This is a genomic window from Bacillus sp. KNSH39, assembly GCF_052656585.1.
Map to the genome: position 1 here is coordinate 57,672 of NZ_JBQXYO010000001.1, position 461,373 is coordinate 519,044.

466 protein-coding genes, 14 pseudogenes, 2 riboswitches and 5 other annotated features (2 of these 487 running past the window's edge) are annotated in these 461,373 nt (G+C 34.1%); of the genes and pseudogenes, 363 read left to right on the plus strand and 117 right to left on the minus strand.

The genetic code is table 11. The features are described from left to right. From ACUL40_RS00255 to ACUL40_RS00265, 3 genes are all read left to right on the plus strand, one after another. A protein-coding gene (locus ACUL40_RS00255) for a ribonuclease J (protein WP_000645618.1) crosses the window boundary here: on the plus strand, window positions 1-1,396 show its 3' portion. The gene continues 278 nt to the left of window position 1, outside the view; the window shows 1,396 of its 1,674 coding nt (coding positions 279-1,674); its start codon lies off the left edge, out of view; the stop codon is at window positions 1,394-1,396. Window positions 1,397-1,489: 93 nt separating this feature from the next. After that, window positions 1,490-2,320 carry a MerR family transcriptional regulator gene (locus ACUL40_RS00260; protein ID WP_000925935.1) on the plus strand — a complete coding sequence of 277 codons (831 nt, stop codon included), beginning with the start codon at window positions 1,490-1,492 and terminating at the stop codon, window positions 2,318-2,320. Window positions 2,321-2,462: 142 nt separating this feature from the next. Further along, complete coding sequence (locus tag ACUL40_RS00265; RefSeq protein ID WP_000388399.1) at window positions 2,463-3,818, plus strand: MATE family efflux transporter; 1,356 nt, start codon at window positions 2,463-2,465, stop codon at window positions 3,816-3,818. A gap of 36 nt (window positions 3,819-3,854) precedes the next feature. On the opposite strand, the gene ACUL40_RS00270 is transcribed toward ACUL40_RS00265, so the two are convergent. Then, window positions 3,855-4,520: a DUF421 domain-containing protein gene (locus ACUL40_RS00270; RefSeq protein WP_000923927.1), complete on the minus strand. Its 666-nt coding sequence runs from the start codon at window positions 4,518-4,520 to the stop codon at window positions 3,855-3,857. A gap of 160 nt (window positions 4,521-4,680) precedes the next feature. Between ACUL40_RS00270 and ACUL40_RS00275 the strand changes: the two genes are divergently transcribed. From ACUL40_RS00275 to nfsA, 3 genes are all read left to right on the plus strand, one after another. Beyond that, window positions 4,681-5,259 (plus strand): YdcF family protein, encoded by a 579-nt coding sequence (locus ACUL40_RS00275; RefSeq protein ID WP_000727394.1) that lies wholly within the window; start codon window positions 4,681-4,683, stop codon window positions 5,257-5,259. Window positions 5,260-5,405: 146 nt separating this feature from the next. Then, window positions 5,406-5,723, plus strand: coding sequence for a DUF4870 domain-containing protein (locus ACUL40_RS00280; RefSeq protein WP_000678038.1), 318 nt, complete (start codon window positions 5,406-5,408; stop codon window positions 5,721-5,723). A 172-nt stretch (window positions 5,724-5,895) separates the two neighbouring features. Beyond that, on the plus strand, window positions 5,896-6,630 hold the full coding sequence (gene nfsA / locus ACUL40_RS00285; protein WP_445423047.1) for an oxygen-insensitive NADPH nitroreductase: 735 nt from the start codon (window positions 5,896-5,898) through the stop codon (window positions 6,628-6,630). A 375-nt stretch (window positions 6,631-7,005) separates the two neighbouring features. Here the strand turns inward: nfsA and ACUL40_RS00290 are convergent, their stop codons facing one another. The 3 genes and pseudogenes from ACUL40_RS00290 to ACUL40_RS00300 all read right to left on the minus strand — a co-directional run bounded on the left by ACUL40_RS00290 (window position 7,006) and on the right by ACUL40_RS00300 (window position 8,815). Beyond that, window positions 7,006-7,731 (minus strand): sulfite exporter TauE/SafE family protein, encoded by a 726-nt coding sequence (locus tag ACUL40_RS00290; protein WP_046392533.1) that lies wholly within the window; start codon window positions 7,729-7,731, stop codon window positions 7,006-7,008. 221 nt (window positions 7,732-7,952) lie between these two features. Next, window positions 7,953-8,555: pseudogene (locus ACUL40_RS00295) on the minus strand (MFS transporter); the annotation flags it as partial. A 140-nt stretch (window positions 8,556-8,695) separates the two neighbouring features. Continuing rightward, a complete protein-coding gene (locus ACUL40_RS00300; RefSeq protein ID WP_000120179.1) occupies window positions 8,696-8,815 on the minus strand; it encodes a YjcZ family sporulation protein in 120 nt (39 codons plus the stop codon). A gap of 232 nt (window positions 8,816-9,047) precedes the next feature. Between ACUL40_RS00300 and ACUL40_RS00305 the strand changes: the two genes are divergently transcribed. Both ACUL40_RS00305 and hfq read left to right on the plus strand, forming a co-directional pair. Continuing rightward, window positions 9,048-9,266, plus strand: a complete 219-nt coding sequence (locus ACUL40_RS00305) for an aspartyl-phosphate phosphatase Spo0E family protein (protein ID WP_000291688.1) — start codon at window positions 9,048-9,050, stop codon at window positions 9,264-9,266. A gap of 53 nt (window positions 9,267-9,319) precedes the next feature. Further along, entirely contained in the window at window positions 9,320-9,508 is a 189-nt protein-coding gene (gene hfq, locus ACUL40_RS00310; RefSeq protein WP_025688342.1) for an RNA chaperone Hfq, read from the plus strand. A 27-nt stretch (window positions 9,509-9,535) separates the two neighbouring features. Here the strand turns inward: hfq and ACUL40_RS00315 are convergent, their stop codons facing one another. Continuing rightward, complete coding sequence (locus tag ACUL40_RS00315; protein WP_000400752.1) at window positions 9,536-10,138, minus strand: HD domain-containing protein; 603 nt, start codon at window positions 10,136-10,138, stop codon at window positions 9,536-9,538. A 172-nt stretch (window positions 10,139-10,310) separates the two neighbouring features. Between ACUL40_RS00315 and ACUL40_RS00320 the strand changes: the two genes are divergently transcribed. From ACUL40_RS00320 to ACUL40_RS00350, 7 genes are all read left to right on the plus strand, one after another. Beyond that, window positions 10,311-11,144 carry a flagellar motor protein MotP gene (locus tag ACUL40_RS00320; RefSeq protein ID WP_000504191.1) on the plus strand — a complete coding sequence of 278 codons (834 nt, stop codon included), beginning with the start codon at window positions 10,311-10,313 and terminating at the stop codon, window positions 11,142-11,144. A 19-nt stretch (window positions 11,145-11,163) separates the two neighbouring features. Next, window positions 11,164-11,841 carry an OmpA family protein gene (locus ACUL40_RS00325; RefSeq protein ID WP_000033625.1) on the plus strand — a complete coding sequence of 226 codons (678 nt, stop codon included), beginning with the start codon at window positions 11,164-11,166 and terminating at the stop codon, window positions 11,839-11,841. Window positions 11,842-11,991: 150 nt separating this feature from the next. Further along, entirely contained in the window at window positions 11,992-12,360 is a 369-nt protein-coding gene (locus ACUL40_RS00330) for a response regulator (RefSeq protein WP_000940565.1), read from the plus strand. A 129-nt stretch (window positions 12,361-12,489) separates the two neighbouring features. Further along, the gene (locus tag ACUL40_RS00335; RefSeq protein WP_063219997.1) at window positions 12,490-14,508 is read left to right on the plus strand and encodes a chemotaxis protein CheA; all 2,019 of its coding nucleotides are present in this window, start codon (window positions 12,490-12,492) and stop codon (window positions 14,506-14,508) included. A 169-nt stretch (window positions 14,509-14,677) separates the two neighbouring features. Then, window positions 14,678-16,318 carry a flagellar motor switch protein gene (locus tag ACUL40_RS00340; protein WP_001115001.1) on the plus strand — a complete coding sequence of 547 codons (1,641 nt, stop codon included), beginning with the start codon at window positions 14,678-14,680 and terminating at the stop codon, window positions 16,316-16,318. Between the two features lie 29 nt (window positions 16,319-16,347). Further along, window positions 16,348-17,733 carry a transglycosylase gene (locus ACUL40_RS00345; RefSeq protein ID WP_100650693.1) on the plus strand — a complete coding sequence of 462 codons (1,386 nt, stop codon included), beginning with the start codon at window positions 16,348-16,350 and terminating at the stop codon, window positions 17,731-17,733. 27 nt (window positions 17,734-17,760) lie between these two features. After that, on the plus strand, window positions 17,761-18,477 hold the full coding sequence (locus tag ACUL40_RS00350; RefSeq protein WP_000403950.1) for a hypothetical protein: 717 nt from the start codon (window positions 17,761-17,763) through the stop codon (window positions 18,475-18,477). A 31-nt stretch (window positions 18,478-18,508) separates the two neighbouring features. On the opposite strand, the gene cheR is transcribed toward ACUL40_RS00350, so the two are convergent. Both cheR and ACUL40_RS00360 read right to left on the minus strand, forming a co-directional pair. Beyond that, window positions 18,509-19,291, minus strand: a complete 783-nt coding sequence (gene cheR, locus ACUL40_RS00355) for a protein-glutamate O-methyltransferase CheR (RefSeq protein WP_000582879.1) — start codon at window positions 19,289-19,291, stop codon at window positions 18,509-18,511. A 39-nt stretch (window positions 19,292-19,330) separates the two neighbouring features. Next, entirely contained in the window at window positions 19,331-19,828 is a 498-nt protein-coding gene (locus ACUL40_RS00360; RefSeq protein ID WP_001020110.1) for a flagellar motor switch protein FliG, read from the minus strand. Window positions 19,829-19,971: 143 nt separating this feature from the next. Between ACUL40_RS00360 and ACUL40_RS00365 the strand changes: the two genes are divergently transcribed. From ACUL40_RS00365 to ACUL40_RS00470, 22 genes and pseudogenes are all read left to right on the plus strand, one after another. Continuing rightward, the gene (locus ACUL40_RS00365) at window positions 19,972-20,436 is read left to right on the plus strand and encodes a YaaR family protein (RefSeq protein WP_000946323.1); all 465 of its coding nucleotides are present in this window, start codon (window positions 19,972-19,974) and stop codon (window positions 20,434-20,436) included. 15 nt (window positions 20,437-20,451) lie between these two features. Continuing rightward, entirely contained in the window at window positions 20,452-20,904 is a 453-nt protein-coding gene (locus tag ACUL40_RS00370; RefSeq protein ID WP_000275879.1) for a hypothetical protein, read from the plus strand. 17 nt (window positions 20,905-20,921) lie between these two features. Beyond that, entirely contained in the window at window positions 20,922-22,220 is a 1,299-nt protein-coding gene (gene flgK, locus ACUL40_RS00375; protein WP_001239697.1) for a flagellar hook-associated protein FlgK, read from the plus strand. A gap of 51 nt (window positions 22,221-22,271) precedes the next feature. Beyond that, the gene (locus ACUL40_RS00380; protein ID WP_001266409.1) at window positions 22,272-23,135 is read left to right on the plus strand and encodes a flagellar hook-associated protein 3; all 864 of its coding nucleotides are present in this window, start codon (window positions 22,272-22,274) and stop codon (window positions 23,133-23,135) included. 19 nt (window positions 23,136-23,154) lie between these two features. Then, on the plus strand, window positions 23,155-24,531 hold the full coding sequence (locus ACUL40_RS00385; RefSeq protein ID WP_000929220.1) for a flagellar hook-associated protein 2: 1,377 nt from the start codon (window positions 23,155-23,157) through the stop codon (window positions 24,529-24,531). A gap of 22 nt (window positions 24,532-24,553) precedes the next feature. Continuing rightward, complete coding sequence (locus tag ACUL40_RS00390; RefSeq protein WP_001149504.1) at window positions 24,554-24,922, plus strand: flagellar export chaperone FliS; 369 nt, start codon at window positions 24,554-24,556, stop codon at window positions 24,920-24,922. Further along, complete coding sequence (locus tag ACUL40_RS00395) at window positions 24,912-25,184, plus strand: hypothetical protein (protein WP_001058084.1); 273 nt, start codon at window positions 24,912-24,914, stop codon at window positions 25,182-25,184. The genes ACUL40_RS00390 and ACUL40_RS00395 overlap by 11 nt, the downstream gene beginning before the upstream one ends. 318 nt (window positions 25,185-25,502) lie before the next feature. After that, window positions 25,503-25,961 carry a flagellar basal body rod protein FlgB gene (gene flgB, locus ACUL40_RS00400; RefSeq protein ID WP_370445031.1) on the plus strand — a complete coding sequence of 153 codons (459 nt, stop codon included), beginning with the start codon at window positions 25,503-25,505 and terminating at the stop codon, window positions 25,959-25,961. Window positions 25,962-25,982: 21 nt separating this feature from the next. Then, window positions 25,983-26,396: a flagellar basal body rod protein FlgC gene (gene flgC / locus ACUL40_RS00405; RefSeq protein ID WP_000484685.1), complete on the plus strand. Its 414-nt coding sequence runs from the start codon at window positions 25,983-25,985 to the stop codon at window positions 26,394-26,396. 16 nt (window positions 26,397-26,412) lie between these two features. Then, window positions 26,413-26,712: a flagellar hook-basal body complex protein FliE gene (gene fliE / locus ACUL40_RS00410; protein ID WP_000701672.1), complete on the plus strand. Its 300-nt coding sequence runs from the start codon at window positions 26,413-26,415 to the stop codon at window positions 26,710-26,712. 22 nt (window positions 26,713-26,734) lie between these two features. Continuing rightward, window positions 26,735-28,309 carry a flagellar M-ring protein FliF C-terminal domain-containing protein gene (locus tag ACUL40_RS00415; protein WP_000413929.1) on the plus strand — a complete coding sequence of 525 codons (1,575 nt, stop codon included), beginning with the start codon at window positions 26,735-26,737 and terminating at the stop codon, window positions 28,307-28,309. 13 nt (window positions 28,310-28,322) lie between these two features. Beyond that, on the plus strand, window positions 28,323-29,327 hold the full coding sequence (fliG, locus tag ACUL40_RS00420; protein ID WP_000883356.1) for a flagellar motor switch protein FliG: 1,005 nt from the start codon (window positions 28,323-28,325) through the stop codon (window positions 29,325-29,327). Beyond that, window positions 29,314-30,003, plus strand: a complete 690-nt coding sequence (locus ACUL40_RS00425) for a FliH/SctL family protein (RefSeq protein ID WP_000051695.1) — start codon at window positions 29,314-29,316, stop codon at window positions 30,001-30,003. Before fliG ends, ACUL40_RS00425 begins: the two co-directional genes overlap by 14 nt. After that, window positions 30,000-31,304 (plus strand): flagellar protein export ATPase FliI, encoded by a 1,305-nt coding sequence (locus ACUL40_RS00430; RefSeq protein ID WP_000088691.1) that lies wholly within the window; start codon window positions 30,000-30,002, stop codon window positions 31,302-31,304. The genes ACUL40_RS00425 and ACUL40_RS00430 overlap by 4 nt, the downstream gene beginning before the upstream one ends. A gap of 116 nt (window positions 31,305-31,420) precedes the next feature. Beyond that, the gene (locus ACUL40_RS00435) at window positions 31,421-31,831 is read left to right on the plus strand and encodes a hypothetical protein (protein WP_000360855.1); all 411 of its coding nucleotides are present in this window, start codon (window positions 31,421-31,423) and stop codon (window positions 31,829-31,831) included. Window positions 31,832-31,841: 10 nt separating this feature from the next. Further along, window positions 31,842-32,950, plus strand: a pseudogene (locus ACUL40_RS00440) (flagellar hook-length control protein FliK). Between the two features lie 3 nt (window positions 32,951-32,953). Beyond that, entirely contained in the window at window positions 32,954-33,526 is a 573-nt protein-coding gene (locus ACUL40_RS00445) for a flagellar hook assembly protein FlgD (RefSeq protein WP_048657002.1), read from the plus strand. Between the two features lie 21 nt (window positions 33,527-33,547). Beyond that, window positions 33,548-34,861: a flagellar hook protein FlgE gene (gene flgE / locus ACUL40_RS00450; protein WP_000588310.1), complete on the plus strand. Its 1,314-nt coding sequence runs from the start codon at window positions 33,548-33,550 to the stop codon at window positions 34,859-34,861. Window positions 34,862-34,909: 48 nt separating this feature from the next. After that, a complete protein-coding gene (locus tag ACUL40_RS00455) occupies window positions 34,910-35,245 on the plus strand; it encodes a DUF3964 family protein (RefSeq protein ID WP_000198176.1) in 336 nt (111 codons plus the stop codon). Window positions 35,246-35,451: 206 nt separating this feature from the next. Next, window positions 35,452-35,937, plus strand: coding sequence for a hypothetical protein (locus tag ACUL40_RS00460; RefSeq protein WP_000068301.1), 486 nt, complete (start codon window positions 35,452-35,454; stop codon window positions 35,935-35,937). A 123-nt stretch (window positions 35,938-36,060) separates the two neighbouring features. Then, window positions 36,061-36,969 carry a chemotaxis protein gene (locus ACUL40_RS00465; protein ID WP_000075943.1) on the plus strand — a complete coding sequence of 303 codons (909 nt, stop codon included), beginning with the start codon at window positions 36,061-36,063 and terminating at the stop codon, window positions 36,967-36,969. A 723-nt stretch (window positions 36,970-37,692) separates the two neighbouring features. Further along, the gene (locus tag ACUL40_RS00470) at window positions 37,693-38,640 is read left to right on the plus strand and encodes a DNA-binding domain-containing protein (protein ID WP_000274687.1); all 948 of its coding nucleotides are present in this window, start codon (window positions 37,693-37,695) and stop codon (window positions 38,638-38,640) included. Window positions 38,641-38,735: 95 nt separating this feature from the next. Here the strand turns inward: ACUL40_RS00470 and ACUL40_RS00475 are convergent, their stop codons facing one another. The 5 genes from ACUL40_RS00475 to ACUL40_RS00495 form a co-directional block, all read right to left on the minus strand. Beyond that, window positions 38,736-39,536, minus strand: a complete 801-nt coding sequence (locus tag ACUL40_RS00475; protein WP_048657003.1) for a flagellin N-terminal helical domain-containing protein — start codon at window positions 39,534-39,536, stop codon at window positions 38,736-38,738. Between the two features lie 257 nt (window positions 39,537-39,793). Next, complete coding sequence (locus tag ACUL40_RS00480) at window positions 39,794-40,660, minus strand: flagellin N-terminal helical domain-containing protein (RefSeq protein ID WP_050252173.1); 867 nt, start codon at window positions 40,658-40,660, stop codon at window positions 39,794-39,796. 85 nt (window positions 40,661-40,745) lie between these two features. After that, a complete protein-coding gene (locus ACUL40_RS00485; protein WP_048657275.1) occupies window positions 40,746-41,561 on the minus strand; it encodes a flagellin N-terminal helical domain-containing protein in 816 nt (271 codons plus the stop codon). A 78-nt stretch (window positions 41,562-41,639) separates the two neighbouring features. Beyond that, window positions 41,640-42,470: a flagellin N-terminal helical domain-containing protein gene (locus tag ACUL40_RS00490; protein WP_050292889.1), complete on the minus strand. Its 831-nt coding sequence runs from the start codon at window positions 42,468-42,470 to the stop codon at window positions 41,640-41,642. 85 nt (window positions 42,471-42,555) lie between these two features. Further along, entirely contained in the window at window positions 42,556-43,365 is an 810-nt protein-coding gene (locus ACUL40_RS00495) for a flagellin N-terminal helical domain-containing protein (protein WP_142408549.1), read from the minus strand. Window positions 43,366-43,621: 256 nt separating this feature from the next. On the opposite strand from ACUL40_RS00495, the gene ACUL40_RS00500 reads away from it, so the two are divergent. The 17 genes and pseudogenes from ACUL40_RS00500 to ACUL40_RS00580 all read left to right on the plus strand — a co-directional run bounded on the left by ACUL40_RS00500 (window position 43,622) and on the right by ACUL40_RS00580 (window position 56,461). Further along, window positions 43,622-44,407: a lytic transglycosylase domain-containing protein gene (locus ACUL40_RS00500; protein WP_048656977.1), complete on the plus strand. Its 786-nt coding sequence runs from the start codon at window positions 43,622-43,624 to the stop codon at window positions 44,405-44,407. A 62-nt stretch (window positions 44,408-44,469) separates the two neighbouring features. After that, window positions 44,470-44,694, plus strand: a complete 225-nt coding sequence (locus ACUL40_RS00505) for a flagellar motor switch protein FliN (protein WP_000775712.1) — start codon at window positions 44,470-44,472, stop codon at window positions 44,692-44,694. Between the two features lie 14 nt (window positions 44,695-44,708). Further along, a complete protein-coding gene (gene fliM / locus ACUL40_RS00510; protein WP_016117526.1) occupies window positions 44,709-45,695 on the plus strand; it encodes a flagellar motor switch protein FliM in 987 nt (328 codons plus the stop codon). A gap of 10 nt (window positions 45,696-45,705) precedes the next feature. After that, on the plus strand, window positions 45,706-46,065 hold the full coding sequence (fliN, locus tag ACUL40_RS00515; protein WP_000680010.1) for a flagellar motor switch protein FliN: 360 nt from the start codon (window positions 45,706-45,708) through the stop codon (window positions 46,063-46,065). A gap of 12 nt (window positions 46,066-46,077) precedes the next feature. Continuing rightward, on the plus strand, window positions 46,078-46,398 hold the full coding sequence (locus ACUL40_RS00520; RefSeq protein WP_000121178.1) for a hypothetical protein: 321 nt from the start codon (window positions 46,078-46,080) through the stop codon (window positions 46,396-46,398). Continuing rightward, window positions 46,395-47,153, plus strand: coding sequence for a flagellar type III secretion system pore protein FliP (locus tag ACUL40_RS00525; RefSeq protein ID WP_001220582.1), 759 nt, complete (start codon window positions 46,395-46,397; stop codon window positions 47,151-47,153). Before ACUL40_RS00520 ends, ACUL40_RS00525 begins: the two co-directional genes overlap by 4 nt. 33 nt (window positions 47,154-47,186) lie before the next feature. Then, window positions 47,187-47,462, plus strand: a complete 276-nt coding sequence (locus ACUL40_RS00530; RefSeq protein WP_001098080.1) for a flagellar biosynthetic protein FliQ — start codon at window positions 47,187-47,189, stop codon at window positions 47,460-47,462. A 15-nt stretch (window positions 47,463-47,477) separates the two neighbouring features. Continuing rightward, on the plus strand, window positions 47,478-48,239 hold the full coding sequence (locus ACUL40_RS00535) for a flagellar biosynthetic protein FliR (protein ID WP_001055718.1): 762 nt from the start codon (window positions 47,478-47,480) through the stop codon (window positions 48,237-48,239). Between the two features lie 10 nt (window positions 48,240-48,249). Next, entirely contained in the window at window positions 48,250-49,296 is a 1,047-nt protein-coding gene (gene flhB / locus ACUL40_RS00540) for a flagellar type III secretion system protein FlhB (RefSeq protein WP_001030111.1), read from the plus strand. A 23-nt stretch (window positions 49,297-49,319) separates the two neighbouring features. After that, window positions 49,320-51,386 carry a flagellar biosynthesis protein FlhA gene (gene flhA, locus ACUL40_RS00545; RefSeq protein ID WP_000472534.1) on the plus strand — a complete coding sequence of 689 codons (2,067 nt, stop codon included), beginning with the start codon at window positions 49,320-49,322 and terminating at the stop codon, window positions 51,384-51,386. 14 nt (window positions 51,387-51,400) lie between these two features. Next, a pseudogene (gene flhF / locus ACUL40_RS00550) lies at window positions 51,401-52,710 on the plus strand (flagellar biosynthesis protein FlhF). Between the two features lie 42 nt (window positions 52,711-52,752). Beyond that, entirely contained in the window at window positions 52,753-53,526 is a 774-nt protein-coding gene (locus ACUL40_RS00555; protein WP_001013935.1) for a flagellar basal-body rod protein FlgG, read from the plus strand. A gap of 117 nt (window positions 53,527-53,643) precedes the next feature. Beyond that, window positions 53,644-54,354, plus strand: coding sequence for an alanyl-tRNA editing protein (locus tag ACUL40_RS00560; protein WP_000179557.1), 711 nt, complete (start codon window positions 53,644-53,646; stop codon window positions 54,352-54,354). Window positions 54,355-54,371: 17 nt separating this feature from the next. Beyond that, on the plus strand, window positions 54,372-55,208 hold the full coding sequence (locus ACUL40_RS00565) for a TrmB family transcriptional regulator (protein ID WP_048656976.1): 837 nt from the start codon (window positions 54,372-54,374) through the stop codon (window positions 55,206-55,208). Further along, window positions 55,201-55,926, plus strand: coding sequence for an AzlC family ABC transporter permease (locus ACUL40_RS00570; RefSeq protein WP_048656975.1), 726 nt, complete (start codon window positions 55,201-55,203; stop codon window positions 55,924-55,926). The genes ACUL40_RS00565 and ACUL40_RS00570 overlap by 8 nt, the downstream gene beginning before the upstream one ends. Then, entirely contained in the window at window positions 55,917-56,228 is a 312-nt protein-coding gene (locus ACUL40_RS00575) for an AzlD domain-containing protein (protein WP_000425954.1), read from the plus strand. Before ACUL40_RS00570 ends, ACUL40_RS00575 begins: the two co-directional genes overlap by 10 nt. 62 nt (window positions 56,229-56,290) lie before the next feature. Beyond that, on the plus strand, window positions 56,291-56,461 hold the full coding sequence (locus tag ACUL40_RS00580; RefSeq protein WP_000602244.1) for a DUF3951 domain-containing protein: 171 nt from the start codon (window positions 56,291-56,293) through the stop codon (window positions 56,459-56,461). Between the two features lie 25 nt (window positions 56,462-56,486). On the opposite strand, the gene ACUL40_RS00585 is transcribed toward ACUL40_RS00580, so the two are convergent. From ACUL40_RS00585 to ACUL40_RS00605, 5 genes are all read right to left on the minus strand, one after another. After that, window positions 56,487-56,846, minus strand: coding sequence for a hypothetical protein (locus ACUL40_RS00585; protein WP_002025604.1), 360 nt, complete (start codon window positions 56,844-56,846; stop codon window positions 56,487-56,489). A gap of 115 nt (window positions 56,847-56,961) precedes the next feature. After that, window positions 56,962-57,546, minus strand: a complete 585-nt coding sequence (locus ACUL40_RS00590; RefSeq protein ID WP_139847006.1) for a dienelactone hydrolase family protein — start codon at window positions 57,544-57,546, stop codon at window positions 56,962-56,964. Window positions 57,547-57,548: 2 nt separating this feature from the next. Next, the gene (locus tag ACUL40_RS00595) at window positions 57,549-57,884 is read right to left on the minus strand and encodes an antibiotic biosynthesis monooxygenase family protein (RefSeq protein ID WP_445422945.1); all 336 of its coding nucleotides are present in this window, start codon (window positions 57,882-57,884) and stop codon (window positions 57,549-57,551) included. A 184-nt stretch (window positions 57,885-58,068) separates the two neighbouring features. Further along, window positions 58,069-58,248 (minus strand): H-type small acid-soluble spore protein, encoded by a 180-nt coding sequence (locus ACUL40_RS00600; RefSeq protein ID WP_001025733.1) that lies wholly within the window; start codon window positions 58,246-58,248, stop codon window positions 58,069-58,071. 66 nt (window positions 58,249-58,314) lie between these two features. Further along, window positions 58,315-59,529 carry a transcriptional regulator gene (locus ACUL40_RS00605; RefSeq protein WP_000212380.1) on the minus strand — a complete coding sequence of 405 codons (1,215 nt, stop codon included), beginning with the start codon at window positions 59,527-59,529 and terminating at the stop codon, window positions 58,315-58,317. A 119-nt stretch (window positions 59,530-59,648) separates the two neighbouring features. On the opposite strand from ACUL40_RS00605, the gene ACUL40_RS00610 reads away from it, so the two are divergent. Continuing rightward, window positions 59,649-60,917, plus strand: a complete 1,269-nt coding sequence (locus ACUL40_RS00610; RefSeq protein ID WP_144640390.1) for an MFS transporter — start codon at window positions 59,649-59,651, stop codon at window positions 60,915-60,917. Window positions 60,918-61,030: 113 nt separating this feature from the next. Further along, entirely contained in the window at window positions 61,031-61,555 is a 525-nt protein-coding gene (locus ACUL40_RS00615; RefSeq protein WP_000736442.1) for a DUF4398 domain-containing protein, read from the plus strand. A gap of 40 nt (window positions 61,556-61,595) precedes the next feature. Here the strand turns inward: ACUL40_RS00615 and ACUL40_RS00620 are convergent, their stop codons facing one another. Continuing rightward, window positions 61,596-62,489, minus strand: coding sequence for a LysR family transcriptional regulator (locus ACUL40_RS00620; protein ID WP_001050611.1), 894 nt, complete (start codon window positions 62,487-62,489; stop codon window positions 61,596-61,598). A gap of 162 nt (window positions 62,490-62,651) precedes the next feature. Between ACUL40_RS00620 and ACUL40_RS00625 the strand changes: the two genes are divergently transcribed. Genes ACUL40_RS00625 through ACUL40_RS00645 form a run of 5 tightly spaced genes read left to right on the plus strand, consistent with a single transcriptional unit; the run spans window position 62,652 to window position 68,443 of the window. Continuing rightward, window positions 62,652-63,644 (plus strand): ABC transporter ATP-binding protein, encoded by a 993-nt coding sequence (locus ACUL40_RS00625; RefSeq protein ID WP_000355540.1) that lies wholly within the window; start codon window positions 62,652-62,654, stop codon window positions 63,642-63,644. Continuing rightward, window positions 63,622-64,647, plus strand: a complete 1,026-nt coding sequence (locus tag ACUL40_RS00630) for an ABC transporter substrate-binding protein (protein ID WP_000714684.1) — start codon at window positions 63,622-63,624, stop codon at window positions 64,645-64,647. The genes ACUL40_RS00625 and ACUL40_RS00630 overlap by 23 nt, the downstream gene beginning before the upstream one ends. Before the next feature lie 12 nt (window positions 64,648-64,659). Then, window positions 64,660-66,330 (plus strand): ABC transporter permease, encoded by a 1,671-nt coding sequence (locus tag ACUL40_RS00635; RefSeq protein WP_445422944.1) that lies wholly within the window; start codon window positions 64,660-64,662, stop codon window positions 66,328-66,330. Further along, a complete protein-coding gene (locus ACUL40_RS00640) occupies window positions 66,327-67,589 on the plus strand; it encodes an MBL fold metallo-hydrolase (protein WP_175567076.1) in 1,263 nt (420 codons plus the stop codon). The genes ACUL40_RS00635 and ACUL40_RS00640 overlap by 4 nt, the downstream gene beginning before the upstream one ends. A 20-nt stretch (window positions 67,590-67,609) precedes the next feature. Further along, window positions 67,610-68,443, plus strand: coding sequence for a hypothetical protein (locus tag ACUL40_RS00645; RefSeq protein WP_048656966.1), 834 nt, complete (start codon window positions 67,610-67,612; stop codon window positions 68,441-68,443). 49 nt (window positions 68,444-68,492) lie between these two features. Here ACUL40_RS00645 and ACUL40_RS00650 read toward each other — a convergent pair whose 3' ends face one another. Continuing rightward, the gene (locus ACUL40_RS00650) at window positions 68,493-68,915 is read right to left on the minus strand and encodes a YfmQ family protein (protein WP_065212097.1); all 423 of its coding nucleotides are present in this window, start codon (window positions 68,913-68,915) and stop codon (window positions 68,493-68,495) included. Window positions 68,916-68,956: 41 nt separating this feature from the next. Between ACUL40_RS00650 and ACUL40_RS00655 the strand changes: the two genes are divergently transcribed. The 5 genes from ACUL40_RS00655 to ACUL40_RS00675 all read left to right on the plus strand — a co-directional run bounded on the left by ACUL40_RS00655 (window position 68,957) and on the right by ACUL40_RS00675 (window position 71,722). After that, complete coding sequence (locus tag ACUL40_RS00655; RefSeq protein WP_001987133.1) at window positions 68,957-69,073, plus strand: hypothetical protein; 117 nt, start codon at window positions 68,957-68,959, stop codon at window positions 69,071-69,073. A 65-nt stretch (window positions 69,074-69,138) separates the two neighbouring features. Beyond that, entirely contained in the window at window positions 69,139-69,300 is a 162-nt protein-coding gene (locus ACUL40_RS00660) for a hypothetical protein (protein WP_000108701.1), read from the plus strand. Window positions 69,301-69,477: 177 nt separating this feature from the next. Continuing rightward, the gene (locus ACUL40_RS00665; RefSeq protein WP_086395973.1) at window positions 69,478-70,569 is read left to right on the plus strand and encodes a serine hydrolase; all 1,092 of its coding nucleotides are present in this window, start codon (window positions 69,478-69,480) and stop codon (window positions 70,567-70,569) included. A 116-nt stretch (window positions 70,570-70,685) separates the two neighbouring features. Beyond that, window positions 70,686-71,261: a histidine phosphatase family protein gene (locus ACUL40_RS00670; RefSeq protein ID WP_000208265.1), complete on the plus strand. Its 576-nt coding sequence runs from the start codon at window positions 70,686-70,688 to the stop codon at window positions 71,259-71,261. Between the two features lie 89 nt (window positions 71,262-71,350). Next, on the plus strand, window positions 71,351-71,722 hold the full coding sequence (locus ACUL40_RS00675) for a hypothetical protein (protein ID WP_000461779.1): 372 nt from the start codon (window positions 71,351-71,353) through the stop codon (window positions 71,720-71,722). 18 nt (window positions 71,723-71,740) lie between these two features. Here ACUL40_RS00675 and ACUL40_RS00680 read toward each other — a convergent pair whose 3' ends face one another. From ACUL40_RS00680 to ACUL40_RS00690, 3 genes are read right to left on the minus strand one after another with little or no spacing between them, the layout of a single operon-like run. After that, window positions 71,741-72,673, minus strand: a complete 933-nt coding sequence (locus ACUL40_RS00680) for an alpha/beta fold hydrolase (protein WP_060852253.1) — start codon at window positions 72,671-72,673, stop codon at window positions 71,741-71,743. Continuing rightward, on the minus strand, window positions 72,634-72,963 hold the full coding sequence (locus tag ACUL40_RS00685; protein WP_000545608.1) for a DUF3147 family protein: 330 nt from the start codon (window positions 72,961-72,963) through the stop codon (window positions 72,634-72,636). The genes ACUL40_RS00680 and ACUL40_RS00685 overlap by 40 nt, the downstream gene beginning before the upstream one ends. Beyond that, on the minus strand, window positions 72,947-73,357 hold the full coding sequence (locus ACUL40_RS00690; RefSeq protein ID WP_445422943.1) for a MarR family winged helix-turn-helix transcriptional regulator: 411 nt from the start codon (window positions 73,355-73,357) through the stop codon (window positions 72,947-72,949). The genes ACUL40_RS00685 and ACUL40_RS00690 overlap by 17 nt, the downstream gene beginning before the upstream one ends. 121 nt (window positions 73,358-73,478) lie before the next feature. Here ACUL40_RS00690 and ACUL40_RS00695 point away from each other — a divergent pair, with 121 nt between their 5' ends. After that, window positions 73,479-74,306, plus strand: coding sequence for a protein phosphatase 2C domain-containing protein (locus ACUL40_RS00695; protein WP_002040904.1), 828 nt, complete (start codon window positions 73,479-73,481; stop codon window positions 74,304-74,306). Between the two features lie 42 nt (window positions 74,307-74,348). On the opposite strand, the gene asnB is transcribed toward ACUL40_RS00695, so the two are convergent. Continuing rightward, a complete protein-coding gene (asnB, locus tag ACUL40_RS00700) occupies window positions 74,349-76,172 on the minus strand; it encodes an asparagine synthase (glutamine-hydrolyzing) (protein ID WP_445422942.1) in 1,824 nt (607 codons plus the stop codon). A gap of 261 nt (window positions 76,173-76,433) precedes the next feature. On the opposite strand from asnB, the gene ACUL40_RS00705 reads away from it, so the two are divergent. Together ACUL40_RS00705 and ACUL40_RS00710 are read left to right on the plus strand one after the other, a co-directional pair. Continuing rightward, the gene (locus ACUL40_RS00705; protein WP_048534371.1) at window positions 76,434-77,000 is read left to right on the plus strand and encodes a sigma-70 family RNA polymerase sigma factor; all 567 of its coding nucleotides are present in this window, start codon (window positions 76,434-76,436) and stop codon (window positions 76,998-77,000) included. Beyond that, window positions 76,997-78,103, plus strand: a complete 1,107-nt coding sequence (locus tag ACUL40_RS00710) for a DUF4179 domain-containing protein (RefSeq protein ID WP_059303945.1) — start codon at window positions 76,997-76,999, stop codon at window positions 78,101-78,103. Before ACUL40_RS00705 ends, ACUL40_RS00710 begins: the two co-directional genes overlap by 4 nt. A gap of 41 nt (window positions 78,104-78,144) precedes the next feature. Here ACUL40_RS00710 and ACUL40_RS00715 read toward each other — a convergent pair whose 3' ends face one another. Continuing rightward, entirely contained in the window at window positions 78,145-79,218 is a 1,074-nt protein-coding gene (locus tag ACUL40_RS00715) for a WD40/YVTN/BNR-like repeat-containing protein (protein ID WP_445422941.1), read from the minus strand. 210 nt (window positions 79,219-79,428) lie between these two features. On the opposite strand from ACUL40_RS00715, the gene ACUL40_RS00720 reads away from it, so the two are divergent. Further along, window positions 79,429-80,328, plus strand: coding sequence for a cation diffusion facilitator family transporter (locus ACUL40_RS00720; protein WP_322368912.1), 900 nt, complete (start codon window positions 79,429-79,431; stop codon window positions 80,326-80,328). Window positions 80,329-80,521: 193 nt separating this feature from the next. After that, the gene (gene fbpA / locus ACUL40_RS00725; RefSeq protein ID WP_000098302.1) at window positions 80,522-80,692 is read left to right on the plus strand and encodes a Fur-regulated basic protein FbpA; all 171 of its coding nucleotides are present in this window, start codon (window positions 80,522-80,524) and stop codon (window positions 80,690-80,692) included. Window positions 80,693-80,748: 56 nt separating this feature from the next. Here the strand turns inward: fbpA and ACUL40_RS00730 are convergent, their stop codons facing one another. After that, window positions 80,749-81,420 (minus strand): GntR family transcriptional regulator, encoded by a 672-nt coding sequence (locus tag ACUL40_RS00730; RefSeq protein ID WP_002040907.1) that lies wholly within the window; start codon window positions 81,418-81,420, stop codon window positions 80,749-80,751. A 16-nt stretch (window positions 81,421-81,436) separates the two neighbouring features. Then, window positions 81,437-82,402 (minus strand): DMT family transporter, encoded by a 966-nt coding sequence (locus ACUL40_RS00735; RefSeq protein WP_445422940.1) that lies wholly within the window; start codon window positions 82,400-82,402, stop codon window positions 81,437-81,439. A gap of 138 nt (window positions 82,403-82,540) precedes the next feature. Between ACUL40_RS00735 and ACUL40_RS00740 the strand changes: the two genes are divergently transcribed. Beyond that, complete coding sequence (locus tag ACUL40_RS00740) at window positions 82,541-82,852, plus strand: DUF3784 domain-containing protein (RefSeq protein ID WP_000879374.1); 312 nt, start codon at window positions 82,541-82,543, stop codon at window positions 82,850-82,852. A gap of 35 nt (window positions 82,853-82,887) precedes the next feature. Here the strand turns inward: ACUL40_RS00740 and ACUL40_RS00745 are convergent, their stop codons facing one another. After that, window positions 82,888-84,075 carry a GTP-binding protein gene (locus ACUL40_RS00745; RefSeq protein ID WP_000757677.1) on the minus strand — a complete coding sequence of 396 codons (1,188 nt, stop codon included), beginning with the start codon at window positions 84,073-84,075 and terminating at the stop codon, window positions 82,888-82,890. Window positions 84,076-84,243: 168 nt separating this feature from the next. Here ACUL40_RS00745 and ACUL40_RS00750 point away from each other — a divergent pair, with 168 nt between their 5' ends. The 4 genes from ACUL40_RS00750 to nhaC all read left to right on the plus strand — a co-directional run bounded on the left by ACUL40_RS00750 (window position 84,244) and on the right by nhaC (window position 88,773). Beyond that, entirely contained in the window at window positions 84,244-85,236 is a 993-nt protein-coding gene (locus tag ACUL40_RS00750; protein ID WP_171287437.1) for a permease, read from the plus strand. Between the two features lie 13 nt (window positions 85,237-85,249). After that, entirely contained in the window at window positions 85,250-86,134 is an 885-nt protein-coding gene (locus ACUL40_RS00755) for a TIGR03943 family putative permease subunit (protein WP_079004209.1), read from the plus strand. Between the two features lie 112 nt (window positions 86,135-86,246). Beyond that, window positions 86,247-86,906 carry a class I SAM-dependent methyltransferase gene (locus ACUL40_RS00760; RefSeq protein WP_001104669.1) on the plus strand — a complete coding sequence of 220 codons (660 nt, stop codon included), beginning with the start codon at window positions 86,247-86,249 and terminating at the stop codon, window positions 86,904-86,906. A 463-nt stretch (window positions 86,907-87,369) separates the two neighbouring features. Next, window positions 87,370-88,773 (plus strand): Na+/H+ antiporter NhaC, encoded by a 1,404-nt coding sequence (nhaC, locus tag ACUL40_RS00765; RefSeq protein ID WP_000843992.1) that lies wholly within the window; start codon window positions 87,370-87,372, stop codon window positions 88,771-88,773. 40 nt (window positions 88,774-88,813) lie between these two features. Here nhaC and ACUL40_RS00770 read toward each other — a convergent pair whose 3' ends face one another. Together ACUL40_RS00770 and ACUL40_RS00775 are read right to left on the minus strand one after the other, a co-directional pair. Further along, window positions 88,814-89,194: a MerR family transcriptional regulator gene (locus tag ACUL40_RS00770; protein ID WP_000291863.1), complete on the minus strand. Its 381-nt coding sequence runs from the start codon at window positions 89,192-89,194 to the stop codon at window positions 88,814-88,816. Window positions 89,195-89,210: 16 nt separating this feature from the next. Beyond that, window positions 89,211-89,921 carry an SDR family NAD(P)-dependent oxidoreductase gene (locus ACUL40_RS00775; RefSeq protein ID WP_000759544.1) on the minus strand — a complete coding sequence of 237 codons (711 nt, stop codon included), beginning with the start codon at window positions 89,919-89,921 and terminating at the stop codon, window positions 89,211-89,213. A gap of 191 nt (window positions 89,922-90,112) precedes the next feature. Between ACUL40_RS00775 and fumC the strand changes: the two genes are divergently transcribed. After that, complete coding sequence (fumC, locus tag ACUL40_RS00780; protein ID WP_000456608.1) at window positions 90,113-91,501, plus strand: class II fumarate hydratase; 1,389 nt, start codon at window positions 90,113-90,115, stop codon at window positions 91,499-91,501. A 95-nt stretch (window positions 91,502-91,596) separates the two neighbouring features. On the opposite strand, the gene ACUL40_RS00785 is transcribed toward fumC, so the two are convergent. Further along, window positions 91,597-92,019: a PH domain-containing protein gene (locus tag ACUL40_RS00785; RefSeq protein WP_000669069.1), complete on the minus strand. Its 423-nt coding sequence runs from the start codon at window positions 92,017-92,019 to the stop codon at window positions 91,597-91,599. Between the two features lie 690 nt (window positions 92,020-92,709). On the opposite strand from ACUL40_RS00785, the gene ACUL40_RS00790 reads away from it, so the two are divergent. Together ACUL40_RS00790 and ACUL40_RS00795 are read left to right on the plus strand one after the other, a co-directional pair. Beyond that, entirely contained in the window at window positions 92,710-93,474 is a 765-nt protein-coding gene (locus ACUL40_RS00790; protein WP_001280271.1) for a DUF2087 domain-containing protein, read from the plus strand. Between the two features lie 97 nt (window positions 93,475-93,571). Continuing rightward, window positions 93,572-94,981: an MATE family efflux transporter gene (locus ACUL40_RS00795; RefSeq protein WP_445422939.1), complete on the plus strand. Its 1,410-nt coding sequence runs from the start codon at window positions 93,572-93,574 to the stop codon at window positions 94,979-94,981. 56 nt (window positions 94,982-95,037) lie between these two features. On the opposite strand, the gene ACUL40_RS00800 is transcribed toward ACUL40_RS00795, so the two are convergent. Beyond that, on the minus strand, window positions 95,038-95,736 hold the full coding sequence (locus tag ACUL40_RS00800) for a peptidase E (RefSeq protein WP_000762118.1): 699 nt from the start codon (window positions 95,734-95,736) through the stop codon (window positions 95,038-95,040). Between the two features lie 392 nt (window positions 95,737-96,128). On the opposite strand from ACUL40_RS00800, the gene ACUL40_RS00805 reads away from it, so the two are divergent. The 6 genes from ACUL40_RS00805 to ACUL40_RS00830 all read left to right on the plus strand — a co-directional run bounded on the left by ACUL40_RS00805 (window position 96,129) and on the right by ACUL40_RS00830 (window position 99,903). Further along, window positions 96,129-96,527: a DUF3942 family protein gene (locus tag ACUL40_RS00805; RefSeq protein WP_000347525.1), complete on the plus strand. Its 399-nt coding sequence runs from the start codon at window positions 96,129-96,131 to the stop codon at window positions 96,525-96,527. A 107-nt stretch (window positions 96,528-96,634) separates the two neighbouring features. After that, complete coding sequence (locus ACUL40_RS00810) at window positions 96,635-97,048, plus strand: BlaI/MecI/CopY family transcriptional regulator (protein ID WP_000495053.1); 414 nt, start codon at window positions 96,635-96,637, stop codon at window positions 97,046-97,048. 4 nt (window positions 97,049-97,052) lie between these two features. Next, entirely contained in the window at window positions 97,053-97,865 is an 813-nt protein-coding gene (locus ACUL40_RS00815; protein WP_000871937.1) for a M56 family metallopeptidase, read from the plus strand. Between the two features lie 53 nt (window positions 97,866-97,918). Next, window positions 97,919-98,632 carry a cytochrome c-type biogenesis protein CcdA gene (ccdA, locus tag ACUL40_RS00820; RefSeq protein ID WP_000990443.1) on the plus strand — a complete coding sequence of 238 codons (714 nt, stop codon included), beginning with the start codon at window positions 97,919-97,921 and terminating at the stop codon, window positions 98,630-98,632. An 18-nt stretch (window positions 98,633-98,650) separates the two neighbouring features. Next, complete coding sequence (locus tag ACUL40_RS00825) at window positions 98,651-99,205, plus strand: TlpA family protein disulfide reductase (protein WP_000733176.1); 555 nt, start codon at window positions 98,651-98,653, stop codon at window positions 99,203-99,205. Window positions 99,206-99,222: 17 nt separating this feature from the next. Then, entirely contained in the window at window positions 99,223-99,903 is a 681-nt protein-coding gene (locus ACUL40_RS00830; protein WP_000454844.1) for a prolipoprotein diacylglyceryl transferase family protein, read from the plus strand. 121 nt (window positions 99,904-100,024) lie between these two features. On the opposite strand, the gene ACUL40_RS00835 is transcribed toward ACUL40_RS00830, so the two are convergent. Both ACUL40_RS00835 and ACUL40_RS00840 read right to left on the minus strand, forming a co-directional pair. After that, window positions 100,025-100,162, minus strand: a complete 138-nt coding sequence (locus ACUL40_RS00835) for a hypothetical protein (protein ID WP_000724012.1) — start codon at window positions 100,160-100,162, stop codon at window positions 100,025-100,027. Then, on the minus strand, window positions 100,162-101,256 hold the full coding sequence (locus tag ACUL40_RS00840) for a response regulator aspartate phosphatase (RefSeq protein ID WP_000114849.1): 1,095 nt from the start codon (window positions 101,254-101,256) through the stop codon (window positions 100,162-100,164). The genes ACUL40_RS00835 and ACUL40_RS00840 overlap by 1 nt, the downstream gene beginning before the upstream one ends. Window positions 101,257-101,399: 143 nt before the next feature. Between ACUL40_RS00840 and ACUL40_RS00845 the strand changes: the two genes are divergently transcribed. Further along, window positions 101,400-101,576, plus strand: coding sequence for a hypothetical protein (locus tag ACUL40_RS00845; protein WP_002025592.1), 177 nt, complete (start codon window positions 101,400-101,402; stop codon window positions 101,574-101,576). 39 nt (window positions 101,577-101,615) lie between these two features. Here the strand turns inward: ACUL40_RS00845 and ACUL40_RS00850 are convergent, their stop codons facing one another. Next, on the minus strand, window positions 101,616-102,161 hold the full coding sequence (locus tag ACUL40_RS00850; protein WP_000427637.1) for a helix-turn-helix domain-containing protein: 546 nt from the start codon (window positions 102,159-102,161) through the stop codon (window positions 101,616-101,618). A gap of 150 nt (window positions 102,162-102,311) precedes the next feature. Here ACUL40_RS00850 and ACUL40_RS00855 point away from each other — a divergent pair, with 150 nt between their 5' ends. Then, window positions 102,312-103,643, plus strand: coding sequence for a D-serine ammonia-lyase (locus tag ACUL40_RS00855; protein WP_000658539.1), 1,332 nt, complete (start codon window positions 102,312-102,314; stop codon window positions 103,641-103,643). A gap of 153 nt (window positions 103,644-103,796) precedes the next feature. Further along, window positions 103,797-105,044 (plus strand): DUF445 domain-containing protein, encoded by a 1,248-nt coding sequence (locus ACUL40_RS00860; RefSeq protein WP_000058301.1) that lies wholly within the window; start codon window positions 103,797-103,799, stop codon window positions 105,042-105,044. Window positions 105,045-105,074: 30 nt separating this feature from the next. Here the strand turns inward: ACUL40_RS00860 and exsE are convergent, their stop codons facing one another. Genes exsE through ACUL40_RS00880 form a run of 4 tightly spaced genes read right to left on the minus strand, consistent with a single transcriptional unit; the run spans window position 105,075 to window position 108,076 of the window. After that, on the minus strand, window positions 105,075-106,031 hold the full coding sequence (gene exsE, locus ACUL40_RS00865; RefSeq protein WP_001261422.1) for an exosporium protein ExsE: 957 nt from the start codon (window positions 106,029-106,031) through the stop codon (window positions 105,075-105,077). Continuing rightward, the gene (locus ACUL40_RS00870; protein WP_001039115.1) at window positions 106,028-107,098 is read right to left on the minus strand and encodes a hypothetical protein; all 1,071 of its coding nucleotides are present in this window, start codon (window positions 107,096-107,098) and stop codon (window positions 106,028-106,030) included. Before ACUL40_RS00870 ends, exsE begins: the two co-directional genes overlap by 4 nt. Then, the gene (locus tag ACUL40_RS00875; protein WP_000972341.1) at window positions 107,091-107,534 is read right to left on the minus strand and encodes a hypothetical protein; all 444 of its coding nucleotides are present in this window, start codon (window positions 107,532-107,534) and stop codon (window positions 107,091-107,093) included. Before ACUL40_RS00875 ends, ACUL40_RS00870 begins: the two co-directional genes overlap by 8 nt. Next, window positions 107,531-108,076: an RNA polymerase sigma factor gene (locus ACUL40_RS00880; RefSeq protein ID WP_256737415.1), complete on the minus strand. Its 546-nt coding sequence runs from the start codon at window positions 108,074-108,076 to the stop codon at window positions 107,531-107,533. Before ACUL40_RS00880 ends, ACUL40_RS00875 begins: the two co-directional genes overlap by 4 nt. Window positions 108,077-108,296: 220 nt before the next feature. On the opposite strand from ACUL40_RS00880, the gene ACUL40_RS00885 reads away from it, so the two are divergent. The 6 genes from ACUL40_RS00885 to ACUL40_RS00910 all read left to right on the plus strand — a co-directional run bounded on the left by ACUL40_RS00885 (window position 108,297) and on the right by ACUL40_RS00910 (window position 114,733). After that, window positions 108,297-108,935, plus strand: a complete 639-nt coding sequence (locus ACUL40_RS00885; RefSeq protein WP_000694093.1) for a response regulator transcription factor — start codon at window positions 108,297-108,299, stop codon at window positions 108,933-108,935. Window positions 108,936-108,939: 4 nt separating this feature from the next. Continuing rightward, window positions 108,940-110,040, plus strand: a complete 1,101-nt coding sequence (locus ACUL40_RS00890) for a sensor histidine kinase (protein WP_000397690.1) — start codon at window positions 108,940-108,942, stop codon at window positions 110,038-110,040. A 138-nt stretch (window positions 110,041-110,178) separates the two neighbouring features. Continuing rightward, the gene (locus ACUL40_RS00895; RefSeq protein WP_001093804.1) at window positions 110,179-111,117 is read left to right on the plus strand and encodes an ABC transporter ATP-binding protein; all 939 of its coding nucleotides are present in this window, start codon (window positions 110,179-110,181) and stop codon (window positions 111,115-111,117) included. A 37-nt stretch (window positions 111,118-111,154) separates the two neighbouring features. Then, window positions 111,155-112,264 (plus strand): ABC transporter permease, encoded by a 1,110-nt coding sequence (locus ACUL40_RS00900; RefSeq protein WP_001020160.1) that lies wholly within the window; start codon window positions 111,155-111,157, stop codon window positions 112,262-112,264. Between the two features lies 1 nt (window position 112,265). After that, window positions 112,266-113,411 (plus strand): ABC transporter permease, encoded by a 1,146-nt coding sequence (locus ACUL40_RS00905; protein ID WP_000651903.1) that lies wholly within the window; start codon window positions 112,266-112,268, stop codon window positions 113,409-113,411. Between the two features lie 110 nt (window positions 113,412-113,521). After that, window positions 113,522-114,733, plus strand: a complete 1,212-nt coding sequence (locus tag ACUL40_RS00910) for a phospholipase D-like domain-containing protein (RefSeq protein WP_445422938.1) — start codon at window positions 113,522-113,524, stop codon at window positions 114,731-114,733. A gap of 54 nt (window positions 114,734-114,787) precedes the next feature. Here the strand turns inward: ACUL40_RS00910 and pyrH are convergent, their stop codons facing one another. Both pyrH and ACUL40_RS00920 read right to left on the minus strand, forming a co-directional pair. Continuing rightward, on the minus strand, window positions 114,788-115,531 hold the full coding sequence (gene pyrH, locus ACUL40_RS00915; RefSeq protein ID WP_001248059.1) for a UMP kinase: 744 nt from the start codon (window positions 115,529-115,531) through the stop codon (window positions 114,788-114,790). A gap of 313 nt (window positions 115,532-115,844) precedes the next feature. Continuing rightward, window positions 115,845-117,200, minus strand: coding sequence for an RNA-guided endonuclease TnpB family protein (locus ACUL40_RS00920; RefSeq protein ID WP_445422937.1), 1,356 nt, complete (start codon window positions 117,198-117,200; stop codon window positions 115,845-115,847). A gap of 695 nt (window positions 117,201-117,895) precedes the next feature. Here ACUL40_RS00920 and ACUL40_RS00925 point away from each other — a divergent pair. The 6 genes from ACUL40_RS00925 (at window position 117,896) to ACUL40_RS00950 (ending at window position 128,030) form a co-directional block, all read left to right on the plus strand. Continuing rightward, window positions 117,896-119,167 carry a cation:dicarboxylate symporter family transporter gene (locus ACUL40_RS00925; protein ID WP_000713293.1) on the plus strand — a complete coding sequence of 424 codons (1,272 nt, stop codon included), beginning with the start codon at window positions 117,896-117,898 and terminating at the stop codon, window positions 119,165-119,167. A gap of 24 nt (window positions 119,168-119,191) precedes the next feature. Further along, complete coding sequence (gene aspA / locus ACUL40_RS00930; protein WP_000224205.1) at window positions 119,192-120,631, plus strand: aspartate ammonia-lyase; 1,440 nt, start codon at window positions 119,192-119,194, stop codon at window positions 120,629-120,631. 75 nt (window positions 120,632-120,706) lie between these two features. Further along, window positions 120,707-122,419: an oxaloacetate-decarboxylating malate dehydrogenase gene (malS, locus tag ACUL40_RS00935; RefSeq protein ID WP_002023847.1), complete on the plus strand. Its 1,713-nt coding sequence runs from the start codon at window positions 120,707-120,709 to the stop codon at window positions 122,417-122,419. Between the two features lie 64 nt (window positions 122,420-122,483). Beyond that, complete coding sequence (locus ACUL40_RS00940) at window positions 122,484-123,782, plus strand: sensor histidine kinase (protein ID WP_002195356.1); 1,299 nt, start codon at window positions 122,484-122,486, stop codon at window positions 123,780-123,782. Window positions 123,783-123,784: 2 nt separating this feature from the next. Next, window positions 123,785-124,717, plus strand: coding sequence for a response regulator (locus ACUL40_RS00945; protein WP_098272997.1), 933 nt, complete (start codon window positions 123,785-123,787; stop codon window positions 124,715-124,717). A gap of 118 nt (window positions 124,718-124,835) precedes the next feature. Continuing rightward, a complete protein-coding gene (locus ACUL40_RS00950) occupies window positions 124,836-128,030 on the plus strand; it encodes an SNF2 helicase associated domain-containing protein (protein WP_445422936.1) in 3,195 nt (1,064 codons plus the stop codon). A 98-nt stretch (window positions 128,031-128,128) separates the two neighbouring features. On the opposite strand, the gene ACUL40_RS00955 is transcribed toward ACUL40_RS00950, so the two are convergent. Beyond that, on the minus strand, window positions 128,129-128,263 hold the full coding sequence (locus ACUL40_RS00955; RefSeq protein ID WP_000047588.1) for a DUF3934 domain-containing protein: 135 nt from the start codon (window positions 128,261-128,263) through the stop codon (window positions 128,129-128,131). 406 nt (window positions 128,264-128,669) lie between these two features. Beyond that, window positions 128,670-128,928: a binding site (T-box leader), on the plus strand. Window positions 128,929-128,998: 70 nt separating this feature from the next. Between ACUL40_RS00955 and asnA the strand changes: the two genes are divergently transcribed. Then, window positions 128,999-129,982, plus strand: coding sequence for an aspartate--ammonia ligase (gene asnA / locus ACUL40_RS00960; protein ID WP_000284917.1), 984 nt, complete (start codon window positions 128,999-129,001; stop codon window positions 129,980-129,982). 62 nt (window positions 129,983-130,044) lie between these two features. Here asnA and ACUL40_RS00965 read toward each other — a convergent pair whose 3' ends face one another. Beyond that, window positions 130,045-130,497 carry a VOC family protein gene (locus tag ACUL40_RS00965; protein ID WP_065382355.1) on the minus strand — a complete coding sequence of 151 codons (453 nt, stop codon included), beginning with the start codon at window positions 130,495-130,497 and terminating at the stop codon, window positions 130,045-130,047. Window positions 130,498-130,726: 229 nt separating this feature from the next. Next, window positions 130,727-131,956 carry an aspartate kinase gene (locus ACUL40_RS00970; protein WP_445422935.1) on the minus strand — a complete coding sequence of 410 codons (1,230 nt, stop codon included), beginning with the start codon at window positions 131,954-131,956 and terminating at the stop codon, window positions 130,727-130,729. Between the two features lie 202 nt (window positions 131,957-132,158). Further along, window positions 132,159-132,345, minus strand: a riboswitch (Lysine riboswitch). 193 nt (window positions 132,346-132,538) lie between these two features. On the opposite strand from ACUL40_RS00970, the gene ACUL40_RS00975 reads away from it, so the two are divergent. Genes ACUL40_RS00975 through ACUL40_RS00985 form a run of 3 tightly spaced genes read left to right on the plus strand, consistent with a single transcriptional unit; the run spans window position 132,539 to window position 135,694 of the window. After that, on the plus strand, window positions 132,539-133,447 hold the full coding sequence (locus ACUL40_RS00975; protein ID WP_063219832.1) for a DoxX-like family protein: 909 nt from the start codon (window positions 132,539-132,541) through the stop codon (window positions 133,445-133,447). Between the two features lie 4 nt (window positions 133,448-133,451). Next, window positions 133,452-134,063 carry a DUF4166 domain-containing protein gene (locus ACUL40_RS00980; RefSeq protein WP_445422934.1) on the plus strand — a complete coding sequence of 204 codons (612 nt, stop codon included), beginning with the start codon at window positions 133,452-133,454 and terminating at the stop codon, window positions 134,061-134,063. 5 nt (window positions 134,064-134,068) lie between these two features. After that, window positions 134,069-135,694: a YndJ family protein gene (locus ACUL40_RS00985; RefSeq protein ID WP_445422933.1), complete on the plus strand. Its 1,626-nt coding sequence runs from the start codon at window positions 134,069-134,071 to the stop codon at window positions 135,692-135,694. A gap of 29 nt (window positions 135,695-135,723) precedes the next feature. Here ACUL40_RS00985 and ACUL40_RS00990 read toward each other — a convergent pair whose 3' ends face one another. Beyond that, entirely contained in the window at window positions 135,724-136,209 is a 486-nt protein-coding gene (locus tag ACUL40_RS00990; RefSeq protein ID WP_445422948.1) for an 8-oxo-dGTP diphosphatase, read from the minus strand. 137 nt (window positions 136,210-136,346) lie between these two features. Between ACUL40_RS00990 and ACUL40_RS00995 the strand changes: the two genes are divergently transcribed. Then, window positions 136,347-137,609 (plus strand): MFS transporter, encoded by a 1,263-nt coding sequence (locus ACUL40_RS00995; RefSeq protein ID WP_445422932.1) that lies wholly within the window; start codon window positions 136,347-136,349, stop codon window positions 137,607-137,609. A gap of 215 nt (window positions 137,610-137,824) precedes the next feature. Here the strand turns inward: ACUL40_RS00995 and ACUL40_RS01000 are convergent, their stop codons facing one another. Next, on the minus strand, window positions 137,825-138,289 hold the full coding sequence (locus ACUL40_RS01000; protein WP_000823331.1) for a hypothetical protein: 465 nt from the start codon (window positions 138,287-138,289) through the stop codon (window positions 137,825-137,827). A 405-nt stretch (window positions 138,290-138,694) separates the two neighbouring features. On the opposite strand from ACUL40_RS01000, the gene ACUL40_RS01005 reads away from it, so the two are divergent. The 4 genes from ACUL40_RS01005 (at window position 138,695) to ACUL40_RS01020 (ending at window position 143,459) form a co-directional block, all read left to right on the plus strand. Then, complete coding sequence (locus tag ACUL40_RS01005) at window positions 138,695-139,498, plus strand: polyphosphate kinase 2 family protein (RefSeq protein ID WP_000427315.1); 804 nt, start codon at window positions 138,695-138,697, stop codon at window positions 139,496-139,498. A 152-nt stretch (window positions 139,499-139,650) separates the two neighbouring features. Beyond that, the gene (locus tag ACUL40_RS01010) at window positions 139,651-140,190 is read left to right on the plus strand and encodes a PadR family transcriptional regulator (RefSeq protein WP_000678333.1); all 540 of its coding nucleotides are present in this window, start codon (window positions 139,651-139,653) and stop codon (window positions 140,188-140,190) included. 36 nt (window positions 140,191-140,226) lie between these two features. Then, complete coding sequence (locus tag ACUL40_RS01015; RefSeq protein WP_065382542.1) at window positions 140,227-141,975, plus strand: MFS transporter; 1,749 nt, start codon at window positions 140,227-140,229, stop codon at window positions 141,973-141,975. Window positions 141,976-142,220: 245 nt separating this feature from the next. Further along, window positions 142,221-143,459, plus strand: coding sequence for an MFS transporter (locus ACUL40_RS01020; protein WP_004404555.1), 1,239 nt, complete (start codon window positions 142,221-142,223; stop codon window positions 143,457-143,459). Between the two features lie 46 nt (window positions 143,460-143,505). On the opposite strand, the gene ACUL40_RS01025 is transcribed toward ACUL40_RS01020, so the two are convergent. Beyond that, complete coding sequence (locus ACUL40_RS01025; RefSeq protein WP_000555760.1) at window positions 143,506-144,489, minus strand: ketoacyl-ACP synthase III; 984 nt, start codon at window positions 144,487-144,489, stop codon at window positions 143,506-143,508. Between the two features lie 691 nt (window positions 144,490-145,180). Here ACUL40_RS01025 and hflX point away from each other — a divergent pair. The 7 genes from hflX (at window position 145,181) to ACUL40_RS01060 (ending at window position 153,006) form a co-directional block, all read left to right on the plus strand. After that, window positions 145,181-146,440 carry a GTPase HflX gene (hflX, locus tag ACUL40_RS01030; protein WP_000393287.1) on the plus strand — a complete coding sequence of 420 codons (1,260 nt, stop codon included), beginning with the start codon at window positions 145,181-145,183 and terminating at the stop codon, window positions 146,438-146,440. 213 nt (window positions 146,441-146,653) lie between these two features. Continuing rightward, window positions 146,654-147,865, plus strand: coding sequence for an MFS transporter (locus ACUL40_RS01035; protein ID WP_001149398.1), 1,212 nt, complete (start codon window positions 146,654-146,656; stop codon window positions 147,863-147,865). Between the two features lie 10 nt (window positions 147,866-147,875). After that, on the plus strand, window positions 147,876-148,793 hold the full coding sequence (cysK, locus tag ACUL40_RS01040; RefSeq protein ID WP_000762273.1) for a cysteine synthase A: 918 nt from the start codon (window positions 147,876-147,878) through the stop codon (window positions 148,791-148,793). 78 nt (window positions 148,794-148,871) lie between these two features. Continuing rightward, window positions 148,872-149,384, plus strand: coding sequence for a GNAT family N-acetyltransferase (locus tag ACUL40_RS01045; protein ID WP_000771271.1), 513 nt, complete (start codon window positions 148,872-148,874; stop codon window positions 149,382-149,384). A gap of 92 nt (window positions 149,385-149,476) precedes the next feature. Then, entirely contained in the window at window positions 149,477-150,304 is an 828-nt protein-coding gene (locus tag ACUL40_RS01050; protein WP_000523166.1) for a DUF4037 domain-containing protein, read from the plus strand. Between the two features lie 23 nt (window positions 150,305-150,327). Then, complete coding sequence (locus ACUL40_RS01055; RefSeq protein WP_000505543.1) at window positions 150,328-150,903, plus strand: hypothetical protein; 576 nt, start codon at window positions 150,328-150,330, stop codon at window positions 150,901-150,903. Window positions 150,904-151,146: 243 nt separating this feature from the next. After that, window positions 151,147-151,369: a binding site (T-box leader), on the plus strand. Window positions 151,370-151,668: 299 nt separating this feature from the next. Continuing rightward, the gene (locus ACUL40_RS01060) at window positions 151,669-153,006 is read left to right on the plus strand and encodes a sodium-dependent transporter (protein ID WP_001088187.1); all 1,338 of its coding nucleotides are present in this window, start codon (window positions 151,669-151,671) and stop codon (window positions 153,004-153,006) included. Between the two features lie 39 nt (window positions 153,007-153,045). Here the strand turns inward: ACUL40_RS01060 and ACUL40_RS01065 are convergent, their stop codons facing one another. Then, window positions 153,046-153,750, minus strand: coding sequence for a polysaccharide deacetylase family protein (locus ACUL40_RS01065; RefSeq protein ID WP_000726853.1), 705 nt, complete (start codon window positions 153,748-153,750; stop codon window positions 153,046-153,048). Window positions 153,751-154,076: 326 nt separating this feature from the next. Here ACUL40_RS01065 and ACUL40_RS01070 point away from each other — a divergent pair, with 326 nt between their 5' ends. The 5 genes from ACUL40_RS01070 to ACUL40_RS01090 all read left to right on the plus strand — a co-directional run bounded on the left by ACUL40_RS01070 (window position 154,077) and on the right by ACUL40_RS01090 (window position 157,395). After that, a complete protein-coding gene (locus ACUL40_RS01070) occupies window positions 154,077-154,340 on the plus strand; it encodes a CD3324 family protein (protein WP_000878325.1) in 264 nt (87 codons plus the stop codon). Window positions 154,341-154,500: 160 nt separating this feature from the next. Next, entirely contained in the window at window positions 154,501-155,187 is a 687-nt protein-coding gene (locus ACUL40_RS01075; protein WP_001015543.1) for a DUF421 domain-containing protein, read from the plus strand. Window positions 155,188-155,297: 110 nt separating this feature from the next. Then, window positions 155,298-155,939: a FusB/FusC family EF-G-binding protein gene (locus tag ACUL40_RS01080; RefSeq protein WP_000387072.1), complete on the plus strand. Its 642-nt coding sequence runs from the start codon at window positions 155,298-155,300 to the stop codon at window positions 155,937-155,939. Between the two features lie 142 nt (window positions 155,940-156,081). Then, window positions 156,082-156,969, plus strand: coding sequence for an RCC1 domain-containing protein (locus ACUL40_RS01085; RefSeq protein WP_000385090.1), 888 nt, complete (start codon window positions 156,082-156,084; stop codon window positions 156,967-156,969). A gap of 225 nt (window positions 156,970-157,194) precedes the next feature. Then, window positions 157,195-157,395 (plus strand): hypothetical protein, encoded by a 201-nt coding sequence (locus ACUL40_RS01090; protein WP_000919314.1) that lies wholly within the window; start codon window positions 157,195-157,197, stop codon window positions 157,393-157,395. Between the two features lie 163 nt (window positions 157,396-157,558). Here the strand turns inward: ACUL40_RS01090 and msrA are convergent, their stop codons facing one another. Both msrA and ACUL40_RS01100 read right to left on the minus strand, forming a co-directional pair. Next, window positions 157,559-158,095 (minus strand): peptide-methionine (S)-S-oxide reductase MsrA, encoded by a 537-nt coding sequence (msrA, locus tag ACUL40_RS01095; RefSeq protein ID WP_029441975.1) that lies wholly within the window; start codon window positions 158,093-158,095, stop codon window positions 157,559-157,561. Window positions 158,096-158,185: 90 nt separating this feature from the next. Then, window positions 158,186-158,944: an SDR family oxidoreductase gene (locus ACUL40_RS01100; protein WP_000911822.1), complete on the minus strand. Its 759-nt coding sequence runs from the start codon at window positions 158,942-158,944 to the stop codon at window positions 158,186-158,188. A 546-nt stretch (window positions 158,945-159,490) separates the two neighbouring features. Continuing rightward, window positions 159,491-159,730: a binding site (T-box leader), on the plus strand. 151 nt (window positions 159,731-159,881) lie between these two features. On the opposite strand from ACUL40_RS01100, the gene ilvE reads away from it, so the two are divergent. The 6 genes from ilvE to ilvA are packed head-to-tail and all read left to right on the plus strand — an operon-like array spanning window position 159,882 to window position 166,782. After that, entirely contained in the window at window positions 159,882-160,781 is a 900-nt protein-coding gene (ilvE, locus tag ACUL40_RS01105; protein ID WP_000528161.1) for a branched-chain-amino-acid transaminase, read from the plus strand. A 22-nt stretch (window positions 160,782-160,803) separates the two neighbouring features. Beyond that, window positions 160,804-162,519 (plus strand): acetolactate synthase large subunit, encoded by a 1,716-nt coding sequence (ilvB, locus tag ACUL40_RS01110; RefSeq protein WP_002164572.1) that lies wholly within the window; start codon window positions 160,804-160,806, stop codon window positions 162,517-162,519. After that, a complete protein-coding gene (locus ACUL40_RS01115) occupies window positions 162,516-162,746 on the plus strand; it encodes an ACT domain-containing protein (protein WP_000019909.1) in 231 nt (76 codons plus the stop codon). Before ilvB ends, ACUL40_RS01115 begins: the two co-directional genes overlap by 4 nt. A 14-nt stretch (window positions 162,747-162,760) precedes the next feature. Beyond that, the gene (gene ilvC, locus ACUL40_RS01120; RefSeq protein WP_000861143.1) at window positions 162,761-163,768 is read left to right on the plus strand and encodes a ketol-acid reductoisomerase; all 1,008 of its coding nucleotides are present in this window, start codon (window positions 162,761-162,763) and stop codon (window positions 163,766-163,768) included. Between the two features lie 46 nt (window positions 163,769-163,814). Beyond that, window positions 163,815-165,488: a dihydroxy-acid dehydratase gene (gene ilvD, locus ACUL40_RS01125; protein ID WP_001255814.1), complete on the plus strand. Its 1,674-nt coding sequence runs from the start codon at window positions 163,815-163,817 to the stop codon at window positions 165,486-165,488. A 31-nt stretch (window positions 165,489-165,519) separates the two neighbouring features. Continuing rightward, window positions 165,520-166,782, plus strand: coding sequence for a threonine ammonia-lyase IlvA (gene ilvA / locus ACUL40_RS01130; protein ID WP_000250327.1), 1,263 nt, complete (start codon window positions 165,520-165,522; stop codon window positions 166,780-166,782). Window positions 166,783-166,862: 80 nt separating this feature from the next. On the opposite strand, the gene ACUL40_RS01135 is transcribed toward ilvA, so the two are convergent. Both ACUL40_RS01135 and ACUL40_RS01140 read right to left on the minus strand, forming a co-directional pair. Beyond that, window positions 166,863-167,090 carry a hypothetical protein gene (locus ACUL40_RS01135; protein ID WP_000910604.1) on the minus strand — a complete coding sequence of 76 codons (228 nt, stop codon included), beginning with the start codon at window positions 167,088-167,090 and terminating at the stop codon, window positions 166,863-166,865. Between the two features lie 52 nt (window positions 167,091-167,142). Then, entirely contained in the window at window positions 167,143-168,246 is a 1,104-nt protein-coding gene (locus tag ACUL40_RS01140; protein WP_000854536.1) for a CapA family protein, read from the minus strand. A gap of 203 nt (window positions 168,247-168,449) precedes the next feature. Between ACUL40_RS01140 and ACUL40_RS01145 the strand changes: the two genes are divergently transcribed. The 3 genes from ACUL40_RS01145 to ACUL40_RS01155 all read left to right on the plus strand — a co-directional run bounded on the left by ACUL40_RS01145 (window position 168,450) and on the right by ACUL40_RS01155 (window position 171,427). Continuing rightward, a complete protein-coding gene (locus ACUL40_RS01145) occupies window positions 168,450-169,166 on the plus strand; it encodes a DUF554 domain-containing protein (RefSeq protein ID WP_000236030.1) in 717 nt (238 codons plus the stop codon). Between the two features lie 18 nt (window positions 169,167-169,184). After that, window positions 169,185-170,045, plus strand: a complete 861-nt coding sequence (locus ACUL40_RS01150) for a GNAT family N-acetyltransferase (RefSeq protein ID WP_336766047.1) — start codon at window positions 169,185-169,187, stop codon at window positions 170,043-170,045. A 167-nt stretch (window positions 170,046-170,212) separates the two neighbouring features. Continuing rightward, window positions 170,213-171,427, plus strand: coding sequence for a multidrug efflux MFS transporter (locus ACUL40_RS01155; RefSeq protein ID WP_445422931.1), 1,215 nt, complete (start codon window positions 170,213-170,215; stop codon window positions 171,425-171,427). Between the two features lie 53 nt (window positions 171,428-171,480). On the opposite strand, the gene ACUL40_RS01160 is transcribed toward ACUL40_RS01155, so the two are convergent. Then, the gene (locus ACUL40_RS01160) at window positions 171,481-172,242 is read right to left on the minus strand and encodes a DODA-type extradiol aromatic ring-opening family dioxygenase (protein WP_000982900.1); all 762 of its coding nucleotides are present in this window, start codon (window positions 172,240-172,242) and stop codon (window positions 171,481-171,483) included. 211 nt (window positions 172,243-172,453) lie between these two features. Between ACUL40_RS01160 and ACUL40_RS01165 the strand changes: the two genes are divergently transcribed. The 11 genes and pseudogenes from ACUL40_RS01165 to ACUL40_RS01215 form a co-directional block, all read left to right on the plus strand. Continuing rightward, window positions 172,454-173,377 carry an alpha/beta hydrolase gene (locus tag ACUL40_RS01165; RefSeq protein ID WP_001102581.1) on the plus strand — a complete coding sequence of 308 codons (924 nt, stop codon included), beginning with the start codon at window positions 172,454-172,456 and terminating at the stop codon, window positions 173,375-173,377. Window positions 173,378-173,642: 265 nt separating this feature from the next. After that, on the plus strand, window positions 173,643-174,287 hold the full coding sequence (locus ACUL40_RS01170) for a LytTR family DNA-binding domain-containing protein (RefSeq protein WP_000390211.1): 645 nt from the start codon (window positions 173,643-173,645) through the stop codon (window positions 174,285-174,287). A 127-nt stretch (window positions 174,288-174,414) separates the two neighbouring features. Then, window positions 174,415-175,929 carry an acetyl-CoA hydrolase/transferase family protein gene (locus ACUL40_RS01175; RefSeq protein WP_326038304.1) on the plus strand — a complete coding sequence of 505 codons (1,515 nt, stop codon included), beginning with the start codon at window positions 174,415-174,417 and terminating at the stop codon, window positions 175,927-175,929. Between the two features lie 238 nt (window positions 175,930-176,167). Next, entirely contained in the window at window positions 176,168-176,611 is a 444-nt protein-coding gene (locus ACUL40_RS01180; RefSeq protein ID WP_000701899.1) for a GNAT family N-acetyltransferase, read from the plus strand. A gap of 27 nt (window positions 176,612-176,638) precedes the next feature. Beyond that, on the plus strand, window positions 176,639-176,998 hold the full coding sequence (locus tag ACUL40_RS01185) for a YunG family protein (protein WP_000342907.1): 360 nt from the start codon (window positions 176,639-176,641) through the stop codon (window positions 176,996-176,998). A gap of 53 nt (window positions 176,999-177,051) precedes the next feature. Next, window positions 177,052-178,377, plus strand: a complete 1,326-nt coding sequence (locus tag ACUL40_RS01190; protein ID WP_142343300.1) for a bifunctional S-methyl-5'-thioadenosine deaminase/S-adenosylhomocysteine deaminase — start codon at window positions 177,052-177,054, stop codon at window positions 178,375-178,377. Window positions 178,378-178,530: 153 nt separating this feature from the next. Continuing rightward, window positions 178,531-180,159 (plus strand): peptide ABC transporter substrate-binding protein, encoded by a 1,629-nt coding sequence (locus ACUL40_RS01195; RefSeq protein WP_000823515.1) that lies wholly within the window; start codon window positions 178,531-178,533, stop codon window positions 180,157-180,159. 344 nt (window positions 180,160-180,503) lie between these two features. Further along, complete coding sequence (locus ACUL40_RS01200) at window positions 180,504-181,304, plus strand: hypothetical protein (protein ID WP_002164570.1); 801 nt, start codon at window positions 180,504-180,506, stop codon at window positions 181,302-181,304. Window positions 181,305-181,427: 123 nt separating this feature from the next. Further along, entirely contained in the window at window positions 181,428-181,808 is a 381-nt protein-coding gene (locus ACUL40_RS01205) for a BA_1872 family lipoprotein (RefSeq protein ID WP_000838922.1), read from the plus strand. Window positions 181,809-182,136: 328 nt separating this feature from the next. Continuing rightward, window positions 182,137-184,182 (plus strand): class I SAM-dependent methyltransferase, encoded by a 2,046-nt coding sequence (locus ACUL40_RS01210; protein WP_144639874.1) that lies wholly within the window; start codon window positions 182,137-182,139, stop codon window positions 184,180-184,182. A gap of 117 nt (window positions 184,183-184,299) precedes the next feature. Next, window positions 184,300-184,575: pseudogene (locus ACUL40_RS01215) on the plus strand (SPASM domain-containing protein); the annotation flags it as partial. 117 nt (window positions 184,576-184,692) lie between these two features. Here the strand turns inward: ACUL40_RS01215 and ACUL40_RS01220 are convergent. Further along, window positions 184,693-185,223, minus strand: coding sequence for a GNAT family N-acetyltransferase (locus tag ACUL40_RS01220; protein ID WP_000484221.1), 531 nt, complete (start codon window positions 185,221-185,223; stop codon window positions 184,693-184,695). A 144-nt stretch (window positions 185,224-185,367) separates the two neighbouring features. Between ACUL40_RS01220 and ACUL40_RS01225 the strand changes: the two genes are divergently transcribed. The 3 genes from ACUL40_RS01225 (at window position 185,368) to ACUL40_RS01235 (ending at window position 188,076) form a co-directional block, all read left to right on the plus strand. After that, window positions 185,368-186,066 carry a response regulator transcription factor gene (locus ACUL40_RS01225; RefSeq protein WP_000414517.1) on the plus strand — a complete coding sequence of 233 codons (699 nt, stop codon included), beginning with the start codon at window positions 185,368-185,370 and terminating at the stop codon, window positions 186,064-186,066. Then, entirely contained in the window at window positions 186,032-187,144 is a 1,113-nt protein-coding gene (locus ACUL40_RS01230; protein WP_445422947.1) for a HAMP domain-containing sensor histidine kinase, read from the plus strand. The genes ACUL40_RS01225 and ACUL40_RS01230 overlap by 35 nt, the downstream gene beginning before the upstream one ends. A gap of 71 nt (window positions 187,145-187,215) precedes the next feature. Further along, window positions 187,216-188,076 (plus strand): M23 family metallopeptidase, encoded by an 861-nt coding sequence (locus ACUL40_RS01235; protein WP_000265298.1) that lies wholly within the window; start codon window positions 187,216-187,218, stop codon window positions 188,074-188,076. 60 nt (window positions 188,077-188,136) lie between these two features. Here the strand turns inward: ACUL40_RS01235 and ACUL40_RS01240 are convergent, their stop codons facing one another. Then, window positions 188,137-189,432, minus strand: coding sequence for an Nramp family divalent metal transporter (locus ACUL40_RS01240; protein WP_001030679.1), 1,296 nt, complete (start codon window positions 189,430-189,432; stop codon window positions 188,137-188,139). Window positions 189,433-189,910: 478 nt separating this feature from the next. Here ACUL40_RS01240 and trhO point away from each other — a divergent pair, with 478 nt between their 5' ends. After that, complete coding sequence (gene trhO / locus ACUL40_RS01245; RefSeq protein WP_000246214.1) at window positions 189,911-190,870, plus strand: oxygen-dependent tRNA uridine(34) hydroxylase TrhO; 960 nt, start codon at window positions 189,911-189,913, stop codon at window positions 190,868-190,870. Window positions 190,871-191,069: 199 nt separating this feature from the next. Here the strand turns inward: trhO and ACUL40_RS01250 are convergent, their stop codons facing one another. After that, a complete protein-coding gene (locus ACUL40_RS01250) occupies window positions 191,070-192,545 on the minus strand; it encodes a hypothetical protein (RefSeq protein ID WP_445422930.1) in 1,476 nt (491 codons plus the stop codon). A gap of 175 nt (window positions 192,546-192,720) precedes the next feature. Between ACUL40_RS01250 and panE the strand changes: the two genes are divergently transcribed. Next, window positions 192,721-193,665 carry a 2-dehydropantoate 2-reductase gene (panE, locus tag ACUL40_RS01255; RefSeq protein ID WP_072770018.1) on the plus strand — a complete coding sequence of 315 codons (945 nt, stop codon included), beginning with the start codon at window positions 192,721-192,723 and terminating at the stop codon, window positions 193,663-193,665. 63 nt (window positions 193,666-193,728) lie between these two features. Here the strand turns inward: panE and ACUL40_RS01260 are convergent, their stop codons facing one another. Continuing rightward, on the minus strand, window positions 193,729-193,857 hold the full coding sequence (locus tag ACUL40_RS01260) for a hypothetical protein (RefSeq protein ID WP_000031873.1): 129 nt from the start codon (window positions 193,855-193,857) through the stop codon (window positions 193,729-193,731). A gap of 140 nt (window positions 193,858-193,997) precedes the next feature. Continuing rightward, window positions 193,998-194,143: riboswitch (cyclic di-AMP (ydaO/yuaA leader) on the plus strand. A 144-nt stretch (window positions 194,144-194,287) separates the two neighbouring features. Between ACUL40_RS01260 and ACUL40_RS01265 the strand changes: the two genes are divergently transcribed. The 4 genes from ACUL40_RS01265 to nheC all read left to right on the plus strand — a co-directional run bounded on the left by ACUL40_RS01265 (window position 194,288) and on the right by nheC (window position 200,301). Next, entirely contained in the window at window positions 194,288-196,114 is a 1,827-nt protein-coding gene (locus tag ACUL40_RS01265; protein WP_000254887.1) for an APC family permease, read from the plus strand. A 593-nt stretch (window positions 196,115-196,707) separates the two neighbouring features. After that, window positions 196,708-197,868: a non-hemolytic enterotoxin NHE subunit A gene (gene nheA / locus ACUL40_RS01270; protein ID WP_048538214.1), complete on the plus strand. Its 1,161-nt coding sequence runs from the start codon at window positions 196,708-196,710 to the stop codon at window positions 197,866-197,868. Between the two features lie 37 nt (window positions 197,869-197,905). Then, on the plus strand, window positions 197,906-199,114 hold the full coding sequence (gene nheB / locus ACUL40_RS01275; protein ID WP_000162975.1) for a non-hemolytic enterotoxin NHE subunit B: 1,209 nt from the start codon (window positions 197,906-197,908) through the stop codon (window positions 199,112-199,114). Between the two features lie 107 nt (window positions 199,115-199,221). Next, window positions 199,222-200,301 carry a non-hemolytic enterotoxin NHE subunit C gene (nheC, locus tag ACUL40_RS01280; protein WP_001171990.1) on the plus strand — a complete coding sequence of 360 codons (1,080 nt, stop codon included), beginning with the start codon at window positions 199,222-199,224 and terminating at the stop codon, window positions 200,299-200,301. Between the two features lie 594 nt (window positions 200,302-200,895). Here the strand turns inward: nheC and ACUL40_RS01285 are convergent. Further along, window positions 200,896-202,671 carry a M60 family metallopeptidase gene (locus ACUL40_RS01285; protein WP_061113362.1) on the minus strand — a complete coding sequence of 592 codons (1,776 nt, stop codon included), beginning with the start codon at window positions 202,669-202,671 and terminating at the stop codon, window positions 200,896-200,898. A gap of 1,187 nt (window positions 202,672-203,858) precedes the next feature. On the opposite strand from ACUL40_RS01285, the gene ACUL40_RS01290 reads away from it, so the two are divergent. The 4 genes from ACUL40_RS01290 (at window position 203,859) to ACUL40_RS01305 (ending at window position 208,140) form a co-directional block, all read left to right on the plus strand. Further along, window positions 203,859-205,088, plus strand: coding sequence for an aminopeptidase (locus tag ACUL40_RS01290; RefSeq protein ID WP_098582652.1), 1,230 nt, complete (start codon window positions 203,859-203,861; stop codon window positions 205,086-205,088). 146 nt (window positions 205,089-205,234) lie between these two features. Continuing rightward, window positions 205,235-206,605: an alpha/beta hydrolase family protein gene (locus tag ACUL40_RS01295; protein ID WP_072770307.1), complete on the plus strand. Its 1,371-nt coding sequence runs from the start codon at window positions 205,235-205,237 to the stop codon at window positions 206,603-206,605. A gap of 263 nt (window positions 206,606-206,868) precedes the next feature. Continuing rightward, window positions 206,869-207,453: a TetR/AcrR family transcriptional regulator gene (locus ACUL40_RS01300; protein WP_000710981.1), complete on the plus strand. Its 585-nt coding sequence runs from the start codon at window positions 206,869-206,871 to the stop codon at window positions 207,451-207,453. Window positions 207,454-207,516: 63 nt separating this feature from the next. Further along, complete coding sequence (locus ACUL40_RS01305; protein WP_001033856.1) at window positions 207,517-208,140, plus strand: GNAT family N-acetyltransferase; 624 nt, start codon at window positions 207,517-207,519, stop codon at window positions 208,138-208,140. Between the two features lie 283 nt (window positions 208,141-208,423). Here ACUL40_RS01305 and ACUL40_RS01310 read toward each other — a convergent pair whose 3' ends face one another. Continuing rightward, a complete protein-coding gene (locus ACUL40_RS01310) occupies window positions 208,424-208,735 on the minus strand; it encodes a heavy metal-binding domain-containing protein (protein WP_000637505.1) in 312 nt (103 codons plus the stop codon). A gap of 149 nt (window positions 208,736-208,884) precedes the next feature. Beyond that, a complete protein-coding gene (locus ACUL40_RS01315) occupies window positions 208,885-209,535 on the minus strand; it encodes a CPBP family glutamic-type intramembrane protease (protein WP_063219851.1) in 651 nt (216 codons plus the stop codon). Between the two features lie 624 nt (window positions 209,536-210,159). Between ACUL40_RS01315 and ACUL40_RS01320 the strand changes: the two genes are divergently transcribed. The 7 genes from ACUL40_RS01320 (at window position 210,160) to ACUL40_RS01350 (ending at window position 216,776) form a co-directional block, all read left to right on the plus strand. Continuing rightward, window positions 210,160-210,750, plus strand: a complete 591-nt coding sequence (locus tag ACUL40_RS01320; protein ID WP_025687223.1) for a TetR/AcrR family transcriptional regulator — start codon at window positions 210,160-210,162, stop codon at window positions 210,748-210,750. A gap of 366 nt (window positions 210,751-211,116) precedes the next feature. Continuing rightward, on the plus strand, window positions 211,117-212,064 hold the full coding sequence (locus tag ACUL40_RS01325) for a sugar-binding transcriptional regulator (RefSeq protein WP_000409781.1): 948 nt from the start codon (window positions 211,117-211,119) through the stop codon (window positions 212,062-212,064). Window positions 212,065-212,368: 304 nt separating this feature from the next. Continuing rightward, window positions 212,369-213,040, plus strand: coding sequence for a deoxyribose-phosphate aldolase (gene deoC, locus ACUL40_RS01330; protein ID WP_001017440.1), 672 nt, complete (start codon window positions 212,369-212,371; stop codon window positions 213,038-213,040). A 99-nt stretch (window positions 213,041-213,139) separates the two neighbouring features. Further along, window positions 213,140-214,321, plus strand: a complete 1,182-nt coding sequence (locus ACUL40_RS01335; protein WP_000876188.1) for a NupC/NupG family nucleoside CNT transporter — start codon at window positions 213,140-213,142, stop codon at window positions 214,319-214,321. Window positions 214,322-214,357: 36 nt separating this feature from the next. Continuing rightward, on the plus strand, window positions 214,358-215,659 hold the full coding sequence (locus ACUL40_RS01340) for a pyrimidine-nucleoside phosphorylase (RefSeq protein WP_001983022.1): 1,302 nt from the start codon (window positions 214,358-214,360) through the stop codon (window positions 215,657-215,659). A 33-nt stretch (window positions 215,660-215,692) separates the two neighbouring features. Next, window positions 215,693-216,088, plus strand: coding sequence for a cytidine deaminase (locus ACUL40_RS01345; RefSeq protein WP_000358533.1), 396 nt, complete (start codon window positions 215,693-215,695; stop codon window positions 216,086-216,088). A 208-nt stretch (window positions 216,089-216,296) separates the two neighbouring features. Then, complete coding sequence (locus tag ACUL40_RS01350) at window positions 216,297-216,776, plus strand: CcdC family protein (RefSeq protein WP_000561074.1); 480 nt, start codon at window positions 216,297-216,299, stop codon at window positions 216,774-216,776. 47 nt (window positions 216,777-216,823) lie between these two features. On the opposite strand, the gene ACUL40_RS01355 is transcribed toward ACUL40_RS01350, so the two are convergent. Beyond that, window positions 216,824-217,054 carry a DUF896 domain-containing protein gene (locus ACUL40_RS01355; protein ID WP_000789782.1) on the minus strand — a complete coding sequence of 77 codons (231 nt, stop codon included), beginning with the start codon at window positions 217,052-217,054 and terminating at the stop codon, window positions 216,824-216,826. Between the two features lie 189 nt (window positions 217,055-217,243). Here ACUL40_RS01355 and ACUL40_RS01360 point away from each other — a divergent pair, with 189 nt between their 5' ends. Further along, window positions 217,244-218,527 carry an aminopeptidase P family protein gene (locus ACUL40_RS01360; RefSeq protein WP_445422929.1) on the plus strand — a complete coding sequence of 428 codons (1,284 nt, stop codon included), beginning with the start codon at window positions 217,244-217,246 and terminating at the stop codon, window positions 218,525-218,527. 94 nt (window positions 218,528-218,621) lie between these two features. Here ACUL40_RS01360 and ACUL40_RS01365 read toward each other — a convergent pair whose 3' ends face one another. Further along, entirely contained in the window at window positions 218,622-219,257 is a 636-nt protein-coding gene (locus tag ACUL40_RS01365; RefSeq protein ID WP_000687265.1) for a pentapeptide repeat-containing protein, read from the minus strand. Between the two features lie 362 nt (window positions 219,258-219,619). On the opposite strand from ACUL40_RS01365, the gene ACUL40_RS01370 reads away from it, so the two are divergent. Then, on the plus strand, window positions 219,620-221,260 hold the full coding sequence (locus ACUL40_RS01370) for a multicopper oxidase family protein (RefSeq protein WP_063219854.1): 1,641 nt from the start codon (window positions 219,620-219,622) through the stop codon (window positions 221,258-221,260). A 51-nt stretch (window positions 221,261-221,311) separates the two neighbouring features. On the opposite strand, the gene ACUL40_RS01375 is transcribed toward ACUL40_RS01370, so the two are convergent. Further along, window positions 221,312-221,857, minus strand: coding sequence for a hypothetical protein (locus tag ACUL40_RS01375; protein WP_063219855.1), 546 nt, complete (start codon window positions 221,855-221,857; stop codon window positions 221,312-221,314). Between the two features lie 333 nt (window positions 221,858-222,190). Between ACUL40_RS01375 and topB the strand changes: the two genes are divergently transcribed. Both topB and ACUL40_RS01385 read left to right on the plus strand, forming a co-directional pair. After that, a complete protein-coding gene (gene topB, locus ACUL40_RS01380; protein WP_000766771.1) occupies window positions 222,191-224,335 on the plus strand; it encodes a DNA topoisomerase III in 2,145 nt (714 codons plus the stop codon). A 204-nt stretch (window positions 224,336-224,539) separates the two neighbouring features. After that, window positions 224,540-225,787, plus strand: coding sequence for a DUF4153 domain-containing protein (locus ACUL40_RS01385; RefSeq protein WP_001024720.1), 1,248 nt, complete (start codon window positions 224,540-224,542; stop codon window positions 225,785-225,787). Between the two features lie 204 nt (window positions 225,788-225,991). Here the strand turns inward: ACUL40_RS01385 and ACUL40_RS01390 are convergent, their stop codons facing one another. After that, complete coding sequence (locus ACUL40_RS01390) at window positions 225,992-226,957, minus strand: arsenic resistance protein (protein ID WP_000103809.1); 966 nt, start codon at window positions 226,955-226,957, stop codon at window positions 225,992-225,994. Between the two features lie 292 nt (window positions 226,958-227,249). On the opposite strand from ACUL40_RS01390, the gene ACUL40_RS01395 reads away from it, so the two are divergent. The 5 genes from ACUL40_RS01395 to ACUL40_RS01415 all read left to right on the plus strand — a co-directional run bounded on the left by ACUL40_RS01395 (window position 227,250) and on the right by ACUL40_RS01415 (window position 232,731). Continuing rightward, on the plus strand, window positions 227,250-227,942 hold the full coding sequence (locus ACUL40_RS01395; RefSeq protein WP_000522528.1) for an FMN-dependent NADH-azoreductase: 693 nt from the start codon (window positions 227,250-227,252) through the stop codon (window positions 227,940-227,942). 238 nt (window positions 227,943-228,180) lie between these two features. Then, window positions 228,181-229,539, plus strand: a complete 1,359-nt coding sequence (gene brnQ / locus ACUL40_RS01400) for a branched-chain amino acid transport system II carrier protein (RefSeq protein WP_001284786.1) — start codon at window positions 228,181-228,183, stop codon at window positions 229,537-229,539. Between the two features lie 84 nt (window positions 229,540-229,623). Beyond that, window positions 229,624-230,043, plus strand: a complete 420-nt coding sequence (locus tag ACUL40_RS01405; protein ID WP_000750850.1) for a VOC family protein — start codon at window positions 229,624-229,626, stop codon at window positions 230,041-230,043. 328 nt (window positions 230,044-230,371) lie between these two features. Further along, entirely contained in the window at window positions 230,372-232,021 is a 1,650-nt protein-coding gene (locus ACUL40_RS01410; RefSeq protein WP_445422928.1) for a copper resistance CopC/CopD family protein, read from the plus strand. Between the two features lie 89 nt (window positions 232,022-232,110). Next, window positions 232,111-232,731: a YcnI family copper-binding membrane protein gene (locus ACUL40_RS01415; protein ID WP_000439685.1), complete on the plus strand. Its 621-nt coding sequence runs from the start codon at window positions 232,111-232,113 to the stop codon at window positions 232,729-232,731. 42 nt (window positions 232,732-232,773) lie between these two features. Here the strand turns inward: ACUL40_RS01415 and ACUL40_RS01420 are convergent, their stop codons facing one another. Beyond that, window positions 232,774-233,679, minus strand: a complete 906-nt coding sequence (locus tag ACUL40_RS01420) for a DMT family transporter (protein WP_000192791.1) — start codon at window positions 233,677-233,679, stop codon at window positions 232,774-232,776. 97 nt (window positions 233,680-233,776) lie between these two features. Here ACUL40_RS01420 and ACUL40_RS01425 point away from each other — a divergent pair, with 97 nt between their 5' ends. The 7 genes from ACUL40_RS01425 (at window position 233,777) to ACUL40_RS01455 (ending at window position 239,751) form a co-directional block, all read left to right on the plus strand. Further along, window positions 233,777-234,646, plus strand: a complete 870-nt coding sequence (locus ACUL40_RS01425; RefSeq protein WP_000156743.1) for a LysR family transcriptional regulator — start codon at window positions 233,777-233,779, stop codon at window positions 234,644-234,646. Between the two features lie 120 nt (window positions 234,647-234,766). Further along, window positions 234,767-235,198: an Rrf2 family transcriptional regulator gene (locus tag ACUL40_RS01430; protein WP_000704073.1), complete on the plus strand. Its 432-nt coding sequence runs from the start codon at window positions 234,767-234,769 to the stop codon at window positions 235,196-235,198. A gap of 70 nt (window positions 235,199-235,268) precedes the next feature. Next, window positions 235,269-235,919: a DsbA family oxidoreductase gene (locus tag ACUL40_RS01435; RefSeq protein ID WP_000216673.1), complete on the plus strand. Its 651-nt coding sequence runs from the start codon at window positions 235,269-235,271 to the stop codon at window positions 235,917-235,919. 57 nt (window positions 235,920-235,976) lie between these two features. Further along, window positions 235,977-236,579, plus strand: a complete 603-nt coding sequence (locus ACUL40_RS01440) for a nitroreductase family protein (protein ID WP_001277021.1) — start codon at window positions 235,977-235,979, stop codon at window positions 236,577-236,579. A 126-nt stretch (window positions 236,580-236,705) separates the two neighbouring features. Further along, complete coding sequence (locus ACUL40_RS01445) at window positions 236,706-236,837, plus strand: hypothetical protein (RefSeq protein WP_000997344.1); 132 nt, start codon at window positions 236,706-236,708, stop codon at window positions 236,835-236,837. Window positions 236,838-236,948: 111 nt separating this feature from the next. Then, complete coding sequence (locus ACUL40_RS01450) at window positions 236,949-238,559, plus strand: amidase family protein (RefSeq protein WP_144639895.1); 1,611 nt, start codon at window positions 236,949-236,951, stop codon at window positions 238,557-238,559. Between the two features lie 178 nt (window positions 238,560-238,737). Further along, window positions 238,738-239,751, plus strand: a complete 1,014-nt coding sequence (locus ACUL40_RS01455; protein WP_001006597.1) for an AI-2E family transporter — start codon at window positions 238,738-238,740, stop codon at window positions 239,749-239,751. 86 nt (window positions 239,752-239,837) lie between these two features. Here the strand turns inward: ACUL40_RS01455 and ACUL40_RS01460 are convergent, their stop codons facing one another. Next, a complete protein-coding gene (locus ACUL40_RS01460; RefSeq protein ID WP_000715321.1) occupies window positions 239,838-240,782 on the minus strand; it encodes an L-lactate dehydrogenase in 945 nt (314 codons plus the stop codon). 200 nt (window positions 240,783-240,982) lie between these two features. Here ACUL40_RS01460 and ACUL40_RS01465 point away from each other — a divergent pair, with 200 nt between their 5' ends. From ACUL40_RS01465 to ACUL40_RS01495, 7 genes are all read left to right on the plus strand, one after another. Further along, on the plus strand, window positions 240,983-242,419 hold the full coding sequence (locus ACUL40_RS01465) for a flavin monoamine oxidase family protein (RefSeq protein ID WP_000528002.1): 1,437 nt from the start codon (window positions 240,983-240,985) through the stop codon (window positions 242,417-242,419). Window positions 242,420-242,525: 106 nt separating this feature from the next. Beyond that, window positions 242,526-243,449, plus strand: coding sequence for a CobW family GTP-binding protein (locus ACUL40_RS01470; RefSeq protein ID WP_001044939.1), 924 nt, complete (start codon window positions 242,526-242,528; stop codon window positions 243,447-243,449). Between the two features lie 262 nt (window positions 243,450-243,711). Further along, window positions 243,712-244,929: a substrate-binding domain-containing protein gene (locus ACUL40_RS01475; protein ID WP_000061996.1), complete on the plus strand. Its 1,218-nt coding sequence runs from the start codon at window positions 243,712-243,714 to the stop codon at window positions 244,927-244,929. Window positions 244,930-245,018: 89 nt separating this feature from the next. Next, complete coding sequence (locus ACUL40_RS01480; protein ID WP_000149338.1) at window positions 245,019-245,792, plus strand: ABC transporter ATP-binding protein; 774 nt, start codon at window positions 245,019-245,021, stop codon at window positions 245,790-245,792. Then, window positions 245,770-246,471, plus strand: a complete 702-nt coding sequence (locus ACUL40_RS01485; RefSeq protein WP_001196696.1) for an ABC transporter ATP-binding protein — start codon at window positions 245,770-245,772, stop codon at window positions 246,469-246,471. Before ACUL40_RS01480 ends, ACUL40_RS01485 begins: the two co-directional genes overlap by 23 nt. A gap of 21 nt (window positions 246,472-246,492) precedes the next feature. Then, window positions 246,493-247,353: a branched-chain amino acid ABC transporter permease gene (locus ACUL40_RS01490; protein WP_326038307.1), complete on the plus strand. Its 861-nt coding sequence runs from the start codon at window positions 246,493-246,495 to the stop codon at window positions 247,351-247,353. A gap of 49 nt (window positions 247,354-247,402) precedes the next feature. Continuing rightward, window positions 247,403-248,356, plus strand: a complete 954-nt coding sequence (locus ACUL40_RS01495) for a branched-chain amino acid ABC transporter permease (RefSeq protein WP_002040965.1) — start codon at window positions 247,403-247,405, stop codon at window positions 248,354-248,356. A 61-nt stretch (window positions 248,357-248,417) separates the two neighbouring features. Here the strand turns inward: ACUL40_RS01495 and ACUL40_RS01500 are convergent, their stop codons facing one another. Beyond that, window positions 248,418-249,206, minus strand: a complete 789-nt coding sequence (locus ACUL40_RS01500; RefSeq protein ID WP_000405005.1) for a LysR family transcriptional regulator — start codon at window positions 249,204-249,206, stop codon at window positions 248,418-248,420. Window positions 249,207-249,326: 120 nt separating this feature from the next. Here ACUL40_RS01500 and ACUL40_RS01505 point away from each other — a divergent pair, with 120 nt between their 5' ends. Beyond that, complete coding sequence (locus ACUL40_RS01505; RefSeq protein ID WP_000579891.1) at window positions 249,327-249,875, plus strand: DUF4865 family protein; 549 nt, start codon at window positions 249,327-249,329, stop codon at window positions 249,873-249,875. An 88-nt stretch (window positions 249,876-249,963) separates the two neighbouring features. Here the strand turns inward: ACUL40_RS01505 and ACUL40_RS01510 are convergent, their stop codons facing one another. Next, window positions 249,964-250,707, minus strand: a complete 744-nt coding sequence (locus ACUL40_RS01510; protein ID WP_000548215.1) for a hypothetical protein — start codon at window positions 250,705-250,707, stop codon at window positions 249,964-249,966. A 304-nt stretch (window positions 250,708-251,011) separates the two neighbouring features. Between ACUL40_RS01510 and ACUL40_RS01515 the strand changes: the two genes are divergently transcribed. The 13 genes from ACUL40_RS01515 (at window position 251,012) to ACUL40_RS01575 (ending at window position 266,580) form a co-directional block, all read left to right on the plus strand. Continuing rightward, window positions 251,012-251,551, plus strand: a complete 540-nt coding sequence (locus ACUL40_RS01515) for a DUF4352 domain-containing protein (protein ID WP_000473156.1) — start codon at window positions 251,012-251,014, stop codon at window positions 251,549-251,551. Between the two features lie 367 nt (window positions 251,552-251,918). Then, entirely contained in the window at window positions 251,919-252,362 is a 444-nt protein-coding gene (locus ACUL40_RS01520; RefSeq protein WP_001205510.1) for a MarR family winged helix-turn-helix transcriptional regulator, read from the plus strand. 119 nt (window positions 252,363-252,481) lie between these two features. After that, window positions 252,482-253,537 carry an LLM class flavin-dependent oxidoreductase gene (locus ACUL40_RS01525; RefSeq protein WP_025687206.1) on the plus strand — a complete coding sequence of 352 codons (1,056 nt, stop codon included), beginning with the start codon at window positions 252,482-252,484 and terminating at the stop codon, window positions 253,535-253,537. Window positions 253,538-254,129: 592 nt separating this feature from the next. After that, window positions 254,130-255,533, plus strand: a complete 1,404-nt coding sequence (gene cydA, locus ACUL40_RS01530; RefSeq protein ID WP_000448870.1) for a cytochrome ubiquinol oxidase subunit I — start codon at window positions 254,130-254,132, stop codon at window positions 255,531-255,533. After that, window positions 255,520-256,536, plus strand: a complete 1,017-nt coding sequence (gene cydB, locus ACUL40_RS01535; RefSeq protein WP_000950085.1) for a cytochrome d ubiquinol oxidase subunit II — start codon at window positions 255,520-255,522, stop codon at window positions 256,534-256,536. Before cydA ends, cydB begins: the two co-directional genes overlap by 14 nt. Further along, a complete protein-coding gene (gene cydD, locus ACUL40_RS01540) occupies window positions 256,536-258,257 on the plus strand; it encodes a thiol reductant ABC exporter subunit CydD (protein ID WP_000824036.1) in 1,722 nt (573 codons plus the stop codon). Before cydB ends, cydD begins: the two co-directional genes overlap by 1 nt. Beyond that, a complete protein-coding gene (cydC, locus tag ACUL40_RS01545; RefSeq protein ID WP_074047777.1) occupies window positions 258,254-259,978 on the plus strand; it encodes a thiol reductant ABC exporter subunit CydC in 1,725 nt (574 codons plus the stop codon). Before cydD ends, cydC begins: the two co-directional genes overlap by 4 nt. A gap of 132 nt (window positions 259,979-260,110) precedes the next feature. Beyond that, entirely contained in the window at window positions 260,111-261,259 is a 1,149-nt protein-coding gene (locus tag ACUL40_RS01550; RefSeq protein WP_000664262.1) for a hypothetical protein, read from the plus strand. 107 nt (window positions 261,260-261,366) lie between these two features. Further along, window positions 261,367-263,928 (plus strand): glycosyltransferase, encoded by a 2,562-nt coding sequence (locus ACUL40_RS01555; RefSeq protein WP_445422927.1) that lies wholly within the window; start codon window positions 261,367-261,369, stop codon window positions 263,926-263,928. A 19-nt stretch (window positions 263,929-263,947) separates the two neighbouring features. Then, window positions 263,948-265,078, plus strand: coding sequence for a DegT/DnrJ/EryC1/StrS aminotransferase family protein (locus ACUL40_RS01560; RefSeq protein ID WP_000427964.1), 1,131 nt, complete (start codon window positions 263,948-263,950; stop codon window positions 265,076-265,078). Next, window positions 265,071-265,637: an acyltransferase gene (locus ACUL40_RS01565; protein WP_001084196.1), complete on the plus strand. Its 567-nt coding sequence runs from the start codon at window positions 265,071-265,073 to the stop codon at window positions 265,635-265,637. Before ACUL40_RS01560 ends, ACUL40_RS01565 begins: the two co-directional genes overlap by 8 nt. A 184-nt stretch (window positions 265,638-265,821) precedes the next feature. Continuing rightward, entirely contained in the window at window positions 265,822-266,043 is a 222-nt protein-coding gene (locus ACUL40_RS01570; protein ID WP_000459114.1) for a hypothetical protein, read from the plus strand. Between the two features lie 90 nt (window positions 266,044-266,133). Then, on the plus strand, window positions 266,134-266,580 hold the full coding sequence (locus ACUL40_RS01575; RefSeq protein WP_000695201.1) for a DUF6376 family protein: 447 nt from the start codon (window positions 266,134-266,136) through the stop codon (window positions 266,578-266,580). A gap of 44 nt (window positions 266,581-266,624) precedes the next feature. Here ACUL40_RS01575 and ACUL40_RS01580 read toward each other — a convergent pair whose 3' ends face one another. The 3 genes from ACUL40_RS01580 to ACUL40_RS01590 all read right to left on the minus strand — a co-directional run bounded on the left by ACUL40_RS01580 (window position 266,625) and on the right by ACUL40_RS01590 (window position 268,443). Next, on the minus strand, window positions 266,625-266,963 hold the full coding sequence (locus ACUL40_RS01580; RefSeq protein WP_001089877.1) for an EamA family transporter: 339 nt from the start codon (window positions 266,961-266,963) through the stop codon (window positions 266,625-266,627). Beyond that, window positions 266,956-267,297: an EamA family transporter gene (locus ACUL40_RS01585; protein WP_000805132.1), complete on the minus strand. Its 342-nt coding sequence runs from the start codon at window positions 267,295-267,297 to the stop codon at window positions 266,956-266,958. Before ACUL40_RS01585 ends, ACUL40_RS01580 begins: the two co-directional genes overlap by 8 nt. A 144-nt stretch (window positions 267,298-267,441) precedes the next feature. Continuing rightward, on the minus strand, window positions 267,442-268,443 hold the full coding sequence (locus ACUL40_RS01590; RefSeq protein WP_000926331.1) for a S66 family peptidase: 1,002 nt from the start codon (window positions 268,441-268,443) through the stop codon (window positions 267,442-267,444). 259 nt (window positions 268,444-268,702) lie between these two features. On the opposite strand from ACUL40_RS01590, the gene ACUL40_RS01595 reads away from it, so the two are divergent. Both ACUL40_RS01595 and ACUL40_RS01600 read left to right on the plus strand, forming a co-directional pair. Beyond that, entirely contained in the window at window positions 268,703-269,656 is a 954-nt protein-coding gene (locus ACUL40_RS01595) for a D-alanyl-D-alanine carboxypeptidase family protein (protein WP_017656797.1), read from the plus strand. Between the two features lie 247 nt (window positions 269,657-269,903). Then, on the plus strand, window positions 269,904-270,506 hold the full coding sequence (locus ACUL40_RS01600; RefSeq protein ID WP_171287435.1) for a nitroreductase family protein: 603 nt from the start codon (window positions 269,904-269,906) through the stop codon (window positions 270,504-270,506). A 40-nt stretch (window positions 270,507-270,546) separates the two neighbouring features. On the opposite strand, the gene ACUL40_RS01605 is transcribed toward ACUL40_RS01600, so the two are convergent. Next, a complete protein-coding gene (locus tag ACUL40_RS01605; protein ID WP_001244279.1) occupies window positions 270,547-270,717 on the minus strand; it encodes a hypothetical protein in 171 nt (56 codons plus the stop codon). Between the two features lie 741 nt (window positions 270,718-271,458). On the opposite strand from ACUL40_RS01605, the gene entFM reads away from it, so the two are divergent. Next, entirely contained in the window at window positions 271,459-272,715 is a 1,257-nt protein-coding gene (gene entFM / locus ACUL40_RS01610; protein WP_445422926.1) for an enterotoxin EntFM, read from the plus strand. Window positions 272,716-272,814: 99 nt separating this feature from the next. On the opposite strand, the gene ACUL40_RS01615 is transcribed toward entFM, so the two are convergent. Further along, complete coding sequence (locus ACUL40_RS01615) at window positions 272,815-273,579, minus strand: alpha/beta fold hydrolase (protein WP_001194314.1); 765 nt, start codon at window positions 273,577-273,579, stop codon at window positions 272,815-272,817. A 240-nt stretch (window positions 273,580-273,819) separates the two neighbouring features. On the opposite strand from ACUL40_RS01615, the gene ACUL40_RS01620 reads away from it, so the two are divergent. The 3 genes from ACUL40_RS01620 (at window position 273,820) to hitS (ending at window position 277,413) form a co-directional block, all read left to right on the plus strand. Then, window positions 273,820-275,580 carry an ABC transporter ATP-binding protein gene (locus ACUL40_RS01620; RefSeq protein WP_322368001.1) on the plus strand — a complete coding sequence of 587 codons (1,761 nt, stop codon included), beginning with the start codon at window positions 273,820-273,822 and terminating at the stop codon, window positions 275,578-275,580. 85 nt (window positions 275,581-275,665) lie between these two features. Further along, window positions 275,666-276,343 carry an envelope stress response regulator transcription factor HitR gene (gene hitR, locus ACUL40_RS01625; protein ID WP_025710347.1) on the plus strand — a complete coding sequence of 226 codons (678 nt, stop codon included), beginning with the start codon at window positions 275,666-275,668 and terminating at the stop codon, window positions 276,341-276,343. Beyond that, on the plus strand, window positions 276,340-277,413 hold the full coding sequence (gene hitS / locus ACUL40_RS01630) for an envelope stress sensor histidine kinase HitS (RefSeq protein WP_445422925.1): 1,074 nt from the start codon (window positions 276,340-276,342) through the stop codon (window positions 277,411-277,413). The genes hitR and hitS overlap by 4 nt, the downstream gene beginning before the upstream one ends. Window positions 277,414-277,437: 24 nt before the next feature. Here hitS and ACUL40_RS01635 read toward each other — a convergent pair. Continuing rightward, a pseudogene (locus ACUL40_RS01635) lies at window positions 277,438-277,506 on the minus strand (DUF3139 domain-containing protein); the annotation flags it as partial. A gap of 196 nt (window positions 277,507-277,702) precedes the next feature. Between ACUL40_RS01635 and ACUL40_RS01640 the strand changes: the two are divergent. The 4 genes from ACUL40_RS01640 to ACUL40_RS01655 all read left to right on the plus strand — a co-directional run bounded on the left by ACUL40_RS01640 (window position 277,703) and on the right by ACUL40_RS01655 (window position 280,941). Next, window positions 277,703-278,422 carry a 3-ketoacyl-ACP reductase gene (locus ACUL40_RS01640; protein ID WP_000818985.1) on the plus strand — a complete coding sequence of 240 codons (720 nt, stop codon included), beginning with the start codon at window positions 277,703-277,705 and terminating at the stop codon, window positions 278,420-278,422. A gap of 290 nt (window positions 278,423-278,712) precedes the next feature. Further along, the gene (locus ACUL40_RS01645; RefSeq protein ID WP_065382416.1) at window positions 278,713-279,585 is read left to right on the plus strand and encodes an aminoglycoside 6-adenylyltransferase; all 873 of its coding nucleotides are present in this window, start codon (window positions 278,713-278,715) and stop codon (window positions 279,583-279,585) included. Between the two features lie 118 nt (window positions 279,586-279,703). Beyond that, window positions 279,704-280,531: a peptidoglycan-N-acetylglucosamine deacetylase gene (locus ACUL40_RS01650; RefSeq protein WP_079004300.1), complete on the plus strand. Its 828-nt coding sequence runs from the start codon at window positions 279,704-279,706 to the stop codon at window positions 280,529-280,531. Window positions 280,532-280,602: 71 nt separating this feature from the next. Continuing rightward, a complete protein-coding gene (locus ACUL40_RS01655; protein WP_025687792.1) occupies window positions 280,603-280,941 on the plus strand; it encodes an SdpI family protein in 339 nt (112 codons plus the stop codon). A 47-nt stretch (window positions 280,942-280,988) separates the two neighbouring features. Here ACUL40_RS01655 and ACUL40_RS01660 read toward each other — a convergent pair whose 3' ends face one another. After that, window positions 280,989-281,597, minus strand: a complete 609-nt coding sequence (locus tag ACUL40_RS01660; protein ID WP_079004301.1) for an NUDIX hydrolase — start codon at window positions 281,595-281,597, stop codon at window positions 280,989-280,991. A gap of 81 nt (window positions 281,598-281,678) precedes the next feature. Between ACUL40_RS01660 and ACUL40_RS01665 the strand changes: the two genes are divergently transcribed. From ACUL40_RS01665 to ACUL40_RS01770, 22 genes are all read left to right on the plus strand, one after another. Next, entirely contained in the window at window positions 281,679-282,317 is a 639-nt protein-coding gene (locus ACUL40_RS01665) for a pyridoxamine 5'-phosphate oxidase family protein (RefSeq protein ID WP_079004302.1), read from the plus strand. A 384-nt stretch (window positions 282,318-282,701) separates the two neighbouring features. After that, window positions 282,702-282,933: a binding site (T-box leader), on the plus strand. 115 nt (window positions 282,934-283,048) lie between these two features. Beyond that, window positions 283,049-283,280, plus strand: a binding site (T-box leader). A gap of 154 nt (window positions 283,281-283,434) precedes the next feature. Continuing rightward, entirely contained in the window at window positions 283,435-284,730 is a 1,296-nt protein-coding gene (locus tag ACUL40_RS01670) for a homoserine dehydrogenase (protein ID WP_001066901.1), read from the plus strand. Continuing rightward, window positions 284,723-285,781: a threonine synthase gene (gene thrC / locus ACUL40_RS01675; protein WP_000276438.1), complete on the plus strand. Its 1,059-nt coding sequence runs from the start codon at window positions 284,723-284,725 to the stop codon at window positions 285,779-285,781. Before ACUL40_RS01670 ends, thrC begins: the two co-directional genes overlap by 8 nt. Then, complete coding sequence (gene thrB, locus ACUL40_RS01680) at window positions 285,778-286,671, plus strand: homoserine kinase (RefSeq protein ID WP_445422924.1); 894 nt, start codon at window positions 285,778-285,780, stop codon at window positions 286,669-286,671. The genes thrC and thrB overlap by 4 nt, the downstream gene beginning before the upstream one ends. Before the next feature lie 133 nt (window positions 286,672-286,804). Continuing rightward, entirely contained in the window at window positions 286,805-287,014 is a 210-nt protein-coding gene (locus ACUL40_RS01685) for a DUF6366 family protein (RefSeq protein WP_001031479.1), read from the plus strand. A gap of 207 nt (window positions 287,015-287,221) precedes the next feature. Further along, window positions 287,222-289,525: a glycoside hydrolase gene (locus ACUL40_RS01690; RefSeq protein WP_136363308.1), complete on the plus strand. Its 2,304-nt coding sequence runs from the start codon at window positions 287,222-287,224 to the stop codon at window positions 289,523-289,525. A 320-nt stretch (window positions 289,526-289,845) separates the two neighbouring features. Further along, window positions 289,846-290,847, plus strand: a complete 1,002-nt coding sequence (locus ACUL40_RS01695) for an LCP family protein (protein WP_002182662.1) — start codon at window positions 289,846-289,848, stop codon at window positions 290,845-290,847. Window positions 290,848-291,011: 164 nt separating this feature from the next. Continuing rightward, a complete protein-coding gene (locus ACUL40_RS01700; protein ID WP_322368006.1) occupies window positions 291,012-292,259 on the plus strand; it encodes a hypothetical protein in 1,248 nt (415 codons plus the stop codon). A gap of 12 nt (window positions 292,260-292,271) precedes the next feature. After that, the gene (locus ACUL40_RS01705) at window positions 292,272-292,961 is read left to right on the plus strand and encodes a response regulator transcription factor (RefSeq protein ID WP_000036068.1); all 690 of its coding nucleotides are present in this window, start codon (window positions 292,272-292,274) and stop codon (window positions 292,959-292,961) included. After that, complete coding sequence (locus tag ACUL40_RS01710; RefSeq protein WP_445422923.1) at window positions 292,958-294,316, plus strand: sensor histidine kinase; 1,359 nt, start codon at window positions 292,958-292,960, stop codon at window positions 294,314-294,316. Before ACUL40_RS01705 ends, ACUL40_RS01710 begins: the two co-directional genes overlap by 4 nt. Window positions 294,317-294,417: 101 nt before the next feature. Then, the gene (locus ACUL40_RS01715) at window positions 294,418-295,239 is read left to right on the plus strand and encodes a peptidoglycan-N-acetylglucosamine deacetylase (RefSeq protein WP_000409484.1); all 822 of its coding nucleotides are present in this window, start codon (window positions 294,418-294,420) and stop codon (window positions 295,237-295,239) included. Window positions 295,240-295,253: 14 nt separating this feature from the next. Next, window positions 295,254-295,910, plus strand: coding sequence for a YkyA family protein (locus tag ACUL40_RS01720; RefSeq protein ID WP_000873566.1), 657 nt, complete (start codon window positions 295,254-295,256; stop codon window positions 295,908-295,910). 159 nt (window positions 295,911-296,069) lie between these two features. Further along, the gene (locus tag ACUL40_RS01725) at window positions 296,070-296,750 is read left to right on the plus strand and encodes an MgtC/SapB family protein (RefSeq protein WP_000119510.1); all 681 of its coding nucleotides are present in this window, start codon (window positions 296,070-296,072) and stop codon (window positions 296,748-296,750) included. Window positions 296,751-296,846: 96 nt separating this feature from the next. Beyond that, window positions 296,847-297,368 carry a GNAT family N-acetyltransferase gene (locus tag ACUL40_RS01730; RefSeq protein WP_000511208.1) on the plus strand — a complete coding sequence of 174 codons (522 nt, stop codon included), beginning with the start codon at window positions 296,847-296,849 and terminating at the stop codon, window positions 297,366-297,368. Between the two features lie 297 nt (window positions 297,369-297,665). Next, the gene (locus ACUL40_RS01735) at window positions 297,666-299,474 is read left to right on the plus strand and encodes an IucA/IucC family protein (protein ID WP_088338910.1); all 1,809 of its coding nucleotides are present in this window, start codon (window positions 297,666-297,668) and stop codon (window positions 299,472-299,474) included. Between the two features lie 60 nt (window positions 299,475-299,534). Further along, a complete protein-coding gene (locus ACUL40_RS01740) occupies window positions 299,535-301,373 on the plus strand; it encodes an IucA/IucC family protein (protein WP_016124465.1) in 1,839 nt (612 codons plus the stop codon). Then, window positions 301,360-302,598, plus strand: a complete 1,239-nt coding sequence (locus ACUL40_RS01745) for an AMP-binding protein (RefSeq protein ID WP_000909573.1) — start codon at window positions 301,360-301,362, stop codon at window positions 302,596-302,598. The genes ACUL40_RS01740 and ACUL40_RS01745 overlap by 14 nt, the downstream gene beginning before the upstream one ends. Continuing rightward, window positions 302,595-302,870: a petrobactin biosynthesis protein AsbD gene (gene asbD, locus ACUL40_RS01750; RefSeq protein ID WP_445422922.1), complete on the plus strand. Its 276-nt coding sequence runs from the start codon at window positions 302,595-302,597 to the stop codon at window positions 302,868-302,870. Before ACUL40_RS01745 ends, asbD begins: the two co-directional genes overlap by 4 nt. 23 nt (window positions 302,871-302,893) lie before the next feature. Continuing rightward, window positions 302,894-303,877 carry a DUF6005 family protein gene (locus tag ACUL40_RS01755; RefSeq protein WP_000200730.1) on the plus strand — a complete coding sequence of 328 codons (984 nt, stop codon included), beginning with the start codon at window positions 302,894-302,896 and terminating at the stop codon, window positions 303,875-303,877. Between the two features lie 37 nt (window positions 303,878-303,914). Continuing rightward, window positions 303,915-304,757, plus strand: coding sequence for a sugar phosphate isomerase/epimerase family protein (locus ACUL40_RS01760; RefSeq protein ID WP_000877685.1), 843 nt, complete (start codon window positions 303,915-303,917; stop codon window positions 304,755-304,757). A gap of 124 nt (window positions 304,758-304,881) precedes the next feature. After that, window positions 304,882-305,088, plus strand: coding sequence for an alpha/beta-type small acid-soluble spore protein (locus ACUL40_RS01765; RefSeq protein ID WP_000113545.1), 207 nt, complete (start codon window positions 304,882-304,884; stop codon window positions 305,086-305,088). 234 nt (window positions 305,089-305,322) lie between these two features. Continuing rightward, window positions 305,323-306,552, plus strand: a complete 1,230-nt coding sequence (locus ACUL40_RS01770) for an MFS transporter (protein WP_445422946.1) — start codon at window positions 305,323-305,325, stop codon at window positions 306,550-306,552. Window positions 306,553-306,605: 53 nt separating this feature from the next. Here the strand turns inward: ACUL40_RS01770 and ACUL40_RS01775 are convergent, their stop codons facing one another. Next, a complete protein-coding gene (locus ACUL40_RS01775) occupies window positions 306,606-307,220 on the minus strand; it encodes a LysE/ArgO family amino acid transporter (RefSeq protein ID WP_445422921.1) in 615 nt (204 codons plus the stop codon). A 118-nt stretch (window positions 307,221-307,338) separates the two neighbouring features. Between ACUL40_RS01775 and ACUL40_RS01780 the strand changes: the two genes are divergently transcribed. Then, window positions 307,339-308,781: an aminotransferase-like domain-containing protein gene (locus ACUL40_RS01780; RefSeq protein ID WP_000439422.1), complete on the plus strand. Its 1,443-nt coding sequence runs from the start codon at window positions 307,339-307,341 to the stop codon at window positions 308,779-308,781. Between the two features lie 12 nt (window positions 308,782-308,793). Next, window positions 308,794-308,961, plus strand: a complete 168-nt coding sequence (locus ACUL40_RS01785; protein WP_000816389.1) for a DUF3933 family protein — start codon at window positions 308,794-308,796, stop codon at window positions 308,959-308,961. Between the two features lie 112 nt (window positions 308,962-309,073). Here ACUL40_RS01785 and ACUL40_RS01790 read toward each other — a convergent pair whose 3' ends face one another. Further along, the gene (locus ACUL40_RS01790; RefSeq protein ID WP_000686807.1) at window positions 309,074-310,039 is read right to left on the minus strand and encodes a patatin-like phospholipase family protein; all 966 of its coding nucleotides are present in this window, start codon (window positions 310,037-310,039) and stop codon (window positions 309,074-309,076) included. Window positions 310,040-310,126: 87 nt separating this feature from the next. After that, window positions 310,127-310,267, minus strand: a complete 141-nt coding sequence (locus ACUL40_RS01795; RefSeq protein WP_000540419.1) for a YjcZ family sporulation protein — start codon at window positions 310,265-310,267, stop codon at window positions 310,127-310,129. A gap of 218 nt (window positions 310,268-310,485) precedes the next feature. Here ACUL40_RS01795 and ACUL40_RS01800 point away from each other — a divergent pair, with 218 nt between their 5' ends. From ACUL40_RS01800 to ACUL40_RS01815, 4 genes are all read left to right on the plus strand, one after another. Next, window positions 310,486-311,238 carry a YwqG family protein gene (locus ACUL40_RS01800; protein WP_001034843.1) on the plus strand — a complete coding sequence of 251 codons (753 nt, stop codon included), beginning with the start codon at window positions 310,486-310,488 and terminating at the stop codon, window positions 311,236-311,238. A 150-nt stretch (window positions 311,239-311,388) separates the two neighbouring features. After that, window positions 311,389-312,549: a transglutaminase domain-containing protein gene (locus ACUL40_RS01805; protein WP_445422920.1), complete on the plus strand. Its 1,161-nt coding sequence runs from the start codon at window positions 311,389-311,391 to the stop codon at window positions 312,547-312,549. A gap of 107 nt (window positions 312,550-312,656) precedes the next feature. Then, complete coding sequence (locus tag ACUL40_RS01810; protein ID WP_445422919.1) at window positions 312,657-312,854, plus strand: DUF4083 domain-containing protein; 198 nt, start codon at window positions 312,657-312,659, stop codon at window positions 312,852-312,854. Window positions 312,855-312,885: 31 nt separating this feature from the next. Then, the gene (locus ACUL40_RS01815) at window positions 312,886-313,347 is read left to right on the plus strand and encodes an NUDIX hydrolase (RefSeq protein WP_000024999.1); all 462 of its coding nucleotides are present in this window, start codon (window positions 312,886-312,888) and stop codon (window positions 313,345-313,347) included. A gap of 49 nt (window positions 313,348-313,396) precedes the next feature. Here the strand turns inward: ACUL40_RS01815 and nadE are convergent, their stop codons facing one another. After that, complete coding sequence (gene nadE, locus ACUL40_RS01820) at window positions 313,397-314,215, minus strand: ammonia-dependent NAD(+) synthetase (protein WP_000174904.1); 819 nt, start codon at window positions 314,213-314,215, stop codon at window positions 313,397-313,399. A 285-nt stretch (window positions 314,216-314,500) separates the two neighbouring features. On the opposite strand from nadE, the gene ACUL40_RS01825 reads away from it, so the two are divergent. The 6 genes from ACUL40_RS01825 to ACUL40_RS01850 all read left to right on the plus strand — a co-directional run bounded on the left by ACUL40_RS01825 (window position 314,501) and on the right by ACUL40_RS01850 (window position 318,465). Beyond that, window positions 314,501-315,286 carry an SMODS domain-containing nucleotidyltransferase gene (locus tag ACUL40_RS01825; RefSeq protein ID WP_445422918.1) on the plus strand — a complete coding sequence of 262 codons (786 nt, stop codon included), beginning with the start codon at window positions 314,501-314,503 and terminating at the stop codon, window positions 315,284-315,286. A 13-nt stretch (window positions 315,287-315,299) separates the two neighbouring features. Next, on the plus strand, window positions 315,300-316,064 hold the full coding sequence (locus ACUL40_RS01830) for a hypothetical protein (protein WP_445422917.1): 765 nt from the start codon (window positions 315,300-315,302) through the stop codon (window positions 316,062-316,064). Between the two features lie 61 nt (window positions 316,065-316,125). Then, entirely contained in the window at window positions 316,126-316,629 is a 504-nt protein-coding gene (locus tag ACUL40_RS01835; RefSeq protein WP_431077616.1) for a hypothetical protein, read from the plus strand. A 3-nt stretch (window positions 316,630-316,632) separates the two neighbouring features. Next, complete coding sequence (locus tag ACUL40_RS01840; RefSeq protein ID WP_445422916.1) at window positions 316,633-317,508, plus strand: YecA family protein; 876 nt, start codon at window positions 316,633-316,635, stop codon at window positions 317,506-317,508. Window positions 317,509-317,759: 251 nt separating this feature from the next. After that, the gene (locus ACUL40_RS01845) at window positions 317,760-318,116 is read left to right on the plus strand and encodes a hypothetical protein (protein WP_445422915.1); all 357 of its coding nucleotides are present in this window, start codon (window positions 317,760-317,762) and stop codon (window positions 318,114-318,116) included. A 73-nt stretch (window positions 318,117-318,189) separates the two neighbouring features. After that, a complete protein-coding gene (locus ACUL40_RS01850; RefSeq protein ID WP_445422914.1) occupies window positions 318,190-318,465 on the plus strand; it encodes a hypothetical protein in 276 nt (91 codons plus the stop codon). Between the two features lie 38 nt (window positions 318,466-318,503). Here ACUL40_RS01850 and ACUL40_RS01855 read toward each other — a convergent pair whose 3' ends face one another. Beyond that, the gene (locus tag ACUL40_RS01855; protein ID WP_346988885.1) at window positions 318,504-318,893 is read right to left on the minus strand and encodes a PH domain-containing protein; all 390 of its coding nucleotides are present in this window, start codon (window positions 318,891-318,893) and stop codon (window positions 318,504-318,506) included. A gap of 418 nt (window positions 318,894-319,311) precedes the next feature. On the opposite strand from ACUL40_RS01855, the gene ACUL40_RS01860 reads away from it, so the two are divergent. The 10 genes from ACUL40_RS01860 to ACUL40_RS01905 all read left to right on the plus strand — a co-directional run bounded on the left by ACUL40_RS01860 (window position 319,312) and on the right by ACUL40_RS01905 (window position 326,692). Beyond that, window positions 319,312-319,491, plus strand: coding sequence for a hypothetical protein (locus tag ACUL40_RS01860; protein WP_270373102.1), 180 nt, complete (start codon window positions 319,312-319,314; stop codon window positions 319,489-319,491). Between the two features lie 46 nt (window positions 319,492-319,537). After that, on the plus strand, window positions 319,538-320,458 hold the full coding sequence (locus ACUL40_RS01865; RefSeq protein WP_445422913.1) for a hypothetical protein: 921 nt from the start codon (window positions 319,538-319,540) through the stop codon (window positions 320,456-320,458). Between the two features lie 109 nt (window positions 320,459-320,567). Continuing rightward, entirely contained in the window at window positions 320,568-320,771 is a 204-nt protein-coding gene (locus tag ACUL40_RS01870) for a peptide ABC transporter substrate-binding protein (protein ID WP_445422912.1), read from the plus strand. Window positions 320,772-320,921: 150 nt separating this feature from the next. Next, window positions 320,922-321,101, plus strand: coding sequence for a hypothetical protein (locus tag ACUL40_RS01875; RefSeq protein WP_445422911.1), 180 nt, complete (start codon window positions 320,922-320,924; stop codon window positions 321,099-321,101). Between the two features lie 47 nt (window positions 321,102-321,148). After that, window positions 321,149-322,138 (plus strand): short-chain dehydrogenase, encoded by a 990-nt coding sequence (locus ACUL40_RS01880; RefSeq protein ID WP_445422910.1) that lies wholly within the window; start codon window positions 321,149-321,151, stop codon window positions 322,136-322,138. Between the two features lie 348 nt (window positions 322,139-322,486). Further along, complete coding sequence (locus tag ACUL40_RS01885) at window positions 322,487-322,777, plus strand: peptidase M23 (RefSeq protein WP_087970069.1); 291 nt, start codon at window positions 322,487-322,489, stop codon at window positions 322,775-322,777. Window positions 322,778-322,911: 134 nt separating this feature from the next. Continuing rightward, window positions 322,912-323,382, plus strand: coding sequence for a phage terminase small subunit P27 family (locus ACUL40_RS01890; RefSeq protein WP_445422909.1), 471 nt, complete (start codon window positions 322,912-322,914; stop codon window positions 323,380-323,382). Then, the gene (locus tag ACUL40_RS01895) at window positions 323,383-323,706 is read left to right on the plus strand and encodes a hypothetical protein (protein WP_445422908.1); all 324 of its coding nucleotides are present in this window, start codon (window positions 323,383-323,385) and stop codon (window positions 323,704-323,706) included. Window positions 323,707-323,721: 15 nt separating this feature from the next. Then, window positions 323,722-324,957: a phage portal protein gene (locus ACUL40_RS01900; RefSeq protein WP_445422907.1), complete on the plus strand. Its 1,236-nt coding sequence runs from the start codon at window positions 323,722-323,724 to the stop codon at window positions 324,955-324,957. Between the two features lie 43 nt (window positions 324,958-325,000). Continuing rightward, entirely contained in the window at window positions 325,001-326,692 is a 1,692-nt protein-coding gene (locus tag ACUL40_RS01905; RefSeq protein WP_445422906.1) for a phage major capsid protein, read from the plus strand. Window positions 326,693-326,834: 142 nt separating this feature from the next. Here ACUL40_RS01905 and ACUL40_RS01910 read toward each other — a convergent pair whose 3' ends face one another. After that, window positions 326,835-327,143, minus strand: coding sequence for a hypothetical protein (locus ACUL40_RS01910; RefSeq protein WP_445422905.1), 309 nt, complete (start codon window positions 327,141-327,143; stop codon window positions 326,835-326,837). A 229-nt stretch (window positions 327,144-327,372) separates the two neighbouring features. On the opposite strand from ACUL40_RS01910, the gene ACUL40_RS01915 reads away from it, so the two are divergent. Together ACUL40_RS01915 and ACUL40_RS01920 are read left to right on the plus strand one after the other, a co-directional pair. After that, a complete protein-coding gene (locus ACUL40_RS01915) occupies window positions 327,373-327,594 on the plus strand; it encodes an acyl-CoA thioester hydrolase (protein ID WP_445422904.1) in 222 nt (73 codons plus the stop codon). A 92-nt stretch (window positions 327,595-327,686) separates the two neighbouring features. After that, complete coding sequence (locus tag ACUL40_RS01920; RefSeq protein ID WP_445422903.1) at window positions 327,687-329,192, plus strand: recombinase family protein; 1,506 nt, start codon at window positions 327,687-327,689, stop codon at window positions 329,190-329,192. Between the two features lie 55 nt (window positions 329,193-329,247). Here ACUL40_RS01920 and ACUL40_RS01925 read toward each other — a convergent pair whose 3' ends face one another. Further along, window positions 329,248-330,021 carry an abortive infection family protein gene (locus tag ACUL40_RS01925; protein ID WP_445422902.1) on the minus strand — a complete coding sequence of 258 codons (774 nt, stop codon included), beginning with the start codon at window positions 330,019-330,021 and terminating at the stop codon, window positions 329,248-329,250. A gap of 336 nt (window positions 330,022-330,357) precedes the next feature. On the opposite strand from ACUL40_RS01925, the gene ACUL40_RS01930 reads away from it, so the two are divergent. From ACUL40_RS01930 to ACUL40_RS01940, 3 genes are all read left to right on the plus strand, one after another. Next, on the plus strand, window positions 330,358-332,238 hold the full coding sequence (locus ACUL40_RS01930; RefSeq protein ID WP_065382526.1) for an FtsX-like permease family protein: 1,881 nt from the start codon (window positions 330,358-330,360) through the stop codon (window positions 332,236-332,238). Between the two features lie 116 nt (window positions 332,239-332,354). Continuing rightward, on the plus strand, window positions 332,355-332,642 hold the full coding sequence (locus ACUL40_RS01935; RefSeq protein WP_000648324.1) for an AbrB/MazE/SpoVT family DNA-binding domain-containing protein: 288 nt from the start codon (window positions 332,355-332,357) through the stop codon (window positions 332,640-332,642). A 275-nt stretch (window positions 332,643-332,917) separates the two neighbouring features. Next, window positions 332,918-333,865: a serine protease gene (locus ACUL40_RS01940; RefSeq protein WP_000099762.1), complete on the plus strand. Its 948-nt coding sequence runs from the start codon at window positions 332,918-332,920 to the stop codon at window positions 333,863-333,865. A 42-nt stretch (window positions 333,866-333,907) separates the two neighbouring features. Here ACUL40_RS01940 and ACUL40_RS01945 read toward each other — a convergent pair whose 3' ends face one another. Next, a complete protein-coding gene (locus tag ACUL40_RS01945; RefSeq protein ID WP_001259909.1) occupies window positions 333,908-334,216 on the minus strand; it encodes an ArsR/SmtB family transcription factor in 309 nt (102 codons plus the stop codon). Between the two features lie 106 nt (window positions 334,217-334,322). On the opposite strand from ACUL40_RS01945, the gene ACUL40_RS01950 reads away from it, so the two are divergent. The 4 genes from ACUL40_RS01950 (at window position 334,323) to ACUL40_RS01965 (ending at window position 337,242) form a co-directional block, all read left to right on the plus strand. Beyond that, complete coding sequence (locus tag ACUL40_RS01950) at window positions 334,323-335,258, plus strand: aldo/keto reductase (RefSeq protein ID WP_167316480.1); 936 nt, start codon at window positions 334,323-334,325, stop codon at window positions 335,256-335,258. 47 nt (window positions 335,259-335,305) lie between these two features. Continuing rightward, window positions 335,306-336,481, plus strand: coding sequence for an MFS transporter (locus ACUL40_RS01955; protein ID WP_322368012.1), 1,176 nt, complete (start codon window positions 335,306-335,308; stop codon window positions 336,479-336,481). A 48-nt stretch (window positions 336,482-336,529) separates the two neighbouring features. Next, window positions 336,530-336,736: a hypothetical protein gene (locus ACUL40_RS01960; RefSeq protein ID WP_001101741.1), complete on the plus strand. Its 207-nt coding sequence runs from the start codon at window positions 336,530-336,532 to the stop codon at window positions 336,734-336,736. Window positions 336,737-336,879: 143 nt separating this feature from the next. Further along, window positions 336,880-337,242 carry a DUF805 domain-containing protein gene (locus ACUL40_RS01965; protein ID WP_100651401.1) on the plus strand — a complete coding sequence of 121 codons (363 nt, stop codon included), beginning with the start codon at window positions 336,880-336,882 and terminating at the stop codon, window positions 337,240-337,242. A 199-nt stretch (window positions 337,243-337,441) separates the two neighbouring features. On the opposite strand, the gene ACUL40_RS01970 is transcribed toward ACUL40_RS01965, so the two are convergent. Together ACUL40_RS01970 and ACUL40_RS01975 are read right to left on the minus strand one after the other, a co-directional pair. Continuing rightward, window positions 337,442-337,666 carry a hypothetical protein gene (locus ACUL40_RS01970; RefSeq protein ID WP_000162602.1) on the minus strand — a complete coding sequence of 75 codons (225 nt, stop codon included), beginning with the start codon at window positions 337,664-337,666 and terminating at the stop codon, window positions 337,442-337,444. Window positions 337,667-337,750: 84 nt separating this feature from the next. Beyond that, window positions 337,751-338,098, minus strand: a complete 348-nt coding sequence (locus ACUL40_RS01975) for a DUF4257 domain-containing protein (RefSeq protein WP_000426317.1) — start codon at window positions 338,096-338,098, stop codon at window positions 337,751-337,753. 196 nt (window positions 338,099-338,294) lie between these two features. On the opposite strand from ACUL40_RS01975, the pseudogene ACUL40_RS01980 reads away from it, so the two are divergent. From ACUL40_RS01980 to ACUL40_RS02005, 6 genes and pseudogenes are all read left to right on the plus strand, one after another. Next, window positions 338,295-338,821, plus strand: a pseudogene (locus ACUL40_RS01980) (DinB family protein). A gap of 182 nt (window positions 338,822-339,003) precedes the next feature. Continuing rightward, window positions 339,004-340,053, plus strand: a complete 1,050-nt coding sequence (gene rsgA, locus ACUL40_RS01985) for a ribosome small subunit-dependent GTPase A (RefSeq protein ID WP_001073051.1) — start codon at window positions 339,004-339,006, stop codon at window positions 340,051-340,053. Window positions 340,054-340,356: 303 nt separating this feature from the next. Then, window positions 340,357-341,295: pseudogene (locus ACUL40_RS01990) on the plus strand (HAMP domain-containing protein); the annotation flags it as partial. Between the two features lie 123 nt (window positions 341,296-341,418). After that, a complete protein-coding gene (locus tag ACUL40_RS01995) occupies window positions 341,419-342,237 on the plus strand; it encodes a methyl-accepting chemotaxis protein (RefSeq protein ID WP_445423158.1) in 819 nt (272 codons plus the stop codon). 197 nt (window positions 342,238-342,434) lie between these two features. Next, on the plus strand, window positions 342,435-342,740 hold the full coding sequence (locus tag ACUL40_RS02000; RefSeq protein ID WP_000539569.1) for a hypothetical protein: 306 nt from the start codon (window positions 342,435-342,437) through the stop codon (window positions 342,738-342,740). Window positions 342,741-343,062: 322 nt separating this feature from the next. Continuing rightward, window positions 343,063-343,428 (plus strand): DUF3979 family protein, encoded by a 366-nt coding sequence (locus ACUL40_RS02005; protein ID WP_063219878.1) that lies wholly within the window; start codon window positions 343,063-343,065, stop codon window positions 343,426-343,428. A gap of 34 nt (window positions 343,429-343,462) precedes the next feature. Here ACUL40_RS02005 and ACUL40_RS02010 read toward each other — a convergent pair whose 3' ends face one another. Continuing rightward, on the minus strand, window positions 343,463-344,503 hold the full coding sequence (locus ACUL40_RS02010; protein WP_000370205.1) for a YkvI family membrane protein: 1,041 nt from the start codon (window positions 344,501-344,503) through the stop codon (window positions 343,463-343,465). A 240-nt stretch (window positions 344,504-344,743) separates the two neighbouring features. Between ACUL40_RS02010 and ACUL40_RS02015 the strand changes: the two genes are divergently transcribed. The 3 genes from ACUL40_RS02015 (at window position 344,744) to ACUL40_RS02025 (ending at window position 346,904) form a co-directional block, all read left to right on the plus strand. Continuing rightward, window positions 344,744-345,187 (plus strand): Dps family protein, encoded by a 444-nt coding sequence (locus ACUL40_RS02015; RefSeq protein ID WP_000105199.1) that lies wholly within the window; start codon window positions 344,744-344,746, stop codon window positions 345,185-345,187. 103 nt (window positions 345,188-345,290) lie between these two features. Further along, window positions 345,291-345,746, plus strand: coding sequence for a DUF3939 domain-containing protein (locus ACUL40_RS02020; protein ID WP_000488210.1), 456 nt, complete (start codon window positions 345,291-345,293; stop codon window positions 345,744-345,746). A gap of 213 nt (window positions 345,747-345,959) precedes the next feature. After that, window positions 345,960-346,904, plus strand: coding sequence for an alpha/beta hydrolase (locus ACUL40_RS02025; RefSeq protein WP_000798324.1), 945 nt, complete (start codon window positions 345,960-345,962; stop codon window positions 346,902-346,904). Window positions 346,905-346,948: 44 nt separating this feature from the next. On the opposite strand, the gene ACUL40_RS02030 is transcribed toward ACUL40_RS02025, so the two are convergent. Both ACUL40_RS02030 and ACUL40_RS02035 read right to left on the minus strand, forming a co-directional pair. Next, on the minus strand, window positions 346,949-347,950 hold the full coding sequence (locus ACUL40_RS02030; RefSeq protein WP_000594045.1) for an LLM class flavin-dependent oxidoreductase: 1,002 nt from the start codon (window positions 347,948-347,950) through the stop codon (window positions 346,949-346,951). A gap of 104 nt (window positions 347,951-348,054) precedes the next feature. Continuing rightward, window positions 348,055-348,246 carry a DUF3896 family protein gene (locus ACUL40_RS02035; protein ID WP_000683364.1) on the minus strand — a complete coding sequence of 64 codons (192 nt, stop codon included), beginning with the start codon at window positions 348,244-348,246 and terminating at the stop codon, window positions 348,055-348,057. 177 nt (window positions 348,247-348,423) lie between these two features. Here ACUL40_RS02035 and ACUL40_RS02040 point away from each other — a divergent pair, with 177 nt between their 5' ends. Both ACUL40_RS02040 and ACUL40_RS02045 read left to right on the plus strand, forming a co-directional pair. After that, window positions 348,424-349,887 (plus strand): flavin monoamine oxidase family protein, encoded by a 1,464-nt coding sequence (locus tag ACUL40_RS02040; protein WP_001168128.1) that lies wholly within the window; start codon window positions 348,424-348,426, stop codon window positions 349,885-349,887. Window positions 349,888-349,971: 84 nt separating this feature from the next. After that, a complete protein-coding gene (locus tag ACUL40_RS02045) occupies window positions 349,972-350,556 on the plus strand; it encodes a GNAT family N-acetyltransferase (RefSeq protein WP_001068745.1) in 585 nt (194 codons plus the stop codon). A 24-nt stretch (window positions 350,557-350,580) separates the two neighbouring features. Here ACUL40_RS02045 and ACUL40_RS02050 read toward each other — a convergent pair whose 3' ends face one another. Then, window positions 350,581-351,483: an aldo/keto reductase gene (locus ACUL40_RS02050; RefSeq protein WP_445422900.1), complete on the minus strand. Its 903-nt coding sequence runs from the start codon at window positions 351,481-351,483 to the stop codon at window positions 350,581-350,583. 165 nt (window positions 351,484-351,648) lie between these two features. Between ACUL40_RS02050 and ACUL40_RS02055 the strand changes: the two genes are divergently transcribed. Next, on the plus strand, window positions 351,649-352,599 hold the full coding sequence (locus ACUL40_RS02055; RefSeq protein WP_000613422.1) for a CobW family GTP-binding protein: 951 nt from the start codon (window positions 351,649-351,651) through the stop codon (window positions 352,597-352,599). A gap of 112 nt (window positions 352,600-352,711) precedes the next feature. Here the strand turns inward: ACUL40_RS02055 and ACUL40_RS02060 are convergent, their stop codons facing one another. Continuing rightward, complete coding sequence (locus ACUL40_RS02060; protein ID WP_001048677.1) at window positions 352,712-353,182, minus strand: GNAT family N-acetyltransferase; 471 nt, start codon at window positions 353,180-353,182, stop codon at window positions 352,712-352,714. Window positions 353,183-353,320: 138 nt separating this feature from the next. Then, a complete protein-coding gene (locus ACUL40_RS02065; RefSeq protein WP_001126148.1) occupies window positions 353,321-354,271 on the minus strand; it encodes a metal ABC transporter substrate-binding protein in 951 nt (316 codons plus the stop codon). A 265-nt stretch (window positions 354,272-354,536) separates the two neighbouring features. On the opposite strand from ACUL40_RS02065, the gene ACUL40_RS02070 reads away from it, so the two are divergent. Further along, window positions 354,537-354,686 carry a hypothetical protein gene (locus ACUL40_RS02070; protein WP_000540932.1) on the plus strand — a complete coding sequence of 50 codons (150 nt, stop codon included), beginning with the start codon at window positions 354,537-354,539 and terminating at the stop codon, window positions 354,684-354,686. A gap of 115 nt (window positions 354,687-354,801) precedes the next feature. Beyond that, the gene (locus ACUL40_RS02075) at window positions 354,802-355,461 is read left to right on the plus strand and encodes an oxidoreductase (protein WP_001042735.1); all 660 of its coding nucleotides are present in this window, start codon (window positions 354,802-354,804) and stop codon (window positions 355,459-355,461) included. Between the two features lie 29 nt (window positions 355,462-355,490). Here ACUL40_RS02075 and namA read toward each other — a convergent pair whose 3' ends face one another. Then, on the minus strand, window positions 355,491-356,528 hold the full coding sequence (gene namA / locus ACUL40_RS02080; RefSeq protein WP_001068416.1) for an NADPH dehydrogenase NamA: 1,038 nt from the start codon (window positions 356,526-356,528) through the stop codon (window positions 355,491-355,493). A gap of 133 nt (window positions 356,529-356,661) precedes the next feature. On the opposite strand from namA, the gene ACUL40_RS02085 reads away from it, so the two are divergent. The 6 genes from ACUL40_RS02085 (at window position 356,662) to ACUL40_RS02110 (ending at window position 361,532) form a co-directional block, all read left to right on the plus strand. Beyond that, on the plus strand, window positions 356,662-357,114 hold the full coding sequence (locus ACUL40_RS02085) for a methylated-DNA--[protein]-cysteine S-methyltransferase (RefSeq protein ID WP_000283912.1): 453 nt from the start codon (window positions 356,662-356,664) through the stop codon (window positions 357,112-357,114). Between the two features lie 7 nt (window positions 357,115-357,121). Beyond that, complete coding sequence (locus ACUL40_RS02090; protein ID WP_079004308.1) at window positions 357,122-358,126, plus strand: DUF2628 domain-containing protein; 1,005 nt, start codon at window positions 357,122-357,124, stop codon at window positions 358,124-358,126. Window positions 358,127-358,210: 84 nt separating this feature from the next. Further along, a complete protein-coding gene (locus ACUL40_RS02095) occupies window positions 358,211-359,872 on the plus strand; it encodes a peptide ABC transporter substrate-binding protein (protein WP_000824276.1) in 1,662 nt (553 codons plus the stop codon). A gap of 59 nt (window positions 359,873-359,931) precedes the next feature. After that, window positions 359,932-360,348 carry a FosBx1 family fosfomycin resistance bacillithiol transferase gene (fosB, locus tag ACUL40_RS02100; RefSeq protein ID WP_000943769.1) on the plus strand — a complete coding sequence of 139 codons (417 nt, stop codon included), beginning with the start codon at window positions 359,932-359,934 and terminating at the stop codon, window positions 360,346-360,348. Between the two features lie 13 nt (window positions 360,349-360,361). Next, on the plus strand, window positions 360,362-360,907 hold the full coding sequence (locus ACUL40_RS02105; protein ID WP_445422899.1) for a short-chain dehydrogenase: 546 nt from the start codon (window positions 360,362-360,364) through the stop codon (window positions 360,905-360,907). 13 nt (window positions 360,908-360,920) lie between these two features. Next, window positions 360,921-361,532 carry a phosphoserine phosphatase 1 gene (locus ACUL40_RS02110; protein WP_445422898.1) on the plus strand — a complete coding sequence of 204 codons (612 nt, stop codon included), beginning with the start codon at window positions 360,921-360,923 and terminating at the stop codon, window positions 361,530-361,532. Between the two features lie 45 nt (window positions 361,533-361,577). Here ACUL40_RS02110 and exsB read toward each other — a convergent pair whose 3' ends face one another. Then, window positions 361,578-362,138 (minus strand): exosporium protein ExsB, encoded by a 561-nt coding sequence (gene exsB, locus ACUL40_RS02115; RefSeq protein ID WP_000817482.1) that lies wholly within the window; start codon window positions 362,136-362,138, stop codon window positions 361,578-361,580. Between the two features lie 181 nt (window positions 362,139-362,319). Here exsB and cotH point away from each other — a divergent pair, with 181 nt between their 5' ends. From cotH to ACUL40_RS02155, 8 genes are all read left to right on the plus strand, one after another. Next, the gene (cotH, locus tag ACUL40_RS02120; RefSeq protein ID WP_000938001.1) at window positions 362,320-363,396 is read left to right on the plus strand and encodes a spore coat protein CotH; all 1,077 of its coding nucleotides are present in this window, start codon (window positions 362,320-362,322) and stop codon (window positions 363,394-363,396) included. 104 nt (window positions 363,397-363,500) lie between these two features. After that, window positions 363,501-364,118 (plus strand): NUDIX hydrolase N-terminal domain-containing protein, encoded by a 618-nt coding sequence (locus tag ACUL40_RS02125; protein WP_065223559.1) that lies wholly within the window; start codon window positions 363,501-363,503, stop codon window positions 364,116-364,118. Between the two features lie 104 nt (window positions 364,119-364,222). After that, window positions 364,223-364,825 carry a DedA family protein gene (locus ACUL40_RS02130; RefSeq protein WP_000880691.1) on the plus strand — a complete coding sequence of 201 codons (603 nt, stop codon included), beginning with the start codon at window positions 364,223-364,225 and terminating at the stop codon, window positions 364,823-364,825. Between the two features lie 97 nt (window positions 364,826-364,922). Then, window positions 364,923-366,302, plus strand: a complete 1,380-nt coding sequence (locus tag ACUL40_RS02135; protein ID WP_445422897.1) for a putative polysaccharide biosynthesis protein — start codon at window positions 364,923-364,925, stop codon at window positions 366,300-366,302. Between the two features lie 332 nt (window positions 366,303-366,634). After that, window positions 366,635-367,576, plus strand: coding sequence for a magnesium transporter CorA family protein (locus ACUL40_RS02140; RefSeq protein ID WP_000932389.1), 942 nt, complete (start codon window positions 366,635-366,637; stop codon window positions 367,574-367,576). A gap of 198 nt (window positions 367,577-367,774) precedes the next feature. Further along, a complete protein-coding gene (locus ACUL40_RS02145; RefSeq protein WP_000418716.1) occupies window positions 367,775-368,671 on the plus strand; it encodes a permease in 897 nt (298 codons plus the stop codon). Window positions 368,672-368,674: 3 nt separating this feature from the next. Beyond that, window positions 368,675-369,544, plus strand: a complete 870-nt coding sequence (locus ACUL40_RS02150) for a TIGR03943 family putative permease subunit (RefSeq protein WP_000488043.1) — start codon at window positions 368,675-368,677, stop codon at window positions 369,542-369,544. Window positions 369,545-369,663: 119 nt separating this feature from the next. After that, window positions 369,664-370,170: an acyl-CoA thioesterase gene (locus ACUL40_RS02155; protein WP_000141164.1), complete on the plus strand. Its 507-nt coding sequence runs from the start codon at window positions 369,664-369,666 to the stop codon at window positions 370,168-370,170. A gap of 126 nt (window positions 370,171-370,296) precedes the next feature. Here ACUL40_RS02155 and ACUL40_RS02160 read toward each other — a convergent pair whose 3' ends face one another. Continuing rightward, window positions 370,297-370,383: a YjcZ family sporulation protein gene (locus ACUL40_RS02160; RefSeq protein ID WP_000505094.1), complete on the minus strand. Its 87-nt coding sequence runs from the start codon at window positions 370,381-370,383 to the stop codon at window positions 370,297-370,299. A 160-nt stretch (window positions 370,384-370,543) separates the two neighbouring features. On the opposite strand from ACUL40_RS02160, the gene cls reads away from it, so the two are divergent. The 4 genes from cls to ACUL40_RS02180 all read left to right on the plus strand — a co-directional run bounded on the left by cls (window position 370,544) and on the right by ACUL40_RS02180 (window position 373,348). Beyond that, a complete protein-coding gene (gene cls, locus ACUL40_RS02165) occupies window positions 370,544-371,728 on the plus strand; it encodes a cardiolipin synthase (protein WP_002023919.1) in 1,185 nt (394 codons plus the stop codon). A gap of 31 nt (window positions 371,729-371,759) precedes the next feature. Continuing rightward, window positions 371,760-372,218: a spore coat protein gene (locus ACUL40_RS02170; protein WP_000340527.1), complete on the plus strand. Its 459-nt coding sequence runs from the start codon at window positions 371,760-371,762 to the stop codon at window positions 372,216-372,218. A 225-nt stretch (window positions 372,219-372,443) separates the two neighbouring features. Beyond that, window positions 372,444-372,623, plus strand: a complete 180-nt coding sequence (locus ACUL40_RS02175) for a hypothetical protein (RefSeq protein ID WP_001045960.1) — start codon at window positions 372,444-372,446, stop codon at window positions 372,621-372,623. Window positions 372,624-372,724: 101 nt separating this feature from the next. Continuing rightward, entirely contained in the window at window positions 372,725-373,348 is a 624-nt protein-coding gene (locus tag ACUL40_RS02180) for an NAD(P)-dependent oxidoreductase (RefSeq protein ID WP_065211644.1), read from the plus strand. A gap of 24 nt (window positions 373,349-373,372) precedes the next feature. On the opposite strand, the gene ACUL40_RS02185 is transcribed toward ACUL40_RS02180, so the two are convergent. The 3 genes from ACUL40_RS02185 to ACUL40_RS02195 form a co-directional block, all read right to left on the minus strand. Then, window positions 373,373-373,855, minus strand: coding sequence for a DUF456 domain-containing protein (locus ACUL40_RS02185; RefSeq protein ID WP_000217339.1), 483 nt, complete (start codon window positions 373,853-373,855; stop codon window positions 373,373-373,375). A 1-nt stretch (window position 373,856) separates the two neighbouring features. Continuing rightward, window positions 373,857-375,164, minus strand: coding sequence for a hemolysin family protein (locus ACUL40_RS02190; protein ID WP_000353738.1), 1,308 nt, complete (start codon window positions 375,162-375,164; stop codon window positions 373,857-373,859). Between the two features lie 208 nt (window positions 375,165-375,372). Beyond that, complete coding sequence (locus ACUL40_RS02195) at window positions 375,373-376,242, minus strand: hypothetical protein (protein WP_000055265.1); 870 nt, start codon at window positions 376,240-376,242, stop codon at window positions 375,373-375,375. A 256-nt stretch (window positions 376,243-376,498) separates the two neighbouring features. Here ACUL40_RS02195 and cbpA point away from each other — a divergent pair, with 256 nt between their 5' ends. The 4 genes from cbpA (at window position 376,499) to ACUL40_RS02215 (ending at window position 379,882) form a co-directional block, all read left to right on the plus strand. Continuing rightward, window positions 376,499-377,146: a cyclic di-AMP binding protein CbpA gene (gene cbpA, locus ACUL40_RS02200; protein ID WP_001220526.1), complete on the plus strand. Its 648-nt coding sequence runs from the start codon at window positions 376,499-376,501 to the stop codon at window positions 377,144-377,146. A 456-nt stretch (window positions 377,147-377,602) separates the two neighbouring features. After that, window positions 377,603-378,940 carry a branched-chain amino acid transport system II carrier protein BrnQ4 gene (brnQ4, locus tag ACUL40_RS02205; protein ID WP_011110049.1) on the plus strand — a complete coding sequence of 446 codons (1,338 nt, stop codon included), beginning with the start codon at window positions 377,603-377,605 and terminating at the stop codon, window positions 378,938-378,940. A gap of 65 nt (window positions 378,941-379,005) precedes the next feature. Next, window positions 379,006-379,335, plus strand: a complete 330-nt coding sequence (csaA, locus tag ACUL40_RS02210) for a chaperone CsaA (protein ID WP_001263013.1) — start codon at window positions 379,006-379,008, stop codon at window positions 379,333-379,335. After that, window positions 379,316-379,882, plus strand: a complete 567-nt coding sequence (locus ACUL40_RS02215) for a DUF1572 domain-containing protein (RefSeq protein ID WP_000435830.1) — start codon at window positions 379,316-379,318, stop codon at window positions 379,880-379,882. The genes csaA and ACUL40_RS02215 overlap by 20 nt, the downstream gene beginning before the upstream one ends. Here ACUL40_RS02215 and ACUL40_RS02220 read toward each other — a convergent pair. Together ACUL40_RS02220 and ACUL40_RS02225 are read right to left on the minus strand one after the other, a co-directional pair. Further along, complete coding sequence (locus tag ACUL40_RS02220) at window positions 379,855-380,160, minus strand: hypothetical protein (RefSeq protein WP_002164560.1); 306 nt, start codon at window positions 380,158-380,160, stop codon at window positions 379,855-379,857. The genes ACUL40_RS02215 and ACUL40_RS02220 overlap by 28 nt on opposite strands. A 4-nt stretch (window positions 380,161-380,164) precedes the next feature. Then, the gene (locus ACUL40_RS02225) at window positions 380,165-380,461 is read right to left on the minus strand and encodes a hypothetical protein (protein WP_000770738.1); all 297 of its coding nucleotides are present in this window, start codon (window positions 380,459-380,461) and stop codon (window positions 380,165-380,167) included. Window positions 380,462-380,549: 88 nt separating this feature from the next. On the opposite strand from ACUL40_RS02225, the gene spoIIP (ACUL40_RS02230) reads away from it, so the two are divergent. The 5 genes from spoIIP (ACUL40_RS02230) to ACUL40_RS02250 all read left to right on the plus strand — a co-directional run bounded on the left by spoIIP (ACUL40_RS02230) (window position 380,550) and on the right by ACUL40_RS02250 (window position 385,349). Next, the gene (gene spoIIP / locus ACUL40_RS02230) at window positions 380,550-381,704 is read left to right on the plus strand and encodes a stage II sporulation protein P (protein WP_001079278.1); all 1,155 of its coding nucleotides are present in this window, start codon (window positions 380,550-380,552) and stop codon (window positions 381,702-381,704) included. A 268-nt stretch (window positions 381,705-381,972) separates the two neighbouring features. Continuing rightward, a complete protein-coding gene (locus ACUL40_RS02235; protein ID WP_000617568.1) occupies window positions 381,973-382,470 on the plus strand; it encodes a GNAT family N-acetyltransferase in 498 nt (165 codons plus the stop codon). Window positions 382,471-382,481: 11 nt separating this feature from the next. Further along, entirely contained in the window at window positions 382,482-383,222 is a 741-nt protein-coding gene (locus tag ACUL40_RS02240; protein WP_000747649.1) for a M15 family metallopeptidase, read from the plus strand. 23 nt (window positions 383,223-383,245) lie between these two features. Further along, the gene (locus tag ACUL40_RS02245) at window positions 383,246-383,692 is read left to right on the plus strand and encodes an NUDIX hydrolase (protein ID WP_000178293.1); all 447 of its coding nucleotides are present in this window, start codon (window positions 383,246-383,248) and stop codon (window positions 383,690-383,692) included. 181 nt (window positions 383,693-383,873) lie between these two features. Beyond that, window positions 383,874-385,349 carry an amidase family protein gene (locus tag ACUL40_RS02250; RefSeq protein WP_000405419.1) on the plus strand — a complete coding sequence of 492 codons (1,476 nt, stop codon included), beginning with the start codon at window positions 383,874-383,876 and terminating at the stop codon, window positions 385,347-385,349. 49 nt (window positions 385,350-385,398) lie between these two features. Here the strand turns inward: ACUL40_RS02250 and ACUL40_RS02255 are convergent, their stop codons facing one another. After that, on the minus strand, window positions 385,399-386,616 hold the full coding sequence (locus ACUL40_RS02255) for an MFS transporter (protein WP_445422896.1): 1,218 nt from the start codon (window positions 386,614-386,616) through the stop codon (window positions 385,399-385,401). 265 nt (window positions 386,617-386,881) lie between these two features. Between ACUL40_RS02255 and ACUL40_RS02260 the strand changes: the two genes are divergently transcribed. The 6 genes and pseudogenes from ACUL40_RS02260 to ACUL40_RS02285 form a co-directional block, all read left to right on the plus strand. After that, window positions 386,882-387,310, plus strand: a complete 429-nt coding sequence (locus tag ACUL40_RS02260) for an NfeD family protein (RefSeq protein ID WP_445422895.1) — start codon at window positions 386,882-386,884, stop codon at window positions 387,308-387,310. A 2-nt stretch (window positions 387,311-387,312) separates the two neighbouring features. After that, window positions 387,313-388,281, plus strand: a complete 969-nt coding sequence (locus ACUL40_RS02265; RefSeq protein ID WP_000226252.1) for an SPFH domain-containing protein — start codon at window positions 387,313-387,315, stop codon at window positions 388,279-388,281. Window positions 388,282-388,301: 20 nt separating this feature from the next. Continuing rightward, window positions 388,302-389,507 (plus strand): stage II sporulation protein P, encoded by a 1,206-nt coding sequence (spoIIP, locus tag ACUL40_RS02270; RefSeq protein WP_309144609.1) that lies wholly within the window; start codon window positions 388,302-388,304, stop codon window positions 389,505-389,507. Window positions 389,508-389,596: 89 nt separating this feature from the next. Next, entirely contained in the window at window positions 389,597-390,187 is a 591-nt protein-coding gene (locus ACUL40_RS02275; protein WP_001166435.1) for a histidine phosphatase family protein, read from the plus strand. A 6-nt stretch (window positions 390,188-390,193) separates the two neighbouring features. Then, on the plus strand, window positions 390,194-390,970 hold the full coding sequence (locus ACUL40_RS02280) for a Cof-type HAD-IIB family hydrolase (protein WP_000278973.1): 777 nt from the start codon (window positions 390,194-390,196) through the stop codon (window positions 390,968-390,970). 30 nt (window positions 390,971-391,000) lie between these two features. Then, a pseudogene (locus ACUL40_RS02285) lies at window positions 391,001-391,336 on the plus strand (multidrug transporter); the annotation flags it as partial. 60 nt (window positions 391,337-391,396) lie between these two features. Here ACUL40_RS02285 and ACUL40_RS02290 read toward each other — a convergent pair. Continuing rightward, a complete protein-coding gene (locus ACUL40_RS02290; RefSeq protein ID WP_000497991.1) occupies window positions 391,397-391,858 on the minus strand; it encodes a DinB family protein in 462 nt (153 codons plus the stop codon). Window positions 391,859-392,029: 171 nt separating this feature from the next. Between ACUL40_RS02290 and alr the strand changes: the two genes are divergently transcribed. Further along, the gene (gene alr, locus ACUL40_RS02295; protein WP_065382148.1) at window positions 392,030-393,205 is read left to right on the plus strand and encodes an alanine racemase; all 1,176 of its coding nucleotides are present in this window, start codon (window positions 392,030-392,032) and stop codon (window positions 393,203-393,205) included. A 22-nt stretch (window positions 393,206-393,227) separates the two neighbouring features. Here alr and ACUL40_RS02300 read toward each other — a convergent pair. The 3 genes and pseudogenes from ACUL40_RS02300 to ACUL40_RS02310 form a co-directional block, all read right to left on the minus strand. After that, window positions 393,228-393,490: pseudogene (locus ACUL40_RS02300) on the minus strand (class I SAM-dependent methyltransferase); the annotation flags it as partial. Next, window positions 393,491-394,360 (minus strand): GNAT family N-acetyltransferase, encoded by an 870-nt coding sequence (locus tag ACUL40_RS02305; RefSeq protein WP_000354420.1) that lies wholly within the window; start codon window positions 394,358-394,360, stop codon window positions 393,491-393,493. A gap of 23 nt (window positions 394,361-394,383) precedes the next feature. Continuing rightward, on the minus strand, window positions 394,384-395,262 hold the full coding sequence (locus tag ACUL40_RS02310) for a nitrate reductase (protein ID WP_033695494.1): 879 nt from the start codon (window positions 395,260-395,262) through the stop codon (window positions 394,384-394,386). A gap of 399 nt (window positions 395,263-395,661) precedes the next feature. Between ACUL40_RS02310 and ACUL40_RS02315 the strand changes: the two genes are divergently transcribed. After that, complete coding sequence (locus ACUL40_RS02315; RefSeq protein WP_000024494.1) at window positions 395,662-396,870, plus strand: macrolide family glycosyltransferase; 1,209 nt, start codon at window positions 395,662-395,664, stop codon at window positions 396,868-396,870. A 180-nt stretch (window positions 396,871-397,050) separates the two neighbouring features. After that, on the plus strand, window positions 397,051-397,896 hold the full coding sequence (locus tag ACUL40_RS02320; RefSeq protein ID WP_000755126.1) for a YitT family protein: 846 nt from the start codon (window positions 397,051-397,053) through the stop codon (window positions 397,894-397,896). A gap of 89 nt (window positions 397,897-397,985) precedes the next feature. Here ACUL40_RS02320 and pdxR read toward each other — a convergent pair whose 3' ends face one another. Further along, a complete protein-coding gene (gene pdxR / locus ACUL40_RS02325) occupies window positions 397,986-399,401 on the minus strand; it encodes a MocR-like pyridoxine biosynthesis transcription factor PdxR (RefSeq protein WP_000348026.1) in 1,416 nt (471 codons plus the stop codon). A 129-nt stretch (window positions 399,402-399,530) separates the two neighbouring features. Between pdxR and ACUL40_RS02330 the strand changes: the two genes are divergently transcribed. Then, window positions 399,531-399,953, plus strand: a complete 423-nt coding sequence (locus ACUL40_RS02330; RefSeq protein ID WP_001101108.1) for a GNAT family N-acetyltransferase — start codon at window positions 399,531-399,533, stop codon at window positions 399,951-399,953. A gap of 173 nt (window positions 399,954-400,126) precedes the next feature. Further along, entirely contained in the window at window positions 400,127-401,254 is a 1,128-nt protein-coding gene (locus ACUL40_RS02335) for a metallophosphoesterase (protein WP_000721379.1), read from the plus strand. A 20-nt stretch (window positions 401,255-401,274) separates the two neighbouring features. On the opposite strand, the gene ACUL40_RS02340 is transcribed toward ACUL40_RS02335, so the two are convergent. Beyond that, a complete protein-coding gene (locus ACUL40_RS02340) occupies window positions 401,275-401,901 on the minus strand; it encodes a DUF1648 domain-containing protein (RefSeq protein WP_001065171.1) in 627 nt (208 codons plus the stop codon). Window positions 401,902-402,037: 136 nt separating this feature from the next. Here ACUL40_RS02340 and ACUL40_RS02345 point away from each other — a divergent pair, with 136 nt between their 5' ends. From ACUL40_RS02345 to ACUL40_RS02495, 31 genes and pseudogenes are all read left to right on the plus strand, one after another. Beyond that, complete coding sequence (locus tag ACUL40_RS02345) at window positions 402,038-402,604, plus strand: GNAT family N-acetyltransferase (protein ID WP_001181784.1); 567 nt, start codon at window positions 402,038-402,040, stop codon at window positions 402,602-402,604. A gap of 6 nt (window positions 402,605-402,610) precedes the next feature. Next, window positions 402,611-403,171: a 2'-5' RNA ligase family protein gene (locus tag ACUL40_RS02350; protein WP_065211638.1), complete on the plus strand. Its 561-nt coding sequence runs from the start codon at window positions 402,611-402,613 to the stop codon at window positions 403,169-403,171. Continuing rightward, entirely contained in the window at window positions 403,168-403,653 is a 486-nt protein-coding gene (locus ACUL40_RS02355; protein WP_000221050.1) for a GNAT family N-acetyltransferase, read from the plus strand. The genes ACUL40_RS02350 and ACUL40_RS02355 overlap by 4 nt, the downstream gene beginning before the upstream one ends. Before the next feature lie 12 nt (window positions 403,654-403,665). Then, window positions 403,666-404,031, plus strand: a complete 366-nt coding sequence (locus tag ACUL40_RS02360; protein WP_000688072.1) for a cupin — start codon at window positions 403,666-403,668, stop codon at window positions 404,029-404,031. A 3-nt stretch (window positions 404,032-404,034) separates the two neighbouring features. Then, window positions 404,035-404,463, plus strand: coding sequence for a GNAT family N-acetyltransferase (locus tag ACUL40_RS02365; protein WP_000584239.1), 429 nt, complete (start codon window positions 404,035-404,037; stop codon window positions 404,461-404,463). A gap of 302 nt (window positions 404,464-404,765) precedes the next feature. Next, window positions 404,766-405,062, plus strand: coding sequence for a WXG100 family type VII secretion target (locus ACUL40_RS02370; RefSeq protein ID WP_000918601.1), 297 nt, complete (start codon window positions 404,766-404,768; stop codon window positions 405,060-405,062). A 126-nt stretch (window positions 405,063-405,188) separates the two neighbouring features. Continuing rightward, complete coding sequence (gene esaA / locus ACUL40_RS02375) at window positions 405,189-408,920, plus strand: type VII secretion protein EsaA (RefSeq protein ID WP_445423142.1); 3,732 nt, start codon at window positions 405,189-405,191, stop codon at window positions 408,918-408,920. Next, window positions 408,892-409,395 (plus strand): type VII secretion protein EssA, encoded by a 504-nt coding sequence (gene essA / locus ACUL40_RS02380; protein ID WP_000595655.1) that lies wholly within the window; start codon window positions 408,892-408,894, stop codon window positions 409,393-409,395. Before esaA ends, essA begins: the two co-directional genes overlap by 29 nt. A gap of 4 nt (window positions 409,396-409,399) precedes the next feature. After that, entirely contained in the window at window positions 409,400-409,651 is a 252-nt protein-coding gene (locus ACUL40_RS02385) for an EsaB/YukD family protein (protein ID WP_063220148.1), read from the plus strand. 73 nt (window positions 409,652-409,724) lie between these two features. After that, window positions 409,725-410,924, plus strand: coding sequence for a type VII secretion protein EssB (essB, locus tag ACUL40_RS02390; RefSeq protein ID WP_063220149.1), 1,200 nt, complete (start codon window positions 409,725-409,727; stop codon window positions 410,922-410,924). A 39-nt stretch (window positions 410,925-410,963) separates the two neighbouring features. Further along, window positions 410,964-411,245, plus strand: a pseudogene (locus ACUL40_RS02395) (FtsK/SpoIIIE N-terminal domain-containing protein); the annotation flags it as partial. Beyond that, window positions 411,240-415,469, plus strand: a pseudogene (essC, locus tag ACUL40_RS02400) (type VII secretion protein EssC); the annotation flags it as partial. The pseudogenes ACUL40_RS02395 and essC, both read left to right, overlap by 6 nt. Next, on the plus strand, window positions 415,466-416,266 hold the full coding sequence (locus tag ACUL40_RS02405; RefSeq protein WP_065211635.1) for a DUF3952 domain-containing protein: 801 nt from the start codon (window positions 415,466-415,468) through the stop codon (window positions 416,264-416,266). The pseudogene essC and the gene ACUL40_RS02405, both read left to right, overlap by 4 nt. Window positions 416,267-416,281: 15 nt before the next feature. Further along, window positions 416,282-417,862 carry a lipase family protein gene (locus tag ACUL40_RS02410; protein ID WP_065211634.1) on the plus strand — a complete coding sequence of 527 codons (1,581 nt, stop codon included), beginning with the start codon at window positions 416,282-416,284 and terminating at the stop codon, window positions 417,860-417,862. Between the two features lie 39 nt (window positions 417,863-417,901). Further along, window positions 417,902-418,162 carry a hypothetical protein gene (locus ACUL40_RS02415; protein WP_000363098.1) on the plus strand — a complete coding sequence of 87 codons (261 nt, stop codon included), beginning with the start codon at window positions 417,902-417,904 and terminating at the stop codon, window positions 418,160-418,162. A gap of 1 nt (window position 418,163) precedes the next feature. Further along, on the plus strand, window positions 418,164-418,514 hold the full coding sequence (locus ACUL40_RS02420) for a DUF4176 domain-containing protein (RefSeq protein WP_000656382.1): 351 nt from the start codon (window positions 418,164-418,166) through the stop codon (window positions 418,512-418,514). A 75-nt stretch (window positions 418,515-418,589) separates the two neighbouring features. Beyond that, window positions 418,590-419,411: a DUF3952 domain-containing protein gene (locus ACUL40_RS02425; protein ID WP_065211633.1), complete on the plus strand. Its 822-nt coding sequence runs from the start codon at window positions 418,590-418,592 to the stop codon at window positions 419,409-419,411. Between the two features lie 17 nt (window positions 419,412-419,428). Then, window positions 419,429-420,102, plus strand: a pseudogene (locus tag ACUL40_RS02430) (lipase family protein); the annotation flags it as partial. A 37-nt stretch (window positions 420,103-420,139) separates the two neighbouring features. Beyond that, window positions 420,140-420,400 (plus strand): hypothetical protein, encoded by a 261-nt coding sequence (locus ACUL40_RS02435; RefSeq protein WP_001016543.1) that lies wholly within the window; start codon window positions 420,140-420,142, stop codon window positions 420,398-420,400. A 12-nt stretch (window positions 420,401-420,412) separates the two neighbouring features. Beyond that, on the plus strand, window positions 420,413-421,051 hold the full coding sequence (locus ACUL40_RS02440; protein WP_445422969.1) for a hypothetical protein: 639 nt from the start codon (window positions 420,413-420,415) through the stop codon (window positions 421,049-421,051). A 397-nt stretch (window positions 421,052-421,448) separates the two neighbouring features. Continuing rightward, window positions 421,449-421,856, plus strand: a pseudogene (locus ACUL40_RS02445) (hypothetical protein); the annotation flags it as partial. 62 nt (window positions 421,857-421,918) lie between these two features. Then, window positions 421,919-422,716 (plus strand): hypothetical protein, encoded by a 798-nt coding sequence (locus tag ACUL40_RS02450; protein ID WP_065211630.1) that lies wholly within the window; start codon window positions 421,919-421,921, stop codon window positions 422,714-422,716. Window positions 422,717-422,810: 94 nt separating this feature from the next. After that, window positions 422,811-423,088, plus strand: a pseudogene (locus ACUL40_RS02455) (hypothetical protein). 92 nt (window positions 423,089-423,180) lie between these two features. Then, a complete protein-coding gene (locus ACUL40_RS02460; protein ID WP_065211629.1) occupies window positions 423,181-423,975 on the plus strand; it encodes a hypothetical protein in 795 nt (264 codons plus the stop codon). A 199-nt stretch (window positions 423,976-424,174) separates the two neighbouring features. Further along, window positions 424,175-424,993, plus strand: coding sequence for a DUF3952 domain-containing protein (locus ACUL40_RS02465; protein ID WP_059303904.1), 819 nt, complete (start codon window positions 424,175-424,177; stop codon window positions 424,991-424,993). A gap of 147 nt (window positions 424,994-425,140) precedes the next feature. Next, on the plus strand, window positions 425,141-425,188 hold the full coding sequence (locus ACUL40_RS02470) for a hypothetical protein (RefSeq protein WP_229163603.1): 48 nt from the start codon (window positions 425,141-425,143) through the stop codon (window positions 425,186-425,188). 206 nt (window positions 425,189-425,394) lie between these two features. Next, complete coding sequence (locus ACUL40_RS02475) at window positions 425,395-426,156, plus strand: hypothetical protein (RefSeq protein WP_000267152.1); 762 nt, start codon at window positions 425,395-425,397, stop codon at window positions 426,154-426,156. A 62-nt stretch (window positions 426,157-426,218) separates the two neighbouring features. Then, on the plus strand, window positions 426,219-426,977 hold the full coding sequence (locus tag ACUL40_RS02480) for a hypothetical protein (protein WP_065211628.1): 759 nt from the start codon (window positions 426,219-426,221) through the stop codon (window positions 426,975-426,977). Window positions 426,978-427,039: 62 nt separating this feature from the next. Beyond that, window positions 427,040-427,810, plus strand: coding sequence for a hypothetical protein (locus ACUL40_RS02485; protein WP_000267165.1), 771 nt, complete (start codon window positions 427,040-427,042; stop codon window positions 427,808-427,810). Window positions 427,811-427,872: 62 nt separating this feature from the next. Then, on the plus strand, window positions 427,873-428,649 hold the full coding sequence (locus ACUL40_RS02490; RefSeq protein ID WP_065211627.1) for a hypothetical protein: 777 nt from the start codon (window positions 427,873-427,875) through the stop codon (window positions 428,647-428,649). A gap of 176 nt (window positions 428,650-428,825) precedes the next feature. Continuing rightward, entirely contained in the window at window positions 428,826-429,599 is a 774-nt protein-coding gene (locus ACUL40_RS02495) for a DUF3952 domain-containing protein (protein ID WP_065211626.1), read from the plus strand. Window positions 429,600-429,897: 298 nt separating this feature from the next. On the opposite strand, the gene ACUL40_RS02500 is transcribed toward ACUL40_RS02495, so the two are convergent. Continuing rightward, entirely contained in the window at window positions 429,898-430,683 is a 786-nt protein-coding gene (locus ACUL40_RS02500) for a GNAT family N-acetyltransferase (RefSeq protein ID WP_000984754.1), read from the minus strand. Between the two features lie 132 nt (window positions 430,684-430,815). On the opposite strand from ACUL40_RS02500, the gene ytfJ reads away from it, so the two are divergent. The 4 genes from ytfJ (at window position 430,816) to ACUL40_RS02520 (ending at window position 432,832) form a co-directional block, all read left to right on the plus strand. Next, window positions 430,816-431,241, plus strand: coding sequence for a GerW family sporulation protein (ytfJ, locus tag ACUL40_RS02505; RefSeq protein WP_000349991.1), 426 nt, complete (start codon window positions 430,816-430,818; stop codon window positions 431,239-431,241). 160 nt (window positions 431,242-431,401) lie between these two features. After that, window positions 431,402-432,178, plus strand: coding sequence for an oxalate:formate antiporter (locus ACUL40_RS02510; protein ID WP_000014087.1), 777 nt, complete (start codon window positions 431,402-431,404; stop codon window positions 432,176-432,178). A gap of 51 nt (window positions 432,179-432,229) precedes the next feature. Then, window positions 432,230-432,550, plus strand: a complete 321-nt coding sequence (locus tag ACUL40_RS02515; RefSeq protein ID WP_000761174.1) for a hypothetical protein — start codon at window positions 432,230-432,232, stop codon at window positions 432,548-432,550. Window positions 432,551-432,619: 69 nt separating this feature from the next. Next, window positions 432,620-432,832, plus strand: a complete 213-nt coding sequence (locus ACUL40_RS02520) for a hypothetical protein (RefSeq protein WP_000798747.1) — start codon at window positions 432,620-432,622, stop codon at window positions 432,830-432,832. A 29-nt stretch (window positions 432,833-432,861) separates the two neighbouring features. Here ACUL40_RS02520 and ACUL40_RS02525 read toward each other — a convergent pair whose 3' ends face one another. Further along, window positions 432,862-433,200 (minus strand): hypothetical protein, encoded by a 339-nt coding sequence (locus ACUL40_RS02525; RefSeq protein WP_001253200.1) that lies wholly within the window; start codon window positions 433,198-433,200, stop codon window positions 432,862-432,864. Window positions 433,201-433,405: 205 nt separating this feature from the next. On the opposite strand from ACUL40_RS02525, the gene ACUL40_RS02530 reads away from it, so the two are divergent. The 6 genes from ACUL40_RS02530 (at window position 433,406) to ACUL40_RS02555 (ending at window position 439,143) form a co-directional block, all read left to right on the plus strand. Beyond that, window positions 433,406-434,086, plus strand: a complete 681-nt coding sequence (locus ACUL40_RS02530) for a class I SAM-dependent methyltransferase (RefSeq protein ID WP_000160043.1) — start codon at window positions 433,406-433,408, stop codon at window positions 434,084-434,086. Between the two features lie 94 nt (window positions 434,087-434,180). Beyond that, the gene (locus ACUL40_RS02535; RefSeq protein ID WP_014482011.1) at window positions 434,181-435,869 is read left to right on the plus strand and encodes a formate--tetrahydrofolate ligase; all 1,689 of its coding nucleotides are present in this window, start codon (window positions 434,181-434,183) and stop codon (window positions 435,867-435,869) included. A 90-nt stretch (window positions 435,870-435,959) separates the two neighbouring features. Next, window positions 435,960-436,487 (plus strand): hypothetical protein, encoded by a 528-nt coding sequence (locus tag ACUL40_RS02540; RefSeq protein ID WP_000460219.1) that lies wholly within the window; start codon window positions 435,960-435,962, stop codon window positions 436,485-436,487. A 19-nt stretch (window positions 436,488-436,506) separates the two neighbouring features. Next, a complete protein-coding gene (locus ACUL40_RS02545; protein ID WP_000588613.1) occupies window positions 436,507-437,676 on the plus strand; it encodes a DEAD/DEAH box helicase in 1,170 nt (389 codons plus the stop codon). Between the two features lie 218 nt (window positions 437,677-437,894). Beyond that, on the plus strand, window positions 437,895-438,704 hold the full coding sequence (locus tag ACUL40_RS02550) for a sugar phosphate isomerase/epimerase family protein (RefSeq protein WP_000375204.1): 810 nt from the start codon (window positions 437,895-437,897) through the stop codon (window positions 438,702-438,704). Between the two features lie 55 nt (window positions 438,705-438,759). Beyond that, complete coding sequence (locus tag ACUL40_RS02555) at window positions 438,760-439,143, plus strand: VOC family protein (RefSeq protein ID WP_072770259.1); 384 nt, start codon at window positions 438,760-438,762, stop codon at window positions 439,141-439,143. A 45-nt stretch (window positions 439,144-439,188) separates the two neighbouring features. Here ACUL40_RS02555 and ACUL40_RS02560 read toward each other — a convergent pair whose 3' ends face one another. Both ACUL40_RS02560 and ACUL40_RS02565 read right to left on the minus strand, forming a co-directional pair. Then, on the minus strand, window positions 439,189-439,827 hold the full coding sequence (locus ACUL40_RS02560; RefSeq protein ID WP_065211624.1) for a hydrolase: 639 nt from the start codon (window positions 439,825-439,827) through the stop codon (window positions 439,189-439,191). 29 nt (window positions 439,828-439,856) lie between these two features. After that, on the minus strand, window positions 439,857-440,843 hold the full coding sequence (locus ACUL40_RS02565) for a quinone oxidoreductase family protein (RefSeq protein ID WP_000644629.1): 987 nt from the start codon (window positions 440,841-440,843) through the stop codon (window positions 439,857-439,859). Window positions 440,844-441,051: 208 nt separating this feature from the next. Between ACUL40_RS02565 and ACUL40_RS02570 the strand changes: the two genes are divergently transcribed. Both ACUL40_RS02570 and ACUL40_RS02575 read left to right on the plus strand, forming a co-directional pair. After that, window positions 441,052-441,630 (plus strand): sigma-70 family RNA polymerase sigma factor, encoded by a 579-nt coding sequence (locus ACUL40_RS02570; protein WP_445422968.1) that lies wholly within the window; start codon window positions 441,052-441,054, stop codon window positions 441,628-441,630. Next, entirely contained in the window at window positions 441,627-442,307 is a 681-nt protein-coding gene (locus ACUL40_RS02575; protein ID WP_000050701.1) for a DUF3600 domain-containing protein, read from the plus strand. The genes ACUL40_RS02570 and ACUL40_RS02575 overlap by 4 nt, the downstream gene beginning before the upstream one ends. A 103-nt stretch (window positions 442,308-442,410) precedes the next feature. Here the strand turns inward: ACUL40_RS02575 and ACUL40_RS02580 are convergent, their stop codons facing one another. The 4 genes from ACUL40_RS02580 to ACUL40_RS02595 all read right to left on the minus strand — a co-directional run bounded on the left by ACUL40_RS02580 (window position 442,411) and on the right by ACUL40_RS02595 (window position 446,264). Continuing rightward, the gene (locus ACUL40_RS02580) at window positions 442,411-444,357 is read right to left on the minus strand and encodes an ABC1 kinase family protein (protein WP_000466006.1); all 1,947 of its coding nucleotides are present in this window, start codon (window positions 444,355-444,357) and stop codon (window positions 442,411-442,413) included. A 110-nt stretch (window positions 444,358-444,467) separates the two neighbouring features. Next, on the minus strand, window positions 444,468-444,902 hold the full coding sequence (locus ACUL40_RS02585) for a hypothetical protein (protein ID WP_001170914.1): 435 nt from the start codon (window positions 444,900-444,902) through the stop codon (window positions 444,468-444,470). Between the two features lie 85 nt (window positions 444,903-444,987). Further along, window positions 444,988-445,959, minus strand: a complete 972-nt coding sequence (locus tag ACUL40_RS02590) for an MBL fold metallo-hydrolase (protein ID WP_000754964.1) — start codon at window positions 445,957-445,959, stop codon at window positions 444,988-444,990. Between the two features lie 95 nt (window positions 445,960-446,054). After that, window positions 446,055-446,264, minus strand: coding sequence for a DUF3925 domain-containing protein (locus ACUL40_RS02595; RefSeq protein ID WP_000844985.1), 210 nt, complete (start codon window positions 446,262-446,264; stop codon window positions 446,055-446,057). A gap of 224 nt (window positions 446,265-446,488) precedes the next feature. Here ACUL40_RS02595 and bsaA point away from each other — a divergent pair, with 224 nt between their 5' ends. Continuing rightward, window positions 446,489-446,971 (plus strand): glutathione peroxidase, encoded by a 483-nt coding sequence (gene bsaA, locus ACUL40_RS02600; protein ID WP_000219440.1) that lies wholly within the window; start codon window positions 446,489-446,491, stop codon window positions 446,969-446,971. An 83-nt stretch (window positions 446,972-447,054) separates the two neighbouring features. Here bsaA and ACUL40_RS02605 read toward each other — a convergent pair whose 3' ends face one another. From ACUL40_RS02605 to ACUL40_RS02615, 3 genes are read right to left on the minus strand one after another with little or no spacing between them, the layout of a single operon-like run. After that, the gene (locus ACUL40_RS02605; RefSeq protein ID WP_065211622.1) at window positions 447,055-449,283 is read right to left on the minus strand and encodes a transglutaminase TgpA family protein; all 2,229 of its coding nucleotides are present in this window, start codon (window positions 449,281-449,283) and stop codon (window positions 447,055-447,057) included. Further along, complete coding sequence (locus tag ACUL40_RS02610; RefSeq protein ID WP_000827536.1) at window positions 449,280-450,494, minus strand: DUF58 domain-containing protein; 1,215 nt, start codon at window positions 450,492-450,494, stop codon at window positions 449,280-449,282. The genes ACUL40_RS02605 and ACUL40_RS02610 overlap by 4 nt, the downstream gene beginning before the upstream one ends. Then, window positions 450,494-451,456, minus strand: a complete 963-nt coding sequence (locus ACUL40_RS02615) for an AAA family ATPase (protein WP_001135810.1) — start codon at window positions 451,454-451,456, stop codon at window positions 450,494-450,496. The genes ACUL40_RS02610 and ACUL40_RS02615 overlap by 1 nt, the downstream gene beginning before the upstream one ends. Window positions 451,457-451,960: 504 nt before the next feature. Between ACUL40_RS02615 and ACUL40_RS02620 the strand changes: the two genes are divergently transcribed. Genes ACUL40_RS02620 through narI form a run of 4 tightly spaced genes read left to right on the plus strand, consistent with a single transcriptional unit; the run spans window position 451,961 to window position 458,366 of the window. Then, complete coding sequence (locus ACUL40_RS02620) at window positions 451,961-455,644, plus strand: nitrate reductase subunit alpha (protein WP_065382200.1); 3,684 nt, start codon at window positions 451,961-451,963, stop codon at window positions 455,642-455,644. Next, a complete protein-coding gene (gene narH, locus ACUL40_RS02625) occupies window positions 455,634-457,109 on the plus strand; it encodes a nitrate reductase subunit beta (RefSeq protein WP_065382201.1) in 1,476 nt (491 codons plus the stop codon). Before ACUL40_RS02620 ends, narH begins: the two co-directional genes overlap by 11 nt. A 19-nt stretch (window positions 457,110-457,128) precedes the next feature. Then, window positions 457,129-457,659 carry a nitrate reductase molybdenum cofactor assembly chaperone gene (gene narJ / locus ACUL40_RS02630; RefSeq protein WP_000814216.1) on the plus strand — a complete coding sequence of 177 codons (531 nt, stop codon included), beginning with the start codon at window positions 457,129-457,131 and terminating at the stop codon, window positions 457,657-457,659. 17 nt (window positions 457,660-457,676) lie between these two features. Continuing rightward, complete coding sequence (gene narI, locus ACUL40_RS02635; RefSeq protein WP_000969213.1) at window positions 457,677-458,366, plus strand: respiratory nitrate reductase subunit gamma; 690 nt, start codon at window positions 457,677-457,679, stop codon at window positions 458,364-458,366. Window positions 458,367-458,502: 136 nt separating this feature from the next. Here narI and ACUL40_RS02640 read toward each other — a convergent pair whose 3' ends face one another. Further along, a complete protein-coding gene (locus tag ACUL40_RS02640; RefSeq protein WP_000013865.1) occupies window positions 458,503-459,195 on the minus strand; it encodes a Crp/Fnr family transcriptional regulator in 693 nt (230 codons plus the stop codon). 278 nt (window positions 459,196-459,473) lie between these two features. Here ACUL40_RS02640 and moaA point away from each other — a divergent pair, with 278 nt between their 5' ends. After that, a complete protein-coding gene (gene moaA, locus ACUL40_RS02645) occupies window positions 459,474-460,487 on the plus strand; it encodes a GTP 3',8-cyclase MoaA (RefSeq protein ID WP_000545004.1) in 1,014 nt (337 codons plus the stop codon). A 17-nt stretch (window positions 460,488-460,504) separates the two neighbouring features. Beyond that, window positions 460,505-461,373, plus strand: the 5' portion of a protein-coding gene (locus ACUL40_RS02650) for a molybdopterin-synthase adenylyltransferase MoeB (protein WP_001158123.1). Its footprint extends 145 nt past the window's final position; only the first 869 of its 1,014 coding nucleotides appear in the window; it begins with the start codon at window positions 460,505-460,507; the stop codon falls past the right edge of the window.

A 461,373-nucleotide genomic window follows, 5' to 3' on the forward strand; every position in this document is an offset into this window, starting at 1 on the left:
CTATGCAACAAAGTTAACGTTAGGTTTAATTGAAATTAAATTAAAGGAACACAATCTTCAAAATGATACGGAATTAATCGTTATTCATTCAGAATCAGAAATTGATTGTGGTTCTATTAAGGCAACTTTTTTTAAAACGAACCACAGTATTCCGGATTGTCTCGGTATTGTTTTTCATACACCAGAAGGTACTGTAGTACATACAGGTGATTTTAAATTTGATTTAACACCAGTAAATAATCAACACCCTGATATTCATAAAATGGCTAAAATAGGAAGTGAAGGTGTACTAGCTTTATTATCTGAAAGCACAAATGCAGAACGTCCAGGTTTTACTCCATCAGAAAGGTCAGTAGGAGAACGGATAGAGGAAATATTTATGAAAGCAAATAGAAAAGTAATTATTTCTACGTTTGCTTCTAATGTGAATCGTGTTCAGCAAATAGTTGAAGCATGTATAAAAACAAATCGAAAACTAGCTTTGCTAGGGAGAAGTATGGTAAATGTAGTAGAGGTTGCTCTAGAGAAAGGTTATTTACATATTCCAGAAGGTATGTTGATTGAAGCAAATGAGGTAAATCGTTTAGATCCAAAGCAGGTTGCAATACTTTGTACAGGAAGTCAAGGAGAACCAATGGCAGCTTTAGCGCGTTTAGCTAGTGGAAACTATAGACAAGTGGATATTTTACCAGAAGATACGGTTATTATAGCCGCGACCCCTATCCCAGGAAATGAACGTAACGTTTCTCGAATTATCGATAATTTATTTGCATTAGGAGCAAAGGTGATTTACGGATCAGGTAGTTCTACTGGAGTGCATGTATCCGGTCATGCATATCAAGAAGAGTTGAAGTTAATGCTTACATTAATGAAGCCAAAATATTTTATTCCAATTCATGGAGAGTTTAGAATGCTACACCACCATAGTTTGTTAGCAGAATCAATTGGTATTGAAAAGGAAAATATCTTTATTGTACGTAATGGAGATGTTGTAGATATAAGTAATGAAGTGGCAATTCAATCTAGAAGAATACAGGCAGGAAATATATATGTAGATGGATTAGGAATTGGAGATGTTGGAAATGCATTATTACGTGATCGTAAACAACTTTCAGAAGATGGAATGCTTGTTATAGTTATTACTTTTAATAAAGTGGATGGAGAAATAATTTCAGGTCCAGATATTATTTCTCGTGGATTTGTCTATGTCCGTGATTCAGAAGAATTTCTAAGAGAATTAAATAAATTAGCTGTTATTACGATTAATAATTTAAAGAAAGAGAATGTGAATAGCTGGGGTATTTTGAAAAGGGAGGTAAGAGAAGCATTAGGGAAGTATATATATACAAATACAAAACGAAAGCCGATGATTCTTCCTATAATAATAGAGGTTTAATAGTAAAAAAGAATTCTCGTATGGGAATTCTTTTTTGTTTTGAAGAGAAAATGAACATATAATGAAATAAATAGAAATGGAAGGAAATAAAAGATGTTATTAAATAAACGTTTTACAATTGGAGAAATGGCGAAAATGCATAATATCGCAGAATCTACATTAAGGTATTATGATGAAAAAGGAATTTTTCATCCGTCCATTGTGGATCCTCAAACGAATTATCGTTATTATACAATCGATCAATTTTCACTGTTAGATACGATTAAATTTTTACGCCAGTTAAATATTCCGTTAAAGGAAATTAAGAAATATATTGATGAAAGAAATCCAGCATACGCACTCAATTTACTGGAAAAACAACAAGAGATGATGCTGAAGAAACAAAGAGAAATTGAGTATGCTTTGGCGAAAATGGAGCATAGAATTCATTTAATTAAGAAAGCAACAAAAGCAAAAGCTGAACAAATGGTAATTAAAGAGATTCCGCAGCGAAAAATTACAGCAATTGCGGTTGCTCCAAATACGACGGATGATATGTTTGAGTACTACATTCATTCGTTACAAAAAAATATGAGGCAAATGGATGATAGTTTATTTTCTGGAGATATTGGTGTAACTGTTGCGAAAAAAGGATTAATGCAAAATGAGTTTCAAGCATATAGCAGTGTATTTATTCTTTTGGATTATATGCCGTATGAAGTGCATACTTCAGATGAAATTAAAGAAGGTTTATATGCTTGCTCTTATCATCATGGACCGTATGAAGAAACAGATGCAACGTACAAGGAGTTACTTACATACATTGATAAAGAAGGTTACGAAGTACATGGAGATTCGATTGAGATTGGATTGATTGATTGGTCTGTAACAGAAAATCCAGAGGAGCAAGTAACAGAAATTCAAATTCCTGTAGTAAAAAAATAAGATGAACACCTTTGAATTGATTACAAATTTACATTCATTAGTATAAGTCAGTTACCTGTTTTTTTAATTCTCTCTTGACCTTCAAGTTACTTGAAGGTTTAAACTAAGAAAAGAGAGTTGAAAAAAAGGAGCATATTAGAGTATGGAAGCAACAGAAAAATTAAGAGAAAAACCGATAAAAAGCTTATTTATTTCTTATTTAATACCAGCCGTTCTTGGAATGGTATTAATGTCAGTGAATATTGTAATTGACGCGGTCATGATTAGTAGAGGAGTTGGGGCGAACGGTTTAGCAGGAGTGAACGTGGCTATTCCAGCATTTTCGATTTTCTTCTCTATTTCATTATGGATCGGAATGGGCGGGGCAACGTTATACTCCATTGCATTAGGTGAAAATAAACGAGAGAGAGCAAGGTCTATTTTTACTCAATCCATGACGGTAGCAGTTGTTATCGTAGGTGTTTTAGCGGCTATTTGCTTATGGAGAATAGAAGATTTAGCATACTTATTTGGTGCAAATGAAGTGATTCTACCATATGCGTTAGACTATTTACACGTATTATTAACATTTGGAATGATATACGTTTTAGAAAATATTTTAAGTACATTCATACGAAATGATGGAAATCCTAATTTAGCAATGGCTGGTCTTGTTGTAACAGCTGTATTAAATATAGTGTTTGACTATATCTTTATTTTTATCTTTGGATGGGGCGTAACAGGTGCTGCTTCAGCGACTATTCTTTCGGCAGCGATTGGTTTCCTTGTATTATTAACTCATTTCTTTAGAAAAAGTAGTATTTTAAAGTGGACGAAATTCCATTTTGAATGGGATACTGTCAAACAAATTATGGTGATTGGTTTCCCAAGTTTTACAGCAGAAAGTACGGTTGCAATCGTAACGATTGGTTTTAATATCGCATTCGTCCAATATGCAGGAGAAGTAGGAGTAGCTTCCTATGCGATGGTGAATAGTATTCATGCAATGACATTACTATTATTCTTTGGTGTTGGAGCAGCATTACAGCCAATTGCTAGTTTCCATTATGGGGCAAATTTATCAGAGAGACTTCGTGAAGGATTGAAGTTTGCTGTGAAAATTGCAGTTGTCCTCGGAGGCATTGCGATAATTGTCGGATTATTCTTCGGGAAATATATCATTGGTTTATTTGATGTTCAATCTCCAGAATTATTGGAGTTAACCTTAACAGGTATTAGCTTATTCTTTATCCAATACGTATTTTTAGGTTATAACATTGTGTATGGAGAGTATTTCCAATCAGTGCGACAAACGAAGAAATCAGTACTTATTATAATGAGCCGAGGATTACTATTTATTATTCCATTGTTATGGATTATGCCGAAATTATTTGGGATAAACGGAATTTGGCTCGTTATGCCAGTTGCAGAAGTAATGACAGCGATTATCGTATTTACGATGAATCGTATGAAACATCCTGTTCCATTAAATATGGCAGGAGAGAAAGAAGCGATATGATGAAGAAAATCCCCTTAAGCAATTAAGGGGATTTTTTTATTCCTTTAAACTAATCGCAAAAGATCCATCCGTTTCTTGAACAGAAGCAAAGGCAACGTTTTTAATATTTGTAATTCCTTTTTCCTTTAATTCTTTATATAACCATTTTTCATCTTTATGTATTAACTTTAAGTTATCATATTGAATTTGTGAATCGACGATAAGTGCAATTGGTAATCCAGCATACTTAACTTCTATGTTTAAATCTTTTGGAGTTAATGGTACAAGTTCTCTTTTTGGTAAAATACTAATAGCGCCGTTCGCTTCTAAAATAGCGTATTCAATTTCATGAACACTTGGATATCCTGCAACGCGAAGGTTAGAAAGTAATTCAGCAATTGGATATCTACTTTTTTGTAAATTCTCAAAAATAATGTCACCATGTTTAATTAAAATAATAGGGTGCCCGAGAATAAAACGATTTAGTTTGTTGAATAGGCTTAATTTTGTAAGGATTAAATGTAAACATGTAATTACAAGCATACCGAGAAAAGCTTGCAAAGCACCAGAGACTGGTATGGCCTGAAAAGCTAAATAAGATAAAAAGATAATAGCACCAAAATCATGAGGAGTTAGTTGTGCTAAAGCTGATTTACCGAGCATCTTAAGTGATAGTAAAAATAAAATAAAAAAGAACGATACGTTACATAAAAAGAGAAGCAATAGAGACACTCCTTCGTGCAAAGTTGTACTTACTGTTCCCGAAAGAAATATAAATATTACTTTCTAGAGGATAAATTAGGTTGAATTGGAATTTGTCTGTATACAAACAAATAAATGGATATTATCATGAAAGAAGTAAAGAACATAGGAGTATATGGATATGAAAAAGAAAAAAATAATTAAGTATATGATAGGAATTATAATGGTTTGCGCCGTTTATGTGGGATTTTTACAATATAACATTTATAAGCATGGGCAAATGAATGCGACCTATGAAGCTGATTATATAATTGTATTGGGCTCGAAAGTAAACGGAACGAAACCATCGTACTCATTGCAATATCGTATTGATAAAGCAGCTGAGTATTTGAAATCACATGATAAAGCAATCGCTATTGTATCTGGAGGGAAAGGAAAAGGGGAAGATATTTCAGAAGCATTAGCAATGAAAAATGAATTAATGAAATTAAAAATTGCAGAAGACCGCATTATAATGGAAGATAAGTCAACGAGTACTGATGAAAATATTAAATTCTCAAAACCTTTAATTCCGGACAATATGAAAAAAGGAATGATTGTAACAAACGATTTCCACATGTTTAGAGCGAAAAAAATAGCAGCTAAGCAAGGGTTACAATTAGAAGGTCTTCCGACCGAAACACCAAAGCGAATTGTCATTCCATCGAATATACGTGAGTATTTAGCCATTACGCAATATTGGTTTATGAATCGAATATAGAGAAAAAAATCCCGTCTGAAAGTCCAGGTGGGATTTTTTGAGGGAAATCTTACAAACATGTCATCTTAATGAAAGGTAAAGCGATAGTTTCTAGAATGGATTCCTGACATAATGAAGATAACAAAAACTATTTAGAGGTGAGTCGGATGAAAGGAAATAATATACTATCTTCACTATGTTACTTTAGTATCTTTTTTGCACCATTTTTACTACCAATTATCGTGTACTTCGTTGCGGAAGATGAAGTGAAATACCACGCGAAAAAAGCATTTTGGTCACATATTTTCCCGTACGCAATTTTATTCGGAGGATTAGCGATATCAGGAATATTCGGTTTAGGATTCAATCAATCTGACGGTGCTGGAATTGGAATGATGATCACATATGCAGTGTTCATTCTTGTAGGAATTTACTACTTCATTTGGAATATCGTAAAAGGTATTAAAGTTTTGAAAACAGCGTAATAAGATAAGAAATAATATGATGTAAATCTGTCGGTATAATTTCATTTACCGTATTAATAAACGTTTTAAAAAGAGCAATTCAAAAAGAATTGCTCTTTTTGTGCTTATAAGTTGTGAATATTGAAAAAGATATGTTAATTTTTCATTAGGAAGAGAAAAAGGAGTGATTTTCATGAATGAGATGATACATAAAATGGAGCAACACGTTTCAGTTCGTAAATATAAAGAAGAACCTATTCCGAAAGATGTAGTAGAAAGAATGGTGCAAGCTGCGCAGCATGCTGCGTCCTCGCATTTTGTACAGGCTTATTCTGTTATATATGTAACAGATCAAGACCTAAAGATTAAACTAGCAGAGCTATCCGGAAATCGTCACGTGAAAGACTGTGCAGCATTCTTTGTTTGTTGTGCAGATTTAAAACGACTTGAAATGGCATGTGAAAAACATGGTACCGAGATAAAGCATGAAGGAGTAGAAGATTTTATCGTTGCGACAGTAGATGCTTCACTTTTTGCGCAAAACTTAGCGCTAGCAGCAGAATCGTTAGGATACGGTATTTGTTATATTGGTGGTATTCGTAATAATCCGAGAGAAGTGAGTGAACTGCTTCATTTACCTGATAAAGTATATCCTGTATTCGGAATGACAGTCGGCGTACCAGATGAAGATCATGGAGTGAAACCACGTTTACCGGTAGCAGCAATTCTTCATGAAAATGGATATGATGAACAAAAATATGATGAATTACTAAACGAATATGATGAAACGATGAACGCGTATTATAAAGAAAGATCATCAAACAAGAAAAACGTAACATGGACGGAATCAATGAGTTCGTTTATGTCTAAAGAAAAAAGAATGCATATGAAAGAGTTCTTAAGTGAAAAAGGATTAAATAAGAAGTGAGTAAAGAGGCAAACCTGTGATGTAGGTTTGTCTTTTTGGGAAGGAGAAATACCTAAGGCCAGAAAGTTGTTTATTCTTTCTGAACTTAGGTATTTTGTTTTTTATCATATACATAGAAATAAAAATTAATAATTTTTTACAAAAGTGATAGAAAATGAGAATGAAATGCCAATAGTAAGTAAAAGCGGCATAATAGCCGCTTTTTATCGTTTTATTTAGTATTTGATTTGAAATGTTTATCTTATGAAAGAAAGATTATTGCTAATTGTAAACTGTCAATAAAGTTATTTAAGTTTTGATATGGAATACCCTGCCGGAAAATACAGCAATAATTTTGTTTGAACATATCTGTTATGGCACAATCTAAAGCATCTTCTATAACAAGTTCAAACTTTCAATAAGAAGATAACCCCCTGTACAACTTAAAAGAATGTACGTAAATATTTTAAAAATCCGTTGATTAAGCCATTTAAAAATAATTTGACCTATAAACAAACCTAAAAATACAATTGGAATGGCATAAAAACTTGATTCCCAAATGGTTTTGTTTGTGCCAGTAAAGAGTATTTGAGTTACTAGGCTAATGAAATATATAAACAAATAAAAAGCTAATGTAGTTGCTCTTAACTTCTCTTTTTCAGTATCAGTTCCTGTAAAATAAAGTAACAGGGGTGGACCGGGCATACCGATACTTGTCGTTAAAAGACCAGATAATCCACCAACTATGAAATCTCTAGATTGTGTTGATCTAACCTTAACGTTGCATATTAGCAATAATGTTAATAGTAAGAGTAGGATGCTAACTGCTAATTTAAAAGTGTTTATGTTAACGGAAATGAAAATTAAAATGCCAAAAGGAACACCAACTATACTTCCAAAAATAAACCTTTTCAGTAGAACAAAATCAACGTCCATTCTTATTTTCCAAATGAGTGAAATGGAAATAATTAAAGATAAAATAATGTTTATTTGTATAGCTTCTTGTGGTAGAAATAACATAAGTAAGAAAGGGGTTGCCATTATGGAAAAGCCAAAACCTGTACTTGCTTGCAGAATAGAAGCCACTAATATAATACATACGAAAATGAATGTGATACCCAAAACAGCCCTCCTATTTAATCAAGTTTAACTAGTTAAAGTCTATTATTTAAGTGCAATATTTCACAAACTCATTTGTATTTTAACATAAATATCTAGTTTTTTCTCAAATAGTATTGCCATATAAGGCTCTTTAACTAAAAAATCCGACTTACATTTTGAAACAATTTTATTATGGGGAAACAAATAATGAATGGGATCAAAATGTATTGATTATCATTAATTTATTCACTGAGATCCCCGCGATAAAACAAGAACAGCCATATAAAACTTACAAAAATACAGCATGTAGCTAATAAACTGCCAATCATTTGAGGAGAAAGAATTTCTAACAGCCCTCCTGTAAAAAACATCGATAACTGAATAAGAGATCCGTAAATAGAATAATGGAATGAAAAAACTTTACCTATCATATTTTCGTGTGTGTAAGTTTGAAGTAATGTCGTATCAAGTGGAACGATGATTCCTCCTGCTATACGCATACAGAATAAAGTAATGATACCGATAATAAGTTGATCGGATAGAATGAATCCGAGAAAGAAAATTCCTTGTAATAAGTAGGCCCAACCGAATACTTTTTTCATTTTTTCTTTATTATGGGATATATAAAGATTAACGAGAAGGCTTCCTATCATAAGCCCAGCCCCTTGAACCGTATATAAAATCCCAATGTTCGTATGGAAAATTTTTTCGGCATAGATCGTTAGAAGTAGTTGATAAGCGCCTCCAATAATGCCCCATGAAATGCCGACAAGAATTAATGTTAAAATGATTTTTGTTTGTAATATGTATGTATAACCACCTTTTATATCAGTGAAAAATGTTTCTTATTCCATAGTAAACAATATGTTGTTAGTTGAAATCGCAAATAAGAGGGATATAAATTCATACGAAAGTATGAAAAAAACAGCTCAAATATGAGCTGTTTTTCTATAGTTTTTCGTTCATTTGTCAAGGATAGGATATATTAATATCCGTATCCGCCGCCACCCCAACAGCTACATCCGATGATGATTAGAAGGATGAATAGTACGATAAGCAAAGCAAATCCACCGCCGAAACCAGCGCAACTTCCACCATAACTCATATGTTTTCCTCCTTTTTAATAAGTTAATCTATATGGTTCATGGACTACTATATACAGTATGTTTTTTGTATAGAAAACGAGCCAGTCTCATTTATAATTAGACAAATGCCTGTAGATTCATTAGGATTGCATGTTAGTGATTTGTAAATAAACCTTTACGTAATTCATAATTTAGGCATAAAAAATAAAAAATTGTAAAAAAAACCATTTTCTTATTTTTTTATGAGAGAATATGTACTATAATTTTACAAGTAATATTATGGGAAAAGGGAGTTTTAGTATAGAGATGGAGATGGGACAATTAAAAAATAAAATAGAAAACAAAAAGAAAGAGTTAATTCAACTTGTTGCGAGACACGGATTGGATCATGATAAAGTTTTGTTATTTAGTCGTGATTTAGATATACTTATTAATAAGTTTATGAACATAAAAGACAAAGTGCATAAATAAAAAATTTATAGTTTTTTATATTAAGATGTTTCACGGAAAGGAGAGGACAGTAATTGGAACATTTACAGGAAGAATTGTATAAACAAATAAAAGAAGAAAAAGGTACAGTTACAATTTTCTTAAAGAGTGGCGTTAGAATAGTAGGAGAAATTGTTGGAGTGGATAAATTTACAGTTTTAATCTTAGTGGATGGAAAACAACAGCTTATTTATAAGCAGGCTATATCAACAATAATGAAATAAGACACTCTTGTTGAGTGTCTTATTTCATTATTGCTTGCATGCCTCAACATCAATGCCGGCAGCAATTAACTTCTTTTCTCCATCTTGTTCAATGATTTTTTGTAATTTAGATAGGAAAGAATCAAAGTTTGTATGCTTTGCTACTTGGAATGTCATTTTATGTTCAATTGGTAGCCACGTATCAATATCAGCTTCGTTATGCTGGATTTTCACCTCAAGTTTATCGAGTGCATTAGCAACTTTTGCTTCGTACGTTTCTTTCGCTTCAAACTCCATCCATAAGTCATATAATTCCTCACCGAGAGAACCTGTTAATGTTTGTTTAATATTTAAAATAGCTTCTAGTTCATTTTTTTGTTTTTGTAGCTGTAAGTCATGACTATTCATTGTATCAAATGCAGGGATATCACCAGCTTCGGCTTCGACTAGATCGTGAATAATAACCATTTTAAGTAATTTCTCAATATTTACTTTTTGATCCAAATAAGGTTCAACTAAAATGGCCATTAGAGACATGCGCCATGTATGTTCGGCAACACTTTCTTGACGTCCGTTGGAAAGCCAGCTATGTCGCATTTCATATTTTAGTTTTTCTGCTAATGCAATGACTTGTAAAATGTTGTGTTCCATCGTGATCCTCCTCACTTATTCATACCATAATTCTAATATAGAAATGAAATGTGTCAATTTCATGAGTATATTGCGATAAACAGATGATAAGCGTATAATACATGTTATATGTGAAAACGTATTATTAAAATAAAAAAATGTTATATAAAAATGGAAAGGAAAGGGCAGAAATATGGGAGAGAAAAATCAAGTATTAGCTAGACCACAAAGAAGAAAAAGGAAGTTTGATATTTCTAGCCCAGTGGGCATTATAGTAGGTTTCATTATAGTGATAGCGGCAATTATGCTTGGCGGCGGTGGAATAAAAGCTTTCAAAAACTTTTTAGATGTTTCATCTATTTTAATTGTCATAGGGGGAACAACAGCGACAATTGTTGTGGCATATCGATTTGGAGAAATAAAAAAATATACGAAAAGCATTTTTACTGTTTTACATAGAAGAGAAGAAGATTTAGAACAGTTAACGGATTTGTTTGTCGATTTTTCGAAAAAGTCTAAAAAGCACGGCTTGCTTTCTTTAGAGGTAGATGGAGAGCAAGTGGATAATCCTTTTATTCAAAAAGGAATTCGATTAATGTTAAGCGGTTACGATGAAGATGAATTAAAAGAAGTGTTATTGAAAGATATTGAAACGGAAGTGTATGAGTTAAGAAAAGGAGCAGCATTATTAGATAAAATTGGTGATTTTGCTCCAGCTTGGGGCATGATAGGGACTTTAATTGGTCTTATCATTATGCTCCAAAACTTACAAGATACATCGCAAATTGGTACAGGGATGGCAGTTGCGATGTTAACGACATTATATGGGTCTGTACTTGCGAATATGATTGCAATCCCTCTTGCGGAAAAAGTATATCGTGGTATTGAAGATTTATATACAGAGAAGAAGTTTGTAATAGAAGCAATTTCAGAATTGTATCGTGGACAAATCCCTTCTAAATTAAAGTTGAAACTGGATACATACGTATACGAAACAAAGGTAAAAAAGGTAAAAGGAGCAGCCTAATATTTCAAGGAGTGGTATGATGAGTAAAGGACCGCAAAAGGGATCGCCTCGTTGGATGACGACTTTTACAGATTTAACGATGTTATTATTAACTTTCTTTGTATTACTAGTTGCTACATCAAAGCAAGATGCAGTAAAATTGTCAAAGATGCTTGAAAAGTTTAGTGATACGGAGCAAGTAGATGCAAAAGTAATGGAAAATACAATACCGGATATTTCACATGAAAAAAATGATGAAAAAATGATTTCAAAAAAGAGAATGGATGAATTATATAAGAAGTTAAAAGCGTATGTAGATAATAACGGTATTAGTCAAGTGAATGTATATCGAGAGGATACAGGGGTAAGCGTCGTTATAGTAGATAATTTAATATTTGATACAGGCGATGCGAACGTTAAGCCCGAAGCGAAAGGGATAATAAGTCAATTAGTTGGATTTTTTCAATCCGTACCTAACCCAATTGTTGTAGAGGGACATACAGATAGTAGACCCATTCATAACGAGAAATTCCCTTCTAATTGGGAGTTATCTTCAGCACGAGCGGCAAATATGATTCACCATTTAATTGAAGTGTATAATGTGGATGATAAAAGGCTAGCTGCGGTAGGATATGCAGACACAAAGCCAATTGTACCAAATGATTCACCGCAAAACTGGGAAAAAAACCGTCGCGTTGTTATTTATATAAAAGAGTAGTATATTATTATTTTAATAATAAAATAATAAAAATACGAAAATTCTTTTAAAAAAATATTAAATTTTATCATTTTATTTTGTATAATGAGTGAGAATGATAAGGTGAAATATTAAGATATATTTATACATAGAAGGAGAGAATTAAAAAGAATGGCACATAAAATTTTAGTAGTAGACGATGCGATGTTTATGCGAACGATGATTAAAAACTTATTAAAAAGTAATGCTGACTTTGAAGTTATCGGCGAAGCAGAGAATGGGGTAGAAGCGATTCAAAAGTATAAAGAACTTCAACCTGATATTGTAACATTAGATATTACTATGCCAGAAATGGACGGGCTTGAAGCATTAAAAGAAATTATTAAAATTGATTCAAGTGCAAAGGTTGTTATTTGTTCTGCAATGGGACAACAAGGTATGGTATTAGATGCAATTAAGGGCGGGGCAAAAGACTTTATTGTAAAGCCATTCCAAGCCGATCGTGTAATTGAAGCTTTAACAAAAGTAGCAAATAGTTAATATAGAAGGGGTGCCACAAGGAATCAAAACAGTGATAGCAGATCGACGTGTGGCCCCCTTTTTTCTCATTATAAAACACTAAATTGTTATACATAAATGAAATGTTTGTTAGACAGGTAGGGGATAAAAATGCAAACAGATCTATTAAATATATTTTTCGAAGAGTCAGAAGAACATTTACAGTCGCTAAATGAAAATGTGCTAGTGTTAGAGCAAAATCCTGCTGATATGGATGTTGTGGGAGAAATATTCCGCTCCGCTCATACATTCAAAGGTATGTCTGCGAGTATGGAATTTACGGAGATGGCTGATTTAACGCATAAGATGGAAAATGTGTTAGATGAAATTCGTCATGGAAATATAGTTGTAAATGCGGATATTATTGATGTGATTTTTGAGTGCATTGATAATTTGGAGAAGATGGTTGCAGATGTGCAACAAGGTGGAATGGGCAATATTGATGTAGCCTCAACTAAACAGAAATTAGAAGCGTTATTGAACGGCAATGTAGAAACTCCTACGGAACATATAGAGCAAAATCATATAGACAACGATGATGCAGTTTCGCATGAAGTGCATATAACAGTTGAACAGCAAGCGATTTTAAAAGCAGTACGTGCCATTATGTGTATTGAAGCATTGCAAAATGTAGGGAATATACAAAAAACAGCTCCGAGTATTGAAGAAATTGAAGCAGATGCTTTCGGATTTGAATTTACAGTATTTATGGATACGGATTGTAGTATAGAAGAATTGAAACAAGTAGTACTTCATGTTTCTGAAATTGAGAAAGTGGAAGTAAAGCAAGGAGAACCTATATCGAAGGAAGTAGCTTCTAAAAAAGTCGTTACACAAGAAGTTGTGCAAGTAGCAGAAAAGCTACAACCAGCTGTGGCTACGCAGGTAGAATCACCAATAGAGGCAACGAATCAACCTTCAAGTGCTATGCCAGCTAAAAGTACTACAAAAACGAAAAATGCTAAAGTGGAGAATCGTTCAATTCGTGTTCAATTAGAGAAAATCGAAAGATTAATGAATATGTTTGAAGAAAGTGTAATTGAACGTGGGCGCATTGATGAATTAGCTCAAACGATTCAAAACAAGGAGCTAATTGAACATTTAAATCGATTAGGCGATATTTCAAAAGATATTCAAAATGTACTATTAAATATGCGTATGGTGCCGATTGAAACTGTGTTCAATCGTTTCCCGCGTATGGTACGTATGTTAGCGAAAGATTTAGGGAAAAAAATCGATTTACAAATTACAGGTGAAGATACTGAAGTAGATAAAATTGTTATTGATGAAATCGGTGATCCGCTCGTTCATTTAATTCGAAATGCAATCGATCACGGTGTTGAAACTGTTGAAAAACGACGTGATGCAGGTAAAAATGAGACAGGTACGATTAAATTAGAAGCCTTTCATAGTGGAAATCATGTCGTTATTCAAATTACGGATGATGGAAACGGTATTAATAAAGGGAAAGTATTAGAAAAAGCGATTAAAAATGGCGTTGTAACTGAAGCAGATGCGAATAGATTAACAGATCGTGAAGTGTTTGATCTTATTTTCCAACCAGGATTTAGTACAGCTGAAGTTGTATCAGATCTTTCTGGACGCGGTGTCGGATTAGATGTTGTAAAACATACGATTCATAGTTTAGGTGGACATTTAATTATTGATTCTGAGGAAGGAAAGGGAAGTACATTTAGAATTGAACTTCCATTAACGTTGTCTATTATTCAATCTATGCTTGTTCAAACGAATGATAAGCGTTATGCTTTACCTCTTGGAAATATCGTTGAAGCAATTCGAATTAAGAGAGAAGACATCCAATCCTTACAAGGGAAAGATGTGTTAAATTATCGTAATCAAATTATTGAAGTGAAACATTTAAGTACTGTATTTGGTGAAAAAACAGTAGATGAGGCGTTTGCGTCATATGATGGTCAAATGGTTCCTGTGTTAATTGTTCGTAATACACATCGCAGCTATGGACTTATTGTAAACACAATTATCGGTCAAAGAGAAATAGTCTTAAAGTCATTAGGTGACTTCTTTGCAGAGAGTTCTAACTATTTCTCTGGTGCGACGATTCTCGGTGATGGACGAGTGGTCCTCATTTTAAACCCAGAAGGTTTATAATAGGAATGAAGGAAAGCTCCCCACTTGTATACAATTGGGGAGCTTTTTGGCTAATTGCTACGAATCTAATAATGGGATACATAGTAACGTTTTATACTAATGAGTTTGCTAAAATAAAATAAGAGTTTATATTATTTGATAGAAAAACAGAAATGAGGAGGCAGGGAAAATGCCTGAGCAACACACAAAAGGGGATACGAGCACGATTGTGCTAGAAAAAGAAAATGAGCATTTAACGCCTCAAGAATGCGATATTCTTGGCGAAATTGCAAATATATCATTTGGTTCAGCTTCGACTGTATTATCAACAATTTTAAATAGGCAAGTAAGCATTACTGCTCCTCGCATAGAGTTGGTAGATTTATATGATTCAAGAGATGTCGAAGTTCCACATGTTGTATTAAACATTCATTTTACAAAAGGATTAGATATGGAAAACCTTCTTGTCCTTAAGCAAGATGTTGCATTGTCCATTGCTGATTTAATGATGATGGGAACAGGTGAAATCGAGGACGGAAAAGAACTTGGTGAATTAGAGCTAAGTGCTGTACAAGAAGCGATGAATCAAATGATGGGATTCGCAGCTACATCTATGTCGGAATTCTTCCAAGATACAGTAGATATGTCTCCGCCGACGATTAAAGTTGTAAAGTTATCAGAAGAAATGGAGAAAATCTCTGAAATTGATGGGAATCATACGATTGTTAAAGTGTCGTTTGATTTAAAGATAGATAATCTTGTAAACTCTAAACTTGTACAAATTGTTTCAGTTGATCATGCGAAACAAATGGTAAATAAATTAATGCAATTATCTGGTGAAGTAGAAGAAACAGTCGAACCAGCAGAAGTAGTGGAAACTGAGATTGTAGAAGAACAAGTTGAAAAAGAGCATTTAACACAAGAAGAGAAAGATGTACTTGGTGAAATTGCAAATATTTCAATTGGTTCCGCTTCAACAGTATTGTCAACGCTTTTAAATCAGCCAGTTACAATTAGTACACCAAATGTGGAAGCAATCAATGTTCGTCATTATGATGGAGTACCAGTGCCATTTGTTATTTTAAATGTTGACTTTGTTGAAGGGCTAAAGAATGAGAATGTATTCGTATTTACGAAAGATGTCGCCTTAACAATGGTAGATTTAATGATGATGGGAACAGGGGAAGTTGATCCGGAAAAAGAGCTTACTGAATTAGAACTGAGCGGTATTAAAGAAATTATGAACCAAATGATGGGTCATGCTGCTACGGCGATGTCAGAAATGTTCCAAGAAAAAATGGACATGACGCCGCCAAATGTTAAATTTGTAACGTTAAAAGAAGAAATGGAGTATTTGGGAGAGTCAATGGAAGTGGACGAACTCGTTCAAATTACGTTCAATCTTGAAATTGGTGATCTGCTTCAATCGAAAATGTATCAAATTTTGCCAATTTCTGAAGCGAAAGAAATGGTAAGGCGACTTCTGTATCCAATGGTGGAAGAAGAAGAGATTGCCACAGAAGAAATTGAAGAAGAAAAAATTGTAGAACCAGTTGTGCAACCTATTGAATTTAAAGAAGTAAAACAAATGGAACCAGTATATATGGACACGTCCATTCTACAAAATGTAGAAATGAATGTGAAATTTGTATTTGGAAGTACAGTGAAAACGATTCAAGATATATTAAGTTTACAAGAAAATGAAGCAGTTGTGCTAGATGAGGATATTGATGAACCAATTCGTATTTATGTAAATGATGTATTAGTGGCGTATGGTGAACTTGTAAATGTAGATGGATTTTTCGGAGTAAAAGTGACGAAATCACTATAAGGCATTGAAATAGGAGTTTGAACTAGTAGATGAAAAACGTAAAGTTTTTTCTAATGAGTTGGCTAAGCATACATGTATGCTTGTTCTTCCCCTTGCAAAGTCAGGCTGAGGAACAAATTGAGTCAGATCAAAAAATAAATGAAGTGAATGTACAAGAAGAAAATAAGGAATCTCAAGAATCGTCAGAACAAGTGGAAACGAAACAAGATGAAGAGAAACAAAAAGAGGAGAAACAAAAAGAAGCAGAACAACAAGAAGTAGTAAATAAACAATTGAGTGAAAGAAAGATAGAAACAGAACAGGGAATTATTACAGTAAATAAGCCGGAGCTTAAAGTTGGCGAAGAGGTGCGAATTGCTGTAGAACCAAATGGGAAAAACATTCAAAGTATGAAAGGGATATTGCAGTTACAAAAAAATGGGGAGCAATATGCGCAAGAAAGAATGTTATCTTTTGAGTATGATGAAGAAACGAAGAGCTGGGTTGCTAACTATAAAGCAGGGGATTTTGATTTGCAAGGTGATTGGAATCTTCAGCTCGTTCAAAGTTACAAAGAGAATGAGAAAGAAGAGCTCATAAAAAATGAAGTGAAAGTCCCGCTCATTCGTATTAAAAATGAAACGCCAACTATAGATAAAGAATTGCCAAAGTTACAGAAAGTTACTATTGATGAAGTAAAAGAGAACTTAGTTGAACGAAAACAGGGAGATTCTATACATATACGAGTAAAAGCATCAGATATAGAATCGGTTGTAAAAGAAGTGCGCGTTACATTAAAAGGGAAAGAAAATAAAGAGCTTTCGTTTTTATTAGACTACAACAAGCATGATATGGATTGGCAAAAAGTATTTGAAATAACAGAAGCATTGCCGGCTGGGCCATACGAATTACTTGTAGAGATAATAGATGCAGCAGGTAATAAACTTGTTGAGGAAAGTGAATATACCATTTCTGTTTTGGTGCCAAAAAATGAAGATGATAAAAAGATAGAAGAGAAAGAAGATAAATTAGATAATAAACTAGAAAATGAATTAGAAGATAAGAAAGAAAATGAGAAGCAAGAAGATTCCAAAGTCAAAAACCCGGTTCCAGAAGAAAATTTGCCAGTTGTTCAAATTCCGAAGCGAGATGAGAAAGTAAATAAGTTTATAAAAGAACCGTTGGAAGAGAAAGAGGAATTTACTTACGTTATAAAAGAGCCGTTCGAAGACAACAAGGAAGTACATAAGGCGAAGGACCAAAAAGAGAAAAATAACAAACAAGTTGCCTCTAAAAAGAAAGAACAAAAAGAAGAACCGAAAGACAAGAAAGAAGAAAAAGGTGAACAGGGAGTGCAAGCTTCTGATGTGTTTACTATCATGTCAGGTTTATTCGTACTGTTTTTAGTTTTAAAGAGTAATAAAGAATGGGGCTAATTATTTCATAGTAGTGGAGGCGCTTAAATGGAGATTAAACGTACGACAATTGAAGATAAGGCGTTACAACCATTAAAACAGCCTGCAGCTATTTCGGAGCATGAAATCCAGAAAGAACGAAAGCGTAGCAATTTAGTGTTTACTGGACAGTCTAAAATTATTTCGAAAAATAATGAAATAGGCATTTTACTTGCAAGTTTAAGTGATGGAAAGATTATGAAGGAAATGCTTTCTAAAGAGATGGATACAGTGTTACAACTTTTTAAAAAGTTACATACGTTATCTGGAGAAGGTAAGCAAACCGAAAAAATATTTGAACAAGTAATTAGAAGCCTACAAGGGCTTGTTAAGCAGGCGCATATAAAAGAACTTCCTTTGTTAGATGGAACATATGATTTCGCTGAAGTACAACTATCATTTGGTAGAAAAGTACATATTCCGTTACTAGATGTGAGTGCACTTATCTCTAGAGTGGAAAGTGATTCTTCAGAAGGAAATATAAATTTGATGGTAACGGTTATTACTGCTTATATAACGAAATTGTCTAACGAAACAATTTTAATTAGTGTTACAGACCGCATTGCTAAAGATCGGGATGTAAGTGTATGGAGAGCGCTTGCGGAAATGAACATGACACAATTATCACAGGCATTGAAACAAACGATGCAAGAACATAAATGGTCTATGACGCTTCTTTTTCTCTTTATATGGATTGTCGGTATTATTTTAATTCGAGTTATGTAAAAAGGTCGTCACTCCATTGTGACGACCTCTTTTATATTTTTTCGTAGAAGAATGTATCAAATCGCTGAAGATTGTAACGCTCGGGTGTTAAAATTTGTTCCGTACTACCAACAAATAGTACACCGCCTTTTCGTAAAGAACGACTAAATTTTTCGTAAAGTTTTACTCTTGCTTCTTCTGTGAAATATATCATTACATTGCGACAAATAATCAAATCATAATTTGTATCGAATGACTGCATTAAAAGGTCATGTTGTTTAAACGAGACGTTTTGTTTAATGTTTTGATGCAATGAATATAGATCATTTTCTTTTGTGAAATGACGTTCTTTCAAATCAGTAGGTAATTCCTTTAAAGAACGTTCTGTATATTGACCGCGTTTTGCGGTTTCTAAAATATGAAAATCAAGATCTGTTGCTTGAATTTCAAAACGAAATGGAGCAAGATGCTTCGATAAAATTAAAGAGAGTGTATACGGTTCTTCACCAGCAGCGCAAGCGGCACTCCATACCTTTAATTTTCCGCTATTTTGTTCGAGTAATTTTGGTAGTGCTTTCGACTCTAAAGTTTGCCATCGTTCTTTATTTCTAAAAAACTCTGAAACGTTAATTGTAATATAGTCAATAAAATTTAAAAATAAATTTTGATCAGCGCGTAATTTGTTTAAAAAATTAGTGTAGTTTTCGAAGCCTTTTCTCGAAATGAAAGCATCGATTCTACGGCGCATTCTATCTTGTTTATATGAAGCGATGTCCATATTGAATTGTTGTTTAAAACTCGCGATAAAATGATCATAATCTTGTTCAATTATCATATTTACAATGGGCACAATAATGATATTGTGCCTCCCCCTTTACATCATACGAATTTTTTGTTCAAAGCTTTTTTTCATTTGCTTTTCATGTAATCCTGGTAAATCATAAATGACAGCATCAATACCTGCTTCTTTTGCAACATCGACAGGGATGACAGATGTATGTTTGTCCCCATTATAAAAACAGAGAACTAAATCAGTGTCTTCAATAATTTGTTTAACAAAAAACATATAATCTGATCGGTAAATGGAGTCAGAAGGATGATCAAAAGCAACATATTCGGCTCCGTGTTTTTTTAAGTAATCAACGACTTCTTGAAATTCATCTGTAATTGCTTGCAATGGTTGCAGCGTGTAAAGGCATAAATTTTGAGCGAGTCTTTCATTCTCAACGAAAAAACGAAGAACCTCATTTTCAATAGATTTATAACATAATATGTAAATTTTATGTTTGTGAGCATAGTCAGTTAAAAATTTTTTAATTTCTTCTTGATCTAATGCTGTTAATTGATTTGAACCACAAAGGAAAATATTCATAGAATTGTGCCACCTCATGCTAAATTGTAACATATCTTTTATAAAAAATAACTGCAAAATATTACTGTTCAGAGTATAATTATAAATAACTGGATTTTACGATTAAGTTTAGGAAGAAATAAAAAAATAAATAGGTGATATATATGCTACGTTCTATCTCGCATAATCCAATTTTATCGCATATACCGCCTGCTACTCAAATGCCGAAAGAAGCAAATGTCAGGACAGGACTTGCATTTTCGGATAATTTGCATGCAGATCCGAAAAAAGATAAATTACTAGAACAAATGGAAGCGTTTGTCGATAATATTGGAGAAATTAAAGAGAAAATTGAAATGGAATTAACGCTTGATAATGTAATGGAATACAAAAATACAGTAAAATCATTTTTGAATTTCTACGTTGATAATGTATTGCAGTATAAAGATGTCATGTCTCGTCACCCACGTTACGGATATTCACAGAAAATGACGATTGTGAAACAGGCAGAAATGGGATTGAATGAATTAGAAGATGTTATGAATTTAATTAACACGAAAACAGGACATTTAGAAATGTTAAATCAAATTGGAGAAATCCATGGCTTAATTGTAAATTTAGTCTTGTAAAAGGAAGGAAGCTATATGTACATACAATTATATGAAAAGCTTGTTATTATACAAAAAGCGTATGAAAATATTCAAGCGCTTGGAGAGCAAATATATGAGAATTTAAAAAATAAAAATGTAAATGCAGTTCAAAAGTTACAAGTAGAGCAATTGCAGTACATTGATGGTTTAAAAGGGTTATCAAGCTCATTTGAAGAAATGGTTGTTCAGTTCTGTAAAGAACAAGGAGTTGAATCGTTTCGTGTAAGTGCGTTATTTTCGTATTTTTCTCAAGAAGAAATTGAAAAAATGAAAGAATTACAAAAAAACGTAACTGAATTAGAAGAGAATGTAAAAATGATTCTTTTGAAAAATCAATATTACTTAAACGTACTATTAAAAACTACAGAAAGTATTGTGGATTCTGTTTCTGAATATAATTTAGAGCGAAACAATAATTCGCAAATCTTTATGAACGAACTATTGTAAAGGAGAAGTGAAGCTTTATGAGATTATCTGATTATAATACACCGCTATCGGGCATGTTAGCGGCTCAAATGGGGTTACAAACAACGAAACAAAACTTGTCTAATATTCATACACCAGGTTATGTTCGTCAAATGGTGAATTACGAATCTGCTGGAGGGAGTAAAGGGTATGCACCAGAACAAAGAATAGGGTATGGTGTACAAACGTTAGGTGTTGATCGTATTACAGATGAAGTGAAGACAAAGCAATATAATGATCAAATGTCACAGTTCTCTTACTATGCATATATGAATTCTACTTTGTCGCGAGTAGAGTCTATGGTAGGAACGACAGGTAAAAATTCATTATCTAGTTTAATGGATGGGTTTTTCAATGCTTTTCGTGAAGTTGCAAAAAATCCGGAGCAATCAAATTACTACGATACATTAATTGCTGAAACGGGGAAGTTCACAAGTCAAGTAAGTCGTCTCGCGAAAAACTTAGATACAGTGGAAGCACAGACGACAGAAGATATTGAAGCGCATGTTAATGAATTTAATCGACTTGCTGCTAGTTTAGCAGAAGCGAACAAGAAAATTGGACAAGCTGGTACACAAGTACCAAATCAACTATTAGATGAACGTGATCGTATTATGACAGAAATGTCTAAGTATGCAGATATAGAAGTATCGTATGAAGCTACAAATCCTAATATTGCAAGTGTTAGGATGAATGGTGTTTTAACTGTAAATGGTCAAGATACATACCCACTTCAATTACAGAAGGATAAAAAGCCAATGTCTGTACAAATATCTGGAACAGATATCCCATTAAGTGGTGGAACAATTCTATCGGCAATTGATACGAAAGCAAAGATTACAAATTATAAAGATAATCTGAATGAGTTTGTAAATTCGTTAAAAAAACAAGTGAATAATACTATGAAGAAAGAGCTTTTTGTAGGAGAAGATGCGAAGAAGCTTGAATTGAATCCTGATTTTATAAAAGATATTTCAAAAATGAAAATTTCGGCTGAAACTGCCAACAACCTTGCGGCTATTACAGATAAAGGCTATAAGGATGGACTTACATATAAGCAAGCCTTAGATCAATTTTTAGTTGGTGTAGCCTCTGATAAAAGTTCAGTAAATGCATATCAAAATATTCATAAGGATTTATTAGAAGGTATCCAGCAAGAAAAGATGAGCATCGAGGGCGTAAATATGGAAGAAGAAATGGTTAATTTAATGGCCTTCCAAAAATACTTCGTGGCGAATTCTAAAGCTATAACTACTATGAATGAAGTGTTTGATAGTTTGTTTTCGATTATTAGATAAGGAGTAGTCATGTATAGTTGGTAATTGGAAATATTTAAGGAGGAGATAGAAATGAGAGTATCTACATTTCAAAATGCAAACTGGGCAAAGAATCAGTTGATGGATTTAAATGTGCAACAGCAATACCACCGAAATCAAGTAACCTCAGGGAAGAAAAACCTTCTTATGAGTGAAGATCCACTTGCAGCAAGTAAATCATTTGCAATTCAACATTCATTGGCAAATATGGAGCAAATGCAGAAAGATATAGCGGATTCGAAAAATGTATTAACACAAACTGAAAATACTTTACAAGGTGTTTTGAAATCTTTAACGAGAGCAGACCAATTAACAGTACAAGCGTTAAATGGTACAAATAGTGAAAAAGAATTGCAGGCTATTGGTGTAGAGATTGATCAAATTTTAAAACAGGTCGTCTATTTAGCGAATACAAAAGAACAAGGTCGTTATATTTTCGGTGGTGATAGTGCAGAAAATCTGCCATTTACAGAAGATGGTACGTACCAGGGTGGAAAAAATGATGTGAACTGGAAACTAAATGACGGTTATGAATTCAAAGCGTTCCGTAACGGTGAAGCATTATTATCCCCTGTTATAAAAACGTTAAAACAGATGAGTGAAGCGATGCAAAACGGTGACCAAAAAGCACTAAAACCGTTATTAGAAGGAAATAAGCAAAACTTAGATGGCATCATTAACCGTACAACTGAAGTTGGTTCAACAATGAACACAATGGAGACGTTTAAAACAATTTTAAGCGAGCAAAATGTAGCACTTCAAGAAAACCGTAAAGAAATTGAGGATGTTGATTTAGCGGTCGCAATTTCTGATTTAGCTTATATAAACGCAACGTACGAAGCGACATTAAAAGCTGTTAGTACGATGAGTAAAACGAGTATTTTAGATTACATGTAAATGATAAGGAGTGAAAAATATGGCAGGAACAATATCTGATTATGGTGGCAGACAACAAATATGGAATTTAGGAAATAACATAATAGATACAAAGAAGTTAGTAGATTTAGAGTTACAAGCATTGGAAATGAAAAAATCACCTTATACTACACAAAAACAAACATTAACAAATGAAAAAAACGTGTATGCAAGCATGAAAAAAGAATTTGGAAATCTTGTACAAGTGTTCAAAGATTTATACGCATTTAAAGGTGATGAAAAGAAAACAACTTTATCCAAAGATGGTTTTATGAAAGCACAAGCAGACGCTGCTGCAATTCCTGGAACATACACGATTACAGTAGAACGGGTAGCTGAAAGACATCAAATAACTACAGCTCCACTTACTCCTTCAAAAACTCCTGAAGGTATGGAGCAAAAGTTTAGTTTAGATTTAAAACTGGGAGTAGATGATGTATTTCAGATAAATGGAAAAGAAGTTAAAATCTCAAAAGATATGACGTATAAAGATCTTGTCAATAAGATAAATAATGGGAATTATGGTGCATCAGTATACACATTAGGGGATCAACTATTTTTCACATCGACTACTGCAGGAGAAGCTGGAGAGCTGAAATTAACGGATGGCGCCAATGGTTTTTTACAAAATATAGGGTTAGTTACTTCTGCGAAAAATCCGGATGGAACGAATGTTGTTGCACATCAAGTGACAGGAGCAATAAATGCTGAGTATACAATAAACGGAATAAAAGGAACTAGTAAAACAAATAAGATTGATACAATTCCAGGATTAACCATTAATTTAGAAAAAGAAACTACAGAGCCAATAAAATTAACTATTGAAGATTCTGATATAAAAAATTCAATAGATTTAATAAAAAAAATGAAAGACGAGTATAATAAGGCTGTTAAAAGTTTGGATTTATTTGCTGGAGAAAATGGAGTAATGCAAGGGAGTAATGTGTCATTTGCTATCAATAATGCAATGACAGGTATTTTTAAATTTTCCCAAGATGATAAGTATTTATTTTCTTTTGGAATTCAAATTGATAAAAAAGGCAATATGACTCTTGATGAAGAAAAATTAAAAACAGCTTTTAAAGAGAATCCGGAATCTACGAAACAATTTTTCTTTGGTTTAAATGGTTTAGGTCATGATACAGAGAAAAAGTTAGATGGGATATTTGGAGATGAAGGAATTATTGGGAAACGTTCTAAAAGTATTGAAAAGCAAGTAACTGATTTAGAGAGAAAAATTCAAGATATTGATACAGTTAATAAGGAAAAACAAAAAACAATTATTGATAAATATGCAAAATTAGAAAGTCAGTTAGCATTGCTTGATAGTCAGTTGAAGACAATTCAAGCAATGACAAAAACAAAAAGTGATGACTAATGAAAGCTGAGGAAGTGATTGTATGCAAGCATGGCAACGTTATATGCAAAATGATATTATGACCAGTAATCCAATTAAAAATACAATATTTATTTATGAAAGATGCATCATTGAGTTTCGTAAATTGGAAGAACTTTTAAATACATTCAAACTTCAAGATGGTGATGAACTTCTTGAAAAGTTAGAACGTATATTTGAAGAGTTGAAGCTCCAGTTAAATCCTGATATTACGAAAGATTTATACGATAGTTTATTTGGTTTATATGATTGGATTAGCATTCAAATTCAAACGATGAAAGTCACGCGTGAAGTAAAAGACATTGATGCCATTGTGCAAGTGTTACAAGATTTAATAGATGGATACCGTGGAGCGCTTGAAAATGAACAATGATATTTATCGAACGTTTGTCAGTTGTTTTAATGAAATCGGTGAATTACAAGTGTCAGATGAAGAGTTTGCTGAGAAGAGTGAGATGTTAAATCGCTGGATGATGACACTAGATGAAGAAAGACGTGCACAAGTTGCAGCAGAAGTAAGCCCATTCATTATTAAGGCAGCACAGCACATTCGAGATAAGCAAAAGATTTTGGAAGAAATGATAATGGCAAATGATGGGCGAATGAAGGCTAATTCATTTTACGGTAAATATTAATAATAATGTCTGGAAACAGATTCCCCTTTTAAAAGGGGGTCTATTCCTTCGTTTACATAAAGAACTCCGCTGATTGAGGTTTCATTTTATGACTGTGATGAAACAATAATAGTAATCTAAATAATAGAAAAATGGACTTTAGTTTGTAGTTTATATATTGAAATGTTCTATAGATTACTATGTGTATACAGTTTTTTTGCATTCTTTTTTATATTTTTGTATTTTTCTAAAGACAACAATGAAAAAATGGAATAAAATATGTAAGGGTACATAATAGTAAATATTTTAATAAATGCATATAAGAAAATAAATAATGAAGTGAAACTTCTATCAGTGGATCATTACGTTAGAAAAGGAAGGGTGTGGAATATGCCAGATTTAGTGAGTGATGTAAGCCATTATATGAATTATTTAGTGACGAAACGAAATACTGTTTCTAGTAATATTGCAAATGCGAATACACCTGGCTATAAAGCACAAGATGTAACATTTGCTGAGCAGATGAATAAAAGTAGTGCGTTATATAAAAATAATGCGGCTGATTTAAAGAGCAATCCAGATTTATATCAAACGAATGAAATGCACTTACCGACAGTAAATACGAAAAATACATATGCAAAGATTCAAACAAAATCAATGCAAACGAATAAAGACGGAAATAGTGTGGATGTAACGACAGAAATGCTAGATTTAATGAAAGCAAATCAGTTATACGGTATTTCAATTAACGCAATTAATACACAATATGCAATTAACCAAGCGGCACGCGGACGTTAAAAGTAGAGGGAGAGACAACGGATGTTTCAGGCAATTAATGCAAGTGGCTCAGGGCTAACGACAGCGAGAAAGTGGATGGAAGTTACTTCTAACAATATTGTAAATGCAAATACGACGGCGGCTCCGGGGACAGATTTATATGAGCGTCGTAGTGTGGTGCTAGAATCAAACAATAGTTTTGCAAGTATGCTAGATGGGGCTCCTACTAACGGAGTAAAAATAAAAAGTATTGAAGCAGACAAAACGGAAAATTTAGTGTATGATCCGACGCATCCGCACGCAAATGAAGAAGGATATGTACGTTATCCAAATATTGATGTAACTGCTGAAATGACGAATGTAATGGTTGCTCAAAAAATGTATGAAGCGAATACGAGTGTATTAAATGCGAATAAAAAAATGCTTGATAAAGATTTAGAAATCGGCCGAGGATAAGGGGGAAGATCGTAATATGAAAATTCAACCAATGTTACATACACAACCATTTGGAGCAATTCAGTCAATTGGTGCACCGAAAACTTCTCAAACATCTGTAGTTGAGGGGAAAAAGTTTATTGATTTATTGGAAGATATGAATCAAACGCAAAACAATGCACAAACAGCAGTATATGATTTACTAACTAAAGGGGTAGGAGAAACACATGACGTTTTAATTCAGCAAAAGAAAGCTGAGTCTCAAATGAAAACGGCTGCTCTCGTACGTGATAATCTTATTGAAAATTATAAGTCACTAATTAATATGCAAATTTAGGAAAGTGGACGGGTGTGTTTAAATGGAAAAGATGAAAAATGTTATCCAATCGTTAAAAACGTGGCATAAGTTAGTAATCGGTGCTGCGCTTTTAGCGATTGTAACAGGAGCACTTTTATACTTCACCTTGCCAGATAAATATGTTGTTGTATATCAAAATTTAAATGATGCAGATAAACAAGAGATTACAGCAGAATTATCGAAGTTAGGTGTCGATTACCAATTAGCGGCCGATGGTTCAATTCGTGTGCAAAAGAATGATGCTCCATGGGTTCGAAAAGAAATGAATGGGATGGGCTTACCGTTTAATTCGAAAAGCGGTGAAGAAATTTTATTAGAAAGCTCTCTCGGTTCAAGTGAACAAGATAAAAAAATGAAGCAAATTGTCGGTACGAAGAAGCAATTGGAACAAGATATTGTAAGAAACTTTGCGACAGTTGAAACGGCAAATGTTCAAATTACATTGCCTGAAAAAGAGACAATTTTTGATGAAGAAAAAGCGAAAGGAACAGCGGCGATTACGGTTGGAGTGAAACGTGGCCAATTGTTAACGGCTGATCAAGTTGCAGGTATACAGCAAATGATTAGTGCAGCGGTTCCTGGTGTGAAAGCAGAAGAAGTAAGTGTTATTGATAGTAAAAAAGGTGTTATCTCAAAAGGAGCAGATGAAGCACATTCTAGTAGTTCCTCTTCTTATGAGAAAGAAGTAGAGATGCAGCACCAACTTGAAGGTAAATTAAAGCAAGATATTGATGCAACGTTAATGACGATGTTTAAACCGAATGAATATAAAGTGAATACGAAAGTATCTGTAAACTACGATGAAGTTACACGTCAGTCAGAGAAGTATGGTGATAAAGGTGTACTTCGTAGTAAACAAGAGCAAGAAGAAAGCTCTACTGCGCAAGAAGGGGCAGATACGAAGCAAGGTGCTGGTATTACAGCGAACGGTGAAGTGCCAAACTACGGTACGAACAATAATCAAAATGGTAAAGTTGTCTACGATAATAAAAATGGCAACAAAATCGAAAACTATGAAATAGATAAAACAGTTGAAACAATTAAGAAACACCCAGAATTAACGAAAACGAATGTTGTTGTATGGGTAGATAATGATACGTTAGTAAAACGAAGAATTGATATGACAACTTTTAAAGAAGCAATCGGAACAGCGGCAGGACTTCAAGCTGATCCGAACGGTAACTTTATAAATGGTCAAGTTAACGTTGTAACTGTTCAGTTCGATCAGCCGAAAGCTGAAAAAGAGAAAGAGCCAGAAAAAAGTGATATGAACTGGTGGTTATTCGGTGGAATTACAGCTGGCTTATTAGCAATCGGTGGTATAGTATGGTTCTTATTAGCAAGACGTAAGAGAAAGAAAGAAGAAGAGGAATATGAAGAATACTTAGCAGAAGATGAAATTGCTGCAAGTAATGAAAGTATCTTGGAAATTCCTGAAGAAAAAATAGTGCCAGAGCCAAAACCTGAACCAGAAGAACCGAAAGAACCAACGTTAGATGAACAAGTGCAGGATGCTACGAAAGAACATGTAGAAGGTACTGCAAAAGTAATTAAAAAATGGTTAAACGGACAGTAAGGGAGGAACAACGATGTTAGATGAAATCTCCTCCAAAGAAAAAGCTGCCATCCTCATTCGTACATTAGACGAAGGGGTGGCAGCAAAAGTCATTGAATATATGACAGCTGAGGAAAAAGAAGTATTACTTCGTGAAATTGCGAAGTTTCGTGTATACAAACCAGAAACGTTAGAAAATGTACTAGGAGAGTTCTTATATGAATTAAATGTAAAAGAATTGAACTTAGTCACTCCAGATAAAGAGTATATTCGTCGCATATTTAAAAACATGCCAGAAGACGAACTGGAAAAATTATTGGAAGATCTTTGGTATAACAAAGATAATCCATTTGAATTCTTAAATTCACTTACAGATTTAGAGCCACTTCTTACAGTGCTTAATGATGAGTCACCACAAACAATTGCAATTATCGCTTCTTATATTAAACCGCAACTTGCGTCTCAATTAATTGAGAGATTGCCAGATCATAAGCGAGTAGAAACGGTAATGGGTATTGCGAAACTAGAACAAGTTGATGGTGAATTAATTAATCAAATTGGTGAGTTGTTAAAAACGAAATTAAATAATATGGCATTTAGTGCAATTAATAAAACTGATGGCTTGAAAACAATCGTAAACATTTTAAATAATGTTTCACGAGGTGTTGAAAAAACAGTCTTTCAAAAGCTGGATGAAGTCGATTATGAGTTATCTGAGAAAATTAAAGAAAATATGTTTGTCTTTGAAGACTTACTTGGTCTTGAAGATCTTGCGCTTCGCCGTGTATTAGAAGAAATTACAGATAACGGTGTTCTTGCGAAAGCACTTAAAATTGCAAAAGAAGAAATTAAAGAGAAATTATTTACATGTATGTCTTCAAACCGTAAAGAGATGATTCTAGAAGAATTAGATGGCTTAGGACCGCTTAAGATGACGGATGCTGAAAAAGCGCAGCAAACGATTACTGGTACAGTGAAAAAGCTAGAGAAAGAAGGAAGAATTATCGTTCAAAGAGGTGAAGAGGATGTCCTTATTTAAAAACAGAATTCCGAAGAATTCTGTTTCTTTTTCTGAAGAAACGTATGAATTACAATTTCCAAAACCAGCTTCAGTCCAAATAGAAGAGGAAGAATTACAAGCAGATCATGCAGAGCTTCGTGCCCAGCAAGAATCATTACATATGGAAATGAATCAGCTAAGGCAAGAGCAGCAAATGCTAGAACGAGAGCGTCAGCAGTTATTACAAGATAAAGAACAATTTCAAATGCATATTCATGAACAAATGGAACAGATGGAAGCAGCGCGTGTGCAGTTTCAAAAAGAACAACAAGAAATAGCATATGAATGGACAGAGTTATTATGGGATCAATCATTTCATTTAGCAGAAAAAATCGTGAATCAAGCGGTAGATTCACGATTGCTTGATGTGCTACCTATTTTAACTGGCATCGTGCAAACATTGCCAACTTCGTTTGAAAAATTAATCATTACAGTACATCCAGAAACGTTTGAACGTATTCAAGAAGAGAAGGAGAATACGAAAGAATATTGGTTACTACAATTAGTAGAATGGAAATATGATTTCTCCCTGCAGTTTGGTGAATTTGTTCTGGAAGAAGAGAAAGAGTTCTTTGAATTTAAATTTGCACCTATATTTGCGAAACTTCGTCAGAAATGGGAAGAAGAGAAGTTATTTGAGGAGCAAAATGTATGAGCCGCCTGTTAATGAATGAGAACGAAAAATGGAATAAGTTCATTGAAACACCGCTGTATACGAAAGTAGGCAAAGTTCATAGTGTACAAGAACAGTTTTTCGTAGCAAAAGGGCCGAAAGCGAAGATCGGAGATGTTTGCTTCGTTGGAGAACATAACGTCTTATGTGAAGTGATTGCCATTGAAAAAGAAAATAATATGCTACTTCCATTTGAACAGACAGAAAAAGTATGTTATGGAGATTCAGTGACACTAGTTTCAGAAGATGTTGTTGTACCACGTGGTAATCACTTGCTCGGAAAAGTGTTAAGTGCAAATGGTGAAGTGTTAAATGAGGAAGCTGAAAACATTCCATTACAGAAAATAAAACTAGATGCACCGCCTATACATGCATTTGAACGTGAAGAGATTACCGATGTATTTGAAACAGGAATAAAATCAATTGATTCTATGCTAACAATTGGTATCGGTCAAAAGATTGGTATTTTTGCTGGGTCAGGTGTTGGTAAATCAACTTTACTTGGAATGATAGCAAAAAATGCAAAAGCTGATATAAACGTTATTAGTTTAGTAGGAGAACGTGGCCGGGAAGTAAAAGACTTTATTCGAAAAGAGTTAGGCGAGGAAGGGATGCGAAAAAGCGTCGTTGTTGTAGCGACGTCAGATGAAAGTCATCTTATGCAACTTCGTGCAGCGAAACTTGCAACGTCTATTGCTGAATACTTCCGTGATCAAGGTAATAACGTATTACTTATGATGGACTCTGTTACTCGTTTTGCCGATGCACGAAGAAGTGTTGATATTGCTGTTAAAGAGTTACCGATTGGTGGTAAAACACTGTTAATGGAAAGTTATATGAAGAAGTTGTTAGAGCGGTCTGGGAAAACACAGAAGGGATCTATAACAGGTATTTATACGGTGCTTGTTGATGGGGACGATTTAAATGGTCCTGTACCAGATTTAGCACGTGGTATTTTAGATGGACATATCGTATTAAAGCGTGAGCTTGCAACGCTTAGTCATTATCCTGCAATTTCAGTATTAGATTCAGTAAGTAGGATTATGGAAGAAATTGTTTCGCCACATCATTGGCAACTTGCAAATGAAATGAGAAAGATTTTATCAATTTATAAAGAAAATGAATTGTATTTTAAGCTAGGAACGATTCAAGAAAATGAAGAAAATGCTTATATTTTTGAATGTAAAAATAAAGTAGAAGGCATAAATACATTTTTAAAGCAAGGTCGATCGGATAGTTTCCCATTTGATGATATCGTTGAAGCGATACAGCATATAGTATAAGGCCTCTGCATAAGAGGTCTTATTTTTTTGTTTTTTAATATTTCACAGATTTTTTTGGAAAAAAACTATATAATAGAAAAAGAGAACGTTATAATAGAAAGGGGTTATGAAAACAGGTGGATAAACAGCAGTACGACACAATAAAATTGCAAATAAATCAAGAAAAAGAGCATATTTTAAAAGAAGTGTATGAATTAACAGCTGAAAAAAGAAAAATAGAACAAAAAAAAGAATATGATTTATATGTTGTGAAATCGCGTAGTAAAGTCGTACAAACTGGGCAACGTATTATGGCTGGTATGCTTTCTTCACATACGTTTTCACCTGAAAGAATAGAAGAATGGAATCGGAAAATTAAAAAAACGGAAGGTTTTATTCAAAAAAATGAAAGTCTTTTAGAGCAAGTAAAAGAAAAAGAACGTGTCATTGATGAGATGTATCAAGAAGATTGCAAAAAGCTTGCGAAAGCACAAGAAAAGCTGGAAGAAAAAATGCTTCTGGATTTGAAAATGTGTATGAATGGATGAGGTGAATGTAGTGATACAGTCTGTATTACCGGTGCAACAAAGTTTACCTCCGCAAAAAGAAAAAGGGCTAGAAGTACAATCAAAAAATGAAGATTCTTCATTCGATCGTACGATGAGAATGGAAAATAAAAAACAGCCGCAAACGGAGAAAACGAAACGAGAAGAAGCACCAAAAGAAGAGAGAAAAGATTATATTCTTTCTAAAAAATCGGTAACGGAAGAAGAACCTATTGTAAAGAAAGAAGAAAAAAAGAGACAGAACAGTTGTTATTAGCTGTATCTGAGCAAATGGTTGCAATTGAGCAATTACATGTGCAGCCGGAATTGTTATATCAATACATACAAAAAATACAAGAGCTATATAAAGAATATGGCAATATTAAACTTAATGAATTACCTGCAGCTGAATTACAACAATTACAAGAACTTCTTTCAAATATGAATATCAAAAATGCTATATGTTTAGAAGATACAATGCAAATGGTATTAGACAAAATGAAGATGCCAGAGCAAACGATGCAAGCATTGAAGGTTGTAGAAACAGAAACTTGTAATATTGCAAAGGAACAAGAAGAGTCTAAAGAGGTAGATCTTCCGAAACTTGAGAGCGATGATGCAAAGGTAGAGTTGCCAGAAGTTGATGCATTAAACGATTCGAGCTCTGCAGGTGCAGAATTATTAAATAAAACGACGAGTACCGAACAAATAGGGAAATCAAATAGTGGTGCTGAGAAAGTTTCATTACCTGACTTAGGAAAGAAAATGGAAGCGCAAGTAGAAGCGCTGCAAAAATTTGTAGTGAAACAAGAACGTGTTTTATTCCAGTTAAATCCAGAAAAACTTGGTACATTAACAGTGTTTATGAAAAAACACGGAGATCAAATTGACGTTCACGTAGAAATGGAAAAACACGATGCGAAAAAACGTGTTGAAATCATTTTTGATGAATTGAGATTAAAGTTAAAAGAAAAAGAAATCAATATTCAAATTAGCTATTCAGATAAAGATGAAAATCGTAAAGAACAGCGAGAACAAGAGCAAAGGCAAAAACAGAAATTAGCAAATACAAATCATGAAAAACAACAATCAACAAAATTTGCGGGATTATTGGAGGAATAACGCGTGCCAACAGTTGGATTAAATACAACGAGTACAAATCATATTCCGTTACAAGCAGGAGCGCAAACAAAAAACGCATCTGTAAATGGTGTGCAATCGCCAGTTCAACAAACAAACGGAGTATCAGCAAGTAATCAAAAAACACCCGGTATTATGGATAAAGATGATTTCCTGAAACTTTTTTTAGCGAGCTTTCAACATCAAGACCCGTTTAATGCGATGGATATGAACCAAATGATGAATCAAACGGCTCAACTATCGCTTATGGAGCAAGTACAAAATATGACGAAAGCAGTAGATAAACTACAATCAACGATGTATACGACAGCTCTTGATGGTGGGATGAAATTTTTAGGAAAGTATGTTAGAGGTATAAACAATAAGGGGGAGCAAGTGACTGGTCAAGTGGAAACAGTTCGACTTGCCGAAAATAACGATGTACAACTTATTGTTGATAATCAAGTTGTCTCACTTCGTTTTGTAGAAAGGGTTTCAGATAAACCGATAGCAGAAGCAAATCCAGAAGATGAGAAGAAAGATGATATAGAAAAAAATGAAGAGGTTAAGCAAAATTAATAAAAGGAGTGTATATAGGTTATGATTAAAGCGTTATATACAAGTATTACAGGGATGAATGCAGCACAAAATGCATTAAGTGTTACTTCAAATAATATTGCAAATGCACAAACAGTTGGATATAAAAAGCAAAAAGCTATTTTTGATGATCTGCTATATAATAATACGGTTGGTTCACGTGGGGATGGTGCTTATGCTGGTACGAATCCAAAGAGTATTGGTAACGGTGTAAAGTTTAGTGGGACATCTACAGATTTTAGTGATGGTTCTATTACTTTAACTAGTGATAAAATGGAGACAGCCATAGAGGGAAATGGTTTATTTTTAGTTGGCGATCGTAATAGCGGAAATGTAGAGTATACGAGAAAAGGGTCTTTCGGTGTATCGAAAGATAACTATGTTACAAATACAAGTGGTCAGTATGTGCTAGGGTATGGTGTGAAAACAGGAACTCAAGAAATAGATTTTTCTTCACGACCAAGTCCAATTCATATTCCAATGGGATCAGCTGTTGGTGGGATTCAAACAGATAAAGCAACAATAGGTGGAAACCTTCCTAGAAATCAAAATGCATTATCTCACGAATTCACAGTTTTTGATGAGGAAGGGAACTCGTTAACGTTACGTGTAAATATTAAACAAAAGACTACAAAAGAGACTGTAGATGGTAAAGAAGTTGAAAAGCCTGTGCCAGGTGAATATACGTATACAGTTTCTGTAAGAAATGATTCTAAAAACGAAAAAGAGTTTAAGCCGGTTGAAGGCATGACGGGCGAAAAAAATCTTAAATTTGATACATTAGGAAATCTAAAGGAGACAGATGAAGCTGTACAAAAAAATCCAGTAACTGGTGAAATTACTAAAGGTGGAACGGTTAAAATTCCTTTTGGTAAGGGACTGACACTGGACTTAAGTGGTTTAACAAATTATCCGACAGGGAAAACTATTTCTACAACAGAAGTAACGGGGCGTCCAGCTGCAATTGCAAATGACTATTCAATTTCTGACGGTGGTTTCGTTATGATGAGATATTCGGATGGTAGTATGAAGGTTGTAGGACAACTAGCTGTAGCTACATTCCCTAATTCAGGTGGATTAATGAAAACTGGGAATGGCAATTACATTGCCACACCATCAGCAGGGATTCCAGGGATAGGTGTTGCTGGTGAGAATGGTGCAGGTAATGTAAGGGGTTCAGCAAAAGAAAGTTCAAACGTAGATTTATCTGTAGAATTCGTTGATTTAATGTTATATCAACGTGGATTCCAAGGAAATGCGAAAGTAATTAAAGTGTCAGATGAAGTATTAAATGAAGTTGTAAACTTAATTCGATAATATATTATAAAGAAAGATCGTAATGTAGTAGAAAGGGTTTTTATTCGTATGACAAGACAAGAACGAATTTTACAATTGCCATTTTTCGAGAATAAACGTGAACTTGCTGAGCAAGTGCTAAAAATGGAACGAGAAGAGCATGTATATTTACCAGATCAATTTGAAATTAAGCAAGTGCCCCCGTATTCATTTGCTGAAAAGAAAGCGATTATTGGTCGTATTCATGAGTTTTATTTCGTCAGTGTTGGCAGTGATGGCGCATGGAAGTATCAACTGTTTAAGGACGAGATGAAGTGCCGTGAGTTTTTTGTTACATTATCAGGCATTACAGATCAGCAAATTGCGTTTTGGTTCAACAATATCGAGTTGCTTAAAGGCGCTTAAAAATGTTTTTAGGCTTAGGTGGCTCGGAGCTGTAAGAAGAGAACTATAGAAATCTACTGGAATGGTTGAACAATAATCTCTTTATAGCAAGCCAGTACTTTTTTATAGCCTGTGAGTTGTGACAATAGGGCAATGAAATGAGAGTATGCTAGTTTCATTTCATATGTTTGTGATGATAGATTTTTATAAAAGGAGAGGTGAGGAGGATGGCGCAAAATAAGTATCGCGTTACATTCATTTCGCCGAGTGAGGTTGAGCAGCGGACTGTAATGGCAGCGAATAGTTTGCCAGATTTAATTCGTAAAGTAGAAAGTATTATCGCAGATCCAAATGGTTATTTTGTGAATGATAAAAAAAATAATTGTTATTTTAAAGTGATTAAAGAAAATGTTACGTTTATTCAATATGAGTTACTATTTTCGGATAAGGAAATTCATATTGAAAAATTAAAACATATAGCACCAGTAGTATTAAAACGATTATTCGAAAAAATAAATGACCCGGAACTATATGCACTCGCGCTACTTGATGTTGATATAGCAACGAAAGAATATGTGCTAGCAGAAATGAATTCAGAGCTGAGAATAAGAGTAGAGACGGAGCTTTCGAAAAAATGGGAAGCAATGCCGACGGAAATTGTAGGAGCACAAGAAGTGTTATTAGAGGCACTTGCTTCGTTTATACAAGATTAATTGTTTTTTAATAAAATGAATCGTTCGACTATCTATGTTTTTTATATAGGTAGTTGACTTTTTCTCTTTTATAAAGCTTAATAATTAGATATACGGAATTAATGGAAGGGGAGCGACACCTTTATGTCACAAGCACAAAGTATTTTATTAGAAAGCGGAACAAATGAATTAGAGATTGTTACGTACACTGTTGGTGAAAACTTATTTAGTATTAATGTAATGAAAGTACGTGAAATCATTAATCCATTCCCTGTTACAACTGTGCCAGAATCTCATCATGCAGTTGAAGGTGTTGTTCAAGTACGTGGTGAAATTTTACCTGTTATTAACTTGGCAATGGCTCTTAATTTAAAGTCAACAAAGCCACTTGATCAAACGAAATTTATCATCTCAGAATTAAACCAAATGAAAGTTATTTTCCGCGTTGATGAAGTGCATCGTATTCAACGTATTTCGTGGGAACAAATTGATGAACCAGCTTCATTATCTATGGGACTAGAAGAAACGACATCTGGTATTGTAAAACTAGATGGCAAAATCATCTTATTATTGGATTATGAAAAAATTGTATGTGAAATTAGCGGCACTGGTTATGACAATAAATCAATTGCAGGGTTAGAACAAAAAACAGATCGAGCTGAAAAAGTAATTTATATTGCAGAAGATTCAGCGATGCTTCGTCAAATATTAGAAGAAACATTATCATCAGCTGGATATACGAAAATGAACTTCTTCAGCAATGGTGCAGAAGCGTTAGCGCAAATTGAAAAATTAGCGAAAGAGCAAGGCGAAAAAATGTTTGAACATATTCACTTGCTAATTACGGATATTGAAATGCCAAAAATGGATGGACATCATTTAACGAAAGTGGTTAAGGATAGTGAAGTAATGAATCGTTTACCAGTCATTATTTTCTCTTCATTAATTACAAATGAATTATTCCATAAAGGTGAAGCTGTAGGAGCAAATGCTCAAGTAAGTAAGCCAGATATTCAAGAGCTAATTGGTTTAGTTGATAAGTTAGTGCTTTAAAAGCTTCTATTTAGCCGGAATAGAAGCTCTAGCCAAGTGTTGAGCGGTCAGTGCTTAATAGAGCCCTATGCGATGTTGAGATATAGGTAACTAGAAGAGCTGGTGTATAACATTTTTCTATTTAGTAGGAATAGAGGAACTACTTATGTAAGGAAGTTTTCAGTGCTTAATAGAGTCTCATGCGATGTGAGTTCAGAGGTATGAAGTAGTTTTAGGTAAGAAGAAGTGAGACTTCGATTGAGGATTTGAAGACTGGGTTTATAACTCTATTCTGTTAGAGAGAGGAAGGAATTAGCCAATGCTACATATGGCTAATTCCTTTTTAGTATTCTATACTTTAAGCTGGTAGAAAAATGAAAGGTTTCTTGGGTGTTTGTCGCTGTATGTGTGAATAATCTTTATTTAGAGATTTTTGATTTAAAAATATAAGCAAACGTATTTTCGATTGTTATTTTAGTAATATTTCGTGGTAACGCAAATTTTTTCGGTGAAAAAACATTTAAAATACCATATAATATAATTAAATGTAATTAATATGCAATTTTACATATTAATCAAAAAATATTTTCCAAATTTTTATACTTTCTATACATTTTTGTATGTTTATTATTTGACAGATAATTTCGAACTGTTATAATATGGATATGTAAAAATTGCTATTTTCTTAAAAGACATGGGAGTCAGATGAGAATTGTGAAAGGATGAGGGGGAGTGGCACAGATTATGTATCACCACACAGCAATTAATGTATTAGGTCTTTTACAAAACATGTCAAATAATAAAATGAACGATATGCAACTAGAGGTGGAATTTAAAAAAATAGAAAAAGAATTCCAAGTAAAGTATGAAGAATTAGTTGATTTACATAATAGAATGGTATTATTCCAAATAGATATAGAAAAAAATGGCGGGATGCGAGCATATGAAAAATCAACAATTACATGGCTGAAGTCTGAACTAGAGCTACTGTATGAAGTGTATCAATTTTGTCAGCGTCACGGTTTAAACATTTTAAATATTTCAAAATACGTAAGTAAAAATGAACTAAATCTTTTTCCTAAAACGGAAAGTCAATTGCAAAATACGTATTATAAATTGAAAAAACGTGAAATACCGTTTGAAAATATTGAAAAACAAAAACCGGGACGAAAGCGAAAATATATACCAGTAAAAGAGACAATCGTTGCAAGAAAACAAGAAAACGAGTACGAATTAAAAGAAGAAATCCAGCATAAAGAGGATGAAAAAAATCTTGTAACAGTTATATCTGGTATCGTTGATAACTTTGAAACAATTAATCAGTGTAGTGAAAGGAAAGAAGACGAACTACATCAGTTTATGGAAGGTATTTATAAGCTTTCTAGCATGGCGGCAGGGCGTTCTAGAGAAGCAAAGAATACACGTAGCTTAGAAGATGAATTGCAGTCGTTACAACTAGAAAATGAAAGGCTAAAACGAGAGAAAGAAGATCTTGTACAAGATATTAAAGGTATGACGCAGCTTTTAATTCATTTCATTACAAGTTCTGATATTGATCAAATACGTAAATTACCAACTTTCGTACAAGATTGTAAAATGGAATTACATAAACTAGGGCTATATAATGCACAGGACGGTAAAATGAAAATTATGGTTGATCGTAGCGGACAAGTTATGACCGTAACACAGTAATAAAATTTGGGTACAAAATAAAAGGGAGATACATAGTCTATATGTATTTCCCTTTTATTTTGTATGGAATCGTTCCAAAGAAGGAAGATGAATTTTTACGAGTGTAGTAGTTTAGAAACCATTTGCGGAATTTGATTTGCTTGTGAAACCATACTAAGCGCAACTTCAGTCAACAATCTGAACTTTAAAAAATCACTTATCTCCTGCGTCATATCCGCATCTTCAACTTGAGATACAGCATCTGTTAACGCCATACTTTGGCTATTTAAATTTTCAATATTGAACTGTAAACGATTTATCATAGAGCCAAGGTCGGCACGGTGAAGTGATACATTTTGTAAAGCCTCTTCAATTTTAAGAATCGCCGCGCTTGCTTCTTGTTCTGTTGAAATCTTGATGTCATGTTGTGTAGGGGAAGGGGGAATATGTTTCGTCATATGTACCGTATGACTGATATCGTCTAATGTAATAGGGCGGTTTTGACCGTCAAATACGGATAAATCATTAAATTCAGTTGTCTCGCTAATATAGCCAATTTGTTCTGTTAAAGATTGAAACTCTGTATTCAGTGAATCACGGTTTTTATTTGAATTCGTACCGTTCGTAGATTGAACGGCTAAATCACGCATACGCTGCAAAATATTCGTCACAGTTTGAAGGGCAGCTTCTGCCGTGCGAAGCATTGATATCGCATCCTCATTATTACGAATCGCCACGCGCATACCACTTGCTCTCGCATGCATTCGAGTCACAATTGCAATATTAGCGGGATTATCAGAAGCATGGTTTAACTTCTTACCAGTCGCCAAATGCTCCATTGACACATTTATACGTTTCTCATTCTCATACAACGACTGCCTAGCATTCATACTTAAAACATTCGTACCAATACGCATAATAGACACTCCTTATAGATTGATATAGTCAGTGTTCTAAAGTTAATAAACGGTTATGAAAAGATAAAAAGGCTTATGCTTATTTGCTATTTGTGTTTTAACATAAGAGGGGATCAAGATAAGCACTAACCGCTTCTATGCACCGCAGATGCTCTCTTCCACATAAAAAAGAAGGTTTTATAAATAATCTATCTATATAGAAAAAATAAACCTCTCCACAAGCAGAGAGGTTTATTCAGGAAACTAACTCAAATGGCTTATTGTAATAATTTAGAAACCATTTGAGGAGTTTGGTTAGCTTGAGAAAGCATGCTGATTCCAGCTTCGTTCAAGATTTTGAACTTAGTCATTTCAGACATTTCTTTCGCCATATCAGCGTCTTCGATTTGAGAAGCAGCTGAAGCCATGTTAGTAGCTTGGCTGTTTACGTTGTTTAAGTTATGGTCTAAACGGTTTAATTGAGAACCGAATGTTGCACGCATGTCAGCAACTGTTTGGATAGCTTTATCTAGTTGTACAATGGCACCTGCAGCATCATTATCTGCAGCAGGTGGTGCAGGCGGTGCAGGAGGCGTTACAGGTGCTGCAGGTGCTCCGATAGTTTTTGTAAGGCCAAGTCCTGTAGTAGCTGTTGCATCAACTGCTGTAAGTGTAAGGTTATCGCCAGATACATCAGAAAGCTGAATACTAATATTCTTATCTGTTCCAGCCTCAGCTAATAAACTTTTTCCGTTAAAGTTAGTTTTTCCTGCAATGTGATCAATTTCCTCTTGTAATGCCTTAAATTCTAAGTTTAGGGAATCTTTATCGTTGCCACCATTTGTCCCGTTTGCGGATTGAGTAGCAAGGTCACGCATACGAAGTAAGATGTTAGAAATAGAATTTAAAGCAGAATCAGTTGTACGTAAAGCAGACATAGCGTCTTGTGTATTACGAGCCCCAACATTTAATCCGCCTTCTTTTGCACGCATACGAGTAGCGATAGCTAAGCCAGCCGCATCGTCAGCCGCACTGTTGATTGATTTACCGCTAGATAAACGGTTCATCGCAGTGTTCATTTTGTCTTGGTTTTGTCGCATGTATTCTTGCGTACGCATGCTGTTAATATTTGTATTAATTCTCATGTTAAGAACCTCCAGTAGTCGATAAAATATAAAATTTACTATCCGTAGTACAGATAGTAAATTTTACTTTAAACGATCAAGTGAATTATTGTAATAATTTAGAAACCATTTGAGGAGTTTGGTTAGCTTGAGAAAGCATGCTAATTCCAGCCTCGTTTAAGATTTTGAATTTTGTCATGTTAGACATTTCTTTTGCCATATCTGCATCTTCAATTTGAGAAGCGGCCGCCGCCATATTAGTAGCTTGGCTTGTTACGTTGTTTAAGTTATGATCTAAACGGTTTAATTGAGAACCGAAAGTTGCTCTATTATCAGCAACTGTTTGAATAGCTTTATCCAGATTAGTAATAGCAGTACTTGCAGCAGCTGAAGTCTTAACATTTGTCCCAGCAGCTGTAAGTAGGTTATCAGCTTTTGCATCAATTGATGTAATTGTAAGTTTATCGCCAGATACATCAGAGAGTTGGATATCAATATTTGCTCCAGTTGCAGCTAATAAATTCTTGCCATTAAAGTTAGTTTTTTCAGCGATATGGTCAATTTCCTTGTGCAATTCTTGGAATTCTAAGTCTAAAGAATCTTGATCTTTACCACCATTTGTCCCGTTCGCGGATTGAGTAGCAATATCACGCATACGAAGTAAGATGTTAGAAATAGAATTCAAAGCAGAGTCAGTTGTACGTAAAGCAGACATAGCGTCTTGTGTGTTACGAGCCCCAACATTTAATCCGCCTTCTTTTGCACGCATACGAGTAGCGATAGCTAAGCCAGCCGCATCGTCAGCCGCACTGTTGATTGATTTACCGCTAGATAAACGATTCATCGCAGTGTTCATTTTGTCTTGGTTTTGTCGCATGTATTCTTGCGTACGCATGCTGTTAATATTTGTATTAATTCTCATGATAAGAGCCTCCAATAGCTTTTAGATATATATATAATTACTCTCTGTAATACAGAGAGTAAGAAACCATCAAATGAATTATTGTAATAATTTAGAAACCATTTGAGGAGTTTGGTTAGCTTGAGAAAGCATGCTAATACCAGCTTCGTTCAAGATTTTAAATTTCGTCATGTTAGACATTTCTTTTGCCATGTCAGCGTCTTCAATTTGAGAAGCGGCCGCTGACATATTAGTAGCTTGGCTGTTCACATTGTTTAAGTTATGGTCTAAACGATTTAATTGAGAACCGAATGTTGCACGCATGTCAGCAACTTTTTGGATAGCAGCGTCAAGTTCTTTAATTGATTCCGCAGCATCACCGGTGCCTGCCGCATCGCCAATAGTTTTTGTAAGGTTAAATCCTGTAGCACCTGTTGTTGCATCAACAGTTTTAATTGTAAGATTATCGCCAGATACATCAGAAAGCTGAATATTAATATCCTTAGTTGGATCAGCCTTAGCTAATAAATTCTTTCCATTAAAGTTAGTCTTACCAGCGATATGATCAATTTCTTCTTTTAATTCCTTAAATTCCAATTGTAAAGAATCTTGATCTTTACCACCATTTGTCCCGTTCGCAGATTGCGTAGCAAGGTCACGCATACGAAGTAAGATGTTAGAAATAGAATTTAAAGCAGAATCAGTTGTACGTAAAGCAGACATAGCGTCTTGTGTATTACGAGCCCCAACATTTAATCCGCCTTCTTTTGCACGCATACGAGTAGCGATAGCTAAGCCAGCCGCATCGTCAGCCGCACTGTTGATTGATTTACCGCTAGATAAACGGTTCATCGCAGTGTTCATTTTGTCTTGGTTTTGTCGCATGTATTCTTGCGTACGCATGCTGTTAATATTTGTATTAATTCTCATGTTAAGAACCTCCAGTAGTCGATAAAATATAAAATTTACTATCCGTAGTACAGATAGTAAATTTTACTTTAAACGATCAAGTGAATTATTGTAATAATTTAGAAACCATTTGAGGAGTTTGGTTAGCTTGAGAAAGCATGCTAATTCCAGCCTCGTTTAAGATTTTGAATTTTGTCATGTTAGACATTTCTTTTGCCATGTCAGCGTCTTCGATTTGCGAAGCAGAAGCCGCCATATTAGTAGATTGGCTGTTGACATTGTTTAAGTTATGATCTAAGCGATTTAATTGAGAACCGAAAGTAGCTCTATTATCAGCAACTGTTTGAATAGCTGTATCAAGCTCAGTAATAGCAGCACTAGCGTCTGTCGCAGTAGTAATATCTTTTGTAATTTTAAGGTCCGCTGCTTTGGCACTAACACTTGAAATTGTAAGTTTATCACCAGATACATCAGAAAGTTGAACGTCAATATCAGTTCCTGCTCCAGCTAGTAATTTTTTACCGTTAAAATTAGTTTCACCAGCAATGTGATCAATTTCTGTTTTTAATGCTGCAAATTCTAAGTTTAAAGATTTTTGGTCTTCTGTACCATTCGTACCGTTCGCAGATTGAGTAGCAAGGTCACGCATACGAAGTAAGATGTTAGAAATAGAATTCAAAGCAGAATCAGTTGTACGTAAAGCAGACATAGCGTCTTGTGTGTTACGAGCCCCAACATTTAATCCGCCCTCTTTTGCACGCATACGAGTAGCGATAGCTAAACCAGCCGCATCGTCAGCCGCACTGTTGATTGATTTACCGCTAGATAAACGGTTCATAGAAGTGTTCATTTTGTCTTGGTTTTGTCGCATGTACTCTTGCGTACGCATGCTGTTAATGTTTGTATTAATTCTCATGTTAAGAAACCCCCATTTTTTTATATTGATTTTTCTGTTAATTGTTAAACGTAAATATGCAAAAAAATCAATTTCGAGATTAATTGTAATCCTTGGTATATATCGTGTCAACGAATAATTGTAATTAATGAATATAAAAAAATGATAATTTCCTATTTGTTCATTTTTTTATTACAATATTATCAAAAGGATTATTGCAAACTTTAAAAAAAAACTCTAATATTAGATTATCTTTGTTTACCGAAAAGGTGATATTATGATAGTTGGAAATATAGTAAAAGAAGTGCTTGCATATAAAAAAGGACAAATTCAGCAAAAGCTAAGTAGTCCACAAGCATTCGTTAGTAGTCGTTTTCAAGAGAAGTTGCAGAGTGAGCCTGCGAAGGAGACGAAAGAAACTACGCAGCCGGCAAAAGTAGAAGATATGAGTCAGCCGGTACAATCTACGAAAATAGAAGCGGTTGTTAATAAGCCGGTAGAAACTATTAATAAAGTAGAGGAAGCGAGTAAGTCTGAAGAAAAGGCTGAAACGAAGAAAGCAGATGAAGTGCAAGTTGCGCAAAAAGAGTTTGAACGACGTTTCCCAGAAACGAAAAATGAGGCTGTTGATACGTGGGAATTAACGAAGAAGTATAATATTCAAAAAATACGTTCTTCCAATGAAGGGAAGTATGAGGATATTATTGATCGTGTAAGTCGTACATACGGAATTCCGAAAACGTTAATTCAAAAAATGATTGAAGTAGAGTCTAATTTTAATCCGAAAACGGTGTCACATGCAGGTGCGATGGGTCTTATGCAGCTTATGCCAGCGAATGTGAAGGAGATGGGTGTGAAGAATCCATTTTCACCAGCTGAAAGTATTGAAGGTGGCGTAAAAGAGTTAAGCGGTTATTTAAAGAAAAATAACGGCGACTTAGTATTGGCGCTTGCTTCTTATAATGCTGGTCCTGGGAATGTGAGGAAGTACGGAGGCGTACCGCCATTTAAAGAAACGCAAGGATATATTAAAAAAATATTAAATATCGACGTTTCAAAATAAGAAGTTTCATATATAGAGAGAACATGAAATTTTCGTGAACATGATATGGGAGTTGGCTAGATTTGAAATTACAAGATGATATTCCGTTAACAATTTATTTTGAAATCGGAAATACGAAAAAGAAAATTGAAGATCTGCTTCATATTACGAAAGGTACATTGTATCGTCTTGAAAATTCAACGAAAAATACGGTGCGTCTTATGCTTGAGAATGAAGAGATTGGAACCGGAAAGATTTTGACGAAGAATGGGAAGATGTACGTTGAAATCGTTGAATTGAAAAGGTAGGGAAGGGGATTGTCATGAGTGGCGAAAAATTAAGCCAAGAGCAAATTGATGCCCTGCTGAAGGCGGTAAATGAAGGCGAGGAAATGCCAGCTTTCGCACAAGAAGCAGGAAAGCAAGAGAAATTTCAAGAGTATGATTTTAATAGACCAGAGAAGTTCGGTGTTGAGCATTTACGTAGTTTGCAAGCGATTGCTTCTACGTTTGGAAAACAGACGTCACAGACGTTATCAGCGCGTATGCGTATTCCAATTGAACTAGAGCCTTCAACAGTTGAGCAAGTTCCATTTACGAGTGAGTATGTGGAGAAAATGCCGAAAGATTATTATTTATATTGCGTGATTGATCTCGGTTTGCCAGAGCTTGGAGAAATTGTTATTGAGATTGATTTAGCATTCGTTATTTATATTCATGAATGTTGGCTTGGCGGAGATAGTAAGCGTAACTTTACGATGCGCAGACCGTTAACAGCATTTGAGTTTTTAACGCTTGATAATATATTCTTGCTTCTTTGTAAAAATTTAGAGCAATCATTTGAAAGTGTTGTTGCGATTGAACCGAAATTTGTAACGACAGAAACAGATCCGAATGCATTAAAGATTACGACAGCGAGCGATATCATTTCATTACTTAACGTAAATATGAAAACAGAGTTTTGGAATACGACGGTGCGTATCGGAATTCCATTCTTATCTGTTGAAGAAATTATGGATAAGTTAACGTCTGAAAATATTGTCGAACATTCTTCAGACAAGCGTAAAAAGTATACGTCTGAAGTGGAAATGAAAGTAAATCAAGTGTACAAACCTGTTCACGTTGCAATTGGTGAGCAGAAAATGACAATGAGTGAGATTGAACAAATTGAAGAAGGCGATATTATTCCGCTTCATACGAAAGTTTCGGATGAATTACTTGGTTATGTAGATGGAAAGCATAAATTTAATTGTTTTATTGGAAAAGATGGAACGCGTAAGGCGCTCCTATTTAAAAGTTTTGTAGAGTAGGAGGATCCATATGAAGCATGAAGTATCTCCCGTGTCATTAATGGGATTAGAAGATTTTGCAGGAAAGCGAAATGAAGCAGGCAAAGCACATATCGATACTGTTTCAGATATTTCGATTGAACTTGGTGTAAAGCTTGGAAAGTCATCTATTACGCTTGGTGATGTAAAGCAGTTAAAAGTTGGCGATGTTCTTGAAGTAGAGAAAAACTTAGGACATAAAGTAGATGTGTATTTAAGTAATATGAAAGTCGGCATCGGTGAAGCAATCGTAATGGACGAGAAATTCGGTATTATCATTTCTGAAATTGAAGCTGATAAGAAACAAGCGGCGCTTATGAAAGCGCAAAGTCAAATGCAAGATAAAGAGTAGAGGAGGAGTCATATGTCGTATATGACGACCTTATTTCAAGTCGTTTTACTGTTTGGTGCGCTCGGTTACGGTGCATATTATATGACGAAAAAGACGCGCAAACAGCAGTTTTTTAAGCAGGGTGAAAATGGCCATATTCAAGTAAAAGACGGCGTGTATTTAAATCATCAAACGAGTGCCTTTTTATTTGAAGTGGACGGAAAGCAAGTGTTCACTGTTATTAGTAATAACGGTGTGCAGTCTGTGCAATTAACCGGAACAGGAAATCAGTTTCAACAAGCACTAGAAGACGCGGTGAAGACTGAAACGAAAAAAGTAGAGGATCCATCATGAGAATAAAGAAACAGTTATCATTATTAGCCGTTATTTTCGTATTTTCTATCGTTTTTTCAATTATTTTTGTAAATCCAGCGTATGCGGCCCCGAACGGTTTTATTAATTTCGAAAATGGAAAAGAGTTTACGAGTAATTCAAGTGTACAACTATTTGCGCTCGTTACCCTTTTATCATTATCTTCTTCTATCGTTCTATTATTTACACATTTTACTTATTTTATGATCGTTCTTGGGATTACACGTCAAGGACTTGGGGTAATGAATTTACCACCAAACCAAGTGCTTGTTGGACTTGCATTATTTTTATCACTCTTTACGATGCAGCCTGTACTCGGGCAACTGAAGAGCGATGTGTGGGATCCGATGACGAAAGAGAAAATAACAGTAAGCCAAGCTGCGGAAACGACAGCTCCTATTATGAAAGAATATATGTCAAAGCATACGTATAAGCATGATTTGAAAATGATGCTGAAAGTACGCGGAGAAGAGTTGCCGAAAGATTTGAAAGATCTTTCCTTATTTACACTTGTACCATCCTTTACGTTAACGCAAATTCAAAAAGGTTTACTAACAGGGATGTTCATTTATTTAGCGTTTGTATTTATAGATTTGATTATTAGTACACTTTTAATGTACCTCGGGATGATGATGGTACCGCCGATGATTTTAAGTTTACCGTTTAAAATACTCGTTTTCGTATATTTAGGTGGATATACAAAAATTGTCGATATTATGTTTAAGACGGTCGCCTGAAGCGTTTGATGCTATGTGATAGGAGTCATATAAATGAATACGTCACCAATTATAGATATTTTCCAAACCTTTTTTTATAAAGGGGTTATGATTTTAATGCCGATTGCCGTTGTAAGTCTGATTGTCGTTATTATTATCGCGGTTATTATGGCAATGATGCAAATTCAAGAACAAACGCTGACGTTTTTACCGAAAATGGCGAGTATTGTGCTCGTTATTATCATTTTAGGTCCGTGGATGTTCCAAGAGTTAACGATGCTTATTTTAGATTTATTTGATAAAATCCCATCGCTATTGCGTTCATACTAAGATAGGTGAACTGAAATGAATATGGAATTATGGGCGGCAACGTTTTTTGCGTTTTGTCGCATTACTTCATTTTTATATTTTTTACCGTTTTTCTCAGGCCGATCCATTCCAGCAATGGCGAAGGTTACTGTTGGACTTGCTCTTTCAATTACAGTGGCTGATCAAGTGGATGTCTCTCACATCAAGACAGTTTGGGACGTTGCAGCTTATGCAGGAACGCAAATTGTAATTGGATTATCACTTTCAAAAATTGTAGAAATGCTGTGGAACATTCCGAAAATGGCCGGGCATATTTTAGACTTTGATATCGGTTTATCACAAGCAAGTTTGTTTGATGTAAATGCGGGCTCACAGTCTACTTTACTATCAACCATTTTTGATATATTTTTTCTCATTATTTTTATTTCACTTGGCGGCATTAATTATTTCGTTGCCACGATTTTAAAGTCGTTTCAATATACAGAGGCGATTTCAAAATTGCTGACGACTAGTTTCTTAGATAGTCTACTCGCAACGCTATTATTTGCGATCACATCAGCGGTTGAAATTGCTCTTCCGCTTATGGGAAGTTTATTCATCATTAACTTTGTTCTAATTTTAATTGCAAAAAACGCTCCGCAATTAAACGTTTTTATGAATGCATACGTAATTAAAATTACATGTGGTATTTTGTTTATTGCGATGAGTGTACCGATGCTCGGTTATGTGTTTAAAAATATGACGGATGTATTACTTGAAGAATATACGAAACTATTTAACTTTTTCTTAACGAAGTAGGGGGACGCGCATGGCAAAGGATAATAAAACAGAAAAGGCCACCCCGCAGAAGCGTAAAAAATCGCGTGAAGAAGGGAATATTGCCCGGAGTAAAGATTTAAATAATTTATTTTCCATTCTCGTATTAGCAGTTGTCGTTTATTTCTTCGGAGATTGGCTAGGGTATGAGATTGCAAATTCCGTAGCGGTGCTGTTTGATCAAATTGGAAAAAATACAGATTCAACCGAGTATTTTTATTTAATGGGGATTTTATTACTGAAAGTATCAGCTCCGATATTAATACTCGTATACGCTTTTCATTTATTCAATTATATGATTCAAGTAGGCTTCCTATTTTCTTCTAAAGTCATTAAACCGAAAGCGTCACGTATTAATCCGAAAAACTATTTTACGAGACTGTTTAGTCGTAAAAGTTTAGTAGATATTTTGAAATCACTGTTTTATATGGGATTAATCGGTTACGTCGCTTACGTTCTCTTTAAAAAGAATTTAGAGAAAATTGTCAGTATGATTGGATTTAACTGGACTGCATCACTTACTGAAATTATTAGGGAAATTAAATTTATTTTCTTAGCAATTTTAATTATTTTAATCGTTCTTTCTATTATTGATTTCATTTATCAAAAATGGGAGTACGAGCAAGATATTAAGATGAAAAAAGAAGAAGTGAAACAAGAGCATAAAGATAATGAAGGGGACCCGCAAGTTAAAGGGAAACGAAAAAACTTTATGCATGCAATCTTGCAAGGAACAATTGCGAAGAAGATGGATGGCGCAACGTTTATTGTAAACAACCCGACTCATATTTCGGTCGTACTTCGTTACAATAAACACGTTGATGCAGCACCAATTGTCGTTGCAAAAGGGGAAGATGAGCTCGCATTATATATACGAACGCTTGCCCGTGAACAAGAAATACCAATGGTGGAAAACCGTCCACTTGCTCGTTCTTTATATTATCAAGTCGAGGAAGATGAGACGATTCCAGAAGATTTATACGTAGCTGTAATTGAAGTTATGCGCTATTTAATTCAGACGAACGAACTTGAAGTATAATAGCGCGTTTGGAGGAGATCTCTTTGTTTAAGATAGATTCTGCAAGAACCTATTTTTCTATCTTTTTAGCAGCGTCATTCGTAGTGGCGCTCTTAATTCCACTTCCACCATTTATACTTGATATCATTATCGTTTTTCTACTAAGTATGTCAGTACTTATTTATATGCGAGCGACAAGTATTAACGAGTGGGATGAATTAAAGTCATTTCCGACGATGTTGTTATTAATCGGGATTTTCCGCGTATCGATTAACGTTTCGACGACGCGAGCGATTTTGACAGACGGAAATGCCGGTCATGTTATTGAAGAGTTCGGCCAGTTCGTAATTGGCGGAAACTTATTAATTGGTATCGTTATTTTTACCGTATTAATCATATTCCAGTTTATCGTTGCAAACGGTGCATCGCGTACAGCTGAAGTAGCAGCTCGTTTTACACTTGATTCTTTACCAGGGAAACAAATGTCTATCGATGCTGATTTAAACCAGCGTATTATTTCAGAAAAAGATGCACAAGCAAAACGAAAAAAATTAAATATGGAAACAGAGTTTTACGGAGCGATGGATGGTGCCGGGAAGTTCATTAAAGGGGACGTTATTTTCGGGATTGTCATTTTATTCGTAAACATTATTTTCGGTTTAATTGTCGGAATGATGCAGCAAGGAATGAGCTTTGCAGATGCGGCTCTTCATTATACACAGTTAACTGTCGGTGACGGAATCGTAAACCAAATTGGATCGCTTATGCTTGCGATTTCAACTGGTATTATCGTAACGCGTGTATTTGATGGTTCACCGGATACGGTAACGGAAGGAATCTTTAAAGAGTTATTAGCACATGAAGTTGTTGTATATGCGCTCGGTGGTTTGTTTATCGCAATGGGTATTTTTACTCCGCTACCGTTTCTACCATTCGCACTCGTTGGCGGAACGATTATCTTCTTAGGCATTCGTAATAAAAATCGAATAAAGAAAGAAAAAGAAGACGAGCTTCAAAAAGAAATAGAAATGATTCAAGGCGAAGATGAGCAACTGCAACAAGTGGAAGATTCATTTGGAGTATTTACGGATAAATATCCAATTATAGTAGAACTCGGTTTAGATTTAGCAGCACTTGTAAAGCAGAAAATTAACGGGGAAACAGCGCGTGATAAAGTTGTTCTTATGAGGAAGTCAATTATTACTGACCTTGGTATTAACGTTCCTGGAATTAACTTTAAAGATAATACGAGTTTTAGACCACGCGGACGTTACATTATTCGAATTAAAGGTGCGAAGGCGGCTGAGGGTGTTTTAAAATCAGGTTATTTATTAGCATTGAAAACGCCAAACGTAATGGCTGATTTAGATGCAGAGCCAGCGAAAGATCCAATTTTCGGTGAAGATGGATATTGGATTTTAGAGCATATGGTGCAAGATGCACAAATGAAAGGCTATCAAGTGTTAGAGCCACTTAGCATATTAATTACACATTTAGATGTTGTCGTTAGACGCAATCTTCACGAATTAATTCAGCGCCAACATGTAAAAGATTTAATTAATTCGCTTGAAAATGATAATGGCGTTCTATTAGAAGAGATTAAGAAGAAAGAAATTGATTTATCACTCGTTCAAAATGTTATTAAACAACTTCTAAAAGAAGGTATTTCTATTCGTGATTTACCAACAATTATTGAAGGTATTATTGACGGCAAAGAAATTTATCAAAACCACGTTGACGGTGTGACATCATTTGTTCGTGAATGTATTTCAAAAGTTATTTGTGAAAATGCGAAAAATCCAGACGGAAAAATATATGCAGCGCTCTTCTCTGATTCAATCGAGTTAGATGCGGATGTTGTGAATAATTCATATCAAGGTTACTTATTAAACTGGGATTTAGATTTAGAAACACGTGTCGTTGAGCAAGTGCAGCGCGTCTTTAAACAAGCACGTTTAATGGGAAGAGAACCAGTGTTATTAACACGTAGAAAAGATTTTAGATTTGCGATTGTAAGACTGCTAGAACGTTATCAAGTGGAAGCACAAGTACTTTGTATTAGCGAATTAGCACCAGAAATTGTTGTGGATCAAATTGCCTATATTGAATAGTAGGGGGTGAAGTAATGGAAAGTACAGAAAAGAAAGAAGCGTTAATGCGAATAAAAGCAGCTTCGAAAAATGAATTGTATCGAAAGTTATTTGACCAATATGGTACAGATTATTATTACGTTGTCGATGAAAGTGTAAAACGAAATATACCGTTTTTTTGGAAAAAGGATTATGAAATGTTAGTTGCTTTTCCAGAAGAAAAACAGGAAGAAGTGAATGAAGGTACAGCTCAATTTCATGAACAGTTAATGGATGTTGTGAATGATCCTTCAGAACAAATTGTGAAGGCGAATGGAATTCAATCAGTACTGCACAATTTAGAAAATGTAACGACTCCTATGTCATACGCGGCGATGCAAACAGGAAATAGTGAAGAATGGGCAAGAAAAAAGAGAAACTATTAAAGCTGTTTGAAAAAGGAATTGTCGTGGTGAAACAGACGAAAGAAACGGAAGTAACGAAAAAGAAAAAAGTTGTGAAACAAGTCGTTCCACTAAAGAAAGAAGAAGTGGTTACAAAGAAAGAAAACCAAGAATCTGTACCGTTTATTATTCAAAAAGTAATTCGGATGCTAGAACAAAACGATGTGGAACAATATTTCATTCATGCATATGCTGAAAAGTTAAAAATAAAGTTTGAAAATGCAACGATGATTACGGAAGAAGAAGTTATCAGGTACATATTGGAAGATATGAAATCTCATTTCAATACGGAAAACGTCTTTGAAAAAGAAGTACAAACAATTGCATTAATCGGTCCAACTGGCGTTGGTAAAACGACGACACTGGCGAAAATGGCATGGCAATTTCACGGTAAGAACAAAACAGTTGGTTTTATAACGACAGATCATTCGCGCATAGGGACAGTGCAGCAATTGCAAGATAACGTAAAGACAATTGGATCGGAAGTAATTGCTGTACGTGATGAAGCTGCAATGACAAGAGCGCTTACGTATTTTAAAGAAGAAGCACGCGTCGATTATATTTTAATTGATACAGCAGGGAAAAATTATCGTACGTCAGAAACAGTGGAAGAAATGATTGAAACGATGGGACAAGTAGAACCAGATTATATTTGTTTAACGTTATCAGCTTCTATGAAAAGTAAAGATATGATTGAAATCATTACAAACTTTAAAGATATTCATATAGATGGTATTGTGTTTACGAAATTTGATGAAACAGCAAGTAGTGGCGAATTGTTGAAAATTCCAGCGGTATCATCAGCTCCTATTGTATTAATGACAGATGGCCAAGACATAAAGAAAAATATACATATCGCTACAGCTGAACATTTAGCAAAACAAATGTTACAAACATCGTAGAAAAGAGGTGAAGAATAAGGCGCTTGCCTTATTCAAACGAATATGAACGGTCTTTATATAGGTTCTATGGGCATGATGAATTACATGCAGCGCATTAATGTTCATTCGAATAACGTTGCAAATGCTCAAACGACAGGATTTAAAGCAGAAAATATGACGTCTAAAGTATTTGATGTACAAGACACATATCGCCGCGGAGATGGGGCGGTAACAAATATCGGTTCGGTCGATTACGCTGTAGTACCAGCTGCAACGCATGTGAATTTAGTACAAGGAAATATACAAATGACAAATAGCGCTACAGATTTCTTTTTAGATGACGGCGCGGCCGGCACAACATCATTTTTTGTTACTTCTAAAAATGATGAAACGTTTTTAACGAGAGATGGTAGTTTCACATTAAATAGTGATCGTTATTTACAAACGTCATCTGGTGCTTTCGTAATGGGAGAGAATAATGAGCGTATTCGTATTCCAGAAGGAGCAAAGGTTGCTGTACAAGCAGACGGTACATTATATGATGAAGTAACACAAAATAATATTGGTCGTTTGCAAACAAAAACAGTAGATGCAGAAACGAATGCACGTCTCGTGCAACGTGAAAACAAAAGCTTTACACTAGCAGAAGGAAACATTGCTAATTTACCGAACGGAACAGGAATAGTAAAAAATCATATGCTAGAAAATTCAAATGTAGATATGACGAAAGAGATGGCAGATCTTATGACAGATCAAAAGATGATTCAAGCATCACAGCGTGTTATGACGTCATTTGATAAAATTTATGAAAAAGAAGCGAATGAAATATTGAGATAGTGGACTCCTAATAAAGGAGTCTTTTATTAATTTTAAATTTCAGAATTATCAATTGACTTTACGGAGCTTCTTTTTTATATTAGTAGGTATAACTATAACTACTAAAGAGGTGAGAGTATGGCAACGGCATTATATTTAGAAGATGCATACAAAACGAGTTGCGAAACAGAAGTGATAAGAGTAGAAGGGAATAAAGTATTTGTAAAAGAAACAATTTTTTATCCAACTGGTGGAGGACAGGAATGTGATACGGGTGTCATTGTACAAGATGGGTCTGTATTTGAAGTTGAAAAAGTAAAGAAGGAGCAAGGAGAAATAGTTCACTATATAAAAGACGAAGCACAAGTAAAGTTAGGTCCAGTTAAATTAGAGATAAATTGGGAAAGACGTCATAATTTAATGCGTCATCACTCTTTACTGCATCTTATCGGAGCTGTTGTTTATGAAAAGTATGGAGCTCTATGCACTGGAAATCAAATTTATCCTGATAAAGCACGTATCGATTTTAATGAGTTACAAGAGTTATCGAGCGTGGAAGTAGAAGAAATTGTTGAGGAAGTGAATAAACTTATTAAGCAAAATAAAGAAATTTCCACTCGTTATATGAGCCGCGAAGAAGCAGAAAATGCTGTAGGAATGATTAAAACAGCAATAAATCTCCTGCCAACTACTATCCAAGAAATCCGCATTGTTACAATTGAAAATTTAGACGAACAAGCTTGTGGAGGCACACATGTGAAAAATACGAGTGAAATAGGAACACTTGTTATTGATAAAGTAAAAAGTAAAGGGAAGCAAAATCGTCGTTTTGAAGTAAGAGCGATTTAGATTGTGAGGGGTTACCGATGGATGAAATTATAAAGGAATTACAAAAGTTAGGATTTTCCCAATATGAATGTAAAGCGTATATTGGACTACTAAAACATTCCCCAGTAACAGGCTATGAAGTAAGTAAACAAACAGGAGTACCTCGTTCTATGATTTACGAGGTACTCGGTAAGTTAATGGATAAAGGAGCGGTGCATATTGTACCTTCTGAACCAGTTAAATATGTACCAGTACCAGCTACCGAATTAATGAATCGAATGCGAAAAGACTTTGAAAAATCCTTTGAATTTTTAGATGAGAAACTAAATTGTTTAGAACAAGAGCGACAAATAGATGTAATTTCGCATATTCGCTCAAATGATCGTGTTTTAAAAGAAATATGCAATATAATTAATAGGGCAAAGGAAGAATTATGGATTTCTGTATGGGAAGATCAAGTGCATGAAATTGAGCCATACATTCATCAAAAGAAAGAGGAAGGCGTACATATATTTTCAATCTTATTTGGAGCTCCAGAAACAAAAATAGGAGCGACGTTTCATCATAATTATATGACGCCCCACGTTGTTGAAAAGAGAATGGGTGGTCATTTAACTGTTATTGCTCGTGATGGAGAGGAAGTATTAATTGCGAACTTCTCAAATGATAGCACTTCATGGGCCGTTACAACGTATGACCCAGCGCTAGTTCTCGTTGCGACAGAGTATGTGCGGCACGATATTATGGTTGAAGAAATCACAAAGGAATTTGGAGCTGATAAGTTAGATACGTTATGGCGTGAAAATATAGATTTAGTTCATGTCGTAACAGGAAAACGAACTTTAGAAGGAATGGAGGATGATAGAGATGAGTAAAGCTCAGGCACATGTAGCTTTGCAGAGCGATGATACATTTCAGCAAGGAGTAAAAGATTGTTTACCAACTGTATTTGGTTATTTGAGCATCGGTATAGCAGCTGGTGTAATTGCAAAAACAGCAGGTTTTTCTATCATTGAAATTGCATTTATGTCCACTTTAATTTATGCAGGTTCTGCCCAATTTATATTAGCTGGTATGTATGCAGCCGGTGCTCCTGCTTCCGCAATTATTTTTACTGTATTTTTTGTTAATTTACGCCATTTATTAATGAGCGCAGCGCTTGCACCGTACTTTACGAAAATTCCTCTATTTAAAAACTTAATCATCGGTTCGCAAATTACAGATGAAACTTTCGGCGTTGCAGTGCAGCATGCAGCGCAAAAAGGATATTTAGGTGAAAGATGGATGATTGGGCTTAACGTAACAGCGTATTTAAATTGGATACTTGCTACCATTATTGGTGGGCTATTTGGTGAGTGGATACCAGATCCACATACATATGGGATGGATTATGCATTACCAGCGATGTTTATCGGATTATTTGTTCTTCAGCTCATAAGTAGTAAACCAAAACTAGTAATTCATTTAAGTGTTGCAATTGTATCGATTATTATCGCATACGTTTCACACCTATTTATGCCAGATAGTATAGCGGTTATTATCGCAACATTACTAGCTGCGACGATTGGAGTGGTGATTGAAAAATGGAAATGAGATTAGATGTATTATTACTTTTACTAGCAGCAGGAGCTGTTACACTCGTGCCACGTATTTTACCTCTACTCGTATTTAGCAAACTACAAATTCCTGAATGGGGTTTAAAATGGTTAAATTACATACCAATTGCGATATTAGCAGCGCTTTTAGCACAAGTTTTATTTATGCATGAGACGATGCAGTGGGATTACCTTATCGCAGCAATTCCAACATTTCTTGTAGCGATATATACTCGTAGTTTATTAGGTACAGTATTAACGGGAGTGGTTGTGATTATTTTGTTACGTTTCTTTTTCTAAAAAGGATTACGCTCATATAATAGCGAAAAGTGTAATAACATGAAAAATATAGGGGTGGTGTTATGATACTTTTAACGATAGGAGCAATTTTGTTAACGTTGTTTATTTTCTTTATTATCGGTTTCGTTACGTTTATGATGTTTGTTGATAAGGCGACACCTCAAATATATTATACACCTTGTGAATCAGTGACAGTGAAAACTAAAGGTAAACATAGAAGGAAGAAAAGTTGAAAGTTGGCTTTTCTTCCTTCTTCTATTACATCCCCGAAAGAACTAACAACAACAGCCCAAATAGAAAACTAATAAAGGAAAGAAAAACAATACATATCGAGAACACACGATTATTTCTCCATTCGTGCCAAAAAGCGATAAATCCTAAAATACAAAGGAAAAACCAAATGGGCAGGAATATGAACTCGCTAACTTTCTCGGGGAGTAACGAATAAAAAGTTGTTACATATAAAATCCAATTTGTAAAAAATAAAATGCAAATGATAATAGATTGTAAGTAGGGGCGGTTGAAAAATATCCCTTTTTTTACGGTTTTAAAAATGATAGTTAGCGCTGAGATAAAGGCAATGAGTATGAAAACAAGTAAGAGTAATGTCAGCGTCATTTTGAGTCTCCTTTATAAGATTGTTTTTATCACGCATGGGCAGTAAGACCCACACCTTAAAACTCAACGTAAGAAAAGAGATTAGGTGGGGGATAACCCCCCACTGATTAAAGTTTCACTTTACAAGAAATGAATCTATTAAATTGTATGCTTGTTTTGTAGAGTGCTCGTTATATTTTTCAGTGTACGGATTTAGAAATCCATGTTCACCGTGTAGTTGTTTGATTTCTAATAAAGGATTCTTTTGTTGCTGCAATGTGTGAATGAAAGAGGATACTGAAAAACTAGATTCTTTTTCTGGGAATATAAGTAATGTAGCGCATGTAGGCTTTATGTGAACATAGTCGCGTATACGAGAACCGTAACATCCGATAATAAAATCTATTTTCGGATTGTTACTACATAGCCATGAGATGGTAGCTCCAACACTAAAGCCGATAAGTCCAATATGTGTATAACTACTAGAAAGATGAGAAATGAATTCTTCAATTTGCTTTTTTCCATCATCAAATCCAATATGATTTACAAAATGTTCATATGCTTTTTCTTCATCACTGTAATGAAATGCATGTTGTAAGTGTAGAAGATTAGGACAGAATACATCTATATGAGATGAAGTAAAGTGCTGGGTAACGTGATGCATATGGTCGTTCACACCATATATTTCATGAACAATAACGAGAGCTAATTTTTCCTTCATAGTTATAAAGTACCTCTATGAAACTTAAATTGTTTCTCAACAAGACAAATACGCAGGTGGAAGTTTTCATACCATTGCTCACGACCTCTTTTTTTCGCTTCTTTATGTAAGGTGTTCTTCTTCCAATTTTCAATCGCATCAAGTGATTCCCAATAAGAAATTGTTATTCCGAGTCCAGAATTACCTCGTGCACTTTCTACACCTAAAAATCCAGGTTGTTGCTTTGCAAGTTTCTCCATTTCTTCGGCAACGGTATTATAGTCTGTTGTATCATTTGATAAATTAGAAGTGAATATAACTGCATAATAAGGCTTGTTTTTTTCTAAAGTAGATGCCATTATTTTTCCTCCTTAATGTATAGTACGAATAATTAATCCATAGTTTGTATTTTAGCAGGTCACAAAAAGAAAAGAAGTAGAAAATTCTTATTTTTTCAGCTCATGTAAAATAAAGGGTTGAAGAAATTTATAGTAAGTAATCTGAAAGAAGAAAAATGCCACTTCAAAAGAGAAGTGGCATTTCTTATATTTCCTCTAAGCTATTAACTGGAACAGTTAATTCGCGTTCTGGGTTTTTTACTTCATATATGCGGGCGGTTTCATTGCTTTCATCGACGTGTTGAATCATAACAGGCATGCCTTGAAAACTGACATTGGCTTGCTCTGCTGACACAGAAAGCTCTATTGCACGTTGTATATTCATTTATATTCCTCCCATCATTATTATCTTTGCTAAAAAAGAGGAATAATATACCATTTAGAGACATTCTTAAAGTTTTTGTATTATTTGTAATGTTTCTTTAATAAATGAAGTGAAGATGGAATCAGGATAGGACTGTACGATTTCATATGCTTCTGTTACTTCTTCAAGAGCTCTTTTTTTATCATTAAGTTTCACATAACAAAGAGCGCGATATGCCCCAGCTGTTGTAAGTCGTGCGTGATCAAGTGGATGGTTTATATAATCTGGTATGATAGCGCGTTGCAATGTTTTTAAAGCTTCTTCGTATTGTTTTAAACCATACAAAGCTTTTCCTTTTTCAAGATAATATGATCCATCATCTTGAAAAATTGGCTCATCTTTTAATTTTTCTCGAAATTGTTCTAAATGTTCTAATGCAACTGTATATTCATTAGCAATTGTGTTGTAGTAGAAAGCTTTTAAAAGATCAATAACCGCCGCAGAGAAATTATCTTCTGTAAAAATGGCGAATTGCTCTGATTTTTTTATGTAATGTAAATATTGTTCTTTATCAGCCGTGATTACTTTTTGATAAGATAAAATACGATAAAATTCATCTGTTTTATAATACACTTGATGCTTTTTTGAAAATGCAAGTGCATCTAAAATGACACTTTCACATTGTTCGTAATCACCACATGCAAGAAAAATAATTGCTTCATATAAATATAATTCGATATGTATAATGAGATCCATTTCTAAATGTTTCTCTTCATAGTCATTTCGGATACTAGCTATAAGTTGTAAACATTCAGCATATTTTTTACGTGTGAATATCGTAAAGGATAATTTTAATTTTGTTTCCGTACTATCCCGGTATAACGTATATTTCTCAAAAATAGAAGTAGCCTTTTCAACGTAATATTCAATATTGTAATCTTTCATTTTAGCCGCAGCTGTTACAAACTGTTTATATAAACGAGCAGTATTCAAAGTGGGAGGTAGCTCTTTTTGAACGATCGGTAGTAAAACCTCATATACTTCATCGTACTTGTTTGCTTTTATTAGTTTCTCCGTTTGTTGAATGAGTTCTACAATTTCTACATCATCATCTTCTAATAAAAAACTTGTTTCACATTCAAGTTTGTCAGCGATATATTGTAGTGTTTTCATAGAAGGTGTAGCTTTTCCATTTTCAATTTGACTTAGCATACTTTTTGTGAGTTCTGAACCTGCTAGATCAGTTTGAGTAAGCTTTTTTTCTTTTCGTAACGTTTTAATTTTTTCACCGAGAGTAGCCATATAATTGCTCCTTTATAGTTAGAAAGTTAAATGTCATTAAACTTTTTGTTGTAAAAATTGGAAAGTTAATTATATAATAAGTTTAACACAATTTAACTTTTAAGGGGAGAGTGTCAAAAATGGGGGATATAAGTATAGGACAACATGATTCAAGAATGAAGATTGCAACGAGAAATATTATTTTAATGATGATTGGGAAAATGACGTCTTTGCTAGGAGCCGGTATTTATACGTTTGCAATGGGATTATACGTATTAAAGACTACGGGTTCAGGAATGGGGTTTGCAACTACGCTTATTTGCGGATCGATTCCAAGGCTAATCTGTGGACCGATTGCTGGTGCTGTAGCTGACCGCGTCAATCGAAAATGGCTTGTTATTGGCACTGATTTATTAAGTAGCTTAACGATGTTTATTATGTTTATTCTTGCTACTATATTTGGACCGTCACTTCTTTTTATTTATATTTCAGCAGCATTATTATCAATTTGTGCCAGTTTTTATTCTGTAGCATTAACTTCGTCTATTCCAAGTTTAGTAGATGAGGGGCGTATTCAAAAAGCGAGTGCTTTGAACCAGACGGCAGCTTCTTTATCAAATATTTTAGGGCCGATTATTGGCGGAGTTGTATTTGGTTTCTTTTCAATTCAGACGTTCTTTTTGTTAAATAGCATTACATTCTTTTTAGCGGTTGTTGTGCAATTATTTATCGTATTTGATTTATACAAAAAAGAAATGGCTGAAAGTAAAGAGCATTTCTTGACGAGTATAAAAGAAGGGTTTTCATATGTAAAAAGACAGCATGAAATATATGGTTTAATGAAAATTGCAGTAGGGGTAAACTTTTTTGCGAGTGCACTTTTCGTTTCACTTCCATATATTATTGTTCAAAATTTGCATCTATCTTCGAAGCAACTCGGTGTTGTAGAGGGAATGTTAGCAGTTGGGATGTTAATTGGTGCAATTGCGTTATCAGTACGTAAAGAAGTGAATAATCCGTTTCGTTCTGTTTATATTGGGTTGCTTTTATTTGCGGGCTTGAGTTTATGTACAGTGTTTCCATTAGTAGTCACCATCCCGAAAGTAGCAAGTTTTATTTACTATATTGCTTTTATGATGTTAACTGGTATAGCAATTATGATTGTAAACATTCCAATGCAAGTACATATGCAAAAAACGACAGATCCGAGCTACCTAGGGCGTGTGTTTGGCCTACTTGAAACAATTGCGACTGCAATCGCACCGCTCGGTATGATTGTGTATGGATTATTATTAGATATGTTGCCAACTAGCATTGTTATGATGACATTAGGCGGAGGTTTATTGTTAGTTGTATTAGTTGGAGTAAAGAAGCATGTAATGAAAAAGCAAGTGGATGTGTCTGTCTAAAAGGAAATGTGACTTAATAAAATAAAAATGACCGAATTAGTATTTTAGTTTTTGAAACTCTTTTTCATGTATGTTACAGTATAGTGAGCAGGCAAAGAAAAGGAGACAACAGCATGAAAAAATTAAGTTTTGTTATGCTTTTTCTATTAGTCGTAATGGCTGGATGTAGCAATTATGACACATATATTGAAACAGGTATGCAATCATTGAAAGATGAAAAGTATAGTGATGCAACAATGTGGTTCGAAAAAGCAGAAAAAGAGAAATCAGGAAATGAAGCGAAATCATATAAAGAAGTTGCTGAGAGAATGGATCACGGAGCAACAGCATTAAAAGACGGTAAGTATTTAGAAGCGAAAGACATTGCAAATGAAGTGTTACAAAAGAAAAAAGATGATGAACTTGAAAAAGCTGTAACATCAAATGCAGAGAATATGCTTCAAAAAGCAAAAGATGTGGAAGAGAAAGTAAATGAAAGAGTGGCAAAGCGTAGAAAGGTAGAAGAAGAAGGAATTGATAAAATTATTAAAGCTGTCGATAGTATAGATGAAGTGAAAGAAAAAGAGAAGAAAGTATCAGAAGCATTAGATAAGGCTGAAGAGGCGCAAGCAAAAATTGAGGCAAAGAAAAATAAATAGATTTATAGTTTAAAAGGCTGTCGTGCATAACGACAGCCTTTTAATTTTTTGTTGCAAATGAAGTGATGCTTTGTAGTAAAAAAGAAATGATTTTAGAATTCCATCTGTCCTCATGATGAATCGTATAAATATTACGCTGAAATTCAAATTCAGGGATTGGTATATAGCATAGCTCATTTCGTTGTATTTCTTGCTCGATAGCAAGTTTAGAAATAAAGGCAATTCCATTACCATATTTTAAAATTTGTTTCATCGTTTCTAATGAGTCTAATTCAATTTCAGATTGGAATGTAATGTTGTGCGCCAACGTCCATTGTGTAAGTAAATCTCTCGTTGTAGATGGATTACGATGCAATAGTATGCGTTCCTTTTCGATATTTTGTAACGATACATTGTCTTTCTTTGAAAAATGATGTTCTTTGGAAAAGGCAAGAACAAGTGTATCGGGCATTATATTCGTTTGTTTTAAAAGTGGTTCATCAAATGGAGCAGCGGAAATTATCCCAAGATCGATTTCGTGATTTTGTAGCATCATTCGAATTTCAGGGGCTGTTTTCACTAGTAGCGTTATTTTTATATTGGGAAATTCGCATTGAAATTGATGAACGACTTCTGGCAAAAGATAAGTCGCTGGTACATAACTAGCGCCGATTGTTATAGCACCTTTATGAAAATCTTTAAACTCTTGCGTGACACGTCTAGCTTCTTTCATAAGCGCATCTATTTTACAAGCATAATGGTGCAAAGCCTCACCAGCCTCTGTTAAGAAATACCTTCCAGAACGTAATTCAAATAAAGACACACCGAGTTCTTCTTCTAAGCTTTTTATATGAAATGTAATAGTTGGTTGTTTAACGCCAAGTTTTTCTGCAACGATTGTAAGCTTTTTGTATTTCTTAATAAGTACTACAATTTCTAATTTTAAGAGATTCATTATGAATTGCCGCCTTTTTTATTTTAACTATAGAAAAAATCTATAGAAATAAATAGTTTATTAGAAGTTTTTTAATTTAATCTTTACAGTACATTAACATTGAGTATAAATCTTCCATATAGAATGAAAGCAGGTTAAGAATGAGGGGAGAGAGGTGAAGCAATGGATATTACAATTAGTGGATTAGAAAAGACATTTGGAAAAATACAGGCGTTAAAGCCGTTGCAGATTGTAATGAAACAAGGGGAATTCACTACACTTTTAGGACCTTCGGGGTGTGGGAAAACGACTTTGCTTAGAATGATAGCAGGACTTGAAGAACCGGATAAAGGAGAAATATATTTTGGAGACCAGTGCATGTATTCTGCTACAAAAAAGATAAAGACATCTCCTCATGAACGGAATATCGGTATGGTATTTCAAGATTTTGCTTTATGGCCGCACATGACTGTTTTTGAAAATGTTGCATTTGGTTTAAGGGCTACAAAGCAAACGAATCATTTACGAGAAAAAGTAGAAGATGCGATAAAGCGAGTTCGCCTGCAAGGTATGGAGAAACGGTATCCACACGAACTTTCTGGTGGACAGCAACAACGTGTCGCATTTGCTAGAGCAATTGTAACAAAACCTCACTTTATTTTGTTTGATGAACCGCTAAGTGCACTCGATGCAATTTTGCGAGAAGAAATGAGAATAGAGCTTATGGATATCGTTCATTCCATTGGTTTAACTGCACTGTATGTCACTCACGATCAAATAGAAGCAATGTCAATGTCAGACCAAATTATTGTCATGAAACAAGGAGAAGTATTACAAAAAGGAACACCGGAAGATATTTATGTGAAACCGTCTCATGAATTTGTTGCCAAATTTGTTGGTAAGGCGAATTGGCTTGTAGAGGGTGAAAAAATGATTCGTCCAGAGCATGTGAGTTGGACAAAAAATGATGTGTGCGAAATGTATACAGGTGAAATTCAGCACGTTACATATGTAGGAGAACGTTATGAAGTGAAAGTAAATATGGGGACTTTAGGCATCTGGACAGCCTATCACAATAGTAAGCTAAGCATCGGTAAACCAGTATCGTTATATGTGCCAAAAAAATGTATTCATCATATAGGGGGAGAATCGTATGAAGAAATTCAGTTCGCTTAAGTCTTTATTTGTATGTACTTTATTATTTTCGGCTGTAGTAACAGGGTGTAGTTCAAAGACAGGTAATGCAGATGCAAAAAGTAAAAATACGAATGAAAAGAAAATTGTTGTATATAGTGCAGGACCAAAAGGGTTAGCAGAAAAAATTCAAAAAGACTTTGAAAAGAAAACTGGTATAAAGGTGGAAATGTTTCAAGGGACAACTGGTAAAATTTTAGCGAGAATGGAAGCTGAAAAGAAAAATCCAGTCGTTGATGTAGTCGTACTTGCATCATTACCAGCGATGGAAGGATTAAAGAAAGAGGGTCAAACGTTAGCTTATAAAGAAGCGAAACAAGCTGATAAGCTGCGTTCTGAATGGTCAGATGATAAAGGACATTATTTCGGGTATAGTGCTTCAGCATTAGGGATTGTGTACAATACAAAAAATGTGAAGACAGCGCCTGAAGATTGGAGCGATATAACGAAAGGAGAATGGAAAGGGAAAGTGAATCTTCCAGATCCAGCACTTTCAGGTTCAGCTTTAGACTTTGTAACAGGATACGTGAAAAAGAATGGACAAGATGGATGGAATTTATTTGAGCAGCTTAAGAAAAATGAAGTTACAGTAGCAGGAGCAAACCAGGAAGCGTTAGACCCAGTTGTAACAGGTGCGAAAGATATGGTCATTGCGGGTGTTGATTATATGACGTATAGCGCAAAAGCAAAGGGTGAACCTGTTGATATCGTATATCCAAAGAGCGGAACAGTTATTAGTCCGCGTGCAGCGGGGATTATGAAGGATAGTAAAAATGTTGAAGGTGCAAAAGAGTTTATTGATTATTTATTATCCGATGATGTACAAAAACAAGTTTCTAAAGCGTATTTATTGCCTGGTAGAACAGATATAAAAGCTGAAAATAGACCAAATGTAGAAGAGATTCCAGTATTAAATATTGATTGGAAAACAGTTGAGAAAGAGCAAGATGAAATAGGAAAACAATTCAAGAAAGTATTTCAATAAGATGGTGATTCCATGGTAAATCGATTCGTATCAGTAAGAAAAGTTGGAATGACGGTAGCGTTATTACTTGTGGCGATGTTAATCGTCATTCCACTTTTTCTTATTTTATTTTCTAGTGTATATGAAAATAGCAGTTGGAATTTTTTAAAGCCTTTTGAAGTGATGCAGAGTGGTGGATTAGCGGGAATTTTTCTAAATTCGATGCTTCTAGGTGTACTCGTTGTAATAGGAGCTACAATATTTGCATTTCCATTGGCGTTTATTATGAGCAAAACAGATGTAGGAAAGTATAGTAAGTTAGATATTGTTTTTATGATTCCATTTATGACACCGCCGTATATTGGATCGATGGGCTGGATTTTGTTCATGCAACCTAACGGCCATTTTGAACAATTTTTCCCGATGCTAAAGACAGTTTCATCATCGTTTTTTAGTTTAGGAGGTATGGTCTTAATTATGAGTCTGCATTTATTCCCATTCCTTTATTTCATGCTGAAAAACACGTTACTTCAGATTGGGAGTAGTAAAGAAGAAGCTGCAGCAGTTCATGGCGGAAGTTTTTTCTATCGTTTAAGAAAAATAATATTGCCGTTATTAGTATCAAGTTATGTAATGGGTGCTTTACTCATTTTTGTAAAGACGATTGCTGAATTTGGAACACCGGCTACATTCGGACGTAGAATAGGATTCCACGTGTTAACATCAGAAATCCATAAATTTATTTCGAGTTGGCCAATTGATTTTAGTAGTGCAACAGCATTATCTTCTTTATTACTTAGTGCTTGTATGCTCATTTGGTATATGCAAAATGTATTGAATCGAAAGTATTCATATGCAATGGTTAGTGGAAAAGGTGTGAAATCTAAAAGATATACTTTGTCTATATTTATGCGCGTTGTAGCATGGATGTATGTAATTGGTTTATTAATCGTATCAATTGGAATTCCATACTTTTCTATACTTATTGCTTCTTTGTCAAAATTAAGAGGCGGCGGTTTACATGTAAATAACTTTACAACAAGCCATTATGAGGCATTGTTTACAATAGGATCTCCGGGATTAGAGGCTTTATGGAATAGTTTTCTTTTTTCACTCGTAACAGCGATTATCGCGGTAATGATTGGAGTCTTTTTGGCACTTATGATTCGAAAGGGGAAAAAAACCTCTGAAAAATGTCTTGATATGTGCGGTATGTTACCGAATATGGTACCAGGAATCGTTATGGTTGTAGGTCTTATTCTATTTTGGAATTCACCATATATGCCTATGTCAATTTACAATACACCAGTCATGGTTATCGTAACGTATGTTGTGCTGTTTTTACCTTACACGGTGCAATATGTAAAATCATCACTCGGACAAATTGATGATTCTCTCATGCAGGCAGGAAGTGTTTTTTCTGGAAATTATATTTATATTTTTAGAAAAATAATATTGCCTCTTATTATCCCAGGCATTCTTGCTGGATGGGCGATGACATTTACAATTTCGATAAGAGAGTTAGTAGCATCGCTTCTCGTATTACCTCCATCAGTAGAAACGTCAGCAACATTTATTTTTGCTCAATTTGAACAAGGAGAAGTATCTATTGGAATGGCGATGGCTGTCGTTTCAGTTGGACTTACAACACTATGTTTATTATTTCTGCAGCATATGGAGCAAAAACGAAAAGGGGTAGCATGATGAGAATAGAAGTGTGGGGAGGAGCGGGAGAATACGGTCGTTCCTGCTACTTCGTAAAAAATAAAGAAACGAAAATAGTATTTGATTGTGGTATTAATCGATCATATGAGGATAGTTATCCAAAAATAGAGAGGGAAGTTGTACCGTTTTTAGATGCAGTATTTTTATCACATATTCATGAAGATCATACGATGGGTTTACCTTTATTAGCGAAGTATGGATATAAGAAAAAAATTTGGACAACTCGTTATACGAAGGAGCAACTTCCAACTTATTATGAAAAATGGAGAAACTACAATGTGACGCGAGGATGGAATGTACCTTATAGTGACCAAAACATAAAAGATTTAAATTATGTATATATTGATGAGATTAGTAATCCGAATGAATGGATACAAATTACTCCTTCATTGCGGTTTCAATGGGGATATAGTGGCCATGTATTGGGAGCTGTTTGGTTTTTAGTTGATATGTGTAATACATACGTATTTTATTCAGGTGACTATTCAGCAGAGTCTAATATACTACGAGCTAATTTACCTGAGAAATTGGGCCACAATATAAAAATCGCAATTGTGGATGCCGCTTATCACACAGATGATGTTTCGCAAAATGAACGTGTAAACGAACTATGTGCAGAAATTGAACGAGTTATGCAAAATAAAGGAATAGCATTATTACCGCTTCCACAACTTGGTAGGGCGCAAGATATAGTATTGTATTTATATGAACGATATAAAGCATTTCCGCTTATAGTAGATAAAGAAATTTTGGCTGGATTTGAAGAGATGTTCGTATATAAAGATTGGATAAAAAATAATGAAGAATTTAAATGGATTATGGAGAGTTTAAAAAGAAACATAATAGTGATGGATAATGACATTAGTATGCAAAATAGTTACGGAATAGTTGTAATGAGTGATGCGAATATGCAAACGAAACGAGCGCAGTTATATTATGAACAACTTCGGAATGAAAAGCGAAATGCCGTTATTTTTACTGGGCATATTGCGAAAGGGAGTTTTGCAGAAAAAGTTATGAAAGAGCATGTAGGTAAAGAATGTAGGGTGAAGCGAGTTCCATATAAAGTTCACCAAAGTATAAGAGACGTTAAAGAGATGTTAAATACATTATTACCAGAACATACGGTGCTAGTGCACGCTTTGAAAGAGGATACGGATCGATTACAACAAAAGCTAAGTTCAGCAGGATATGAAAATGTATATTCACTTGCAATGGAACGTATAGAAGTCATTTAAAATGCAAAGGGGATAGGTATATGAAAAAAGTATTTGTATTCGTAAGCATTTTCTTTTGTTGTTTCCTTTATAACGTTAAGGAAGGGTTTGCTGCTAGTCCAATGAAACCTAGTTTTGAAGTAAAGTTATTATTGAAGCCAGAACAAGTATTAGGTGATAACAAAGAGATGAAGCAAGAGGTGTTAGAACATTTCCAGGCTGGTACAAAATATGAAAGAATACAAGTGCAATTTTTAGATACTGCGAATAAAAGTTTAAGCGAGGAAGGTTGGTTTGCTAGAATTCGAAAGAAAGAATTTAGTAAAGATTTTGAACTAACATATAAAAAAAGATATCCTATTCCAAATGGTGTAATTCAAGATGCACTAGAAGTAGCTAAAAAAGAAGGATTCGATAGTAATACGGATAGTTATGAGGCGGAAATAGATTGGGGATTTGAGAAGAAGACATTAAGCATTTCAAATAAGAAAAGTTACAGTGCTAAAGGATATGGAATACTTGATTTACCAAATAAACAAGCTGCTCAAAACATGTTAATAGAAAAATTACCAGGGAAAATGAACAAATGGTTGTATACAAATTGGGGAGAAGAGATGTTAAAGAATTCCCATATTTACGGTCCTGTATTAATGAAACGATATACAGGAGATTTTGAAAACATAAAAGCAAATATTGAAATTTGGCCATTAAGTAATACCGGAAAAGTAGAAGATGACTTCGTAATAGAAGTGTCATTTAAAACAAATGAAGAAAGTATTGCGACAAAGCAAAGGGAATTATTAATGGCGAATTTAGAGAAAAAAGGCTGGTTGTTACCGAAAGATAGTTTGAAGACAGAGCTTATTTTTCAGTAAATAGTAAAAAGGAATCCATATGCCATGGATTCCTTTTTATATATGAGTATTAAGCTAAATCAGCTGACACGAACATATCACTATTTTGAAGGTTTTTAGAGCGTAAACTATAAGCAACTACCTTCTTTTTATATTGTTTTACAACATCAACATGCTCTTCATGACTATAAATATAAAATGTAAAATCTTTTTTACCACGTTTTGCATGGATAATTAAAGGAGTGCCTTCATTATGGGGTGGTGCATAATAGCGATCTAAAAATAAACCTTCGTTAAAATCATGAATAATTTTTGATTTCTGTTTGCCTACTAAGTTATTTCCGTTCATTGTAACAGTCACATTCTCTTCTTCGAGTTGTGGATGTGTTTCAAAGCGACTAATAATGGATTCAATAACAGAGTTAGGAAGGCTAGAAACGATAATTTTAAATGCTCCAAATACAACTAACATTACAATAAACCAAGTCGTCATAGTATATCATCCCCTTTATTCTATTTAATAATATAACTCATATGGTAATAGTACATATGGTGAAGTTTTGTATAATTTGTGAAAAATATGCCATTTTCACGAACGAAATGTTAGAAAAATCAATTTTGTTACAAAAAGTTGAAATCGAAGTATTTTAAAAGAAAAAGGTTTATAATAAAAATATAACTAATAACCACATTACTAATTATAAGGAAGTGTAACTATGAGTACTGTAGCAATCGTATATGGTATTATTCTTTCCACAATTATTGTTTTGTTTTTTGTTGGGGTTTCACGTTATATTCACAAATGGAAAGAAGGCGTTGCGAAATTAAATCACATTGAAGAAGAACTTAGTGATTTAATGTTACATCATGGTAAGTAAACATTTATTTTTTAACTAAAAAATGTGAAGGATATCACAAAGCATGCTTTCCTAATGAAGGCATGTTTTTTTATTGTTTAAGAAAAGAAGTGTTTTTGTATAAATAATCTAATTATTACTTAAAAAGGGAAATTTATTTAGTATAATATATAATATGTTTATTTTAGGGGGAGTATCATGAGGGGATTAAAAGTTGTTGGAATTATAGCTGGAATTACTATAGTAGGCTGTATAGCTTTCTTTTCAGTGAAGGAATATGTCAATTCCAAAGAAGACTCTAATTATGTGCTAAATTACATAAAAGAACATAAGGATGATAAAACAACTTCTTTAATTGTTAAAAGAAATGGTGAAACATTGACATCAATAAATGAAAAAGAAAAACTACCGCTAGCAAGTATGTCGAAAATCATTATAGCAATTGAATATGCTAAGCAAGTAGCTGAAGGGAAAATAAGAAAAGACGAGCAAATTTCATTGAAAGAATTAGAAAAATACTATGTGAAAAATACTGATGGTGGTGCACACCCTGCATGGCTAGATGATGTAAAAGTTAAAGAGTTAGTGAAGGGTGGTCAAACTTCTTTAGAAGAAGTAGTGAAAGGAATGATCCATTATAGTTCGAATGCGAATGCATCATATTTATTAGACAAGCTTGGAGCAGCGCGGATAAATGAAAGTTTGAAAGAGTTAGGCTTAAATAGTCACGATGAATTTTATCCAACGTATACAGGGGCATTATATATGAGGGGCTATGTTGAAAAAGAACTGCATATTCCTCAAAATAAAGCATTGGACAAGCTACGTAATATGTCTAATGATGAATATGTTAAGCATGTATGGCAAATACATGAATGGATGAAAGACGAGAAAGAATGGACAAAACGCGAGATATCTTTAAAAGCCGATATGGACTTTCAGCGTATTTGGTCAGATCGGTTTATAGGTGCAAATGCGAAGGATTACATGAGTTTACTGGAAAAGATAAATAGCAGAAATTATTTTACACCACAAATGCAAGGTGAGATTGAGAATATATTTAAAGGAACCGTAGGAGAGGGTATGTTCGAATTTGCTGGACAGAAAGGTGGTTCTACTGCATTTGTATTAACAAATAGTTTCTATGGTACTGATAAAAAAGGGAATAAGATTGAGATTGTCTTTATGATGAACAATTTGAGTGAAAAAGCATTTGAAAAGCTTCTAAGTAATATGGATTACTTTATTCGAGATATTGTCATAAGTGAGGAATTCAGAAATAAATTATAATGAAATAATTTTATTATGTAAACAAAGGGGCACTTATGAAAAGTGCTTTTTTGTAATACAGGATTTTCCAATCTTATTATTGAATATAAATTGAAAATAAGAAAGGAGGTTGAAAAATGACAACAATATATTTCGTTCGCCATGCCCATTCTACATATACAAAAGAAGAACGGGAACGACCTTTATCTGAAAAAGGGCACTGTGATGCAGAGAATGTAACACATTTATTAAAAGATAAACATATTGATGTTGTTATTTCTAGTCCGTACAAAAGAGCAATCCAAACTGTACAAGGAATTGCGAATACATATAAATTATCAATACAAACAGAAGAAGATTTGCGTGAAAGATTATTGAGCACAGAGCCAGTATCAAATTTTAATGATGCTATGCAGAATGTGTGGGAAGATTGGAGTTTTGCATACGAAGGCGGAGAATCGAATGATATCGCACAAAGGCGCGCTGTAATATGTATGCAAAATATATTAAAACAATATGAAGGTAAGAATATTGTAATAGGTACGCATGGAAATATTATGGTATTACTCATGAATTATTTTAATTCGAAATATGATTTTGAGTTTTGGAAAACACTTCATATGCCTGATGTGTATAAATTAAATTTTGATAAAAATCGTTTCATTTCTGCTGAAAGAATAGAGAAAACAGGTCATCGGTTAAATATTTTGTAAAAGTTTATCAAAAAAAGAGGAAAGAGAGAAGTTATTGTAGAAGTATGACTTTGTAACATAAAAAATATATGTTAAAGGAGGCTGTTTACATGTTTGAGAAAGAGAAAGAAGGGCTTATTGAAGTTCAAAACGTATATGAAATTGCACCAGAAGATGGAACAATCATTGGTATGGCAACGGAAGAAGAAATGGAAATTGCTGCTGAACTAGAGTTACAGTACTATGCCCATTCTCGTTTGTTAGAAGCAAATATTCAGTTAGACGGTTCCTCCTACAAAGAGTTACTTCAGGAGTTCCAGGAGTACGAAAGAAAATCAATGAGCTTTTGGCGAGCGATACATAAACGTTTAGCTGTGCCATGGGCGTGGGTACTACGTATTGATGTTGCGAATGGCCCTATATATGTAAGTAATGGAAGTTCATATTACGAAGAAATCGATGATGAAGAAGATTATGAATAGATAAGTAAGGAAGCAGCTTTAGTTGCTTCCTTTTTTTATTTGTAAGAAATGAATCGCCTCAATAATAATATCTGGTCGATCATTTTCTATACCGTGACTAGCATGTTCGGCAAGAATATATTGGCTGTTAGTTGAGAGGTGTAATTGTTCGTGAATTAGTTCTTGCCACATTGCTTCAAGTTGTGTTGCTTCCTCTTTTGGCATGCCACCATTAGTCAATTGAGTAATAGAATATTGAGGATCTCTACCGATAACGATTAATGGTATTTCTAATGTTTTACATAGCTCTTTTAGTGAGAGAGCACAGTTTTTCCACTCCGATAGTTCAGAAGCTGTCGCTTTATATAATGAAGGCGAGGTAGAGAATTCAATTTGCTGTTTTGATTGATCGGTGAGAATAGGTTTTAGTTCGTTATAAAGTATGTCTACATCCATTTTTGAATACATATTATATTTTTGAAACCAAACATCATCAGAATCAGTTTGATCAGAAATTGGTAAATGAAGTTCATCTAAACGGTGTAAGTTCATCGAAGTAGAATCAACTAAAATAAGTGCTTGTAGCTTATCTTCATGTAACATCGCAAAATGTTGTGCACATAATCCTCCATAGGAATGACCGATTAGAATAAATGGTTCTTGAATAGCTAGTTTGTTTAGTAACATATGTAGCTCTTTTGTAACTTGCCTTATTGTACGCGGCTGATTGCCTAAATCACTTTTTCCGTAACCTGGGCGATGGTATGAAACAACTGTAAAGTGCTCTGAAAGCTTTTCTATAATAGGAAACCAATCATAAAATGAGCAAGTCATTCCGGTTTGAATGACTACAGTTTGTTTACCATCTCCTTTTATATGTACTTCTATATTTTGCCCCATTATTTCTACAAATTTATGAATGTTAATTCCTCCTAAGCTTGAAATAATTTTTGACAAGCAAAAACGATACACCAAACACCTATACCAAGTAGGACAGATGTACTAAGTGTAAATGAATTTTTTAAACCAATATAGACAATAAATAATAGTAGTGCTGATGCGGGGAATCCATATAATACCCCTAAAGCAAATTGACTCAATTCTTGTTTATTTCCGCCTTCGAATGAAATCCAAAATAAACTAAGTAAACTCACGAGAGGAAGGGCAGCAATAAAGCCACCTATCGTACTGTAATGTTTAGCGACTTCAGTGATAACGCCGATAATAAGTGCCGAAACGATTATTTTAACGAGGAAATGCATATTTTGCCTCCTTCGCTAATAAGGAAAATGCTTTTTCAATTAATTGTTGTTCTTCTGTTGATAACTGTGATTCTAATATTTTTATCTTTTCTTTATCTAGTAAAATATGTTTTTCTAATACTTCAATTCCTTCAATTGTTAATGTAAGGTTTACCACTCTTTCATCTTTTTTATTTCTCTCTTTAACGATGAAACCCTTTTGAATAAGGCGTTTTATATGTTCAGATGCTGTGTTATGAGAAAGACTAAGCTCAGTAGCGACTTTTCCAATTGTTATATCTTTCTCACGAGAAACGATTTGTAAAATACGAATTGCTTGGTGGGAAAGGTTGTTCTCGTATTCGTATCGTAAGTGATAATAAATGCTCTCCCAATGTTGATTAATGTTGTACATAATAATAAATCTCCTTTTTATATCGTATAGTAAGATATATTCGTGATTTCAGAAATAAAACCCTTTTATTTGGATAAAAAATGTTGAAAAAGTTTATTTTTATTGAAATATAAGGTAATCTATGTGTAAAGGTATACATTTAGCAAGAGAGAGGATGATAGCTGTGAATACATTCAAATGGATTAGTCATGAACAGATGTATGTAGATGAAATACATGTTGAAAAATGTGGTCCTCTTTCAGTCGGCGTATATGGGGGAAATCAAGAGAGTGATGCATATGAACGAGGAGATGCGGTGCTGGCTTGGTGGGATCCTGAATTACAATTTGAATTTGTTATGATTTTTGATACACATCACAAAACAAAAAATATAGATTATATAATAGAAGCGATTTCGGAAAGAAAAGAAAAACTAAAAGAGTTATTCTCATATCCAATACATTTAGCTTTCCATCATACACATATGTACTTATTAGCGTTATTTACAGATGAGTTATTTATTAAAAAGTGTGATCAAGATGATGAGGAACTCGCTTGCTTAATTTGTTTACGAAAAGGCGAATTTTTATATTGGTTATCAGTTGGTGATTGTTTCGCGTATTTATTCCATTCTGAGAAAACGAAAAATGGAAAAGGACGATTAAATAAACGGAAGAATTACGAATATATTGGCAGGAAAAATATTTTTGCAGCAAATACACCTTGCTTTACGTCAGGTGTAAGAGGATTAGAAAAAGGAATGAATCACATTGTAATGGCAACGGACGGTATTTTAGAGTGTGACAAACGAAGGTTTGATGATGATCAATCTTTAGTAGAAATATTACACGACGGAAATAGCTTGCAGATTGAGCCCGTATTAACAAATGTACTGCAGTGGAAAGGTAGAGACTGTGCCACGATTATTGGATGGTCTATTGATACTGATAATAAACAATGTGCTAATTAATATAAAAGGAGTTCAAGGTTTTTATCCTTGAACTCCTTTTTGTTAAGCAATATGGATGTGATATGTTTTTAACCATTCATTTACTTGTAGCATATACTCCATGGCACTTCTTGCTTCAAAATTGTTAATCTCTTTATTACTTTGATCAGCAATTGAAAGTAAGATGGAATGGTTAATAAGTGAGAAAATAGGATTGTTTTTATTGCTACACATATCAAGTGTTAAATTACGGATTGTTTGTAAGTAGTGTGGATCTTGTGAAGTTGGATAAGCGCTTTTTCTTCTATTACGTACATCGTCAGGTAAAGCTGGTTGTAGTGCTCTACGTAAAATGCCTTTTTCAATATTATCAATACTTTTTATGTTGAAAGGAACATTCCATAAATATTCAACTAATCTATAATCACAAAACGGTACACGAACTTCAAATCCAACAGCCATACTCATGCGATCTTTACGGTCAAGTAAGAAAGGAAGGAATCGTGTTAAAAATAAATAAAACATTTGGCGTTGTTTCGCGGATTTTTTACTTTCCCCTTCAAGAGTAGGTACTTCAAGTATCGCTTCTTGGAATCGTGTATCAATATAGTTTTCTAGATTACATTGGTTACTTACTTCATTTAGTAGAAGAGGAGATGTATTTTTCCAATTTGTTAGCCAAGGAAACTTATCTACATATAGTAATTCTTCTTGATGAAACCAAGGGTATCCACCGAATACTTCATCAGCCGATTCACCGGATAAAGCTACGGTCGCATCTTTTTTCATTTCGCAAAATAGTAAATATAGTGAAGTTTCCATTTCACCAGCACTCGGTAAATCTTTCGCATGAAGGGGAACGAATAAGTGATTTGCTAATTCTTCAGCATTCACAATAATATCATGATGCGCTGTCCCTACATGTTCAGAAACGCGTTTTACCCAAGGAGCGTCTAAACCAGTGCGAGCAAATGTCAGCTCGAAATCTTTTGCACTATTTACAAAGTCAACGGAATACGTATGAAGTGTTTTATTTTCCGCAGCAAATTCTTTACCCGCAAGTGCAGTAATACCGCTAGAGTCTAATCCGCCTGATAACATACAAACGAGAGGAACATCGGCAATTAATTGTCTTTTTACTGTATCTTGTAAAATAGATAAAATATGCGAAGATGTATCTTCTATAGAGTCTGTATGGAACTTACTTTCTAAATTCCAATACTTCGTAACTACTTTTTTATGACGTGTAAATGTTATAGAATGTCCAGCACGTACTTCTTTAATATGTTTAAAGACGCCACATCCTGGAGTGCGAAATAAGCCTAATCCAAATATTTCATTTATTCCACCCGCATCAAGTTCAGCAGGGACAGATGGATGCGCTAATAATGCTTTAATTTCAGAGCCGAAAATAATACTGTCATTTCTTTCTGTGTAAAAGAGTGGTTTTACACCTAAATGATCTCGTGCTAAAAACAATTGTTGCTTCTGATCATCCCATAAGGCAAAAGCGAAAATTCCGTTTAAATATCGCACGCAGTCTTCTTTCCATTCTAAATAAGCATGTAGTAATACTTCTGTATCTGAATGGGTCTCAAATGCATGCCCACATTTTTGAAGCTGCTCTTTAAGTTCACGGAAATTATAAATTTCTCCATTATAGGTAAGAGCATACGTATAATCACCAGCACGGAATGTCTTCGGCTGTGTCCCGCCTTCTGGATCAATTACAATTAAACGCCGGTGTGCAAAGGCCGCATGAGGTGAAAACCAAAATCCTTCAGCATCTGGACCACGATGCTCAATACTATTTGCCATCTTTTTTAAAATAACATGTTGATTTGAAAGGTCTTCCTTCCAATCTACCCAACCTGTAATTCCACACATACACATCTCATCTCCTAAATTAAAATAGTAGATTAACGAAATAAAATGTACACTAAGTTAAAAAGTGACTATATAAATAGTGTACTACATGAATTAAATTACAGACTTGAGAAAATTTTCTTTGAACGCATAGTTATGTGAGACAATGGCTAAGGGAAAGTATTCCATTACATACAAAAAATAAAAAGATGAGAGAAAAAATTTTCTCAGACGTTATATAGGGTGTAAAAGCTTTTACAAAACAATAAGGGGAATCGCTACATGAAATCAAATGAGAAAAATTTTATAAAAAGATTACAGCGGCAAAAAGAAGACGCGTTAGAATTTGTTGTCGATACATACTTACCACTCATAAAGGGGATCACGCATAAAGTTCTACTTCCCATTCAAAATGATGGACTCATAGAGGAATGTATAAACGATATATTTCTTTCCATTTGGAATAACGCAAATAAATTTCATGGAGAGCCGAGTGATTTTAAAAAGTGGATTGCAGCGATTGCAAAGTTTAAAGCAATTGATTATTACCGGAAATCTACTAAAACAGTAGAAATCATTTCAGATGAGCTTCATATCAGTACAGAAAAATCAGCAGAAGACGAATTAATCGTTATGGAAGATAGGGAAGAATTATTGAAGCTCATTAATCAATTAGAACCGCTAGATCAAAAGGTGTTCATTATGAAATATTTACTTGGTATGAAGACAGAGGAAATAGGTGACAAGTTAGGATTAACTCGGGCAGCAATTGATAATCGAGTGTACCGGGGGAAAAAGAAACTACAACAAAATGCTACGAATATTAGTTTTGGAGGTAGTGCAATATGAAAGACATTTATGAACTATTAAATGATATTGATATAGACGAAAAAGAACTAGAAGAAATTGAGGCTTCTGAAATTGAAAAGGAAAAAGTAAAACGAAATGTAAAACAATCGATACGTGCGAAGAAAAAGATGAAAAGTTGGAAAAAAGGTGTCGCTGCTGCATCTATTTTAGTCGGCGTATCGGTTGCCATGCTTGGCATCGGATTTCCGACATACGCTGGAGGATTACCAATAGTAGGGGACATATTCCGGTTTTTAGATAATGGTAGAACAGGGTTATATGAAAATTATAAAGAGTTTTCGACTGAGTTGAATATGACAAGGGAGAGTAATGGGGTTAAGGTTACAATTAATGATGCTGTGTTCGATGGTAGAACAATCACAATCACATACTCTATTGAGAGTGATAAAGATTTAGGTGAGAAGCCAAATATATTTGGATATCCGCAGGTGATGGGGTTTAATGGCGGGGGAGGAAGCTCTCAAGTAACAAAAGTTGGAGAGAAAAAGTACGTAGGTATGACTACGATGAGTGGTAATAGTAGTAAAAGGTTAGATGTTGCAAACGTTTGGTGGAATATGGAAGAGATTGAGTTGGATTATAAAGGTAATTCAATTAAGGGGAATTGGAACTTCGCACTTAGTTTAAAAGCAATGGAGAGTAAAGAAGTAAAAGTTAATAGGGTTTCTGAAAATGAATTAATAAAAGTAAATATAGACAAAATGGAAGTAACTCCGATGTCATTTATCGTTTTTTTCAATCAGGAAGAATCTAAAGTATTAAGAAGTATATGGGATAGCGCTGATGTGGAATTAGAAATAAAAGATGATTTAGGAAATAAATATGCTGGTGAAGGAAATGGCGGAACTAGTACAGTAGCAGAACCGCACAAAAGTAGTTGGAGTTCTACATTCCAAAAGTTAAACGAAAATGCAACAAAGCTTATCGTTACACCTCGTGTACACTTGCGAGTTCATACACCTGAAAATCATGGTGGAGTAGAGTATGTGAATGGAAAAGAGAAGAAAATAGAAGTGCCGAAAAAAGAAGCGAAGAGTAAAGATATTGTGTTAGATGATATCGTCATTGATTTAAAGAAATAAAAGAGAGACTGCCTAAAACCATTTAGGCAGTCTCTTTTTCGTTAAGAACTAGTAACGAGCAATGCATGCGGATGCTGCGTTTTATATTCATCTTTCCACGGAATATTTAGTTGTTCCCACGATTCGCCGCTATCATTGGATTGAAAGACGCCATTGTTATTTAACGTGTAGAACGTATGTGGTTCGGCTTCGTTTGTAGCAAACATCGAAATGACTGTACCGATTGCAGATGGTAGTCCTTGTTGTACTTGCTGGAAAGGAGTATCTTTCGTTTTTCGATAAATATAAGATTCATAAGGGATACGGTGATGAGCGAGATCAGCACTTGGCGCGGCAGAAACGAGAATCGTATCACAATCAGCTGGATCAATTGCCATGCTGTATAAATAATGATGTTCAAGTCCTTCACTACATGAGATCCAGCTGTTTCCATTGTTATAACTTTCAAGATAAGCACGATCAGGTCCGCCCATAAATCCGTCACCACATGATGCATAAAGGCGATTTGGTGCTTCAGGGTGCATAAGTAATTGATGTGCATCGATAGGGGCACCGAATTTTTTATCAATCCATGTATGCCCTTTATCGTTACTTTGAATAACAGCACCAGCTTCGATTGAAACGTGTATTGTATTAGGGTTGTTTGGGTCAACTGTAATCCAGCGTACGTGATGGGTAAAAGGTCTAGGCGGGAAAGCCCACGTATAAGAAGATAATAATGATTTCATATTTTTAAGTTCAGTCCACGTTTCACCACCATTTTCAGAGTGAAATAAAGCGCTCGGTTCTGTGCCAACATAAACGACACCATATCCGTTCACTTGTTCATTTGAGCTTATTGTTATGGAAGTGATAGAGGAGTGCAAAATACCATCTTCTTTAGGGAAATCAAAGTAACGATAAGAATCTCCAATTGGTCTCCATGAATCCCCGCTATCGTCACTTAACCATAGACCTCGTTCAAATGTTCCGCAATATACACGGTTTGGGTGGAACGGATCAACAGCGATACAGGTAGGTTGCATATTTTGTAAGTGGTAAGTCGTTTCATAGTTATCATATTGTTCTTTCACTACAACAAGTTCACGTTCCATACAGAGAAATAAACGTTTCATTTAAGTAACCTCCTTAAAATTCTTTCATTAGTAAACAATATGAAAATAAAAAAGAAGTAGTCTTGTTTTATTTGAGAAAAAGGGATTGTCTAAAAAGTAGCGAAGTGTGTATACAGAGGAAGCGGGCGTTTACAATCAGTTGATTCGGGATAAAGATGGGGAGTTTGTTTCATACTAACATACAGATATTGTACTTAAAGGAGTATAAGTATGGGACATTCGCATGATCATGGTCATTCAAAAAATAAAAAGGCATTACTAATTGCCTTCCTACTAACAACAAGTTTTATGATTGCAGAAGTTGTTGGTGGCTTTGTAACAAATAGCTTAGCACTACTATCTGACGCGGGGCATATGCTAAGTGATGCAGTATCTTTAGCTTTAAGTTTACTTGCGTTTAAGCTCGGAGAAAAAACAGCAACAACTGTGAAAACATATGGATATAAGCGAGTCGAAATGTTAGCAGCATTATGTAACGGTGTCGTTCTTATTGTCATTTCGGTATACATTTTTATTGAAGCAATCCGTCGTTTTAAAGAACCAGTTGAGATTGCTAGTAATGGGATGCTCATTATTGCAGTCCTTGGTCTGCTTATTAATATTTTATCAGCTTGGATATTAATGAGAGGCGGAGATGTGAAAGGTAATTTGAATTTAAGAAGTGCTTTCCTGCACGTACTAGGCGATTTATTGGGTTCCGTCGGAGCGATTATTGCTGCGTTACTTATTAAATTTTTCGGATGGACTGCTGCAGATGCGATTGCTAGTATTCTTGTGTCTATTTTAGTCATTATTAGTGGATGGCGTGTAACACGTGATACGGTTCATATATTAATGGAAGGTGCACCACAGCACATAAATGTTGAAGAGGTAAAAAGTACATTATTAAATATTCCGATTGTCAAAGAAGTTCATGATTTGCACATATGGTCTGTCACATCGGATTTTCAAGTATTAACTTGCCACTTGATTATTAAAGGGAATGAAACGCAAAGTGTATTAAAAAAGGCTACGTATGTATTAAAGGAGAAGTTTCATGTAGAACATGTCACCATTCAAGTAGAAATAGATGGTGAATTTCATCACGATGAGACAACTTGCAAAGTATGAAAGAAAAAGGATAAGAAAAAGTGTCATAACATTTTTCGCACGGCATACATATATATAATGTGGCCACAAATACTTTGCAAGGTAAATATTTCATGAAATTACTTTACTTATAAAGAGTCATCTTTTATAATCAAAAGTGGTAATTGATAAAGATTATCATTTTCAATGATCGTAGAAAGGAGTTTTTTAAAAGATGAGTAGTCAACTCCGTTTTGCTGTTGAAAATCGTAAGAGGCATTTAATTGATGAGTTAATTGGAGCAGGTGTGTTTAAGATTCGCGACCGACAATTATACGAGCTGTCTTTAGAGGAATTGGAAAAAGAGTACGAAGATATGGAAGATTATGCAAATATTCAGGCGTAGCTATATAGATTAGTAAAAGGAGAGCTGGTTACGATTTTGTGTAACCAGCTCTCTTTTTATTTCGTAGAAATTATTTTTTGTATTTCTTTCATGGGACGGAGCCAGTTTTGGGTCATTATTTGTTCCATTTGTTTTTCGTCCTGCTTCTGTAATGCTTGAATGATAGAGTGATGTTCTTCAATAGATTGACTTGCTGGAACAAAGTTTTGGAAAAACAAATATTCAAGACGTAAAACGTGAAGTTGCATATTTTCTAGAAAGGGTTCAATATATTGGTTTTTAGCAATAGAAGAAATTGTATTGTGGAATTGTATATCTAATTTTAAAGCTTGTTTTGCGTTTTTTTTCTCTATAGAGTGCTGAAAATGATCATTTATTTCAGAAAGTATTTGAATATCAGCGTCTGTAATGTTTTGAAGAGCTTGCTTTCCTATAATAGAGTGAAGACCAGCCATCGTTTCATAAATGATAGATACGTCGTCTAACTTAATAGGAGCAATTTTCGTTTTTTGCCCTGGTACCATTTCCACTAATCCAGAAAGCTCTAATATTTGAAGTGCTTCCCTTACAGGTGTTCTGCTTACTCCTAGTGCCTCAGCCAATTCCCCATCATTAATTTTTTCATTGGGCTTCAGTACACCTTCAATAATCCAATTTTGTAGTTGATTTAAAACGAGTGATTTTGCTGAAATTCTTCCTGGTTTTTTATAATTTTGAGGGACAGGCATAGTGAATTCAATCCTTTCATTGTATATTTTCCTTTTTTGCATGAACAAGCTTTAATTTTTGTTTCCCTTCATCCGGTTTTTGGCTTAAGATGAGCACCATTACAATGACACAAAAAGCGCCTAATAACTGAAAAGATTGAAATGGCACGTGCAATATAAGTATAGAAGAAATAATAGCTGCGAGTGGTTCTGTGCAACCAAATAATGTTGTTTCTTTCGGAGTCAGGTATCGTATGCTGTCTAAGTATAAATAAAAGGCAATAAGTGTCCCGAAAATGACGACAAATATGATGAGCGGTAGGGTACTTAGTTTTACATATTTCATAGTTGATAATAAAATGAATTCGTTTGTAGAAATAAAGTGTACAATCGTTACACCAATACCCCCAATAATCATGCCCCATCCAACGATAACGGAGGAAGACCATTTTTCTAACAATTCCTTTGAATATAAACTATAAAAAGCGAGAGATAATCCAGATAAAATACCCCAAATAATAGCTGGTGTAGAAACAGCCAAGTTATGAACAGACCCGTTTGTTAGTAAGAGAAAAGTGCCTGCTAATGAAAGGGTAATTGAAATGAAATCAATTTTTGATGGACGAACGTTCCATTTGAAAAGTAAGTATACAGTGATGAATATAGGAGCTAAATATTGTAATAATGTTGCCACGGCAGCATTTCCTTCTTTAATTGAAGCGAAATACGTATACTGTACAGCAAGCATACCGAATAGACCAAACAAAATCATTTTAATAGCATCAGATTTTTGTTCCCAAATGCCAAATATCTCTTTTTTTCTCGTTCCGAATGAGGAAATAATGAGCAAAATAATTCCAGATATAAGTAAACGGATCGTAACTAACCATTCGGTTGAAACATTGTCATATTGAAAAAGCTGTTGTGCAGCTGTACCAGACAAGCCCCATAAACAAGCACCGATTATGACCATTATAATTCCTTTTAATCGATTTGAATCCATATGATTTAAAATTCTCCTTTCTAAAAATATAAATTGAATACAATATGCAATATATCACAGAATAACTCGTTAATAAACTGAAATTTCTAATTTTATTTTTTTTATGTATAGTAAAATATTGTAGAGGAGGGGGAGTATATGTTAGCTGGATTTTTAGTTTGTTTATTTGTTGGGTTACTTATCATTTTTTTAGGGTATCAAATACATGTGAAAAAGAGGTTGTTTTTGTTAGCAGGATATCAAGAAGAAACGTTTGTTGGAGATAAAAATAAATTAGCGAAGCTTTCAGGAGCATTTTCTTATATAGTTGGAGTTGCTACTATAATATTACCGCTTGGCTTAGAAAAAATAGGGGATGTAGTTGGTATCGTATATGCTATATTAATTGTTTTAGTTACAATTGTATTTATAATTAAAGCAAACCTATTAAATAAGAGTGCTATAAAGTAAAAAGGCTTCATTCTACTGAAGCCTTTTATTAATTATTATGAAGTATAAGTAAAAGCCGGAATAGGATCAATAAATGTATTCCACTTTTGTCCCATTTCCTTTTCTGTTAATAGACAATCATCTAATGATTGTTCAATCACAGAACGATTCATATCAATACCGATAAATACGAGCTCAGTTATTCGATCTCCATATCGCTCGTCCCAGTTTTTTAATACTTCTGGTTCTTCTGCAATCATTTGATTTCTTTCAGTTTCAGGTAATGCGGCTATCCATTCACCGGCTCCTTGAATTGTAATAGAGGAACCTGCTTGAGATAGAAGCCCTATCATATTATTACGAGATGCCAGCCAGAAGAATCCTTTCGCTCTTACAACATCTAAAGGCCATTTTTCTAGCCAATTCATAAGGCGCTCGGGATGGAAAGGATATTTGCGGCGGTAAACAAAGGAATTGATACCGTATTCTTCCGTTTCCGGTGTATGATAGTCACTATTTAATTCTTGTATCCAGCCGGCCGATTGACTGGCTTCTTCATAATTAAATAGATTTGTGTTTAAAATTTCTTGTAATGGTACTTTGCTAAACGAAGATTCAAGAACTTTTGCATTAGGATTTAATTTTTTTAGTAAATGATGAAGCTCTATCACATCTTCTTTTTCTAGCAAATCTATCTTATTAAGAATAATTACGTTTGCAAACTCAATTTGATCTATTAATAAATCAATAACTTCCCGGGTATCATTCTCATCGATTGCTTGTTTTCGGTCTAATAAACTTTCTCCATCTGCAAAATCATCCCAAAATCTGTTTGCATCTACAACTGTAACCATCGTATCGAGGCGACAATTTTTCGTTAAATCAATGTTAAGAACTTCGTCTGTATAAGTAAACGTTTGAGCAACTGGAATAGGCTCACTTATACCAGAAGATTCAATAATAATATAGTCAATATCACCATTTTCCACAAGACGATTCACTTCTATCATTAAATCTTCTCGTAGTGTACAACAAATACAGCCATTTTGAATTTCTACTAGTTTTTCCTCCGTACGTGAAAAACCACCCTTTTTTATAAGAGATGCATCAATGTTTACTTCGCTCATATCATTAACGATAACAGCTACTTTTAAGTTATTCTTATTAGTCAAAATGTGATGTAGTAAGGTAGTTTTTCCAGATCCTAAAAAACCACTTAATACAGTGATAGGTACTTTTTTCATGAAATGATCTCTCCTTTAAATCGTAATGATTACGTTTTATGTTAAACGATAGGGAAAGAAAAAGCAAGAATAAATCATAATGATTACGATTTAAGAATAGAAATAGACTATAAAATTTGTGCTGTAGTATGGAGCATTTGGACAAGCACATGTTTACATATAAATAAAATGGAGGCGAGAAGCTTGGTCTTTAATAGAGTTTCAAAAGAATTAGTAGGCATAGCTCTTATCGCTATGTTTCTCTTTTTATTATTTTTTGTAGATTTTACAAGTCTAGCAAATTTGCACAAAAATATGCCACAGGAATGGTTGAATGTGAATACAGTATTTTTAAGTATCATTTTTGAAGCAATACCCTTTATTTTATTAGGGGTAATTGTTTCTTCATGTATTCAAGTGTTTGTGACGGAAGATATGATTCAAAAAGTACTGCCGAAATCTCCGATTGTTGCAATGATTCCGGCAGTATTTGTGGGAGTTCTTTTTCCAATGTGTGAATGTGTCATTATACCAATTGTAAGAAGGCTCATTCAAAAGGGGTTGCCACTTCATGTAGGCATTGTTATTTTACTGAGTGCACCCATTATGAATCCAGTTGTTCTTTTATCTACTGTATATGCGTTTCCAAAAAATGATTACGTTGTATATGCACGCTTTGGGATAACAATTTTAGTTGCTCTATTCATAGGTCTAATTGTGTATTATTGCTATCGCGAAAGAAATGTTTTAAAAGATGTAGAGGTTTCAGTTCAAACAAGCAATAAAAAGAGTTGGAAAGATGTTATGAATCACATTGTAGATGAGTTTTTTGATACTGGTAAGTATTTATTGATTGGTGCTTTTTTAGCAAGTGTATTTCAAACGTTTTTTGATCGGAATGTACTGGATGCAGTAGCACATAACGAAGTAATTGCCCCCTTTATTATGATGGGATTTGGTTATGTTTTATCAATTTGCTCTGCAGCCGATGCTTTTATAGCGGCATCTTTTGGACATGTTTTCTCGGTAAAGGCACTTCTCGCATTTCTTGTGTTTGGGCCTATGCTTGATATGAAAAATACGTTAATGCTATTTGCATATTTTCAAAAGAGATTTGTATTCTTTTTGATAGGAATTGTCATTATATCTGTGTATACCATCCTGCAAATCATAATGTTATAGGAGGTGAGAAAGAATGGGGAAAGAGGAGCAGAAGGCATATCATTGCTATATTCGTGGCATTATTTTAATTGGTTTAGCAATGCTCTTATTTAAACTACTTGTAACAGGGAATATTTATAATTTTATCGCTCCAAAAATGATCAAATTTACGTATATAGCTTTTGTAGTAATTTTAATTTTTGGTATTGTACAAGTTTGGAGAGATGGAAGAGAAAAACAGCATGATTGTAATTGTTGTAAACATCATACAACATCAAAATCAGGGATAAAAAGTTTCTTTGTATATGTTTTATTTGTCGTTCCGATAGTTAGTGCTTTTCTCTTTGGAAGTGTAACAATTGATGGAAGTTTAGCAGGAAAAAGGGGTATGAATCAAAGTGTACAGTCGAGAAGTCTAGAAAGAAACGAAAAAGAGGGGAAACAGGTTAAGTTTGATGGGCGAGAAGTATCAGTTGATCCAGAAGAAACATCAAATTTAGCAACGATTTATAAAACGGAAGAGCAAGTAGTAAAAAGTATGTTAGGACAGCGTAAACTACAAGTAAAGGATAAGGATTATGTTCAAACAATGAATGTAATTGGTCAAAATGTCAATTGGTTTAAAGGGAAAGAAATTACATTCTTAGGGTTTATATATAAGGATAAAGATGTGACGGGTAATAAAGCAGTAGTGGCTCGATATGGTATAACTTGTTGTATTGCGGATGCATCAGTCTGGGGGATGATTGTTACCGGGAAAAATATTGAAAAAATTCCAGAAGAAACATGGGTGAAAATAACAGGATTATTAGATGAAACGACATATAAAGGAACAGTCTTTCCACTTGTAAAAGTAAACAAAATCGAGAAAATTAATAAGCCAACTGACCCATATGTATATGATGCTTTACCTCAATAGAAAAGAATAAATTCTTCATATTTTCATGAAATAGAATCATAATCATGGCAATAAAAAAATAAAGATAAGAGTAATTTGGTTTGTTAAAAATATGTGCAGAAGGAGTTATGCGATGAACTGGGTTACTCATAAACCATCATTTGAATTTGAAACATTTAGTCCTATTATTCGGTCACAATCTGCGTGGAGTGGACATTTAGATTTTGCATATGACTTAGTACGATTTGAAAAACCGGAAACTTTAGTTGAGTTAGGTACACATCTAGGTGCTTCTTTCTTCAGTTTTTGTCAAGGAGTAAAAGATGGAGGGTTATCGACTAAATGCTTTGCAGTAGATACTTGGGCTGGAGATGGGCATACAGGTCCATATGGAGAAGGGGTTTTTCAAATAGTAGAAAAAGTAGTGAGCGATAACTACCTTAATATAGGAAATTTAATTCGATCTACTTTTGATGATGCTGTAGACCGGTTTCAAGATGAAACGATAAATCTTTTGCATATTGATGGCTATCATACGTATGAAGCTGTTTCTCACGATTATAATACATGGCTACCGAAAGTCGCGAAAAACGGTATTGTATTATTTCATGATATTGAAGTTAGAAGTGGTGATTTCGGCGTGTATAAGTTTTGGGATGAGGTAAAAGCGAAGTGCCCTCATTTTCAATTTGCGCATTCATATGGACTGGGAGTGTTATTTCCGAAGGGTTGTAGTGATAAGTTTGAGGAAATACTTAAAAATAAAGAAGAAATACAAAATATGTATAAATAAAGATAGGGCATACATCATTTTAAGGATGTGTGCCCTATTTTTTGCGTAGAAAATAATGGTGTGAATTAAAAAGTTAAGATAGTTGTAAAAAGTTTTGTTGCAGCAAATATTAAAAAAGTTAGTATGGGATTGTTCCTTGTAAATAAAGTGAAGCTTTAATATGTTCATATCGATTCGGAATTTTACAGTAGTTAATTTCTTACCTAAGTGCTTTGCACTTACTGAATTTTAAGGCGGAGGTCTTATTGGCCGAAAATATCGGGATAAATAAAAATACAACATTTTTTATATTTTTCATTGCGAAAAACGTAATCTACTTTTACAATAGAAAGGGTTGTGAATATATTATACTGGAAAAATAAATCGAAATAATATGAAAATTTTGTTTTGTCTTCGCTAATTGTATATTACATACATGTAAGACGACATACGTCATGTTATCGACTTGTAAGGAGAGAAAAAAATGAAAAGTGTAAGATTACCATCGATGCTAGAAATCATAGTTCTTTTATTACTATTTCTTGCTGTTGTCTTTTCCTTCCAAACGATTTTTGATCTCCCAATTCAATTAGCGCTATTTATTTCATGGTTTTTAGTAATTGCGCTTGGATTAAGATTAGGATTTCGTTATCAAGAATTGCAAGATGCAATTACGAAAGGGATTTCTAACGGATTAGAAGCAATACTGATTTTAGTTGCAGTAGGTGCTTTAATTGGAACGTGGATTGCTGGTGGGGTAGTACCAACATTAATCTATTATGGATTAGAATTTATTCACCCTAGCATATTCCTATTAGCAACATTAATTATTTGTTCTATAACTTCTATCGCAACAGGAACGTCTTGGGGAACAGTGGGAACAGCAGGTATTGCTATGATGGCGATTGGTGAAGGACTTGGTTTACCACTTCCGCTTGTTGCTGGTGCAGTTCTTTCAGGAGCTTATTTCGGCGATAAATTATCACCACTTTCTGATAGCACAGTTCTTGCAGCTTCTATGGCGAAAGTAGATGTTATTGCTCACGTTCGAGCTATGCTCGTATTAGATGTTCCGGCTTATATTATTACTAGTATTATGTTTACTGTAGCTGGTTGGATGTATGGCGGCGATAATGTAGATTTGAATCGAGTAGAATTTTTAAAAGAAGCTTTATTAAAGCAATTTGATATTAAAATATGGATGCTTGTTCCGGCGGTCATTGTTATCGTTCTATTAGCGATGAAGAAACCGTCTATGCCAACAATTGCAATGGGAGCTTTAATTGGTGCAATTTGGGCAACTCTTTTCCAAGGGATGAACTTTGGAGAGGCGATTGGAACAGCTTATAACGGATTCTCAATTCAATCTGGTGTTGAGTTTGTTGACAAGTTATTAAACCGTGGTGGAATTAACGGCATGCTTGGCTCAGTAGCCGTTATTATTTTCGGTTTAGGATTTGGTGGATTACTTGAAAAACTAGGTGTTTTAAAAGTAATCGTATCAAAATTTGAGAAGAAATTAAATTCTGCAGGTAATGTAACATTGTCTACATTAATCGTGGCATTCTTAGCTAATATATTTGGTTGTGCGATGTATGTATCACTAATTTTAACACCAAAAATTATGGAAGATAGCTATGATAAATTAAAAATAGACCGTCGTGTATTAGCGCGTAACTCAGAAGTAGGTGGAACGTTAACTTCAGGTATGGTTCCATGGTCTGATAATGGTATTTTTATGGCGGGTATTTTAGGTGTAGCAACGTTCTCATACGTTCCGTTTATGTGGTTAAGCTTCGTATCGTTAATTTTAGCAGTTATTTACGGATATACAGGCAAATTCATCTGGTATGTAGATGATGCAGATAAAGGAAAGCAAGCATCATAAAATAAAAATCACCTTCTACAATATGTAGAAGGTGATTTTTTTATTTTTTAATAGCATTTGCTGAAGTTATTTCATTCTCATATTTAGCAATTTTTTGTTGTATCTTTTTTAAGTTTTTTTCAGTGTCTTGCATGAGCTGTAAGACATTGGTCTCCTGTTGTTTCATTAATGCTAACCTTTGAAGGATGGTAGATTCTCCTTCCATAGACCAGTCGATAAATTGTTTTATTTTTTGAATTGGCATACTGGTGTTTTTTAAACACAAAATCATTTCTAAATATTTCAGTGCTTCTTCATCAAAAACTCGATCTCCTTTTTCGTTTCTTTGCAGAAAAGGAAACAGTCCTTGTTTATCGTAATAACGTATTTGAGAAATAGTTAAATGTTGCATTTTGGCGACTTGCCCAATTGTATAATACATATCATTCATCCTTTTATTACCAAGGTATAATGCCATCTTTGTTAAGTATTTTACCATTATAGTTTGTTTCACTTAATGCATATTTAATAATAATTTTAGCACTTTCAGTGGTTGTATGGCCACCAGGGGAATTTCCATTAAGATCCGTAGTTGTAAAACCAGGAGTTACCCCAAATACTTCTGGACCGTTAGTGGCAAATTCTTTACTAAAAGCTAATGTTAAAGCATTAATAGCTGTTTTGGAAGAATTATATCCTAGTGTATTAATTGGATGTGTTTCACCATTAGCAAACATTGTTAGTGAGGCCATGTCAGTTGTTACATTTATTATTTTACTGTTGCTTGAATTCTTTAATAATGGTAAAAAGGCTTGCATCATTTGGAAAGTTCCAAAAAAATTAACTTCAAATCCTTGGCGTAAAGTTTCAATATTTAATTCACTAGGTAGTGTATTGAAGTCTAGCGCTATGCCTGCGTTATTAATTAATAAATGTAAGTGGTCAGTCATTTCGTAAATTTTCTTTATTGCTTCTTGAATGGATTGTGAATTTGAAATATCTACTTGAATATAGGAAACGTTTGAAACATTTAAAGATTCTACGGCTTGTTGTCCAAGTTGTTCATTACGAGCACCTAAAAATACGTGATAATCTTTTTCTGCTAATTGACGTACAAGTTCATATCCAATTCCTTTATTTGCACCTGTTATAAAAGCATATTTTTTCATATTGAATTCCTCCAGTAGTGTTATAGTAGGTTACAATGGAAAGGATACAGCCTAAACTTAAGTTTAGGTCAAGAGGAATTTTTTAAAATAAATATAGAATATCTATATATAAGAGTGAGAATTCTTATCATTTAAGAGAAAGTCTGTTATTATAAGAGATGTAGGTATTATATTTTCAAGGGGATGAAAACATGGAGTACAGAATTGAAAGAGATACATTAGGAGAAATAAAAGTTCCAGCTGATAAATTATGGGCAGCACAAACACAACGTAGTAAAGAAAACTTTCCAATTGGAACAGAGCAAATGCCACTTGAAATTGTAAAAGCATTTGCAATTTTAAAGAAGAGTGCAGCGCTTAGCAATCAAAAATTAGGAAAGCTATCAGAAGAAAAAGCAGAAGCAATTGTAGAAGCTGCGGATGAAGTGATTGCAGGGAAATGGAATGAACATTTTCCGCTTGTCGTATGGCAAACAGGTAGTGGTACACAGTCAAACATGAATGTGAATGAAGTAATTGCAAATCGTGGGAATCAAATTTTGAAAGAGAAGGGATCTGACGTACATATTCATCCGAATGATGATGTGAACATGTCACAAAGTTCAAATGATACATTTCCAACGGCGCTTCATGTAGCTTGTGTAATCGCAGTAGAAAATCACGTATTACCAGCAATTACGAAATTAAAAGAAACTTTAGCAGAAAAAGTAACTGCATTTGAACATATTATAAAAATTGGTCGTACACATTTACAAGATGCAACGCCGTTAACTTTAGGGCAAGAAATTAGCGGATGGCACCGTATGCTTGAAAAAACAGAGCGTATGATTGCAGAGAGCAATACATATATGAAAGAGTTAGCAATTGGTGGAACTGCGGTTGGAACAGGTATCAATGCTCATCCTAAATTTGGTGAGATGGTATCAGAGGAAATTAGTCAATTTACAGGTAAACAATTTGTTTCTGCACCAAATAAGTTCCATGCATTAACGAGCCATGATGAAGTTGTATATACTCACGGTGCATTAAAAGCATTAGCTGCGGATTTAATGAAAATCGCTAACGATGTACGTTGGCTTGCAAGTGGTCCACGTAGTGGTCTTGGAGAAATTATTATTCCAGCAAATGAACCGGGAAGCTCTATTATGCCAGGGAAAGTAAATCCAACGCAAAGTGAAGCATTAACGATGGTTGTAGCGCAAGTGATGGGGAATGATGCAACAATCGGATTTGCTGCGAGCCAAGGTAACTTTGAGTTAAATGTATTTAAACCTGTTATTGCTTATAACTTCTTACAATCAGCTCACTTATTAGCGGATGCAATTGTTTCGTTTAATGACAATTGTGCAGTTGGTATTGAAGCAGATGAAGAAGTAATTAATGAAAATGTGAATCGTTCACTAATGCTTGTAACAGCGCTAAACCCACATATCGGATATGAAAATGCAGCGAAAATTGCGAAGCATGCTCATAAAGAAGGGTTAACTTTAAAAGAAGCAGCATTGCAATCTGGGCTACTAACAGAAGAGCAATTTGATGAAATTGTAGATCCAAAGAAAATGATTGCTCCAAAAGAGTAATAGAGAAAGCCAAGGTTCTTAGTATAGAATCTTGGCTTTTTTGATGTTCATTTTTATGTTTCATCTACTTGCAATACTACAAGCTTCAAAATATATTATTTGTTAGCAGGCGTATTCATTACTTTCATCTGTGGGCAGTTCTCTTTTAAGAGTGAAATGAATTTTTCTTCTTCTAGTGGTACGAAAGTGGTCACTGAGTCAAATAAATTGTAATGGATTTCTAATTGTTGTCTAGTCCATTTTTTTGAATGAAGTTTTTTACCAGAGTATTTAACGTGACGAATATCTTCAAATGGAATTTCAGTATGAAAAATGAAACCGTGTTTTACAACAAGAGATGATTCCGTTATGTTGTAGTGAGAGAAATAGAATGAAGAAAGATTCACGATATTTAATAGCATCATGAGAGTGAAAAAAATAGAATTTTCATTTTGGAAGAATAACGAAACGAAAAAAATAATTATAAATAATGTAATGAAAATGACGTGGAATGGATTTTTTTTCGCTTTAAATTTCAAGTTAGTCACCTCGGTATACTTGTTCTTTAACTAAATTAAATCATAACATTGTGATAAAACGTGTGAATATGCAGAATTGCATATTCGCGCGTTTTATTATTCATGTAAAATTTCTTGATGGGATAAATTCAAAAGAAGTTTTGTAATAGTGGAGTGGCATAAAGTGACTTACAAGAATAGAAAGATAGCGTTAGTCATAATTAGTTGTATGATCATTATGAGTAGTTGTGCTAATAAATTTGTTGAAGATAGAAATCGAAAGCATACATTTGTACAAGCAAGTAAGGTTTTAGTAGAGACTGTAAATAGAATATATAAAAAGTAAAGGATGTTTTCTTATACGAAAACATCTTTTTTGTAGTTAAAATTGAATACTGAAGTTTTGGAATGAGTGAATACCAGTTCCATATTCACTAATCGCATATGTATTCTGTGCAATTTGTTTAACGGTAAACTAAGGGTCTTAAAGAATATTTATGTTCTATTTCACATCCTATAAAATGAATTTGTATAAACATATTCGCTTTTCGTTGTATTAAACCCTTTTGTTAGATGTTTTTATAAAAGTTTATAAAATGGGCAAACGAAACGTTGAAATGTTTGTTTGTGTTGTGATAAGATGATGAAGTGATAATAAACGATATGTTGATTTGTTTGGTTTTAAATAAACATTTTGAAGGAGTGTTTAGTATGAGCGATATTTCAGAGAAGTTTTGGGATGCGTCAATAGAGGAATTAAAGAAAGGGTATGTGTTTGATGAAGAAAAAGAGGAGTACATTTGCTTAGCTTGTGGTGAAACATTTATTAAAGGTGTTATTTATCAAGATAACCAAATTTTGTATGAAGCAGAGAAGTTCGTCCAATTGCATATTCAAAATGAGCATACGTCTATGTTTGATTATTTGTTAAATATGGATAAGAAATTTACTGGTTTAACGGATTTACAAAAGAAAATGGTTCAGTTTTTCCATATGGGACTGAATGATAAAGAAATTGTAAAAGAGATGGATGGCGGAAGTACATCAACAATTCGTAATCATCGATTTACACTGCGAGAGAAAATGAAGCAAGCAAAAGTATTTTTAGCGCTAATGGAATTATCAGAAGAAAAATCAAAAGTACAAACGAAATTTGTGCCAATTCATAGAACAGCAACGATGGTGGATGATCGATACAATATTACGGAAGAAGAAAATGATGAAGTATTAAAAGCTCATTTTACAGAAGGATTAGATGGACCTCTCTCTAAATTTCCGAAGAAACAAAAGCGTAAATTAATTATATTGCGCCATTTAGTGAAGAAGTTTGATAGTAATAAAAAGTATACTGAAAAAGAAGTAAATACAGTGATAGAAAATGTATACCCTGATTTTGTAACTTTAAGAAGATATTTAATCGAATATGGATTTTTAGATCGAACAGCCGATGGAAGTCAATATTGGGTGAAGTTATAATCATACGAAAAGAAAATGAATAGAAGCACAGTATTATAACAACTATACAAAGAGATAGAGATTGAAAATAGATGTTTAATAAAAGGAGAAATGAAATTTGAAACCACCTGCAGATAACAATAAAGAAGGTGCGGAGTCACATAAGTTGGAAAGTGAGAGTAAACCGATTTGGAAATCGATGTCGATGTTTTTAGTACCGTTATTATTAAGTAATGTACTACAATCAGTTGGACAATTATTTGGTATGGTAGTAGTAGGAAGATGGCTTGGAGTTAATGATTTAGCGGCTATATCAGCATTCTTCCCATTATTTTTCTTGCTCGTTTCATTTGTAATTGGTATCGGTTCAGGAAGCTCTATTTTAATTGGTCAGGCGTTTGGTGCTAAAAACGAAGATCGTTTAAAAGCTATCGTTGGTACGACGTTGACGTTTACCTTTATTATTGGAGTTGTATTGGCGATAATAGGCAGTATTTTTGCGATGGATATTATGCGTCTAATGGGAACGCCAGAAAATATTATTGAAATAAGTGTACATTATGCACGGATTTTATTTATATCGATGCCAGTATTATTTTTATATTTCGCATATACAACATTTATGAGAGGTACAGGAGATTCTAAAACGCCATTTTACTTTTTAATTGTAAGTACAGCGCTAAATATGATCTTATTACCGGTTCTTATTTTTGGATGGTTAGGAGCTCCGAAATTAGATGTGTATGGAGCGGCCTATGCATCTGTTATATCTACAGTTATTACGTTTATTGTCATGCTTGTGTATTTAAAGAAGAAAAATCACCCATTACAACTAGATGGAACGGTTAGAAAATACCTTCGAATGGATGGGGAGTTATTAAAGCTATTACTAAGGCTCGGTATTCCAGCGAGTATTAATATGATATTAGTTTCATTATCTGAAATTGCCGTAATCGCATTTGTAAATCGTTACGGTTCGGATGCAACAGCTGCTTACGGCGTTGTGAATCAAGTTGCAAGTTATGTACAAATGCCAGCAGTTAGCCTTGGTATTACAGTTTCCATTTTTGCGGCACAATCGATTGGTGCGAATCAATTTGATCGATTACAGAAAGTTGTGAAGGCCGGAATTATTATGAACTACGTCATCGGTGGTGTGTTAATATCTCTTATTTACGTATTCTCAAGAGACATTTTATCACTATTTTTAACGAGTCAAACTACAATTGAAATTGCTCATAGCTTAGTTATGATTACATTATGGAGTTATTTAATTTTCGGTCATGCACAAATTATTAGTGCGACAATGCGAGCGAGCGGTACAGTACTTTGGCCAACTGTTATTGGAGTTGTTTCAATTTGGCTTGTAGAAGTACCCGTAGCATATTATCTTTCTTACCATACAAGTCTTGGAATAGAAGGCATTTGGATCGGGTATCCAGCAGCATTTATTGTCAGCTTAATATTACAGTATGCATATTATAAGCTTTCATGGCAAAAGAAACGAATTACACGATTAGTTAGTTAAATAGAAAAATGTCCCTAAGTTATTAGACTTAGGGACATTTTTTCGTAAGTTCAGGTTTATAAATAGCTTTTTAAAGTTATATCAAAATGTTGTCTAATGAGTGTTTTATCACTCATATAAAACTCCCACGCTCTTTCCGGTTCACCGATAATCTCAAAGGATTCCTCTGTAATATATAAAGCGCAATTATCCTCCAGTGCAATTCCTTCTATATTCCCTTGATGATTTTGTAAAAAGGAATGGAAGGCGTTCATTCTGTTTAATTGATTATAATGTGGACAAAATCTTTTATTAACAATACCCCATCCGTTACTCTCTATATAACCAGAACCTTCATAATCTGATCGGATACTAGACGTGAACCAACACATAGCACCAGCGCTATAACCAGCAATAAGTGTTCCTTGCTGCAGAGCCAATAATAATTTTTCATCGAGTCTATGTTCTTTCCATTGCGTAAGCATGTGAATATAGTTCCCGCCACCTAAATAAATTAAATCGGCTGAATGAATCATCTCGTCTATTTCATACTTTGAAGGTGAATCTGTTGTAGTACGTAAAATTTGTACTTCACAATGTAATTGTTTTTCAAAAGTGTCTAAAAATAATTTTATATAGCTTTCATCATCATGACTAGCCGTTGGAATAAACAATATTTTTGGGTACTGTTTATTTGTTAATTCTATAAGGCGTTCATTAATAGGCAAGTGATTTGAATCTTGTAAATCACCGCCACCAATGACAGCTAATTTCATAGTAAAGCACCACCTAATTATTTTTGTTATATAAAAATTCGATAGAAGAGAGTTACATTCCTTCCGTAATGTAATCAATAATTAGAAAATGTAGCTTAAGTATATCGGAATAGTAAAGAAACTACTGACTATATATACCAATGCATTAGAAACCATACATTGATATATAATATTTCATACTAATGTTTCAAAATATGGAAAAAATATGTTTAAATAGATATAATGACGCATTGATTCATATTGAATTTATACTTATATTTTAAAAGGGTATCGGAAATAATAGCGATTTTTTAAAACAGTTTTTACTTTTAATAGGAAGTTGTATTACAATATGTTAAAATTATTTCAATATATTTATTTAATATGAAATACAAAGAAGGAGAGTGAAAAAAGTGGATTTTCGATTTGAATTTACAACGAAGCTGAAAGAATACTTAGACGATGAGAAGGATGAAAAAATAATAAAAGATGGACACAGAGATGTAATTTTTCACTATTTATATGCGTTAGAGACTGAAATTGGCGTTGTTAAAAATCCTAATTTTACTTTTTTTGCATCAGGAAGACGTTCACATATAGTGTTAGAAAACGTTGAATTTAAAACAGAAGTAAATGTAAAAAGTAATATAATTGAAATTACAAAAATAGTGGATAATGTAGCTATTCCGTTAGATACTATCGTAGCGAAAGATCGGGAATTATTTGCACTTGGACGTAATGAGAAGTTTAGTGTACAAATATTAGAGCAGTATCTTTTTGATACATTTGGAGAAAAATTAGGTTTAAAATGAATGGAATAGCCTATGTATTTATGGGTAGTTAATTTTCATATATATCATTTACGTTTGACCTTTCATTTAATTTATACTACAATTCGTAGTGTGAAAGGAGTTGTACAATGTTTACTCAAAACTATAAGTTAAATGAGCACGGGTTAAATCATTTCTTTGGACCGCTTGAAGCGAAAATTATGGAGATTGTTTGGTCTAGCGATGGTATTACTATTAAAGAAGTGCAGCAGAAATTAAGTGAAGAATCACCTGTGAATTTTAACACTGTTATGACAGTTATGAACAGGTTAGTAGAGAAATTACACTTAGAAAAACAGACTGTGAAAAGAAGTGGTATATATCGTGCTGTACAAACAAAAGAAGAATTCTTATCCAATCAAACGAAGAAAATGACACAGGAATTGATGGGGGAATTTGGAGATTTAGTTGTAAATCATATGTTAGATGAGTTAGAGCAGGCTGATCCGACTTTAATAAAAAAGTTAGAAGACAAATTGAGTCAGTTAAAAAGAGAGGATTAATGAAATGAAATGGCAAATGCGTAAAATCGTATTGTTAGCAGTAATTGTTAGTATCCTCTTTTTCAGTATGTTAGTGTATTACGTTACATATCCATTTCTGTTTCAAAATAAGATGTTCCTTCTTTCAAATTTTTGCTTGTTCCAGTTAGAAAAACATATGAAAGAATTATCGCTGATTCGTATTATAATCGCTGGATTATTACTACTTACTGTATTAATCGTGTGCAAAAGAATTTGGCGACAATTTTTCTATAGTAAAAAATTACAAAAAGTACTTATCCCTTTCGTCCGAAAAGGAAAACAAATATATATATTGCCGACTACGGAAGTTGCGGCATATACAATTGGGCTATTTCGTCCGAAAGTTGTCATGTCAGAAGGGATGCTTCAAACATTTTCAGATGAAGAAATAGATGCAATTATTTTCCATGAAGAATATCATCAAAAGAATTGGGATCCGCTAAAATTATTTTGTTTTACGCTATTAGCAGAAGGAATGATGTACATACCGATATTAAAAGGGTTGTTACAGCGATATCATACGTATCAGGAGCTAGCTGCTGATAAATATGCGATGCAAAAAATGGAATCTTCATTTGAGTTAGGTAGCGCGTTATTAAAATTAATTAAAATAAAGACAATGGAAAATCGATGTGTTACAGCTTCATTTGCAAAAACAGCAATAAATTTACGAATCGAGCAAGTGTTAAATGAAAAGGTTGTTAAGCTTACTATTCCGTTACATACGAATTCGGTATATGTAACAGTAGGTTTATTCTGTATGTCGGTTGTACTTATTGTCGGAGAGTGCATATAGCCTCTTTTTTTAAGAATAAACACTACTCATTGTAGTGTTTAAGGGGGAATAAAATGAATGCAGCAGATTTAACAATTTGGCTTGTGGCTGGGGCGGGAGTATTGTCATTTATATCACCGTGCTCTTTACCGCTATATCCATCTTATTTATCTTATATTACCGGTGTGTCTATCCAAGATTTAAAAGAAAATCGTGGAATTATGCAAAAATCAGCGATTATACATACAGTATTTTTTATGATCGGATTTTCGGTTATATTTTACGCGTTAGGTTTATCGGTAAGCTGGATTGGAATAACATTTTCATCTAACCAAAAATTGATTCAACAAATTGGTGGGATTTTTATTGTTTTAATGGGGCTATTTATGACGGGCTTGTTTCAGCCTAAGTGGCTTATGGCAGAGAAAAAGGTGCAGTATAGAAGTAAATCGACTGGATATATTCGCTCGATTTTAGTCGGTATGACATATGCAGCAGGTTGGACGCCATGTGTTGGACCGATATTTTCAGCTGTACTCATGCTTGGCGCGACGAATCCTGAAGGGGCGCTTCTTTATATTACAGCGTATACTCTTGGGTTTGCGGTTCCATTTTTCGTGATGGCATTCTTTATTGGGAAGGTAAAATGGATTGTTACATATGCCAATGTCATGATGAAAATTGGCGGTGGAATGATGATTGTAACAGGTATTTTATTGTATACAAATCAAATGACGAAAATTACAGCATTCTTTATTCGTCTATTCGGTGGATTTACAGGTTTTTAAAAATGAGGAGGAAGAAAAGTGAAGAAACTAATTGCTATTATACTAGTAGGTGCTCTCGCTTGGGCGGGGGTTAACTTTTATAATTCAAAGAAAGAAGAAAAGGAAAGAAAAGCAAAGCAAGCAGAGTTACAGGAGAAAGAAGTATTACCACAAGTCGGTTTTAAAGCACCTAGCATCACATTAAAAGGATTAGACGGAAAGTTACAGTCGTTAAATGATGCAAAGGGAAAACCGTATATTATTAATTTTTGGGCATCATGGTGTGGGCCGTGTGAAATGGAGGCACCTGACTTAGTTCATATGTATGATAAATATAAAAAGGATGTTGAAATTTTTGCGGTGAATGCAACTGTTAGTGACCCAGTACAAGAAGCAAGCGCATTTGCTAATCGTTATGGTTTTGAGTTTCCTGTTCTACTAGATATGGACGGAGTAGCTGGACTAGATTATAAAGTATTCTCTTTACCGACGACATTTTTTGTTAATAAAGATGGAATTATAGTAGATCATGTACGAGGTGTATTACCACCAGATCAATTAGAAAAGAAATTTAAGAAATTGATTGAGAATTAAAAGGAGATTTGGTGACGATGGAGTGGATTGTGAGGTTACAACCCATATCTCTTATAATTGGAAGTCTATTTGGTTTTATGTTGATGAAACGAAAGATGAAGTATCAAAATGTATCATATGAAAAAATGATGGATGCCGTAACAAATGCTTTTCTTATCATCGTATTTGTATGGAAGTTTGCACCAGCAATTTTAAATCCTGTATGGGCTTTTGGGGCACCAGTGCAAGCAATATTAGCTATTGGAAGTATACAACATATTGTAGTAGGATGCGTAATTGCGAGTGTATACATTGTTTGGAAAAGTAAAAAGGAACAATTTTTGCTTCGTATTTTACTTGATGTACTCCCTTTTGGATTGTGTGTGTGCATTATCTTTTATTTTCTATTCCATCATGAAGTAGGTGTACAAACGACACTACCATGGGGAATGAATATATATGAATCTAAATTTTTATATCATCCTATTTTCGTATATGAGATCATCCTTGCTCTTTGTATAATGGGCTTGTTATGGATGAAAAATGAAAGGCTCGGAAATGGAAAGAATATAAGTGTTTTTCTAATTATTGAGGGGTTTGCTCATATTATTATTTCGCTTGTTAGTGAACAAAATTCGGTTCTGTTTGGTCTATCAGCAGAGCAAATAATGAGCTTTTGTATTATTAGTTTAGGGATTTTGTTGGTGCCGAAAAAATAAAAGATAGCCATGTACAGAGAGTATCTGTATGGCTATCTTTTATAAGCATATTTCTTCATCATATGCTAAATCATTATATTGTAGAAATCTAAAAACCCCTTTATTAGGGGTTTTTAGGTTTCTATAGGTCTGCATGTGTTTCTTGTTTATCTGTATCCCATTTTGGAAGTTGTTTTGCTTGTTGACTTTCAGTAAAATTATTAAATCCAAAAGCAAGTATGCATGTAAAGGTTAAAATAGCTAAACTAATCTTTTTCATTATCTTAGTGCCTCCTTAGTTAATAATTTTTGTTTTGCTTCGTAAGTTTTGAAAAAATATTTTTGAGATTTCTCTATTTTATTCACTTTATGAAATTCTACTGCTAATAATTCGTAATATTCTTGTACATAATCGTATAATTCTTTACTGTTAAAATATGTAGTGCCTGCAATGATTGCGTTTTCTAAGTCGTCTAGAATACCAGTGTGTTGTGTTTTTAAGATAGTGAAATGGTGTTTATATTCTTGATTATTTAATTCATTACAAATTTCTAAGCCTTTTTGAACCCAATCGTTTGCAAGTTCTTTTTCATTTAAACTAAAATGTTCTTTGGCTTGTAGAAAATTGGCTTTTAGGTGTTTAGGTAATTTGTTTGTAACTATTGTAAGATGTCTAATAGCAAGGGTTGATAGATTTTGAGAAGAGTAGAGCCAACCTAAGTTATTTCGAACTTTTAAGATTAGTGTATCGTCTTTCAGCTTTTGTAAAATATTGATTGCTGAATTATAGTTCTCTTCGGCTTGTTCGAATTGTTTTAAATAAACAGAACATGAGCCTAAAATGTTTTCGCATAGAGCTATTTTAATTTCATAACGTGGATATTTTGAGAAAATCTCTTTAGCTTGATTTGCATAATTGATTGCTGTAAGTGGTTTGTTTGTATGGTGATTAAATATAGCAAATTTATATTTATATTCAGCTTCTTCTAGTTCGCCTGGTACATGTTTTAAAAGGGATTCAGCTTTTTCGTATTCTTTTTTTGCTTCATCATAATTTCCAATAATGGTAGCATGTTCAGCTTTAAAAAAGTGATAATAATAAGTAATAAAGTCTTCAGTTATTGGATTGTCTAAACGAACAATTTGACTAAAAGTATCATACTTAATGTTTGTCCAATCGGTTAGGACCTTATATTTAAAGTTTAGTAGGGAGTAGTAAAGCGATAGAGTTTGATCAGCTTCAATTTTATTAATCTGTTTCTCTATTTTTTCTTTTAATTGTTTCGCTTCAATTAATTGCTCCGCTACCATTACTTGATATAAAATGTTTAATTCGTTGACAATCTGTTCATGCCCTTTTAATAACACACTCATTATATATTCCCCCATTCGATAAAAGTATCCTAATTTAATTATTTCTATAATAGCAAAATAGAAGAAGTATAAGAGTGATTTTATCATATTTTTCAACAAAATTCTGAAAAATTAATTAATTTTTACATATTTCTTATTTTTATGTGAATATTACAAGTGCCTCTGGTAGTGGTGGGATGAATCTGACTCATGATACGTTAGCATCAATGGGAGGGATAGTTTTACTTGTAAATATGTTTTTAGGAGGATTGTTCGGATTGGGTCCAACTGTTAAGTTTTTAACAAAAATTTCACTTTCTTATTTAATAAAAACAGGATAATCCTCACTTTATAAGAATCATCCTGTTTTTATTGATATATTAAAAAATCGGCGGAGTAACAGAAAATAGGACTATCGCGTTTTTTTCAAAATGATTCACCCATTTATGCTTTAAATAAGCAGGTATTTTTACACTGTCGCCAGTTTCTAATACGTATTCTTCCTCATTTAAATATAATGTGATTTTCCCATCTAAGACAAATGCTAATTCTTCTCCTTTATGTTCTAGCACATTTTCTGATGAAGCTGTATTAGGCGGGACGGTCATAATTGCTGTTGCTAAATTTCCAGTGAAATCAGGTGAAAGCATTTCATATGATAAATTATCAATAATCATTTTCTTTCGTTTATGGGAACGTACAATTAAATCGTCTGTATTTGTATCTTCAAGTAAAAAGCTAAATGTTGGCACATCAAGAGCTTTAGCAAGCACTTTTAATGTTTGGATAGAAGGGTTAGCGGACCCGCGCTCAATTTGACTTAACATTGATGGTGTAATATCGGCCATCTTTGCTAGTTCTTTACTAGTTAAACCTTTTTCTTTTCTTTGTTTTTCAATTTTTTTACCAATATCTATATTTTCCATAATGAAAATCTCCTTAATAATTATTAAATTATATTTAAATAAATTAAATTAAAATTAACTTAATGGGATTATTTGTGTTAAACTATATTAAAATTAATTTAATTATAATTTATTGTATGGTGAGCTACAAGGATATAAGGAGGAAACAAAATGAAAGAAATAGGGGCATTACAAGCAGAATATCCATTAGTGAATAAGCTTATTGCAACAGAAGAAGTATTTTGGATAAATCCAAACATAGAAAAGTATGAAACAGCAATAAAAGATTCACCACTTAATGAAGAGAATGTAAAAGATGCGGAAGAGAGATTAAAGCGTTTTGCACCATATATTGCGAAAGTTTTTCCTGAAACGAAAGGGGCGAACGGCATAATCGAATCACCTTTAGTGAAAATACCTTCTATGAAAGAAGCTTTAGAGAGAAAATATGAGCAACCTATTTTAGGAGAATTATTATTAAAATGTGATAGTCATCTTCCAATATCAGGATCAATTAAAGCTAGGGGCGGTATTTATGAAGTGTTGAAACATGCTGAGCAACTAGCATTGCAGCACGGAATGGTAACAGAAGAAGATAATTATTCCGTTTTAGATAGTGATACATGTAGAGAGTTTTTCTCGAAATATTCAATTGCAGTAGGTTCTACAGGGAATTTAGGACTTAGCATAGGGATTATGAGTGCGAATCTAGGTTTTAATGTAACTGTTCATATGTCAGCAGACGCAAAAGAATGGAAGAAAGATTTATTAAGAAGTAAAGGTGTAAACGTTATTGAATATGAAGATGATTATAGCAAAGCAGTAGAAGAAGGAAGAAGACAAGCGGATGCGGATCCTAGCTGTTATTTTGTAGACGATGAAAACTCGCATGATTTATTTTTAGGATACGCAGTAGCAGCATCACGATTACAAAAGCAATTAGAAGAGTTAGAGGTTGTAGTAGATGAAAATCATCCTTTATTTGTTTATCTTCCGTGCGGAGTAGGAGGAGGACCTGGCGGAGTAGCATTCGGTTTAAAGTTATTGTATAAAGATAATGTTCATTGTTACTTTGCAGAGCCAACACATTCTCCTTGTATGTTACTCGGCTTAATGACAGGCCTTCATGACAAAATTTCCGTTCAAGATATCGGAATTGATAATGTAACAGATGCGGATGGACTTGCGGTAGGAAGGCCATCTGGATTTGTCGGTAAAACGATGGAACCATTTTTGAGTGGGAATTACACAGTAAGCGATGAAGAGTTATATAGATTGTTAAAAGAGCTAGCTGATACGGAGAATATTTATTTAGAGCCTTCTGCACTAGCAGGTATGATAGGGCCAGTGAAAGTATGTAAAGAAGATGAGTATTTACAAAAGCTACAGTTAACAGAGAAGGTGAAAAAAGGTACTCATATTGTGTGGGGAACGGGTGGAAGTATGGTTCCAAACGATACAATGGATGAATATTATAGGAAAGGTTTGGAATTAACGATATAAGAAAAATGAGGCTAGTTGTAGCCTCATTTTTTCATGTACATAAAAATCTTTGTTATTTTCACAATAGTTCTTTATAGTATATATAAAGGATAACTAATATTGAATAAATACAACAAAAAGCTTTATTTTACATAATAAGAGGATGTGTATACGATGTCATTACAGACTAAATATATAGCGGGTATTTCACTTGGGGTTATGGGTGTCGGCTTTGCGGCTTCTATCCCTTTTCAAGGAACGATAGCTGGAGAGATTATACAAGGGGGATTTGAAGCTGGGTTAGTTGGCGGGCTTGCAGATTGGTTCGCAGTTACAGCATTATTCCGTCACCCGATGGGAATACCAATTCCGCATACAGCTTTGTTACCTAAAAATCGTAAACGAGTAACGAAAGGGCTCATCAATACGTTAGAAAATGAATGGCTGACGAAAGAAAGTATTACGAATAAAGTAAAAGAGATGCAGTTAGCACAAATGGTACTGCAAATTGCTGAGAGAGAAATGCAGTCTGATGCTGTGAAAAAGGGGATTGTAACGATTGCAGAGAAAGCAATTGTTACAATAGATACAGAAAAGTTAGCTGTTATTATTGAAAAAGAATTAAAAACATATTTGCATACAATTAATACAAGTAACATCTTACAAGTGCTTGTTGATCAATTAGTTGTGCAAGAATATGATGAGAAGACACTTGATTACATTTTAGTAAAAGTGAAAGATTGGACAGCGCAAGATGAAGCACGCTACCAGCTTGGAAGTTTAGGTATGAAGGCGATGGAAAATATAAAAGTAGATGGATTCTTACAGTTTACATTGAAATCGTTTATGAATATTGTAGATGAAGATAAAATTGGCGGCATTTTGCAGAAGTTTATTATTAGCAATATTAACAGCTTACAAGATGCAGATAATAGCACGAGACAACTTATATTAGCGAAAATTCGTCAAGAAATTATAAATGTAAAAGAAAATGAAGCGTTACTACAAGAATTAGAAAATTGGAAAGAAAAATGGATTGCCAATTGGAATGCTACTGACAAAATAAAAGAGATGCTAGAGCAAGTACAACAAAGAGCAGTTGCTTTTGTAAATAATGAAGAATTTGCTGATAAATATGTTATTCCATTTTTACAAAAACAAATGAACAAAATAAAAGAAGATGAACAAACTGTTCAAAAAATAGAGGAGTGGTTACAAAAGCAAGTTGTTACACTTGTGGAAAAAAACCATTCGAAAATCGGTAAGCTTGTACAAGAAAATCTTGATAAGTTAGATGATAAAACGTTAATCGAAATGATTGAAAATAATGTCGGTAAAGATTTGCAGTGGATCCGAGTGAACGGGGCGGTTTGCGGATTTATGATTGGATTAGTGTTAGAAGGAATTAAAGCGATTATATGAGAAAAACCTTCCGCAATTGCGGAAGGTTTTTTATTTTTCGAGAACACTCATATTCAAATTATAAGCTTTCTCAATATTTAACTTGTACGTGCCATTTCCAGTTTTAATCGAATTTTTATACCAATGTTCTTGGTTGTTTAATTCTGGATGTTCTTCTGAAGAAGTATTTTCGTTTTTCGTTAAATCTTCTACTTGTTCCCAAGGTGTGCTTCCGTGTGTTTCTTTTTGATTTGTTACTGCTGTTAAAGATACATCACTCTCTTTTGCAAGATGGACAGATACTCTTGAGCTTTCCTGTACAAACCAATTATTTTGTAATTGACCTGGATAAAGAGATAGTTCGTTATTTGAAGCACGGATTTCCACATTTTTATTTTGCGGAAGAACAAGCGTTGGTTTCACCTGTGGTGCTGAATTAAATAACGTATGCTGAACAGGTAATGATTTTAAAGTGATATACATCGTTTCTCCAGCCGTTTGAACTGAAAGGAAATCATCTTGTTTTAAATTGAGTTTTTCATTTGCTTTCGTTGTCATTTCATAAGTTCCCAAAAGATGAATTTGATTTGTATTATTTCCCTCTATCGTTAGAGGTTGATGTCCCGCATCTACTACGATTTTTTTAATAGATTCAGGTATATCAAATTGTCCGTCTGGAATATTACTCGTTTGCCTCGTTGTGTTAATAGAGTGACGAACTTCTTCTAGTAATCCAGTTGATAATAAACAGTAAAAAGCAATTCCGACGCTTCCTAAAACACCGATAAAGAAAATACTAAAAATATCATATTTAATAAATGATTGTTCCTTCTTAGAAAATAGAAGGTATAGTAAAACTTCAGCTCCAAGTATGATAAGTAAAACTGGCCACCATGCAGTTAGTGTATCTAATACTTGAATTCCTTTTACGACTGAAAATAGTAAAAAGCACCCTAACGATATAATAGAAAGCCCCATTGAGAATGTTCCAACACGCCAAGTCCTCATTCGCTTGTCCCACCTTTGTTTTCTTTATTTCCAAGTAACAATTTAAAGCCGCCGCCAATTAAAAGGAGCGCAACGATAGATGTCTGGAAATAGCGATAATATAGTTCACTAAGATGAATATTAAATATAGTTACAAAATAATCATTCAAAATAGGAAGGACTGTTTGATTTAATAAATAATAACCACCGAGTGTAATTAATCCGATACCGATCCATCTTTGATGATTTATAAAATAATCGATAATGGGTTCGTCTTGTACTCGTTCTTTTCCGTATTTTGCTGTTTGCTGTAACGCATCAAAAAAGCTATAGAACCAAATGATTGGTACTAAAAATAAAAACGCAGAAAGTCTTAATAAGTCGAGTAAATAAATAGATAGTAAAAAGGCTGCCATAAGCTGAAGACCACGGCGTTGTAAACCTAAATACATATGACCTGCTCCAGGGAACATCGCTAAAATAGAAGCAAATGTTTTACTTTTCTTTCCTTGCTCTCGATGTTCTTCAAAATCTTCGAAAATAGTACGGTCAATTAATTGCTCGTCGCGTTCTTTTTTCTGTAGTTGCTGAACAACGTCAAAGAAATTATAAATCCATAAAACAGGTAACGTAATAAGAAAGATAAGGAAACTTCCTTGAGATGTTAATAATGTTACAAATATAATCATGCTGCCTAAGCCAGCGCAAGCGACTAAAAACGTAAGACCGCGTTGCATAAGTCCTAATTGGAAATGGCCAAGTCCAGGGATGATGGATAGGAGAATGATATAAAATCGTTCGCTCTCTTTAGAGGAATTTATCAATTCTCCAGCTTCTTGTTTTTTCGTTTGTTTTATAATGGTGATAACTAAATCTAGTAAGTTAATTACCCATAGAACAGCTAGTAAAAATAGAGAAAGAAAAGCAATATCACGTTCTCTTACTACTATGGTACAAAATACTGCAAAGGAGAATAGAAATAAAGATCCTCCGCTATATAAAATAAACCGTCCTAGCTTTTTTAAGTATAAATGTCCAAGCCCAGGAATTAGCCCTAATACAAGTGCTAAAAAGGGGTTTTTATTCATGCTTTAAACCTCCGTCCTTTTTTGATGTATCTACCGATTTGTTTACAATTTGTTGTGAGATAGAAGACTCGTTATGTTTTGAAGATTTCTCGAAATTTGATGTCGCTGTAAAAATATATTGGAATAAACCACTTACCATAAAAATAATTGTAGCTGCAGTCGCAATTATGTAGTGAATAATTGTGCGCTTTAGTGAGTTTGTTTTTATATTTTCATTAGGTTGTAGCGTTTCAAAATTAATTTGCGTCATAACTTCGTTCGTAAATGAATCATCATTTATCATTGGAAGGTTTTCATGTTGTTCATCAATACTTTCCATATAAAGTGTTAAACAATGATCACATTCGTAAAGATGTTCTTCCATAGATTCACGTTTATTGTTTTCTATAAAATCTAATGTATAATTGCGCCAATCTTCTTTTGAATAATGCATCATAGAAACTCTTCCTCCTTCCAATGTTTTTTAATCCATTTTCGTGCCCGATACAGTTTCATTTCGACTGTTTTTACTTCGATGTTTTCCTGTAAAGCAATTTCTTGATAACTTTTTTCTTCTAAGTAATGTGCGAGAACGACGTCACGGTAATTTTCGGGAAGTTCTCTCAGTTTTTGAGCAATGAGTAATTTCTGCTCTTTCGTCAATAATAAAGCCTCAATATTATGAGAGGACTTTATATTTTCCTCAGCTTCTTTACATAAGGAGAGTTCTTCACTTTCTCTAGCTTTCTTCCTCTTATAATCAATAGCGTGATTGGTGGCAATACGCGCCATCCACGTTTTTAATCCGCGAAATTGATAATTTGGGAGAGAGGTGTGAATTTTTACGAATACTTCTTGTGTAACATCTTTCGCATCTTCTTCATGTCTTAAAATAGAAAAGATAACTTGAAAAATATAATGACGATATGTTTGTACAAGGATACGAAAAGCATGCTCGCTTCCTTGCTGTGCTTTTTCAATTAATTGTTTTTCCTCAATGGGTCTCTCCCTCCTTTTTGACGCATTCTATTATATAGACGTAAAGAATGATAAGTCACCCTACACATATTGTAAAAAAAGAATAATATATTTTTTGCAGGAGAGCTAGATGAAAAAAGGTGTGAAAAAATGGTAAAGAGAAGTATATAATGAGCAAGTAGGAAATGTTACACGGAGAAAGGATGTGAATGTTAGTAGGGGAAGGGCCATACTAACAAACATGAAAATTAAAATATTAATAGCGGATGATAACTCTTTTATTAGAGAGGGCATGAAAATTATTTTAAATACATACGAAGAGTTCGAAGTAGTAGATACTGTAAATGATGGGGAAGAAGCTGTAGCATATTGTAAAAAGCATGAAGTTGATATTGCTCTTTTAGATGTTCGCATGCCAAATATGAACGGGGTAGAGGCGACGAAGTTCATTTGTGAAGAGACGAAAACAAAACCGCTTATTTTAACGACGTTTGATGATGATGAATATATTTTGGATGCAGTAAAAAACGGAGCGAAAGGTTATTTGTTAAAAAATAACGATCCGGAGCGTATTCGTGATGCGATAAAAGGAGTATATAACGGTCAAACTGTTATGCAAGATGTTGTCCTCGATAAAATTAAGTCTAATTTAATGGAAAGTAAAGAGGAAGAATGTAAAATTGATAAGAGCCTTTTCACAGAAAGGGAGCTTAGTATTATCGCATTAATTGCAAAAGGTTTCTCGAATAAAGAAATTTCGAAACAGCTTTTTATATCTGAAGGAACAATTGCAAATTATATTACGTCAGTTTTAGGGAAAACTGGACTTGAACATCGCACACAAATTGCGATTTATTACTTAACAGGGAAAGTAGATTAGTGATATGGAATTTTGGCTAACTGTAAGTAAATTAATTGTCTTTTTATATATTGTGTTTAGTTATATTTACGCAAATGTAGTAAATTTACCTTGGGTTATATTTACTTTACTTATTTACCTCTCTGTAAACGTAATGATTTCTATATTTAAAAAAGATACGTATAAAAAATTATTAATCTGTATGTCAATTGGCATAATTATGTTATTTACATGGAGGGTTCATCCATTTTTTATTTTGTTTTTACCTTTGAACTTATACGAAATTACATTCCATTACATAGAAAAGAATTGGCCACGCTTTGTTGTTATGATGCTCCCAATTACGATTGCAGATGAAAGTATTCGAATGACTTATGGATTAATTGTTGCATTTTCTTTTCTCGTTTTAACTATAGCAGATCGATATATATCGCGTGTAGTAAAGCTTGAATCGCAAAATGATAAGATGCGAAAAGATATGCAACGACTTACGAAAAGCTTACATGAAAATAAAGAGTACATAAGACAATCTGAATACACATTTAAGCTAGAAGAGAGAAATCGGTTATCGCAAGAAATTCATGATAAAATTGGTCACTCGATGACGGGTGCACTTATTCAAATGGAAGCAGCAAAAAGGTTAATGGAAATAGATAAAGAAAAATCTGCGGAGTTATTACAAAATGCAATTCACATTTCAAAAGATGGAATTGAAAGTATTCGCATTACATTAAAAAATATGAAGCCTCCAACTGAGCAAATTGGCATTCATCGTATGAAATTATTCATAGAGGAATTTGCCGGTAAGAATGATGTGAATATTCCTTTTGTATACAAAGGGAACTTAGATATGATTTCTCCCATTCAGTGGAAAATTATCGGTGAGAATGTTACAGAAGCACTAACAAATGCAATGAAATATGCTGATGCGACAGTTATTTCTATAGATATTCATGTACTTAACAAGATGGTTAAGGTGCAAGTGAAGGATAACGGAAAAGGGGTAGCTCTTGTTAAAAAAGGTCTCGGTATTATGGGGATGGAGGAGCGAACGGCGTCTGTAAACGGAAAAATTATTGTAGATGGGACAAGTGGTTTTTCAGTAACGATGTTGTTGCCAATATAAAGAGAATGGTACGAGGATGAACCATCTCATATGAAAAAAGTGAATATTCTCATGTGAAAAGAATGAACTTCTGCACTGAGCAGGTTCATTCTTTTTGTTTATACTAAAAGCAGAGAAACCGAAATAGGGGTGAAAATGATGAATACATTAGAAATTAAAAATTTAACGAAAAAATTTGGTGATTTCATCGCAGTTGATAATATGTCTTTATCTATTAAAGAAGGAGAAATATTTGGCTTTTTAGGATCAAATGGTGCTGGTAAGAGTACAACGATAAATATGATTGCTGGTTTGTTAAGAAGTAATGAAGGTGAGATTAGCATACTAGGAAAAAATATAAAGAAACATAATCGATTTGCGAAAATGAATATCGGTATTGTTCCGCAAGATATTGCGATTTATGAAGAGTTAACTGCCTATGAAAATGTGAAATTCTTTGCTGGATTGTACGGGTTACGAGGAGCCGAATTAAAAGCTAGGGTAGAGGAAGCTCTTAAATTTGTAGGACTTAGTGATAAACAGAAAAGCTATCCGAAGAACTTTTCTGGTGGGATGAAGCGAAGACTGAATATCGCTTGTGCAATTGCTCATAGACCGAAGTTAATTATTATGGATGAGCCGACAGTTGGAATTGATCCACAGTCAAGAAACTACATTTTGCAGTCAGTACGTAAATTAAATGAAATGGGAAGTACAATTATTTATACGAGTCACTACATGGAAGAGGTAGAAGAGATTTGTACGAAAATAGCGATAGTAGATCACGGTAAAGTAATTGCAGAAGGTACGAAAGAACAGTTAAAAGCAATTATTACTGACACGAAAGATATTTGGATTGAAGTGAAATCGGTAGAGAATTTAGATGTAGAAAAATTAAAAGAGATAAACGGTGTGAAAGCAGTTCAAATTGAAGAAAACGTAATTAAAGTGAATTCTGATGCGGGATTAAATAATTTAAATAAAATCATTCAACACTGTATCAATCATGATATTGAAATTCGTTCATTAGAGGAGCAGGCTCCCAACTTAGAAACAGTATTTCTTACCTTAACCGGAAGAAACTTACGAGATAAATAAAAGGTAAATGAAGAAAAGGTAAAGGGAGGTTCATCAATTGAACATCTTCAATATTGCAATTATGCACATTAAAAGAGAATTTAGAGACGTAAGAACTTTAGTTTTTATGTTAGCATTTCCGATTGTACTTATGCTTGTGTTAGGAACAGCGTTAAGTAATGCATTTAATAGCGATAGTCATACTATTAAAGATATACAAGTGATATACAAAGATGAAGCAAATGGTACGTTTTCTCAATCATTTGAAGCATTTGCAAAAGAAGTAAGTAAATCTGGTATTCACTTTAAGAAAGTTTCTGAAGAGATAGATGGAAAAGAAAAAGTAAAACAAAACAAATACGCTGCGTATGTAGAATTGAATAAGGACGGGGTAAAGTTTTACGGAAGTGATAGAAGTAGTATTGAAAGTAGCATAGTTGAAGGAATGATGACTACATTTGTTGATAAGTACAATGTAGTAGTTGAGATTGAGAAAGTAGACCCTAGTAAAATTAGCACAATAATTCCGAATGGAGAACGTAATGAGTATATTAAAGAAACGGCATTACAAGCGGCTAAAAAACCAGGTTCTATGGATTACTATGCAATTGTAATGACAACGATGGTTGCTTTGTATGGTGCGATGGGAGCAAGTAATTTAATTAGAGGCGAACGAATACGTAAAACAGGAGATCGTCTCATTGCTGCACCTATAACGAAAGCGGAAATTTTTATCGGGAAAATATTGGGTAATATGGTGGCGAATGCACTGTGCATACTACTTGTCGTTTTATTTAGTAAATTTGTTTTTCAAGCTAACTGGGGCGATCATCTTGGAGTTGTCTTACTTATTTTACTAACAGAAGTCCTTTTAGCAACTAGCTTCGGCCTCGGCATCGGATATATTACAAAAACAGGTGAAGCATCTAGAGCAATTATTTTAGTTATCGTACAACTAGCTTCTATTTTTGGCGGGGCATACTTCGTAGTAGAAGAAAATTTCGTTACGAATTTATCACCATTAACGTGGGCAAACACTGCCGTTATGAAAATTATTTATGCAAATGATGTAGGGGCGGCACTACCGGTCATCTCTTTAAATATCGGAATCTCAGCACTCTTTTTATTCATATCGATTATCGCATTACGCAGACGGGAGGGGCTATAGTATGAAAGATATTTTATGGCTTATGCAAAAAACATTATCAGTCCTTTTGAAAAATAAAAAAGGGTTACTCATTATTATTAGCTTGCCGATAATAGGAACGTTAATCTCCTTTTCAATATATGGAAATGCGGGGCAAGGGACGTTAAATATCGGAGTTATAAATAAAGAAAATGAGTCGATAGCAAATGATACGGTGAAATTTTTAGAAGAAATCAATCATGTAAAAGTAAGTAAAGTGAAAGAATCTGAAGTAGAAGATAAACTCACTTCAAAAAAACTTGATGGAGTGATTACGTTACATTCTGGTTTTTCAGAAAGTGTCCGAGAAGGAAAACCAAGCAATATTGAAATTTCATCGATTAAAGGTGATCAAGTAACAGCGTTTATTAAGTCATATTTGTACAATTATATTAATAATGTAGCAGCGATAAGTAAAGTAGCAGGAACAGATCAAAGTGCATTTGATACGATGTACGCAGGATATCAAAAAAGTTCATTTAAAGTGAAGACTGAGACGTTAGAAGATACTTCGAAAAATAAAGATATGACGAACCAAACGATGGGTTATCTTATTATGTTTATGTTATTTTCAGCAGTGAACTTATCAGGCTATATTTTAAAAGAAAAAGAGAATAGAACGTACTTTAGATTATTATCCACGCCGATAGATGGAAAGAAATTTATATTATCTAACGTCGGGGTAAATATGATTATATTAACAGTACAAATTATGATTACAATCCTATTCTTAACGAATGTTTTTCATACGAATATCAATATGCCCTTCATCGTTATGGTTGGTGTACTGATGATATTTGCTTTAATAGCGATTGGAATGTCGTTAGTAATTGTTGCTTTTTCAAAAAACTCATCATCGGCAAATGCGATGCAAAACATGGTCATTGTACCAACATGCTTACTAGCGGGTTGTTATTTCCCATATGACATTATGCCAAGTGCAGTACAAAAAGTAGCTAATTTTCTTCCACAGCGCTGGTTGTTAGACACAGTATCGAAACTACAGCAAGGAATTCCATTCTCTGAGTTGTATTTAAACATTTTAATTTTATTCGCTTTCGCGATTGCATTCTTCTTAATTGCGATTTATAAGTTTGGAAGAAATAATGATGCGAGGAATTTTGTTTAATGTGAAAAGGATGTGACGTTAAGTCACATCCTTTTTTGTATGAAGCATGAAATCTAAACTTGAATGACAAAATAGAAAGGTGGAAAGAAAATGATCGGAAGGAAATCAAAATGATTAAAAAAATATTGCGAGTTACTTCTATTGTTATTGCTATTTTCGTTTTTATTTTAATATGGATGCATATCGATGTTACCTTAGGTAGGAAAATGGAAGCTGGGAAAAATATGCCGACAGAGTATGCGCCTCATTATAGTGACTTTCAATTATATGTAGAAGGGAAGTCTTTTTATAAACAATTATTTATTGATATAAGAGAAGCGAAAAGCTCCATTTACACGTATTTCTTCATTTTGTCGGATGATAAAAGTAGCCATACTTTTTTAAACTTATTAAAAGAGAAGGCAAAAGAAGGAGTAAACGTCTATTTATCCGTTGATTGCATTAATGATTTATCATTTGAAAGAAAGATGAAAAATGAATTGCAGGAAAATGGTGTGCATTTTACATATAGTAGAAAACCTGAATTACCATTCGGCTTTTATTCTCTTCATCATCGTAATCATCGCCGTATTACGACGATTGATGGGGAGATTGGCTATACAGGCGGATTTAATATAGGAGATGAGTACTTAGGGAAAGATAAGCGATTTGGATATTGGCGTGATTATCATGTACGACTTAAAGGAGAAGGAGCAAAAGATTTAGAACAGCAATTCGCTTTAGACTGGAAACGAGATACGAAAGAAGAGATAAAGAGAAGTACGAATAAAGCTAGTAAAGGGAATACATTACATACTATGACTAGTTACAATGGGCATTACGTTGCTGAAAAATATATAGAGCTCATAAAACAAGCTCAGCACTCCATTGTAATTGCAACACCGTATTTTATAGCGAAAAATAAAGAATCTATGAATGCTTTAATCGCGGCGCAAAAGCGTGGTGTTACAGTAAAAATACTTTGGTCATATAAACCGGATCTACCTCTTATAAAAGAAGCGGCGTATCCATACATACGCCAAGCTGTTAATAATGGAATTACTGTATATGGTTATAAAAAAGGAATGTTCCATGGTAAATTAATGCTTATTGATAATGAATTAACCGTTATTGGTACAACAAACTTTACTTCGCGTAGCTTCAATATAAATGATGAAATGAATTTTTATATTTATGGTGGTCCTATTGTAGGACAAGTTAATAAGGCGTTAACAGAGGATTTTCATGATTCGAAAGAAATGACGAAAGAGTTTTTTGAAAAGTTATCTTTTTGGGAGCGTTGTAAGGAGAAAGTGGCGGGATTGGTTGACTTCTATTTGTGATGATGAATTAGGAAAGGGTGCCTACAAAAGGCACCCTTTTTTGGTGGGAAATCATTATTTTTCATGCACCAGCATCGTAACATCATCATTAATCAACGTCCCCACATGTTCGCCTAAACATATTTTCTTCATGACACCAGGCTCATCAAAGTTAAAGACGTGTGCTGGTAAATTGTAGTCCCGGGCAAGCAGTAATGCCGCTTGATCCATGACTTGTATATTTTGTCTAACGACATCATTATAGTTTAGTTTGCTGTACATTTTTGCTGATTTATTATGCTTTGGATCACTTGTAAAGACGCCATCGACCCCTTGTTTTGCGACTAATATGGCATCACTATTCATCTCGATGGCTCTTTGTACACTTGGATAATCTGTCGTCACGAACGGTTGGCCGTTTCCGCCTCCAAAGATAACGATATAACCGTTATCTAAATGGTGGACTGCACGCAAGCGAATGTATGGTTCAGCTACTGCATTAAATGGAATGGAAGTCATAACGCGTACTTCTCTATTTGTTTTACTTGTTAAAACACCGCGAAGCATTAAGCTGTTAATGATTGTACCTAACGTACCGATATTATCAGCTTCTACTCGATCGATTCCCCATTCTTCAGCTAGATGCCCCCTAAAAATGTTACCGCCACCGATGACGATGGATACTTCTATACCTAAATCAACAATGGATAAAATTTCGTTTGCGATATGTTCTAATCGTTTGGAGTTAAAGCTATTTCCAGTTTGATCGGCAAGTGCACCGCCGCTTAATTTAATTAAAACACGTTTATATGGTCTCATAACAATTCCCCCTATATAGATCGCAGTCAACTCCCCCCACTGAGATAAAGCCTTTCAGTGGGGGCTTGAGTTCGAACACTAGATCTTTTCGTCTATCGCTAGACAGTTTGACGCTCTAGCATTCATGCTACCTTATGGTAACACCCCGAGTCTGTTTTTGGTTGGTACTGACAACGAACGATTGTTTTCCCACTTGCATCACCCTTTCGAAAAAGAGCAGTTCTCCCTTATGGAAGAAGCCACCACTCAGATGAATCCGGCGTGTGCTACAAGCCCCGACAAGTCGCGTACACATGGATGGTTGACGCACCCACTAAGCTATGCACAAAGCAATAGCCTTACGTTTTTGCACTTCTAATAGAATCGGCGTTTTCACTTTGAGATTGCCATCCAATTCTACAACTCCTGACTTTTTCAATGTATTCAGCGCACCATTAATATCAGCATGGATACATGTTCCTGCTTTACTTTGATACAGACCACGCGTACTTCGTTTGCCGCTAAAGCGATATTGCGTCTTATCATCCTTAGACCAAACTGGAACCGGATCCTTATCAAGAAAACTAGCTTTTGAAGTATAGCTTTCTTCTTGTTTGAAAAAGCGAATGCCTTCTTTTACACATTTATTCTCAATCGCTGCAATCAATTTCTGAAATGGGATTTGAACAAACTTTTGATTATTCTTTTTCCCCATATGAGAGTTTTGTTTCCAACCAGCGTTATACCCTACAACAATCGTATCTATATCGAATTCTTTCACTTTTTTGAACAACAGACCTACTGTTTGTGCAATATAACCGTTTATTTGTCTTTCTCGTTTATGCCAAAGTGCGGCCATTTTATTCGTTACAATACGTTTTGAAATTCCATTGTCCATATTTTTCTGCCCTAGATTACATATCATTTTGTTGAAGTATTGATTTATGGATTTTAGTTTTTTCCCATCCATTAAGAAGGCATCACCTGTATTGGTTACGCAACTTAACAATCTGTCTACACCTAAATCGCAACTCAAAGCGTTACTAGTGGTCGTAGGTGGTTTCTTCATTTGAGAAACGTGCATTTCATATGTATAATGCACCTCAAAGAACCGACCTTTTTGCTTTGGTACAATCTCAATGTAGGAGATGTTTTTATTTCTTAAGTTTTTTGGCATACGTATTTTAATAGAACCGAATTTTTTTCTGAATGCAACATTCATCGGAATCATCCAATACCCGTTCTCATCCACTTTTGGCACTTGATAGATTTCAATAATTCGTTTGTCAGTGGAACGAGAATAATTCGGAAACTTAGGACGCCCTGTGAACTGCTCAGTTTTTTTCTTCCACTGTTCCAACGCTTTAAAAAAGCTCTTCACTTCTGTAAACAAGGCTCTACGAATCGCTTGAACCGTATTTGATTGAATGCCCCAGTAATTCATATCGGCTTGCATGGCAGTATCCACTTCTCTTATAGTAGCCATTTTATTATGATTCAAGTAACTTTGTTTAATCGTGTACAATCCAACATTTCGCAATGCTTTTGAACTATGTGACATGCGTTGCAGTAAGCGGAATTCTTTAGCAGTCAAGCAAGCTCGCCCAATATTTTGTTTTTGAGTGAATCGTTGTATGATTTCTCTTTTCTTTTGTTTACGTAATACTTTCACTGCTTTCTTTCTGGCCATTGTTTTCACCGTCTTTCTTAGAGGACTCATTAAAAATTTTTTAACAAATCCATATTTGGAACGAAATGAAACAACATGCGAACATGTTCTTCATCGTAATTCCTTTTGACTCAAGTAGGTGAATGATAAGCATTATCCAATTTCGTTGTCTTACAATCTATTCCCTCCTCTCCTTATCTACGCAGATTATATCGTAAGACAAAAAAACAAACATTCGCACTCAAAAAATTATTATGAGCGAAACAAAAGAGTTCAGCCTACCTTCTGACGGCAATTCATCTCCACCTGAATTGTTGAGTTTCACCCGTAACACAAATCGGAGGGAGTCTTCTTGCCGAAAAGGATAAAAAAAGGAACAAAGGCGAATGCCTTTGTTCCTTTTTAAGAAAATGAAAAAGAAAAGAAGAAGATAGAACGAATTGTTTTGTATAGTTTTTCATATCATCCACTCCTTTTCATTTTGAGTTGTTTTAAGTATATATCTTTTTGATTATACGAAACAATCTGATTACTTATCAAGTTTATTTTATCGTTTTTTAACAAAATGGTGTCAATGAAAAAAAGAAGAAAAATATTTGAATTTTTTGTGACGAACTTGTAGGTTTTTGTATGATTTTGTAGGTTCGCTTATAAGATGTGTGAGTAGCTTTTATAAATTCAAATTGAAAGCGTTCGCATGAAGGGGATGAACATAAATGAAAAAATTCGGATTGGCAACACAAATTTTTGTCGCGCTTGTTTTAGGGATTGTAGTAGGGGCAGTCTTTTATGGCAATAAAACGGCGATTTCTTATATCACACCAATTGGGGATATATTTATTCACTTAATTAAAATGATTGTAGTACCAATTGTTATTTCAGCATTAATTGTTGCGGTAGCTGGTGTAGGAGATATGAAGAAGCTTGGGAAACTGGGTGGTAAGACAATTCTTTATTTCGAAATTATTACGACGATTGCTATTTTAATGGGATTACTTGCAGCGAATATATTCCAACCAGGTACTGGTGTTGATATGAGTAATTTACAGCAAAGTGATATTTCTTCTTATAAACAAACTGCAGATGCAACAGAGAAGAAAGGTTTTGCTGAGACGATTGTTCATATCGTACCGAAAAACGTATTTGAATCGATTGCACAAGGTGACCTATTACCGATTATATTCTTCTCAGTATTGTTCGGCTTAGGAGTTGCGGCAATTGGGGAAAAAGGAAAGCCTGTTTTTAACTTTTTTGAAGGTGTACTCGAAGCGATGTTTTGGGTTACAAATCAAGTGATGAAATTTGCACCATTTGGTGTATTCGCATTAATTGCGGTTACGGTTGCAAAATTTGGTGTAGCAACACTACTTCCTTTAGGAAAACTAGTGCTAGCTGTATACGTAACTGTTATACTATTCGTTGTGATTGTATTAGGTATTAATGCAAGAATGGTTGGCGTAAACATTTTTACATTAATGAAAATTTTAAAAGAAGAACTTATTCTTTCATTTACGACAGCAAGTTCAGAAGCTGTTTTACCTAATATAATGAGAAAGATGGAAGAGTTCGGTTGTCCAAAGGCAGTTGCCTCTTTCGTAATTCCGACAGGTTATACATTTAACTTGACTGGATCGGCTATTTATCAAGCGTTAGCGGCATTATTTGTTGCACAAATGTACGGTGTGCACATGTCACTGACAGAGCAAATAACGTTATTATTCGTTCTCATGTTAACATCCAAAGGTATGGCGGGAGTTCCAGGTGCATCGTTCGTTGTTGTATTAGCAACGTTAGGTTCAATGGGGTTACCACTAGAAGGTATCGCGTTAATTGCGGGAATTGACCGCATTTTAGATATGATTCGCTCATCTGTCAATGTATTAGGAAATGCATTAGCGGCCATTGTTATGTCGAAGTGGGAAGGCGAATTCGATAATGAGAAAGCAAAACAATATGTAGAAACAGTCAAAGAAACAAAAGCAGCATAAGAAATCGTTAAGGAGTGAATAATCATGGCAACATTAACTGAAGTTAAAAATGGTGTTCGAATTGAAAAAGACTTTTTAGGTGAAAAAGAAGTACCAAACTATGCATACTACGGCGTACAAACAATGCGTGCAGTCGAAAACTTCCCAATTACAGGATACAAAATCCATGAAGGTTTAATTAGAGCGTTCGCAGTTGTAAAAAAAGCTGCAGCGCTTGCGAATACAGATGTAGGAAGATTGGAATTGAACAAGGGCGGCGCGATCGCAGAAGCTGCTCAAGAAATTCTTGATGGAAAATGGCATGATCATTTCATCGTAGATCCAATCCAAGGCGGAGCAGGTACTTCAATGAACATGAATGCAAATGAAGTCATTGCCAATCGTGCGCTTGAATTATTAGGAATGGAAAAGGGAGACTATCATTATATTAGTCCAAATAGTCATGTAAACATGGCCCAATCAACAAATGATGCATTCCCAACGGCGATTCATATCGCAACGTTAAATGCATTAGAAGGCTTATTACAAACGATGGGTTATATGCATGATGTATTTGAATTAAAAGCAGAACAGTTCGATCATGTGATTAAAATGGGACGTACACATTTACAAGACGCTGTGCCAATTCGCCTTGGACAAGAATTTAAAGCGTACTCTCGTGTACTTGAACGTGATATGAAACGCATTCAGCAATCGCGTCAACACTTATATGAAGTGAACATGGGAGCAACTGCAGTTGGTACAGGCTTAAATGCAGACCCAGAATATATTGAAGCAGTTGTAAAACATTTAGCTGCAATTAGTGAACTACCACTAGTTGGTGCAGAAGACTTAGTAGATGCAACGCAAAATACAGATGCATACACAGAAGTATCTGCAGCACTTAAAGTATGTATGATGAATATGTCTAAAATTGCGAATGACCTTCGCTTAATGGCATCAGGTCCACGTGTTGGTTTAGCAGAAATTATGTTACCAGCTCGTCAGCCAGGTTCATCTATTATGCCAGGGAAAGTAAACCCTGTTATGCCAGAAGTTATTAACCAAATTGCGTTCCAAGTAATTGGTAATGACCATACAATTTGCCTTGCTTCAGAAGCAGGACAATTAGAATTAAACGTTATGGAACCAGTACTTGTTTTCAACTTACTGCAATCAATTAGCATTATGAATAACGGTTTCCGTGCCTTTACAGATAATTGCTTAAAAGGAATTGAAGCGAATGAAGATCGCTTAAAAGAGTATGTTGAGAAGAGTGTAGGAATTATTACAGCCGTGAACCCTCATATCGGTTATGAAGCTGCAGCTCGCGTTGCGAAAGAAGCAATCGCGACAGGGCAATCCGTTCGAGAACTTTGTGTGAAAAATGGTGTACTGTCACAAGAAGACTTAGAGTTAATTCTAGATCCATTCGAAATGACGCACCCAGGGATTGCAGGAGCAACTCTTTTAAAGAAAAATTAAAAAAAGAGGGGGGACAAGCCCCTCTTTTTTGTTTACAATATAGAAATGCTATATATGAATAGAGGTAGGGATGTTATGAGCAAGTTTACAGTAGCTTCTAATGGTGCATTAGAAACAACATTAAGAGGAGCAGAAGTATTATCAACACCACTTTTAAATAAAGGGGTCGCTTTCACACAAAATGAAAGAGAAGAGTTAGGTTTAAAAGGGTTATTACCGCCAGCGGTTTTAACGTTAGAAGAACAGGCACGCCGAGCATACGAACAATTTAGTTCTCAGCCGGATGATTTATTAAAGAATGTATACTTAACTGCGTTACATGATCGAAATGAAGTATTATTTTATCGTATATTAACAGATCATTTACGTGAAATGTTACCGATTGTATATACACCAACTGTCGGTGTAGCAATTCAAAGATATAGTCATGAATATCGTAAACCACGTGGTGTTTATTTATCGATTAACGATCCATCAGGTATTGAAGAAGCATTCACCAATATTGGTGCAACAGCTGAGAACATTGATTTAGTCGTTGTAACAGATGGAGAAGGCATATTAGGAATTGGTGACTGGGGCGTTGGTGGTATTAACATCGCAATCGGAAAATTAGCTGTTTACACTGCTGCAGTTGGAATCGATCCTAGTCGTGTATTACCAGTAATTTTAGATGTAGGTACAAACCGTGAGGAGCTATTAAACAATCCATTTTATATTGGAAATCGTCACCCTCGTATAACAGGTGAAGCTTACGATGAATTTATTGATACGTTTGTACAAGCGGTAAACAAACAATTCCCGAAAGCACTTTTACATTGGGAAGACTTTAGCTCTCGTAACGCACGAAAAATTTTAGATAAATATCGTCATGATGTTTGTACATTTAATGATGATATTCAAGGTACAGGTGCAGTTTCACTTGCGGCAGTATTATCGGCAGTGAAAGCTTCTGGTGTACCGCTAAGTGAACACCGCGTTGTTGTATTTGGTGCTGGTACGGCTGGAATCGGTATCGCAGATCAAGTTAGAGATGCGATGGTCCGCGTAGGTGTATCTGAAGAAGAATCATATAAGCGTTTCTGGTGTATTGATCGTAACGGGTTAGTTACAGATAATATGGAAGATCTTCTTGATTTCCAAATTCCGTACGCAAGAAAAGAAGCAGAAGTAAGTGAGTGGAAAGAAAATGATGTGATCGGACTTGCTGAAGTTGTGAAACATGTAAAACCGACAATTTTAATTGGTACATCTACTGTTGCAGGTGCATTTAAAGAAGAGATTATTAAAGAAATGGCTTCTCACGTAGAAAGACCAATCATTTTACCAATGTCGAATCCAACGCCACTTGCTGAAGCAAAACCAGCAGATTTAATCGAGTGGACAGAAGGAAGAGCGTTAGTTGCAACAGGAAGTCCATTTGAACCAGTTACATATAACGGTGTAACGTATGTGATTGGACAATCAAATAATGCACTTATTTTCCCAGGGCTTGGTCTTGGAACAATTGTAGTACGAGCAAGCGTCATGACGGATGGAATGTTCGCAGCGGCTGCTGAAGCAGTTGCAAGTATGGTAGATACAAGTCAGCCAGGAGCACCTATTTTACCAGAGGTCGAAGAATTACGTAATATCTCAGAAATGGTTGCAATTGAAGTAGCGAAAGTTGCAGTTGCAGAAGGTGTTGCAAGAGTGAACTTAAGTGATAACGATATCAAGATGGCAGTACAAGAAGCAATGTGGAAGCCAGAGTATCGCCAAATAAAAGCGGTAGAAAAGGTTAGAATATAGAAAAAAAGCCCGTTTATAACAATAAGCGGGCTTTCACTTTTACTACTGAAAAAAAGTATAGGAAGTGTCACCTTTGAATTGGAATCAATTATGGAAGAAAGATATGTCCCTTTTAATTATATTAATGGTCGTTGTTCCGATTGCTGGGGAGCTGAACTTTCATCCCTTTAATGATACGTTTCGAGTTAGCTTCGGTACACCGCTATTCTTCTTTTTATTATTATTTTTAAGAAGAGTACCAGCAGGAGTTGCAGGTATTCTTGTTGGTATATCTGTAGTCTTATTCCGAGTATGTCTTGACTGGATCATGCAAGGTTCATTTCATATGACAGAATCATTTTATTTGCGTTATCCTGTGTTCTTCTATTATTTTATTTATGGCAGTTTTTTTTCGCTTTGTAGGGTAAATAAATTCCATCAGAAACCAATCATTATTGGATGCCTTGGAATTTCAATTGAAATTGTTGCAAGTATGTCAGAACTTGCGTTTTATCACATGTTAGTACTAGGTACAACAATAACGATTTCTGAAGTGAATAAACTTATTATTATTGCTATTTTTCGTAGTTTCTTTGCACTTGGTTTTTTAAATATGATGAATTTATATGAAACGAAATTAAAAGAATCGCAAGTTCGAAAAGAAAATGAAAATATGTTAATGCATCTTTCTAATTTATATGTGGAATCTGTTCATTTGAAAAAGACGTTACAAAATGCGGAGTTAATTACACAAGAAGCATATCAACTATATCGAAATTTACAAGTAAGCGCTGATTCAAGTAGTAAAACAGCATTGAAAATAGCGGGGGAAGTGCATGAAATAAAAAAGGATAATCAAAGGATATTTGCAGGATTATCTAAACTGTTATTAGATAAAAATGTGGCTGAATATGTAGAAGGACATGAGTTAGCAGAGATGATTGTTAGAATAAACGAGAAGTATGCTGAAATGCTAGAAAAGGATATACGTTTTTCTAAACATATAGAAGGTGAGCATGCTGCATACCACGTGTATACAGTTCTATCAATTTTTAATAACCTCGCTGCAAATGCAGTTGAAGCAATTGAAGATAAAGGTGTCGTTATTATTAAGCTATATAAAAGAGATCAACATATATTTTTTGAAGTAATTGACGATGGACCTGGTATTGCACAAAAGTATAAGAAATTAGTATTTAAGCCAGGATTTACTTCCAAGTATGATCAAACGGGAACACCGTCAACTGGTATTGGGCTTTCTTACATAAATGAAATGGTAACAGAGCTAGGCGGAGAAGTGAGATTAGAAGGCCGAGAAAATAAAAGAGGATGTAAGTTTATCGTTTGTTTACCAGAGGGTAGTTTAAAGCGGGAAGGGGAATAGATTTGTTTTATTATATCGTAGACGATGATGAAGTTTTCCGTTCGATGCTTTCGCAAATTATTGAAGATGGAGATCTTGGAGAAGTAATTGGTGAGGCGGATGACGGAGCTTTTATTGAAGCGGATCAACTAAATTTTAAAAAAGTAGATATTTTATTTATTGATTTGTTGATGCCGATGAGGGACGGAATTGAAACAGTTCGTCACATTGCGTCAACTTTCACGGGGAAAATCATTATGATTTCTCAAGTGGAATCGAAGCAGCTTATAGGTGAGGCATATACACTTGGTGTAGAATATTATATTACAAAACCATTAAACAAAATCGAAGTTGTATCTGTTGTACGCAAAGTGATGGAGCGTATTAGATTGGAGCGTTCTATACATGATATTCAAAAATCATTGAATAACGTGTTTCAGTGGGAAAAGCCGCAATTGCGTACTGAACCAGTGCAAGAAGGAAAAAAGATAGGGGATTTAGGACGCTTTTTACTATCAGAACTCGGTATTGCGGGAGAGAATGGAAGTAAAGATTTACTTAGTATGCTGGAATATTTATATGGTCAAGAAAAGGCACAGACATTTGAGTTTGGCTTTCCTGCGTTAAAAGAAATTTTTCATCATATTACGATAAAGAAATTAGGGGATCTAGCTTTAGAGGCGGATATTGATAAAGAGAAAAAAGCGTCTGAACAAAGAGTACGTCGAGCTATTTATCAGTCGTTAAATCATTTGGCTTCTTTAGGATTAACAGATTTTTCAAATCCAAAATTTGAAAGCTATGCTCCAAAATTTTTCGATTTTACCGTAGTTAGAAAACGGATGACAGAAATGACGAAAGATGAACTCGCATCTTCTGGTCATACGCGAATTAATACGAAGAAGTTTATTCAAGTGTTGTATTTTGAGGCGAAGAGGTTGATGGAGATAGAGTGAAGAAGATGCTTATAAATAAGCATCTTCTTTTGTTAAATCAACATTTTATATTTTCTCGTGGAGCATGTAAAATGTTAAGTAAGAGAAAATGGTTTTATATTAAGGAAGTGTCAAAGCGATGAGTTTCACATTGAATAAATCGATTATTAAAGAAGTGTGCGGAGAGACCTCATATAAAAGAGGTGAAGCCTATTATAAATCAAATAAAGTGATAATAGATCATTACGATGAAAATAAAGAAATTTGTGAGGCGACAGTAAAAGGGAACGAGGATTTCCATGTTACAGTAGCAAAAGCCAAAAAGGGTGATGTTGTTGCAAAATGTAGTTGTCCTTCATTAGCATCTTTTCAAACGTACTGTCAACATGTTGCAGCAGTATTAATACAAATAAACTATAATCAACAAATAGGTGGAATGAGCTCCACTAGTAGCAGAAATGATCAATTGACAAGTGGTATGTTTCAGCTGTTTGCAGACAAACCACTGAGGCCAAAAAGTAAACAACACCGTTTTGATACACGTGAAATATTAGATATTGAGTTTATATGTACACCAGTTGCTACGAGAAGTGGTGGGGCTCTTCTTGGAATTCAATTGAAACTTGCCAAAGTGTATTTCATAAATCATATTAGAGAATTTCTTTCTAAGGTGGAGAAAAGAGAGTCTTTTCATTGTTCAAATGAATTTACATATACACCAGATGTACATAGTTTTAAACAAGAAACGGATGCGATTATTCAGCAGCTCATTAAAATGTATCATAACGAAAAAATGTATGAAGATACGCTAGAAGTACACGCGAAACAAGATGAAAGTATGATATTTATACCACCAGCTTCATGGAAAGATATGCTCTTTTCACTTTCTAAAGCTGAATATGTACAGCTGAAACAAAATGAACAACTGTTTCAGGGATTACAAGTTTCAAAAGGGTTGTTGCCGTTACACTTTGAATTTACGAAGGGAAATAATGGCGGATTTACACTTCATATAGAGGGTTTAAATCGTGTACAAGTTATGGATATGTATAACAATGCACTTTACGATGGGAAATTATATCACTTACACATTGAAGATTGTATGCGACTTATTGAATTACAAAAGATGATGAGTCGCTCAAATAGTAATCAGTTTTATATTCCAGAAAGTAAGATGGAACATTTCGTCGCGAAAGTTGTACCGGGATTAATGAAGCTCGGAACTGTACACATTGATGAAGTAATATCGGATCGTGTTGAAACACCTTCGCTAAAAGCGAAATTGTATTTAGACCGCGTGAAAAATCGCTTATTAGCAGGTCTTGAATTTCACTATGGGAACGTCATGATTAATCCGCTAGAAGAGGATGGACAGCCGTCTGTTTTTAATCGTGATGAGAAAAAAGAAAAAGAGATTTTAGACATTATGAGTGAAAGTGCCTTTGCAAAAACAGAAGGCGGTTACTTTATGCATAATGAAGAAGCTGAGTATAACTTTTTATATCACGTCGTGCCAACATTAAAAGGTTTAGTTGATATTTATGCGACGACAGCAATCAAATTGCGAATTAGTAAAGGGGATGCAGTTCCTCTTATTAGAGTGAGAAGAAAAGAAAGAATTGATTGGTTGTCATTTCGTTTTGATATAAAAGGAATACCAGAAGCAGAAATTAAAGGTGTATTAGCGGCCCTTGAAGAGAAACGTAAATATTATCGATTGGCGAACGGTTCGTTTTTGTCGCTAGAGAGTAAAGAGTTTAATGAAATTAATCAGTTTATAAAAGAATCAGGTATTCGGAAAGAATTTTTACATGGAGAAGAGGTAAATGTTCCGCTTATTCGGAGTGTAAAATGGATGAACGGACTTCACGAAGGCAATGTTTTAAGTTTGGATGATTCTGTTCAAGAGTTAGTAGAAAACATTCAAAACCCGAAAAAATTAAAGTTTGCTGTGCCAAATACTTTAAATGCAGAAATGAGAAAGTATCAAGTATATGGGTTCGAATGGATGAAAACACTTGCTCATTACCGTTTTGGCGGTATTTTAGCAGATGATATGGGACTTGGAAAAACGTTGCAAAGCATTGCTTTTATAGATTCTGTTTTGACTGAGATTCGAGAAAAGAAACTGCCAATATTAGTCGTTTCACCATCATCTCTTGTTTATAATTGGTTTAGTGAATTGAAAAAATTCGCCCCGCATATTAGAGCAGTTATTGCAGATGGAAACCAAGCAGAGCGCCGGAAAATTTTGAAAGATATAACGGAATTTGATGTCGTAATCACGTCATATCCATTACTGAGAAGAGATATAAGATTATATGCAAGACCATTTCATACACTATTTCTTGATGAAGCACAGGCGTTTAAAAACCCTACAACGCAAACGGCAAGAGCTGTGAAAACAATCCAAGCTGAATACCGTTTCGGACTAACTGGTACACCTGTAGAAAATTCATTAGAAGAGCTATGGTCTATCTTCCATGTCGTCTTCCCGGAATTATTACCAGGAAGAAAAGAGTTCGGTGATTTAAGGCGTGAAGATATAGCGAAGCGAGTGAAACCATTCGTATTAAGACGATTAAAAGGGGACGTATTAAATGAGTTGCCAGAGAAAATAGAGCACTTACAATCATCGGAGTTATTACCCGATCAAAAGAGTCTCTATGCTGCTTATTTAGCGAAGTTAAGGGAAGAAACGTTAAAGCATTTAGACAAAGACACGTTACGTAAAAATAAAATTAGAATTTTAGCTGGTTTAACGAGATTGCGACAAATTTGTTGTCATCCCGCTTTATTTGTTGATGATTACAAAGGAAGTTCAGCTAAATTTGAACAACTGTTAGAGATTTTAGAGGAATGTAGAAGTACAGGGAAGAGAATATTAATTTTTTCTCAATTTACGAAGATGCTTTCCATTATTGGTCGTGAGTTAAATCGCCAAGCAATTCCATACTTTTATTTAGACGGGAGTACACCAGCACAGGAACGTGTAGAGCTGTGCAATCGGTTTAACGAAGGAGAAGGGGATCTATTTCTCATTTCTTTAAAAGCTGGTGGTACCGGACTTAATTTAACTGGTGCAGATACAGTAATATTATACGATTTATGGTGGAATCCAGCTGTTGAACAACAAGCGGCTGATAGAGCGTATCGAATGGGGCAAAAAAATACAGTACAAGTTATAAAGCTAGTAGCCCACGGAACAATTGAGGAGAAAATGCATGAACTGCAAGAAAGTAAGAAAAATTTAATTGCTGAAGTGATTGAGCCAGGAGAAGAAAAATTAGCATCCATTACGGAGGAAGAAATAAGAGATATTTTAATGATTTAATATGAAAAAGCTATGCTTTCACATGTGAAAGCATAGCTTTTTGTTGTAATAATTATATTTTGTTTTGTGCAAAGTAAAGAAATCAAATGTTATTTAAATTACTTCTTTGTACCTTTACTTTTGTAGGGTTTGGCAGCTGCCTTTTTCTTTGCACTTGATTGCCAACGGTTCCATCCTTTACTTCCTGTACCTTGTCCTACACCTTTTTTCGGTTTTGCTTTCGTTTTACTCATATGATCACTCCGTTATATAAAAATCTTATTTGATAATAGTCAATGATTTAGAAAATACTCTTTATAAATGACTATGATTGCTTTAAGTAAAAATAAACTGCTTGAATGGTATAGTATAACATGAATTTGCAAGTAAACTGAAAGGAATTATAAAGAAAATGAAAATAATAAGAAATACTGCAGATTCTATATTCCGAACGATCACATTAATTGTTGTGTATACGTTAGTTTCGGTCAGTGAAACATTTTTGGGATTGACGAGGCAGAAAAAGTAAAGATGTTAAATTAACAACAATCAATAAAGCCGTAAAATAAAGAATTGAAAAACATTTTAAAACTTTTTGTTGACTTTCTTTATTTTTTGTATAGAATAATCATTAATAAAATGTTTCAGAGATGTGACAACAAAACGACTATGAAAGGACGAGTAGTAGTAGGACGTAGTTTAAGCGAGTCAGGGGTGGTGTGAGCCTGATACGAAGCCTATTATGAAGAACCTCCTGGAGTTGCTAACCGAAATCCTTTATAGGAAAGTAGACTTAGCCGGGAACTTCGCCGTTACAAGAAGAACAGTATCGAGATATTTCATCTCCGTATTGTATAAGTGAGCAACCTCTGTTGCTAATTTGGGTGGTACCGCGGAACCAAAGCCTTTCGTCCCAGTTTTTTGGGAAAGAAGGGCTTTTTTTGTTGGCTTCTTTTCACAACATCCAAACATTTTAGGAGGAAACCACCATGTATCAATCATTAATGACAGTAAGAGAGACTCAAATCGCAATTAAGGAAGTTAAAACATTTTTCGAGGACCAATTAGCAAAACGCCTTGAACTATTCCGCGTATCTGCACCATTATTCGTAACGAAAAAATCAGGATTAAACGATCACCTAAACGGTGTAGAACGTCCAATTGAATTTGATATGTTACATTCAGGAGAAGAATTAGAAATTGTTCATTCACTAGCGAAATGGAAACGATTTGCATTACATGAATACGGATATGAAGCTGGTGAAGGTTTATATACAAACATGAACGCGATTCGTCGTGATGAAGAACTTGATGCAACGCATTCCATTTATGTTGACCAATGGGATTGGGAAAAAATCGTTCAAAAAGAATGGCGTACTGTTGAATACTTACAAAAAACAGTACAAACAATTTATGGAATATTCAAAGATTTAGAAGATCACTTATTTGAAAAATATCCGTTCCTTGGAAAGTATTTACCTGAAGAAATTGTTTTCGTTACTTCTCAAGAATTAGAAGATAAATATCCAGAATTAACACCGAAAGATCGTGAACATGCAATTGCAAAAGAACACGGTGCAGTCTTCATTATCGGAATTGGTGATGCACTTCGTTCAGGTGAAAAGCATGACGGACGCGCAGCTGATTATGACGATTGGAAATTAAACGGTGACATTTTATTCTGGCACCCAGTACTACAATCTTCATTTGAGTTATCATCAATGGGAATTCGTGTTGATAGTAAATCACTTGATGAGCAGTTAACGAAAACTGGTGAAGACTTCAAACGTGAGTATGATTTCCATAAAGGTATACTAGAAGACGTACTACCATTAACAATCGGCGGTGGCATTGGACAATCAAGAATGTGCATGTACTTCTTACGTAAAGCACATATCGGTGAAGTTCAATCTTCTGTATGGCCTGACGATTTACGTGAAGCTTGCAAGAAAGAAAACATTCATCTGTTTTAATAGAAGTAAGGGAATAGCTTAAATATATAGCTATTCCCTCTTTTTTATAAAACTTCACTTGCTTATTTATTACCGAGTTCTTCCGCCAAACCGATTAAAATTCCTTCGACTCCACGAATGTAGCAGAGACGATACGAGTTCTCGTACTGAACTACTTCGCCAACGAGCTCTGCACCATGCTTAGTGAGTTTGGATACCATTTCGTCAATATCCTCGACAGTGAACATGACGCGTAGATAACCGAGGGCGTTTACAGGAGCTGTTCGGTGATCTGCTATAGTAGGAGGGGTGAGAAATCGCGAAAGTTCAATTCGGCTGTGGCCATCTGGAGTGACCATCATAGCGATTTCTACGCACTGAGAACCGAGTCCAGTTACGCGACCAGCCCATTCACCTTCGACATTTGCTCGACCTTCGAGATTCAAGCCAATCTCCTCAAAGAAAGAGATTGCGTTATCAAGGGATTCTACAACGATGCTGACATTGTCCATTCGTAGTAATTTGTTTTTTGCCATAGTCTTATCTCCTTATGTATAAAAGTTTATTATTTAATTATCCTCATAATTATACTACTAAGTAGTTACAAATTCCTTTCAGTCAAAAACACCTTGTCACAGTATAGGAAAATGTGACAAGGTGTTTTTTAATATATCATATAGCATCTTGTTAACGAATAGCTTTTTATTTAATAGGAAGGAAGTAGATTAATATGTTTTTTTTATAAGCGTTACTAAACATATCAAATTAGCTCATTTGCACGAAAGGCTCAATTTTCGCCATAAATGATTGATGCAGCGCCTCAACGCCTGTTACTAAATGAAGGCGGTCAATAACGACAGACACTTTAATTTCTGATGTACTTACCATTTTAATATGAATATCTTCTTCTTTTAAAGTAGTGAACATATTTGCAGCGACACCTGGGTTAGATACCATGCCAGATCCTACGATTGATACTTTTGCTAAGTGATTTTCATGTTCTACAGATTCATAGTGAAGAGTTTCTTGATTTTGTTCCAAAACTTCTAAAGTTTCTCTTAAATCATTCGAGTGAATGGAGAAGGAGAGATGTACAGTTCCTTCATTTGTAATACTTTGAATGATGATATCTACATTAATGTGTGCTGCTGCTAATGTAGAGAAAACTGTTGAAAGCGAGCCTTGTTCTAGTCCTTTAATTGTGACACGTGTAATATTATCCTCAAATGCAATACCTTTAACGATTGATTGTTGTTCCATGTTACATTCTCCTTTTACAATTGTTCCGTTTTCTTGTTCCATACTTGAGCGAACTTCTAAAACTACGTTATGATTTTTAGCAAACTCAACGGCGCGCGGGTGTAATACGCCAGCACCGAGATTAGCAAGCTCTAACATTTCGTCATAAGAAATTTCGTCTAATTTGTAAGCATCTTTTACAACTCGTGGATCCGTCGTATATACGCCTGTAACATCCGTATAAATATCACATTTTTTTGCTTTAAGTGCAGCGGCTAATGCGACAGCAGTTGTATCAGAACCGCCTCGTCCAAGCGTTGTAATTTCAAAATCTTCACTGACTCCTTGGAAACCAGCTACAATAACAATCGTACCTTCAGCAAGATAAGATTGAATACGATCTGTATGAATGTCAGTAATCCGTGCACTACTATGTACAGATTCTGTCGTGATACCTGCTTGCCACCCTGTTAATGAAATTGCATGATAGCCTTTTGATTGCAGTGCCATTGTTAATAATGAAATAGTTACTTGTTCTCCTGTAGATAGAAGCATATCCATTTCACGTTTACTTGGATTTTCTGTGATAGCGTTAGCGAGTGCGACAAGTTCATCTGTGCTTTTTCCCATTGCTGAAACGACAGAGACAATGCTATGACCTCGTTCATATTCTTCAATAATTAAATTTGCTACATGTTGAATGCGTTCGACGCTTCCGACAGAAGTGCCACCAAATTTTTGAACAATTGTTTCCATTACAAATTCCTTCTTTCGTCTATTTTTAAGAATAGATTAGGAAATATATCAATCCCAATACTCCTGTAGTTACCAGAAAGACAAACAAAAAACACCATCTCAAATAAGTGAGGATGGTGCTGTTACAGGAAAAGGGAAACAGAAAACGGAGCTAATAAAAAAACCGCCAAAAAAGGAATATCATAAAAAATGATATCTCTTTTTTGTAGATAGCTCTTCATACGTACACGTCTGTACATATGACAGTTCTGTTTCTATTCGAAAACAGCCCCAATTGATAAATGCAGAGAAATTTATCAATTTCGGCAATACTTCCTTTCATCTAAGTTCATAGACATCTCTGTGTCTCCATTAGAATACTCATAAGTATCGCAACCTCTATCTCACGTTTTAGGCGAGAGTGTTTGATTTATGAAGTTGTTGGTAACATTTGTTTTATAATAATTTAAATTTTTCGGGGAATCAAGTGTTTTATATATATTTTAAAAATTCTTTCTTTTTTTCGAGGAAGTTTGTGAAAAATGTAGCAAAATAAATTCATTGCATGTACATTAAACTTATAGTGCATAGGAGGTGGGGAGAATGAAAAGGAAACAGCCTATTTATGTTGCGACAAAAATGAACACGACGATGGGAAAATTATGGGAATATACGCAAGAACCAGCTATACATACAGAGTGGGATGCTCGCTTTACTGAAATTTCGTATTTAGAGAAAAAAGAAGGAGAACCACAGAAGTTTTTGTATAAAACAAAGATTGGATTTGGGCTTGAAATAGCTGGAGAAGGGGAATCAATAGGTGAAATAAGAAAAGAAACTGGTGAAAGAATTTCTTCTTTAAAATTTTGGACGGATAATACATTATCTCTTATTCAAATAGGACGTGGTTATTGGAAGTATACGCCAAATAAAGAATACATCCATTTTGAGACACAATATGATTATGATACAAGATTTGGTCGTGTAGGGAATGTAATAGATTGCTATATATTTCGGCCGTTATTAGGTTGGGCGACTGCTTGGAGTTTTGATGCTTTAAAATTATGGTTAGAAAAGGGGCTTCATCCTAGGTTACTAATTAGAAGAACAATGACGTATTGGCTCGTATGTTTTTTATTTGCTTTTGTATGGATATATCAAGGGATAGTGCCAAAACTACTGTTTACTCATTTAGAAGAAGTAAAGATGCTTTCTGTATTAATCGGTTCAAATGAAAGTAGTATATGTATACTTAAAATAATTGGGATGTTAGAAATAATTTTCGGCGTCGTATGGCTGTTGCCAATAATAAAACGAAAATTATTTATACTGCATATTATTGTATTACTAGTTTTAACGTTAGCAGCAGGATTTACGAATATTGCAAGCTTTACAGGGCCGTTTAATCCGATTACATTAAATGTTCTTCTAATGGGGTTATCAATTGTCGGTTATATAAATAGTTTCGATTTACCAAGCGCGAAAAATTGCAAGAGGGCGAGAAAGGGATAAGTGTATGGCTAATATGTATGAACGATTATTAGGGGATACCTATAAAAATCTTCATCCTGAATTGCAGAAGCGTTATGCGATTACAGAAGAGAATAGTTTTACAGGGGAAGGAAAAATGGATGAAATTTACGGTGGCTCTTTTTTCGTGAAATTTATATTGAAAATTACATCGAAGTTTCGAATGTTTTTCTCGGAACGAGGAGAGGAAATTCCATTTACGATACAAAACATAGCTGAGCGAGATGAATATGGACGAGAATTAGTAAGGTGGAACCGTACTTTTTATTTCCATAATAAGAAAAGATATTTTAATGCAGTTATGCAATTGGATGAAAACGAAAATGAAATTGTAGATTATTTTGGTGAACCACATTTACTCGTTTCTACACTGCATTTTCATATCGATGAGTTAGGGGCAATGCATATTTCTTCAAAGAAACAATGGTTTTATATGTTTGGAAGAAAAATGCCGTTACCAAAATTTTTGTATGGTGAAGCAAAAATTGTTGAAAGTTATGATGCAACACTACAGTGTTTTCGAATTCATGTACAAGTACGAAACCCGTTAATTGGCTCGCTTTTTTCATATAAGGGAACATTTGTGGAAAGGAAATAAACGATATGAAAAATATAATATTTGGGCTTGCTTGTTATGTTGTTTTTCTAATATATGAGTGGTCGAATATAAATCCTGTTGAAGCAATTATATTATTGTCTGTTTTATTATTTATACCAATGTCACTTTGTATTATTGATAAAAGAAAAAGAGATGGATCGTATTTATTATTTTATAAATTCGTATCGTTTTTATATCCAATCGCAGCAATTTGTGCAATGCTAGCTTTCGTCACAAATTACAATGTATTTGCGCTAGTTTGGTTTGTATATACAGGAATTGTTGCGTTATTTGGTGTAAGTAGATTGCTAGAAAGAGGATGGAAGCCGTTAGAAGAAATCGCCATAGATAGTGCGTTTATTTATTTGTTTTTAGGTGGTTTTTGGTTTTTTGCTTCAGTAGCAAAACTTTCAATTATGCATTTTAGCTCTGACATTGTTTTACTCACAGCAGCGCATTTTCATTATTCGGCGTTTCTATTGCCATTATCAGCTGGTTTAATAGGGAGAAAAAGAGAAAAGAGAAGTAAAGTATATGATGCTATTATGTTTATCATCATGATTTCACCTATGACAGTTGCAATAGGAATTACATACTCGAGAATATTTGAATTTTTTGCAGTGCTCCTATATTTATGTGCCATTTATGGATATGGATTTTACGTTTGGAGAGCAAAATTTAATGCTATCAGTGCAAAGATTCTTTTAATCGTTTCGTCTAGTACACTCATGGTTACAATTATGTTCTCACTTATATATTCATACGGAAATTTGAAGCATGTAATGACGATTACAATTGCTCAAATGGTTTGGATTCACGGTGTTGTCAACGGAATTGGAGTAGCGTTACCGGCATTTGTCGGCTGGATGATCGAAAAGAGTGTTCCGAATTATAAATACTATGGGAAACCAATGAGTAAATTAAGAGGAAGTGTGGCAATTGGTGATGCTTTTTTATATAGCGGCAATTTAGTAGGCAGTAAGGAATACAACGGTTTAGTTGATCAAATAACTGATTTTCATAGTGAGTCATTTGACGTGACGAAGGTACCTTTAAGTATTATTCGTTTTTATGAAAATACAACAGAGTATGAGTTGCAATCAAATATTAAATGGGCTCGTTGGTTCCGCCTATTTGCATTTTGTTATGAGAAAATGAGCAAGCATGTAGGACAAATACATTTAGGGATGGGCGGCAATTGGGAAACGATGCATGGCTCTATCATTAGTGTAATAGATGAGAAAGATGGAAGAGAGAATGTAAGGGCTTGGATAAGGAAAAATGAAGCAGGTGAATCTATTTTTGTAGCTCTTTATTCAAAGCATACAAATAAGAATGAGACATATATGAATATCGCCTTACCTTTACCTTATTCGAATATGACTGGTATTTTGAAACTATATAATGATAATCATGATTTAATCATTACTAGTAAGTTAAGAGAAAATGGCCAGGGAGATGAGGGGATTTATTTACATACTCGGTTCTTAACAATCCGTTTACCGTTAGCAGAGACTTTCATCATTACAGAGGGTAAGGATAACATGTTAACAGCTCATCATAGCATGTGGCTATTTGGACTTGAATTTTTACATATTCATTATAAGATTGAAAAAATTGCACAGAAGTAAGAAAGGCTTGGATGGGTTTCCAAGCTTTTTTATGTATGGGTAATTGTCATAGAAATTTGTTTATTTAGCTCATTATCCCAAACACGTTGAATTTCAAAAGTGCTTTTTTTAAAAAATAATGGGAATCTTTCTTTAAACCAAGTTTGCATAGGTAGCTTTAGTGCTGTATTGATTGGTATCCATAATAATTCACCCTCAGGAGGATTCAAAAGAAGTTCACCTTCAAATGAGTCTGTCCAATAGTTAAATACCATATATCGAACATTACCTTTCGGATTGACATATTCATCTAATCCTTTAAAAGTTAAATTGGAAACAAGTAATCCAGTTTCTTCTTTTACTTCTCTTATAGCGGCTTGAACGATACTTTCGGGGAAATCTACTTTGCCGCCAGGAGCGATGTAGCCAGGGAAACCTCGATGGCTGGGGCGTTTTATGAGTAAAATTTCATTGTTACGTTGGATCATACACATTGTATAGATCTGATGTTCGATGTTATGTGAATTTGGAGGTATAATGATGTATTCTCCTTTATATTTTTTTGATAATTTTACCATAACATAATTGTTTCTTATATAATTAGAAATGGAATGTTATAAATTTTCAGTTATATATTATAAATTCTATAGTCATTCGAAAAGAGGGGAGAGACATGCAAGGAGAAATACAAAAGGAGAAAAGTTTAGGTTATATTGGAAAATTATTATTACCAGTTAAAGTATCAACGCACTTTAAGTTTTTATGGATTGGACAATTACTCTCGGCCTTAGGTAGTTCGATAACTATGGTCATACTTCCAGTTGTTGTGTATTCATTAACTGGTTCAACAGTTGTAATGGGGATGACGATGGCAATGTACATGCTACCTAATATTCTTGCTTTACCGTTTGCGGGTTTAATTGTAGACCGAATTGATCGGGTTAGGTTAATGTTATTTACGGATATAATCCGCTGTATATTAATGCTATTACTTGCATCGCTTATATTTATGGATTTATTAACAATTACGATTTTATATATTCTCGTTGCCATATACGGACTTATGGAAGGGATATTCCAACTAGCATATTCTGCTGTAAGGGCGAAAGTATTCGTCCCTGAAATTCGTAATGCAGCTAACGCACTCACTCAAATGAGTAATCAAGGTATACGATTAATTGGGCCAGCACTTGGTGGGTTAATCGTATCGGTTGCATCTGCAGGGATAGGTTTCGGACTAGATGCAGCAACGTACTTATTATCATTTTTATGTTTATTATTTTTAAAAGAAATTAAGTTTAAAAAAGTAAAACCCATTGAAAAGAGTAAGCTTAATTACAAACAAGAGTTTATGGAAGGTGTTTTAGTTTTAAAAAGTCATCCATGGCTGTGGATTACAATTTTAGTTTTTTCTTTTATAAATATTTGTTATGCCGGCATTATCGTCGTATTAATTCCATGGTTATTTAATGTTCATCATCATTTTGAAGCTTACGTGTATGGACTTGGCATGGCCTTTTCTGGTGGTGGAGCTGTAATTGCTGCATTAATATTTGGTGGGAAAGAGCGGTGGCAGAAGAGAGGATTACTGGCTTATGAAGGTGTTTTAATGAGTGGCATTGCTTTATTAATTATGCCATTCATTTCTTGGGCACCCGCTTTAATATTCTTAATGGCAATTGAAGGATTTGGCATGATGATATTTGGACTCATTTGGGAAACGAGTTTACAGGAGCTTGTACCAGAAGAAGCATTCGGAAGAGTGGCAAGCCTTGATATGTTGGGTTCTTTTGCTTTATTGCCATTAGGATACGTAGTTGTAGGCTGGTTAGCTACTGTCATAGGTGGCGAGATAACTATTATAACACTAGCTAGTTTAGTAATTTTAACAATTGGAATAACATTGTCTGTACCGAGTATTCGTCGATTTAATTGATTATATGGGAGAAGAGGGCTAGACCTATATAGAAAATAACTTAGCATATAATCAACTAGTATTAATAAAACATCTTTGTAATGAAAAGCCTTCCATACACATTTGGCACAAAAAAATTAGTATGGAAGCAACAAAAATAGAAATCACAAAAGAAGTGACGGAAGCGATACAAGTAGGTTTCAAAAAAGAAGAATAAGCCCTAAAGAAATTAGGACTTATTCTTCATTAAATACAAATGTTTGTTTCATTTTTTTACCTTCATTTACCGGATGGCCGTTATAAGAGAAATTCTTTTCTTCCCAAGTGATCACAACTTTAAAATTATGACTATTAAAGTCTAATGGGAATACCATGTAGTCAAAGCTTGTATGACTTTTAGAAATGTTTTCATTAGGTGTAGAAGGTTTAAAGGTAGCTTTAGAGGTAGGATTGTTATCAAGTATTTCCACAGATACATTTGATACATCATGACCGATGTTTTTTACGAGTAAACTATACGTATCAAATACACCTTGTTTTGGCTGGATTGCTTGCTTGTTTGGATTATGGGATTTATCAATTTCGACATACCATTGTTTAGACTTTGACGCAATCGGTAGTGACTGAAATGTGTAAGCACTAGCTTGCATTGGTAGTGCTAAACATATAAGCGTAAAGAGAGTTAATATTTTTCGTTTCATTTTTTTTAGAGCTCCCATTCTTTAATGGATTTACTTGTTATTATCTTCTTTTTACGAGTTAATATACCATATAATGTAAAGTGGTTATTGTGAGTAGTGAATCAATATCTTATTCACTACTCTTATAGCTAACATAATTACGTATGAAGTAAGAAAGAATAAATTTATTTTTTCTATACTTAGATTACTGCCCTTTTTAAAAGGGCTATTTTTACGTTTTAATAAAAAGAATATACTAAGAATTCCGTATAAATTATTTATTTTAATGTAGTTAAATGTGCTTGTATATGTGAAATTAGAGAGGGAAGCTGTGTAGAGATGTTTCTACACAGCTATTTAGGATATGAAAAAATTACCAAAAATATGTTAAAATAACATTGTCATACAACAAGGGGGATTTGTTTTATGGAAAATGGACATCTTGCTAAAGTAGACTTAACGAAAAAAATTGAATCAAAATCTAAGTACAATAAGAAATTAGAAAAATATCAAAGGCGCTTATTAGCATTACAACAAATTTTGAAAGAAGAAAAAATCGCGGTTATGCTTGTTATGGAAGGATGGGATGCGGCTGGTAAAGGTGGGGCAATTAAGCGGGTGACGGAACATCTTGACCCACGTGGGTTCCAAGTAGATCCAATTGGAGCGCCTGCACCTCATGAAAAACGTTACCATTATTTGCAACGTTTCTGGCGCAAAATTCCACAGTACGGGCAAATTACCATTTTTGATCGCTCATGGTACGGTCGTGTGTTAGTTGAGCGTGTTGAAGGTTTTGCTACAAAGGAAGAGTGGATGAGAGCATATGATGAGATTAATGATTTTGAAAAACTACTAACAGATGACCATTACATAATGGGGAAGTTCTTCTACCATATAAGTAAAGAGGAACAGTTAAAGAGATTTAAAGATAGAGAGAAAAATCCTTTGAAAAGATGGAAAATTACAGACGAAGATTGGCGTAATCGTGAAAAATGGGATGAATATGTTGAAGCGATGGAAGACATGTTTGAAAAAACAAGTAAGCCAAATGCGAAGTGGCATATTATTGAAAGTAACGATAAATTGTATGCTCGTGTGAAAACGTTAAAAATTATTATTTCATTCATTGAGGATTATTTCTTAGAACATGGTATAGAATTGCCTTCTTATTATTATGAAATGAAAGAGGATATTGAAGTTTTGCAAGATGTAGGTGTGAAAGAGTAAAAAAGAAAATGGCCCTGTGAATTGGTGAAGCCAAATTATGGGGCTTTTTTATTTAGAAACATTTTACAATTAACAGAATAAGGTATATAATCAATAATCATATTAATATTGTTAATATGATTATTGATTATATAATGTGTGGGGGTTTTACTTTGAAGGGAAGAGATGTTGTTTTAGGTTTATTAATGGAAAAGGAATTGTCTGGTTACGATATTAAAATTGTGTTTGAAGACGTATTTACTCATTTTTTTGATGGAAGTTTTGGAATGATTTATCCAACGTTACGACAATTGGAGAATGAAGGGAAAATAAAAAAAGAGGTTGTCATGCAAGAGGGGAAACCGAATAAGAAAATGTACTTTATTACAGATGAAGGACGTGAAGAGTTTTATCAATACATGCAGACGCCTGTAGAGAAGGATGTTTTACGTTCGGATTTTTTAATGAGAATGTATTTTGGTAACTATAGTGATGATGTAACAATAAAAAAATGGATTAAAGATGAAATTGAAAGAAAAGAAGCGTACATTGCAGATCTTCGATTGAAATATGAAAAGTGGAGAGTAGGTATTACTTTCGTCGAAGAAATTTCACTAGATGTAGGTATTGCATCGTATAGTGCACAAGTGGAGACTTTGAAGAAAAAATTAGAAGAGTTAGAGGCGAAAGAAAACAATAAAACAGAAGAATGAAAAACGCGTTCACAATAAATAAAGGGGTATATAAAGATGGAGCAATCAAAGGGTATTAAGATTGTCTTTTTAATGTGTCTAGGTATCTTTCTTTGTATGATTGATACGACAATTATGAATATAGCTTTACCGGCAATACAATCGAGTGTAAATACTTCGTTAGAAAAGATGTCTTGGGTATTAAATGTTTATACAATGACGATTGCAGTACTTGCCATTCCGTTAGGGCGGATAGCTGATATCTTTGGAAAAGCAAAGATGTATATTCTGGGTCTGGTGATTTTTGGTGGTGGATCGGTACTTTGCGCTTTTGCTAATACAGGTGATTTTCTTATTTTTTCTCGTTTTATACAAAGTATTGGGGCAGCGATTTTATTTCCAACAAGTATGGTAATTGGTGTATCAGCTATGCCATTAGCTAAGAGGCATGTTGCGCTTGCGATTTTAGGAGTAACACAAGGATTGTCAGCTGCTATGGGACCAGTAATAGGTGGAATTATTACGCAAAATTTAGGATGGAGATGGGTGTTCTTCGTTAATGTTCCGGTTTGTATAATAGGAATCGTGTTATGTTGCATCATGCTACAAATAAAAAATGAAGAACGTATTATCTCAAAAATAGATTGGATAGGACTACTATTAAGTAGCACAGCAATTTTTTCATTTACTCTCATATTAGTAAAAGGTAATACATGGGGATGGCAAAGTAATATTGCTTTGTCTTGTTATGCAATTAGCACTATTTCTCTTATTCTATTTATTTTAGTAGAACGAAAGATTCATAACCCAATGGTGAATTTAAAGTTATTTCAAGATCGAATGTTTGTCGGAGCGTCGATCGTTGTTATATTGAGTAATTTATTTTTAATTGGAGTTACTGTATTGCTTCCAACGTTCTTGACGAAACTACAGGGTCGAACGGAAATTGAAGCGGCTTTTTTAGTGACACCTATTTCAGCAATGATATTTTTTGTCTCACCAGTTGCAGCAACTTTAATTAAAAAACTCGGAAAAGTAACTATTATTTTGTCAGGATTTCTTGTTATGGGGCTTTCCTACTATTGGTTGCAAATGATTGATGTTCATTCAACAAATATAGAAATTATTATTCCATGTATGATATTAGGTGTTGGATATGGTTTAGTAGTGGGGCCAATTACAGTTTTAAGTGCGTCTTCGTTTGAAGGAGAATTGTTAACTGCTTCTCAAAGTGTTGTATCAATGTTACGACAAGTTGGAATTGTATTGGCAGTCGCAATATTTGTCTCTAACTTAACTCACAATTTAACTGTAAATAAAGAAAAAGTATATCGTTATGCAGAAGAAAAGGTGTGTACTATTCATGTGAATAGTACTGAGCAAACTGAAATTTTACAAATGACTAAAGAGAAAATAGAGAATCAAAGTTTAGAGTCGAATATAAATAAGAAACAAAATGCAATGACAATGGGATTAAGTAAAGAGAAAAAGGAAGAATTGATTCGCGACAAGACGGATGAAATATTAAGAAAAGTTCCAGTAGAATATAGAGATGTAAAAAGAGAAGAAGTTATGAGGAAAGTGACAAAAGAAGTTGAAAAACAAGAGGAAAGTATAAAGAAAGAGGTACTCACATTTTCAAATGATGTGAATCATTATGCCAAGAATCAGATGGCTATGAGTTTTACAGATTTATATAAAGCAAGTGTGCCAATTATTTTAATTTGTGCTTTCGTAAGTTTGTTGTTTTGGGAAGGGAAAGCTTTGAGTAAAAAGAGAAGGGGAAGATTAGTAGAAGAAGCGTAAAGAAAAACAGGCTATAGCAGCCTGTTTTTTTTCATTGTTTTCTCCTTGCATATTGTGAATGGTAGTATTTTTAATATAGCATGGGATAAGTCGAGTATGATTAGAAAGTTTTTTAGAATGAAAGGAAGGAATGGAAAATGCCATTGAATATGTAACGTTATACATAGTACATTAACAAGAGGGATTAATTTTAAAAGGAGGATGGGGAATTGCTAGATAAGGCAGGGGCTTTAATAGATAATCATATGTACACAGAAGAAGAGCAACAAAAACTATACAAACGAACGTTAATAATCGTCAGCATTTCACAAATGTTTGGCGGTGCAGGACTAGCTGCTGGTATTACAGTGGGAGCACTTCTTGCGCAGCAAATGCTTGGAACAGATGCGTTTGCAGGATTACCAACTGCTATGTTTACATTAGGATCGGCATTAGCAGCTTTCATAGTAGGGAAGCTTTCGCAACGATATGGACGCCGAATAGGTCTTGCAACAGGGTTTATAGTAGGCGGATTTGGAGCAATTGGTGTTGTAATGGCAGCTTTAACAAATAGTATTATTCTTTTACTTATTTCTTTACTTATATATGGTGCCGGTACAGCCACGAATCTACAAGCTCGTTATGCAGGTACAGATTTAGCAGATAAGAAGCAGAGAGCAACGGCTGTTAGTATTACGATGGTAATGACGACTTTCGGTGCAGTTGCAGGACCAAATTTAGTAGGGGTAATGGGAAGTTTTGCTCATTCAATTGGAGTTCCTAAACTTGCAGGTCCGTTCATACTATCGGCAGCAGCATTTATACTGGCGGGTCTAGTTCTTTTTGTTATGCTTCGTCCAGATCCTTTGATTATTGCTAACATAATAGAAAGATATAAACAGGAACATACATATAAAGGACAACCAATAACAGAAGAAGCGAAAGAAAATAAACGAGGTATTACAGTTGGAGCAATCGTAATGATACTTACGCAAATAGTGATGGTTGCGATTATGACGATGACCCCAGTTCATATGGGACACCACGGTCACGGTTTAAGTGCAGTAGGACTTGTGATAGGTTTTCATGTAGGTGCAATGTATCTTCCATCTCTCGTTACAGGAATGTTAATTGATAAAATTGGCCGAACTACAATGAGCATAGCTGGTGGAGTGATTTTACTTGCAGCGGGTGTCATAGCTGCGATAGCGCCAAGTGATTCTTTATTATTATTAATCGTTGCTCTGTCTTTACTTGGGCTAGGATGGAACCTCGGATTGATAAGTGGTACAGCACAAATCGTTGATTCCACAACACCGTCTACACGTGCTAAAACACAAGGGAAAATAGATGTTTTTATTGCGCTAGCTGGAGCTTCTGGTGGAGCAATGTCAGGTATGGTAGTAGCGAATTCAAGTTATGCGGCATTGTCATTGGCTGGAGGCGTGTTAGCGTTATTACTTATTCCTGTTGTGATATGGTCTCGAAAAGGGGCAAGAAATTAAATGAAAAAGAGGTTCTAGTTACTGACTAGAGCCTCTTTTTATACACTTAAATTAAATTCCACTCTACAATAAGCCCTAAATGCGTAAGTCCGCCACCAAATCCGTATAGTAAAAGTGTGTCTCCGTTATTTAATTTCCCTTCTTTTATAGCTAAATTTAAAGCGAGTGGAATGGTGACTGAAGAGGTATTCCCCATATATTCCACGCTCGTTAATGTTTTTTGTATTGGAATTTGAGACTTTTCGCAAATAGATTCGATCATTCGTAAGTTAGCGCTGTGGGGTATGAACCAGTCTATATCATCTACTTGCATATTTACGGTATGTAATAAATTTTTTATGCCTTTTGGTACTGTGCGTGTTGCCCATTTATATACTTCTCTTCCATTTTGAACGATTTTTTCATTTGTTTGCAGTGGTGTGCCATTCATAGTAGTAGATAAGTTTGTTCTATATAGATGAATGCCGCCATCACCGTTTGTTCCCATGTGAGCAGCGATAAAGCTTGGGGTGTTTTCATCTCTTTCTAATAAAATAGCTCCAGCACCATCACCGAATAAAATACAGGTCGTTCTATCGGTATAATCAGTAACTTTAGATAATGTCTCTGTCGCTACGACAAGTACTTTTTCATGTGATCCAGAAGTGATTAAGCTATTACCGACGTGTAGTCCATATGTAAAACCAGCACAAGTTGCATTTAAATCAAAAGCTAGTGTATGAGGTATGTTGAAGTATTGTTGTATTTGGCAAGCAACACTAGGGAAAACGTAATCAGCAGTAGTAGTAGCGACAATGATACAGTCGACATCTTCTAAGTTTTTCTTATATGTTGTACATAAATTTTCAATTGCTTTAATGGCTAAGTTTGAGGAGTATTCTTCGCCGCTAGCGATTCTTCTTTCCTTCATTCCTGTTCTTTGTACAATCCATTCATCATTCGTATGGACCATCTTTTCTAAATCGTTATTAGACAATATTTGATCTGGAACATAAGTACCAATTGCAGTAATACGAGATTTAGAATGCATAGGAACATCTCCTAACTTTTATTTTTATAACCTGATACTAATATCAAGTTATAAAAATGTCAATAAAGATTTTTGTTGTATTAAAATGATAATACTTAACTTACTATGAAGGAATTTGGCGAGTGCTGTAAAAATAATATACGAGAAGTTTCTAAATTTGATAATTGCTTTTGTTATTTTTATTGTGAGAAAAACTCGCAAAAAATGACGATTAAAGTAAAAATATAAAGATTTTCTTTCGTGTGATATAGGTTGTTAAACCTTGTGAAAGCGAATTACTTATGCTACACTTTATGTAACTTAAAATGAACGGAGGGGCTTCCTTTGATCTTAATCAGATTACGTCTCAATACTTTGTGCCAATAATTGAATAGCGCTCAAAGGCTCTGTCTGTGTACAGAGTGAACGGGATTGGTCTGCCTATTTTAAAGGAACCCTTTATTAAGCTTATATGTGAAAAAGAGGGAGGGACGAATACGCCCTCTTTTTGTTTTGCCTTTATAAATAGAATGGGGTTGTATAAGTGAACACTTACTGTGGATACGTATACAATCTTGGGACTTTTTGACTATAAAATAGGATGAAAGCATAGCTTTCTTCTATTTCTTTGGTGAACCCTTATCCGTTTACGAAAACACAGGCAGCGACCTGTGTTTTTTATTTTACGTAATCGAAATGGAGGAATAAATATATGGAAGAAGTATTACAAAGAGCAGTTTTAGTTGGAGTAAATGTAGGTAATGAAGATGATTTTGCATATTCGATGGAAGAGTTAACAAATCTTGCGGAAGCTTGTGATGTAGAGGTAATTGGGCAAGTAACGCAAAATTTACAACGAGTAAATCCATCGCATTATATCGGAAAAGGAAAGATTGAAGAAGTTGCAGCGTATGTACAAGAAATAGATGCGAATATGGTCATCTTTAATGATGAATTATCTCCTTCACAAATTCGAAATTTAGAAGAGGATTTAGATTGTAAGGTAATTGATCGTACCATTTTAATTTTAGATATTTTTGCGCAACGTGCGAAAACGAAAGAAGCACAGCTACAAGTAGAAGTAGCACACCTTCAGTATATGATGCCTCGTTTAATCGGTCTTCGTGAATCGTTAGGGAGACAGAGCGGCGGCGTTGGTACGAAAAATAAAGGTGTCGGTGAAAAGAAGTTAGAGTTAGACCGTCGTAAAATTGAAGAACAAATTTCAGTTTTGAATAAAGATTTAGAAGCGCTCGTTGCCCAGCGTCAAACGCAGCGAAAGCAGCGTAAGAAAAATGAAATACCTGTTGTAGCATTAGTAGGTTATACGAATGCAGGAAAGTCAACGACGATGAATGCAATGCTTGAAATTTATAATGGTACAGAAGAAAAACAAGTATTTGAAAAAGATATGTTATTCGCGACGTTAGAAACATCTGTACGAAATATTGATTTGCCAGATAATAAATCATTTTTATTAACAGATACAGTTGGATTTGTAAGTAAATTACCACATCATCTTGTGAAGGCGTTCCGTTCAACGTTAGAAGAAGTAGCGGAAGCAGACCTACTTATTCACGTTGTAGATTACGCAAATCCAAATTATGAACAATTAATTGATATTACAAATGAAACGTTAAAGAAAATTGGAGTAGAAAATATTCCAACGATCTATGCTTATAATAAATCAGATATGGTAGATGTTGAAATTCCGAAAGTGCAAGAAAATCGCGTTTATTTATCAGCGAAGAAACATGTTGGAATTGAAGAACTTGTAGAAATGATTCGCTCACACATCTATAAAGAATATACGAAGTGTGAAATGTTAATTCCATATGATCAAGGACAGGTAGTTTCGTATTTCAATAATCATGCACACGTTTTATCTACGAGTTACGAAAACGAAGGTACCAAATTACAAATAGAATGTAAAACGAGTGATTACGAGAAGTATAAGCATTTTGCAATTTAATGTAAGAGGCAACCCAGTATGTGATTGGGTTGTCTTTTTTTTTGTACTGTTTTACCGCTGAAAGTTACAAGGATGCAAGCCAATGACGGGAGTTAAGTTATATTTCTGGAAAAAGAAATGAAAGCAGTATAGAATAGAAATGTTTCAAAAGTCAGAATTTATTACACCTACTGTAATAAATATATATTTTGTACAGAAAGGGGAGATTCACATATGCAGGCAGTTTCACACAAAAAAACTGTAGAAACACCGACAATATATCGAATTTTATTTGCGATTAGCTTTGGGCATTTTTTAAATGATTCGATGCAAGCAGTTGTGCCGGCGTTGTTTCCTATTTTGGAAAAAACGATGAATTTATCCTATATGCAAGTAGGGTGGATTGCGTTTGCATTAAATATGACGTCATCGATTATGCAACCGGTGTTTGGTATGTATTCAGATAAGAAGCCGTCACCATTTTTATTACCACTCGGCATGTTTTCAAGTATGCTTGGAATGATTGGACTCGCGTTTGCACCAAACTTTATTATTGTTATTATTTCTGTTTTATTTATTGGTTTAGGTTCCGCAGTCTTTCATCCAGAAGGCGCTCGTGTTGCGTATATGGCGGCAGGTGCAAAACGAGGGTTAGCGCAAGCAATTTATCAAGTTGGGGGAAACACGGGGAATTCTCTAGCTCCTATTTTTACAGCGCTAATTTTCGTTCCACTCGGTCAAATTGGTTCATTAGGTTTTACAGCATTTGCAGCAGTAGGAATTGCATTATTAATTTTCGTATCGAATTGGTACAAAAATGAATTAGCAACCGGTGCTGTAAGAAGGAAGAAGAGGGCTGCACTTGAGGCGGAAAATGCAATTGTAAGTACACACATTAAATTCGTTATTATACTTCTTGTTTTTCTTACTTTTGTACGCTCTTGGTACGGTGCTGGTATCGGGAATTTCTATCAATTTTACTTAATAGAGCATTACGGTTTATCTATAAAAAATGCCCAGTATTTCGTATTCGCATTTATGATTGCTGGTGTGTTAGGAACTTTCTTCGGAGGACCATTAGCAGATAGATTTGGTAAGAAAAATATCATCGTATTTTCAATGTTAGGTTCAGCGCCACTTGCACTGTTATTACCACATGTCTCACTTGTGTGGGTCGTACCGTTATTTTTATGTATCGGTTTTATTAGTTCAAGTAGTTTTAGTGTAATTGTTGTATATGCACAAGAGCTTGTGCCTGGAAAAGTGGGAATGGTGTCAGGATTAATCGTAGGTCTTGCGTTTGGACTTGGAGCATTAGGTGCTGTAGTTCTTGGAAAATTAGCAGATATATATAGCCTGCAATTTATTATGCTATTATGTAGTTGTCTACCATTAATTGGACTCACTTCATGGTTACTGCCAAGTGATAAGAAAACGATAGAATAGGGGATGCGCTATGAAATTGTGTGAAAACGTTACGGAATTAATAGGAGATACACCTGTCGTCCGATTATCTAAATTTATTCCGGAAGACGCAGCAGATGTGTATGTGAAACTAGAAATGTTTAATCCATCGCGCAGTGTGAAAGACCGTGCTGCTTATAATTTACTTCACGTTGCAGAAGAAAATGGTCTCATCAAACCAGGAGATACAATTATTGAACCGACAAGCGGGAATACAGGGATTGGTTTAGCGATGAATGCAGCAGCTAAAGGGTATAAAGCGATTTTAATTATGCCAGATAATATGTCAAAAGAGCGTATTAATTTATTGAAAGCATACGGAGCAGAAGTAGTTTTAACACCAGCAGAACAAAGAATGCCAGGAGCAATTGCGAAGGCGTTAGAACTGCAAAAACAAATACCTAATAGTTTTATCCCGCAACAATTTGAAAATCCAGCTAATCCGAATATTCACCGTTATACGACTGCACTTGAAATTTACGAACAAATGGATGGAGAGCTTGATGCTTTTGTTGCAACGGCAGGAACAGGCGGAACGATTACAGGGACTGGTGAAACGTTAAAAGAGAAATTGCCAAACTTATATATTGCAGTAGTGGAACCGAAAGGATCTCCCGTTTTATCCGGTGGTGTACCAGGTCCTCATAAACTAGTAGGAACAAGCCCAGGATTTATTCCGAAAAACTTAAATACAGAAGTGTATAACGAAATTATTCAAATTGCAGATGAAGAGGCTTTAACGACAATGAGAAACTTAGCTAGACAAGAAGGATTATTAGTTGGGCCATCTTCTGGAGCATCTGTTTACGCTGCAATCATGATAGCGAAACGCCTAGGCGTTGGTAAAAAAGTTTTATGTATTGCGCCTGATACAGGTGAACGTTATTTAAGCATGGGGTTATTTGAATAAAAAGGATAGAAACACCTTAATAGTGAGTAGCTGCTATTAAGGTGTTTGTTTTATGGAATGAAGAGGGGGAGAAGAACAATGAAACTATTAAAACCAATCCATGAATATAGTGAGCATATTACGGCGTATAGACAAGCGTTTTTACACTCAGGGGAACAACCACATGGAAGTAGTTCTTTACAAAACTTTGATTCTCTTGATGAATGGTTTGAAAAAGTGAGTAAACAAGAACTAGGAGAAAATTTACTAGCTAATCGAGTGCCGTCTAGTCAGTTTTTAAGTTTTGAAAAAGGGGAACTTATAGGTTTTGTGAATATTAGACATAGATTAAATCCAGAATTATTACGGGAAAGCGGTCATATTGGATATAGTGTCCATCCGAATAAACGTCGCCACGGTTACGCTACGAAACAACTACAACTTGCATTAGCTGAAGCGCAAAAATTAGGATTGCAGAAAGTATTAATAACTTGCGATAAATCCAATATCGGTTCTGCTAAAACGATTCAAAAGGTTGGAGGTGTGTTAGAAAATGAAGTAGTTTCTTCTCGTACTGGTGAAGTTATTCAGCGCTATTGGATACAAATATGATTAAGTAGGAATTTGAAAAGGTAATGCAAGCTGTAATATCGAAATAGATAAATGAAATATAGGGGATTACTGCAATTTTAGGGGGAAATGAAATGGGATTAAAAGAGAAAGCGATAGAGATGTCAGAGATTTATAGGGAAAATCCGAAAGTAGAAGCTATTATTTTAGCGGGTTCAGTAGCTAGAAAGCTTGAAGATGAACATTCAGATATAGAATTACATATTTTATGGTCAACACCGCCAGAAGATGAGGATCGTAGGGCCCCTATTCATCATATTGATGGGACAATATTATCGTATCATCCGTATGAGGAAGAAGAATGGTCGGAAACGTATTTAACGAAAGAGGGAATTAAATTAGAGATTAGTAACTTTTTAACAGAGACAGTAGAGAAAGTGATTTCGGATGTGGTGGATCAATATGATATAAGTTATGAAAAACAATGTATTGTATCATCCATTCATGATGGTGTTAGTTTGTATGGAGAAGGGAAAGTGAATGAATTAAAAGAAAAAGTAGCGGCATATTCAGATGAACTAGCAAAACGGATGATTTCAGAAAATCTATGGTTAAGTAATCGTTGGCACAATCGAAAGGCGCTTTTAAAACGGAAAGATTGGCTTATGCTTTATGACGTTATTTGCGAAGTACAAAGGAACATATTCGGTGTTTTATTTGGTTTGAATAAAATGTACGTACATCATCCAGCGTTTAAATGGATGCCTAATAATGTGGAACGAATGACTATTAAACCTGAAAAATTATATGAACGTATGGCGGACACATTAATAGGGAATCCAGAAAAAAGTGTGCAGGAGTTAGAGTTGCTAATAGAAGAAGTGTTGCAACAAGTTCATACATACGCGCCAGGAGTAAATGTGGATGAGCAAGAAAAATCTATTTTTTATTTTGTGAAATAGAAAATAGTAATAAGGGGGAAGTTATGGGGTTTTTTAATAGGTTTTTTAAAAAAGTTGAAAAAGTAAATGAGCAAGAAGCTACTCTTCATGAATTAAGTGAAGAATTGTATGTTGAATCACCGGTAGAGGAAGCGACTAGTTACTGGGTATCAATGGCACAAAATATAATTGTTAATGCTGTAAAAGCGGCTGACAATGATGTGGAACGTGCCTTCGTGTTATTGAATTTGAAGAAAGGTGAGGCTTCATTTGATATTTTTTATCAAATAAATGGGCAATTGTATTTCTGGGATCAGCTAGAAAATGAGACGATAAGAAATAGAATTCAGAACGAGTTGTTACCGCAAGCTCCAGAAGTTTCAAATGCAGTAAATGAGCAATTTCGTGGAGCTGATCACCCTATAATTTCGTTCGCACAATTGCAGTTTGAATGGGAAACGAAAGCCTGGTTCTCACATATAATTTGGGAAGATAGCCTTGCTGCTCAATTGCCCAAAAATCAAATTCTAAATGAATGGTTTCGTGTAATTAAAGAAGAAACGAAAAATAGACCACTGGATAGTGATGCGAAATTTTCTTGGTATCCATCAAACTCTTAAAAAATGAATACAGAGAGACAGGTTATGTTTCTAGATGATTTGTATTATTGAATAAGTATCAATAATACGTAATTCTTTTTCTATTGCCTGTTAGAATTCGTTATGTACTAAGCTACTTGTTTTCTAAACTAAAACTTATATTTCGAATTTTTAAATAGATTGTAATACATAAAAATTCGAAATATAAGTTGACACTATTTTTAATGTGTGATAAAAATGATAGTAATCAATTCGGAAAATAATATTTGGGCAATGAAAGGGTATAGTAGTGAATATCTCCCTATTTCAGAGAGCTGATGGTTGGTGTGAATCAGTATATAGATTATTCATGAAGTTCGTCCTGGAGCATCTTTCATAAATCTCATATTTTGAGGAAATGAAAGACGGTAGTTTATACCGTTATCAAATAAAGTGGTGAAGATTTTTTCACAACTAGGGTGGTACCGCGATATTTATCGTCCCTACGTATTTACGTAGGGACGTTTTTTATTTAGGTCCTAACTTTGGTGTGGCTTCATAACTAGGGTGGTACCGCGATATTTTATCGTCCCTACGTTTTTGCGTAGGGGCGTTTTTATTTAGGTGGTTTCTTAGTGTTCTTCACAACTAGGGTGGTACCGCGATAATTTTGTCGTCCCTACGTATTTACGTAGGGGCGTTTTTTTATTATTAGGGAGGAAGTGAACGTATTAGAAAAGAGTATTGATAGAACAATATAAATACCGAATTGTAACAAAGAAAAAGAGATAGAGAGGAGATTAACAAATGAATTCACAGCAATGGACATCGAAATTAGGTTTCGTATTAGCTGCAGCAGGTTCGGCAATTGGTCTTGGGGCGATTTGGAAATTCCCATATATGGCCGGCATTGGAGGAGGCGGAGCGTTCTTCCTAATTTTCATCGGTTTCACATTATTAATTGGTTTACCGCTATTATTAGCTGAATTTGTTATTGGAAGAAGTACACAAAAAGAGGCTGTCGATGCATATAGAGAGATTGCTCCTAAAACGTTATGGCCTTGGTTAGGTAAATTAGGAATTGTAACATGTTTCATATTACTTTCTTTCTACAGTGTTGTAGGAGGCTGGATTTTATTATATTTATGGAATGCAATTACAGGTAGACTATGGGAAGGAAATGGAGCATACGAAGCTACGTTTGGTGAAATCATTTCCAATCCATATTTAGCAGTTGGATCACAGCTATTATTCATCCTTATTACTATTTTCATCGTAAGTAAAGGTGTACAAAATGGTGTTGAAAAAGTAAATAAATATTTCATGCCAGCACTATTCGTTTTATTCTTTGTATTAATCGTTCGTGCACTTACGTTAGATGGTGCTGGAGAAGGCGTTCGTTTCTTCTTACAACCTGATTTCTCACATGTAACATCAGAAGTTATTTTATACGCAATGGGGCAATCGTTCTTCTCATTATCTGTTGGGGTAGCCGTTATGGTAACGTATAGCTCATACTTACCGAAAGAAGAAAGCTTACCACGTTCAGCATTTTCTATCGTAGCCTTAACTCTTGTTATTACATTACTTGCAGGACTTGCAATTTTCCCAGTTGTGTTCGCATTTGGGATGGAACCATCTCAAGGACCAGGACTATTATTTATCGTATTGCCAGCTATTTTCAGTAAAATGGCATTCGGAAAATTATTCTTCATCGTTTTCTTATTACTATTCTTCTTCGCTACGATTACATCAGCAATTTCGATGTTAGAAATTAGTGTTGCATCGTTAACATCAAAAGGTAAAGGGAAACGTGAAAAAATGGCCTTAATCGTAGGGTTATTAATCTTCGTTGTTGGGGTACCATCAGCATTATCATTCGGTATATTAAGTGATCTGAAGATTTTCGGGAAGACAGTCTTTGATTTAGCGGACTATGCAGTAAGTAACGTATTAATGCCACTTGGTGTATTATTAGTTTCTATCTTTGTTCCTTTAAAAATGAAGAAAGATGTATTAATGAAAGAGCTAGGTGTAAGTAAAAATAAAGGTTATAAACTATTCGTATTATGGTTATTCTTACTTCGTTATATCGCACCAATTGCGATTATTATCGTATTCTTAAATGTACTTGGCATTATATAAAAAGAAAGGTAGCGTATCATACAAAGATACGCTACCTTTTTATTTTGCTCTTTTTTGCAATTCATTTACTGTTACGAACTGATAGCCCTTCTTAGATAAAGAATCTAAAATACCTTCAATCGTTTGTAAATTTTCATTTGACTCATCATACATAGAGTGCAGTAAAATGATAGAACCTGGTTTTACATTTTTATTAACGTATTTAATTTTATCAGCCGCAGATTTATAAAAAGTATCGGGCTCAAGATCCCATGTGATTGTTTCGATATTGTTTTTATTTAAATAATATGGCAGCCCTATTAACTTCTTACCGTTAGGGGGCCTAAAATCAATTTCGTCTGTAAATCCTGTTTGGCGGATTAATGAATTCGTTTTTTCTATTTCATCTTTAATAAAAGAAGGTGTTTTGAAAACCATTCTATTATGAGAATATGTATGGTTTCCGAGTTGGTGCCCAGATTGCGCGATAGCTTCTCCTAACGATAAATTTTGCTCTAATTCATTTCCAATTAAAAAGAAAGTAGCTTTAGCGTTGTATTTATCTAGTAGCGGTAATATTTGTTTTACATTGTTAGTAGGGCCATCATCAAAAGTTAAAGCAATCACTTTTTCATTTGTTTCTACGCGTTGTGTTAAATCTCCAAATAATTGAAAGCTTCTTGCGTTCATAAATTTGTATGTTCCGAATAATGCCGTGATAATAAAGAATAGTGTAACGATTGTAATGATAATTTTTTTCTTCATAATGTAACCTCACAATGATTTTTAATTCAGTTAAAAAGTATTATATCAAACTAAGTAATTTCGTGCTTTAAGAAGGGTGTGGATGCAAGGAGAAGGAATTTATCATATAATAAAATGCAAAAGGTATATTAGGAGGTGTTTATATGGCGATTATAATTCAATTGCCAGACACTGCAACGTCTCATGCAAAGCCAAGTATGGAAATGGCGATACTTTGCGTGAGGTAGACAAGTAATATACAATCGCCTATATGAGCTCGTATCATTTTTTATATTTGGCTTTGCACCTTATTGAAATGAACCATAAAAAATAAGGGGCGAGCAGAAATGAAATACGTAAAAGCTAATGCTGTTTTACCAGAGAGTTTAATTACTGAAATTCAAAAGTATATACAAGGTGAAACAATTTACATTCCGAAACAAGAAACGAAACATTATAAATGGGGTACACGATCTGGCGGAAGAAAACAACTAGATGAAAGAAATAAAGCAATTAAAGAAGCGTTTAAAAGTGGGATTGCTATTCATCAACTTGCAGAAGAATATTTTCTTTCTGGGGAAACGATTAAAAAGATTGTGTATTCTAAATAAGAGGAAAAGAGTCTGATTCATATATTACTTTGAATCAGACTCTTTTTGTTTTATGTGTATTGGATATATGAGGTGTGAACGGGCATGATAATAGAAAAAATGTGCCGTTTTTTTATTAAATGGTATACAGAGCACTTGAAAAGTAGAAAGGTGAACATATATGAATCATATTGGACAAATAACGATAGAGCTTTTAGTTGGTTTTTTTGTTCTATTAATTGCTACAAAAATATTAGGGAAAACACAAATATCTCAGCTAACGCCATTTGATTTTATTTCTGCAATCGTCCTAGGTGAGCTCGTTGGAAATTCAATATATGATCCTAAAATTAAAGTATGGTCTATTTTATATTCAGTATTTGTTTGGGTAATTTTAATTTATACTATAGAAGTGATAACACAAAAAGTAAGAGGAACAAGAAGGTTTTTTGAAGGGTATCCTTCAATTATTATTCGTAACGGAAAGATTGATCGTGAACAATTAAGCGTAAATCATTTGGATATAAACCAATTACAACAAATGCTTAGGCAACAAAAAGATATATTTTCAATCCGAGAAGTTGAATATATGATATTGGAACCGAACGGAAACATAAGCGTTCTGAAAAAAAGTAAATACGAATCTCCTACTATAAATGATTTAAGTTTAAAACATAAGCCTGTATACTTACCAATTTCATTAATTAGTGATGGAAAAGTAGTTAAGGATAATTTGAGGGAAGCGGGATTTGATGAAGGATGGCTTTATAAACAAATAAAGCAAAAAGGAATTACTAAATTTGAAGACGTATTATATGCGGAATGGAAAACAGATGATGGCTTCTTTTGTCAGGAAATGCAGCGGTAGAGAATAAGTGATATATGTAATGTTTGTTTCTAAGTTATCTTTTACATATCAAAAAATGTAATCATTGTATACAATAAAACTAGATCAACAATTTGTATGGAGTGATAAAGATGGAAGCGTTTATTAGAAGTGATCAATATAATTTTATAAAATCACAAGCTTATATTTTAGCAAACGGGCATGCAACGGCAAATGATAGAGGTGTAATTCAAGCGTTAAAATCGCTTGCGATTGAAAAGATAATACATGTATTTGAGAATTTAACGGATGAACAGAAAGAGTTAATTGATACGGTATTAACAGTTCAAAATAGAGAAGATGCAGAATCATTTTTAATGAAAATAAATCCGTATGTAATTCCGTTTCAAGAAGTTACAGCACAAACATTAAAAAAATTATTTCCTAAAGCGAAAAAGTTAAAACTTCCTGATATGGAAGAAATGGATATGAAAGAAATATCTTATTTAAGCTGGATTGATAAGGGGTCAAGCAGGAAATTTATTATAGCGAAAAATGATAAAAATAAATTTGTTGGTCTGCAAGGAACGTTCCAAAGTTTAAATAAAAAAAGCATTTGTTCGTTATGTCATGGACATGAAGAAGTAGGAATGTTTTTAGTTGAAATCAAAGGCGATGTACCAGGAACTTTCGTTAAAAAGGGAAACTACATTTGCAAAGATGGTGTAGCTTGCAATCAGAATATGAAGTCACTTGATAAATTACATGATTTTATTGAGCGATTGAAGAAATAACGAGAAAACCTCTAGTATTTAAACTGGAGGTTTTTATTTTTTGAAGAAGTAAAATAAGCTTTCTTTGTAAATGTAGATTTATAATGAAATTTGATAAAAATATCTATTATGATACAGTTGCTTATATGCAAGGAGGTAAAACATGGATTACCTTTTATCGAAAGAAAAAGTGAAGCGATGGCCCAAAGATATGATAGCGGCGGGGCGTTGTCATACAGTTGGCCTGAAATCGGATGGCACGGTAGTAGCGGTGGGCCGGAATAAAGAAGGGGAATGTAATGTAAGTGGCTGGCGAGATATTGAAGCAGTCGCAGTGGGCAATGTTCATATGGCAACGAACACGGGTAATGCTCATACAATCGGTCTTACATGTGACAGTACTGCGGTAGCACTGGGTTGGAATAAGCATGAACAATGTGATGTAAACGATTGGCATAATATTGTAGCGGTTGCGGCAGGGTGGCGTCGTACTATTGGCCTGAAATCGGATGGCACGGTAGTAGCGGTGGGCCGAAATAAAGAAGGAGAATGCAATGTAAGCAGTTGGCAAGGTATTGTGGCAGTCACAGCGGGTGACTGGCATACAGTCGGTCTTAAATTGGACGGCACATTGACGACTGTGGGGAATAATCGATATGGTCAATGCAATGTAAGTAGCTGGCGAGGTATTGTAGCGGTCAAGGCTGGGTATCTTCATACTGTTGGTCTTAAACGAGACGGTACGGTGACAGCAGTGGGGAATGATAAACATAACCAGTGTGATGTAAGTGGCTGGCGAGATATTGTAGCAATAGCGGCTGGTACGAATCATACAATCGGACTTAAATCAAACGGTACCGTGGTCGCAGTGGGTTGGAATGAGTATGGTCAATGTAACGTAAGTGATTGGAGAGATATTGTAGCGATAGCGGCTGGTTGTGCACATACAGTCGGACTAAAATCAGACGGTACGGTGATCGCGGTAGGTAATAATGAATTTGGCCAATGCGATGTAGGTAGCTGGCGCGACATTCGGTTACCTGGCAAATAGTCAATTTACAATAAATCATTAGTAATATTATTCTATTTTAGGAGTAATTATGGAATAGGATATGTAGAAAATAATTAAACTTAAATCTGCTGAATAAGAATCTCTTTTGAAAAGGGATTCTTATTATTTTTCATAAAATGAGGGTGTAAATGGAATTTTTGAACAAATTTTATTTCAAAATTACAGTAGAAGATACAAATTAAAAAGTATAGAGGAGATAAAGGAATGCTTAAAAGGTTTTTACTTTCTTTACCGGATGTTTTACTTATATGTATCGTTCTCTACATAATGTACACAAATTCTTTTAGTTTTGGACAGATGCTAGTAATTTCCATTGCAATCGGAATTATTGGTGGTCTTGCTATTAGAATTTGTAAGGATGTATTCACGTATATAAGATGGACAATTAAACAAAGAAAAAATTGAATATGTTTAATAGTTATTAGGAGGGAATGAAATGACTAAGAAAAAGAATAGAGTGAAAAACGAGATAGTACTTTGGTCACTAACAGCAATTGTTCTGTTAATTGTATGGTACTTTTATCAAAAATAAAAACGCAACGTACTAAAAAAGCACGATGCGTTTTTATTATTTTTTTTGCCAATTTTCTTTTATAAAGTCTTCACGCCCAGATTTTTTTTGCTCAGTAGCATATTTCTCTGGATTCTTTTTATAGAAATGTTGGTGGTATTCCTCTGCTTCGTAAAAAGGTGCAGCAGGACGAATTTCAGTCACGATTGGATCTTTAAACATACCGCTTTCTGCAAGAGCTTGTTTTGATTTTTCAGCAAGCCCTTTTTGTGTTTCGTTATGATAAAAAATAGCGGTACGATAAGATGGACCACGGTCAAAAAATTGTCCGCCATCATCAGTTGGATCGATTTGTGGCCAATATAAGTCTAGTAATTTCTGATAAGGAAAAATAGAAGGATCGAATGTAATTTGAACAACTTCTAAATGTCCAGATGTTCCAGCTTTTACTTGTTCATATGTTGGGTTTTCTACATGACCTCCTGCATAGCCAGAAAGTACTTTATGAATACCAGGAAGTTCATCAAATGGTTTTACCATGCACCAAAAGCAACCGCCTGCGAAGGTTGCGAGTTCGTATGTTTTTTCGGACATTGCTGTAATCCTCCTAAATGTATATGTTTTATATAGTATTATATAAATTGTTTTATTGCGCAATAAAAAAGATTTGAAAATATATGTTTTTTACAAACAAGATCCTCCGCTCACATCAATTAATTGTCCAGTAACCCAGCGGCTGTCTGGAGAAGCAAGGAATGCAGCAGTATCGGCAATGTCTTCTACTTCACCTAAGCGATTGAAAGCGGAAATAGTAGTAGCGTACTGCTTCATCATCGGGTCGCTCAAGAGTTCTGCATTCATATCTGTTTTAATAAATCCTGGAAGTATTGCATTCACCGTTATTCCTCGTGCTCCAAGCTGTTTTGCTAGCGTAAAAGTCATTGTATTAATAGCGCCTTTCGTCATACTATATGCAACAAAATCAGGTAAAGAAATGCGGGTGGCAGCGGATGAAATATTAATAATTCGGCTATTGTCACGTAAACGTGGTAGTGCTAGTTGAATGATAAAGAATGGAGCTTTTGCATTTACTGAAACCATTCTATCAAAAAACTGTTCAGTCGTTTCTTCAATAAAAGCACCAGGACCAATGCCAGCATTGTTTATTAAAATATCAAATTGTGTTTCACCAGTGCGCTTTTGTAATTCAGTATCTAAAGCGTTATAAAGGTTTTCTACACCGTGTAAGGATTCTAGATTTGCGCCGATAGAAAAAGCTTGGCCACCATCTGATCGAATTTCATGAACAGTTTCTTCAGCGTCATCTTTTCGACTACCGTAATGAACAGCAACCAATGCACCGTCATTTGCTAAACGTTTAGCGATCGCTCGTCCAATTCCTCGGCTTGCTCCTGTAACTAACGCTACTTTCCCTTTTAACATAGTTTCCTCATCTCCTCATAAACTTTATAAGTTTTTCTTTATGTAGTAATGCAAACATACTTAAGTAATATATGAGTGTATGTAAGTAATGCATTCCAATTTTGATTTGAGAAAAAATAAATAGAATGAATTTTGATTTTTTTGAAAAAAACATATTGACAACGAAAAGAACAACGTCCTATAATACGTGTAACAAATAAAAGTTAATTAAGAATTTTCTAACTTTATATGTTGTATATGCAAAGAAGAGGAAAGTAGATGATTATGATCGTTTCAGAGAGCTACTCCAAGGCTGTGAGGGTAGTAACAATCGAATCATTGAAGATCACCTCGGAGCATCGCTTGCGAAAGGGAAACTGAGTAGAGGGCGGCGGCATCGTCTCCGGTAAAAGGACGGAGGTCTGATTGGACCTACAAAGCTTATATTTCGTGAGAAGTATAAGGAAGCTGAGTGGTAACGCGAAACTCTCGCCTCAGCAATCAAAGCTACTAAATTGTAGTAGTTGATTGCTGAGGCGAGAGTTTTTATTTTTAAAAATAGAAGAAGAGAATGCGTAGAAGAGGAGAGTAAATGATAAAGATTGTTTCAGAGAGCTGCCCCGAGGCTGTGAGGGTGGTAACAATTCACTCATTGAAAATCACCTTGGAGCACTACTTTTGAAAACTAGTAAAAAGTAGCGGGGTTGTTCCCGATAGAAAAACAAAAGTCTAATTGGACTTGCAGAGCTTATATTTCGTGAGAAGTATAAGGAAGCTGAGTGGTACCACGATTCCCTCGTCTCAGCAATGGATTGCTACAAGTATGTAAGTAATCGATTGTTGAGACGAGTATATTTTTAAGGCTTATATACTGAATATTCTGTTAAAAATACTCATCTCAGCAATCGATGTAGAAATAGATTGCAAAAAATAGAGAAAAAAAGAGGAGCGATGTGAGATGGGAAACCAGTACATTTACATGAATGGGGAATTTGTAGAAAAAGAAAAGGCAGTTGTTTCAGTATATGATCACGGTTTTTTATACGGAGACGGTGTATTTGAAGGGATTCGTAGTTACGGAGGAAATGTATTTTGTTTAAAAGAACATGTGAAACGATTGTATGAATCAGCGAAATCTATTTTACTAACAATTCCAATGACGGTAGAAGAAATGGAAGAAGCAGTTTTACATACACTCCAAAAAAACGAATATACTGATGCTTACATTCGCTTAATTGTCTCAAGAGGAAAAGGTGACTTAGGGCTCGATCCGAGAAGTTGTGTGAAGCCGAGCGTAATTATCATTGCAGAACAATTAAAGTTATTCCCACAAGAATTTTATGATAATGGGCTAAGCGTTGTATCTGTTGCATCAAGACGTAATACGCCAGATGCGTTAGATCCACGTATTAAGTCAATGAATTATTTAAATAACGTACTTGTAAAAATTGAAGCAGCACAAGCAGGAGTGTTAGAGGCTCTTATGTTAAATCAACAAGGATATGTTTGTGAAGGTTCTGGTGATAATGTTTTCGTTGTGAAAGATGGAAAAGTATTAACCCCGCCATCCTATTTAGGAGCATTAGAAGGTATTACGAGAAATAGTGTTATCGAGCTATGTGAGCGACTGAGTATTCCGTGTGAGGAAAGACCGTTCACTCGCCATGATGTATATGTAGCGGATGAAGTATTTTTAACAGGAACAGCAGCGGAGTTAATTCCAGTTGTAAAAGTTGATTCCAGAGAAATTGGAGATGGGAAACCAGGAAGTGTAACGAAACAATTGACCGAGGAATTTAAAAAATTAACGAGAGAAAGAGGAGTACGTGTTCCCGGGCTGACGGAAAGCTTAGCATAAATAAGGAGAGGAGTTAATGGAAATGAAGCAGCAGTATACAGCGTATGAGAAGTTACAGTATGAAGAAATGACAGGCGCTGGGCACGTGATTCAATGTTTGAAGAAATTGGGTGTAACGACCGTTTTCGGCTATCCAGGCGGAGCGATTTTACCAGTATACGATGCGTTATACGAAAGTGGTTTGAAACATGTTTTAACTCGTCATGAGCAAGCTGCCATTCATGCGGCTGAAGGATATGCGAGGGCTTCTGGAAAGGTCGGGGTAGTCTTTGCTACCTCTGGCCCAGGGGCGACAAATTTAGTTACGGGCTTAGCAGACGCTTATATGGATTCGATTCCTTTAGTTGTCATTACCGGGCAAGTTGCAACGCCTTTAATTGGTAAAGATGGATTTCAAGAAGCGGATGTTGTCGGAATTACAGTACCTGTTACGAAGCATAATTACCAGGTTCGTGATGTGAATCATGTATCACGAATTGTGCAAGAAGCTTTTTACATCGCCAAAAGCGGGCGCCCGGGACCAGTATTAATTGATATTCCAAAAGATGTTCAAAATGCAAAAGTCACCAGTTTCTTTAATGAAGAAGTTGATATTCCGGGGTATAAACCAGAATTTGTACCAGACAGCATGAAACTTAGAGAGGTGGCTAAAGCAATTTCAAAATCTAAGCGTCCACTTCTTTATATTGGAGGAGGTGTCATTCATTCAGGTGGATCCGATGAACTCTTCGAATTCGCAAGGGAGAACCGTATTCCAGTCGTTTCAACTTTAATGGGACTTGGTGCATATCCACCGGATGATTCATTGTTTCTAGGGATGCTTGGTATGCATGGGACATACGCTGCTAATATGGCGGTAACAGAATGTGATTTACTACTTGCATTAGGTGTTCGCTTCGATGATCGTGTAACAGGAAAATTAGAACTTTTTTCTCCAAACTCGAAAAAAGTACATATTGATATTGATTCTTCTGAGTTTCATAAAAATGTAACTGTAGAACATCCGATTGTTGGTGATGTAAAAAAAGCGTTACACATGCTGTTACATATGTCTATTTATACACAAACAGACGAATGGCTTCAGAAAGTAAAGACATGGAAAGAAGAATATCCACTTTCTTATAAGCAAAAAGAATCTGAGTTAAAACCACAGCATGTGATCAACTTAGTAAGTGAATTAACGAATGGTGAAGCGATTGTCACAACAGAAGTAGGTCAGCATCAAATGTGGGCTGCTCACTTCTATAAAGCAAGAAAACCTCGGACGTTCCTTACCTCTGGAGGATTAGGAACGATGGGGTTTGGTTTTCCAGCAGCAATTGGTGCTCAGCTAGCTAAAAAAGAAGAACTTGTCATTTGTATTGCAGGTGACGCTTCTTTTCAAATGAACATTCAAGAACTACAAACAATTGCTGAAAATAACATCCCTGTAAAAGTATTTATCATAAATAACAAATTTTTAGGGATGGTAAGGCAATGGCAAGAAATGTTTTATGAAAATCGTTTATCAGAATCAAAAATTGGATCACCAGATTTTGTGAAAGTAGCAGAAGCTTATGGAGTAAAGGGATTAAGAGCAACAAATTCAACCGAGGCAAAACAAGTGATGTTAGAAGCATTTGCTTATGAAGGTCCTGTCGTAGTTGATTTTTGTGTAGAAGAAGGTGAAAACGTATTTCCGATGGTTCCGCCAAACAAAGGGAATAACGAAATGATTATGAAGAGGTGGGAAGAATGAGTCATACTTTTTCACTCGTTATTCATAACGAGCCAAGCGTCTTATTACGTATAAGTGGGATTTTTGCTCGGCGTGGTTATTATATTTCTTCTTTACATTTAAAAGAAAGAGATACTAGTGGTGTTTCTGAAATGAAACTCACAGCAGTTTGTACTGAAAATGAAGCGACATTACTTGTTAGTCAGTTGAAAAAATTAATTGATGTTCTGCAAGTAAATAAATTATAAGGAGTGTATGGAATATGAAAACATATTATGAAAAAGATGCAAATGTAGAGTTATTACAAGGAAAAACTGTTGCAGTAGTTGGTTATGGATCACAAGGTCATGCGCAAGCACAAAATTTACGTGATTCTGGTGTAGAGGTTGTAGTTGGTGTTCGTCCTGGTAAGTCGTATGAAGTAGCGAAAGCGGATGGATTTGAAGTAATGTCTGTTTCAGAAGCGGTTCGAACCGCACAAGTTGTACAAATGTTATTGCCAGATGAACAGCAAGCTCATGTGTATAAAGCAGAGGTAGAAGAGAATCTTCGTGAAGGACAAATGTTACTTTTCTCACATGGATTTAACATTCACTTCGGACAAATTAATCCGCCAAGTTACGTAGATGTAGCGATGGTCGCGCCAAAAAGTCCAGGTCATCTCGTTCGCCGTGTATTTCAAGAAGGAAATGGTGTTCCAGCATTAGTCGCAGTGCATCAAGATGCGACGGGAACAGCGCTACATGTAGCACTGGCGTATGCAAAAGGTGTAGGGTGTACACGTGCGGGGGTAATTGAAACGACATTCCAAGAAGAAACCGAAACGGATTTATTCGGTGAGCAAGCTGTACTTTGCGGCGGGGTAACTGCACTTGTGAAGGCCGGGTTCGAAACGTTAACGGAAGGTGGATATCGTCCTGAAATTGCATACTTTGAATGTTTGCATGAATTAAAGCTAATTGTTGACTTAATGTACGAAGGTGGATTAACGACTATGCGCCATTCTATTTCAGATACGGCAGAGTTTGGAGATTATGTAACAGGATCGAGAATTGTTACAGATGAAACGAAGAAGGAAATGAAGCGTGTTCTGACAGAAATTCAGCAAGGTGAATTTGCGAAGAAATGGATTTTAGAAAATCAAGCAGGGCGTCCGACGTATAACGCAATGAAAAAAGCAGAACAAAATCATCAATTAGAAAAAGTGGGAGCAGAGCTTCGTGAAATGATGAGCTGGATTCATGCACCGAAAGAATTAGTAAAGAAATAGAGTAAGAGAGTATAAATGAAAAATATGTAAGAGGGGATTTGACAAGATGAGAAGTGACATGATTAAAAAAGGTTTTGATAAAGCACCGCACCGTAGTTTATTAAAAGCAACTGGTTTGAAAGATGAAGATTTTGATAAACCTTTCATAGCGATTTGTAATTCTTTTATTGAAATTATTCCAGGGCATAAACACTTGAACGAGTTTGGGAAACTTGTAAAAGAGGCAGTTCGCGCGGCAGGTATGGTACCATTCGAATTCAATACAATTGGAGTTGACGATGGTATTGCGATGGGACATATCGGTATGCGTTATTCTCTTCCGAGTCGTGAAATTATTGCAGATTCAGTAGAAACGGTTGTAAATGCACACTGGTTTGACGGCATGATTTGTATCCCAAACTGTGACAAAATTACACCAGGTATGATGATGGCTGCACTACGTATTAATATTCCGACTGTGTTTGTTTCAGGCGGCCCGATGGCGGCTGGAAAAACGTCAAAAGGAGAAGTTGTTGATTTAAGCTCTGTTTTTGAAGGGGTAGGAGCTTATCAATCTGGGAAAATTTCAGAAGAAGAATTAAAAGATATTGAAGATCATGGCTGTCCATCTTGTGGCTCTTGTTCGGGTATGTTTACCGCGAACTCTATGAATTGTTTATGTGAAGTATTAGGTTTAGCTCTTCCTGGTAACGGGAGTATTTTAGCAATTGATCCAAGACGTGAAGAGTTAATTAAACAAGCAGCAGAGAAATTGAAAATTTTAATTGAAAGAGATATTAAGCCGCGTGATATTGTAACAGAAGAAGCAATTGACGATGCTTTTGCACTTGATATGGCGATGGGTGGATCAACGAATACAGTATTACATACGCTAGCACTCGCACAAGAGGCAGGACTAGATTATGATATGAACCGTATTGATGCAGTTTCAAGACGTGTACCTCATTTATGTAAAGTAAGTCCAGCCTCAAATTGGCATATGGAAGATATTGATCGTGCGGGCGGGATTAGTGCAATTTTGAAAGAGATGAGCCGGAAAGAAGGAGTACTTCATCTTGATCGAATAACTGCTACTGGGCAAACATTAAGAGAAAATATCGCTGAGGCAGAGATTAAAGATAAGGAGGTTATTCACTCTCTCGAAAACCCTCATAGTGAAGAGGGGGGCTTACGTATATTAAAAGGAAATCTTGCTAAAGATGGAGCGGTTATTAAAAGCGGTGCAACAGAGGTAAAGCGTTTTGAAGGGCCTTGCGTTATTTTTAATTCACAAGATGAGGCACTTGCGGGCATTATGCTTGGGAAAGTGAAAAAAGGAGATGTAGTTGTCATTCGTTATGAAGGACCAAGAGGTGGCCCTGGTATGCCAGAAATGTTAGCCCCAACATCAGCAATTGCTGGAATGGGATTAGGTGCTGAGGTTGCATTATTAACAGATGGACGTTTTTCTGGAGCTTCACGTGGAATTTCAGTAGGACATATTTCACCAGAAGCAGCAGCGGGCGGGATGATTGCACTTCTTGAACAAGGGGATATTGTATGTATTGATGTTGAAGAACGCTTGCTAGAAGTAAGGGTGAGTGATGAGGAATTAGAAAAGCGTAAAAAAGAATGGAAACGACCAGAACCAAAAGTGAAAACTGGCTGGCTTGGACGTTATGCACAAATGGTAACATCGGCGAATACAGGGGCTGTTCTGAAAATCCCACATTTTGATTGAGCCAATTTAAAAGAGATAAGGATGATATATAATGGTGCAAAAGGTAAAGGAGAGAGTGAAAATTGAAGATATCTTAATGGCCCATAATTGCATGAAAGATATCGTTATTAAAACACCGTTACAACGTGATACAGTTTTATCTGAGAAATATGATTGTGACGTTTATGTAAAACGAGAAGACTTACAATTAATTCGCTCTTTCAAAATTCGTGGTGCATACAATTTGATTCAAAGTTTACCGAAAGAAAAGTTACAAAACGGTGTTGTTTGTGCAAGTGCTGGTAATCATGCGCAAGGAGTTGCTTACACGTGTAATTTATTGAAGATTCCGTCAAAAATATTTATGCCCACAACAACACCGAAACAAAAAGTATCACAAGTACAATTTTTCGGTGGTGATTTCGCAGAGATTGTATTAGTTGGTGATACATTCGATAGCTCTTTCCAAGAAGCACAGTGTTATTGTGAAGAAAATAGAATGACATTTGTTCATCCGTTTGATGATCCGTATGTAGTTGCTGGTCAAGGGACAGTGGCAGTTGAAATTATGCATGATATGGAGAAACCGGTTGATTATATCTTTACAGCAATTGGCGGTGGTGGATTAGCATCAGGAGTTGGTACATATGTAAAAGGTGTTAGTCCTACTACAAAGGTTATTGGTGTAGAGCCAATGGGAGCTGCATCTATGAAAGAGGCTTTTCTTCAAAATGAAAATGTAGCATTGGAGAAAATAGATAGCTTTGTTGATGGGGCAGCTGTTAAAAAAGTAGGAAAGTTAACATTTGAAACTTGTAAAGATGTAATTGACGATATTATTTTAGTACCAGAGGGGAAAGTTTGTACGACGATTTTAGAACTGTATAAGAAAAATGCGATTGTAGCTGAACCGGCTGGTGCACTCTCTATTGCAGCGCTTGATTTATATAGAGATGAAATAAAAGGTAAAACAGTTGTATGTACGCTAAGTGGTGGAAATAATGATATTGATAGAATGCAAGAAATGAAAGAGCGTTCGCTCATTTATGAAGGACTGAAACATTACTTTATCATTGAATTTCCGCAGCGTTCAGGTGCGCTAAGAGAATTTCTTGATAAAGGATTAGGACCAGAAGATGACATTACGCGCTTTGAGTATATTAAGAAACATAATAAAGAAAATGGTCCAGCATTAGTCGGCGTAGAATTAAAACATAAAGAAGATTATGAGCAATTAATTACTCGCTTTAAAGAAAATAATATTCAATTTATGGAACTTAATAAAAACCCTGTTTTGTTTGATTTGCTTATTTAATAGAAGGAAAGAGTTAGAATGTAAATAAAAAAGATAGATACAAGCGAGGGAATATAGTGCTTGTTCTATCTTTTTTATAGTTAAACTAGGTACTCATTAAATTCAAGAAGAATAAAGCTAGCTAACCAAAAGAGTATCGCAATACGAATGATTACATACATTGTAAATTCAAAAGGAGTAAGATTTCTCTCTCGCTTTATTTTTTTAAATAGTCTCACAGAATAAAAGGAACATAAAAGCAGGATTGCTATAGACATTTTATAGATGTTTTCTAAGAGGTTTATATTTTCTAATAACTCTTTCAGCATGTTTATCACCTATTCTGTAAAGTATATTACAGAGAAATAGATCTTGAGCTGTCTAGTTTCGTTTGTTTTTTATTTTCCCTGTATCATCAATTTCTACATCAGTTGAAATTGTTTGTAAATATTGAAGAGCTTTTTTCTTTTCTCCTTCATTTACAGGGGAAACTTGGTTGTTGCGAATGATATAAGGATTGAATGACATTTGGACATCCTTTCCTTTAAAAGTTAAAGTTAATACGCCAGTTTCAGCGCTTTTCCCATTCACATAACTCGGGAATAAAAAGTTACCTAATGAGTAAGCGATAGGAACTTTATTATAATACTCAAACCCTTGTAACCAATGTGGATGGCTCCCGACAATTGCGTTAGCTCCTGCTTCAACCATTTTAGGTACATATTGCTTTTGGTATTCTACCGGACGATTTGATTTTTCAACGCCCCAATGCATATAGACGATTAAATAGTCTGCATCTTTCTTTTGTTCTTTAATTGTTTTTGTTACAAGATTTAAATCATAGCCATTCGCAACGCCAGGTTTATTCTCACCAGCTACCCAATTAGAATCAGGCATAAATCGAACGAAGGAAAGAAATTTAAACTTTTTCCCTTTTACGGTCATTTCTCGTGCTGTATATGCATCTTTCGCATTTTTTCCGGCTCCAATGTAAGGGAACTTTAATTTTTCTACGTGAGAAATCGTATCTAATAATCCATCTTGCCCATAATCAAGTGTGTGGTTATTCCCAATATTTACGATGTCATATCCAGTGTTTTTAATAGCTTGTAGTGTAGATGGATCACTTTTAATCCAAAACAGTTGCCCAGGTGCTTTCTTTTCTTTCGTTGTAAATGCCGACTCTAAATTCACAAAAGAAATATCAGCTTTTTTTATTTCTTCTTTTACATGTTGGAATGGGTAATCAGCCCCATTCTTTTCGATTATAGGACGTAATTGCCAATCAAACATTGTATCACCAGAGAAGGTGAGTGTGATTTCTTGGTCTTCTATTTTCTTTTCGCTTTTTGAAGCGGTTTTACTAGATTTGTTTTGCAAATCGGGTTTGTCTTTTGCTTTTGAAATAAAAGAGTAATTGATTAATAAAACAATCGGTGTAATGAAAAAGGCTATTAACAAAAATCGTTTTAGTAAAGTTTTCATATATACCTTCCCTTTTAATATTATCCCGCAATTAAATTAACACTGAATCTATTAAAGGTAATTAAAGTTACAAAAAATAGCGGGTTATGTAGTGGAAAACATTTGTTAATATTCTCAATATTAAGTTAACATATAGATAACCTGTAAATCAATGTATAAACCAAAATATAGAAATAAAGAATTCGAAGGGTGAAGAATGAGAAATGGTTATATTAGGAGCAGTTGTAAATGGAATTTGTATTATATTTGGTACTTTACTTGGTAAATTATTTAGTAGGATTCCAGAAAGTATGAAAGGGACGATAATGCACGCAATCGGTTTAGCGGTTACTGTGCTTGGGCTTCAAATGGCATTAAAAAGTGAAAACTTTCTTGTTGTCATACTGAGTTTAGTGATTGGTACGGTAATTGGAGAATGGTTACAATTAGAAGAAAAGTTAAAACATTTAGGGGATTGGCTAGAAAATAAAGTTGGATCGAAAGGGAAAGGTAGCATATCAGAAGGTTTTGTAACAGCTACTTTAATTTTTGCAATTGGCGCGATGGGGATACTTGGTGCACTTGACAGTGGGATTCGCGGAAATCATGATATTTTATTTACAAAGGCGATTATCGATGGATTTATTTCTATTATATTAACGACAACTCTAGGAATTGGCGTAGTATTTTCGGCAATTCCAGTTGTTTTATATGAAGGTGGTATTGCAGTTTTTGCAACACAAATTAATAGTTTTGTCCCGAAAGAATTAATGAACCAATTTATAGTGGAGATGACGGCTACGGGCGGCATTATGATATCTGCTATTGGATTGAACTTGCTTAGTATTATTAAAATCAAGGTGGCAAATTTACTTCCAGGTATATTGGTAGTGGGTGTAATTGTTTCAATTATTTATGGTTACGGTTTGTTAGTAAATTAGTAGAGGATGGAAACACATATGGAGGAATTTCAATTTACAAAACGTGTGCATAAAATATTGGAGATTGCAGCAAAAGAGAGTGAGTATAACATAATTCACCCAGTCCATCTGTTTATAGGTATGTGTAAAGAAGGTACAGGAGTTTGCGCTGAGTTATTTATGTATTTGTTTCACAAAGTCGGTCCAGATTTTTTAGAAAAACTTTCGTTACGAAAACAATTCGATTTACATAATCAAGAGTATAAAAAAATAGGGCAATATAAACTATCTTATAAGGCGATAGAAATTTTACAAATAGCGAAGAAACGTATGGAACGCTTTCAGCAAGTAGTAGTAAATGAAGGACATGTTATGTATGCATTATTTCATGTAGATACAAATATTGGTGGATTTATACATACACAAATGCAAGAAGATATATTACGTATTACAGCTGCACCGAGAGACTTAGCGGTTGATTTAAATAGTTTTAAATCTATTTATAATACATTATTTTGTCATGTAAGAAGAGTTAGTCCTTCTGATTTTGATAAGTTATCACGATTTGTAGTGGATGAATTTGGTGAACGGTGGTTACAGTCGGTTGATTATGGATTTCGGACATATAACGAAAAGTTACCTATCTATATTGCACAGCAGGAGGAAGTAATAGTTGGTTTCGCCTGTTACGATGTAGTGAGAGGAAAGAAAGGCTTGTTTGGTCCAATGGGCATAGCGAAACAAAATCGTGTGAAAGGTGTAGGAAAAGAATTATTGCATCATTGTTTATATAATATGAAGCAAGATGGATATGAATATGCGATTATTGGACAAGCAGGTCCCATTGAGTTTTACAAGAGAAATTGTAATGCTCGTTTAATACCGATAGATAATAAGTAACCAACTTCATATAGAGGAGTTGGTTTTATTATGAAAATGATGTAGAGATGTAGTGTTTTTTACTAGAAAATAGCGGGTTTTGTAGTAAATCTTGCATATAAAGCAAATTACTAAACTTTTTACAAGAAAGGGTGTAGAATGGGTATCTAAAGAAAGAAGGTGTGAAAATGGCCAGCTGGAAACGGAATTTAATGATTTGTTGGCTAGGTTGTTTTACCACTGCAGCCGGTATGAGTTTAGTAATTCCTTTCTTATCTTTTTATATTGAGGAATTAGGAGTAACTGGCACTTCAAGCATTGCACAGTGGTCGGGACTTGCATTTGGTGTAACATTTTTAATGGGTGCGATCGTATCGCCAATATGGGGAAAGCTTGGTGATATACATGGACGGAAATTGATGCTTATTCGTGCTAGCCTCGGTATGGCGATTATTATGACGCTTATGGGGTTTGTAACGGATGTGTATCAACTAGTCGCACTAAGATTTTTAATGGGAGCAGTATCTGGTTTCCTTTCAACAGCGATGACATTTATTGCAGCAGAAACTCCGAAAGAACATTCAGGTTGGGCGATTTCCACAATTTCAACTGGTGGTGTGAGCGGTTCGTTACTTGGCCCGTTACTTGGCGGTTATTTGTCTGAGTTAATTGGAATGCGTCATGTCTTTCTTGTTACGGGAGCTTTTTTATTCCTTTCCTTTCTCATCGTTTTTTTCTTCCTGCATGAAGAAAATCACTCTGCTCAAGCAAAAAAAACACAGCCGAAAAAAGTATGGACGATGGTCCCAGCGAAGCATTTAATTATTAGTTTATTTGTAACAACATTTATTATTCAACTTGCTAATATGTCAGTTCAACCAATTGTTACATTGTACGTGAAAAATTTAGTAGGTCCTCATACTGCACATATTGAAACAATTGCGGGTGCAGTTATGTCAGCGACAGGATTAGCAGTTATTTTGGCAGCACCAAGACTAGGAAGATTATCAGATCATATCGGTCCTCAAAAAACGTTAGTTGTAGCGTTATTTGCTGCAGGAACTATTTTTATCCCGCAAGCATTTGTAACGTCAGCTTGGCAACTATTAATTCTTCGATTTTTATTAGGTATCGCACAAGCAGGATTATTACCTTCCGTACAAACTCTACTAAAACAACATACACCAACCCATGTTACGGGACGAATATTTGGATATAATCAATCATTTCAGTTTTTAGGAAATATGATGGGTCCAGTGCTCGGGGGACAAATTGCAGCGCATGCAGGTTTCCAATATGTTTTCCTCTCTACATCTTCACTATTATTTATTGCGTGTATTTGGGTTTATTTTCATAATAAGAACGAAGAGGTATCAGAGAACCGACATTTGGAAGTTAGTTAACTAAGTGAATGAAAAAGAAAAAGGATGAAGCAGCATGTGCTTCATCCTTTTCTTTAAAATCGAACACAAAGATAACTTAATGTACCAAGCTCGTAACTACGGTGAATGACTTCACCGCTATTTTCACCACTTCCCATAGCGATAAATAAAGGAACAAAATGTTCTGCTCTTGGTACTGCTAATTGTGCATGAGGAGCATTTTTCTCCCAATTAAACAATGCATCTTTATCGTTATTCTGCATATGTTTAATAATCCAATCATCAAATTCAATTGCCCATTTTTCAGGTGTAGTTTGATTCCATTTCAGTGCTCGTAAATTATGAACGGTAACGCCACTCCCGATTACTAAAATATCTTCTTGTCCGAGTCCTTTAAGTGCTTCTCCAATTTCAAATTGTTCTTTTGCAGAAAGGAATGGATTGACTGATATTTGCACGACAGGAATATTTGCTTCTGGATACATGCGGTGCAGGAGTGTCCATGAACCATGATCTAAACCTCTCGTCATATTATGATGGACTGAAATACCTTTGTTCTTAAATTTTGTTTCTAAAATAGATGCAATATGAGAAGAGCCTTTCGCACGATATTTGATTTCGTATAACTCAGGGGGAAAACCTCCAAAATCATAAATTGTTTCATACTCGTTATCTGATGAGGAAATCGTTAATACTTCACTTTCCCAATGAGCAGTGAAAATAACAATTGCTTTCGGTTTATATGTTTCTCCAAGTGTTTTTAAAAATCGTGTATAGTCTGTATCTTGAATAGCGAGCATAGGCGAACCATGTGCTAAAAATAATGATGGCATCATAATAGTAGGAACCTCCTAAAAATTATATAGTTACTTTATGTAAGTAACTATATAATTTTATTTTGAATTCGTCAAGAAATTAGTTTAAAAGCAAGTCTGAAAAATACATCATTTGTCATAATGAAAGCAATTACATATAATATAAAATAAGAAAAGTGAATGGATATTCATTTTCTTAAAGCTATACATAATAGAGTTGGGGGCTGACGAAATGAATGTACAGGAAAGTTTCGTTACGGCATTGGATGGATCGGAAATTTATTTGCGTAAGTGGTTACCAGAAGGAGATCCGAGAGGAATTATTCAAATTGCACATGGCATGACAGAGCATGCAGGGGTGTATACAGAATTTGTAGATGCTTTATTGGAAGCAGGGTATGGTGTTTATGCGCATGATCATAAAGGACATGGGAAAACAGTAAAAAAAGAAGAAGATTATGGTCATTTTGAACCAAATATAGGCTGGAATCAAGTTGTATCGGATGTTATCTTTGTTTCAGAAAAGATAAAAGAAGAGCAGTCAAGTCCTTTGTTTTTACTTGGACATAGTATGGGTTCTTTTTTATCAAGACGTGCTGTACAACTTAGAGGCGAATTATATGATGGATTTCTGATTTCAGGAACAGGTGGAAATCCAGGGCTTTTAGGAGCTATTGGTCATAAAGTAGCAACAATCGAAATGAAATTGCGTGGGGCAAAAACGAAAAGTCCAATGTTAAACTTTTTATCTTTCGGAAACTTCAATTCGAACTTTAAGCCAAATCGTACAAAATTTGATTGGTTATCTTCAGATAATAATCAAGTTGATAAATATATTGCGGATCCGTTATGTGGTTTCATTTGTACGACGAGTTTTTACCGAGAATTATTTTCTGGTGTATTAGAAGTAAATAAACTAGAAGAATACAAGAAGACGCCAAAGAATCTTCCAATACATATATTCTCTGGTGATCGTGATCCTGTTGGCGATATGGGGAAAGGTGTAAAAGAAGTATATGAAAACTATAAAAAATGTGGTGTGAAAGACGTGACACTACGTTTATATGAAAATGGTAGACATGAAATGTTTCATGAAGTAAATAAGGATGAAGTATTTAAAGATTTAATTTCGTGGTTAGATGCGCATAATAAATGAGAAAGATAATCCCAAACTGTTTGTAGTTTGGGATTATTTATTATACAGAAATAGGGGCAATAAATTCTTAAATTCACTTTACTTAATAAAAAATAAAAAAATATTGTATGAGAGGAAACCTCACTTTTCTGAAGTGAGGTTTTTTGTAGTAACGAAGTAATAGTGAATAAAACTAATTTTAAAAGTAATTTAAAATTAAACTTTTTATAAAGCAACAGATGCTCGTTCATAATAGTAGTATAATAGTGAATGAGGTGTTAATAGAATGGAAGATAGAACGTTAGGTTTATTACTAGATGTTGTTGGGGAACTATTTTCAGATGAAATTTCAATTGCTGTTTCGAATACGAAAGAATATATTTACTATCGGCCAAGTAAACGAATTGATTTAAAGATTAGTGTCGGGGATCCTATAAAGGAAGGAACGATTGCTCATAAAGCGATGGTGATGAATCAAAAAACATCTGAGTTTATGAATCGGGATGTTTTTGGTATTCCTTATCATGGAATGGCTGTACCATTTTCAAACAATGGAAAGCTTGAAGGGTGCGTGACGGCAATTTATCCAGCTTTAACGGATGGAAAGTCAGTTGTTACTTTAAAAACAACAGACGGCTGGATTCCGGTTCCTTTTTCAAAGGTTATGTATTTAGAGGCTAAAGATAAAAAGACGTATGTGAATTCAGAAGAGTTATCAGGAACACATAAATACTCTCTGCAAGAATTCGAATACTTGCTTCCGAAAGATTCATTTATTAGATGTCACCGTTCGTTTATTGTAAATGTTAATCATATTAAAGCGATTTATCCTGATACCCATTCTACTTTTGTACTTTCGATGGATAATGGTGAGAGAGTACCAGTTAGTCAATCATACGCTAGTTATTTCCGTAAACTTCTAGGATTCTAAATTTTTCTGCTTTAGAACCTAGATTTGCTGTTCTGTCTGAATTTTCGGCATTGTATACTAAAATCCCTATTTTGATAGTGTTAATGTGTAAAATAATTATGAATATTCAATGAGAGAGGGATTACATATGGAGAACAATTTAGATAGAATCAGAGATCAACGTCTAAAAGATCGGGTAGTTACACCTGAAGAAGCAGCTTCCTGGATTCAAAGTGGAATGACTTTAGGCTTAAGTGGGTTTACACGTGCAGGTGATGTAAAAGCAGTCCCATTTGCGCTTGTAAACCGAGTTAAGAATGATGAATCTTTTAAAGTAAATGTTTATACTGGGGCTTCTTTAGGATCGGATGTAGACAAATTATTTGCTGAGGCAGGAATTTTAGGGAAAAGATTACCTTTCCAAGCTGACGCTACTATGCGAAAAGGAATTAATAACGGAGACTTTTTATTTGTGGATCAACACTTGTCTCATACAGCAGAGTTACTCCGTGCTGACGTTCTGGATATAGATTTCGCTATTTTGGAAGCGGTTGCGATTACAGAGGACGGAATGATTATTCCAACCACTTCAATTGGAAATTCCTTAGCGTTTTCCTTAAATGCTAAGTCTATTATTATTGAAATGAATATGGCTCAATCCGCGCAATTAGAGGGGCTACATGATCTATATGAACCAGGTAAACAAGGGGAGAGGCTTCCAATTCCGCTTGTGAAAACAGATGACCGAATTGGAACAATCGGTATTCCAATTGATCCTGAAAAAGTAAAGGGAATTGTGTTTACGAATCAATTGGATTCGCCATCGACAATTGTTCCTCCGGATGAAGAAACTGTTATTATGGCACAGCATTTAATAGAATTCCTTCGAGAAGAAGTCAAAGTAGGCCGATTAACAAATCGTTTAGCGCCGTTACAATCAGGAATTGGTTCAGTGGCTAACGCCGTATTGCATGGAATGTTAGATTCAGAATTTGAAGATTTAGAAGTATATTCCGAGGTTTTACAAGATGCAGTTTTTGATCTTATGGATGCTGGAAAAGTCAATTTTGCTTCTTGTTGTTCTATCACGCTTTCTGAAGAGAAAATGCAACAAGTATTTTCTAACTTTGAAAAATATCGTGACAAATTAATGATGCGTCCACAAGAGATTTCCAATCATCCTGAAATTATTCGTCGCCTTGGATTAATCTCAATTAATACTGCATTAGAATTAGATATATACGGAAATGTTAACTCTACTCACGTTTTAGGTACAAAAATGATGAATGGTATTGGTGGGTCTGGTGATTTTGCAAGAAATGCTCGCCTAGCTATCTTTGTTACTAAATCGATTGCGAAAGGTGGTAACATTTCAAGTATCGTTCCTTTCGTTTCTCATGTAGACCATACTGAACATGATGTAGATGTTATCGTCACTGAACAGGGATATGCCGACTTAAGGGGACTTGCGCCAAGAGAAAGAGTGGAACTTATTATTGAGAATTGCGTACATCCAATGTATCGTGAACAGCTACGAGCTTATTACGAAGAAGCAAAAATAAGAGGTGGACAAACTCCTCATATTTTAGAAAAAGCTTTTTCTTGGCATACGAACTATGCTAAAAATGGAACAATGCTTGAAGCGGTAGTAGAAACTGTATAGGTTTGTATCGTACGAAATAGTAAAACGAATGAGTGAGCTTGAAGATTAAATTTTAGAAAAAGAGAACGCCAACTTTTAGGGATGGCGTTCTTTTTCTTTAAAAAAATTGTTGAAAATCGTACTGATTATAATAAAGATTTATAAAATCGATTTCTATTTTATGGAAATTAAAGGTTTTTTTGAAGTGCTTTCCGAATCAATTTAGTAGTGTACATATTGAAAGTGAGGAAAAAGAATCATGAAGATAAGAGAAGCATTATTAAGTGAAGCAAATGAATTAAGTGAACTCGCACTGCATTCAAAAGCAACGTGGAATTATAGTGAAGAATTCATACTTGCTTGTAAGGAAGATTTAACAATTACGGAAGAGTACATAAAAAATAATTTTGTATATGTTTTAGTAAACGATAATGCGAAGATTGGTTTTTTCTCATTTTTACGTAATGATAAAGCTCTCGATTTCTTGTACATTCATCCTCATTACAAAGGAAAAGGTTACGGGAAAATACTTTGGGAGTATGTAATAGAAAAAGCCAATGAACTAGGATTAAAAAGTTTTACAATTGATAGTGATCCGAATGCAAAAGGATATTACTTGAAAATGGGAGCACAGTTAATAGGAGAGACACCATCAACTGTCTTTAAGGGTCGTGTACTGCCTCTTTTGAAATATGATGTGTAAAACTATTAATAGTAGGGGAAGATTAGAATGGATGATGTAAAGGAAAAAAGAATATATGAAGCACTAATAAAATCGTGGTCGATTGAAACGAGTTCAAAGTGGACAATTGAAAACCCAGCAAAGGGACAATGTGGTGTTACAGCTCTTGTCGTTCAAGACATATACGGAGGAGAAATTAAAAAGACAAAAGTAAGAGAGGTATGGCACTTTTATAACTTTATAGATGGGCAGAGATTTGATTTTACAGAGACTCAATTCAATGGGAAATTGAATTATATGGATGAAAAGTCAAATCGGGAAGAAGCATTTGCAGATACAAATGAAAAGCAATATAACATTTTGAAGGGAAAAATAACGAAAGAATTAAAATTATCTTTTGACTCTTAATCTTTAATAAGTTACTATAATGGTGGTAACTTATTAAAGGGAACTTCATAGAGTTGAAAGGGGAAATACTTTTGAAAACAACTTATGTAAACGCTACAATTGTAACGATGAATGAACAAAACGAAGTGATAGAAAATGGATATATCATTGTAGAAAATGATCAAATTATAGATGTAAAGAGCGGAGAATTCGCTAATGATTTTGAAGTAGATGAAGTAATTGACATGAAAGGAAAGTGGGTTTTACCAGGGCTTGTAAACACACATACACACGTTGTAATGAGTCTCTTAAGAGGTATTGGCGATGATATGTTATTACAACCATGGCTGGAGACGAGAATTTGGCCACTTGAAAGTCAGTTTACTCCAGAGCTTGCGGTTGCTAGTACGGAATTAGGATTACTTGAAATGGTGAAAAGTGGTACAACATCATTTTCTGACATGTTTAATCCAATTGGAGTAGATCAAGATGCAATTATGGAAACGGTATCAAGGAGTGGAATGCGAGCTGCTGTTTCAAGAACTTTATTTAGCTTCGGAACGAAAGAGGATGAAAAGAAAGCAATTGAAGAAGCTGAGAAATATGTGAAGCGTTACTATAAAGAAAATGGCATGTTAACTACGATGGTTGCACCGCATAGTCCATATACATGTTCTACAGAACTGTTAGAAGAATGCGCACGTATTGCAGTAGAAAATCAAACGATGGTCCATATTCATCTTTCGGAAACAGAGCGTGAAGTACGTGATATTGAAGCACAATATGGAAAACGTCCAGTAGAATATGCAGCGAGCTGCGGATTGTTTAAACGCCCAACAGTTATTGCACACGGTGTAGTATTAAATGACGATGAGCGTGCATTTTTAGCAGAAAATGACGTTCGAGTAGCACATAACCCAAATAGTAATTTAAAACTAGGTTCTGGTATAGCGAATGTAAAAGCGATGCTAGAAGCAGGAATAAAAGTAGGAATTGCAACAGATAGTGTTGCGTCTAACAATAATTTAGACATGTTTGAAGAAATGCGCATAGCGACTTTATTACAAAAAGGTATTCACCAAGATGCAACAGCATTACCAGTTGAAACAGCTCTTTCTCTTGCGACAAAAGGAGCTGCGGAAGTAATCGGGATGAAACAAACAGGGTCACTAGAAGCTGGTAAGTGTGCTGATTTTATTACGATTGACCCGTCTAACAAGCCGCATCTACAACCAGCAGATGAAGTGTTATCACACCTTGTATATGCTGCGAGTGGTAAAGATATAAGCGATGTAATTATTAACGGAAAACGTGTCGTTTGGAATGGCGAATGTAAAACGTTAGATGAAGAGCGTATTATATTTGAAGCACGTCGTTATAAACGAGGTCTGCAAAGATAGATAATTATGTGGCAGTTGAAAAAGCTATCCTTTTAAAAGGATAGCTTTTTTCTTGAACGAATAAATATTCAAAAGAATGTCGCATCTTTCTGTTAGTATTTCTGCTATAATATATTACGCTTTATAATATTTTATATTTAAGGAGAACAACTCATGAAGCGAAAAAAGAGCCATTTAATGGTAATGGCACTTGTTACATCTTTATTATTAACAGCTTGTAATAATAAAGCGAATAAAAGTGATACAGAGGTTAAAAAACAAGTGTTAAATGTAACAGTATCAGAAGAAATTCCTTCTCTGGACACTGCGAAAACAATGGATGGTACATCAGCCCACGTTATGCAGAATATATTTGAGGGGTTATATGTATTAAATGATCAAGATCAGCCTATTCCAGCAGTAGCAAGATCGTTTAAAAGAAGTGAAGATGGTAAGAAATATACATTTGATTTGCGTAAAGATGCAAAATGGTCAAATGGAGACAGTGTGACAGCAAATGATTTTATATTTGCATGGAAACGTGCAATTAATCCTGAAACGGCATCTCAATATGCATACATGCTCTTTTATGTGAAAAATGCGAAAGAGATTAATAAGGGAACAATGCCTCTTGATGCACTTGGGGTTAAAGCAATAAATAATTATACGTTAGAAGTTGAACTCGAACAGCCAGTTCCGTATTTTTTACAGTTGTTAGCACTACCTATATACTTACCACAGCATGAATCATTTTTGAACGAACAAGGAAACAATTATGCATTGGAACCTAGTAATCTCATATATAACGGTCCATTTGTATTAGAAAAATGGAAGCATGAACAAGAGTTTCAATTAAAGAAGAATGCTACATATTGGGATCGAAAGAAAGTGAAATTAGACGAAATAAACTTTCATATCGTAAAGGATACAATGACAGCTGTAAATTTATATGAAGCCGGAGATTTAGATCGAGTACCTATTAATTCGCAAGTTGTAGACAAGTATAAAGGGAATAAGGAATTACATATGTCGAGTGATCCTGGAATTGCTATGCTTCGTTTTAATGAAAAAAATAACGCGTTAGCAAATAAAAAGGTGCGTCAATCTATTTCATTAGCGTTAAATAAAGATGATTTCGTTGCTCACTTTATTAATAACGGAGCAAAACCTGCAAGTGGACTTGTACCAGTTGGTCATGTAAATGAAGTGACTGGTAAAGATTTTAGAAAAGAAAATGGAGATATTTCCTCATATGATTTGCAAAATGCGAAAAAACTTTGGGAAGAAGCGAAAAAAGAGCTTGGGGTAGAACAAGTAAACCTAGAGTTCTTAACGTTCGAACAAGATAACGCAATACGTATGGCAGAATATATAAAAGGTGATTTAGAGAAGAATTTGCAAGGGTTAACGATACAAATTAAACAACAGCCATTTAAGCAAAAATTACAGTTAGAACAAATAGGTGATTACGATATAACTATGGCAAATTGGGGACCTGACTATAAAGACCCAATTAGTTATTTAGAGTTATTTACGACAGGGAATCCGAATAATAAAATGAATTATTCTAATGTTCGTTACGATGAATTAATAAAGAAAGCGAAAACGGATTTTGTACTAGATACGGAAAATCGATGGAAAGCGTTGCGAGAAGCCGAGCAGGTATTATTAGAAGATGCTGCGGTGGCGCCGCTTTATCATATTGGCTCAGCATATGTACAAAAGGATTATGTAAAAGGAATTGAAAAGCATCAATTTGGTGGTATTTATACTTATAAGAATGCTTATATTGCTAATGAATAAATACAAAAAACCTTACTTTTTAAAAGTAAGGTTTTTTTTACAGAGGACCGGGAAATCCTTTGGTGGTGTTCCTAGCATATAAAGAAGAGAAGTGCAAAATTGTAGTTACACATTCATAAGAAGTTGCAACAAATAATATTGAGCAGTTTGTTTAAGTAAAGAGAAGAATAGAAATATAGCATACAAGGAATAAGGGAATGTAGTACAGATCAGCATACAAGCATTTTCTTTCTGTAACTATGTTTGTTTTTAATTATATAAAAAAATATTAGGTTATATATTTTGTCCTTGGTATACTTAAAAGGTAATTTGGGGTATTAAGATGAATTGATAGAGGTGTTTGTGTGGAATTATTTGAGTATTATAAAAAAAGGGGGCGGTTTAAGTGTTTAATTGGGACAGGGATTTTTCTCTTTGGATTATATTGTCTGTATAATAGTTGGGGTGATGTTAATTGGGGAGAAATAATATTTATGGTTATAGCTTCGTTTGTTTTTGGGGGGATTGGATTTTGGCAATTAAGAAAAGGGAACTTATTAGAAGAGAATATAGCTAAAAATGATTTGAAGTTTTGGGATATTGATACTTATGTTTTACTAGAATTACCTCAAAATAATAAACATTACGGTTTATATACTCCCGATGGGGCCTATATAGTAGGAACAACTATGGTTTCAACTGATATAATTTCTTCAAAATTACCTTTTTTAAAAAACAAGCAAGTTATTGGATTGGAAGCAAAGGATGGGGAAACTCTTGCATATTTTCATAGTGAAGTTGAAAACTATGATTGGGCTATTTATGACTCAAATTATAATTGTGTAGGTATGTTTAAAGAAAATATGATACAAGGATTTGGAATGGTACGTGGTTCTTTAATGAATGAAAAAGAGATAAGACTTTCTGAAGTAGAAGTTGAATTTGATTTTTTCGAAACTTCTTTTCGTACAATGGATAACCGGATATTAATAAACTGTAAAAGAGGATATATGCCTTTGGAATGGAGCGAAAGATTCGGATTAAATGTACCTATTATTAAATTAGGTAATAATATTTCTAATGCTGAAAAGATATTTGGTTTAGGGGTTCTTTTCTATATTTTAGAAACAATTAAAGTAAGAAAAAGTAGGGTTTTTAATGATTAGAGTTTCAAAAATTATTTAAAAAAGAAATTGAAGAAAAGCAGTGATTCTTTTTAGGTGTTGGTGTTTTTGAAATAGTTAAAGAATGAATCTTAATTCACATATACATAAAAAAGGGGAATTTCTATGAAATCATTACGTTTATTTATGATTCTCACTCTTGTTGTATTGTTAAGCGCGTGCAATACAGCGACACAAGTTACAAAGGTTCAAAAAAATGGCGAAACGACTTTAAAAATTGGTTCTCTGCAAGGGTATTACGATGTACAAACACTTAAAGCTGAAAAAGGAAATGTGGAAATCCCTTATGAAGCAGCTGTTGAAGAAGGTACGATTTTATTACAAGTTACAAAAGATGATAAGGTTATTTATGAAGAAGAAATCACTTCTCAAAAAGAAGGTTTGCTTTCTTTTGAAGCTTCAAAATCCGGATCATATGATTTAATTGTACGCGTGAAGGGTGAAAAAGAGAAAGCAAAAGAAATTCAAATACATACTAAGCTATGAAAAAACGGTAAGTGGAGTGCACCCGCTTGCCGTTTCCATTTTCAGTTGATTCTGTCACAACATATGTTTATCAATTTAAGAGGTGATCTTCCGAAATTCCTAATGAAGTTAAAATAAGAGATCAACAAAAAATATGTTACAACCTTGGCGTGGTAGTAACGGAATTTATAACTCTCTTTTACACGATAAAAAGACTGGGTTTGATACATTTTTATTCGAAAGAGATGTAGATGGTAAAAAGCAAGTAGTAGTATTTAGGAGAAGGGACATAAGGTGATGCTCTTTTTGGAGAAGGTGTACTAGATCTTACTACCGATATTGATTATATATGGGGGGAAATAAGTTGAAAAGCATTGAAGTTCTAAATACATATATTGAAGGGAGTTCTGTTTCAATCCCTACGTGGTTAAAGCATCTAATTGAGGCAGAGGAGATACATCAAAATTATGAGAATGTACAAGTACTTGGTGCATTAAAAACAGATGCGGTGTTGTACTATGTACACCGTACGCTGCAAGTGTTGGATGGACTGTCTTTAGATGAAGAAGCATATCGTATTATTGAAAAGGTACTAACGTATAGTGAGCTTGCAAAGGTAGGATCTTTAAAACAGCGGGAGCAATGGAAGAAAAAAGGGATTAATCTATTGGTACATAACGAGGGTTCTGCTGATATCTTTAGTGATATTCAGTTTATTGAACGTGTAGAGACAAACTTAAACTCTACTGAGTATTTGTTTATTCAAGATTTAATTAGAACACATGGATTAATCGGGCAGTATATACGCGGGGAGGCTCGTTTGGACTCTCATGTTGATTTAATTAACACATATAAAGAAGAATACGGAGACGTTAGGTTAAAGGAGATTCTATACTATCTTAACCAATGCATTATTGAGGGCGTATCAAAAGCTTTGTGGAGTGAAGTGAAGAACGATGTGAAGATTACAATTGATGGTCTGTTTGATGGTTATATGGAGCCATTTACTTCTCGTATACATAGACTCACGCCAAAACATAAGGAGTCAGCATTTGAAAAAGATATAATTATGGGGAGCGAGAAGAGTGACGTTCAAACATTCCTATCTAATAAGGATTTGTGGTATGTAGAACCTTCTATGCATGCTCTTAGCTTTGAGGATATTTGGACAGTTTTTGTTATGTTAAAGAATGAGATAGGCACTAGAAAAGTTCAGCATATACATTTCGAGAAATTGATGCAGCAGCTACATTATGATTTCAAAGGCGAAAAAAAGGACAACGTGTATCGTAAGCGAGTTATTGAGAAGTATCTACGGGAGTACCGTGAGAACGAGAAACCGAATACAACGCATGTTTCTTTTCAGGTTAAAGTCGATGAAGATATGAAGACTGCGTATGTGTCGTTTCGGTTTTCTGCTGTAGGTGAGGCGTTAATTACCTTCTGTGTAGAGGCAGAAAAGATAGATATGATGCATGCTCGGGCAAATGTGCTGCTGTTTGATTTCTTCGGGTTACGAAAGGATGCATATGATAGATTCCATAACGAAGAAGTGTATCTGGAGCATATGAATAGCTCGGCTGATGATAAACGAATTATTCTTGATTATATAAAGGGAGATACGATTGTAGATGTCGGAGCCGGTGGTGGTGTCATGCTAGACATGATTGAAGAAGAGACCGAGGATAAACGAATCTACGGTATCGATATTTCCGAAAACGTGATTGATACGTTGAAAAAGAAGAAGCAGAACGAGGGGCGTTCTTGGAACGTCATTAAAGGGGATGCAATCAATTTAAGCAGCTCATTTGAAAAAAAATCGGTTGATACGATTGTATATTCTTCTATCCTTCATGAGCTGTTCTCTTATATCGAGTATGAAGGTAGGAAATTTAATCATGAAGTAATTAAAAAGGGGCTGCAGAGTGCTTATGAGGTGTTAAAGCCAGGAGGCCGTATTATCATTCGTGATGGCATCATGACCGAAGATAAAAGGTTAATGCGGGTGATTCGTTTTAAAGATGCAGGCGGAATGAAGTTCTTAGAGCAGTATGTCCAAGAATTTAAGGGGCGTATAATCCAGTATGAGGTACTTGCAGACAATACAGTCAAAATGCCTGTTAATGATGCAATGGAGTTCTTATATACGTATACTTGGGGTGAGGATTCCTTTGTTCATGAAGTGCAGGAGCAGTTTGGAATTTTTACGCCAAACGACTATAAGGACTTCGTAAAGGGTATCTTTGGAGATAAAGTAAATATCGTTCAAGCTATGAACTATTTGCAGGATGGATATACAAACCATCTTAGCGAGAAAATCGAGTTTACAGATGAGTCTGGGAATGCTGTTACGCTACCAGATAGTACGTTCTTTATGGTTTTAGAAAAGAGGTAATGATGTTGAAAGACTTTAAAAATATAATTTTAAGAAACTTAATTTAATAGTCTTCAGTTAAATAGCGTATTTTTAGAGTAATGAAAAATTCCTAATTTCTTAACTTTATACCGAGAAACATATCCAAGTGGGGTATTGACGATTAAAACCGGGAATATTAGAACAAATTCGCTAGCTGAAATCTATCGAAACTCCCCTGTTTTTCAAAATCTTCGTAATCCTGACAAGTATAAGGGAAAGTGTGGTGTTTGTGAGTTTCGATATGTTTGTGGGGGATCTCGTTCTAGAGCATATGCAATGACGGGGGATTATATGGAAAGTGAGCCTTTCTGCGTATACGTACCAAAAGCATTGCGAAAACAGAAAAAGAACATAAAAAAGGGCTATGAGTAAAAGCTTACTCACAGCCCTTTTTTAATGTTTTATAATGTATAGTACTTCGCATCCGTCATTAAAAATTCGCTACCTATAACTGTTGTACTGAAACAAGTTTTTTACACATGTATTCTACTAAACCGATTTTAATAAAGAATAAAAATTCGTATCATAGGGAATGTCATCTTGATACATATAATTTTTTAGAACTCCTTCTTTTTCAAAACCTAGTTTTAATAGCACTTTATTGGAAGCTTCATTTTCAAGAAATACAATTGCCCCAATCCGCTTTAAATGAATCGTATGGAAACCGTATGATATAACCTCAGAAACAGCTTCAGTCGCATATCCTTTTCCCCAGTGTTCAGGCAAAAAGGCATAACTTATATTGGCTCGTTTATGCTCAGAAGACCAATCGTGAAAACCAATGGTACCGATGAGTTCTTTCTTGTCTTTTAATTCGATTCCCCATTTTATACCGTTTCTTGCATTGTAACTCAACTTAAAGTTATGAATGATTTGTTTCACTTGATCAACATCTTGTAACGGTTTTTGGCCATAATAGCGCAGTACATTAGTATTAGAAAAGCATTGTAGTATACGCGGTGCATCTTCTTCGGTAAGTTCTCTTAAAATAAGTCTTTCAGTTTTTAATAAAGGAAACATATTTTCGCTCCTTTTCACATGAAAATAGAATGTATTTGTTATTATATAATTTAATCTGAAAATAAAGATTATTCAAGGTGTAAGGGTAGATTTGATTTATGATAAACTTAGATGTGGAATATATTTCAAAAAAGAGGTTTGGAAATGGAAAAAAATTCGATATTAATTGTAGATGACGATAAAGATATTATTCAATTTATTAATGTGAATTTAAAACAAGAAGGTTTTAAAGTTTTTAGTGCTCATAACGGAGAAGAGGCTTTAGAAATAATAAATAATAACAGTATTCAACTTGCTATTTTGGATATTATGATGCCTCAAATGGATGGTATAGAACTTTGTAGAAGGATTAGAGAGAAACATAGTTTACCAATTATGTTTTTAAGCGCGAAATCATCGGATGTAGATAAGGTAATTGGATTTAGTACTGGGGCAGATGATTATATTGTGAAGCCGTTCAGTACAATTGAATTTATCGCAAGAGTGAAAGCTCAATTAAGAAGGTATACATATTTCAATCAAAATGCTCCCCAAGTAATGGAAAAGAAAATAAATATTAGAGGTTTAGAAATAGATGAAGTGTCGAGAACAGTAATGTTATATGGAGAAAGAATCAATCTTACGAAAACTGAATATGATATTTTACACTTAATGGCAGCTGCAAGGAATCGTGTGTTCACAATTGAAGAAATATATGAGAGCGTTTGGAACGAAAGAGCCTATGAAAGTAATAATACAGTAATGGTTCATATTGCAAGATTGAGAAATAAAATTGAAGAGAATCCAAAAGAACCGAAGTTTATTCAAAATGTTTGGGGAGTCGGATATAAAATTGAAGATTAAATTGAAGATTAAATCATTACAAGGCATTAGAGCTAAGTTTTTTATCGCATTCATATGTAGCATCTTGTTAGCGACTGTAAGTATAATAGTGTTTCAAATTTTAGTTGGAAATATATATAGTCAGGTTAATGTTTTAGAGGAAAAATATTCATTTTTATATTTTATAGTTTTTTTGATTTTTACTACAACATACTTTGCATGTATGACAAAAACACTGATGAAAAGGTTGTCTCAAATTAACAAGAACCTGAAGGAAATAAGTGACGGTAATTTTGAAATACATATACCTATTTTGAAAAATGACGAGATTGGTGAACTAGCGGCAAATGTTAATAGAATGGCGAAAAGCTTAAAAGAGTCTATCGAGAATGAAAAAAAATCACAGGAAATGAAAAATGAAATGATTAGTAATATTTCTCATGATTTACGAACGCCAGTAACATCTTTAATCGGTTATGCGGACCTGTTAGGAAATAAACTTCATTCGAATGGAGAGGAATGTGAACAGTATGTAAGTATATTAAAGCGAAAAAGTTATGAATTAAAACATCAAATAGATGATTTATTAGAATACTGTCAAATAAATTATAGAGAGATTGAATTACATAAAGATGAAGTAGATATGAAAGCATTAATTGAACAAATCATGATTGACTTTGTACCACAATTAGATGATGCTAATATGAGCTTTTATATTAAAAGTGATGAAGTGCTGCATGTAGAAGTTGATGTAGCACTTATAGTGAGACTATTTGAAAATGTAATAGGTAATAGTATTATGTATGGAAAAGATGGAAAGGAAATTGCAATTGAAATTTCCAATAAAACAATGAATGTTGAAGTAGAAATTAAAAATTTTGGACAATGCATTCCGAAAGAGGACCTTCCTTACGTTTTTGAGAAATTTTATCGTAGTGAAAAATCACGTAGTTCTCATACGGGCGGGAAAGGAATAGGACTTGCAATTTCAAAAAGTATAGCCGATCTCCATCAAGGGGATATCACTGTACGTAGTAACGATAAAGAAACAGTTTTTACTGTGAAATTACCACAGTATAAAAAAGTAAGAAAGTCGTAAGTATTTCTTTTATATGTCGTAATTTTTACTTTGTATCATTGAGAAAAAGGATATGAGAGTAGGGACGCGACATGTGGAAGGCATTTTTATTAGTAATTATAGTTTCTTTTTTAATTATAAGTTGGATCTTAGTTTATGTAGCTAATGGTGTTACATCAGTTTTTGTTTGGTGGAGTATACAGGCTTTTAGTTTTATTTCAGTTTTCCTCTTGGTAGGATCAGTAATAATATTTTTTTGGAAAGGCATTTTTAGAAAGCGGATAGATAGAACGCTATTTTTAATCATTCTGTTTTCTATCATTGGAGCTTGGCCTGTCGGTTGGTTTGCTAATATAGGTAGAATTGCTTATCCAGCAGATATACAATCTATGAGTCCTAAAGCAGTAGTTCGTTTTCCTTTGAATGAGCGAGCATTAATAGGTTGGGGTGGTGATCGGTTAGAAATGAACTATCACGTTATAAAACCAAATGAAAGGTGGGCATATGATATTCTCATTCCACCTGCTGAAGTGAAAAGTAGTAAGTTAGAGGATTACGGAATATATGGAGCGAAAGTAATGGCACCAGCTTCTGGGACGGTTGTATCAATTAATAATAATGAACAAGATTTAGTTCCGGGATCGGATAATTTTCAGTCAATGGCTGGGAATCATATTTATTTACGACTAGATGAAACGGGCACATTTTTAATTCTTGCCCATTTAAAGAAAGGATCAATTAATGTGAGAGAAGGACAACATGTAAATGAAGGAGAATTTCTTGCTCAAGTCGGTAACTCAGGAAGTTCAAGTGAGCCGCATTTACATATTCATCATCAAAGGCAAGATCCGTCCAAGGTAAGTATGTTTTTTGCGGAAGGATTGCCACTTTACTTTCGAACTGAAAATGGTGTCATGATGCCGGAAAGAGGGACATACACAAGTGGTAACTAGAAGAAAATCATTTCATCCAAAAAGGGTAATCCAAATTAAAATTGGAATACCCTTTTTTCATTACCCTACAAATGTTTGATACAGTAAGAAGATATTTAAAACGATAACGAGTGCTGCAATTATCCAAGCGATAAATGTTGTTATACGGTGGTTAACGAGTGCACCCATAATCTTTTTGTTACTTGTAAACATAATAAGTGGCACTAGTGCAAATGCAATACCGAATGATAAGACGACTTGGCTCATGACTAGAGCGTAAGTTGGATTTACACCTAAAGCGATAATAACTAATGGTGGAATCATTGTAATAAATCGGCGTAAGTATAACGGAATATGCATGCGAATGAAACCTTGCATAATAATATCACCCGACATTGTACCGACAGAAGAGCTAGATAGTCCTGCTGATAAGAGCCCAATTCCAAACAAAGCAGCTGATACAGGACCTACTAAGTTGGTAAATTGAGTGTAAGCAACATCTAAATCTTCAACGTGCAAGCCGTTTTTAAAGAATAGTGCAGCAGCAACAATTAACATACTTGCATTAATTGCTCCAGCAATAACCATTGCAATAATAATATCGATAAATTCGAAACGAAAAATCTTTTTCTTTTGTTCGTCAGTTGTTCCGACCACACGGCGTTGTGTTAATGCAGAATGCAAGTATATTGCATGCGGCATAACTGTCGCACCTAAAATCCCTGCTGCAAGTAATATACTGTCTACACCTTGGAATTTTGGAATAAATAGTCCTGAAAGAAGGGGACTTAATTCTGGTTTTGCATAAAAAACTTGAATCCCAAAAGCAATTACTACAATGAAAATCATTCCTGTAATAATAGCTTCTAGTGGACGAAATCCTCTACGTTGAAATTCAAGGATAATAAATGATCCGGCTGCTGTAATTAAAGCGGCAGGTAGCATCGGGATTCCAAATAGTAAGTAAAGCCCCAATGCAGCTCCAATAAATTCCGCTAAATCTGTAGCCATAATAACTAGTTCACCTTGTATCCATAAACCAATAGACACAGGCTTTGGAAAGTTTTCACGAGCTATTTCGGGTAAATTGTTTCCTGTAGCAATTCCTAATTTAGCTGATAAAGTTTGGATTAATACAGCCATTAAGTTAGAGGCGAGTATAACCCATAATAGTAAATATCCATATTGTGAACCAGCTGCGATATTTGTAGCAAAGTTGCCAGGATCAATATAAGCAACGGACGCTATAAAAGCGGGTCCTAAAAATGGTAACAGTCTTTTCCAGCCTTTTGTTTCTCCACTTAAAGCTAAGTGAGCTGATTGTACGGTTGTACTTTCAGAAGGGAGATGTTCATCTTTTGTTATATCTTTATTCATAGTAGTTTTCCCCTTTAAAATGTTAACTTGATGAAATTATTGTATTTATTCTTACTCATTATTTCAATACATTTAGATATGTTATATGATAATTTCATTTGAACACGAAAGTTTCCTTAATGCAAATTATATGCCTTTATGCAATGGATGGTGTGATAACGTAAAATAAATTGGGAGTTTATGGTGTGATGACGTGGGGAAACATAATAAATTAAAGGGTCAATTTTGAAATTTATGTGAACATAAAGCCGATAATCCAGCATATTAATTGATGGAATTGCATTTGTATGATATATAATATATTGGGATTACAACATAACCATAGTGTTTTGATGTGTAATCTTGTTTTTTATTTTTGTTAACTGATAGAAAATAGTATAAAGAAAAGAAAATGGGATTCATTTTCTTATTATATATGTTTTGATATGAACGTTAACTTATACATGATTTTAAAAATTAGATAGGTGGTAGAAATACATTGGCAACTACAAAACCATACAGAGTATTACTATATTACATGTACACAACAATTGAAAACCCAGAAGAATTCGCGGCAGAGCATTTAGCATTTTGTAATTCACTTGAATTAAAAGGAAGAATTCTTGTAGCGAAAGAAGGTATTAACGGAACTTGTTCTGGAACTGTAGAACAAACAGAGAAATACATGGAAGCAATGAACAATGATCCACGTTTTGACGGTATCGTATTTAAAATAGATGAAGCTGATGGTCATGCATTCAAGAAAATGCACGTGCGTCCTCGTCCAGAGTTAGTTACACTTCGTCTAGAAGATGACATTAACCCACACGAAATAACTGGGAAGTATTTAGAGCCAAAAGATTTTTATGAAGCAATGAAACAAGAAGATACAGTTATCATTGATGCACGAAATGATTATGAGTTTGATTTAGGTCACTTCAAAGGTGCGATTAAACCTGATATCGAATCATTCCGTGAATTACCAGATTGGATTCGTGAAAATAAAGAAGTACTTGAAGGTAAAAAGATTTTAACTTATTGTACAGGCGGAATTCGTTGTGAGAAGTTTTCTGGTTGGTTAGTTCGTGAAGGCTATGAAGATGTAAGTCAGCTTCACGGCGGAATTGTAACGTACGGAAAAGACCCAGAGGTACAAGGTGAGCTTTGGGATGGACAATGTTACGTGTTCGATGAGCGTATTGCTGTACCAGTAAACCAAAAAGAACATGTTATCGTTGGTAAAGACCACTTTACAGGTGAACCTTGTGAGCGCTATGTAAACTGTTCAAATCCAGAATGTAATAAGAAAATTTTATGTTCTGAAGAAAACGAAGCGAAATATTTACGTGCATGTTCTCATGAATGTCGTGTAAGTCCACGTAACCGCTACGTAATACAACATGAATTAACGGAAGAGCAAGTAGCTGCTGCATTAGAGCAAATCGAAGCAGGGAAGTAAACTGAATTCGTATAATAAAAGGGGTACTCCAAGTTTTATTTTGGAGCACCCTTTTTTATTATCCGGTCCTGTCATTTGTCGGTAAGTCGATATATTAAAAAAATCGCTGATATATTTCGAGTTGCGCCGATATAATCGGAAAATCGCTCATAAAAATTTCACTTAATGCAGCGCGCCAAGAATTTGAAAATAACCTTTTTTAATTTTTATCTTCTTTCTCTTTAACGGCAGAAAGTACAGTTTGTTTTACCCAAGCTTTTCTTCGTTTATGCTGTAGACCCCATTGGTATAAACTTTGGGCTCCTAAAATAAGTGAAATGACAATGCCGCTAATCGCAATTAATAGAGCGAAAAATTCAAGAGGTGACGATATTTTGTTTGAATCGGTGTTTCTTAAAAGGTCAATCATAGTAAACCCTAACATTTGGCCCACTACAGAGTAGAGCGTTAAAATTAATAATAAGAGGCTATCTTTTTTAGAGGCGACATTTTCTTGATATTTAAACAAACTATCAAGATTTTGTTTCGCGTTCGAGTATAGAACCTCAATATTAAAAAGTTTTCTTAAACGAAAGAAAATATCTTCACTTTGTGATTGGGATACTAATTCTAAAGAAAAATAATTAGCAGTGAACGAATTGATCGAATAAATTAATTTCTCTATTTCATTAGTATCTTGTTCAATGTTTAGCTCAGCATAGGCGTTAGCCATTTTTAATAAAACAATTTTATGGAATAGGTTTAATAATAAAGCGTAATAAAATTCTCCGTACATTTGACTAGCAAGTTTAGCGATTTTACGTTCTCCTTCATTTGTTACACATGTAAAAATATGTTCTTCCATTATGAAATAACGATTTGGAGCCCATCTCTGGTAAGCGTGTTTTTTTAAATAGTCATGAATGTAAGGAAGGTTATTTGCGCTCACATATGGCTTACCATCACTTGTTAATCCGGAAAGACTAGAAGTACGATAAACATCCGCTTCATTAAGCTCCATACCTTCTTTTAGTGACAATAAAGTTTGGACGTACATTCTTTGGTCTTCGAAGAAAGGGAAGGTTTGAAAGTATGAACTTCTTAATCTCTTCTTTTCAAAGAAATCAGTTACACCATGAAATAAATAACCAAAAATGAATTTTTCAACTTGGGAATACTTTTTTCCGTTACATTCAATACAAATAGTCTCATTTGTATCATTTTTAGTTTCAAGTACACGGAAGCGAGCAGCGAATTCGATTGCTTCAGATAAAGTCATGTTTGGAGCAGTGTTTACTTCTGTTCGAATTGTTAAGAAGCCAAGTTCATAAGGACAAAGTGTGACATCAATAGAGTGTATCTTGAATGGAATTGAAATAAGGTTTGTTGTTAAATGTCCAGTTAAGTTAAGGTCCTTTGAATAACGTTGCAAGCCCTTTTGATGCTCTGAGTGAGGAAAGAGAATTTTATTTGTAAATGAAAGATAGTATGCTTCCATATTTTGATGTGAAACTTTAAACTCCCCATAATATGTATTTTCATCATCGAGATGATCGAGCCGAAAAGGACGAAAATCGTTTTTTTGTAAGAAAGGGAACATCTCTTGTTCATATCCAGCTTTAAACGAAAACGGGAATATAAATTGAAATATAGCTGTTGCTACACCTTTTTCCTCAATTGATTGTATTGCCTCCATCTACATTGTGTCCTTTCCATATATGCTATAGAAACAACATGCCCAAATTTATTTGAAAATAACCACTCTTTTATACTCAATTGAGAGTGAAAATTCAGCTTATTTAGCAGGGAACATGTATAATGTTATGTATACTAAAAGTTATAAAATTGTATTTTGAAAAGGGGGATGCTGTATGCGGATTTTAGTATTAGGCGCTGGTGGAGTCGGAGGATTTTTTGGTGGCAGATTAGTCGAGAAGGGAGAAGATGTCACGTTTCTTGTTCGTAGTAAACGGAAAAAACAATTAGAGGAAAGAGGACTTGTAATCCGAAGTGTTAACGGGGATTTTTCCTTCCGACCGAAATTAATAACGAAAGAAGAGCGAACTTCTCCATTTGATGTTATTTTATTTTCAACAAAAGCGTATCACTTAAACGAGGCAATTCAAGATTTGAAGCCGTTTGTTGGCGAAAATACTGTAATCATTCCATTGTTAAATGGTATCGCTCATTTATCGCTATTACAAAAAGAATTCGGCGAAGAAAAAGTAATTGGCGGTTTATGCTTTATCGAGACGACGTTAAACGATCAAGGAGAAATTGTACAAACCAGCGCTGCCAACAGACTTGTGTTTGGAGAAATTAAGTCTCAAAATTCAGAGAGAGTAAAGCATATTTCTAAAGCATTTTCAGGTACGAAATCTAGTTTTGTTTTAAGTGAAAATATTACGCAAGATATGTGGCATAAATATTTATTTATTACTGTAATGTCAGGTGTGACAACGTTAATGCGTGCACCAATTGGACCAATCCGTGAAAGTGAAGGCGGCCGTGATTTTATCCGTAATGTGTTTGAGGAATCTGTACAAATCATGAGAGTATTAGGAGCTCCAGTAAAGGCTAATATTGCCCAGGAACATATGAAAACGATTGATAAAATTTCGTATGATATGAAGTCATCAATGCAACGTGATATGGAAAAGGGTTCGTTTATTGAAGGGAAGCACTTGCAAGGATATTTACTGGATGTAGCAGAGCAATTTTCTATAGCGGCACCATTATTAGGCACTATATATCAAAATTTAAAGGTGTATGAAGAGATGACCTTTAACAGATCTGTAATAGAATTAGATGTATGAAAAAATAAAAAAGATAGCAATATATAAGTGTATTGCTATCTTTTTTATTTTTTGTATGACAAATTATTTATTTCTTTTCGTTCTATCTGTCAAATTTATTTCCTGTTCACGTTTACCATATAACTGATTAATTTCATTTGCTACTGCATCTAAATATGAATCGGAAAAAATAGGCTTCTTTTCTTTAGACATATGGGTCTCCTTTGCGGATTTTTTAGTATTCATTATGTATATTTCTCAGTGGATTATGCGCAATCATTTTAATTTTTTTCTTATTAAAAATTTTTGTTTACTTTTTGAAAATAAAGGAGTATTATAATCCACAGTTTCAATTTTCTAAATCGCTGAAACCGCATGGTACGGGGGACCCGTTTTTACGGATTAGTACATAATCCGATGGGGTGAATCCTTGAAAAGGTAGGGCTACTCATAGGCCCGAATCCGACAGCTAACCTCGTAAGCGTTATATTGAGAAGGAAGGTGGAGCTTGTGCGACAAAAAAAATAATGTCTACAAGTCTATTTCGCTATGGCTTGTAGACATTTTTTGTTTTCTGAGGAAATCGTTTACTGGCTGTAACAAGCAGTAAAGTTCGTACAAAATTATTGGAGAGTGGACAGCATTGGTTTCATCTATTAAAAGATTTTTAATTGGAAGACCGTTAAAATCAACGGAGCTTGGAGAACAGAAGCTTAATAAAACGAAAGCTTTAGCTATTTTATCTTCTGACGCATTGTCATCAGTTGCTTACGGTCCAGAGCAAATTTTAATTGCTTTAGCAGGTGTTGGAGCGATCGCTTATTGGTATTCCATTCCGATCGCTGTTGGGGTATTAGTATTATTGACAGCCCTTATTTTATCTTATCGTCAAATTATTTTTGCTTATCCGCATGGCGGGGGAGCGTATGTTGTATCAAAAGAAAATTTAGGGATGAATCCAGGCTTAATTGCTGGAGGATCTTTATTAGTTGACTATATTTTAACTGTTGCGGTAAGTGTGTCCGCTGGTACAGATGCAATTACGTCTGCATTTCCTAGCTTACATGCACACAACGTAATTATTGCGGTTATATTTGTTATATTAATTACGATCTTAAATTTAAGAGGAGTAACGGAATCAGCTTCCGTTTTAGCATATCCTGTTTATTTATTCGTTTTAGCATTATTTATATTAATTGGTGTAGGCATATATAATATTTTAACTGGTCATGTTTCACCCACTTTACATGCGCCGATTGGTACACCAGTTGCAGGGATTAGTTTATTTTTATTACTAAGAGCATTTGCATCAGGTAGTTCTGCTTTAACAGGTGTTGAAGCAATTTCAAATGCAATTCCGAACTTTAAAGATCCTGCGCCAAACAATGCTGCAAAAACATTGCTTGCAATGGGTGCATTACTTGCTGTGTTATTTTCAGGAATTGTGTTTTTAGCCTATTATTACGGAGTGACTCCGAGTAAAGAAGTAACAGTTGTTTCTCAAATTGCTGAACAAACATTTGGACGTAATTTCATGTACTATTTCATACAAGGTACAACAGCTTTAATATTAATTCTTGCTGCTAATACAGGTTATTCTGCATTTCCTTTATTAGCGGTTAACCTGGCAAAAGATAAATTCATACCGAGAATGTTTACGATTAGAGGAGACCGTCTAGGTTACTCAAACGGTATTATTATACTTGGAGTTGCTTCGATTATTTTAATTGTAGCTTTCCAAGGACAAACAGAACATTTAATTCCACTATATGCAGTAGGTGTATTTATTCCATTTACACTTTCTCAAACAGGAATGGTATTAAAATGGCTTCGCGAAAAGCCTGAAGGATGGGCTTTAAGATTAACGGTTAATTTAATTGGTGCAGTTATTAGTTTTATCGTAATGAGCATGTTCTTTTTAACTAAATTTGCACAAGTTTGGTCGATTCTTATTTTCTTACCAGTTATTATCTTCTTATTCCATCGAATTAAGAAGCATTATGATGCAGTGGGTGATCAATTAAGTTTAAAAACTTGCGAGCCTCTTATTCCGATTGAGGGGAATGTAATTGTCGTTCCTGTAGCAGGTATGACGCATGTAGTAGAAAATTCATTGAACTATGCGAAGTCTCTTTCGGCAGATCAAGTTATCGCTGTATATGTTGCTTTTGACAGAGAAGAAGAAAAGAAATTTGAAGAGAAATGGAAGAAGTGGCAACCTGAAGTAAGGCTTGTTACATTACATTCTCATTATAGAAGTATTATTCAGCCGCTAACGAAGTTCATTGATACAGTGCAATATAAGGCAAGTGAATCGAATTACCGCGTTACGGTCGTTATACCACAGTTCATTCCGAAAAAAGGTTGGCATAACATTCTTCATAATCAATCCAGTTTACTCATACGTGCGTATTTACTTTATAAAAGAAATGTTGTTATTACGACAGTTCCATATCATTTGAAAAAATAAGAAGATTTTTTAAGGATAGTTTCATGAAAATGAAGCTATCCTTTTTGTGTATATGCTATGCATAATTGCATATGGATTTAAAAATTATATTAATATAATTTTATCGGTTATTTGCAAGTAGTGTTTTCTGTTGTGATATGTAGATATTTCAATCGATAAAGTGAATCGGATTATATTTTGAAATAAGGACATGAAAGCTTGAAAATAAAGGGAATGAAAATACTTCTTTACGTTATATAAACAGCTGTGTTTAAATGACCTTACAGTACAAAACTTATATGAAAACAAAACGAAATTTCATATTTACGTATGTTGTTTAGTTTAAAATGAATAATATTTTTATGTAATATATTCACTGTGTGAATGTGGGAATTTCGATGAAATAGAAAATTTATACAATATTATTCATACTAAACACATATGAAAAGTTTTATAACAATAAGTAAGTACTGTAGCAATAACAGTTGGGAGAGATGGTTCATACATAGATCACGGTGAGAACGTTCTCTATTTTAACCATCTCAAATTATGGGCAAGAAAATAGAATAATAAAATGCGATAGTAATAGTTGCTAATACATAGGAGGAGTTAAAGTGAAAAAGACTTTAATTACAGGGTTATTGGTTACAGCAGTATCTACGAGTTGCTTCATTCCTGTAAGCGCTTACGCTAAGGAGGGGCAAACGGAAGTGAAAACAGTATATGCGCAAAATGTAATTGCTCCAAATACATTATCCAATTCAATTAGAATGTTAGGATCACAATCACCGCTTATTCAAGCATACGGATTAATTATTTTGCAACAGCCAGACATTAAGGTAAATGCGATGAGTAGCTTAACGAATCATCAAAAGTTTGCAAAGGCGAATGTACGAGAGTGGATTGATGAATATAATCCGAAGCTAATTGACTTAAATCAAGAGATGATGAGATACAGCACTAGATTTAATAGCTATTATAGTAAGCTCTATGAACTAGCAGGAAACGTAAATGAAGATCAGCAAGCAAAAGCAGATTTTATGAGTGCATATGGAAAATTACAATTGCAAGTACAGAGCATCCAAGAGAGTATGGAGCAAGATTTATTAGAGTTAAATCGATTTAAAACAGTATTAGACAAAGATAGTAACAACTTATCAATTAAAGCCGATGAAGCAATAAAAACATTACAAGGATCAAGTGGAGATATTGTGAAATTAAGAGAAGATATTAAAAGAATTCAAGGAGAAATTCAAGCTGAACTAACTACTATTTTGAATAGACCTCAAGAAATCATTAAAGGTTCTATTAATATCGGTAAACAAGTATTTACAATCACAAATCAAACTGCACAAACGAAAACAATTGATTTTGTTTCTATCGGTACTTTAAGTAATGAAATTGTAAATGCTGCAGATAGTCAAACGAGAGAAGCAGCTCTTCGCATTCAACAAAAGCAAAAAGAGTTATTACCACTTATTCAAAAGTTATCACAAACTGAAGCAGAGGCGACTCAAATTACATTCGTTGAAGATCAAGTAAATAGCTTTACAGAATTAATTGATCGTCAAATTACAACTTTAGAAACGTTATTAACGGATTGGAAAGTTTTAAATAATAATATGATCCAAATTCAAATGAATGTTGAAGAAGGCACGTATACAGACAGTAGTTTACTTCAAAAACATTTCAATCAAATTAAAAAAGTAAGTGATGAAATGAATAAGCAAACAAATCAATTTGAAGATTACGTTACAAACGTTGAAGTACATTAAACAGAAAAATAATTAGCGATATAGGGAGAGAAGAAAAATGACAAAAAAACCTTATAAAGTAATGGCTCTATCAGCACTGATGGCAGTATTTGCAGCAGGAAATATTATGCCGGCTCATACGTATGCAGCTGAAAGTACAGTGAAACAAGCTCCAGTTCATGCGGTAGCAAAAGCTTATAATGACTATGAAGAATATTCATTAGGACCAGAAGGCTTGAAAGATGCAATGGAAAGAACAGGTTCAAATGCTTTAGTAATGGATCTGTATGCTTTAACAATTATTAAACAAGGTAATGTTAACTTTGGAAATGTATCGACTGTTGATGCAGCTTTAAAAGGAAAAGTGATTCAGCACCAAGATACAGCTAGAGGAAATGCGAAGCAATGGTTAGATGTATTAAAGCCACAGCTTATTTCAACGAATCAAAACATCATTAACTACAATACGAAATTCCAAAACTATTATGATACTTTAGTTGCTGCGGTAGATGCAAAAGATAAAGCGACTCTTACGAAAGGCCTAACTAGATTATCAAGTAGTATTAATGAAAATAAAGCACAAGTGGATCAGTTAGTAGAAGACTTAAAGAAATTCCGAAATAAAATGACGTCGGATACGCAAAACTTCAAGGGTGATGCAAATCAAATTACATCTATATTAGCTAGTCAAGATGCAGGGATTCCCCTTCTGCAAAATCAAATTACAACGTACAATGAAGCAATTAGTAAATATAATGCAATTATTATCGGTTCATCTGTTGCGACAGCTCTAGGACCAATTGCAATTATTGGTGGTGCAGTAGTTATTGCTACGGGTGCAGGAACACCGCTAGGAGTCGCATTAATTGCAGGTGGTGCAGCAGCTGTAGGCGGTGGTACAGCTGGTATCGTATTAGCGAAGAAAGAACTTGACAATGCACAAGCTGAAATTCAAAAAATAACTGGACAAATTACAACTGCTCAATTAGAAGTAGCTGGGTTAACGAACATTAAAACACAAACTGAGTATTTAACAAATACGATTGATACTGCAATTACAGCGTTGCAAAACATTTCAAACCAATGGTATACAATGGGATCAAAATACAATTCTTTACTTCAAAATGTGGATTCAATTAGTCCAAACGATCTTGTTTTCATTAAAGAAGATTTAAACATTGCGAAAGATAGCTGGAAAAACATTAAAGACTATGCAGAAAAGATTTATGCTGAAGATATTAAAGTAGTAGATACGAAAAAAGCATAATCGAATACGAATCGTTAGGGCGTTAAGTGTTGATGAATGATTTGAAGCTCCTGTTCAGTTGTGAGCAGGAGCTTTTGATATCCTTATAAAGAGAATAGGTGAAAAATATGCAGAAACGATTTTATAAAAAATGTCTTTTAGCGGTAATGATTGCTGGGGTGGCAACGAGTAACGCATTTCCTTTACATCCTTTTGCAGCAGAACAAAATGTAACGGTGCTACAAGAAAATGTGAAAAACTATTCTCTTGGACCAGCAGGATTCCAAGATGTAATGGCACAAACGACATCAAGCATATTTGCAATGGATTCATATGCAAAATTAATTCAAAATCAACAAGAGACGGATTTAAGTAAAATAAGTTCGATTAATAGTGAATTTAAAGGGAATATGATTCAGCATCAAAGAGATGCAAAAATTAATGCGGCATATTGGTTAAATAATATGAAGCCTCAAATTATGAAAACAGATCAAAATATTATAAATTACAATAATACTTTTCAATCGTATTATAATGACATGTTAATAGCGATTGATCAAAAGGATAGCGGAAAATTAAAAGCGGATTTAGAAAAGTTGTATGCGGATATTGTAAAGAATCAAAATGAGGTAGATGGATTATTAGGAAATTTGAAAGCTTTTCGCGATAGAATGGCGAAAGATACAAATAGTTTCAAAGAGGATACAAATCAGTTAACATCGATATTGGCAAGTACGAATGCTGGTATTCCAGCTCTAGAGCAACAAATAAATACATATAACGATTCGATTAAAAAGAGTAATGATATGGTCATTGCTGGTGGCGTACTTTGCGTAGCTCTAATAACATGTCTTGCTGGCGGGCCGATGATTGCGGTTGCGAAAAAAGATATCGCAAATGCAGAAAGAGAAATCGCCAATTTAAAAGATAGAATTTCAGGAGCACAAGCAGAAGTCTTAATTTTGACTGATGTAAAAAATAAAACAACAAACATGACAGAAACAATTGATGCAGCAATTACAGCACTACAAAACATATCAAATCAATGGTATACAGTAGGTGCAAAATATAATAATTTACTACAAAACGTAAAAGGAATTACTCCAGAAGAGTTTACGTTTATAAAAGAAGATATACATACAGCGAAAGATAGCTGGAAAGATGTAAAGGATTATACAGAAAAATTACATGAAGGTGTGGCAAAGTAAACAGTGGACTAGTTCTGCTGTTTATTTTTTTATCTTGTTTTTTTGTAAGGGTTGAACTTGCAATTATACATAAGTTTGTCATGTATTTTTATATTTTTTATAAATTCTAAAAGGACATTCCCTATTGTTGGTATGATAGACAGAAACTGTTTTTTTAGAACAGGAGACAATAAATAGGGAAAATAACATTAGGATTATTAGTTATATTTCTACTTATATTTATGTACATGTCTTTAGTAGGAGGTGAGAATAAGGGTTCCTTAACTCCTAATCTGATTTCAAAGGAAAAATATTTAGAAATTGATTCTGTTGCTGGAGGTACATTTAGAGATTATGGTCAAGAAGCAGTGTTTGAAAAACTAAGTAGTCAGAAAAATGTTGAAACAAAAAAGATTTTTTGAGGAAGAAATTTTTGAAGAATCATTATAGACTTTTACTTTATTAGTATTAACTGAAACTTATTCACTTTATTTCCTATCAGAAATTATAAAGTGAAAACAGAACATGAAATACGCAAAAAATATCACAGGGCAGATCCTCAAAATATTTCAAAATCCACCCTGTGATCATATACTCATTTACAAGTGAAAATAATTAATACCCTAAAATATCTACTTCAGCTGCTGAAGCAAATCCATTCTGTCCTTTCGTTACTTCCACTTTTACATACTTTGCAGTAACTGGGGTAAATGTTGCCGTTTTCTTATCACTATTATTTTCCCATGTTCCTGATGATATTTTGTCATACGTAATGCCATCTACACTCGTATAAATATTGTAAGTTAAAATACGGCCATTTTCTGACCAATCTTGCCTTGGAAGATATGCCAATTGTGAAATGGTACGTGTATCACCAAGTTCTAGTGTCAAATTGTAAGGATATTGATTTGGTGTCCAAGTACTATGCCAAAATGTATCTGTTTTTCCATCTATCGCCTTACTAGCTGAGCCCGTTGATTCCTCACTATTTGCACTTGCCTTCATTATTTTTTTTGACAATACAGCAAGTGGTTTAACAGGTTTAGCATCCGTCGCTTCCCATATAGGTGCAATTAATGTTGGATTGTTTAAAGCTTCTACTTTTTGTCTCGTTTCTTGTGTTGCTTTCAATCCCCATTTATCAAAGAATGGCAGTACATTTTGTTTTGCTATTTTCGATGTATTGTAAATAAATGCCTGTATTTTATCCTCGTCTGTTTTGGGAAGTTGATCCTCTGGTATCTCACGATATAATTTGTGGAGATTTGGATAAAAATCATCCCCATATGCCAAATGAAGTTGCCAAAGCATAACAAGTTTTACAAACAGGTCGTCAATATTTTTATATTCCTTATTTGTTTGTTTTAAATACGCAAAAGCTCTATTATAATCTCCCTCTGTATCTAAACGTGTTGGTATATTTGGGTATATTTTCTTGAATGCAGCTAAAGAATATAGATTATTAGTTACTTCACCCATACCTCTTAAATCATTCCACGTCCATGGATATTGTTGTCGTGCATGTCCCGCTTCATGCATTTGTCCCCACCCAAACTCATTGACATTTAAAGTACTTTTGATAGCTTCACCAGCAGTCGTAAAGACGGCTCCATCCCAACTGGCATACATGCCCCAACTTTGTGCGTTAGGATTTTCTACAAAGGCCCAAATACGACGAGTTGAACGATGTAAAGGATTAGGATCTGTTTCAGATAGCCCTGCTAACTTGTCTTGCGCTCGAATCATTTCATCATATTTATTTAATAGGGGCACAGGATCTTGATTTACAATATATTTATTGGCACTATCACGAGTTACAGTTAGCACCGCTCGTTCTGATTTCAATTGTACTGCATGTGCATTTGGATAGTTGTTCATCATGGCAATCCAGTCTGCTTTTGTGTGTTTCCCTAATACAAAGAAAGGAATAGGGCTACCGCCTTGCGTTACTTGCACCTTAACTGTTCCTGTGCTTTGAAAATTATCTAACCCTAATACGCCGCCGTTTGGTGAAGAGATGGTATTAGAGCCAGGTGAAAGATCAATTTCTTTTCCCCATTCTTTATCATATTGATGTGTCCCAATAATGGCTCTAATCTTTTGCGTTCCTGATACTGTAATTGTAACCTGTTCATTAGGTTTCACATATATGCCTGTTGGCATATAATTTTTTTGCTCACTTCTTTTTTCTCTTTTTGCTTCATCCCAAAAACTTCCTGTACCTGGAAGGTCAAACTCTCTTTGTTCAAATTGAGTTGCAGTTTGTGCAGTTTCAGCATGTACATCTAAATTGTTTGACATAATAGGTGTAAATAACGTGGTTGCTAAAATAGCAGATGTTGCAAACACCTTTATAGTTTTTTGTAATCTATAATTCTTTCTTCTGTTCATATAGATCAGTCCCTTCGTTAAAATTCATTATTACTTACATACGAAATATCAGTTTTTTCACTAATGCCGAAAGTGGATTTTTTAAATTCACACTTATAAAAAAATGTTGATGATATTTTTAGATGAGTAAAAAAAGCATAGTAACACTTCAAGTTCCCTTCCTGATTAATTTAGAAACACATTACCTTCATTGATTTCTTAAATCACTCCTCTAAGTAAACAATTAAGATAAATGTCCTATCTCAAAGCTCCTTTCCTAATTTTGGGATTACGAATTAAGTATAGTTCAAAAACAAAGTTATACAATTGAGAAAAATTAAAATGTTTTAAAATTACATTCTCGTAAAATTTTTAACATTTACTAAAAAATATTTGTTATAGAGAGGAGATTCACATACCCATCAAGCTAAACTTTTGAAATATCTCCAAAACGAAAATTCTATCTCTTCATAATTATTCATACAATCCGATTCAGTTTTCCTTTCTATGGGGGCAATTTAACTCTTAACTTGATGGGCATGTGGCGTTACCTCTAGGAGATAGCTTCATCTAGATAGGATAATGTAAACATGAAAAAATAGGTAAAGCGGAAACACGTTTGTTTATTTGCAAAATGAATAAAAAGAAAACCCCCTTGCAGATAAATGTAAGAGGGTATTTTTGAGCAGTAATTTCGTATCCATGTGTGCGTAAAAATTTTTCCGTTATCGCTCCCTTTGATAGAATCTATTTTTATATGGTTTTTTACCGAATTTTTTAAAAATTAAATTTTATGGCTTGATAATTCATTTAAAATGATTTAATCTTATGTCAAATGATATGTTTATCTATCAAAAATGCTTTTGTAAAGATAAAGGAGTGATTGAGAATGTTAAACGCCCCATTGATGGTAAGTCTTTAGGTACAGTAGCATTGAAAAGATTGGGAAGAACTGAGTGAGCTTTCACAATAAAGAACTCTATAACTTTATGTAGTGTTTGATACCCTTCGATTAGATTTTTTGAAAAACAAATCAATATTAATTGAATCAAAGTTTAGAAATTAAATATATGAGTAGTAGAAAAAATCCATTAGTTGTTATCATGTTCTAATAAAAAATGGGAAATGGAAATTCTGAGAAAACCTGTTCAGAAAGTAAGTTAGTGAGGGGAATTCAAAACCAATTTAATAAAAGCGAGGTAAATAATATGACTTTTGAAGAAAAATTACAAGCATATGCAGAACTTACGGTGAAAATCGGTGTCAATATTCAACCAGGGCAATACTTATTAGTCAATACATCAGTGGATGCATTGGATTTCGCCCGTATAGTTGTGAAAGAGGCTTATAAGGCTGGGGCAGGGCTTGTTCATGTTAATTTTTCGGATGAAGAAATGGAACGTGCTTACTTTGATTATGCCTCAGATGAAGAATTTAATCGCTTCCCAGAGTGGATAGTCAAAATGAATGATGAGCTGATCGAACGTAAAGGAGCACTATTAATGATAGATGCTACAGATCCTGATAAATTTACAGGTATTTCATCTGATCGTCTAGCTACCTATCAAAAGGTAGCAGGAGCTGCTCTGAGAAACAATCGCAACGCCGTAATGAAGGATTCAATAGCTTGGTCGATGGTAGCAGTTCCTTCACCAAAGTGGGCATCGAAGGTGTTCCCAGGTTTAGCAACTGAGGATCAAGTACCAGCATTATGGGAGGCTATTTTTAAAGCTGTTCGTATTGGTGACGGCAGTGCTATTGAAAAATGGCGTGAACATGTAACAAATTTAGAATCTCGTGCGGTCCTACTGAACGATAAAAAATATATGAAGCTTCACTATACAGCGCCAGGTACTGATTTAACAATTGCATTAGCACCACAGCATAAATGGGTTACTGGAGGTGGTAAAACTCCTGATGATACTATCTTTATGGCTAATATGCCGACAGAAGAGGTTTATACGTTACCGATGAAACAAGGTGTAAATGGCTATGTAAGCAATACAAAACCATTAGTTTATCAAGGGAATATTATCGATGGCTTTAAACTGACATTTGAAGAAGGAAAAATTGTTAAAGCTGGAGCACAGGTAGGACACGATTTATTACAAGAGCTTATTAATGTGGATGAAGGCTCTTGCTATTTAGGTGAAGTAGCACTTGTACCACATGAATCACCAATTTCAGCATCGGGAATTTTATATTTTAATACATTGTTTGATGAAAATGCATCGAACCATTTAGCGATTGGTAAAGCTTATCCAACTTGCTTAGAGGGTGGAAGAGATTTAGAAAACGATCAACTTGAAACGTTAGGGGCAAATATTTCAGTAACACATGAGGACTTTATGATTGGCAGCAGTGAGATGGACATCGACGGTATTCTACCAGATGGAACTGTAGAACCAATTTTCCGTAAAGGTAGCTGGGCATTTTAAGTTTTTAATTTGAATAAAGGAGTAGAGTGGATGAAACGGTTACTAAGCATAATTAGTGCAACTATATAGGTGTTTCATCTGCTTTTGCTTAGGCTGAAAACTACCTCTTTAATTAGAAATAAAATGCATGCAAAGGAGATAGGCCAATGAATTTCTGGGAAGTTGTTTTGATAGTAGTGAATTTTAGTCTATTGAGTTGGATACTGTTAATAGGCAGAGAAACGAAAAAGTGGTCTAAATTAGCTACTTTGATTGCCGTTGTAATGGTTACAGTTCAGTTATTGGCAGAAGGTTTTAGGGGGCAGATGATTCCGGCATATGTATCCCCAGTTATCTTAATTTTATGCTATTTATTAGCTGGGCGGAAAAAGGGCTTTAGAAGTTCGGGTATATTCATAGTTAAGACTTCGTTACTATGTATCTATTTGTCTGTAGCAGTTGCGCTACCCTTACTTATGCCAGTATTTTCATTTGAAGAACCAACTGGTCCACATAGGGTCGGTACGAAGCTATATCATTGGGTTGATCATCAGAGAAATGAACCATATTCAAAAAATCCAAACGATCGGCGCGAACTGATGGTGCAAATTTGGTATCCTGCAGCTGAAAAAAGCAAGGGGGATCCAGAACCTTATATTCGTAACATAAATGAGCTCTCCAAGGGATTGGAAAAAACATTGTCTATTCCTGCATTTGCATTCAGCCACATGGAATTGGTAAAGTCTCATTCGTTTATGGATTTACAACTCTCAGACTCAGAGAATCACTATCCCATATTACTCTTCTCTCATGGTTTTAATGGTTTTCGTAATCAAAACACGTTTCAAGTTGAGGAGTTGGCTAGTCAAGGATATATTGTTCTAAGTATCGATCATACCTTTGATGCTGCAGCTACCGTCTTTCCAGGTGGTCGAACTGCTTACGTACAGCCCATCAATTTAACTGATGAAGGAGATAGTCACATAAAATTATGGGAGGAAGATGTCAGCTTTGTCCTTAATCAGATAGAGAAACTTAACGAAAACGATGAGACCGGTTTCTTTACAGGAAGACTGGATACCTCGCGAATTGGAATGTTTGGCCACTCTTACGGTGGAGCTACCGCAGCACAAATACTTGCAAAAGATTCTCGTGTCAAAGCAGCTATCAATATGGATGGTACATTGTATGGTGAAATCTTGCCTGAAAGTGGCATTGGAAAACCATTTCTGCTCATGAATGCAGAAGAGCCTGATGAAGCAGATCCCTTTGAAGTGAGGGAGCGATACGGACGCGGGTTAGCTGGCGGTGGTATGTCAATGGTCATTCCTCATACGGATCATACAAGCTTTACCGATTTACATTTGTTCTCACCTCTGTTGCAGAGCCCAGGTGAAAATCCAAAGGAAGTTCATCGTATTATTAACGAATTCAGCCTGGCATTTTTTGACCAGTATGTAAAACAGAAGGATGACGGCTCAACCCTTAAAAGGCTGATAACCCAATACCCGGAAGTGAATTTTAAAATAAACCGATAACTTTATGCAGAAAGTAACTCGTACCATTTCCTTTGGCTCTTGTATTTATTACATTAAAGAATTTAATTTCTTCATCGTTATCTAAATAATGAAATGCTAAAAATGAAACATTCAAAGTACTATCAGTTTCAGGAATATAATTCTTTTTGAAAAGCTACATTCAGCAGCTGGACACTTTATTTGAGATTGTTTATTATAATATCAAATGATATATTTATCTATCAAAAATGACGGCTTTATACAGAAAAAGGGAGAGATTGACGATGAAGAAAGACTTGTCAGCGTTGAAGGAAGCGAGATTTAATGCAATTCTTGATTCAGCTACTATATTGCTTGTTGAAAATCCTACTGCTTCGATGAATGAAATTGCGGAATATGCGGGAATTGGAATTGCTACACTCCATCGCTACGTCGAAAGCAGGGAGAAATTGATGCTGTTCTTGGGCCATCGGGCTATACAACTGGTAAGTGATACTGTAAACCAGATTCCACTGGATGAGGAAAGAAGCGAAAACTATATCCCGGAACTTATTGAAGCGTTAATCCCTTTAGGTGACAAAATCTATTTTCTAGGTCATGATGCATCTGTATTTAACAACAAAGAATTAGGTGAAGCAGAAGAGAAGCTGAGGGAACCCTTAAGACGCGTTATTGAATTGCTACAACAAAGAGGTTACTTTCAGCAAACAGTTAGCAGTGAATGGATTTTGAATACGCTTTATGCTCTGCTTTTCCATACCTGGGAACAGGTACATGAAGGAAATGTGGCTAAAAAATCTGCTGCAGAGCTTGTTTTAAATACATTTTATTATGGTTTCAAAGCTAAGGATGAATTGAGAGGGAAGTGAACTGATTCAAATCCATGATAATTAATATTAATAATATAGAAAGTGAAAAGGAGCAATAGGATAATGAATAAAATCTCTATTGTAAAGGCTGTTCATCAATCCATGGTCGGCGCCCAGCTAAATGTAATGGCATTGGAATACATGGCGTTTCCACTTGCAGGATCTGAGGAGAAGAACACAGTCGATTGGACATTTTGTAAGCTATGGCGGCAGGAGAACAACCGTTTTAGTCATCAATACGCCTATGAAGCTCAAATGGACGGGAAAACTTTAGGGATGATTACTTGCTATCCCATACCCGTTTTAAATCGTCTTGCCTGGCCCACTTTTAAACAGCTGCTTTCGTTCCGAAAGCTAGGTTTTGTTGTTTATAACATTCTGAATATCAAAATGCTTTATTCCATGTTTACCTTGAAGGAGGGAGAAGATGACGAGTTTCACATCGGAACAATTGCCTTACTGCCCGAAAGTCGAGGACTAGGGATAGGTACCAGATTAATTGAGTTTGCTGAGGAACAAGCTTCGCTGCAAGGCTTTGCCAAATGCTCTCTGACGGTAAAGAAAGAGAACCAACTTGCCATTAAATTGTATCAGAGGATAGGCTACCAGATTACAGGTGAAATCAATAAACCAAAGTTATCGTTGTACAGAATGGTCAAAAACGTAGAACCTTACAACCATTTATAAAAAATTTGTACAGTATTAGAGAGTACCAGCACATGCCCATAAGCTTAAGGATTCAAAATTACCCCAAAGTAAAAAATGTACATTTTTTACAAGTTAACACAAAATTTTAGCTTGATAGTGATGGGATGAGGCTTCTATATAAAAAAACACAGTTTACACTCAAACTGTGTTTTTTCGACGTATAATGCTTTATCAACATCTCTTTTTATTCTTTAAAATCTGCAACAGAACCAGGCCCCTCCTCAAAGTATAAATTCCAAGGGAGGACCGTTTTTTAATTTACTTATATACGTACAGCTGTACCACTGACAGCAACCATTAACATTCCATCACGTACAACTTCGTAATCTACGTCAATACCAACGATAGCGTTCGCACCTTTTTGTTTTGCAAGTTCTTTCATTTCGTCCATTGCAATATCACGAGCGTCTTTTAGCTTACTTTCATAAGCACCAGCACGGCCACCGACAACATCACGAACTGAAGCGAATAAATCGCGGACAATGTTTGCGCCCATAATAGCTTCACCATTTACAATATCAATATACTCAATAATTTCTTTACCTTGAATTCCAGAAGTTGTTGTTACAATCATGACCGACACTCTCCTAATAAGTTGTAGTTTTGATAAGATTTCTTATGCCTTAGAAAAAGTGGTTCTGGTACCCAAAATACTCGATAGAAACATAGAGTATTTTTGCATCAAAACCTTCAATTACATATGTCTTGTTATGACATATGCAATTAAATAAAAGGAATAAAATTGTTTAACATATGTATCGCTATAACATATGCAAGGGATCTATTAGAAATAAGATAAGCCGCAGTAAGCATCACCGTGCCAGGTAAATATATAGCAAGATCCGAAAGTTGATTTGAATGAAGACCTGCAAAAATTATAATCGAAACGATGGATGCAATAGCAGTACCAACATATTCCGAAAAATGATTCACTAATATATGACGAAATATGATTTCTTCAATTATTGGCCCTATAATCCCAAATAGAAGTAATGTGAATATAATAGGCACCTCTGCGCCCCTTGTAAGGACCTGTTCTTGGTTCTCTGGCTGACCTATGTTTAGAAAATGCATAATAGAATTTTCCACAATTACCATAAGTAAAACCACCATAGGAATGCTTACTATTTTCAAAATTGTTTTCTCTTTAAAATAAGTAAAACTTTCAATAATTTCTTTCCTAAAGAAAATTATTCCTACAATAGCAGGTACAGTCAAACCGATGGCACTAAGAGCAAATTCTGATTCAACTAAATTACTGTTAGTTAAAAGTGATAGGCCAAATAATATGAACAAGCCAATTTGGAGTAGTGCAAACATTGTATAAACTATTAGCATAATAATTTCTTTTTTATTCATTTTTATAAAGTTCACTTTATTGCCCCCGTAATTAAATTACCTATAATCTTTGATTTTTCTTTCTGCATAACGTTCTCCTTCTAAATATATTTATATTAAAAACCGGACGGTTCGGTCTGAATCGAAATCTAATGATACTACAAGTTTCTAGTTTTTTAAACCCTTTTAACGAAATCAAAATGGTAAAAAGCAAATATATTTATATCTCAGTTGCTTTGTTACAATTTAATTCCAATAATCATTAATGATTAATCTTTTATAGAATGAAGTGAGAGTGGGGTGGTTCAAACACTTTAGCTAAACATATTAATAAAAATTATATATAATAATCATAGTCTATACGTTAAAATTAACTATATATTTTTACACCTTCTACAATTGTAGGTGAAATTAGTTGTATAACAGGACTGAATTAAATAATTGGACATGTTAATTTTGACAGAAAATTTATTTGAATGATATAGATAATACAATTTGATTACCTCTTTTCAAACTGTATTGTTTGAGGTTCACATAATATAGGGATGGATAATATATTTTTGTTCCAAACTTATTTATACTTACAAAAAAATTCAAGAAAATAGATGGTAAATATCACCTGGAATATTAAGCTCGTTTTTATTAGGAGGATTACAAAGTATGACTAAAGTTGATAAGATTAAAGAAAAAATTATTGAAACATCTTTATATTTATTTAATACTAATGGGATAACTCGCACATCCATACAGGATATAATGACAGCTACTGAACTACCTAAAGGATCTATTTATCGTAGATTCAAAAGTAAAGAAGAAATTGTCCTTGCTGCCTATGACAAAAGTGGTGAGATTATGTGGAGTCATTTTCATAAAGCAATGGAAAATAAAAAGACAGCAATTGATAAAATCCTTGCAATTTTCCTTGTATATCAAGATGCAGCTAATAATCCTCCTATTGCTGGAGGCTGTCCATTACTTAATAGCGCAATTGAAAGTACTGGAGTATTTCCAGAATTACAAAAAGCAGCAGCAAAAGGTTATGATGATACAGTAATGTTAATGGCTTCTCTCATAAAAGAAGGAATAGAGAAACAAGAACTTAAAGAAGATATAGATATTATATCGCTCGCTTCTTTTCTTGCATCTTCAATGGAGGGAGCTATTATGGCAAGTCGCGTATCTAACGATAATATACACCATCATTATTTTATTGAACAAATAAAACATCATCTTTTCACTTATTCTAAATAAGTGAGAACTTGCAGTGTTTCCATCCGATTTTTATAAACTTAAATTGAATAAATACCCCTTATGAACAGTATCTTTTGTTTATGAGGGGTATTTGAATAGCTTTTTAGACGATATTCATGTTTCTTATTGAACGGCTTTGTTATCGTTACTACAGAAAAAGCAATAAAGAATTACATATAAACCGATTTATATGTTTTAAGTGTTTCTATATTGGGTTTGTAAATCTACACAATAAGGTTTCATTGTATATAATAAGTGGAATAGAAGTTTAGTTAGATAAAATCCGGTAGTCGAATTTTTTTGCATAAAGCTGTATAATGCTTGTAACGAAAGGGAAATACAGGAAGGGATTTGTAATGAGTTACTATGGAAAAAGATAAACAACAATTAAGCGTTGAAGTTGCAAGATTATATTATCAATCAGATTATAGTCAGCAAGAAATTGCTAACAAATTAAATATTTCAAGACCGACGATTTCTAGATTGTTAAAGTACGCGAAAGAAAAAGGGTTTGTTCAAATTAGCATCGCCGATCCATTTGCGGATTTAGATAACGTTGGGAATTTACTGAAAGAAAAGTACAACTTGTTAGAGGCACATGTTGTATTTTCTCCAGTACCGGAATATGCAACGATTACAGAGTATATAAGTAAATATGCTGCTGAGTATATGGAAAAGACGGTTAAAAACGGTGATATTGTTGGTGTAAGCTGGGGCATGACTATGTATGAAATCGCTAGAAAAATCGTACCGCAACATGTAAAAGGGGTAGAGGTTGTCCAGCTAAAAGGTGGTATTAGTCATTCAAGTGTAAATACATATGCGAATGAGACGATAGCTTTATTTGCAGATGCTTTTCAAACGACGCCAAGAAATCTACCTCTTCCAGTTATATTTGATAATGCAGTGACAAAAGAATTAGTGGAGCAGGATCGACATATTCATCACATTATCGAAATGGGAAAACAAGCGAATATTGCAATTTTTACTGTAGGAACAGTGCGAGACGAAGCGTTATTATTCCGATTAGGTTATTTCGATAAGGATGAAACAAATTTACTCAAAAAACAATCGGTCGGTGACATTTGTTCACGTTTCTTTGATGGAGACGGAAATATTAGTAGCGAAGAAATCAATAAGCGTACCATTGGAATTGAGTTAGAGGAACTGAAATTAAAGAAACGCTCTATTTTAGTTGCAGGTGGTAATAGAAAAATAAAAGCAATTGATGGTGCGTTACGTGGCGGGTATGCGAATGTATTAATTATCGATCAGCATACAGCAAAAGAACTGTTACATTATCAAAAAGGTTAGAAATAAAAGGAGTTCTCAAAATGTTAATTTTGAGAACTCCTTTTATTTTGTTATGTATGAATGATAGGAGTCTTTTTTGAACACAATTTGCCTTTTTAAAAATAATTATGGATATGGAGATACATACTACCATTGTTAACATAGAAAATTTGATTATATAGGAACTGTTCTTTGTTAGAATGCGCTTTATTTACTACAAGAAAATGCTTTTTAAAAAAGAATGAACAAAATTTCAAAAGTGTATTTACATTTGTTCAACTAAGAGTTAGAATGAAGTTGTTAAAAGATATGAGGAGTGAAGATAATGAACATTGCAAAGTTAATTGACCATACAATTTTAAAAGCTAATACTACTAAAGAAGATGTTATGAAAGTAATCGAAGAAGCAAAGGAATATAAATTCGCTTCTGTTTGTATTAACCCAACATGGGTAAAATTAGCGGCTGATGAACTAGCTGGACATGATGTAGACGTTTGTACTGTAATCGGTTTCCCATTAGGAGCAAGCACTACTGAAACAAAAGCATTTGAAACAAAAGATGCTATCGCAAAAGGTGCAACTGAAGTTGATATGGTAATCAACGTAGGCGCTTTAAAAGATGGCGATAACGAATTTGTTGAAAAAGACATTTATGAAGTAGTACAAGCAGCAAAAGGAAAAGCTCTTGTAAAAGTAATCATTGAAACTTGCCTATTAACAGATGAAGAGAAAGTACGTGCTTGTGAATTATCAGTAAAAGCTGGTGCTGATTTCGTAAAAACTTCAACTGGATTCTCAACTGGCGGAGCAACTGCTGAAGATATCGCATTAATGCGTAAAACAGTAGGACCAAACGTTGGTGTAAAAGCATCTGGCGGTGTTCGTACACGTGAAGATGCAGACAAAATGGTAGCTGCTGGAGCTTCTCGCGTTGGAGCAAGTGCTAGTGTTGCAATCGTATTAAATGATGCAAAAGGTGCTACAGATAACTACTAATCGATAAAAGCTTAAAGCAATAGATATACGTTTAAAGTATATCTATTGCTTTAATAATTGAAAAAAATGTAAGCGGATACGAATGGGAGGAAACGGCTTATGAAATACTTAATCGGTGTTTTTGGCCTCGTATTGATTTTAGGTATCGCTTGGCTTGCTAGTAATGATAGAAAGAAAGTCAAATATCGTCCAATCATAACGATGGTTATATTACAATTCATTTTGGGGTTTCTATTATTAAATACAAGTGTAGGGAATATATTAATTAGCGGAATAGCAGATGGTTTTGGAGAGCTATTAAAATATGCCGCTGACGGTGTGAATTTCGTATTTGGTGGATTAGTAAATCAAAAAGAGTTTTCGTTCTTTTTAAGTGTATTAATGCCAATCGTATTTATATCAGCCTTAATAGGTATTTTGCAACATATTAAAGTATTACCTATTATTGTGAAATCTATCGGTCTAGCATTAAGTAAAGTAAATGGAATGGGGAAACTAGAATCATATAACGCTGTTGCATCTGCGATTTTAGGACAATCTGAAGTATTTATTTCAGTTAAGAAACAACTAGGGTTATTGCCAGAGAAAAGAATGTATACATTATGTGCATCAGCAATGTCTACAGTTTCTATGTCTATCGTTGGATCATATATGGTGTTATTAAAACCACAATATGTTGTAACCGCTTTAGTGCTTAACTTATTCGGTGGTTTCATCATTGCTTCTATCATTAACCCATATGAAGTTACTGAGGAAGAAGATATGTTAGAAGTACAAGAAGAAGAGAAGAAGACCTTCTTTGAAGTATTAGGGGAATACATTATTGATGGATTTAAAGTTGCGATTACAGTAGCAGCTATGTTAGTCGGTTTCGTTGCTCTTATCGCATTTATTAATGCAGTATTTAAAGGTGTAATCGGTATTTCATTCCAAGAAATTCTTGGTTATGCATTTGCACCATTTGCATTTATTATGGGTGTACCTTGGCATGAAGCAGTTAATGCCGGAAATATTATGGCAACAAAATTAGTATCAAATGAATTTGTCGCTATGACAGATTTAGCACAAGGAAACTTTAATTTCTCAGATAGAACGACAGCGATTATCTCTGTATTCTTAGTTTCATTTGCAAACTTCTCTTCAATTGGGATTATTGCAGGGGCAGTTAAGAGCTTAAATGAAAAGCAAGGGAATGTAGTCGCAAGATTTGGTTTGAAATTACTATTCGGTGCAACATTAGTAAGTTTCTTATCAGCAACAATCGTTGGCTTATTATTTTAATAGATTTATATAATATAAAAAGGAATGGTGATTGTAATGAGAATGGTAGATATTATTGCAAAAAAACGTGACGGCAAAGAATTAACGACTGAAGAAATCAAATTCTTTATTAATGGATATACAGACGGAAGTATTCCTGATTATCAAGTGAGTGCGCTTGCAATGGCAATCTTCTTTAAAGATATGACAGATCGCGAACGTGCAGATTTAACGATGGCGATGGTTGAGTCTGGAGAAACGATCGACTTATCAGCAATTGAAGGAATTAAAGTAGACAAACATTCAACTGGCGGTGTTGGTGATACAACAACATTAGTATTAGGACCGTTAGTAGCTGCTTTAGATGTACCAGTAGCAAAAATGTCTGGTCGTGGTTTAGGACATACAGGCGGAACAATTGATAAATTAGAAGCGGTAGAAGGATTCCACGTTGAAATTACGAAAGAACAATTCATTGATATTGTAAACCGTGACAAAGTAGCTGTTATTGGACAAACAGGAAACTTAACACCTGCAGATAAAAAGATTTATGCATTACGCGACGTAACAGGAACTGTTAACTCAATTCCTTTAATCGCAAGTTCAATTATGAGTAAAAAAATTGCAGCTGGTGCTGACGCAATCGTACTTGATGTAAAAACAGGTGCTGGTGCATTTATGAAAACAGAAGAAGATGCAAAAGAATTAGCACATGCAATGGTACGTATCGGAAATAATGTAGGACGTCAAACTATGGCTGTTATTTCAGATATGTCACAACCACTTGGTTTTGCAATTGGTAACGCTCTAGAAGTGAAAGAAGCGATTGATACGTTAAAAGGTGAAGGTCCAGAAGATTTAACAGAATTAGTACTCGTATTAGGAAGTCAGATGGTCGTACTTGCGAAAAAAGCAAATACATTAGAAGAAGCTCGTGAAATGCTAATTGAAGTGATGAAGAACGGAAAAGCAACTGAGAAGTTTAAAGAGTTCTTAAGCAATCAAGGCGGAGATAGCTCAATTGTAGACAATCCAGAAAAAATGCCACAAGCGAAGTATGTAATTGATGTACCTGCAAAAACTTCAGGTGTTATTTCTAACATTGTTGCAGATGAGATTGGTATTGCAGCTATGTTACTTGGTGCAGGTCGTGCAACGAAGGAAGATGAAATCGATTTAGCAGTAGGATTAATGTTACGTAAAAAAGTTGGCGATGCAGTAAAAGAAGGCGAGCCTTTCGTAACAATCTACGCAAACCGTGAAAATGTAGAAGATGTAAAAGCAAAAATTTATGAGAATATTTCTATAGCTGAAACAGCAGTGGCTCCTAAATTAGTTCATACAGTTATTACTGACTAATCATCATTTCATTTACTTTGAGGGGGAAATAATATGGATAAGAAAAAATATATTGAAGAAGCAAACAAGATGTTATCGAAAGCGTATATTCCGTATTCTAAATTTCCTGTTGGCGCAGCGTTAGTTACGAAAGAAGGGAAAATCTATACTGGTTGTAATATAGAAAATGCTTCTTATGGTTTATGTAACTGTGCAGAAAGAACAGCAATATTTAAAGCGGTATCAGAAGGGGAGCGCGATTTTAGTTACTTAGTTATTACAGGAGAAACTGATGGACCGATTTCACCATGTGGTGCGTGTAGACAAGTAATTGCTGAATTCTGTGATCCGAAAATGCCTGTATTACTAACGAATGTAAAAGGTGATGAAAAAGAAGTGACTGTTGAGCAATTACTTCCAGGTGCTTTCACAATTGACGATTTAAAATAAGTTAAAAAGCCATTTTGCAATTATTAATTGCAGAATGGTTTTTTTTGTTCATATTCCGTTCATAAACTTTGCGTAAAATGATTGCAGCGAATATGGAAAGTTTACAGCAGGAGGAATATAATGAAGAAATTCTATAATGCGGCATGTAGTTACTTATTGGTTTATGATTTTGCTAAAAAAGTCATTTAAATAGATAGGAGTGGAAAGTATGATAGCACTTTTATCAAGTGTCGTAGCAGTTTGTATGGCTGTTGGGGTAATGTTTCTACGTTTTAAAGCAGCGAAAAAGCCGGTAACGAAAAAGAAAATTATATTGCCGCCAATTTTTATGAGTACAGGCGCAATGATGTACTTTTTACCAGAGTTTCGATTAACATCGTTAGAAATAGTCGAGGCAATTAGTATAGGGCTTATTTTCTCTATTTTTCTTATTAAAACAACTAAGTTCGAAATAAAAGGCGAACATATATTTATGAAACCGTCAAAAGCATTCATATTTATTTTAGTAGGCTTATTAGCTGTACGCGTGGCATTAAAGTCATATTTAAGCCAATCAATTGATTTGGCAGAGTTAAGCGGAATGTTTTTCTTACTTGCATTTGCGATGATTGTGTCGTGGAGAATTGCGATGTATCGCTCGTTTACTAAATTAGAAAAGACAATAAACAGAGCTGGAATTTCTATATAGGAAATCCAGCTCTGTTTATGTTTTATTAAAATTCTTTAGCTCGGAACTCATTTGCTTAATTTTAAACGTATTTGAGCATCTTGTAATGCAGCAGGTGTAACGTTAAGACCATTTTGATCAACAATTTTTGTGTTTAATAAAATGGAATCTAGGCTTCCACGAAATGTTTCTGTATAGTTTTGACGTAACATTTGTTGTTCTTGTTTTTCATCAACTGTTAATCCAGTTGCTTTTTCTTTTTTTGACAATTCGTTAATACGGAATAAAATGTTTTTCATTTGATTCACCTCTAGTTAGATTTAATTATATTAGTTACTTACTAATATATAGTCATTTTAACGCTTAATTTTTATTATGTCAACACCATCTAAAAGGTTAAAAATTGACGAAAAATTATAACAATAATAAAATGAATAACAGAGGACAATTAGCTTTACAAGCATACATAGAACACTAGGGGGATTATTATGAAATCAACATTTTTTGCTCAAAATAGAGAAAGACTAACGAAAACATTACCTGATGAATCCGTTACGATTTTATTTGCGGGACAAGCACCGCATATGTCAGCTGATGCACATTATAAATTTGTACCGAATCGTAATTTTTACTACTTAACGGGAATCGATGAACCAAATGTTATTTTTATGCTGAAAAAGTTTGGGAATAGTGTAGAAGAGACACTTTTCATTGAAAAATCAGATCCAGTAATGGAAAAATGGGTTGGGAAGACAGTTTCTAGCGAAGAAGCAGAGGGAATTTCAGGTATAAAGAAAGTTGTATATTTAGATAGCTTTGAAAAGACAATGTCAAATATACTTTTTACAGAAAATGCGAAGCATCTATATTTAGATATAGAACGTCGTGATTGGAATGGTACGGAGACAAAAACATTAGCATTTGCTAAACATGTAAGAGAAAAATACCCACACGTAACAATTGGTAATGTATATCCGAACATTTGTGAATTACGAGTATTTAAAACAGAGGAAGAAATTGAAATTATTAAAGAAGCGATTGCTGTAACGAAAGATGGTATTTACAATGTGTTAAAAAATGCAAAAGCAGGCATGATGGAGTATGAATTAGAAGCTCAATTTGATTTTACACTGAAATCATCTGGCATTAAGCACCATGCGTTCAATACAATTTTGGCGAGTGGGAAAAATGCTACAGTTCTTCATTATGAAGATAATGATGCACAAATTCAAAATGGTGACTTAGTATTACTAGATTTAGGTGCTCAAAAAGACTACTATAACGCTGATATTAGTTATACATTCCCGGCAAATGGAACATTCTCTAGTCGTCAAAAACAAATTTATAATATTGTATTAAAAGCATTAAAAGAAACAACAGCGCTTATTAAGCCAGGATTAAAGTTCGCTGCATTAAATGAGCATACAAAAAAGGTACTGGCAGAAGAGTGTAAAGCAATTGGTTTAATTCAAGAAGATGAAGAGTTATCAAAATACTATTATCATGGTGTCAGCCATTTCCTTGGTTTAGATACACATGATGTAGGAACATATAAAGATAGAATGTTAGAAGAAGGTATGGTTATAACAATTGAACCTGGTCTTTACATTGAAGGAGAATCAATTGGAATTCGTATTGAAGATGACATTCTTGTAACGAAAGACGGGTATGAAAACTTGTCAAAAGATATCATTAGAGAAGTTGAAGAAATTGAAGAATTTATGAGTGTAAATAATGAACATGTAAAAGGAAACCAATCTGTAGTTAAATAATAAAAGAGTCATCACTAATTTATTTGAACTTTATCTCGAATCGTGGACAATTAAAAAATCCATGATTCGGGATAGGGTTCTTTTCTTCGAAATACTAATCTTTAATTATTAATCCTAATAAAGTAGCAAACTGAACAGCTTGATATGTTGATACTTTACATCCTCTTAAATCGTTCACTGAAACTGTAAGTGTATCAAAGGTAGAAGAACTAATATCTATCCCCTTCAGTGATGTCTGATCAAAATTAGCTTCATCAAGACTACATAATTGGAATTCAACTTTTTTAAGTTTACAGTCAAAAAAATCTGCATTATTTAATGAAGTTTCATTAAATATAATTTTTTCTAGTTTAGAATTTCCAAATGCTGCTAAATTCAAAATTGAATTCTCAAATTTAACATTTCCTAAGCTAGATTCTGTGAAATTTACTCCGATTAATTTACTATTTTTAAATTCGACTCTGTGAACAGAAGAATTGCTTAAATTAACATTTGATAAATCACAGTTTTCAAAACAAACATCTGTAATATCAATATTGCTAAAGTCTGTATTAGTGAATTTACAATTCTTTATCACTGCATCATACAATCGCACTCTATCTACACATTCATTTTCAAAAGTGGAGTCTATAATTTCACAGACTTCTAATGTTGGATCTTCTTCATAAAAAATATCTTGAAAATTCTTTGAAGATAACTCTGGTGAAATTTTTGGTCTATCAATTTTCATCGTATATCAATCCTCTTCTATTTGATATATTTGTGTAATTTGAGTCCATTGTCTGTAAAGAACATTAGTTCTTATTATACAAAAATCTAAGTTCTTTTGTGAAGAGCATTTTAGCTACATTTTTCTTATTTAATAATAGCAGTGTTATTGTTTCTTAAGAAATAACGTCAAAACAAATACGAGAACGGCTAATATAGTCGCTACAAGGAAAGCATTATGTATTTCTAAAATATTCGCCTCTTGTAATGTCTCCGCTTTTAGTAATCTTCCAATTAGCTTACGTAAGATCTAATTACATCTCCTTATTTTCTTGAAAATCAACCTCTATAATGATTTCGAAAAAGAAAAAGGGGGGATTTTCCATGAAGCGATTTGTATTAGCAGTCATTACAGTCTCTGCAATATTTTTAATTGCTGCCTGTTCTGTGACGACAAATACAACAAATGATCATAAAAATATGAATGATAAAAAAACACTACAGACTGAAACAGCTACAACACCATTGAAAGTTGAAAAAGGACCAGAAGTTACTTTAATAGCGAAAGAAGAAAAGCAAAAATTAAGTAACGGTGTTATTGTTCCAGTCTGGACATTTAATGGCTCATCTCCTGGTTCAGAAATTCGGGTGAAAAAAGGTGAAAAGGTGAAAGTGACATTAAAAAATGAATTATCTGCACCAGTATCTATTCATTGGCATGGATATCCTGTCCCAAATAACATGGATGGAATTCCAGGCGTGACACAAGATGCAGTTGAACCAGGAAAAAGTTTCACTTACGAATTTGAAGCGAACGTACCAGGAACGTACTGGTATCACTCGCATCAAGATTCTGTAAATCAATTAGATAGAGGTTTGTATGGAGCGCTCATTGTAGAAGATACAAAGGAAAAATATGATAAAGATTACACATTAATGTTGGATGAATGGGTTACAGATAAAGAAGAAATGAATAAGCAGTTAAAAGAAATGACAAAAGGGCAAATAGGTAATAAATCTAAAGGTAATGAAAATGGGGAAAAGAATGATGATAAGAACGGCATGGCTCATTCTGATATGAACATGGGCAGTGATAAAAAAGACTCTAGTAATATGGAAGGAATGGACCATGGAAATATGAAGATGGAAGGTCATGATATGAGTATGTACGACTTATTCACAATCAATGGAAAAAGCGGTGATTTAGTAGCGCCATTAAAAGTGAATAAGGGAGATAACGTTCGTCTTAGACTCGTCAATGCTGGTTATCTATCACATGATATACATGTTCATGGCCATGATATAAAAGTAATTGCGACAGATGGTCAACCAATAAACGATCCAAAAGTTATAAAGGATAAAGTAATTTCAATCGCACCGGGTGAACGTTATGATATTGAATTTACTGCTAATAATCCTGGGAAATGGTATGTTGAAGACCATTCGAAAAATAAAGGTGCAAAAGGAATGAAAGCTGTTATTGAGTATGATGGCAGCAAAGAGATGAAAGATAAAGCAGACGAAAAAGAAAAATTACCGAAAGTAGATATAATGAAATATGGTACTAAAAAATTAGGTAGTTTCACATTAAATCAAGAGTATACTGCCACATATAATATGGACTTAAATACGCAAATGAATGGAAATGAAATGGTATATACAATTAACGGAAAGGTATTTCCGGATATTGACCCAATTCAAGTAAAAAAGGGTGATTTAGTAAAAGTGAAGTTGGTAAATCGTTCTAAAATGGATGATCACCCAATGCATTTACACGGACACTTTTTCCAGGTGTTGAGTAAAGATGGAAAACCGATAGAAGGTTCTCCAATTGTGAAAGATACATTGAACTTAAAACCGGGAGAAGAATATGAAGTAGCCTTTGTAGCAGATAATCCGGGCGATTGGATGTTCCACTGTCATGATTTACACCATGCTTCAGCTGGGATGGTAACAGAAGTAAAATATACAGATTACAAATCGGATTATGTTCCAAACCGAAACATTCCTAATAAGCCAGAGTAATATTAAGCAGTTATCCTATGGATAGCTGCTTATTCATTTTTGTTGCAAGTACTAATGTATGTGTTGATCATGCCCGGATGTAGGTGAGGGAGTATGATTTGGGAATGTCGCGAATACGGCAACGATAATTACTACACTAATTGAAAGTAATAACAAAAAACGCTGTTGGATAAAAGTAGAAAAGTTCTCCGATAATAATTGAATCACACAGGACATAGTAATCGTTATAGTAAGTAAAAGGCTAATGAACAATATACTATGAGCTTGTTGAGCGTTTAACATTTCTGTAATCATTGCTCCCATCATACTTGCCATTAATCCAGAGAACATTCCTTCTAAAGCAGTATATAGGTGAAAACGTAGACCGATTAAGAAACCGATAAAACCACTAATTAAAATACCAAGCAAAGTAGAATATAGTAATTCCTCCTTAAAGAGAATGCCTAAGTAAAAACCAATACTTAAACCGATACTCATACTAAAAGACATAATAAATACCATATACTCCATTAGGGTACCCTTACGTTTGGAAATATAGGATGTAATAAGAATCGAAGTACAGCAAAGTGTTAAGGTAGTTAACGTATAAGCAAACATTATGATACCTCCTTGTCCTATCGTTCATTTCATCATATGTTTATATGGAGGGTACTTATGCTTATTAATATCTGCATATTATCTGCACAATTTCATAGATGTAGGCAAAGAGACGTTTGATTTTTTAGGGCGTCTTTTTTAATTATAAGCATGTGAAAGAAATTGTTATATTATGAGTTTCTATTGTGAAGCCATAAAGAATAAGCGTATAATATTATAGGTCTCCCATTTGCGAGACAAACCGCGAATGATAAATAAGATTGTTGTTTTATCATCGCTTCTAAACATATAGACAATGAAAGTAACACTGGAATACAGATAGGGAGTTATAAAATGAAATTAATTATTGCCGAGAAACCAGATCAAGGGTTGGCTCTTGTTTCACAGTTTAAATATCGCCGGAAAGATGGATATTTAGAGGTAGAAGCGAATGAGTTATTTCCAAATGGAGCGTACTGTACATGGGCAATTGGTCATTTGACGCAGTTATGTAATCCAGAGCATTATCACGCAGAGTGGAAAAAATGGTCACTTAATACATTACCGATGATTCCAGAACGTTTTCAATTTGAAGTAACAAAGTCAAAGTATAAGCAATTTAACGTTGTGAAACAGCTGTTACATAATCCACAGGTAACAGAAATCATTCACGCAGGAGATGCTGGGCGTGAAGGGGAACTGATCGTACGAAATATTATTAATCTTTGTAACGTGCAAAAGCCGATGAAACGTCTATGGATTTCATCTTTAACGAAGCAAGCTATTTACCAAGGATTTAAAAATCTACTTGATGAATCAGATACAATTAATACGTATTACGAAGCATACACAAGATCTTGCGCTGACTGGGTTGTTGGTATGAATGCATCACGTGTCTTTAGTATTTTGTTAAAGAAAAAAGGAATGAATGATGTATTTTCTGCTGGTCGTGTCCAAACACCAACGTTAGCATTGATTGTAAAGCGAGAGAAAGAAATTGAAAACTTTAAGTCAGAGCCTTTCTGGGAAGTGTTTGCAACCTTTAATATAGAAGGAAAGAAATATGATGGAAAATGGGAAAAGGATAATGAATCCCGCTTAAAAGATCCTGATATGGCGAATAAAATTGCGGCATTTTGCCAAGGGAAACCGGCTGTTGTGAAGGAAATGAAAACGGAGCGTAAAGAGTTTCAGCCGCCGCTTTTATTTAACTTATCATCACTGCAAGCAACGGCAAATAAAGCCTTTAAGTTTTCACCGAAAAAGACGCTTGATATAACGCAAGCACTATATCAAAAAGGGATTGTTTCTTATCCACGTTCAGATTCTAACTATGTTACACAAGGAGAAGCAGCGACGTTCCCTGATATTTTACAGAAGTTGAGTCAGTTTGATGAATATAAAGGCTTATTACCGGCTCCGGTTGAATCCATTATGAATAACAAGCGTTATGTAAATGAAAAGAAAGTAACAGATCACTACGCAATTATTCCGACAGAGCAAGTTACAAACCCAAGCAGACTATCAGGTGATGAAAAGAAAATATACGATATGATCGTAAGAAGGCTTATTGCAGCTCATTATGAAGTTGCAATCTTTGACTATACAACGATTGTAACGCTTGTAGATGAACGTGCTGAATTCATTTCAAAAGGAAAACAGCAAATTCAAGAAGGTTGGCGTAAAGTTATTTTCCAAGACGATAAAGATGACGAAACCATTCTTCCAATTGTAGCTGAAGGCGAAGAAGGAAAAGTTGTAAAGGTGAAAGTGAAAGAAGGAAAAACACAGCCACCGAAGCGCTATACAGAAGGACAACTTATTACGTTAATGAAAACAGCTGGTAAGTATTTAGAGAATGAAGAGCTGGAGAAAGTATTAAAGAAAACAGAAGGTTTAGGTACGGAAGCGACTCGCGCAGGTATTATTACGATGCTGAAAGACCGTAAGTATATAGATGTAAAGAAAAACCAAGTGTATGCGACTGATAAAGGAAAAGTATTAATTACCGCAATTGGTGATAAAATACTAGCTTCACCAGAAATGACTGCGAAATGGGAACAACGTCTTGCGGAAATTGGTGAAGGTACAGCTTCACCAGCTACATTTATGGAACAGACGAAAAAGCTATCAGCTAAAATTATTGAAGATGCAGTGGAAATGTCTGAGAAGTGGGATTTCACTGGACTACATGTTGAATCGATTGAACGAAAAGGATCGAAATTTACAACGGGTAAAAAGGTTGGTAGCTGTAAAAAATGTGATGGCGATGTAATTGATAAGTCAACGTTTTACGGTTGTTCTAACTATAATACAACGCAATGTGATTTCACCATTTCAAAGAAGATATTAAGTAAAACAATTTCGCAAAAGAATATGACAAAGCTCTTAAAAGGTGAAAAGACTGATTTAATTAAAGGCTTTAAAAAGGGCGAGAAAACGTTTGATGCGAAATTAGAGTGGAAAGATAATAAGATTAATTTTGTATTTGAGAATTAATTTGTTAAAAGAGCATGACATAAAACTGTCATGCTCTTTTGTTTTTCTTTTATATAAAATTTAACGATAAAAAAAATCCTTTAAATAATAATTTTTTATTGTAAAACGATAAAACTTGTATTAAAATCAAAATCATAATAAATGAGTGAGGTGCTTTTGTTAAAAGGTAACAACCTTATTTTTAAAATTAGAGGAGGTATAACTATGAACATTAACAATTTGATTGTTAAAAATATGGATAACCCCCATGAGTTGGAGAAGATGTATAGAAAAGATCCGAAAGCTTTTAAAAAAGCATTCTCACAAGCATGGGACCAAAACCCTGATTCTCAAGTTCTAGGTGCTTGGTATGAAAGGTTGCATTTCAAGGAGAAAGTAAATAAAGAAAAAACATCTTTGTTTCAAAAAGGTTTCTTATTCATGGGCCTTTTAGCTATTCTGGCCGGCATAAGCACCAGGATCATTTTCCACTTTGTTGAGCAGGAAGCAATTGCTCCAATTAACTTGGCTTTTGGTGTAATTCCCTTTATTGCTGCTTATTTTGTTTACAATAATACTCCGAAAAAAAGTATTATTTATTCCCTTGCAGCGTTGTTCCTAATTTCCGGGTATTATCTTAATACGCTGCCAGTAAATTATAAAGACAGTACCATACTTGCGTATTTACATCTTCCTATATTTTTATGGGTCTTAGTAGGGCTTGCATTTACAGGAAATGAATATTCAAAAGGCAGTACAAGATTAGCCTATATTAAATTTAATTTAGAATATTGTCTTCTCTACGGGAGCATGGCAGTGAGCGGAATGATACTTGCGGTATTCACCATGCGTTTATTTAGCTTTGTTGACTTAGATATAGGAGAATTCTATTTTAGTAATGTTGTTTTATTTGGAGCAGCGGCTCTCGCTATTGTGACTGCATACTTAGTATCAATGAATCTTAAGCTTGCTAAAAATATTACACCATACATATCTAAAATTTTTAGTCCTCTCGTCCTGATTACCTTGCTTATCTATCTTATAACGGTAATTTGGATCGGGAAAAATCCATTCTTGGATCGCAATTTCCTAATGGCCTTCAACGGAATACTGCTTGGCGTATTGGCTGTTACTATATTTTCTATCGTTGAGAGTGACTCGGACGAGAAAAAGAACATTTCAGATTATATAAATTTTTCCTTAATTGTTCTGGCGCTTATTATTGACACTGTCGCATTGTCAGCCATAGTATTCAGACTTTCTTCTTACGGGATTACACCTAATAGACTTGCTGTTTTAGGAGTAAACATACTGATTTGGGCAAATCTCATTTGGATTATGTTTGCCTATATGCGTTTCTTGCAAAATAAATCAGGACTAAAAGCTATCCAAGATGCCGTTACGAAGTATTTGCCAATATACGGACTTTGGGCAGCTTTCGTTATATTTACGTTTCCTATCATTTTTAATTAGAAAGGATCTGTTAATGCGGGAGTGGTGAGGGCTAATAATCATTGGGGGATGAACAAAACCCCCAATGATTAAAGTTTCACTTTATTACAATTGGTATTATTACGTTTGTAGTTTCGGTAATTTCATTTGTATTGATAAATAAGAAGCAAGTGTTGTATGTAATCTTTCCATAATAAAAACCGTCCCAAAATGGGACGGTTTTTATTATGCGTATTGCCGTTTTTTCTTAATAAGCAACAAAACTTGTGAAACAAAAGCTAGTACCGGTAACTCAATCAACGGTCCAATAACGAGTGCAAGTGCGATAAGAGGCTCGTCTGGAAAAGCTGTTACAGCGATAGCGAGTGCAACAGGTGAGTTTCTTGCTAACGTTGTTAAGCTTAGACTTACTGTATCTTTGTAAGATAAATGCATGATGCGCCCGATAAATTGTCCTAGTAAGAAATTAATGATGAAGAACAATAGAACAGGAACGAGTAATAATAAAACGACATTCATATTTTGCAGTAAATATTTACCTTGTGATGCAAACATCGCTACTATTGCTAAACTTAAAAATACAATTTGAGCAGAGCTGAAAAACGGAATGAGTTTATTCTCGAGAGTTTCAGCTTTTTTCATTTTATTCATAATGAACTTTGTAGCGTGTGCAAGTATAAATGGTAAGACGATTACGATAACAATACTTTCTACTAAAACAGAAATCGCTACAGTTTTCATGACACCAGCAAATAAAAATAAATAAATGGGAAGGAGCAGTACTTGCAAAATTAAATTTACAGGTAAAATTGCAGTAGAAAGTGCTACATTACCTTTCGCTATTTCAGTAAAGATTAAGTACCAATCTGTACATGGAGTAACCATTAACATTATAAATCCAACCCAAAGTGCTGGATGATCAGAAAGAAATAGTGCTCCTAACCCCCAAGCGAGTAAAGGTGTCCATAAGAAGTTAATAGTAAGACTTGTTCCAGCAAATTTTAAATTGCGAAATCCGTTTTTTATTTCTTTTAATGGAATGCTGAGGAATAATCCATATAGCATGAAAAATAAGAAGGGGACAATAAATTTGTCTGAATACGTATGTATCATATTAAATTGTCCGAGTACGATGCCGCATGTAACAGCAAAAAGAATAATAAAAGTTTGAATCTTTTCTATAGTGCTCATGAATAAATCCTTTCTATATATGAATTTTCCTCTCAAAGTTTATTATACAAGTAATAAAGATGTATTTGGTGTTCAATTGTATTTTAGTTAATATTTTTAATTTGAGATTTTATTTTTTATTAAAAGTTACTTGACTAAAGTAAGTGACTATATTACAATCACTTACATAAGGTAATTAAATAACAAAAAGTTGTGATAGCGTAACTTAAGGTATCTATTGGAACTTTTTCTTAGAATAAGAATTTTTATGATGATGAATAATGAATATGAAAAGAAAGATTAGGTGAAGAAAATGGGACTATTTAGCTCATTATTTGGTAAAAAAGAAGAAAATACGAATGTAGAGGGGAATAAAAAAATGTCAAAAGTATTATTTGTAAAAGCAAACGATCGTCCAGCGGAGCAAGCAGTTAGTTCAAAAATGTATGAAACATTTGTAAGTACTTATAAAGAAGCAAATCCAAATACAGAAATTACGGAATTAGATTTATTTGCATTAGATCTTCCTTATTACGGAAATATCGCGATTTCAGGTGGATATAAACGTAGCCAAGGCATGGAGTTAACTGCTGAAGAAGAGAAGGCAGTTGCTACAGTAGATCAATATTTAAATCAGTTTTTAGAAGCTGATAAGGTTGTATTTGCATTCCCATTATGGAACTTTACAGTACCAGCGCCATTAATCACATATATTTCATACTTATCTCAAGCTGGAAAAACGTTTAAATATACAGCAAATGGCCCAGAAGGTTTAGTTGGTGGTAAAAAAGTAGTTGTGTTAGGTGCTCGTGGTTCAGATTACTCTTCAGAGCAAATGGCTCCTATGGAAATGGCAGTTAATTACGTAACAACGGTACTTGGATTCTGGGGAATTACAAATCCAGAGACAGTTGTAATTGAAGGACACAATCAATATCCAGATCGTTCACAACAAATTGTTGAAGAAGGTCTAGAAAACGTTAAAAAAGTAGCAGCAAAATTTTAATTCATGATAGTAAATGGAAAAACCAACATGGATGACCATGTTGGTTTTTTAGTCTATTTTTCATGTTAAAAAATGTATATTTATAAAATAAAAGAAAAGTTCGAAAATAGTATTGCAAAATATTATATAGCAAACTATAATGAGTTCAAGAATAGTTGATGCTTAAATTAAATATTCAGAAAATTCAATTAGTTAAAATTGGAAAATGAGATAAGGAAACTTGAATGGGGGTTATATTATGGCGAATAAAGTACCGTTTTCGTTCATAGTAGTTATTGGATTAATGTTATTTGCACTATTTTTTGGAGCGGGAAATTTAATTTTCCCAGCGATGCTTGGTCAATCAGCAGGAGAGAATGTATGGATTGCTAACGCTGGATTTTTAGTAACTGGTGTTGGATTACCATTACTAGGTGTGCTAGCATTTGGTTTTTCAGGTAAAGATGATTTGCAGTCGTTAGCTAGTCGTGCTCACCCAGTGTTTGGGATTGTGTTTACAACAGTTTTATACTTAGCGATTGGTCCGTTATTTGCAATACCGAGAACAGGAAATGTTTCTTATGAAATTGGTCTTAAACCGTTTATGCCAGAAGGAGTAGGTTCTACACCTTTAATTCTTTTCACAATTATATTCTTTAGTATCACTTGTTTTTTTTCGCTAAATCCCGCGAAAATTGTCGATATTGTTGGAAAAATCTTAACACCAATTAAGTTGACTTTCATCGGTATTTTAGTAATCGTTGCTTTTATACATCCGATTGGAGATATGCAAGCACCAGTGGAAGCTTATACATCACATGCATTCTTTAAAGGATTCCAAGAAGGATACTTAACGATGGATACGCTTGCATCATTCGTATTCGGGATTATCATTATCAATGCTATTAAAGAAAAAGGTGCGAAAACGAAAACACAAATTATGGTCGTTTGTGCAAAAGCGACAATTATTGCAGCATCTATTTTAGCAATTATCTATACAGCACTTTCTTATATGGGTGCTTCAAGTGTTGCAAAGCTTGGACATTTAGAGAACGGCGGAGAAGTATTAGCGAAAGTTTCTAACTACTATTTCGGATCATATGGCGGAGTATTATTAGGATTAATGATTACAGTAGCTTGTTTAACAACTAGTGTGGGACTTGTATCAGCATGTTCTTCATTCTTCCATAAGTTATTCCCAAATGTTCCTTACAAAGCAATTGCAATCACGCTATGTGTATTTAGTGCAATTGTTGCAAATGTAGGATTAACACAGTTAATCGCAGTTTCTGTTCCAGTATTAACAGCAATTTATCCACTAGCAATCGTATTGATTTTCTTAACATTCTTCCATTCATTATTCAAAGGAAGAGCTGAAGTTTATCAAGTGAGCTTAATCGTAACATTTATCATCAGCTTATTCGATGGATTAAGTGCAGCTGGAGTTAACATTGAAGTAGTAAGCCAAGTGTTCACTAAATTCCTTCCGATGCAGGAAGTAGGATTAGGCTGGATCTTCCCAGCGATTATCGGTGGATTTATCGGATATGGACTTAGCATTTTAAAAGTGAAAAACCAAGTTCAACCAGCAACTAGAGCGGATAAGAAAATAGGTTAAATAAAAAAAGTTATAGAACTTGTTTCTATAGCTTTTTTTGTTACTATTAATAATGAGAAAAAATAAAGTAGTAGGGGAAATAAAATGAAAAAAACAATTGATCATATCGGAATCGCAGTTCGTGATATAGATAGTACGATACGTTTTTATGAAAATGTGTTACTAGGAACTTTAATAGATCGTTACGTAAGTGAAGCTCCTGGTGTGGAAAGCGAAGTAGCCATTCTTGAAGTGGATGGAGATAGAATTGAATTACTTGCACCGACGAATAATACGACATCTCCAATTGCCCGTTTTATTAAACAAAAAGGTAAAGGTGTTCATCACGTTGCGTATCGTGTCGATGATTTAGATGTGGCTCTAGAAGAGTTAAAAGAACAAGGTATTCGGACATTAGAGCATACACTACGCATTAATAAGCACGGTAGAAGGTTAATTTATCTTAACCCAGCGGATACTGAAGGAACGATTATCGAGTATTGTGATTATCCGGAAGAGAAATAGAAGAGGGATATTTTTTTAAAGGTGTTACGTAATAACGTAATACCTTTTTATTTATGTATTTCACATTTTCTTCACAAATGATTCACGATAACTTTTCTTCTTTGATAACTTACATAAATATATTTTATGATATAATAACAATCGGCTTTAAAAATGTAAGTTGTATCTATCATAATAGTTACTATTATATTGGAAGTTTAGAGGTGGAAGAGAAATAAAGAGTTATACTTTCTAGAAGTTTATATTTAATCAGGTTAATATTTTGCCCAGAATCAAACTTTGGAAGTTAAAGTAATGAAAATAGAGCAATGAGGAAGAAAGAAGTGAAATGAGTGTGAAAGTAATGAAAAGGTTAGGGACATTGTTATTACTTGTGTGTGTGCTTATCATATTGATCCCGCAAAGTGCATCTGCTCATGCGTACGTTGTGAAATCAAACCCTACTGAAAATGAAACATTGAAGAAAGCACCATCTGTTGTAAAAATCGAATTCGATGAGGACATACAAGTTTCACGTTTTAATACATTGTACGTGAGAGATACATCAGGTAAAAGGGTCGATTTAAAAGATGCTCATATTGATAAAAAAAATAAAAAACTATTAGAAGCCGGATTAAAAGAAAACCTCAAAAATGGTCTCTACTCTATTCAGTGGAAAGCTATTTCAGCTGATGGACATCCAATTCAAGGGGTTATTCCATTCCGTATTGGATTAGCGGAAGCGGAAACAGACGATGTACAAGTGGAAGAGATGGGGTATGTTCCGCAAATTGATATGATCATGGAACGTGGAATTTTATATACAAGTTTCTCACTATTTATAGGAGTGCTATTCTTTAATCTTATTATGTATAAAGGGAATGCAACCTCGGTTCGATCAAGGAGTAAGAACATAATATGGATTTCCTTATTAGGGATATTTACTAGCTTGTTATTCAATCTACCACTGCAAGCGAAAATAAATGCTGATGTTTCATGGCTAGAAGCATTCAACCCTTTACTATTAAAAGAAACATTACAGCTTTCTGTTTTTGGTTATGTATGGATTACTCAAATGGTTCTCATTAGTACGCTTATAATTGTTACGTATTTTGCGGTGAAGCATGAGAAGTTTTCGTCGTTTAAAGTATGGAGTATTCCAATACTATTGTTTATAGGGTTACTTGTTATGAAGGCCTTTAATAGTCACGCATACGGTTTAAAGTTTAAAGACATTGCTGTCGTTATGGATTTTCTACATTTATTCGCAGCTTCATTATGGGTGGGTGGTTTATCATCTATTATTCTTCTTTTACGTAATGAGGATAACAAGTGGCATATGTATTGGGATATGATTAAGCGTTTTTCACCGTGGGCAACAGGTGCCGTCATCGTGATTTTAATAACAGGCCTTTTTAACAGTACATTTTTTATTCCAACAATCCACTCGTTATTTGATACGAAGTATGGATTGGCTTTATTAACAAAGATACTTTTATTCATTTTCATGGGGATATTGGGAATTATTCATTATGTGAAAGGGAGAATGCGAGCGCAGCAAGGATTAGGAGCTACGGTGAAAGTAGAGTTTATCATTGGAATTATCATTTTCGTCATCGTAGCTTTTATGACAAACGTACAAACACCACCGATGCCTCCTACTGGACCTTTTACAGAGAGTAAACAATTAGATAATGGATATGAAATGACGCTAAATGTAAGTCCTAATAGAGTAGGACAAAATATATTCCATATTACTTTAAAGGATGAGAACGGACAACCCGTTACTGATATGGAACAAATTATATTAACGACTCAATCGTTAGATATGAATATGGGAAAAGGATCATTTAAAGTTTCGGCAGTTTCACCGGGAGAATATGAAGCAGAAGGTATGTATATTAACATGACAGGAAACTGGAATATACAAGTACATGGATTAACGAAATCGCTTGATAGCTTCGATACGGATTATAAATTTATTGTAGGTGGCAGATAAAGTGAAACTTTAAGCAGCCCTCATCAATTGGGCTACCCGGCGAATAGCGGGATAAAGAGTAGGTATAGATAAAAAGGAGCTAATTGAAAATGGAACGTATAAAAAAATTAGGAACAACAATGATCGCAACAGCAATTACAATGGGAATGTTTTCGTTACCTGTTAGTGCGCACGTTACTGTGAAGCCAGCAACTTCTGACATCGGTTCTTGGGAGACTTACACGATAAAAGTACCAGTTGAAAAGAATATAGCAACAACAAAAGTTACACTGAAAATACCGTCTGGTGTGGAATTCCAACAGTATGAACCAGTGCCAGGGTGGAAAATGGAAGAGCAGAAAGATAATGCCGGAAAAGTGAAAACTGTAGTATGGGAAGCAATAGGAGAAGGGATTTTACCCGGTCAGTTCCAGCGATTTACTTTCGTCGCTAAAAATCCGGATAAAGAACAAAAAATAGCTTGGGATGCATATCAACAATATAAAGACGGAGAAATTGTTGAATGGACAGGCGATGAGAAAGCTGAAAAACCGCATTCACTTACTACAATTGCAAAAGGTACGTCATTAACAGGAGAACATGGTGAAGTATCTAATGTAGAAAAGAATGAAGGTACTAGTAATATGCAGTTGATAGCAATTGTTTTATCTATTTTGGCAATTGTATCTTCGGTAGGTGCGTGTGTTTTTGTAGTGCGTCGTAAAAAATAAGATATAAAAAAGAGCCTACAAATAGTAGGCTCTTTCTCATATTTATTTCACTTCAACCTGCTGCCTTACAGCAAGTGTTTTCGGCTTTATATTTACAAAACAAATGCTCACAACAATAAATAATAGGCCAATAAATAAGCTCATTGTAATGGCTTCATGTAAGAAGATTGAACTTACAATAATAGCGATAAGGGGAATAAGGAATGTATAAGCCCCTACTTTACTCGCTTCACCAGCTCCAACGAGTGTGAAGTATGCAAGCCACCCCATTGCAATAACAAAGAATGAAATAAAGAGTAGTACACTAACAAATGGCATACTCCAAGCAATACTAGACCAACTTTCAAATTCTGAGCCAAATCCGATTAAACAAAGACCACCGATAAGAAGCTGAATTGTTACCATCCAAATGGCATTAACACGGTGACCAGTCTTCTTAATGAATACTGTGCCAAGTGCCCAGCCAATAGCGCATCCTAACGCGAGAAGGATTCCAATAACAGAAATATGTCCTGTTAAACTGCTTGAGCTAATAACACCTACACCAATAAATCCGAGTACCAGCCCGAAAATTTTTAAACCGTACATTGCTTCTTCAAGCCATATCCATGAGAAAATACCAAGTAAAACAGGTTGTAAAAATACGATAGCGGAAAATAGACCAGCAGGCATATATTGAAGACCAACAGTTTGTAACCCGTAAAATATAATGATGTTAAGTAAAGAAGAAATAACGTATAAATGCCACGTTTCTTTTAAATGTAATTCTTTATATTTGGGTAGAGCGAAAAGGAGTAAAATGAATCCTCCAATTAAAGTTCGAACGCCTGCAAATAAAACGGGTGGTGTATAATGCAGGGCAAACTTAGATAAAGGCCAATTGATTCCCCACATGAAAACGAGAAAGGTAAGGATTATGGCCGTCTTAGTTCGAGAAAGCTGTGTCACGGTAAGACCTCCTTGTTGTTATTCATTTCACTATGATATGATATCGAATGTAATAAATAAAATGAATCTTTTTTATAAGGAGTATAAGTGATTAGTTATGACTATTACACAACTGCAAGTATTAATAAAAACTATTGAGTTAGGTAGTTTTACGAAGGCTGCCAGGGTGTTAAATATGACGCAGCCAGCTGTAAGTCATGCCATTTCAAGTATTGAGTCAGAGTTAGGAGTTACGATTCTTATACGTGATAAACGACAAGGATTACTCGTTACGGATGTAGGAAACAGAATTCTTGTACATATTAGAGAGATTTTGAACGGTGTAGAGAAGATTGAACAAGAAGTTGCGATGGAGAAAGGACACGAAGTGGGGACGATTCGAATTGGGAGTTTTCCGAGTGCTTCTGCACATTTCTTACCGAAAATGATAAACCATTTTAAGGAGAAGTATCCGAGCTTAGAGGTCGTTCTTTGTGAAGGAACAATTAAAGAAGTTGAAGATTGGTTAATATCGAGGGTTGTTGATATAGGAATTGTTATTTTGCCTAATAAAGAGATGGAGATTGTCCCGTTAACGAAGGGAAAAATGGTTGCTATCTTAAGAGAGGATCATCCTCTTTGTAAGAAGGACTCTATTACAATTCGTGATTTGGAGAATGAACCGATCATATTATGTAAGGGCGGATACGAACCACCCATCATTGATATGTTTAAACAAGCCAACGTACCACTTCGGGCTGAGTATGTAATTTCTACCGTTACTACAGCTTTAAATATGATTCAAGAAGGATTAGGCATTGCAATATTAGCTGAATTATCTTTAACGAATTTACCACAGAATGTGCAAACGAGAGAATTGGAACCACAAGTATGGAGAGAAATTGCTTTAGCTGTTCCTTCATTAAAGGATTCTTCAATCGCTGTACAGCTATTTATTGAAGAATTTCAAGCGCTATTTGCAGAATAAAAAGGGGTGTCTCATATATCATAATGGGGCACTTTTTAATTTACTTATAAAAAATCTATGAAAAGGATTGACATATTTTTTAGTTGTAACTATAATGATTACATCGAGGTGGTGATTACGATGAAAATTAGTAGCCGCTTTTCCATAGCTGTTCATATTTTATCTATTTTGAAAAACAATCCATCTTCACTTTGTACTTCAGACTATATGGCTGAGAGTGTCAATACAAATCCAGTAGTCATTCGTAAAATCATGTCGTACTTGAAACAAGCTGGCTTTGTTTACGTAAATCGTGGACCGGGTGGCGCGGGATTACTAAAGGATTTACATGAAATCACATTGTTAGATGTGTATCATGCAGTGAACGTAGTCGAAGAAGACAAGCTATTTCATATTCACGAGCAACCGAATCCAGATTGTCCAATTGGGGCGAATATTCAAGCGGTGTTAGAAATTATTTTAATTCAAGCACAATCCGCGATGGAAGAAGTTTTGAGAAATATTACGATGGGGCAGTTGTTTGAAACTTTGCAAGAAAAAATGAATGCTTAAATAATATTTATATTTTTTTATCATTAATGTAACTGATTTGATTACAACGATAAGGTAAGGTGTAAAAGTTATGACTGTAAAAATGAAAGTATACTCAGATTTTATATGTCCGTTTTGTTTTTTAGCAAAAGGTCCATTAGATGAGGTAGCGAAAGAGAAAGATGTAGAGATTGAATGGATGCCATTTGAATTACGTCCAAGTCCATATTCAAAAATAGATCCATGGAATGAACCAGAAAAATTAGGTTCATGGGATGCTTTCATTCTTCCGACAGCGAAGAAGTTAGGAATTGATATGCGCTTGCCACGTGTTTCACCACATCCATATACACATTTAGCTTTCGAAGGATGTCAATTTGCGAAAGAACGTGGACTAGGTAATGAGTATCATCACCGCGTATTCACAGCATTTTTCCAAGAAGAGCAAAACATTGAAGATATTGATGTGTTAACAAAATTAGCGGTAGAAGTAGGACTTCCTGAGGCGGAATTTAAAGATGCTTTAGTAACTCGTAAATATAAAGAAAAGCATCAAGAAGCAATTCAACACGCATATGATGAAGCGAATATTATGGCTGTTCCAACTGTCATGATTGGAGATGAAGTCATTCAAGGGCTTGCTAGTAAAGAAACACTAGAAAGGGTCATTGATAAAGAAATTGAAAAGGATAAAACAAATTCATTTGAAGGTATGCAATGTAATACCGATGGATATTGCTAATTCGCTTGTTATGAAATAACAAAATAAATTATAAAACAAACATTTGGAGGAATTAAAATGTCAGCAACTACAACAAACTTAAAAGAAGCAATCGTGAACCGCCGTTCAATTCGTAAAGTAACAAAAAACGATGCAATTACGAAAGAAAGAATTGAAGAAGTGTTAAAAACAGCTTTACACGCACCAACATCTTTCAATATGCAAAGTGGTCGTATGGTTGTATTAATGGATGGAGAGCATGAAAAGTTTTGGGATATCGTTAAAGAAACATTAAGAGCGCGCGTACCAGCAGAAAACTTTGAAGCGACTGTAGAAAGACTAAAAGGCTTCCATGCAGGTGTAGGAACAGTTCTATTCTTTGAAGATCAAGCAACTGTAGAAAAAATGCAAGAAAATGCTCCATTATACAAAGATCAGTTTCCATTCTGGTCTCATCAAGGAAATGCGATGTTACAACATACTGTGTGGATGCTATTATCTGCTGAAGGAATTGGGGCGTCATTACAACATTACAACCCAATCGTAGATGCTGAAGTGAAAGAAACTTGGAACATTCCGGCAGAGTGGAGCTTAGTAGGTCAAATGCCATTTGGTGAACCAAACGAACAACCAGCAGAAAGAACGTTCTTGCCTACTGAAGATGTAGTGAAATTTTATTAAGAAATACAATATGTAACGAGAAGGAAGCTGTGCTTAAAAACAGCTTCCTTTTTTGTAGTGGTGTTAATTTATGCGCATTTAGGGAAGAAATATAAGAAATAATACGGTGAGAAGGGAATTAGAAAAATGAATGATGAGAAAAAATATACAGTGGTAGGTACTGATGTTGAGGAAGTAAAGCGTTTAAATAAAAATTCAGGATTAACGTATAATCAAGTGAAAGAAATGTTAGCAAAGCAAATGCAAAAAAAGAAGTAATTAGATTGAAATCTTTCATTTTTTCATTTAGCATTTTGATTGGAGAGAGTTAAGTAAAAGGTAACTCTCTTTTTTGTATAGCTAAGCATCTTATAGAGTGGAGGAAGCAACATGAAGAAATGGGTAAAGGTAACGCTGTCTATCACTGGAGGCATTGTCTTATTAGCGTGTGCCGGCGGATATTACGTGTATAAAAATTATTTTCCAAAGGAACCTGAGCGTATTGTATATGATAAAGAAAGAGTGCTACAACCGATACATAATCAGTTTAAAGGAATCAATATAGAAAATGTAAAGATAAAAGAAAGAGAAGTCGTAAATGCGACTGTAGATGAGCTTCAAAAAATGATTGATGATGGAAAGTTGTCATATGAAGAATTAACGAGTATTTATCTCTTTAGAATACAAGAACATGATCAAAATGGAATAACATTAAATTCTGTTACAGAGATAAATCCTAATGCGATGGAAGAAGCAAGAAAGTTAGATCAAGAGCGGGGTAGAAACAAAAATTCGAATTTATATGGTATTCCTGTCGTTGTAAAAGATAATGTACAGACGGAAAAAGTGATGCCGACTAGTGCAGGAACTTATGTATTAAAAGATTGGATTGCAGATCAAGACGCAACAATTGTGAAGCAGTTGAAAGAAGAAGGAGCATTTGTTTTAGGAAAAGCGAATATGTCTGAGTGGGCGAACTATTTATCTTTTACAATGCCAAGCGGGTATAGCGGGAAGAAAGGACAAAATTTAAACCCGTACGGTCCGATTACATTCGATACTTCAGGATCAAGTTCAGGATCTGCTACAGTAGTTGCAGCAGATTTTGCGCCGCTTGCAATTGGAACAGAAACGACGGGATCGATTGTTGCACCAGCGGCGCAGCAATCAGTAGTTGGGTTACGTCCATCTTTAGGTATGGTAAGTAGAACAGGAATTATTCCATTAGCTGAAACTCTTGATACAGCAGGACCTATGGCAAGAACAGTAAAAGATGTAGCAACGTTATTTAATGCAATGATAGGTTATGACGAAAAAGATGTTATGACAGAAAAAATGAAAGATAAAGAAAGAATTGATTATACAAAGGATTTATCAATAGATGGATTAAAAGGGAAAAAGATAGGGCTTCTTTTTTCTGTAGACCAACAAGATGAAAATAGAAAAGTAGTAGTAGAAAAAATTAGAAAAGACCTTCAAGATGCAGGTGCGATATTAACTGATAATATCCAGTTAAGTGCTGAGGGTGTAGATAATTTGCAAACATTAGAATATGAGTTCAAGCATAATGTAAACGACTATCTTTCACAGCAAAAGAATGTACCGGTAAAATCGTTAGAAGAGATTATAGCGTTTAATAAAAAGGATAGTAAAAGACGAATAAAATACGGACAAACATTAATTGAAGGGTCTGAAAAATCTGCTATAACGAAAGAAGAGTTTGAAAACGTAGTGCAAACGAGTCAAGAAAATGCAAGAAAAGAGCTAGATAGGTATTTAGTAGAAAAAGGTTTGGATGCTCTAGTTATGATTAATAACGATGAAGTCCTTCTATCAGCTGTAGCTGGTTATCCGGAATTAGCGGTTCCTGCTGGATATGATAAAAATGGAGAACCAATCGGTGTAGTGTTTGTAGGGAAACAGTTTGGTGAAAAAGAGCTTTTCAATATTGGATATGCGTATGAACAGCAGTCCAAAAATAGAAAATCACCTAGTTTATAAAAGATTATATGAAAAATAACTGCCACCGAAATTATGTTGGTGGATTCCAGTTAAACGAATCTAACAATATGAAAAGAAAAGAAGGATTCTTCTCAATTAGTAAGAAAGATTGTCTATAGGAGTTCATAAAATGTAATATATTCAATTTCCATCCATTGAAGGGGGAGGTTAATTCTTAATGAATGAAGTAAAGAGTTTTTTTCGAAGTAGAGGGTTTCAACGGTTTCTCGTTTTAATAATAGTAGCGCTTGTATTATACGCATTAAAAAGTATGATTAATTTAATATTAATTACGTTTATACTGACGTTTTTAATGGATCGATTTCAACGTTTTATTTCAAGAAAATTGAAAGTAAACCGGAAAATTGTTATTGCATGTTTATATATAATACTAGTTTCCTTTATAGGCACAACATTATATAAATATTTACCTGTGCTGACGATACAAATTTCACAATTAATTTATCAATTTAAACTGTTTTTTCAAAATCCACCTGATAATGAAATCGTTAAATATGCACTTTCGACAATTAATGGGATGGAAGTATCAAAATATATAGAACAAGGTGTAGACGTCATATATCAATCAATAGCAAATATAGGGAAGGTAAGTTTGCAAATATTATTATCTCTAATTTTAAGCTTATTTTTCTTATTAGAAAAAGAGCGTATTATTACATTTACATCAAAGTTTAAAGATAGTAAGTTAAAAATCTTTTATGAAGAAATTGCATATTTTGGTGAAAGATTTGCAAGATCGTTCGGCAAAGTAATTGAGGCTCAGTTTTTAATTGCCGTTGTAAATTGTATTCTTACTGTCATTGCATTAATCGTTTTAGGATTTCCACAGCTACTTGTATTAGCTGTTATGATTTTCTTACTAGGGTTGATTCCTGTTGCAGGTGTGATTATTTCTTTGTTTCCACTTTGTATCATTGCTTACAACGTAGGCGGAGTTATGTACGTAGTATACATACTCGTATTCATAACAGTAATCCATGCTCTTGAAAGTTATTTTTTAAATCCGAAGTTTATGTCTGCAAAAACAAATTTACCAATATTCTACACATTTATGATTCTTATCTTCTCAGAGCATTTCCTTGGAATATGGGGGCTTATTATCGGGATACCAATCTTTATCTTTTTATTAGATGTACTTGATATAAATAATGAGGATGCGACTAAAAAATAAGAAATGATAGAAAATCACTAAAAAGTCATAGGAGATAATGAAAATAAAAAGCAATCCAAAATAAATTGGATTGCTTTTTATCTTAATTAAAGAACCGGAGCCATTGTTTCTTTCAATACTTGAACAGAGTGGTCGAATTTTAATTCTTCATCTTCACTTAATTCAACCTCTAAAATTTCACGAACACCGCCGCGATTTAAAACAGCAGGTACCCCGATATAAACATCTTTTTGACCGTATTGACCTTCTAAGTAAGCTGATACAGTTAATACACTATTTTCGTCGTTTAAAATTGCTTTTGTAACACGTAGAAGTGACATACCGATACCATAATAAGTTGCGCCTTTACGCTCAATAATATGGTAAGCTGCATCACGGACGTTTATGAAAATTTTGTCTAAATCTTCTTGATTATACGTGTTGTCTTTTTCAAGCAGTGTTTGTAGTTTTTGGATACCAACGGAAACATGGCTCCAAACTGGAAGTTCAGTATCGCCGTGTTCTCCGATAATATAAGCGTGAATGTTGTGTGGACCAATATCGAAGTACTCACCTAACATATAACGGAAACGAGCGGAATCAAGCGTTGTACCAGAACCGATTACACGTTCTTTCGGTAAACCAGATTCTTTCCAAGTTACGTAAGTTAAAATATCTACAGGGTTTGTTGCGATTAAGAAGATGCCATCAAATCCGCTATCCATAATACTGCGAACGATTTGTTTGAAGATTTTAGCGTTTTTCTCAACTAAATCTAAACGTGTTTCGCCTGGTTTTTGTGGTAATCCAGCTGTAATAACTACAAGGTCAGCATCTTTACAATCTTCGTAGCTGCCTTTCCATACTCTAGTTGGAGCTGGTGCGAATGGAACAGCATGACTTAAGTCCATTGCTTCCCCTTCAGCTTTTGCCTCATTTACATCGACTAAAACAAATTCTTCAGCTACAGCCTGGTTAATCATGCAGTAAGCATAACTACATCCAACTGCTCCTGTTCCTACTAATACAACACGGTTAATACCTTTTTTCATTTCAAAATTCCTCGCAATTTCATTGATTTTATTATGTAAGATAATACGTCTTACTTCTATAGAGTCATATCTAGTTTATTACATTTTATAAAAGATATTCAAGTATTTGAAAATGTATCCGTGCAAATCCGCGAACAAAACATAGGAATTCAGTGAACCGAATATAATTCAGTAAAATCCTTTGTAAAAGGGGAAATGGCATGGGGAATCCATTAGCAATGGAAGAAATGCTTCATATTATTCATGCAGGGCTTGTTAAAAAGAATAACCCAAAACGGATTACGATTGCAGGTGCAGGGATTTCTGGATTAGTTGCAGGTTCTTTATTAAAAGAGGCTGGGCACGAAGTAACGATTATAGAAGCAAATAACAGAATAGGTGGCAGAGTGTATACGATTCGGGAACCATTTAGTGTGGGTTTATATTTTAATGCGGGACCGATGAGAATCCCTGACACCCATAAGTTAACTTTAGCGTATATTCATAAATTTAAACTACCTTTAAACCTTTTTATAAATAAAACTTTTGCAGATATCATTTATACGAATAACATTCAAACGAGATTGAATGTGTTTGAAAATGATCCAAGTGTACTTGAATATCCGGTTTTGGATAAAGAAAGAGGAAAAACGGCAGAAGAGCTAATGATTGAAGTATTAGAACCAATACTAAATTACATTAAGAAGGATCCTGATAAAAACTGGCTTATCGTTGAAAAAAAGTATAAAACGTATTCGCTTGGTTCATTTTTAATGGAGTATTATTCAGATGGTGCGATAGATATGATTGGGGTACTTCTTGATATGGAAGCTTATATGGGAATGTCCTTAATTGAAGTATTACGTGAAATGATTTTCTTTACTTCAACAACGAAATATTATGAAATAACTGGTGGAATGGATAAGTTATCGAATGCATTCTTACCACAATTAAGGGAACATATTTTAATGCCGTATAAGGTTGATAAAATTATACAAGAAGATAATAAAGTAATGTTACAAGGAAATCATGAACAAACGTTAGAGCAATTTACAATAACAAGTGATTTTGCTATTATTACAATTCCATTTTCAGCGTTAAGATTTGTAGAAGTTCAGCCATACTATTTATTCTCTTATTTTAAAAAAAGAGCAATTCGTGAATTAAATTATATTGCTGCAACTAAAATTGCAATAGAGTTTAAAAGTAGATTTTGGGAGAAAGCGGGACAGTGTGGCGGTAAATCTATTACTGATTTACCGATACGGTTTACATACTATCCGAGTTATGGCATTCATACTCCAGGACCAGCTATCGTTATAGCAAGTTATACGTGGGCAGATGAGGCGTTAACATGGGATAGTCTCCCGCAAAGAGATCGTATTCGGTACGCATTAAAAAATTTAGCGGAAATATACGGGGACATCGTCTATAGTGAGTTTGTCACTGGAACATCTTTTAGCTGGAGTAAAAATCCGTATTCTTGCGGTGCATTTACAGCTTTCGAACCAGGCCAAGAGCTCGAGTTATTTCCGTATATTACACCACCATCTGGAAAAGTACATTTTGCAGGAGAGCATACGACATTAACACATGGATGGATGCAAGGGGCAATTGAGTCTGGAGTTAGAGTTGCATATGAAGTAAATGAACAGTGAATCTCTTATATTTACAAATGGTCATTCTTTTAATAAAATGATAAATATAAATCGTAATTATTACGCTTTGAATACATTTGAAGTAAAGAAATGGATGGTCGGTTGAATGAATAAAGTGGAGATTCATATATTAGGTGGTTTTTTAGGTAGTGGAAAATCAACATTATTACAAAATTTATTGTTAGCAGAGAAAAAGAAGAATAGAAAAGTTGCAGTATTAATGAATGAAATTGGTGAATACTCAGTAGATACAGATATTATTGGAAAAGAGAATGTTTTAAGAGAACTTCTTAAAGGATGTATTTGTTGTACGTTAAAAGAAGAGCTTGAAATACAATTACATTCGTTATACCAACAAGAAAGACCAGATGTAATTTATATAGAAACGACAGGTGTTGCGCATCCAATTGAAGTGTTAGACGCGTGTGTCTCGCCAATTTTAGCTCCTTTTCTGGAAGTGAAATCAATTGTAGTCGTTTTAGATGCAGTAAGGTGGTTAAATCGAAGTATATTAAGTGCAAATGTACAACAGCTATTGCATGAGCAACTGAAATTTGGTAGTCACATTCTTGTTAATAAAGCAGATTTACTAACAGATGAAGATAAGAATACAGTATTTGAAGAAGTAAAGGCAATAAATGATCATGCGAAAATGTATGAGACAAAGTATTGTAATATATCTTTAAAAGATATAGAAGAAGCAGAATTTCCAAATGATGAGGAACACGAGACACTACATGTCAAACAGCATTTACATATACAAACAATGACATATCAATTTACGAAACCGATTGATCAAGACAAATTATATGAATGGCTTTCGAATTTACCAGATAGTATTTATCGAGTGAAAGGTTTTGTGAAATTCCATGGAGATAAATACCCTCACCTATTCCAATATTCGTTCGGAGTACCAACTTTATTAGAACAAGACTTCGGTTTCCCGACAAACTTAGTAGTAATAGGAGAAGGACTAGATAAGAAACAATTGGCTGAAGGGTTAGAGAAAGTAGAACTTAACTCTAATTAAGGGGAAAAGACTAACTTAAAAATAAGTTAGTCTTTTTGTATGGTCATTACTGAAATGAAACAGTATTTTCAATTGGATTGCAGAATATATATTGATTGTATGTCCGTTTCCATTACATAGGAAGGTGATTATATATTTGTGCCGAATGTAGAGGGTACTACAAGAGTTTTCCATTATCTATCGAATTAGTTAGTCATGATTACGGACAGGGGATTTTGGCGTGTTTGATTCTATCAGAAAGTAAAGTATGGGGAGGATCACAATGTCGATGAAAAAACGTAAGTGGCTAAAAACAATGTTTACTGGTTGTGTTTTAGGTTCGTTATTAATAACGGCAGCTTGTTCAGGAAAGAAAACAAGTACAGAGGATGAAAAAACGATTAAGGTAGGAGTCCTTGCTTCTTTAACAGGACCGCTAGAATCGTATGGAAAACAAACAGTGAACGGATTTGAATTAGGGTTAGATTATGCAACTGGTGGAACTGGGAAAGTAGATGGGAAAAAGATTAAGTTTGTTGTAGAAGATACAGAAACGAAAGCGGATGTAGCAGTTAAAAAAGCTACGAAGTTATTAGAAGAAGAGAAAGTTGATTTTTTAGTTGGATCGTCTAGTTCAAGTGATACGTTAGCGGTTTTACCACTGGCTGAAGAATATGAAAAGATTATGGTTGTAGAACCGGCAGTTGCGGATAGTATTACCGGGAAGAACTGGAATAAATATATTTTTAGAACTGGAAGAAGTTCCTCACAAGATGCGATTGCAGGAGCAGCAGCAATTGCGAAAAAAGATGTAAAGATTGCAACATTTGCCCCAGATAACGCTTTTGGTCGTGAAGGGATTGCTGCATTTAAAGCGGGTGCGAAAAAATTAGGTGCGAACATTGTGAATGAGCAATACGCGGATACAAATTCAACAGATTTTACAGCGAATATTCAAAATATCATTAGTTCAAAACCAGATTATTTATTTATCGTTTGGGCAGGGGCAAATTCACCTTGGAAACAGTTGAAAGATATGAATGTGGAAGCGCAAGGTATTAAAATTTCTACAGGTGCGCCAGATATACCAGCATTAAAAACAATGGATGCATTAGTAGGTATGCAAGGTTTTTCTGTATATTATCACACACTTCCAAAAAATAAAGTGAATGATTGGCTAGTTGAAGAGCATAAAAAACGTTTTAATGGTGCAGTGCCAGATTTGTTTACAGCAGGAGGAATGTCAGCAGCAATTTCTATTGTAGAAGCCTTAAAGAAAACAAAAGGTGATACAGATGTAGATACCTTGATTAAGAAAATGGAAGGAATGGAATTTGATACACCGAAAGGAAAGATGAAGTTTAGAGAGAAGGACCACCAAGCGATGCAGACACTGTATTCTATCACATTGAAAAAGCAAGACGGTGTTGATTATCCGGTGCCAGTGTTAGAGCGAGAATTAACGATGAAAGAAACAGAACCACCAGTTCAAAATAAATAGACTGAATTTTCTGTTGTTTTTGTATAAAGAGGGGGGACCCTCTTTATACATATTTCTTTCATACTCACGGCTTTAAAGGGAGGGATTTCGTGACACATTTGCTAGAGACGAAAAATCTTAGTGTATCTTTTGGTGAACATCAAGTTATTAAAGATGTAAATTTAACTGTCCAAAAAGGAAAGCTCATTTCTATTATTGGGCCAAATGGTGCGGGGAAGACAACGTTATTTAATTTACTAAGTGGACAGATTTCACCCACAACAGGTGAAGTGTATTTTAAAGGGCAAGATATTACAAAACTATCGATTTCAGATCGAACACGCTTAGGAATCGGTCGCTCTTTTCAGCTTACAAACATATTCCCAGAATTAACGGTACTTGAAAATGTCCGTTTAAGTGTTCAATCATTCGTACAAGATTACTATAGTTTTTTCCCGAGTTCAGCAAAATTAAAGCAACAAGTTGGAGAGGCGAGACGTTTCTTAAAAACAGTATTACTTCATGAAAAAGAGAACGTATTAGCGAAAGATTTGGCACATGGAGAGAAAAGGAAGCTAGAACTTGCGATGTTATTAGCTTTAAAAACGGATGTGTTATTACTTGATGAGCCGACGGCAGGTATTTCGGTTGAGGAAGTCCCTGCTATATTACAAGTGATTGAAAATATTAAGAAACATCCAGAGAGCACAATTGTACTTATCGAACACAAAATGGATATGATACTAGGTTTGTCAGATCATCTTATCGTTTTATTTCATGGAGAGTTATTGGCTGAAGGATTGCCAGAAGAAATTATGAAAGATGAGCGTGTACAAAGTGCTTATTTAGGGGGATTATATAGTGGCACTATTACAAGTGAATAATATAGAAACGTATTTAGATCAGTTTCATATTTTGCAAGGAGTATCTCTTGCTGTTGAGAAAGGGACGATTACTGTACTGTTTGGTAGAAATGGGGCAGGGAAAACAACGACATTACGTTCAGTGATGGGGTTTCACCGCATTGCAGATGGTGAAATTTATTATGATAGTGCAAAAGTGAGTGGATTACCTACACATTTAATTTCAAGAAAAGGAATAGGGTATGTACCAGAAAATCAAGGTATTTTTCATGATTTGACAGTAGAAGAAACTTTCGCTCTTGCTAGGGGAAAAGGTGAGGAAGTAGAAGGGAAAATAGAGTGGATGCTGGAACTATTTCCGGATTTAAAGCAGTTTTGGAATAAGAAAAGTGGGCTCTTGAGCGGAGGGCAAAAGCAAATGTTGGCTATTTCAAGAGCGTTTATTAATAGTGATGGATTATTACTTATTGATGAACCGAGCAAAGGGCTATCCCCGATAATGGTGGAGAAATTAATGGTAGCTATTTTGAAGATGAAAGAGAAAACAACAGTTTTACTTGTTGAGCAAAATTTTATGATGGCCAGTCAAATTGGCGATTATTTTTACATTATGGATAACGGACGAATTGTTCATAACGGTTTTATGAATGAATTAAAAAAGGATAAGGAAATGTGTCATAAATATTTAGGAATCTCTTAACATGAATCCGAGGTGAAAAGGATGGATGTGTTAATCAATTTATTTGTAAATGGGATTTCAACAGGGATGCTCATTTTTTTGTTAGCATCAGGTCTTTCACTTATTTTTGGTTTAATGAGCGTTTTAAACTTTGCACACGGTGGTTTGTTTGCATGGGGAGCATTTACAGGTGTTTGGTTATTTAATATGACAGGAAGTTATATATTAGCTTTAGTTGGAGCAGTAGCCATGGGAATGTTCCTAGGATTTATTTTAGAAAGGTTTCTTATTAGGCCGGTATATGGAAATCATGTTCGACAGCTGCTCGTTACGCTTGGAGGAATGCTCGTTCTTAGTGAGTGTATTAAAATATTTTGGGGGCCAAACCCTATGAGTGCAAAATTACCGTTATGGTTACAAGGAAGTTTTACATTCGGAGGTATTATATTAATTAAATATCGTCTATTTGTTATTTTGATTGGGATAATTATTTACATTGCACTACTACTATTACTCAAAAAGACGAAGATAGGTCTTATGATCCGTGCAGGTGTAATGGATAAAGAAATGGTTCAAGCGCTTGGTATTAATGTAAAAGCGATATTTTCTTTCGTCTTTTTATTAGGGGCAGGGATGGCAGCTTTGGGAGGATTCTTATTAGCGCCGTATTCGGGCGTTATTTTCGCCGAGATGGGCATGCAGTATGCAATTTTAGCTTTTATAGTAGTAATTATCGGTGGATTAGGAAGCGTTCAAGGTTCAGCTATTGCTTCTTTAATTGTCGGATTAGCTGGTGCTTTTACAGCGTATTTTATACCAGATTTATCACTTGCAATTAATATGTTAATGTTACTATTTTTCTTAATAGTGAAGCCAACTGGACTTGTTGGTGAAAAGGGGTGAAATGGTGAACAACACATCGGACCGAATTAAAGTATACTTCGGAGTATGTATGCTCATTTGTTTAAGTGTATTTCCGTTCGTAAATGATTCACGGAGCCTGTTAATTTTGTTCACTCAAATCTTCATCTTTGCTATTTTTGCAATGAGTTTTGATGTATTGCTTGGGTATACAGGAATTGTATCGTTCGGTCATTGTATGTTCTTTGGGATAGGAGCATATGGGGTAGCGCTTTTATTTGATCGACAAGGCGTATCAATAACGAACTTTTTAATTGGAATAGTAGCTGCAATTATCGTTTCAGCAATCGTTAGTTATATAATTGGTTTGCTTTCTTTACGATTGAAAAGTCATTTTTATGCAATGTTAACACTTGCTATTTCACAGTTATTTTTTGTACTTGCTGAAAAATGGCGTGGGCTTACTCACGGAGGAGATGGTTTTACATTTGGTGTACCAGACGTATTCCGTGATCGTTTTACGTTTTATTATGTAACACTTATATGTTTACTTATCATTTTTGTTCTGTTACGTCTTTTCACCAAATCTTCTATTGGAAAAGTATTAAAGGCAATTTCCCAAAATGAGCAACGTGTTGAAGCACTAGGATATAAAGTGCTTCATTATAAAATTATTGCTAGCATTGTTGCAGGAGTAGTAGCTGCGATTAGCGGTGGTTTATTTGTTATCACATTGCGTTTTGTTAATACGACTGTATTTTCAATTGAAATGACATTAAATGCATTATTGATGACGATGATTGGTGGGGTTGGAACGTTAATTGGAGCAATTGCAGGAGCTGGAATTATTGAATCTCTAAAATATTATTTATCAGAACTAGCTACAGAGTATCCGATCTTTGAACGATGGACGATTATTCTTGGTTTATTGTACATTATCGTATTGCTAGTTTTCCCGAAAGGATTAGTTGGCACGGTTAAGGGACTGAAGAATATGAAGCGGAATAAGAAGGAGAAAAGTGCAGAAGTGGAGCAAAATGTGTGAAAAATCAATTGTATAGAATATGAAAATCCCTCTTTTAGATTCATAAAGGAGGGATTTTTTATTAACCGAATAGTTCATCAGGGATTTGTTTGAAAGAGTTTTGATTTGTAAAAAAATGAACAGCTAATTTTTCAACTGGAACATCTTCAATTGGTACCAATTTATCATTTTTAATCGGCAAAAAGGCTATCCCTTTTCCGTCCTGAATAAACTCTTCCATAAGCGAATAAGAATCTAATTGTTGAAGTTGACGCTGAGATAAATTATTTTCTTTTAGAAATTGTATCGTCTTATTTCTAAAAGGGCACTTTTTGTCATTGCTAACGAAGAAGAGTTCCTTTGAATAGTCAATGATACATTTTTCTTGATCTTTTAGTAAGCCTATAGAAATTGAAGTAGTAAATACTTTTTTAAAACCTGCACCAGAATCATCCTCATAAGTGATGACCATATCAACTTTTTGTTGCTGCAGTAATTTTGGCAAATGACTACTATTTTCTACATATATTTGATAATTCATGAAATTTTCTTTAATACGCTTACTTAAATAATTAGTCAAAATCGATTGTGACGTCGCGATTATATAAGAAGACCCACTTGTTTTAATTTTATCTTTCGCTTCTTCTAATAGAGTTAATATTTGATTCGTGTAATCTAATAAAATGTCACCAGAAGGTAATAAGGAAACGCCTTTGTTATCTCTATGTAGTAAGGGTGTTTCTAATTCTTGTTCTAATTTTTTGATTCTTTCAGTTACGTTCGGTTGAACATAACCTAACTCTTTAGCAGCTTTACTAATAGAACCCTCACTGGCTACAGTTTTGAATATAATAAGATCATTTATTTCCATATATCTCAGCCCCTTATGCACTATCATTATAAATGATACCAAACATAATTTATACCTATTTTACGTTAGCTACTTATCGATTTATCATAATGTATATAAGATTGAAAGCGAGTGATAAACATGATTGGAATGCAATATAAGGTCATTTTGCCAAAGGATTATGACATGGAAATTATTAAGAAAAGGGTAAAGGATAATGGTTATAAAACTGATGGTTTCCAAGCACTAAATTTTAAAGCTTATTTAATTACGGAAACGGAGAAAGACGGGAATTTTTATAACTGCTATGCACCTTTATATATTTGGAATGGGCATGAAGGGATGAATAAATTTATCTTTGAAGGGTATTACGATAATATTTTACAATCGTTTGGTTGGCAACAAATACATATAGGTGTTCCATTAGTTGTTAATCTAAGTGATGATTTTAAGAAATGTAAGTATGTTGTTGAATACGTGGGGAGTATTTCTCAAAAGAATTCATTGATTGAAACTCAATTTAACTTTTTTAATAAGAATGTCCAGAATACAGAAAATTGTAAAGGGAATGTAATAGTGTATAACCCAGATAAGTGGGGATATAGTCAGTTTGAATTTTATGAAGTAAAGCCTGAAATTGAAGAGATAGAGGATATTACATTATATGAGGTTTTACACATTTCACAGTAGATGCGGAATTGAAATAGAAATAAATTATTTATAAAAAATCCATTTTGATTCAAGTAATAATGTTCAAAATGGACTTTTCTTAATTATCTTATGTATATTCAAAACAAATTACTGCTTTTCTTAATTCTTTATTAAAGAATAAGTAAATACGATCGGCACCATAAGCTTGAAAATAATATCCTGTAACAAATCCAACATATGTAAAGGGATGTCCATATTCATCTTTTGGTACATATAGAAGATTCGTAAAGTCAAAAATTTCGTCTTCGTTATCGCAGTCTTCTAATAATTCTTCACCTTCTTCTGTCATAAAACGAACATCATCTAGGATACCATTTACCACAGGATAATTTAATCCCCAGCCATTTGTTTGTTTTTCAACAAACTCTTGTTCTAATACTTCTACAGATGTTATTTCTTTTCCTAAGCTAGAATAAGGATAAATTTTTTGATTACGTTGAAAATACTCTTTACGGATTTGATAATCTCTTTTATTACTCTCATAGGCTTGTTCTATTATGTCAGAATTATTTTGTTCGATTTCGAAATAATTCCAATCCGCTTCAAATTTATATTTTCCATTAATGACATCGAATCCTAATGTATCTGCTTTCGTAAAATTTGTGTGAAATGGTTTGGTGAAATCACCCACGCAACCATCATGGATTTCTTTTGCTGACACAATATGTACCCATTCGTCCAATTCCGGTTCAATACATTGTAAGTTTATAGAACAAATGGGTAAAAAGTGCTTTTTATGTTGTTCCAAATCATCATAAAATATGTCTTCATATTCAGGGAATGGTTTTATAAATTGTTTAGAAATATGCATGTTCTGCCCACCTTTACATTAGTGATTTGTTTAATTTTATCATTTTATTTTAATTTTTTCTTATTTAAAAATTTATGATACACATAGTTATGGGAATAAAGAGTTCGTAAGTAAGGTGGATGTCTTATTGTTAAAATTTTATCATATGTCGAACAGTTGAGAGATGAAGCAAAGTAAGACTTCATACTTATACATAGCCTTATTACATTCGACACATAACGACAATATGCTGTTCATTTATCTGTTAGTATAATATATAGTTTTTGAGGATTTTTATCATTTTTACATTGGGGGAAGGGAATTTATGTTTAAAAAAATCGCAACAGTCACTTTAGCAGGGACGTTAGCTTTCAGTTTATCGGCATGTGATGAGAAGAAAGAAGTAGCTAAAACTGTATCAAATAATAAGAAGGAAGAGCAAAGTAGTGCCAAAAAAGAAAATACGAAGAATGAAGATACAAGAGAATATAATGTTGAAAAAACTACTCAAATTAGAAATCAAAAATTAACAGTCCATAAAGTACAAATAGCACAAGTGGCAGAATATGATAAGCTGGAAAAAGGTAATGAGTTTGTTATTGTTCATGTTACAGTAGAGAATATTGGTAATCAAAAAGTTAGAATTAATCCATTAGATTTTTACCTTGAAAGAGGAGATGGAAGTATCGTGGACCATACATTTTCAACTAGTAATAAAAACGTTTTTAAAATTAAAGATGTAGATCCAAACGGTAAGATAACAGGAGCCATAACGTTTGAAGCGAAAAAAGGTGATTCTAATCTTGAATTAATTTATAGACCTGATGTTATGTCTAAAGAGGAAGTAAAGGTAGAACTTAAATGATATATCCTGTAAAAGCCCAATTGGTGTAAACAAGGGTTTTTTATGCAAACTTATACAGGTTTTACATGAAGACGGTATGCTCAAATGAATTTACGCTACGATAAAAGAAAATAATAGATTAGATGGTGTGAATTTCAAACATACGGTTTTGAAAACAAAAAATAAATGCATGATAAGGATTGGCGTTGGAGCTTAATCCTTTTTTTATGAAGATGTAGAGAATGGCAAGTAGAACTAATACTACACGAGTGATGCCTTTAGTTAAGTAAAAGTAAGTTGAGTTATATAAAAAATGTGATTTTCTCTTGCATTACTATCACTTGAGTGGTAAAGTGATAGTAAGATTCACGATAGGAAGTGATCAAACATGCGTGATAATACGATAGGATCATTAATATGGTTACGTTTAATACGATTTACGAACCAAAGTAATCAATTGTCAAATGAGTTTTTAAAACGTTTTGATTTAACGACAGCTCAATTTGATGTGCTTTTGCAAATACGTACGTATCAACCACTAACACAAATGGAGTTAGCTGAAAAGGTAACTGTTACACAAGGTGGCATTTCTCGAATGTTAACTCGTCTTGAAAAAGAAGGATATATTGTACGAAAACAAGATTGGAAAACGAAAACAATTAGTCTTACAGAGCAAGGAGAAGCGGCTTTAGAGAGAGCATTGCCAGAGCAACTTGCATTTCAATCTTCGTTTTTTGATGATGTATTAAATGAAGAAGAGCAGAAAATATTATATGAGCTGATGACGAAAGTTCATAAGCATAGTGAAAAAAAAGAATTACCGCAAGAGTAATTTTTTTTACACCATCAATTGACTAATCAAGTGATGGTGTAGGTAATACGGAGATAAACTTGACTTACCAACGTTTTTAGAAAAAAACTAATACTACTTTATTAAAGGGGAGAGTAACTATGGAAAAATACCGTATAGATACAAGAAAAGGAATTGAGTTTGGATTATATTCAATTGGTGATCATGTTTTAAATCCACATAATGGGGACAAAATTACGCCAGAAAAAAGAATTCACGAACTAATTGAAACAGCTAAGTTAGCAGATGAGGCAGGACTTGATGTGTTTGCTGTCGGCGAAAGTCACCAAACACATTTTACAACGCAAGCTCATACAGTTATTTTAGGTGCGGTCGCGCAAGCTACGAAAAATATAAAAATTGCAAGTTCCGCAACGATATTAAGTACATCTGATCCAGTTCGAGTATATGAGGATTTCGCTACCATTGACTTGATTTCTAATGGACGTGCAGAAATTGTGGCTGGTCGTGGATCTCGTATTGGAGGATATAGTTTACTTGGTTATGACGTGAATGATTATGAAGAATTATTCGAAGAGAAGATGGATCTTTTATTAAAAATTAATAACGAGGAACATGTAACATGGAATGGACAGTTTAGAGCACCACTCGCACATGCATCGGTGATTCCAAGAGCGAAAAATAATAACTTACCAATTTGGCGTGCAGTTGGAGGTCCACCAGCTAGTGCAATTAAAGCAGGACGTGCAGGTGTGCCAATGATGATAACAACACTTGGTGGTCCAGCAATTAACTTTAAAGTGTCAGTAGATGCTTACCGCGAGGCTGCTCAGCGAAGCGGATTTGATCCAGCTAGTTTACCAGTTGCGACAACGAGTTTATTTTATACGGCAAAAAATTCACAAGATGCACTTAGTGAATATTACCCTCACATTAATGCTGGTATGCTTACACTGCGTGGTGATGGGTATCCGAAACAGCAATTTACAAATGCAATAGATTACCGTGATGCTTTAATGGTTGGTAGCCCACAACAAATCATTGAGAAAATGCTTTACCAATATGAATTGTTTGGCCAACAACGCTTTATGGCACAAATTGATTTTGGCGGTGTACCATTTGATAAAATTGAGAAAAATATTGAATTAATTGCTACTGAAATTTTACCAGCCGTTAGAAAACATACAGCAAAATAAATAAAAAAACTGAGAGTTTAATCGACTCTCAGTTTTTTTATTTGTTCTGGAAAAATGACAAAAAAATGAACTTTTAGTCGAGGAAGAGGGAAGTTGTTTTCTATTTTTGAATAACATTATTTCGAGTTTGAATTTTGAAAATACATTTTTCTCTTGACAAAAAATAAGCATTTATCGTGGGTGCTTTCGAGGACATTTTTCCGAGTAAAAGTCAAGCGTATGAAGAAAAAACGATTGTTTTATAGATATAAAAGTAAGAAGTATATTGAAAAAACACATTTTACTAATGAGAAAAATCTGATTCAAAAAAATGACAAAAGACATATTTCAGACAAAATGATGTCAATAATACGTCAAAAATAACCTGAATTTACTATGCAGGTATATTATACAATTCGATTAACGAATAAAACACTACAGAAATAGTGAAAAGGTAAAAAATAGCATTACAATAGTTTGAAAAACTGAAACTTCATATTTTTCGACAATACATACAAAATGTTTTTGTCTTTTCGTATTTCTTAATAATTGAGTTTGATAAGATTGCTCAATTAACTTTTATTATAAAAACTATGAAGGAAGTGATTTTAGTATGGAAACGCTCGAATTGGCACGAATACAGTTCGCATCAACAACGATTTTCCATTACTTTTTTGTTCCGCTGTCAATTGGTTTAGCTTTTATTATTGCAATCATGCAGACGTTGTATGTGGTAAAAGGGCAAGAGGTATATAAGAAGATGGCAAAGTTTTGGACGCAATTATTCCTTATTAACTTTGCAGTAGGTGTAGTAACAGGTATTTTACAAGAATTTCAGTTTGGTATGAACTGGTCAACGTATTCACGTTTTGTAGGTGATGTATTTGGTCCCTCGCTTGCAATTGAAGGATTACTGGCATTTTTCATTGAGTCTACATTCCTAGGTTTATGGGTATTCGGTGAGGACAAATTACCGAAGCGAATTCACTTAATGTGTATTTGGCTCCTTTCAATTGGAACGATGTTATCAGCATTCTGGATTTTAACTGCAAGTGCATTTATGCAGTCACCTGTCGGGTATGAAATGGCAGCTGATGGTCGTGCGCAAATGAATGATTTCTTAGCCATTATTCAAAACCCACAACTATGGGTACAATTCCCGCATACAATTACAGCGGCAATTGCAACAGGTGCATTCTTTATTGCTGGTGTAAGTGCATGGAAAATTACAAAAGGACAAGAAACTGTAGTATTTAAAAAATCTTTCCGAATTTCTATCATTGTTGGAACAATTACAACGGCGCTTGTATTATTCTTTGGTCATGCACAAGCGCAACAATTAATTAAGACACATCCAATGAAGATGGCGGCAGCTGAAGCGCTATGGAATACAAGTGAGGATCCAGCACCATTTACAGTATTTTCGAAAATTGATACAGAGAAGAAAGAAAATTCGTTTGAAATTCAAATCCCTTATATGCTAAGTCTATTATCGTATGATAAGTTTAGCGGTCAAGTTGAAGGGATGAATCAAATTCAAAAACAATATGAGGAAAAATATGGACCTGGAGATTATATTCCTCCAGTGCATACAATGTTTTGGAGTTTTAGAGCGATGGTAATGAGTGGAACATTCATGCTTCTTCTAGGAGCTTACGGATGGTTCTTATCAAGAAAAGATCGTTTAGCTGAAAAAACGTGGTATTTAAAATTAATGGTGTATGCAATTTCTCTTCCGTTCATCGGTAATACAGTAGGGTGGATTATGACTGAAATGGGTCGTCAACCTTGGGTAGTATTTGGTGTAATGAAAACAGAAGATGCTGTATCACCAAATGTAACATTCGGTGAAGTATTATTCTCACTTATTTCATTCACATCAATGTATTTAATTATGGGTGGAATTTGTGTGTACTTATTCGTTCGTACCATTAAGGGCCACACGAATAAGAAAACGAAAAAGGATTATCAAAGCCATGATCCATTTGATAAGGAGGAAGAGTATGTTATCTCTTAATGAGTTGTGGTTTTTAGTTATTGCAATCTTGTTTGTTGGATTCTTCGTACTGGAAGGTTTCGATTTTGGTGTAGGAATGGTTTCGAGGTTTTTAGGAAAGAATGATTTTGAAAAACGAGTTTACTTAAATACAATAGGACCGTTCTGGCACGCAAATGAAGTATGGCTTGTTTGTGCTGGTGGAGCCATGTTTGCGGCATTTCCGCACTGGTATGCAACTTTATTTAGTGGTTTTTATATTCCATTTGTATTTATGCTTCTTGCTTTAATTTTAAGAGGTGTTTCCTTTAAATTTCGTGCGAAAATAGATAATCATAAATGGAAGAGTGCATGGGATTGGGGGATGTTTATTGGAAGTATGTTACCTCCTATCCTTTGGGGAGTTGCGATTGCAAACTTTATGGTAGGTGTACCTATTGATGAGAGTAAAAATGTTGTAGGTGGATTCTTGCAATTACTTCATCCATTTGCGTTACTTGGAGGAGTAATGTTTCTCCTACTATGTATTGTCCACGGATTACAATTTCTTACGATACGTACAACTGGTAAATTGAGAGAACGTGCACGAATTGCTGCAATAAAAATTGCACCATTTTCATTACTTACACTTCTTGTTTTTGCTGGTGTGGGGTTATGGAAAACCGACATTTTCACTGCTCATGGAACAGAATGGATTATGGTACCAATCGGAGCTTTTGTAGCACTATTAGTGTCCACTTTATTAAATAAAAGAAGAAGAGATGGTTGGGCTTTCTTTATGACGAGTTTAACGATCATTTTACTAAGTGCGAGTGTATTTATCGGTATGTTCCCACGTGTTATGATTAGCTCTTTAGGAGCAATGAATGATTTGACAATTTACAACGCAGCATCAGGAGCTTATGCATTAAAACTTATGACTTACTTTGCGATTGCTATTTTGCCTTTCGTTATCGGAAGTCAAATATGGAGTTATTATGTATTTAGACAACCTGTTAAGTCAGACAACGATTTGGAGTACTAATGAAAAGAAAAAGAGGACTTCCGTCTTATCCCGGTAGCCGTATTTTATATGTAGCGTTAACGATTATTAGTATTTTAGAAGCTTTTAGTATTATTGCGCAAACAATCTTTTTAGCACGAGCTATTACGTTTTTATTTCATGGAGAGACAGTACAAACAATATTAAGTGAAGTTGTTTATTTTGGTATCGCGTTTGCAGCGCGTAACATAGTAGTTCGAACATCACAAATATTAGTGGAACGTTTTGCTGAAAAAACAGGGTCGTTACTAAGAAAACAATTGATAGAGGCATATTTCACATTAGGTCCAAGGTATGTTCAAACTGTTGGAACTGGTCATCTGGTTACCTTATCAATTGAGGGGATTGAGAAATTTAAAACATATATTGAATTAACGATTCCTAAAATGATTAGAAGTAGTATCGTTCCAGGTCTAATTGTACTATATGTTTTTACGCTAGATATTGAGTCTGGAATCATTTTAGTTGTAACGATTCCTATCGTGATCATATTTATGATTCTTCTCGGATTAGCAGCGCAAAAAATGGCAGATAGTCAGTATGAGATATATCGTGTACTTTCGAATCATTTTGTAGATACGTTAAAAGGTTTAGAAACATTAAAGTATTTAGGGAAAAGTGAACAGCACGAAGGAAAGATTGAAAAAGTAAGTAAAAGATATAGAAAAGCAACGATGCGTACTTTGCGAGTTGCTTTTCTTTCTTCTTTTGCATTAGATTTCTTTACGAGTTTATCAATTGCGTTTGTGGCAGTTGGATTAGGGATACGTTTAATAGATGGAACGATTATACTATTACCAGCCCTTACAATTTTGATTTTAGCTCCGGAATATTTTCTGCCGATTAAACAAGTGGGAGCAAATTATCATGCGACATTAGATGGACAAATTGCGATGGAGCAAATAGAAGAGATTTTGCAACAACAAAAAGGAATACAAAAGAAAGATTTAAATGAAGATATAGTATGGAATGCCTCTAGTAGCTTGAAATTACAAGATATCAAAGTTAATAATACTGAATCTGAAAAGGCTATATTAGAAGGAATTAATTTTACTTGGGAAGGTAACGGTGCTATTGGTGTTATTGGTGAAAGTGGTGCAGGGAAATCGACGTTAATCGACGTATTAGCAGGTTTTTTATCTCCTTCGAGTGGAAAGATGTTAGTAAATGGTCTAGAAGTTGATGGATCTACTCGTGAAGATTGGCAAAAAAATATTGCTTATATTCCGCAGCAACCTTATATTTTTCCACTTTCATTAAAGGATAACATTCGTTTTTATGAAACAAATGCAACAGATGAAGAAGTTGAAAGAGTTATTAATGAAGTCGGCCTTCGTTCACTCGTTACATCACTTCCAAATGGGATACACGAAAGAATTGGAGAAGGTGGACGTATGCTAAGTGGCGGACAAGAACAGCGTGTTGCTATGGCGCGTGCGCTTTTAAGTAAAAAACCAATCATTTTATTAGATGAGCCTACGGCACATCTTGATATTGAAACCGAATTTGAAATAAAGCAAGCGATGTTACGTCTATTTAATGGAAAGTTAGTATTTTTAGCAACTCACCGTCTACATTGGATGAAACAAATGGACCATATTCTTATTCTAAATAAAGGGGAAATGAAAGAAAGTGGGACGTATGAAGAACTTTTAGAGAATGAGACATTACATTTTCATAGGGAAGAGAGGGGAGAGAAATGAGTAATTGGGTTAAACCTTATATAAAACAAAATAAAAGTAGAATGACTTTAACTATTTTCCTTGGTCTTCTTGGAGTTAGTTCAGGAGCGATGTTACTTTTTATTTCAGGTTATTTGATCTCAAAATCTGCCCTTAGACCAGAAAATGTAATGGCTGTATATGTTCCTATTGTTGCAACAAGAGCATTTAGTATAGGGCAAGCTGTATTTCATTATATAGAGCGCCTAGTCGGACATGATGTCGTACTACGTATATTAGAAAAAATGAGAACGAGGCTATATAGAATAGTAGAACCACAGGCGTTATTTTTCCGTTCTCGATTTCAAACGGGTGATATGTTAGGAGTGTTATCCGAAGATATAGAGCATTTGCAAAACCTATATTTACGTACAATATTTCCTAGCATATTAGCGCTAGTTGTTTATAGTATCTTCGTACTTGTTATCGGTGCATTTGATTTTGTTTTTGCACTTATTGTAGGTTGTATGTTAGCTATTATCGTTTTTCTTCTTCCGTTTGTATCATTACTTTTGATGAAGAAACATCATGTTACTTTAAAGCAAGGAAGAAACAGTTTGTATCAACAACTGACAGATGCTGTTTTTGGATTATCTGATTGGCAAGCAAGTGGTCGTAAAGATGAATTTATTAATGAGTATGTAAAACAAAATGATCAGTTGTTAAAAATCGAAAAGAGAGTGAAACGCTGGTATCATATTCGGGACAGTATCATTCAATTAGTAGTAGGTATTGTAGTTATTTCGATGATCATATGGACTGGGAATGAAGCGGCAAGTGAACAAATTGCTCCTACAGTTATCGCAGCTTTCGTATTAATGACTTTATCTGTAACGAACGCGCTTATTCCTATTGCAGATGCCATCGATCGAATACCGTCGTATGTAGAATCTACCCATCGTCTTAATGGCGTAGAAAGTGATAGTGTTTTACATGATGAAACGGATTTGCATGGAGAGAAAGATTATATTGAACCAAAACATGTAGATATTGAACTGAATCACGTATCGTATAGTTATCCAGATAGTAATGAGATTGTATTAAAAGATGTATCATTACAAATAAAAGCAGGGAAGAAAATTGCTATTTTAGGGAGAAGTGGGACAGGGAAATCTACTTTACTAAAATTGTTAACAGGGGCGTTAAGCCCAGTAAATGGCCAAGTTGTATTGAATGGTGAAAGAGCTCATACGAATCTTTTATCTAAATATATTTCTGTATTAAATCAAAAGCCGCATTTGTTTGATACGACAATTGGAAATAATGTACGAATTGGCAAACCGGAGGCGACGGATGAAGAGATATGGAAAGCTTTAGAGAAAGCACAATTAGCTTCACATGTTACTTCTCTTCCGGACGGATTACAAACAAAAATGCATGAAATGGGAAAGCGGTTTTCTGGTGGGGAAAGACAAAGGGTTGCTTTTGCTAGAACTCTAATGCAAGAAACACCAATTATTGTACTTGATGAACCGACTATCGGTTTAGATCCAAAAACAGAATTGTCTTTAATCGAAACAATGTTTTCTGCAACGGAAGAAAAGACGGTTATTTGGATTACGCACCATCTTGTAGGAATAGAACATGTAGACGAAGTTATATTCCTTGATCGTGGCCAAATTGTCATGCAAGGTAGTCATAAACAACTTCTGAAAGAAAATGAAAAGTATCGTAAACTTTATGAGTTAGATAAAGGAATATAATTTGAATAAGCAATAATTGTAAAAATAGCTACGCCTAATGGTGGAGCTATTTTTTTGTTAGATTGCAGGTGTATATGATTGTTACGAATTAAAAATGAATTTCATATTATACATATAATGGAGGGGATGTACATGAAGGAGCAATATAAAATCATTGTTTTAAGTGATGAGTTATCAGGGGAGAGGATTCGAAATACGTTAGACAAAAATAAATGTAAAACAATAGTTCATGTTGTAGACGTTTCAGATGTTGTTCGTATAGAAAGTTCTTTTCAATATATAGTCATTTGGAGAGGGGACGCAGAAAAACTTACAAATGACTTGATAAATAGGGGCGTGCAAAGTTCAAAAATTATTAATTTAACAAAATACATGTATGAATGGAAGGATAAATTAATTTCTATCTATCAAATAAATCCGGATCTTATGTCTTTATACATTTCTATGAAAAAAGCAAAGAGTGATCCGACGTATGAATTGTTTGCTACCGGTTTGTCTTATCCACATTGTGGCATAAGTACGGAGCTTCTCTCAAAAAAGTCAATAAAATTAACACTTCCATCGCAAGATCTATACTATGATTATTTAATAGCGTCACAACTTTTATCAAACAATCATTCATTTCAATATTGTTTAATAGGAATAGCCTATTTCTCGTTTTACTTTGATATGTCGTTATCATCTGAATCATATAGAATTCACAAAGTATATTATCCATTGTTTCAAGATGGTCATCATACTGTAGTTCATTCTCCTCTACCCACTGATGGATTCTCACATCTAAATACTCCGAAACCACTTCTTTCTATTTTTAATTTGCATTTTGAATATATTTTATTAGACGAACTAAAAGATGAATCATTGACGCTGCCTTGGATAAATGCTGAATGGAATACTACTTCTCTTCATATTCCTTTTGAAGAACACGGGAAAATAAGAGCAGCTTCACATGCTAAATTGGCGTATCCTCATACTTTAGATGAAAATAAAATGATTTTTAAGAAATATTTAGAATTACTGTTAAAAAACGATATAAAGCCATTAATTGTTGTGTTCCCTGTTACTTCACATTATTTCAATTGTAGTAGTAAGAAATTAAAAGAAGATTTTTATAAAGTTATAAATGATTTTCAAACTCAATATTCTTTTCAAATTATAGATCTATTTGATTCGCCATTATTTTGTGACGATGATTTTTATGATAGTGATCATATGAATAAAAAAGGTGCAAATAAAATGTCCGCATTATTAAATATGTTTATTCAGGAACGAAAAGTATGATATTTTGTTTCATGTTTGCATAAAAGTATATAGGCTCCATACAGTTAAAGTAATGTGATTTTTGTGTCGCGTATATAAATAATATGCGAAGAGGTGAGAGAGTTAAAATGAGAACTCGTATTGAAAGAACTGAAGAAATGGTAGAGCAACTTCCGTTGGTAAGTGTATTAATTCCTACGTATAATCGTCCTAGTTACTTTGAAAAGGCGTTATGTAGTGTGTTAGAACAAACGTACCCTAATATAGAAATTATAGTTGGAGATGACAGCACGAATGATGAAACAGAAAAATTGTTACAAAAATACTTATGTGATCATTCAAATATTATTTATATAAAAAATAGGTCAACTCTCGGACAATTTGAAAATGCGTTAATGTTATTTAATGAAGCGAACGGTGAGTATATAAATTTTTTAATGGATGATGATGTATTTCATATGAATAAAATTGAAAAAATGATGAAGTATTTTTTCAATGATTTAGATAATGAAATTAAGCTTGTAACATCTCATCGTCAAGTCATTGATGATAAAGGGAAAGAACTGCGACATATTTATTCGACTGTCCGTTTATTTGAAGAGGATACCATTATAGAGGGAACAGAATTAGGAAATAAGGTAATTGTGGATCAAAAAAATTATATTGGAGAACCGACAACAGTTTTATTTCGTAAAAATGATTTACAAGAACCATATGGGATTTTTGATAAGAGGCGGTATTTATGTAACGTAGATATAGCTTCATGGTTATCTTTATTAAGTAAAGGAAAAGCAGTATATATAGCAGAGACACTGAGTTACTTTCGATTACATCCAGATCAACAGTTAAATGAATCTAATAAAATGATGGATGGGTTAGAAGATTTTTCACACAGTATTATAGCAGGAGAACAATATGGTTTCTTATCCACCGAAAAAGAGTTAGACAAAGCGATAACTAATTTTCTAGATTATGCAAGAAGGATAGTTCCATCATCAATATTATATACATTAGACTATTACCAAAAAATTAGAGCGAAGAAAATAAACATAGAAAAGAAAAAACAACATATAAATAATAATTCTTCATTACCGAAAGTAAGTATACTTATTCCTGCATACAATAGACCTTATTACTTGGAATTAGCACTCAACAGCGCTTTGAATCAAACATATGAAAATATTGAAATTATTATTTCTGACGATAGTACAAATAATGAAGTCAATGCTATGATTCAACCGTACTTACGTGAATATAAGTGTATTACATATGTTAAAAATGAAACGCCGTTAGTTGCCGAAAACTTTAATAAGTGTGTAGAACTTGCGAATGGGGACTATATAAACTTTTTATTAGATGATGATTTATTTCATCATGAAAAGATCGAGAGAATGATGAAATACTTTTTGACGTTAGAAAATATTTCATTTGTGACGTCATATCGTGAACTGATTGATGAGAATGGAGAGATATTACCACCTTCAACATTAAATATGAAAATCGCGAAAGAAACTACACTTTTTGAAGGAAAAGAATTAGGAAATTATATGTTAAAAAACTTAAAAAATGTAGTTGGTGAGCCGACAACTGTTTTGTTTAATCGGGATTTGTTTGACGGGAAGTTTGGATATTTTAAAGGAAAGGCTTATTCTGCTATTAATGACATTGCAACTTGGCTAGATATGATGAGGAAAGGAAAAGTAGTTTATATGCAAGAACCTCTTAGTTATTTTAGACAACATAGTGGACAAAATCAAAAACAAATGCATTTTATTTTAATGACAATTGAAGAGTGGATTGAATTAATTATAGATGCATATAATAGTGGATTTTTAAGCTCCGAAAGTGAGTATAAAGAGAGTTTATCTTATTGTTTAGAAAATGCGGGATTTATAGTTAAGGATGCAGTAAGAAATGGCGAACTAGATCAAATTTATAATGAAAAGATAAAAAAAGGGTTAAACAAGTTAGTTGCTCATATGTTTGAGAAAGAATCTTGTTATTGTCAATATTGCAATCAACAATTTGAAAAATTTTCACCTTGGCCAGCGCATTATGATTTTCCGAAATATAAATTTGAGATGTGGAATAAAGATACAGGGATATGTCCAGTTTGCAATTCGATGGATCGTGAAAGATTGTATCGTGCGTACATTGAAACGGAAACGGACTTGTTAAATAGAAACTATACAATGCTTCATATTGCACCTGAAGCGAAGTTAAGAGATTGGTTTAACGAGTATAAAAATATTACGTATGTATGTGGTGACTTAGAACCAAAGGATCCATTAATGAAGGAAATTGATGTTACAAGGATTACATATGATAGTAATACTTTTGATGTAATATTATGTAGTCATGTGTTAGAACACGTTCCTGATGATGACAAAGCAATGCGAGAGTTATATAGAGTGTTAAAGCCAAATGGATGGGGAATTATTCAAGTACCGATCGTAATGAATGTAGATTTTATTATAGAGAATGAATTAATTGTAACACCACAATTGAGGAAATTAGCTTTTGGTCAAGAAGATCATGTGAGAATTTACAATCAATCGGGATTTATTCAACGATTAATGAATGCAGGATTTAAGGTAGAATTATATAACATAGCGGAAAAACAAGGAATGAAAAGTGCTAGGAAGTTTGGATTAACTGAAACAGATATGCTCTATATTGTCCGAAAATGATAGGAAGGAATAGATAGATATGGAGAATATTCCTTTTTTACGTGCTTCAACTGTACCTGTAAGTGAGTATTTGGACGAATTGAAGGAAATTGATACATCTCACATATATACGAATTATGGACCTATAAATCAACGTTTTGAGGAAACAATTATGTCGTCATTTTTTCAAAACAGGGGAGCTGTTACAACAGTAGCAAACGCAACGTTAGGGTTAATGGCGGCTATTCAACTAAAGAAAAGAAGAAAGGGAAAGTATGCTCTCATGCCTAGCTTTACATTCCCTGCGACTGCCTTAGCCGCTATTTGGTGTGGATTGGAACCGTACTTTATTGATATTTCAATAGATGATTGGTATATGGATAAAACCGTACTTTTGGATAAAATAGAAGAATTAAAAGAAGAGGTTGCGATTGTTATCCCGTACGCCACTTTTGGATCATGGATGAACTTAGAAGAATATGAAGAACTAGAGAAGAAGGGGATTCCGGTTGTCGTAGATGCGGCGCCGGGATTTGGATTAATGAATGGAGGGATGCATTACGGTCAAGATTTTAGTGGAATGATTGTATATAGCTTTCATGCAACAAAGCCGTTCGGAATTGGTGAAGGAGGGCTCATATATAGTAAAAACGAAGAAGATATACAACGTATTAAAAGAATGGGGAATTTCGGATTTGATAAAAATCGTGAATGTACGATGATGGGGTTTAATTGTAAAATGTCTGAATACGCAGCAGCTATTGGGATAGCGACTATAAAAAAGTGGGATCAAAAATTAAAAGAACGCAGCCGTATTTCTGAATGGTATAAACAGTTGTTACAAAATACTGGGTTAATGAAAAAAGGGTGGAAAGTCCAAAAGACAGAAGCGGTTATTCACCAATTTATGCCTATCATTTGTCCAGAAGAAGTTCGCAATATACAAGTAATAGAAGAACTGAAAAAACAGAAAATAGAAGCTAGATTATACTTTTCACCATCTTGCCACCAACAAGTTCTTTTTAAAAACTATAAGTCTACAGATTTAACAAAGACGAATAAAATAGCAAAACGAATCGTAAGTTTACCTTTATGGGAAGGAATGACGAAAGAACTAGTAGAGCAAATTGTAATCTGTTTAGAGCAGAAGGTGGTGTCGGTAGATGAATAGTTTTTATAGTCAAGAAGAACTAAAGCAAATTGGATTTTTATCTGTTGGGAAAAATGTATTGGTTAGTAAAAAAGCAAGTATATATAATCCGAGTGCTATATCAGTTGGCAATCATGTAAGAATTGATGATTTTTGCATTTTAAGTGGTAAAATCACAATTGGAAGTTATTCGCACATATCAGCGTATACAGCGTTATATGGAGGGGAAGTTGGGATTAAAATGCATGATTTTGCAAACATCTCAGCTAAAACAATCGTATATGCAGTACTTGATGATTTCAGTGGAAATACATTAATGGGGCCAACCGTCCCGAATCAATATAGGAATGTGAAAGCAGAAAAAGTTATTTTAAAAAAACATGTGATTATTGGTGCTAATTCTATTATTTTTCCAAATGTAACGGTAGGAGAAGGTACGGCAGTCGGTGCGATGAGTATGGTAAAAGAGAGTTTAGATGATTGGTATATTTACGCTGGAGTTCCCGTAAGAAAAGTAAAACCTCGTCAAAAAAAGATGCTAGAGTTAGAAATTGATTTTTTAAAAAGCATCCATTCTTAACAAAAAAGAATGAATGCTTTTTATTTTTATCTCGCTATTCGCCGATAAAGATTCGACTGGTGAGGGCTAATTAAAGTTTCACTTTATGATAGAGCGGAGTGTATCTTAACTTATTATGTTTTAAATTTTGCTGACCAAGGCAATACTGAGCCATAGTGAATGTAAAGTTGGAGGGCGAGCGTATATGTTTGATGAAGATGGGATTGTTTTAATTATGGAACCAACTGATGAAAGAAACTTGAGGAGATTTATTTTTTCAGTGCCAAAGTCAGTGTATGAAAAGAAGGGGCTTACATTACACTATGGAACAGCTATAGGACAAGGATATATGGATATAATTGAAGATATTATAAGCGTACATATAGAAATAGATGTTGTAACGATAATAGGGCATGTAAGAGGATAAATAGCTATTTGAAAAAGGTTATAAACAATTTAGCTAGAAGTTATGTATAGAGAAAATTACAGACAATGATAAAGACGAAGGGGGTCTAAAATGAAAATAAAATCAATTTTATTAGTATTTATAGTTTCAATTGGTTTAATGGGATGTTCAATAGTGGAAGAAGGAAAGAACTCCATAGATTATGCTCAAAAGGCGACAGACTATGTAAATGAAATAAGTGCATTTGCAAATGATGCACCAGCATTAGCAGAAAAGGCCGTTAATGATAGCGAGGCTCGAAAAGAATTAGAAACGAAGCTTAGTGAAATTAAACAAGATATACCCGCATTCAATGAATTAACGCCACCTGATGTAGCAAAGGATATTCATCAACAAATCGTCGGATATAACGAAAAGTTAAATATGTTAATTGATACGGCGATGACAAAGATAGAAGAAGGAAAAGTGGATGTAGAGCAATTTAAAAACTCTGAGCTTATGCAGACGGTAGATCAAGTTCGAGATTTGAAAGATAAAGTGCAAAATTTAGGTCAATAGTAAAAAGCTCCGTTTGTGATAAACGGAGCTTTTTGTATAAGTGATTACTGAATAAAATACACCACAACACCCATTAAAATGATGGTATTCCCAATTACTTTTCTTTTCGTTACTTTTTCACCTAAAAAATACCAACCGAAAATTAATATGATGATATAACTTAATGATTCTAATGCAGAGACTTGATTTATTGTCAGTCCCTTTAAGGCGATAATATTGAATCCTGCGTTAAGTACAAATAAAGAGTAACCGATGATTACATATGGATTTACATATTCTTTTAATTTAGAATCATATTGCTGTAAAGTAGCCTTTTTTAATAAAATTTGTGAGTAATTGGCCAATACGATTCCAAAGATCAATAACAACATATAACTATTCATCTTTTGTCACCACCACAATTCCGACGATAATAATAGCCGCACCAAGTAAATGATTCCACTGTATCGTATCTCCAAATAGAACTACTGACCAAAGCATTGACCACAGTATAATAATTCCGCGATGTGAATATGCTTTCGATATTTCGAAATGCTTAATTACTTGTTGCCATAAAATTGCATATCCGAATAAAAGTACAACTAGTCCGAAATAAGCAATAAAAAATGAGATGGAAGCAATGGGAAACTTAGCTGCCCATTTCATGTAAACCACAATGATAGAATATATCAAAAAAGCTACATGTAAAAATACGTAATTTTTAATAGTTGGTTTCATTTATTCACTCTCTTTTACATATAAATATATATTTATATCTATCTTTTCCTAATAATAGATATTGGAACGTATTTTGTTTAATCTTTCACATTCCAAATTATATAGTATCATGGCTTTTATTGTAAAACAATAGAAGCCATGCATTCATTTTTTCCAAGGTTCTACAATATGTATCGTTTTATTTGTTGCATCCAACTCTACTTGAACACCGATAGGCATGGTAATCATTGGATGTGTATGACAACAATCGAAGTCAGCTAGAAAAGGAATTCTTTGATTTTGAAGTACTTCTAGTAGTATTTCAAAAGGTTTTCGATTTGTACCACAATCATCAAATTGCTCATGTTTTCCAAGAATGATACCTGAAATTTTATCGAATACACCGTTAATTTTAAGTAATGAAAAGCTTCTTTCAATAGTAGCTGCGTCTTTTGAACTGTCCTCAATGAAGAGAATGTCGCCTTCTTGAATATGTGGCATATAGGGGCTACCCCAAATTCCTTGTATCGTGTTTAAATTCCCGCCAATAATACGCCCAGTAGCTTTTCCATCAATTACTGAAATCCAATCGTTTGGTCGAAGTTCTTTCTCCTTTGTCTTTTCTTCCCAATTAATAAATTCATCTGACCAAAATAATGGTTGTTTTATATGATAAGGAAGAGAATGATCATGTAGTAAAGTTTCAGCGAAATATTTGTATGTGCAATCAACAAAAGGTTCAAATTCGCCAAAGGAAGGGACGAGAGCTGGTCCATAAAATGTAGGAATTCCTGTTTTGGTGTAAATTGCTAGTAATAAAGCAGTTGCATCTGAATACCCAATCATTATTTTAGGGTTCTTTAGAAAAGCATCATAATCAATATAAGGTAATATTGAATTTGAATTCATCCCACCAATTGTTGAAATAATACAAGAAATATTAGGATTTCTTATTAAGACATTTAGCTCCTCAGCACGCTCTTGTATACTACCAGAACGATAAAAATCATATCGACCTGTTAATGAACCTTCTAATATATGAAACCCTTTCTGTTGTAAGTAAGATTTTGCTCGTTCAAATCTCTTTGGTGAAGTGTAGGTTACTGGTGAAGAAGGGGAGTAAATCCCAACTGTGTCTCCGTATTTTAATGATTTTGGAAGTAGCATTTGTATGAATCCCTTCTATTAAATAGTTTATCTCGCTATTTGACGGGTAGCCCGATTGGGGGACTGATTAAAGTTTCGCTTTATTTACGAGATTTTATTATTAAATATTCTTACGTTTCAACATTGTAAGTTTAACATAAATAAATTAAAATAATCATTGCTGTATATGAATAAATATACCTTTTACCTTGACTATATAAAGGAATTGTTGATAAGGTTAAATGTGAGTGTATAAAAGGTTTGCTAAAGGAGTTTTGAAATGAATCGGTTAAAATGGGGAAGGATGACAGTCCTATTAGTCATTATTTTAGGGATATGTTGGTTCTTATTCCAAGGAAATCAAAAGAGCGTAGCGAATGTAGAGGGACAACCTTTGCAAGTGGCAGAACTACCTAAAGCAGGATTTACTGAAAAAGTAGTCCCGCCAAAGTACATCCCACCAGAAATTAACGCAAAAGCAGCTATGATTATCGATGCGAGTGATGGAGATATTATTTATCAATATAATGAAAATGAAGCTTTTGCACCGGCTAGTATGTCTAAGATGATGACAGCGTATCTTCTACTAGAGAGTATACATAACGGGAAAGTTCGCTGGGAAGATCCAGTGAAAATAAGTGCGAAGGCGGCACAAACAGAGGGAGCGAGAATCCCAGTACAAGTTAATGACACATTAACTGTTAAAGATTTATATCATGCATTAATGATTGAGTCAGCTAATAATTCAGCTGTGGCTTTAGCAGAACATATGGCAAAATCGGAGAAAGATTTCGTTCAGCTTATGGATGCAAAAGCGAAACAGTTAAAAATGTCGGAACATGCTAAATTTGCAAATGCTTCTGGATTACAAGAGCCAGATGGAAGTGAAACAAAAATGACGGCTGGTGATGTAGCACAATTGGCATATCATCTTATAAAAGATTATCCGGAAATATTAGAAGTGACTCACTTACGTCAAAGTCAGCTAGCATTTAATAATATTAATGTTATAAGCACAAACGACATGTTAAATAAAAATAATAAAAGTTTATATATAGAAGGAATGGACGGACTAAAGACTGGATTTACAGATAGTGCAGGATACTGTTTTACTGGGACTGCAAAGCAAGGCGATAATCGAATTATTACAGTGGTCATGGGGACATCAAGTAAAACAAAACGTTTTACAGAGACAAATAAGTTAATGTCGTATGCATTTGGATTAGTTAATTAAGTAAGTAAAATACGAATCTAGATCGCTACATAAGTAAGACTGTTTGTTGTTACTAATTTTAGATAACAACAAACAGTCTTTTTATTTTCATTTTAAAAAGGAAAAAGGCTCTAAATACAAGTGTTATCATTTGAGTTTATTTGTTGCTGTGATATTATAAAGTTATAAGCTTATTAATAATAAGTTTGAGGGGGCGTAATATGATATATACATATGAAATAGCCTCAATTGAAAATTGGAGGGAATTATGATGGCAAAAGATTTTTACTCAGCAATTGAAGACAGAAGATCTATTTATGCAATTAGTAAAGAGCAAGTAGTTTCTGATGAGAAAATTCAAGAAGTGATTTATCATGCTGTAAAACATACACCTTCAGCTTTTAATTCTCAAAGTGCTCGCGTTGTTGTTTTATTAGGAGAACAACATGATAAATTATGGGATATTACGAAAGAAACGTTACGAAAAATTGTACCTGAAAATAGCTTTGCACCTACTGAAGAAAAAATGAATGCATTTAAAAGTGGTTATGGAACGGTTTTATATTTTGAAGACAGTGAAGTAGTGGAAAGCCTTCAAGCTAACTTTGCATTATATAAAGATAATTTCCCAACTTGGTCTCAGCAATCATCAGGAATGTTACAATTTGCAATTTGGACAGCTTTAGAAATTGAAGGGTTTGGTGCTACGTTACAGCATTACAATCCGCTAATTGATGAAGAAGTGAGAAAAGAGTGGGATGTTCCAGAGAATTGGAAACTTATTGCGCAAATGCCATTTGGTAAACCGGTAGTACATGCTGGTGAAAAAGAATTCCAACCGCTAGAGGACCGTGTGAAAATTTATAAATAATTTAAAAAGGTGAACAGGAATATAACCTGTTCACCTTTTTTTATACGTAATAAGGGTTTTTTTGTCCGGCATTTTTCATCTGATTTTTTAATTCGTTTTTACGTGTTTCAATAGCTGATACTTTTTGTAATGTTATCATTGAAACGAATTGAATAAAAGCATAGTATAGCTCTATGTTTTTTTGTATTGGATCATCTATTATATTTCTCACAAATATGCCTCCTCTTTTTATTCCAATAAAACTCCGCATTAATGGGCAGCCCGAGTGGTGAGGGTTAATAATTAGCGGAGGATGTATAAAACCCTTCCTGATTAAAGTTTCATTTTATAAGGGAATGAAACTTTAATCAATTCGCTAAAATTCTTGTTTATTAAGATATGCATATAATACTATAAATATCCTATAAATTCCATTATAAGAAAAAGAGAACAGTTGATATAGTGTGTGTTTTCTTTAAAGGAGAAATGGCTTTTGTGAAATAAATCTTACAATTCGTCAAATTATTTCAAAATTGTAGATAGTATAGAAATTTAGTTTTCTAAAAATATTATACTATTGATAAATAGAGTGATTTTTGTCATGATGAAAGTATACTTCATGTAAGGAGCTTTATAAGGAAATACATACTTGAGTTTGTATTAGGTTAATAGAATTTTTTATAATAGATAGAAAAGGGATATTTTATATTAAAATATTAAATAGAATGTCGAATTTTCATGCGATATATAAGAAATTTGAAAAAACCATTGCAAAAACACTGTGTTTAATGATAAAGTTCACATGAAGTTCACACGGATTTCACTTTGTTCATTTAAAATGAACTACGTGTGAAAAATAAAACTCTTGCTAAAAAATGGAACTGGATGAATATTTTACTTTGATAATATTGTAAAGTATTAAAGTTTTAAGTTTTTTTAAGAGGATAGTAGGGAAAGGAAGTAAAGACAACTTATGAAAAAAGTAATTGCAGGTTTAGCAGCAGCTTCTGTAGCTGGCGTTGCAGTTCCAGGAATGGATTCTGCTCATGCACAAGTTTCAAATGAAGCGCTAAAAGAAATTAATGGACAAACTCAAACTCAAACTCAAACTCAAACGACTGTAACTGAAACAAAAACTGTAGAAACAACTTCTGAATTAAAATACACAGTAACTGCTGATGTATTAAATGTTCGTTCAGGTGCTGGTACAGGACATAACGTTATTTCTAAAGTAAAATCAGGCCAAGTGCTACAAGTAGTTGGACAAGAAAATGGTTGGTTCAAAGTAAACGTAAATGGTCAAACAGGTTATGTAAGTGGTGACTTCGTAACGACTGGTGGCAAAACAGGAACGACTGTTCAACAAGGAACAGGTACTTACACAGTAAACGTTTCTTCACTTAACGTACGTACAGGCCCAAGTACATCTCATACAGTATTAGGTTCTGTAAACAAAGGTAAAACAGTACAAGTTGTAGGTGAAGTACAAGATTGGTTTAAAATCAACTTCAATGGTGGAACTGGATACGTAAGCAAAGACTTCGTAACAAAAGGTGGTTCTGCTGTATCTAACGAAACACAACAACCAACTACAAACAACAATACTACAACAGTTCAAACTGGTGGTTCTTATGTTGTTAACACTGGTGCTTTAAAAGTACGTACAGGCCCAGCTACATACAACGCTGTAATCGGTGGAGTAACAAATGGTAAAGTATTAAACGTTACTGGCGCTGAAAATGGTTGGTACAAAATTAACCATAACGGCCGCACAGGTTACGTAAGTGGTGACTTCGTTAAGTTTGTAAAAGGCGGAGTAAACAACGTTACAAATAACGTTCAACAACCAACAACAGGTGGAGATACATCTTCAATCGCTGGATTCGCTAGATCTTTAAATCATTCGAAATATGTATTCGGTGGTGAAACTCCTAAAGGAGGTTTCGATTGCAGTGGATTCATTTACTACGTATTAAATCAAACTGGTCATAAAGGTAGCCGTTTAGATGTTGCTGGATACTGGAGTTCGAAAACAAAAACAAGCAATCCACAACCAGGTGATTTAGTATACTTCTCTAATACTTATAAAAAAGGTCTTTCTCACATGGGTATTTATTTAGGAAATGGTCAGTTCATTAGTGCGGAGAATGAAACAGTTGGTGTAAGAATTAGTTCAATTAATAACTCTTACTGGGCTAAACATCTAACTGGTTACACAAAAGCATACTAAGAAAAAGTAGTTTTATATACTTTTCGTATAGAGAAAAGGCTTTCCAAGGAAACTTGGGAAGCCTTTTTATAGTTGAATAAATTGGAAGTTTAATAGTTTTTATTTTAACTTTCCATTTAAAAATCGATCATATAAGTCATGGAAATAGTTAGGACGAAATAAGTTCGCTGCATGTCCCGCTAACGGTATTTCCTTATATAGAACGTTAGGCAAAATAGATTTTAAATCAAATAGACAAGATTTATAGAGATGATCATGCTCTCCCATTACCCATAGTATAGGGTGAGGAAGTGATTTTAATTTAGATTTTAAATCGAATTCTAACCGATGTCGTAATGACTGGGCAATTATGGATGAATGTAATTGTAATCCGAAACGGTAGTAAATATTTCTTGAAATGACTGCGAACGGATTTGCTTTTAATATACCGCTTGGAAAAATAGTATTTGCGTATTGAGAGAGCCATTTAGAGTATTCATCTCCTCGCTTCTCCCAAAAATTTTGAAATACATTATATAAACGAGAAGGGTTATTGTAATGTCCTCCAATATGACAAATACTTAATACTTTTTCTGGATGCATTTGTGCAAAAATTGTAGAGATGTAACAGCCGTAACTTAGCGCACAAATATGTGCTTTTTTAATACCTTCTTGCTCATATAAGTTTAATAATTGATCTACGAGGCGCTGTAATGAAAAGTCGATTGCTTCTCCTTTATCATCACCGTGACCTAATAAGTCATAAGTTATAATGTTGTAGGAGGAAGAAAAACGTTTTTGCTCCTTTTTGAAGGCGCGACGATTGCCAACTAATCCATGAATAAAAATAATTGTTTCCTTTTTAGAATGTATATTTGTTTGCAAAAAGGATACTCCTTTCACTAACTGGAGATTTATATCGTGTTGTAAATTATTTATCTATCATTTACATAGAATAATATTAAGTACCAGGTAATAATATCAGATGTTTATATCTGTTGTAAAGATGAGTTTTTATGTATATTTTGTAAAAATAGAAAAAGTGTGTTTACATTCAGTTTACATTTGTATCGTATTCTAATTTTAGAAAGAACAGTTTTGTTTACCACGAGGAGATGAACAGGAATGGAAGTTAGAAATGAAATGAAGAAAAAAGGGAGTTGGAGGCAGTTTTTACGCCTTATTCAAGATACAAATCCTCCGAAAGGAATTTTAGTTTTTGCGTTATTAATGAGTTTGCTTTCTACGGGAGCGAGTTTATTTATTCCTATGCTTACAAAAGGATTAGTAGATAATTTTTCGCTTTCTTCAATTAGTGCAGGACAAATTGTTGGATTAGTTGCTTTCTTTGTAATGCAAACTATTGCGGCAGGGTTGTCTATATATTTACTAAATTATATTGGGCAGAAGATTGTAGCGGGACTAAGAGAACGTTTGTGGAAAAAGGTACTTATCTTGCCGGTATCTTATTACGATCAAAATAGAACAGGTGATACGATTAGCCGTATGACGAATGATACAAGTGTTGTGAAAACGTTAATTTCTGAGCATTTGTCAAACTTATTAACAGGCGGTATTTCAATTGTTGGATCGTTAATTGTATTATTTGTTTTAGATTGGAAAATGACTGCGTTACTTTTAACGGTTATTCCGTTGTCTGTATTAATTTTAGTTCCACTTGGACGAAAAATGTATAAGATTTCAAAAGCGCTTCAAGATGAAACGGCATCTTTTACAAGTGTGTTAACGCAAGTGTTATCAGAAATTCGTTTAGTGAAATCTTCAAATACAGAAAAAAGAGAATATGAAACGGGCAATACAGGTATACAAAAGTTATTACAATTTGGTTTGAAAGAAGGGAAAGTGCAAGCATTAATTTCGCCAGTTATGTCGTTTGTTTTAATGGCACTACTTGTTATTATCGTAGGATATGGCGGGATGCGAGTTTCTAGCGGTGCATTAACAACCGGTGAACTTGTAGCGTTTATTTTGTATTTAGTTCAAATTGTAATGCCGATGAGTCAATTATCTATGTTCTTTACACAATTCCAAAAGGCAATTGGTGCAACGGAAAGAATTAGTACGATTTTAGAATATGAAGTAGAAAATCATGAAACTGGTGTGAAAGTGACAAATGCTAAGCAACCGATTGTTCTTGAAAATGTACATTTTGAGTATAACGAAGAAGAGCAAGTTTTGAAAAATATTGATTTCACAATTGAATCTGGAAAAGTGACAGCAATTGTAGGACCAAGTGGTAGTGGGAAAACAACGTTATTCTCATTACTGGAACGTTTTTATGAGCCAACTAGTGGTGCCATTAAATTAGGAAAAGAATTAATTACGAGTTATTCATTAGAGTCATGGCGACGTCAAATCGGTTACGTATCACAAGATAGTCCGTTAATTGATGGAACGATTCGTGATAATATTTGTTACGGCGTTGAGGGCGAAGTAACAGATGAAGAAATTGAAAAAGTAGCAGCAATGGCATATGTTGATGCATTTATTCATGACTTACCAAACGGTTATGCAACAGAAGTTGGAGAACGCGGTGTGAAGCTTTCTGGGGGACAAAGACAGCGAATTGCCATTGCTCGAGCGTTACTGCGAAATCCGCAAATTCTTATGTTAGATGAGGCAACTTCAAGCTTAGATAGCAAATCTGAGTCTGTCGTTCAAAAAGCGTTAAATAACTTAATGAAAGGCCGAACAACATTAGTGATTGCACATAGACTTTCTACTGTTGTAGATGCAGATAAAATTATCTTTATTGAAAAAGGCAACCTTACAGGAAGTGGTACACATGATGAATTATTACGTACGCATGACATGTATCGTGAGTTTGCAACGCAGCAATTGAAAATTAAAGAGGGTGCATTATAAAATGAATCATCAGTGGGATTTTACTCCACTGATGATTCATTTTTAAAAAATATATTAGATGCTAAGTAGAAAGGAAATGGTTCCTTTGATACCTAAAATTTTAATAGTAGACGACGATCCACACATTAGAGAACTCGTTTCTGTATTTTTAGAACGAGAAGGTTTTCAAACATATGAGGCAATTGATGGAGTAGATGCACTTCAGAAAATGGATGACGTAAAAGTCGATATGGTTATTCTTGATATCATGATGCCAAATATGGATGGATTTGATGTATGTTTTGAATTAAGAAAATACTATGATATCCCGGTTCTGATGCTAACTGCCAAAGGAGAAACATCACAAAAAGTAAAAGGATTTCACCTTGGGACAGATGACTATCTTGTAAAGCCATTTGACCCTATAGAACTAGTAGTGAGAGTAAAAGCATTATTGAAACGTTACCAAATTACAGTTTCGCAATCGATTCAAGTTGGAAATGTATTATTAAATCGTAAAACATTCGAAGTTACATGTGGAGAACAAACGGTTACGTTACCGTTAAAAGAATTTGAGCTGCTCTTTACTTTAGGGTCTAAATCGGGAAGAACTTGTTCGAGAGAGCAATTAATTGAAGAAATATGGGGATATGATTTTGAAGGGAATGAACGTACACTAGACGTTCATATTAATCGATTACGTGAGAAGTTTCAAGAAGAGCAGTCGAAATTTAGTATTAAAACAATAAGAGGATTAGGGTATCGCTTAGAGGTAAGTAAATGAGAAAAAGAAAACGAATGAGTAAGTTGAAGATGCTGAAAGTATTTGGAGCGGTATTAGCGCTCTTTTCTTTTCTTACTGTCATTTGGTCTATCGCATTTTATGTAGCAACTAGTTTATTGAATGCTTTTGACGTAAACGTATCGCCGTTTGTTGCCTTTCTAATTAGTGATATGGTCGGTTTTGTCTTTATTATTCTTATTTGGACATTGATTGGAATATTAATGAGACCAAAACGAGAGGCGATGATTTGGAATATTATTGAACCGATACAAAAAATTGCAAAAGGAGACTTCTCCGTAAAAATAAGAAATGAAGAAAAGTATGATGGTGAAATTGGCGTGCTCGTAAAAAGTATAAATGATATGACAGATGAACTGAATACGATGGAGAAAATGAGACAAGAGTTTGTATCGAATGTTTCTCATGAAATACAGTCACCGTTAACTTCTATAAAAGGATTTGCTAGAGCACTACAAGACGATAATCTTTCTGAGGAAAAAAGAAAGCATTATCTGACCATTATTGAAACTGAAACAACGAGATTATCTAAACTAAGTCAAAATTTACTAAAGCTAACTCTTTTAGAATCAGAAGAGTATACACCAGAAAGAGTGAGCTATCGATTAGATCAACAATTAAAGCAAATTGTGTTAAATAGTGAACCACTCTGGGCTGAAAAAGAAATTGAGTTAGAACTAGATTTAGAAAAAGTATATGTTATTGCTGACCAAGAAAGTATGAGTCAAGTGTGGATTAATTTAATTCATAATAGTATTAAATTTACTCCAAGCGGTGGTACGATTACTATTCAGTTAAAGGAACATGAGACAGTAGTGGAAGTGCGTATCCGTGATTCAGGAATTGGTATATCAGAAGAACAGAAACAACATATTTTTGAGCGTTTTTATAAAGCGGATTCTTCACGAAATCGTGCCTATGGAGGAAGTGGCTTAGGTTTAGCTATTGTAAAGAAAGTACTCGACCTTCATCATGTGGAAATAAAAGTTGAGAGTGAGGAAGGAAAAGGTACTGAATTTATTGTGCGTATGCCAAATCATGAAGAGAAATAGTGTTAGAAGGAGAACCTTCTAACACTATTTCTCTTTAAAAATGCATTTACCGTTACTGCAATTATATTGATAAGCTTTTCCTTCGCTTTTCATACTCATACACTCCCCTATGCTGGATTTGTTTTTATTTTACATGAATAATGGTAAAAAAATGAAACTTATAAATAAAACCTTTCTATAGTTACCTACAAGTAACCTACGCACATGAAAGTGCATCATTGCCTTTTTACATAAACATAGATACAATTTTAATATAATACATAACTGAGATGATTAAGGAGTGTTATACTTGGCAGAATTATTACAAGGTAAAAATGCTTTAATTACAGGAGCAGGTAGAGGGATTGGTCGCGCTGTAGCAATCGCATTAGCGAAAGAAGGCGTAAATGTAGGCTTATTAGCTCGTTCAGAAGAAAACTTAAAAGCTGTAGCGAAAGAAGTAGAAGCAGAAGGTGTAAAAGCTGTTATTGCAACTGCTGATGTTTCTTCATACGAAGAAGTAACAACTGCGATTGAAACGTTAAAAAATGGTTTAGGATCTATCGATATTTTAATTAATAACGCTGGTATTTCTAAATTCGGTAAGTTTTTAGAACTAGACGTTGCTGATTGGGAAAAAATCATTCAAGTAAACTTAATGGGTGTATACTATGCAACTCGTGCAGCTTTACCGAGCATGATTGAACAACAATCTGGTGATATCATTAACATTTCATCTACAGCAGGACAAAAAGGTGCACCTGTAACAAGTGCATATAGTGCTTCTAAATTTGGTGTCCTTGGCTTAACAGAATCGTTAGCGATGGAAGTTCGCAAACATAACATTCGTGTAACAGCTTTAACTCCAAGTACAGTAGCAACTGATATGGCTGTAGATTTAGGATTAACTGATGGAAACCCTGATAAAGTAATGCAAGCAGAAGATATTGCAGAATTTATCGTAGCGCAGCTGAAATTAAATAAACGTACATTTATTAAATCTGCTGGGCTTTGGTCTACTAATCCATAGGAATTAAATTTAGCTTTAAAAGAAGGGATATCTATTCTGTAAGGGGTAGATATCCCTTCTTTATTTTTTGTATTCGAGACAGAATTTTCGGTATAATTAAAAGTAAATGGTAGAAAGCATTGGGAAATTGAAAGGGATGGCAGTTGTAAAAGAGTGATGTAAGGAGGAAAAAGGGATGAAAAAGAAGTTTCAAAAATTATAACATGTATCGTGTATAACGAGATTAGCTCGTGGACCTCCAGTATACATAACACTATATTATATATTAAAAAATTGGAGGATATAAGTAGATGAGAACTGAAAAAGAAATGTTAGACGTAATTATAAATATAGCAAAAGAGGATGAAAGAATTCGAGCAGTTATCATGAATGGATCGCGTGTAAATCCAAATGTGAAAAGAGATTGTTTTCAAGACTATGATATTATGTATGTTGTAAATGATATACAATCTTTTACGTCTAATCATAATTGGGTTCATAGATTTGGAGAAATAATGATAGTACAAATGCCAGAAGAAATGTCGTTAGTTCAACCAGATGAAGATGGGAAGTTTCCGTATTTAATGCAGTTCATGGATGGGAATCGGATTGATTTAACGCTAGTTCCAGTTGAGTTAATAAAAAAGTTCGTTGGACAAGATAGTTTAAGTAAACTGCTTCTTGATAAAGATAATTGTCTGGAAGAATTCCCGCCAGCAAGCGATAAGGATTACTTAATAAAAAAGCCTACAGAAAAAGAGTTTTTAGATTGTTGTAATGAATTTTGGTGGTGTAGTACGAACATCGCAAAAGGGTTATGGCGAGAGGAACTTTCTTATGCAAAAGGAATGCTTGAAGGACCAGTGCGAGATATGTTCATCGTAATGCTAGAATGGCATATTGGTATGAAAACAGACTTTACAGTTAATACAGGGAAGCTTGGAAAGTATTTCGAGCAATATATTGAAGAAGATATGTGGGAGCAATTTAAAAGGACATTTTCTAATGCAGAATATGAAAATATATGGGAGTCATTCTTTGTTATGGGTGATTTATTTAGGGAAGTGGCGAACGAAATCGCTAACACATATGAATATCAATATCCGCAAGATGAGGATGATAAAGTGACGAACTATTTAAAACATGTGAAAGCTTTGCCAAAAGATAGTACATCAATTTATTAATAATATAAAGTAGTAAGGCTTTCCTAATTAAGGACAGTCTTATTTTTGTTTATGAATAACAATTTCTCTAACAAAGTGCAGATGAATCACATATGAAAATTTAGGGAGGTTTTTTATCATGTATTATTTTTATTCGCCAGAAATGTTTGCTCCATATCAATGGGGACTAGAACGAGATGTTTCGTATGCTTATATGCCATATAACTCATTTTATTATGGAGATTATATAAGCGCATTGCCATACGCATATATCCCTCAAAGCTATGAAGTACAAATGAAAGCAGATGATCGTGGATCGTGGACACCATTTACATGGGTTGAAAAATATGCGTACGCATTTTCAGGACCGTATAATAAAGCGGAAGTAGCTCTTACATTTGATGATGGACCAGATTCAGAATTCACGCCAAAAATATTAGATAAGTTAAAACAACATAATGTAAAAGCTACTTTTTTCTTACTTGGTGAAAACGCAGAAAAATTTCCGAATGTAGTAAAGCGTATTGCAAATGAAGGGCATGTAATTGGTAATCATACGTACAGTCATCCGAATTTAGCGAAAGTAAATGACGCTGAGTACCGTAATCAAATTATAAAAACGGAAGAAATATTAAAACGTTTAGCCGGCTATGCCCCTAAATTTATACGTCCACCGTATGGTGAAATACTTGAAAATCAATTGAATTGGGCAACTGAGCAAAATTTTATGATTGTACAGTGGAGTGTTGATACAGTTGATTGGAAAGGTGTAAGTGCCGATATGATTACAAATAATGTGTTAGGGAATTCATTTCCAGGTAGTGTTATACTGCAGCATTCTACTCCAGGTGGGCATTTACAAGGATCTGTTGATGCACTAGACAAAATCATTCCGCAGTTAAAAACGAAAGGGGCACGTTTTGTAACACTTCCAAGTATGTTCCAGACATCAAAAGAAAGAAAGTGAATGTGTTATAAATTGGAAAAATAAGGGTTGTGTCGTATAATGAAAGTGTAAGTTAGGGGGGGATATAATTGATTGATGCACTAGTAAACATAGGAATAAGCATATTGATTGGTATTATTTTTATACTTGCGGCAATTATTCTTCAAAAAAATCCACCGACCGATATTAATGCGGCATATGGTTATCGTACGAAACGATCTATGAAAAATAAGGAATTATGGGATGCGGGTAACAGGTATAGTGCAGAAGTGATGAAGCAAAACGGATTTATCATGATGTTAATTGGAAGTGTTATTAGTATACTGTTTAGATATCCACATACAATAATAGTGATTATAGTGGTTATGCTGTTATTAATGATTCGTTTATTTATACAAGTAGAGAGTAGATTAAAAATCCTTGAACAATAATAAAAAATAGGACTCTACGCAATATTATGCTAGGAGTCCTATTTTATTTATAAACTATTATTTTTTAATAATTCTTTTCCTTGCTCTATAACAAATTCATAGTATGCAAGATCATACGGATAAATATCTTCAAATGTTATCGTAATCGGTGTATTGTTTAAGACTGAAATAGTCGTTAAAGATGAAATCTCTCCTTTTAATAGTTGTAGAAAAGAAGTTGCATGTAATTTCATCACATCGTCTACTTCTTCACCTGGTGCGAATGGAAGTGGATTGATGACGTTGTGAAAATACATATGACAAAACTCGCGATCAGTAAGATTTGAAATTTCATAATCTATTTTAAAGATTCCCTTGTATGTTAAATCATTAGTTTGAAAGGAAAGCCCTAATTCTTCCTCAATTTCACGAAGACCACCAATTTGTACATCTTCATCATGCATAATATGTCCAGCTGAAGTAATATCCCATATACATGGAGCTTCTTTTTTATTTTTAGAGCGTAATTGGAAATATAAAAACATATCTTCAGTATCTTTTTCTACAAACCAGCAATGAAATGTTTCGTGCCAATCGCCGTCACGATGCACTTCATCACGTAATTTCTTCCCAAGTGTATTTCTTTCAGGATCAAATATTGTTAACCACTCTGTCATTTTAATTCCCCTTTCTGCAAATTTTATTATACAATATTTGTATTGAATTTTGGGGAAATAAAGAAAAAGGAGTGGTTATAAGTGGGGATAGAGCGTACGGAAATAAAATCGATTATTTCAACAGAGGAAGAGTTACGGAAAATATTGGGAAAACCAAGTGAGCGAGCGTTGAAAAAAGTTATTTCATCATTAGACCACCATTGTGTAGATTTCCTTTCTAAATCTCCTTTTCTAGTATTATCTACTGCAAATAAGTTGGGGGAGTGTGACGCCTCGCCGAGAGGAGACGCACCTGGATTTGTATACGTACTCAATAATAATAAAATTATCATTCCAGAAAGACCAGGAAATCGTCGTATAGACTCCATTTTGAATATTATTTCAAATCCACGTGTAGGACTAATCTTTTTTATTCCAGGTCTTGGGGAGACACTCAGAATAAATGGCCGAGCGTATATTACAAACGACGAAGAAATTTTGAAAGAAATGCAGGCGAATGGACGCAATCCGTTGCTTGGAATTGTTGTTGAAATAGAAGAGTGTTATATTCATTGTGCAAAAGCGTTTATTCGTTCTAAGATGTGGGATCCAGAATCTTGGTTAAATAAAAAAGAGTTACCATCAGCAGCAAAAATGTTGCTGGAGCATGCGAAAGTGAATACTTCAGAAGAAGATGTTGCACGTTCTTTAGAAGAAAGTTATACAAAAAGATTGTATTGAAAATTTTATTAATATAGCTTTGTGGAGCGGATATGTACGGGTTTTAGAATGGGGGATTTATCCCGCATTAACGGGCAGTAAGACCCCTACCTCAAAATTCAGCGAAAACAAAGAAGTCAGGTGGGGATCAACTGCCCGTAAAAGCCCGATTGGTGAAGGCTAATAATCAGTGGGGATGAACAAAATCCCCACTGATTAAAGTTTCACTTTATATATGAACCGTTGATTTATAAACTGGAGAAATGACAAAATAGGTAAATTGAGTGGCAGTTGCATAATGCTATTGTGAAATATAATAAAAAGTTATTTTGAAAATAGTTAGTAAAAATAGGCTTGCTTTTTAAAAAGTTGATAACTATAATAAGTTAACAAATAGACATGAACGAAAAAGTAATGATAAGGACACGAAATCATTTTTACGGTTTACAGAGAGGGAAGCCAAGGGTGTGAGCTTCCTAACACGAGAAATGGTTTTACCACCTTTGAACTTCAATAGTGAACGAGTAATCTAGTAATTATTGACGGTATCAGCCGTTATCTGAACTTGAGCAATCTAGGGAGAAATACGTCTAGATTGGAACAAGGGTGGAACCACGAAAACACATTCGTCCCTTTCCTAGGGATGAGTGTGTTTTTTTACGGATTTAGAGATTGAAAATTTAAAATAATTAAAAAATAGTATTGATTTTGTTTTTTATGCGAGTATAATGAGTTAACAAATAAACATGAACGAAAAAGTAACGATAAGGACAAGAAATCATTTTTACGGTTTACAGAGAGGGAAGCCAAGGGTGTGAGCTTCCTAACACGAGAAATGATTTTACCACCTTTGAACTTCAATAGTGAACGAGTAATCTAGTAATTATTGACGGTATCAGCCGTTATCTGAACTTGAGCAATCTAGGAGGAGGTACGTCTAGATTGGAACAAGGGTGGAACCACGAAAACACATTCGTCCCTTTCCTAGGGAAGAGTGTGTTTTTTTATTACTTTGAAAGGAGGTGCGGTAATATGAAACGATTTATAAGTACGGAAATAACCACCACCTGCATGACAAAAAAGCAGAGTAAGGTGATTTATAGATGTAACAATTAAACTTTTAGGAGGAGATTAGAAGATGAATAACGTTATAAATGTTGGGGTATTAGGTTTAGGTACGGTCGGAAGTGGTGTTGTTCATATTTTGAAAGAACATTATAAAAAAATCGCACTTGATACAGGATACGAAGTGAAAGTGAAAACAGTCGTTGTACGTGATTTGGAAAAAGAACGCGATGTTTGTATTGATGGAATTGCAGTAACAAGTCATGCAGATGAAGTTCTAAATGATTCAAATATTGATATTGTAGTAGAGGTAATGGGTGGAATTGAAGAAGCAAAGCAGCATATTGTTAAGGCTTTACGAAATAAAAAGCATGTCGTAACAGCAAATAAAGATTTAATGGCTGTATATGGTGCAGAGCTTCTTCAACTGGCGAACGATAATGATTGTGATTTATGTTACGAAGCGAGTGTAGCGGGCGGTATTCCAGTGTTAAGAGGACTAACTGATGGGCTAGCATCAGATCAAATTGAAAAAATAATGGGAATTGTAAATGGTACAACAAATTATATGTTAACAAAAATGAGTCAAAATGGATGGTCTTATGAAGAGGCTTTACAGGAAGCACAAAAATTAGGCTTTGCAGAATCGGATCCGACAGCAGATGTAGATGGACTAGATGCGGCAAGAAAAGTAGCAATTCTTGCAAACTTAGGTTTTTCGATGAATGTTTCATTAGATGATGTGCAAGTAAGAGGGATTCGAAAGGTCGAAAAAGAAGATTTACAAATGGCTGAAAAGTTAGGATTTACTATGAAGTTAATTGGTAAGGCTGAAAAACAAGGACCAGCCATTCATTTAAGTGTAGAACCGACGCTTTTACCGAGCCAGCATCCATTATCAAATGTGAATAATGAATTTAATGCGGTGTATGTCCATGGCCAAGCGGTAGGAGAAGTAATGTTTTATGGACCCGGAGCTGGGAAGTTACCGACTGGTTCTGCTGTAGTAAGTGATATTATTTCCATCGTTAAAAATATGAATCAAGTTCCGAAAAATAAAAGTGCGTTAAAAGAACCAGTTCCTTATGAATTACAAGGTGATGAAGAAGTAGTTTCGAAATATTTCTTACGTATTTCATTACGAGATGAGCCTGGGATGTTACAAAAAATAACAGAATGTTTCGTTAATTATTCTGTAAGTTTAAAAGAGGTTATTCAATTACCTTTAAACCGTGAACTGGCAGAAGTCGTTGTTGTGACACATCGAACTTCCAAGTATCAATTTGAACGAGTTTTAGAAGCGATAGAGGCTGTCGCGAGTGAAATAAACAGTTACTACATTATTGAGGAGGAAAAACAATATGTATAAAGGACTATTAAAACAGTATGCGTCTTATTTACCAGTGAATGAAAATACACCTGATGTCAGCTTAATGGAAGGAAACACGCCACTTATTCCATTATTAAATATATCAAAACAATTAGGGATTCAGCTATACGGTAAGTACGAAGGAGCGAATCCGACAGGTTCTTTTAAAGATCGTGGTATGGTCATGGCAGTTGCTAAGGCGAAAGAAGAAGGTTCAGAAGCAATCATTTGTGCATCAACAGGTAATACATCAGCATCAGCTGCAGCATATGCGGCACGTCTTGGGATGAAATGTATTATCGTAATACCAGAAGGAAAGATTGCACATGGAAAATTAGCGCAAGCGGTCGCTTATGGAGCTGAAATTATTTCAATAGAAGGGAATTTCGATGATGCACTTAAGGCTGTAAGAAATATTGCTGCAGAAGAGCCGATTACGTTAGTAAATTCAGTGAATCCTTATCGAATTGAAGGGCAAAAAACGGCAGCATTTGAAATTTGTGACCAATTGCAAAATGCACCAGATGTTCTAGCTATCCCTGTTGGGAACGCAGGAAATATTACAGCATATTGGAAAGGTTTCTGTGAATATGAGAAAGAAAAAGGTTATAAGAAGCCAAGAATCCATGGTTTTGAAGCGGAAGGAGCAGCTGCAATTGTAAAAGGGCATGTAATTGAAGAACCTGAAACAATTGCAACAGCGATTCGCATCGGTAACCCAGCAAGTTGGTCGTATGCAGTAGAGGCTGCCGAGCAGTCTCGTGGTGAAATAGATATGGTATCAGATGAAGAAATTTTACATGCGTATAGGTTATTAGCAAAAACTGAAGGAGTTTTCGCTGAACCAGGATCAAATGCTTCATTAGCCGGCGTAATTAAACATGTTGAATCTGGAAAAATCAAAAAGGGAGAAACAGTTGTTGCAGTATTAACTGGAAATGGTTTGAAGGATCCTGATATCGCTATTTCTTCAAATCAACTAGACATCGCAAGTGTGTCAAATGATATAGAACAAATTAAAGATCATATTAAAGGGGTGATTATGTCGTGATACCATTTAGCGTTCGTGTCCCTGCTAGTACGGCGAATGTTGGTCCTGGATTTGATTCAGTTGGAATAGCTTTGTCATTGTATTTAGATGTGGTGGTTAAAGAAAAAGCTGATAAATGGCAAGTGATCCATTCCTTTGAAGAATCAATTCCGACAGACGATAAAAATTTAATCGTTAGCACGGCATGTAAAGTCTGTCCTTCTATATCACCTCATATAATAGAAGTTACTAGTAATATCCCATTAACGAGAGGGCTAGGAAGTAGTGCATCAGCGATTGTAGCTGGGATAGAGCTTGCGAATCAACTAGGCAATTTGAACTTAACTGCTGATCAAAAAGTTCAAATTGCTACAAATTTTGAAGGACATCCTGATAATGTTGCTGCTTCTATATTAGGTGGAACTGTAATTGGAGCACTTGATGGAAAGGATGTTTCCGTCGTAAGAATTGAGAGCAAGGAGTTAGGGGTAATTTCTCTTATTCCGAATGAAGAATTAAATACAGATGAAAGTCGATCTGTATTACCAAAGATGTTTCCGTTTCATGAGGCAGTTAAAGCTAGTGCGATAAGTAACGTATTAGTAGCTGCATTATGTCAAAAGCGGTGGGAAGTTGTAGGTGAAATGATGGAGAGAGACCATTTTCACGAGCCATATCGTTTAGAACTCGTACCGTTATTACCATCTATTCGTAAATGCGCAAAAGAATTTGGTGCGTACGGTACAGCACTTAGTGGTGCGGGACCATCTATTTTTATATTAACGCCATATGAGAAACGTCAAGAAATCGCTGAGCAATTAGCGAGAGTATTTACAGATATGAAAGTATGTGAGCTTGAAATCGACCATAAAGGTATTATTGTAAATAAGGAAGAGCATATTGGATCGTAAAGAAAGCTGGCATGGCTAGCTTTCTTTACGTTGCAAACCTATTTTAAATTAGGTTTTTTCGGAAAAAAATATAAAACAAATGTTGATTTTGAATAATGTAAGTAAAGAGTGCATTCATTTTGGAGGTGATTAAATGAATAAAGAGTCACCAGAAGAAAAAAGAGAGCGTATGAGACAAAGTGAATTAAAAAGTAATCCTACGGGTTCTTTACATGACGGACTCAATAGAGCGGAAACAGGTAGTCCAGTTGATATAGCAGGCGGTATGAATTGGAAAGGTACAGGGATAATCATTTTAGTACTACTTTTAGGATACATTGTATACACTTATTTTTTCAGTTAAAGAATGCTTGTTAAAATTTTGATTTGTTTAGTTTCATAATTGTTGAGAAAAAATGCAGTTACTGTATTACATATCTTCTAAGCAAGTTATAGTTGTTCATATCAACTTTTAATACTCCAAATAGAGCTAGCAAAATGCTAGCTCTATTATTTTTTGCCACATTCCTGTAACAAAGCACCTGTATATTCATTGGTGGAGGTGCAGAGGATGAAAAAAATGATAGCGATATGTCTTCTTACAACTATGTCGTTTTCGACTTTAGTCGGTTGTGACGTAAAAGGTAGTAATGCTGTACAAGAGTCTAAAATAAAGAAATCGACGTATAAAGATTTTACTTATGATGTAAATCCAGAAACATTCACATTAACTGTAGAACATGAGGGGGTAAAGGAACAGGCATCACAACCCCTACCGAAAATGAAGGTATCGAATGTAAAAAAAGAAAAGGATCGTACATCGTGGGAATATCCAGATCAAAAAGTAAAAATAAAATTAGAAAAGAAAAAAGACCACTTAAACATTGAAGTGGAATCGACTGGTGCAGAAAGCTTTACATGGCCGAAAGTAGAAGCTGAAAATTATACACTTCCGTTATGGGAGGGTAAGCAAATTCCGAGCAATGATGAGAATTGGAAGAAGTTTTTAAAGGATGATGCATATTCATTTGCTGAATCATTTTCTATGAAGTTTTTCGCATTAAATGGTTCGAAATATTCAATTGTATATATTGCAAACAATATGTTTAATAATGAATTGAAGTTTCATTCGGATCCGAAAATAGGATTTGATTTTACACATGAATTTCCGAGCATAAATAAAAATAAAACATATGGATTTCAATTATATGTGACAAATAATGATGCGGTAAGCATTGCTAAACTGTATAAGGATGATATTGTTCGAAAAGGTGAATTTAAAACATTACAAGAAAAGGCTAGAAAAAATAAAGAAATCGAAAAGTTATATGGAGCGGCGCATTTTTATTTTTGGAATCAAAATGGTCTATCAGAAAATAATATAAATTGGCCAAAACTAAGGGAGCAAATAAATAGCCCGCTGTTTAGTCATATAAAAGAACTTATTCAAAAGAATAGTTCAGAGCCTGGGGAACTGAATGTATTAGATCAAGTAAGTAAACAAGATTTCATTGATAAGTATCAAAAAAATGTTATTTTACGTTATATAAACGAAGTATTATCCATGAAGGAATTTTATAAAGAGGATATTTTTCAAAACGTTGATCAGGAAGCTAGTGTGCTATTAAAGAAAGGTGTAGGTCACTTAACGAACACAGAATTGTATAGCTTAAATAAGCATTTATTAAAGTCGCTACTTGGTGATGCGGTTGAAGAGGTAAGTAAATGGGGTAATGCAGATGGAACGGACATACTAAAGGAAATGAAAGAGGTAGGAATAGAAAAAGCGTGGATTGGTCTGCCGAACTGGGAACAAGGATTTATGCAACCTAATTTCGTGACAAAAGCGAAGGAAATGGGGTATTTAGTTGGTCCGTATGATTCATATCATTCCATTCACGAAAAAAGTGATAAAAATTGGAACACAGCATCCTTTAATGACCCATCATTATATGAAGAGGCTACTGTAACGAAGAAAAACGGAGAAAAGGTGCAAGGCTTTTTAGGCAGAGGTCGCAAGTTAAACCCGACTTTATCGCTGCCTAGTGTAAAGGAACGCATGAATGATATATTACAAAATGGTCCTAAATATAATTCATGGTTTATTGATTGTGATGCGACAGGTGAAATTTACGATGACTATTCAGCGAAACATATAACGACACAAGAGCAAGATTTAAAAGCACGTTTAAAACGAATGGACTACATTGCGCAAGAAAAGGGTATGGTTGTTGGTTCTGAAGGTGGAAATGATTTTGCTAGTAGTACGATTGCATTTGCACACGGAATTGAAACACCTGTTATTAAATGGGACGATGAAGATATGCGGAAAAATAAAACAAGTCCGTATTATGTCGGTGGATATTGGTCACCAAATCAAAATGTTCCCGAAAAATATGCAAAACAAGTACCATTGAAAGAAGAATATAAACAAGTATATTTAAACCCAGTATATTCAGTACCATTATATAAATTAGTATACAATGATTCCGTTATTACAACGCATCATTGGGAATGGGGAAGTTTAAAGGTAAAAGATGAAGTTGGAAATCGAATGCTGTCTGAATTATTGTATAATGTTCCTCCGTTGTACCATTTAGATGAAGTAGAGTGGAATAAACATAAAAAAGAAATTACAGAGCATCTAAAAGTTTGGAATGAAGTTCATGAAAAAGCAGTAAAAGAAGAGATGACGAATTTTGCGTATTTGTCAGAAGATAAGCTAGTACAATCTGTTTCTTATGGAAAAAATATTAAAATCATTGTGAACTTCTCAAATGAAGACATGGAAGTAGAAAAAACGAAAATAAAAGCAAAGTCGGCTTTTATTGATAATCAGGGGAAGAAAAGCATGTATACGCCGTTTGAGAAATAATAACGTGAAATATACTGTATTCATAGAGGTTTTATCATTAGCTGGACTCTTTATTCATATCGTTTATCTGGAAAAAGATATCCTAATTTAAAATGAAAGAGTTAATGAATTTATAAATTCGCATGTTGCGAAGTGCTAAATTTTTGAAATTGGTAAATAGTGACTTGCCAAAAATAAGTACGAGAGTATAATGTGAAATGGAATACATATTGGGTTTTAGTAGTAACCTTACAAAATTGTAAGGTTACTGAAAGGAAATTCAATATGAAGATAAATAGACTTACATTATACTTGGTAAAGAGAAAGAGAGGCGAATGGGTATGAGCTCTGAATTAGAACAAAATACGAGAAGTAATAAAAAGCGTTCTAAAAGAAAGTCAATAAAATGGTTCATATTAATTCCATTTTTCCTACTTATTTTTGGAGGAGTAGGATATGGTTCGTTTATATATAATAAAGCAAAAGCTGTTGTAAATGATGCGTATGCGAAAATTGAAAAGTCATCAAAGCGTGATAAAGAAGTTGAACCTTTAAAGGATAATATTTCAATATTAATCATGGGTGTAGATGGAAGTGAAATGAGAAAAAGCCAATATGGCGAAGCAGTTCGAACAGATGCACTTTTATTAGCAACAATTAATAAAGATGATAAGTCTGTTAAGCTAGTAAGTATTCCACGTGATTCACGTGTTTATATTCCAACTAGAAAAAAATTAGATAAAATTACTCATGCTCACGTATTTGGTGGCGTAGAAAGCACACGCGATACGGTGGAAAGATTCTTAAATGTCCCTGTTGATTATTATGTGAAGTTTAACTTTGAATCATTCGTACAAATTGTCGATTCAATTGGTGGTATTGATATTGATGTACCAGTTACTTTCACTGAACAAGATAGTAAAGACCAAGCTGGTATGATCCATTTAGAAAAAGGTTACCAACATTTAAATGGAGAACAAGCACTTGCACTTGCAAGAACGCGTAAAATTGATAGTGACGCAATGCGTGGACAGAGACAGCAACTTGTAATAGAAGCAATTGCCAAAAAAGCGATGTCTGTTCAATCAATTAGCAAAATGGGCTCTTTACTAGATGCGGTTGATAAAAATATGAAAACGAACTTAACATTTGACGATATGCTTGCCATCACAAAAAATATGGCAGGATCTAATTTGGAAATGGAAAAATTGCAAATAGAAGGCACAGATAAACGTATCGGTGGTATTTATTATTACATTCCAAATGAAAAAAATGTAAAAGATATTTCAAAAAAATTAAATGATCATTTAGGTGTAACGCCAAAATCAGTCCGAAATGAATAATAAAAAAAGATTGGCTTTTGCCAATCTTTTTTTTTGGAATGTATTTGTAACTTTTCTGTAACGATTTTTTAGTTTAGAAAAATTATACTCATATGTATGAGTATAATGGATAGGTAAAAAAGTAAAAGGACATATTCAAAATTTGTGGTAAGGAAAGATATCATATGCAGAAATGGTTAAGCATGATGGGAATTATCTTTATATTGACTGGATGTAAAATGTCTGAAGCTCCAACAAGTCTAATGGAAGCTCCTACAAATGAAAAATGGATTAATGAATTAAAGGAACAAATTGATAAAGATTTACCTGTTAATTATCGCTTACTTACTCCAATGTCTAACAAAGATAAACAGATGATTTGGTCAATGAATTTTAAACAAGATAATAAGAAAGAAGCCATCTTATTTTATAAATTGCCGAATGAAGATCATAGCGTATATTTAGCCGTATATGAAGAAATCGGAAATGGCTGGAGAATAAAGTCCACACATAAATTTGATGGTGGAGATGTAGATATCGTTGAAGTCGGTGATTTTACAGGGAACGGGAAGAGAGAGTTGTTAATCGGAATCTCTGTAAATCGTGAATCGTTAGAACATGTTATGTATGTTTTTTCGGAAGAAAATGAAGAGATGAAGGAAATATATAATCGAAGTTATACGAAGTTATTCATAGAGGATCTAAATGAAAATGGACTGAAAGATATAAGCCTTGTTACATTTGAAAAAGATGAGAAGCTGACAGTTGAGTTCATGGAACAATTTAAGACTTTATCTGAAGTGTCATACGATCCATTTATAAATAGTATTCAAAGAATACAAATGGGTCGTATTTCTAAATCATTAAAGGCAGTTGTAATCGATGCGGGAACAGGGGCTCATTCAGGTATAACTTATGTAGCAAAATTTGATCAGGATCATTATGAAGTATTACCTATAGATGGGAAAGAAGATTTATTTAATGAATATGTTGTAGAAAGTAAAGATGTTAATGAAGACGGCATTATTGAATTTGTTCGTACTGTACGCCCAAAAGGTTGGGAAGATAAATCACATGGTGATAGTCCGCTTTTTGAACGTTACATACAGTGGAGTGAATCTGGAATTAAACCAATTGAAGAACGATATATAGATATAGAAAAAGGGTATTATGTGAAAATTCCTAAAGAGTTAATAGGGAAAATTACAATACCAGATCAGCAAAAAGAATCAAATTCTCAAAAGTTTTTGGATACAAGAACAAATAAAATATGGCTTGAAGTTCATATTTTTAAGCGGAAAGAATGGTTCAATATAAAAGGCTACAGCGCAGCAATTAAAACGGCTTCTCACGTATATGCAGTACCGAAGCAATCGGAATTTGAAAAAGTGAAAGCATATATAAAACCGCTAGCGGATTATCAACAAGAGTAGGAGGTGGGAATTATGTCAAAAATTTTAGTTTTAGAAGATGAATTAACGATCCGTAGCTTTATTGTTTTAAATTTAAAACGTGCTGGATTTTATGTAATAGAAGCTACTACTGGAGAAGAAGCGTTACAAATTTTGAGTGAACAAACTGTTGATATAGCACTGCTGGATGTAATGTTACCGGGGATTGATGGTTTAGAAGTTTGTAAGGCTATCAGGAAAGAAAATGAAAAAATGGGTATTATTATGTTAACCGCACGTGTACAAGATGAAGATAAGGTGCAAGGACTAGGAATAGGTGCAGATGATTATATTGCAAAACCGTTTAGTCCAGTAGTATTAACTGCACGTATACAGTCTTTATTAAGAAGAATAGAAGTACATGAAGAAAAAACGAATATTGTTACGTCAGGTCCATTTTCGTTAAATATTATAGAAGAAAGATTGTATAAAGATGGACAATTAGTCGATTTAACACCTACAGAGTATATGATATTACAGTATTTAATGAATCAGGCTTCAAAGCCAGTTTCGCGTGATGAAATTTTAAATATGATTTGGGGAACCAATTACGTAGGTGAGACGAAAGTAGTAGATGTAAATATGAGACGGTTACGTCAAAAGATAGAATGTAATCCATCAGAACCTGAATTTATTCTTACGGTGTGGGGAAAAGGATATGTGTGGAAGGAAAGTATAAGATGAAACGGAAAGTGACTTTATATTTTATGACGGTCATTACACTTATGCTTGTATTATTTGAAGTTGTATTTTCAGTCTCAATTTATCGATACTATTATAATGGTATTGTGCAATATATAGAGTCTCATGCGAAAACGAGTACACGTTTTTTTTCAGAATACAATTCACTATACTTTATTCGATTACAAGAATATAGTGGTGACATAATTAGTAGCTTTCAATTAGAAGGAACAGAATTACAGTTAATTGATCGTCACGGCTCGGTTATACAATCTTCAAGTGGTGAAAAGGTAAAAGGTAAAGTGAATATTCCGCCATCATTATTAGAAGGTGAAATGTATAATCAAGTTACTACGAAAGGTAATAAAAAACAACTAGAGGTGCTAAGCCCACTTATACATCAAGGACAAACTATTGGTGTTTTAAAATATACGACTGTTTTAACAAATGTAAATAAAAAGATTATTGAAATTATTACGTTTACTATTTCTGTAGGTATTGTTATTTCGGGAGTCGCCTTCTTAATTAGTAGACGTTTGGCAAATTCATTTGTTGAGCCAATTGAATCCATTATTCAAGCCTCTTCACAAATTGCAGAAGGCACATTAAAGCAAAAAATTAAAGAAGATTATCCTGGAGAATTAGGTGAATTGGCACATAGTTTAAATTATATGGCCTATAAAATAGATAAGGCTGAGCAGATGAAAAATGAATTCATTGCTTCTATTTCGCACGAAATACGAACGCCTTTAACAGGAATTAAAGGTTGGAGTGAGACGTTAAAAACAGTAGATCATTTAACAGAAGAAGAAATAAAGCAAGGTATGGGCATTATTTCAGGTGAGACAGATAGATTGATTCATTTAGTAGAAGAATTGCTAGATTTTTCAAGATTACAATCAAATCATTTTAATTTATATAAACAAAAGGTGCAGTTGTACGATATACTAGAGGAGACGATTTGGCAATTAACTCCTAAATCGGAAGAGAAGGAAATTCAATTTATTACTACTATAGACCGAATTGAATTGATGGGAGATCGAAATAGGTTAAAGCAAGTTTTCTTGAATATTGTTCAAAATGCAATTAAGTATTCACATAAAAAAAGTACAATACACATTGAAGCGACTAAAATAAAAGGACAAGCAGTGATTAAGGTAAGAGACGAAGGGATTGGAATTGCTAAAGAACATTTACCATATATTGAGCAATCATTTTACCAAATTAATAATCATGCTGCAGGTGCAGGTATTGGTTTAGCTATCGTTAAAAAAATGGTAGAGCTTCATGGCGGTGTGCTTAGTGTTACAAGCAAAGAAGGAATAGGAACAACAATTTTGATAAAACTCCCATTATAATACAAATAAAATCTATTTATATGGTGAAATAAAAATAAATAGATGTATAATTATATTGGGCGATTTATATATAAGATTAATAGGGAGAGGAATTCGATAGAATGGAAAAAGCTTTAAAAATTAAACAAATAGTAGTCGTTTTAATAGCGATTGCCGCAGTAGCTATTGGGTATTACATGTTTCAATCAATTACTTCACCAGCAAAAGCTGTTGCGAAACAAGAAAATGTAGTGCAGCTTGCAAGTGAACAGCCGAAAGTTGAAATGAATAAAACGGCACCAAGTCGTTTTAATGGAAAAGAAAGAAAAGTTGCTTATCTTACATTTGACGATGGGCCAGGGAAATATACGGCTGAATTATTAAATACGCTAAAACAACATGATGCGAAGGCGACGTTCTTTTTAATTGGAGCGAATGTAAAAGAATTTCCTGATTTAGTGAAACGTGAAAATGCTGAGGGTCATTATGTAGGCATGCATAGTATGACACATAATTTCGCAAAGTTATATAAAAATGGCGAGTATGTAAATGAGATGAAAGAAGATCAAGGTTTAATCGCTAATATTATTGGGAAATCACCTAAATTAACACGTCCTCCATATGGTTCGATGCCTGGATTGAATGAAGGTCTCCGAAATAAAGTGGTAGAAGGCGGATTTAAAGTATGGGATTGGACAATTGATTCATTAGATTGGAGATACAATAAAATGCCAGTTGATGCAGCTGCAGCACAAATTGCTCAAAACGTATTAACAAACGCAACAAAACCACAAGAAGTAATTTTAATGCATGATATTCACCCGCAATCAGTTGCTGCTGTGCCAGCAATTTTAAAGGGGCTAAAAGAAAAAGGTTATGAGTTTGAAGCTTATCATGAAGAGAGTCACTTCCCAGTGAACTTCTGGCATGATAACCGTATGTAATGGAGGAATGAACGTTGAAGTATGGAAAAGTAGCAGTAGTTGGAGCATTATCAGTAGGACTTTTAACAGGTTGTTTCGGTGAAAAGCCAGAAGAAAATCTATATACAGCTTTTGAAACAGCAGCAACACAAGAAAAATCTTTAGTGGATGAAGCAAAAAAATTAGAGCAGTTAGAGAAACAAGGGCAAGAATTATATGCTCAAATTTTGCAAGAAGGTAAAGATCATAATGAAGCAGTTGTGAAGAAAATAGAGCAAGCTACTGCAAATGTAGATGATCGTGAAAAAGTATTGAAAAGTGAGAAAGAAATGCTAGAAAAAGCACAGAAGGAAACGAAATCTGTTCAAAGTAATATAGAGAAGATTGAAGATAAGAAGTTACAAAAACAAGCAAAAGCAGTAGAAGAGTCGTATAAGAATCGTTATGATGCATTCCAAAAGATGAATGAAAATTACACGAAAGTGTTAGCGACTGAAAAAGAACTGTATGAAAAATTAAAAGTAAAAGAAACGAAATTAAAAGAAATCGGTGAAAAAGTTAAAACTGTTAATGAATTAAATGTGGAAGCACAAAAGTCGAAAGAGCAGTTTAACAAATTTACAAAAGAGTATAATGACAGTAAATTAGCATTCTACAAAGGTGCAGAAATTAAGATTAAAGATCAGAAATAAAGAAGAATCTAAAGTGTAATAAAAAGCCGGAGAAACATCGTTATAAATGTTTTTTCGGTTTTTTACGTTAAATGAATAGAAAAGACTGGAATTGATATCATAAAAGAGTTATAGTGAGTTATTCTAAGGGAAACATTGTAAAGTAAGGAGAATAGGAATATGTCATATGAATTTTTACTCAAATTAGGTTTAGCACTCTTTTTAGGATTATTCATCGGGATAGATAGGCAGCTAAAGAATAAACCACTTGGTGTGAAAACAAGTATGGTTATTTCTGTAGCAAGTTGTTTAATTACGATGGTTTCAATTGAATCTGTGCATGTATATTCTGTTCCAGGACATACAAATATGGATCCGATGCGACTGGCCGCTCAAATTGTTAGTGGAATTGGTTTTCTTGGCGCAGGTGTCATTTTACGAAGAAGTAATGACGTTATTTCTGGATTAACAACAGCTTCTATGGTGTGGGCTGCTTCAGCTTTAGGAATCGCAATTGGTGCGGGATTTTATTTACAAGCGACAGTTGCTATGGTTTTAATTATTTTAGCGATTAATGTACTTCCGCAACTTGTGAAAATTGCAGGACCGTATTCATTAAGACAAAAGGATTTATCTATAAAAATTACTGTTAAAGAGCATCATGAGTTAGATGGTATATTTAAGCAAATTAAAAATTTAGGCATGCATGTGAAACGCGTGAAAATTAAAGATATAGATAGTGGAGCATTTCAGCAACTAGAGATGGTTATTTTAGCTCCAGAAGATTTATATACAACAGAATTATATAGTTCCCTGAAAGAGATTGATCGAGTAGTTTCAGTTGAAGTGGAAAGTAGATAATTGTGATAAAAAAGAGTGAAGTGAATTCACTCTTTTTTATTTGGATTTTTAAGGAATGAAATTGATATAATGATGAGTAATAAAGGGGGAGAAATGATGGGAATACATATTAGAAGAGCAATAAAGGATGATATACAAGGTATAGCAAAGGTGCATGTCGATAGTTGGAAAGCAACGTATAAAGGGATATTTGCTGACGAAATTCTAGATAATATAGCATATGAGAAACGAGAAAAACAATGGGAAGATATTTTTCAAAAAGAGGGTAATCATCAATTTAGATTTGTAGCAGAGAATTTAAATGGAGAAATAGTTGGATTCATCGATGGGGGAGTAGAAAGAACTGGTACATATAATTGTGATGGAGAATTATATGCAATCTACCTTTTACAAGAGTATCAAGGAATGAAAATAGGACAAAAGTTATTTCAAGCTTTATTATCGGATTGTATAAATAATGATATGCAATCACTTTTAGTTTGGGTTGTTACGAATAATCCTTCTAAAAAGTTTTATGAAAAATTTAACCCAGAAAAAATTGATACAAAATTTTTAGAGCGATTACAGGTAGAAGAGACAGCATATTGCTGGAGAGATATAAATAATATTATTATGTAAATTTTATGTTTGAAAGAGGTATACCAATTAAGGTATACCTCTTTTGTTTAAACATTTTGGATAGATTACTAATGAAAAATAGTAAGTATGTAGTTTGAAACTGAGTATTTTTTTGTGTATTTTTAACTAGATTAAAGAAAAGAGGGAAAACAATAAAAATTAAAGCAGATAAAAAAATTCTGAAATATACTATTGAATTGAATATCATTATCAATTAGAATCATAGTTGATAACGATATTCAATTATCAATTGTAATATGAAATTCTCATAGCGTTAATATAAAGAGGAGGACCAACATGCAGCATGCGAAACAAATCGCAGAACATGCAACATTACAAAGCTTTTTAAACTGTTATTTAAGAGAAACAGGGAGTGGAGAATGGATTACAGAGGATGAAAGAATGAAGAGTATCTTCAGTAATACGTTGAATAGAGATACAGTCCCCACATATTTATGTTGTCGGCTATCGGCACAGAACGTTACTTTGTATGGAGAAGTTATATATAAATCATCAACAGATCGCCATTTGTTTGGAGAACAATTTTATTATCAAATTGGAGATAGTAATTCTGTTATTACAGCAGATTACGTTACAGTTATTACATTTTTAATAAAAGAGATGTCTATCAACTACGGAGAAGGAACGAATCCTGCGGAACTTATGCTTCGAGTCATTCGTAGTTGTCAAAATATTGAGGAATTTACAAAAGAGAGAATAGAAGATAAATCCGCATTATACGGTTTCCATACAACTTTTATAGAAGCGGAGCAGTCTTTATTATTTGGGCATTTAACTCATCCTACACCAAAGAGTAGACAGGGGATATTGGATTGGAAAAGTGCAATGTATTCTCCAGAATTAAAAGGAGAATGTCAGCTTCATTATTTTCGGGCACATAAAAGTATAGTAAATGAAAAATCATTATTATCAGATTCTACAACAATGATTATAAAAGAAGAATTAAGCAATGATGAGACGGTTAGTAAGGAATTTATAGCGAAGTACTGTAAGGAAGATCAATATGCATTAATTCCAATTCACCCGCTTCAGGCAGAATGGCTCTTGCATCAAGCTTACGTACAAGATTGGATAGTTCAAGAATTGCTTGAGTATATTGGACCTGTAGGTAAGTATTATATGGCAACATCATCACTAAGGACACTGTATCATCCCGATTCGAAGTATATGCTTAAGTTTTCATTTCCGGTGAAAGTAACGAATTCAATGCGTATTAATAAACTGAAAGAACTTGAGAGTGGTCTTGAAGGGAAGGAAATGTTAAATACGGCTATTGGTGAAGTACGAGAAAGATTTCCAGGATTTGATTTTATTTGTGATCCAGCCTTTATTACATTAAATTATGGAACACAAGAATCTGGATTTGAAGTAATTATTCGTGAGAATCCTTTTTATAGTGAACATGCAAACGACGCAACATTAATTGCTGGGCTAGTTCAAGACGCTATACCTGGAGAGCGTACGCGGTTATCGAATATTATTCATCGTCTAGCAGATTTAGAAAGTAAAAGCTGTGAAGAAGTAAGCTTAGAGTGGTTTAGACGATATATGAATATTTCTTTAAAGCCAATGGTATGGATGTATTTACAGTATGGTGTTGCATTAGAAGCTCATCAGCAAAATAGCGTTGTTCAGCTAAAAGATGGTTATCCGGTCAAATATTATTTCCGTGATAATCAAGGATTTTATTTCTGTAATTCAATGAAAGAAAAGCTTAATAATGAATTAGCTGGTATTGGAGAACGTACTGGAAATTTATATGACGACTATATTGTGGATGAGAGATTTCGTTACTACTTAATTTTCAATCATATGTTTGGCCTCATTAATGGTTTTGGCACAGCAGGATTAATTAAGGAGGAAATTCTTCTCTCGGAATTAAGGTCTGTACTTGAATCATTTCTTCCATATAACCGGGAACCTTCTACATTTTTAAGAGAATTATTGGACGAAGATAAGTTAGCGTGTAAAGCAAATTTACTAACGAGATTTTTCGATGTCGATGAGTTAAGTAATCCATTGGAGCAAGCTATTTATGTGCAAGTACATAATCCACTCGTTAGAGAAGTGGCTGTTCGTTCATAAATAACGTTAAAATTTCACGTAATACAAATAATGGTATTTTGTCATAAGGTGGAGGGTTTTATGAGAGTGGACATGTATCATACGAAAGTATTGAAGGCGCTCGAATCAGAAGATTACATTTCAGTACGAAGAAGAGTGCTACGTCAATTAGTAGAATCGTTAATTTATGAGGGGATTATTACACCGGTTCGCATAGAAAAAGAAGAACAACTTCTTTTTCTAATACAAGGACTTGATGAAGAAGACAAAAGTGTCACGTACAAATGCTATGGCAGGGAACGGATGACATTTGGACGTATTTCTTTAGACTCATTAATAGTAAGAGTCCAAGATGAACAGCAAGAAATACAGTCTGTCTCGCAATTTCTAGAAGAAGTTTTTCGGGTTACTAGTGTAGAACAAGCTAAATTAGATTCTTTTATGCACGAATTAGAACAAACAATATTTAAAGACACGATTGCACAATATGAAAGAAATAATAAGAGAGAATATACTCAAAAATCTTACGATGAGTTTGAAAGCCAATTAATAGATGGCCATCCATATCATCCTAGTTATAAAGCACGTGTTGGATTTCAATATCGTGACAATTTTCAATATGGTTATGAATTTATGCAGCCAATAAAACTCATATGGATTGCAGCACATAAGAATTATGCGACTGTAGGTTATGAGAATGAAGTGATGTATAACAACATTTTAAAAGAGGAGATTGGCGATCGTAAATTAGAAGAGTTTATGGAACGAATTCGTAATAAGGGATGTAATCCAAAACAGTACGTGTTTATACCTGTTCACCCATGGCAGTGGGAGAATTTCATCATTTCAAATTATGCGGATCATATACAGGGTAAATTTATTATTTATTTAGGAACATCAGAGGACGATTATTGCGCGCAACAGTCAATGAGAACGTTAAGAAATATTACGAGTCCAAAGAAACCGTACGTTAAATTATCGATGAATTTACTCAACACTTCAACACTTCGTACGCTGAAACCATACTCTGTTGTAAGTGCACCAGTAATATCAAATTGGTTAAATGATGTTGTAAGTAATGACGCCTATTTAATGGATGAAGCACGTTTAATCTTGTTAAGTGAGTTTTCAAGTGTAACGTATGACACGAATAAGAAAGCTATATATGGTTCATTAGGATGCATTTGGCGCGAAAGCGTTCACAAGTATTTAGATGCACAAGAGGATGCAATTCCTTTTAATGGTTTATACGCTAAAGAGAAAGATGGTACACCAATTATTGATGCGTGGTTGAATAAATATGGAATGAAGGATTGGCTACAATTACTTATTCAAAAAGCGATAATACCAGTTATACATCTTGTTGTAGAGCATGGCATCGCACTGGAATCACATGGACAAAATATGATTCTAGTCCATAAAGAAGGGGTGCCTGTTCGTATTGCGTTAAAGGATTTTCATGAAGGGCTTGAGTTTTATCGTCCATATTTGAAAGAAGTTGACAAATGTCCCGACTTTACTAAAATGCATAAAACATATGCGAATGGAAAAATGAATGATTTCTTTGAAATGGATCGCATTGAATGTTTGCAAGAGATGGTGTTAGATGCACTATTTCTGTTTAATTTAGGAGAATTAGCATTCGTACTTGCGGATGAGTATGGATTGAAAGAAGAACATTTTTGGATGATGGTTGTTGAAGAAATTGAAAATCATTTAAGAATATATCCACATTTGAAAGGTAGATTTGAAAATATTCAATTATATGCACCTACATTCTATGCTGAACAATTAACGAAACGTCGATTATATATGGATGTGGAATCGCTTGTTCATGAAGTTCCAAATCCATTGTATAGAGTAAGACAACTTATGAAACAAAAATCAGCTGTTACAGGGGGAAATTATGCTAATCGTTAATAAACAAGAGTATAGCAAAAGTGATTTTGAATTGAGATTACAAGTTTATGAGGAAATGGAACAATTTCAAAAAGCAGAAGGAAATAGATTTGCACTTTGTCTGAAAGATCCATTCGATATTATTACGCTTGTGTTTTTCTTAAAAGAAAAGAAATCATCAGTATTACTTATACATGAAGATACGCCAAAAGAAACGGCTATTGAAATGGCAAAGCGTGCGAATTGTGTAGGGATTTTATATGGAGAATATGGCGATTTTACAAAATTAGAAGTAGGGAACTTTTTACTAGAAGAGCCTTCTTTATTGCAATATAGTTCGGGAACTACGGGAGAACCGAAACTGATTCGTAGAGCATGGACGGAAGTTGATACAGAAATTACTGCCTATAATGAAGCTTTAAACTGTGAAGTAGATGAAGTGCCAATCGTTATGGCTCCTGTTTCACATTCATACGGACTAATATGTGGTACGTTATCAGCAATTACGAGGGGGAGCAAGCCTGTAATCATTACGAACAAAAATCCTAAATTCGCATTAAATATAGTTCGCAATACAGAAAAACATATTATATATGCAGTACCACTTATGTTACACATTATGGGGAGTTTTCCATTAGGAACGTTCCAGTTTCATAAAATTATGACATCAGGATCGCCTTTGCCAGAAGCACTATTTTATAAACTAAAAAAAATGACAACATATATGATGCAGCAATACGGTTGTTCTGAAGCAGGTTGTATTAGTATATGTCATGATATGAAAAGCCATTTAGATTTAGGAAACCCTCTACCTCATGCAAGTATAAGCATAGGTTCAGATGAAAATGCACCGGAAGAAATCGTCGTGAAAATGAATGATAAGGAAATTTTCACGAAGGATTTAGGGTATAAATCTGAGCGTGGCATTCATTTTATGGGGCGTATGGACGATGTAATTAATGTCTCAGGATTAAAAGTCTTTCCTATAGAGGTAGAAGAAACGATGCTTCGATTGGAAGGTGTGCAAGAGGCAATTGTATATCGGGGGAAACATCCTGTGATGGGCGAAATAGTTAAAGCGAAAGTGATCTCTCATGTTGATCCAGTGAAAATAAGAGAATGGTGTATTCAGCACTTACCTTCTTATAAAGTTCCGCATGAAATTGAAAGTGTAAATGAAATTCCTAAAAATAAAACTGGAAAAGTAAGTAGAAAGTTACTAGAGATGGGAGAGGTTACAACATGAGACGGGAAGCGTTAAAGAATGCCGTGTTAAAAATTATGATAGAAAAAATGGAACTGAAAAATGTAACGCATTTAGAAGAAACGATGCGCTTAAATCAAGATTTATATATAGATTCGGTAATGATGTTACAGCTTATTGTATACATAGAAATGTATGTAAAGCTATGCGTTCCAGAGGATGAGGTAGACCCAAAGGCATTTCTTACTGTAGGATCTTTGCTTGATTTTATGGAAGAGTTAGAGCCGTTACAGGAAGTAAATGTGAATAACTAACTTTTAGGAAAGTGGATGAGAGTATGACTTCAATTAAAGTGCACTGTTTAGTGAGTTGTTTTTGTGAAATTATAAAAAGGCGTAGCGACATTGATTTTCGTCCATTTTATTTTGGACTATGGGATGGAGATTTTGATATAACACAAGGCGGAATTATTTCATATCACTCTGAAAACATTAACCATGATCATTATTTACTTTGGTTTGAAAAATTGTACGGTATTAAAGTAAACGAATGGTATGATCATGCAAAAGATAAAGATAGCAATGTAGAAACGTTTTTAGAATTAGTAGAAAACAAGCCGGAAAATCGTTATGTCATTGTAATGGTTGATATGTCTCTATTACCAGAGAGGGAAAATAAATTTCATCAAAAACCGTTTCCACATTATTTAATGATATCAAAAACAGAGAAAGAAGAAGAGTGGTTCATGCTAGATCCTGATTTTCGTTGGGAAGGAAATATGGAAAGAGAAAAAGTACTTCACTCTATTCAAGATAACCCATTTGGTGGAGGTTATTTCATTGATATAGAAGGAATTGGGGAGCCAACGCAAGAAACAGTAGCTAGTTATTTCACAGAAACATTCAAAAAGAACGAAAATGAACTGACTATGGAACTGAAAAATTTAATTGTAAAAATGGCAAATGAGGAAGAAGGATATGCGCTTTCTGGACTTGTAGCAGCAGTAAAACAAATACCAGTACTTGCAATTCGTAAATATAGTTATGAGCATGCCTTTGCATACTTCCGTGAAACGTTGCAATATTCGGAGCAAGAATTTGATTATTGGTGTGATCGGGTAGAGGATATTGTACAAGGATTTACAAATGTACAGTATCGTGCAATTAAAATGGCAATGACGAATAATAAAGGTATGCTAGTATCGATTATTGAAAAACTGGATGAAATGAATGCAATTGAACTGCAAATTAAGAAGGAATTAGAGAGACAGTTTCTATCATGGAAAGGTATGAAAACAAATCAATCTGTCGCAACTCTTTAATAAGCTAACTGAATTTAAGATAGGGGAGTTTAATACTATGAAATATTCGCTATGTACCATTTCATTTCGTCATCAATTAATTTCATTTACTGATATTGTTCAATTTGCATATGAAAACGGTTTTGAAGGAATTGAATTATGGGGGACGCATGCACAAAATTTGTACATGCAAGAACGTGAAACGACAGAACGAGAATTGAATTTTCTAAAGGATAAAAACTTAGAAATTACGATGATAAGTGATTACTTAGATATATCATTATCAGCAGATTTTGAAAAAACGATAGAGAAAAGTGAACAACTTGTAGTACTAGCTAATTGGTTTAATACGAATAAAATTCGCACGTTTGCTGGGCAAAAAGGGAGCAAGGACTTCTCGGAACAAGAGAGAAAAGAGTATGTGAAGCGAATACGTAAGATTTGTGATGTGTTTGCTCAGAACAATATGTATGTGCTGTTAGAAACACATCCCAATACACTAACGGACACATTGCCTTCTACTATAGAGTTATTAGAAGAAGTAAACCATCCGAATTTAAAAATAAATCTTGATTTTCTTCATATATGGGAGTCTGGCGCAGATCCAATAGACAGTTTCCATCGATTAAAGCCGTGGACACTACATTACCATTTTAAGAATATATCTTCAGCGGATTATTTGCATGTGTTTGAACCTAATAATGTATATGCTGCAGCAGGAAGTCGTATTGGTATGGTTCCGTTATTTGAAGGTATTGTAAATTATGATGAGATTATTCAGGAAGTGAGAGGTACGGATCTTTTTGCTTCCTTAGAATGGTTTGGACATAATTCAAAAGAGATATTAAAAGAAGAAATGAAAGTATTAATAAATAGAAAATTAGAAGTAGTAAGTTCGTAATGTGAAATGATGTGAGAGTCTCGTTTTAGAGGCTCTTTTTTTATGGTGAAAAATAACCAAAAATTTCCATGTATTTTAATTTGAATTTAACACAATTTATATATAAATAAGGAGGTGATTGGTAATGGCTAGAAATCGTAATTCTAATCAATTAGCATCACATGGAGCACAAGCAGCTTTAGATCAAATGAAGTATGAAATTGCACAAGAGTTCGGTGTACAACTTGGAGCTGATACTTCTTCACGTGCAAACGGTTCTGTAGGCGGTGAAATCACAAAACGCCTAGTAGCGATGGCAGAACAACAGCTTGGTGGCGGATATACTCGCTAAATGTATAAGGTTATAGGAGAAAGGAAGGATTCTTCCTTTCTTTTTTTTCAATTAATTGGTATGGATATATAGTGAACAGAATTCAAAGAATAGAAGTAATACTATATTTTACCCAATTTCTTTTGTTGTGAATGGGAAGTATTAAAGATGTAATAGCCCTGGTGGAATGAAAATTATGTTCCAGCAGGGCTATTATATGGTAAGAAATATATGATGAAAGGTTCCGAAATCAACATGTTAAAAAAAGAAAACTGTTGTTTAATTGCGCTTGCATCAGTTCCACTTGTCATGACATTAGGGAATTCAATGCTCATTCCAATCTTGCCGACAATTGAAAAGAAATTACATATTTCATCGTTTCAAGTATCCATGATTATTACAATTTACTCTATCGTAGCCATTTTACTTATACCGATTGCTGGTTATTTATCAGATAGATGGGGACGAAAGATGGTAATGGTTCCGAGTTTGCTGATTGCGGCTATAGGAGGAGCTATAACTGGTTGGGTATCTTGGAAAGTTGATAATCCCTACACTTGGATATTAATCGGTAGAGCGATTCAAGGTATTGGTGCTGCTGGGGCAATGCCGGTTGTTATACCGTGTGTTGGTGATTTATACAAAGACGAAAAACAAGTTAGTACAGGCCTGGGAATTATTGAGACATCCAATACATTTGGAAAAGTGCTGAGCCCTATTTTAGGATCTGCTCTTGCTGCCATTGTATGGTTCTTACCATTTTGGGCGATTCCAGTTTTATGTGTCATATCAATTGTTTTGTTGCTTGTTCTAGTAAAGGCAAAGAAACAAGAAGGAGAAGTACCACCACTTAAAGAGTTTATAAAATCTATTCTGTCTACGTTTCGAGAAAAAGGAAGATGGTTAATTGCCATTTTTACATTAGGTGCAATTATTATGCTTATTTTATTCGGAATTCTCTTTTATTTGTCGACTATACTGGAATCAAAGTATGACATTCATGGTATATGGAAAGGGTGTGTGCTTGCTATCCCGTTACTTGTACTGTCACTTAGTTCATATATGGCCGGTAAAAAAATTGGAGATAATCAAAATGTTATGAAGAAGTGTATTTATATTGGTTTTTTAATGGCAGCTGCATCAGTCATCATTCCTTTATTTATAAAAGGGATTTATTTACTACTTCTTTGTCTCGTTATTATGGGGATAGGGATTGGTATGGCACTCCCATGTTTAGATGCCCTCATTACACAAGGAATTGAAAAGGAGCAAAGGGGAACGGTTACGTCATTTTATAGTTCAATGCGATTTATCGGTGTAGCAGCTGGACCACCTTTATATTCTTTTTTCATGAAAGGGGCGGACCATGAAGTGTTTTATTTGACAAGTATTTTCGCTGCCATTGGTGCTATCATAGCAATCATTTGGATTAAACCAGCAAAGGATGCAAAGACGGTAAAACAGAAACCAGAGCCTACTTCATAATTTGTAAGAGAATTGCATGATGTTTTGAGTAACATGCAATTCTCTTTCGTTCATTAAGAATAAATAACTTGTTTTAACATATAAAGCGCGACACCCCATATGATGAGACCAGAAAATTTATTTAATAATAAAATTGTCTTTCCGGTTGAGTCTAGTCTTTTTAGAAATTTCCCCGCTAACGCTAAGCTTATAAACCAAATCCAAGAAACGATAATAGTTGCAAGTGTGAAAGCCCATTTTTCACTTCCTATGTATTGAATAGAATTTGTTCCAATTACACCGATTGTGTCTAAAATAGCATGTGGATTTAATAACGAAACGGATGCTGCGAAAAGGATTTGCTTTTTTAAGGGCATACTTTTTTCTTGTTTTACATCGTTGGAAGGGTTACTTCTCCAAATAACAAAGCCCATGTATAGGAGAAAGAAAAATCCAATTATATATAACGAGTTAGTTAGCCAAGAAAAAGTAAGGAGTACAAGGGAGACACCTTGCACTGCAATCAATATGAGTAACGTATCACATATAGAGGCAGTTAATACTACAGGGGCTGCCCTCCAAATGTTTGGTTGGCTCGCACCTTGGTTAAAGACAAAAACATTTTGTACACCTAATGGAATGATAAGTCCAAATGCAAGAATGATACCATGAATAATTGCTTTACTCATCATATTACCTCCTATTTTAATTCATTATGATAGTGTATATTGTATAGAAGAAATGAAAATTTGTATCCATCCATATGGTTGGGGAGGTTACCAACCAAAAAGAATATAAGGTGATATAATGGAAAGATTCGTTTGGAAACCGAATATGTCTCTAGCGACTCCTCTGTATAAACAAATAGAAACGTATATAAAAGAAAGGATCGTTAATGGAGAATGGACCGTTGGAACGAAATTACCTTCACAAAGAGATTTGGCACATACATTTGGTGTGAATCGAAGCACAATTGTAATGGCTTTCGGTGAACTAGTTGCAAAGGGATACATAGAAGGGAATGGCAGGAAAGGAACAATTGTTGTAAATAATAATGAGAATGCTTCAACTTACGCACCCCCGCCTAATTGGCAGTCTTATGTAGAAACAGGACTTCATTATCCGAATCTCCCAGCTATTCAGGAGATTAATCAAGCTGAATTTTATCCACATGTAATTCGATTAGGAACAGGTGAGCTCGCGCCGAGTCTCTTACCTGAGAAAAAGATGAAAGAAATTATGAATAAGCTTTTAAAGTCAAATGTGACGCTTGGGTATGAAGAGCCGAAAGGAAATTTTTATTTAAGGGAAAAGATTTCCGAATACTTAAAGGGGCATGGTATATGTGTATCTCCTGACTCTATATTAATTGTTTCAGGAGCAATTCAAGCGCTGCAACTTATCTCTATGGGGCTTCTTCCAAAAGGGGCATCCATCTTATTAGAAAAACCATCCTATTTATATTCGCTTAATGTTTTTCAATCCGCAGGAATGCGTTTCATTGGAATACCAATGGATGAGAACGGTTTAAATACATCATATATTACAAAATATAAGAAGCAATTTAATGCATCTATTTTATATACAATCCCGTCTTTTCATAATCCAACGAACTTTAGTATGAATGCGAAGAGACGAATAGAAGTGATGGAAATATGTAATGAAATTGGATTACCTATTATAGAGGACGCAGTGTATCAAGACTTATGGTTTGATGCACCTTGTTCGAAACCTTTAAAAGCCTATGATAAAAATGGAATCGTACTACATATTGGAAGCATGTCCAAAGTAATTAGTCCAGGGTTAAGAATTGGATGGATTGTTGGACCTGAGCCAGTAATTCAAAGATTGTCAGACATAAAAATGCAAACAGATTATGGTTCAAGCACTATATCCCAGCAAATTGCAGCAGAGTGGTTTACAAATGGTCTATATGATGAGCATTTGCGCTTTGTAAGAAGTGAATTGAAAAAACGAAGAGATTTTATGTTACTAATGTTAGATAAATATCTTCGTGAAATAGCAACTTGGCATGAACCAACAGGGGGATTTTATATATGGGTACATATAAAAGTAACCATTTCATATCGCAGTTTATTTGATAAAGCTCTGCAAGAAAAGGTTTTATTAAACCCAGGTACTTTATATGATAGAAGTGCAAATCAATTTTTGCGCCTATCGTATTCATACGCAACGTTAGAAGAAATTGAAATAGGTATAAAAAAACTTGCACAACTAATGAAAAAGTAAGAGGAGAAAGTAATGAAACAATATGTAATTTGCCAAATGATCAATGGAGAAAAATATTTAGCTGCTTATGCAGAGACGAAGCAAGAAGCGATTGAAAAAGCAGAACTGTTAGGATTAAGAACGGGAAATCGTTACATAGTTATTACTGCAGAGGAAGCCGAAGGGTTAACGTATCCTTAAACAATGTACGAGATTATATAATAATAAATAAGTCTAGTAATATAAGAAATTACTAGGCTTATTTATTATTAAGTTGTTAAACGTTCTCGTATTTATAAGCAGAGTAATAATATTATGAGTCAAGTTGACGAAAAAATCGATTTGTCTTTCGGTCTTGATTTCCTTTTCTATATTCATCGATATATTGCCTAAAGTTCCAAGCTTGTAAAAATTTATTAGCAGAGTTATAACCAGAATTGTAAAGCCATTCTTTTTCTTCCTTTGTCAGTTCAAAATTAGTACTTGTAATCGTTCCTGTTGGAATTGTAATCGTTCTTGCTTTTGATTCCTTATCTAAATGACGTAAATCATGAGCTTGCATCATTGTTTTAAATAGTCCTTTGAACATGGAAATAGGCTCGTTATAGTGAGCAGGATCAGCTTGAATCTCATCTTTTACAAAATGAAATCCGAAAGTCGGCCAGCGAGGAGCGGTAGGTGAATCGAAGATCCAAATTGGATAATTACTTAGAATTCCTCCATCAACCATATAACAAGGCTGTTTCCATTTTGGAGTTCTCCATTTTACCGGTTCAAAGAAGAAGGGGATTGTACTACTCATTCTTACCGCTTTAGCGATAGAGAAGCGATAATTTAAAAATCCGTAGTTTGGTAAGTCGTCAGGAAAGACAACCATTTTACCATTACTAATATCAGAGGCGATGATTTTGAGTTTGTTTAGATCCGGTAAATCAGTAAATAAATGAACACCTTTTTTTCGAAGTAATTCTTCAATCCATTCTTCTATAAATACATTAGAATATATACCTAGAGTAGTCCATGCACTGAGTCCCTTGCCGATAAAAGGAATTCTATCAATAAAAGTTCTTTTCGTAAATTTATTATAATCAATATCAGTTATAATCGTTTTTAACTCTGAACAAGAATATCCTGCCGCTAGGAGCGCTGCAATAATCGAACCAGCCGATGTACCAGCTACACGTTCCCATTCATAACCTTTTTCGGCTAACGCGCAAATTGCCCCGACATGCGCAATACCGCGCACACCGCCTCCTTCAAAAACACCATCAATCTTCATTAAACATACTTCCTTTCGAATGAAAGATTTAGAAATGGCAAAAAAGCACGTATTGTACGTGCTTTTTTACAATAGTTTTTTAGTTTACTAGCAGCCTACAAAGCCGCCCCAACAGCTAGCTCCGATGATGATTAGAAGGATAAATAAAACGATTAATAAAGCGAAACCTCCGTAACCACAACCGCCGCCACCGTATCCGTAACCACAGCAACTATATCCGTAACCCATGTGGAATTCCTCCTTATATTTAAAAATGAACGAGGGGAAAATGTACTGGAAGAACTAAAGAATTATCATGTTTGTAGGAACAATGTATAGTATGCTTTTTTAAACTTGTTCGCGTACGAAGGATAAGCCCGTTTTTGGGAGGCTTGTTGATTTTGTAAAGAATGAAGTATAATCTTTGTACTATGATATAAATAAGTATGTAAATGTAAGGAGAATTTATGAATAAAAAAATTGAAGTATTAATTGATAAATATGAACTAACACACTTGAAAGAAGAACTTATTAATACTGTATTTCCTTGTATAAAAGTTGTGCCAAAGCAGCAGGGAACTGTTGCGATAGGTAGTTCGAAAATGGGAGGAGTTCCTGATCTACCAGCTTTATTTGAATATCCAAAGCATAAAGGAAATCCACTACAATTTATCGCGCAATTTAACTTAAGTGATTTACAAAACGTTGGTATGGATCACAATCTTCCTAAGACGGGGATGCTGTATTTCTTTTGCATTGAAAATTATTTTGAAGAAAATGTGAATCTAACAGAAGCTGGGCGTGTACTTTATTATGATGTTCCTGTAGAGCAATTACGAAGAGAAAATGAAATACAAGCGAAATATAACCAGTGTGCAATTACTTTTGAACTGACATACAAATTACCAGAACTTTTCATTGAAGATGAGGCTGATTCAGATCGTTTCTTGCAATTACTTGAAGAGCTAATTCCAGATAACTACGATAACCATCAAATGTTTGGTGAGCCATTCTCTGTACAAGAAGAAGTGTTATATGAGACAGGAGAATATATGGGAGTAGACCCGCAGCAAATGACTCTTTTATTCCAAATTGATTCAGATCATAAAAATTGTAATATGGTTTGGGGAGAACTAGGGATGCTATATTTCTGTATTAATAATGAAGATTTGAAAAATCAACGTTTTGAAAATACATGCTGTGTATTACAAACATGCTAATGAAAAAAGGTTGTTCTTTTAAAAAGAACAACCTTTTTATGTGAATTAGTTAATATGCATAATCTCATATGACCTATACGAAAAAGTATTGTATACTCTGAAACTATACGATACTTTTTCGTATAGTTATAGAATATAAGGAGTGACAAGATGGGAAAGACAAGTAAGTATGTGACAGCTGCCGCACTTTGTTCAACTATAGTAATGGGAGGCTTACAAGCATCATCTGTATCTTATGCAGCTACAAATCCGACTACAATGACAGCACAATCAGATGTAAAGTTATTAGATGATTTCAGAAAAGAATTAAAAAAACAGATTGATAATCGAGAAGAAAATATTACAATCACATATAAAACAAAAGATAGAAATGCTAGAAATATTATGGATCAATTGTATGGTGAGTTTAATAAAATTGTAGATGCTGATGAGTATGTAAAATATAATGTAGCGTCTACTAGATATTCTATTAAAGGAATGCCAGGGGACTATACGTTTACACTGCAAGTAAAATACCGTGAATCAAAAGAACAAACTCAATATGTAAAAGCTCAGGCGAAATCAATTGTTGGATCAATTGTAAAACCAGGGATGGATGAGCATGAGAAAGTAAAAGCTATTCACGATTACGTTGTTAAGCATGTGTCTTATGATACGTCTTATCAAGCGTATACAGCATATGAAGCATTAGCGAATCGTTCTGCCGTTTGCCAAGGATATACATTATTAACGTATGAGTTGTTAAAAGAGGCAGGTATTCAAAATCATATTGTAACAGGCACAGGAAATGGACAAGCTCACGCGTGGAATTTAGTGAACATTGAAAACAAATGGTATCACCTAGATACTACATTTGATGATCCAGTACCAGATAAAGCAGGGCGTGTAACTTACTCATATTTTAATATGTCTGACGAACAGTTAAGTAAAGATCATGAATGGGATCGTAGCAAATATCCAGCGGCAACTACAAGTTATTTTGGTGAATTAACAAATAAAATAAAAGCTGGTAGCTCAAAGACTGTCGTATATGAGCAGATGTTAAAAGAAACAAATTTACAATACTTATCTGCAGAATACGGAGCAGAAAATTATAATGAATTTAAGCAAAAGTTGCAGCAACAGTTTGCAGCCAAACCAGAAAAAGTAGAAGTACGATATAAGCAGTCCATGGATGGGACGATGCAAGATATAAAGAAAGTATTAAATGAAATAAATTGGCCAAAAGGTGCAAAGCGTGTGTCTTATCAAGTAGCGCCTTATAGTGCATTGGCTGGTTATTCATTGGCGACAATTACATTTACGTATTAAGCAATGAGAAAGAGCATCTGTAAAAGATGCTCTTTTTATATTTGTTGATCACTTTAAAATATTGGGAATTATGTGATAAAATAAAAAGGAGAGGATGTGAATGCTGAATGAACTTGTTCGAAAGTAATATTTTCACATTGATATATACTTGTTTAGTAATCGGACTTATCGTTTTGTTTTTCATATCATTTATTTTGTTTATTAGAAGAGTATTACAAAGCAGCGTTGCAAAGAAACACCACGTGATTAATATGAACCAGAAGCTAGATCGAATCATTGAATTGCTTGAAAAAGATAAAAAATAGCGATAGAAGAAGTATGAAAAGGGGAAAGAGAATGGCGAATTATATAAAAGAATTACGTGAAAAAGTAGGACATGATTATGTTTTCTTAAACTTTGCCGGTGGTTGTGTATTTAATAAAGAAGGAGAAGTATTACTGCAAAAAAGAGGAGACTTTAACGCTTGGGGATTTCCAGGTGGTGCAATGGAGATAGGAGAATCAGCTGCGGAAACTGCAATCCGGGAAATAAAAGAAGAAACCGGGTATGATGTAGAAATAAATGAGCTTATTGGAGTGTATACAAAATATTTTCAATCATATCCAAATGGAGACAAGGCCCAGTCAATTGTGATGTTCTTTTCATTCTCAATAGTTGGAGGTGACAAAAAAGTAGATGGTGATGAAACGTTGGATTTGAAGTTTTTCCCGTTAGACGACATGCCACCGTTATTTTGTAAACAACATGAAGATTGCTTGCAAGATTTATTGGAGAAAAGAGTAGGGGTATATCGTTAACATATAAAAAAGAAGCTAAATGAAGATTAGCTTCTTTTTTATGTTTTATTTATTTCCACCAATCATCAAACATTGACGCTGGTACTTGTCTTTTATGCTCACTCACTGTGTAACGTTTTTCAATTTTCTCTGCAACGTCAGCTGGAACTGCTTTACCTTCTAAATAATCATCTAATTGATCATAAGTAATACCTAACTCTGTTTCGTCAGCTTGACCTGGTTTTTCATCTAATAAATCAGCTGTTGGCATTTTTAAGTAAAGTCGCTCGTCTGCACCTAACTCTTGTAATAATGCACGTCCTTGGCGCTTCGTTAATCCCGTTAATGGTAATAAATCTGCACCACCATCTCCGAATTTTGTAAAGAACCCTGTTACAGCTTCTGCAGCGTGATCTGTTCCGATAACAAGTAACCCTTTTTGTCCACCAATTGCATATTGAGTAACCATACGGATACGTGCTTTCACGTTACCTTTATTAAAATCTGTTAATGACTCACCCAATAAGTTTTCATATTGATTTGAAAAAGCATCAACAGTTGAAGCAATATCAAATGCAACAGATTGATCTGCTTGAATGAATTGTAATGCTAATTGTGCATCATCTTCATCTTTTTGTACTTTATAAGGAAGACGCACGGCGATAAACGTTACATTACCACCTTCGTTACGAATTTCTTCAACTGCAAGTTGTGCTAAGCGTCCTGCTAATGTAGAGTCTTGGCCGCCGCTAATACCAAGTACAAATCCTTTTGCGCCTGTTTTTTTTACATAATCCTTTAAGAAATCAACTCGTTTACGAATTTCAACTTTTGGATCAATTACAGGCTGAACATGTAATGCTTTCATAATCTGTTCTTGTAATGTCATTATGTTTTCCTCCTATTCATATTAAAGCGGTAAATAAGTTTATATGTATAATGGTACATACTTCTATCCTTTATTATTTCGCAAAACTAACGAATATACAATAGGATGTGTGTATGAATATGAATGTAGTCATTATAAATAAAGTACTACGTATAAGCAATTTTTTTAAACCTTTCAAAAATGGAATGTAATCTGGTGAAACTTTAACGAAAGTTTATTTTGAAATAAAACAATGGTATAATTGTATATTATAGGTAAATAAAAATTGCTAGGTTAGGTGAGAAGATGTCTGTTCAATCATATTTGGAGAATTTATCAAGTGAGTTGGTTTTATCAGATTTAGAAAAGCCAAATATTGTTACATCAATATCTACATTATCAACGCGGTTAAATATTTATTTTGGTACAGATTTAAAAAAGCATTTTCAATTTGGTTCTTATACTAGGGGGACAATTCTCCCAAGAAAGGTGGATGCCAATTCTGATATAGATTATATGGTTATTTTTCATAATCCTTATAATTATAAACCTCAAACTTTACTTAAATACTTAAGAACATTTGTTAATAAATATTATGGTAGGTCTGAAATTTATCAGGATAGCCCTACAATGGTATTGGAACTTAAACACATTAAATTCGAACTGGTTCCTGCAATGGAGCAATGGGGCACTATTTATATCCCTGCACCAGCTACTGAGTATACAGATTGGATGCAGACAGATCCAACGGGATTTAATGGAAAGCTAACAAAAGCAAATACTATTAGTCATTCTAAGGTAAAACCACTAGTTCGTTTGATGAAATATTGGAATAGATTGAATGGAAATTATTATTCTTCATTTTTATTAGAAAACTGGATAGTAAATAATAACACATATTATAAAGGTAGTTTGAAAGAATATCTATTTAGTTCTTTTGATAACCTTACATATGATTATAGTGCCCCACAATACCTTAAAGACAATATCGATAGGGCAAAAAGAATAATTAATAATGTTCGTTATTATGAAAGGCATGGTCAAACATATAATGCTGAGATGGAAATTAGAAAACTATTACCAGACATTTAGGGGATAAAAAAGTATGACACAAAGACAAGATTCATTAGATAAATATTATAATATAGTAGATAAAATTAAGAATGTTTCGTCTGTTTTATTTTGGTTCAATGCTGTAATATCTTTAGGAGTTTTTTTCGTAAATGGGAATGTAGCATTAAAAAACACATTGACCATAGTATTCATTGTGACTACAGTTGCTTATTTTATAGTAGATAATTACCTGAGTATTTCCTTAATACCAAACATTGAAGATAAACGAAGAAAACATTTATTATCTAATTCATTTGGTATTCCATTAGATAACGAAACAACCAATAAATATTATAACAATGACATTAATCCTTCAATTATAAAGTTGGGGATAAATGTAATGGAGAATGCTTTGTTTGCTAAAAATGTAACAGACAAAATGGCAAAAAAAGAGCGAATTATCATATTTTTATATCTGATTAGTTGGTTACTTTGTTTGTTGCTAAGAAATAATAACTTGGAATTTATATCCATTGTGTCTCAAACATTATTTGCTAGTACAATTCTGTCAAGTTGGTTAAAATTAGAGGTTTTAAGATACCAAACTCAAACAATTTACGATGAATTATATAGATTGTTTTTAACTACTGGAATCAAGAATTCGAATAAGCAAATGCCGTATATATTAGATGCTTTTGTTAAATATGAAGCAGCAAAGGCATATTCTGGAGTGAAACAATCTACAAAAATATTTAAAAAAATAAATCATGAAGTTAGTCTAGAATGGGAGCAGGTTAAACAGCAATTAAAAATTTAAGTAAGCATTTTTTTGATTAAATTAAATCACTAGAAGTTAGTATGATTGATGGAGGGATATTATGTTAGAAGTACATAAATCCAATATGAAATTAGAAGCTTATATGAATATGGATGTTTTTAATGATGAAACAAAAGAAAGAGCTAAAAGAGCAGATATTTTATTATTGCCTAATTTGGAAATGAGGGGAGAAGACAGAGTTTTTCAGCCTAACACAGTAGATTTTTATAAATATTCTGTTGTAAATCAAAATAATGATTATAAAATAGAATTATTTGAGAATAAAGGTGAAGAAAAAATATTAGCTTTACATTCATTTGATATTTGGATGCCTATAATTGCTATCGGCACAGAATTTTTGCTTCCAATTGTTACAGGATTAGTTACTAATTATGTCGGTGATCGTATGAAAGGAAGACCGAATGATGAACCCACTGTTCACTTTGAATTATTAGTTGAAAATAAAGAAAAAGGAACAAGCAAACATATATCCTATAAAGGATCAGTAGAAGGATTTAAAGAAAGCTTTGAGAAGATTGATGTTAATAAATTTTGGGAGGAATAATTAATGCTTTCTGTTCTGAAAAGAGAACTTAATGAATTTCCCCAACATAGACTATTAAAAAAATATGTGCATGACATACATAAAGAATTAGAACAAGCACATTATAATAAAGTAATAGAAATATCACTTTCTAGTATTGAAATATGCAGACAGATTAAAGAACAGGCTGTAAGGTTAAAAAATGAAGAAATTGCAAATTCAATGTTTGTTGTAGCGGAATATTGTAAAATGTTTAAGTGTTATTCTAACTATTGGATAGCACTTATGGAAGAAAGATTTCAAGATTCATGGGTATTGTTACAAGATACGATAGATAAAATAATAAATGTAAATAAATTCACAGAAAATCATAGTGCGTATAAGATTGATAAATTTAATGAACTTTTTTATACATTAGAAAAACTATATCCTTATAAGTTATTTGCTAGTATTGAAGCAGTTATAAAGACTAAAATATGTAGTATTTGTGGGAAGAACGCTATAGGCTTGGATTGCCTCCATATAACAGGCTCACTATACTGGGGGGAGATGGCAAACGTATTGTGTAAAGATATTGCATTAAAGGCAGTTGCCATTGTTACACATCCTTTAGATAAACGCTGTGTAATGGAATTGAGTGATGATAATAGGACTGAAGCAGAAAAATTTCAATTGCTAAATTATTTTATTACCCATAATAAACATCCTTTAAAAATATTTTCTGTGAATGAAAGTGAAAAATATTTTTATAATGATAAGTATGAAAATATAAAGCGTAATGATATTTGTCCATGTGGGAGCAATAAGAAATTTAAGGTTTGCTGTGGAACGAGCAAATATAAGAAAGGATCTCATTACAATTTGAATTTTAAAGAAGATATTGAACTTAAAAGAGTTTAATCATAATTTTATTACTATAGTTTTATAATGATTGCAATGAGGTTAATGAGGGATAAAAAATCAAAAAGAATAACGCGAATTACATTATATGACAGTTATCTGATTTATTTATAGTCAGAGAACTGTCATTTTTTGTATGGAAAATAGTAAAAGTTTTTTTCGAATTTGGTTTCCGTTTTGAAATGTTCTATATATAATAACTTTTGTAAGAAGGGTAAATACAAAATTTTACAATTCGGAGAGTGGTTGAGATGAAAACACAGTACATGGTTAGAAAGCACAGAAAGATAATGCAAGAACAGTTTAAGAAAACAATAGATGCCTTCGATGGTATGTCTGACCAACCTTATTTGGGGAAAATGGAGCAATTTGGAAATGAATGGGGCAAGGTTCAGGCAATGCATTTGCTCATCTCCGCGGTAGATTCAGTAATAACATATTTGGACTATCAAGATGGTGATACAAAAACGCTTCTTCAATATAAAGAAGAATTAAAAACAGATCATGATAGATTGAAAGAGTCTGCAGAGATTTTGTTAGGCGAATTGTTTGATCGGCGTGAAAAGGAAAAAGAGATGAAAAAAAGAATTAAATTGATGACTAAATGAAGAGGAATATTCTAATTATTAATTTTATTATTTTAATTATATATATGAATTTATAAAAATGGGGGTTTTTGAAATGATTGAAAATATTTTATTAGACAGGAAACTAACAGAAGATGAAGAACATACATTGGCAATAACTCTTGGGTATGCGAGTAACTATCAGCGGCTTAGACGAAGAGTACCGTTTGAGCAGTGGTTATTGAAGGTAATGGATGTAATGAGCAAATCGGAACACAAAACCCGAGGTACAATAGACATAGATAAATTTTATAGAGGATGGGAAACCCTGCAACCAGATAAGCATAAAATAAAATTTGATTGGAATAGTGGCTATGTTGTGTTGAAATGAGAATTAATAATAACAATTACACAAAAACCAAGCGGAATTTAGTTCGCTTGGTTTTCCAATATCAAAGAATCAAGCAACTTTTTAATTTCTTGTGCTACATGTAAAGGGATTTTTTCAACAGATGCTGTATTGTTTGATGTCACAATTATTATTTCAGAACTTAACCCTTTAACATTGGTATTTATTGAATTAATGGAAGATAAGGGGATTTCCACCTTGTTATTTTGAAATACGCCCTCAATTTTATGTGCAATTATTCTTTTACTAGTTATGTATAATTGTTCAGTTGGATTGGGTTTTGAAGCAGCAACACCAAGTAATTTTTCTTCTTCTAACAGTTCTTTTTCGAATAATTCAATTTGCTTTCGCATTGCTTTACGTCTTCCCCAACCGGCTAATTTAATAGTTTCTTCAATAGTATTTAACATTCAGAACACTCCTTTTGTCTAGACTCATAATAATTATATGAAAAATATTGATGAATTGTAATATATTTCATGAATTTTTATATGTAGAGGTATTTTGTATTCAAAAATTATCATGGTGTAAAATTGAGCAAAAATCTGTTCATTTATTCTAGATGCTTGGAAAAAATGAGCAGAAAACTGTCCATTTTTACACTGATAACTATATATACTAATAATAACTATATATACGATATTTAGCACAGAAAACTTGTCAGTTTTCGTGCTAGTGTCTTTTAATATATTGTAATTGGAGTGGACGATAAAAAATTATAAATTTAAATGAAAAATATTAATTTTTTTTGGTTTACAAATCTGCTTCTAGTACACATATATTACGTAGGGTATTACTAAATAGTAAAAATATATGGGGGTTATGGAATTGAAAAATACTTATATAGTTTATAATTTGAATCTCATGGAACATCTTATTAGAAAAGGTTATGGACTTATTGGAATTTCTCCAAATAAACATTGTGAGGGGAAATTTGTATTTTTCTTTAACGACAAAGATGGTCGTATTGAATATGCAGTGAATCAATATAAAAATCAAATTGCTTAAACAATATTAAATCCAATCAAATTAAAATCAAAGGAGAACATTAACGATGGGGAAGTTTATAAGACTACCAAACTCAATTGTATCTACAGAAGAAAAATTGGCGATGTCAGCTTTGCTTATGTGTGCTAAAAATGATAATGAAACAATTACATCAGTTGCAGTACTAGAAGCCAATTTAACAGGACTATCAAAACCAAATAGAAAAACACAAAATGCTTTGTTTAAAGGTTTAAGGTATTTATGTGAAAAAGGCATGGTGAAAATTGAAAATATGCCGAGTAAAACAAATGATATTTTCAAAGTTGTTATTACTGTTCAAGAGGGAACGTTCACAATATTGTATTATGAAGAAATTCAAACAATTATGGGTGGGGATTATAAAGGAGCAGTGAACCGAGAATTATTTGCTTATTATACGGTTTTATCTTCATTTTATAACAATACGACAAAAATTGCTTATCCATCAGTTGAGCAACTTGAAGCAGCAACAGGTTTGACAAATAAAACAATTATTAACTATAACAATAAATTAAAAGAAATAAATATAATTCATATTGAAAATAATGGGCTCATTAAAACGGAAAGTGGTGTACAAAGTTTAAGAAATACTTATTCTCGTAAAGAACACGCTTATTTATGCAAAAAAGAATCTGAAAAGTACAAAAAAGGAATTGTTGATAAGGGTGGGCAAATTCTTAATAAGAAAGATAAAAATAAAGATGCACAAAAAATAACATTAGTTAAAGATGATAATAATCAGGAACAGTTATCAGATAAGCAAATCGTGTATGTTCAAAGAGATGAACAAGGAGTTCCGATTATTGCATATAGGTATAATAATAATGTTAAAGAAGATATGTTTGCATATGCTAAACGCTCCAATATGGATATGCAGGAATACTTAAAATCAATTCAGACACACCATGGGGCAATCATTAAATATATTCCATGCAATCTAACTGCATAGGTTGTAAGTTAAAACTATCATTATTATGGTTTACAATTGGCAGTTTTGTGGACATATATATTGTAGGGTATTACTAAATAGTGAAATATAAATATTAGGAGCGATAATTATGGAAAAATATATGACTGCAAAACAAAAAGAGGTATTGTTCAAAAAACAACGCATTTTTGAACTGGAAAACTTAGGTTATACTCATCAACAAGTTTGGTTCAAGTTAAATGAGGAATTAAAAGAGCTCAATATTAAACCTGTTTCAATTAGTTACATTTATAAATATTGGAATGAAATGAAAAGGGAATATGGAATTAGTTAATTAGGTGCGATCATAAAACATGATGGCACTTATTTAATTTAATGAGGAGTGTTGGGAAATGAAAAGTGATGGGGTTATAGAAAATGTTAGAAATGCGGTTATGATTATGTGTTTATGGCTGTGGTTATTTGTTTAAAGAGGGATGGTTGTATGGAAATTAAAAATGGAAGAATTTATTTATATGATTCAAGTTTTTTTTTGAATTTAGGTTCGTTTGGTATTGAACCGATTACAAGGTTCGAGTATCCAAGAGAAACAATATATGTTTATGAATATAGCAAAGCGACTATTAAATTACTAGAAGAAATGATGAAGGGCTCGTTAGATTAACGAGCTCTTTTATTTTGTACAAAGAGAGATAAAAGGAGAACAATAAAATGCTAAAAAACGTGATGAGAGATATTAAAAAGGAATTGAGTTATGAAAGAAATACTGAAAAAAGAATGGATGAAGTATCAAGAATTACAAAGAAATATAATCTTAATGAATATTTTCATACATTCAATGCAAAGAAGGTAACAAGTGATAGTAAAACAACAACTACGATTAATGAAATATTAGATTTTCTTGCGGCGTACATTCTTGAAAGTGAAAATCTTACAACAAAGAAAAATGAATATAATATCTTAGATGAAAAGAGAATGAAAGATGTTGAAATGAATGAGCAAGGTCTTCCATCATATTCAAGTGACACCGAAGAAACCACTGCTGAATTTAAATTGACAAGCGCTCTGATTAACAAGGAGCGACTATTAAAATATGAAGATACTGTATATCAGTTGTTAAAAGGTGATTATGAATTAATCAATGATGGTGCGGTGTTTGAAGATTTATGGTGTTATCAAACAATACAAAATGAAGATGCTAGAGGACTCATAGAAGGAATTTATAATACAATACAATATTATTTATCGGAAATTAATACATCATGTTCTAAGAAAAAAATAATGATTAATAGAAAAAGGACAAAGGAATTATTGTATGGCGATATTGGAAGTATTGTCCGCTCTTATACCAAATTTGAAACAGTACAAAAAAGAACAGGTGAAAGAGCCAATAAGAAATATTGTGCTGAATCTAGTGAAGATATTGTAACAAATAAACATCAACAAATTTTTAAGTGGCTCGTGGCTGATAAAAGTGCTATTACACATCCAAATGAAATTATTCCGATCATAAATTTAGAACAAGCTATTGAAAAAAATATTGAAAGTTGTTTGTTAGATGAAAAAGATGTTGAAATGATTAAATTGTTAAAGAATCATTACAAAGGTGATTTAGTGGAATGTTTAAAGGTAAGTGGAAGACGTACAACATACCGTTATCGTCTTGAACGTTTGATAAATAAATTAGAACAAATTTGCTGATTTTTTGACCAGAAGGGAGAGATTTCTCCAATATATTATGTAATGGTAAATACGAACTTTCTCAGGACTCTAATGTTGAAGCCATAGTGTCTAATTCATCTAAAAGACCGTTACATTTTTAATCATTATCGGTATAGTTTTGCAAATTCACGAATGATACTTATCTACTCTATTGATAAGTATCGATACATAATTCATTTTCATACTCTCGGATGAATTTATTGGCACTTTTGTTGGTGCTACTTGACGCTCTCCTTACAGCTCCATTAATCATTTGTGTTAGTGGGGCAATCCTTTTATTACTAATACATAATGAATCATAACAAATAGATTGGTGGTGTAACGTTATTGATTATTGATGAATTACTCAATACAACAAATAAACGATTGGCTCAAATAGATGAAATATTATTAATAAATGCTAATAGTATATTAAAGTCAATTGATATGCAAATACAATTGCTCAATGATGTTGAGGAACAGACAGAGGATAAACGATTACTTAAACAAATAAACAAACAAATAGAACAGTTAAAGAATAATAGAGTGTTATTGGTGTTGGTCACTAAATATATCGTGAAGAATGAATTAAATGTTCAAGAAAAACGTGTGATAACAAATATTTTAAAGAGAGATTAAGAATTAGATGCCCCGTATTAGTCCATAAAAAATGGGTGTAGTCTTTAGAATAACTTAGCCACCATTATTCACTCTGAACTGTACAAAATTCTTATAACTATTTTTTGTAAAAAAATGTGAAAAGGATTGATGATATGGCAAAACCACAACGATTAAAGAAACGTAATCAAGGTCGAACGAGTGGGCAAGAATTGATTGAAAAAGAAAAAGAATTCAGTGAACATTTTTTGAAAGACCATATTGATAATCCTCCTGTATATTTCAGTGAAAGTGCCAAAAAGTATTATTTATTTATTGTTAAAGAATTAAAGAAAATTGATTTGGTGAATGATTTAGATAAACCGACGATTGAAAACTTGGCATTCTATTATTCATTAATTGAGGATTGTCATAAGACCATTTCTGAAGAAGGTCAATTTGTAGAACACTTACATGGTAAGAAAGCACATCCTGCAACCGAACAGCTAAATAAGCATACAACCAAAGCTAATGAATTAGCAAAATTATTATGTTTAACTGCTGATACTCGTCAAAAATTACAAAACATCAGTGAAAGTAATGAGGGAGATGAAATGATTGCTCGAATTATGAGAGGTGAGCTCTAAGTGGAACATTTGATTAATGTTGAGAATCTAAGAAACTTTAATCCAGATGAATATGTGGAAGTTGAAGGAATGCAAGGTTATTACTATTACATTGACGGTCCACAAAATGCAATGAGGAAATTGGAAGAACCGAATGTTATTGTCATAGAAAAATTAGTTCAATCTAATCAAATTATTGAACCAATATTGTGGATACTCAGATTTGAAAATGTAACAAACGTTGAGTACAAAAAGTATTTAGAACTCATGGAATATAAAACAATTAAAAACAGTAACTCAAAAATGCTTAAACAAATTGAAGAGTATAGAGATTTAATTTTGTAAGAAAGGAGGAATTACGTGGGATTATTTGATTATTTTAATAAGAAAAATGATGTAGAAGAACGTTCATCATATGGCGGAGATGGCTCAGCGCTAGCATTAACAATGTTATTGGGTGGAGGAATTGTTAAAGCCGATCAATTAAAATCAATTCCAACTGCCAAAACATCGCTGGAATTAATATGTAATTCTATTGCTCAACTACCAATTTATTTGTATAAAGAGCAAAATGGTGAAGCAGTAAAAGTGCCGAATGACAAGCGTGTAATGTTACTTAATAATGAACCAAACGAATTTGCAGATTCGGTTCAATTTAAACGTAAATTGGTTGAAGATTACATTCTTTATGGAAAGGCGTTATCTTATGTAGAAAGAGCAGGAAATAAAGTGCTTCATTTACATGGATTAGATGCTGATAAAGTACAGTTTAAGAAGTTCACAGATGATGGTGTTACTTGGGGTAAAATTGAAGTTCAATATATGGGTGTTGGTGGAGCAAAGATTTTACCATATGATAATCTACTGTTAATTGACAGTGGCTCTAATGGTGTTTTAAAGAGTGGTGAGAGAACGTTGCAACTAGCATTGAATGAGGTTGAATTCTCTAAAAGTCTATTAGAAAACTTTGCACTTCCAACAGGTGTTATTGAAACTGCTAGTAAACTTAGCGAAAATGCTGTAAAACGACTACGAAGAGGTTGGGAGTTATTATATGCTGGTGCAAGAAATGCTGGTAGAACAGTTATTCTTGAAGAAGGTTTAAAATATAAGCCAATTTCATTAAAACCAGACGAACTTCAATTAACAGATTCAAAGAAAGTGACCACAAGTGAAATTGCAAGGTTGTTCAATGTTCCAGAATCTATGATTAACTCAAATTTAAATAAGTATAATAGTAATGTGGCTGAGAATCTACACTTCTTACAATATACTTTGTCACCGATCATTTCAGCAATTGAGAGTGCATTGGATAAATCATTGTTATTGGAAAGTGAAAAAGAAGATGGTTACTATTTCCGTTTTGATGTTACAGAGATTCTTCGAGGAACGCCAAAAGAACAAACTGAAGCCATTGGACAAGCTCTTGAAAAAGGAATATTAAGTATTAATGAAGCTCGGGCGATGTTAGATAAGAATCCAATTCAGAAAGATTACTTTATGTGGTCATTAGGTGATATATTGTATGATGCTGAAAAAGATGAGTTTACCGTACCGAATACAAGTACGGTTATAGGTGATGAAAAGTTATCTTAAAATAAAACTGAAAAATCAGATAAAATGACGGGTGATACGAAAAATGAAAATGGAACTACGAGTTAATCAGACCAACATTGAAGCAAATGAAGATGGCTCAATGACTGTCAATGGCTATGTAAATAAGACTGAACAATTTAGTAAAATGTTGGGACGCAACGAACAGTTTAAAGAAAAGATTTCACGCGGTGCTTTTAAACATGCAATTGAGAAGGCAAAAGAAATTCATTTTCTTGCTGAACACGACAATAGCAAAATCTTAGCTTCAACTCGCAACGATTCACTTCAACTGTCAGAAGATGCAAATGGACTCTATATGTCTGCAACGGTTGCTCCTACATCTTGGGGCAAAGATTATTATGAATTAATTAAGTCAGGAATTTTAAAGAACATGTCATTTGGATTCCGCTCAATTAAAGATTCATGGAAAAAGACTACTCAAGGTTATTTTGAACGGACAATCCATGAACTTGAATTATTTGAAGTTTCAGTTGTAAAAGATCCTGCATATTCTCAATCTTCAATTTCTGCTCGTGGAATTGATGTTGTTGAAGAGGTTGAAGTACCTGCTGAGGTTAAGAGGAAAATAGTAAGAAATATTCATGAAATGAGTCGCAAGGCTCTTATTGAATTGCGAAATGACTTGCTCGAACAATCACAAAGTTATGAAACTCGTGGGCTTACGGAAGTACACGAATATGAGCAATTAAAATCTCGAATTCGAGATATTGAAATACAACTAAAAAAAATTGATAAGAAAGAGGTTAGAAATATGGTTGAATTATTAAGTCCAAACGATACAAATGTAGAACAACGTGGTTTTGAAGAATTTTTAAAAGGTAACTTATATTCTGAAGAAGTTCGTGCAATTACAACAGGTACGGCACCAGGACAACTAACAGTTCCAACTTCAATTTCCAATCAAATTATTAAGAAATTAGAAGAAGTTGCTCCATTATTTGCACTATCTAAACAGTTTCCAAGTGTAAATGGTCATCTTGAAGTGTTAAAAGAGACTGGTATTGGCGGAGCTCAATGGTTAGGTGAAATGGAAAATGCAACTCCAGCAGATTTCACAATGTCAAAAGTAAAATTGGAACAAAAGCGTTTAACATCAGCTATTGAATTATCACAACAACTAATTAATGATGCTGGCTTTGATATTGTGAGTTATGCAATCAATGTTCTATCAAGTCGTATTGCTTATTCAGTTAACCGAGCAATTGTTAATGGAAATGGTGTTGGACAAATGGAAGGTTTCTTAGTTGCAACACTGGCTCCAGAATCAGTGATTGAAACCGTTGCAGGTACAGTTACTACTGATGATGTTTTAGGATTATTCAACTCTATGAATCCAGAACTAGTCGAAGGTGCAGTGTTTATTATGAATCGTGATACTTGGAATAAGGTTTCAAAGCTAAAAGATGCTGAAAACCGATACTATCTTGTGGATTTCAAAAACGGTAATGGTGCTAATTATTACACTATGCTTGGATTACCAGTAATGATTTCAGATGCTATGCCAGATATTGCAGTAGGAAACAAAGCAATTAGTTTAATTAATATGGGGGAAGCATATGGAACTCTGATTAAGAAGGGAATTGAAGTACAACATGTTTACGCTGATAGCACTCAAGCACTTCGTGGTTCTCAATTAATTGTTGCTTCTATCTATCTTGATGGAAAAATTATCAATGACCAAGCAATTCGCTTAATGTCTATTGCTGCTGAATAAAATGGAAATTTCACTTACCGTATTTTGAAGAATAAATAATGCGGTAAGTTCCCAACACTCCTTTATATTCGGTGGAGATACCACTTCTCCATCGAATGTACATAATAATAAAATGGAAATTTTATATATAACAAAAGGCATATCACTTGATATGCCTCATTTTTTTGTATTGAATTTTTTTATCATACTTATCTTCATATCTAAATGAGTGAACAGATCCCCTAACTCTCCAATCAATACCTTCCCGTATACTTTTGTGAATCGAAGCAAATGGCAGTGTCGCACGTTGAACGTATTCTTTCATAAATCGAGCAGTAGCTTGGATAGAAGGGAAAGTTTGTTTATATTCACCATTTTCATACCATCTAATACGAATACCTACAGCACGTTTGTTTTTTATTTTTACGCCCTCGATATTTTTATTTGTTTCTTTTGATTTAAAAATCTCCACAGTTATACCACCTTTGAATTGTATTATTTACCATTAATGTTATATTAAACTAGTTACTTTTCTGCGTAAAGATTGATTAAAAAAAGTTAAAATTAATTTTTCGATTTGGTTTCCGCATTTAAATGAACTATATATAATAGGTTCGAAATGCAAAACAAAGTATTTGTGAGCTCTTCAAATAGAGCATTTATATAGTTAGGAAATTATCGAGAGGGCGGGTTGATGTAATGTGAAGAATACAATTTTCGGCACTGTAAACGAACAAATCAAAGTAATAAATCGGGAACATTTGGAAGATGGATTAACTAGAACAACTTTTAAGTACGGAAAACTTACTGTTATCGGGGTAAGTAATGAGCCATCAACAGAAGCTATTAAACGAATGGCCGAAAGTATGAATAGTATCGCTGAAAAATATATAAATGAAGAATTAGAACAAAATATTGCTTGATTAAAATAATTATTCTCTTCTAGATCATTTAAAAATATCCAGTATTTGTTAAAATTATTTGTATATTACATGACAAAATGAGGTGTCATAACATGAAACCAAATATTAAAGAAGTAGCTATTTATTTAAGAAAATCAAGAGATGAGTCTGATGGAAAAGAAGATGTTCTAGCAAAACATGAAAGTTTACTTTTAGAGTATGCAAAAAATCAAAATCTTAAGTATAAGATTTATAAAGAAATTGGTAGTTCTGAATATATTGATTCAAGACCGAAGATGATTCGTTTGTTAAGTGATGTTAGCCAAAAACTATATGATGCAGTTTTGGTTGTTGATTTAGACCGTTTATCACGTGGTGACCTCGAAGAGATGGGACGTATTAGTAGAGTTTTTCGTGATTCTAAAACAATAGTAATAACACCAACTAAAACATATGATTTTAATAATGAAGACCAAGCACTTATTAATAACTTTGAAATGGTATTTGCCAACCATGAGTTTCGTATGATAAGAAAGAGAATGATTCGTGGTAAACAACAAGGTACGAAAGCAGGGAAATGGACAAATGGAAGACCGCCATTTCCATATGTTTATAATCGCTTAACGAAGGAACTTGATGTTGATCCAGATAAAGTGAAAGTTTACGAACTTATGAAAAAGATGTTTTTGGAAGAGATGAAAGCAACCTATGAAATTGCTTGGAGGTTGAATGAGTTAGGATTTAAGACTAACAGGAACAGTTATTGGTATGAAAATACAGTTCGCAGGATATTAAAAAATGAAGTGCATTTAGGAAAAGTTGTATATGGAAAGACTTCCGGAAGTGGTTCAAAGAAAAAGCTGAATGCAAATGGTGTTCAAATAAAAGATAGGTCTGAATGGATTATTGCTGAAGGTTCACATCAACCGTTAAAAACTGAGGAAGAGCACCAACGTATATTAGCAATACTTGAATCAAGAAGGTATACACCAAAGGGAACAAGAACAAATGTCCAAGTACTTTCAAAGTTGATATACTGTGGTAAATGTAATAGGGTAATGTCTTTTACTGGAAAGGCTAGTGGTAAGAAATACGTAAAAACTTGTTTGACAACAGACCGTTTTGGAAGCCGCTGTCATAATAGGTGTGTTAATGTTGAAGTGATTTATGCTCAATTATTTTTGGATTTAGAGCAATATGAGCAACAATTACTGAATCATGAACCGAAAGAAAAGCAGGGTGATAGTTCAACACTTCAACTAGCTTTGCAAAATAAATATGAAGAGTTGGAACGGTTAGAGAAAGGTATTGAACGTATTAAAGACTTGTTTATTGATGAAATGATTGATAAGTCGGAAATGAAAAGGCGAATTGAAAAACAAAAACAATTAATGCAAACGAAGAAAGAAGAAATTCGGTCTATCGAACAATCACTTGCAGTCATAGAGAATGTAAGAACAGACAATGATCGGCTACATGCAATTAAGGGTTTTAAAAAGGCATGGAATACGGAAGGCATTAGCAAGAAAGAACTGAATACTCTTGCTAAAGTGTTGATTGATAGGATTGAATATATTCGTGAAGGCGATAGTATTCAAATCAATATAAAGTTTTTATAAATAAAAGGAGGTAAAGGATATATTATTCTTATACCTCCTTTTGAAGATTTTAATATTAATTTTCTTCATCCTGATGCACTTCAGTAAGGAATTTCGCCAAAGTGACCCCGGCATTTACTACTAGACGAGCATGATAGGGTTTTAATCCACTTTCATTTTTTATTTTCCCATGTCCTGTACCATAAGCGTTTCTAAGTTCTGTAATCCCAATTACAATTTGTCCTAAGTTACTAAGAGTTCTTTTAACCATGTCAGAGCCTCTGTTTGCATTCTCTACTTCATCTGGAATTAATTTGATATTTTGCTGAACGGCTCGAATTAATCCGGGCATATCAAGATCATCTATATTATCAATTTTTCCATTGAGAATAGTTTTTAATACTGTTTCTACCATTTCTTTGGTTGTACCAAGAGCAAGCTCAGGATCCTCTTCCAATGATTCATAAATTCTTTTGATTTGTTTACCTAAGTCAAAAGTATTAGTGTCAAGAGGGTTTTCATCTAATAAATGGGTTGGTTCTTCGTCAGTATAAAGTACTTTATATAAGTCTTCTCTTTTTGTTTGTAACCACAATTCTAGGTTGATTTTTTCTGCAATTATAGCTAATTTATCAGGGTTTCTACCAATTCGTTCTAATACTTCAATAATATTTTCGGTATAATCTGGATCTCCCCAATTTAAGCTTCTAATAAGGCGACCATGCCCTCTGATTGCCTCGACTTCGCCTATTTCATATGCAAGCTTAGTCCAATCGCTGGCATCAAATTTGGCTTCAATAGCTAATGAAAGAGCAAAGATTAAAGATGTTTTGTTTTCTGTATTAAGCATGTATACCTCCCCACTTCCCCTGTAAAAATATCCCGAGATATATAAAAATATACCAATTTATATATTAAAGAAAGTATAGAAATAAATCAATATTATTGCACGAAAGAAAGAGTCAGATTTTTCTAGATACTAGCAATTGGTAAATAAGTTAAGTGGATATAAATATTTTTTTGTTTACCGTGGTTATGCTAAACCTGTTTTAAGAAACAAAATAAACCAAGGGTATCACCAATTTACCTTTCAAAAATGTAAGGTTTTTGTCATTTGAATCGATGGAAGGTATCTCCGCACTTTACTAATATAAAAACATAGATAGTAGAAGGGCGGAGAAGTAATATGAACATTAGAGAACTAGCATATCGGAATGTAACCCGAAATAGACGGACATACTCAGCCTATTTTTTGAGTAGTGCATTTGCAATTATGGCCTTTTTTGTGTATTCATTTTTTGCGTTTCATCCGGCATTAAGTGCAGGAGAATTAGGTCAGTACGTATTCGTAAGTATGTCTTTTGCACAGTCTATTATTTATTTATTTACATTCTTCTTTATTTTATATTCGATGGGAATGTTTTTAAAAACGAGAAAGCGTGAACTAGGAATTTTAATGATGCTAGGTATGACGAAATATCAATTAAAGCGTCTGATCTTTTTTGAAAATATTATGATTGGAATAGGGGCAATTATTTTTGGTATTCTTTCAGGTATGTTATTTTCAGGGGTATTACTATTTGTCGCTCCGATGATATTGAAACTAGATATCTCCTTATCCTATTACATACCGATGAAAGCAATTGTTGTAACAAGTATTATGTTTTTCATATTATTTATGATCATATCATTGTTTAGTGCAGGAATGATTCGTAAAAATAAAATTATGAAGTTGTTTAGAGGGTCAGCAGAGGCAAAACCGGAACCGAAAGCATCAATCATTTCTTCAATATTAGCAGTAGTATTGCTTAGTGCTGGCTATGTAGGAGCTCTTCTATCGCATGGCGCAATGGTATTTATTATGATGATTCCTGTTACAACGGTAGTTATTATTGGGACGTATTTGTTGTACAAGCAGCTGAGTGTCTTTATTATTCGATTATGTAAAAAAAGTAAACGTTTCTATTGGACACAGACTAATATTATTACGTTATCAGATTTAGCGTATCGCATGAGAGATAACGCAAGAATGTTCTTTATTGTAACCATTATTTCTACTGTAGCATTTTCCGCAATAGGGACATTAGTCGGCTTCGCATCCATGACGAAAGGGATAATGGAGAGACCAATTGCGTTTCATTACCATTCTAAGCAAGGGAATAGTAACGAATCACAACATATACAAATGATTGACAAAGGATTAAAGAAATATAATATAGCAGCTTCAAAAACTAATATTTCGACAAAGAAAACGGAGGAACAGTCGTTAAGAAGCGCCACTTTTATAAAAGAATCAGATTATAAGGAATATGCAAAGTTAACAGGAGAACCATTTAATACTGTAGCAAATAAAGAGGTTGTATTTTTGTCAGCTGATATACCAGGGCCAGCGATGAAAGAAAGAAAAGAAATTACTTTACCCAATATGAATGAAAGTTTAAAGGTGAAAAAAGTTACTTCATCTTCATTGGGGAAAATATTAAGAGGAAATGTTTATGTAATCTCTAATAATCAATATGATTCATTACAAGATGGATTTATAGAGACAAAAGATTATATGTATAAAACTGAAAGAACGAAAGATGAGATTGAAATTGGTAAAGAGCTTACGCATCAAATTAAACCGTATCAAGAACAGTCAACGTTTAGTGCGGAAGAGTACGAACAAAACCAAAGTTTACAAATTGCAGGACCGATTTTATTTGTAGGTTTCTTTATTGGTATAGTATTTTTCGTTTGCGCAGGAAGTTTCCTTTACTTCCGTTTATTCTCCGATTTGGAGGATGATGTTCGCTTGTTCGAAATGATTCGAAAAGTTGGATTGACGAGTAGGGAATTATCGAAGGTAGTTACAATTCGATTGGCGCTTTTATTCTTCGTTCCAATTGGTGTTGCAACATTACATGGGGCAGTAGCCTTAACGGCGTTAGGGCAAATGTTTGAGTACTCATTGTTTAAAGAAAATACAGTTGTATTAAGTATTTTCATAGGTATTCAAGTTGTATACTTCTTACTTATAAGATCCCGTTATGTAAAACAATTGAAAGAGAGATTACGTATGCATTAAATGTGTTTTTTTAACTCGAGTACAAAATTTTCTAAAAAGAGGCAAGTATTGCCAAAAAGTGATAAAATGGAAAAAGCGAGGTGAAAAAAATTAATAGAGAGAAAGGGGGGAGAAATATGAAAGCAACAGGAGTTATTCGAAAAGTAGACGAATTAGGACGAATTGTTATCCCTAAAGAATTACGCGATGTATTGGGAATACAAATCAAATCACCGCTTGAAATTTTTGTAGAAGCAGATAAAATCATTTTACAAAAATATCAACCTTACAATGCTTGCCAAATCACAGGTGATGTTTCAGAGCAGAACATATCATTAGCAAATGGAAATATTACTGTTGGGATAGAGGGAGCGGAATATTTAGTAAAAGAAATAGAAAAGTTTTTAAACAAGAGTGAGGTTTAGTCTTAATTTATATTATTTTTCAAATTACATATCATTCTTTTAAAAGACTGTAAGAGGACCATTAATTGGTCCTTTTATTTTGGTTATTAGTTGAATGACCCAGGCTGTTATTTCCTATAAATCATAGGGGAAATACAAAAGTAGTATAGAGTTAGTAAATGATGTTGAGAAATATTTGAAAAGAAGGAAAACAAAAAGAATAAAACGAATGTTACATTTACACGTATTCAAAAGTGGTCTGAAATGAAAATAATACATTTTCAGGAGGGATTACGATGAGTAGTACAGTGAATAAACAAAAAGGTATACAATTGATTCCATTTACCGTAAATAAGGTTGTAGAACAAGTAAATGAAATTCCACCAGGTGTACAACTGATTCACGCTCCGCAAGTATGGGGAAAGAGTGTGAAGGGGCAAGATGTAGTCGTTGCCGTATTAGATACAGGGTGTGATACTAATCATATAGATTTAAAAGATCGTATTATCGGCGGAAGAAATTTCACAAAAGATTATGAAGCTGATCCAAATGTGTATCTTGATAATAACGGACATGGTACTCATGTCGCGGGGACGATTGCAGCAACTGAAAATGGTGTCGGTGTATTAGGAGTTGCACCACTTGCTAAAATGTTAGTATTAAAAGTTTTAGCGGGAGATGGTTCTGGAAGTTACGAGCAAATTATTGAGGCAATTCATTATGCTGTAAATTGGAGAGGGCCGAATCAAGAGAAAGTGAGAATTATTTCAATGTCACTTGGTGGTCCGCAAGATGTTCCAGAATTACATGAAGCAATTCAAAATGCGGTAAAGCAGGATGTTCTCGTCGTATGTGCTGCTGGGAATAATGGAGATTGTAATGATAATACAGAGGAACTAGATTACCCAGGTGCTTACTCGGAAGTAATTGAAGTCGGCGCTGTCAATTTAGAACGGAAAATCACATGTTTTAGTAATTCAAATCAAGAAATTGATCTAGTAGCGCCAGGTGATGAAATATTATCTACGTATCCAGATGGGAAATATGCAGTGTTAAGTGGAACTTCCATGGCGACGCCGCATGTTGCTGGAGCGCTTGCCTTGCTCATTAAACAGTGTGAGCAAGAATACGGTCGAAAGTTATCAGAGCCGGAAATATATGCACAACTTATTAAAAGAACTGTACCTTTAGGGTATGAACGTACATCCGAAGGGAATGGATTATTAGATTTATTAAAAGAATAGAGAATACTAAAAAAACATTTCATATTCATATGAAATGTTTTTTTAATATGGCTCTGTCGCATGTAATACAACTTGTAATAAACCTGGGAATCTAGCATTTAAATCTTCTTCACGAATTGAAATGAAACGTTGTGTTCCTTCAAGGCGCGTGTACATAACACCTGACTCACGTAAAACTTTGAAATGGTGAGATAAAGTTGATTTCGCAATAGGGATGTTTAAAGCACCACAAGATTGTTCACTTTTCTCTAGTAACATATTTACAATTTGTAAACGAATTTGATCGCTAAGTGCATATAAGACAGAAGAAAATTGAATTTCTTCTCGATTTGGATGATAGAGTGTACGCATATTTCACCTACTTGTATAAGTTAAGATATTTGCACTATAACATATAAAGTGGTATATTTCTATTGTTCGAAAATATTCGAACAATAGAAATATAGGGGGAGAAAAAATGAAGTATACAAAATTGCAAAAGGCAGGACTAAATATTTCAAGGCTGGGTTTAGGTACAAATGCAGTAGGGGGACATAATTTATATGCTAATGTGAATGAAGAAGAAGGAAAGCAATTAGTAGAAGAAGCTATTCAGCAAGGGATTACATTTTTTGATACAGCAGATTCATATGGTTTCGGTAGATCAGAGGAATTAGTAGGAGAAGTATTAAAGGGAAAACGTCATGAGTTTATACTTGCTACAAAAGGTGGAATTCAACCGTTGTTAAATGGAGAAACTTATATTAACAATGAACCAAGTTACTTAAGGAATGCTGTGGAAAATAGCTTAAGAAGATTACAGACTGAATATATTGATTTATATTATTTACACTTTACAAATCCTGAAACAAGTTACATAGATTCAATCGGAGAGCTTACTCATTTAAAAGAAGAAGGGAAAATTCGTTCAATTGGAATATCGAATGTAAACATAGAACAATTAAAAGAGGCGAATCAACATGGTCATATAGATGTTGTACAATCTCCATACAATATGTTAGAACGTACAGCTGAGGAAGAACTGTTGCCGTATTGTATAGAAGCGGGTATTTCATTTATTCCATATGGGCCTCTTGCTTTTGGAATATTAGGCGGAAAATATACAGAAGATTTCAAATTAAACGAAGTCGATTGGCGTCAAAATGTAAATCTATTTGAAGAAAATACATATAAGAGTAATTTTAAGAAAGTGAATAAGTTAAAAGGGCTAGCGAAAGAAAATGATATTGAAGTGTCTCATTTAGCGTTAGCATGGTTATTAAATAAAGAAGGAATTGATACTGTTATACCTGGTGGAAAGCGGGCAGAGCAGGTAAGAGAAAGTGTGAAAGCGGTAGACGTTGCATTGAATGAAAGGGTCATGAAAGAAATCCAATCTATTTTAGAAGATTAGTTAAACAGAGGGAGAGTACCCTCTGTTTATATAAGGAGAAGGTCTAAATGAACAGAGTACTAGCTGTATTTTTTATGATAATGTTTATGATCGGTACAGATACTTTCTTAATTTCACCACTGTTGCCGACATTACAACAGGTGTATCATGTTTCAACTGAGTTGTCAGGATGGATGGTGAGTTCGTATGCTTTAGGGTATGCTGGATTTGCGCTTATTGCTGGTCCTATATCAGATGGATTAAACAGAAAAAAAGTGATGGTACTAGGTATGAGTTTTTTTGCAGTAAGTACGTTTTTGTGTGGAATTGCACCGAGTTTTTTATGGATGCTAACATTTAGATTTTTAGCAGGTGTAAGTGCAGCTTTTGTATCTCCACAAGTGTGGGCATCCATTCCGATTCTTATAGAGAAAAAGCAAATTGTGAAAGCAATTGGGGTTGCAACAGCAGGGTTATCAATCTCTCAAATTTTAGGGCTGCCACTGGGAGCTTATTTAGCAACGATACATTATACAATCCCATTCTATTTCATTGGTATATTATCAGCACTACTTGTCATTCTTATTTATGTTGTATTACCAGAAATACAATCGGTTCATATAGGTGGAAATAAAAAAGCGATTTTACAGCGTTATAAACAATTACTTACAGATTCAAAGGTTTCACTTTCTTATTTTGCATACTTTGTTTTTCAAACCGGAAATTTTGCTGCATTTTCATTTTTTGGTGTATGGCTTTCCATTCAATTTGGCTTACAAGTTCATGAAGTAGGTACAGCTATGCTCGTATTAGGGTTAGGAAATTTAACTGGTAATATTTTTGGTCCTAGAATCGTAAATAAAATTGGTTATAACCTTTCTTTCTATGGTGGAATTATATTTACAGCAGTGCTATATGTATTACTTCCACATGTAAAGAACATTGTATTGGTGGAGTTATCGTTCTTTGCTTTGTTTTTTTGGACAGGAATTTTGTTTGTATTAATGATGAGGCACTTACAAAACATATCTAGTGTAGCAAGAGGAACAGGAGCCGCGCTTGCAAATGCTTCTATGTATATTGGTCAAATGATTGGTGCGGCAATAGCAGGAATGTTATTTGCAGTATCTCACAATTTTATACTTATAGGTAGTTTTACTACTTTACTATATATAGGAGCTTTATTTTTGTTTAGAAAAAGTGAAAAACTTACTGAAAGTAGTGAAACAGGAATTGCATCATAAAGCTTGTATAAATATTTCGCAAATCAGAATTAATAAGAGTGTGAATACATGAATGTGCTTTTAATTAAAGTAGTTACTAAAAGTATAGAAATAGTAGAAGAAATGTATTGTAACAAAGTTATGAGGAATCAAAAAATAAAAATCCCTATAAAGATAGGGATTTATATATCGGCATATAGTTCCTTGGAAAAGGATATACTTAGTTTAGCATATCGGACTACTTATATTTGTGAAATAGATGTGAAAGTAATGTGAAAAATGCCGAAGGAAAAAACTATTTAAATAGAGGGCAATTTAGATGGGGATATGGATTTTACATAAATGTTGTGTTATATTTCTACTTATCTGTTAATAATTACATATTTTAATTTTATTGGGGATAAAAGGGAGAGGTTTAAATGCAATGGTATTTGAAAGCTCTAAAGAATTATGGGAATTTTAGTGGTAGAGCTACGCGAAAAGAGTACTGGATTTTTAGTTTATCCAATATCGTAATTTTTTGGCTACTGTTATTTTTATCATCATTTTCAGAGGTGTTAGTTGCTATTATTGCGTTGCTATTTATGTTAGTAATGATTATACCAAGTTTTTCGGTTGGTGCACGACGATTACATGATATTGGGAAAACGGGATGGTGGCAACTATTAAATTTTGTACCGTTTGGTAGCGCTGTTTTACTTGTATTTTTTATCATTGAAAGTGAAGAAAATGACAATCAATACGGACCAAATCCGCATTCAGATTTAAAAGAAGCGATTTAATAAACTTATTTAGTTTGTAGCATTACTAGTTCAATTATTTTATCTATTATTAAAATGGTTTGCGTGGGCTAATATTATTAGGTTGATCTTTAGGTCTAGATGACTTTTGAAACTGTAAAAATGGAAAGATAAAGGCAGAGAGAATATAGCATGGAAAGAAAAAAATTCTAAATAAAAAGCACTGTTTTAGCTAATGTAGCTAAAACAGTGCTTTTCTCTTTGATTGAACAGTTGCAGCATTTTCATCATGTATACCTGCATCTTTAATAATTCGTTGTTTTGCTTTATTTAATAGATGGTTTACTGCTTCACCAAAATAGTTAGCTTCGCTTTTTGTGCGGGCTTCTCGTAAACATTTATAGTTTTCTAGCAGTTCCTCTTTTTCGGAGTTTGTTAAGAAATCTTCTATTTTCTTTTTTGTCATACGAAACACCCTTTCTCCTGACAAACGACGCAATAGAAAATATTTATTTCTCATTATAACAATAATTTTAAAAGAAAGTATACACTAACGTCGCAATAATTTGTCAATTTCTTGAATCTTCTCATCAGCTTTCCCAATTTGCGTATTTTTAGCCTGTTCGCCACCAAGAGCTTGATGTAGTAAGAAAGTTTGACCGGAAATAGCAGTTACAATGGATACTTTTATAATTTCTTTTATTGCGGTGACATCGAATAAAACGAGCCCAAGAAGTGCGGCTAGGCTACCAGTAAAAATGTCAGTTAAAAATCCAAAATGAAAAAATGTTTTCAAACGGCGTGGAAGCAATAACTTACCTTGGTTATTGATTAGATGGGAAACGAAGCCGGTAATGCCACCAACGAGAACAGCGGTTAGCCATTGATACATTTCCATCGAATCCACTCCTTTTAGTGAATAAGATTCGATTATTTTATATTGATTCCTTTTAATATTTCATATAAGCATATTGAGAAAGTTTGTTTGGGTATATTTTGTATTCAATTTAATTATAACAGAAAATTTCGAAAGGTTTCAGTCTATTATATGAATCATTTTTACAATAATATGAATGCAGAAAGGGGTGCGTGATATGAAGATAGATTATCGAATAAGAAGTGTAGTTGGTTATACAAAAAAATAGGGGAATTAGTAAGCCTGCTTGAGCATACGAGAGCTGTAACATTAGGCGAAGTAAAAAATTTATTAGTTGAGCAATTAGATTTAATTATGCAGAGCAGCGGAAATTCAATTGGCGCCTTATTAAAGCATATAGCAGCTATTGAAAAAGTTCATCAGCTTATTTCATTTCAAAATCGTGACTTTACAAAAGAAGAATTAGAAATATGGGAAGATGCACTGTATTTAGGGGAAGCAGGTAGAGCGATCCGTGGTCATGAAATACAGTATTATGTACAACTTCTACAAAGTGTTCGAGAAGAATCTCTGAAGTATTTAAGTGAACAAAGTGATGAGTGGCTCATGTCAGAAAGAAAGTGGCCTAACGGTGTAATATATAACCAGCACTATCTTTGGTATCATGTGCTAGAAGATGAAATTAGTCACCGAGGACAAATTAGAATGCTCAAAAGAAAGTTGTTTGAAAATTACGTTAAATAATGTAGCTTTTTATAGGAGAATTCCATATAATGAGAGTAATTAAAAGAAGAACGGGGTGATGTATTATGGCGAAAATAACTTATATGAATAATAAACCAAATACAAAGGTGGATGGAAAGGGCGAGACTATATAAGTGAGCGCACGATCCTTCCGCTTAGCTTACACTAGGGAGGATATCAATTTGAATCAAAATATTTTAGAATCGTTCGGCTGGGATTCTTTTTTTGAGGAACAAGCTGTTGAGAACTTTGAAGTAGGACGAATTTTACTCGAGCATAAGCATATATATCGAATTATTTGTAATGATGGTGAGTATATGGCAGAACTGTCTGGGAAGTTTCGGCATGAAGCAGTTACGAAAGGCGATTATCCAGCAGTTGGTGATTGGGTGTATATAAAGAAAATAGAAGATGAAAAGAAAGCGATTATTCATCGTATTTTCCAGCGAAGAAGCTCTTTCTCAAGACAAGAGGCTGGAACAAGAACAGAAGAACAGATTATAGCAGCAAATGTAGATTATTTATTTTTAGTGAATGCACTTAATCATGATTTTAATGTTAGAAGGATGGAACGTTATTTATTATTAGCGTATGAAAGTGGCGCTATGCCAGTTATTGTTTTAACAAAGAGTAGTATATGTAATGATATAGAACAAAAAATTGTAGAAACGGAAGCTATAGCAATTGGTGTTCCTATTTTTGTTGTTGATAGTTTAGAGCATACAGGTATTGATTCGTTGAAACAATTCGTTTCTTCAGGGAAAACAATTGCTTTAGTTGGGTCATCAGGGGTAGGAAAGTCAACTTTGTTAAATGCGCTAATAGGAATTGAGGTAGCAAAAACGGGAGATATACGTGAGGAGGATAGTAGGGGAAGGCATACGACAACGCATCGAGAGTTATTCCAATTGCCAAGTGGCGCTCTCGTAATTGATACTCCCGGTATGAGGGAATTGCAACTTTGGGAAGGAAGCGAAGCGATTCAAACAACATTCTCTGATATTGAAGAACTTGCGACAACATGCCGTTTCCGTGATTGTAAGCATGAGAATGAACCAGGGTGCGCGGTGTATAGTGCAATTGAAAACGGACTTATTACGATAAATCGTTTGAAAAGCTATAAAAAATTACAAAGAGAACTGGCGTATTTTATAAGAAAACAAGATGCAATCCTTGCCAGAGCAGAGCGTGATAAGTGGAAAAAGCTTTCTAAACAACATAAAAAAATGTAAAAACCAAAGGGGCACCCTTTGGTTTTTTCTATTTGTAAATTTTATAATAATATTATTTATATATATAGACAAAGGGAAGTTAATTGTTTAAACTTTACAAAGTATTCATCATAATAGGTTATGAAAATAATAATTAGGGATTGGGAAATATTCATAATTAACTCAATTTAACTTTTAAATTTGAAAATTAGGAGGTTCATAATGGGTAAACTATTAAATTTGTTTCGTGATATGAAAGTAGCAAAAAAGCTATTAATTTCATTCTTTGTAATTTTAATTGCGGCTGTGTCTATTATCGGAGGCATGTCTTATCAAACAGCCAAAAAGAATTTTGAATCGCAAATTAAGAGTAGTGCCAACGACAATATAAAAATACTGGATAATTTAATCAATCAAATGATTGATGCAAAATTTAATGATGTGAATAATTTTGCACGGGTGATTCAGGGGAATATGTATCAAGGAGATAATCAGGATGAATTAAGAAAAATGTTATCTCAATATATAAATTTAAATAAAGATATTGAACAAGTATATGTTGCCGGAAATGATAAAAAATTTGTACAAGAACCAAATATACAAATGGCAGCAGACTATGATCCAACAGAGCGTTCTTGGTATAAAGATGCGGTTGCAAAACAAGGTGGTATTGTTGTTACTGAGCCATATAAGGCAAAAGGAAATGGACATATTGTCGTAACAATCGCAAAACAAACAGAAGATAAAAATGGAGTTGTTGCGCTAGATTTAAGTTTAGATAATTTATTAAAAACATCAAAGTTAATTAATATTGGTAAAAAAGGATATGCCTTCATTTTAGATGGAAAGCAAAAAATAATTGCTCATCCACAAGAAAAATCAGGGGAAAAAGCGGCTGATTCTTGGGCAAAGAAAATTTATGAAGATAATCACGGTGCTTTTTCATATTCTTATGGCGGTAGTGAAAAGAATATGGTATTTGCTACAAATGTAAAAACAGGTTGGAAAATTGGTGGGACGATGTACTCAAGTGAAGTAATTGAAGCTGCTCAACCTGTATTTTATAATATGTTAATTGTTATGCTTATCTCATTAGTAGTAGGCGGGGCACTTATTTATTTTGTAACACTTTCAATTACGAAGCCTTTAAAGAGATTAGTTGTTACCTCTAAAGAAATAAGCGAAGGGGATTTAACGCAAACAATTGAAATTCATTCTAATGATGAAATCGGCCAACTTGCTAAAGGTTTTAATGAGATGACGAATTCGTTACGGACGTTAATTGGAAGAATTAACGATTCAGCTGGGCATGTTGCAGCGGCATCAGAAGAGTTAACTGCAAGTGTAAGGCAAGCAAGTGAAGCGACTGAGCAAATCACAATCGCAATGGATGAAATATCAAGTGGGGCAACGACGCAAACAACAAGCGTAGAAAATGGCGCTATGTTACTGTTTGATGTAACGGAAGGAATTCAACATGTAGCAAATAGTTCATCATCTATTAATACGGCTTCTGCACATACTCGTGAAAAAGCAGAAGATGGTGGGAAACTAGTAGGAAGAACAGTAAACCAGATGCAGTCTATTGCAGAATCGGTTTCACAATCAGATGCAGTTATACAATTACTAAATAATAAATCAAAACAAATTGGTGATATTTTAGAAGTAATTCAAAATATTGCAGATCAAACAAACCTTCTAGCTCTAAATGCGGCGATTGAAGCCGCAAGAGCCGGTGAGCATGGAAGAGGTTTCGCAATTGTTGCAGATGAAGTGCGTAAATTGGCAGAGCAGTCTAGCGTATCTTCTAGTGAAATTAGTAAATTAATATGTGAAATACAAGATGATATGGGTAAGACAGTCAAATCTATGAATCATGTAAATGAGGAAGTTCAATCTGGACTTGTTATCGCAAATGAAACGAAGCAAAACTTTGCTGAAATCTTACAATCTACAAATGAAATAGCTAATCAAATTAAGACGATGGTTGAAACGGCTAATGGAATGTCAAAAGGGGCAAATGAAGTATCTATTTCGGTAGGACAAATTGCAATGACAGCACAAAATAATGCGATAAGCACACAAAATGTTGCGGCTTCAGCTGAAGAACAGCTAGCTTCGATGGAGGAAATTGGATCTGCAGCAGGCACGTTATCTCAAATGGCTGAAGAGTTGCAAGGACTAATTGACAGATTTAAAGTCTAATAGAGAACAGACTATCCCCTAGTAGCATTATGCCAATAGAGGGTAGTCTGTTTTATTGTGTAAAATCAAATGGAGATGTAAACTTCCTTTATGACGTTTAAAATGGTATTTTGCATAATGTTTGTCGAAAAATAGAGGTATTTGTTAGCTTTGTGTATAATTATTAACGTATAGAATACAAATAAAAGGAGAGTATTATGGGAGTGTATTGGGGGACAAAAAGACATTCTTGGCTTAGTTACGTCTCATTTTGGCTAAGTATTTCATTTTTTATTGTTTTTCTAATTGAAGTGTTTATATTAAAAACACTTTCGAATAGCTCGGTGCAAATTGTTAAATATTTTTATTTTATATTTGTACCAGTAAATATTTTTCTTAGTTTAAAGTTACTATTTAAGAAGAATGAAAAGAAAGCGTTACCTATTTTTAGTTTCATTGTCTCATTATTATTTGCAATTTTAATAATCGTATTAGTTTTAGCAGCTATAGGGAAGGTCTTTTGAGGGGAGTGGTATAAGTCACTCTCCTTTTTTATTTGTGGTAGTCTTACTATATATAAAAGTGTGAATGCTGTGAGCTAATAAAAGCAGAGAGTAGACAATATTTGCATGGATTAAAGTCTGTCGTTATTTGAACTTGTAAGAGTGTATGGAGTAATGAGGTAATATACATAATAATGGAGATAGAATTAGTTATTTTATAAGTATGTATGAAGCAAATGAATACGGTAAGAACGTTGATATATGGTACAATAGCTATGGATAGTGATAGAGATAAAGGGTATATAAAATACTCATCGTTTTTTAGTAAGAGAGGGGTTATCTTATGCTATACGAGGATTTGGAGACATTATTTCAAACAGCTCCGAAAGAAGATAGAGGCGGATGGAAATATATAATCCAAGAACAAAATAATACATTTAAAATTGTTGATGAAATACTGAAAAATCAAATGAGTGTCGAATTATATTTTAATGAATACGATGAGGTGAAAATCACTTTATATAAAGATGGAATTCCCATTACGACTATGCAAAGAATTGTGATTTCAAAAGTTGAATTAGACGAAGATGAAGAAGGTATTCAATTTGTTTTAGAGCGCATGCCTAGTCGAATGATTCGGTTGCAGTTAAAGCCATATTTAGCATTAGAAATGGGACCGTACTGGGAAGTATGTGATGATTGTGAATGAGCATAAAAAAGCATCCAATAACATGGATGCTTTTTTATGTTTTTTGAAGTTGTTTAAACGCAATGATTGGCAGTATAACAATACTTACCCATCCGATGATAGGATATAGAATGTGAAGTAAGTCACTGTAACCGATGTAGCTAAAGCAATAACTAATTAGTAAAATGAAGAAAATAATATTGTTATTTTTCCACCCAGTAATAGATTGCATCTGTTTTGTCATTCCGAACACATTACCAACTAAAGTTGTGAAAACTTCACCGAAAATAATGAGAACGAAAAAGAAGTGAAAAGTTGCATTAAATCTTCTTATGACTTCAGCCATTGGGATGTTATATTGGTAAAATTGATCGACTGATAAGATTGCTAAATGGCTGCATAATAAAATTAAAGAAAGTCCAGCACCACCCAAAATCCCACCCCAAAAAATAGCTTTTCGATCTCTTACTTCACTGGCTAATGGGACGAGAACACTTTGGGCGAGAGAAAGATTTAAGGCGACATATGTAATAGGGCTAGTAATCCATTTCATATTCCAGTTCTCTGCAGGAATAGTGTTATTAATGGAAGGTGTACCGTGAAAAAAGGTTGTAATAGCAAGTCCGATAATAAAAATCATCATAATAGGTACGACAAGTGTATTTACTTCAAAAACACCTTGTAATCCGCGGCTACTTATAATAAGACAAGCGATAACTGTAATAAGAATACCGAGTTGTCTTGGTAAGCGAAGTTGCTCTTCAAATACTGCACCAGCCCCTGATAACATAACGCTCGTTACGCCGAATAAAACGAGTAATAATAATGTGTTTACAACATTCCCAAATACATCCCCAAATAAATATTTGTTAAATTCTTGCGCTGAAAATGCCCCGATTTGTGATGAAAGTAACATCATCTTTGTGCCAAGCCAAATAAAAAAAAATCCACTTACACATATGCCAATTGTCCCGTATAATCCATTCACTGTGAAAAATTCAACAATTTCTCGTCCAGTAGCAAATCCAGCTCCAACGACAGTTCCGATATAAGTAGCGGCTACTTTCTTTGCTACTTGCCATTGTTGATTGTCCATGTTATCCCTCTTTCTACTATGATGAGCTTGATGTACTATTATGCATATGTATGAGCTTGGACAATTAGACGTATGAAGTGTTTGAAAAAATACATGAATTTAATGATATTAGGGAAGCATTAAAGGTGTTAAAACTTTGTTACATATAAGCCAATTGTTCGAAAGGAAAGGGAATGTATGGTAAAATGTAATTAGGTTATTAAAAGATAAACATTACAAAATGATAAGAGGAGTGATTGTATGAGTACGAAAACAAATGTTGTTGAAGTATTAAACAAGCAGGTAGCAAACTGGAATGTGTTATATGTTAAACTACATAATTATCACTGGTATGTGACAGGGCCACACTTCTTTACATTACATGAGAAATTTGAAGAGTTTTATAATGAGGCTGGAACGTATATTGATGAGTTAGCAGAACGTATTTTAGCTTTAGAAGGTAAACCATTAGCGACAATGAAAGAATATCTCGCAACATCTAGTGTCAGCGAAGGGACAAGCAAAGAATCTGCAGAAGAAATGGTGCAAACATTAGTGAATGATTATTCTGCACTTATTCAAGAATTAAAAGAAGGTATGGAAGTTGCAGGTGAAGCTGGTGATGAAACATCAGCTGACATGCTGTTAGCAATTCATACAACATTAGAACAGCATGTATGGATGCTAAGTGCATTCTTAAAATAACGATAAATATAATAGAAACCCATTGAAAAATTATTTCAATGGGTTTTTTTATGATTTTTCAGTTTTCTTTTATGCTATAATATAGTAAAAAGGAGGCGATGCGATGTTTCGCTTTTTCAGAACTGGAAAAGAAGAGCGGGAAATTACGAAAGATGAATTAGAACAAGCGATGGCTCAGTTTTTAGAAACGAATGCTAATATCGTTTATACAGTATTAGTAAATGAAGATTATACAGTAAATTATGATTTGTTAAAACCGTATTTACCTGCATTTCCAACAAATGATTTTCTCATAACGAAGGAAACGCTTGAGGTATTTGAACATACAGCAGAAAATTTAAGCCTAGTGAAAGAAATTGATGTCGTACAAAAAGCAGTAGACCAATACGTAACAGAAAAAGAAATGTTCCCAATTGTTGAAGGTAGCGAAGATCGCCTCATATGCGGAATGAAGCTAGGACCTTACTTAAATCGTAGCTTAAAAAGAGACTTATATATTTCAGAAAAACATTATTTAGTTTCAAGTAAACCAGATAGAAAAAAACAAAAGAGCGGGTAGATGTAATGAAAACAACAATACATATATTGTTGTCTTTTTTTGTTTTTTAAAATATTGATTTTTCAGTCTATTATTATTTATACTAAATGTATTGGACAGGGAAGAGTAACTATTAAGCATCATTTTGAGAATAAGGTATTGTTAGCGTGGGTTATACAAAGTGGTATAAAGATTCGCAAAAAATATTATAAAAGGTTTCGGGGGAATTGGTACATGAAAAATAGCATGACTTACATTCAATTATTAAATGAAACGTTACGTTGTTATGCAAATAAAGGAAGTTTTGAAGCGTACAATTATATAATGGAAAACGCTACAGGTGTAATAGGGAATGAGGCGCAAATATATAATTTTAAGTATGCACTCGCAAGTGCATCGGGACTTGAAAAAGAAGCATTACATTTAATGAGAGAGGCCATTATAGAAAAGGGATTCTGGTATGGAAATGAGTATTTAATTTCCGACGAAGATTTAAAATCACTACATAAATTTGAAGAATTTCATACAATGGTGCAATTATGTAATGAAAGAGAAGAATTAGCACATAAAAAGGAAAGACCAGATGTGAAATATATATACAGCAAGAAAGAAGGAAATCTACTACTTACATTGCACGGTGACCAAGAAAATATTCAAATAGTAGAGCCATATTGGAAATCAGTTTTGACACAAGATTACACGTTAGCTTTACCACAGTCTTCACAAATTCAGTTTTCAGATGGATTTGTTTGGGATGATATAGAGAGAGGGAAAGAAGAATTAAAAGGGCATTACAATAAGTTTATAGAAAACCATACAGTAGAAAATGTAATCATTGGTGGTTTTTCTGCAGGGGCAAGAGTAGCTTTATATACGATTTTGCAAAAAGATATAGAGGTTGATGGTTTTGTTTTTATGGCACCATGGCTTCCCGAGATTGAAGAATGGGATGAGTTGCTAAGAGTGCTGCAGGATAAACATATAAAAGGATATATAGTATGCGGGGATCAAGATGAAGATTGTTTCGAATCCACGCAGCAATTTGTACAACTATTAAGAGAGAAGAATATAGAACATAAGTATAAAGTTGTCCCTGACTTAGATCATGATTATCCTATTAACTTTGAAGAGCTATTAAAAGAAGCTATTGAATATATAGGAAATGAAAACAATAAGTAGTAAGAAAAAGAGATGCATCATATGTGATGCATCTCTTTTTAGAATTATAAATTAAAAGCATTTGCTAATAAGCGATAAGACTTTAATTTATGTTCAAATTGATGAGTAATCGTGACAATCATAAATTCGTCAGTATTGTATGCTTTGCTTAAGTTTATTATTTTTTCTTTTACAGAAGACGGATCACCAACAATCATACGTTGACGATTTTCTTTTATACGGAATAAATCATAAGCGCTGTATGAATAATTTTGAGCAGTTTCAATAGAAGGTGTACCAGTAGTTCGTTTTCCTTGCTCTAATAATAAGATTGATAAATCTAAACTAGAAGCAATTTTTTCCGCTTCTTCATTTGTTTCTCCGCATATAACAAAAATGGCAACGATTGAATTAGGCTTATCTCCTAAAAATGAAGGCTGATATTGTTCTTGGTAAGCCCTCATAACTTCAGGGCCTCCAAAGCCATTAATAAATTGCGCAAATGCGAAAGAAGCTCCGTTGTTTGCAGCAATTTTAGCGCTCTCTCCGCTAGAACCGAGCATCCACATTTCAGGAGATGTTGGGATAACTGGAGTGGCTTTTAAGTTTGCATAGTGATGGTTTTCTGGTACTTGATCATGTAAGTACATTGCAACGTCTGCAATTTGTTCTGGATATTGATCAAGTGAGACCATTTTCCCTTCTTGAAGTGCGCGAGTTGCTATTGGCATACCACCAGGAGCTCTACCAACACCGAGATCGATGCGGTTCGGATACAGTGCTTCTAGAACACGGAAATTCTCAGCAACTTTATATGGGCTATAATGTGGTAACATAACACCACCTGAACCGACTCTAATACGGTCCGTTTTCGCGGCAATATGAGAAATAAGTATTTCTGGACTTGAACCAGCTAAGCTTACGGAATTATGATGTTCGGATACCCAAAAACGTGTGAATCCGAGTTTTTCAACTTCTTGTGCAAGCGTAACTGTATGTGAAAAAGCTTGGGCTGCTGTGCTACCATCTGAAATAGGTGATTGGTCTAATACACTTAACTTGATCATAGAATATACCTCTCAATCTTAATGTACATCCTATTATATATTTACTTATGAAAAATGCGTAGTGAAATGCTCAAAATGAAAAGCGGATAATCCTATTTCCGCTTTTAATGAGAAAATCCGCGTTCATAATGATTCATTTCAACCAGATTTAAAATATATTCATAGTTGTCAATTTCACATTTTAGCTGTTCACGTTCTTTTTCAGATAGTGTCATATTGCTAAGTTTTTTACATAAGTTTTGTTTCTTTAATTCTAAATGCTTTTTTGTAGCGTGGTAATCATAAGTATGTTTCATTTTTTAGTCACTCCTTCGTGCGGTTGCTATATTATACGAAGCATAAAGAAATATGAAATCTGTCTCTTATGTACTTTTAGTGAATATTCAAATTGCAATGGTGTTATGTTTATGGGGATGTATGAATAAAATGCACTAAACCACTAACGTCCATTTGATGAAGTAAGGGGTGGAATTGTGCAGAAAGATATAATGTATAACACTGAAATGGATGAAGCGTTAAAAGTTATAGATAAAGGATTGAAGAAGACGACAAATCCAAAACAAATTATTGTAGTGGGAGCTGGTATGGCTGGATTAGTTTCAGCATCTTTATTAAAGGCTGCAGGACATGATGTGAAAATTTTTGAAGCAAATAACCGGGTAGGTGGCCGTATAGAAACGGTTAGAATGGAAGATACCGGATTATATTTAGATGTTGGAGCAATGAGGATTCCATATTCGCATACATTAACGATGACATATATAAGAAAATTTGGGCTACAGGTGAGACCTTTTATTAATAGAAATGAGACGGATATTATATACGTAAATGGACGGAAAACGACGTTAAAACAATATGAAAAAGATCCAAGTATTCTAAGATATCCTGTGGAAATGAATGAAGTTGGAAAAACGTCAGAGGAATTATTATTGTTAGCGGTACAGCCCATTATAAATTTTATAAAAAAGAACCCAGAAAAAAATTGGGACGTTGTAGTAAAGGATTTTGGAAGATACTCTACTGGGCAATTTTTAAAGTATCATCCTTATCAGTATAATACTTACTTTTCGCCAGTAACAATTGAGATGATTGGTGTTCTATTAGATTTAGAAGGTTTTTTGGAACGGTCGTTTGTAGAGACTTTACGCTTTCTATACATTATGCAAGAGGAGAGCGGATTTTGTGAAATTGTGGGCGGGAATGATAGATTACCAAAGTCATTTTTACCGCAATTAGAAGAAAATATTATATATAATCAAAAATTAATGAAGTTACATCAACACGATAATGGTGTGACAGCTTTCTATCGGAACGAGGAAACTTTTGAATATAGCAGTATTACAGGAGATTTAGTTATTGTTACCATTCCGTTTTCGACAATGCGTTTTGTAGAAGTAGATCCGTTTGATTCTATATCTCATGAAAAATGGAAAGCAATTCGTGAATTACATTATATGCCTGCGACGAAAATAGGAATTCAATTTAAAAGCCGATTTTGGGAAGAACAAGGACAATTAGGTGGCAGAATTATAACAGATTTGCCAATTCGTTATGCCTATTATCCAAGTTATGGAATTGGTGAGAAAGGACCGGCTATGATGTTAGGTAGCTATACATGGTCTTATGACGCATTGTTATGGGATGGTTTATCGAAAGGTGATCGTATTTATTACGCATTACACAACTTAGCAACAATATTAGGTGGTCAAGTGTATGATGAGTTCATATCTGGAATATCAAAAAGCTGGACATTGGATCCGTATGCGCTTGGAGGATTTGCACTTTTTCAAGCAGGTCAAGAATCTGAGCTGCAACCAGCGATTGTCAAACCAGAGGGGAGAATATTCTTCGCTGGAGATCATACAACGCTATATCACGGATGGATTCAAGGTGCGATTGAATCTGGAATTCGTGTAGCGGCGGAAGTGAATGAGTAAAAGGTTTTTAATTCAGAAAATTCTTTACTATATAACTTGAGATGGATATTATTATATATAAAAGAATTATGGGGAGTGTTTACAGTGAATCCGTTATTATTCGATTTTCCTTCTGAATTTTATACTGACAGGCTTTTTATTCGAATGCCGAAACCAGGAGATGGTAAAGTTGTATATGATGCAATTCAGGCTTCAATACAAGAACTGAAACCTTGGATGGTGTTTGCACAAAAAGAGCAAACAGAGCAAGAAATAGAAGAAAGTATTAGAAAATCACATATTCAATTTTTGCAACGTGAGGATTTAAGATTACTAGTATTTTCGAAAGAAACAGGTGAATTTATTGCTTCAGCCGGATTACATCGTATTAATTGGGATATACCTCAATTTGAAATCGGATATTGGATTGATACAAGGTTTAGCGGAAAAGGCTATATGGTAGAGGCTGCGAAAGGTATAACGGATTACGCTTTTTCTGAATTGAAAGCAAACCGTGTAGAAATTCGTTGTGATTCTTTAAATAAGAAGAGTAGAGCGATACCTGAGAAATTAGGCTTTAAGTTAGAAGGTACGTTAGAAAGTGCGAGTGTTGCGGTAGATGGAAATGGATTAAGGGATATGTGTGTATTTGCCATGACTAGAAATACATATAAAAAAGAAGAGCTGTAAAGAAACAGCTCTTCTTTTTGTGTATTATGGTACAGGATGTCCATTAGAGCTTTCGAAAATTGTAAACCATTGTTGACGATCTAAGTTAACGTTTGTAGCAAGAGCGGCCGTTTTTACGCGATCTAATTTACCAGAGCCAACGATTGGCATCATATTAGCTGGATGAGCAAGTAACCAAGCATACATAACCGTATCGATACTAGAAACACCTAGCTCAGTAGCAACTTTTTGCATAGTTTCGCGTACACGTACGGCACGTTCGGATTGACCAGTAAAAATTTCCCCACCAGCAAGAGGTGACCAAATCATTGGATTGATTCGTTTTTCTTGGCATAAATCAATTGTCCCTTTTTCAAAATGCTCAAGCTGCAATGCAGAAACTTCAATTTGGTTCGTAATAAGCGGGAAATCTAAGTACGAACTTAACATATTAAATTGTGAAGGTAAGAAGTTAGATACACCGAAGTGACGAACTTTTCCTTCTTGTTTTAATTGTGAAAAGGCTTTTGCCACTTCATTTGGATCCATAAAAGGATCGGGACGATGAATAAGTAATACGTCAATATAATCTGTATGTAAATTTTTAAGTGATGCTTCTACACTTTGCATAATATGCTCTGCACTAGTATTGTAGTGAGTCACATATCGCTCTGGAAATTTCGGTGATGGGGGAGCGATTCCACACTTTGTAATAATTTGCATGTTTTCTCGTAAGGAAGGCTTTAATTGTAAAGCTTCGCCAAATAACCCTTCACATGTATATGCGCCGTAAATATCAGCGTGATCAAAAGTAGTAATTCCCATATCCATACAATCTTCAATGAAAGAAAGTAATTCTTGTTTCGTCATATTCCATTCTGCTAAACGCCAAAATCCTTGAATAATACGAGAGAATTCTAGCGTTTCATTCATTTGAACTCGTTCCATTATAAGTACCCCCTTGATGAATAATTATTATTTTGAAAAGGCTTTCTTACTACGTATTATTATATAGTTTGGGGGGGGTACATACAATAAATATGTTTTGCTAAAAAAATGATTTTCTCTATATGCTATAATGTAGAAACATATAGCTAGAAGGAGATGTACGAAATGATTCCAGTAACAATATTAACTGGTTTTCTTGGATCTGGGAAAACGACATTATTAAATCGTATTTTATCAGAAAATCACGGTAAGAAATTAGCGGTGATTGTAAATGAAATAGGGCAAATTGGCATTGATAATCAGTTGATTATGAATGTGGAAGAAGAAATTATGGAAATGACAAATGGCTGTTTATGCTGTACTGTACGTGAAGATTTACTCGTTGCTTTAAAACAGTTACTGGACGTAAAAGCGGAAGGGAAAATGGATTTTGATGGTTTAGTAATTGAAACGACTGGCCTTGCAAATCCAGGCCCGATTATTCAAACATTCTTTTTAGATCCAGTCATTCAATCTGCTTACCAAATTAACGGTGTTGTAACGGTAGTAGATAGTTATCATATACATAAACATTTTGAAAAAGGATTAGAAGCAAAAGAGCAAATTGCGTTTGCTGATGTCGTTTTAGTAAATAAATTAGATTTAATTGAAGAGAATGAGAAAGAAAATCTCTTGCATGAAATTCAAGGAATTAACCCGACTGCAAAGTTAATTGAGGCGACTAACTGTGAGGTAGATATACCATCTTTATTACAAATCCAAACGTTTAAAACGAAAGATACGTTGCAAATTTACCCTCATAAAGAACATAACCACTTAGAAGGTGTGAAATCATTTGTATTACGTGAAGAACGTCCGCTGGATTTACAAAAGCTTAATGAGTGGATGTCAGCTGTCGTTCAAGAGCTAGGGGAATATTTATATCGTTACAAAGGAATTTTATCGATAGATGGAGTAGATAAACGTATCGTTTTCCAAGGTGTACATACGTTATTTGCTGCTTCGTACGATAGAGAGTGGCAAGAGGGAGAAGAGCGAGTAAGTGAAGTAGTTTTTATCGGAAGAGATATTAATAAAGAGTGGTTCCAAGAACATTTCGAGGAGTGTGTGAAATAAGTCTGCGTAAATTGTAGGCTTATTTTTTATGAGCACTCTATTAGATTGTAAAACAGAATTAAATAAGGGAAAGAAACTAAAAATTGATAACTGTATAATAAAAAGCCTGTTTTCACAGGCTTGTATTTTCGTCTATTAGTAACTCCATTACAACACCTACAACTGGACCTTCATCATCAATATCCCCATTTAAGCGGAAACCAAATGATTCATACAGTCCCATTGCAAGTTTGTTGTCTGGATGTAAACTTAAGTAAATTATTTTACATTCAAATTTTTCTTGTAAGAATTGAATGAGTAAGCGAAGGAAACGTTTTGCGTATCCTTTTCCTTGATATTGTTGGTCAATCATAAAGCGATCGAGCCATACACTTTTATGTTTTACTGAATACCATCCATACATTGCGTATCCTACAAGTGTTTCGCCATCATATAAACCTACTGACGTTCCGTTTCCTTCATATAATGATTCTGCTAAAGAAAACGCGTTACTTTCAATAAATTGTTGCTGGTCTTTTGCGACGTCTAAAGCAACTACTGAACGCCAATTTTTTGCTGTTACTTCACAAATGTGAAGATTCATAATTCCAACTCACCTTCTAAATTAATATAGCTTTCAAGCTAATATGGATAATTTTACTTGTTATTTTGGTCAAGTCAAGGATAAATACATAAAAAGGCAGCTGAATAACAGATTCAGCTGCCTAGAAAATATAATGGATTAGTTTGTTGCTTCTTTCAATGTATTTACGTTTTCTTCCATTAAAGTGAAGTAATCTTTATTATTTTTTGCATCATCTTCAGAAATAGTAGCTAAGTGATTTAAGCGTAAAACTTTTGTACCAGTTTCTTTTTGAATTACGGATGCTACTTTTGGAGTAGAGAACGTTTCGAATAAAATATATTTTAGATTATGTTCTTTTACTGTTTTTGTAATGTCAGCAAGCTGCTTTTGAGATGGTTCATCAGAAGCTGAAATTCCAGCGATAGGAATTTGTTTTAGGCCGTATCGTTGTTCCCAGTAACCATAGGCAGCATGAGAAACTAAAATTTCTTTCGTTTTTGCGTTCGCTACAGCTGCCTTAAATCCATCGTCTAAATCAGTAAATTTAGTTTGAAGTGCTGCAAAGTTTTTTTCGAATTCTTTTTTATGTTCAGGTTGTAATTCTACAAGTGCATTTTTAATTTTTTCTGCTTGTTTCATTGCTAGAGTAGGATCTAACCAAACATGTGGGTCTTTATCGTGATGATGTTCATCTTCTTTATGGCCATCTCCATGATCATGATGCTCTTCTTCAGTAGAAGCACGAAGCTCAATACCTTTAGATGCATTTACAATTTTAACATTTTCTTTTTGTAATGTTTTTTCCATTTTTTCAGCAAATGGTTCTAATTCAGCGCCGTTATAAACAAATAAATCGGCTTTTGCAACTTGTACTGTTTGTTTTTGACTTGGTTCAAATGTATGTGAATCTGCACCAGGTGGGTAAATTGCTTCAACATTTACATAGTCGCCACCAATTTTCTTTGCGAAATCAGCAAGTGGGAAAATCGTTGTATAAACTGTTAGCTTTCCATCTTTCTTGGCATTACTTTCTTTTTTATTTGAGCAGCCAGCGAAAATTAAGGTAAAAATAAGTAAGAATGAAAATATAGTCAATCTTTTAGGCATGAAGTTCTCCTCTTTTCTTTTTTACGGATATATTTTCCCCAATTATAGAAGAAAAATATCATTTTAATACAAAACGGAATAATTACGTTTTAGTTTGCGAACTTAGTATAATACATCTTTAATAAAGTTGCAATAAATAATAATCATTCCGATTTGTTTTTGTTATAAAGTTGTCAAATATAGGTGTATTATTTTTGCAAATGCATGCATATGTGACAACGCTGTTTTCATATATTGAAAAGGAGGTAAAGAGGGGGATGAGCGCTTGGGTTACTTAATGGAAGCTATTTTATTAATATTAGCGGTAGTATTGCCATTATCTTTCGTATTAATTTTTTTAAGAAGATTAATAAGTAATTTAGGGGACGCTACAACAATAACGAAATTACAAGAGAGAGATGAGAAAAAAGAGTGAGTAAAGCACTATGCGTACGCATAGTGTTTTACTTGTGGTAAAATAAGAGCAGGAAACTCCTAAAGGTTGTATTTTACTGAAGGAGAGAAAAGTAAAATAAGAGGTATATGCATATATGAATAAGCGAACAGCGTTAATACTTGGTGCAAGTGGTTTAGTTGGACAAGAGATAACGCGTCTATTACTTGAATCAGATTACTACGATTCGGTTACTATTTTTGTAAGAGAGCCAATGCAATTGCAACATGAGAAGTTACAGCAGAAACAAGTTGATTTTTCGGTATTAGAGGAATATAAAGAGTTCTTTGCTGTGGATGATGTTTTTAGTTGCTTAGGAACAACAATAAAAAAAGCAAAAACAAAAGCAAATTTTAAAAAAGTAGATTATGAATATACGTTACGAGCTGCTTGTTTAGCTGAAAAACAAGGGGTACAAAATTTCCTTGTCGTGTCTTCTATGGGAGCGAATCCTAAATCATTTTTCTTTTATTCACAAGTGAAAGGAAAAATGGAAGAAGAATTGCAAAAGTTAGTGATCGGTGGTATTCACATTTTTAGACCATCATTATTAGTAGGAAATCGACAAGAATTTCGTTTCGGCGAACAAATGGCTGAAAAGTTATCTCGTATTATTCCTTTTATTTTTAAAGGGGCTTTCAAAAAGTATAAACCAATTTCAGCTAAAGATGTGGCGAAAGGTATGTATATAACCGCGCTGCGAGAAGAATCGGGTATCCATACTTATAATTCAAATGAAATTACAACGATAGAATAAATAAAACCGAGAAGAATGATTTCTCGGTTTTATTTATTCGTATGAATTTTCCCTGGTGCTCGCTTGTATTGATATGGTTCTTGCAATTCAAAGCCAAGTTCATTGGCCGCTATTCTCGGGAAGTACGGATTGCGAAGTAACTCACGTCCGATGAAAATTAAATCAGCTTCGTTATTATTTAAAATTTGCTCTGCTTGTGACCCAGTCGTAATCAATCCAACTGCACCAGTTGCAATCTTAGTATGCTCTTTAATATGTTTGGCGTATTGTACTTGATAACCGGGATACACATCAATATGTGCTGGTACAACTGCGCCAGAACTACAATCTATTAAATCTATTCCCTGTTCTTTCATCCACTTTGTATACTGAACATAATCTTGAACCGTTAGCCCGTCAGGGTGATAATCATTTGCTGAAATACGAACGAATATTGGTCCGTCCCAAACTTCATTTACAGAGTCGATAATTTCGCGTAAGAAACGATAGCGGTTTTCAGGTGAGCCGCCGTATTTATCCGTTCGTTTATTAGTAAGTGGTGATAGGAATTCATTGATAAGGTAACCGTGAGCGCCATGTAATTCGATAACATCAAATCCGGCTTGTTTTGAACGTAACGCGGCCCTCTGAAAAGCTAATATAGTCTCTTTGATTTGCTGTATATTCATTTCTACTGGTATCTTCATCTTATCATTAAAAGGAATTGCAGAAGGAGCGAAAGCATTCGTATCTAATTCAGCTTTTCTTCCGGCGTGAGCGAGTTGAATGGCAGCTTTTGCGCCGTTATCATGTATAAAAGTAGTCGTTTTATGTAAGCCTTCAATTAGGTTGTCATCCCAAATACCTAAGTCTTTGTTAGAAATTCGTCCTTCAGCTAACACCGCAGTTGCTTCAACCATAACTAAACCTACTTGGCCAGCAGCGCGAGTTCCATAATGAATGAGATGAAAATTCGTAACGCTGCCATCCTCATTCCCCGATGAATACATACACATAGGCGACATAACGATACGATTTTTTAGTGTAACGTTCTTAATTGTATAAGGTGAAAAAAGCTTGGGATTCATCAAATAGCCTCCTTGATTGAATTTTCTTATATTTTACCATTCTCTTTTTTGTTTCTCTAATAAAACGCTTATACGAAAAATTTTGTATATTCGTGTTACAATGACTAATATGAACTGAATTGGAGGATGGCATATGTACCAGGCTTATTATGAAAGCGAAGTAGGTTTGCTTGAAATTACAGCGAATCAAGAAGGAATTACGTCTGTTATATTTGTTGATGAACGACAAGAAGAAAATAAAAATGAAATGATAGAACAATGTATAAATGAGTTAGATGAATATTTTAAAGGGAAAAGAAAAGAGTTTACGGTCCCGCTGTCTGCGGAGGGAACAGCATTTCAAAAAAATGTATGGGATGCACTTTATACTATTCCATACGGCGTAAGTGCTTCATATTTAGATATTGCAGAGAAAGTTGGAAATATAAAAGCTGTACGGGCAATAGGAGGGGCAAATAGTCGGAATCCAATTTCAATAATTGTTCCATGTCACCGTGTAATAGGAAAGAGTGGAAAGCTTGTTGGATATGCTGGTGGTTTATGGAGGAAAGAGTGGTTATTAAAACACGAAGGTATTTTGAAATGACGTATGGATGGGAAGAGGGATTGTTTTGAAATGTATAAATTGTGGGCAACCTTGCGAGGAGGAACAGTTAAATTGTGCAAGTTGTCAGCGAAACTTGGATAATGAACAAGAGGAAGGTAGCTCGTTAATAGATAAAGAACTGGAAGTATATGTAGGGAGACAATATCCGTATTACAAAAGGAAATGGAATCTTGAGAATAAGCGGATTGCTAGGTGGAGCTGGAATGGTTGGGCTGCTGTCTTCAATATAGGCTGGCTAGGATATCGTAAGTATTATGTACCAGCTGCTTTATTTATGTTGTTATTAGTAGCGTGTGATGCATTTTCGTATTATATGGGATTTAATGTAGCGTTGCCAATCATTAATATGGTGCCTCTTACGTTTTTATTACTCATTTTTATTCTGTTTGGAATGGGGATTTTTGCAAATGGATTATACTATCAATTTGCGGAAAGACGTATATACCGAATAAAAGCAAGAGAAATAAAAGATAAATCAGTTGAAAACTATCTAATCAATGATAGCGGCGGAACGAGCAAAATGGGAGCGACAATTGTTACTATTTTAGCAGTTGCTAGCATATTTTTTAGCCATTTCTTTTTTCCGACTGATCGAGACGTTATTCAAAAGGTTCGTACAAGCTCGCTTTATGAATATCCTTTCTTTTCAATAGGTGAATCTTTCGAAAATTATTTTCAAAATTCAGGTTGGATATATTATCGTGGAACGGAAGGGTTAGAATTAGTAGAATTCCAAGGATATAACACCGGAATGCCAAGACAAAAGGTGAAGATTCAATTTGTTGTCGATTATAAATTAGGTGAAGTGGAACCATACTCACTTATGATTAATGGTGAATCTAAAACTGAAGAAGAGTTTTTGAAGCTGATGGAAGAAATATTTAAAGTTCAAAATCCATTTGATATAGAGGATGGATTACAAGTAAATGCTATTCAAGAAAGCGGTTGGAAAGAAATTTCCGATCGCTTTTTTCTATGTTTGTTAAAATAAATATTTAAAATAATCAGAATCTTTTGTATAATGAAATATATTATATAGGATTTAACTTATACATATAGATTGGGGGAAGGAAGAATGAAGAGAAAGACAACAACAATTGCTGCACTTGCGTTAACGACGAGTGTATTGGTTGCAGGATGTGGGAATGGTGAGAAGGCTTCGACAACGAAGAAAGAATCGAATAAGGGAATGGCCGATAAACAAGTTTTAAATTTGCTAGAAACAGCTGAAATTCCTTCAATGGATACATCTAAATCAACAGATTCTGTATCTTTCCGTGTATTTGTAAATGCAATGGAAGGTTTATATCGTCTAGATAAAGATAATAAACCAACACCAGGTATGGCAAAAGATGTGAAGATTAGTGAAGATAAAAAGACATATACATTTGAATTACGTGATGCGAAATGGTCAAATGGTGATCCAGTTCGAGCACAAGATTTTGTATATGCATGGCAACGTACATTAGATAAAGCATTAGCGGCAGAATATGCATTCATTTTATTTGATGTGAAAAATGCACAGAAAGTAAATAAAGGTGAATTACCAGCAGATCAATTGGGTGTTAAAGCGAAGGATGATAAAACGTTGGTAGTAGAATTAGAGCAACCAGCACCTTATTTTCTTGAGCTTACGTCGTTCCCTACATTTTTCCCATTAAATGAAAAATATGTGAAAGAGCAAGGAGATAAATACGGATTAGAAGCAGATAAATTATTATATAATGGACCATTTACAATGAGTCAATGGAAACATGAACAAAATTATCAGTTGAAGAAAAATCCTAATTATTGGGATAAAGATACTGTAAAATTAGACGAAATTAATGTAAGTATTGTGAAGGAAACAAGCACGGGAGTAAATTTATATGATAGTGATCAAGCAGATCGAGTTATTTTAACTTCTGAATTTGTTGATAAATATAAAAAGAATAAGCCAGATGAATTTAAAACGAAGTTAGATCCACGCATATATTTCTTGCGTTTTAACCAAAAAAATGCAACATTTAAAAACCAAAAAGTACGTGAAGCGATTGATTTAGCATACGATAAAAAAGGAATTGCTGATGTCATTTTAAATGACGGTTCATTGCCAGCATATTTCTTAGTACCTGAAAAATTCACGACAGGTCCGGATGGAAAAGATTTCCGCTCTGTAAATAAAAACTTCCGTGATAGTAAAGATAATGCAGAGAAAGCAAAAAAATTATGGGAAGAAGCGAAGAAAGAGCTTGGTCAAGATACAATTACCGTTGAATTACTAAACGATGATAACGGTAGCCGTAAAAAAGTAGGCGACTTTATTAAGGAAGAACTAGAGAAAAACTTGCCTGGTATTAAAGTAAATTTGAAACAGCAACCATACAAGCAGAAGCTAGATTTAGAAAAGAAATTCCAATACGAATTCTCATTATCTGCATGGAGCCCTGATTATCCAGATCCAATGACTTATATTGATATGTTTGTTACTGGAAGCTCATTTAATGAAATGGATTATTCTAATCCGAAGTATGATGATTTAGTAGCGAAATCAAAAGGAGAGCTATTAAAAGATGATAAAGCACGCTGGAATGCACTTGCGGAAGCTGAAAAAATCTTAATTGGTCAAGACGCAGCAATTTCTCCTACGTACCAACAAAGTACAGCTTATTTAGAGAAGCCGTTTGTAAAAGGCATTGCTAACCATACGTTTGGCGGGGACTTCAGTTATAAATGGGCATATATTACAAAAAAATAGTATAATGAAAGGTGAGTGAATTTTCGCTCATCTTTTATTTGTATAAGGAGGAATTATAGTTGTTAAGGGGAATCAATCATATTTGTTTTTCGGTATCTAATTTAGAAAACTCTATTATGTTTTATGAAAAAGTATTAGAAGGAGAATTATTAGTTAAAGGAAGAAAATTGGCTTATTTTAACATATGTGGAGTATGGATAGCGCTTAATGAAGAGACGCATATTCCGAGAAATGAGATTCATCAATCTTATACGCACATTGCATTTTCTGTTGAACAAGAAGACTTTAAATGTCTAATACAGCGATTAGAAGAAAATGATGTTCATATTTTACAAGGAAGAGAACGTGATGTAAGAGATTGCGAATCTATATACTTTGTTGATCCTGACGGTCATAAATTTGAGTTTCACTCAGGGACACTGCAAGACCGTTTAAATTATTATAGAGATGAGAAACCTCATATGACATTTTATTAGGGAGGGATAACATTTGCATGCACTTGTAATTGGTGGAACAGGAATGCTAAAGAAAGTTTCTATGTGGCTTTGTGAGAAAGGATTTTATGTTTCTATTATCGGGCGAGATGAAGTGAAATTAGAAAATGTTAAGCGAATGAGTTCTGCACCAGAAAATATTACATGCCTTTCGTTAGATTATCATAATGATGAAGATGTAAAGCTAGCTATTAAAAGTACAATTAAGAAAAATGGCCCAATCACATTAGTTGTTACATGGGTACACACAAGTGCAAAGCATGTACTATCAAATATTTGTAAAGAACTAGATTTGTCGTCTAAAACATATAGTTTATTTCATATTTTAGGTAGTAAAGCATCACGTATGCCTGCACAAAAAATAGGGAGTACGCGATGTATTTATCATAGAATTATTTTAGGTTTTATTTTAGAAGGTACATATGGAAGATGGCTTATTCATGAAGAGATAGCTGATGGAGTTATAAAAGGGATTGAAAGTAAACGAGCGGAGTGGATTGTAGGGAGAGTTGAACCGTGGGAATTACGACCAACATGGTGAGGGGGAGTAAGAAATGAAAACAACTATATATGTATCAAGGCATGGTGAAACAGAGTGGAATGTAGCGAAGCGAATGCAGGGACGGAAAAATTCTGCTTTAACTGAAAATGGTATAGTTCAGGCGAAACAATTAGGGAATCGAATGAAAGATTTACCAATCCATGCGATCTATAGTAGTCCGAGCGAAAGAACACTTCATACGGCAGAGTTAATAAAGGGGGAACGTGATATACCGATTATAGCGGATGAGCATTTCTATGAAATCAACATGGGTATATGGGAAGGACAAACAATCGCGGATATAGAAAAGCAATTTCCAGAAGAAGTACATCTGTTTTGGAATGAGCCACATCTTTTTCAGTCAACATCAGGCGAAAATTTTGAGGCCGTTTATGAAAGAGTAATTGAAGGGATGCAGCTTCTTTTAGAGAAGCATAAAGGACAAAACATATTGATTGTTTCTCATGCGGCAGCAGCAAAATTACTTGTAGGGCATTTCGCGGGAATTGAAATAGAAAATGTGTGGGATGATCCATTTATGCATAGTGCCAGTTTGAGCATAATAGAATTTGAAGAGGGTATTGGTAAAGTGAAACAATTTGCAGATATAAGTCACTTTCAATAAATGTAAAAAAGGCCGCAAAACGGCCTTTTTTGGGTGGTATAAAAACTAGCAGTTACGTTTTTTATACCAGAAGTGATCAAATTTCTTATTTTTGCAAGATGGGAATTTATGTCCGCCTTTGCAATCATTCCATTTGTGTCCGCTATCGTGACAGTCTTTACCATGATCACATGAATCATCGCAAGAGCCACCGTGTCCGTGAGGGAAGAACTCGCATTTTTTACAGTAACATCGTTTAGTCCAGTAAAATTTCTTTTCAAAGCGTACACATTTTGTAACGAATGTACAATGTTTTCTACGCGTACGTTTTGTAACTAAAACGCATTCTTTTCTACGCGTTACTTTCGTAACGAACGTCCATTTTTGAACGCGTACGCGAGTACATTTCGTAACAAATGTCCATTTTTTTACATGAGTACATTTTGTAACGAAAGTACAATGTTTCACACGAGTACATCTTGTTCTTGGGCAATTACAATCATCGCTACATTCAACTTTTGAAGAGCAATCATCATCGCATTCAAAAGTACTTGGATCTTGGTGTAAGAAATCCTCCATCCCAGCACTTTTGATTTCTTCAACAGCTTTTCTAATATCACGTTTCATAGAAATCCTCCTTATCATGTATTAAAGTGAAAAGGTATTCTTTTTCCTTAACATGATATGTATGTAGGCATCTTTCTGAACAGGACAAGAGTGTAATTTTATATAAATAGATGATTGCGGATGTATGGACAAGACAAGGCGCATACATTGAATGAAGAGAACTGAGAAGGGATGAGAAAACATGCTGCCTTCATATGATTTTTTTGTTCATCCAATGTACTTAGTGGAATTGAAAAAGGACATTTGGTCAGATAGTCCAGTGCCAGCAAAATTAACTTATGGAAAAAAGAAGTATGATATTGATATCGTATACCGAGGAGCTCATATTCGCGAATTTGAGAAAAAGTCTTATCATGTTATGTTTTATAAGCCTAAAAAATTTCAAGGTGCGAAAGAGTTTCATTTGAATTCGGAGTTTATGGATCCGTCTCTCATACGAAATAAATTATCTTTAGATTTTTTTCATGATATTGGTGTACTTTCGCCAAAATCACAACATGTATTTATAAAAATTAATGGTCAAATTCAAGGTGTGTATTTACAGTTAGAATCGGTTGATGAAAATTTTTTGAAAAATAGAGGATTACCGAGTGGTTCTATTTATTATGCGATAGATGATGATGCGAATTTTTCATTGATGAGTGAACGGGATAAAGATGTTAAGACAGAGCTCTTTGCGGGTTATGAATTTAAATATTCGAATAAAAATAGTGAAGAACAACTGAGTGAATTTGTATTTCAAGCGAATACTTTGACGAGGGAAGCCTATGAAAAAGAAATTGGGAAGTTTCTACATGTAGATAAATATTTACGATGGTTAGCAGGAGTTATTTTTACGCAAAACTTTGATGGTTTCGTTCATAACTATGCACTATATCATAACGATGAAACAAATTTATTTGAAGTTATACCGTGGGATTATGATGCGACTTGGGGGCGAGATGTACAAGGGAGACCACTTAATCATGAATATATTCGCATTCAAGGGTATAATACGTTAAGTGCAAGATTGCTAGACATACCTGTATTTAGAAAGCAGTATCGAAGTATTTTGGAAGAAATATTAGAAAATCAATTCACAGTTTCGTTTATGAGGCCGAAAGTAGAAGGGTTGTGTGAATTGATTCGCCCATATTTACTACAAGATCCATACATGAAAGAAAAATTAGAAACATTTGATCAAGAGGCTGATATGATTTATGAATATATAAATAAAAGAAGAAAGTATATACAAGACCACTTACATGAATTAGATTAATTTTGAAAGAGATTGAAACGTTATCAATCTCTTTTTTTTGTATAATAAAGATGTATCAATAAAAATGAAGTAATATATTTGATAGAGAATGGGGATGCGGATATATGACGATTAAATGGATTGATTGGGTAAAACAAATACAATCTATAGCTCAAGCGGGTTTAACGTATTCTAAGGATGTGTATGATATTGAGCGTTTCCAGCAATTACGAGATATTTCTATTTCAATGATGTCACATTACACGAAAACAGATTGGGAAGTCGTAGAGAAATTATTTGCAAGTGAGACAGGCTATCAAACACCTAAAGTTGATATAAGAGCGGTTGTTTTTCAAAATGAAAAGTTATTATTTGTGAAAGAAAAAAGCGATGGGAAATGGGCATTGCCAGGTGGATGGGCTGATGTCGGTTACACGCCAACCGAAGTTGCAGCAAAAGAAGTTTTCGAAGAGACTGGTTATGAGGTAGGTCATTTTAAGTTACTAGCTATATTTGATAAAGAAAAACATCAACCATCTCCATCGGCGACGCATGTATATAAGATTTTCATTGGATGCGAGATTATTGGTGGAGAAAAGAAAACTAGTATTGAAACAGAAGAGGTGGAGTTTTTTGGTGAAAATGAATTGCCTAATTTATCAATTGCTAGAAATACAGAAGACCAAATTAAAGAGATGTTTGCCTACATGAAAGACCCGCAGAAAGAGAAATTAATAGATTAATCCTGCTTGAATTGTACATATTGTTAAAATGAAGATATTGGCAGATTGCAGCCTTTATGTAATAATGGGATGGTATGTGAAGAAAAAAGGAGATAAAAAAGAACATGTTAGCAAACATAATAGATCAGTTATTGCAATTTTTTGCAAGCTTAGGTTACTTTGGAGTAGCTCTTGCTTTAATGATTGAAGTAATCCCGAGTGAAATTGTACTTTCGTATGCTGGCTTTTTAGTAGCGAATGGTAAAATTAGTTTTGTAGGTGCAGTTATCGCCGGAACGATTGGTGGTACTTTAGCGCAAATCTTTTTATACTGGCTTGGATACTACGGAGGGCGTCCGGTTGTAGAGAAATATGGGAAATATCTACTTATTAATAAACATCATTTAGACATAGCGGAAGGTTGGTTTAAGCGTTATGGAGCAGGCGTAATATTTTCTGCGCGCTTTATCCCAGTAGTACGTCATGCGATCTCTATTCCAGCAGGACTAGCTAAGATGCCATTAAAACTATTTACACTTTATACGGTTGTAGCGATCATTCCATGGTCAATTCTATTTATATACTTAGGTGAAAAACTTGGTGGGAATTGGCGACAAATTAAAGAGTATGCATCTGATTACACACATTACATAATTATAGGAGCTGTTCTTTTTATTGCTCTATACTTTGGTTTAAAGTATTTCAAAAAGAAAAAAGCAGCGCGTTAAAGTCAATGATTTTTCATTGGCTTTTTTTGTTTGTTTCGGTTCTAAAGAAAAGGAGTTGTCCATAATGTGTAATAATAAAGCGTAGCGGAGGAATGTGATGAAAGGGTCACCGTTTATACGTGGAACGATATTTTTAACGATGGCAACGATGATATCAAAAATGTTAGGGTTTATATATGTTATACCATTTACAGCGATGGTCGGTACGAGTGGTTACGTTCTATACACATATGCATATCGTCCTTATACCATCATGCTCAGTATAGCAACAATGGGATTACCGCTAGCTGTTTCAAAGATGGTATCAAAATATGATCAACTGAATGATTATCATACGGTTAAGAGAGTGTTGAAAAGTGGAATCGTGTTTATGTTTATAATGGGAGTCATTTCGTGTTTTACGTTATATATGCTAGCTCCGCATTTAGCTAAACTTGTCATCGATGGGAATGATCAAACGGGGAATAGTGTAGGAGCGGTTACTACTAATATTCGAATTGTAAGTTTTGCGTTACTACTTGTGCCAGTAATGAGTTTATTAAGGGGCTTCTTTCAAGGATTCCAATCGATGGGGCCTTCTGCATTAAGTGTAGTTGTAGAGCAATTTTTTCGGGTTTTAACCATTTTAATAGGAAGCTTTGTCGTTTTATATGTTTTAAAAGCTTCTGTTTCGCTAGCGGTTGGTATTTCAACGTTCGGTGCATTTATGGGAGCTGTAGGTGGATTAACTGTTTTAAGTGCGTATTATATAAGAAGGAGAAGGCACTTAAAGAAAAAAGAGATGGAAAGTATACCACAAACAACGAAATCTTTTTTCTCATTGTATAAGGAGCTCTTTACATATTCTATTCCTTTTGTTGTGGTGGGCTTAGCAATTCCGTTGTATCAGACGATTGATACATTTACAATTAATAAACTACTTATACAAATAGGGTATATGCAAGGAGAAGCGGAAAAAATTAATGCGATAATTGGTCTTGTTCAAATGGTTGTACTTATCCCGGTATCCGTTGCGACAGCTTTTAGTATGTCTCTCGTACCAGAGATGACGAAAGCTTATACAGCAGGAAATACGAAGCTATTGTACAAACATTTTACGAGAACAAATGTATTAGTAGTAGCAATTACGGTACCGGCGGCAATTGGAATGATGGTGTTAGCCAAACCTGTATATACTCTTTTATTCGGTGCTGGAAATGATCCAGAGATGGGGAGAATCATTTTACAGTATTATGCTCCTGCTTGCATACTATTTTCTCTTTTTACAGTAACGGCTGCTATGCTACAAGGAATCAATCAACAGCAGAAGACGGTGCTAGGACTAGTGATTGGAATTATTGTGAAGATAGTTTTAAATATTGTATTGCTTCCGTATTTCGATTATGTAAGTTTTATCATTTCAACATACGCGGGCTATACGATTTCAGTCGGGTTTAACTTGTGGATGCTTTCTAAATATGTTATAAAGGCAACATAAGCTTTTAAGGCAGAGAGCACTCTGTCTTTTTCTATGTTTATCCCGCTTTAACGGGCAGTGAGACCCTCACCGCACAATTCAGCGAAAGAAAAGAAGTTTGGTTGGGGGCGGATAACCCGTAAAAGCCCGATTTGTAAGGGCTAATAATTAGTGAGGATGAAGCCCGCCACTGATTAAAGTTTCACTTTATAATATTTTTCTTATAAAAACGTTTTCAAAATAATTTTTCTATTGAAATTTAAACGTATGTTTCATATGCTGAGAATGGCGGTTTAAAAACTGTGATTTAAGAGAGGTAGATTCCTACATGTAAAAAGAATCGGGGTGATAGTATGTTAAATATATATTTAACAGACCGAAACGGAAAACTACAAGAGATTGAGGAAATGCAAAAGGGGTGCTGGATTAATGTACTTCATCCAACAGAAGAAGAAATTCAATATCTAGTACAAACTTTAAATGTAGACTTAGATTTCATTAAAGACCCTTTGGATGATGAAGAACGCTCTCGTATTGAAAAGGAAGACAATAATACTTTAATTATCGTGGATATTCCGACAGTTAGACATGATGAAGAAGGAAATTCGATTTATGACACGATTCCAATAGGTATGATTGTGATGCCGGATTGTTTTGTTACAATCTGCTTAGAAGAGAATCCAATTTTTGAACGTTTTATTAATCAACGTATTAAAGAATTTTATACGTTTAAGAAGACGCGCTTTGCACTTCAGCTCTTATATACGATTTCTACTTATTATTTAAGATACTTAAAGCAAATAAATCGAAAAACAATTGATTTAGAGCATCAATTAAATCAGTCAATGAAAAATAAAGAGATTTTCACATTGTTAGGCCTTGAGAAAAGTTTAGTATACTTTACAACGTCATTAAAGGCTAATAAAATTGTAATTCAAAAGTTAATGCGTAATAGTACATTTTTAAAAATGTATGAAGACGATCAAGATTTATTAGAAGATGTATTAATTGAAAATAAACAGGCTATTGAAATGGCGGAAATATATAGTCACATTTTAAGTGGAATGATGAATACTTTTAGCTCCGTTATATCAAATAATTTAAATAGTGTTATGAAACTGTTAACGTCAATTACGATCATTTTATCTTTACCGACGATGGTTTCTAGTTTCTTTGGAATGAACGTAAAGGTTCCGTTTGAAGGGGAAGCCCACGGTTTTGTAATTGTACTCATCATATGTGTAACACTATCTTTCACGTTAGCTTTTGTTTTTTGGAAGAAACGTTACTTTTAACGATAAGAAAGCTGCTCTAGCATAGTTATATAACTACGCTAGAGCAGCTTTTTTGCTATGAAATCTCAAATTTTGAATAGAATATAACTTGTACAATGTAATGTATATAAAGGGTATGTATGCCATATAAACCTTGTTCAATTAATGAAATGGGGTTAAAATTACATATTGTTAATGAAAAGTTGGAGGAAATACATCATGGAATTGTTTCAATTACCGAAAGCATTCCTGCAAATGAATACAATTTTTATCTCCATATTGATCGAAGCACTTCCTTTCGTGCTCATTGGTGTATTTATTTCAGGATTCATTCAAATGTTCGTGACAGAAGATATGGTGGCAAAATGGATGCCGAAGAACCGATTTCTGTCTGTTTTATTAGCTACTTTTTTAGGTATGTTGTTTCCAGGTTGTGAATGTGGAATTGTTCCGATTGTAAGACGATTAATTGGAAAAGGCGTTCCACCATACGCAGGGATTGCATTTATGTTAACTGGACCTATTATTAATCCAGTTGTATTATTTGCTACTTATGTTGCCTTTGGGAGTAGTATGCACATGGTATGGTATCGTTCTATTGTAGCGATTATCGTAGCCATTATCGTTGGAATTATATTATCCTTTATGTTTAAAGAACATCAATTAAGAGATGATCACTTCCCAGAAGTGAATAATAAGCGTCCACTGCGTAAAAAAATGTGGGATGTATGTACACACGCTGTTGAGGAATTCTTCTCAATGGGAAAATATTTAGTACTAGGTGCGTTAATTGCAGCAGCGGTACAAACGTTTGTACAAACTTCAACACTTCTTGCTATTGGACAAGGTCCGTTTTCTTCATCAGCTGTTATGATGGGACTTGCTTATATATTATCACTTTGTTCAGAGGCAGATGCATTTATCGCTTCTTCGTTCCAAAGTACGTTTTCAACAGCTTCACTTGTCGCGTTCCTCGTTTACGGACCGATGGTGGATATTAAAAATATGTTTATGATGCTTGCGACATTTAAAACTAAATTTGTAATTGTTGTTATAGTTACAGTTACTCTTGTTGTTTATGCAAGCTCACTACTCATTTATGCGATGGGGTGGTAGGTTATGTTTCGAGCATATATATTATTAGGTTTTACAATATTAATTGCGCAGCTTCATATTTCCGGTAACATTACGAAGTATATCAATATGAAGTATGCCTATTTATCAACAACAGCAGCAATTATTTTAGGTTTCTTAACGATTATACAAATTATCGTCGTTTTCCAAAAAGAGCACCAAAAGGAAAAAGAGAAAAATGATTGCAGTTGTGACCATAGCCATTGCGGGCATGATCATTCAAAAGATGAGAATACATGGTGGAAAAAAGCATTTTCGTACTCCTTGTTTTGTTTTCCAATTATCTCAGGGTTATTTTTCCCAATTGCGACGTTAGATTCGGATATTGTTAAAGCGAAAGGATTTCACTTTCCTGTTGCACAAGCAGAAAGTAAGGATCCATTTATGACAAGACAATTTCTAAGACCTGATACGAGCATTTATTACGGGAAAGAAGGATACCGTGGTGTAATGGAAAAAGGGAAGAAAGAGTTTGTTACGAAAGACAATATTAATTTGAAAGATGAAGACTTCCTAAAGGGTATGGAAACAATTTATAATTATCCTGGCGAGTTTACTGGGAAAAAATTATCTTTTAAAGGGTTTGTTTTTAGGGATGATTCTTCTAAAAAAGAACAATACTTCTTATTCCGTTTCGGTATTATACATTGCGTAGCAGATTCTGGTGTGTATGGTATGTTAGTGAAAAAGCCAGAAGGCGTAGAGTGGAATAATGATGACTGGATTCAAGTAGAAGGAGAGATAACTACTGAGTTTTATCAGCCGTTTCATGCGAATATTCCTGTATTAGAAGTAACAAAATGGAATAAAGTTGAACAGCCGAAAGAACAATATGTATTTAGAGGAGCCGATTGATAAAATCGGTTCTTTTTTGTGGACTAAAAGTTCTGAATGTTGTTAATATTAAACGTGTAGTTCATTTAGTATAGTGATTATTGAAATATTAGGGATAAATCATTAAAGGGGTGATAACAATGACAGAAGTAAAGGGGAAAACAGCCAATGAGTCAAGGGTGTTCAAAACGAGCCGAGTATTCCCAACAGATTTAAATGATCATAACACGCTATTTGGTGGGAAGATATTAGCGGAGATGGATATGGTTGCTTCTATTTCAGCATCCAGACATTCGAGAAAGGAATGTGTCACAGCATCTATGGACTGGGTCGATTTCTTACATCCTGTTCGTTCTTCAGATTGTGTTAGTTATGAATCTTTCGTAATTTGGACGGGAAGAACTTCGATGGAAGTGTTTGTGAAGGTAGTAGCTGAAGATTTAATTTCAGGTGAGAAGCGTATAGCGGCAACGTCATTCGTTACTTTTGTTGCACTTAGTAAGGAAAATAATCCAGTTCCAGTACCGCGTGTTATCCCTGAAACAGAAGAAGAGAAAGAATTACATCGTATTGCTGTGTTACGTGCAGAACAGCGTCATATACGTAAGGCAGAGAGTAAGAAAGTAGCCACATTGTTAACCTTTTGAGATGAATATTTAGCCATTTAAGTTACTATAGCAGTCGGAAATGGTTTTAAAATGAAAAGCGGACACCTAAAAATAGGTGTCCGCTTTTATAGTTTTTTCATCCACATATCATATGACAGTAGCTACTTAGCAGAAGCAAGCAGCACCGACGATGATTAAGAGGATAAATAATACGACTAATAGCGCAAATCCATTACCATGTGCGAAGCCCATTGTTATTTCCTCCTTTTATTTTAAGATACAACATACAATATGCAAATGAGCTATTGTTTGATATGGACATATATCATGCAATGACATATTTTCTTGAATGATAATGTAATAAAAAAGGGAAGATATAGAAATAACAGTAAGTGGAGAAAGGAATTTATCCATGAAGCACTTTTTCGCTATAATCCTTTGTTTAATAGGTGTATTCATTTGGATGAACATCGATGTGGAAATGGGGAAGGAAATGGCTAGTGAATATGAATTAGGACAAGTTCGATTAGGTGAATTTCAATTATATACGAACGGTGAAGAGTTATATAGAAAATTATTTGAGGATATAAACGATGCAGAAAAGTATATATATATCCATTTTTATATTGTAGGAAAAGATGAAATAAGCCAAGAGTTTTTACAGTTATTAGAGAAAAAAGCATCTAGCGGAGTAGAAGTGAAATTGTCAGTCGATCGGATAGGTGGATATAAGCTGAAGAAAAAGGTAATTAGCCGATTAAAGGAAAACGGTGTGAAGTTTACATTTAGTAAAAAACCGAAACTGAAAAATGTGTTCTATTCTTTGCATCAACGGAATCATAGACGTATTGTTACGATAGATGGAAAGGTATCATACGTCGGTGGTTTTAATATCGGAAAGGAGTACCTTGGACAAAATCCAAAGTTTGGGCCATGGCGTGATTATCACGTGCGCATCCATGGTGAGGGTGCAGCGGATATGGAAAGAAAGTTCGCCGAAGATTGGAAAGAAGATACAGGAGAAAAAATGCCTATACATGAAAGTATACCTACATTAGGGAATGTGAAATATCAATATTTATTTTCAAATGGAAAAGGCTTATGGGAAAAGTATGGAGCACTTTTAAAAAAGGCTAAAAAGTCTTTAATTATCGCTACACCATATTTTGTACCAAGTAAAGAAATGGTGAAAGAGTTAAAAGCTGCATTAAATCGTGGTGTTAATGTGAAAATTCTCGTGCCATTTAAAAGTGATGCCATATTGTTAAAACAAGCTGCCTATCCATATTTGAAAGATATGTTACATGCTGGAGCGGAGATTTATCAATATCGAAATGGATTTTTTCATGGGAAAGTAACAATTATTGATGGAGAAATTGTTGATATTGGGACAGCGAATTTTGATAATAGAAGTTTTTATTTAAATTGTGAGTCTAACTGTATCATATATGATAAAACAGTTGTTGATGAAGTATGGAGTCGATTACAGGTAGACTTTCATAAATCAAAACGATTTTCTGAAGAAGATTTTGAGAAAATTAGTAGATGGGATTGGTTTTTAGCGAGAATAGCGAATGTTTTAGCATCATATTTATAGTATATGGACAAAAGAGAAGGGAGGCGCTTTAATGGACTGTATGAAAGAATTAATGAAATATAGTTATATGCTAATATACAAGGTTGGAGAGTATGCTGGAAAGGTCAGAGACGAAGAATTAAAAAATCTATTACAGCACCATTTACCATATATGTTACAAGCATATAATGAACAAGTAAATTTTCAAGAAGGAGAGAATGTGCAGCATATAACCTGTGAAACAATGGAGTTTGATTTGCATGAAATGGGAAAGGAAACAGTTAGTAAATATACAGGGGATATTCATATTGCAACCAGTTATATTGCGCATTTGAAACGATTAGCTTTAAAGTTTGCTCAAGTTGCAGTGGAAGTTGCTAACCCAGAGTTTCGCTCATTTTTGGAAAATTGTTTCCTGAAAATGAACCGTTACGCTTATAGTGTGTGGCAATATGTTATGAAGAAGGAATATAAGATTACACATCTGTATGAAAATGAAAAGTTTGCATGAGAAACTAAGGCGAAATGGTATGCGCCTTAGTTTTTTTACGTCCATTGAGAGAAAAAACTAGTTTTATTGTGTATCGATTGGAAATGAAATATATAAATTAAAATTAGGTTTTGTTATCGGAAAATTTACAAAAATTTACCGTATATTTACTGTTTTTCAATCTCTCCTTTAAAAATAGAGAGTAATATGAGGTTGTACATATTCTATCACAAGGAGGAAACGCAAATGAACAAATGGGTTAAATCATTAACTGCTATGGCACTTGCAAGTTCTTTATTAATGGTAGGTTGTAGTAAAGGTGAGGACAAGAAGAAAGAAGACGACACAACAACACAACAAGAGGACAAAAAGGATAAAGAAACAAGCGGAACCGAGAAGTCTACTGATTCTAAAGAAAAGAAATAAAGTAATAATAAAGCTTCCTCTTATATATGAGGAAGTTTTTTTGTTGTAAATTGACTGAGATTATTGAAAAATAGAAAGAGAATGAAAGAGGGGGAAAACAAATGAAAGTATGTATATTGGGAGCAACAGGACGAGTAGGTTCAAACATAATTAATTTAGCATTAAAGGATTCAGCTGAAGTGACTGCATTAGCGCGTGATTTAAATAGAATAGAAATACAACATGAAAGGTTAAGAGTGATAGAAGGGAATGTATTGAACGAAAATGATATAAAGAAAGCGATAGAAGGAAGTGATATAGTAATTAGTGCACTTGGAACGGATCAAAATGGAACATTAGCGAAGAGTATGCCACAAATTATAAAGAAAATGGAGGAATATGGGATTCGCAGGATCATAACAATAGGAACAGCTGGTATTTTACAAGCAAGAACAGATCTAAATTTATATCGTTTTCAATCAACGGAATCAAAAAGGAAAACGACAACGGCAGCGGAAGATCATTTGGCTGCATATAAGGTACTAAGTAATAGTAATAATTTATGTTGGACAGTTGTTTGTCCGACACATTTAATAGATGGTGAGGCGACAGAGGTATATCGAACTGAAAAAGATATATTGCCAGAGGGTGGATCAAAAATTACAGTGGGTGATACAGCACACTTTGCATGGGATCTATGTAAGAAAAATATATATGAAAATAGTCGAGTAGGTATTGCATATTAAAAAACCATCCCGAAGTCGGGATGGTTAAAAGATGATATAACACAAGAAGATGATAATCATAATGATTTGGAGAATTGCTTTCGCTACTGTACTGCTTAAAAAACCAACTACAGTAGCGACTCCAACTAGAAAAGCATCTTTTGGCGATTTTTTATGTACTAGTTCTGTTATAAATACTGATAAGAACGGTATGATAATAAGTCCGAATGGTGGGAAGAAGAACGAGCCGACAATGATAGAAATCATTCCGACACGTTCACCCCATTTAGAACTACCGTATTTTTTTAAGAAATATCCATTTGCAATAAAATCAGCAACGAAAATGAAAAGAGTGAAAATGACTTGAATAATCCAAAAAGAAGTTGTTAATTCGCCTCCATTTATACCGAAATGGTAAATCAAATATCCAGCCCAGACAGCTAGTATGCCAGGGATAATTGGATAAATAAAGGCGAGAAATGAAACAACGAAACAGGCAATGATACAAATTGTTAATAAAACAGTCACTTTATAGCTCCTTTTTAATATCTAGTTTATGTACAGCAACTTTTTTGACTTGATGTCCATCAAGTTCTAATACTTTAAATTGAAAACCAGCATATTCAATGGAATAGCCAGCTTCAATATTTAAGTCAACTGCTTGAGAGAGAAGCCATCCTCCGATTGTATCTAAATCACTATCATCAATATGTAGGCCAAACATATCATTTACTTCAGAAATAAGCACCTTTCCGTCTAAAACAGTAAGCTTAGGTGTACGCTTTTCAATCATAGGTGATTCATCAGCATCGAATTCATCTTGAATTTCTCCAATGATTTCTTCAAGAATATCTTCCATCGTTAAAAGTCCGGCAGTACCACCATATTCATCCATAACGATTGCCATCTGAACGCGATTTTTTTGAAGGTGGACTAACGTTTTACGAATTGGAACTGTTTCAAATACAGTTAGAACAGGATGTATATAAGATTCAAGTGGTTTATAAATACCTTTCGTTTGATCATGGAATACTTCTTTCGTATTGATCATCCCAATGATATCATCTTTATCTTTTTCAATGATTGGATAGCGTGTATATTTTTCAGTAGCGACGATATCCATATTTTCTTCTAACGTATTTTCAGTAGACAAGCAAATCATTTCGGTACGAGGAACCATAATTTCTTTCGCAACTCGATCATCAAATTCAAAAATGTTATTTACATATTTATATTCGGTTTGGTTTATTTCACCGCTTTTAAAACTTTCACCTAAAATGAGTCGCAATTCCTCTTCAGAATGAGCAAGTTCACTTTCCTTCGCAGGTTCTAATCCGAGTAGTTTTGTGAAAAATATAGCTGTACTATTGAGTAGCCAAATGAATGGATACATAATTTTATCAAATAAAATAAGCGGTCTTGCAAATTTGAGTGTGATTGCTTCTGCTTTTTGAATTGCGAAAGACTTTGGAACTAATTCACCTAATACAACGTGGAAAAATGTAATAACACTAAAAGCAATAACAAAAGATAAAGTGTTAGCCATTGTTCCAGTAATATTAATTTTTTCAAAGAGCGGTCGTAGTATATGTTCCACAGTCGGTTCACCAAGCCAACCAAGCCCTAAAGAAGTGATTGTAATTCCGAGCTGACAAGCTGATAAATAAACATCTAAATTAGATAGGACGCTTCTTGCAGCTAAAGCTTGTTTATTACCTTCATTTGCAAGTTGGTCAATTCGACTTTTTCGTACTTTTACAACAGCGAATTCTGATGCAACGAAAAAGCCAGAAATAAGAATAAGTACAAAGATGAGAAAAATATTTAATATGTCCAAGCGTGTTCTCCATTCCAAGGTCTGGAATAAAGATGTCACCTCCTGCAATTATGTTATACTTTTATAATAAATCCAAATGAAAAGAATAGTCAAAGGAAAAGGGTAAATATTGGTATGTTTCTGTAATAGTTTTTGAATTTGCTGTTATTTTGTCCGCTATACAAAAGGAATAACCCCCTACTTTTAGATTATAGAGGGTTATTTTAAATTAAGGTTTTGGAACACTTCTCGTTAAAGTGTATGACTGTTGCTTGGAGTAGTTTGTGGTCCATAGTGTTTGAAGGAAAGAAAGTATGCTATATGGGATATAGAGTAGTAATAAGCCGATTGTAACAATTATAGGTGAATTTCCGCCAAATTGAACGATAAATTGTAACAGTCCATTTGCATGAAAAACGCATTCCATAAAAACGAATGAAAGAATAATGGAACCTAAAATTGATTTATGATTTGAAGTAAGCGCTAAAAACAATGTGTCTACAAGAAAAGAATCATGTTTTATTTCATATTCATTTGTGTTTTTTAAGAAAGGAATCCATTTTTTTACTGCTTGCATAACGATAATCATGGAAGTACTACATACGATGATAAATGATGAGTAGTAAGGAAGGTTTATAAATTGTGCGATGTATAGAAGTAGTAATAAGACTGAACATTGTAATACTACAGTGCAAAAAGAGTAAGGTATCCATTTCAATACAGTAGTAAACTTTTTAAACGAGTTAGGTACTTTGAAAAATAAATGGCCGATACCCAAACTTATGAAAAATCCGATCGCAAGGGTAAAAGTAAAACGAACAATCGATATAAAATATATTTCCCATATGTAAGGGAATAATGGTGTTGAATGATTAGAAGTATGTATCATTTGGTTTGCTGAGAAAAAGATAGATTCATGCATCCAATCAACCTTTGGAATTGATATAGAAGAAAGCTGTGCGAAGTTTTGAAAAATGCTAATAAATCCATTTTGATAAGAGTAATTGTGTGTAATAAAAAGAGCTGGAATAGGACTTATGGCAAAAATAAAAATAACACCAATTATAAATTTACATATATGTGAGCGTAATAAGGACATATAACCACCTACTCTTAGAATATTCAGAAAATTCTTATTCTTATTTTAGCTTTTTTTGAAAGAAGTTACAATATATTTTTCATTTAGTAATTCAGAGAGAAGATTTGATAGCAAAAATATACAAGTGAAGGATTCATGAATAAATTATGACAAGAAAATGAATAATTTTCAGAAAAATAAAATAAATCATTTATTTTTTTCTGAAAATATAATATAGTTATGGCACAGAAAGTATTTTAACATAAGGAGGCTTTTTATGAGGATTAAAGGGAATTACGTGCCGAAAAGGGAAGTTTTACTGTGCTCAAGTTCGATTACGATTGGGGAAGCGTTAGAGCATTTAAATAAAACGGGGTATCGTTGTGTACCAGTTTTAGATGAAAAAAAAGAGAAATTTTTAGGGAATATATATAAAGTAGATATTTTAGAATATAAAGGATCACTTGATGAGAGTGTAATACAATTATTAAACGATAAAGAAGGATTTGTGAGAGAAGATTCATCTTTCTTTAAAGTATTTTTTACAATAAAAAAATTGCCTTATTTATCAGTAGTTGATGAAAAAGGGGTTTTCCTTGGAATTTTAACGCATAAAAAAGTTTTTGAGTTATTAGAGGATGCATGGGGCGTTCACTCTAGTAAATACTCTGTCATGATTGGAACGCAAGACTATAATGGAGCAATCCAAAAATTATCGACAGTTTTAAAGAAATACACTGGTATTCAAAGTTTGATGACTTTTGATAATGATGCCTTATTAGTTCGTAGAATTATGTTTACATTAGGAGAAGAGTTTAACGACGGTGAATTAGAGACATTATTGAAAGATTTAGAAGATCACGGATTTAGAGTTGTGTATGTGGAAGAGATGAAAAATCCACGTGAAGTTGAAACGATAGAGTAACATAACAAAAGCCATCTAATTATATATTAGATGGCTTTTGTATGTTACGTGTATAAAGTTATTTGAAAATAACAATTGAATAATAGGTGAGATTGTAACAATATTTGTGTAAGAGAATAAAAAATGTAGATAATTTCGATTTTCAAAAAAATCAATTTGAAAATATGTTTTTATTTTGCAACTAAATATGTTACTATATGTGTGATAAAAACAAAGAGGTCTGACATCTACACTCCACGTAATAACACTCTAATGATTTGAAAATTCAAAAAAATCAAAATTCAAAATAATAATTGTATTAATGATTAGAGTAAAAATAAGGGGAATGGAGAAATTATGGAGAAAGACACTGCTTTGTAAGGGGCATATTTTATCATCTTGAGCAGAGAGGAGGATGCATAGCATATTGTAAAATATAGAGATAAACAATGAAAAAGTGCTATGCAAATGAAGAGCATGAAGGGACGTTTAAGGCCAGGTGATACGGTAGCAATTGGTTTAATGCTATTTGCATTATTTTTAGGAGCAGGAAATTTAATTTTTCCGCCAGTTTTAGGTCAACAAGCAGGAGAGAATGTTTGGATTGCTACAATAGGATTCCTTGTAACGGGAGTCGGATTACCCCTACTAGCTGTAACAGCTGTCGCGTTTGTAGAGGGGGACTTGAAAGCGCTATCTTCTAGAGTCCACCCTATATTTGCGTTTATTTTCCCATTGATTAGTTATTTAGCAATTGGACCATTTTTCGCGATTCCTCGTACTGGAGCTGTTTCGTTTGAAATGGGTATGAAGCCGTTTTTATCAGAGGCAATGGTTTCAGAGTGGTACATGCTATTTCTTTTCACGATAGTTTTCTTCGGAATAACGTGGTATTTATCATTAAATCCATCTAAATTAGTGGATTGGTTCGGAAAGTTTCTTACACCATTATTAGTATTAATTGTCGCTGTTATTGTCGGAAAGGCAATTATTGATCCAATTGGAGAGCCAGCTGCGCCGTTAGCTGCTTACAAAGAAAATGCTTTCTTTGGTGGATTTATTCAAGGATATTTAACGATGGATGCAATTAGCGCGCTCGTATTCGGAATTGTCGTTGTACAAGTTATCCGCTCTAAAGGGATAAAAGAGAGTAGTCAAATTGCAAAAATAACAGTAGTATCAGGTATTATTGCTGTACTTGGTTTAACGTTAATTTATTTATCACTTGCTTATCTTGGTTCAACAAGTACATCACTTGGTATCTCAGAAAACGGTGGCCTTATTTTAACGAATGTTGTAAATGAGCTATATGGGACGAGTGGTAAAATTTTATTAGGGCTTGTTATTATACTCGCTTGTTTAACAACTTCTGTTGGGTTAACATCTGCGTGTGCAGGTTTCTTTACAAACTTATTCCCAAAACTTTCGCATAAAACGATTGTAACAATGGTATGTGTATTTAGTTTAATTGTATCTAACCTAGGTTTAACACAATTAATCGCAGTAACATTACCTGTGTTAATGATCATTTATCCAGTTGCAATTGTATTAATCGTACTTTCGTATTTCCATAAGTGGATTGGGAAGCGTAATACAATTTATATTGGAGCTATTTTAGGTGCATTGTTAATTAGTTTCTTTAACGGTTTAGAAAGTGCGAAAATTAAAATTGACGCGATTTCTAATGTACTACAAATGTTACCGTTATATAACGAAGGAATCGGATGGTTAATTCCATCATGTATTGGCGGGATTCTTGGTTTCTTCTTCTATAAATCAAATGAATCAAGTGAATTACAAAAGAAAGGTGCTTAGGCACCTTTCTTTTTTTGAAGGGGATTTTTGTATTTTGTCTAAGTAATAATTGGGGGGAATGATAAATGGCTAATTTTGAAGATTTTTTAAATTTGGATTTGAGAATTGGAACTGTAATACATGCAGAGGAATTTAAAGAAGCGAGAGTACCAGCGATTAAACTAGCAATAGATTTTGGAGAAATCGGGATAAAGCAGTCAAGTGCTCAAATTACGAAAAGGTATATTCCAGAAGATTTAATCGGTCAACAAATCGTTGCTGTTGTAAACTTTCCACCAAAGCGTGTAGCTGGATTCAAATCAGAAGTGCTTGTGCTTGGTGGTGTTCCTGAAGCTGATGATGTTGTGTTACTTCAGCCTAATATGGAATTGCCAAATGGAACAAAAATTAGCTAGGGTGAAGGTAGGGGCTAATATGGATATCGGACGAGAATATTTGCAATGTGCGATTTCGAACTTTAAAGCAACAAAGAAACAAGGGGAACGGGCACTTTCTCAATTATCATATGAACAAATACAATGGTCTTCTCATGAAGAAACAAATAGTATAGCGATTATTATTAAGCATCTGCACGGTAATATGCGTTCTAGATGGACGGATTTTTTAACGTCTGATGGTGAAAAAACAGATCGTAATCGAGATGGTGAATTTGAAGGATGCTATCATTCAAAAGAAGAAACCCTTATAGCTTGGCAAGAAGGATGGAAATATGTTTTTAATACGATGAATACTTTAACGCCGGAACACTTATTGAAGACGGTATACATTCGCGGTGAAGCACATACTGTCATGCAAGCAATTGAAAGGCAAATTTCTCATTATGCATTGCATATTGGTCAGATTATTTACATTGGGAAGATGTTAAAAGAAAATGAGTGGGAATGTTTAAGTATTCCGAGAGGTCAGTCTGCGCGTTATGTAGAGAAAAAACGTTCAACATAATAATAAGAAAGAAACCGATAAAAAATAGGAAAAAAGAAAGTCAGCCAAATAATAGATGGTTCTGTAATCATAAGAATACTGCCAAAAATAAGTCCATATATAATAAGAAAGAAATTGAAAAGTGTATTCACAGGGAGAAATCGTGAGATAAATACTTGCTGTCGTTTAAAACAATCACTGTGAAATAAATAAAAGCGGAAGTACCATGTGGCTGTAATAAGGTCTTTCTTTCTCACAATTCTTTTTTTGCATGTATGACAGATAAATGGTGGTTGCATTTCATTACGCTCCATTTTTTATTTTCATAATAATGTGAGACAAAAGTAGGTACAAAGTGTATGTTCCTATATACGCTCCTGCAATAAGGAAAAATGGATTCAGTAAAATTCCATGAATGCTCGTCATGAAAACTAAATCTTGTATTAAAACATCGTATATATTAATGGAAATAATTGTACCAAGTACATATAGTGCCAAGTACGCAGAAATATGTAGCACAATAGAGATTTTTGGTTGCTTAGCGGACAAATAAAAAATGAATGATAGAGCGATTGGTAATATTCCTATTAATAGCTTCAATTCATTTCACCTCATTAACAATATAGCCGAAATTTTAACGGTCTATTCTCTAGGGCTTGTACATAACTTGAAATAGAGAGGTGATAGTATGAATCGGGGCTTTTTTTTTATGAAGTTTACAAATATGCGTAAGTTAGTTTTATTTGTTATTACTACAGTGCTAGCGACTTTTTTTCTTATTAGTCTGATGGTAACCTCTATGAAAGAGACAAAGTCAACGTATTTATATAATTGGTTAAATGAGTTATCGATGAATGGTTACATGTATGTACTTGGAAAAGAGAATCATTATTTTACACAGGAGTATCGAAATTTGAATCAAGATTTTTCAATTTCTTCTTTTCTCTTTTCTATGGCTACAAATATTCGCTTTAATGATGTACGCAGTTTTGTCGGGAAAGAGCTCCCGGGATTTGGTAAGTACGATACAGAAATTGTTATTGCGGGTGAGGGTACAAATTATTCTAACTTACCGATAGAGTCGAGTGTTCCTCTTGAAGAAGTAGTGAAGGAACGGACTAGTGGAACTGGACAAGCACCTAAACAAGATACGAATAAAGAGAAAAAACAGCCGTCCCAAACGACTGGGAAGAGACAAGTTGCGTTTATTTATCATACACATAGCTGGGAATCTTATTTACCTTTACTTAACTTAACGAATGACCCGAATCCGAATAAAGCAACGAGTTCTGTGTCGAATATTTCTATATTAGGAGATCGTTTCCGTGAACAACTAGAAGGTGAAGGGATTGGGGCTACTAACGATAAGAGTGATGTTGGTCAAAAGTTAATAAGTAAAGGTTTAAACAGTAATAGTTCGTATAAAATGTCACGAGAAATTGTGCAGCAAGCTATGGCTGGAAATAAAGATCTTCAATACTTTTTTGATTTGCATCGTGATAGTGCCCGAAAGAATGTAACAACAAAAACAATTGGAGATAAATCATATGCAAAGCTTGCATTTGTAGTAGGGAAAGGAAATAAAAACTATGAAAAAAACTTACAATTAGCGACAGCTTTACATGAGGCGATTAATAAGAAATATCCAGGAGTGAGCCGTGGGGTCATTCAAAAAGGGTTCCAGACAGGAAATGGAATCTATAATCAAGACCTATCAGGACAAGCGATATTAATAGAAGTTGGTGGTGTAGATAATACAGAGGAAGAATTGAATCGATCAATTGATGCACTTGCTAAAGCATTTGGTGAATATTTTTGGCAGGCAGAAAAAGTGAATGGATAAAGTGAATGGATAAAGTGAAACGTGAATTAGCCAGGACATCTATCAATAATTATTAGCTCACTTCAATCTTGGAAAAACGTAAGTGTAATGCTTGCGTTTTTTCTTTGTAATGGTGAGATGTCACAGAATAGACATAATTTGTCGTTGTTATAGTAATATCGAAATTTGTCAATTTATAGTAGGAGATTTACAAAGGGATTTTCGAGAAAGTAGAGAAAATCTTTTTATAAGGAAAACTTTTTATTATGAAACTGGTAGGGTGATTGAAGTGATTAGAGAGATCGAAATAGAAGATGCAGCATCATTTTTACAATTAAGTAAGCAATTAGATGAAGAAACGAAGTTTATGTTATATGAACCAGGAGAAAGAAAAACTACAGCTGAGCAACAAGAAAAAATAATCGATCGATTTATAGAAAATGAATATGCAACAATATTTGTAGCAGTTGAAGATGAGAGGATAGTAGGTTTTATATTAGTGAATGGAAATAACATTCAAAGAAAGAGACATGTGGCAACCATTGTAATTGGTATTTTGCAAGAGTATAACGGGCGAGGTATTGGGACGAGATTGTTTAAAGAGGTTGAGAAGTGGGCAAAATTACATGATGTATGGCGTTTAGAATTAACAGTAATGGCCCACAATACAAGAGCTCAGACACTATATAAAAAAGCTGGATTTGAGAAAGAAGGTGTCAAAAAAGCTGCTCTTATTATCGATGGAAAGTGCATCGATGAGTATGAAATGGCCAAATTATTAAAATAAGAGGTCGTTATATGAAAAAAAGATGGGCACTACTTGGTATTGTAGCTGCAATAATTATTGTTGGAGTAGCAGGAATCAATTATAAAATGTATAAGGATAAGCAGGCGCGGGAAGTAAGTGTAAATAGCATATTTCCGAAAGCGAAAGAAACGATTGCTAATATGGATGGGGATATTGCGGTAATTAATAATCCGAATTCAATGCTTGTACTTGTAAATAAAAGTAGGCGTTTACCAGATGGGTATAGACCGCCAGATTTAGTTATTCCGAAAGTGCGCTACTCTAGTGAAGGTGATCAAGAAAAGAAAAAGATGAGAAAAGAGGCAGCGAGGGCGCTTGAGGATATGTTTCAGCAGGCTGACAACGAGCGTATTTTTCTTTTTGCAGTTTCTGGATTTAGATCTTTTGATCGACAAAAAGCATTAAATACGATGTATAAAAAACAAGACGGGGAAGCAAAAACAGCAATGTCTAGCGCGGTTCCTGGCACAAGTGAGCATCAAACTGGACTAGCTATGGATATTACGTCTCAATCTGCTAAATTTCAGTTAGAGACAGTTTTTGGGGAAACGAAAGAAGGTCAGTGGCTTTCTGAAAATGCCCATAAATTTGGTTTTGTGGTTCGATACACAAAAGCGAAAGAAACGATTACGGGCTATCGGTATGAACCATGGCACGTAAGGTATGTGGGAAATCCACAAGCTACATATTTGTATGATAATCAACTGACGCTTGAAGAAGTAACAGAGTGAACAATTGAGGGGAGAGATGTACAATGACGATGTTATATAAGAAAAAAGTACATGCATATATTACAAGAGAACAAGAGGGGGTTATGCAATTACTTGTTTTTAAACATCGTGATATACATGAAGCTGGTATTCAAGTGCCAGGGGGAACGGTTGATGAAGGTGAAACGTTAGAAGCTGCTATATTGCGTGAAGTACAGGAAGAATCCGGATTGCGTCATTTATGCATAGAGCGGTTTTTAGCAGATTACATTATACATATGAAAGAAAAACAGGAGTATGAAAAACGCCACTTTTTCCATGTAACTTTACTAACAGATGTAAAGGATACTTGGGAACATATTGTAAGTGCTGGTGAGGAAGATAAAGGATTAGTATTTTGCTATGAATGGGTTGATATTGCAAAATGCCCTGAATTAGCTGGGAAACAAGGTGAGTTTTTACATTTATTAGATGAAGTATACGCACAGTAATGTAAGAGTCTGAAGCGGAGGTTAATCCGTTTCAGACTTTTTTTATTTTTCGGGAAATTAAAGGTGTTTAAATAAGAGTATTGAATTTCTTTAAAGGGATATTAATTTAGGATGTGTTGAGATGAAAAATTGAAAAAGTAAGGGGTATATGTTAAAAAAGTTCATATAAGGGAGAATATAAATGGAAATTCAGTTTAATTCAATCTTAAAAAAGGAATTAACAATTCAAGATATTCAAAATGAAATGGAATCTGGAAAGCTAACTTCAAAAGAGCTAGTGATGTATTATCTCTATAGAATTGCAAAGTATGATCAAGACGGGCCGAAAATCAATTCAATTTTAGAAATCAATCCAGATGCTATTTTTATTGCAGAAGCGTTAGATTATGAAAGAAAGACAAACGGCGTAAGGGGACCATTGCATGGAATACCTGTTTTGCTTAAGGATAATATTGAAACGAATGACTTCATGCATACAAGTGCAGGTACAATAGCTCTAGAACAAAATATAAGCAGTGAAGATGCATTTCTCGTTACTAAACTGCGAGAAGCAGGGGCAGTGATAATAGGAAAAACGAATATGACAGAATTAGCAAATGCAATGTCTTTTGAAATGTGGGCTGGATATAGTGCAAGAGGTGGTCAAACAATCAATCCATATGGAACGGGCAAGGATCATATGTTTGTTGGCGGATCTAGTACAGGATCTGCAATAGCAGTTGCTGCTAACTTTACAGTAGTATCTGTTGGGACAGAAACCGATGCTTCTATTTTGAGCCCCGCTGTTCAAAATTCTGTAGTAGGTATTAAACCGACTGTCGGTTTAATTAGTCGTAGAGGAATTATTCCATTTACTTATTCGCAAGATACAGCTGGACCATTTGCTAGAACGGTAACCGATGCTACTATTTTGCTAGGGAGTTTAACTGGAGTGGATGAGAAAGATGTAGTTACTCACAAAAGTGACGGTAGGGCATATCGGGATTATACATCTTACCTTGATGCAAATGGTTTAAATGGAGCGAAGATTGGTGTGTTTAACGATGCACCAAAAGATTATTACGAAAATGGTGAGTATGATGAAATCTTGTTTAAGGAAACGATCCAAGTATTACGTAATGAAGGAGCGACAGTAGTAGAAAATATTGATATTCCTTCTTTTCATAGAGAATGGAGCTGGGGAGTTCCGCTTTATGAGCTGAAGCATAGTTTAGATAACTATCTTACTAAATTACCTTCTACTATCCCGGTACATTCTATTTCGGAGTTAATGGAGTTTAATAAAAACATAGCAGAAAGAGCTTTAAAATATGGACAAACTAAGTTAGAGGGAAGAAAAGATTTTCCTAATACGTTACGAAATCCAGAATATTTAAATGCGAGATTAGAAGATATATATTTTTCTCAAGAACAAGGCATTGATTTTGCATTGGAAAAATATAATCTTGATGCGATACTGTTTCCTTCCTATATAGGTTCTACTATATGTGCGAAAGCGGGTTATCCGTCTATAGCAATACCAGCAGGGTATATGGAAAGCGGGAGGCCTTTTGGAATTACCATTGCAAGCACTGCCTTTAGTGAAGGGATATTAATTAAATTAGCTTATGCTTTTGAACAAGCGACAAAGCATAGAAAAATCCCCAACTTATCATGAATAGAATAAACAAAGAGGACAGGAATCCCTATCCTCTTTGTTTTAGTGATTAAATTGAAATATCGTTCTGCTCTGTCTTATGATATTTTAATAAACTAAAAGATAAACAAGCGGAACATAAAATAAGAATAGAAGCGATGATATAAATTGTACGAACACCGAACATATCAGTAATAATGCCAATGCTAAGCATAGATAGTCCAGAGGCTGTTGAAAGAAGTGCGCCATGTGCTGTATACATTTTTGATAATAAAGAAGGGGCGACACTTGATTGTAAAACAGTCGTTTGGGAAATATCTCTAATTTGATAACATGGTCCCATTAGAACACATAGAAAAAGCGCAATAAATCCGCTGCTTGTCATACCATATAAAAATGTAAGAATGCTAAATATAAGAGAGCTAATCGACATAGATCGTATTAAATTGTTTTGAATATAGGAACTCATTTTCCATGCTAATAGACCACCGATTAACGTGCCAACATAATAACTTGTATTAATATATCCCCACCATTCTTCGCCCTTATGAAGGATAGTCGTAACGTATGCCATCGTAATAGCACCAATCCATATTGTCCCTGCGAAAGTTTCGATTAAGTCCATATATGTAACGGTACGGAGAGAAGGATTTTGAAATAGGAGTTTCCAACCTTCCAATAAAACAGTACTTTTGGAAGAGGGAGAATCTGCTATTCTTTCAGTATGTATGGAACGTAATGAAAAATGTAATGCAATGCATCCGAAAATCATTAAAATGTTATTAATCATGAGTGTAGAAGTAGCGCCAATGAGAAGAACGACAATACTCGTAAATGAATAAGCAACGGCTTGCACAATTTGTGTTGAAAAGGAAAAGATACTATTTACTTTTACTAATTTTTCTTTCGGTGTAAGGCGCGGAAGAATACCGTATAATAATGGAGCACTCCACCTGCTACATAATGAAATGACAAAAATAAAAGTTAATAGAGCTATAATGTTTGTGGATAAGACCGGGAACAAAATCATTAATAATAGTAAAAAGACTGTTTTCAACCATTGGAGCGTATATAACAGCGTATAAGATGGAAAACGATTTATCATAAGTGGTGCAGAGATGTTAGCAATTAGATTTGTGATAACTTGTAATAATGGAAAAAGAGCAGTAATAGTAGCTGATTTAGTTGCTATATAAATATGAGTTGTAATAATCATTACATATACGATGTCAGCGAGAGTAATGCATATTTTGGAACCTAAATAGTAGATTAGTGACAGGTTTCTCAATAAGAATATCACCTCTATAAAAAATAGTATTTAGTAATTGTAATTTAAAAATTAAAATTTTTAAAGAATTTAATTTTTTGTCACTTTTTGAAAGGGATTTTCATGTATAATGAAGAATATATTGATATAGTATTATATTAATGATCATTGTAACAGTGAATATGTACAATAGCTTGTAGCAAACGCCCAAGTGTAAGAAAGGGCGGATAAACCATTCTTTTCTTCATATACATATAGAAAATGAGAAAGAAAGTGAGGGTTGCATATGGCTGCTTGGGTAATTTGGTTTATAATAGCTGGTATTTTATTTATCGCGGAAATGTTGTCGATTACATTTTACATGCTTTGGCTTGGAATTGGAGCTGTTGTCGGAGGTCTTATTGCTTTGTTTGCTCCTGATGCACTACTGTTACAAGTTACTGTTGGTGCAATTGTAAGTTTAACTTTGACATTCTTTACGAAAAGAATTTCAAAAAACTTTCAAGAAGCAAAAGGTTTTACTGATACAGTAGATATGCTTGTTGGTAAAAGAGGGATTGTTATGCAAGCGATTACAAATGAAGCGAATGGTATTGTGAAGGTGGATGGAGATACTTGGACAGCTATTGCAGATTCTTCAATTGATGCTGGAGAAAAAGTCGTTGTTATAAAGAGGCATAGTACTATATTACAAGTGAAAAAGGAGAGTGAATAAATATGGTAGCATTAACGTTAACGATTATATTCGCACTAATTGTAGTTACATTTATCGCATTAACAATTAAAATTATTCCTCAGCAAAAAGTTGGGGTTGTTGAAAGATTTGGTAAGTTTCAACGTATAATGCACCCAGGGTTAAATATTTTAATACCAATTGTAGATCGTGTTCGTGTATATCATGACTTACGCATTCAACAAACGAATGTACCACCGCAAAAGGTAATTACGAAAGATAATGTTCAAGTAGAAATTGATACAATTATTTTCTATCAAATTGTTGAACCAGAACTTGCGACATATGGTATTTCAAACTATGAATATGGTGTTCGTAATATTACGTCAGCAACGATGCGTCAAATCATCGGTAAAATGGAACTGGATGAAACGTTATCTGGTCGTGAAAAGATTTCAACAGAAATCCGCTTAGCGCTTGATGAAGCAACAGAAAAATGGGGCGTACGTATTGAACGTGTCGAAGTTGTTGATATTAACCCGCCAAAAGATGTGCAAGCATCAATGGAAAAACAAATGAAGGCTGAGCGTAATAAACGTGCGATTATTTTAGAAGCTGAAGCAGCAAAACAAGATAAAGTCCTTCGCGCTGAAGGGGAAAAGCAAAGTAAAATCTTGATGGCTGAAGGGGATAAAGAAGCGCGTATTCGCGAAGCTGAAGGTATAAAAGAAGCAAAAGAATTAGAAGCACAAGGGGAAGCACGAGCAATTGAAGAAATTGCAAAAGCAGAACAAAATCGTATTGAATTGCTTCGTGAAGCGAATTTGGATGAGCGTATACTTGCTTACAAATCATTTGAGTCATTAGCTGAAGTTGCAAAAGGACCAGCAAATAAAGTCTTTATTCCGTCTAATGCAATTGAAACACTTGGTACTCTTGGGGCAATTGGAGAAATATTTAAAGAAAAACAAGCGAAGAAACTACCTTCAAATGATACAGGAAAAGAACAATAAAAGTGAGGAAGAGAAATGGTATACCATTTCTCTTTTTTTGTGCGTATATTCTGAAAAGCTTGTACATATCCATGTATAAAGAAGGTGATGCAGTGAAAAAGTATGCAACTCGAATACATGGGAAGAAGCTGATTTCGTTACTCCTTTTATATGCGCTAATAGTAATTATGATAGCGTCGATTTTGACGTCATTTTTACATACAATGAAATCGAATTATGCAAATCAATGGTTTGGAAAAGTATCGATGCAAGGTTTTGTTCAAATGATAGAAAGTGAGAATCGCTATTACGGATTTGATTATTTTAAGAAGAATAAAAGAGAGTCAGTTGGGAATTTAATGTTCTCTATCGCGACAGATTTGAAAATTAAAGATTTAAGAACATTCGTCGGTAAAGAAGTACCTGGTATGTCAAAGTATTATTCTAATATTATCGTAGCTGGGGAAGGGACAAACTTGACAAATATCCCAAATGAATCTAGTGTACCGATTGAAGAAGTAACGAAAGAACGGGAAATAGCAAAAGATAAAGTTACAGAAGCGGAAAAGAATAATCCGGTTCAGAAAAAGAACGGAGCGAAAAAAGGTGAAAGTGCAGTATATATTTATCATACACATAGCTGGGAATCCTTCTTTCCATTATTACCAGGGGCAACTGATCCATCTAGCCCAGATGTAAATGTGTCTTTACTAGGGAAACGTATGAAAGAGCAACTTGAAGGACAAGGAATTCCGGTAGTTCATGATAAAACGAATATGGGTGATTTATTAGCGAGTAAAAAGTGGGTATGGTATCAGTCATATAAAGCGTCTCATGAATATGTAAAAGAAGCATTAGCACAAAATAATAAAATTGCGTTTCCGATTGATATACACCGTGACGATCAGCGTAAGAAAGTAACAACAAAAGTAATTAACGGAAAATCGTATGCAAGATTATATTTTATAATTGGGATGGAAAATGAAGGCCGTGCTGAAAATGAAAAAATTGCAAGAGCGATCAATAGTTATTTAGATGAAAACTATTACGGATTAAGTAGAGGGATTTTTCCAAAGTATAAAAAAGATGGAAATGGCGTTTATAACCAAGATTTATCGAAAAATGCGATGTTAATTGAAGTTGGTGGTGTTGATAATACGTTAGATGAATTATACAACACAATTGATGTGTTAACAGAAGCGTTTAGTAAATATTATTGGAATGATGCGGAAAAAGCGAATGGATGAGGGACGGGAGACCGTTCCTTTTTTATTTTGGAATCTTAAAATGTGATATAATGGAATTTTATGAATGTTAAATAAAGGGAGAGAGAAACATGCAAATACTACTAATACGCCACGGAGAATCAGAAGCTGATATTTTACATGTGCATGAAGGTCGAGCTGATTTTGAGTTAACTGACAAAGGGAGACAACAAGTACAAAGACTTGTACAGAAAGTGAAAAAAGATTTTGCACCAGATTTCATTTGGGCAAGCACATTAAAACGCGCTCGTGAAACGGGTGAAACATTAGCAGAAGCAATTGGTTGTCCAATTCAATTAGAAGAGGAATTAATGGAGTTTAATAATGGAGTGCAAGCAGGCTTATCATTTGAAGAAGCAAAGAAATATCCAGAGCCAAAGTTTCTTCATGATCGTTTTGAAAACGGGGAATCGTTTATTGAGTTTCGAATGAGAATAGAAGGAATCTTTTCTAAAATCTTGACAGAGAATACATATGACCGAATTGCAATTGTTGCCCATGGGGGCGTAATTAATAGTCTATTACGTGCATTTTTCAAAATGCCAATTTCAATGGACTACTATTTCAAAATGGGAGATACGGGAATAAGTTTAATTGAAATTGAGGGTGAACAAAAAACGGTGCATTTCATTAATGATACGAATCATTTGGACGGGATGTAAAGACTTATGTACAAAGTTGTATTTTTCGATGTTGACGGTACGTTATTAAGTGAGATTGATAGAAGCATGCACGAAAGTACAAAAGAAGCGGTACAAAGATTAATAGATAAAGGAATTCACGTAGTTGTTACAACTGGAAGACCATATAGTTTATGCTCACAATTTAAGGAACTAGGTATAAATACGTTTATTTCAGCAAATGGTGCACATATAAAATGTGGGAAAGAAGTTATACATAAATCAGTACTTTCAAGCGAAATCGTTCATGATATTTCAAATTTTGCTGAATTACATGGTCACAGTGTTTCTTACTTTACAGAAGAATTTGCAATGAATAATATTGCTTCCAAAGATGAACGTGTCATGCGAGCGTTAAATGAAACCTTAAATTTAGAGCAGTATCCTGACAAAGTTAGAAACTTATCAGATGAGATGTATTGCATATGTCTGTATGCTGATGATACAGAAGCTCAAAAATTCATTGAAAGATATCCAGCACTTACGTTTGAGCGTTTTCATGGTTACGTTATAAATGTATTGGAAGATAGTAAAGTATCGAAGCTAACTGCAATTCAAAAAGTATTGGAACATTTAAACATTAGTAAATTAGAAGCCATTGCTTTTGGCGATGGTGGAAATGATATTGAGATGTTGCAGTATGTAGGATTAGGAGTTGCGATGGGAAATGGTGGAGAGGAGTTGAAGAGAAGGGCTGATTTCGTTACAACGAAGGCGAGTGAAGGCGGAATTTCTTATGCCTTAAAGAAGTTGCGCATTATTTAAAACTAATAGTTAGTCAGTGTGAAAAATCCTGTTTTATTAATGGCTTTTGTTAATATGTATACTGTTTTAGGGAATTATTTGAGCTCTCCTACTTACAATTTAACTGCAGAACAAATCCTTTATTTTCGCTTAGCAGGGCTGTTTGGTATGTTGCTCTCACCACTTGCAGGTCGTTTAACAAAGAGGTTTGAAGTAAGGAAAGTTCTTTAAGGAGGATTGTTGATTGCTATTTTTAGTCTAAGTTCAATAGGCTTTGTTTCGTATCTATCTCTACTTGTAATGATGAGTGTCTGTTTTGTAATAGGTATTGTTATATCCGTTCCGTCTTTAGTTTCTCTTGTAGGTCAATTAGGAGGGGAAATTAGGAATGATACTTTTTATTGGTTTTGTAGCTTCTCTATTTATAATTAATGAATGAGTGGAAAATCACTCAAATAAAGGAATGCGAGGATCGTTCATATGCTCGCATAATAAAATATGAATTTGTCCACGATGATGATAAAAGTGTGCAACGATTTCAAGTAACCATTCAAAGCGCGAATAAGAAATACCCCAATAGGCAGTCATAACTTCTGCTAATTCTATTTGGGAGTAGGAAAGAAATGTTTTAGAGAGAAGGTTGTAACCTTCAATCATCGTTTGTTGCATGTGAGCAACTGTTACGGGGGTACGTTCTATATAAAAGGTATGTAATTCTTTTTCTGGAATACCATTTAAAATGAGTAAATCAGCATGACAAATAAGAGAAAGATGTGCACACATTTCAAATAATGATCGTTTTGAGTGAATCGGTTGTATTTTTAAATCGTTTTCACTATATTGGTTAAGCATATCAATAGAAGTATCAATAGCAACTTTTAGTTGATGCAATGCAGATTGAACAAACATTGTAATTCTCCTCGTCTCCGTATATAATAGTTTCTTGAGGATATTATATCATACTCAAAATTCCGAAAATTCTAGTAGTTTGACTAGCATAATGAAAAGTATTATATTGTAAAAGGTCATATGAAACGTGAAATAGAATGGAATGCAATTATTGAGTTAGGAGTTAGACCAATGAGTTTGAAATATGGAAGAGATACAATTGTAGAAATTAACTTAAATGCTGTAAAACATAATGTAAAAGAATTTAAAAAACATGTAAATGATGAAGAAATTAAGATGATGGCTGCTGTAAAAGCGAATGGGTATGGCCATGGGGCAGTTGAAGTTGCCAAAGCTGCAATTGAAGCAGGAATACATCAACTTGCAGTTGCATTTGTAGATGAAGCAATAGAATTAAGAGAAGCAGGAATTACTGTGCCGATTTTAATTTTAGGATACACACCAGTAGCGGCTGTAGAAGATGTAATTCAATATGACGTTATGATGACTGTTTATAGAGTAGAAGATTTACATGGTATAAATGAAATTGCAAACCGTCTTCAAAAGAAAGTACAAATTCAAGTGAAAATTGATACAGGAATGAGTCGTATCGGTTTACAAGAAGAAGAAGTTAAACCATTTTTAGAAGAATTAAACCGTATGGAGTATGTAGAGGTAGTAGGGATATTTACGCATTACTCTACGGCAGATGAAATCGATAAATCATATACGAATATGCAAACAAGTTTATTTGAAAAAGCTGTTAATACAGCGAAAGAATTAGGAATTCAAATACCATATATTCATAGTTCAAATAGTGCGGGATCAATGGAATTAAGTAACACATTTCAAAATATGGTACGCGTTGGAATAGGAGTGTACGGTATGTATCCGTCAAAAGAAGTGGATCATTCAGTCGTTTCTTTACAGCCTGCGTTGTCGTTAAAATCAAAAGTAGCTCATATTAAACATGCGAAGAAGAATCGTGGTGTAAGTTATGGGAATACGTATGTAACAACTGGTGAAGAATGGATTGCGACTGTACCAATTGGTTATGCTGATGGTTATAATCGTCAATTATCTAATAAAGGCTATGCGTTAATTAACGGGGTTCGAGTACCTGTTATTGGCCGTGTTTGTATGGACCAGTTAATGTTGGATGTTTCAAAAGCGATGCCAGTACAAGTAGGAGACGAAGTAGTATTCTACGGTAAACAAGGTGAAGAAAATATCGCAGTAGAAGAAATAGCGGATATGTTAGGTACAATAAACTATGAAGTTACATGTATGCTAGATAGAAGAATTCCGCGTGTCTATAAAGAAAATGACGAAACAACTGCAGTTGTAAATATATTAAGAAAAAACTGAATCATTTCGATTCAGTTTTTTTATTCATATCAAATGCGAATATACCCTCGTTATGTAATACGGAGTAAACTTTGTGAAACACGCTTTTTAGTTCATCTAAATTAAACTATCACCGGCAGAGATGACCAGTCCCGCAACAAAGATCTAATATACGAGAGTAGGGAAGAGCATCTTGTAAAACGAGGCTGGGTAGGAGTATTAAACAAAATGTCTCCAATGTTTATTATAGATGTTTGCTAAAATATCATAATTAGAATAAATTGTTTTTTTAACATATGTATTCACCTAAAAATTCATTAAATTATAATAGTCATGCCTCGTTTTAATTTCAAAACCACATTGTGTATATAGTTTTAAAGCGTGGATATTTTTTGTTTCGACGTCTAATTCAATTGTTGAAACTCCTTCTGTAATAAGGGTATGTACTATATTACAAAGAATATCTTTTCCGTATCCTTTACCTTGATAAGAAGGATGAACGGCGAATCCTGATAGTGTAGTAGATTGCTCTTGTTTAGAAACTGTAATTGTTCCTATCACTTTTTCAGCAATAAGGGCACTGTAAACTTGATGGGAAGATGAATTCATCATTTTTTGTAACCATGCAGTCGTATTTTCTACTGAATCACCAAAAGCTTTACTAGAAATTTTAATAAGATCAAGAAGTGATTCTGAAGTTGCAAGAGTAAGCTGTATATTATTATCTGTTGTTTTTTGAATTTCGTTTGTTTTGCACTCCATACTATATTCACTATATAAATATGGTAACTTCATATGTTTTACAAATTCATTCCCAGAAATAGAATCCCCATTAATAATAAGAAGAGCTTCATCTGTCTCTCTATTTTGTATTTCTTTCATTGCAGTTTGTAAAAGGATAGTTCCGAAACGTTGTTTTCTAAAATGAGGATGTACAAAGCCTATTAGTTCAAGCTTTGTTGGTCTTTCGAAATCATACATATTTAAAGCGCCAATTAATTGAGTACCGTTATAAAGAAGAAAATCGTTTATATAATCTTCATTTCGATTTTTTAAAAAGTTGATATGTAAATCTGAAGAGTAATCAAGATTGTCTTGTTGCCCACAAATATAAGCCAAATCCTTCATTTGCTGTATTTCACTTTCTGTTACAGAACGCTTTTTCTGAATATCCATTGTATACTCCCTCTCATTCGTATTTAAAAATAGGATGGGTGACTTAACCATTTTTTTAATTCCACATTACCTTGCACAGATAACAGTCGGTATAAATAACGATAAGGCTGTCTATATTCTTCTAAGTGAGGAATAGACATAATTGTTTCGTAACCACTTTTAAAGGCATGTGCTTCTTTTTCGGTAAGTACATATTCTAGTCCGATAAAATCAAGTTCTCGCGGAGCAACAGCGTAAGCTTCAGTATCTACTAAACCCGTAATAGTTGTACCATCAGATAAAAATTGAGTAGGATCCATATCAATTAAGACGAGTGTAGATTCCTTTGGTACGGACAGGGAAGAAAGTTGTGATTCAAAGGTAGGGAATGCATTTTTTATGCTTTCATCATCGGAATAAAACATATTCACAAGCTCTTTACTCACGTTTAAAATATGTGATTGGAATTCATCTAGTGGAACTTGGAACGTGCCTGACGGATTTCCTATGAAATCGGCTTTAAATTTATGTATTTCTGCAAGTCCTTTTCCTAGGCTGAATAAAATAGAATCTGGTTGCTCGATAAAAGATTGAACTGTGTTACCTACTAACTTTTCGACCACCACAAATTCACGGCTATTTAAAACATGTTTTTCTAATATTGTTGGGATAGGAAGATTCGTATGTTCTTGCAGCAATGTATGTACAGTTTCTAAATGATGGACGTTCCTTGGATCAATTCCAAATAGATTTTTACATCCCCACCAAAAATCATTATTTGGTTCTTCATTCATTTTAGAAGCACGAACGATAACTTCTGTATCTTCTGTTTGAACGAGAAAAACATCACTTGCATGATCTTCATAACCTGGGTGCAAGGCTTGAACGGATAGAATAGGTGAATTGAATAGTTGTTGTAACATGAAAAGACTCCTTTTTCTGTAAATTCCATAAATTCATTATATAACAGATGATGTGTTATGAGGATAAAGATAAAAAGATAGACAGCATACTTACATTTATAGTGAAAACTCATTAAAAATATTATATTTCTCTATTTTTGTATGAATTGTCTAAAAATAATGGTGGTAATACTTGAATGTAAGACTCGTATCTTTAAATCTATGAAGAGTAAAAGTAAAATTAAGCATTCATTTATAAGATTGTGAATCACAATAATGTAGACTATAGAAAATATTTCTCAATAATAAAATGAAGAGAAAAGCATGAAGAAGTAGAATGCATTCATTTATAATAGACTTAAATTAATTAATATAATTAATTGTTAATTTTATTATATTAATTGAATAGGAGAGAATGTTATGGCAAATGTACTCGTAATAAATTTTCCTGGGGAAGGTCATATTAATCCGACTTTAGCTGTTGTAAGTGAGTTAATTCAGCGAGGGGAAACAGTTGTTTCTTATTGTATTGAAGATTATAGAAAGAAGGTTGAAGCAACAGGTGCGGAATTCCGAGTGTTTGAGAATTTTCTCTCTCAAATTAATATTATGGAACGAGTAAATGAAGGTGGGAGCCCTTTGACGATGCTATCTCATATGATTGAAGCATCAGAGCGTATTGTTACTCAAATTGTAGAAGAAACAAAAGAAGAAAAATATGATTATTTAATATATGATAATCATTTTCCAGTAGGACGTATTATAGCGAATATTTTACAATTACCAAGCGTTTCATCCTGTACAACGTTTGCTGTTAATCAGTACATTAATTTTCATGATGAGCAAGAATCGAGACAAGTAGATGAAATGGATCCATTATATCAATCTTGTTTAGCGGGAATGGAAAGATGGAATAAGCAGTATGGAATGAAATGTAATAGTATGTATGATATTATGAACCATCCTGGTGATATTACGATTGTATATACTTCAAAAGAATATCAGCCACGTTCAGAGGTATTTGATGAATCGTATAAATTTGTAGGTCCATCAATTGCTACTCGAAAAGAAGTGGGGAGTTTTCCTACCGAAGATTTAAAAAATGAAAAAGTGATTTTCATTTCTATGGGAACAGTTTTTAATGAACAACCTGCTTTGTATGAAAAATGTTTTGAAGCGTTTAAAGATGTTGATGCGACAGTCGTATTAGTCGTTGGTAAGAAGATAAATATAAGTCAATTTGAAAATATCCCGAAAAACTTTAAGTTGTATAATTATGTCCCGCAATTAGAAGTTTTACAGCATGCTGATGTATTCGTGACACATGGTGGTATGAATAGTTCGAGTGAAGCGTTATATTACGGTGTTCCATTAGTTGTAATTCCGGTAACAGGAGATCAGCCATTCGTTGCAAAACGATTGACTGAAGTAGGGGCAGGCATAACACTTAATCGTAACGAGTTAACCTCTGAATTGTTACGTGAGACTGTAAAGAAAGTAATGGATGATGTGACGTTTAAGGAAAATAGTCGTAAAGTGGGAGAGTCGCTTAGAAATGCTGGTGGATATCAAAGGGCAGTTGAGGAAATATTCAAATTAAAAATGAAGCCGTACGTAAAGATTAAATAGATGTTAAAAACACACTTACTTTTAATTTGTAAGTGTGTTTCTAGTATTACGCGTTACATGTGTTACATAAAAATAGCGATAAAGGTGAAACTTTTCTGTATATAAATCGATACCTTTGAATTAGTAGTAAAATTACGTTAAAATAATACTAAGAAAATATATAAGTTTTGGGGGTAATGAATGAAGAAAGTATTTGAATACGTATTATTAACAATTGGCTCAATTATAGTAGCAGGTTCATTAGAGCTTATTTTAGCACCTAATGGATTAGTAGATGGCGGGGTAACGGCTATTGCTATTATGGCAAATAAAGTCGCAGGATTGCCGCTTTATGGTGTGTTCTTAGGAATTAATATCCCAATTTTATTATTTACTGCAAAAGTAATGGGAAAGAAGTTTTTTATCCGTACATCTTATGCGAATGTAGTTACAACACTCGGATTAATTTATTTAAAACCATTTCCAGCAATTACGACTTCTGAGTTATTAATTGTACTTTATGGTGGAGTACTGTTTGGAATTGGTGTTGGGATTGTTGTTAAAATGGGTGGAGCAATTGACGGTTCGGAAATGTTAGCAGTTTGGATGAATAAACACTTTAATGTACCGATTAGTACATTTTTACTTGCAGTAAATGCAGTTATTTTCATCTTTGTTGCCATTTTATTTTCAATCGAACAAGCGATGTTCTCGTTAGCAATTTTCTATATTGTTACGAAGATGATTGATTTTATACTAGATGGTATTAATCAAGGTAAGAGCGTTATGATTATTTCTGGTAAGAATAAAGAAATAGGCGATTTACTTATGAAAGAATTGCAACTATCTGTTACGTATCTACATGGAGAAGGTGGTTTTTTAGGGGAGCATAAGAGAATCATTTATTGCATTACAAACCGATTCATTTATCCGAAAATGAAAGATCTCGTTCTCTCTGTAGATCCAACCGCTATAATTGAAGCTTCCTATTCAACAGAAACGACTGGTGTGAAACGTCCGGGAAGGAAAGCTAGGTCAGGTGAATAACTAGAAGAAGGCTGTCCAAAAAGTTATTTTGGAACAGCCTTCTTTTTTATTTTGTTGAATTGTTAACATGTTACAAGTTAAACCCACTGTTAACAAGTTTCCTTGCAACTAGGAAACCAAGCGTCTTTCAATAATATAGCCAACGTTTCAATTTTATTTTCCGGAATACTACCAAAGCCGAGTAATACGTATGATTCCTTACGTAAATCATTCACGAAATCATATGGAGAAAGTGGGTATAATTTAACGCTTTGTTTTTTAGCGGATTCAATCAGTTCATTTTCATTCATACTGTTATTTACACATAAAACAATATGAAGTCCGGACTGTTCGCCAAGAATTTGAACATTAGCCCCCATTTCTTTCGTAATGGATTTTACTAACGTATGATGTTTTCTTTTATATAGTGTACGACTCCGATTAAGGTGACGTTCCCAATTCCCGTTTTGTATAAAGTTAGCAAAAGCAAGTTGTTGTATTGTAGCGACTGTTTGTTTGAAAATTCCATGCAGTTCTTGGTATATCTTTAAAAGGTGTGGTGGTAAAACAACATATCCCATTCGTAAAGAAGGTAAAAAAGATTTTGAGAAAGTTCCCATATAAATAACGCGTTCATTTGAATCAAGACTTTGTAAAGAAGGAATCGGCTTACCAGCGTAGCGAAACTCTCCGTCATAGTCATCTTCAATAATGTATCCATTGCAATCATTAGCCCACTTTAACAATTCTAATCTTCTAGATAAAGGCATAATAATCCCGAGTGGAAATTGGTGTGATGGTGTAACGTATGCGACATTGGAATTTGTATTGTATAAACTAGAAATATCAATCCCTTTTTCATCCAATGGTATGGGATGAATTTGTCTATCACAGCTTTTAATAATTGCGTGTATACGGTGAAATCCAGGGTTTTCAATGCCGTATTCTTTTGTAGGGCCAAGCAGTTGAAGCAGTAGCCAGAGAAGTGGCTGTGTTCCGGCGCCGATCACAATTTGATCAGGTGAAGAATGTACACCGCGAGAATGATATAAATATATTGATATATGCTCTCGAAGAGCGAATTCACCTTGAGGATCTTCTTTGGCAAATAGTGCATTTTCGTATGTAAGTATGGATTCTTGTAATGCTCGTTTCCAATTTGTAATCGGAAATGCATTTTGATCAATAAGCCCTTGGCTACAATCATATTCAAATTTTTCTTCTATCAAATTGTTCGTCTTCTTTGCTGCATTTCGTTTTTTATTTGGGATAATGTCAATATCGAAATTTGCTACAAAAATACCACGTTTCGGTTTACTTTCTGCATAACCTTCAGCTAATAACTGTTGATAAGCTGATTCAACAGTAATGCGGCTAATATTAAGTTGTGATGCTAAATTTCTGTGTGAGGGTAGACGTGTGCCAACAGAAATAGTCCCTTGTATAATTTCAGCTTTTATATATTCGTAAATTTGCAAGTAAATAGGTGTGTTACTTTGTAATTGCAATGGGATAGTAAAATCCATATAAAACTCTCCTTTAAAACTGGCCTTATAAAAAACACTTAAACTGCCACTTAAGTAAAGGGCAGTTGCTTTCTATAATAATGATATAACATTTAGAAAATTATTTAAATAGTTAAGGGAGAGTTAAAAATGAATGTTAAAGAAGTAGTAACAGAAGAGCAATTACATGACGTATTACCTGTTTTACAGCAATTAAGAACGAAACTTTCAAAAGAGGAAACAAGCTCTTTATTTCGAAATATGAAAGAAGAAAATTATAAACTATTTTCGCTGCGTAATGAGGATGATGAAGTTGTTAGCCTTGCAGGTGTAGCAATTTGTACGAACTTTTATAATAAGAAACACGTTTTCGTATATGACCTTGTAACAGCAGAAGCACATCGTTCAAAAAGACATGGGAAAGTATTACTTTCGTATATAGAGAACTGGGGAAAGGAAAACGAATGTGAGTCTATCGTCCTCACGTCAGCATTTTCAAGAATTGATGCTCATCGTTTTTATGAAAGAGAAGGGTATGATAAGGTGAGTTATTCTTTTCATAAAGAATTATAAAAAATAAGAAGAAGTTGTCCCGCAAAAGTTGGGAACAGCTTCTTCTTATTTTTTAAGTTATTATTAAACCGTAAATAGGTTGTAAGTTATGGTATATGTATTTGAAAAGGTTATATAGTGTATTTTGTCGAATTGTTTTAATTTAATAAAGAGAATGATTGGAGCGCTTATACTTGAAAAAAATAAAGAAACTATCAATCCCTAATGATGCTAGAGTTATCGTCATATCTGATATTCATGGAGAATTAAATCTTTTAAAAGAAGCACTACATAAAGTTAACTTTAAAGATGAAGATTATTTAATTATTAATGGAGATCTTTGCGAGAAAGGACGAGATAGCGTAGGCGTAGTAAACTACGTTATGAATCTTGTAAAGAACAATTCAAAGGTTCACGTTGTTGAAGGGAATTGTGAAGTTTTAGTTGATGCTCTTCTAAATGAAAATCCTGATCTTATTAATTATTTATGTATGAGAAAGCACTCGATTTTTAATGAATGGCTAGAGCGATTAGGTTTTTCAGTTCATGAGGGCACTTCAATTCGTGAAGTGAAAGAAGCATTGTTAAGTGAATTTTCACAAGAACTATATTGGCTAACAGAGTTGCCAACAGCGATTGAAACAGAAGATTATATTTTTGTGCATGCCGGTCTAGAAGATAGAGTAGATTGGAAAGAAACAGAGCGCAAAAATGCGATAGCAATGCCACAGTTTTTTAATAAATCACATAAAGCAAATAAGTATGTAATAGTTGGTCATTGGCCTGTCGTGAACTATTCTGAAGAAGCACCGTCTAACAATCCAGTTATTGATAAGGAGAAAAAAATTATTGCAATTGATGGAGGAAATGCAATTAAAGAAGCAGGGCAATTAAACGTATTTATTATTCAGAGGAAACAAACCGGCGATACGTTTTCTTATACATATGTAGACTATTTTCCAGAGTACGAAGTAATAGCGGATTTTAATGCGAATTCAGAAATGCAGGGCGGAGTGACATATCCGTATTATTACATAGAGCCTATCGAGAAGATGCAAGATTACACCGTATGTAAACAAAAGGAAACGAATAATTTACTCACTGTAAAAAATGAATATATGAAACAACTTGAGTCAGGTGAATATACAGTGAAAACCGATATTTCTTGTGCGCAAATAAGCGTTAGGAAGGGAGATATCGTTTCTCTCATTGATGATAGCTGTTCAGGATATGATTTAATTAAAAAAGATGGCGTAGAGGGTTGGATAGGGAAAGGGATTTTAGTTGAGATAGAAAAAGTGAAAAATAAAACATTAAGCTGAAATAGGAGGGGTATAACCTCCTATTTTTTTAAAGGAGTAGATTGCTTGCTGTCTTTAATAAGTAAATAAATCGTACTCGGCAGAATGATAAGCGTCATTCCTAAAAGAATTGCTAGTATAGCATAACCTCTATAGGGAGCAGGAACGATAAAAGGAAGTATCGCTAAAAAAATACCTGCTATCATCATTGAAATACTACTAATATTTGAAGCTCTTTTTTCAAGGTGCTTATCATTCCATTCTAATGAAACGGTTGATTTAGTCGTATCAATTTTGGAACTGAAATAACCTATTAATATAAATAAAAGCCCTAATGCTAAAAATATGAAATGATCAAGAGGAAGTGAAAAGCCAAGAGCAATGAGGGCGATGACAATATCGACAAAAAATAAGAATAGTAACATTGTGTTGCCGATCCAATGGAGAAATTTCTGGTTATTCGCTACTTTAGATAAAGCCAAAAATACAAAGAATAAGAAGGAACATATAATTATATTTACGATTACAAAAGTGCTTTTATCCATTGTTGATGTAGGCGTTCCATTGAAGTCCCATTTCGTAACAATATTTGATGGTAAGAAGAAATAGAGAATAATATTTGTCGTAATAATAGTGAGAAATAAAGCAATACTAAATCGATTATTCACTAAATCACCAGCTTTCTAAATCAATAATTGGTATCTAATAACAAAATTATACAATATAATAAATGATATTAGTTTTGATTTTTCTGAAAAAATATTATAATTATATATGAAATAAAGAGGAATGCAGGAGGGAATTATGCAAAACGTTATATTAAAGGGGAAGAAAGTTACAATTCGTACAATAGAAGAATCAGATATAAAAACATTATGGAATATCGTATTTAAAGAAGAAAGCCCAGAATGGAAGAAATGGGATGCGCCATATTTCCCGTTCTCAATGCAAGAATACTCTTCCTATAAAGAGAAGGTGCAAACTCGTTTGCAAGAAGAACCACTGTCAAATTTAATTATAGAAAATAACGGTCAAATTATAGGGACGGTCGGATTTTATTGGGAGCATAAACCGACGCGTTGGCTGGAGATGGGAATTGTTATTTATAATCCAACTTACTGGAATGGTGGATACGGTACAGAAGCGTTAACGTTATATCGAGATTTATTATTTGAAAAGATGGAAATTGGTAGAGTAGGGCTCACGACTTGGTCTGGTAATGAACGAATGATGAAAGTAGCGGAGAAAATAGGAATGAGCTTAGAAGGTAGAATGCGAAAGTGTCGTTATTATAACGGAACATACTATGATTCTATTCGAATGGGCATGATTCGTGAAGAATGGGAAGCGCTATGTGTAACGAAGGGGTGAGAAAGATTGTACGCTATTATTGCTACATTTGATCGTGTGTTTACTCATAAAATTACAGAACTGCAAAATGAATTAACAAATGTAATTGGAACAAATCAATTAGCTGGAGTAGAACCTCATATAACGATTGCGGATTATAATGAGTTAGATGTTCATTTGTATACGGAGAAACTAGGGGAGTTTGTAGCTATTCAAGAAAATATAGACGCAGTAACTTTTCCTTCTGTTGGAATTTTTCCTACTAATGGAACGGTCTTTCTAGCGCCGACCGTTACCGATGAATTGTTAAAACTTCATTATTCTTATCATGATTATTTTAAAACTTTTCATGACAACCCAAATTCATATTACGTACCGGGAAAATGGGTTCCGCATTGTACAATTGCAAATAGATTACATACAAAGCAGTTTTTAAGTGTAATGGAATATATTTATGGAAAGTTTAATTTTGCAACAGCTTCAATTGAGAAATTAAAATTAATTAAGGTGAATTATGAAAATGGTTCTGCCGTTTCTTCTAGTATATTAGCAGAATATAATTTAAAGAGAATGGAGACATCGAGATGACATATATAATTAGAGAAATGAAGCAAGAAGACATTCACGCTGTACAATCAGTAGCAAAAATAGCTTGGCATGATACATACGAAGGCATTATTCCAAGAGAAATTCAAGATAGTTTTTTAGATGAGGCATACTCTGATGAAAAAATGAAATATCGTCTTAAAAATACGCATTTATTCGTTGCGGAAGAAGAAGGAGAAGTAATAGGGTTTGCAAACTTTTCACCTGTTAGACTACAAAACGAAGCAGAATTAGGTGCGATTTATTTGTTACCAGATCAGCAAGGAAAAGGGATCGGAAGTGCTTTATTACAAAGAGGGATTAAAGCATTAAATGGGATACGGAAATTGTACATACATGTAGAAGCAGCAAATGAAAAAGGAAAACGCTTTTATGAAGCGAAAGGTTTTGCTGAATTAGAGCAATTTGAAGAAGACTTTGAAGGACATATGATGCAGACAGTAAGGATGGTTTTATACGTATAAGGAGGACTAGTAATGAAAATTTTTGATTTTAGTGAAAAAGTAGGAAAGCACCTATCAGTATTTCAATCTAATTTCATCATGTCAAAAATATTAAACCATCAAGGAAATATACATATCGGTGCTATGCATTTACACGAGAATGGAATCATCGGTAATCATGAAGCAGTTGTATCTCAACTGCTTCTTATTGTGGACGGGACAGGATATGTATGTGGAGTAAATAAAGAAAAGATAAAGATAGAGGCGGGACAAGCTGTGTTTTGGGAAAAGGGAGAGCTCCATGAAACAAGTACAGAACACGGATTAACGGCAATTGTTATGGAAGCGGAGAATCTTGAACAAGCGATAGTAATGCCTATTATTCAAGGGGAGTTGTGAAAAATGATAATTAAGGCGAATCAAGAAGATACCAATGAAATATTAAAATATGCGGCTCAATCGCTTTTTGAAGGGACGAGAGGGAATTGTCAATTAAGTACCGAGAAAGCAATTGAGATTACAAAGCCGATTGTAGAAAAAGGAGCATACTATTTAATTGTTAAAGAAGAAAATAAAGTAATGGGATGGATATTAATAGGGGGAAATACAGACTATTTTTCTCGTGAAAAACTTGGATTTATATATGAATTGTACGTTTTCCCAGAATATCGCGGGAGAGGATTATCGCGAGAACTGATGGAAGCTAGTATTAAGGAATTAAAGGAGAAGTATTCAGAAATTCGGTTGAATGTATTTGCTGGGAATTTTGCAAAAGAGATGTACGAAGAGTTTGGGTTTGTTGAAAGGCAGGTCATTATGACTTTGAAGTGAGTATTATAGTCTGAATGGGAGAAAATAATGATTTAGTGGCTACTTTCTCGCTGGGATTTAAAGTGAATAAGTCCTTATAAATATATAAAATAGATGGTTTGCCTTTATTTTATAGTAGATTTATAGAGTGTGCTTAAAAAAAAAAATTAGTATTATACAATATATCGTTATTATAGTAAAAGAGAAATTTTGGAAAAATATCATTTTTTTGTTTAGAAATTTTTAAATTATTGATATAATCAATTTGTAGAATTGATTATTGGTTAATTTTACTATTTTTTAATTTTAAGGGGGATTTAATAATGGCAGGACAAATTCGTATGTCACCAGAGGAGCTTAAATCGAAAGCGACTCGATATGGACAAGGTGCAAATCAAATTGAGGACATTTTACGTCAACTACAAAACTTACAAAATGAATTAAGAGGAGAATGGGAAGGTCGTGCTTTCGAAGGTTTTGACCAACAGTTCAATCAATTAAAGCCAAAAGTACAAAACTTCGCACAGCTATTACAAGAAATTAATATGCAGCTTAATAAAACTGCAGAAGCTGTTGCTAGACATGACGAAGATCTTTCTCGTAATTTCGGTCTACAATAAGACAGATAAAAAGAAATATATAATTTAGCCATGCAACCATACGTTGTATGGCTAAATTACTTTAAAACTAGAGTAAGATACGAAGTCTTTCATTAGATAGACTCGCAGTCGCAGGAGTGATAAGTAGTGAAAAAGTTCAAATGGAGCATCTTGTTGTTTATTATTTTAGCTCTTGTACTATCAACAGGGGTCTCCTATTTAGCATTAAATCAAAATGTTAAGAAAGCTAATGAGAATACTACACCAAAAATGACAGTTGCGTTGGTAAATGAAGATCAGGGCACTGTATTTGAGGGCAATAAAATAGCGTTTGGAGATCAATTTGTTAAAAATGTAAATAAAAATACGAAACAAGAATGGTACGTAGTTAGTCGCGGGGTAGCAGAAAATGGATTGAAAAATAATAATTACAATATGATGATTGTTATTCCAAATGATTTTTCTAGGAAAGCAGTTGCGATTGATTCAGAGATTCCGGAGAAATTAACTTTAAACTACAAAGTAAATGCAACTGGGAATAAGGATTTGAAAGCTGAGGCAGAAAATACAGCTTCTGTTATTTTAGAAGATTTCAATAAGCAAATAATCGACGTTTATTTTGCGAGTATTATCGGTAAGCTACAAGGTGCACAAGATAATATAGGTAAAATAATTGAAAAAGGAAACGTTCAAACAACTATGTATAAAAAAGATATACATAGTCCGTTAGCAAATTACACAAATCAATTTAAAACAGTACAAGATTATACAGGTGTTTCTGTTAATAGTTTCAAAGGATTTCAGGATGTTTTAAAAGGTTTCGGTCAAGCGTTAGATGAAGGGAATAAATCAAACAGTACGTACTTAGATGGTTTTAATAACTTTCAAAAAATGCAAACTGATAACAATTTGTTAGCGAATAATTTCACAAATCAATTCAATCAATATATGAATGATATGAATACAGGCGATGCTTTAAAGCAATTAAGTGCATTGGAATCCGCTAATAAAATTATTTCAAATCAATTTACGTTTTCAGAGAAAGAACCAAATATTTTAACTGATGCTGCAGCAATTCAAAAATATTTAGCAGATGTAAAAAAACAAGTGTCTGAATATGATACAGAACTTGCAGGGAAGTTAGAAAGTGATATTCAAGAGACGGTAATTAAGAAGTTAAAGCAATCTATGTCGAATGATGGAAAGCAAGAAATCTTCATAAATACATTAATGAAACAACCAGATGCTCGAATAAAGAAACAAATCGAGAATTTAATTGCGAAATTACCTAGTTTAAACATGGAAGAAATCGGTCAAAGTGATTTACCAGATGCAACGAAATTACAACTGCAAAATGTAATTCAATTTACAAAAAAGTATAATAAAGAAAATAATTTTTATTATGATCCTGTAAATAAAATATCTTTAGGAAACGCAATTAAAGAAGTAAAGGATAGACTTTATACAGAGAGAATTACATTTAGTGATACTGCGAAAGTAATTAAAATGGAATCTCCGCAAATTTTGAAGATAAGTATTCCAGAAGAGTTTAAACTAGATGGAAGTACAGAAGCTTTATATATTGATGATGTGGATCGTACAAGTGACTTTCTTCAAAGCGAAGCAGGAGAAATTACAATAGCTCCTCGTAATGAAGGGGATATAAAGATTAGGTTACATGTGAAGCTAAAAGATCCAAACATCAATATAGATGTTTTCTCTCCTGTAACATGGCAGTGGGAATTGAGCGGGACTCATAAAAAAGAAACTAGTCCTGAAAAAGAAGAACCTAATAAAGAGGATAAAGGAACACAAACTGAAAATAGCAAGGTGGAAAATGTGGTTCATAAATCACAGTATGGCATAATGCCGTTAGTACACAATGCTAAAACGCCTATTATTCAAAAAACAGAACAGAGTAATAATGGTGACAGTGTAAATCCTGATGCAGGAGGAAAACCTGATACGGGAGGGAATCCAGACACAGGAGGAAAACCTGATACGGGAGGAAAACCTGATGCAGGAGGAAAACCTGATACAGGAGGAAAACCTGATGCAGGAGGAAAACCTGATACAGGAGGAAAACCTGATACAGGAGGAAAACCTGATACAGGAGGAAAACCTGATACAGGAGGAAAACCTGATACAGGAGGAAAACCTGATACAGGAGGAAAACCTGATACAGGAGGGAAACCTGATACAGGAGGAAATCCAGACACAGGAGGGAAACCTGATGCAGGTGGAAATCCAGACACAGGAGGGAAACCTGATACAGGAGGAAATCCAGACACGGGAGGAAACCCTGATACAGGAGAGAAACCTGATACAGGAGAAAAACCTGATACAGGAGAGAAGCCAGACACTGGGACAGATAACGGTAGCAATTCAAAAATTATTGAAAGTACAACGAATCAAGTTATACATCAAAAAACAGAAAAAATACCAGATATTACTTCTAGTGTATTAATAAAAGAAGCAGTAGATACAGTCGAAAGTTATCAAGGTTTAATGAGCCTTTACGAAATGTATTATGGGATTGATTTAAGAACGAAAGATGTAGGTCCTAAGTTAGAAGAGGGAAGTTTAGATGCAATTGCGACGGACCAATCTTTGTACTACGTATTAAATAAACAAAGCTTAATTGATTTAATTTCAAATCTTGTTTCATCAAGTATTACTACAGAAATAAAGCAAGATATGTCAGGTTTAAAACAAAAAATAAACTCTTATCAACAATCTATTACTAGTGCGGATCAAAATTCTATGCTACTAGCGGAGAAATTAAATGGAACGACGCAACAAGCAACTAGTATGAATGAAAATTTAGGAGAGTATGTAAAAGGTTTAGCGAAATGGCGTGAGAATAGCTTAAAACTAGTTGAAGAGCAGCAAGTATTAACAACAAATCATGCTGGTGAGCAAACAGCTGTTTTATCGTTAGATTCTGGTATTAAATCATTAATGATGCAAAGTCAGTCATTGGTCGAAAGTTCGAAACATAGTTTAGCAACTTCAGACGATGTATATAAAACATTTGATCAAATCAATGGACAAGCAAAAGAAATTCAAGACAGCGGAACGACAATTGTTTCAAAAGCTGATTTATTATTAAACGACTTTACGAAGAAAATGGAAGATGATAAATCATTCTCCAAAAACTTTACGAAAATTTTAGCGAATAGTCGTATTGGAGATCGTCAAAATGAAATGCTATATGACTTTTTAGCTAGTCCAGTTCAAAAGCAAAATGATGGAGTAATTGTAGCAGGTAATGCTTTTACACCTTACTTAATTGTATTAACTTGTTTCATTGTTGCATTATTTACAGCATACGCAATTGCGAATCAAGAAAAGAAACGAATGCAATCAGATCATTTTGAAGAGAAATTCTCATTAATTGATATGAATGTACCAACTACAGTAGTAGCTTTCGGTATATCAATTGTGGAAGGGATTAGTATAGGTATCATTTCTGGGCGTCTTTTAAAGTTCGGTCAGGATCAAAGTTTACTATGGATTGCGTTCATCACATTTATTATGATGGCGTTTGTATTGGTCTCAACCTACTTATTACGACAAATAAAAATGGTAGGTATGTTTATACTATTAGTATTTTTAAGCATGTACCTATTTTTAACTGAGGCAGTTGGAAGTAAAGTAGATCAAATGTCCTCTGTCGGAAAGATACGTCAATTCTCACCGCTTCAGTATATAGAAAGTTTTCTAAATGATTTTATTAGTGGTAAAGATACTGGGAAAGTTATTTTTGTCGTATTGTTTGTAATTGCCATTATTGGATTGGTTAGTAATCTATTTGTATGGCATAAGAAATGGGAGGAAAAAGAAGTAAATGATCAAACAATGGAGCATAGTGGCTAAGTTATCATTTCTCTCTATCCTTTTACTGTTTGTCGCGCTACCGATAAGGAGCGCGGCTGACAGTTATCTTGGTGATGATGGGAAGATTAAGTTTAAAGTGGATCGACTTGAAGAAAGCGACCAAGAAAAAAATAAAAAGGAACATAAGGAAACAGAATTAGATAAAGCATCGATTGAGTTATTTAACAAAGATATAGAAGAAGAAATTGAGAAAAAGAAAAAGAAAGAACAAAAAGATATGGAAGCTTTGCGAGATTCTCTTTTTACAAAACCAAAAGAGAATAATAGTGTTAAAGATACGAAAAATAGTTTGTTTAGCAGTGAATACATTGTCAGAAAAAGTGCAGATGAAGTAGCGAGTAATGAAACAATGAATGAAGAGCCAATTAGTATAACAATAATATTATTATTTGGCGGCGGCATTCTACTTATTTGCATCGGTATTTATACGGTTCTTCGTAAAAGTTGGAGGTAAAGTGATGGCAATACAAACACATATCAATGTGACAGTAGATTTTAGTAAATGGAATAGAAATACATATGATTTGCGTATTCCGAATCATCAATCTATTAAATATTTATTAAAAAACTTATTAGATACGCTAAAGATTGATAATCATGAAGGTTCACATTTTGTAATTAAAGTGAAAAATAAGTCAATTGTTTTAACAGATAATGATCGTTTAATTGATCACCAAATAACAGATGGAGATATTTTGCAAGTTTTATAAAGAATATTTTTTACTTTTAGTTATTTGAAAATAAGTTATTACGGGTTATAAAGAAAAGGAGAAGAGGATAAACATGACGGAAAAAATAATTCAAATTGATGCAATGAACTATCAATTTCAAATAGAAAAAGAAAATTGGAAATTGGAGATGACCAAATCCCAAACACGTATAAAAGACTTCCGTCAATTCGATATAATTACGGGCGAATCATCTGAATTTGTACCATTAACAATAGAAGAAACGGATGATATGTTTACGTTTCTATATCAAGTAGATAAAAAATTATATAAGTGGGACGATCTTAGCCGTTTTGGAAGAAATGAGAAATTAAGACTACTTCGGAATGTTGAGCAGTTTCGTAAATATTTAAATAAACGAATCACGTTCTTTTTACATCCAGACAATATAGTTTTTAATGCTAATTTAATACCAAGTATTATACATAGAGGAATTCGAGATATTGTTCCGCCAACCCCATTATTAGAAGAGCAATTTTTAACACAATATAAGTGTCTAATTATTGCTTTATTCTCCCAAAAACATAACTTTGATGATTTGTATGCTGGGTTACTAAAAGATGCAAAAGAAACAACATTTGAACAGACCGTTGCTCAAATGGAAAGCTTAGATGCATTACTGCAGTTTCTTGATGACAGCTTTGAGAAGGAACAAACAAAAACAGAAAAAAATATGCAGTTAGTACCTAAAAAAAGCTATAAATCATTTAAATACTTAGCTTTTTCCTTCATAGCGGCGACAGTTATTTTAGCTGCTCCTTTAATATATTTCACTTTTATAAAATTTCCTTATCAAAATAAATTGTTAGAAGCAAATGCAAGTTTCATAGCAACTGATTATGACAAAGTCATTACGCAATTGAATGAAGAGGAGTTTGAATCATTACCGATTGCATCTAAATATGAGTTAGCATTTGCATACATTACAGCTGAAAAACTAGGTGAAGCTCAAAAGAAATCGATTATGAAAAACATTAGTTTGAAAAGTGATGAAAAGTATTTGCTGTATTGGATGTATAACGGAAAAGGTAATTTTGATAAATCATTAGATTTAGCTAAGACACTTGATGATCCTCAGCTTATTATGTACGGCCTTGTTAAACAAATTGAATCACTGAAAAATAATCCAGATTTATCAGGGGAAGAACGTGATCAAAAGTTAAAAACATATGAGCAACAATTAGATGAATATAAAAAGAAATATGGCAATTCATCAAGCGATAAAAATTTGTCGGACACGGAGAAAAAAGAGTAAGCACTTGATGAGACAGTTGAAAAGGAGCAGTGAACACGGATGGAGCAACTATTAGTATTGACTTATGGAGACAAAATATATAAGTGCACATTACATCCAAATGAGCAATCAATAGTGTCGATTGGAAAAGAGTGGACAAATGATATTACGAATCCAAGTTTAGAACAAGAAGTAGAGTTAAAGTGGAATAATGAAGTAAATGCTTGGATGGTACAGGATCAATTAATAGAATTCAATAAGGAAATTGAGATTGGGAAAACAAGAGATGTGAGCTTGAAAATCTTTATATCTATTGTTGGCACAACTAAAGTGTTTGATATTGGAACGAAACATTCTCTTACAGTGAGTCAAAACGATTACGATGATATTTCTATTACCGGGACTAGTGTAGATTTGATGCTATCTCGCGAAACGTTGTACGATTCTTTTAAAGTGAACGTGTATGGCGGGGATGTATTTCATAATTATACGAAGTTAAAAGATAGCGTTATGTTGGAATCAGGAGACGTATTATATTTTGATGGTATTTTATTGGAGATTGGTAGTGAAGACATTCAAGTACTTTCTTCAGAAGATAAAGTGAAATCTGAGTTACCTATTTTAGTAGAATCAGAAACAAATTATCAAAGTGGTTATCCAGACTATCATCGTTCACCACGTATTATTTACCGTGAACCAGAAGAGAAAATGACAATTGCAAAGCCTTCAAGTATGCCATCAAAACCAACGGAGCATTTAGCAAGAATCATTGCACCTTCACTTGTCATGATTGTCGTAACTGTATTACTTGCTATTTTCATGAAATATGGAATGTTTATTATCGCATCGATTGCGATGACATTAGTAACAATCATTGTTTCTGTAACATCGTATATTAAAAATTTGAAGCAATATAAAGTCGACATTGTTGAACGAGATAAAAGCTATAGAGAGTATATAAAACAAAAAACGAAAGATTTACATGCAGAAAGTGAAAAACAGCGTCACGCGTTACATTATCACAATCCAAATGTAGAAGTAATACGTAATATGGCAGTTCAAGTAAATCCTCGAATTTATGAAAAAACAATGTTACATCATGATTTCTTAACATTTAGCGTTGGAACAGGACAAGCTAATACGAGTTTTGAAATTCAATTTAATGAAGAAGAATTTAGTCAAACGAAAGATGAATTAATTGATATAGCACGTGAACTAAGACAGCGTTATCTATCATTGGAAGATGTACCAGTTGTAACAGATTTAATGAATGGACCAGTCGGTTATATTGGTCAACGCTCTTTAGTGTTAGAGCAATTACAATTATTAGTTGCACAAACAGCTTTATTCCATAGTTATTATGACTTGCAGTTTATTACTATTTTTCCGGAAGAGGAAAAAGAAAAATGGGATTGGATGCGCTGGTTACCTCATGGAAGTGTTCGCGATATAAATGTACGTGGATTTGTATACCATGATCGTAGCCGTGATCAAGTGTTAAATAGTTTGTATCAAATATTGAAAGAACGAAAATTAAAACTAGATGAAAAAAGTTCTACTAATGAAAAAATGTACTTTGCACCGCACTATGTCGTTCTTATTACAGATGAAAAACTAATATTAGACCATGTTGTTATGGAATTCTTTAATGATGACCCGAGTCAATTAGGTGTATCGCTTGTATTTGTACAAGATGTTATGCAAAGTTTACCGGAGCATGTGAAAACGGTAATAGATATAAGAGATGCAAAACAAGGGAACATCATCTTAGAGCAAGGAGAACTTGTTAACCGTCAATTTAAGCTAAATCATGTGCCAAAAGGATTCAATTTAGAAGATATTTCACGGGCATTAGCACCATTAAATCATTTGCAAAACTTAAAAAATAGTATTCCAGAAAGCGTAACATTTTTAGAAATGTACGGCGTTGAAAAAGTAAAAGAACTGAATATCACAAGTCGTTGGGAGAAAAATGCAGCGCATAAATCTTTAGCTGTACCACTTGGATTACGTGGTAAAGAAGATATCGTAAACTTAAACTTACACGAAAAAGCACACGGACCACACGGATTAATAGCAGGTACAACAGGTTCAGGTAAATCGGAAATTATACAATCGTATATTTTATCTCTAGCAGTCAATTTCCACCCGTACGAAGTAGCCTTTTTACTAATTGACTATAAAGGCGGCGGAATGGCGAATTTATTCAAAAACTTACCGCATTTATTAGGAACAATTACGAACTTAGATGGTGCACAAAGTATGAGAGCGCTCGCATCAATTAAAGCTGAATTACAGAAAAGACAACGATTATTTGGTGAAAATGATGTAAACCATATTAATCAGTATCAAAAACTGTATAAAGAAGACTTAGTAAGTGAGCCGATGCCGCATCTATTTTTAATTAGTGATGAATTCGCGGAACTGAAGTCAGAACAACCAGAGTTTATGAAAGAGTTAGTTTCAACAGCGCGTATCGGTCGTTCGCTCGGAATCCATTTAATATTAGCTACGCAAAAACCGAGTGGTGTTGTAGATGATCAAATTTGGAGTAACTCGAAATTCAAACTAGCATTAAAAGTTCAAAATACGTCAGATAGTAATGAAATTTTAAAAACGCCAGATGCTGCTGAAATTACATTACCAGGACGTGCTTACTTACAAGTTGGGAATAATGAAATTTATGAACTATTCCAATCAGCCTGGAGCGGAGCAGACTATGTAGAAAACAAAGAGGATAAAGAACATTTAGACGCAACAATCTATGCAATAAATGATCTAGGACAATATGAAATATTAAGTGAAGATTTAAGTGGCCTTGGTAGCAGTAAAGAAGTAATAAGCGTACCATCTGAACTGGATGCTGTTATTGACTACATTCACGATTACGCAGAAATAAATGAAATTGAAGCGTTAGCTAGACCGTGGTTACCACCACTTCCAGAAAGCGTATATTTACAAGACTTACACGCTATTCAGTTCAAAGAAGCATGGACGAAAGAAAAGAAACCATTAAAAGCAACAATTGGTCTACTAGATCAGCCTGAATTACAATCACAAACACCATTAACACTAGATATTAGTAAAGACGGACACGTAGCGGTCTTCTCAAGTCCAGGCTACGGAAAATCAACATTCTTACAATCAGTCATTATGGATGTAGCTCGTCAGCATAGTCCGGAGCATTTGCATGTGTATTTAGTGGACCTTGGAACAAATGGTCTTCTACCTTTGAAAGGATTACCTCATGTAGCGGATACGATTACGATTGATGAATCTGAAAAATGTTTAAAGTTTGTTGAAAGATTAACTCAAGAAATGAAAAATCGTAAACGATTATTAAGTGAATATGACGTTGCAAATATTGAAATGTATGAAAAGGCAAGCGGGAAAGAAATACCACATATTATTATTGCAATCGACAATTATGATGCAGTAAAAGAAGCGAAGTTCTATGAAAGCTTTGAAATGCTAATTATGCAAATTGTCCGAGATGGTGCAAGTTTAGGAATTCATACCTTAATTAGTGCAGGGCGACAAAATGCACTTAGAATTCAATTGTACAATAATATTAAAATCCAAACTTGCCTATATATGATTGATCAAAGTGAAGTAGCTAGTATTGTAGGGAGATCTGATATAAAAGTGGAAGAAACAGCAGGAAGAGCGTTAATAAAACTAGAATCTCCTACATTATTCCAGGTTGCACTACCTACGAAAGCAGAAGATGAATTACAGCAAATTCAATTATTACAACAAGAAGCAAATGATATGGATCGAGAATGGGATGGAGAACGTCCGAAGGCAATTCCAATGATGCCAGAAGTGATTGATATTGCTACTTATCGTAAAAATAAAGACGTTACAAAAGCTCTACAAGCAGCAAGAATTCCAATGGGGCTTGATTTTGCAAACGTAGAAGTTGTAGCTCATGATATTGCAGTGAATGATCATTTAATGATTTATAGTGTAGATGATAGTATGAGAAAACAAATTGTATCTAGCATCCTATCTCAATTGAATAAAGATTATTTTGAAAGTGTGACGTTGGTGGATACAGCAGAGTATAGTTTCGTTCAATATAAAGACGATGTGACGCACTACATTGTAGACGAAAATGAAATCAATATGCATGCGAAGTATTGGATGGAAGTAATTCGTGAACGAGCTCTTGAATTAGCACAAGCAAGACAAGAAGGTAGAGAAATTCCTGCATTCACAAAACAACTCATTATCATGACAAATGTTGAAGAGTTTAGTAAATTTGTTTATTTAGAAATGGAGGATGCAGCGACTTTAATTGATTTATCTCGTACAGTAGGTATTTACTTTGTATTAGCAGGTCACCACGACTACATGGACCGAAATCGTGAAGCTCTACCTATGAAAATGAGAAGTAAACTAACAGCAGCAATTATCGCAATGCCATTAAATGATCAAAGTATCTTCAACATAAAATATATAAGCAACGAAGCACCATTAGGTAAAGATGAAGTGTATTACTATCAAAAAGGGAACATAATGAAACTAAAAATGCCTAGAGTAACTAACGAGGTGACAGTATGAAATTAAAGAAGAAAGCTAAGGTGATGATAGTCGTGTCAATAGTGGCAAGTTTATTAAGTGGATGTGGTTTTGGGGAAAAGCAAATAGATTATAAGCCATTTGTCAAAGCTTTGGATGAAGGTGACATGAGAAAGGTTATGTCTGCGAGTGATGATGGGTATGCGTATGTGAAACAAAGAGGTATATATAGTACATATGAACAAAAGGAAGATGGAGAGCATAGAAAAACAATCTATCAAACTTCGGAAGGGATATATAATACGAAAGATAAAAGTTTATATGGAAGTACAACACAAGCGGTTACTTCAGCAGTAGACAGCAAAGATAATAAAAAAGAAGGTGTTTATCGTACCAATATTATGTATAAAAATGGACAGGTGAAAAGTCCGGATTCAAATCTGGATGTTTCATACGTAAACTTAATTGTTGATCGTTTAAAAGGAATAGGGAAACTAAAGATGAAGCCCGGAGATGATATAAAAAAGTTTGATCAACCTAGTACAGTTGGATATAAACTAAATGAATCAGAGTTTCAGAGTATTGTTAATGATAAGTTGAAAATACAATATGATGAATATGATGGTGGATCGATTGTACTGCATATAGATTCTAAAGATGGTTCAGAGCAGATATTGGAGGTAAGTATTGTAATAAATTATAAGAAGCGAAATGATGAAGGTAAGTTAGTAGAATATATATCACAAATACACACATATTTTGATAGTCAAAAAGGCAATAATCAAGATGCAAAAAAAAAATATATAGATTACAGAGCACAGGATAAAAATAATAAGTAATTAGGAGTGAGTAATATGAGTAAGGATGTGGAGCAAGATAAAGAAATAATAGAGGATATAGAGGTAAGAGAGATAAATTCTGATTGGGGGAAATTGGAGCTAGCTGGAAAGGATATTTATGACTTTAAAGCTGGTAAAGAACCGTATAACCAACTAAGTCAAAAAAATAAAAAGACATTACAGGATAAATTTAACGCAGATTTTATAGATGATAAAGTTGATGAAAATACAGGATTTGCTGCATACGCTTTTAAAGATAGGTCTACAGGAGAAATTGTAATAACATATGTAGGAACGGAAGATGCAACGGATGCAATAACAGATGGTGAAATTGGGGGACATAATATAACAGGTGCAAATAAAATAATGTTAGGTAATTTGGAACACGATTTTACAGTTAGACAGTATGATCAAGGAGAAGAATTTTATTTGAAGGTTAAACATGATAACCCTTCTGCCAAAATTAGTGTAACAGGGCATTCATTAGGTGGTGGTATAGCTAATACTGTATCGTTAAGACACCAAGAAGATAATATTGAAACATTAACATTAAATCCAGCGCCTGTATTAAACCGAGATGTTGATAAATTTGGTAATGGGTTTGATATGAAAAATGTTCGGAATATCATTAATCAGAATGATCCACTACATATTGGGATAAAGGCAGCAGACTTCACACTTCCGGGAAGAATGTATAAAATTCCGAATCAAGCTGGTCACTCATATGCTTTTACATTGAAGGATTATGATGAGAATGGACATCTAATATGGATTGATAAACTAGCAAGTGATAACGATACGGGGTGGGATATTATCCCAGGATTTATGGAGTTTTCTCAATCTGCTGGGGCTATATACACAGGAACTATACATGATGTATTTCATAGAAAAGTTTCTATAGAAGAAGAAAAGGTAGCTGGAACTGCAATTAATTTGATACTAAATGCAACGCCAATTTCTAGTATTATAGGTGGAATATTAGGTTACTCGGACATTGTACAAGGCAGCAAGGAGCTTGAAAAGCTAAGAGAAAAAGTTCAAGAAGGTTTTTCAAGATTAAATACAAAGTATGAAGGACTAAAGTCTCAAATTACAGCAGAAGCAATCCAATTTAGTATAATGGCTACAGTTGAAATAAAAGGAGCGGTAGATATCGCTGTAGAATGGATTGAAACAACTTTAGCGAAATGTAAGGAAAAAGTTTTAGAAGTATTAGAGTCTGTATTTAATACTGCTATAAATTTTTTAGCTGGAAGTGTTGTAGTATATTTAGCTACAAGTGAAATTTTAGATATTGCAAAAGAAGTTGCAGCTTCTTACGTGCAAGATTTACTAGATTTGTTTAAAGGAGATTTTGTAGTTGATACAAATGTAGCTGCAATTGTATCTGAACATATATTAAGTCATCGTCACTCATTGTTAAATCTCTTTATGAATGATAACAGTAGGGGGATAAACCGTTCTTTATTAGGTGAAATTGCTAAAGATGTGAAGGAGTTATCGAAAGATTTAAAACAATTAAACGACGATGTTTCAGAAGCGGTATTTTCTATGTTTGCAAAAGACGAAGAATTAGGAGCAGTTTCATATTATTAAAACTCCAAGTTTATAAATTTAAAAGAGAGGGGTATGAAGGTGGATTTACATACGATAATGTCAAGAGTTCATAGTACATTTCCAGCTAGTGGTGGACGAGAACAAATTATAAACGTTGTAGTGCAATTGGAAAAAGCAGCTGCATCTTTAACGGGAGATATTAGAAGGTTAGAGAGTAGTATTGATAGCACATTACAAGGAAAAACACGTGAGGCATTTATTGATCGTATCCGTCAATTAGAGAAAAAAAGACAAAAAATAGAAGAGAAAATTAGCGTACTAAAAGGGACAGTGAATTAATATGAAAGACTATATGGATAAAGTATTACCTTTAGGCAGTGTTGTAAGATTGGGTCTTAAAGAAGAGGAAGATGCGGAGTATGTAATTACTACGAGAGGTTTATTACTTGATGAAAACACATTCTATGATTATGGCGGAGTGTTGCATCCAGTGGGTTTAACCGAAGAGACGTATAAATTATTTAACCACACGGATATTGCAGAGGTTAAATTTGAAGGGTATCGAAATAAAATTGAAGGTCAATTCGCAGCTAAGTTTAAAATGTGGCGGAATGAGTTTGTTGAAAAAGTAATTGAAAAAAATAAAAAGCAACAACAAGCACAAGAGTTAGAAATAAAGGGAAAAAAATAAATTTAAAAGGAAATAAGCTTTCCTCTTCCAAAATGGAAAGAGGAAAGCTTATTTTGATTGAATAAGGGTGTCAGTATGAAGTTAAAGAAGAAAGCTAAGATGATGATAGTACTGTCAATAGTAGCAAGTTTATTAAGTGGATGTGGTTTTGGGGAGACGAAGATAGAGTATGAGAGATTAGTAAAGGCATTGGATGAAGGTGATATGAAGACGGTTATGTCTGCGAGTGATGAAGGGTATGCGTATGTGAAAGAAGAGGTTAGGGATAGTACTTTTATTGAGGATAATAATAAGCAAATAGGAGTAGTTTATCAAACAACGCAAGGTATTTATAGCATTAAAGATAATATTCTTTTTGGTGAGACACAAAAGAAAGTCAATACTCCAGTTGAGGATGAAAAACATAGTGACAACCCACAATATAAAGAAGAATTTGTATTCAAGTCAGATATAAGATACGAAAATGGACAGCTAGAAGCTTCAAATCGAGGGAAAGATATGTCTAATATAAAATTAATGCTCAATAGAGTGCAAGGAATAAATGAATTGAAACCAAATGTGAATAAAAAAAGCTTCAGCCAACCAACTACGATAAGCTATAATTTATCAGAAACTCAATTTAAAGAGCTATTTAATGGGAATTTAGGATTAGAGTATGAGAAGTTTAGTTATGCAACACTACTAATTGAATTTAATTCTGCTAAGGATACAAAGGAAAATCCGATGAAAATAACAGAGATAACAATTTCGATAGGCTATAAACAAAGAAATGAAGAAAATAATATGATTGGGCATGATCAAGAAATAACAACATATTTACGTAATAAAGAAGAAAATAATTGGAAATCAAAAAAAGATTACTTACAATATGAAAAGAAATTTAAAGAAAGCCATTAATATATAAGGGGGAGAATATGGTGAACGAGGAAGATTATAAATTAAGTAGTGATGTAGGAAAATTAAGATTATCGGCAAGAGATATTTATGATTATAATGGACAAGAAAAAAATATAATAATTCTGATCCAATAATAAATAAACAGAAGTTACAAGACAACTTTAATGCTAATCTTATAGTTTCTGATGATATTCATTCAGTGACTGGATTTGGGGCATATGATTTAGAGGAAAGAAACACGCATGAAATTTTCATTGTATACATTGGAAACCAACCGAGCCAAATAGGCTATTTAGCAACCGATGGAGCAATTTGGCTGCATAATTTAACTAATTCACCTATATTGGGATCATTAGCGGAATTTCAGTATAGTCAAGCAGAAAAATTTTATGAAAAAGTCAAGGCGAGTAATAAAGGAAAGAAGATAACTTTACTAGGGCACTCTTTAGGTGGCGGAGCAGCGAATACAGTTGCATTAAGACATCAAGAAGATAATATAAACGTATTAGCTTTAAATCCTGCGCCTGTTTTAAATAAGGATGTGGTTAAGTACGTATACGGGACCAATATGAAGAATTGCCGCAGTCTTATAAATGAATATGGTCCTTTGGATGGCGCCATTAAAGCCACAGATTTTGTAATATCTGGACAGGTTTATAAAATGGAAAATGGGGATATTTCGGTATTTTTATAGTTAGGAAAAAGTTATTCTAAAAGGAGTAAGTTGGGTGAATCATAGACGCAAGAAAAAGAAACCGAAACAAATAAGAAAAGAAGCTGTTCAGATAAAACCGATAGTAGAAGAAAAACCACTAAAGAAGAGTAGCAAAAAGTTAGTTGATATTCTTCTAGGTATTCTTCTTTTCCCAATTTTTATATGGGCTGTCTTGGAAGGTTCTACAACACAAGTAAGCAAAGGGAAGACTTTCCTTATTATCGTTTTCTTTCTCTTAATTGCAATAGGGTTATCTATGATAGGAAACAAATAAGGGGGAGTTCAGATGTTTAAGAAGAAGGAGAAAAAAAACATTTACGTTAGACTGGTAAACACACAAGGGGAAATCATTCGAGAGTTTAATTGTACAGAAAAAGACTTGCGAAAAGTAAAAGAAAATGGTGCTGAAATTCGTTTGGTTGGAGACAACTCATATGAGATGGTAGCAACCGATGAACAACTAGAACAACTAGCAAGAGCTGAAGCAGAAATCGAAGCGGAAATTAAGGCATGGGAAGATGCTTTAAATGAGAGTTTGGATGAACGCGAAGAAAGAGAAGCGAGACAGAAGGAATTGAAAGAAAAGAATAAATGGAGTACAAAGAAGAAAGTAATCGTATTTGGACTGATACTCTTTGTATTTATTGGATTACCTATTATCGAAGGGTATCAAAATAGTAAATTAGTTGAAGAAGGTACATCATTACATGCAGAAATTGTAGGTAGGCATGTAGAGAAGGAATTCATGTTTACACACCCCACATTAGTAGTTGAGGTAGATGATAAAAAGCATAATGTATGGGTAAGTGAAGAGACATATAACGGAGCAGAGTGGTTAGGTAGACTAAAAGTCATCAAAACAAAAGATGGTAAAGTTGAGAAAGACCCTAGATATGAGGGGGAAGACTTAATTACGAGTTATTAAGCAGTATGTTTTTAATATTCGCTGCTCAAATTAAATAACATTATTATTTGCAAAAATCGAATCCATTAAAATAAAAAACAAATTTTAAATAACTGTAATAACCTCCTAGCATATTGTTGATGGGAGGTTATCACCTTTCTGAAGATAAAATTAAAGCTATATTATCTCGATACAATTGTGATGACAGTAACGTTTTTACTAAGTGAGTGCAGTTTCGGGGGAAACAAAAATAGAGTATGAGGGATATGCTTAAGTGAAAGAGAGAAGAATATTTAGAGCTTTTGAGGAGAAAGAAGGCTATTTGAACTATCAAAAGCATTCTGATTATGTACGGTAATTATACATAAAAGATTATCTAAATTTAGTTACACAAAGATGAATGTACTTAAAAAGTTAGATTACATTGGTATATGTAGGTTTCTTATTTATAGGAGCAGTGATTGTTCATATTGTGACAACGATTGATACGTTTAAACAGGCAAGTGAAGGTGCTTTTAGTATGAATGAAAGATCCGCTTCCTTTTTTAGTAAAACAAAAGGAGCTATGATGAAAGTAGCTTCAATATACGCATTAATCCTACTTGTTTTGATTTGTTTTCATAATGATTATACGTTTGATACTTTGATTGGATATGTAATAGGTACTATTTTACTGTACACAGTAGCCGTTGGTGCAGCAGAATTCCAGCTATTGGTGTACTGTAGATTCAAATTTAAATCATTCAATATGACTTGGGAAGAAAATGAGAGAATGCGTGGGAGAATTCGAAAGCAAAATACAAAATCCAAAACGAAAAGTAAATAAGGATGAAATAGAATTTAAGTGTATGAGAATTATTTAAACTATATAGAAGGTGAAAAGGCTGAATGTGGAATATAAGAGAAGAAGATATGGGTCTTTTTAAAATTGAAAATAGAAATCGATTAAGTCCGGATTATATAAGAATTTTTTATGGGGGAGTTTTTGCATATACTTCTATACCAATGCTCATCATGTTTTTAGGTGTTTTGCTGAACGGTGATAAGATTTCTTTAACACCACTTGAAACATTTTTGGTACGATCTGAGGTAAAGTTATACATTTTGGAGTTGATTTTTTTAATAATTTTCATGTCTTCAAAGGTTGCTTTTAAATTACAGAAACTCCAAGCCATCGTGACTTTATTTTATTCTTTTCAATTAGCAACATTACCATTTATCGTTATGATGGTTGAAGGAATGTTTGATTTTCCAAGTAATAATAAAACGTTAGTTTATATTGGTTTAATAATGTTAGGGGCGCTTTGTACTCACATTGTAGCAACGATCGATGTTTTTAGAAAAGCAAAGCATGGAGGATATAAATTAGAAGGACCGGCTGTCTCGTTTTTTACTGACACGAAATTATATTTTTTGATTGGAATAACAATCAGTGTAATCGTTCTACTTGTATTAATTTTTTTAAACCTTAATTATACATTTGATGAAATGGCAATTTATGTGACACAAACAATAATATTATATACATTTGCTGTAGTATCAGCAGAATTCGTCCTATTGGTGTATTGTCGCTTTAAATTTCCATCATTTAATATTACGTGGGAACAACATGAAAAGGAACGCCAAGAATTTATAGCAAATAGAAAAAGAATAAGAGAGAAAGAACAAAAGCGAAACAAAAACTGAAATGAAAGTTATAAATGATACTCGTAAACTTACATTGAAGATAGAATGAATACATTATTCATAAATTAACTAGTAAAGGGAGGAATGTAATATCTTGAATAAAGAATCTAAAGCTGTAAAAAAAGAAAAAGGTTTATTTGAAAGTGTAATAGCACCTATTATTGTCGGGATTATGTTTATTTTTTTAATTCTATATAAAATAGCAGAGTTTCTGGGGAAGTGGCTCATTATTTTGTCAATACCGAGCTATATTGTTACTATGTTTATTTTTTATACCAGAAAGAATATGGAGGTGTATTGGTTTGTGGAATAGGCTTAATACTAATGCTATCGCTGTATTTTGTGTTCGTTAAAAAAAGTAAAAAAGGCTAGTTTAATATGAAATACTAAAAACATTTATTTACTCTCAGTTTGTCTACAAAAATAGAGTTATTACATGATTTTAGAAAAGATGGTGTAATTATATGTGGAATATAAAAGAAGAAAATTTAAATGAATTTAAAAGTACTTGCAAGAATCGCTTAAGTCCCGATTGGGCTACAGGATTTATGTTTGGAACGATGTTTTTTATTTCTTTAATAATGTTTTTTCTTATTGGAGGGTTAATAAGGTTTGGTTGGAGTTATTACCCGACTCTCTTTGATAAAATAATTGTTAGCCTTGAGTTAGTGTTTTATAGTCTTCAAGTAATTTTTTTAATTATTTATCTGTTTCCTAAGATGCCATTTAAATTACAGAAACTACAAACACTTGTGGTACTATTATATGCATTTCAGCTAGGCACTATAACATTTACAATGTTGATAATTCCAGGAATGTCAAATTATTCAATTGATCAAATTACATTAATGTATGTTGGGTTATTATTTTTAGGTGCAGTCATTTTACATATTTTAGCGACTATTGATACTTTTAGACAGGCAAGTAAAGGGGCATTTAATAAGGGAGAAGAATCCTCTTCATTTTTTAGTAAAACAAAGAGGACTGCAATAAAGTGTCCTGTAATTTATGTGTTAATTCTTCTCATTTTAATTTATGTGCATAATGATTATACACAAAATATTTTAGGATTGTATGCGGGAGGAACTTTAATAATGTACGCGGTAGCCATAGGTGCAGCAGAGTTCCAATTATTAGCCTATTGCAGATTTAAATTTCCGTCATTTTATATTTCGTGGGAGGAACACGAAATGGAACGTCAGAAAAGACTAAAGCTTTATGAAGAGAAGGAAAAAAAGAAAACTAAAGAAATAAAATAAGTTTTGGTTTCTGAAAATTCGAATAGAATATATAAGCAATTAAGGATTGTATATAAATCAATGCTATTAAAAATTAAAGTATCTTCAATATAATCTGTATGAGTTAATAAATACCGGTAAGTAAAGGTGAACTATATTACTATCAAAATGGGAATGTAATGAACTTAAAAATGCCTAGAGAAATCAGCGGGGTGTCAGTATGAAGTTAAAGAAGAAAGCTAGGATGATGATAGTTCTGTTAATAGTATCAAGTTTATTAAGTGGATGTGGCTTTGGGGAGACTAAGATAGAGTATGAGAGATTAGTAAAGGCATTGGATGAAGGGGATATGAAAACGGTTATGTCTGCGAGTGATGATGGATATGCATATGTGAAAGAAGAGACTAGCGAAAGTACTTATGAAGAAAAAGAAGATGGTGAACATAGCAGGATAATATATCAAACAACCCATGGAATATATAATGTGAAAGAAAACGACTTATATGGGAAAACAACTCAAAAGATTGCTACTGATATAAAAAATGATAAAAACGTTGGTAGTAATCAAAATTACCAAAAAGAAACTGTCTATAGTACAAATTTGAAAAATGAAAAATCCCGTTCAATAGCCCAGAATCAAGGCATAGATGTTTCATATGTAAAATTAATGTTTAGAGGATTAAATGAACTTAGTAAATTGAAACCGAGTGAAGATAAAAAAAGATCTAGTGAACCGAGCATAATAAGCTATGATTTAACTGAATTACAGTTTAAAAGCATAATGAATGATAAGTTAAATTTAAAATATGATAAATTTGATTCTGCAATATTGATGATCGAATTTAATACGCCTAATGATACAAAAGAAGATCAAATGAGAATAATACAAATAACAATATCAGTAAATTATGAAGAACGAAAAGAAGATAAGCTTATAAAACGCAATCAAGAAATTTCAACATATTATCATACCAGAGAAGAGAATAATCAAAGTTCCAAAAAAGAATATGTAAATTATGAAAAAGAGTATATAAATTAAAAATAATATATTTTGATTGAATTTTGAGAATGATAAATGTTGTGAGGATATGAGTAAAGGGGTAGTGAAAAATAGTTACTGTGATAACAGTTATGTTTTGCTGAGCGCGTATAGTTTTGGTAAATCAAAATAGAGTATGAGAGTCTAATAAAGGCATTGGATGAAGGTGACAAGAAGACGGTTATACTTAATTGAAAGAAGAATATTTGGAACTTTTGAGGAAAAAGAATACTACTTGAACCATCAAAAGGCATTCTGGTTAGATGATTATGGTAATGATATACCTAAAAGATTATCTGAATTTAGTTGTACAAAGATCTATGTACTTAAAAATATTAAGAATGTAATAGAATTTTAGTGCACGAAAATTATTTAAACTGTATAGAAGGGGAAATGTCAGGGTGTGGAATATAAAAGAGGAAGATTTAGAAGCATTTCGGATGACATGCAGAAGCCGTTTAAGTCCAGAAGGTGCTACGGGTTTTATGCTTGGAACAATATTTTATATTTCAATATTTATGTTTATTATTTTTGTAGGTGATTTGAATTACTACAACAATTTTTTTGATAGAACAATTGTTAAAACTGAAATTGTGTTATTTAGTATTCAAATTATATTTTTAATTATATATCTATTTCCGAAAGCATGTTTTACATTTCAAAAGTTACAAACGCTAATCGTATTACTATATGCGTTTCAACTTGGAACGATATTATTTGTAGTTTCAATTATTTCTGAAATGGCTGATAATTCGATTGGTAGGATGTATACCGGGCTACTAGTTGTAGGAGCAGTTATTATCCATATTGCAGCAACGCTAGATACATTTAAACAAGCAAGTGAAGGTGCATTTAGTGGTGATGAAAGATCCACCTCGTTTTTTAGTAAGACAAAAGGAGCTATGATAAAGGGGGCTATAATATATATATTAATACTACTTATTTTAATGTATTTTCAAAATGATTATTCAATTGATTTTTTTGTTATGTATGGAGTAGGAACTGTTTTAATGTATGCGGTTGCGATCGGAGCGGCAGAATTTCAACTATTGGTGTACTGTAGATTTAAATTCAAGTCATTTCATATGTCATGGGAAGAGAATGAGAGAATGCGTGGGAGAATTCGAAAGCGAAATATAAAATCCAAATCGAAAAGTAAATAAGAGTGAAATAGAATTGAAGTGAATGAAAATTATTTAAACTGTATAGAAGGTGAAATGTCAGGGTGTGGAATATAAAAGAAGAAGATTTAGATAAGTTTCGAATGACATGTCAAGGGCGTTTAAGTCCTGAAGGTGCTGCGGGTTTTATGCTCGGAACGATATTTTATACTTCATTATTTATGGTTATTATTTTTGTGGGAGGAATGGATTATTATACTACCTTGTTTGATAAGGTAATTGTTAGGATTGAATTAGTGTTATATGGTTTGCAAGTAATGTTTTTAATACTATATTTATTCCCTAAAGCTCGTTATAAATTTCAAAAATTACAAACGCTCGTGATATTATTATATGCATTTCAACTTGGAACTATCGGATGCATGTTATTTGTTCTTTCTGGGATGATAGAGCATTCAATTGATCTCAATACATGTGTTTATGTAGGGCTATTAGTATTAGGTGGAATTATTGTTCATATTGTGACAACAGTTGATACATTTAAACAAGCAAGCGAGGGTGCATTTAGTAGTGAAGACAAATCAGCTTCGTTTTTTAGTAAAACAAAGGGACATGTTATACAAGGTGCTGTAATTTATGTGTTAATTCTTCTTGTTTTGATTTATATAAATAATAATTACTCATTAAACACAATGTTTGGTTATGTTATGTGTAATGTTGTTATGTATGCAGTAGCAATAGGAGCAGCAGAATTCCAGCTCTTAGTGTACTGTAGATTCAAATTCAAGTCATTTCATATGACGTGGGAAGAGAATGAGAGAATGCGAAAGCGAAATACAAAATCCAAAACGAAAAGTAAGTAAGAGTGAAATAGAATTTTAGTGCACGAAAATTATTTAAACTGTATAGAAGGGGAAATGTCAGGGTGTGGAATATAAAAGAAGAAGATTTATATAAGTTTAGGATGACATGTAAAGATCGTTTAAGCCCTGAGGGTGCTATGGTTTTCTTTATTGGAGGGATAGTTTATACTTCAGTATTTATGTTTTTTATTTTTATGGGGGGCTTGGAGTATTATAATACTTTCTTTGACAAAACAATTGTTAAAATTGAAATTGTTTTATATAGCTTACAATTCATCTTTTTAATTCTATATTCATTTCCAAAAGCACGTTATAAATTTCAAAAGTTACAAACGCTCGTTGTAATATTATATGCATTTCAATTAGGTACAATAACATTCACAGCGTTGATTCTTCCTGGGATTTCTGAGGATTCAATTGACAGAATTACATTAATATATGTAGGTATGTTATTCCTAGGAGCAGTCATTGTTCACATTGTGACAACTATCGATACGTTTAAACAAGCGAGTGAAGGTGCGTTCAGTAAGGATGAAAGATCTACCTCATTTTTTAGTAAAACAAAAGGGAATGTGATGAAGTGGGCTACACTATATACACTAACCCTTCTTGTTTTGATTTATTTTCATACTAATTATGCGTTCGATGTCTTAGTCCTTTATGTGGTAGGTACTGTATTAATGTATACAATTGCTGTCGGTGCAGCTGAATTTCAGCTATTAATGTATTGTAGATTTAAATTCAAGTCATTTCATATGTCATGGGAAGAGAATGAGAGAATGCGTGGGAGAATTCGAAAGCGAAATAAGAAATTCAAAACGAAAAATAAATAAAATATTAATAGAATTTTAGTGCGCGCAAAATAATTGAAACATATAGAAGGTGAAGAGCCAGGATGTGGAATATAAAAGAAGAAGATTTATATAAGTTTAGGATGACATGTAATGATCGTTTAAGTCCTGAGGGGGCTACAGGATTTATGTTTGGAGGAATACTTTATAGTTCAATAGCCGTTTTTTCTATTATTGTATCAGGTGGTTGGGAGTACTGTATGGTTCTCCTTAATATAGGAATCGTTAAGCTAGAAGTGTTGTTATATGCTCTGCAAGTAATTTTTTTCATTCTATATTTATTTCCAAAAGCTCAATTTAAATTTCAAAAGCTACAAACACTTGTTGTATTATTATACGCACTTCAAATGGCTACTATATTACTTACAGTTTTAGTTGTTTCTGAAATAGCTAATAATTCAATGGATCGTAGTACATTGAATTATGTATGTTTGCTATATTTAGGAGCAGTAATTTTTCATATTGTAACAACAATAGATACATTTAAATTGGCAAGTGAAGGTGCGTTTAGTATGGATGAAAGATCCGTATCCTTTTTTAGTAAAACAAAAGGAACTATGATGAAAGTGGCTTCAATATACGCATTAATCCTTCTTATTTTGATTTATTTTCATAATGATTATGCGTTTGACACTTTTATTGGATATGTAATAGGAACTGTTTTAATGTATACGATAGCCATAGGAGCAGCTGAATTTCAGCTATTAGCATATTGCAGGTTTAAATTTCCGTCATTTAATAAAACGTGGGAGCAACATAAAAGAGAAACTCCAAGATATCAAAAGAAAAATAAAAAAAGTAAATCGAAACGTAAGGCATAAAGAAAGTGTGTATTGTAAGTTTTGATGATGAAAAAGTAATAATTTATAGGAGAGTATTTGAACTACGAAAAGAAAATTTACTTATGTAAGGTGATAAAAGTGATTAGTAGGTTATCTAATTGAAAATATAGAGTGGGTAGTGTGATGATGAAATGAACAAAAAAAGGGTTTCTAAAATGATTACTATCATAATAACAATCAGCCTACTACAAGCATGTAGCTTTTTTGAAGAAAAGATAGAGTATGAGCCATTTGTCAAAGCTTTGGATGAAGGTGACATGAAAACGGTTATGTCTGCGAGTGATGATGGATATGCGTATGTGAAACAAAGAGGTATATATAGTACATATGAGCAAAAGGAAGATGGAGAGCACAGTAAAACAATCTATCAAACTTCGAAAGGCATATATAATACGAAAGATAAAAGTTTATATGGAAATACAACACAAGAAATTACCTCGGAAGTAGATAATAAAAATTATAAAGAAGAAGTTAATTATAGTACAAATATTATGTATAAAAATGAAAAGGTGCAAAGTCCGGATTCAAATCTAGATGTTTCATACGTGAACTTAATTGTAGATCGTTTAAAAGGAATAGGGAAACTAAAGATGAAGCCCAAAGGTGATATAAAAAAGTTTGATCAACCTAGTACTGTTGGATACAAATTAACTGAATCAGATTTTCAGGGCATTATTAATGATAACTTGAAAATACAATATGATGAATATGGTGGTGGATCAATCGCATTGCATATAGATTCTAAAAATGGCTTAGAGCAGATATTACAAGTAAGTATCGTAATGAATTATAAGAAGAGAAATGATGAAGGCAAGTTAGTAAAATATATATCACAGATACACACATATTTTGATAGTCAGCAAGGTAATAATCAGGATGCGAGACAGGAATATATTGATTTTAAAGTAAAGTATAATAAGAAGCAGTAATATTAAGAAGGGCATTTGCACGTAAAGATAATAGTGACATAAGTGAGATAAATCTTTCATAAATATTTCTATTTGTAGCGGAAAGAATTTGAGAATAAACAGGTAGCCTCAATTGCTGGAGTAGATGCAACAATTGGGGCGTTTATCTGTCTAAATTTAGTTTGAATACATGACATGTTTTAGTTAGGGGCACGGCTTTACAAGTAGTTTCTCCATCTTCATAATAACGGTGTGAGTTATTTTGTAATTTGCTTGTATTACTAAGTTACAACTATTTCCTCTTATAGAGTACTTCTTATTATCGATACATCGTCCACATTCCAATGTCTTTAAATCCTAGTCGTTTATAAATTCGTCCAGCAGCTGGATTGTTATAAAATAAACAAAGTGTTCGGTCTTCTTTCGTAAAGTCTTGGATCATTTTTTGTAATATGAGTGAAGCGTAACCATTTCCGCGATAATTCGGGTGTGTACATACACCAACTACCATAGCGGATAATGAATTTTCAGCGGAAGTAGAGGCGGATGCGATGATCACGCCATCTTTTTCAATATAGTATGTGCGTCCTGTATTTGTTTCGATAGCCTGCCTTAATATTTTCTCTGATTCATTGGTAGTCGGAAATTCAGCGATGTCACTTCGTAATTTCATAATTCGCTCTATATCATCTAGTGAGGCAAGTTTAATTGTTTCATGAATTGGTGTGCTAGGTAAGTTGTTGTCATTTAGACATTCGCAAAAATACATTTCATTTTTAGTACCTAGTTGTATATTTGAAGCAGTTTCAAATTGTTCTACGATAGTTGACTTACCAGAGAGTTTAAGTGGCTTATATGCGGAAAGAAGTGCCTCATAATCAGTGGTAATAAATTCTTCTTTACTATAGGGTATAAATGAATCGTGGAATCGGAGTAGAATTGATTTTAATGTTCCATTCTCTTTAAATACTCCCCATAATTCTTGAAAATCTGTGTCATAACCGAAAGCTTCAATATCTCCAATAATAAACAAGTTAAGGGCTGCTTCTTCTTTTAGATAAGCGAATACTTGTTCATGATCTTTCTTTGTTAATTTTCGCATCATAACGAATCGACCTCTTTTTTTATTTTTCTAAATATTATAACTTGAGTTTTTTGAAATCAATATAAAATTTTATGTTTAGTTCACAAACTTTCGGAAAAACTAGGAAAGATATGACAAAGGAGGTTATGAACGGTGGATCATCCAATTCAAGGGTTAATGAAAGCAGCAATGGAAAATTTAAAAGAAATGGTTGATGTAAATACGATTGTTGGAGAGCCTGTTCAAACGGCTGACGGTGGTGTGGTGTTAACTGTTTCTAAAGTAGCGTTCGGTTTTGGAGCAGGAGGTTCTGATTTCCAAACGAATGATGGACAAAGAGCGAACGGTAACCCTGCATTTGGTGGCGGTAGCGCGGGTGGTGTTTCGATTACACCAGTAGCATTTCTTGTGGTGAATAAAGATGGAGTAAATATTCTACATCTACAAAATGCGACACATTTAGCAGAAAAAATGATTGAATTAGCTCCACAAACAATTGATAAAATTCAATCGATGTTCCAAAAAGAAGAAAAGAAAGAGGGAAATCATCATCCTCAAAACCCTGATGAAATCCTTTAAAAACGCCTGCTTATGAGCAGGCGTTTTTTCTTGTAATCACTATGTAATAAAACACATGAAATTGTAAATAGTTTTTGAAGTTTTTTCTATGTTTCTAAAATTTTTCATGTTAAAATATGCTATAGAATTGAAACATATAAAACGAAGGTGGCTAGGTGCTTTGTCTGGAGGATCTGACCAAGTAAAGAATATGATATATATTAATGGTAATCGTCGAGGTCATTGTTTTATTACATCAGGAATTACGTTTAAAGAGTTTGCGAGTAACATCCCTTCACCGCTTCATCAAGTGTTGCTTTTAAAGCACAACTTTGAATGGACGGATTTTCATTATCATACTTTATTTGAATATGTTGAGGAAGAAAATATACATAAGTTAATTCAAGCAGAGATTGATGAATTTGATGAATTTTGTTGGGTAGATTTTGATGATGCAAGCGATTTAGATGAATTAGAGCCGAAAGAAATTGCAGAATTATTATATTTGGCTCACAAAAAAGAACCACTTGCAAGAACATTCTTTCCGCTGTTGAAAAATAGATTTGTTTATTTTTCACATGATGACGGATGGTACAACAAAGTGTATTATCGTAGAATTGCTGATTTTGTAGGAATGTTAAGTAAAGTCATTCCGTATAAACTCGGTGCTTTCGGTAAGAAACGTTTTTCTTTCTTCCAAAAATCAAAAATTTTCCCAGCGATTTCAAAAGAATTGATTATGGGACTTATTCCACTCATGGAAGATGGTCTTTACATAGATCTAGCAGGGAAGATTGAGTCAAGAAGAGGTCTTGAAATTCCGGTATATGTAGTTGGTTCGTATGAAAGTACGGATGAGGTGTTAGATAATATCGATGAATTGAAAGAGGAAGCAACAGAAACAGGTTGGCTCATTTTTGATAAGAAAGAACAAGAGTGGCAATGGGTTGTTGACTAAGAAAACTTGGCGTATGAAGTCAAGTTTTCTTGTCATTTGAAAGGAGTACAAATGAAGAAATATTATACAATTGTGGGTATTATAAGTATTATTCTCGTGGCAATATTACTTATAACTTGTCCGAAAGAATCAGATTTTAAAGTGTATGTACAGGATAAGTATGCGTTGAATTGTAATGAGAGTAGTTTTGAATGCACGCAAAATGTAGATGGTAAAAAAGAAAAACTACAATTTGAAAGTACAGATGCACGAAATGGTGTATTCTTTATGACTGTAAAGCAAACATTTAAAACAGAAGCTGGTGTCTCAAAAGAATATAGCGGAGTAGGAATGTTTGGTACATTTCTTTTTGTTTCAGAGAAGACTTTCTAGTAATAGAAGGTCTTTTTTTTATGCTTATGTTCATATAGATGAAGTAAGACAAGCATAGGAGGGGTATTGATGAAGAACACATGTATCGTTTGTGGCGGTGAGGAGTTTTTTTCCTCAACGTTATATGCACGTACGAAACAAGATTGGGCATATGCACCAAACATGTATCGATTTGAAAAAGTATTTATTGAGCATCGAGATGAAGAAAATTATCCAGTGTTTCAAGAAATTACAGCGAAACATTGTTGTGGATGCGGCCATATTATGTTGTATCATGAATGAACACACCAAGTATGACTTGGTGTGTTTTTTTAAAACGCTGACAAAGCAAGCGGATAAAATAAAGTGAATAAAACAGAAAAACTACCAAAACCAATTGCTGTATATCCAAGTGTTCTTGCTCCGAAATTGACAGCTAATAGGCCAACTAAAATTGCTAGGGAGCCGAGCGTAACTGGATAAAAAGCAATGGAGAATAACGAAAGAAATAAAGCGACATAGCCTACCATTGCACCGGTATTTGTACCTTCTATCTCATTTGCAATTTCTTTACGCTTATGTCTAATTGGAATGCCAGCTGGTGATATTTCAGCTGCATACTCTTCGTTTTTTTCACCACTTTTAAAATGATGATTTCTCTTTCTTCGCATGTACATCCCTCTCTTTCAATTGGGTGTACCTATAGTATCTTTCATAAAGAGAAGAACATGAGTATGAGTTAAACCCAAGTAAAGCAAAAATTGGAGAATAAAGATTCCTTCATTAGCATGTATATCTCCTTATGAAGATAAAACAGGAATTTTGGAAAATGATGTAGAATGAAATGAGTGATAAAGCGTGAAGGTAGGGGAATGTATGACGAAATTTAATTGGCATGAATCAGCAGAAAAGAAATGGGATAGTAGCGCAGAGTTTTGGAATCAAAATAGTCAAGAGATGTGGGACAGTGGTAGCAGAAGTACAATTATTCCGTTTTTTGAACAATACGTGAAGAAAGAAGCACAAGTGCTCGATGTTGGTTGTGGTGATGGGTACGGTACATATAAATTAAGTCGCGCAGGCTATAAAGCAGTGGGAGTAGATTTATCGGAAGTGATGATTCAAAAAGGTAAGGAGCGCGGAGAAGGACCAAATTTATCTTTTATAAAAGGAGATCTTTCTGCATTACCATTTGAAAATGAGCAATTTGAATCAATTATGGCAATTAATTCTTTAGAATGGACGGAAGAGCCATTACGAGCGTTAAATGAAATAAAGCGTGTGTTAAAGAAAGATGGATATGCATGTATTGCAATTTTAGGGCCGACAGCAAAGCCACGAGAGAACAGTTATCCTCGCTTGTATGGAAAAGACGTTGTTTGTAATACGATGATGCCTTGGGAATTTGAACAGTTAGCGAAAGAACAAGGTTTTAAAGTTATAGATGGCATCGGCGTATATAAGCGCGGAGTAAATGAGAAGATGTTAGGTCAACTACCTACAGAGTTACAACAATCGTTAACATTCTTATGGGTATTTATGTTAAAAAACGTATAAAGAAATGAAAGAATTTTTAGGAGGTAAATAAGTGCAGAAAATACAAAAAACTGATACAATATCATCAGAACCAATTAAAGGGGGACTAGGGTATATGACAACTACTACAACAGTGAAATCCGATATTGAAATCGCACAAGAAGCGAGTATGAAGAAGATTCAAGAAATTGCAGCTGATTTAAATATTTTAGAAGATGAATTAGAGCCATACGGGCATTATAAAGGTAAGTTATCTCTTGATATTTTTAAGCGCTTACAAGATGAGAAAGACGGTAAAGTTGTTTTAGTAACAGCGATTAACCCAACTCCAGCTGGAGAAGGTAAATCAACAGTAACAGTTGGTTTAGGTCAAGCTTTTAACAAAATTGGTAAGAAAACAGTAATTGCACTTCGTGAACCATCTCTTGGACCGACGATGGGATTAAAAGGTGGAGCAGCAGGTGGCGGTTTTTCACAAGTCGTACCAATGGAAGACATTAACCTTCACTTTACTGGAGATATCCATGCGATCACAACTGCCAATAACGCATTAGCAGCGTTTATTGATAATCATATCCAACAAGGAAACACACTTGGAATTGATACGCGTAAAATCGTTTGGAAACGCTGTGTTGACTTAAATGATCGTGCCCTTCGTAACGTAGTAATTGGTCTTGGTGGACCTGTACAAGGTGTACCACGTGAAGACGGTTTTGACATTACAGTAGCATCTGAAATTATGGCCGTATTCTGCCTTGCAACAGATATTCAAGACTTAAAAGCGCGTCTATCTCGCATCGTAGTTGCTTATAACTTTGCAAATCAACCTGTAACGGTTAAAGATTTAGGTGTAGAAGGTGCGTTAACACTATTATTAAAAGACGCATTAAAGCCGAACTTAGTACAAACGTTAGAAAATACACCAGCTATCATTCATGGCGGACCATTTGCGAATATCGCTCACGGTTGTAACAGTGTTATCGCTACAACAATGGCAGCAAAATTAGGTGATTATGTTATTACAGAGGCTGGATTCGGTGCTGATTTAGGCGCTGAGAAGTTTTTAGATATTAAAGCTCGTGCAGCTGGCATTAAACCAGAAGCAGTTGTTATTGTTGCGACGATTCGTGCGCTTAAAATGCATGGCGGCGTTGCAAAAGATCAATTAAAAGAAGAAAATGTAGATGCATTAGCAAAAGGTATGGAAAACTTACAGAAGCATGTTGAAACAATTCAAAGCTTCGGTGTGCCTTTCGTAATTGCAATTAATAAATTCATTACAGATACAGATGCAGAAGTTACATACTTACAAGAGTGGTGTAATGAGCGTGGCTATGCAGTATCCTTAACAGAAGTTTGGGAGAAAGGTGGCCAAGGCGGAGTTGACCTTGCTGAAAAAGTACTAAAAGAAATCGAAAAAGGTGAAAACAACTACGCACCACTTTATGAATTAGAATTACCATTAGAAGAAAAAATTCGTACAATTGCTCAAAAAGTATATGGCGCAAAAGATATTGAATTTGCTCCGAAAGCACGTAAGCAATTAGCTCAATATGAAGGAGAAGGTTGGAGTAATCTACCAGTTTGTATGGCGAAAACACAATACTCTCTTTCTGACGATGCAACAAAATTAGGTCGTCCATCTGACTTTATCGTTACAATTCGTGAGCTAAAACCATCTATCGGTGCAGGCTTTATCGTTGCGTTAACAGGTACAATGTTAACAATGCCAGGTCTTCCAAAACAGCCAGCAGCACTTCAAATGGATGTAAATGAAGATGGAAAAGCAGTAGGTTTATTCTAAAAGGTTGTAATTCATCTCGTTTATCTGTAAACTATATATACATCAAGTGGCGCCTTTCCATCGAAAGGCGCCTGTTTTTTGGAGGAAATTATGTTTGATCCAACTGCTTTTGACAATTTAAAAGTAATCGTAGAAGGTGCTGTGTATGATTTTGATCTACATGGAGATATTCTTGTAACAGATCGAAAAGATATGATGGATCTTGCTTCATTAAGTCGCATATATCATATCTCATTTCAATTAACAGAACCGTTTGAACCATTAGTAGAAGCAACATTTTCATTATCTGTGGATGCAAAGAACTTGTCTGGTGAAATACTAGAAGTGCCTCAGTTTACACCAGGTTGTGAGATGAAGCTAGCATTTTCATTCCCGTTAGAACAACCAGAAGTAAAATGCGAAGAAATTGAAACATTAATGCGTTCTATATGGGGAAAAGAAAGAATGATTATGCAGAAAGTTTCATACGAATATAATAAGCAAGCGATTTCATATCATAATAAGGTAGAGGTTCTATTTCAAAAAGCGATTACAGAAGACCATGTTGATGATTTAATAGCTGTTATTTCACACATGATAGAAACGGTGCGAACAATACAGCATTTTCTTCAAAAATAGAGATAAAGGAGAAAAACAAATGATAAAAGATATGCAACCATTTTTACAACAAGCTTGGGAGAAGGCTGGTTTTAAAGAGTTAACTGAAATTCAAAAACAAGCGATTCCAACTATTTTAGAAGGACAAGACGTTATAGCTGAATCTCCAACTGGAACAGGAAAAACATTAGCGTACTTATTACCCCTTTTACATAAAATTAATCCTGAAGTAAAACAGCCACAAGTTGTTGTTTTAGCGCCAACACGTGAACTTGTAATGCAAATTCATGAAGAGGTTCAAAAGTTTACAGCAGGAACTGAAATTTCAGGTGCATCTTTAATTGGTGGTGCAGATATTAAGCGCCAAGTTGAAAAATTAAAGAAACACCCAAGAGTAATTGTCGGTTCACCAGGCCGTATTTTAGAATTAATTCGTATGAAAAAGCTAAAAATGCATGAAGTAAAAACAATTGTATTTGATGAGTTTGATCAAATTGTAAAGCAAAAAATGATGGGCGCAGTGCAAGATGTAATTAAATCAACGATGCGCGATCGTCAATTAGTATTCTTCTCGGCGACAATGACAAAAGCGGCAGAAGATGCGGCACGTGATTTAGCAGTGGAACCACAATTAGTACGTGTAACACGTGCAGAATCAAAAAGCTTAGTTGAGCATACGTATATCATTTGTGAGCGACGCGAAAAAAATGATTACGTAAGAAGAATTATGCATATGGGCGATGTAAAAGCAGTTGCGTTCTTAAACGACCCATTCCGTTTAGATGAAATTACTGAGAAATTGAAATTCCGTAAAATGAAAGCAGCGGCTCTTCATGCAGAAGCAAGTAAACAAGAGCGTGAAGCGACAATGCGTGCTTTCCGCGGAGGGAAATTAGAAATTCTACTTGCTACTGATATTGCAGCACGCGGTATCGATATTGACGATTTAACACACGTAATTCATTTAGAGTTACCAGACACAGTAGACCAATATATTCACCGCTCAGGACGTACTGGACGTATGGGTAAAGAAGGAACTGTCGTGTCTCTTGTAACACCACAAGAAGAGCGTAAATTACTACAATTTGCGAAAAAACTAGGCATCGTATTTACGAAGCAAGAAATGTTCAAGGGATCATTTGTAGAAACGAAACCGAAAGCACCAAAGAAAAAGAAACCAGCATTTACTGGGAAGAAAAAGCCTAGATAAATGATAGGGAAGGCGTAACTATTTGTAGTTACGTCTTTTTTGTTTGTAAACAAGCGATAATGGGAATTGTATTAGTGTTTTTAATGTGCCTATCATATATATGCTTCTACTGGGAGTATCGAAAAAAGGGTAGTTTATTTATTTGGTTTATACGAGGAAATAATATAAAAAAAGTCGAATATTAAACTGACACGAAATAATAAAAAGAAGGTACACATATGGATAGGAAATTAGGAATGTTTTTAAATACGAAACATATTGAAGTAAACGAAGGAATACAAAAAGCAAGGGAATGGGATTTAGAATATATTCAATTATATGCTATGAATAAAAACTTTAACTTAGCTAATATCTCAATGGTAGAATGGAATGCTTTAAAGAAAAGCTTATCTTTTAATGGAATAAAGATTCCATCATTAGCAATTAGTTTTGGAGAAAATGGAATTATGGGAATAGAAGCTGAGAGTGCAATAGATCAGTTTAAATATATTACTGACAGAGGTTTGGGGCTTGGGGCAAAGATCATAACAGCTCATATGGGAAAAGTTCCAGATGATGAAAAAAGTGCCTACTATGATAAAATGCTACGTGTTTGTAATGAAATAGGGGACTTAGCGTTCAGATTTGGAGGATTCTTCGCCATTGAGACGGGATCTGAAAAAGCAATAGTATTAAAACGATTTTTAGAAACTGCAAACTCGAAAGGACTAGCTGTTAACTTTGACCCAGCAAATTTAATAAGTGATGTAAATGAAAATCCGGGAGAAGGTTTGTTACTACTAAAAGATTATATAGTACAAACTCATATTAAAGATTGTACAAAGGTGAAAAGCGATAGTTCAAGTAAGTATATTGAAGTCGCAGCAGGGAATGGTGAAGTAGATTTCGATATATTCTTCAAAGTATTAGATAAAATTGGATTCGACGGATATAACATGATTGAAAGAAATGATTATTTTGATGAACTGGATGGGATGAGTCAGTCGATAAATTTTGCAAAGAAGTACATACCAACTCAAAAGGAATAACGATAGTATTTGTAGAAAGCTACATAGAATATAAAAACCATTAGGGGGAAATGTAATGATCCATAAAGTAGGACAAATTATGTTATATGTAAATAATCAAGATGAGGCAGTAAATTTTTGGACGGAAAAGGTAGGGTTTCATGTAGTAGCAGAGGAAGATAACAAGCAAGGAATGAGATGGATTGAAATTGCTCCGACTAACGGTGCAGAAACGAGCATTATATTACATAATAAAGAAGTTATTTCTAAAATGAGCCCAGAATTGAATCTTGGTACACCGTCCTTAATGTTCTTCTCAGAAAATCTTGATCAATTATATACAGATTTAACAAATAAAAATATTACTGTTGGAGAAATGGTAACTATGCCTTCTGGTAAAGTGTTTAACTTTGCTGATAGCGAAGGGAATTATTTTGCGGTTATGGAGAAGAACCAATAATAATATTGCTATGTGAAAATCCCCCTCAAATATATTTGAGGGGGATTAAATTTTTGAAGTGGATTTTTCATTAGAGAGTTGTTTAATAAAAAATACTCCTTTTTCAATCGCTGTCTCAATATAGCCAACGATTTGGTCAAACGTAAATACTTGTAAGTCTTCATGCAAATGTTGCTTTGGATACAACATATCTTCAAAAAGATACTTTCGAAAAGCTAAAACGTTTTCTTTAGAAACCTCTTCAATATCCACAATGTGAGCCTCTTGATTGAGAAGAGAGAAAAGCTGTTGTTCTTGATCGTAATGATGAAGCAACTTTGCATTTAACAATTTAAAATCGTTATAGTACAGGGGTGCGATAGTTTCGTCATTCTCTATTCTATTTTTTAGCCAAGGTAGAAAAAATCCACTTAGCCAATTATCATCGGCAATGAGATGGGTATAATAGCCTAAAACAAATGGGGAATCTATATGTGATTCATATTTATGAAAAAATGAATCATAATCTATTCTTCTCGTATAGTTCTTCGTTGTACCGGCATAAAAATGTGAGGTTCCTTTTTCTTTTTTTGAATGAACAGCATCAGGGGCTACAGCTCCAAGTAAGAAAGAAGTCTTATCGTGAATAGATAGTTTCTCAGCAATACCGTTAGCGATAATAACATGCATAATTCGTGATCCCATGAATGCCACCTCTGTTTCCAGTATTCATTTCAGGAAGAGGACTGAACAGTTAGTATTACTTTCCCTGTACTTTTTCTACTTTCGACCCATTCATGTGCTTTCCCTGCATCTTGAAGTGGAAAAGATTTCGTAGCCTTAATTTGTAAACGTCCGTCACGCAAATAACGGAAAACTTCATTTGCAGTTTCTTGGAGCAGTTCAGGACGCTTTTTTCGTGTGGTTCCAAAGCTAAAACCGAGTATAGAGCGGCAACTTGCATGTAAATCTTTCGTTTGAAAGTTACCAATTTCACCGCTAGCATTACCGAAATGAACGAGGCGACCGTAATAAGCAAGGCAGTTTAAACTTCTTTCAGAAACAGTTCCAGAAATAGAGTCCAAAATAATATTCACTCCTTCTCCGTTTGTCAGCTCATTGACTTTCTCTACAAAATCTTCAGTTTGATGACAAATTACATAATCAGCTCCAGCATCTAAAACGATTTCTTTTTTCGTTTCACTTCCGACAGTACCGATAACTGTTCCAGCCCCTAATCGTTTTGCAAGTTGAATCGCGGTAGTACCAATTCCGCCAGCAGCTGCATGAATCAGCACGGATTCATTTTGTTGAAGCCTTGCAACATTCACGAGTAAATTATAGCTTGTGAAAGATACGATCGGACAAGCAGCTGCAGTTTGAAAGTCGACTTCATGGGGTAAAACGAAAGTGAGATTTTCATTTGAAACAACGTACTCTGCGTAAGATCCATTTTGAGGAAAAGCAATGACACGCTGTCCAGGTTGAATATTTTTCACATGAGAACCGACGCGTTCTACAATACCAGTTGCATCTATTCCTGGAATAAAAGGTAGTGCTTTATCTCCTTTTTTGCCATAACGTGATTTAATATCAGCGAAATTTACACTAGTAGCAACAACGCGAATTAAAACTTGATCTTCTGAAATAGCCGGTATATCCAAATCTGTATATTTCATCACTTCAGGACCACCGAACGACGTTACAACGATAGCTTTCATCATATATCCTCCTAAATTTGACTATATAAATCATTTTAAATCTTTATCAGAAATTGGAAAATTATATAATAGTTATGCGTGGTTATAAGTGAAGCTTATGAACTCATCGGATCATAATATTAATTTATATAAAAAATTTTTTCGGAAAAATCGAACGAAATATGAATTACTTGCCAATATATAGTGTAAGACAAAGGAGGGCTGGAATATGAAGGCTGAAATAGATTACGCACATTTAATTCGATTAACTTTATCAGGAAATAAAGAAGCGTATAGCGAATTGTATGATGTAACGATTCAAGAAGTATATAAAACAGCACATTTTTTAATTGAAGATAAAACGGATGTAGATGATGTCGTTCAAGAAGTATACATACAGCTATATGAATCGCTTCGTAAATATGATAGCGAGAAGCCATTTCGCCCTTGGCTAATTGGGCTTGCGATTAAACAAATTCATTCTTATAGAAGAAAGAGGTGGATGCGACTACGAATTATAAAAAAAGCAGAAGAGCAAAGAAAGGCAGTGCAAATTGATTTTTCTAACGATGTTGTAAGTAAAATATCAAACCAAAAACTAATCGAACTCATTCATAAATTACCGTATAAATTGAAACAAGTTATTATCTTAAGATACTTACACGAATATTCACAAGAAGAAGTAGCACAAATATTACATATTCCAATTGGTACAGTGAAGTCTAGAATTCATGCGGCATTAAAGAAACTACGTCAAAAAGAGCAAGTAGAAGAAATCTTTTTAGGAGAGGTAGGGAATGTGAAATGAGTTTAGATTGTAGAGTTAGAGAATCTATACGAGAAGAAGCGAAGGGGATTGTTGCCCCGCCGGAGTTAAAAGAAAAAGTAATTGTTCAAATCAAAATGAATCGCGGGGGAAATAAGGTGAAGAAACGTCTTATCGCCGGAGTGCTTGCAGCAGCATTTTTAATCCCTACGACCGGTTTTACATATCAATCTATTATGGCGGATGGTATATACGGATCTTTTGAGAATTTAAAAAAACACGCCGGAGCGATGACGTTAGAAGCGTATATGCGTTTTAATGCAAAGTTATCAGAAGCGAAAGATGAAATGGACACGAAGGAATATGAGGAGTTTACAAAAGAACTAAAAAAATTAACAAATGCAAAGCTTGCGTACGGAGATTCGAATGGTAATATAGATTATGATGGATTATCACCAGCAAAAAGAGAAGAAATGAAAAAGGTAAGTATGGGCCTTCAACCATACTTTGATAAATTAAATGGTCATAAATCTAGTAAAGAAGTATTAACGCAAGAAGAGTTTGATCGCTATATGGAAGCTTTAATGACACATGAAATAGTACGAGTGAAGACAAAATCAACTGGTGCAATAAAAATAGAAGAAGTACCTGAGGCGTACAAAGAAAGATTTATTAAAGCGGAGCAGTTTATGGAGTATGTAGATGAAAAGGTGCGATAAGTAGAAAAGCTCAAAGCTTTCTTTCGTTTAACTATTACATATTGATTATGTAAACAATAAAAAATGAGTATACAATCTACGTGATTGTATACTCATTTTATTATTACTTAAATTTTCTTACCGCATGAATAGCGACTCTTACAAGTAATATCGCACTTATAAATAAACCACCGTAACCAACGACACTTAAAAATTGATCATTTGGCTCTGTCGCACTGTTTGCTAAATGCAATACGCCTACCGAAATCCCACCAAATGCAGTTCCAATAAACGCAATGAGGAATTGTGAGATAAATGTAGTAATAAACGATGCATTTGTTTCGTCAGAGAAAAAGCCAACCTTAACGGATAGTTCTCCGTTTTCTAGTTTTGAACTTAAATCATCTAGTTTTCTAGGAATGCGTCGCATGGCAGGTAACATAGCGAGTAATTCGTTTGTTGCAGCTTCTTTTAAACTAGAATAATTGTTAACTGGCATGAAACTAGCTGCATGATCTTTCGCAAAGCGTTTCGCTTCGTCCATTAAATTGAATTCGGGATTTAGTTGCAGCATCGTTCCTTCTAGCGTAATTAGAGAGCGGAAAGCCCCTGCAACCATTGGATAAAACGCTAATTCAAACTCAGCGATTATTTGAAACAACCCTTGAATAAATTCTTCAGAACCGTTTGTAGAGCCGTACGTACTTTGGATTAATAATTGGCTGATAGATTGTTCTAATCCTTCTTTATCAACATTTGGTTTCTTTTCAACTAATTGAAGCAGTCCATCAAGCAAGACATATGAATTTTTGCGCTCAAAGCCAATAAGTAGCCGCTTGAATGCATCTTGTTGTAGGGTTCCTAATCTTCCGACAGAACCGAAATCAAGTAATGCAGGAGTGCCATCACGAAGAATATACACATTACCTGGATGAGGGTCTGCATGGAAAATACCTTTAAAGAAAATTTGCTCTAAAATACAATCAAAGAGTTGCCGTTGTACTTTTTTCGTATCAATTTGTAATTCATTTAATAATGCTGACCCACTTTTAACACTTACTCCATCTAAAAATTCAAGCACAAGTATTTTTGAATTACTGTATTTTTTATATACTTTCGGTATTTTTACTTTCGTTTCACTATTTTTTAGTGAATCAGACACTTGTTCGAAGTTACGAGCCTCAATTTTGAAATCAATTTCTTCTTTCATTGCGATAGAGAAGCCATGTGCTAAATCAAGAAAGCCGATATTTTTAGCCCAAGTTGATTTGTTGGAAATCCATAAAGAAAAGTGAATTAAAATATCTAAGTCACGTTTAATTGTCTCAGAAATATTAGGACGTAGTAGTTTAACGACGACATCCTGGTCGTTTTCTTTCAACTTTGCTTTATGTACTTGGCCAATAGAGGCGGCAGCTAACGGTTCCATTTCAAAGGAGCTGAAGATTTCATCTTTTGGTGTATGTAGTTCCTTTTTCAATATTTCTTCAACTTGTTTTTGTGATAAACGTGTTACATTTTCCTGAAGGTTTGATAACTCGTGAATAAAAACAGGTGGTAATAAATCAGAGCGAGTTGATAAAACTTGTCCGAATTTAATAAATACACCACCGCATTCTTCTAGTGTATTTCGAAGTGAAGTGGCGAGCTTACGATCTGCTTCTGGTGAGCGCTTTAAAGCTAAATATTTTCCCATTCCGTGTTTTATTGCAATAGAAGAGACGCGCATATATCTTTTTTGTCTACCAATCTTAGCGAAGAATTTTGAAATAGGATTTCGGCTTTCCGTTACTACGTCATCCATTTCGCCACGTCTAATAGGATCAAATAATTCAAAAACTAGGTAACAAAGCATCGATACAATTAATGAGCTTCCTAGCCAAAAATATCTATCAACACCGACAACCGATTCATCTTGATAACGTAAATATAAAAACCAATACAGAGCAGACGTAAGTGAAACACCTACAGTGGCTGCACTTGCTTGTTTGAAAAGATTTAGTTTTGTACCAATGAGTCTACCACTAATAAAAGACATAATGACTGCTAGTAGAAAAAATTGAAAAAACATTGTATCATTCCTCCGAAATTTATTCGATAACTGTATTATACAGGAATATAAGTATTCTAAAAACAAGCCAAGGCAGTACAATCCTTGACTTGCACGATTAAATAGAGCATTCAATTATATTTTTTCATCGTTGCATTGTCCTTTTGTATAAAACAATCTAAAAGGGAATAACCAGCTATTAAACTAATAATCGTAACAAAAGTTGTATTTATTAGAATAATATTAACTAAATAAGGTAGGTATTCGGCAAGTGGTGAAAAGAGTAGTGCTGGGGAAAAGGAAATGAATAGTGTAGGCACTGTAATAGCAATAAATTTATCCGGTTGAAAGCTCCAGTTTTGTTTACTCGTTTCGCGATTAATAGATTGAAGGAATCGTAATAAAATGCCAACTATAAGAGGGAAGAGTGTAAAGTAGAATAATCTTGGATAAACGTTAAAGTTCACTTGTGCATCTGTATCTAAATAAAATTGAATTTTTACTCCTACAAATAATAATAAGACGATAAATAATGTGAAGCAGAGGTATAGCATCAATTTTTGCATTATATTCCACCATCCTTTACTCAAAATATATTCAAAAAAAGAAGAGATATACAATAACTACTGTTGTATATCTCTTCTTTTACTGTTAGTTAATAGTGGAGTTTGCTTTTTCTTGCTTCGTGAAATAATCAATAATGCCCATTGCGCTAATTTCTATATCTAAATGTAAAATATTATAAACGGAATGATCTGATGGAACGTTTAACTTTGTAAGATGAGAAGAGATTTTATCCATTAACAAAGTTTGTAAAGCTTTAGTCGCTTCATCGAAATCATTATACTTGTCAAAGACTTCCTTACCAGTCTGAACGAAAATAGGTAGCCAATGTTCCAATTGATTGTATACTTCTGTAACATGAGAGGATGCGCCGTAATGACCGAAATAAATAGTATCTACATTCATGCTTTGAATGTGATTTTTAGAAGCAATCATCGCATCTGGTTGGAATTGTGAAGGGGACGTTGATGGTAGATATAACTCTACATCAACGTCTGCGAGTTCTCTATAATAAATTCCAATTGTATCACCAGTAAAAATCCCGTTTGTTAATGAATCGTGAATGCTAATATGGTGCTTCGCATGTCCTGGTGTATCATAAAATGTAAGGGTGCGGTCTTTTGCAATTTTTAACATATCACCATGTTGTACAATATGAACACGTTCTTCTTCAATTGGAAGAATTGGGTCAAAGAGTTTATCGAAATCTTCTTTGTAGACAGCTTTTGCACCTAAAATAAGTTTTGTTGGATCAATCATATGACGAGCACCACGAGAATGCACATATAACGTAGCATTTGGGCACTTTTCCATCATTAAACCAGCTGCGCCAGCGTGATCTAAATGCACATGTGTAACGATAATGTTTTTAACATCGTTTAAATCAATATGTAATTGTTGTAAGCCGTCTAAAATATACGGAAGAGAAGGGGCTGCACAAGTTTCAATTAAAGTAATATCGTCACCTAATAAAACGTACGTACCTGTTCGTTCATTATGCTGTAAATCGAAATCATCAATAAGATATAGGTGAGAAGATAATTGCTCTACTTTTTTCATAGTTACCACTCCTTATATACTGCATGTTTTTATTATACGCTAAAATAGAAAAAAGGCAGAAAACGAAGCTCGTCTTCTGCCTTTTTGTAATATTATTATTTCGTTTGTTGTTTATTAACAGACATAATGAACAGTCCAACAATCCCGCCTACTAATGGAAGCATAATCTCTCCTGCTAAATTAAAGTAGGAGCTTAAGAATAAACCATTTACATCGATTACCCAGCCAGTAACATACAATAACATCATATATAGTACGAAATAAAACTCGCGATTTGAAATCGTTTCATGTTGTGCAGTTTTCATAATGAACACCATCCTTTTCTTTTATAATGGAATATAAACTGTCACATTTTGTTCACAATTCAATTGTAAAACTTTCCATCATAAAAGTCTAGTAGTTTGTGTCGAATTTTCGAACAGAAATAAAGCGCTATCATTACAACTTATAAGTACGTAATAAGAGCTGTATATTCACGAATGTAGTATAGTATAAACATAGAATGATAGTGAAGAGAGGGGCAAAGACAATGACAGTTTATGATTTTTCAGCTAAAACAATTACAGGTGAAGAAAAATCGTTAAAAGATTACAAAGGAAAAGCACTTCTTATTGTCAATGTAGCTAGCAAATGTGGTTTCACACCACAATATAAAGGATTACAAGAGGTATATGATAAATATAAAGACCAAGGACTCGAAATACTCGGATTTCCTTGTAACCAATTCGGGGGACAAGAACCAGGTACAGAAGCGGACATTACTAGTTTTTGTGAATTAAACTACGGTGTAAACTTCCCGATGTTTGCAAAGGTTGATGTGAAAGGTGATAAGGCTCACCCTCTATATACATACATGACAGAACAAGCACCAGGTTTACTTGGTATGAAAGCAGTGAAATGGAATTTTACAAAGTTTTTAATCGGAAAAGACGGGAAAGTAGTAGGGCGTTTTGCTCCGCAGACGAAGCCGGTAGATTTAGAGGTTGAGATTGAGAAGGTGCTTGGAGAATAATTAGGAGTTTCACTTTATTAAAAAACGTCTCAAAGAACAATGTAGTTCTTTGAGACGTTTTCTTTAAACTCACATTTTCAAGATTAAATAACTGTATCAAAGCCATCTGATTTAGGTAGAGAAGCTGCTTTTTTCATAAGCACTTCCCATAAGTGTACAGATTTCTTCCATTCTTCTGCAGCCTGCTCCTGTTTATACATAGCGTTCTCATAACTGGCAGTAAGTTGTTGCATATCGGCCGAGTTGTAAAGTGTATCGATATGGAGAGCGTATTCTCGGAATGTTTGACTTTCACTCCGTGGTATGCCAATTCTCGCAAATTGTTTTAAAAGTGCACCGTAAGCTTTTTGATAAACAGCATCATTTTTTCGGTATTTATAGAAATGAATAATAAGAAATGTCATCCAGTTCATTCTAGTGGTGAAGAGAATGTATCCTATAATACTAATTAGTATCGTAGAGAGGAATACGTACCACCAAGAAAAACTAGTTTTAGAATTTGTGACCTTTTTAGTAGAAGCTTCTTCTGTATTTTCTATTAAACTTTTAAGTTTTGCTTCATTATTTCGTTGTTGTATTTGCTCGTTATTAGAATTATTTGCTTCGCTATTTTGTGAAATAGGAGCAGGCGTATTATTTATAAAATTATAGGGATTGGTAAATCCTTTTGTTGGTTCGAATGGAATCCATCCGTATCCTGGGAAATATACTTCGACCCAAGAGTGTGCGTTATCGTTCGTGATTGTATAAACATCCGCACCTTCTGCAGAGGCAAGTGTATTGTCAAGAGTTCCTTCTGTATAGCCTTTTACCCAGCGAGCAGGAATCCCGGCAGAACGAAGTAGTACAATCATAGACGTCGAAAAATTATTACAGTAGCCGCTTTTTGTATCGAAAAGGAATTGATCTACATAATCTTGGCTTTTGGCAGGGAATAAGACATTCGTTGATTCGTATGTAAAAGAGTTGTCTGTGAAGTAATTTTCAATAGCTAATACTTTATCATATCGGTTGTCTTTATCATTTGTAAGATTGACAGCCAAGTCTTTTACGCGCTGTGGTAATGACTCGGGAAGTTGTGTGTACTTTGTCATAAAATAAGGGTTTGTTTCTTGACCTTCATTTGTTTTTACAGCTTTCAAGTTTTCTATGGAAAACTCAGGGATCTCATATGTTACTTTATACGAATGTAAAGTAGTAGAAGAGTCTTCATTCATTGTATAAATTTTTTCTGAAAACGGGTCAACACTGTATGATACATCAGAAGAAGCCTCAACTGATACTAATCCTGCTGGATAGGTAAGGTGAGGGTAACTTTTTTGCATGGTAATTGTTGCCTCAGTCGTTTCCGTTTTTGTATTTTGTTCGTACCAGCTTACGACGTCGTTTTTATTTTTAAAAGAAATCTTTTTCGGATTTTCAGAAATTCCCCAGCCTTTTCCTGTATAGAAATCTTTTGTTTCTACTCTCCAATAGTGTTTGTTTTGCGTTCGTGCTGTGAAAACAATTGTAGGATCCGCCTTAAAAGGACCACCTAATCGCGAGTCATCTAAACCATACCCAATTGTAGAAACTTTTTGTTCTTTACTTGCTTCAGATGTGTTGAATTTTAAAAAATCCATTGGGTTTGGCCATTGAGGGCCAAATTTTGGAGCAAAGTATGCGATGGTTACTAATAATACAATAAATATTGTAAGTGGTCTAAGTAATTTTGAGATTTCCCTAGCATAATTTTGTAAGTGTTCACGCTCTTTTATTCGTTCTACTTGAAGAAGACTAAGCATAAAAAATCCGATGACAACAGTTCGAATAATAGCGTAGTTTGCATTGTATAAATGTAAGTTATGAAAAGTTGCGATATAAATAATAGTCAATACAAGAAATAGAAACCCACGTTTTTTATGAATAATCCAAAATGAAGTGAAAGAACTCAAAAACCAAAATGAGAGAAAAAATAAAACCGTCGGAAAAACTGGAGAAATATCTAGTAAATTCCCTTGGAAAAATAGGGAGGAATTTCGAGACATATCAGAAAAGAATGTTGTTAGCCAAGATGGATTTATAAAAGCATTTTTATAATATAGGGAATGAATGATAAATAGGACTGTGACAATTTTTATTGGAATCTGCCACCTCGTCTGAAAAAAAGAGAGAGCGAAGCAAATTCCTATAAATGTTACGAAAATATCTAATCTACCTACATTTGTAATGCCTATAAGAGGTCTTAGCCATTCTAGTAAAAGAAGAAATACACATGCATGCATAAAGAATCTGTTCGTATCCCACTTGTATTTTGTTTGTAATGTTATCATTTGCTCACCTCAAAAAACACGTTTGTATACCGGTTTTCATAAACCGTGTTTACAAATATTTGTCGTTTTTTTAGAGTTTCTATTATACTGATTTCTCGGTGTGAAAGTTGATTCGCTTTTTCTTTCACGACAAAAACCATACATTTTCTATTTTTTATAGCAGCACAATCAGCCGCCTTTTGAATATCGGGAGAAAGATTACTGGTCACGAGTATAACCGTGACGGGCTCATAAATTTTTCTTAGTTCCATGTCTACACTCTGGGAGAGCGGGAATACACTGTCTGCTTGCACTTTTGCTAAATGACAAAGGATTTGTTGTAACTGCGTATCTCCATTGTCTAAAGGGAAGATAGTTTGTTCTTTTCCGATAGACACGAATGATGCTGGTGAATTTTGTTTCAAGACAGCCCTTACGATAGAGGCAGTAAATGTGACGACTGATTCGAATAGAGGAGACTCAGTTCTGTCTATGAATATCATGACATTATGGCTGCGCTGCTGTTCAAACTCTTTTGTCATAATATTGTTTGTTCGTGCAGTTGCTTTCCAATCAATCCATGAAAAGCGATCACCAGGTTTATAGTCTCTGACACCGACAGAGATTGTAGAGTCTTTTGCTGAATTTATATTTGCTGAAAGCGCTCCTTGTTCGAAATGATTTTCCAATTGTCGATATGCTATATCTACATACTGGGGATAGACTAAAAATGTATCTGGAACTGAAAAAGTTACTTCTTTCTCTATCATACCGAATAAATCGCCAGTTTTGACACGAACGCTTGAAAAAGTGTGCTCGCCTCTAGGGATTGTGTCAATAACATATTGAAACGAAATATTTCGTTTCAATCCTGGGAAGAGTACTACCTTATTCATCTTTGTTTGTTTACAACTTATAAATTGTGGTGGCAGTTCATCTTCTATAACTAAATAAAGTAAGGGGAAAGGAAGTTTTCTTTTTATTGTAATCGTGCTTACAAATTGTTCTCCTACTACATATCCATTTTGGTTTGTTATTCGTTTTACTTCAGCGTCCCGTAAAGCGTAGAAGGGGAGTAGTAGCGAATAAAGAGCAATGGGAATTATGCTGTAAAACAAAAACCAACTGACAAACCCGCCTTGAAACATAGCGTACATAAATGTTAAGACTAGGCATAAAGGGAGTAGCAATAACTTCATAACGTGATATAGCGCTCGCAGCATTCGTTTCATCAAGGGTTCATCGTCCTTTGAGTAGGCACGGTAGTTCGTGCAACGATTTTTGCGATAACTTGTTCGCCAGTTATTCCTTCAAATTTTGCTTCCATTTTTAGAATGAGTCTATGTGCTAAAACGTAAGGAGCTAAAAATTTAACATCGTCTGGAATAACATAATTCCTGCCATGGATAAATGCATAAGCTTGTGAAGCTTTCATTAAAGCAATCGAGCCACGTGGACTTGCACCTAACTGTATAGAACTGTACGTACGAGTCTGATTAACAAGCTTTACAATGTAATGCTTAATTGCTTTGTCCATACTTACTACCCGTACGCTTTGTTGTAAATAAAGTAATTCTTGTATTGTAGTAATGGTTTGTAATTGAGAGAGTGGATTTGTTTTTTCCATCCGGTTTAAAATTTCAAATTCTTCCTCTGGTGTAGGATATCCCATTTTTAGTTTCAATAAGAAACGATCGAGCTGAGCTTCTGGTAGAGAATATGTTCCTTCATATTCGACCGGATTTTGTGTAGCCATGACAAAGAACGGTTTTGGTAAAGGTCTTGTAATGCCATCTATTGTAATATTGCCTTCTTCCATACATTCAAGTAAAGCAGATTGTGTCTTTGGAGATGTACGATTAATTTCATCAGCAAGTACAAAATTCCCCATAATTGGTCCAGGCTTGAACTCAAATTGGAGCTCTTTCGGATTATAAATAGAAACTCCTGTTACATCTGACGGCAATAAATCAGGTGTAAATTGAATTCGCTTATAATCAGCATCAATGGATTTAGAAAGAGCACGTACTAGCATTGTTTTCCCGACACCAGGAACATCTTCTAATAGCACATGACCTTCAGCTAAGAGAGCTGTCAAAGCTAAGATTGTTTCTTTTCGTTTTCCGACCATTATTTTTTCAATATTATTGATTATTTTTTCTACAGTGGGATGTAATGAATCAAGCTGGGGCATCGTAATCCTCCTAATGTTATTATCGTTTTCTAATCAATTTAGTGGACATATTTCTAATTCTATATGTAGATAGTAAAGGTCTAACTTAAATTCTGAGAATATTCAGATTATTTATTTCAATTACATCTAGTATAATTGTTTCCGTAACTAAGGGCAATACAGTAAATAATGATTTGTAGTTTTATGTAAAATAAGACTCGATATAAAATAATAACATTGGGAAAAATATTTTTACATACAATTTATACTCTTTTCCTTATGGCAGTTTTGAAATAATATCAAAACTCTTTTTCTTTTGCAAAATAGTCGATACCTCAAAATACTATTCTCCTAATAATTACGATTAACCATAACCTTTACAACGGAACAAAAGGTTTTCTCACAAACTTATTTTCTACTGAATTTTTGACAATCTCTTGAACTGTGCGAAATGTCACATCTGCATTTTACAACTTCTCTTATAGTAAGGGTATGTAAGAGAGACGTATTAAAGGAGTGAACAGTATGAAGAAAAAACCTTCAGCACTAATGAGACGTTTAAAATATTTTTCACCAATAGATCGATATAACGATAATCATACACAAGAAACATATGAAGATCGCGAATGGGAAAATGTGTACAGAAAGAGATGGCAACATGATAAAGTAATCCGCTCTACACACGGTGTGAACTGTACTGGTTCATGCAGTTGGAATATATATGTGAAAGATGGAATTGTAACTTGGGAAGGGCAGGAGCTTAATTATCCAACGACAGGTCCTGATATGCCAGATTTTGAACCACGAGGATGTCCACGTGGAGCAAGTTTTTCTTGGTATATCTATAGTCCACTTCGTGTGAAATATCCGTATGTACGTGGTGTTCTATGGAGTATGTGGCAAGAGGAACTAAAAAATAACGAGTCACCACTAGATGCTTGGAAAAGTATTGTGGAAAACCCTGAAAAAGCATGTAAGTATAAGCAGGCGCGTGGTAAAGGTGGATTTATTCGTGCGAATTGGGATGAAGTATTACAACTCGTTTCAGCTTCTCTACTTTATACAGTAATTAAATACGGGCCAGATCGAAATGTTGGCTTTTCACCAATTCCAGCTATGTCGATGTTAAGTCATGCAGCTGGTAGTCGCTTTATGCAACTTATGGGTGGACCAATGCTTAGTTTCTATGATTGGTACGCAGATTTACCACCAGCTTCTCCGCAAATTTGGGGTGATCAAACAGATGTACCAGAAAGTAGTGACTGGTATAACTCTGGTTACATTATGACATGGGGTTCAAATGTACCGATGACGAGAACACCAGATGCTCACTTTTTAGCAGAGGTTCGATATAAAGGAACGAAAGTCGTTTCTGTCAGTCCTGACTTCGCTGAATCTACAAAGTTTGCGGATGATTGGATTAGTGTGAAACAAGGTACAGATGGTGCACTTGCGATGGCAATGGGGCATGTGATTTTACAAGAGTTTTACGTAGATAATCAAGTGGAATATTTCACAAAGTATGCGAAGCAATATACTGATTTTCCTTTCTTTGTCACATTGAAACAAAAAGGAGATCAATTCGTTGCTGATCGTTTCTTAAACGCTGCTGATATTGGACGCGAAACGAAGTTAGGAGAATGGAAACCTGTTCTTTGGAACGAGAACACGAATGATTTTGCAACACCTCATGGCACAATGGGCTCACGTTGGGATAACGAAAAGAAATGGAACTTGCGTTTAGAAGATGAAGAAACAGGTGAAAAGATTGATCCACGTCTTTCTTTACTTGGAATGGAAGAATCGATTGGAACTGTACAAATTCCGTACTTCTCTGATGATGGAAACAAAGTATTAGAATGTACAATTCCAGTGAAAAAGGTTATGACAGAAGAAGGCGAAGTGTTCGTTACAACTGTATACGACTTAACGTTAGCAAATTACGGTGTGAACCGAGGGCTCGGCGGACAAGAACAGAAAGACTTCAATGATGATGTACCATTTACACCTGCATGGCAAGAGAAAATAACAGGAGTGAAACGAGAGCTAATCATTCAAATCGCTCGTGAGTTCGCACAAAATGCTGTGGATACGAACGGTCGCTCAATGATTATTGTCGGAGCTGGTATTAACCATTGGTTTAACTCAGATACGATTTATCGCGCAGTTTTAAATCTTGTACTTCTCGTCGGAGCACAAGGAGTAAACGGCGGTGGTTGGGCGCATTACGTTGGTCAAGAAAAATTACGACCAGCGGAAGGGTGGCAAACAATCGCGATGGCAAAAGATTGGCAAGGGCCACCGAAATTACAAAATGGTACATCCTTCTTCTATTTCGTAACAGATCAATGGCGTTATGAAGATACACCTGTTGGACATTTAGCATCACCAGTGGAAGGAAACTCTCGTTATCAACATCATGGTGATTACAACGTATTAGCTGCACGACTTGGCTGGTTACCTTCTTATCCGACATTTGAGAGAAATGGAATTGAATTATATAAGGAGGCTGTTGCTGCTGGTGCAACAACGCAAGAAGAAATCGGAAAATATGTTGCACAAAAATTAAAAGAAAAAGAACTGAAATTTGCGATTGAAGATCCAGATAACAAAAACAACTTCCCGCGCAACTTATTCGTATGGCGTGCGAACTTAATTTCAAGTTCCGGTAAAGGACATGAATATTTCTTAAAACATTTATTAGGTACAACAAACGGGTTAATGAATGACGACAGTGATTCATTACGACCAGAAGAAATTAAGTGGCATGAAGAAGCGCCAGAAGGGAAGCTTGATTTACTCATTAATTTAGATTTCCGTATGGCTGGAACAGCACTGTATTCTGATATCGTATTACCAGCTTCAACTTGGTACGAAAAACATGATTTAAGTAGTACAGATATGCATCCATTTGTGCATCCTTTTAATCCAGCAATCGGTTCACCGTGGGAAGCACGCTCTGACTGGAATATTTTCACTTCACTTTCTAAAGCTGTGTCAGATTTAGCAAAGAAAATAGATCTTGAACCAATGAAAGAAGTTGTTGCAACACCACTTCTTCATGATACACCGCAAGAATTAGCGCAACCACTTGGCAAGATTAAAGATTGGAGTAAAGGTGAATGTGAACCAATCCCGGGTAAAACGATGCCACAAATTCATGTTGTTGAAAGGGATTATAAAACGATTTATGACAAAATGACAGCACTTGGACCAAATGCCGGAAAACAACCGATTGGTACGAAAGGGATCTCTTGGTCAGCAGAAAAAGAGTATGAGCAATTAAAGAGCAAATTAGGAGTTGTTCGAACGGATACTATTGCGAAAGGTTGCCCAGACATTAAAGAAGCAATAAATGCTGCTGAGGCAGTATTAACACTTTCTTCTACAACAAATGGTCATATGGCTGTAAAAGCATGGGAAGCACTTGAAAAACAAACGGATTTAAAACTACGTGATTTAGCAGAAGAACGTGAAGAAGAATGCTTCACATTTGAACAAATTACAGCACAGCCAAAAACAGTAATTACTTCTCCAGCCTTTACAGGTTCTGAAAAAGGTGGACGCCGTTACTCACCATTTACAACAAATGTGGAACGTCTTATCCCTTGGAGAACGATAACTGGTCGACAATCTTTCTACTTAGACCATGACATGATGAAAGAATTTGGTGAAACGATGGCAACATTTAAACCAATTCTGCAACATAAACCGTTCCGTAAATCACGGCCCGAAGTAGAAGGGAAAGAGATTACACTAAACTATTTAACACCGCATAATAAGTGGTCGATTCATAGTATGTACTTCGATTCATTACCGATGTTAACGCTATTTAGAGGTGGTCCAACTGTTTGGATGAATAAAGAGGACGCTGCTGAAGCGGGTGTTGCAGATAATGATTGGATTGAGTGCTTTAATCGTAACGGTGTTGTTGTAGCGCGTGCTGTTGTAACGCATCGTATACCGAGAGGAATGGCATTTATGCACCATGCACAAGATCGTCACATTAACGTACCTGGTACGAAATTAACAAGTAACCGCGGGGGAACACATAATAGTCCAACTCGAATTCACGTAAAACCGACACATATGATTGGTGGATACGGTCAATTAAGTTATGGATTTAACTATTATGGTCCGACTGGGAACCAGCGCGATTTAAACGTTGTAATTCGCAAACTGAAGGAGGTAGATTGGCTTGAAGATTAAAGCACAAGTCGGAATGGTAATGAACCTAGATAAATGCATCGGCTGCCATACTTGTAGCGTAACGTGCAAAAACACCTGGACAAATCGTCCAGGTGCTGAATATATGTACTTCAATAACGTAGAAACAAAACCTGGAATTGGTTACCCGAAACAATGGGAAGATCAGGATAAATATAAAGGCGGCTGGGAATTGAAAAATGGTGAAATTCAGCTGAAATCTGGTTCGAAAATGAAACGTCTTATGAACATTTTCCACAATCCAGATCAACCAACAATTGATGATTACTTTGAACCTTGGAATTATGATTATGAAACATTAACAAATAGCCCACAGCGTAAACATCAACCAGTTGCTCGTCCGAAATCAGCAATTACAGGCGAATTTATCGACAAAATTGAATGGGGTCCAAACTGGGAGGACGATTTAGCAGGCGGACATATAACAGGATTACAAGATCCGAACGTAAAGAAAATGGAAGAAGAAATTAAAACAGATTTTGAAAACGTCTTTATGATGTATTTACCACGCATATGCGAACATTGTATGAATCCATCGTGCGTATCATCTTGTCCATCTGGTGCAATGTATAAACGTGAAGAAGACGGGATTGTACTTGTGGATCAAAATGCATGTCGTGCTTGGAGATTCTGCGTATCATCTTGTCCATATAAAAAAGTGTATTTTAACTGGCAAACGAATAAAGCTGAAAAATGTACAATGTGTTTCCCACGTATTGAGGCTGGTATGCCAACAATTTGTTCAGAAACATGTGTAGGACGTATCAGATATATTGGGGTAATGCTATATGACGCTGATAAAGTAAAAGAAGCAGCGTCTGTTGAAGACGAAAAAGATTTATATGAATCTCAGCTTACTGTTTTCCTAGATCCAAATGATCCAGAAGTGGCAGCTGAAGCGAAAAAACAAGGCATTCCTGAAGAATGGATTAAAGCGGCACAACAGTCACCAATCTATAAAATGATTATCGATTGGAAAATTGCTCTACCTCTTCACCCAGAGTATCGTACAATGCCAATGGTTTGGTATATCCCGCCGCTTAGCCCAATTATGAATATGGTGGAGGGAAAAGGTAGTAACTGGCAAGCAGAAGAGATTTTCCCTGCTATTGATAATATGCGTATTCCAATTCAATATTTAGCGAATTTACTCACTGCAGGAGATGAATCACATATTCGTCTTACATTGAAAAAAATGGCTGTTATGCGAACGCATATGAGAGCAATGCAAATTAATAAAGAACCAAATGAAGCTGTATTAAAAGAACTTGGCTTAACGAAACAGGATGTAGAAGATATGTATCGTCTTCTTGCTATCGCAAAATATAAAGATCGTTTTGTTATCCCGACATCTCACAGAGAACAAGTTGCAGATTTATATAGTGAACAAGGAAGCTGTGGTTTAGCATTCGCAGGTGGTCCAGGCTCTTGTATGACAATTTCTTAAATAAAGGGGGCAGAAAAATATGAAACAAAGTTTACAAACTGCTTTTTCTTGTTCTTCATTCCTTCTCTCCTATCCTGAACTAGGGTGGAGGGAAGCTTTAACTGAATTACTAGAAGAGATTGAAGCGATTGAACAGGACGATGTTAAAGCTTCACTTGCAACATTTATAAAACAAGCGCTAAATAAAACGAATGATCAATTGATTGATAGTTACGTATATACATTCGATTTTGGTAAGAAAACAAATATGTATCTTACTTATATGAACACTGGTGAACAAAGAGAAAGAGGTATTGAATTACTGGAGTTAAAACAGCATTATAAAAAATCAGGTTTTGAAGTAACAGATAAAGAATTACCTGATTATTTACCGCTATTGCTTGAGTTTTTTGCAAATGCAAATGAGCAAGACAGTGAACCAATTATGAGTAAATACAAGGAAAACATACAAGCATTACACGTTCAGTTAAAAGAAGCAGGTAGTATGTATGAACCAATTCTTGCGGCTGTTCTACTCGCTATCGATACATGGGGTGTACAGACAAATTAGAAAGGAGAGTTGTTAAAATGATGGATCAATTTCTATGGGTATTGTTTCCCTATATCATTTTTGCAATCTTTATCGGTGGACATATTTTTAGATACAACTATGATCAATTTGGATGGACATCAAAATCTAGTGAACTATTAGAAAAGAAAATGCTCCGAATCGGAAGTCTATTATTCCACTTTGGGATTATGTTCGTAATTGGCGGTCATGTTATGGGGATTTTAATTCCAGAAGCTGTATACCGTTCAATAGGTATTTCTGAGCATATGTATCATGTAGTAGCAATTAGTTTTGGGCTTCCGGCAGGTGTTGCTTCTATCATCGGTTTAATTATATTAACGTACCGCCGCGTAACTGTAAAACGTATCATTGCAACGAGTACAAAGGGAGATTATATTGCGCTTATTTTATTACTTATCGTAATGCTAGCAGGACTTTCTTCAACATTTTTAAATATCGATTCAAAAGGATTTGATTATCGTACAACAATTGGCCCTTGGTTCCGAAGCCTCTTTATTTTCCAACCGAAAGTTGAATATATGATGGAAGTACCAGTATGGTTTAAAATTCATATTCTTGCAGGGATGGGTTTATTCGCAGTATGGCCATTTACAAGACTAGTACATGTATTTAGTGCCCCAATTAAATATGTAAGCCGTAGTTATGTAATTTACAGAAGACGTATTCCTAATGAATTGAAAAAATAATACTGCTGTAAACGGATAGGAGCTAATGGTTAAAACGAAACGAGGTCTAATATGGAAGGCCTCGTTTTTGTTTACAGAGGGAATAACCGTTAATAAATGGCTTAAATTGAAAAAAGATTAGCATCTAAATAAGATGCTAATCAATGCTACAAACAGAAGCAGAGCAATCTTCACAAGCAATTTCACATTTTAAAAATTGTAAATCGTGGATTGTAATCTTTCCTTTATGAATTGAAATTGTACCTTGCTTTTTTAATTCATTTAACATTCGATTTACACTTTCACGTGAAGTTGCACAGAAATTAGCAAGTTCTTGATTTGTTAATGGTAAATCGATGAGAATCCCATTTTCTTTTAATATACCGTAACTATTTGTCATTCGTATAAGGGTAGAATACAGGGCACCTTTTTTGCCGTGTAATACTAAATCTCGGAACTTCGTTTGCATTCTTCTTAAATGTTCACTAATCCATTTCATAAATTCAAATACGAGTGCAGGTTTTTGGAGTAATGCTTTTTCTAATGCTTCACGCTTTATAACGCCTACTTCCACATCCTCAAGACATTTTGAATTTAATAAGTATTTCGCATTGTCCGTGAACAATGTTAATTCTCCAATAATGTCATATTCTGAACAAATTCGAAGTGTTAATTCTTGTCCGTCAGCACTTAGTTTACTAATTTGTACTTTTCCTGAGTGGATGATATAGAGCTCTGTTGCCTCCATACCTTCTTGAAAAATAAAACTACCTTTTTTAATTTGCATTTTATATTCAACAGATGCAAGTAATTCTTTTAAATCTTGAGATAATGTCATACTGTTTGCCACAGTGATCACCTTTCTTCTTATAAGCAATACATTTCCTATTTTGAGTGTAAATATGATGAAAATGCAAGAGCTATTTTAAAAATAATGTAAAATTTCAATGACCGTAAAGAGTATGTCCTGAAGATGTGAACAAAATACGAACGGATTTGTGAAAAGTTTTTGAATGGGGAAAGTGATGTGAGAAAAGTCACATTGAATATGTAGCTTCTTTTTTATAATAAAGGCAAATAAAAAAATGAAAGCTTACTAAGGATTGCAGCAGAAAAGAAGGGATAGAGATGCACGAGAACATAAAAGATTCTTTAAAGCGGCCACTTCAAGATTTACGTATTTCAGTTATTGATCGTTGTAATTTTAGGTGTACATACTGTATGCCTGCTGAAGTGTTCGGACCTGATTACGCTTTTTTAAAGGAAGAGCTTTTATTAACGTTCGATGAAATAGAAAGGTTAGCGAGATTATTTATAAGTATGGGAGTTAATAAAATTAGGCTTACTGGCGGTGAACCTTTATTGCGTAAAGACTTATCGACGTTAATTGCAAGACTTACAAATCTAGAAGGCTTACAAGATATTGGACTCACAACAAACGGAATTCATTTAGCAAAACAAGCTAAGGCGCTAAAAGAAGCAGGATTAAAGCGTGTGAATATTAGTTTAGATGCAATAGAGGATCATGTCTTCCAAAAAATTAATGGAAGAAATGTAAGTACGAAACCTGTACTGAAAGGAATTGAAGCAGCGAAGGAAGCTGGATTAGAAGTAAAGGTAAATATGGTCGTAAAAAAAGGGATGAATGATAGTCAAATTCTTCCTATGGTTCGTTATTTTAAAGAACAAGAAATACAGTTACGTTTCATTGAGTTTATGGATGTAGGCAGTACGAACGGATGGAACTTTGAGCAAGTCGTTACGAAGGAACAATTAATAGAGAAAATTAATCGTGTATATCCAATTGAGCCCGCTCAGCCTCGTTACTTTGGAGAGGTTGCGAAATTGTATCGATATGTAGGGAGTAATGCAGAAGTGGGATTTATTACTTCTGTTTCTGAGTCATTTTGTTCTTCTTGTACGAGAGCACGTATTTCGGCAGATGGTAAGTTTTTTACGTGCCTATTTGGAGAAAAAGGAACGGATTTGCGAACGCTTCTTCGAGAAAATATTTCTGATGCCTCACTATTAAAAATTTTACAACATACATGGCGATATAGAACAGATCGATATTCAGATGAAAGAACGGTTGAGAGTGCAAGTAAACGTCCAAAAGTTGAAATGTCTTACATTGGTGGATAGTGAAAGGAGGATTTCTTATGCAAGAGCGTTATTCAAGACAAGTGTTGTTTTCTGGAATTGGTGAAATGGGACAAAGAAAAATAAGAGAAAAGCATGTGCTCCTAATCGGTGCGGGTGCACTAGGGGCTGCGAATGCAGAAGCACTCGCTAGGATGGGAATTGGGAAATTGACAATTGCCGATCGTGACTATGTCGAATGGAGTAATTTACAACGGCAACAGTTATATACAGAAGAAGATGCAAAACAATGCAAACCAAAAGCAATTGCAGCGGCAGAACATGTAAGAAAGATTAATTCTGAAGTGGAAATTGTACCAGTTGTAATGGATGTCACAATGCAAGAAATAGAAGAGTTAACAAAAGAAGTGGATCTCATTATAGATGCCACTGACAACTTCGATACGCGCCTACTTATAAATGATATTTCACAAAAAGAAAATATACCTTGGATATACGGTGGATGCGTTGGAGGTTACGGTGTAACGTATACAAGTCTTCCAGGAAAAACACCATGTTTTCGCTGCTTAATGGATCATCCGATGGGCGGTGCAACATGTGATACAGCGGGAATTATTCAGCCAGCTGTACAGATGGTTGTTGCTCACCAAGTGACAGAAGCAATGAAAATATTGGTGGATGATTTCGAGACGCTACGAGGAACAATGTTATCATTTGATATTTGGAACAATCAATTTCTCTCATTAAAAGTAAATAAACAGAAAAAAAGTACATGTCCATCTTGCGGAAATACACGTACGTACCCAAGTTTAACATTTGAATCACAGGTGAAAACGGAGGTGCTATGCGGACGGAATACAGTTCAAATCCGTTCAGGAATAAAGAGAGTTCTAAATTTAAACGAAATTCAAAAAAGATTACAAAAAAT

Coding starts and splice junctions, on each gene's coding strand:
- ACUL40_RS00260 (WP_000925935.1), top strand. CDS start 1,490: ATGTTATTAAATAAACGTTTTACAATTGGAGAAATGGCGAAAATGCAT.
- ACUL40_RS00265 (WP_000388399.1), top strand. CDS start 2,463: ATGGAAGCAACAGAAAAATTAAGAGAAAAACCGATAAAAAGCTTATTT.
- ACUL40_RS00275 (WP_000727394.1), top strand. CDS start 4,681: ATGAAAAAGAAAAAAATAATTAAGTATATGATAGGAATTATAATGGTT.
- ACUL40_RS00280 (WP_000678038.1), top strand. CDS start 5,406: ATGAAAGGAAATAATATACTATCTTCACTATGTTACTTTAGTATCTTT.
- nfsA (WP_445423047.1), top strand. CDS start 5,896: ATGAATGAGATGATACATAAAATGGAGCAACACGTTTCAGTTCGTAAA.
- ACUL40_RS00300 (WP_000120179.1), bottom strand. CDS start 8,815: ATGAGTTATGGTGGAAGTTGCGCTGGTTTCGGCGGTGGATTTGCTTTG.
- ACUL40_RS00305 (WP_000291688.1), top strand. CDS start 9,048: ATGTACTATAATTTTACAAGTAATATTATGGGAAAAGGGAGTTTTAGT.
- ACUL40_RS00315 (WP_000400752.1), bottom strand. CDS start 10,138: ATGGAACACAACATTTTACAAGTCATTGCATTAGCAGAAAAACTAAAA.
- ACUL40_RS00320 (WP_000504191.1), top strand. CDS start 10,311: ATGGGAGAGAAAAATCAAGTATTAGCTAGACCACAAAGAAGAAAAAGG.
- ACUL40_RS00325 (WP_000033625.1), top strand. CDS start 11,164: ATGAGTAAAGGACCGCAAAAGGGATCGCCTCGTTGGATGACGACTTTT.
- ACUL40_RS00330 (WP_000940565.1), top strand. CDS start 11,992: ATGGCACATAAAATTTTAGTAGTAGACGATGCGATGTTTATGCGAACG.
- ACUL40_RS00335 (WP_063219997.1), top strand. CDS start 12,490: ATGCAAACAGATCTATTAAATATATTTTTCGAAGAGTCAGAAGAACAT.
- ACUL40_RS00340 (WP_001115001.1), top strand. CDS start 14,678: ATGCCTGAGCAACACACAAAAGGGGATACGAGCACGATTGTGCTAGAA.
- ACUL40_RS00345 (WP_100650693.1), top strand. CDS start 16,348: ATGAAAAACGTAAAGTTTTTTCTAATGAGTTGGCTAAGCATACATGTA.
- ACUL40_RS00350 (WP_000403950.1), top strand. CDS start 17,761: ATGGAGATTAAACGTACGACAATTGAAGATAAGGCGTTACAACCATTA.
- cheR (WP_000582879.1), bottom strand. CDS start 19,291: ATGATAATTGAACAAGATTATGATCATTTTATCGCGAGTTTTAAACAA.
- ACUL40_RS00360 (WP_001020110.1), bottom strand. CDS start 19,828: ATGAATATTTTCCTTTGTGGTTCAAATCAATTAACAGCATTAGATCAA.
- ACUL40_RS00365 (WP_000946323.1), top strand. CDS start 19,972: ATGCTACGTTCTATCTCGCATAATCCAATTTTATCGCATATACCGCCT.
- ACUL40_RS00370 (WP_000275879.1), top strand. CDS start 20,452: ATGTACATACAATTATATGAAAAGCTTGTTATTATACAAAAAGCGTAT.
- flgK (WP_001239697.1), top strand. CDS start 20,922: ATGAGATTATCTGATTATAATACACCGCTATCGGGCATGTTAGCGGCT.
- ACUL40_RS00380 (WP_001266409.1), top strand. CDS start 22,272: ATGAGAGTATCTACATTTCAAAATGCAAACTGGGCAAAGAATCAGTTG.
- ACUL40_RS00385 (WP_000929220.1), top strand. CDS start 23,155: ATGGCAGGAACAATATCTGATTATGGTGGCAGACAACAAATATGGAAT.
- ACUL40_RS00390 (WP_001149504.1), top strand. CDS start 24,554: ATGCAAGCATGGCAACGTTATATGCAAAATGATATTATGACCAGTAAT.
- ACUL40_RS00395 (WP_001058084.1), top strand. CDS start 24,912: ATGAACAATGATATTTATCGAACGTTTGTCAGTTGTTTTAATGAAATC.
- flgC (WP_000484685.1), top strand. CDS start 25,983: ATGTTTCAGGCAATTAATGCAAGTGGCTCAGGGCTAACGACAGCGAGA.
- fliE (WP_000701672.1), top strand. CDS start 26,413: ATGAAAATTCAACCAATGTTACATACACAACCATTTGGAGCAATTCAG.
- ACUL40_RS00415 (WP_000413929.1), top strand. CDS start 26,735: ATGGAAAAGATGAAAAATGTTATCCAATCGTTAAAAACGTGGCATAAG.
- fliG (WP_000883356.1), top strand. CDS start 28,323: ATGTTAGATGAAATCTCCTCCAAAGAAAAAGCTGCCATCCTCATTCGT.
- ACUL40_RS00425 (WP_000051695.1), top strand. CDS start 29,314: ATGTCCTTATTTAAAAACAGAATTCCGAAGAATTCTGTTTCTTTTTCT.
- ACUL40_RS00430 (WP_000088691.1), top strand. CDS start 30,000: ATGAGCCGCCTGTTAATGAATGAGAACGAAAAATGGAATAAGTTCATT.
- flgE (WP_000588310.1), top strand. CDS start 33,548: ATGATTAAAGCGTTATATACAAGTATTACAGGGATGAATGCAGCACAA.
- ACUL40_RS00455 (WP_000198176.1), top strand. CDS start 34,910: ATGACAAGACAAGAACGAATTTTACAATTGCCATTTTTCGAGAATAAA.
- ACUL40_RS00460 (WP_000068301.1), top strand. CDS start 35,452: ATGGCGCAAAATAAGTATCGCGTTACATTCATTTCGCCGAGTGAGGTT.
- ACUL40_RS00465 (WP_000075943.1), top strand. CDS start 36,061: ATGTCACAAGCACAAAGTATTTTATTAGAAAGCGGAACAAATGAATTA.
- ACUL40_RS00470 (WP_000274687.1), top strand. CDS start 37,693: ATGTATCACCACACAGCAATTAATGTATTAGGTCTTTTACAAAACATG.
- ACUL40_RS00475 (WP_048657003.1), bottom strand. CDS start 39,536: ATGCGTATTGGTACGAATGTTTTAAGTATGAATGCTAGGCAGTCGTTG.
- ACUL40_RS00480 (WP_050252173.1), bottom strand. CDS start 40,660: ATGAGAATTAATACAAATATTAACAGCATGCGTACGCAAGAATACATG.
- ACUL40_RS00485 (WP_048657275.1), bottom strand. CDS start 41,561: ATGAGAATTAATACAAATATTAACAGCATGCGTACGCAAGAATACATG.
- ACUL40_RS00490 (WP_050292889.1), bottom strand. CDS start 42,470: ATGAGAATTAATACAAATATTAACAGCATGCGTACGCAAGAATACATG.
- ACUL40_RS00495 (WP_142408549.1), bottom strand. CDS start 43,365: ATGAGAATTAATACAAACATTAACAGCATGCGTACGCAAGAGTACATG.
- ACUL40_RS00500 (WP_048656977.1), top strand. CDS start 43,622: ATGATAGTTGGAAATATAGTAAAAGAAGTGCTTGCATATAAAAAAGGA.
- fliM (WP_016117526.1), top strand. CDS start 44,709: ATGAGTGGCGAAAAATTAAGCCAAGAGCAAATTGATGCCCTGCTGAAG.
- fliN (WP_000680010.1), top strand. CDS start 45,706: ATGAAGCATGAAGTATCTCCCGTGTCATTAATGGGATTAGAAGATTTT.
- ACUL40_RS00520 (WP_000121178.1), top strand. CDS start 46,078: ATGTCGTATATGACGACCTTATTTCAAGTCGTTTTACTGTTTGGTGCG.
- ACUL40_RS00525 (WP_001220582.1), top strand. CDS start 46,395: ATGAGAATAAAGAAACAGTTATCATTATTAGCCGTTATTTTCGTATTT.
- ACUL40_RS00530 (WP_001098080.1), top strand. CDS start 47,187: ATGAATACGTCACCAATTATAGATATTTTCCAAACCTTTTTTTATAAA.
- ACUL40_RS00535 (WP_001055718.1), top strand. CDS start 47,478: ATGAATATGGAATTATGGGCGGCAACGTTTTTTGCGTTTTGTCGCATT.
- flhB (WP_001030111.1), top strand. CDS start 48,250: ATGGCAAAGGATAATAAAACAGAAAAGGCCACCCCGCAGAAGCGTAAA.
- ACUL40_RS00555 (WP_001013935.1), top strand. CDS start 52,753: ATGAACGGTCTTTATATAGGTTCTATGGGCATGATGAATTACATGCAG.
- ACUL40_RS00560 (WP_000179557.1), top strand. CDS start 53,644: ATGGCAACGGCATTATATTTAGAAGATGCATACAAAACGAGTTGCGAA.
- ACUL40_RS00565 (WP_048656976.1), top strand. CDS start 54,372: ATGGATGAAATTATAAAGGAATTACAAAAGTTAGGATTTTCCCAATAT.
- ACUL40_RS00570 (WP_048656975.1), top strand. CDS start 55,201: ATGAGTAAAGCTCAGGCACATGTAGCTTTGCAGAGCGATGATACATTT.
- ACUL40_RS00575 (WP_000425954.1), top strand. CDS start 55,917: ATGGAAATGAGATTAGATGTATTATTACTTTTACTAGCAGCAGGAGCT.
- ACUL40_RS00580 (WP_000602244.1), top strand. CDS start 56,291: ATGATACTTTTAACGATAGGAGCAATTTTGTTAACGTTGTTTATTTTC.
- ACUL40_RS00585 (WP_002025604.1), bottom strand. CDS start 56,846: ATGACGCTGACATTACTCTTACTTGTTTTCATACTCATTGCCTTTATC.
- ACUL40_RS00590 (WP_139847006.1), bottom strand. CDS start 57,546: ATGAAGGAAAAATTAGCTCTCGTTATTGTTCATGAAATATATGGTGTG.
- ACUL40_RS00595 (WP_445422945.1), bottom strand. CDS start 57,884: ATGGCATCTACTTTAGAAAAAAACAAGCCTTATTATGCAGTTATATTC.
- ACUL40_RS00600 (WP_001025733.1), bottom strand. CDS start 58,248: ATGAATATACAACGTGCAATAGAGCTTTCTGTGTCAGCAGAGCAAGCC.
- ACUL40_RS00605 (WP_000212380.1), bottom strand. CDS start 59,529: ATGGCTACTCTCGGTGAAAAAATTAAAACGTTACGAAAAGAAAAAAAG.
- ACUL40_RS00610 (WP_144640390.1), top strand. CDS start 59,649: ATGGGGGATATAAGTATAGGACAACATGATTCAAGAATGAAGATTGCA.
- ACUL40_RS00615 (WP_000736442.1), top strand. CDS start 61,031: ATGAAAAAATTAAGTTTTGTTATGCTTTTTCTATTAGTCGTAATGGCT.
- ACUL40_RS00620 (WP_001050611.1), bottom strand. CDS start 62,489: ATGAATCTCTTAAAATTAGAAATTGTAGTACTTATTAAGAAATACAAA.
- ACUL40_RS00625 (WP_000355540.1), top strand. CDS start 62,652: ATGGATATTACAATTAGTGGATTAGAAAAGACATTTGGAAAAATACAG.
- ACUL40_RS00630 (WP_000714684.1), top strand. CDS start 63,622: ATGAAGAAATTCAGTTCGCTTAAGTCTTTATTTGTATGTACTTTATTA.
- ACUL40_RS00635 (WP_445422944.1), top strand. CDS start 64,660: ATGGTAAATCGATTCGTATCAGTAAGAAAAGTTGGAATGACGGTAGCG.
- ACUL40_RS00640 (WP_175567076.1), top strand. CDS start 66,327: ATGATGAGAATAGAAGTGTGGGGAGGAGCGGGAGAATACGGTCGTTCC.
- ACUL40_RS00645 (WP_048656966.1), top strand. CDS start 67,610: ATGAAAAAAGTATTTGTATTCGTAAGCATTTTCTTTTGTTGTTTCCTT.
- ACUL40_RS00650 (WP_065212097.1), bottom strand. CDS start 68,915: ATGACGACTTGGTTTATTGTAATGTTAGTTGTATTTGGAGCATTTAAA.
- ACUL40_RS00655 (WP_001987133.1), top strand. CDS start 68,957: ATGGTAATAGTACATATGGTGAAGTTTTGTATAATTTGTGAAAAATAT.
- ACUL40_RS00660 (WP_000108701.1), top strand. CDS start 69,139: ATGAGTACTGTAGCAATCGTATATGGTATTATTCTTTCCACAATTATT.
- ACUL40_RS00665 (WP_086395973.1), top strand. CDS start 69,478: ATGAGGGGATTAAAAGTTGTTGGAATTATAGCTGGAATTACTATAGTA.
- ACUL40_RS00670 (WP_000208265.1), top strand. CDS start 70,686: ATGACAACAATATATTTCGTTCGCCATGCCCATTCTACATATACAAAA.
- ACUL40_RS00675 (WP_000461779.1), top strand. CDS start 71,351: ATGTTTGAGAAAGAGAAAGAAGGGCTTATTGAAGTTCAAAACGTATAT.
- ACUL40_RS00685 (WP_000545608.1), bottom strand. CDS start 72,963: ATGCATTTCCTCGTTAAAATAATCGTTTCGGCACTTATTATCGGCGTT.
- ACUL40_RS00690 (WP_445422943.1), bottom strand. CDS start 73,357: ATGTACAACATTAATCAACATTGGGAGAGCATTTATTATCACTTACGA.
- ACUL40_RS00695 (WP_002040904.1), top strand. CDS start 73,479: ATGTGTAAAGGTATACATTTAGCAAGAGAGAGGATGATAGCTGTGAAT.
- asnB (WP_445422942.1), bottom strand. CDS start 76,172: ATGTGTGGAATTACAGGTTGGGTAGATTGGAAGGAAGACCTTTCAAAT.
- ACUL40_RS00705 (WP_048534371.1), top strand. CDS start 76,434: ATGAAATCAAATGAGAAAAATTTTATAAAAAGATTACAGCGGCAAAAA.
- ACUL40_RS00710 (WP_059303945.1), top strand. CDS start 76,997: ATGAAAGACATTTATGAACTATTAAATGATATTGATATAGACGAAAAA.
- ACUL40_RS00715 (WP_445422941.1), bottom strand. CDS start 79,218: ATGAAACGTTTATTTCTCTGTATGGAACGTGAACTTGTTGTAGTGAAA.
- ACUL40_RS00720 (WP_322368912.1), top strand. CDS start 79,429: ATGGGACATTCGCATGATCATGGTCATTCAAAAAATAAAAAGGCATTA.
- fbpA (WP_000098302.1), top strand. CDS start 80,522: ATGAGTAGTCAACTCCGTTTTGCTGTTGAAAATCGTAAGAGGCATTTA.
- ACUL40_RS00730 (WP_002040907.1), bottom strand. CDS start 81,420: ATGCCTGTCCCTCAAAATTATAAAAAACCAGGAAGAATTTCAGCAAAA.
- ACUL40_RS00735 (WP_445422940.1), bottom strand. CDS start 82,402: ATGGATTCAAATCGATTAAAAGGAATTATAATGGTCATAATCGGTGCT.
- ACUL40_RS00740 (WP_000879374.1), top strand. CDS start 82,541: ATGTTAGCTGGATTTTTAGTTTGTTTATTTGTTGGGTTACTTATCATT.
- ACUL40_RS00745 (WP_000757677.1), bottom strand. CDS start 84,075: ATGAAAAAAGTACCTATCACTGTATTAAGTGGTTTTTTAGGATCTGGA.
- ACUL40_RS00750 (WP_171287437.1), top strand. CDS start 84,244: ATGGAGGCGAGAAGCTTGGTCTTTAATAGAGTTTCAAAAGAATTAGTA.
- ACUL40_RS00755 (WP_079004209.1), top strand. CDS start 85,250: ATGGGGAAAGAGGAGCAGAAGGCATATCATTGCTATATTCGTGGCATT.
- ACUL40_RS00760 (WP_001104669.1), top strand. CDS start 86,247: ATGAACTGGGTTACTCATAAACCATCATTTGAATTTGAAACATTTAGT.
- nhaC (WP_000843992.1), top strand. CDS start 87,370: ATGAAAAGTGTAAGATTACCATCGATGCTAGAAATCATAGTTCTTTTA.
- ACUL40_RS00770 (WP_000291863.1), bottom strand. CDS start 89,194: ATGTATTATACAATTGGGCAAGTCGCCAAAATGCAACATTTAACTATT.
- ACUL40_RS00775 (WP_000759544.1), bottom strand. CDS start 89,921: ATGAAAAAATATGCTTTTATAACAGGTGCAAATAAAGGAATTGGATAT.
- fumC (WP_000456608.1), top strand. CDS start 90,113: ATGGAGTACAGAATTGAAAGAGATACATTAGGAGAAATAAAAGTTCCA.
- ACUL40_RS00790 (WP_001280271.1), top strand. CDS start 92,710: ATGAGCGATATTTCAGAGAAGTTTTGGGATGCGTCAATAGAGGAATTA.
- ACUL40_RS00800 (WP_000762118.1), bottom strand. CDS start 95,736: ATGAAATTAGCTGTCATTGGTGGCGGTGATTTACAAGATTCAAATCAC.
- ACUL40_RS00810 (WP_000495053.1), top strand. CDS start 96,635: ATGTTTACTCAAAACTATAAGTTAAATGAGCACGGGTTAAATCATTTC.
- ACUL40_RS00815 (WP_000871937.1), top strand. CDS start 97,053: ATGAAATGGCAAATGCGTAAAATCGTATTGTTAGCAGTAATTGTTAGT.
- ccdA (WP_000990443.1), top strand. CDS start 97,919: ATGAATGCAGCAGATTTAACAATTTGGCTTGTGGCTGGGGCGGGAGTA.
- ACUL40_RS00830 (WP_000454844.1), top strand. CDS start 99,223: ATGGAGTGGATTGTGAGGTTACAACCCATATCTCTTATAATTGGAAGT.
- ACUL40_RS00835 (WP_000724012.1), bottom strand. CDS start 100,162: ATGAAAAAGATTAGTTTAGCTATTTTAACCTTTACATGCATACTTGCT.
- ACUL40_RS00840 (WP_000114849.1), bottom strand. CDS start 101,256: ATGAGTGTGTTATTAAAAGGGCATGAACAGATTGTCAACGAATTAAAC.
- ACUL40_RS00850 (WP_000427637.1), bottom strand. CDS start 102,161: ATGGAAAATATAGATATTGGTAAAAAAATTGAAAAACAAAGAAAAGAA.
- ACUL40_RS00855 (WP_000658539.1), top strand. CDS start 102,312: ATGAAAGAAATAGGGGCATTACAAGCAGAATATCCATTAGTGAATAAG.
- ACUL40_RS00860 (WP_000058301.1), top strand. CDS start 103,797: ATGTCATTACAGACTAAATATATAGCGGGTATTTCACTTGGGGTTATG.
- exsE (WP_001261422.1), bottom strand. CDS start 106,031: ATGAGGACTTGGCGTGTTGGAACATTCTCAATGGGGCTTTCTATTATA.
- ACUL40_RS00870 (WP_001039115.1), bottom strand. CDS start 107,098: ATGAATAAAAACCCCTTTTTAGCACTTGTATTAGGGCTAATTCCTGGG.
- ACUL40_RS00875 (WP_000972341.1), bottom strand. CDS start 107,534: ATGATGCATTATTCAAAAGAAGATTGGCGCAATTATACATTAGATTTT.
- ACUL40_RS00885 (WP_000694093.1), top strand. CDS start 108,297: ATGAAAATTAAAATATTAATAGCGGATGATAACTCTTTTATTAGAGAG.
- ACUL40_RS00890 (WP_000397690.1), top strand. CDS start 108,940: ATGGAATTTTGGCTAACTGTAAGTAAATTAATTGTCTTTTTATATATT.
- ACUL40_RS00895 (WP_001093804.1), top strand. CDS start 110,179: ATGAATACATTAGAAATTAAAAATTTAACGAAAAAATTTGGTGATTTC.
- ACUL40_RS00905 (WP_000651903.1), top strand. CDS start 112,266: ATGAAAGATATTTTATGGCTTATGCAAAAAACATTATCAGTCCTTTTG.
- ACUL40_RS00910 (WP_445422938.1), top strand. CDS start 113,522: ATGATTAAAAAAATATTGCGAGTTACTTCTATTGTTATTGCTATTTTC.
- pyrH (WP_001248059.1), bottom strand. CDS start 115,531: ATGAGACCATATAAACGTGTTTTAATTAAATTAAGCGGCGGTGCACTT.
- ACUL40_RS00920 (WP_445422937.1), bottom strand. CDS start 117,200: ATGGCCAGAAAGAAAGCAGTGAAAGTATTACGTAAACAAAAGAAAAGA.
- ACUL40_RS00925 (WP_000713293.1), top strand. CDS start 117,896: ATGAAAAAATTCGGATTGGCAACACAAATTTTTGTCGCGCTTGTTTTA.
- aspA (WP_000224205.1), top strand. CDS start 119,192: ATGGCAACATTAACTGAAGTTAAAAATGGTGTTCGAATTGAAAAAGAC.
- malS (WP_002023847.1), top strand. CDS start 120,707: ATGAGCAAGTTTACAGTAGCTTCTAATGGTGCATTAGAAACAACATTA.
- ACUL40_RS00950 (WP_445422936.1), top strand. CDS start 124,836: ATGAGTTTCACATTGAATAAATCGATTATTAAAGAAGTGTGCGGAGAG.
- ACUL40_RS00955 (WP_000047588.1), bottom strand. CDS start 128,263: ATGAGTAAAACGAAAGCAAAACCGAAAAAAGGTGTAGGACAAGGTACA.
- asnA (WP_000284917.1), top strand. CDS start 128,999: ATGTATCAATCATTAATGACAGTAAGAGAGACTCAAATCGCAATTAAG.
- ACUL40_RS00965 (WP_065382355.1), bottom strand. CDS start 130,497: ATGGCAAAAAACAAATTACTACGAATGGACAATGTCAGCATCGTTGTA.
- ACUL40_RS00970 (WP_445422935.1), bottom strand. CDS start 131,956: ATGGAAACAATTGTTCAAAAATTTGGTGGCACTTCTGTCGGAAGCGTC.
- ACUL40_RS00975 (WP_063219832.1), top strand. CDS start 132,539: ATGAAAAGGAAACAGCCTATTTATGTTGCGACAAAAATGAACACGACG.
- ACUL40_RS00980 (WP_445422934.1), top strand. CDS start 133,452: ATGGCTAATATGTATGAACGATTATTAGGGGATACCTATAAAAATCTT.
- ACUL40_RS00985 (WP_445422933.1), top strand. CDS start 134,069: ATGAAAAATATAATATTTGGGCTTGCTTGTTATGTTGTTTTTCTAATA.
- ACUL40_RS00995 (WP_445422932.1), top strand. CDS start 136,347: ATGCAAGGAGAAATACAAAAGGAGAAAAGTTTAGGTTATATTGGAAAA.
- ACUL40_RS01000 (WP_000823331.1), bottom strand. CDS start 138,289: ATGAAACGAAAAATATTAACTCTCTTTACGCTTATATGTTTAGCACTA.
- ACUL40_RS01005 (WP_000427315.1), top strand. CDS start 138,695: ATGGAAAATGGACATCTTGCTAAAGTAGACTTAACGAAAAAAATTGAA.
- ACUL40_RS01015 (WP_065382542.1), top strand. CDS start 140,227: ATGGAGCAATCAAAGGGTATTAAGATTGTCTTTTTAATGTGTCTAGGT.
- ACUL40_RS01020 (WP_004404555.1), top strand. CDS start 142,221: ATGTACACAGAAGAAGAGCAACAAAAACTATACAAACGAACGTTAATA.
- ACUL40_RS01025 (WP_000555760.1), bottom strand. CDS start 144,489: ATGCATTCTAAATCTCGTATTACTGCAATTGGTACTTATGTTCCAGAT.
- hflX (WP_000393287.1), top strand. CDS start 145,181: ATGGAAGAAGTATTACAAAGAGCAGTTTTAGTTGGAGTAAATGTAGGT.
- ACUL40_RS01035 (WP_001149398.1), top strand. CDS start 146,654: ATGCAGGCAGTTTCACACAAAAAAACTGTAGAAACACCGACAATATAT.
- cysK (WP_000762273.1), top strand. CDS start 147,876: ATGAAATTGTGTGAAAACGTTACGGAATTAATAGGAGATACACCTGTC.
- ACUL40_RS01045 (WP_000771271.1), top strand. CDS start 148,872: ATGAAACTATTAAAACCAATCCATGAATATAGTGAGCATATTACGGCG.
- ACUL40_RS01050 (WP_000523166.1), top strand. CDS start 149,477: ATGGGATTAAAAGAGAAAGCGATAGAGATGTCAGAGATTTATAGGGAA.
- ACUL40_RS01055 (WP_000505543.1), top strand. CDS start 150,328: ATGGGGTTTTTTAATAGGTTTTTTAAAAAAGTTGAAAAAGTAAATGAG.
- ACUL40_RS01060 (WP_001088187.1), top strand. CDS start 151,669: ATGAATTCACAGCAATGGACATCGAAATTAGGTTTCGTATTAGCTGCA.
- ACUL40_RS01065 (WP_000726853.1), bottom strand. CDS start 153,750: ATGAAGAAAAAAATTATCATTACAATCGTTACACTATTCTTTATTATC.
- ACUL40_RS01070 (WP_000878325.1), top strand. CDS start 154,077: ATGAAATACGTAAAAGCTAATGCTGTTTTACCAGAGAGTTTAATTACT.
- ACUL40_RS01075 (WP_001015543.1), top strand. CDS start 154,501: ATGAATCATATTGGACAAATAACGATAGAGCTTTTAGTTGGTTTTTTT.
- ACUL40_RS01080 (WP_000387072.1), top strand. CDS start 155,298: ATGGAAGCGTTTATTAGAAGTGATCAATATAATTTTATAAAATCACAA.
- ACUL40_RS01085 (WP_000385090.1), top strand. CDS start 156,082: ATGGATTACCTTTTATCGAAAGAAAAAGTGAAGCGATGGCCCAAAGAT.
- ACUL40_RS01090 (WP_000919314.1), top strand. CDS start 157,195: ATGCTTAAAAGGTTTTTACTTTCTTTACCGGATGTTTTACTTATATGT.
- msrA (WP_029441975.1), bottom strand. CDS start 158,095: ATGTCCGAAAAAACATACGAACTCGCAACCTTCGCAGGCGGTTGCTTT.
- ACUL40_RS01100 (WP_000911822.1), bottom strand. CDS start 158,944: ATGTTAAAAGGGAAAGTAGCGTTAGTTACAGGAGCAAGCCGAGGAATT.
- ilvE (WP_000528161.1), top strand. CDS start 159,882: ATGGGAAACCAGTACATTTACATGAATGGGGAATTTGTAGAAAAAGAA.
- ilvB (WP_002164572.1), top strand. CDS start 160,804: ATGAAGCAGCAGTATACAGCGTATGAGAAGTTACAGTATGAAGAAATG.
- ACUL40_RS01115 (WP_000019909.1), top strand. CDS start 162,516: ATGAGTCATACTTTTTCACTCGTTATTCATAACGAGCCAAGCGTCTTA.
- ilvC (WP_000861143.1), top strand. CDS start 162,761: ATGAAAACATATTATGAAAAAGATGCAAATGTAGAGTTATTACAAGGA.
- ilvD (WP_001255814.1), top strand. CDS start 163,815: ATGAGAAGTGACATGATTAAAAAAGGTTTTGATAAAGCACCGCACCGT.
- ilvA (WP_000250327.1), top strand. CDS start 165,520: ATGGTGCAAAAGGTAAAGGAGAGAGTGAAAATTGAAGATATCTTAATG.
- ACUL40_RS01135 (WP_000910604.1), bottom strand. CDS start 167,090: ATGCTGAAAGAGTTATTAGAAAATATAAACCTCTTAGAAAACATCTAT.
- ACUL40_RS01140 (WP_000854536.1), bottom strand. CDS start 168,246: ATGAAAACTTTACTAAAACGATTTTTGTTAATAGCCTTTTTCATTACA.
- ACUL40_RS01145 (WP_000236030.1), top strand. CDS start 168,450: ATGGTTATATTAGGAGCAGTTGTAAATGGAATTTGTATTATATTTGGT.
- ACUL40_RS01150 (WP_336766047.1), top strand. CDS start 169,185: ATGGAGGAATTTCAATTTACAAAACGTGTGCATAAAATATTGGAGATT.
- ACUL40_RS01155 (WP_445422931.1), top strand. CDS start 170,213: ATGGCCAGCTGGAAACGGAATTTAATGATTTGTTGGCTAGGTTGTTTT.
- ACUL40_RS01160 (WP_000982900.1), bottom strand. CDS start 172,242: ATGATGCCATCATTATTTTTAGCACATGGTTCGCCTATGCTCGCTATT.
- ACUL40_RS01165 (WP_001102581.1), top strand. CDS start 172,454: ATGAATGTACAGGAAAGTTTCGTTACGGCATTGGATGGATCGGAAATT.
- ACUL40_RS01170 (WP_000390211.1), top strand. CDS start 173,643: ATGGAAGATAGAACGTTAGGTTTATTACTAGATGTTGTTGGGGAACTA.
- ACUL40_RS01175 (WP_326038304.1), top strand. CDS start 174,415: ATGGAGAACAATTTAGATAGAATCAGAGATCAACGTCTAAAAGATCGG.
- ACUL40_RS01180 (WP_000701899.1), top strand. CDS start 176,168: ATGAAGATAAGAGAAGCATTATTAAGTGAAGCAAATGAATTAAGTGAA.
- ACUL40_RS01185 (WP_000342907.1), top strand. CDS start 176,639: ATGGATGATGTAAAGGAAAAAAGAATATATGAAGCACTAATAAAATCG.
- ACUL40_RS01195 (WP_000823515.1), top strand. CDS start 178,531: ATGAAGCGAAAAAAGAGCCATTTAATGGTAATGGCACTTGTTACATCT.
- ACUL40_RS01205 (WP_000838922.1), top strand. CDS start 181,428: ATGAAATCATTACGTTTATTTATGATTCTCACTCTTGTTGTATTGTTA.
- ACUL40_RS01210 (WP_144639874.1), top strand. CDS start 182,137: ATGGGGGGAAATAAGTTGAAAAGCATTGAAGTTCTAAATACATATATT.
- ACUL40_RS01220 (WP_000484221.1), bottom strand. CDS start 185,223: ATGTTTCCTTTATTAAAAACTGAAAGACTTATTTTAAGAGAACTTACC.
- ACUL40_RS01225 (WP_000414517.1), top strand. CDS start 185,368: ATGGAAAAAAATTCGATATTAATTGTAGATGACGATAAAGATATTATT.
- ACUL40_RS01230 (WP_445422947.1), top strand. CDS start 186,032: ATGTTTGGGGAGTCGGATATAAAATTGAAGATTAAATTGAAGATTAAA.
- ACUL40_RS01235 (WP_000265298.1), top strand. CDS start 187,216: ATGTGGAAGGCATTTTTATTAGTAATTATAGTTTCTTTTTTAATTATA.
- ACUL40_RS01240 (WP_001030679.1), bottom strand. CDS start 189,432: ATGAATAAAGATATAACAAAAGATGAACATCTCCCTTCTGAAAGTACA.
- ACUL40_RS01250 (WP_445422930.1), bottom strand. CDS start 192,545: ATGGAGGCAATACAATCAATTGAGGAAAAAGGTGTAGCAACAGCTATA.
- panE (WP_072770018.1), top strand. CDS start 192,721: ATGCGGATTTTAGTATTAGGCGCTGGTGGAGTCGGAGGATTTTTTGGT.
- ACUL40_RS01260 (WP_000031873.1), bottom strand. CDS start 193,857: ATGTCTAAAGAAAAGAAGCCTATTTTTTCCGATTCATATTTAGATGCA.
- nheB (WP_000162975.1), top strand. CDS start 197,906: ATGACAAAAAAACCTTATAAAGTAATGGCTCTATCAGCACTGATGGCA.
- nheC (WP_001171990.1), top strand. CDS start 199,222: ATGCAGAAACGATTTTATAAAAAATGTCTTTTAGCGGTAATGATTGCT.
- ACUL40_RS01285 (WP_061113362.1), bottom strand. CDS start 202,671: ATGAACAGAAGAAAGAATTATAGATTACAAAAAACTATAAAGGTGTTT.
- ACUL40_RS01290 (WP_098582652.1), top strand. CDS start 203,859: ATGACTTTTGAAGAAAAATTACAAGCATATGCAGAACTTACGGTGAAA.
- ACUL40_RS01295 (WP_072770307.1), top strand. CDS start 205,235: ATGAATTTCTGGGAAGTTGTTTTGATAGTAGTGAATTTTAGTCTATTG.
- ACUL40_RS01300 (WP_000710981.1), top strand. CDS start 206,869: ATGAAGAAAGACTTGTCAGCGTTGAAGGAAGCGAGATTTAATGCAATT.
- ACUL40_RS01305 (WP_001033856.1), top strand. CDS start 207,517: ATGAATAAAATCTCTATTGTAAAGGCTGTTCATCAATCCATGGTCGGC.
- ACUL40_RS01310 (WP_000637505.1), bottom strand. CDS start 208,735: ATGATTGTAACAACAACTTCTGGAATTCAAGGTAAAGAAATTATTGAG.
- ACUL40_RS01320 (WP_025687223.1), top strand. CDS start 210,160: ATGACTAAAGTTGATAAGATTAAAGAAAAAATTATTGAAACATCTTTA.
- ACUL40_RS01325 (WP_000409781.1), top strand. CDS start 211,117: ATGGAAAAAGATAAACAACAATTAAGCGTTGAAGTTGCAAGATTATAT.
- deoC (WP_001017440.1), top strand. CDS start 212,369: ATGAACATTGCAAAGTTAATTGACCATACAATTTTAAAAGCTAATACT.
- ACUL40_RS01335 (WP_000876188.1), top strand. CDS start 213,140: ATGAAATACTTAATCGGTGTTTTTGGCCTCGTATTGATTTTAGGTATC.
- ACUL40_RS01340 (WP_001983022.1), top strand. CDS start 214,358: ATGAGAATGGTAGATATTATTGCAAAAAAACGTGACGGCAAAGAATTA.
- ACUL40_RS01345 (WP_000358533.1), top strand. CDS start 215,693: ATGGATAAGAAAAAATATATTGAAGAAGCAAACAAGATGTTATCGAAA.
- ACUL40_RS01350 (WP_000561074.1), top strand. CDS start 216,297: ATGATAGCACTTTTATCAAGTGTCGTAGCAGTTTGTATGGCTGTTGGG.
- ACUL40_RS01355 (WP_000789782.1), bottom strand. CDS start 217,054: ATGAAAAACATTTTATTCCGTATTAACGAATTGTCAAAAAAAGAAAAA.
- ACUL40_RS01360 (WP_445422929.1), top strand. CDS start 217,244: ATGAAATCAACATTTTTTGCTCAAAATAGAGAAAGACTAACGAAAACA.
- ACUL40_RS01365 (WP_000687265.1), bottom strand. CDS start 219,257: ATGAAAATTGATAGACCAAAAATTTCACCAGAGTTATCTTCAAAGAAT.
- ACUL40_RS01370 (WP_063219854.1), top strand. CDS start 219,620: ATGAAGCGATTTGTATTAGCAGTCATTACAGTCTCTGCAATATTTTTA.
- ACUL40_RS01375 (WP_063219855.1), bottom strand. CDS start 221,857: ATGTTTGCTTATACGTTAACTACCTTAACACTTTGCTGTACTTCGATT.
- topB (WP_000766771.1), top strand. CDS start 222,191: ATGAAATTAATTATTGCCGAGAAACCAGATCAAGGGTTGGCTCTTGTT.
- ACUL40_RS01385 (WP_001024720.1), top strand. CDS start 224,540: ATGAACATTAACAATTTGATTGTTAAAAATATGGATAACCCCCATGAG.
- ACUL40_RS01390 (WP_000103809.1), bottom strand. CDS start 226,957: ATGAGCACTATAGAAAAGATTCAAACTTTTATTATTCTTTTTGCTGTT.
- ACUL40_RS01395 (WP_000522528.1), top strand. CDS start 227,250: ATGGGACTATTTAGCTCATTATTTGGTAAAAAAGAAGAAAATACGAAT.
- brnQ (WP_001284786.1), top strand. CDS start 228,181: ATGGCGAATAAAGTACCGTTTTCGTTCATAGTAGTTATTGGATTAATG.
- ACUL40_RS01405 (WP_000750850.1), top strand. CDS start 229,624: ATGAAAAAAACAATTGATCATATCGGAATCGCAGTTCGTGATATAGAT.
- ACUL40_RS01410 (WP_445422928.1), top strand. CDS start 230,372: ATGAGTGTGAAAGTAATGAAAAGGTTAGGGACATTGTTATTACTTGTG.
- ACUL40_RS01415 (WP_000439685.1), top strand. CDS start 232,111: ATGGAACGTATAAAAAAATTAGGAACAACAATGATCGCAACAGCAATT.
- ACUL40_RS01425 (WP_000156743.1), top strand. CDS start 233,777: ATGACTATTACACAACTGCAAGTATTAATAAAAACTATTGAGTTAGGT.
- ACUL40_RS01430 (WP_000704073.1), top strand. CDS start 234,767: ATGAAAATTAGTAGCCGCTTTTCCATAGCTGTTCATATTTTATCTATT.
- ACUL40_RS01435 (WP_000216673.1), top strand. CDS start 235,269: ATGACTGTAAAAATGAAAGTATACTCAGATTTTATATGTCCGTTTTGT.
- ACUL40_RS01440 (WP_001277021.1), top strand. CDS start 235,977: ATGTCAGCAACTACAACAAACTTAAAAGAAGCAATCGTGAACCGCCGT.
- ACUL40_RS01445 (WP_000997344.1), top strand. CDS start 236,706: ATGAATGATGAGAAAAAATATACAGTGGTAGGTACTGATGTTGAGGAA.
- ACUL40_RS01450 (WP_144639895.1), top strand. CDS start 236,949: ATGAAGAAATGGGTAAAGGTAACGCTGTCTATCACTGGAGGCATTGTC.
- ACUL40_RS01455 (WP_001006597.1), top strand. CDS start 238,738: ATGAATGAAGTAAAGAGTTTTTTTCGAAGTAGAGGGTTTCAACGGTTT.
- ACUL40_RS01460 (WP_000715321.1), bottom strand. CDS start 240,782: ATGAAAAAAGGTATTAACCGTGTTGTATTAGTAGGAACAGGAGCAGTT.
- ACUL40_RS01465 (WP_000528002.1), top strand. CDS start 240,983: ATGGGGAATCCATTAGCAATGGAAGAAATGCTTCATATTATTCATGCA.
- ACUL40_RS01470 (WP_001044939.1), top strand. CDS start 242,526: ATGAATAAAGTGGAGATTCATATATTAGGTGGTTTTTTAGGTAGTGGA.
- ACUL40_RS01475 (WP_000061996.1), top strand. CDS start 243,712: ATGTCGATGAAAAAACGTAAGTGGCTAAAAACAATGTTTACTGGTTGT.
- ACUL40_RS01490 (WP_326038307.1), top strand. CDS start 246,493: ATGGATGTGTTAATCAATTTATTTGTAAATGGGATTTCAACAGGGATG.
- ACUL40_RS01495 (WP_002040965.1), top strand. CDS start 247,403: ATGCTCATTTGTTTAAGTGTATTTCCGTTCGTAAATGATTCACGGAGC.
- ACUL40_RS01500 (WP_000405005.1), bottom strand. CDS start 249,206: ATGGAAATAAATGATCTTATTATATTCAAAACTGTAGCCAGTGAGGGT.
- ACUL40_RS01505 (WP_000579891.1), top strand. CDS start 249,327: ATGATTGGAATGCAATATAAGGTCATTTTGCCAAAGGATTATGACATG.
- ACUL40_RS01510 (WP_000548215.1), bottom strand. CDS start 250,707: ATGCATATTTCTAAACAATTTATAAAACCATTCCCTGAATATGAAGAC.
- ACUL40_RS01515 (WP_000473156.1), top strand. CDS start 251,012: ATGTTTAAAAAAATCGCAACAGTCACTTTAGCAGGGACGTTAGCTTTC.
- ACUL40_RS01520 (WP_001205510.1), top strand. CDS start 251,919: ATGCGTGATAATACGATAGGATCATTAATATGGTTACGTTTAATACGA.
- ACUL40_RS01525 (WP_025687206.1), top strand. CDS start 252,482: ATGGAAAAATACCGTATAGATACAAGAAAAGGAATTGAGTTTGGATTA.
- cydA (WP_000448870.1), top strand. CDS start 254,130: ATGGAAACGCTCGAATTGGCACGAATACAGTTCGCATCAACAACGATT.
- cydB (WP_000950085.1), top strand. CDS start 255,520: ATGTTATCTCTTAATGAGTTGTGGTTTTTAGTTATTGCAATCTTGTTT.
- cydD (WP_000824036.1), top strand. CDS start 256,536: ATGAAAAGAAAAAGAGGACTTCCGTCTTATCCCGGTAGCCGTATTTTA.
- cydC (WP_074047777.1), top strand. CDS start 258,254: ATGAGTAATTGGGTTAAACCTTATATAAAACAAAATAAAAGTAGAATG.
- ACUL40_RS01550 (WP_000664262.1), top strand. CDS start 260,111: ATGAAGGAGCAATATAAAATCATTGTTTTAAGTGATGAGTTATCAGGG.
- ACUL40_RS01555 (WP_445422927.1), top strand. CDS start 261,367: ATGAGAACTCGTATTGAAAGAACTGAAGAAATGGTAGAGCAACTTCCG.
- ACUL40_RS01560 (WP_000427964.1), top strand. CDS start 263,948: ATGGAGAATATTCCTTTTTTACGTGCTTCAACTGTACCTGTAAGTGAG.
- ACUL40_RS01565 (WP_001084196.1), top strand. CDS start 265,071: ATGAATAGTTTTTATAGTCAAGAAGAACTAAAGCAAATTGGATTTTTA.
- ACUL40_RS01570 (WP_000459114.1), top strand. CDS start 265,822: ATGTTTGATGAAGATGGGATTGTTTTAATTATGGAACCAACTGATGAA.
- ACUL40_RS01575 (WP_000695201.1), top strand. CDS start 266,134: ATGAAAATAAAATCAATTTTATTAGTATTTATAGTTTCAATTGGTTTA.
- ACUL40_RS01580 (WP_001089877.1), bottom strand. CDS start 266,963: ATGAATAGTTATATGTTGTTATTGATCTTTGGAATCGTATTGGCCAAT.
- ACUL40_RS01585 (WP_000805132.1), bottom strand. CDS start 267,297: ATGAAACCAACTATTAAAAATTACGTATTTTTACATGTAGCTTTTTTG.
- ACUL40_RS01590 (WP_000926331.1), bottom strand. CDS start 268,443: ATGCTACTTCCAAAATCATTAAAATACGGAGACACAGTTGGGATTTAC.
- ACUL40_RS01595 (WP_017656797.1), top strand. CDS start 268,703: ATGAATCGGTTAAAATGGGGAAGGATGACAGTCCTATTAGTCATTATT.
- ACUL40_RS01600 (WP_171287435.1), top strand. CDS start 269,904: ATGATGGCAAAAGATTTTTACTCAGCAATTGAAGACAGAAGATCTATT.
- entFM (WP_445422926.1), top strand. CDS start 271,459: ATGAAAAAAGTAATTGCAGGTTTAGCAGCAGCTTCTGTAGCTGGCGTT.
- ACUL40_RS01620 (WP_322368001.1), top strand. CDS start 273,820: ATGGAAGTTAGAAATGAAATGAAGAAAAAAGGGAGTTGGAGGCAGTTT.
- hitS (WP_445422925.1), top strand. CDS start 276,340: ATGAGAAAAAGAAAACGAATGAGTAAGTTGAAGATGCTGAAAGTATTT.
- ACUL40_RS01645 (WP_065382416.1), top strand. CDS start 278,713: ATGAGAACTGAAAAAGAAATGTTAGACGTAATTATAAATATAGCAAAA.
- ACUL40_RS01650 (WP_079004300.1), top strand. CDS start 279,704: ATGTATTATTTTTATTCGCCAGAAATGTTTGCTCCATATCAATGGGGA.
- ACUL40_RS01660 (WP_079004301.1), bottom strand. CDS start 281,597: ATGACAGAGTGGTTAACAATATTTGATCCTGAAAGAAATACACTTGGG.
- ACUL40_RS01670 (WP_001066901.1), top strand. CDS start 283,435: ATGAATAACGTTATAAATGTTGGGGTATTAGGTTTAGGTACGGTCGGA.
- thrC (WP_000276438.1), top strand. CDS start 284,723: ATGTATAAAGGACTATTAAAACAGTATGCGTCTTATTTACCAGTGAAT.
- ACUL40_RS01685 (WP_001031479.1), top strand. CDS start 286,805: ATGAATAAAGAGTCACCAGAAGAAAAAAGAGAGCGTATGAGACAAAGT.
- ACUL40_RS01690 (WP_136363308.1), top strand. CDS start 287,222: ATGAAAAAAATGATAGCGATATGTCTTCTTACAACTATGTCGTTTTCG.
- ACUL40_RS01695 (WP_002182662.1), top strand. CDS start 289,846: ATGAGCTCTGAATTAGAACAAAATACGAGAAGTAATAAAAAGCGTTCT.
- ACUL40_RS01700 (WP_322368006.1), top strand. CDS start 291,012: ATGCAGAAATGGTTAAGCATGATGGGAATTATCTTTATATTGACTGGA.
- ACUL40_RS01705 (WP_000036068.1), top strand. CDS start 292,272: ATGTCAAAAATTTTAGTTTTAGAAGATGAATTAACGATCCGTAGCTTT.
- ACUL40_RS01710 (WP_445422923.1), top strand. CDS start 292,958: ATGAAACGGAAAGTGACTTTATATTTTATGACGGTCATTACACTTATG.
- ACUL40_RS01715 (WP_000409484.1), top strand. CDS start 294,418: ATGGAAAAAGCTTTAAAAATTAAACAAATAGTAGTCGTTTTAATAGCG.
- ACUL40_RS01725 (WP_000119510.1), top strand. CDS start 296,070: ATGTCATATGAATTTTTACTCAAATTAGGTTTAGCACTCTTTTTAGGA.
- ACUL40_RS01730 (WP_000511208.1), top strand. CDS start 296,847: ATGGGAATACATATTAGAAGAGCAATAAAGGATGATATACAAGGTATA.
- ACUL40_RS01735 (WP_088338910.1), top strand. CDS start 297,666: ATGCAGCATGCGAAACAAATCGCAGAACATGCAACATTACAAAGCTTT.
- ACUL40_RS01740 (WP_016124465.1), top strand. CDS start 299,535: ATGAGAGTGGACATGTATCATACGAAAGTATTGAAGGCGCTCGAATCA.
- ACUL40_RS01745 (WP_000909573.1), top strand. CDS start 301,360: ATGCTAATCGTTAATAAACAAGAGTATAGCAAAAGTGATTTTGAATTG.
- asbD (WP_445422922.1), top strand. CDS start 302,595: ATGAGACGGGAAGCGTTAAAGAATGCCGTGTTAAAAATTATGATAGAA.
- ACUL40_RS01755 (WP_000200730.1), top strand. CDS start 302,894: ATGACTTCAATTAAAGTGCACTGTTTAGTGAGTTGTTTTTGTGAAATT.
- ACUL40_RS01760 (WP_000877685.1), top strand. CDS start 303,915: ATGAAATATTCGCTATGTACCATTTCATTTCGTCATCAATTAATTTCA.
- ACUL40_RS01765 (WP_000113545.1), top strand. CDS start 304,882: ATGGCTAGAAATCGTAATTCTAATCAATTAGCATCACATGGAGCACAA.
- ACUL40_RS01770 (WP_445422946.1), top strand. CDS start 305,323: ATGTTAAAAAAAGAAAACTGTTGTTTAATTGCGCTTGCATCAGTTCCA.
- ACUL40_RS01775 (WP_445422921.1), bottom strand. CDS start 307,220: ATGAGTAAAGCAATTATTCATGGTATCATTCTTGCATTTGGACTTATC.
- ACUL40_RS01780 (WP_000439422.1), top strand. CDS start 307,339: ATGGAAAGATTCGTTTGGAAACCGAATATGTCTCTAGCGACTCCTCTG.
- ACUL40_RS01785 (WP_000816389.1), top strand. CDS start 308,794: ATGAAACAATATGTAATTTGCCAAATGATCAATGGAGAAAAATATTTA.
- ACUL40_RS01790 (WP_000686807.1), bottom strand. CDS start 310,039: ATGAAGATTGATGGTGTTTTTGAAGGAGGCGGTGTGCGCGGTATTGCG.
- ACUL40_RS01795 (WP_000540419.1), bottom strand. CDS start 310,267: ATGGGTTACGGATATAGTTGCTGTGGTTACGGATACGGTGGCGGCGGT.
- ACUL40_RS01800 (WP_001034843.1), top strand. CDS start 310,486: ATGAATAAAAAAATTGAAGTATTAATTGATAAATATGAACTAACACAC.
- ACUL40_RS01805 (WP_445422920.1), top strand. CDS start 311,389: ATGGGAAAGACAAGTAAGTATGTGACAGCTGCCGCACTTTGTTCAACT.
- ACUL40_RS01810 (WP_445422919.1), top strand. CDS start 312,657: ATGAACTTGTTCGAAAGTAATATTTTCACATTGATATATACTTGTTTA.
- ACUL40_RS01815 (WP_000024999.1), top strand. CDS start 312,886: ATGGCGAATTATATAAAAGAATTACGTGAAAAAGTAGGACATGATTAT.
- nadE (WP_000174904.1), bottom strand. CDS start 314,215: ATGACATTACAAGAACAGATTATGAAAGCATTACATGTTCAGCCTGTA.
- ACUL40_RS01825 (WP_445422918.1), top strand. CDS start 314,501: ATGTCTGTTCAATCATATTTGGAGAATTTATCAAGTGAGTTGGTTTTA.
- ACUL40_RS01830 (WP_445422917.1), top strand. CDS start 315,300: ATGACACAAAGACAAGATTCATTAGATAAATATTATAATATAGTAGAT.
- ACUL40_RS01835 (WP_431077616.1), top strand. CDS start 316,126: ATGTTAGAAGTACATAAATCCAATATGAAATTAGAAGCTTATATGAAT.
- ACUL40_RS01840 (WP_445422916.1), top strand. CDS start 316,633: ATGCTTTCTGTTCTGAAAAGAGAACTTAATGAATTTCCCCAACATAGA.
- ACUL40_RS01845 (WP_445422915.1), top strand. CDS start 317,760: ATGAAAACACAGTACATGGTTAGAAAGCACAGAAAGATAATGCAAGAA.
- ACUL40_RS01850 (WP_445422914.1), top strand. CDS start 318,190: ATGATTGAAAATATTTTATTAGACAGGAAACTAACAGAAGATGAAGAA.
- ACUL40_RS01855 (WP_346988885.1), bottom strand. CDS start 318,893: ATGTTAAATACTATTGAAGAAACTATTAAATTAGCCGGTTGGGGAAGA.
- ACUL40_RS01865 (WP_445422913.1), top strand. CDS start 319,538: ATGGGGAAGTTTATAAGACTACCAAACTCAATTGTATCTACAGAAGAA.
- ACUL40_RS01870 (WP_445422912.1), top strand. CDS start 320,568: ATGGAAAAATATATGACTGCAAAACAAAAAGAGGTATTGTTCAAAAAA.
- ACUL40_RS01875 (WP_445422911.1), top strand. CDS start 320,922: ATGGAAATTAAAAATGGAAGAATTTATTTATATGATTCAAGTTTTTTT.
- ACUL40_RS01880 (WP_445422910.1), top strand. CDS start 321,149: ATGCTAAAAAACGTGATGAGAGATATTAAAAAGGAATTGAGTTATGAA.
- ACUL40_RS01890 (WP_445422909.1), top strand. CDS start 322,912: ATGGCAAAACCACAACGATTAAAGAAACGTAATCAAGGTCGAACGAGT.
- ACUL40_RS01905 (WP_445422906.1), top strand. CDS start 325,001: ATGAAAATGGAACTACGAGTTAATCAGACCAACATTGAAGCAAATGAA.
- ACUL40_RS01920 (WP_445422903.1), top strand. CDS start 327,687: ATGAAACCAAATATTAAAGAAGTAGCTATTTATTTAAGAAAATCAAGA.
- ACUL40_RS01925 (WP_445422902.1), bottom strand. CDS start 330,021: ATGCTTAATACAGAAAACAAAACATCTTTAATCTTTGCTCTTTCATTA.
- ACUL40_RS01930 (WP_065382526.1), top strand. CDS start 330,358: ATGAACATTAGAGAACTAGCATATCGGAATGTAACCCGAAATAGACGG.
- ACUL40_RS01935 (WP_000648324.1), top strand. CDS start 332,355: ATGAAAGCAACAGGAGTTATTCGAAAAGTAGACGAATTAGGACGAATT.
- ACUL40_RS01940 (WP_000099762.1), top strand. CDS start 332,918: ATGAGTAGTACAGTGAATAAACAAAAAGGTATACAATTGATTCCATTT.
- ACUL40_RS01945 (WP_001259909.1), bottom strand. CDS start 334,216: ATGCGTACACTCTATCATCCAAATCGAGAAGAAATTCAATTTTCTTCT.
- ACUL40_RS01950 (WP_167316480.1), top strand. CDS start 334,323: ATGAAGTATACAAAATTGCAAAAGGCAGGACTAAATATTTCAAGGCTG.
- ACUL40_RS01955 (WP_322368012.1), top strand. CDS start 335,306: ATGAACAGAGTACTAGCTGTATTTTTTATGATAATGTTTATGATCGGT.
- ACUL40_RS01960 (WP_001101741.1), top strand. CDS start 336,530: ATGAATGTGCTTTTAATTAAAGTAGTTACTAAAAGTATAGAAATAGTA.
- ACUL40_RS01965 (WP_100651401.1), top strand. CDS start 336,880: ATGCAATGGTATTTGAAAGCTCTAAAGAATTATGGGAATTTTAGTGGT.
- ACUL40_RS01970 (WP_000162602.1), bottom strand. CDS start 337,666: ATGACAAAAAAGAAAATAGAAGATTTCTTAACAAACTCCGAAAAAGAG.
- ACUL40_RS01975 (WP_000426317.1), bottom strand. CDS start 338,098: ATGGAAATGTATCAATGGCTAACCGCTGTTCTCGTTGGTGGCATTACC.
- ACUL40_RS01995 (WP_445423158.1), top strand. CDS start 341,419: ATGGATGAAATATCAAGTGGGGCAACGACGCAAACAACAAGCGTAGAA.
- ACUL40_RS02000 (WP_000539569.1), top strand. CDS start 342,435: ATGGGAGTGTATTGGGGGACAAAAAGACATTCTTGGCTTAGTTACGTC.
- ACUL40_RS02005 (WP_063219878.1), top strand. CDS start 343,063: ATGCTATACGAGGATTTGGAGACATTATTTCAAACAGCTCCGAAAGAA.
- ACUL40_RS02010 (WP_000370205.1), bottom strand. CDS start 344,503: ATGGACAATCAACAATGGCAAGTAGCAAAGAAAGTAGCCGCTACTTAT.
- ACUL40_RS02015 (WP_000105199.1), top strand. CDS start 344,744: ATGAGTACGAAAACAAATGTTGTTGAAGTATTAAACAAGCAGGTAGCA.
- ACUL40_RS02020 (WP_000488210.1), top strand. CDS start 345,291: ATGTTTCGCTTTTTCAGAACTGGAAAAGAAGAGCGGGAAATTACGAAA.
- ACUL40_RS02025 (WP_000798324.1), top strand. CDS start 345,960: ATGAAAAATAGCATGACTTACATTCAATTATTAAATGAAACGTTACGT.
- ACUL40_RS02030 (WP_000594045.1), bottom strand. CDS start 347,950: ATGATCAAGTTAAGTGTATTAGACCAATCACCTATTTCAGATGGTAGC.
- ACUL40_RS02035 (WP_000683364.1), bottom strand. CDS start 348,246: ATGAAACATACTTATGATTACCACGCTACAAAAAAGCATTTAGAATTA.
- ACUL40_RS02050 (WP_445422900.1), bottom strand. CDS start 351,483: ATGGAACGAGTTCAAATGAATGAAACGCTAGAATTCTCTCGTATTATT.
- ACUL40_RS02055 (WP_000613422.1), top strand. CDS start 351,649: ATGATTCCAGTAACAATATTAACTGGTTTTCTTGGATCTGGGAAAACG.
- ACUL40_RS02060 (WP_001048677.1), bottom strand. CDS start 353,182: ATGAATCTTCACATTTGTGAAGTAACAGCAAAAAATTGGCGTTCAGTA.
- ACUL40_RS02065 (WP_001126148.1), bottom strand. CDS start 354,271: ATGCCTAAAAGATTGACTATATTTTCATTCTTACTTATTTTTACCTTA.
- ACUL40_RS02075 (WP_001042735.1), top strand. CDS start 354,802: ATGAATAAGCGAACAGCGTTAATACTTGGTGCAAGTGGTTTAGTTGGA.
- namA (WP_001068416.1), bottom strand. CDS start 356,528: ATGAATCCCAAGCTTTTTTCACCTTATACAATTAAGAACGTTACACTA.
- ACUL40_RS02085 (WP_000283912.1), top strand. CDS start 356,662: ATGTACCAGGCTTATTATGAAAGCGAAGTAGGTTTGCTTGAAATTACA.
- ACUL40_RS02090 (WP_079004308.1), top strand. CDS start 357,122: ATGGGAAGAGGGATTGTTTTGAAATGTATAAATTGTGGGCAACCTTGC.
- ACUL40_RS02095 (WP_000824276.1), top strand. CDS start 358,211: ATGAAGAGAAAGACAACAACAATTGCTGCACTTGCGTTAACGACGAGT.
- ACUL40_RS02110 (WP_445422898.1), top strand. CDS start 360,921: ATGAAAACAACTATATATGTATCAAGGCATGGTGAAACAGAGTGGAAT.
- exsB (WP_000817482.1), bottom strand. CDS start 362,138: ATGAAACGTGATATTAGAAAAGCTGTTGAAGAAATCAAAAGTGCTGGG.
- cotH (WP_000938001.1), top strand. CDS start 362,320: ATGCTGCCTTCATATGATTTTTTTGTTCATCCAATGTACTTAGTGGAA.
- ACUL40_RS02125 (WP_065223559.1), top strand. CDS start 363,501: ATGACGATTAAATGGATTGATTGGGTAAAACAAATACAATCTATAGCT.
- ACUL40_RS02130 (WP_000880691.1), top strand. CDS start 364,223: ATGTTAGCAAACATAATAGATCAGTTATTGCAATTTTTTGCAAGCTTA.
- ACUL40_RS02135 (WP_445422897.1), top strand. CDS start 364,923: ATGAAAGGGTCACCGTTTATACGTGGAACGATATTTTTAACGATGGCA.
- ACUL40_RS02140 (WP_000932389.1), top strand. CDS start 366,635: ATGTTAAATATATATTTAACAGACCGAAACGGAAAACTACAAGAGATT.
- ACUL40_RS02145 (WP_000418716.1), top strand. CDS start 367,775: ATGGAATTGTTTCAATTACCGAAAGCATTCCTGCAAATGAATACAATT.
- ACUL40_RS02150 (WP_000488043.1), top strand. CDS start 368,675: ATGTTTCGAGCATATATATTATTAGGTTTTACAATATTAATTGCGCAG.
- ACUL40_RS02155 (WP_000141164.1), top strand. CDS start 369,664: ATGACAGAAGTAAAGGGGAAAACAGCCAATGAGTCAAGGGTGTTCAAA.
- ACUL40_RS02160 (WP_000505094.1), bottom strand. CDS start 370,383: ATGGGCTTCGCACATGGTAATGGATTTGCGCTATTAGTCGTATTATTT.
- cls (WP_002023919.1), top strand. CDS start 370,544: ATGAAGCACTTTTTCGCTATAATCCTTTGTTTAATAGGTGTATTCATT.
- ACUL40_RS02170 (WP_000340527.1), top strand. CDS start 371,760: ATGGACTGTATGAAAGAATTAATGAAATATAGTTATATGCTAATATAC.
- ACUL40_RS02175 (WP_001045960.1), top strand. CDS start 372,444: ATGAACAAATGGGTTAAATCATTAACTGCTATGGCACTTGCAAGTTCT.
- ACUL40_RS02180 (WP_065211644.1), top strand. CDS start 372,725: ATGAAAGTATGTATATTGGGAGCAACAGGACGAGTAGGTTCAAACATA.
- ACUL40_RS02195 (WP_000055265.1), bottom strand. CDS start 376,242: ATGTCCTTATTACGCTCACATATATGTAAATTTATAATTGGTGTTATT.
- cbpA (WP_001220526.1), top strand. CDS start 376,499: ATGAGGATTAAAGGGAATTACGTGCCGAAAAGGGAAGTTTTACTGTGC.
- brnQ4 (WP_011110049.1), top strand. CDS start 377,603: ATGAAGGGACGTTTAAGGCCAGGTGATACGGTAGCAATTGGTTTAATG.
- csaA (WP_001263013.1), top strand. CDS start 379,006: ATGGCTAATTTTGAAGATTTTTTAAATTTGGATTTGAGAATTGGAACT.
- ACUL40_RS02215 (WP_000435830.1), top strand. CDS start 379,316: ATGGAACAAAAATTAGCTAGGGTGAAGGTAGGGGCTAATATGGATATC.
- ACUL40_RS02220 (WP_002164560.1), bottom strand. CDS start 380,160: ATGCAACCACCATTTATCTGTCATACATGCAAAAAAAGAATTGTGAGA.
- spoIIP (WP_001079278.1), top strand. CDS start 380,550: ATGAATCGGGGCTTTTTTTTTATGAAGTTTACAAATATGCGTAAGTTA.
- ACUL40_RS02240 (WP_000747649.1), top strand. CDS start 382,482: ATGAAAAAAAGATGGGCACTACTTGGTATTGTAGCTGCAATAATTATT.
- ACUL40_RS02245 (WP_000178293.1), top strand. CDS start 383,246: ATGACGATGTTATATAAGAAAAAAGTACATGCATATATTACAAGAGAA.
- ACUL40_RS02250 (WP_000405419.1), top strand. CDS start 383,874: ATGGAAATTCAGTTTAATTCAATCTTAAAAAAGGAATTAACAATTCAA.
- ACUL40_RS02260 (WP_445422895.1), top strand. CDS start 386,882: ATGGCTGCTTGGGTAATTTGGTTTATAATAGCTGGTATTTTATTTATC.
- ACUL40_RS02265 (WP_000226252.1), top strand. CDS start 387,313: ATGGTAGCATTAACGTTAACGATTATATTCGCACTAATTGTAGTTACA.
- ACUL40_RS02275 (WP_001166435.1), top strand. CDS start 389,597: ATGCAAATACTACTAATACGCCACGGAGAATCAGAAGCTGATATTTTA.
- ACUL40_RS02280 (WP_000278973.1), top strand. CDS start 390,194: ATGTACAAAGTTGTATTTTTCGATGTTGACGGTACGTTATTAAGTGAG.
- ACUL40_RS02290 (WP_000497991.1), bottom strand. CDS start 391,858: ATGTTTGTTCAATCTGCATTGCATCAACTAAAAGTTGCTATTGATACT.
- alr (WP_065382148.1), top strand. CDS start 392,030: ATGAGTTTGAAATATGGAAGAGATACAATTGTAGAAATTAACTTAAAT.
- ACUL40_RS02305 (WP_000354420.1), bottom strand. CDS start 394,360: ATGGATATTCAGAAAAAGCGTTCTGTAACAGAAAGTGAAATACAGCAA.
- ACUL40_RS02310 (WP_033695494.1), bottom strand. CDS start 395,262: ATGTTACAACAACTATTCAATTCACCTATTCTATCCGTTCAAGCCTTG.
- ACUL40_RS02315 (WP_000024494.1), top strand. CDS start 395,662: ATGGCAAATGTACTCGTAATAAATTTTCCTGGGGAAGGTCATATTAAT.
- ACUL40_RS02320 (WP_000755126.1), top strand. CDS start 397,051: ATGAAGAAAGTATTTGAATACGTATTATTAACAATTGGCTCAATTATA.
- pdxR (WP_000348026.1), bottom strand. CDS start 399,401: ATGGATTTTACTATCCCATTGCAATTACAAAGTAACACACCTATTTAC.
- ACUL40_RS02330 (WP_001101108.1), top strand. CDS start 399,531: ATGAATGTTAAAGAAGTAGTAACAGAAGAGCAATTACATGACGTATTA.
- ACUL40_RS02345 (WP_001181784.1), top strand. CDS start 402,038: ATGCAAAACGTTATATTAAAGGGGAAGAAAGTTACAATTCGTACAATA.
- ACUL40_RS02355 (WP_000221050.1), top strand. CDS start 403,168: ATGACATATATAATTAGAGAAATGAAGCAAGAAGACATTCACGCTGTA.
- ACUL40_RS02360 (WP_000688072.1), top strand. CDS start 403,666: ATGAAAATTTTTGATTTTAGTGAAAAAGTAGGAAAGCACCTATCAGTA.
- ACUL40_RS02365 (WP_000584239.1), top strand. CDS start 404,035: ATGATAATTAAGGCGAATCAAGAAGATACCAATGAAATATTAAAATAT.
- ACUL40_RS02370 (WP_000918601.1), top strand. CDS start 404,766: ATGGCAGGACAAATTCGTATGTCACCAGAGGAGCTTAAATCGAAAGCG.
- essA (WP_000595655.1), top strand. CDS start 408,892: ATGATCAAACAATGGAGCATAGTGGCTAAGTTATCATTTCTCTCTATC.
- ACUL40_RS02385 (WP_063220148.1), top strand. CDS start 409,400: ATGGCAATACAAACACATATCAATGTGACAGTAGATTTTAGTAAATGG.
- essB (WP_063220149.1), top strand. CDS start 409,725: ATGACGGAAAAAATAATTCAAATTGATGCAATGAACTATCAATTTCAA.
- ACUL40_RS02405 (WP_065211635.1), top strand. CDS start 415,466: ATGAAATTAAAGAAGAAAGCTAAGGTGATGATAGTCGTGTCAATAGTG.
- ACUL40_RS02410 (WP_065211634.1), top strand. CDS start 416,282: ATGAGTAAGGATGTGGAGCAAGATAAAGAAATAATAGAGGATATAGAG.
- ACUL40_RS02420 (WP_000656382.1), top strand. CDS start 418,164: ATGAAAGACTATATGGATAAAGTATTACCTTTAGGCAGTGTTGTAAGA.
- ACUL40_RS02425 (WP_065211633.1), top strand. CDS start 418,590: ATGAAGTTAAAGAAGAAAGCTAAGATGATGATAGTACTGTCAATAGTA.
- ACUL40_RS02440 (WP_445422969.1), top strand. CDS start 420,413: ATGTTTAAGAAGAAGGAGAAAAAAAACATTTACGTTAGACTGGTAAAC.
- ACUL40_RS02450 (WP_065211630.1), top strand. CDS start 421,919: ATGTGGAATATAAGAGAAGAAGATATGGGTCTTTTTAAAATTGAAAAT.
- ACUL40_RS02460 (WP_065211629.1), top strand. CDS start 423,181: ATGTGGAATATAAAAGAAGAAAATTTAAATGAATTTAAAAGTACTTGC.
- ACUL40_RS02465 (WP_059303904.1), top strand. CDS start 424,175: ATGAAGTTAAAGAAGAAAGCTAGGATGATGATAGTTCTGTTAATAGTA.
- ACUL40_RS02490 (WP_065211627.1), top strand. CDS start 427,873: ATGTGGAATATAAAAGAAGAAGATTTATATAAGTTTAGGATGACATGT.
- ACUL40_RS02495 (WP_065211626.1), top strand. CDS start 428,826: ATGATTACTATCATAATAACAATCAGCCTACTACAAGCATGTAGCTTT.
- ACUL40_RS02500 (WP_000984754.1), bottom strand. CDS start 430,683: ATGATGCGAAAATTAACAAAGAAAGATCATGAACAAGTATTCGCTTAT.
- ACUL40_RS02515 (WP_000761174.1), top strand. CDS start 432,230: ATGAAGAAATATTATACAATTGTGGGTATTATAAGTATTATTCTCGTG.
- ACUL40_RS02520 (WP_000798747.1), top strand. CDS start 432,620: ATGAAGAACACATGTATCGTTTGTGGCGGTGAGGAGTTTTTTTCCTCA.
- ACUL40_RS02525 (WP_001253200.1), bottom strand. CDS start 433,200: ATGCGAAGAAAGAGAAATCATCATTTTAAAAGTGGTGAAAAAAACGAA.
- ACUL40_RS02530 (WP_000160043.1), top strand. CDS start 433,406: ATGACGAAATTTAATTGGCATGAATCAGCAGAAAAGAAATGGGATAGT.
- ACUL40_RS02535 (WP_014482011.1), top strand. CDS start 434,181: ATGACAACTACTACAACAGTGAAATCCGATATTGAAATCGCACAAGAA.
- ACUL40_RS02540 (WP_000460219.1), top strand. CDS start 435,960: ATGTTTGATCCAACTGCTTTTGACAATTTAAAAGTAATCGTAGAAGGT.
- ACUL40_RS02545 (WP_000588613.1), top strand. CDS start 436,507: ATGATAAAAGATATGCAACCATTTTTACAACAAGCTTGGGAGAAGGCT.
- ACUL40_RS02550 (WP_000375204.1), top strand. CDS start 437,895: ATGGATAGGAAATTAGGAATGTTTTTAAATACGAAACATATTGAAGTA.
- ACUL40_RS02555 (WP_072770259.1), top strand. CDS start 438,760: ATGATCCATAAAGTAGGACAAATTATGTTATATGTAAATAATCAAGAT.
- ACUL40_RS02560 (WP_065211624.1), bottom strand. CDS start 439,827: ATGGGATCACGAATTATGCATGTTATTATCGCTAACGGTATTGCTGAG.
- ACUL40_RS02565 (WP_000644629.1), bottom strand. CDS start 440,843: ATGAAAGCTATCGTTGTAACGTCGTTCGGTGGTCCTGAAGTGATGAAA.
- ACUL40_RS02570 (WP_445422968.1), top strand. CDS start 441,052: ATGAAGGCTGAAATAGATTACGCACATTTAATTCGATTAACTTTATCA.
- ACUL40_RS02575 (WP_000050701.1), top strand. CDS start 441,627: ATGAGTTTAGATTGTAGAGTTAGAGAATCTATACGAGAAGAAGCGAAG.
- ACUL40_RS02580 (WP_000466006.1), bottom strand. CDS start 444,357: ATGTTTTTTCAATTTTTTCTACTAGCAGTCATTATGTCTTTTATTAGT.
- ACUL40_RS02585 (WP_001170914.1), bottom strand. CDS start 444,902: ATGCAAAAATTGATGCTATACCTCTGCTTCACATTATTTATCGTCTTA.
- ACUL40_RS02590 (WP_000754964.1), bottom strand. CDS start 445,959: ATGAAAAAAGTAGAGCAATTATCTTCTCACCTATATCTTATTGATGAT.
- ACUL40_RS02595 (WP_000844985.1), bottom strand. CDS start 446,264: ATGAAAACTGCACAACATGAAACGATTTCAAATCGCGAGTTTTATTTC.
- bsaA (WP_000219440.1), top strand. CDS start 446,489: ATGACAGTTTATGATTTTTCAGCTAAAACAATTACAGGTGAAGAAAAA.
- ACUL40_RS02605 (WP_065211622.1), bottom strand. CDS start 449,283: ATGATAACATTACAAACAAAATACAAGTGGGATACGAACAGATTCTTT.
- ACUL40_RS02610 (WP_000827536.1), bottom strand. CDS start 450,494: ATGAAACGAATGCTGCGAGCGCTATATCACGTTATGAAGTTATTGCTA.
- ACUL40_RS02615 (WP_001135810.1), bottom strand. CDS start 451,456: ATGCCCCAGCTTGATTCATTACATCCCACTGTAGAAAAAATAATCAAT.
- ACUL40_RS02620 (WP_065382200.1), top strand. CDS start 451,961: ATGAAGAAAAAACCTTCAGCACTAATGAGACGTTTAAAATATTTTTCA.
- narJ (WP_000814216.1), top strand. CDS start 457,129: ATGAAACAAAGTTTACAAACTGCTTTTTCTTGTTCTTCATTCCTTCTC.
- narI (WP_000969213.1), top strand. CDS start 457,677: ATGATGGATCAATTTCTATGGGTATTGTTTCCCTATATCATTTTTGCA.
- moaA (WP_000545004.1), top strand. CDS start 459,474: ATGCACGAGAACATAAAAGATTCTTTAAAGCGGCCACTTCAAGATTTA.